At 62.4% G+C, this 454752-nt stretch carries 445 protein-coding genes, 2 tRNA genes, 2 other RNA genes and 2 pseudogenes (1 of these 451 cut by a window edge); 215 read left to right on the plus strand and 236 right to left on the minus strand.

Translation table 11 applies throughout. The annotated features are described in order from the left end of the window. Window positions 1–86 precede the first annotated feature (86 nt). The gene (gene rpsD / locus IM737_RS04815; protein WP_236898761.1) at window positions 87–704 is read right to left on the minus strand and encodes a 30S ribosomal protein S4; all 618 of its coding nucleotides are present in this window, start codon (window positions 702–704) and stop codon (window positions 87–89) included. 208 nt (window positions 705–912) lie between these two features. Here rpsD and IM737_RS04820 point away from each other — a divergent pair, with 208 nt between their 5' ends. Then, on the plus strand, window positions 913–2028 hold the full coding sequence (locus tag IM737_RS04820) for a phospholipase D-like domain-containing protein (RefSeq protein WP_236898762.1): 1116 nt from the start codon (window positions 913–915) through the stop codon (window positions 2026–2028). On the opposite strand, the gene IM737_RS04825 is transcribed toward IM737_RS04820, so the two are convergent. From IM737_RS04825 to IM737_RS04840, 4 genes are all read right to left on the minus strand, one after another. Next, the gene (locus tag IM737_RS04825; protein ID WP_236898763.1) at window positions 2025–3266 is read right to left on the minus strand and encodes an MFS transporter; all 1242 of its coding nucleotides are present in this window, start codon (window positions 3264–3266) and stop codon (window positions 2025–2027) included. The genes IM737_RS04820 and IM737_RS04825 overlap by 4 nt on opposite strands. Before the next feature lie 94 nt (window positions 3267–3360). Continuing rightward, complete coding sequence (locus IM737_RS04830) at window positions 3361–4167, minus strand: RNA methyltransferase (protein WP_236898764.1); 807 nt, start codon at window positions 4165–4167, stop codon at window positions 3361–3363. Between the two features lie 55 nt (window positions 4168–4222). Then, window positions 4223–4819: a GNAT family N-acetyltransferase gene (locus IM737_RS04835; protein ID WP_236898766.1), complete on the minus strand. Its 597-nt coding sequence runs from the start codon at window positions 4817–4819 to the stop codon at window positions 4223–4225. A 115-nt stretch (window positions 4820–4934) separates the two neighbouring features. After that, window positions 4935–5597: a GNAT family N-acetyltransferase gene (locus IM737_RS04840; RefSeq protein ID WP_236898768.1), complete on the minus strand. Its 663-nt coding sequence runs from the start codon at window positions 5595–5597 to the stop codon at window positions 4935–4937. A 73-nt stretch (window positions 5598–5670) separates the two neighbouring features. Here IM737_RS04840 and IM737_RS04845 point away from each other — a divergent pair, with 73 nt between their 5' ends. Then, a complete protein-coding gene (locus IM737_RS04845) occupies window positions 5671–6048 on the plus strand; it encodes a GFA family protein (protein ID WP_236898770.1) in 378 nt (125 codons plus the stop codon). Continuing rightward, complete coding sequence (locus IM737_RS04850; protein ID WP_236898771.1) at window positions 6045–6377, plus strand: TfoX/Sxy family protein; 333 nt, start codon at window positions 6045–6047, stop codon at window positions 6375–6377. The genes IM737_RS04845 and IM737_RS04850 overlap by 4 nt, the downstream gene beginning before the upstream one ends. A gap of 3 nt (window positions 6378–6380) precedes the next feature. Here IM737_RS04850 and fabF read toward each other — a convergent pair whose 3' ends face one another. Continuing rightward, window positions 6381–7667, minus strand: a complete 1287-nt coding sequence (gene fabF / locus IM737_RS04855) for a beta-ketoacyl-ACP synthase II (RefSeq protein WP_236898772.1) — start codon at window positions 7665–7667, stop codon at window positions 6381–6383. Between the two features lie 33 nt (window positions 7668–7700). After that, on the minus strand, window positions 7701–8117 hold the full coding sequence (locus IM737_RS04860; RefSeq protein WP_236898773.1) for a MarR family winged helix-turn-helix transcriptional regulator: 417 nt from the start codon (window positions 8115–8117) through the stop codon (window positions 7701–7703). 135 nt (window positions 8118–8252) lie between these two features. Here IM737_RS04860 and IM737_RS04865 point away from each other — a divergent pair, with 135 nt between their 5' ends. The 3 genes from IM737_RS04865 to IM737_RS04875 all read left to right on the plus strand — a co-directional run bounded on the left by IM737_RS04865 (window position 8253) and on the right by IM737_RS04875 (window position 10783). Continuing rightward, a complete protein-coding gene (locus IM737_RS04865; RefSeq protein ID WP_236898774.1) occupies window positions 8253–9464 on the plus strand; it encodes an NADP-dependent isocitrate dehydrogenase in 1212 nt (403 codons plus the stop codon). Window positions 9465–9529: 65 nt separating this feature from the next. Continuing rightward, window positions 9530–9931: a DUF6855 family protein gene (locus IM737_RS04870; protein WP_236898775.1), complete on the plus strand. Its 402-nt coding sequence runs from the start codon at window positions 9530–9532 to the stop codon at window positions 9929–9931. Between the two features lie 123 nt (window positions 9932–10054). Next, window positions 10055–10783 carry a head GIN domain-containing protein gene (locus IM737_RS04875; protein ID WP_236898776.1) on the plus strand — a complete coding sequence of 243 codons (729 nt, stop codon included), beginning with the start codon at window positions 10055–10057 and terminating at the stop codon, window positions 10781–10783. A gap of 57 nt (window positions 10784–10840) precedes the next feature. On the opposite strand, the gene IM737_RS04880 is transcribed toward IM737_RS04875, so the two are convergent. Further along, window positions 10841–12535: a vWA domain-containing protein gene (locus IM737_RS04880; RefSeq protein ID WP_236898777.1), complete on the minus strand. Its 1695-nt coding sequence runs from the start codon at window positions 12533–12535 to the stop codon at window positions 10841–10843. 316 nt (window positions 12536–12851) lie between these two features. On the opposite strand from IM737_RS04880, the gene IM737_RS04885 reads away from it, so the two are divergent. Both IM737_RS04885 and IM737_RS04890 read left to right on the plus strand, forming a co-directional pair. Beyond that, entirely contained in the window at window positions 12852–13784 is a 933-nt protein-coding gene (locus IM737_RS04885) for a DMT family transporter (RefSeq protein ID WP_236898779.1), read from the plus strand. A gap of 96 nt (window positions 13785–13880) precedes the next feature. Further along, complete coding sequence (locus IM737_RS04890; RefSeq protein WP_236898780.1) at window positions 13881–14765, plus strand: DMT family transporter; 885 nt, start codon at window positions 13881–13883, stop codon at window positions 14763–14765. 42 nt (window positions 14766–14807) lie between these two features. On the opposite strand, the gene alaS is transcribed toward IM737_RS04890, so the two are convergent. Then, window positions 14808–17465, minus strand: a complete 2658-nt coding sequence (alaS, locus tag IM737_RS04895; RefSeq protein WP_236898781.1) for an alanine--tRNA ligase — start codon at window positions 17463–17465, stop codon at window positions 14808–14810. Window positions 17466–17645: 180 nt separating this feature from the next. After that, window positions 17646–18722 carry a recombinase RecA gene (gene recA, locus IM737_RS04900; RefSeq protein WP_236898782.1) on the minus strand — a complete coding sequence of 359 codons (1077 nt, stop codon included), beginning with the start codon at window positions 18720–18722 and terminating at the stop codon, window positions 17646–17648. A gap of 268 nt (window positions 18723–18990) precedes the next feature. On the opposite strand from recA, the gene araD1 reads away from it, so the two are divergent. The 5 genes from araD1 to IM737_RS04925 are packed head-to-tail and all read left to right on the plus strand — an operon-like array spanning window position 18991 to window position 22164. Further along, entirely contained in the window at window positions 18991–19986 is a 996-nt protein-coding gene (gene araD1, locus IM737_RS04905) for an AraD1 family protein (RefSeq protein ID WP_236898783.1), read from the plus strand. 53 nt (window positions 19987–20039) lie between these two features. Next, entirely contained in the window at window positions 20040–21059 is a 1020-nt protein-coding gene (locus tag IM737_RS04910) for an aldo/keto reductase (RefSeq protein ID WP_236898784.1), read from the plus strand. 59 nt (window positions 21060–21118) lie between these two features. After that, complete coding sequence (locus tag IM737_RS04915; RefSeq protein WP_236898785.1) at window positions 21119–21469, plus strand: ArsR/SmtB family transcription factor; 351 nt, start codon at window positions 21119–21121, stop codon at window positions 21467–21469. An 11-nt stretch (window positions 21470–21480) separates the two neighbouring features. Next, window positions 21481–21972 (plus strand): SRPBCC family protein, encoded by a 492-nt coding sequence (locus IM737_RS04920; protein ID WP_236898787.1) that lies wholly within the window; start codon window positions 21481–21483, stop codon window positions 21970–21972. Between the two features lie 6 nt (window positions 21973–21978). After that, window positions 21979–22164 (plus strand): hypothetical protein, encoded by a 186-nt coding sequence (locus IM737_RS04925; protein ID WP_236898789.1) that lies wholly within the window; start codon window positions 21979–21981, stop codon window positions 22162–22164. 8 nt (window positions 22165–22172) lie between these two features. On the opposite strand, the gene IM737_RS04930 is transcribed toward IM737_RS04925, so the two are convergent. From IM737_RS04930 to flgB, 8 genes are all read right to left on the minus strand, one after another. Next, window positions 22173–22568: a DUF2237 family protein gene (locus tag IM737_RS04930; RefSeq protein WP_236898791.1), complete on the minus strand. Its 396-nt coding sequence runs from the start codon at window positions 22566–22568 to the stop codon at window positions 22173–22175. Then, window positions 22565–25138: a cell cycle histidine kinase CckA gene (gene cckA / locus IM737_RS04935; RefSeq protein ID WP_236898793.1), complete on the minus strand. Its 2574-nt coding sequence runs from the start codon at window positions 25136–25138 to the stop codon at window positions 22565–22567. Before cckA ends, IM737_RS04930 begins: the two co-directional genes overlap by 4 nt. Window positions 25139–25283: 145 nt before the next feature. Continuing rightward, window positions 25284–26366 carry a flagellar biosynthesis protein FlhB gene (gene flhB / locus IM737_RS04940; protein WP_236898795.1) on the minus strand — a complete coding sequence of 361 codons (1083 nt, stop codon included), beginning with the start codon at window positions 26364–26366 and terminating at the stop codon, window positions 25284–25286. 144 nt (window positions 26367–26510) lie between these two features. Continuing rightward, on the minus strand, window positions 26511–27278 hold the full coding sequence (fliR, locus tag IM737_RS04945) for a flagellar biosynthetic protein FliR (protein WP_236898797.1): 768 nt from the start codon (window positions 27276–27278) through the stop codon (window positions 26511–26513). A gap of 2 nt (window positions 27279–27280) precedes the next feature. Beyond that, a complete protein-coding gene (gene fliQ, locus IM737_RS04950) occupies window positions 27281–27547 on the minus strand; it encodes a flagellar biosynthesis protein FliQ (protein ID WP_236898800.1) in 267 nt (88 codons plus the stop codon). Between the two features lie 188 nt (window positions 27548–27735). Continuing rightward, window positions 27736–28071, minus strand: coding sequence for a flagellar hook-basal body complex protein FliE (fliE, locus tag IM737_RS04955; RefSeq protein WP_236898802.1), 336 nt, complete (start codon window positions 28069–28071; stop codon window positions 27736–27738). Window positions 28072–28088: 17 nt separating this feature from the next. Beyond that, window positions 28089–28499 (minus strand): flagellar basal body rod protein FlgC, encoded by a 411-nt coding sequence (gene flgC / locus IM737_RS04960; RefSeq protein ID WP_236898804.1) that lies wholly within the window; start codon window positions 28497–28499, stop codon window positions 28089–28091. 9 nt (window positions 28500–28508) lie between these two features. After that, window positions 28509–28916, minus strand: coding sequence for a flagellar basal body rod protein FlgB (gene flgB, locus IM737_RS04965; protein WP_236898806.1), 408 nt, complete (start codon window positions 28914–28916; stop codon window positions 28509–28511). Window positions 28917–29089: 173 nt separating this feature from the next. Between flgB and IM737_RS04970 the strand changes: the two genes are divergently transcribed. Together IM737_RS04970 and fliP are read left to right on the plus strand one after the other, a co-directional pair. After that, entirely contained in the window at window positions 29090–29782 is a 693-nt protein-coding gene (locus tag IM737_RS04970; RefSeq protein ID WP_236898808.1) for a flagellar biosynthetic protein FliO, read from the plus strand. Window positions 29783–29798: 16 nt separating this feature from the next. Further along, window positions 29799–30542: a flagellar type III secretion system pore protein FliP gene (gene fliP, locus IM737_RS04975; protein ID WP_442874191.1), complete on the plus strand. Its 744-nt coding sequence runs from the start codon at window positions 29799–29801 to the stop codon at window positions 30540–30542. Between the two features lie 5 nt (window positions 30543–30547). Here fliP and IM737_RS04980 read toward each other — a convergent pair whose 3' ends face one another. From IM737_RS04980 to IM737_RS05000, 5 genes are all read right to left on the minus strand, one after another. Beyond that, on the minus strand, window positions 30548–33943 hold the full coding sequence (locus tag IM737_RS04980) for a tetratricopeptide repeat protein (protein ID WP_236898810.1): 3396 nt from the start codon (window positions 33941–33943) through the stop codon (window positions 30548–30550). A gap of 147 nt (window positions 33944–34090) precedes the next feature. Next, window positions 34091–35221, minus strand: a complete 1131-nt coding sequence (locus IM737_RS04985; RefSeq protein ID WP_236898812.1) for a MotE family protein — start codon at window positions 35219–35221, stop codon at window positions 34091–34093. Beyond that, window positions 35218–35646, minus strand: coding sequence for a DUF6468 domain-containing protein (locus tag IM737_RS04990; RefSeq protein ID WP_236898814.1), 429 nt, complete (start codon window positions 35644–35646; stop codon window positions 35218–35220). Before IM737_RS04990 ends, IM737_RS04985 begins: the two co-directional genes overlap by 4 nt. Further along, window positions 35646–36818, minus strand: a complete 1173-nt coding sequence (gene fliM, locus IM737_RS04995; protein ID WP_236898816.1) for a flagellar motor switch protein FliM — start codon at window positions 36816–36818, stop codon at window positions 35646–35648. Before fliM ends, IM737_RS04990 begins: the two co-directional genes overlap by 1 nt. Next, window positions 36818–37339, minus strand: coding sequence for a flagellar basal body-associated FliL family protein (locus tag IM737_RS05000; RefSeq protein WP_236898818.1), 522 nt, complete (start codon window positions 37337–37339; stop codon window positions 36818–36820). Before IM737_RS05000 ends, fliM begins: the two co-directional genes overlap by 1 nt. A gap of 287 nt (window positions 37340–37626) precedes the next feature. On the opposite strand from IM737_RS05000, the gene flgF reads away from it, so the two are divergent. From flgF to flgH, 4 genes are read left to right on the plus strand one after another with little or no spacing between them, the layout of a single operon-like run. Continuing rightward, window positions 37627–38364, plus strand: coding sequence for a flagellar basal-body rod protein FlgF (gene flgF, locus IM737_RS05005; RefSeq protein ID WP_236899864.1), 738 nt, complete (start codon window positions 37627–37629; stop codon window positions 38362–38364). A gap of 15 nt (window positions 38365–38379) precedes the next feature. After that, a complete protein-coding gene (gene flgG / locus IM737_RS05010) occupies window positions 38380–39165 on the plus strand; it encodes a flagellar basal-body rod protein FlgG (RefSeq protein WP_236898821.1) in 786 nt (261 codons plus the stop codon). A gap of 11 nt (window positions 39166–39176) precedes the next feature. Beyond that, the gene (gene flgA / locus IM737_RS05015) at window positions 39177–40112 is read left to right on the plus strand and encodes a flagellar basal body P-ring formation chaperone FlgA (RefSeq protein WP_236898822.1); all 936 of its coding nucleotides are present in this window, start codon (window positions 39177–39179) and stop codon (window positions 40110–40112) included. 20 nt (window positions 40113–40132) lie between these two features. Next, a complete protein-coding gene (gene flgH, locus IM737_RS05020) occupies window positions 40133–40870 on the plus strand; it encodes a flagellar basal body L-ring protein FlgH (RefSeq protein ID WP_236898823.1) in 738 nt (245 codons plus the stop codon). Window positions 40871–41027: 157 nt separating this feature from the next. Here the strand turns inward: flgH and IM737_RS05025 are convergent, their stop codons facing one another. Further along, complete coding sequence (locus IM737_RS05025; RefSeq protein WP_236898824.1) at window positions 41028–41396, minus strand: hypothetical protein; 369 nt, start codon at window positions 41394–41396, stop codon at window positions 41028–41030. Window positions 41397–41504: 108 nt separating this feature from the next. Between IM737_RS05025 and IM737_RS05030 the strand changes: the two genes are divergently transcribed. Continuing rightward, on the plus strand, window positions 41505–42995 hold the full coding sequence (locus tag IM737_RS05030; RefSeq protein WP_236898825.1) for a carboxypeptidase M32: 1491 nt from the start codon (window positions 41505–41507) through the stop codon (window positions 42993–42995). Here IM737_RS05030 and IM737_RS05035 read toward each other — a convergent pair. The 6 genes from IM737_RS05035 to IM737_RS05060 all read right to left on the minus strand — a co-directional run bounded on the left by IM737_RS05035 (window position 42992) and on the right by IM737_RS05060 (window position 50597). After that, complete coding sequence (locus tag IM737_RS05035) at window positions 42992–43900, minus strand: dihydrodipicolinate synthase family protein (protein WP_236898826.1); 909 nt, start codon at window positions 43898–43900, stop codon at window positions 42992–42994. The genes IM737_RS05030 and IM737_RS05035 overlap by 4 nt on opposite strands. Before the next feature lie 77 nt (window positions 43901–43977). After that, window positions 43978–45060 carry an ABC transporter ATP-binding protein gene (locus IM737_RS05040; RefSeq protein WP_236898827.1) on the minus strand — a complete coding sequence of 361 codons (1083 nt, stop codon included), beginning with the start codon at window positions 45058–45060 and terminating at the stop codon, window positions 43978–43980. 5 nt (window positions 45061–45065) lie between these two features. Then, window positions 45066–45893 (minus strand): carbohydrate ABC transporter permease, encoded by an 828-nt coding sequence (locus tag IM737_RS05045; RefSeq protein WP_236898828.1) that lies wholly within the window; start codon window positions 45891–45893, stop codon window positions 45066–45068. Then, a complete protein-coding gene (locus IM737_RS05050; RefSeq protein ID WP_236899865.1) occupies window positions 45890–46792 on the minus strand; it encodes a carbohydrate ABC transporter permease in 903 nt (300 codons plus the stop codon). The genes IM737_RS05045 and IM737_RS05050 overlap by 4 nt, the downstream gene beginning before the upstream one ends. A 78-nt stretch (window positions 46793–46870) precedes the next feature. After that, window positions 46871–48169 carry an ABC transporter substrate-binding protein gene (locus IM737_RS05055; RefSeq protein WP_236898830.1) on the minus strand — a complete coding sequence of 433 codons (1299 nt, stop codon included), beginning with the start codon at window positions 48167–48169 and terminating at the stop codon, window positions 46871–46873. 58 nt (window positions 48170–48227) lie between these two features. After that, on the minus strand, window positions 48228–50597 hold the full coding sequence (locus IM737_RS05060) for an alpha-L-rhamnosidase (protein WP_236899866.1): 2370 nt from the start codon (window positions 50595–50597) through the stop codon (window positions 48228–48230). Window positions 50598–50765: 168 nt separating this feature from the next. Between IM737_RS05060 and IM737_RS05065 the strand changes: the two genes are divergently transcribed. The 7 genes from IM737_RS05065 to IM737_RS05095 all read left to right on the plus strand — a co-directional run bounded on the left by IM737_RS05065 (window position 50766) and on the right by IM737_RS05095 (window position 56307). Beyond that, the gene (locus IM737_RS05065; RefSeq protein WP_236898832.1) at window positions 50766–51806 is read left to right on the plus strand and encodes a LacI family DNA-binding transcriptional regulator; all 1041 of its coding nucleotides are present in this window, start codon (window positions 50766–50768) and stop codon (window positions 51804–51806) included. A gap of 164 nt (window positions 51807–51970) precedes the next feature. Next, on the plus strand, window positions 51971–53551 hold the full coding sequence (locus IM737_RS05070; RefSeq protein WP_236898834.1) for an ABC-F family ATP-binding cassette domain-containing protein: 1581 nt from the start codon (window positions 51971–51973) through the stop codon (window positions 53549–53551). 124 nt (window positions 53552–53675) lie between these two features. Beyond that, window positions 53676–54107 (plus strand): curlin, encoded by a 432-nt coding sequence (locus tag IM737_RS05075; RefSeq protein ID WP_236898835.1) that lies wholly within the window; start codon window positions 53676–53678, stop codon window positions 54105–54107. Between the two features lie 81 nt (window positions 54108–54188). Beyond that, window positions 54189–54578, plus strand: a complete 390-nt coding sequence (gene csgH, locus IM737_RS05080; protein ID WP_236898836.1) for a curli-like amyloid fiber formation chaperone CsgH — start codon at window positions 54189–54191, stop codon at window positions 54576–54578. A 197-nt stretch (window positions 54579–54775) separates the two neighbouring features. After that, window positions 54776–55219, plus strand: coding sequence for a curlin (locus IM737_RS05085; protein WP_236898837.1), 444 nt, complete (start codon window positions 54776–54778; stop codon window positions 55217–55219). A gap of 81 nt (window positions 55220–55300) precedes the next feature. Further along, window positions 55301–55687 (plus strand): curli-like amyloid fiber formation chaperone CsgH, encoded by a 387-nt coding sequence (csgH, locus tag IM737_RS05090; protein ID WP_236898838.1) that lies wholly within the window; start codon window positions 55301–55303, stop codon window positions 55685–55687. A 200-nt stretch (window positions 55688–55887) separates the two neighbouring features. Next, entirely contained in the window at window positions 55888–56307 is a 420-nt protein-coding gene (locus IM737_RS05095) for a curlin (protein WP_236898839.1), read from the plus strand. A 16-nt stretch (window positions 56308–56323) separates the two neighbouring features. Here the strand turns inward: IM737_RS05095 and IM737_RS05100 are convergent, their stop codons facing one another. Next, window positions 56324–57604: an adenylate/guanylate cyclase domain-containing protein gene (locus IM737_RS05100; protein WP_236898840.1), complete on the minus strand. Its 1281-nt coding sequence runs from the start codon at window positions 57602–57604 to the stop codon at window positions 56324–56326. A 217-nt stretch (window positions 57605–57821) separates the two neighbouring features. On the opposite strand from IM737_RS05100, the gene IM737_RS05105 reads away from it, so the two are divergent. From IM737_RS05105 to IM737_RS20920, 4 genes are all read left to right on the plus strand, one after another. Next, window positions 57822–58295, plus strand: a complete 474-nt coding sequence (locus IM737_RS05105) for a MarR family winged helix-turn-helix transcriptional regulator (protein ID WP_236898841.1) — start codon at window positions 57822–57824, stop codon at window positions 58293–58295. Between the two features lie 4 nt (window positions 58296–58299). Then, window positions 58300–59394, plus strand: a complete 1095-nt coding sequence (locus IM737_RS05110) for an HlyD family secretion protein (RefSeq protein WP_236898842.1) — start codon at window positions 58300–58302, stop codon at window positions 59392–59394. Window position 59395: 1 nt separating this feature from the next. Continuing rightward, a complete protein-coding gene (locus tag IM737_RS05115) occupies window positions 59396–60940 on the plus strand; it encodes a DHA2 family efflux MFS transporter permease subunit (protein WP_236898843.1) in 1545 nt (514 codons plus the stop codon). Window positions 60941–61023: 83 nt separating this feature from the next. Continuing rightward, window positions 61024–61158 (plus strand): hypothetical protein, encoded by a 135-nt coding sequence (locus tag IM737_RS20920; protein ID WP_272906546.1) that lies wholly within the window; start codon window positions 61024–61026, stop codon window positions 61156–61158. 60 nt (window positions 61159–61218) lie between these two features. Here IM737_RS20920 and dksA read toward each other — a convergent pair whose 3' ends face one another. Then, window positions 61219–61638, minus strand: a complete 420-nt coding sequence (gene dksA, locus IM737_RS05120) for an RNA polymerase-binding protein DksA (RefSeq protein WP_236898844.1) — start codon at window positions 61636–61638, stop codon at window positions 61219–61221. A 153-nt stretch (window positions 61639–61791) separates the two neighbouring features. After that, a complete protein-coding gene (locus IM737_RS05125; RefSeq protein ID WP_236898845.1) occupies window positions 61792–62211 on the minus strand; it encodes a flagellar assembly protein FliX in 420 nt (139 codons plus the stop codon). Between the two features lie 246 nt (window positions 62212–62457). Between IM737_RS05125 and IM737_RS05130 the strand changes: the two genes are divergently transcribed. From IM737_RS05130 to flaF, 8 genes are all read left to right on the plus strand, one after another. After that, entirely contained in the window at window positions 62458–63582 is a 1125-nt protein-coding gene (locus tag IM737_RS05130; RefSeq protein ID WP_442874192.1) for a flagellar basal body P-ring protein FlgI, read from the plus strand. Further along, window positions 63582–63908, plus strand: a complete 327-nt coding sequence (locus IM737_RS05135) for a rod-binding protein (RefSeq protein ID WP_236898847.1) — start codon at window positions 63582–63584, stop codon at window positions 63906–63908. Before IM737_RS05130 ends, IM737_RS05135 begins: the two co-directional genes overlap by 1 nt. After that, entirely contained in the window at window positions 63905–64372 is a 468-nt protein-coding gene (locus IM737_RS05140; protein ID WP_236898848.1) for a hypothetical protein, read from the plus strand. The genes IM737_RS05135 and IM737_RS05140 overlap by 4 nt, the downstream gene beginning before the upstream one ends. A gap of 104 nt (window positions 64373–64476) precedes the next feature. Then, complete coding sequence (locus tag IM737_RS05145; protein ID WP_236898849.1) at window positions 64477–64824, plus strand: hypothetical protein; 348 nt, start codon at window positions 64477–64479, stop codon at window positions 64822–64824. 209 nt (window positions 64825–65033) lie between these two features. Continuing rightward, window positions 65034–66494 (plus strand): flagellin N-terminal helical domain-containing protein, encoded by a 1461-nt coding sequence (locus IM737_RS05150; protein ID WP_236898850.1) that lies wholly within the window; start codon window positions 65034–65036, stop codon window positions 66492–66494. A 293-nt stretch (window positions 66495–66787) separates the two neighbouring features. Then, complete coding sequence (locus tag IM737_RS05155; RefSeq protein ID WP_236898851.1) at window positions 66788–68353, plus strand: flagellin N-terminal helical domain-containing protein; 1566 nt, start codon at window positions 66788–66790, stop codon at window positions 68351–68353. Between the two features lie 203 nt (window positions 68354–68556). Continuing rightward, window positions 68557–68952, plus strand: coding sequence for a flagellar biosynthesis repressor FlbT (gene flbT, locus IM737_RS05160; protein ID WP_236898852.1), 396 nt, complete (start codon window positions 68557–68559; stop codon window positions 68950–68952). Continuing rightward, entirely contained in the window at window positions 68933–69298 is a 366-nt protein-coding gene (gene flaF, locus IM737_RS05165) for a flagellar biosynthesis regulator FlaF (RefSeq protein ID WP_236898853.1), read from the plus strand. The genes flbT and flaF overlap by 20 nt, the downstream gene beginning before the upstream one ends. A 61-nt stretch (window positions 69299–69359) precedes the next feature. Here flaF and IM737_RS05170 read toward each other — a convergent pair whose 3' ends face one another. From IM737_RS05170 to IM737_RS05180, 3 genes are all read right to left on the minus strand, one after another. Then, a complete protein-coding gene (locus IM737_RS05170; RefSeq protein ID WP_236898854.1) occupies window positions 69360–71273 on the minus strand; it encodes a hypothetical protein in 1914 nt (637 codons plus the stop codon). A gap of 17 nt (window positions 71274–71290) precedes the next feature. Continuing rightward, window positions 71291–73129, minus strand: a complete 1839-nt coding sequence (gene flgK / locus IM737_RS05175; RefSeq protein ID WP_236898855.1) for a flagellar hook-associated protein FlgK — start codon at window positions 73127–73129, stop codon at window positions 71291–71293. A 71-nt stretch (window positions 73130–73200) separates the two neighbouring features. After that, entirely contained in the window at window positions 73201–74973 is a 1773-nt protein-coding gene (locus IM737_RS05180; RefSeq protein WP_236898856.1) for a flagellar hook-basal body complex protein, read from the minus strand. Between the two features lie 228 nt (window positions 74974–75201). On the opposite strand from IM737_RS05180, the gene IM737_RS05185 reads away from it, so the two are divergent. Both IM737_RS05185 and IM737_RS05190 read left to right on the plus strand, forming a co-directional pair. Continuing rightward, window positions 75202–76068, plus strand: coding sequence for an ATPase (locus tag IM737_RS05185; protein WP_236898857.1), 867 nt, complete (start codon window positions 75202–75204; stop codon window positions 76066–76068). 68 nt (window positions 76069–76136) lie between these two features. Next, complete coding sequence (locus IM737_RS05190; protein ID WP_236898858.1) at window positions 76137–77048, plus strand: homoserine O-succinyltransferase; 912 nt, start codon at window positions 76137–76139, stop codon at window positions 77046–77048. On the opposite strand, the gene IM737_RS05195 is transcribed toward IM737_RS05190, so the two are convergent. Beyond that, the gene (locus IM737_RS05195; protein WP_236898859.1) at window positions 77049–78167 is read right to left on the minus strand and encodes a hypothetical protein; all 1119 of its coding nucleotides are present in this window, start codon (window positions 78165–78167) and stop codon (window positions 77049–77051) included. It abuts the gene before it with no gap. Further along, on the minus strand, window positions 78164–80110 hold the full coding sequence (locus IM737_RS05200; RefSeq protein WP_236898860.1) for a glycosyltransferase family 2 protein: 1947 nt from the start codon (window positions 80108–80110) through the stop codon (window positions 78164–78166). Before IM737_RS05200 ends, IM737_RS05195 begins: the two co-directional genes overlap by 4 nt. Window positions 80111–80235: 125 nt before the next feature. Between IM737_RS05200 and IM737_RS05205 the strand changes: the two genes are divergently transcribed. Further along, complete coding sequence (locus tag IM737_RS05205) at window positions 80236–81687, plus strand: YcjX family protein (protein WP_236898861.1); 1452 nt, start codon at window positions 80236–80238, stop codon at window positions 81685–81687. Beyond that, window positions 81684–82691: a YcjF family protein gene (locus IM737_RS05210; protein ID WP_236898862.1), complete on the plus strand. Its 1008-nt coding sequence runs from the start codon at window positions 81684–81686 to the stop codon at window positions 82689–82691. The genes IM737_RS05205 and IM737_RS05210 overlap by 4 nt, the downstream gene beginning before the upstream one ends. Here the strand turns inward: IM737_RS05210 and IM737_RS05215 are convergent, their stop codons facing one another. From IM737_RS05215 to IM737_RS05265, 11 genes are all read right to left on the minus strand, one after another. After that, window positions 82692–83120, minus strand: coding sequence for a winged helix-turn-helix transcriptional regulator (locus IM737_RS05215; protein ID WP_236898863.1), 429 nt, complete (start codon window positions 83118–83120; stop codon window positions 82692–82694). Window positions 83121–83210: 90 nt separating this feature from the next. Continuing rightward, window positions 83211–83531: a 2Fe-2S iron-sulfur cluster-binding protein gene (locus IM737_RS05220; protein ID WP_236898864.1), complete on the minus strand. Its 321-nt coding sequence runs from the start codon at window positions 83529–83531 to the stop codon at window positions 83211–83213. Window positions 83532–83615: 84 nt separating this feature from the next. Continuing rightward, the gene (locus IM737_RS05225) at window positions 83616–84641 is read right to left on the minus strand and encodes an NAD(P)/FAD-dependent oxidoreductase (protein ID WP_236898865.1); all 1026 of its coding nucleotides are present in this window, start codon (window positions 84639–84641) and stop codon (window positions 83616–83618) included. 71 nt (window positions 84642–84712) lie between these two features. Next, window positions 84713–85987 (minus strand): phosphoadenylyl-sulfate reductase, encoded by a 1275-nt coding sequence (locus IM737_RS05230; protein WP_236898866.1) that lies wholly within the window; start codon window positions 85985–85987, stop codon window positions 84713–84715. Then, window positions 85974–87632: a nitrite/sulfite reductase gene (locus tag IM737_RS05235; RefSeq protein ID WP_236898867.1), complete on the minus strand. Its 1659-nt coding sequence runs from the start codon at window positions 87630–87632 to the stop codon at window positions 85974–85976. The genes IM737_RS05230 and IM737_RS05235 overlap by 14 nt, the downstream gene beginning before the upstream one ends. Beyond that, window positions 87619–87942: a DUF2849 domain-containing protein gene (locus IM737_RS05240; RefSeq protein ID WP_236898868.1), complete on the minus strand. Its 324-nt coding sequence runs from the start codon at window positions 87940–87942 to the stop codon at window positions 87619–87621. The genes IM737_RS05235 and IM737_RS05240 overlap by 14 nt, the downstream gene beginning before the upstream one ends. Window positions 87943–87947: 5 nt before the next feature. Next, a complete protein-coding gene (cysG, locus tag IM737_RS05245; RefSeq protein WP_236898869.1) occupies window positions 87948–89348 on the minus strand; it encodes a siroheme synthase CysG in 1401 nt (466 codons plus the stop codon). A gap of 323 nt (window positions 89349–89671) precedes the next feature. Next, entirely contained in the window at window positions 89672–89992 is a 321-nt protein-coding gene (locus IM737_RS05250) for a 2Fe-2S iron-sulfur cluster-binding protein (RefSeq protein ID WP_236898870.1), read from the minus strand. Between the two features lie 224 nt (window positions 89993–90216). Continuing rightward, window positions 90217–91392, minus strand: a complete 1176-nt coding sequence (locus tag IM737_RS05255; protein ID WP_236898871.1) for a class I SAM-dependent methyltransferase — start codon at window positions 91390–91392, stop codon at window positions 90217–90219. Next, window positions 91389–92990, minus strand: a complete 1602-nt coding sequence (locus IM737_RS05260; protein ID WP_236898872.1) for a peptide chain release factor 3 — start codon at window positions 92988–92990, stop codon at window positions 91389–91391. The genes IM737_RS05255 and IM737_RS05260 overlap by 4 nt, the downstream gene beginning before the upstream one ends. 119 nt (window positions 92991–93109) lie before the next feature. Further along, window positions 93110–93499, minus strand: coding sequence for an Hpt domain-containing protein (locus IM737_RS05265; RefSeq protein WP_236898873.1), 390 nt, complete (start codon window positions 93497–93499; stop codon window positions 93110–93112). 359 nt (window positions 93500–93858) lie between these two features. On the opposite strand from IM737_RS05265, the gene IM737_RS05270 reads away from it, so the two are divergent. Then, the gene (locus IM737_RS05270) at window positions 93859–99390 is read left to right on the plus strand and encodes a hypothetical protein (protein ID WP_236898874.1); all 5532 of its coding nucleotides are present in this window, start codon (window positions 93859–93861) and stop codon (window positions 99388–99390) included. A gap of 194 nt (window positions 99391–99584) precedes the next feature. On the opposite strand, the gene IM737_RS05275 is transcribed toward IM737_RS05270, so the two are convergent. The 8 genes from IM737_RS05275 to acs form a co-directional block, all read right to left on the minus strand. Then, the gene (locus IM737_RS05275; protein WP_236898875.1) at window positions 99585–99992 is read right to left on the minus strand and encodes a hypothetical protein; all 408 of its coding nucleotides are present in this window, start codon (window positions 99990–99992) and stop codon (window positions 99585–99587) included. A 3-nt stretch (window positions 99993–99995) separates the two neighbouring features. Beyond that, on the minus strand, window positions 99996–101198 hold the full coding sequence (locus IM737_RS05280) for an MFS transporter (protein WP_236898876.1): 1203 nt from the start codon (window positions 101196–101198) through the stop codon (window positions 99996–99998). Between the two features lie 95 nt (window positions 101199–101293). Continuing rightward, window positions 101294–102490, minus strand: coding sequence for an MFS transporter (locus tag IM737_RS05285; RefSeq protein WP_236898877.1), 1197 nt, complete (start codon window positions 102488–102490; stop codon window positions 101294–101296). A gap of 89 nt (window positions 102491–102579) precedes the next feature. Continuing rightward, entirely contained in the window at window positions 102580–103608 is a 1029-nt protein-coding gene (locus tag IM737_RS05290) for a glycosyltransferase family 4 protein (protein ID WP_236898878.1), read from the minus strand. A gap of 125 nt (window positions 103609–103733) precedes the next feature. After that, entirely contained in the window at window positions 103734–104531 is a 798-nt protein-coding gene (locus tag IM737_RS05295; protein ID WP_236898879.1) for a UDP-2,3-diacylglucosamine diphosphatase, read from the minus strand. Window positions 104532–104619: 88 nt separating this feature from the next. Beyond that, on the minus strand, window positions 104620–105714 hold the full coding sequence (locus tag IM737_RS05300) for a glycoside hydrolase family 3 N-terminal domain-containing protein (RefSeq protein WP_236898880.1): 1095 nt from the start codon (window positions 105712–105714) through the stop codon (window positions 104620–104622). Between the two features lie 229 nt (window positions 105715–105943). Continuing rightward, window positions 105944–107179, minus strand: a complete 1236-nt coding sequence (locus IM737_RS05305; RefSeq protein ID WP_236898881.1) for a glycosyl hydrolase family 8 — start codon at window positions 107177–107179, stop codon at window positions 105944–105946. 137 nt (window positions 107180–107316) lie between these two features. Next, on the minus strand, window positions 107317–109263 hold the full coding sequence (gene acs, locus IM737_RS05310; protein ID WP_236898882.1) for an acetate--CoA ligase: 1947 nt from the start codon (window positions 109261–109263) through the stop codon (window positions 107317–107319). A 194-nt stretch (window positions 109264–109457) separates the two neighbouring features. On the opposite strand from acs, the gene IM737_RS05315 reads away from it, so the two are divergent. Continuing rightward, window positions 109458–110072, plus strand: coding sequence for a GNAT family N-acetyltransferase (locus tag IM737_RS05315; protein WP_236898883.1), 615 nt, complete (start codon window positions 109458–109460; stop codon window positions 110070–110072). A 157-nt stretch (window positions 110073–110229) separates the two neighbouring features. Here IM737_RS05315 and IM737_RS05320 read toward each other — a convergent pair whose 3' ends face one another. The 5 genes from IM737_RS05320 to IM737_RS05340 form a co-directional block, all read right to left on the minus strand. Further along, window positions 110230–111555 carry a lipopolysaccharide biosynthesis protein gene (locus tag IM737_RS05320; RefSeq protein WP_236898884.1) on the minus strand — a complete coding sequence of 442 codons (1326 nt, stop codon included), beginning with the start codon at window positions 111553–111555 and terminating at the stop codon, window positions 110230–110232. Continuing rightward, window positions 111552–112733, minus strand: coding sequence for a lipid II:glycine glycyltransferase FemX (locus IM737_RS05325; protein WP_236898885.1), 1182 nt, complete (start codon window positions 112731–112733; stop codon window positions 111552–111554). The genes IM737_RS05320 and IM737_RS05325 overlap by 4 nt, the downstream gene beginning before the upstream one ends. A 109-nt stretch (window positions 112734–112842) precedes the next feature. After that, on the minus strand, window positions 112843–113547 hold the full coding sequence (locus tag IM737_RS05330; protein ID WP_236898886.1) for a YjbE family putative metal transport protein: 705 nt from the start codon (window positions 113545–113547) through the stop codon (window positions 112843–112845). A 226-nt stretch (window positions 113548–113773) separates the two neighbouring features. Next, a complete protein-coding gene (locus IM737_RS05335; RefSeq protein ID WP_236898887.1) occupies window positions 113774–114652 on the minus strand; it encodes a dioxygenase family protein in 879 nt (292 codons plus the stop codon). 437 nt (window positions 114653–115089) lie between these two features. After that, window positions 115090–115165 (minus strand) — tRNA-Lys (locus IM737_RS05340). A gap of 133 nt (window positions 115166–115298) precedes the next feature. Between IM737_RS05340 and IM737_RS05345 the strand changes: the two genes are divergently transcribed. Continuing rightward, entirely contained in the window at window positions 115299–116150 is an 852-nt protein-coding gene (locus IM737_RS05345; protein ID WP_236898888.1) for a mechanosensitive ion channel family protein, read from the plus strand. 48 nt (window positions 116151–116198) lie between these two features. Here the strand turns inward: IM737_RS05345 and IM737_RS05350 are convergent, their stop codons facing one another. Next, window positions 116199–116402 carry a hypothetical protein gene (locus IM737_RS05350; protein WP_236898889.1) on the minus strand — a complete coding sequence of 68 codons (204 nt, stop codon included), beginning with the start codon at window positions 116400–116402 and terminating at the stop codon, window positions 116199–116201. Window positions 116403–116685: 283 nt separating this feature from the next. On the opposite strand from IM737_RS05350, the gene IM737_RS05355 reads away from it, so the two are divergent. Continuing rightward, on the plus strand, window positions 116686–117789 hold the full coding sequence (locus IM737_RS05355) for a pyridoxal phosphate-dependent aminotransferase (protein WP_236898890.1): 1104 nt from the start codon (window positions 116686–116688) through the stop codon (window positions 117787–117789). On the opposite strand, the gene IM737_RS05360 is transcribed toward IM737_RS05355, so the two are convergent. The 8 genes from IM737_RS05360 to IM737_RS05390 all read right to left on the minus strand — a co-directional run bounded on the left by IM737_RS05360 (window position 117786) and on the right by IM737_RS05390 (window position 124959). Beyond that, complete coding sequence (locus tag IM737_RS05360; RefSeq protein WP_236898891.1) at window positions 117786–118742, minus strand: endonuclease/exonuclease/phosphatase family protein; 957 nt, start codon at window positions 118740–118742, stop codon at window positions 117786–117788. The genes IM737_RS05355 and IM737_RS05360 overlap by 4 nt on opposite strands. Window positions 118743–118799: 57 nt before the next feature. Beyond that, window positions 118800–119249 carry a GNAT family N-acetyltransferase gene (locus tag IM737_RS05365; protein WP_236898892.1) on the minus strand — a complete coding sequence of 150 codons (450 nt, stop codon included), beginning with the start codon at window positions 119247–119249 and terminating at the stop codon, window positions 118800–118802. 55 nt (window positions 119250–119304) lie between these two features. Beyond that, window positions 119305–120864: a 2-isopropylmalate synthase gene (locus IM737_RS05370; protein WP_236898893.1), complete on the minus strand. Its 1560-nt coding sequence runs from the start codon at window positions 120862–120864 to the stop codon at window positions 119305–119307. Window positions 120865–120976: 112 nt separating this feature from the next. Continuing rightward, a complete protein-coding gene (locus tag IM737_RS20925) occupies window positions 120977–121102 on the minus strand; it encodes a hypothetical protein (RefSeq protein WP_272906547.1) in 126 nt (41 codons plus the stop codon). A 149-nt stretch (window positions 121103–121251) separates the two neighbouring features. Continuing rightward, window positions 121252–122139, minus strand: a complete 888-nt coding sequence (locus IM737_RS05375) for a PhzF family phenazine biosynthesis protein (protein WP_236898894.1) — start codon at window positions 122137–122139, stop codon at window positions 121252–121254. Between the two features lie 9 nt (window positions 122140–122148). Beyond that, the gene (locus IM737_RS05380) at window positions 122149–122640 is read right to left on the minus strand and encodes a heme-degrading domain-containing protein (protein WP_236898895.1); all 492 of its coding nucleotides are present in this window, start codon (window positions 122638–122640) and stop codon (window positions 122149–122151) included. A 1-nt stretch (window position 122641) separates the two neighbouring features. Beyond that, window positions 122642–123109 (minus strand): GFA family protein, encoded by a 468-nt coding sequence (locus IM737_RS05385; RefSeq protein ID WP_236898896.1) that lies wholly within the window; start codon window positions 123107–123109, stop codon window positions 122642–122644. A gap of 80 nt (window positions 123110–123189) precedes the next feature. Then, window positions 123190–124959, minus strand: coding sequence for a B12-binding domain-containing radical SAM protein (locus IM737_RS05390; protein WP_236898897.1), 1770 nt, complete (start codon window positions 124957–124959; stop codon window positions 123190–123192). Window positions 124960–125125: 166 nt separating this feature from the next. Here IM737_RS05390 and IM737_RS05395 point away from each other — a divergent pair, with 166 nt between their 5' ends. Further along, window positions 125126–125275, plus strand: a complete 150-nt coding sequence (locus tag IM737_RS05395) for a hypothetical protein (RefSeq protein ID WP_236898898.1) — start codon at window positions 125126–125128, stop codon at window positions 125273–125275. A 110-nt stretch (window positions 125276–125385) separates the two neighbouring features. On the opposite strand, the gene IM737_RS05400 is transcribed toward IM737_RS05395, so the two are convergent. The 4 genes from IM737_RS05400 to IM737_RS05415 all read right to left on the minus strand — a co-directional run bounded on the left by IM737_RS05400 (window position 125386) and on the right by IM737_RS05415 (window position 128973). Continuing rightward, window positions 125386–126099 carry a hypothetical protein gene (locus IM737_RS05400; RefSeq protein ID WP_236898899.1) on the minus strand — a complete coding sequence of 238 codons (714 nt, stop codon included), beginning with the start codon at window positions 126097–126099 and terminating at the stop codon, window positions 125386–125388. Window positions 126100–126135: 36 nt separating this feature from the next. After that, on the minus strand, window positions 126136–127155 hold the full coding sequence (ilvC, locus tag IM737_RS05405; RefSeq protein ID WP_236898900.1) for a ketol-acid reductoisomerase: 1020 nt from the start codon (window positions 127153–127155) through the stop codon (window positions 126136–126138). Window positions 127156–127178: 23 nt separating this feature from the next. Continuing rightward, window positions 127179–127829 carry a TetR/AcrR family transcriptional regulator gene (locus IM737_RS05410; protein ID WP_236898901.1) on the minus strand — a complete coding sequence of 217 codons (651 nt, stop codon included), beginning with the start codon at window positions 127827–127829 and terminating at the stop codon, window positions 127179–127181. 133 nt (window positions 127830–127962) lie between these two features. Beyond that, window positions 127963–128973, minus strand: a complete 1011-nt coding sequence (locus IM737_RS05415; protein WP_236898902.1) for a hypothetical protein — start codon at window positions 128971–128973, stop codon at window positions 127963–127965. A gap of 143 nt (window positions 128974–129116) precedes the next feature. Here IM737_RS05415 and IM737_RS05420 point away from each other — a divergent pair, with 143 nt between their 5' ends. The 3 genes from IM737_RS05420 (at window position 129117) to IM737_RS05430 (ending at window position 131962) form a co-directional block, all read left to right on the plus strand. Further along, window positions 129117–130244, plus strand: a complete 1128-nt coding sequence (locus IM737_RS05420) for an NADH:flavin oxidoreductase/NADH oxidase (RefSeq protein ID WP_236898903.1) — start codon at window positions 129117–129119, stop codon at window positions 130242–130244. A gap of 69 nt (window positions 130245–130313) precedes the next feature. Further along, a complete protein-coding gene (locus IM737_RS05425; RefSeq protein WP_236898904.1) occupies window positions 130314–131423 on the plus strand; it encodes a phosphatase PAP2 family protein in 1110 nt (369 codons plus the stop codon). A gap of 101 nt (window positions 131424–131524) precedes the next feature. Beyond that, window positions 131525–131962 (plus strand): hypothetical protein, encoded by a 438-nt coding sequence (locus IM737_RS05430; RefSeq protein ID WP_236898905.1) that lies wholly within the window; start codon window positions 131525–131527, stop codon window positions 131960–131962. On the opposite strand, the gene IM737_RS21005 is transcribed toward IM737_RS05430, so the two are convergent. From IM737_RS21005 to IM737_RS05445, 5 genes and pseudogenes are all read right to left on the minus strand, one after another. Continuing rightward, the gene (locus IM737_RS21005) at window positions 131963–132265 is read right to left on the minus strand and encodes a hypothetical protein (protein WP_336886244.1); all 303 of its coding nucleotides are present in this window, start codon (window positions 132263–132265) and stop codon (window positions 131963–131965) included. Between the two features lie 6 nt (window positions 132266–132271). Next, window positions 132272–132316 (minus strand): annotated as a pseudogene (locus tag IM737_RS21010) (hypothetical protein); the annotation flags it as partial. Window positions 132317–132328: 12 nt separating this feature from the next. Beyond that, window positions 132329–133141 carry an FAD-dependent oxidoreductase gene (locus tag IM737_RS05435; protein ID WP_336886232.1) on the minus strand — a complete coding sequence of 271 codons (813 nt, stop codon included), beginning with the start codon at window positions 133139–133141 and terminating at the stop codon, window positions 132329–132331. 60 nt (window positions 133142–133201) lie between these two features. Further along, window positions 133202–135133, minus strand: a complete 1932-nt coding sequence (locus tag IM737_RS05440; protein ID WP_236898906.1) for a potassium transporter Kup — start codon at window positions 135131–135133, stop codon at window positions 133202–133204. Between the two features lie 182 nt (window positions 135134–135315). Continuing rightward, window positions 135316–135930 (minus strand): NADPH-dependent FMN reductase, encoded by a 615-nt coding sequence (locus tag IM737_RS05445; RefSeq protein WP_236898907.1) that lies wholly within the window; start codon window positions 135928–135930, stop codon window positions 135316–135318. Between the two features lie 372 nt (window positions 135931–136302). Here IM737_RS05445 and IM737_RS05450 point away from each other — a divergent pair, with 372 nt between their 5' ends. Next, on the plus strand, window positions 136303–136638 hold the full coding sequence (locus IM737_RS05450) for a hypothetical protein (RefSeq protein WP_236898908.1): 336 nt from the start codon (window positions 136303–136305) through the stop codon (window positions 136636–136638). A 160-nt stretch (window positions 136639–136798) separates the two neighbouring features. Beyond that, a complete protein-coding gene (locus IM737_RS05455; protein ID WP_236898909.1) occupies window positions 136799–137125 on the plus strand; it encodes a hypothetical protein in 327 nt (108 codons plus the stop codon). 41 nt (window positions 137126–137166) lie between these two features. Here IM737_RS05455 and IM737_RS05460 read toward each other — a convergent pair whose 3' ends face one another. The 4 genes from IM737_RS05460 to IM737_RS05475 form a co-directional block, all read right to left on the minus strand. Further along, window positions 137167–137910, minus strand: a complete 744-nt coding sequence (locus IM737_RS05460; RefSeq protein ID WP_236898910.1) for a pyridoxine 5'-phosphate synthase — start codon at window positions 137908–137910, stop codon at window positions 137167–137169. Between the two features lie 127 nt (window positions 137911–138037). After that, the gene (locus IM737_RS05465) at window positions 138038–139183 is read right to left on the minus strand and encodes a DUF6976 family protein (protein WP_236898911.1); all 1146 of its coding nucleotides are present in this window, start codon (window positions 139181–139183) and stop codon (window positions 138038–138040) included. 639 nt (window positions 139184–139822) lie between these two features. Beyond that, complete coding sequence (gene ilvN, locus IM737_RS05470) at window positions 139823–140377, minus strand: acetolactate synthase small subunit (RefSeq protein ID WP_236898912.1); 555 nt, start codon at window positions 140375–140377, stop codon at window positions 139823–139825. A 21-nt stretch (window positions 140378–140398) separates the two neighbouring features. Then, entirely contained in the window at window positions 140399–142168 is a 1770-nt protein-coding gene (locus IM737_RS05475) for an acetolactate synthase 3 large subunit (protein WP_236898913.1), read from the minus strand. A gap of 319 nt (window positions 142169–142487) precedes the next feature. On the opposite strand from IM737_RS05475, the gene IM737_RS05480 reads away from it, so the two are divergent. Then, a complete protein-coding gene (locus IM737_RS05480) occupies window positions 142488–142946 on the plus strand; it encodes an SRPBCC family protein (RefSeq protein ID WP_236898914.1) in 459 nt (152 codons plus the stop codon). Window positions 142947–143025: 79 nt separating this feature from the next. Further along, window positions 143026–144450: an inorganic phosphate transporter gene (locus tag IM737_RS05485; RefSeq protein WP_236898915.1), complete on the plus strand. Its 1425-nt coding sequence runs from the start codon at window positions 143026–143028 to the stop codon at window positions 144448–144450. Here the strand turns inward: IM737_RS05485 and IM737_RS05490 are convergent. The 4 genes from IM737_RS05490 to IM737_RS05505 all read right to left on the minus strand — a co-directional run bounded on the left by IM737_RS05490 (window position 144440) and on the right by IM737_RS05505 (window position 146260). After that, on the minus strand, window positions 144440–144904 hold the full coding sequence (locus tag IM737_RS05490) for an NUDIX hydrolase (RefSeq protein ID WP_236898916.1): 465 nt from the start codon (window positions 144902–144904) through the stop codon (window positions 144440–144442). The genes IM737_RS05485 and IM737_RS05490 overlap by 11 nt on opposite strands. A gap of 137 nt (window positions 144905–145041) precedes the next feature. Continuing rightward, complete coding sequence (locus tag IM737_RS05495; protein ID WP_236898917.1) at window positions 145042–145257, minus strand: cold-shock protein; 216 nt, start codon at window positions 145255–145257, stop codon at window positions 145042–145044. A gap of 292 nt (window positions 145258–145549) precedes the next feature. Continuing rightward, entirely contained in the window at window positions 145550–145822 is a 273-nt protein-coding gene (locus IM737_RS05500; protein ID WP_236898918.1) for a glycine zipper domain-containing protein, read from the minus strand. Between the two features lie 69 nt (window positions 145823–145891). Then, window positions 145892–146260, minus strand: coding sequence for a DUF423 domain-containing protein (locus tag IM737_RS05505; protein WP_236898919.1), 369 nt, complete (start codon window positions 146258–146260; stop codon window positions 145892–145894). A 93-nt stretch (window positions 146261–146353) separates the two neighbouring features. Between IM737_RS05505 and IM737_RS05510 the strand changes: the two genes are divergently transcribed. Continuing rightward, window positions 146354–147766 carry an MATE family efflux transporter gene (locus IM737_RS05510; RefSeq protein ID WP_236898920.1) on the plus strand — a complete coding sequence of 471 codons (1413 nt, stop codon included), beginning with the start codon at window positions 146354–146356 and terminating at the stop codon, window positions 147764–147766. On the opposite strand, the gene miaA is transcribed toward IM737_RS05510, so the two are convergent. Next, a complete protein-coding gene (miaA, locus tag IM737_RS05515; RefSeq protein ID WP_236899867.1) occupies window positions 147763–148644 on the minus strand; it encodes a tRNA (adenosine(37)-N6)-dimethylallyltransferase MiaA in 882 nt (293 codons plus the stop codon). The two genes, IM737_RS05510 and miaA, sit on opposite strands and share 4 nt — an antisense overlap. A gap of 18 nt (window positions 148645–148662) precedes the next feature. Here miaA and serB point away from each other — a divergent pair, with 18 nt between their 5' ends. Then, window positions 148663–149535, plus strand: coding sequence for a phosphoserine phosphatase SerB (gene serB, locus IM737_RS05520; protein ID WP_236898921.1), 873 nt, complete (start codon window positions 148663–148665; stop codon window positions 149533–149535). On the opposite strand, the gene IM737_RS05525 is transcribed toward serB, so the two are convergent. The 9 genes from IM737_RS05525 to IM737_RS05565 form a co-directional block, all read right to left on the minus strand. Continuing rightward, window positions 149536–150987 (minus strand): Do family serine endopeptidase, encoded by a 1452-nt coding sequence (locus tag IM737_RS05525; RefSeq protein WP_236898922.1) that lies wholly within the window; start codon window positions 150985–150987, stop codon window positions 149536–149538. 143 nt (window positions 150988–151130) lie between these two features. Further along, window positions 151131–152216, minus strand: coding sequence for a protease modulator HflC (gene hflC / locus IM737_RS05530; protein ID WP_236898923.1), 1086 nt, complete (start codon window positions 152214–152216; stop codon window positions 151131–151133). 3 nt (window positions 152217–152219) lie between these two features. Then, a complete protein-coding gene (hflK, locus tag IM737_RS05535; protein ID WP_236898924.1) occupies window positions 152220–153329 on the minus strand; it encodes an FtsH protease activity modulator HflK in 1110 nt (369 codons plus the stop codon). 62 nt (window positions 153330–153391) lie between these two features. Continuing rightward, window positions 153392–153913 (minus strand): dihydrofolate reductase, encoded by a 522-nt coding sequence (locus IM737_RS05540; protein WP_236898925.1) that lies wholly within the window; start codon window positions 153911–153913, stop codon window positions 153392–153394. Further along, window positions 153910–154389, minus strand: coding sequence for a GNAT family N-acetyltransferase (locus IM737_RS05545; RefSeq protein ID WP_236898926.1), 480 nt, complete (start codon window positions 154387–154389; stop codon window positions 153910–153912). Before IM737_RS05545 ends, IM737_RS05540 begins: the two co-directional genes overlap by 4 nt. Beyond that, entirely contained in the window at window positions 154389–155396 is a 1008-nt protein-coding gene (locus IM737_RS05550) for a DUF4424 domain-containing protein (protein ID WP_236898927.1), read from the minus strand. The genes IM737_RS05545 and IM737_RS05550 overlap by 1 nt, the downstream gene beginning before the upstream one ends. 109 nt (window positions 155397–155505) lie before the next feature. Further along, window positions 155506–155832, minus strand: coding sequence for a phosphoribosyl-ATP pyrophosphohydrolase (locus IM737_RS05555; RefSeq protein ID WP_236898928.1), 327 nt, complete (start codon window positions 155830–155832; stop codon window positions 155506–155508). After that, window positions 155829–156623, minus strand: coding sequence for a thymidylate synthase (locus IM737_RS05560; protein ID WP_236898929.1), 795 nt, complete (start codon window positions 156621–156623; stop codon window positions 155829–155831). The genes IM737_RS05555 and IM737_RS05560 overlap by 4 nt, the downstream gene beginning before the upstream one ends. Window positions 156624–156632: 9 nt before the next feature. Beyond that, window positions 156633–157217, minus strand: a complete 585-nt coding sequence (locus tag IM737_RS05565; RefSeq protein WP_236898930.1) for a DUF1003 domain-containing protein — start codon at window positions 157215–157217, stop codon at window positions 156633–156635. 146 nt (window positions 157218–157363) lie between these two features. Between IM737_RS05565 and IM737_RS05570 the strand changes: the two genes are divergently transcribed. Beyond that, a complete protein-coding gene (locus IM737_RS05570) occupies window positions 157364–157603 on the plus strand; it encodes a YdeI/OmpD-associated family protein (protein ID WP_236898931.1) in 240 nt (79 codons plus the stop codon). Here the strand turns inward: IM737_RS05570 and IM737_RS05575 are convergent. Continuing rightward, the gene (locus IM737_RS05575; RefSeq protein WP_236898932.1) at window positions 157600–158409 is read right to left on the minus strand and encodes a transglutaminase-like domain-containing protein; all 810 of its coding nucleotides are present in this window, start codon (window positions 158407–158409) and stop codon (window positions 157600–157602) included. The two genes, IM737_RS05570 and IM737_RS05575, sit on opposite strands and share 4 nt — an antisense overlap. A 93-nt stretch (window positions 158410–158502) precedes the next feature. Between IM737_RS05575 and ssrA the strand changes: the two genes are divergently transcribed. From ssrA to IM737_RS05590, 3 genes are all read left to right on the plus strand, one after another. Beyond that, window positions 158503–158858, plus strand: a transfer-messenger RNA (tmRNA) gene (ssrA, locus tag IM737_RS05580). Between the two features lie 104 nt (window positions 158859–158962). Next, entirely contained in the window at window positions 158963–159445 is a 483-nt protein-coding gene (locus tag IM737_RS05585; protein ID WP_236898933.1) for an SspB family protein, read from the plus strand. Between the two features lie 10 nt (window positions 159446–159455). After that, entirely contained in the window at window positions 159456–159677 is a 222-nt protein-coding gene (locus IM737_RS05590; RefSeq protein WP_236898934.1) for a ribbon-helix-helix domain-containing protein, read from the plus strand. Here IM737_RS05590 and IM737_RS05595 read toward each other — a convergent pair. Together IM737_RS05595 and IM737_RS05600 are read right to left on the minus strand one after the other, a co-directional pair. Next, window positions 159670–163320: an AsmA family protein gene (locus tag IM737_RS05595; RefSeq protein WP_236898935.1), complete on the minus strand. Its 3651-nt coding sequence runs from the start codon at window positions 163318–163320 to the stop codon at window positions 159670–159672. The two genes, IM737_RS05590 and IM737_RS05595, sit on opposite strands and share 8 nt — an antisense overlap. 191 nt (window positions 163321–163511) lie before the next feature. Beyond that, window positions 163512–165674, minus strand: a complete 2163-nt coding sequence (locus tag IM737_RS05600; protein WP_236898936.1) for an esterase-like activity of phytase family protein — start codon at window positions 165672–165674, stop codon at window positions 163512–163514. A 203-nt stretch (window positions 165675–165877) separates the two neighbouring features. Between IM737_RS05600 and IM737_RS05605 the strand changes: the two genes are divergently transcribed. Together IM737_RS05605 and IM737_RS05610 are read left to right on the plus strand one after the other, a co-directional pair. Further along, window positions 165878–168220, plus strand: coding sequence for an ATP-dependent helicase (locus IM737_RS05605; RefSeq protein WP_236898937.1), 2343 nt, complete (start codon window positions 165878–165880; stop codon window positions 168218–168220). Between the two features lie 2 nt (window positions 168221–168222). Beyond that, the gene (locus IM737_RS05610; protein WP_236898938.1) at window positions 168223–169005 is read left to right on the plus strand and encodes a S1 family peptidase; all 783 of its coding nucleotides are present in this window, start codon (window positions 168223–168225) and stop codon (window positions 169003–169005) included. 3 nt (window positions 169006–169008) lie between these two features. On the opposite strand, the gene IM737_RS05615 is transcribed toward IM737_RS05610, so the two are convergent. Then, window positions 169009–169431 carry a hypothetical protein gene (locus tag IM737_RS05615; RefSeq protein WP_236898939.1) on the minus strand — a complete coding sequence of 141 codons (423 nt, stop codon included), beginning with the start codon at window positions 169429–169431 and terminating at the stop codon, window positions 169009–169011. Window positions 169432–169586: 155 nt separating this feature from the next. Here IM737_RS05615 and IM737_RS05620 point away from each other — a divergent pair, with 155 nt between their 5' ends. After that, window positions 169587–169904, plus strand: a complete 318-nt coding sequence (locus tag IM737_RS05620; protein WP_236898940.1) for a heavy metal-binding domain-containing protein — start codon at window positions 169587–169589, stop codon at window positions 169902–169904. Window positions 169905–170003: 99 nt separating this feature from the next. Next, the gene (locus tag IM737_RS05625; RefSeq protein WP_236898941.1) at window positions 170004–170876 is read left to right on the plus strand and encodes a 50S ribosomal protein L11 methyltransferase; all 873 of its coding nucleotides are present in this window, start codon (window positions 170004–170006) and stop codon (window positions 170874–170876) included. A gap of 171 nt (window positions 170877–171047) precedes the next feature. On the opposite strand, the gene IM737_RS20930 is transcribed toward IM737_RS05625, so the two are convergent. Next, entirely contained in the window at window positions 171048–171179 is a 132-nt protein-coding gene (locus tag IM737_RS20930) for a hypothetical protein (protein ID WP_272906548.1), read from the minus strand. A gap of 121 nt (window positions 171180–171300) precedes the next feature. Then, complete coding sequence (locus tag IM737_RS20935) at window positions 171301–171435, minus strand: hypothetical protein (protein ID WP_272906549.1); 135 nt, start codon at window positions 171433–171435, stop codon at window positions 171301–171303. A gap of 111 nt (window positions 171436–171546) precedes the next feature. Between IM737_RS20935 and IM737_RS05630 the strand changes: the two genes are divergently transcribed. After that, entirely contained in the window at window positions 171547–173370 is a 1824-nt protein-coding gene (locus IM737_RS05630; protein ID WP_236898942.1) for an aminopeptidase P family protein, read from the plus strand. A gap of 34 nt (window positions 173371–173404) precedes the next feature. Here the strand turns inward: IM737_RS05630 and IM737_RS05635 are convergent, their stop codons facing one another. From IM737_RS05635 to ftsZ, 8 genes are all read right to left on the minus strand, one after another. Then, window positions 173405–173896, minus strand: coding sequence for a YbjP/YqhG family protein (locus IM737_RS05635; RefSeq protein WP_236898943.1), 492 nt, complete (start codon window positions 173894–173896; stop codon window positions 173405–173407). Window positions 173897–174025: 129 nt separating this feature from the next. Further along, a complete protein-coding gene (locus IM737_RS05640) occupies window positions 174026–174493 on the minus strand; it encodes a DUF3828 domain-containing protein (RefSeq protein ID WP_236898944.1) in 468 nt (155 codons plus the stop codon). Between the two features lie 95 nt (window positions 174494–174588). Then, window positions 174589–175896: a hypothetical protein gene (locus tag IM737_RS05645; protein WP_236898945.1), complete on the minus strand. Its 1308-nt coding sequence runs from the start codon at window positions 175894–175896 to the stop codon at window positions 174589–174591. Between the two features lie 52 nt (window positions 175897–175948). Beyond that, window positions 175949–178159, minus strand: coding sequence for an NAD-dependent DNA ligase LigA (ligA, locus tag IM737_RS05650; protein WP_236898946.1), 2211 nt, complete (start codon window positions 178157–178159; stop codon window positions 175949–175951). Between the two features lie 152 nt (window positions 178160–178311). Beyond that, the gene (gene recN, locus IM737_RS05655) at window positions 178312–179982 is read right to left on the minus strand and encodes a DNA repair protein RecN (protein WP_236898947.1); all 1671 of its coding nucleotides are present in this window, start codon (window positions 179980–179982) and stop codon (window positions 178312–178314) included. Between the two features lie 211 nt (window positions 179983–180193). Then, window positions 180194–181039 (minus strand): outer membrane protein assembly factor BamD, encoded by an 846-nt coding sequence (locus tag IM737_RS05660; RefSeq protein WP_236898948.1) that lies wholly within the window; start codon window positions 181037–181039, stop codon window positions 180194–180196. Between the two features lie 95 nt (window positions 181040–181134). Further along, complete coding sequence (gene lpxC, locus IM737_RS05665) at window positions 181135–182091, minus strand: UDP-3-O-acyl-N-acetylglucosamine deacetylase (RefSeq protein WP_236898949.1); 957 nt, start codon at window positions 182089–182091, stop codon at window positions 181135–181137. A gap of 107 nt (window positions 182092–182198) precedes the next feature. After that, window positions 182199–183875, minus strand: a complete 1677-nt coding sequence (gene ftsZ / locus IM737_RS05670) for a cell division protein FtsZ (protein ID WP_236898950.1) — start codon at window positions 183873–183875, stop codon at window positions 182199–182201. Between the two features lie 252 nt (window positions 183876–184127). On the opposite strand from ftsZ, the gene IM737_RS05675 reads away from it, so the two are divergent. Continuing rightward, a complete protein-coding gene (locus IM737_RS05675) occupies window positions 184128–184592 on the plus strand; it encodes a VOC family protein (protein ID WP_336886241.1) in 465 nt (154 codons plus the stop codon). 54 nt (window positions 184593–184646) lie between these two features. Then, entirely contained in the window at window positions 184647–185447 is an 801-nt protein-coding gene (locus IM737_RS05680) for a nucleotidyltransferase domain-containing protein (RefSeq protein ID WP_236898952.1), read from the plus strand. A 17-nt stretch (window positions 185448–185464) separates the two neighbouring features. Here the strand turns inward: IM737_RS05680 and ftsA are convergent, their stop codons facing one another. The 7 genes from ftsA to IM737_RS05715 form a co-directional block, all read right to left on the minus strand. After that, entirely contained in the window at window positions 185465–186778 is a 1314-nt protein-coding gene (gene ftsA / locus IM737_RS05685) for a cell division protein FtsA (protein WP_442874171.1), read from the minus strand. Continuing rightward, a complete protein-coding gene (locus tag IM737_RS05690; RefSeq protein ID WP_236898954.1) occupies window positions 186775–187767 on the minus strand; it encodes a cell division protein FtsQ/DivIB in 993 nt (330 codons plus the stop codon). Before IM737_RS05690 ends, ftsA begins: the two co-directional genes overlap by 4 nt. After that, complete coding sequence (locus IM737_RS05695) at window positions 187755–188675, minus strand: D-alanine--D-alanine ligase (protein WP_236898955.1); 921 nt, start codon at window positions 188673–188675, stop codon at window positions 187755–187757. Before IM737_RS05695 ends, IM737_RS05690 begins: the two co-directional genes overlap by 13 nt. Next, window positions 188672–190090: a UDP-N-acetylmuramate--L-alanine ligase gene (gene murC, locus IM737_RS05700; protein WP_236898956.1), complete on the minus strand. Its 1419-nt coding sequence runs from the start codon at window positions 190088–190090 to the stop codon at window positions 188672–188674. Before murC ends, IM737_RS05695 begins: the two co-directional genes overlap by 4 nt. Beyond that, window positions 190087–191196 carry an undecaprenyldiphospho-muramoylpentapeptide beta-N-acetylglucosaminyltransferase gene (gene murG, locus IM737_RS05705; RefSeq protein WP_236898957.1) on the minus strand — a complete coding sequence of 370 codons (1110 nt, stop codon included), beginning with the start codon at window positions 191194–191196 and terminating at the stop codon, window positions 190087–190089. The genes murC and murG overlap by 4 nt, the downstream gene beginning before the upstream one ends. Further along, complete coding sequence (locus IM737_RS05710) at window positions 191193–192365, minus strand: FtsW/RodA/SpoVE family cell cycle protein (RefSeq protein ID WP_442874172.1); 1173 nt, start codon at window positions 192363–192365, stop codon at window positions 191193–191195. Before IM737_RS05710 ends, murG begins: the two co-directional genes overlap by 4 nt. 197 nt (window positions 192366–192562) lie before the next feature. Next, a complete protein-coding gene (locus tag IM737_RS05715) occupies window positions 192563–193342 on the minus strand; it encodes a DUF4394 domain-containing protein (RefSeq protein WP_236898958.1) in 780 nt (259 codons plus the stop codon). A 171-nt stretch (window positions 193343–193513) separates the two neighbouring features. Between IM737_RS05715 and IM737_RS05720 the strand changes: the two genes are divergently transcribed. Together IM737_RS05720 and IM737_RS05725 are read left to right on the plus strand one after the other, a co-directional pair. Beyond that, window positions 193514–194056, plus strand: a complete 543-nt coding sequence (locus tag IM737_RS05720) for a sigma-70 family RNA polymerase sigma factor (protein ID WP_236898959.1) — start codon at window positions 193514–193516, stop codon at window positions 194054–194056. Further along, on the plus strand, window positions 194053–194742 hold the full coding sequence (locus IM737_RS05725) for an anti-sigma factor (RefSeq protein ID WP_236898960.1): 690 nt from the start codon (window positions 194053–194055) through the stop codon (window positions 194740–194742). The genes IM737_RS05720 and IM737_RS05725 overlap by 4 nt, the downstream gene beginning before the upstream one ends. Here the strand turns inward: IM737_RS05725 and mraY are convergent, their stop codons facing one another. The 18 genes and pseudogenes from mraY to katG form a co-directional block, all read right to left on the minus strand. Further along, a complete protein-coding gene (gene mraY, locus IM737_RS05730; protein WP_236898961.1) occupies window positions 194743–195828 on the minus strand; it encodes a phospho-N-acetylmuramoyl-pentapeptide-transferase in 1086 nt (361 codons plus the stop codon). It abuts the gene before it with no gap. Window positions 195829–195853: 25 nt separating this feature from the next. After that, the gene (locus tag IM737_RS05735) at window positions 195854–197242 is read right to left on the minus strand and encodes a UDP-N-acetylmuramoyl-tripeptide--D-alanyl-D-alanine ligase (RefSeq protein ID WP_236898962.1); all 1389 of its coding nucleotides are present in this window, start codon (window positions 197240–197242) and stop codon (window positions 195854–195856) included. A 20-nt stretch (window positions 197243–197262) separates the two neighbouring features. Then, on the minus strand, window positions 197263–197838 hold the full coding sequence (locus IM737_RS05740; RefSeq protein ID WP_236898963.1) for a hypothetical protein: 576 nt from the start codon (window positions 197836–197838) through the stop codon (window positions 197263–197265). Between the two features lie 17 nt (window positions 197839–197855). Next, window positions 197856–199298, minus strand: coding sequence for a UDP-N-acetylmuramoyl-L-alanyl-D-glutamate--2,6-diaminopimelate ligase (locus tag IM737_RS05745; protein ID WP_236898964.1), 1443 nt, complete (start codon window positions 199296–199298; stop codon window positions 197856–197858). Between the two features lie 24 nt (window positions 199299–199322). Then, entirely contained in the window at window positions 199323–201032 is a 1710-nt protein-coding gene (locus tag IM737_RS05750) for a peptidoglycan D,D-transpeptidase FtsI family protein (RefSeq protein ID WP_236898965.1), read from the minus strand. Continuing rightward, window positions 201032–201421 (minus strand): cell division protein FtsL, encoded by a 390-nt coding sequence (gene ftsL / locus IM737_RS05755; protein WP_236898966.1) that lies wholly within the window; start codon window positions 201419–201421, stop codon window positions 201032–201034. The genes IM737_RS05750 and ftsL overlap by 1 nt, the downstream gene beginning before the upstream one ends. After that, window positions 201418–202419 carry a 16S rRNA (cytosine(1402)-N(4))-methyltransferase RsmH gene (rsmH, locus tag IM737_RS05760; protein ID WP_236898967.1) on the minus strand — a complete coding sequence of 334 codons (1002 nt, stop codon included), beginning with the start codon at window positions 202417–202419 and terminating at the stop codon, window positions 201418–201420. The genes ftsL and rsmH overlap by 4 nt, the downstream gene beginning before the upstream one ends. 117 nt (window positions 202420–202536) lie before the next feature. Further along, window positions 202537–203517 (minus strand): NAD(P)-dependent alcohol dehydrogenase, encoded by a 981-nt coding sequence (locus IM737_RS05765; protein WP_236898968.1) that lies wholly within the window; start codon window positions 203515–203517, stop codon window positions 202537–202539. A gap of 75 nt (window positions 203518–203592) precedes the next feature. Then, the gene (locus tag IM737_RS05770; RefSeq protein ID WP_272906550.1) at window positions 203593–203829 is read right to left on the minus strand and encodes a helix-turn-helix transcriptional regulator; all 237 of its coding nucleotides are present in this window, start codon (window positions 203827–203829) and stop codon (window positions 203593–203595) included. A 4-nt stretch (window positions 203830–203833) separates the two neighbouring features. Beyond that, complete coding sequence (locus tag IM737_RS05775; protein WP_236898969.1) at window positions 203834–204259, minus strand: hypothetical protein; 426 nt, start codon at window positions 204257–204259, stop codon at window positions 203834–203836. Window positions 204260–204434: 175 nt separating this feature from the next. Then, on the minus strand, window positions 204435–204587 hold the full coding sequence (locus IM737_RS05780; protein ID WP_236898970.1) for a hypothetical protein: 153 nt from the start codon (window positions 204585–204587) through the stop codon (window positions 204435–204437). Between the two features lie 121 nt (window positions 204588–204708). Further along, an RNA gene (gene rnpB / locus IM737_RS05785) (RNase P RNA component class A) lies at window positions 204709–205094 on the minus strand. 33 nt (window positions 205095–205127) lie between these two features. Beyond that, window positions 205128–205880: a molecular chaperone DjiA gene (locus IM737_RS05790; protein ID WP_236898971.1), complete on the minus strand. Its 753-nt coding sequence runs from the start codon at window positions 205878–205880 to the stop codon at window positions 205128–205130. Between the two features lie 124 nt (window positions 205881–206004). Further along, window positions 206005–206862, minus strand: coding sequence for a hypothetical protein (locus IM737_RS05795; protein ID WP_236898972.1), 858 nt, complete (start codon window positions 206860–206862; stop codon window positions 206005–206007). A 197-nt stretch (window positions 206863–207059) separates the two neighbouring features. Continuing rightward, a pseudogene (metF, locus tag IM737_RS05800) lies at window positions 207060–207955 on the minus strand (methylenetetrahydrofolate reductase [NAD(P)H]). Between the two features lie 16 nt (window positions 207956–207971). Next, a complete protein-coding gene (locus tag IM737_RS05805) occupies window positions 207972–208931 on the minus strand; it encodes an ArsR/SmtB family transcription factor (protein ID WP_236898974.1) in 960 nt (319 codons plus the stop codon). A 191-nt stretch (window positions 208932–209122) separates the two neighbouring features. Next, window positions 209123–210256 carry a DUF2336 domain-containing protein gene (locus IM737_RS05810; protein WP_236898975.1) on the minus strand — a complete coding sequence of 378 codons (1134 nt, stop codon included), beginning with the start codon at window positions 210254–210256 and terminating at the stop codon, window positions 209123–209125. 173 nt (window positions 210257–210429) lie between these two features. Then, a complete protein-coding gene (katG, locus tag IM737_RS05815) occupies window positions 210430–212622 on the minus strand; it encodes a catalase/peroxidase HPI (protein WP_442874193.1) in 2193 nt (730 codons plus the stop codon). A 104-nt stretch (window positions 212623–212726) separates the two neighbouring features. On the opposite strand from katG, the gene IM737_RS05820 reads away from it, so the two are divergent. Continuing rightward, complete coding sequence (locus tag IM737_RS05820; protein WP_236898977.1) at window positions 212727–213638, plus strand: hydrogen peroxide-inducible genes activator; 912 nt, start codon at window positions 212727–212729, stop codon at window positions 213636–213638. 454 nt (window positions 213639–214092) lie between these two features. Further along, complete coding sequence (locus tag IM737_RS05825; protein WP_236898978.1) at window positions 214093–217749, plus strand: PAS domain S-box protein; 3657 nt, start codon at window positions 214093–214095, stop codon at window positions 217747–217749. On the opposite strand, the gene rarD is transcribed toward IM737_RS05825, so the two are convergent. Beyond that, entirely contained in the window at window positions 217746–218699 is a 954-nt protein-coding gene (rarD, locus tag IM737_RS05830) for an EamA family transporter RarD (RefSeq protein WP_236898979.1), read from the minus strand. The genes IM737_RS05825 and rarD overlap by 4 nt on opposite strands. A gap of 195 nt (window positions 218700–218894) precedes the next feature. Between rarD and IM737_RS05835 the strand changes: the two genes are divergently transcribed. Beyond that, window positions 218895–219341 (plus strand): host attachment protein, encoded by a 447-nt coding sequence (locus IM737_RS05835; RefSeq protein ID WP_236898980.1) that lies wholly within the window; start codon window positions 218895–218897, stop codon window positions 219339–219341. A 152-nt stretch (window positions 219342–219493) separates the two neighbouring features. Here the strand turns inward: IM737_RS05835 and IM737_RS05840 are convergent, their stop codons facing one another. The 3 genes from IM737_RS05840 to IM737_RS05850 are packed head-to-tail and all read right to left on the minus strand — an operon-like array spanning window position 219494 to window position 221032. Next, a complete protein-coding gene (locus tag IM737_RS05840) occupies window positions 219494–220345 on the minus strand; it encodes an alpha/beta fold hydrolase (RefSeq protein ID WP_236898981.1) in 852 nt (283 codons plus the stop codon). Then, the gene (locus IM737_RS05845) at window positions 220339–220662 is read right to left on the minus strand and encodes a hypothetical protein (RefSeq protein ID WP_236898982.1); all 324 of its coding nucleotides are present in this window, start codon (window positions 220660–220662) and stop codon (window positions 220339–220341) included. Before IM737_RS05845 ends, IM737_RS05840 begins: the two co-directional genes overlap by 7 nt. 28 nt (window positions 220663–220690) lie before the next feature. Further along, window positions 220691–221032 (minus strand): hypothetical protein, encoded by a 342-nt coding sequence (locus IM737_RS05850; RefSeq protein WP_236898983.1) that lies wholly within the window; start codon window positions 221030–221032, stop codon window positions 220691–220693. A gap of 777 nt (window positions 221033–221809) precedes the next feature. Between IM737_RS05850 and IM737_RS05855 the strand changes: the two genes are divergently transcribed. Continuing rightward, window positions 221810–222583, plus strand: coding sequence for a DpnI domain-containing protein (locus IM737_RS05855; protein WP_236898984.1), 774 nt, complete (start codon window positions 221810–221812; stop codon window positions 222581–222583). 316 nt (window positions 222584–222899) lie between these two features. Here IM737_RS05855 and ettA read toward each other — a convergent pair whose 3' ends face one another. After that, the gene (gene ettA / locus IM737_RS05860; RefSeq protein WP_236898985.1) at window positions 222900–224555 is read right to left on the minus strand and encodes an energy-dependent translational throttle protein EttA; all 1656 of its coding nucleotides are present in this window, start codon (window positions 224553–224555) and stop codon (window positions 222900–222902) included. 135 nt (window positions 224556–224690) lie between these two features. Here ettA and IM737_RS05865 point away from each other — a divergent pair, with 135 nt between their 5' ends. The 3 genes from IM737_RS05865 (at window position 224691) to IM737_RS05875 (ending at window position 228314) form a co-directional block, all read left to right on the plus strand. Further along, complete coding sequence (locus tag IM737_RS05865) at window positions 224691–225584, plus strand: TolB family protein (RefSeq protein WP_236898986.1); 894 nt, start codon at window positions 224691–224693, stop codon at window positions 225582–225584. 70 nt (window positions 225585–225654) lie between these two features. Further along, on the plus strand, window positions 225655–227013 hold the full coding sequence (locus tag IM737_RS05870; RefSeq protein ID WP_236898987.1) for a M16 family metallopeptidase: 1359 nt from the start codon (window positions 225655–225657) through the stop codon (window positions 227011–227013). Beyond that, window positions 227013–228314: a M16 family metallopeptidase gene (locus IM737_RS05875; RefSeq protein ID WP_236898988.1), complete on the plus strand. Its 1302-nt coding sequence runs from the start codon at window positions 227013–227015 to the stop codon at window positions 228312–228314. The genes IM737_RS05870 and IM737_RS05875 overlap by 1 nt, the downstream gene beginning before the upstream one ends. Window positions 228315–228450: 136 nt before the next feature. Here the strand turns inward: IM737_RS05875 and IM737_RS05880 are convergent, their stop codons facing one another. From IM737_RS05880 to IM737_RS05895, 4 genes are all read right to left on the minus strand, one after another. Beyond that, window positions 228451–230034: a GGDEF domain-containing protein gene (locus IM737_RS05880; RefSeq protein WP_236898989.1), complete on the minus strand. Its 1584-nt coding sequence runs from the start codon at window positions 230032–230034 to the stop codon at window positions 228451–228453. A 79-nt stretch (window positions 230035–230113) separates the two neighbouring features. Then, window positions 230114–231214: a cache domain-containing protein gene (locus IM737_RS05885; RefSeq protein WP_272906551.1), complete on the minus strand. Its 1101-nt coding sequence runs from the start codon at window positions 231212–231214 to the stop codon at window positions 230114–230116. Between the two features lie 150 nt (window positions 231215–231364). Next, a complete protein-coding gene (locus IM737_RS05890) occupies window positions 231365–232039 on the minus strand; it encodes a DUF2461 domain-containing protein (RefSeq protein WP_236898990.1) in 675 nt (224 codons plus the stop codon). After that, window positions 232039–234207 (minus strand): FdhF/YdeP family oxidoreductase, encoded by a 2169-nt coding sequence (locus IM737_RS05895; protein WP_236898991.1) that lies wholly within the window; start codon window positions 234205–234207, stop codon window positions 232039–232041. Before IM737_RS05895 ends, IM737_RS05890 begins: the two co-directional genes overlap by 1 nt. 176 nt (window positions 234208–234383) lie before the next feature. Between IM737_RS05895 and IM737_RS05900 the strand changes: the two genes are divergently transcribed. Next, window positions 234384–234782: a RidA family protein gene (locus IM737_RS05900; RefSeq protein ID WP_236898992.1), complete on the plus strand. Its 399-nt coding sequence runs from the start codon at window positions 234384–234386 to the stop codon at window positions 234780–234782. A gap of 38 nt (window positions 234783–234820) precedes the next feature. On the opposite strand, the gene ppk2 is transcribed toward IM737_RS05900, so the two are convergent. Both ppk2 and IM737_RS05910 read right to left on the minus strand, forming a co-directional pair. After that, window positions 234821–235735: a polyphosphate kinase 2 gene (ppk2, locus tag IM737_RS05905; RefSeq protein ID WP_236898993.1), complete on the minus strand. Its 915-nt coding sequence runs from the start codon at window positions 235733–235735 to the stop codon at window positions 234821–234823. Between the two features lie 72 nt (window positions 235736–235807). Beyond that, complete coding sequence (locus tag IM737_RS05910) at window positions 235808–236941, minus strand: PQQ-dependent sugar dehydrogenase (protein ID WP_236898994.1); 1134 nt, start codon at window positions 236939–236941, stop codon at window positions 235808–235810. A 291-nt stretch (window positions 236942–237232) separates the two neighbouring features. Between IM737_RS05910 and greA the strand changes: the two genes are divergently transcribed. The 6 genes from greA (at window position 237233) to IM737_RS05940 (ending at window position 242468) form a co-directional block, all read left to right on the plus strand. Further along, window positions 237233–237706, plus strand: a complete 474-nt coding sequence (gene greA, locus IM737_RS05915) for a transcription elongation factor GreA (protein WP_236898995.1) — start codon at window positions 237233–237235, stop codon at window positions 237704–237706. Window positions 237707–237918: 212 nt separating this feature from the next. After that, window positions 237919–238869: a thioredoxin-disulfide reductase gene (gene trxB / locus IM737_RS05920; RefSeq protein ID WP_236898996.1), complete on the plus strand. Its 951-nt coding sequence runs from the start codon at window positions 237919–237921 to the stop codon at window positions 238867–238869. A 36-nt stretch (window positions 238870–238905) separates the two neighbouring features. Further along, window positions 238906–239799, plus strand: coding sequence for a LysR family transcriptional regulator (locus IM737_RS05925; protein ID WP_236898997.1), 894 nt, complete (start codon window positions 238906–238908; stop codon window positions 239797–239799). Window positions 239800–240022: 223 nt separating this feature from the next. Next, window positions 240023–240727, plus strand: coding sequence for an HAD family hydrolase (locus IM737_RS05930; protein WP_236898998.1), 705 nt, complete (start codon window positions 240023–240025; stop codon window positions 240725–240727). Between the two features lie 66 nt (window positions 240728–240793). Further along, entirely contained in the window at window positions 240794–241297 is a 504-nt protein-coding gene (locus IM737_RS05935) for a hypothetical protein (protein ID WP_236898999.1), read from the plus strand. Window positions 241298–241475: 178 nt separating this feature from the next. Then, complete coding sequence (locus IM737_RS05940; RefSeq protein WP_236899000.1) at window positions 241476–242468, plus strand: magnesium transporter CorA family protein; 993 nt, start codon at window positions 241476–241478, stop codon at window positions 242466–242468. 525 nt (window positions 242469–242993) lie between these two features. Here the strand turns inward: IM737_RS05940 and IM737_RS05945 are convergent. After that, on the minus strand, window positions 242994–243320 hold the full coding sequence (locus tag IM737_RS05945) for a hypothetical protein (protein WP_236899001.1): 327 nt from the start codon (window positions 243318–243320) through the stop codon (window positions 242994–242996). A 98-nt stretch (window positions 243321–243418) separates the two neighbouring features. Between IM737_RS05945 and IM737_RS05950 the strand changes: the two genes are divergently transcribed. Then, on the plus strand, window positions 243419–243580 hold the full coding sequence (locus tag IM737_RS05950) for a Thivi_2564 family membrane protein (protein WP_236899002.1): 162 nt from the start codon (window positions 243419–243421) through the stop codon (window positions 243578–243580). Window positions 243581–244346: 766 nt separating this feature from the next. After that, complete coding sequence (locus tag IM737_RS05955; RefSeq protein ID WP_236899003.1) at window positions 244347–245465, plus strand: hypothetical protein; 1119 nt, start codon at window positions 244347–244349, stop codon at window positions 245463–245465. A 33-nt stretch (window positions 245466–245498) separates the two neighbouring features. Here the strand turns inward: IM737_RS05955 and IM737_RS05960 are convergent, their stop codons facing one another. From IM737_RS05960 to IM737_RS05975, 4 genes are all read right to left on the minus strand, one after another. Then, a complete protein-coding gene (locus IM737_RS05960) occupies window positions 245499–246455 on the minus strand; it encodes a sensor domain-containing diguanylate cyclase (protein ID WP_236899004.1) in 957 nt (318 codons plus the stop codon). A gap of 176 nt (window positions 246456–246631) precedes the next feature. Beyond that, on the minus strand, window positions 246632–247147 hold the full coding sequence (locus IM737_RS05965) for a 2'-5' RNA ligase family protein (RefSeq protein WP_236899005.1): 516 nt from the start codon (window positions 247145–247147) through the stop codon (window positions 246632–246634). 3 nt (window positions 247148–247150) lie between these two features. Next, the gene (locus IM737_RS05970) at window positions 247151–248353 is read right to left on the minus strand and encodes a pyridoxal phosphate-dependent aminotransferase (RefSeq protein ID WP_236899006.1); all 1203 of its coding nucleotides are present in this window, start codon (window positions 248351–248353) and stop codon (window positions 247151–247153) included. A gap of 60 nt (window positions 248354–248413) precedes the next feature. Then, a complete protein-coding gene (locus tag IM737_RS05975) occupies window positions 248414–249478 on the minus strand; it encodes a LacI family DNA-binding transcriptional regulator (RefSeq protein WP_236899007.1) in 1065 nt (354 codons plus the stop codon). Between the two features lie 171 nt (window positions 249479–249649). On the opposite strand from IM737_RS05975, the gene IM737_RS05980 reads away from it, so the two are divergent. Next, window positions 249650–249847: a hypothetical protein gene (locus tag IM737_RS05980; protein WP_236899008.1), complete on the plus strand. Its 198-nt coding sequence runs from the start codon at window positions 249650–249652 to the stop codon at window positions 249845–249847. A gap of 23 nt (window positions 249848–249870) precedes the next feature. On the opposite strand, the gene IM737_RS05985 is transcribed toward IM737_RS05980, so the two are convergent. Then, the gene (locus IM737_RS05985; protein WP_236899009.1) at window positions 249871–250287 is read right to left on the minus strand and encodes a DUF4864 domain-containing protein; all 417 of its coding nucleotides are present in this window, start codon (window positions 250285–250287) and stop codon (window positions 249871–249873) included. A gap of 147 nt (window positions 250288–250434) precedes the next feature. Between IM737_RS05985 and IM737_RS05990 the strand changes: the two genes are divergently transcribed. Next, a complete protein-coding gene (locus tag IM737_RS05990; RefSeq protein ID WP_236899010.1) occupies window positions 250435–250734 on the plus strand; it encodes a hypothetical protein in 300 nt (99 codons plus the stop codon). 128 nt (window positions 250735–250862) lie between these two features. Next, the gene (locus tag IM737_RS05995; protein WP_236899011.1) at window positions 250863–251291 is read left to right on the plus strand and encodes a CBS domain-containing protein; all 429 of its coding nucleotides are present in this window, start codon (window positions 250863–250865) and stop codon (window positions 251289–251291) included. Window positions 251292–251424: 133 nt separating this feature from the next. On the opposite strand, the gene IM737_RS06000 is transcribed toward IM737_RS05995, so the two are convergent. Continuing rightward, window positions 251425–251808 carry a GNAT family N-acetyltransferase gene (locus IM737_RS06000; RefSeq protein WP_236899012.1) on the minus strand — a complete coding sequence of 128 codons (384 nt, stop codon included), beginning with the start codon at window positions 251806–251808 and terminating at the stop codon, window positions 251425–251427. Window positions 251809–251927: 119 nt separating this feature from the next. Here IM737_RS06000 and IM737_RS06005 point away from each other — a divergent pair, with 119 nt between their 5' ends. The 3 genes from IM737_RS06005 to IM737_RS06015 all read left to right on the plus strand — a co-directional run bounded on the left by IM737_RS06005 (window position 251928) and on the right by IM737_RS06015 (window position 255055). Beyond that, the gene (locus IM737_RS06005) at window positions 251928–252542 is read left to right on the plus strand and encodes a Spy/CpxP family protein refolding chaperone (protein ID WP_236899013.1); all 615 of its coding nucleotides are present in this window, start codon (window positions 251928–251930) and stop codon (window positions 252540–252542) included. A 164-nt stretch (window positions 252543–252706) separates the two neighbouring features. Next, window positions 252707–253939 (plus strand): aminotransferase class V-fold PLP-dependent enzyme, encoded by a 1233-nt coding sequence (locus tag IM737_RS06010; protein WP_236899014.1) that lies wholly within the window; start codon window positions 252707–252709, stop codon window positions 253937–253939. Window positions 253940–254149: 210 nt separating this feature from the next. Then, window positions 254150–255055: a DMT family transporter gene (locus tag IM737_RS06015; protein WP_236899015.1), complete on the plus strand. Its 906-nt coding sequence runs from the start codon at window positions 254150–254152 to the stop codon at window positions 255053–255055. Between the two features lie 145 nt (window positions 255056–255200). On the opposite strand, the gene IM737_RS06020 is transcribed toward IM737_RS06015, so the two are convergent. Both IM737_RS06020 and IM737_RS06025 read right to left on the minus strand, forming a co-directional pair. Next, window positions 255201–255599, minus strand: coding sequence for a DUF2147 domain-containing protein (locus tag IM737_RS06020; RefSeq protein ID WP_236899016.1), 399 nt, complete (start codon window positions 255597–255599; stop codon window positions 255201–255203). Then, window positions 255596–255985, minus strand: coding sequence for a hypothetical protein (locus tag IM737_RS06025; RefSeq protein WP_236899017.1), 390 nt, complete (start codon window positions 255983–255985; stop codon window positions 255596–255598). Before IM737_RS06025 ends, IM737_RS06020 begins: the two co-directional genes overlap by 4 nt. Window positions 255986–256304: 319 nt before the next feature. Here IM737_RS06025 and IM737_RS06030 point away from each other — a divergent pair, with 319 nt between their 5' ends. From IM737_RS06030 to IM737_RS06060, 7 genes are all read left to right on the plus strand, one after another. Further along, complete coding sequence (locus tag IM737_RS06030; RefSeq protein WP_236899018.1) at window positions 256305–256904, plus strand: thymidine kinase; 600 nt, start codon at window positions 256305–256307, stop codon at window positions 256902–256904. Continuing rightward, window positions 256901–257287: an acyl-CoA thioesterase gene (locus IM737_RS06035; protein ID WP_236899019.1), complete on the plus strand. Its 387-nt coding sequence runs from the start codon at window positions 256901–256903 to the stop codon at window positions 257285–257287. The genes IM737_RS06030 and IM737_RS06035 overlap by 4 nt, the downstream gene beginning before the upstream one ends. Window positions 257288–257393: 106 nt before the next feature. Next, window positions 257394–258044 (plus strand): peptidase inhibitor family I36 protein, encoded by a 651-nt coding sequence (locus tag IM737_RS06040; RefSeq protein WP_236899020.1) that lies wholly within the window; start codon window positions 257394–257396, stop codon window positions 258042–258044. A 159-nt stretch (window positions 258045–258203) separates the two neighbouring features. Then, on the plus strand, window positions 258204–258857 hold the full coding sequence (locus IM737_RS06045; RefSeq protein ID WP_236899021.1) for an SH3 domain-containing protein: 654 nt from the start codon (window positions 258204–258206) through the stop codon (window positions 258855–258857). 121 nt (window positions 258858–258978) lie between these two features. Beyond that, complete coding sequence (locus IM737_RS06050) at window positions 258979–259560, plus strand: peptidase inhibitor family I36 protein (protein WP_236899022.1); 582 nt, start codon at window positions 258979–258981, stop codon at window positions 259558–259560. 6 nt (window positions 259561–259566) lie between these two features. After that, the gene (locus tag IM737_RS06055) at window positions 259567–260514 is read left to right on the plus strand and encodes a hypothetical protein (RefSeq protein WP_236899023.1); all 948 of its coding nucleotides are present in this window, start codon (window positions 259567–259569) and stop codon (window positions 260512–260514) included. Window positions 260515–260675: 161 nt separating this feature from the next. Continuing rightward, a complete protein-coding gene (locus tag IM737_RS06060; RefSeq protein WP_236899024.1) occupies window positions 260676–261314 on the plus strand; it encodes an SH3 domain-containing protein in 639 nt (212 codons plus the stop codon). A 151-nt stretch (window positions 261315–261465) separates the two neighbouring features. Here the strand turns inward: IM737_RS06060 and IM737_RS06065 are convergent, their stop codons facing one another. Beyond that, entirely contained in the window at window positions 261466–261678 is a 213-nt protein-coding gene (locus IM737_RS06065) for a cold-shock protein (protein WP_236899025.1), read from the minus strand. Window positions 261679–262016: 338 nt separating this feature from the next. Between IM737_RS06065 and IM737_RS06070 the strand changes: the two genes are divergently transcribed. Then, complete coding sequence (locus IM737_RS06070) at window positions 262017–262400, plus strand: hypothetical protein (protein ID WP_236899026.1); 384 nt, start codon at window positions 262017–262019, stop codon at window positions 262398–262400. Window positions 262401–262457: 57 nt separating this feature from the next. On the opposite strand, the gene IM737_RS06075 is transcribed toward IM737_RS06070, so the two are convergent. Both IM737_RS06075 and IM737_RS06080 read right to left on the minus strand, forming a co-directional pair. Then, a complete protein-coding gene (locus IM737_RS06075; RefSeq protein WP_236899027.1) occupies window positions 262458–263000 on the minus strand; it encodes a GFA family protein in 543 nt (180 codons plus the stop codon). Further along, window positions 262997–263380: a DoxX family protein gene (locus IM737_RS06080; RefSeq protein ID WP_236899028.1), complete on the minus strand. Its 384-nt coding sequence runs from the start codon at window positions 263378–263380 to the stop codon at window positions 262997–262999. The genes IM737_RS06075 and IM737_RS06080 overlap by 4 nt, the downstream gene beginning before the upstream one ends. 187 nt (window positions 263381–263567) lie before the next feature. Here IM737_RS06080 and IM737_RS06085 point away from each other — a divergent pair, with 187 nt between their 5' ends. The 3 genes from IM737_RS06085 (at window position 263568) to IM737_RS06095 (ending at window position 265259) form a co-directional block, all read left to right on the plus strand. Beyond that, window positions 263568–263912 carry an ArsR/SmtB family transcription factor gene (locus IM737_RS06085; RefSeq protein ID WP_236899870.1) on the plus strand — a complete coding sequence of 115 codons (345 nt, stop codon included), beginning with the start codon at window positions 263568–263570 and terminating at the stop codon, window positions 263910–263912. After that, window positions 263896–264390: an SRPBCC family protein gene (locus tag IM737_RS06090; RefSeq protein WP_236899029.1), complete on the plus strand. Its 495-nt coding sequence runs from the start codon at window positions 263896–263898 to the stop codon at window positions 264388–264390. The genes IM737_RS06085 and IM737_RS06090 overlap by 17 nt, the downstream gene beginning before the upstream one ends. 80 nt (window positions 264391–264470) lie before the next feature. Next, window positions 264471–265259, plus strand: a complete 789-nt coding sequence (locus IM737_RS06095) for an SDR family NAD(P)-dependent oxidoreductase (RefSeq protein WP_236899030.1) — start codon at window positions 264471–264473, stop codon at window positions 265257–265259. A gap of 41 nt (window positions 265260–265300) precedes the next feature. On the opposite strand, the gene IM737_RS06100 is transcribed toward IM737_RS06095, so the two are convergent. Continuing rightward, window positions 265301–265738, minus strand: coding sequence for a DUF779 domain-containing protein (locus tag IM737_RS06100; protein WP_236899031.1), 438 nt, complete (start codon window positions 265736–265738; stop codon window positions 265301–265303). A 136-nt stretch (window positions 265739–265874) separates the two neighbouring features. Then, window positions 265875–267395 carry an aldehyde dehydrogenase gene (gene adh / locus IM737_RS06105; protein WP_236899032.1) on the minus strand — a complete coding sequence of 507 codons (1521 nt, stop codon included), beginning with the start codon at window positions 267393–267395 and terminating at the stop codon, window positions 265875–265877. A 201-nt stretch (window positions 267396–267596) separates the two neighbouring features. Here adh and IM737_RS06110 point away from each other — a divergent pair, with 201 nt between their 5' ends. From IM737_RS06110 to IM737_RS06120, 3 genes are all read left to right on the plus strand, one after another. After that, on the plus strand, window positions 267597–269450 hold the full coding sequence (locus IM737_RS06110) for a sigma-54-dependent Fis family transcriptional regulator (protein WP_236899033.1): 1854 nt from the start codon (window positions 267597–267599) through the stop codon (window positions 269448–269450). A gap of 289 nt (window positions 269451–269739) precedes the next feature. Beyond that, window positions 269740–272259: an excinuclease ABC subunit UvrB gene (gene uvrB, locus IM737_RS06115; protein ID WP_442874194.1), complete on the plus strand. Its 2520-nt coding sequence runs from the start codon at window positions 269740–269742 to the stop codon at window positions 272257–272259. 202 nt (window positions 272260–272461) lie between these two features. After that, window positions 272462–274966, plus strand: coding sequence for a hypothetical protein (locus IM737_RS06120; protein ID WP_236899034.1), 2505 nt, complete (start codon window positions 272462–272464; stop codon window positions 274964–274966). Here IM737_RS06120 and IM737_RS06125 read toward each other — a convergent pair. Both IM737_RS06125 and IM737_RS06130 read right to left on the minus strand, forming a co-directional pair. Then, window positions 274929–275357 (minus strand): SH3 domain-containing protein, encoded by a 429-nt coding sequence (locus IM737_RS06125; RefSeq protein ID WP_236899035.1) that lies wholly within the window; start codon window positions 275355–275357, stop codon window positions 274929–274931. The genes IM737_RS06120 and IM737_RS06125 overlap by 38 nt on opposite strands. 263 nt (window positions 275358–275620) lie before the next feature. Then, window positions 275621–276157 (minus strand): hypothetical protein, encoded by a 537-nt coding sequence (locus tag IM737_RS06130; RefSeq protein WP_236899036.1) that lies wholly within the window; start codon window positions 276155–276157, stop codon window positions 275621–275623. Window positions 276158–276316: 159 nt separating this feature from the next. On the opposite strand from IM737_RS06130, the gene IM737_RS06135 reads away from it, so the two are divergent. The 3 genes from IM737_RS06135 to IM737_RS06145 all read left to right on the plus strand — a co-directional run bounded on the left by IM737_RS06135 (window position 276317) and on the right by IM737_RS06145 (window position 277888). After that, window positions 276317–276511, plus strand: a complete 195-nt coding sequence (locus IM737_RS06135) for a hypothetical protein (protein ID WP_236899037.1) — start codon at window positions 276317–276319, stop codon at window positions 276509–276511. 302 nt (window positions 276512–276813) lie between these two features. Further along, entirely contained in the window at window positions 276814–277206 is a 393-nt protein-coding gene (locus IM737_RS06140; RefSeq protein ID WP_236899038.1) for a hypothetical protein, read from the plus strand. 400 nt (window positions 277207–277606) lie between these two features. Then, the gene (locus IM737_RS06145) at window positions 277607–277888 is read left to right on the plus strand and encodes a hypothetical protein (RefSeq protein ID WP_236899039.1); all 282 of its coding nucleotides are present in this window, start codon (window positions 277607–277609) and stop codon (window positions 277886–277888) included. On the opposite strand, the gene IM737_RS06150 is transcribed toward IM737_RS06145, so the two are convergent. Further along, entirely contained in the window at window positions 277885–278286 is a 402-nt protein-coding gene (locus IM737_RS06150; protein ID WP_236899040.1) for an Lrp/AsnC family transcriptional regulator, read from the minus strand. The two genes, IM737_RS06145 and IM737_RS06150, sit on opposite strands and share 4 nt — an antisense overlap. A 191-nt stretch (window positions 278287–278477) precedes the next feature. Here IM737_RS06150 and IM737_RS06155 point away from each other — a divergent pair, with 191 nt between their 5' ends. The 7 genes from IM737_RS06155 (at window position 278478) to IM737_RS06185 (ending at window position 288443) form a co-directional block, all read left to right on the plus strand. Then, window positions 278478–280838: a transketolase-like TK C-terminal-containing protein gene (locus IM737_RS06155; RefSeq protein ID WP_236899041.1), complete on the plus strand. Its 2361-nt coding sequence runs from the start codon at window positions 278478–278480 to the stop codon at window positions 280836–280838. 372 nt (window positions 280839–281210) lie between these two features. Further along, a complete protein-coding gene (locus IM737_RS06160) occupies window positions 281211–282815 on the plus strand; it encodes a peptide ABC transporter substrate-binding protein (protein ID WP_236899042.1) in 1605 nt (534 codons plus the stop codon). A gap of 59 nt (window positions 282816–282874) precedes the next feature. Continuing rightward, window positions 282875–284632 (plus strand): ABC transporter ATP-binding protein, encoded by a 1758-nt coding sequence (locus IM737_RS06165; protein WP_236899043.1) that lies wholly within the window; start codon window positions 282875–282877, stop codon window positions 284630–284632. Between the two features lie 10 nt (window positions 284633–284642). Then, a complete protein-coding gene (locus tag IM737_RS06170) occupies window positions 284643–285572 on the plus strand; it encodes an ABC transporter permease (protein ID WP_236899044.1) in 930 nt (309 codons plus the stop codon). Next, the gene (locus IM737_RS06175; protein WP_236899045.1) at window positions 285569–286453 is read left to right on the plus strand and encodes an ABC transporter permease; all 885 of its coding nucleotides are present in this window, start codon (window positions 285569–285571) and stop codon (window positions 286451–286453) included. The genes IM737_RS06170 and IM737_RS06175 overlap by 4 nt, the downstream gene beginning before the upstream one ends. Window position 286454: 1 nt before the next feature. After that, window positions 286455–287654, plus strand: coding sequence for an aminotransferase class V-fold PLP-dependent enzyme (locus tag IM737_RS06180; RefSeq protein ID WP_236899046.1), 1200 nt, complete (start codon window positions 286455–286457; stop codon window positions 287652–287654). A gap of 69 nt (window positions 287655–287723) precedes the next feature. Beyond that, window positions 287724–288443 carry a FadR/GntR family transcriptional regulator gene (locus tag IM737_RS06185; protein ID WP_236899047.1) on the plus strand — a complete coding sequence of 240 codons (720 nt, stop codon included), beginning with the start codon at window positions 287724–287726 and terminating at the stop codon, window positions 288441–288443. Window positions 288444–288618: 175 nt separating this feature from the next. On the opposite strand, the gene hemH is transcribed toward IM737_RS06185, so the two are convergent. The 3 genes from hemH to IM737_RS06200 form a co-directional block, all read right to left on the minus strand. Then, complete coding sequence (hemH, locus tag IM737_RS06190) at window positions 288619–289644, minus strand: ferrochelatase (protein WP_236899048.1); 1026 nt, start codon at window positions 289642–289644, stop codon at window positions 288619–288621. A 95-nt stretch (window positions 289645–289739) separates the two neighbouring features. Then, on the minus strand, window positions 289740–291428 hold the full coding sequence (locus IM737_RS06195; RefSeq protein ID WP_236899049.1) for a HoxN/HupN/NixA family nickel/cobalt transporter: 1689 nt from the start codon (window positions 291426–291428) through the stop codon (window positions 289740–289742). 9 nt (window positions 291429–291437) lie between these two features. Beyond that, entirely contained in the window at window positions 291438–292337 is a 900-nt protein-coding gene (locus IM737_RS06200; protein WP_236899050.1) for a LysR family transcriptional regulator, read from the minus strand. Window positions 292338–292481: 144 nt separating this feature from the next. Here IM737_RS06200 and IM737_RS06205 point away from each other — a divergent pair, with 144 nt between their 5' ends. Beyond that, window positions 292482–292904, plus strand: a complete 423-nt coding sequence (locus IM737_RS06205) for a MarR family winged helix-turn-helix transcriptional regulator (protein WP_236899051.1) — start codon at window positions 292482–292484, stop codon at window positions 292902–292904. A gap of 110 nt (window positions 292905–293014) precedes the next feature. After that, complete coding sequence (locus IM737_RS06210; RefSeq protein WP_236899052.1) at window positions 293015–293461, plus strand: SH3 domain-containing protein; 447 nt, start codon at window positions 293015–293017, stop codon at window positions 293459–293461. A 45-nt stretch (window positions 293462–293506) separates the two neighbouring features. On the opposite strand, the gene IM737_RS06215 is transcribed toward IM737_RS06210, so the two are convergent. Continuing rightward, window positions 293507–293947 (minus strand): hypothetical protein, encoded by a 441-nt coding sequence (locus tag IM737_RS06215; RefSeq protein ID WP_236899053.1) that lies wholly within the window; start codon window positions 293945–293947, stop codon window positions 293507–293509. A gap of 120 nt (window positions 293948–294067) precedes the next feature. On the opposite strand from IM737_RS06215, the gene IM737_RS06220 reads away from it, so the two are divergent. Together IM737_RS06220 and IM737_RS06225 are read left to right on the plus strand one after the other, a co-directional pair. Then, window positions 294068–294790, plus strand: a complete 723-nt coding sequence (locus IM737_RS06220) for a pyridoxamine 5'-phosphate oxidase family protein (protein WP_442874173.1) — start codon at window positions 294068–294070, stop codon at window positions 294788–294790. A gap of 164 nt (window positions 294791–294954) precedes the next feature. Further along, window positions 294955–295350 (plus strand): DUF2177 family protein, encoded by a 396-nt coding sequence (locus IM737_RS06225; RefSeq protein WP_236899054.1) that lies wholly within the window; start codon window positions 294955–294957, stop codon window positions 295348–295350. Here the strand turns inward: IM737_RS06225 and IM737_RS06230 are convergent, their stop codons facing one another. Both IM737_RS06230 and IM737_RS06235 read right to left on the minus strand, forming a co-directional pair. After that, a complete protein-coding gene (locus IM737_RS06230; RefSeq protein WP_236899055.1) occupies window positions 295351–296274 on the minus strand; it encodes a DMT family transporter in 924 nt (307 codons plus the stop codon). 69 nt (window positions 296275–296343) lie between these two features. Then, complete coding sequence (locus IM737_RS06235) at window positions 296344–296664, minus strand: hypothetical protein (RefSeq protein WP_236899056.1); 321 nt, start codon at window positions 296662–296664, stop codon at window positions 296344–296346. A gap of 218 nt (window positions 296665–296882) precedes the next feature. Here IM737_RS06235 and IM737_RS06240 point away from each other — a divergent pair, with 218 nt between their 5' ends. The 10 genes from IM737_RS06240 to IM737_RS06285 all read left to right on the plus strand — a co-directional run bounded on the left by IM737_RS06240 (window position 296883) and on the right by IM737_RS06285 (window position 306611). Continuing rightward, window positions 296883–297665, plus strand: coding sequence for an SDR family oxidoreductase (locus IM737_RS06240; RefSeq protein WP_236899057.1), 783 nt, complete (start codon window positions 296883–296885; stop codon window positions 297663–297665). Continuing rightward, the gene (uvrC, locus tag IM737_RS06245) at window positions 297662–299554 is read left to right on the plus strand and encodes an excinuclease ABC subunit UvrC (RefSeq protein WP_236899058.1); all 1893 of its coding nucleotides are present in this window, start codon (window positions 297662–297664) and stop codon (window positions 299552–299554) included. Before IM737_RS06240 ends, uvrC begins: the two co-directional genes overlap by 4 nt. Window positions 299555–299762: 208 nt before the next feature. Beyond that, window positions 299763–300770: a magnesium/cobalt transporter CorA gene (gene corA, locus IM737_RS06250; RefSeq protein WP_236899059.1), complete on the plus strand. Its 1008-nt coding sequence runs from the start codon at window positions 299763–299765 to the stop codon at window positions 300768–300770. 608 nt (window positions 300771–301378) lie between these two features. Next, the gene (locus IM737_RS06255; RefSeq protein WP_236899060.1) at window positions 301379–302383 is read left to right on the plus strand and encodes an ABC transporter ATP-binding protein; all 1005 of its coding nucleotides are present in this window, start codon (window positions 301379–301381) and stop codon (window positions 302381–302383) included. Then, entirely contained in the window at window positions 302380–303183 is an 804-nt protein-coding gene (locus IM737_RS06260) for an ABC transporter permease (protein ID WP_236899061.1), read from the plus strand. Before IM737_RS06255 ends, IM737_RS06260 begins: the two co-directional genes overlap by 4 nt. 3 nt (window positions 303184–303186) lie before the next feature. Further along, the gene (locus IM737_RS06265) at window positions 303187–303987 is read left to right on the plus strand and encodes an ABC transporter permease (RefSeq protein ID WP_236899062.1); all 801 of its coding nucleotides are present in this window, start codon (window positions 303187–303189) and stop codon (window positions 303985–303987) included. 234 nt (window positions 303988–304221) lie between these two features. Beyond that, window positions 304222–305295 carry a 3-deoxy-7-phosphoheptulonate synthase gene (locus IM737_RS06270; RefSeq protein ID WP_236899063.1) on the plus strand — a complete coding sequence of 358 codons (1074 nt, stop codon included), beginning with the start codon at window positions 304222–304224 and terminating at the stop codon, window positions 305293–305295. Between the two features lie 68 nt (window positions 305296–305363). Beyond that, window positions 305364–305915 carry a CDP-diacylglycerol--glycerol-3-phosphate 3-phosphatidyltransferase gene (gene pgsA / locus IM737_RS06275; protein WP_236899064.1) on the plus strand — a complete coding sequence of 184 codons (552 nt, stop codon included), beginning with the start codon at window positions 305364–305366 and terminating at the stop codon, window positions 305913–305915. After that, the gene (gene moaD / locus IM737_RS06280) at window positions 305912–306163 is read left to right on the plus strand and encodes a molybdopterin converting factor subunit 1 (RefSeq protein WP_236899065.1); all 252 of its coding nucleotides are present in this window, start codon (window positions 305912–305914) and stop codon (window positions 306161–306163) included. Before pgsA ends, moaD begins: the two co-directional genes overlap by 4 nt. 1 nt (window position 306164) lies before the next feature. Next, window positions 306165–306611, plus strand: coding sequence for a molybdenum cofactor biosynthesis protein MoaE (locus IM737_RS06285; RefSeq protein ID WP_236899066.1), 447 nt, complete (start codon window positions 306165–306167; stop codon window positions 306609–306611). Window positions 306612–306809: 198 nt separating this feature from the next. On the opposite strand, the gene IM737_RS06290 is transcribed toward IM737_RS06285, so the two are convergent. Next, a complete protein-coding gene (locus IM737_RS06290) occupies window positions 306810–307700 on the minus strand; it encodes a branched-chain amino acid aminotransferase (protein WP_236899067.1) in 891 nt (296 codons plus the stop codon). A 135-nt stretch (window positions 307701–307835) separates the two neighbouring features. On the opposite strand from IM737_RS06290, the gene IM737_RS06295 reads away from it, so the two are divergent. After that, window positions 307836–308354, plus strand: a complete 519-nt coding sequence (locus IM737_RS06295; protein ID WP_236899068.1) for a MarR family winged helix-turn-helix transcriptional regulator — start codon at window positions 307836–307838, stop codon at window positions 308352–308354. Here IM737_RS06295 and IM737_RS06300 read toward each other — a convergent pair. Beyond that, window positions 308351–308815 (minus strand): Lrp/AsnC family transcriptional regulator, encoded by a 465-nt coding sequence (locus tag IM737_RS06300; RefSeq protein ID WP_236899069.1) that lies wholly within the window; start codon window positions 308813–308815, stop codon window positions 308351–308353. The two genes, IM737_RS06295 and IM737_RS06300, sit on opposite strands and share 4 nt — an antisense overlap. A gap of 123 nt (window positions 308816–308938) precedes the next feature. Between IM737_RS06300 and ald the strand changes: the two genes are divergently transcribed. Then, a complete protein-coding gene (gene ald, locus IM737_RS06305; RefSeq protein WP_236899070.1) occupies window positions 308939–310054 on the plus strand; it encodes an alanine dehydrogenase in 1116 nt (371 codons plus the stop codon). 37 nt (window positions 310055–310091) lie between these two features. On the opposite strand, the gene IM737_RS06310 is transcribed toward ald, so the two are convergent. Further along, window positions 310092–310805, minus strand: a complete 714-nt coding sequence (locus IM737_RS06310) for a hypothetical protein (RefSeq protein WP_236899989.1) — start codon at window positions 310803–310805, stop codon at window positions 310092–310094. A 980-nt stretch (window positions 310806–311785) separates the two neighbouring features. Between IM737_RS06310 and urtA the strand changes: the two genes are divergently transcribed. From urtA to urtE, 5 genes are all read left to right on the plus strand, one after another. Further along, the gene (gene urtA / locus IM737_RS06315) at window positions 311786–313066 is read left to right on the plus strand and encodes an urea ABC transporter substrate-binding protein (RefSeq protein ID WP_236899873.1); all 1281 of its coding nucleotides are present in this window, start codon (window positions 311786–311788) and stop codon (window positions 313064–313066) included. A gap of 71 nt (window positions 313067–313137) precedes the next feature. Further along, window positions 313138–314769: an urea ABC transporter permease subunit UrtB gene (gene urtB, locus IM737_RS06320; protein ID WP_442874174.1), complete on the plus strand. Its 1632-nt coding sequence runs from the start codon at window positions 313138–313140 to the stop codon at window positions 314767–314769. After that, window positions 314766–315941 (plus strand): urea ABC transporter permease subunit UrtC, encoded by a 1176-nt coding sequence (urtC, locus tag IM737_RS06325; RefSeq protein ID WP_236899072.1) that lies wholly within the window; start codon window positions 314766–314768, stop codon window positions 315939–315941. The genes urtB and urtC overlap by 4 nt, the downstream gene beginning before the upstream one ends. Window positions 315942–315946: 5 nt before the next feature. Further along, window positions 315947–316705 carry an urea ABC transporter ATP-binding protein UrtD gene (gene urtD / locus IM737_RS06330; RefSeq protein WP_236899073.1) on the plus strand — a complete coding sequence of 253 codons (759 nt, stop codon included), beginning with the start codon at window positions 315947–315949 and terminating at the stop codon, window positions 316703–316705. Then, window positions 316702–317406, plus strand: coding sequence for an urea ABC transporter ATP-binding subunit UrtE (gene urtE, locus IM737_RS06335; RefSeq protein WP_236899074.1), 705 nt, complete (start codon window positions 316702–316704; stop codon window positions 317404–317406). Before urtD ends, urtE begins: the two co-directional genes overlap by 4 nt. 56 nt (window positions 317407–317462) lie before the next feature. On the opposite strand, the gene IM737_RS06340 is transcribed toward urtE, so the two are convergent. Further along, the gene (locus IM737_RS06340) at window positions 317463–317801 is read right to left on the minus strand and encodes a hypothetical protein (RefSeq protein ID WP_236899075.1); all 339 of its coding nucleotides are present in this window, start codon (window positions 317799–317801) and stop codon (window positions 317463–317465) included. Between the two features lie 113 nt (window positions 317802–317914). Between IM737_RS06340 and IM737_RS06345 the strand changes: the two genes are divergently transcribed. The 11 genes from IM737_RS06345 to ureG all read left to right on the plus strand — a co-directional run bounded on the left by IM737_RS06345 (window position 317915) and on the right by ureG (window position 324827). Continuing rightward, window positions 317915–318718, plus strand: a complete 804-nt coding sequence (locus IM737_RS06345; protein WP_236899076.1) for an urease accessory protein UreD — start codon at window positions 317915–317917, stop codon at window positions 318716–318718. Window positions 318719–318726: 8 nt separating this feature from the next. Continuing rightward, window positions 318727–319029 (plus strand): urease subunit gamma, encoded by a 303-nt coding sequence (locus tag IM737_RS06350; RefSeq protein WP_236899077.1) that lies wholly within the window; start codon window positions 318727–318729, stop codon window positions 319027–319029. 11 nt (window positions 319030–319040) lie between these two features. Beyond that, the gene (locus IM737_RS06355) at window positions 319041–319346 is read left to right on the plus strand and encodes an urease subunit beta (RefSeq protein WP_236899078.1); all 306 of its coding nucleotides are present in this window, start codon (window positions 319041–319043) and stop codon (window positions 319344–319346) included. A gap of 47 nt (window positions 319347–319393) precedes the next feature. After that, window positions 319394–319789, plus strand: a complete 396-nt coding sequence (locus IM737_RS06360) for a hypothetical protein (protein ID WP_236899079.1) — start codon at window positions 319394–319396, stop codon at window positions 319787–319789. A gap of 12 nt (window positions 319790–319801) precedes the next feature. Continuing rightward, the gene (gene ureC, locus IM737_RS06365) at window positions 319802–321511 is read left to right on the plus strand and encodes an urease subunit alpha (protein WP_236899080.1); all 1710 of its coding nucleotides are present in this window, start codon (window positions 319802–319804) and stop codon (window positions 321509–321511) included. 122 nt (window positions 321512–321633) lie between these two features. After that, window positions 321634–322083 (plus strand): DUF4126 family protein, encoded by a 450-nt coding sequence (locus IM737_RS06370; protein ID WP_236899081.1) that lies wholly within the window; start codon window positions 321634–321636, stop codon window positions 322081–322083. Window positions 322084–322157: 74 nt separating this feature from the next. Further along, window positions 322158–322544: an MliC family protein gene (locus IM737_RS06375; RefSeq protein WP_236899082.1), complete on the plus strand. Its 387-nt coding sequence runs from the start codon at window positions 322158–322160 to the stop codon at window positions 322542–322544. A 102-nt stretch (window positions 322545–322646) separates the two neighbouring features. Further along, window positions 322647–323111 carry an urease accessory protein UreE gene (locus tag IM737_RS06380; protein ID WP_236899083.1) on the plus strand — a complete coding sequence of 155 codons (465 nt, stop codon included), beginning with the start codon at window positions 322647–322649 and terminating at the stop codon, window positions 323109–323111. Further along, complete coding sequence (locus IM737_RS06385; RefSeq protein ID WP_236899084.1) at window positions 323108–323770, plus strand: urease accessory protein UreF; 663 nt, start codon at window positions 323108–323110, stop codon at window positions 323768–323770. Before IM737_RS06380 ends, IM737_RS06385 begins: the two co-directional genes overlap by 4 nt. Next, on the plus strand, window positions 323767–324198 hold the full coding sequence (locus IM737_RS06390; protein ID WP_236899085.1) for a DUF3995 domain-containing protein: 432 nt from the start codon (window positions 323767–323769) through the stop codon (window positions 324196–324198). The genes IM737_RS06385 and IM737_RS06390 overlap by 4 nt, the downstream gene beginning before the upstream one ends. Further along, a complete protein-coding gene (gene ureG, locus IM737_RS06395) occupies window positions 324195–324827 on the plus strand; it encodes an urease accessory protein UreG (protein ID WP_236899086.1) in 633 nt (210 codons plus the stop codon). The genes IM737_RS06390 and ureG overlap by 4 nt, the downstream gene beginning before the upstream one ends. A gap of 96 nt (window positions 324828–324923) precedes the next feature. Here the strand turns inward: ureG and IM737_RS06400 are convergent, their stop codons facing one another. Continuing rightward, on the minus strand, window positions 324924–325346 hold the full coding sequence (locus IM737_RS06400) for a hypothetical protein (protein WP_236899087.1): 423 nt from the start codon (window positions 325344–325346) through the stop codon (window positions 324924–324926). 208 nt (window positions 325347–325554) lie between these two features. Here IM737_RS06400 and IM737_RS06405 point away from each other — a divergent pair, with 208 nt between their 5' ends. Continuing rightward, window positions 325555–326016: a GNAT family N-acetyltransferase gene (locus tag IM737_RS06405; protein WP_236899088.1), complete on the plus strand. Its 462-nt coding sequence runs from the start codon at window positions 325555–325557 to the stop codon at window positions 326014–326016. Here IM737_RS06405 and IM737_RS06410 read toward each other — a convergent pair. The 9 genes from IM737_RS06410 to IM737_RS06450 form a co-directional block, all read right to left on the minus strand. Beyond that, complete coding sequence (locus tag IM737_RS06410; RefSeq protein ID WP_236899089.1) at window positions 326013–326747, minus strand: metallophosphoesterase; 735 nt, start codon at window positions 326745–326747, stop codon at window positions 326013–326015. The genes IM737_RS06405 and IM737_RS06410 overlap by 4 nt on opposite strands. Next, the gene (gene glgX, locus IM737_RS06415; RefSeq protein ID WP_236899090.1) at window positions 326744–328753 is read right to left on the minus strand and encodes a glycogen debranching protein GlgX; all 2010 of its coding nucleotides are present in this window, start codon (window positions 328751–328753) and stop codon (window positions 326744–326746) included. Before glgX ends, IM737_RS06410 begins: the two co-directional genes overlap by 4 nt. A gap of 13 nt (window positions 328754–328766) precedes the next feature. Further along, window positions 328767–330401, minus strand: a complete 1635-nt coding sequence (locus IM737_RS06420) for an alpha-D-glucose phosphate-specific phosphoglucomutase (RefSeq protein WP_236899091.1) — start codon at window positions 330399–330401, stop codon at window positions 328767–328769. Beyond that, window positions 330382–331842: a glycogen synthase GlgA gene (glgA, locus tag IM737_RS06425; protein ID WP_236899874.1), complete on the minus strand. Its 1461-nt coding sequence runs from the start codon at window positions 331840–331842 to the stop codon at window positions 330382–330384. Before glgA ends, IM737_RS06420 begins: the two co-directional genes overlap by 20 nt. Next, window positions 331842–333113 (minus strand): glucose-1-phosphate adenylyltransferase, encoded by a 1272-nt coding sequence (gene glgC, locus IM737_RS06430; protein WP_236899092.1) that lies wholly within the window; start codon window positions 333111–333113, stop codon window positions 331842–331844. The genes glgA and glgC overlap by 1 nt, the downstream gene beginning before the upstream one ends. A 53-nt stretch (window positions 333114–333166) precedes the next feature. Then, window positions 333167–335368, minus strand: a complete 2202-nt coding sequence (glgB, locus tag IM737_RS06435; protein ID WP_442874175.1) for a 1,4-alpha-glucan branching protein GlgB — start codon at window positions 335366–335368, stop codon at window positions 333167–333169. A gap of 95 nt (window positions 335369–335463) precedes the next feature. Beyond that, window positions 335464–337935, minus strand: coding sequence for a glycogen/starch/alpha-glucan phosphorylase (locus IM737_RS06440; protein WP_236899094.1), 2472 nt, complete (start codon window positions 337933–337935; stop codon window positions 335464–335466). A gap of 99 nt (window positions 337936–338034) precedes the next feature. Continuing rightward, on the minus strand, window positions 338035–339870 hold the full coding sequence (locus IM737_RS06445; protein WP_442874195.1) for a monovalent cation:proton antiporter-2 (CPA2) family protein: 1836 nt from the start codon (window positions 339868–339870) through the stop codon (window positions 338035–338037). A 106-nt stretch (window positions 339871–339976) separates the two neighbouring features. Next, entirely contained in the window at window positions 339977–341236 is a 1260-nt protein-coding gene (locus IM737_RS06450) for an AI-2E family transporter (protein ID WP_236899096.1), read from the minus strand. A 137-nt stretch (window positions 341237–341373) separates the two neighbouring features. Between IM737_RS06450 and IM737_RS06455 the strand changes: the two genes are divergently transcribed. The 3 genes from IM737_RS06455 to IM737_RS06465 all read left to right on the plus strand — a co-directional run bounded on the left by IM737_RS06455 (window position 341374) and on the right by IM737_RS06465 (window position 343697). Continuing rightward, window positions 341374–342321, plus strand: a complete 948-nt coding sequence (locus IM737_RS06455; protein ID WP_236899097.1) for a nucleoside hydrolase — start codon at window positions 341374–341376, stop codon at window positions 342319–342321. A gap of 113 nt (window positions 342322–342434) precedes the next feature. After that, on the plus strand, window positions 342435–342989 hold the full coding sequence (locus IM737_RS06460) for a fasciclin domain-containing protein (protein WP_236899098.1): 555 nt from the start codon (window positions 342435–342437) through the stop codon (window positions 342987–342989). A gap of 96 nt (window positions 342990–343085) precedes the next feature. After that, the gene (locus tag IM737_RS06465) at window positions 343086–343697 is read left to right on the plus strand and encodes a LysE family translocator (RefSeq protein ID WP_236899099.1); all 612 of its coding nucleotides are present in this window, start codon (window positions 343086–343088) and stop codon (window positions 343695–343697) included. Between the two features lie 655 nt (window positions 343698–344352). Here the strand turns inward: IM737_RS06465 and IM737_RS06470 are convergent. The 6 genes from IM737_RS06470 to IM737_RS06495 form a co-directional block, all read right to left on the minus strand. Further along, window positions 344353–345420 carry an ABC transporter ATP-binding protein gene (locus IM737_RS06470; protein ID WP_236899100.1) on the minus strand — a complete coding sequence of 356 codons (1068 nt, stop codon included), beginning with the start codon at window positions 345418–345420 and terminating at the stop codon, window positions 344353–344355. Next, window positions 345417–346244 carry a carbohydrate ABC transporter permease gene (locus IM737_RS06475; protein WP_236899101.1) on the minus strand — a complete coding sequence of 276 codons (828 nt, stop codon included), beginning with the start codon at window positions 346242–346244 and terminating at the stop codon, window positions 345417–345419. The genes IM737_RS06470 and IM737_RS06475 overlap by 4 nt, the downstream gene beginning before the upstream one ends. Beyond that, window positions 346241–347143, minus strand: coding sequence for a carbohydrate ABC transporter permease (locus IM737_RS06480; RefSeq protein WP_236899102.1), 903 nt, complete (start codon window positions 347141–347143; stop codon window positions 346241–346243). Before IM737_RS06480 ends, IM737_RS06475 begins: the two co-directional genes overlap by 4 nt. Window positions 347144–347212: 69 nt before the next feature. Beyond that, complete coding sequence (locus IM737_RS06485; protein WP_236899103.1) at window positions 347213–348439, minus strand: ABC transporter substrate-binding protein; 1227 nt, start codon at window positions 348437–348439, stop codon at window positions 347213–347215. Window positions 348440–348513: 74 nt separating this feature from the next. Further along, window positions 348514–349416 (minus strand): sugar phosphate isomerase/epimerase family protein, encoded by a 903-nt coding sequence (locus tag IM737_RS06490; protein ID WP_236899104.1) that lies wholly within the window; start codon window positions 349414–349416, stop codon window positions 348514–348516. Between the two features lie 11 nt (window positions 349417–349427). Continuing rightward, on the minus strand, window positions 349428–350462 hold the full coding sequence (locus tag IM737_RS06495) for a Gfo/Idh/MocA family protein (RefSeq protein WP_236899105.1): 1035 nt from the start codon (window positions 350460–350462) through the stop codon (window positions 349428–349430). 240 nt (window positions 350463–350702) lie between these two features. Here IM737_RS06495 and IM737_RS06500 point away from each other — a divergent pair, with 240 nt between their 5' ends. Further along, complete coding sequence (locus IM737_RS06500; RefSeq protein ID WP_236899106.1) at window positions 350703–351740, plus strand: LacI family DNA-binding transcriptional regulator; 1038 nt, start codon at window positions 350703–350705, stop codon at window positions 351738–351740. On the opposite strand, the gene IM737_RS06505 is transcribed toward IM737_RS06500, so the two are convergent. Together IM737_RS06505 and IM737_RS06510 are read right to left on the minus strand one after the other, a co-directional pair. Next, a complete protein-coding gene (locus IM737_RS06505; protein ID WP_236899107.1) occupies window positions 351733–352080 on the minus strand; it encodes a YciI family protein in 348 nt (115 codons plus the stop codon). The two genes, IM737_RS06500 and IM737_RS06505, sit on opposite strands and share 8 nt — an antisense overlap. Window positions 352081–352082: 2 nt before the next feature. Further along, the gene (locus IM737_RS06510) at window positions 352083–353051 is read right to left on the minus strand and encodes a LysR family transcriptional regulator (protein ID WP_236899108.1); all 969 of its coding nucleotides are present in this window, start codon (window positions 353049–353051) and stop codon (window positions 352083–352085) included. Between the two features lie 91 nt (window positions 353052–353142). On the opposite strand from IM737_RS06510, the gene IM737_RS06515 reads away from it, so the two are divergent. The 7 genes from IM737_RS06515 to IM737_RS06545 all read left to right on the plus strand — a co-directional run bounded on the left by IM737_RS06515 (window position 353143) and on the right by IM737_RS06545 (window position 358361). Continuing rightward, complete coding sequence (locus IM737_RS06515) at window positions 353143–354126, plus strand: NAD(P)H-binding protein (protein WP_236899109.1); 984 nt, start codon at window positions 353143–353145, stop codon at window positions 354124–354126. 22 nt (window positions 354127–354148) lie between these two features. Next, on the plus strand, window positions 354149–354490 hold the full coding sequence (locus IM737_RS06520) for a hypothetical protein (protein ID WP_236899110.1): 342 nt from the start codon (window positions 354149–354151) through the stop codon (window positions 354488–354490). A 141-nt stretch (window positions 354491–354631) separates the two neighbouring features. Further along, entirely contained in the window at window positions 354632–355465 is an 834-nt protein-coding gene (locus tag IM737_RS06525; protein ID WP_236899111.1) for an alpha/beta hydrolase family protein, read from the plus strand. A gap of 114 nt (window positions 355466–355579) precedes the next feature. Continuing rightward, the gene (locus tag IM737_RS06530) at window positions 355580–356245 is read left to right on the plus strand and encodes a helix-turn-helix domain-containing protein (RefSeq protein WP_236899112.1); all 666 of its coding nucleotides are present in this window, start codon (window positions 355580–355582) and stop codon (window positions 356243–356245) included. Window positions 356246–356321: 76 nt separating this feature from the next. Continuing rightward, window positions 356322–357446, plus strand: coding sequence for an epoxide hydrolase family protein (locus IM737_RS06535; RefSeq protein WP_236899113.1), 1125 nt, complete (start codon window positions 356322–356324; stop codon window positions 357444–357446). A 130-nt stretch (window positions 357447–357576) separates the two neighbouring features. Beyond that, a complete protein-coding gene (locus IM737_RS06540) occupies window positions 357577–357732 on the plus strand; it encodes a DUF1127 domain-containing protein (protein WP_236899114.1) in 156 nt (51 codons plus the stop codon). Window positions 357733–357743: 11 nt separating this feature from the next. Further along, window positions 357744–358361, plus strand: coding sequence for a Vgb family protein (locus IM737_RS06545; RefSeq protein WP_236899115.1), 618 nt, complete (start codon window positions 357744–357746; stop codon window positions 358359–358361). Between the two features lie 16 nt (window positions 358362–358377). On the opposite strand, the gene IM737_RS06550 is transcribed toward IM737_RS06545, so the two are convergent. Further along, on the minus strand, window positions 358378–359586 hold the full coding sequence (locus IM737_RS06550; RefSeq protein ID WP_236899116.1) for a helix-turn-helix domain-containing protein: 1209 nt from the start codon (window positions 359584–359586) through the stop codon (window positions 358378–358380). 221 nt (window positions 359587–359807) lie between these two features. Between IM737_RS06550 and IM737_RS06555 the strand changes: the two genes are divergently transcribed. The 6 genes from IM737_RS06555 (at window position 359808) to IM737_RS06580 (ending at window position 364373) form a co-directional block, all read left to right on the plus strand. Continuing rightward, complete coding sequence (locus IM737_RS06555; RefSeq protein ID WP_236899117.1) at window positions 359808–360260, plus strand: hypothetical protein; 453 nt, start codon at window positions 359808–359810, stop codon at window positions 360258–360260. Beyond that, window positions 360257–361525 (plus strand): relaxase/mobilization nuclease domain-containing protein, encoded by a 1269-nt coding sequence (locus IM737_RS06560; protein ID WP_236899118.1) that lies wholly within the window; start codon window positions 360257–360259, stop codon window positions 361523–361525. Before IM737_RS06555 ends, IM737_RS06560 begins: the two co-directional genes overlap by 4 nt. 23 nt (window positions 361526–361548) lie before the next feature. Then, entirely contained in the window at window positions 361549–362037 is a 489-nt protein-coding gene (locus IM737_RS06565) for a hypothetical protein (RefSeq protein ID WP_236899119.1), read from the plus strand. Next, on the plus strand, window positions 362037–362264 hold the full coding sequence (locus tag IM737_RS06570) for a hypothetical protein (protein WP_236899120.1): 228 nt from the start codon (window positions 362037–362039) through the stop codon (window positions 362262–362264). The genes IM737_RS06565 and IM737_RS06570 overlap by 1 nt, the downstream gene beginning before the upstream one ends. Continuing rightward, window positions 362261–363646, plus strand: coding sequence for a type IV secretory system conjugative DNA transfer family protein (locus tag IM737_RS06575; RefSeq protein ID WP_236899121.1), 1386 nt, complete (start codon window positions 362261–362263; stop codon window positions 363644–363646). Before IM737_RS06570 ends, IM737_RS06575 begins: the two co-directional genes overlap by 4 nt. Before the next feature lie 70 nt (window positions 363647–363716). Further along, entirely contained in the window at window positions 363717–364373 is a 657-nt protein-coding gene (locus tag IM737_RS06580) for a hypothetical protein (RefSeq protein ID WP_236899122.1), read from the plus strand. Window positions 364374–364489: 116 nt separating this feature from the next. Here the strand turns inward: IM737_RS06580 and IM737_RS06585 are convergent, their stop codons facing one another. Further along, window positions 364490–365371, minus strand: coding sequence for a toll/interleukin-1 receptor domain-containing protein (locus tag IM737_RS06585; RefSeq protein ID WP_236899123.1), 882 nt, complete (start codon window positions 365369–365371; stop codon window positions 364490–364492). A gap of 265 nt (window positions 365372–365636) precedes the next feature. Between IM737_RS06585 and IM737_RS06590 the strand changes: the two genes are divergently transcribed. Both IM737_RS06590 and IM737_RS06595 read left to right on the plus strand, forming a co-directional pair. Next, on the plus strand, window positions 365637–367370 hold the full coding sequence (locus tag IM737_RS06590; RefSeq protein WP_236899124.1) for an ATP-dependent nuclease: 1734 nt from the start codon (window positions 365637–365639) through the stop codon (window positions 367368–367370). Continuing rightward, the gene (locus IM737_RS06595) at window positions 367367–369073 is read left to right on the plus strand and encodes a UvrD-helicase domain-containing protein (RefSeq protein ID WP_236899125.1); all 1707 of its coding nucleotides are present in this window, start codon (window positions 367367–367369) and stop codon (window positions 369071–369073) included. The genes IM737_RS06590 and IM737_RS06595 overlap by 4 nt, the downstream gene beginning before the upstream one ends. 4 nt (window positions 369074–369077) lie before the next feature. Here the strand turns inward: IM737_RS06595 and IM737_RS06600 are convergent, their stop codons facing one another. From IM737_RS06600 to IM737_RS06615, 4 genes are all read right to left on the minus strand, one after another. Continuing rightward, on the minus strand, window positions 369078–369764 hold the full coding sequence (locus IM737_RS06600) for an Eco29kI family restriction endonuclease (protein WP_236899126.1): 687 nt from the start codon (window positions 369762–369764) through the stop codon (window positions 369078–369080). After that, window positions 369761–370915, minus strand: coding sequence for a DNA cytosine methyltransferase (locus IM737_RS06605; protein ID WP_236899127.1), 1155 nt, complete (start codon window positions 370913–370915; stop codon window positions 369761–369763). Before IM737_RS06605 ends, IM737_RS06600 begins: the two co-directional genes overlap by 4 nt. Then, window positions 370902–371288, minus strand: coding sequence for a very short patch repair endonuclease (locus IM737_RS06610; RefSeq protein ID WP_236899128.1), 387 nt, complete (start codon window positions 371286–371288; stop codon window positions 370902–370904). The genes IM737_RS06605 and IM737_RS06610 overlap by 14 nt, the downstream gene beginning before the upstream one ends. 461 nt (window positions 371289–371749) lie before the next feature. After that, a complete protein-coding gene (locus IM737_RS06615; protein ID WP_236899129.1) occupies window positions 371750–372811 on the minus strand; it encodes a GGDEF domain-containing protein in 1062 nt (353 codons plus the stop codon). A gap of 760 nt (window positions 372812–373571) precedes the next feature. On the opposite strand from IM737_RS06615, the gene IM737_RS06620 reads away from it, so the two are divergent. The 3 genes from IM737_RS06620 to IM737_RS21055 all read left to right on the plus strand — a co-directional run bounded on the left by IM737_RS06620 (window position 373572) and on the right by IM737_RS21055 (window position 376023). Continuing rightward, window positions 373572–373877 carry a hypothetical protein gene (locus tag IM737_RS06620; RefSeq protein ID WP_236899130.1) on the plus strand — a complete coding sequence of 102 codons (306 nt, stop codon included), beginning with the start codon at window positions 373572–373574 and terminating at the stop codon, window positions 373875–373877. A 209-nt stretch (window positions 373878–374086) separates the two neighbouring features. Beyond that, window positions 374087–374278: a hypothetical protein gene (locus IM737_RS06625; RefSeq protein WP_236899131.1), complete on the plus strand. Its 192-nt coding sequence runs from the start codon at window positions 374087–374089 to the stop codon at window positions 374276–374278. Further along, window positions 374275–376023 (plus strand): recombinase family protein, encoded by a 1749-nt coding sequence (locus tag IM737_RS21055; protein ID WP_442874196.1) that lies wholly within the window; start codon window positions 374275–374277, stop codon window positions 376021–376023. The genes IM737_RS06625 and IM737_RS21055 overlap by 4 nt, the downstream gene beginning before the upstream one ends. On the opposite strand, the gene IM737_RS06635 is transcribed toward IM737_RS21055, so the two are convergent. Beyond that, window positions 375980–376055: transfer RNA gene (locus tag IM737_RS06635), tRNA-Ile, on the minus strand. The two genes, IM737_RS21055 and IM737_RS06635, sit on opposite strands and share 44 nt — an antisense overlap. A gap of 128 nt (window positions 376056–376183) precedes the next feature. Between IM737_RS06635 and IM737_RS06640 the strand changes: the two genes are divergently transcribed. From IM737_RS06640 to IM737_RS06680, 9 genes are all read left to right on the plus strand, one after another. Next, a complete protein-coding gene (locus tag IM737_RS06640; RefSeq protein ID WP_236899133.1) occupies window positions 376184–376939 on the plus strand; it encodes an IclR family transcriptional regulator domain-containing protein in 756 nt (251 codons plus the stop codon). A 480-nt stretch (window positions 376940–377419) separates the two neighbouring features. Then, window positions 377420–378433, plus strand: a complete 1014-nt coding sequence (locus IM737_RS06645) for a PstS family phosphate ABC transporter substrate-binding protein (protein ID WP_236899134.1) — start codon at window positions 377420–377422, stop codon at window positions 378431–378433. A 60-nt stretch (window positions 378434–378493) separates the two neighbouring features. Beyond that, window positions 378494–379873 carry a phosphate ABC transporter permease subunit PstC gene (gene pstC / locus IM737_RS06650; RefSeq protein WP_236899135.1) on the plus strand — a complete coding sequence of 460 codons (1380 nt, stop codon included), beginning with the start codon at window positions 378494–378496 and terminating at the stop codon, window positions 379871–379873. 2 nt (window positions 379874–379875) lie between these two features. Further along, window positions 379876–381240: a phosphate ABC transporter permease PstA gene (gene pstA, locus IM737_RS06655; protein WP_236899136.1), complete on the plus strand. Its 1365-nt coding sequence runs from the start codon at window positions 379876–379878 to the stop codon at window positions 381238–381240. Between the two features lie 70 nt (window positions 381241–381310). Further along, window positions 381311–382093 carry a phosphate ABC transporter ATP-binding protein PstB gene (gene pstB, locus IM737_RS06660; RefSeq protein WP_236899875.1) on the plus strand — a complete coding sequence of 261 codons (783 nt, stop codon included), beginning with the start codon at window positions 381311–381313 and terminating at the stop codon, window positions 382091–382093. 22 nt (window positions 382094–382115) lie between these two features. After that, window positions 382116–382826, plus strand: coding sequence for a phosphate signaling complex protein PhoU (gene phoU, locus IM737_RS06665; RefSeq protein WP_236899137.1), 711 nt, complete (start codon window positions 382116–382118; stop codon window positions 382824–382826). Window positions 382827–382981: 155 nt separating this feature from the next. Further along, window positions 382982–383683 carry a phosphate regulon transcriptional regulator PhoB gene (gene phoB, locus IM737_RS06670; RefSeq protein ID WP_236899138.1) on the plus strand — a complete coding sequence of 234 codons (702 nt, stop codon included), beginning with the start codon at window positions 382982–382984 and terminating at the stop codon, window positions 383681–383683. 219 nt (window positions 383684–383902) lie between these two features. After that, window positions 383903–384394: a DMT family transporter gene (locus IM737_RS06675; RefSeq protein ID WP_236899139.1), complete on the plus strand. Its 492-nt coding sequence runs from the start codon at window positions 383903–383905 to the stop codon at window positions 384392–384394. Next, window positions 384391–384813 carry a DMT family transporter gene (locus tag IM737_RS06680; protein ID WP_236899140.1) on the plus strand — a complete coding sequence of 141 codons (423 nt, stop codon included), beginning with the start codon at window positions 384391–384393 and terminating at the stop codon, window positions 384811–384813. Before IM737_RS06675 ends, IM737_RS06680 begins: the two co-directional genes overlap by 4 nt. 3 nt (window positions 384814–384816) lie before the next feature. Here the strand turns inward: IM737_RS06680 and IM737_RS06685 are convergent, their stop codons facing one another. Continuing rightward, complete coding sequence (locus tag IM737_RS06685; RefSeq protein ID WP_236899141.1) at window positions 384817–386442, minus strand: MFS transporter; 1626 nt, start codon at window positions 386440–386442, stop codon at window positions 384817–384819. 185 nt (window positions 386443–386627) lie between these two features. On the opposite strand from IM737_RS06685, the gene chrA reads away from it, so the two are divergent. Then, window positions 386628–387866 (plus strand): chromate efflux transporter, encoded by a 1239-nt coding sequence (gene chrA, locus IM737_RS06690; protein WP_236899142.1) that lies wholly within the window; start codon window positions 386628–386630, stop codon window positions 387864–387866. Window positions 387867–387891: 25 nt separating this feature from the next. On the opposite strand, the gene IM737_RS06695 is transcribed toward chrA, so the two are convergent. The 4 genes from IM737_RS06695 to IM737_RS06710 form a co-directional block, all read right to left on the minus strand. After that, entirely contained in the window at window positions 387892–390189 is a 2298-nt protein-coding gene (locus IM737_RS06695; protein ID WP_236899143.1) for a putative bifunctional diguanylate cyclase/phosphodiesterase, read from the minus strand. A gap of 42 nt (window positions 390190–390231) precedes the next feature. Then, window positions 390232–391287 carry a FecR family protein gene (locus IM737_RS06700; protein ID WP_236899144.1) on the minus strand — a complete coding sequence of 352 codons (1056 nt, stop codon included), beginning with the start codon at window positions 391285–391287 and terminating at the stop codon, window positions 390232–390234. Window positions 391288–391474: 187 nt separating this feature from the next. Beyond that, a complete protein-coding gene (locus IM737_RS06705) occupies window positions 391475–392806 on the minus strand; it encodes an aminotransferase-like domain-containing protein (protein WP_236899145.1) in 1332 nt (443 codons plus the stop codon). Between the two features lie 107 nt (window positions 392807–392913). Then, the gene (locus IM737_RS06710; protein WP_236899146.1) at window positions 392914–393342 is read right to left on the minus strand and encodes a rhodanese-like domain-containing protein; all 429 of its coding nucleotides are present in this window, start codon (window positions 393340–393342) and stop codon (window positions 392914–392916) included. Window positions 393343–393573: 231 nt separating this feature from the next. Between IM737_RS06710 and IM737_RS06715 the strand changes: the two genes are divergently transcribed. Next, on the plus strand, window positions 393574–394776 hold the full coding sequence (locus tag IM737_RS06715; protein WP_236899147.1) for an aminotransferase-like domain-containing protein: 1203 nt from the start codon (window positions 393574–393576) through the stop codon (window positions 394774–394776). Window positions 394777–394986: 210 nt separating this feature from the next. Here IM737_RS06715 and IM737_RS06720 read toward each other — a convergent pair whose 3' ends face one another. Together IM737_RS06720 and IM737_RS06725 are read right to left on the minus strand one after the other, a co-directional pair. Further along, window positions 394987–396426: an aldehyde dehydrogenase family protein gene (locus IM737_RS06720; protein WP_236899148.1), complete on the minus strand. Its 1440-nt coding sequence runs from the start codon at window positions 396424–396426 to the stop codon at window positions 394987–394989. Window positions 396427–396450: 24 nt separating this feature from the next. Next, on the minus strand, window positions 396451–397602 hold the full coding sequence (locus IM737_RS06725) for a fumarylacetoacetate hydrolase family protein (protein ID WP_236899149.1): 1152 nt from the start codon (window positions 397600–397602) through the stop codon (window positions 396451–396453). A gap of 239 nt (window positions 397603–397841) precedes the next feature. Between IM737_RS06725 and IM737_RS06730 the strand changes: the two genes are divergently transcribed. Next, window positions 397842–398561, plus strand: coding sequence for an SIMPL domain-containing protein (locus tag IM737_RS06730; protein WP_236899150.1), 720 nt, complete (start codon window positions 397842–397844; stop codon window positions 398559–398561). A 109-nt stretch (window positions 398562–398670) separates the two neighbouring features. Here IM737_RS06730 and IM737_RS06735 read toward each other — a convergent pair whose 3' ends face one another. Then, window positions 398671–399501, minus strand: a complete 831-nt coding sequence (locus IM737_RS06735; RefSeq protein WP_236899151.1) for a sulfite exporter TauE/SafE family protein — start codon at window positions 399499–399501, stop codon at window positions 398671–398673. Then, a complete protein-coding gene (locus IM737_RS06740) occupies window positions 399501–399923 on the minus strand; it encodes a secondary thiamine-phosphate synthase enzyme YjbQ (protein ID WP_236899152.1) in 423 nt (140 codons plus the stop codon). Before IM737_RS06740 ends, IM737_RS06735 begins: the two co-directional genes overlap by 1 nt. A gap of 255 nt (window positions 399924–400178) precedes the next feature. Between IM737_RS06740 and IM737_RS06745 the strand changes: the two genes are divergently transcribed. The 3 genes from IM737_RS06745 (at window position 400179) to IM737_RS06755 (ending at window position 403913) form a co-directional block, all read left to right on the plus strand. Beyond that, window positions 400179–402602, plus strand: coding sequence for an OmpA family protein (locus tag IM737_RS06745; protein WP_236899153.1), 2424 nt, complete (start codon window positions 400179–400181; stop codon window positions 402600–402602). 232 nt (window positions 402603–402834) lie between these two features. Continuing rightward, window positions 402835–403347, plus strand: coding sequence for a TIGR00645 family protein (locus tag IM737_RS06750; RefSeq protein ID WP_236899154.1), 513 nt, complete (start codon window positions 402835–402837; stop codon window positions 403345–403347). A 185-nt stretch (window positions 403348–403532) separates the two neighbouring features. Next, complete coding sequence (locus IM737_RS06755; RefSeq protein WP_236899155.1) at window positions 403533–403913, plus strand: hypothetical protein; 381 nt, start codon at window positions 403533–403535, stop codon at window positions 403911–403913. 86 nt (window positions 403914–403999) lie between these two features. On the opposite strand, the gene IM737_RS06760 is transcribed toward IM737_RS06755, so the two are convergent. Further along, entirely contained in the window at window positions 404000–404353 is a 354-nt protein-coding gene (locus tag IM737_RS06760; RefSeq protein WP_236899156.1) for a DUF4189 domain-containing protein, read from the minus strand. A gap of 103 nt (window positions 404354–404456) precedes the next feature. Here IM737_RS06760 and IM737_RS06765 point away from each other — a divergent pair, with 103 nt between their 5' ends. Further along, window positions 404457–405149, plus strand: coding sequence for a tellurite resistance TerB family protein (locus tag IM737_RS06765; protein WP_236899157.1), 693 nt, complete (start codon window positions 404457–404459; stop codon window positions 405147–405149). 42 nt (window positions 405150–405191) lie between these two features. On the opposite strand, the gene IM737_RS06770 is transcribed toward IM737_RS06765, so the two are convergent. Further along, window positions 405192–405944 carry a carbonic anhydrase gene (locus IM737_RS06770; protein WP_236899158.1) on the minus strand — a complete coding sequence of 251 codons (753 nt, stop codon included), beginning with the start codon at window positions 405942–405944 and terminating at the stop codon, window positions 405192–405194. Between the two features lie 204 nt (window positions 405945–406148). Here IM737_RS06770 and IM737_RS06775 point away from each other — a divergent pair, with 204 nt between their 5' ends. After that, window positions 406149–407189 (plus strand): LLM class flavin-dependent oxidoreductase, encoded by a 1041-nt coding sequence (locus IM737_RS06775; protein WP_236899159.1) that lies wholly within the window; start codon window positions 406149–406151, stop codon window positions 407187–407189. Here IM737_RS06775 and queF read toward each other — a convergent pair. From queF to IM737_RS06810, 7 genes are all read right to left on the minus strand, one after another. Beyond that, window positions 407186–407632, minus strand: a complete 447-nt coding sequence (gene queF / locus IM737_RS06780) for a preQ(1) synthase (protein ID WP_236899160.1) — start codon at window positions 407630–407632, stop codon at window positions 407186–407188. The two genes, IM737_RS06775 and queF, sit on opposite strands and share 4 nt — an antisense overlap. 3 nt (window positions 407633–407635) lie before the next feature. After that, entirely contained in the window at window positions 407636–407857 is a 222-nt protein-coding gene (locus IM737_RS06785; protein WP_236899161.1) for a hypothetical protein, read from the minus strand. A gap of 86 nt (window positions 407858–407943) precedes the next feature. Next, complete coding sequence (locus tag IM737_RS06790; RefSeq protein ID WP_236899162.1) at window positions 407944–408234, minus strand: HlyU family transcriptional regulator; 291 nt, start codon at window positions 408232–408234, stop codon at window positions 407944–407946. Between the two features lie 10 nt (window positions 408235–408244). Next, a complete protein-coding gene (locus IM737_RS06795; protein WP_236899163.1) occupies window positions 408245–408550 on the minus strand; it encodes a DUF2442 domain-containing protein in 306 nt (101 codons plus the stop codon). A 10-nt stretch (window positions 408551–408560) separates the two neighbouring features. After that, entirely contained in the window at window positions 408561–410633 is a 2073-nt protein-coding gene (gene rpoD / locus IM737_RS06800; RefSeq protein ID WP_236899164.1) for an RNA polymerase sigma factor RpoD, read from the minus strand. Window positions 410634–410819: 186 nt separating this feature from the next. Beyond that, on the minus strand, window positions 410820–412754 hold the full coding sequence (gene dnaG / locus IM737_RS06805; RefSeq protein WP_236899165.1) for a DNA primase: 1935 nt from the start codon (window positions 412752–412754) through the stop codon (window positions 410820–410822). A 78-nt stretch (window positions 412755–412832) separates the two neighbouring features. Beyond that, the gene (locus tag IM737_RS06810; RefSeq protein ID WP_236899166.1) at window positions 412833–413315 is read right to left on the minus strand and encodes a hypothetical protein; all 483 of its coding nucleotides are present in this window, start codon (window positions 413313–413315) and stop codon (window positions 412833–412835) included. Window positions 413316–413608: 293 nt separating this feature from the next. Here IM737_RS06810 and IM737_RS06815 point away from each other — a divergent pair, with 293 nt between their 5' ends. From IM737_RS06815 to IM737_RS06830, 4 genes are all read left to right on the plus strand, one after another. Next, complete coding sequence (locus IM737_RS06815; protein WP_236899167.1) at window positions 413609–413893, plus strand: hypothetical protein; 285 nt, start codon at window positions 413609–413611, stop codon at window positions 413891–413893. A gap of 376 nt (window positions 413894–414269) precedes the next feature. After that, entirely contained in the window at window positions 414270–415616 is a 1347-nt protein-coding gene (locus tag IM737_RS06820; protein WP_236899168.1) for a pilus assembly protein TadG-related protein, read from the plus strand. After that, the gene (locus tag IM737_RS06825) at window positions 415613–416134 is read left to right on the plus strand and encodes a TadE/TadG family type IV pilus assembly protein (protein ID WP_236899169.1); all 522 of its coding nucleotides are present in this window, start codon (window positions 415613–415615) and stop codon (window positions 416132–416134) included. The genes IM737_RS06820 and IM737_RS06825 overlap by 4 nt, the downstream gene beginning before the upstream one ends. After that, window positions 416121–416669, plus strand: coding sequence for a TadE/TadG family type IV pilus assembly protein (locus IM737_RS06830; protein WP_236899170.1), 549 nt, complete (start codon window positions 416121–416123; stop codon window positions 416667–416669). Before IM737_RS06825 ends, IM737_RS06830 begins: the two co-directional genes overlap by 14 nt. A 1-nt stretch (window position 416670) precedes the next feature. On the opposite strand, the gene IM737_RS06835 is transcribed toward IM737_RS06830, so the two are convergent. Beyond that, window positions 416671–417171, minus strand: coding sequence for an HdeD family acid-resistance protein (locus IM737_RS06835; RefSeq protein ID WP_236899171.1), 501 nt, complete (start codon window positions 417169–417171; stop codon window positions 416671–416673). 235 nt (window positions 417172–417406) lie between these two features. Here IM737_RS06835 and IM737_RS06840 point away from each other — a divergent pair, with 235 nt between their 5' ends. Then, window positions 417407–418600: an MFS transporter gene (locus tag IM737_RS06840; protein WP_236899172.1), complete on the plus strand. Its 1194-nt coding sequence runs from the start codon at window positions 417407–417409 to the stop codon at window positions 418598–418600. A gap of 8 nt (window positions 418601–418608) precedes the next feature. Continuing rightward, entirely contained in the window at window positions 418609–419769 is a 1161-nt protein-coding gene (locus IM737_RS06845) for an MFS transporter (RefSeq protein ID WP_236899173.1), read from the plus strand. On the opposite strand, the gene IM737_RS06850 is transcribed toward IM737_RS06845, so the two are convergent. Continuing rightward, window positions 419766–420215: a GatB/YqeY domain-containing protein gene (locus IM737_RS06850; RefSeq protein WP_236899174.1), complete on the minus strand. Its 450-nt coding sequence runs from the start codon at window positions 420213–420215 to the stop codon at window positions 419766–419768. The two genes, IM737_RS06845 and IM737_RS06850, sit on opposite strands and share 4 nt — an antisense overlap. Window positions 420216–420350: 135 nt before the next feature. On the opposite strand from IM737_RS06850, the gene carA reads away from it, so the two are divergent. Further along, window positions 420351–421556, plus strand: a complete 1206-nt coding sequence (gene carA, locus IM737_RS06855; RefSeq protein ID WP_236899175.1) for a glutamine-hydrolyzing carbamoyl-phosphate synthase small subunit — start codon at window positions 420351–420353, stop codon at window positions 421554–421556. 3 nt (window positions 421557–421559) lie between these two features. Further along, entirely contained in the window at window positions 421560–422348 is a 789-nt protein-coding gene (locus IM737_RS06860) for a phosphorylase family protein (protein WP_236899176.1), read from the plus strand. Here IM737_RS06860 and IM737_RS06865 read toward each other — a convergent pair. Both IM737_RS06865 and ypfJ read right to left on the minus strand, forming a co-directional pair. Further along, window positions 422345–423154 carry a neutral zinc metallopeptidase gene (locus tag IM737_RS06865; RefSeq protein ID WP_236899177.1) on the minus strand — a complete coding sequence of 270 codons (810 nt, stop codon included), beginning with the start codon at window positions 423152–423154 and terminating at the stop codon, window positions 422345–422347. The two genes, IM737_RS06860 and IM737_RS06865, sit on opposite strands and share 4 nt — an antisense overlap. Window positions 423155–423177: 23 nt before the next feature. Continuing rightward, window positions 423178–424101, minus strand: a complete 924-nt coding sequence (gene ypfJ / locus IM737_RS06870) for a KPN_02809 family neutral zinc metallopeptidase (RefSeq protein WP_236899178.1) — start codon at window positions 424099–424101, stop codon at window positions 423178–423180. Window positions 424102–424846: 745 nt separating this feature from the next. Between ypfJ and IM737_RS06875 the strand changes: the two genes are divergently transcribed. Together IM737_RS06875 and IM737_RS06880 are read left to right on the plus strand one after the other, a co-directional pair. Beyond that, a complete protein-coding gene (locus tag IM737_RS06875) occupies window positions 424847–426823 on the plus strand; it encodes a bifunctional 2',3'-cyclic-nucleotide 2'-phosphodiesterase/3'-nucleotidase (RefSeq protein ID WP_236899179.1) in 1977 nt (658 codons plus the stop codon). 60 nt (window positions 426824–426883) lie between these two features. Then, entirely contained in the window at window positions 426884–427870 is a 987-nt protein-coding gene (locus tag IM737_RS06880) for a ribonuclease T2 family protein (RefSeq protein WP_236899180.1), read from the plus strand. A gap of 147 nt (window positions 427871–428017) precedes the next feature. On the opposite strand, the gene IM737_RS06885 is transcribed toward IM737_RS06880, so the two are convergent. Next, a complete protein-coding gene (locus tag IM737_RS06885; protein ID WP_236899181.1) occupies window positions 428018–428467 on the minus strand; it encodes a MarR family winged helix-turn-helix transcriptional regulator in 450 nt (149 codons plus the stop codon). Window positions 428468–428573: 106 nt separating this feature from the next. Between IM737_RS06885 and IM737_RS06890 the strand changes: the two genes are divergently transcribed. The 5 genes from IM737_RS06890 to IM737_RS06910 all read left to right on the plus strand — a co-directional run bounded on the left by IM737_RS06890 (window position 428574) and on the right by IM737_RS06910 (window position 432262). Continuing rightward, window positions 428574–429014, plus strand: a complete 441-nt coding sequence (locus IM737_RS06890) for an organic hydroperoxide resistance protein (protein ID WP_236899182.1) — start codon at window positions 428574–428576, stop codon at window positions 429012–429014. A gap of 105 nt (window positions 429015–429119) precedes the next feature. Then, window positions 429120–429353, plus strand: coding sequence for a hypothetical protein (locus IM737_RS06895; RefSeq protein ID WP_236899183.1), 234 nt, complete (start codon window positions 429120–429122; stop codon window positions 429351–429353). Window positions 429354–429442: 89 nt separating this feature from the next. Further along, window positions 429443–430186: an ABC transporter ATP-binding protein gene (locus tag IM737_RS06900; RefSeq protein ID WP_236899184.1), complete on the plus strand. Its 744-nt coding sequence runs from the start codon at window positions 429443–429445 to the stop codon at window positions 430184–430186. Further along, complete coding sequence (locus IM737_RS06905) at window positions 430183–431802, plus strand: permease (RefSeq protein WP_236899185.1); 1620 nt, start codon at window positions 430183–430185, stop codon at window positions 431800–431802. The genes IM737_RS06900 and IM737_RS06905 overlap by 4 nt, the downstream gene beginning before the upstream one ends. Further along, complete coding sequence (locus tag IM737_RS06910; RefSeq protein WP_236899186.1) at window positions 431795–432262, plus strand: GNAT family N-acetyltransferase; 468 nt, start codon at window positions 431795–431797, stop codon at window positions 432260–432262. Before IM737_RS06905 ends, IM737_RS06910 begins: the two co-directional genes overlap by 8 nt. 3 nt (window positions 432263–432265) lie before the next feature. Here IM737_RS06910 and IM737_RS06915 read toward each other — a convergent pair whose 3' ends face one another. After that, window positions 432266–432439, minus strand: coding sequence for a DUF1328 family protein (locus IM737_RS06915; protein ID WP_236899187.1), 174 nt, complete (start codon window positions 432437–432439; stop codon window positions 432266–432268). Window positions 432440–432557: 118 nt separating this feature from the next. On the opposite strand from IM737_RS06915, the gene clpS reads away from it, so the two are divergent. Next, entirely contained in the window at window positions 432558–432863 is a 306-nt protein-coding gene (clpS, locus tag IM737_RS06920) for an ATP-dependent Clp protease adapter ClpS (RefSeq protein WP_236899188.1), read from the plus strand. Here the strand turns inward: clpS and IM737_RS06925 are convergent, their stop codons facing one another. The 4 genes from IM737_RS06925 to IM737_RS06940 all read right to left on the minus strand — a co-directional run bounded on the left by IM737_RS06925 (window position 432864) and on the right by IM737_RS06940 (window position 435828). Further along, on the minus strand, window positions 432864–433136 hold the full coding sequence (locus IM737_RS06925; protein ID WP_236899189.1) for a DUF2277 domain-containing protein: 273 nt from the start codon (window positions 433134–433136) through the stop codon (window positions 432864–432866). A gap of 65 nt (window positions 433137–433201) precedes the next feature. Then, entirely contained in the window at window positions 433202–434122 is a 921-nt protein-coding gene (locus tag IM737_RS06930) for a flagellar motor protein MotB (protein ID WP_236899190.1), read from the minus strand. Between the two features lie 18 nt (window positions 434123–434140). Next, on the minus strand, window positions 434141–435004 hold the full coding sequence (gene motA / locus IM737_RS06935; RefSeq protein ID WP_236899191.1) for a flagellar motor stator protein MotA: 864 nt from the start codon (window positions 435002–435004) through the stop codon (window positions 434141–434143). A 188-nt stretch (window positions 435005–435192) separates the two neighbouring features. Then, window positions 435193–435828 (minus strand): class I SAM-dependent methyltransferase, encoded by a 636-nt coding sequence (locus IM737_RS06940; protein ID WP_236899192.1) that lies wholly within the window; start codon window positions 435826–435828, stop codon window positions 435193–435195. Window positions 435829–435914: 86 nt separating this feature from the next. Between IM737_RS06940 and IM737_RS06945 the strand changes: the two genes are divergently transcribed. The 4 genes from IM737_RS06945 (at window position 435915) to IM737_RS06960 (ending at window position 439865) form a co-directional block, all read left to right on the plus strand. After that, complete coding sequence (locus IM737_RS06945; protein ID WP_236899193.1) at window positions 435915–436817, plus strand: LysR family transcriptional regulator; 903 nt, start codon at window positions 435915–435917, stop codon at window positions 436815–436817. A gap of 81 nt (window positions 436818–436898) precedes the next feature. After that, window positions 436899–438392, plus strand: coding sequence for an FGGY family carbohydrate kinase (locus tag IM737_RS06950; RefSeq protein ID WP_236899194.1), 1494 nt, complete (start codon window positions 436899–436901; stop codon window positions 438390–438392). 70 nt (window positions 438393–438462) lie between these two features. Further along, a complete protein-coding gene (locus IM737_RS06955; protein WP_236899195.1) occupies window positions 438463–439299 on the plus strand; it encodes a sugar phosphate isomerase/epimerase in 837 nt (278 codons plus the stop codon). Window positions 439300–439370: 71 nt separating this feature from the next. Then, window positions 439371–439865 carry a hypothetical protein gene (locus tag IM737_RS06960; RefSeq protein WP_236899196.1) on the plus strand — a complete coding sequence of 165 codons (495 nt, stop codon included), beginning with the start codon at window positions 439371–439373 and terminating at the stop codon, window positions 439863–439865. Window positions 439866–440270: 405 nt separating this feature from the next. Here the strand turns inward: IM737_RS06960 and IM737_RS06965 are convergent, their stop codons facing one another. Further along, a complete protein-coding gene (locus IM737_RS06965; protein WP_236899197.1) occupies window positions 440271–440882 on the minus strand; it encodes a hypothetical protein in 612 nt (203 codons plus the stop codon). A gap of 95 nt (window positions 440883–440977) precedes the next feature. Continuing rightward, window positions 440978–441865: a DUF4238 domain-containing protein gene (locus IM737_RS06970; RefSeq protein WP_236899198.1), complete on the minus strand. Its 888-nt coding sequence runs from the start codon at window positions 441863–441865 to the stop codon at window positions 440978–440980. A gap of 336 nt (window positions 441866–442201) precedes the next feature. On the opposite strand from IM737_RS06970, the gene carB reads away from it, so the two are divergent. From carB to IM737_RS06985, 3 genes are all read left to right on the plus strand, one after another. Further along, window positions 442202–445513: a carbamoyl-phosphate synthase large subunit gene (carB, locus tag IM737_RS06975; protein ID WP_236899199.1), complete on the plus strand. Its 3312-nt coding sequence runs from the start codon at window positions 442202–442204 to the stop codon at window positions 445511–445513. 95 nt (window positions 445514–445608) lie between these two features. Continuing rightward, on the plus strand, window positions 445609–446058 hold the full coding sequence (locus tag IM737_RS06980) for a hypothetical protein (RefSeq protein WP_236899200.1): 450 nt from the start codon (window positions 445609–445611) through the stop codon (window positions 446056–446058). A 180-nt stretch (window positions 446059–446238) separates the two neighbouring features. After that, window positions 446239–447033 carry a phytanoyl-CoA dioxygenase family protein gene (locus IM737_RS06985; RefSeq protein ID WP_236899201.1) on the plus strand — a complete coding sequence of 265 codons (795 nt, stop codon included), beginning with the start codon at window positions 446239–446241 and terminating at the stop codon, window positions 447031–447033. Window positions 447034–447061: 28 nt separating this feature from the next. Here IM737_RS06985 and ltaE read toward each other — a convergent pair whose 3' ends face one another. Together ltaE and IM737_RS06995 are read right to left on the minus strand one after the other, a co-directional pair. Further along, window positions 447062–448105, minus strand: coding sequence for a low-specificity L-threonine aldolase (gene ltaE, locus IM737_RS06990; protein WP_236899202.1), 1044 nt, complete (start codon window positions 448103–448105; stop codon window positions 447062–447064). Window positions 448106–448162: 57 nt separating this feature from the next. Beyond that, window positions 448163–449089 (minus strand): methyltransferase, encoded by a 927-nt coding sequence (locus IM737_RS06995; protein ID WP_236899203.1) that lies wholly within the window; start codon window positions 449087–449089, stop codon window positions 448163–448165. Window positions 449090–449620: 531 nt separating this feature from the next. On the opposite strand from IM737_RS06995, the gene IM737_RS07000 reads away from it, so the two are divergent. Further along, entirely contained in the window at window positions 449621–449830 is a 210-nt protein-coding gene (locus IM737_RS07000; protein ID WP_086470158.1) for a cold-shock protein, read from the plus strand. Window positions 449831–449915: 85 nt separating this feature from the next. On the opposite strand, the gene proC is transcribed toward IM737_RS07000, so the two are convergent. The 4 genes from proC to IM737_RS07020 form a co-directional block, all read right to left on the minus strand. Continuing rightward, window positions 449916–450734 carry a pyrroline-5-carboxylate reductase gene (gene proC, locus IM737_RS07005; RefSeq protein WP_236899204.1) on the minus strand — a complete coding sequence of 273 codons (819 nt, stop codon included), beginning with the start codon at window positions 450732–450734 and terminating at the stop codon, window positions 449916–449918. Beyond that, window positions 450731–451231: a YbjN domain-containing protein gene (locus IM737_RS07010; RefSeq protein WP_236899205.1), complete on the minus strand. Its 501-nt coding sequence runs from the start codon at window positions 451229–451231 to the stop codon at window positions 450731–450733. Before IM737_RS07010 ends, proC begins: the two co-directional genes overlap by 4 nt. A 249-nt stretch (window positions 451232–451480) precedes the next feature. Then, window positions 451481–452209, minus strand: coding sequence for a metallophosphoesterase family protein (locus IM737_RS07015; RefSeq protein ID WP_236899206.1), 729 nt, complete (start codon window positions 452207–452209; stop codon window positions 451481–451483). 4 nt (window positions 452210–452213) lie between these two features. Beyond that, window positions 452214–452468, minus strand: coding sequence for an accessory factor UbiK family protein (locus IM737_RS07020; protein WP_236899207.1), 255 nt, complete (start codon window positions 452466–452468; stop codon window positions 452214–452216). A gap of 112 nt (window positions 452469–452580) precedes the next feature. Here IM737_RS07020 and lgt point away from each other — a divergent pair, with 112 nt between their 5' ends. The 3 genes in view from lgt to pgeF are tightly spaced (each overlapping or abutting the next) and all read left to right on the plus strand, a layout consistent with a single transcriptional unit that may run on beyond the window. After that, window positions 452581–453417: a prolipoprotein diacylglyceryl transferase gene (gene lgt, locus IM737_RS07025; protein ID WP_236899208.1), complete on the plus strand. Its 837-nt coding sequence runs from the start codon at window positions 452581–452583 to the stop codon at window positions 453415–453417. Further along, complete coding sequence (locus IM737_RS07030; protein WP_236899209.1) at window positions 453410–454489, plus strand: class I SAM-dependent methyltransferase; 1080 nt, start codon at window positions 453410–453412, stop codon at window positions 454487–454489. Before lgt ends, IM737_RS07030 begins: the two co-directional genes overlap by 8 nt. After that, window positions 454489–454752: the 5' end (the start) of a peptidoglycan editing factor PgeF gene (gene pgeF / locus IM737_RS07035; RefSeq protein WP_236899210.1), read on the plus strand. Its footprint extends 507 nt past the window's final position; only the first 264 of its 771 coding nucleotides appear in the window; the start codon lies at window positions 454489–454491; the stop codon falls past the right edge of the window. Before IM737_RS07030 ends, pgeF begins: the two co-directional genes overlap by 1 nt.

Raw genomic sequence — 454752 nt, forward strand, 5'->3', positions numbered from 1 at the left:
TGGGGAGGGAGACCAGGCAGATCAGGGCAAAGAAAAAGGGCCGCTCCCCAGGAGCGGCCCTTTCCAATTCTGAAATCCGACTGCGCTTAGCGCGAGTAGAATTCGACGACCAGGTTCGGTTCCATCTGGACCGGGTATGGCACATCCGACAGGCCCGGGACGCGGGCGAAGGTGGCGGTCATCTTGTTGTGGTCGACTTCGACATAGTCCGGCACATCGCGCTCGGCCAGCTGGGTGGCTTCGAGCAGGACGGTCAGCTGCTTGGAGCGCTCACGCACTTCAATCTTGTCGCCAACCTTGACCTGATAGGACGGGATGTTGACGCGCTTGCCGTTGACCAGGATGTGGCCATGCGACACGAACTGACGCGCAGCGAACACGGTAGCGACGAACTTGGCGCGGTAGACGATCGCGTCCAGACGGCTCTCGAGCAGGCCGATCAGGTTTTCGCCGGTGTCACCCTTGACGCGGGCGGCTTCGGTGTAGAGGCGCTTGAACGCCTTTTCGGTGACCGAACCGTAATAGCCCTTGAGCTTCTGCTTGGCGCGGAGCTGCAGACCGTAGTCCGACAGCTTGCCCTTGCGGCGCTGGCCATGCTGGCCGGGGCCATAGGCACGAGCGTTGAGCGGGGACTTCGGGCGGCCCCAGATATTTTCGCCAAGACGGCGATCGATCTTGTACTTGACTGAATGACGCTTCGACATCGCGTATCCTTCTTAACGGTGAATGGATCGCGCCCTCCTCTGCCACCCTTGCGGGTGGCCGACAGACCCCAAATATTCAGGAGATCCCGGGTGCGCCTATGGACCAAAGGTCCGGATAGGTGGGCGCGTCATATAAGCGACATCCGCCAAAGTCAAGCTTACCGGGTGGTTGGGATTTATCCCCTGCCGGGCTGCGCGGGCTTGGCATATGATGCTACCACAGGCGGAGGGCGAGGCCATGGGCGTCGATCTGGGTCGTATCAAGTTCTACACCGGTCCGCGGGATGTGGACCCAGCTGGCGCATCCAGCATGCTGGACGACCTGGAAAAGATCATCGTCGACTATCTCGATGGCGCCAAGGCCTCCCTCGATATCGCCGTGCAGGAAGTCGATTCGATGCCGATTGCCGAGGCGATCGTGCGGGCGCAGTTGCGCGGCGTCCGCGTAAGGCTGGTGTCGGAGGCGGACTACCTGATCGACGATAACCCCGCCGCCCTGCCCTTCGTGTCCGACAGCAATCTCGGCAATGAGACCAACCGGCTGATCCAGATGGCCATGCTGCGCGCCAGGGCCTGGGTGCGGACGGATTTCAATCCCAAGATCTTCCACCAGAAGTTCATCATCCGGGACAAGGTGGGCGTGCTCACCGGATCGACCAATTTCACGCTCACCGACACGCACAAGAACCTCAATCACATCGTCATCATCGAGGACGAGACGGTGGCCAAGGAATTCGCCCGCGAGTTCACCGACATCAGCAACGGCCATTTCGGCAAGTATTCGGTGGCGCCGACCCGCAAGCCCAAGGAACTGATGGTCGACAATGTTCGCGTCAAAGTCTGTTTCGCGCCCGATCACGGGCCAGAAATGGAAATCATGAAACGGATGATGAAGGCGAAGGATCGCGTCGACTTCGCCATCTTCACCTTCGCCGGGTCATCAGGCATCGATGATACCATGCTGACGATCCACGACAGGGTGAAGCTGCGCGGCGTGCTCGACCAGGCGCAAGGTACCCGTACGTGGGCACCAACCAAGGCGCTGGCTGCGGCCGGTATCGAACTTTACCTGGCTGGCGGCAACAAGAAGGGCATCCGCAAGCTGCACCACAAGCTGATGACGATCGACGACAGCCTGACCATCATCGGCAGCTTCAACTATACCGGTCCGGCAAACCTGCTGAACGACGAGAATATCGTCGTGCTCGGCGATATCGAAAATCCGACCGCCGAACAGAAGTCCATCGCCCTTGCTGCGCGCCAGGAAATCGACCGGATCGTCGCCGATCACGGCACGCCGGTCAAAGTTCCGGGGATGCCCTAGTCGACCATCTTCTTGTCCAGGCTCCGCTGACTCCGCAGTTCCGGGAAGATGATGCTCCAGGCAATGGCAACGGCGATGGCCCCCACCCCGCCAACGGCAACCGCTGCGACGGGACCGATAAAATGGGCCACGGTGCCGGCTCGGAACTCGCCGAGTTCGTTGGAGGCTCCGATGAAGACCGAGTTCACAGCGTTGACGCGGCCACGAACCTCCTCGGGGGTCCAGAGCTGCATGATGGTTTCGCGGATAGTGACGCTGACCATGTCGGCGGCGCCGACCAGCGCCAGCGCCGGAATAGAAATCCAGACCGTCGTGGAGATACCGAAGACAAAGGTGAAAAGGCCGAACAAGCCGACGAACAGGAACAGCAGCTTGCCCGCATGATCCTTGATCGGGAACCGGGTCAGGTAGAGCGCCATGACAATGGCGCCGATTCCCGGGGCGGCGCGCAACAGGCCGAGTTCCTGCGGACCGGCGTGAAGGATGTCCTTGGTATAGACCGGCAGCAGCGCGACAGCGCCGCCCATCAGCACCGCGAACATGTCCAGCGAGATCGCGCCCAGCACGACCTTGTTGGAGAAGATATAGCGGAAGCCGCCGAAGATGGTCTCGAGGCTGGTGGCCTGCCCGGCGCTCTTCTGTGCCGGCTTTGGAATCAGCATGACGCAGACCACTGCCACAACGAGCAAAGCCGCGCCGGTGCCGAAGGCGACTGTCGGCGCAATGCCATAGAGCAGGCCACCGGCGGCCGGTCCCATGATCGAGGCAAATTGCCAGGCCGACGCGTTGACGGTGATTGCGTTGGACAGTGCTTCCGGTGGCACCAGGTTGGGGGCCAGCGACTGCGCGGCGGGGCCCCAGAAGGCGCGCGCCGTGCCGAGCACGACGAGAATGCCGAAGATCGGCCAGACTTCATGTGCCTCGGCATTGACGAAAGCCAGGAAGCCCAGCGCACACAGCAGCTCGACCGACAGGCAGATGGCCATGATGCCGCGCCGATTGAAGCGGTCGGCGGTGAGGCCTGTGATCAGAATCAGCACCAGCGCAGGCAGGAAGAGCGAAAGGCCCACGAGGCCGAGCAGGAACACATTGCCGGTGACGTCATAGATCTGCCAGGCGATCGACACCGACATGATCTGCACCGCGAAGCTGACCAGCAGCGTCGTCAGCCAGAAAAAGCGAAAGCCGATATAGCTGAAAGCGAGGCGGGATGGGTCGGATGGGGCGTGCGTGCTCATGGCCGGAGGAGTGACACGACCGATTGTCGCAGTCAAAGCCTTCTTGCGTCACGATTTTTGACAGGAAGCCGGCGAACGAGCCAAGCCCCTCGGCTCAGTCCTCGGTCTTGGTCGCAGGCTTCTGCCTATTGGGATTGGGCCGCTCATGCCGCCGGTCAATTGACGAAATCACGCCGCGCAAAGTGCGGATTTCCTGGCTGGAGAAATTGCCGCGGGTAAGGGCCGTCCTCAGATTGTCCACTACAGTCGGGCGCTTCTCGGCGCTGGTGAAGAAGCCGGACCCGTCCAGTACCCCCTCCAGATGTTCGAATAGCCCAACCAGTTCGCTTCGTGGCGCGACATCGGCGAGCGCACTACCGAAGGGCAGGGTCTCGGCCTGACCGGACTGGCGCCGCCACTCATAGGCGAGGATCAGTACCGCCTGCGCAATGTTGAGCGAAGCAAAGGCTGGCTCGACCGGCAGGGTCACGATCATGTCAGCCAGCGCGACTTCCTCGTTGAGCAGGCCCCACTTCTCGCGCCCGAATAGCAGGCCGGCGCGTTGTCCGCCGTGAATATGCGCCACAAGCCGCCCGGCGGCTTCGTCCGGACCGATAACGTCCTTCTTCATGTCGCGGGACCGCGCGGTGGTGGCATAGACCAGAGTCAGGTCGGCAATCGCGGCTTCGAGCGTGTCGAAGACGCGGACATTGTTGATGACGTGATCGGCGCGCGATGCCGTCGCAATGGCTTTTTCGTTGGGCCAGCCGTCCCGTGGCCGCACCAGCCGCATATCCAACAGGCCAAAGTTGGCCATTGCGCGTGCCGCCGTGCCGATATTCTCGCCGAGTTGCGGCTCGCACAGAATGACTGCCGGCGTCGGCAGCAGCTCGATCTTGATGGACGTGTCGGTTCCAGCCATGGCACCCAATCTCTAGATTGTGCGCACATACCCCGTTTTCGCGGCCCGTTGCAAATCAGGCGACGCGATGGCGCGGCGGCAAGTCCTTGACCTTGGTCGAACGCTGCCACTCGCGATCGAGAATGGCAAAATGCAGTTCTTCGTCCCACTCACCTTGGAACAGGGCATGCTCGCGGTAATGGGCCTCAAGGCGCATCCCCAGCTGCTGCATGAGTTTGATCGAGTGGTGGTTGCGGCCATCACAGCGGGCGAACACCCGATGAATGCGGAAATGATCAAAGGCAAGATCGAAGACAGACGATATGGCCTCCCTGGAAAAGCCCTGCCCGGCATAGGCAGGATTGATGCAGAACCGAACCTCACCCTGCCCGGCCGTGGCATCGGACCAGTGCAGCGAGACATGCCCGACCAGCTGCTTGTCGCCCTTGCGGATCATGGCAAGAGTTAGTGTATCGCCCGGGCGCTGCAAGCTCACGTGATTGCGCATGATGTTAAGGGCGCCAGCGACCTCGGCGCGGTCACGCGTGCGGCTGAAAACATAGCGCTGCACCGAAGGCAGCGCATGATAGGCGTTGAGCCCATCTACGTCGCTCCGCTCGAAGGGGCGCAGCATCAGGCGATCGGTCTCGATGGGAAAAGACAGTGATGACATGATAGCGCGCTCCCTTGGCCAACTCTTGTAAGCCCGAAGTCACAACGTCATCGAATGAGCCCAGTTCCTGCCAGCGAATAGAAAATCCTACCGCGTCGACGCCGGAAAATTGCGTTCAGCCAGGAGTTTGCGGCCGACGCAGGGCATTCCATTCCTGCCACAGTATAGCATAGATATACTCTTCGTCCCATGCGCTCTTGAAGATCGCATGTTCGCGGAAATGCGCCTCCCGGCGCATACCCAGCCGCTCCATCAATCGCCATGATGCGTCGTTGCGCGCATCGCAGCGGGCCGCCAGGCGGTGCATATCGCCAGGGCCGAAGCCGAGATCGAAAATGGCGTTGGCCGCCTCGGTCGCGTAACCGTGGCCCTGATACGCCGGATCAAAAATCCAGCCGACCTCGCCCTGCCGGGCATCCACGCTCCGCCAGATCAGCGAGACTTCCCCGATTAGTTGGCCATTGGCATTGAGCTCGACCGCAAGGATGATCTTGTCTCCCTCTGCTACCAGCGCCACCTGCCCGATCCGCTGTTGCACGGCCAGGGCGCATTCCTCGCGACTCAGGGGGACGTCGAACAGATAGCGCGCCACCTCATCGAGCCGGCGATAGGCGAAGACGGCATCAACGTCACCGCGGTTGAACGGGCGCAACGTCAATCGTTCGGTGACTACAGGATAGGTCGGATACAGTGCCATGCCTTCCCCTTCTGGCGGGCGCACTCTTTCTACTGCCGCCAGCAAAAGCAAGATAGCCACGCTTGCGAGCTGCACGGTCACGTGTCAGCCTCAGACGATGAGCAGCCGTCCTACGATCGATGTTTCAGCCAATTGTGCTTGTGGGCGTGTGCGCTTGGCCATTGCGGGCCGCGTCGCCTCGATGCTGCTGTGCTCTTGCCTCGATTGCCAGCGCGCGACCGGCACCGGTCACTCTACCGTCGTACTGGTGCCGGCGGACGTGATCACGATCGCGGGCGAAACAAAATCCTTTGCGCGGCCATGTGATTCGGGGGCGACCTTCACGCATCACTTCTGCCCCGAATGCGGCACGCCACTACATGGGCAGTCGTCGCGGGCGCCCGATATCCGGATGATTCCGGCCGGCTTCTTTGCCGGCATGAACGACTGGTTCGACGCCAATCAGTTGATCTTCGCCCGTAGCCGCCAGGAATGGGACCTGATCGCCGACCACTTGCCGCAGCATCAGAAGTACCGGGAGAGCCCCGCATGAGCCTGGCCCTTGAGGAGCTATCCGAGCGCATCCGCGCCCTGACCCCCGACTTGGTGTTGATCGAAAAGAGGATGTTCAACGGCCGCGCCTTTATGCATCGCGGCAATATGCTGGTCTGCCCGATCAAGGACGGCACCTTACTGGTACGGGTCGGCAAGGACGGCATGAAGGACGCCCTTGCCCGTCCTGGGGCCTCCCCCATGGTCATGAACGGACGGACCATGGGCGGCTTTGTCTTCGTTCAGGGCGACACGATAGAAGACGACGAGACTCTAGGCAGCTGGCTGACCACAGCCAGGAATTTCGTCGCAACCCTGCCGCCAAAATAGCCGTCAGGCTGGCGCCTTGCCGAGCACCAGCGCAGCATTGACCCCGCCAAAACCAAAGGAGTTGGAGAGGATATAGTCCACCGCCTTGGCCTTGGGCTGGTTGGCGATGAGATCGAACTGTGTGGCCTCTTCCATCGGGTCTTCGATATTGATCGAAGCCGGCAGCAGGCCGGTGCGCAGCGCCTGGACGGAAATGACCGCCTCGATTGCACCGGCCGCCCCGAGCATGTGGCCAGTTGCCGACTTGGTTGACGAAATCGCCAGGTCCTTGCCACGGCCCGGGAAGACTGCACCGATACCAGCCAGTTCGGCGGCGTCGCCGACTGCCGTGGAGGTGGCGTGGGCGTTGACGTAGCCGATCTGCTTCTGGTCGATGCCGGCCATGGTGATTGCGTTGCGCATCGCTACCTGCGCCCCGGAACCGTCAGGCGAACCCGCCGTCAGGTGATAGGCATCGGCCGAAGTGCCGTATCCGGCGATCACGGCAAGCGGAGTGGCGCCACGGGCTTTGGCGTGGCTCAGTTTCTCGATGACGAGCACCGCCGCGCCTTCCGACAGGACGAAGCCGTCATGCCCTTTGTCGAACGGCCGGGATGCCTTGTCCGGCGTGTCGTTGAAACTCGTGGCCAAGGCGCGCGAGGCGCCGAAGCCGCCCAGCGATATGGGATCGACCGAGCCCTCGGCGCCGCCAACAACAGCAACCTCCGCCTCGCCAGTCATGATCAGGCGCATGCCATCGCCGATGGCCTGGGCAGAAGCGGCGCAGGCTGTAACCGGCGTACCGATCGGACCGCGGAAACTGTGCAGGATCGAGAGCCATCCGGCTGCCAGATTGGCGAGAAACGACGGCACCGTAAACGGCGATAGGCGCTTGGGCCCCTTGGTCTGGATAATCTCGATGGCGCGTGCCATCACCGGCGACCCGCCAACGCCCGTCCCGATGACCGTAGCGGTCGCCTGCTGGTCCTCGAGCGAGGTTGGGTGCCAGTTTGCCTGCTCAAGCGCCTCATGCGCCGCGCCGATGGCATACTGAATGAAGACGTCCATCTTCTTGATCTCCTTGCCGTCGATGAAATCGGCAGGATCGAAACCGTTGGGATCGTTGGCCTTGGCCGGCACCAGCCCGGCAATGGTGGCGCCAAAACCCTCCGTATCGAAGCGATCGTTGTGGACAATGCCGCTCTTGCCTGAGGTCAGGCGGCTCCACATGGTGTCGACACCCACGCCAAGCGGGCTGACGACGCCCATACCGGTAACAACGATCGGATCAGACGGATCAGGCTTCAGCATGCAGGTCTCCTGTAGAAGGTGTTGGACAGCGCACTAGACGCTGGCCAGATGCCGCAAGGCGGCGATAACGGTTGGAAAATCAGGGTTGTCGAGCGTGGCGCGCAGCTCGGCCTGTTGCTTGCGCCATTCGGGAACGGCCATTTCGACGAGTTGAGCGCCTTGCTCGGTCAGCGCGCCGATGCGCCCGTTGCCGCGCTCGGCCGCTGCACTGGTGACAAGACCCTTGCGCTCCAGCAGGGCCAGATTGCGGGAAAGCGTGGTCCGGTCCATGGCGATGGCGTCTGCCATTTGCGTCACGGAACGGCCAGAATGTTTCAGCAATGACCCCAGGATGGTGAACTGCGCAGCTGTGATACCGAACGCTCTCAGCTTGCGATCAGCCCGCCGCGTCACGGCGCGGGCGGCCATGCGGGTATTCAGCACGAAGCAGAGGTCGAACTCGTCATCCATGGCCCTGCAGATAGGCGTGCATATGCACGGTGTCAACTGGCATGCCCCCATGCCATAAGCTGCCTTTGCGCCTCGCCAAAGCCGATGCTATAGCCTCGGCACACCCAATACGCGGAATTCAGGGAGATATTTCCGATGAGCAAGATCAAGGTCGCCAATCCCGTTGTGGATCTCGATGGCGACGAAATGACCCGGATCATCTGGCAGGCGATCAAGGACAAGCTCATCCATCCCTATCTCGACCTGCCGATCGAGTATTACGACCTCAGCGTCGAAAACCGCGACGCCACCAACGACCAGGTGACCGTCGATTCCGCCCATGCCATCCAGAAGCATGGCGTCGGCATCAAATGCGCCACCATCACCCCCGATGAGCAGCGCGTCGAGGAATTCAAGCTCAAGAAGATGTGGAAGTCGCCCAACGGCACCATCCGCAACATCCTGGGCGGCGTGATCTTCCGCGAGCCCATCATCTGCAAGAACGTGCCGCGCCTCGTTCCCGGCTGGACCCAGCCGATCATCGTCGGCCGCCATGCCTTTGGCGACCAGTACCGCGCCACCGACTTCCGCTTCCCCGGCAAGGGCACGCTGACCATCAAGTTCACCGGCGAAGACGGCAAGGTTATCGAGCACGAAGTCTACCAGGCGCCCGGCGCCGGCGTGGCCATGGCCATGTACAACCTCGATGATTCGATCCGCGACTTCGCCTATTCTTCGCTGAACTACGCCTATGATCGCGGCGTCCCCTGCTACCTCTCCACCAAGAACACCATCCTCAAGGCCTATGACGGGCGCTTCAAGGATATCTTCCAGGAAATCTACGACGCCGAATTCAAGGAAAAGTACGAAGCCAAGAAGATCTGGTACGAGCACCGCCTGATCGACGACATGGTCGCCTCGGCCCTCAAGTGGTCCGGCGGCTATGTCTGGGCCTGCAAGAACTATGACGGCGATGTGCAGTCCGACATCGTGGCGCAGGGCTTCGGCTCGCTCGGCCTGATGACTTCGGTCCTCGCCACGCCCGATGGCAAGATTGTCGAAGCCGAAGCCGCCCATGGCACGGTGACCCGTCACTACCGCCAGCACCAGCAGGGCAAGGAAACCTCGACCAACTCGACGGCCTCGATCTTCGCCTGGACCCGCGGCCTCGCCCACCGTGCCAAGCTCGACGACAACGAAGCGCTGCGCAAGTTTGCGCTGACCCTCGAAAAGGTCACCGTCGACACGATCGAAGAAGGCAAGATGACCAAGGACCTGAGCCTGCTCGTCGGTCCGGATCAGCCGTGGCTGTCGACCCTGGGCTTCCTAGACGCCATCGACCAGAACCTGCAGAAGGCCATGGCGTAGGCCACGGCTTGGAGCGATGATGAGGCCGGGTCCGGGGACCCGGCCTTTTTTGTTTGGAGCGAACCATGACCATCGGCACCGGTACCAAGGACGATCCGTGGCAGCTCAAGACGCCGCCCGGCACGTCCGATATCACCATGTATCGCGACGAAGCTGCCGGTGCTCTTGTCTGCAATGCCGGCGGCACCGAATTGCGCTACCAGCTCCGTTGCGTCGAGGATCTTCACGCCATGCTCAAGGCCCATGGCGACTGGATGGAACTGGGCAATGCCGACGAGCAGAAGCCAGCCAAGGACGGCACGGTCGAGGCCTGGGCGCGCTCGCCGGACAATCCGGTCGGTGGTTGGTACGGCATCCGCAAGGGTTTTCGCGGACGCTTCGGCAACTATGTCCCGCCGGTGCTTGAAGCGCTGGGCCTGGTCGAGCTTGAACACAACCCTCGCAACAATCGCGTCCGCGCCAAATAGCCATAGGCACAGACATGTGCCTTACAAGTCCCGGCTGGCCACATTTCTGGCCTTGAGCCGCAATCATCGCCTCCCATATCCGGTTCGGGTCCATCACCGGGCCGTGATTGGAGGGATATCGATATGCGTAGAACCGCAATTCTCGCACTGGCCACCACCGTAGCCATGACCGGCACGGCCTTTGCCCAAAGCCGTGATTTCGATCTGGCCGGATTCGACCGGATCGACATCGCGACTGGGCTCGACGCCGTGGTCACCATCGGCGACAGCTTCTCGGTGCGGGCGGAGTCCCGAAGCCAGGATGCGCTCGACAAACTGGAGGTCGCGGTGAACGGCGGCGTGCTCTCGGCCAAGCTCGACCAGAACTTCTTCGACTTCATCATCAATGGCGGCCTTGTCGGCCTGCTGTTGAGCGATGGTCAGGCGGTGCAGTTCACCATCACGCTGCCGGCGCTGGCAGGGGTCGACGCCGGTTCGGGGGCAGATGTCGATCTGCTTGGGTTCAAGGGCGACACCCTGGAACTCAATGCATCGAGCGGCGCTGATATCTCGGTGACCAATGCTGAGTTGGCCAATCTGGCGGCCAGCGCCTCGAGCGGCGCCGATATCGAGCTGAGCGGCCAGGTGGAAACACTTGAGGTTGAGGCGTCCAGCGGCAGCAACATCGACGCTGCCGATCTGGTCGCCAAGAGCGCATCTGCAGATGCGTCGAGCGGTGCCGATATCTCGGTTCATGCGACGCAGGATATCAAGGCCGCGGCCAGCAGCGGTGGTGACATCGAAGTCCTGGGCAATCCGACTAGCCGCGACATCGACGCTTCGAGCGGTGGCGATGTGAGTTTCGACGACTGAGCCCAAACGAAAAGGGCGCCACGAGGGCGCCCTTCCTATGTTGCGACGGTCAGGAGCCTACTTCTTCTTACCGCCAGCAGGGGCAGCTTCCACCGTCAGCTCGAACCGCTCGCCACCCTTGATGGTGACAGGGGTTTCGGTGACGCTGTCGCCGATAGTGGTCGCGATGACGTAGTCGCCATCCGCAAGCGTCGTCTGGAATGTCGGGCCGTATCCATAGTCGAACGACGTGCGATTGCCCTGGATGTCCTTTGTCGCCGACAGCACTTCAACGTAGTTGTCGGCCGGGGTGGTGACGGCCAGCACGCCGGCATTCATCACATTGACGACTTCGATGAGTTCCGACGCGGTAACGGTGAACGGAACTTCGCCGGCTGCGCCGCCCAGATCGTACGTCATCACATAGTCGCCCGGCGGAAGCTCGAATTGCTGTTCGCCGCCGTAGCCGTAGGTGACCGACTTACGCGTCCCATCGATGGACTTCTGGGCCTCCAACACTTCGATGAAGATATCGGCCTCCACCGGCGCGCCCTCGACATATTCCGACGTGATCTTGGCAACACCGACGCTGACGACGATGTCCTTGACCACGCGGCTGCCAGCTTCGGTGGTGAAGGTCTCGGTATAGGTGCCCTCGCCAAGCGCGATGTTCAGTGTCGTCTCACCGGCCGGCACCACCAGGAGCGTCGTGCCATATTCGGTCGTCACATATTCCTGGCCGTGCAGGATTTCGATCGAAGCATCCTCGTCGACATTCTGGCCCTCGCCCGGCCGCGGCAGGACTTCGAGAATGGCGCCGTCTAGGACGAAGTGCGGTGTAATGACCTTACCGGCTTCGACGGTAACCGGCTGCTCAGACGTCGCATAGCCAAGCGTCGCCGTCATGATGTAGTCGCCCGGCGGCACGATGGCCTTGGTGTCGGCATAGTATTCCGTCTGCACGTATTCGCCCTTGGAGCCGTCGGCATTAACGCGATACCAGACCCAGGTAAGATCGCCGATACCGCCATTGCGAACCAGATCTGGGCCGCCCTCCGACAGAGCAGCGGTGGGAGCGACGGTGTAGTCAACGGCGGCGGGTTCAGGCTCAGGTGCTGGCTCTGGGGCCGGGACCGGCTCGGCCTGCGCGACCTGGGCCACGGTCGTGGTCAGCGCCTCGACGAGCGCATCGCCATCATTGGCCGACAGATACTGCCCACCGGTATTCTCGGCGAGGCAGGCAACCTGCTGCCCTTCCTCGTCGGAAAGGCCGAAGCCTAGTACGTGGGTTGTAAAATCAATGCCCTGGCTCTCAAGGTCGGAGGCTAGTGCACAAGGATCGACCTCGCAGGTCTCAAGGCCATCCGTAATCAGGATGACCGTGGCCTTCTGCTCGGTGAAGGCGAGGTCTTCGGCGGCCAGACGCACCGCGTCTGAAATCGGCGTCATGCCCTTGGGATTGATCGCGTCGGCGGCAGCAATTATGGCCGCTCCCGTACCAGTCGCAGGCTCGACCAGCATCTGGATGTCTTCGCAGTTGCCCTTCTCGCGATGACCGTAGGTCATGAAGCCAAGTTCGAGATCGTCGGGCAGACTGGACAGTACGGAAGCCAATGTTTCGCGCGCGATGGTGATGCGCGCCTTGCCGTCGATCTGGGCCCACATGGAGCCAGAGCCATCAAGCACGATGATGGCACGCTCGGCCGCTATGGCCGGCAATGCCAAGCCAAGAGCAGCAACCGCCCCCAGCACCAATTTCCGGAAAATCCGCATAGTTGAAGCCCTCCAAGCCACGGCAATCCGTTATCGAGGACTGCCCAAGATGTTGCAATTCAAAACATTTGTTGGATGACGCGCAGATGAACGACCCGTTCAGTTCGCAATACTGAGCGGCAATGCGGCAGGCAGAGTTAATAGATGGCATTTTTGCCCATTCGGTGCCGGCCCCTCGGGCGCGTTGATACCGGTTCGATGGCGAGCGGCAAGGACCGCGCAATAGCGCCGCAGGGTCGCTATTTCCGTCGACGGTCACGGGCCGGGCATCTATGGTCACACCATTGCTCAAAACCCTCGTTTTCCTGGATTTGCCATGCCGGTCGGCGTGATTTACGCGATTGCCGCCTATTCGATCTATTCGGGCGGCGACGCCATTATCAAAGGCTTCGGGCAGAACCTCTCGGTGTTCGAGATCGGCTTCTTCGTCGCCTTGTTCGGCCTGATTCCGGCGTTGTTTGCCAAGCCGAAGGACGAACGCTGGCGCGACAGCTTCAAGCTCAGGCACGCGCTGCTGGTTCATCTCCGTTCGTTCACCGGCGTCACTTCGGCCATGCTCGTGACCGTCTCGTTCACGACCATTCCCTTTGCCGAGACCTATTCGCTGGTCTTCATGATGCCGCTGTTTATTACGGTGATGTCAGTTTTCATCCTCAGGGAGCGGGTCGACATGGTGCGCTGGGCCATGCTGGCCCTGGGCTTTGCCGGCGTCATGCTCGTGGTCAGACCGGGCTTTCGTGAGCTGGAATTCGGCCACTTGACCGCCCTGCTCTGCGCCGTGTTCGGCGCGTCGACCACGACGATCCTGCGCGTGATCGCGCCGACCGAGAAACGCGTCAGCCTGATCGCGCTGCCCGCGATCTATATCCTCGTCATCAACGCCGTGCTGATGATCCCCGGTTTCGTCATGCCCACTCCGCAACAGTTCGGCCTGCTGGCGGCATCGGGCGCCATGGTCGGCATGGGGCATATTCTGTTGATCGCCGCGACGCGCAATGCGCCGGCCAGCCAGGTGGCGCCAATCCAGTATGTGCAGATCGTGTGGGCGATCAGCCTGGGCGCTTTCTTCTATGCCGAATATCCGGACCTGCTGGCCTATATCGGCCTGGCCGTCGTGGTGCTGTCGGGGCTGGTCAACGTCTTCATCGATGGGGCCCGCACTCGCATCGCCGGCCGGTTCGCCGAGTATAGGGCGCGGCGGCCCACATCACCCACAGACATAAGCGAAGTCCAGGGCCCTGAAATATAGTTCGACGGGCGCTGGAGGGAGCATCGACGGGCCGCGTCGGCGCTTGTATGGTAGGATCAATTGATCCCGAGTCCCTCATACATTTCCGGATTTTCGATGCCAATCGGCGTCCTTCTTGCATTTCTGGCCTATGCCAGCTTCTCCATGGCCGACGCCCTCATCAAGGTGACCGGCCCGACAATGTCGGTTTTCGAGATCGCGTTTTTCACGACGACCTTCTCGATCATTCCGGCCATGCTGACCAAGCGCGGCGAGCGCTGGCGCGACCTCTACAAGCTGCGGCATCCCTGGTTGGTCCACTTACGATGCGCTACAGCTATCTCGGGCACCGCCTGCGTGATGTATGCCTTCACCCACATCCCTTTTGCCGACGTCTATGCCATCGGGTTCCTCACGCCGATCATGGTCACGCTGCTGAGCGTCTTGGTGCTCAAGGAGCACGTTGCCGTGCATCGCTGGCTGCTGCTGCTGATCAGCTTTCTCGGCGTCGTGCTGGTCATCCGGCCTGGCGTGCGCGAGCTGCAGCTTGGCCACCTCGCCATCTTCTGCAGCGTGTTCTTTGGCGGCGTCACCACGATCATTCTGCGCCATGTGGCACCCAGGGAACGCCGTGTGAGCCTCGTCGGCCTCCAGGTGCTCTATTCGGCCATCTTCAACGGCGTGCTAATGATCCCGTTCTTCGTGCTGCCTTCGCTGGAGCAGTTGGCGGTGTTTCTCGGAATCGGCCTTGTGGGCGGGACAGGCGGCCTGCTGCTCATTGCCGCAACCAAGCACTCACCGGCCAATCTGGTGGCGCCGGTCCAGTATAGCCAGCTGATCTGGGCCATCGTCTTCGGGGCGGCGTTCTTCGGCGAATATCCAGACTATGTCGCCGTCATCGGCCTGGTCATTGTGTTGGCGGCAGGGCTCGCCAATGTTCTTACTGAGAAGCTCAAAATCGTCTGGAAGCCGCGCATCTTCTTCTGGCGCACTGGCCTCTAGAGACAAAAATCCCCGCTTTCGCAGGGATTTTCCATTCATTGCCTAGAGGGCGCCACGGACTGCGGCGATTGCCTCGGCGCCCCGGGAACCATCGGGGCCACCGCCCTGCGCCATGTCAGGACGACCGCCGCCGCCCTGCCCGCCCAGCGCGGCGGTTGCGAGCTTGATGAGGGTGCCCGCAGCATACTTTGCCGTCAGGTCATCGGTCACGCCGATCGCGACCGTGCCCTTGCCATCGTCGCCCTTGAGCACGACGGTCACGACACCGGAGCCGATGCGCTTTTTCTCGGCATCGACCAGGCCCTTGACGTCCTTGGCGGCGATGCCTTCGACGGCGCGCCCGACATAGGTCACGCCATTGACCGTCTCGTCGGCAGCAGCGGTGGCGCCAGACCCGGCGCCGCCGCCTAGCGCCAACTTCTTGCGGGCATCGGACAGCTCGCGCTCGATCTTTTTGACGTTGTCCTGCAGGGCCGCAATACGGTCGAGCACCTCGTGGCTGCCCGAACGCAGCAGGCCCGCTGCCGATTCAACGATCTGCACATTGCTATTGCCGCGATGACGCGCCGCCTTACCCGTCAGCGCCTCGATGCGACGCACGCCCGCCGCGACGGCACTCTCGGCCACTACGGATACCAGACCGATATCGCCGGTGCGCCGCACATGCGTGCCGCCGCACAATTCAACCGACCAGCCCAAACCGTTGCCGGTAGGCTCGCCCATCGCAACGACACGGACCTCGTCGCCATACTTCTCGCCGAACAGTGCGCGCGCGCCCGATTCCTTGGCCTCTTCAACACCCATCAGTCGCGTCTCGACCGGGGTGTTCTGGAGGATAATGGTGTTGGCGATATCCTCGACCTCAGCCAGCTCCTGATCGGTGACCGGCTTGGTATGGACGAAGTCGAAGCGCAGGCGGTCGGCGGACACCATCGAACCCTTCTGAGCGACATGGTCGCCCAGCACGATGCGCAGGGCTTCATGCAGCAGATGCGTCGCCGAGTGATTGGCCCGGATGGATGACCGCCGTCCGTGATCGACGGTCAGCGTCAATGGCAACGCGAGCTTGATGGCACCCTGGGTAACCCGGACCTTGTGTGCAAAGACGCCGTGATGCTTCTGCGTCTCGGTGACATCAGCAGCAACGCCCTCGCCCTTGACCACGCCGGTATCGCCGACCTGGCCGCCGCTTTCGCCATAGAACGGCGTCTGGTTGAGGATGATGAAGCCTTCCTCACCCACAGCCAGCGTCTCGACCATCTGGCCGCCACGGACCAGCGCCGTAACAACGCCTTCGGCAACCTCGGTTTCGTAGCCAAGGAATTCGGTCGGGCCGACCTGGTCGGCCACTGCAAACCAGACCTTGTCTTCACCCGCTTCACCCGAGCCCGCCCAGCTCTTGCGCGCCTCGGCCTTCTGCCGCGCCATGGCATCCTGGAAGCCGGACAGATCGACATTGATGCCGCGGTTCCGCAGGGCGTCCTGGGTCAGATCGAGTGGAAAGCCATAGGTGTCATAGAGCTTGAAGGCGGTGACGCCTTCGAGCATGTCGCCCTGCTTCAGATCGACAGTCGCGTCGTCCAGCAGTTGGAGGCCGCGGCTCAGCGTCTTGAGGAAGCGGCGTTCTTCGAGATGGATGGTTTCCTCAACCATGGTCTCGCCGCGCACCAGTTCCGGATAGGCCTGGCCCATTTCGCGGACGAGCGTCGGCACGATGCGGTGGATCATCGGCTCCTGCGCACCCAGCAGCGTCGCGTGGCGCATGGCCCGGCGCATGATGCGGCGCAGCACGTAGCCACGCCCCTCGTTGGACGGCAGCACGCCCTCGGCGATCAGGAAGCTCATCGACCGCAGGTGATCGGCAATAATGCGAAGCGAGGCCAGCGGCCCTTCCTCGATACCCTTAAGGCTGGTGCCGGTCTGATGGGCCACGGAATCGATCAGCGTCTTGAACAGGTCGATTTCGTAATTGTTGTTAGTGCCCTGCATGACCGCGGCAACGCGCTCGAGCCCCATGCCGGTATCGACCGACGGCCTGGGCAGCTTGGTGCGGCTGCCATCGGGCGCCTGCTCGAACTGCATGAAGACGAGGTTCCAGATCTCGACGAAGCGATCGCCGTCTTCTTCAGGCGATCCCGGAGGGCCACCCCAATACTTGTCGCCGTGATCGTAGAAAATCTCCGAGCACGGACCACAGGGACCGGTATCACCCATCTGCCAAAAATTGGACTTGGCGCCGAGACGAACAATCTTGTCTTCGGGGAGACCCGCGATCTTCTTCCAGAGTTCGAACGCCTCGTCGTCGTCCTGATAGACGGTAGCGCTCAGCTTTTCCTTGGGAAGGCCCCATTCCTTGGTCAGCAAGTTCCAGGCGTATTCGATCGCCTGATCCTTGAAATAGTCGCCGAACGAAAAGTTGCCCAGCATCTCGAAGAAGGTGTGGTGACGCGCGGTGAAGCCGACATTGTCGAGATCGTTGTGCTTGCCGCCGGCGCGCACGCTCTTCTGCGCGGTGGTGGCGCGCGAATAGTCGCGCTTCTCGACGCCGGTAAAGACGTTCTTGAACTGGACCATGCCCGAATTGACGAACATCAGTGTCGGATCGTTGCGCGGCACAAGCGGGCTCGACGCGACGGCTTCATGACCATTGCGGGCAAAGTAATCGACAAAGCTCGAACGGAGGTCATTTACGCTGGTCATGTCAGGCTTTCATTCGGAAACTGGCGCCGCAGCGCCGCAGAACAGGTCGGCTGGCTTTCTATCCCGTGGTTTGCCGGGATGTCCAGCATTGCGGCGGGATTGGGGTGGCGACAGGCCCAACAAACAAAAGAGGCATCGCTTGCGCGATGCCTCAGGCATTCCCTGCATGGGAGGCAGTTTTTATTCGTCGTCGCTACCAGCGTCGTCATCGCCGCCTGCCACCAGCAGCACTTCGCCGAGGAGGCCCGAGCTTTCGCGCACCCCCTGCTCAATGGTTGCTGCAGCCGCCGGATTGTCCTTGAGGAACTGGCGAGCGTTCTCGCGGCCCTGCCCCATGCGCTGGCTATCGTAGGAGAACCAGGCGCCTGACTTCTCGACGACACCGGACTTGACGCCCAGATCGAGAAGCTCGCCGGTCTTGGAAATACCCTCGCCATACATGATGTCGAATTCGACTTGGCGGAACGGCGGAGCCAGCTTGTTCTTGACCACCTTCACGCGGGTCTGGTTGCCAACGATCTCTTCGCGATCCTTGATGGCGCCGATGCGACGGATATCGAGGCGAACCGAGGCATAGAACTTGAGCGCGTTACCGCCGGTCGTGGTCTCGGGCGAGCCATACATCACGCCGATCTTCATACGGATCTGGTTGATGAAGATGACCAGGCACTTGGACTTGGAGATGGACGAAGTCAGCTTGCGCATGGCCTGGCTCATCAGGCGGGCCTGCAGGCCCGGCAGTGAGTCGCCCATCTCGCCTTCCAGCTCGGCGCGAGGCGTCAGTGCCGCCACCGAATCAACCACCAGAACGTCAATGGCGCCGGAGCGGACCAGAGTATCGGTGATTTCGAGGGCCTGTTCGCCGGCATCAGGCTGCGAGATCAGCAGGTCATCGACGCTGACGCCGAGCTTGCGGGCATAGATGGGGTCGAGGGCATGTTCGGCGTCGACGAAGGCGCAGATGCCGCCAGCCTTCTGGGCCTCGGCAATCACATGCAGCGCCAAGGTGGTCTTGCCCGAGCTTTCCGGCCCGAAGATTTCGACGATACGCCCCTTGGGCAGCCCGCCAATGCCCAACGCGATATCGAGACCAAGCGAGCCGGTCGAGATCGACTCGACTTCGATGGACGATGCCTCGCCAAGGCGCATGATCGAGCCCTTGCCGAAATTGCGCTCGATCTGGCTGAGCGCCGCGGCAAGTGCCTTGTCCTTATCCATCGATCCACCTTCAACTACACGAAGCGGCGCGTTAGCCATCTAGTCTCTCCTTATTCCACGCTCTCGGAGGCTGCGCAACGCGCCGACGCCTGATGTGGCCATGCATTGAATGTGCCCTATTTGTTCTCATCTTGTTCCGGAACTGTCAATGCACAAAATGAGAACATCCTGCCAGATCATGTCAGCAGGACCGCGAGAATCATGCTTCCGTCGATAAGTATGATTTTTGGGCTTGCGTCTGGGGGGCATGTTGCGTTTTATGCCAGCCAATTCGGCCCTGTCGGGCGCCCAGCGGAGGAGCCCCGCCATGAATCTCATCCAATTCTTCGACACCAACGGTGAACGCGCGGTTGCGGCTGTCGAAGGCGGCACCGCCCGCAAGGTCAACGGCGCGACCAGCGTTTATCAGCTGGCAACCGCAGCGGCTGCCGGCAATGGCGGGCTGGCCGCCTTGATCGCATCGCATGGCCTGGGCGAGACGGTCGATCGCGCCGCCATCCTGGCCGATGGCCGCATGCTGACGCCAATCGATCATCCCGATCCCGCTCACCTCTATGTCACCGGCACCGGCCTGACCCATCTCGGGTCCGCCGCGACGCGCGACGCCATGCACAAATCGGCCGGAACGAAGGTCGAGGAAAACCTGACCGATTCCATGAAGATGTTCCGGATGGGCGTCGAGGGCGGCAAGCCGGCGGCTGGCCAGAAGGGCGTGCAGCCGGAATGGTTCTACAAGGGCAACGGCTATTCGGTGATCAATCCGGGCCAGGCCATTCCCTCGCCAAGCTTCGCGCTGGATGCGGGCGAGGAGCCCGAGATCGCCGGCATCTATGTGATCGACCAGAACGGCCAGCCACGCCGGCTTGGCTTTGCGCTGGCCAACGAGTTCTCCGACCATGTGACCGAGCGGGTGAATTACCTGTTCCTCGCCCATTCCAAACTGCGCGCCTGCTCGTTCGGGCCGGAGCTGCGCGTCGGCGATCTGCCCAACCATATCGAGGGCATGTCGCGCATCTGGCGCGACGGCAAGGTGCTGTGGGAAAAGCCGTTCCTCAGCGGCGAGAACAATATGAGCCACACCATCGCCAACCTCGAATATCACCACTTCAAGTACGACCTGTTCCGCAATCCGGGCGACGTGCACGTCCACTGCTTCGGCACGGCGACCCTCAGCTTTGCCGACGGCATCAGCACCAAGCCGGGTGACGCATTCGAGATCGAAGAAGCCCAGTTCGGCGCAGCTTTGCGCAATCCGATCCAGGTGCAATCCGAGCATCCGATAGTCGTAGGCAACCTCTATTAGCTTGAAGCATCGCCACTAACATGTCAGTTATCCCTCGCTCCGGGAGGGATAGTATGACGGCTCGTACATTCGAAAAACGCCGCGTTGGACAGACCGCGCTTGAGGTCACCACGCTGGGGCTGGGCGGCGCATCGCTGGCCGGTATTTTCAGCGCCGTTCCGGCCGATCAGGCCCGGGCCACTGTACATCACGCCCTTGATGCGGGGATAAACTACGTCGACACGGCACCCCAATATGGGCTGGGCCGGTCTGAGCACCTCGTTGGCGACGTGTTGCGCGAGCGTCGCATCGATGCCGTGCTTTCCACCAAGGTCGGCCGCCTCCTGGCTCCCGTGGTTGACGGACAACAGGACAAGGGCGCCTGGGTCGATCCCCTGCCCTTCAATCAGGTCTATGACTATTCCTACGATGGCGTGATGCGCTCGTTCGAGGACAGCCTGCAGCGGCTGGGGCTGGCCAGCGTCGACATCGTCTATGTGCACGATATCGGCGTTGCCACCCATGGCGTGGAAGGCAACAGGCCGCTGTGGAAGCAGCTCGAGACCGGCGGCTACAAGGCACTGCGCGAATTGCGTGACGGCGGAGTCATCAAGGCCATCGGCCTGGGCGTCAACGAGTGGGAAGTGCTGATGGACGCCTTCGCGCTGGGCGACTGGGACGTCTTCCTGCTGGCCGGGCGCTATACGCTGCTGGAGCAGACCTCGCTCGATCCGTTCATGACCACTTGCATCAAGCGCGGCGCGTCCGTGGTGGTCGGCGGCCCGTTCAATTCCGGCATTCTGGTTGGTGGCGACAAGTTCAACTATGCCAAGGCACCCGAGGCGATCGTTGCCAAGGTCAAGGCGATCGACGCGGTCTGCCAGGAGTTCGGCGTGCCTCTGCCGGCCGCAGCCCTGCAGTTCCCGCTGACCCACCCGGCGGTTTGCAACGTCTTGCCCGGACCGCGCTCGCCCGCAGAACTCGACGGCATTCTCGATTGGTGGGATGTAAGCATCCCCGGCGAGTTGTGGACGACTTTGGCCGCCAAGGGCCTGCTGGCACCCGGCACGCCGATTCCCGGTGGCACGGCTTGACGCATTTAGCCACACGGGAATAAGATAACCGAACGGTTCTAGAACCTGAAAGTTATTCCATGCCTGCGCCTGCCAGCCTCGACGCCACCTTTCAAGCCCTCTCCGACCCCACGCGGCGCGCCATCCTGGCGCGTCTGGCGCAGGGCGAGGCGTCGGTGATGGATCTGGCTGAACCTTTCGCCATGAGCCAGCCCGCCATATCCAAGCACTTGAAAGTGCTGGAGAATGCCGGATTGATCTCACGGGGCCGCGACGCCCAGCGCCGGCCATGCAAGCTTGAGGCCGGGCCTTTGGCAGAGGCGACGGGGTGGCTGATCGAGTACCGGAAATACTGGGAAACGCAGTTCGGGCAGCTGGATGATCTGCTCGCCGAGCTGAAAAAACTCGAAGCGATGGCTGGCAAGAACTGAGGGGGATAACCATGGCTTTTGGCGGACCGCTGACCATCACCACGCCGACTGATACGCAGGTCGTCATCACCAGGCAATTCGATGCGCCGCGGCATCTGGTTTTCGCCTGTTACACCCAGCCGGCGCTGATCCGCCGGTGGCTCAATGGCGCCGAAGGCTGGATCATGACCGAGTGCGAATTCGAAGCCAGAGTGGGCGGCAAGTACCGCTATGTCTGGAAGGCGCCAAGTGGCTACGTTATGGCGATGGGTGGCGTCATCCGCGAGATCGAGCCGGTGGAGCGCGTAGTCAGCGCCGAAATCTTCGAAGACGACTGGACCGGCGGCGAGACGATCTCCCGGCTGGAGCTGGAAGAAATGGCCGAACAAACGACACTCATCAACACAATCACCTACTCGTCCAAGGAGGCGCGCGACGGTGCGCTGAGCACGCCGATGGCCGATGGCATGGAGTTTGGCTTCAAGAAGCTGGATGTCGTGCTCACCGAAATTGTTCAGGAGTAGACACCAATGAACGATCCTCGCATCTCGGCGCTCATTTGTGCCGCTGTCGCTGCCTGGTTGGGCTACACGATCTTCTTTTCGGCCGAAGCACCCAGCACGTTCCTGGCGGTCGTCCAGTGGACGTTCTTTGTTGTGGCACTCCTGGGTGCCATCGCCGCGGTGATCCGCATCGTTCGAGAAAACGGGCGGTAGCTCCAGGTTCAGTTCAGATCCAGAGCATAGCCCCGCAGGACACCCATGGGGATAAGTCCGAGCACGGCCTGATTGGTGGCACGCAGGAACACGCGCGGCGCCTTGCCGGCCTGGTGGGCTTGTAGCCATCGCGCCGCCACGAGGCACCAGCGGTTGCCGGCCACCAGACCTGGAAACGCGTATTGTGGCATGGGGGTCGACAGGTCGTTGCCGACCGATTTCGAGTAAGCGAGGAAGTCGTCAGTCGCTTCGATGCAGACCAGATGCACCGCCGCGCTATCAGGGCCGACGGCGCAATAGCCGGTGCGGAAGAATCCGGTCAGCGGATCGCTGGAGCAAGGCTGCAGAGCCTCGCCCAGAACGTTGAACTCGGACGGTCCGTGAAACCGGCCCTGCTCGTTCAATTGACCTCGTCCTTGCCCAGCTTCTGCAGCACTTCCTTGACCTTGGAATTGATCTGGTCGAGCGAATAGGGCTTGGGCAGGAACTCGACGCTCTGGTCGTCCTCGATATCGCGGCGCACGCTTTCCTCGGCATAACCGGAGACGAAGATGACCTTGAGATTGGGCATCGTCTCGCGGACATGCTTGAGCAGCGTTGGCCCGTCCATTTCCGGCATGGCGACGTCGGAAATCATCAGGTCAATTCTGAAGTCCTGATCTTCCAGAATTTCTAGAGCCTCTTCGCCGCCATCGGCCTCGAACACTTCGTAGCCGGTCGTGCGCAGGGCGCGGGCGGAGAAAGCGCGCACGCTTTCCTCGTCATCGACCAGCAGGATGCGCTCGTGACCCGTCAGGTCCCTGACCGGCGCAGCAGCAGCCGCGACCTTGGCCGCCACTTCGGTGGCGCTGGCCACGTGACGCGGCAGGAATATCTTGAAGGTGGTGCCCACCCCGACAGTCGAGACCGGGTAAATGAAGCCCTCGGTCTGCTTGACGATACCATAGACGGTCGAAAGGCCCAGGCCGGTGCCCTTCCCCAGTTCTTTGGTGGTGAAGAAGGGCTCGAAAATCTTCTCGATAATCTCAGCGCTCATGCCGGTGCCGGTGTCCTGCACATCGATCAGCACGTAGTCGGCCGCCACCATGCCCTCGAAGCTCATCTGCGCCGCTTCGACCTGCTGGACATTGGACGTGCGAATGGTGATCGAGCCACCATTGGGCATGGCGTCGCGGGCATTGACGACCAGGTTGATGATGACCTGTTCGAGCTGCACCACGTCGGCGCGGACCGGCCATATGTTGCGGCCGTGCTCGACCGTCAGGGTATTCTTCTCGCCGATCATGCGCTTGAGCAGCACAGTGAGGTCGTCGACGATCAGCGGCAGTTCCAGCACCTGCGGACGCAGGGTCTGGCGGCGCGAGAAGGCCAGCAGCTGGCGGGTGAGGCCGGCGGCGCGGTTGGCGTTCTGCTTGATCTGCATGAGCTCGCTGAAACTGGGATCACCCGGCTTGTGCTTGAGCAGCAGCAGATCGGAGAATCCGATGATGGCGGTCAGCAGGTTGTTGAAATCATGCGCCACGCCACCGGCGAGCTGGCCCACGGCCTGCATCTTCTGGCTCTGGGCAAACTGGGCTTCAAGCTTGCGCTGGTCGGTCATGTCGAGGGCGTAGACATTGACCTGCTCGGGTGAGCCGGAACTCATTTCCGAGGCAGAGAGGTAGAGCCGTACGGCGTGATCGCCCTCGGCGCTAAGCAGGGCATCGACCGGCTCGACTTCAGAGCGATGCGCCGCAGCATCGGCCAGGGCCTTGCCGAACTTGTCGCGGCTGCCCTCCCCGATCAGCTCCGTCAGCGGCTGCATTTCGAGGCTCTTTTCCTCGCCGGACCAGCGGAAGATGCGCCCGAAGGGTGCATTGGTGCGGATGATCCGGCCTTCAGCATCGAGCGTCGCGATGGCAAAGGGGGTGTCGTTGAAGAAGCGCGAGAAACGGACTTCGGCGGCGCGCAACTCTTCCTCGGTGTCCGGGGCGTTGGACTTGTCGAGCACCAGCGTCCGCGTCTCGCCCAGTTCGCCATCGGCAAGGCGGGCAGCGCGATGCAGCAGGCGGACCGGCAGACTGGTACCGTTGCGACGGACGAGATCGATATCGATGATCTCGGTGCGGATTTCGCCATCGCTGCGGCCGCCCATCAACAGATGCGAGCCATCGCCGCGCACAATATCGTTGAGACCGAGATGCCCGGAATTGAACTCGGCCAAATCATAGCCCAGCCAGTCGGTCAGCGTGGAGTTGAGATACTGGATGCGACCATGCGCATCGGCCGAGAAGAAACCGGCCGGCGAATGGTCGAGATAGTCGATGGCGCGCTGCAGGTCGCGGAAGGCGCTTTCATTGCTGTCGCGGTCGCGGGTGATGTCTTCGACGGACCAGATGACCAGTGGCTTCTTGGCCTCGTCGGATTCAGGCAGCGGGCGCACGCCGACGCGGTACCAGTAGGCCTTGCCGCTATTGGCCTGCGAACCGCCAAGACCACCGACAATGCGGACATCCTCGATGGCGGCGCGACCGTCCTTGGCGGCGCGCGACAGGCGGTAGATGCCTTCGCTGGCCTCGGACTGACCGGCAAACAGGCGCGGCACGCCGACCGGCAGGCCATTGGTCATCGCCCCGGTGAAGCTGCCATAATGAGAATTGACGTAGGAAATCTTGCCATCGCGATCGGCCACGACGGCGCCGAACGGCAGGCTGTCGACGACCGCGTTGGAGATGGTGCGCCGGTCTTCGCCCCCGGCGAAGCGGAACAGGCCCGCCGCGAGGCCAAACAAGCAGAAGACGCCGACCACTGCCAGCACGCCGACAAAAGTCATGATCAGATCGGGCGAAATACGATCGCTGAACAGCGAGAACGCCACGGCTACGGCGATCAGAACCAGGCCCAGGACGACGACCCGCCACAGCCCGGCGCTGCCGCCCCGGTTGGCCAGCAAGGGGTCTGGATAGCTGTCCTCGCCGAGCGGCGTCGATGCCATGGGTCAATCTGCTCCGTGGGTGCCGAATCAGGCACTGCCATTGGTCTAGCAAATGGCCGGTGCATGGGGGAGAGCGAACGCGGTTTTCAACACGGGATGGGCATATAAGCGTGCCAAAGCACCGCCTCGCCTTTCGGGGATGCCCCTAGCTCGACTTCCAGCCCGGCCCCTTCTTGAGCCGCATCACGAAGCCGATGACTTCGGCCACCGCCTTGAAGTGCTCGTTGGGGATCGTGTCGTCCACCTCGACGCTGGCGAACAGCGCACGCGCGAGCGGCGGGTTTTCGACGATCGGGACGTCGTGCTGCTTGGCCAGTTCGCGGATGCGGAAGGCCACGGCGTCGGCGCCCTTGGCGACGCATTGCGGGGCGCCCATGGCACGGTCGTATTTGAGCGCCACGGCAAAGTGGGTCGGGTTGGTGATGACTACGGTGGCATCGGGCACGGCGGACATCATGCGCTTGCGCGAGCGCTCCTGCCGCAACTGGCGCAGTTTCCCCTTGATATGGGGGTCGCCTTCCATCTGCTTGTATTCGTCCTTGGTCTCCTGCAGCGTCATCATCTGCCGCTTCCACCACTTCTGGCGGACGTAGATGTAGTCGGCCAGAGCGATGGCCGTGACGATGGCCAGGGTCGCCGTGAAGATCTTGATGCCGATCTCCTGGAAGTCGGCCAGGATGATCAGGGGATCGGCGGTCATCATGGTGTCGAGCCGGTCGCGCTCGGGCCACACCACGAAGAACAGCACCGTGCCCACGACGGAAATCTTGAGCAGGCCCTTGCCGAAATTGACCAGGGATTCGCTGGAAAACATGCGCTTGAAGCCCGCCAGCGGCGAAATCTTGGAGAATTTCGGGGTGATCGGTTCGACGGACAGCAATGGCCGGTGCTGAATGAGGTTGGCCGCAACCGCGCAGGACGACAAGACGGCCAGCGGGATCAGCACCGTGCCCAGCAGCGCCAATGCCAAACCGTTGAAGAAGGCTCCGAAGCCCGCTCCGCCCAGCTCGAACTGGTCGGCATTCATCATCAGCACCTTGAGCGACCCCATCAGGTTCGCCGCAGTCGAGGGCGCCATCATCGCGAAGATAACGGCTGAGCCGAGCAGCATGAACCAGGTGACCACTTCCTGGCTCTTGGCGACGTCGCCCTTCTTGTGCGCATCCTCGAGCTTCTTTTGAGAAGGGTCTTCTGTTTTTGAGTCGTTCTCGGGGGCTTCGTCAGACATCAGGATGCCCCGCTATCCACGTGATGACGGCCTGCGAGCAGCAGTTGGCTCCGCTTCCGGTGCTCACGTACAAAACGTACGCTGCGCTCCGGTTCTCGCCAACCGCCGTTCTCGACTCGTCCTGACGTGGATTTCGGGACATCCCTAGCCCCTCCACATCGCGAGATGATTCTCAAAGCCGGTGAGGTACCAGCCCATCATCATGGTCAGCAGGAGCGCGAACAGCACCAGTCCGACGATGATATTGGCCGGCATCAGCACGAAGAACACCTGCATGGCCGGCATCAACCGGGCCAGGATGCCGGCGCCAAGGTTGAACACCAGGCCGAAAACGATAAACGGCGCCGACATCTGGACACCGATGGTGAAGGCGCTGGCGACCGTTCTGATGGCCATCTGCGCCGCATCGTCGAACATCAGCGGCGCATCGAGGGGAAACACCATGTAGCTGTCATAGGTTGCGGCCAGCGCCATGTGGTGCAGGTCGGTCGCGAAGATCAGCACCATGCCCAGGAAGCTGAGAAAGCTGCCGAACACCGCGCCCTGGATACCGGTTTGCGTCGGATCGGCGGCCATGGCGGTGGAGAGGCCCGTCTGAAACGCGATGATCGCACCGGCCACCTGCGTGGCCATCACGGTGATCCGGGCAATGGCGCCCAGGATGATGCCGATCGCCAGCTCGTGAAAGATGAGCCCGATAATGTCGATCACATCGTCGGGCATGGCGGGCATGCCGGGCGACAGCAACGGATAGACGACCAGCGTGAAGGCCAGCGCGAAGCTCAGCCGCATGCGGGCCGGGATCATGTCCTCGCCCAAGGCAGGCATGAGCATTAGGATGGCGCCGATGCGGGTAAACAGCAGCAGGTAGAGAAAGGCCGTATTGGGCAGCCAGTCGAGGCCGATGGTCACCGCTATCCGCCCACGATGATCATATCGATCACGCGGTTCATGTAGCCGCCCATGGTGGCGCCGAGGAACGGCAGGGTGATCAGCATGGTGATGAAGATGGCGATGATCTTGGGAACGAAGACCAGGGTCTGTTCCTGAATCTGCGTCAGCGCCTGGAACAGCGCGATGATGACGCCGACGACCAGGCCGACGATCATCATCGGCGCCGATACGATGATCAACACCCAGATGCCATCGGAGGAAATGTCGAGAACTTCGGCGCCGGTCATGGTTGGGTCCTAGTGGCGAATCGCGGCCTGCATTGCGCAGTTTACCCCAATAACGTGCCACGCCCTCGTGGTTCGAGGCTCGTGAAGAACTCGCACCTCACCATGAGGGCTACTTTGGGTTCGGTGCTCCAGTAGCCCTCATGGTGAGGCGGGAGCTCTTGCGACCCTCGAACCACGAGGGCGTGGCACTAGATCGGCATCCGCATGATTTCTTCGTAGGCCGAGATCACGCGGTCGCGCACCGTCACCATGCTTTCGATGGCGATTTCGGTTTCGCTGAGGGCGGTGACCATGTCGACCACGTTGGCCTTGCCGTTGACCATGTCGATGGCCATGGCGTCGGAGGTCTTGCCGGTATCGACCACACCCTGCACCTGCTGGGCCAGCATATCGGCGAAGTTGGGACCGCTTTGCGGATTGGCGAGCGCCAGCAGATCGGTGTTGGGCTTGGCGGCCTGGTTGATCAGCCGGCTGGCATTGCCATAAGCGGCGGTGGCGGCGTTGAACGGTGTACTGATGGCCATGACGCTCTCTTAGGGTTTCAGCCGCGCAGGATGTCGAGCGTGCGCCCGAGCATCTGCCGCGTCACGGTGACGACGTTGAGGTTGGCTTCGTAGGTGCGCTGGGCCTCGCGCATGTCCATCGTCTCGATCAGCGGATTGACGTTGGGATATTGCACATAGCCGGTGGCATCGGCCGCCGGGTGACCCGGCTCGTAGCGGGTGCTGAAGTCGCTCATGTCATAGGCCAGGTTGCCGACTTCGACGATATTGCCGCCGACATCGGCGTCGAAGGACGTCTCGAAAGTCGGCACGCGGCGGCGATACGGCTCGTCGCCCGGCGCCTTGCCAGCCGAGTCGGCATTGGCGATGTTCTCGGCGATGACGCGCATGCGGGCCGTCTGGGCATGCATGCCCGTGGCGGCGATGCGGAGCGAGGAACTGAAGTCCATGATTTACTCCTAGGCCTGACGGCCGAGCGCGGTTTTGAGGATCTTGATCGACTTGGTGTAGAGGCCCGTGGCCGCCTGGTAGTCCATCAGGTTGGTGGTGACCTTCATCATCTCGTCTTCGAGCGTGACGCCATTGCCCTCGGGCGTGATCTCGAAATTGGCCATGCGCTGCGCGCCAAAGGCGCTGCTGTCGCTGCTGGCCACCGAGAAGTGCGTTGGCTGAGTTGCCGTGGTGGTGACGGTGGCCGACGAAAAGGCGCCGTTGTTCTGGGCAAAATCGTATTGCGCCAGGTCGCGACCGCGGTAACCCGGCGTTTCCGCATTGGCGACGTTCTCGGCCAACAGACCTTGACGAGTCTGATGCCAGCGCATTTTGTCTGCGAGCGCCGTGAAAACCGGCATATTCATGAGGCCCATGGCCTGAAGTCCTCGCGAGAGTCGATGGTGATGGGCAAATCTTGCCGGTCTATGGTTAATCAAGCGTTAACCTGATCAGGCTAGGTCGGTTTTCGTCTCGCATTCTGCACATTTGCGCGGCTTAGTAGGCAAGATATGCCGCCCGGATTCGGGCCAGACGTTTTGGAGACGACATGGAAATCATCACCGCACCTTTCGGCGGCCTCATGAACACCCTGTTTGCACTGGGCGCGGTCGTCGTCGGCATCATATTGGTGGTGTGGCTGCTCAAGCTGCTGACGGGCGCGACCGGCCGGGCTGTCCGTGGTCGCAACCGGCGGCTGGGCGTGGTTGATACGCTGGCGCTCGATCCCAAGCGGCAGTTGCTGATCATCCGCCGCGACAATGTCGAGCACCTGATCCTGACCGGTGGACCGGCAGATGTAGTGATCGAGACCGGCATCGTGGTGGAAGAAGAAGAGGCGGCGCAGCCATCTCGTCGGCCGATCCCGGTCGTTGCCGGACGCAAGCCAGCCCCTGCCCCAGCGCAGAAGCCTGCGGCTCCAGCAGTACCCGTGGCTCCAGTGGCCGCTGTCGCGCCGCCCGTCGCCGTGCCGACCCCCGAACCCGCTCCGGAGCCAGCCCTGCCCGGCTCGGCACTCGAAAAGCTGCGTGCGCAGGGCTTGCCCACCAACAAGCGCGCACACCTGTCGCTGCGTCATACCGGGCTGTTGCGGCCCGTCAGCGAGATGGAAATGGCGGTTTCCCCTGAAAACGCCGTGACCGCGGCTTCCCAGGCCGTCGACTCAGCTAAAGAGAACAACGCACAGCGAGAGATCGAAGGCGTTGACGTTGTCGAAGGCACTACCGAGGCAAACCGGAACTGACGCCGCACCGACGCGCCTGCGTCGGCTCGCGCCCTATGCCGCGCTGCTATCGCTGGTCCTGCTTGCGGTGACATCCAGCCTGGCCTTTGGCCAGGACGTTTCGATCGATTTCGGCGACGATACGACGATCACCGAACGGGCCGTGCAGATCATCGGCCTGATCACGCTGCTGTCGCTGGCGCCGTCGATCCTGGTGATGGTGACGAGCTTCACCCGTATCGTGGTTGTGCTTTCCCTGCTGCGCACCGCCATCGGCCTACAAACCGCCCCGCCGAATTCGGTGATGGTGTCGCTGGCGCTGTTCCTGACCATCTTCGTCATGCAGCCAACACTGCAGGCCAGCTACGACCAAGGCATCGCGCCGTTGCTGGCCGGTGAAATCGAGATCGCCGAAGCCTTTGAACTCGGCAGCGCGCCGCTACATGAATTCATGCGGGCCAATGTGCGCGAGCAGGATCTGAGCCTGTTCTACGACCTCACCGATGCGGAGATCCCGGCTGAGCCCGAGGCCATTCCGCTGCAACTGCTGATTCCGGCTTTCATGATCTCCGAACTGCGCCGGGCCTTCGAGATCGGCTTCCTGCTGTTCCTGCCCTTCGTGGTGATCGACATGGTCGTCGCCTCGGTGCTGATGAGCATGGGTATGATGATGCTGCCGCCAGTGGTGATCTCACTGCCGTTCAAGCTGATCTTCTTCGTGCTGGTGGACGGCTGGTACCTGGTCGCCGGTTCGCTGGTCCGAAGTTTCGTGAGCGGCTAGCGAGCTTAAGCGCCGCCTGGAGCACCCACGCTGGCGATGCCAGCGTCTGGCTCGGACGCAACGGTCGGGGCCAGGGCGCCCTCCCCGCCATAGGTCTCGCGATAGGACGACAGGAACGAGTTGATGCCATCGGTGCCCGCCACCTGGTTGGCGACCGTCTTGAACTCGAGACTGGTGACTTCGACATTGCCTGTCACCAGGTCGAACATCGGCCATTCCGGTGACGTCACCATCGCATCGCCGAACTTGGAGCGCAGCCGCGACAGGCCGAAGGTATCGCCGGCCAGTACGAAGCCGACGGCGGCCTTGATGACGCTCATGCGGGCCGGCTGCGTGAGCGCGGTGCCGGGATTCTCGGCATATAGTGCCTCGATCATCTCGCTGGCTTGCGCATAGCGGCGGGCTTTCCAGTGGGCGTCGATGCGCAGCAGCGTGGCGTCGCGGCCATCGAGATCGCGCAGCAAGTCCAAGGCCAGTTGGTCGCGGCCACCATCGATCATCGCCCGCGCTTCGAGGATACGGCGCTGACGCGCCAGTGATTCCGGAATATCGGGCAGGCGCGTGGCATTGAGCACCCGCAAGGCATCCTGCGGCTTGCGGTCGGCCAGGTAGATGATGGCCAGGTCGGCAGCTATCTGTGTGCGGGCGACGCCGCGCAGACGGTTGTCGAGCTGGTATTCGAGCAGTTCAGCGGCCTGCGGCAGGAGATCGACGCGGACCAGGCGACGGGCCAGGTTGCGGATCATCTCGTCGCCGCGCGCGCCCGGCGGGGTGAGCTGACGGAAATCGTAGTAGAGCCCTAGCGCATCGACCGGCCCCATCGCATCGGCCATGCCATTGAGGAACAGTTCGCCGAACATGCGCTGTGCCTCGTCGCGCAGAGCGTTGATCGGCGGGCTTTCGGGATAGTTGGCAACGGCCTGCTTCACCGTCTCGAAGCCGAGGCGATAGTCGCCATGGCGGAAATAGAGCTCGGCCAGCAGCTTCTGCATGTCGGCTTCGAGCGGATTGCCGCGCCACAGCAGCGATTCGGCAGACAGCGTCTCGGTCCCCTTCGCCAGGTTCAGCTTGCCGGACTGATCGAGCAGCAACAGCGTGCGATAGATCGCCTCCGCCCGGGTGGGACGGATATCGGCGGTGATCACCTGACCATAGGTGTCGATGGCTTCGTCGATCCGGCCCTGCGCTTCGTCGATCCGCCCCGACAGCAAGTGATAAAGGCTCGAGTCCGCAGCGTCGAGGCCGGCAAAGTCGACTTCATCGAGCAGTCGCTGGGCCATGCTGGTGTCGCCGGTTTCAACCGCTGCACGGATCGCGGCAAACTGGAATTTGCTGCGCACCCAGCGCGGATAGGTATCGACGATCGTCGCCGCCTCAAGTGCGTCCATCTTGGCGCCCTTGTAGTCGTAGGCATCGGCACGGGCGATCGTCCGCCAGAGCAGCGCATCGACCTCTTGCCCCATGCTGGTACTGTTGAGGATCTGCAGTGCATCGGCCGAACGTCCGGCGATGGTATCGGCGATGGCGCGCGACAGCCGAACCTTGCGCGTCAGATCTTCTGCCTTGAGATCGGTCTCCAGCACATCGAGGACGCCGATCGCCTCAAGGCCGAAGTGGTTGGCGATGTAATACTGCGCCAGGTCGAGGCGGGCGATGTCGCGGTCCCTGCCCTCTGTGGCAGCGGCTTCGGCCAGCAGTTCTTCCTTGTGCTCGGTGAAGAGGCCAAAGTCTGGCTGCTCCAGCTGTGCGAGATCGATAAAGCTGCCGCGCATGGCTTCTGCGATGCCATTGCCAATGGTACGCGGACCATCGAGGGCGGAAACGGTCAAACCACCCGAGGTCGACAGGACGGCCAGATCATTTTCGATCGTCACGTCCAAGTCGAGTGTTTCGGGCTTGATCACCAGCCCATGCACGCTGCGCAAGGCGGAGAAATCGACATAGTCGAGCGTCCGCGTCACACCACGGGCGGGCGGGAATGCGGTGACGACCTTGAGGACGTCGCCAACGACGGGATCACGGAAATCATGCACGCGGGCAGGCCGGGCCACATCGGCCACGATCTCGAAGTCGCCTTCGGCGTCACGGCGGCGGCTGAGTTCGATCGGCTCGGTCGGCGTCAGCATGATATCTCCAAGCGACAACACCCAGGCCATACCTTCCGACCCAAGCGTCGCCAGGCGGTCCTGCGACAGCTCCACGCGCACCATCTGCGTGTCGCCAGCCGTGACCACGGCGAACTCGCTCGCCAGGGCATCGAGGGCATCGGACTGGGGTGGCGGTGCAATGCCAGAAATGGTGTCGAACATCATCCACACCGTATCACCCCGGCGGAACACGGCGGCCGGCGTATCCTGCTCGAACGGAAACACCACGCGCACGGTCGAGCCGAGGACGCTGATGAACGGCGTGACGGTCTTGCTGGCACTTTCGGGATAGAGCATGCCAACCAGCGGGTCGGCCGGCGTCTCGTGGACTTCGCCGTGTTCGGCCTCGGCAGCGACGCCATCGGCCAGGCTTGCCGTATCGAACGTCGGCAGGCCTATGCCGGCAATGTCGATATCCATGATGTATTGGCGCGGCGAGTTTTCGTAAAAACGCGGCTTGATGCCTTCGGCCAGCTGCAACGTGATCACCGACCCATCGGGGTTGACCGCACTCTCGACCGAAACAATTTCCGGTGGCAGATCGATTGCCAGATCGCGCAGATCGACGCCCACCGGCCATTCAAAGGAAATCAGCCCAAGCTCGCCCTCCTGAACATAGTCGCCCGTGGTCGGCACGCTCCAGTCGAACTGGACGCGCAGGAAGGTTGGATTGCGCCCAACGCGGATGGTGGCCTTGGGATCGAGATCGGCCACCCCGGCTGCCTTGCGCTCCTGTTCAGCCCTGATCGCGGCGACGCGGGCGCGCTCAGCCAATTCGTCGATGATAGCCTGCGGGAGCGCCGGTGGCATGCCCTGCCAGCTGGTCGGCAGCAGGTCGATGAAGAGTTTTTCGCCCGCTTCGATGCGGTTGAAGCTGAATGCCGTGCGCAGACCGATGCGCAAGCCCCGCCCGTCAGGGTCAACGCGCGCCACCGACAGATAGTCCGGCATGGTCGAGCTGACATCGGGCAGGATGATCGAGACCTGATCGACAAACTCGATCGAGAGCACGCCGTTTTCGATGCGCATCTCGTATTTGGGAAGGCTGTCGCGACCCGGGAAACTGAGGATCAGCCGGCCGTAGCCTTCTTCCTGGGTGGCAAAAAGCTGCCCCTGTTCCTGTGCATAGGCGGGGGCTATGAGGCCGAGCAGCAGCACGGCGCATAGAGCCAGGACGCGCCTGGCGCGAAGCCAACCTGCCTTGATCGCGGTCTTCACCGGCTTCTGCCCGCCCGACGCAATACGCGCGTTCACAGGGGCCGATTTCTGGGCCGGGAGCACGCGCAGGGTTACAACACAACACAACACACTCGGACCGTCGTTCAGCTGATCGGCAATTGGTCCTAGAGTGGCACCCTAGCGTTGTGGGCTTAACGTCGCCTTACCCCAATCGGGAAAGACTTATTGACCGACGATCTGCGGAAGCGCCGCCAGATCCTCGGGGGTCATCTCGGTGGCAGGGCGGTCGGCCAGGTCGGCCATCTTGACCGTCAGCTCCTGCGCACGAGCAGTGTCCATCTCGGCCAGGATCGGCGCCATCTTGCGGGCGCTCATGGCCTTGGCAACGCGCAGCAGCACGTCCATGTCGAGATTGTTGAAGATATTGGCGGCGTCCTTGGGCTTCATCGTCTCATACATGGCGACGATGCCGGCAAACTGGCCGCTTTCCATCTCGGTACGCTGATCGACCAGGCTGGAAATCTGGGCTTCAAGCGCCTCTAGGGTGGCGGCACGCTCGGCGATACGCTGCTCGGCGGCATCGACGATGGACGCGCGCAAAGCCAGGTCCTGCTCGTACTGCTCCAGCTCGGTGCGGCGGGCGGCAAGGCGTTCGAGCAATTGCTGCTCGGTCAGCGAGGCACCGTCGGTGCTGACCAGCGGGGTAGTACCGCCAAGACCGTCGATCTGCATCGGCACGGCGTCACCCGAGGGCAGGCAATCGGCCATGGACGCGGCAAAGCTCGGCAGGGTCGCCGCAGCCTCGCCTTCGGCGGCAGCCTCACCTTCTGCGGCCGCGTCGCCCTCGGCGGAAGGCGCGCCGTGATCGCCACCGGCATCTGCTGCCGCGGCCGATGCCGGGTTGATGATGACGGTGCCGTCGGCCTGGATGGCCGCGTCGGATTCAGCGCAGAACGTGCTGGAGGGCGTAGCAGGCGCTTCGGCGACCGCGTGTTCGGCTTCGCCCGCGGCAGCTGGTGGCTGTTCGCCCTCCGCTGCGGGCGCGCCATGATCGGCTGCGGGCTCAGCCGGCGTGGCACCATGAGCTGCAGGTTCGGCAGCCTGCCCGATGGTGGGCGCCTCATCGGCGAGAGTGGGGCTGGTGTCTTGCAGCGTCGGCTCGCCCGGCAAAGTGAGCGTGGCATCGGCCTCAGTGGTGGCACCGCCCTCCCCACCAGCGCTCGCGCCGGACGCCTGCGCCGCGCGGACGCCCGTCAGCACATAGCCGCCATTGGTGACCAGACCCAGGGTCTTGAGCACCAGCAGCGCCGCTATGGCGAGGACGACAACGGGAAGCAGGCGGATGTTTTTCACGCAGCGGCTCCGCGGCTACGGACGCGAGCGGACAGCTGGTCGAGCGCCGACTGCACCTTGTTGGGCTGCTCCACCGGCTCGATGGCCTGGCTATGCCGCGCCACGCTGGTGATCTTGGCAATACGTTCCATGAGGACCGTGCCGGCATTAACGTGGTTGGCCAGCTCGATACCAAAACGCTCGGCCTCTTCGAGGCGCGAATTGAGTGCCAGATCAGCCTCGACGGCTGTCTGCTTGAGCTCCTTGATCGCCTGGTTGGCCAGGTTGGTGGCGCCGACAAGATCGGCCACCATCTGGCGCAGCATGTCCTTGTCTTGATGCAGGCGCTTCAGGCGCTGATTCAGGACAATGCAGTAACCGATTGTGAGTGCCATCAGAACGGCGACGGCGCTCTCCACGAATATCCCCAGGGGCAAGCCGAACATCATCGTCCTTCCATTTTCTCGTCGATCGCTTCGAAGGCCGCCATGGTGACCTTGGGCGGATTGAGCGGGCGGGAAACCCGCACCGATACGTGATTGCCGATATGGCCCATGATGGCCTCGGTGAGTTCGACATCGCCGCAGCGCAGGCGCACCGGATCGCTGGGCGAGCGTTCGAACATGACGGTATCGCCCGGCTTCATCGCCAGCATACGGCTGAGCGGCAGGTCCTGCTCGTGCAGCACCGCCTCGATCTCGACATTGGCCGAGTAGATCTCGGTCGCCAGGTGACCTTCCCAGATCGGGTCGCGGCCGAACTTCTCACCCATGAACATCTGCAGCAGCTGTTCGCGGATGGGTTCGATCGTGGCGTAGGGCAGCAGGATTTCGATCTTGCCGCCGCGATCGTCCATCTCAATGCGCAGTTCGATCAGGATGGCGGCGTTGCCCGGCCGCGAAATGGCGGCAAAGCGCGGGTTGGTTTCCATGCGCTCGAGCTTGAAATTGACATCGGTCACCGGCTCGAAGGCACGGTGGGTATCCTCCAGGATGATCTCGATCATCTTGCGGGCCAGCGCCATCTCGATGGTGGTGTAAGGACGGCCCTCAACGCGGATATTGCCGCCAATACGTCGACCACCAAGCAGCACGTCGATCATCGAATAGATGAGGCTCGAATCGACGGTCAGCAGGCCGTAATTCTCCCACTCCTCGGCCCGGATGACCGAGAGAATGGCCGGCAGCGGTATCGAATTGAGATAGTCACCGAAGCGCACCGACGAGATCGAGTCCATGGTGACTTCGACATTGTCGGAGGTGAAATTGCGCAGGCTCGTCGTCGCCAGCCGCACGAGGCGGTCGAAGACGATTTCGAGCATCGGCAGGCGTTCGTAGCTGACCAGTGCCGAGTTGATCAGAGCCTGGACGCCTGTCAGCTCGACATTGCTGCCGACGCTAGCGTCAAAGCCCAACAGGCTGTCGATTTCGTCCTGGTTGAGGACGCGGTCCGGACCGCCCTCCCCATCGCCATTGTCGCCTTCGAGCATCGCCGCCCACTCGGCGGCGGCCTCCGCGGCTTTCTCCTCGTCGGTCTGCTCTACCGGCTCGACGGGCACGATCGAATCGTCGACCCCCCAATCTTCGCTGAGCTTGTCCTGGTCGGTGGGCCCAGCCATCACTGCACCAGGATTTCTTTGAACAGTACCGATTCAACACGAGAGGGATAAATCGCCACGTTGACGCGGCGCAGCAGCTCTTCCTTGAGACGATAGACGCCGGCTGAACCTTCGAGGTCGGACCGGCGCAGCTCGCGCAGATAGACCTGGAACGCATCGACCACTTTGGCCATGCGCGGCTGGATTTCGATCATCATGGCTTCGTTGGCGACTTCCAGCGCCACGGTCAGCTTCATGAAGGCCTCGCCCTCGCCCTCGTTGTTGAGATTTACCACCATGGGTGGGAGATTGAAGATGAAGGTATGCGCTGCAACTGCGCCGTGGCCGTCGGTCGCCGCAGCGCCGTGCTCGCCCTCCACTGCATGCTCGGCATCGGCTTCGGCCGAGCCCGATGACAGGAAGAAGAACAGTCCGGCGCCGCCCAGGAGGACGACAATGGCGGCTGCGCCGATGATGATGAAGAGCTTGGGAATGCCCTTCTTTTTTTCGGCTGCGCCTTCGATTTCCGCTTCAGCGGCCATGCCAACCTGCCAAACCCGAGCATTTCCGGACGATTCCGGCTCTTCGTCCAGCTAAGCGCTCGATGGTTAATGATTGGTTACAATTGGACGTCATGCGGCAGAATTTGCCGGGTAAGTTTTGCCGCGCCCGGAAAGGATGGACCGGCAAGGTTCATCCCATGCTTTCGTTATCCATATGATTTTATTAAATTTTCTGCTCTGGCATGGTTTCTGCAGTGTAAACGGCGAGACCATCGGCTTGGGGAAGCAGGCGGTCTCGGGGAAGTTAACACCGGGGATCAGCGATGATCGAAAATGCGCAACTGATCAGCCTCTCAAGGCAGATGGCGCTGCAGCGGCAGATGGATGTGGTGGCCAACAACATGGCCAACATCAACACCACAGGCTTCAAGGCCGAGAACATCCTGTTCGAAGAATATGTGATGCCGGTCGCTCGCGACCAGGACTTCCCCCGGATGGACCAGCCGCTCTCTTATGTGCAGGACTGGGCCACCATTCACGACCTCAGCGGCGGCGCCATGGTGCAGACCGGCAGCCCGCTCGATGTCGGCCTCAATGGCGACGGCTTCTTTGCGGTGGAAACACCGGCCGGCGAACGCTGGACCAAGGCTGGCTCCTTTCAGATCAGTGCCAATGGCACCCTCGTTGACGCCGGTGGCAATCCCGTACTGGGCCAGGGCGGACCCATCCAGTTCGGCCCCGAGGAAACCGACATCCTGATCGCCAGCGACGGCTCGATCAGCTCCAGCGCAGGCGCCAAGGGCAGCCTGCGCCTCGTCGAATTCGCCAATCCGCAGGAACTGACCCGCGAGGGCAACAACCTGTGGGCCGGTGGCACGCCGATTGCACCGACCAATACACGGGCCATGCAGGGCTTCGTGGAGAAGTCGAACGTCTCGGGCGTGTCCGAGATGGCCGAGATGATCCGCGTGCAGCGGGCCTATGAGTCGATCGCCAACCTGACGTCCAAGCAGGACGAACTGCGTCGCACGGCCATTCAGCGCCTCGGCGATACCAACGCGTAATCCGGAGTACATGCCATGAAAGCTCTCTACATCGCATCGACCGGCATGAGCGCCCAGGAACGCAACGTCGAAGTCATTTCGAACAATATCGCCAACATGCGGACGACCGGCTTCAAGCGCCAGCGCGCCGAGTTCGAGGACTTGCTGTATCAGCAGATCACCCGCGCCGGCTCGCAGACGTCCGACCAGGGCACCATGGTCCCTGCCGGCCTCGAAATCGGTTCGGGCGTGCGTACCGTCTCGACGCCCCGCGTGATGAGCCAGGGCAACGTCAACATCACCGAGCGCGAGCTCGACGTCGCCATCCGCGGCGAGGGTTTCCTGATGGTCACCCTGCCCGATGGCCGCACCGCCTATACCCGCGATGGCTCGCTGGAACGCGACGCTGAAGGCACCCTGGTCAATTCGAGCGGCTACCCGCTCGATCCCGGCATCACCATTCCTGGCAATGCCACTGCTGTCGCCATCTCGCCTGACGGCATGGTGTCCGCCTATCTCGACAACGATGCAGCGCCGACCCAGCTCGGCCAGCTCCAGCTCGCGCGCTTCGTCAACAAGTCGGGCCTTGAATCGCTGGGCGACAACCTCTTCACCGAAACCGCAGCGAGCGGCCCGGCGCAGGTCAGCGTTCCCAGCTCCGAGGGCACCGGCAACCTGCTGCAGAATTACCTCGAAATGGCCAACGTCAATTCGGTCACCGAAATCGCCGACCTCATCGCCGCTCAGCGCGCCTACGAGATGAACGCTCGCGTCATCTCCGGCGCCGACGAGATGATGCAGGCCACGAGCCAACTGCGCTAGGGAACTGATAGATGATTATCCGATCCACGTTTATCGCCCTGCTCATGACCTCCAGCGCCTTCGCTGCGCCGATGCTCAAAGGGGACATCGTCGTCAACGCTGCGGTGGTCACGGTCGGCGACATGTTCGACAATGCCGGCCTCGCCGCAGAGGATGCGCTGTTCCGCGCACCCAAGCCGGGCACCAGCGGCAATGTGAGCCTGGCCGACATCAATGCCGCTGCGGCCCGTATCGGTCTTGAAACCTTTGAAACGCGTGGCCTCGACACCATTCGCGTCAGTCGCGCCGCCACAGTGGTGGACGAAACCACGCTGGCCGAACTGATTGCCGCCGACCTGGCCGGGCGTGGCATCCTGGGTGCAGGCATGAGCGCCGATACGCTCTTTGCCACGCCAGTTCCCGCACTCAATGCCGAAGCGGTTGCTCAGCCGGTCAGCATCGTCAACCTGCGCTACCTGCCCGGTACCGGCGCATTCTCCGCGCGCTTCGCCATAGCCGGCATCGAGCAGCCGCTCGATGTCTCGGGCACGATCGAACTGCAGATCGAAGCGCCGCACCTGATCGGCAGCTTCCCGGCCGGCACGGTGCTGACCGCTGCCGATGTGGTGATGCGCCCGGTGCCCCTGCGCTTTGCCGAAAGCACCGGCGTTGCCCGGCTCGAAGATCTCGTCGGCAAGGCGCTGACCCGCCAGAGCCGTGACGGCATGCTGCTCAAGCCAGCCGACGTCACGACGCCGCTGACCATCTCGAAGAACGATCTTGTCACCATCTATTTCCGCCAGGGACCGATGACCCTGACCGTCAAGGGCCAGGCCATTACCGGCGCCACCGTCGGTGCACCGCTGCAAGTTCTCAACCTCATGTCCCGGCGCGTCATCAGCGCCACCGCCCTCGCCGCCGGCGCCGTCGAAGTCAGCGCCGGCCCGCTCGATCTCGCCGGCCTTTAGTGAATCAGGAGCCTAGAAAAATGAACATCATCAAACTCGCCACCCTCCTGACGCTCACAGCCACGCTGGCCGGCTGCAACACCATGGATCGCCTGGCCAATGTCGGTAACGCCCCGGTGCTGACGCCCATCGTCGACCCGACCACCACGGCCGGCTACCAGCCGATCAACATGCCGATGCCGCCGGCCATCGCCGACACCTACCAGCCCAATTCGCTCTACCGCACCTCGGCCCGCGGCTTCTTCAAGGACGAACGCGCCCATCGCATCGGCGATATCCTCACCGTCATCGTCACCATCGACGACAGCGCGCAGATCGACAATTCGACCACCTCCGGCCGCACGGCAAGCAACACGGCGGGCATGGGTGGCATCCTGGGCGCGGTTGTAGACACTGCCACCGCCGGCACCGTTGACACCACGGCGGCCGTCGACTTCACCTCGGGCATGACCAACAAGGGCAATGGCTCGGTCAACCGCTCGGAAAGTCTCGAGACGTCGGTCGCCGCCGTGGTCACCCAGGTGCTGCCCAACGGCAATCTGGTCATCGAAGGCCGGCAGGAAGTGCGCGTCAACTTCGAAGTCCGCGACCTGATCGTGGCCGGCATCGTCCGCCCGTCCGACATCCAGGCCAACAACACCATCCCCTCGTCCAAGATCGCCGAGGCCCGCATTTCCTACGGCGGCCGTGGCCAGATCAGCGAAGTCCAGCAGCCCCGCTACGGCCAGCAGGTGATGGACGCCATCCTGCCCTTCTAAACCCCAGTCTTCCGCGTCACGCATTCCCCCAATGGTGTGACGCGGCTCCCCCGGGCAAGGCCAGAAGGCCCTGCCCCGGCCGGTTCCAGAACAGACCCGGCCCTCCCCAGAGGCGCAGTCTCCCCGGCTGCGCCTCTTCCCCTTTGGCGGGGTAGGATTAGTCTGCGGCTTCCTCGGCGCGCCTGGCCGTCACGAAGGCACTGCCGCCCGGCAGCCGGTCGGTATTTGGTTTTCCGGGATCGACTACCCGCCAGAACGGCACGGCCTGCTTGCCCGCGGCATGATCGGCGACAGATTTCGCGGCGACGATCTTGATCATGCGCTGGGTGGTGACAGGACAGGTGGCCTCGACGCCCTTCGCGGCGGCCATGTCGGCGCGAAGCTCAGCCAGGGTCCGTGTCTCGCCGGATGGCACGGCCAGCATGTGCGCCGCCACAAGTTCGGCGCTGGGCATCAGCATGGTCTGGTCGACCATGACGCCGCCAACGCTATGCGGCCGGTTCTTGATGGTGCTCTGATCGTTCATCGCGACACTCTGGCAGGTCGGCTGCCGCTCCACTTGATCGGACTTGCGCTTAGTCTTGCCCATGACGACGAGCTGTGAAAGACAAATCCGGCATTTTCGGAGTTAGCTATGTCCTTTGAGAAACTCGACATCCTCGGCCGCAGGCTTGAAGCGCTGGAGCATGCACTCTCCATCCTGGGCGCCGACGAAGCGACCCATATGGCGGTCGGCGGCGGCGAGAAGCGGGCCGAAGCCATGTCCAACCTGGCAGGCATGTATCACGCCCAGGCCACGGCGCCTGAGATAGGCGACTGGATCGAGGCGGCGAGGCCCGAGACAGAGGACCAGAAATTGGCTCTGGCAGAGTTCAAGCGCCAGTACACCAATGCGACGTGCCTGCCGACCGAGTTCGTCGAACGCCGGACCGCCGCCACCATGCGCTCGGAGCAGCTCTGGCGCGACCTGCGGGCCAAGGGCGATTGGGACAGCTTCCTGCCGGCGCTGGAAGGCGTCGTCGCGCTGGTGCGGGAAGAGGCGCAACTGCGTGCAGACGCGCTGAAACTGGCACCCTATGACGCGCTGATGGATCAGTATGATCCGGGCAATCGGACTGCCGAGTTGGATGTGGTGTTTGACGATTTGAAGAGCTTCCTCAAGGGATTCGTGCCCGAGGCTCTGGCGGCGCAGGACGCGCGGTTGACGCGGCACCCGCGTAAGACGCTCAATGGGCCCTACCCGATCGTGAAGCAGCGTGAACTGGGCCTCGCCGCCATGCGTGCCGTCGGTTTCGACTTCACCCACGGGTCCCTCGCCGTATCGCACCATCCCTTCTGTGGCGGTGTGCCGACCGATGTTCGCATGACCACACGCTACCGCACCGACGAGTTCCTGAGTTCGCTGATGGGCGTGCTGCACGAGACCGGCCACGCGCTCTACGAACAGGGCCTGCCCAAGGAGTGGTCGCATTGGCCGCTGGGCAAGGCGCGCGGCATGGGCATTCACGAGAGCCAGAGCCTGTTCGTCGAGATGCAGCTGGCGCGCAGCCCCGAATTCTGGGAATTCACGCTGCCGCTGGTGCATCTGCATCTGGGCGAGGACGCCATTCCCGGCTGGGAAATCGCCGATATCCTCAACGAGGTGAACTTCGTCGAGCGCGGCTACATCCGCGTCGATGCCGACGAGGTCACCTACCCGCTGCACGTCATCCTGCGCTACGAGTTGGAACAGGACCTGGTCAACGGCAAACTGGAGGCCAGCCAGATCCCCGAGGCCTGGGACGCCAAGATGACCGAGTATCTCGGCATTTCCACCATAAACGATCCCAAGGACGGCCCGATGCAGGACGTGCATTGGCCGGGCGGCGCCTTTGGTTATTTCCCGAGCTATACGCTGGGCGCGATGATCGCGGCGCAGCAATGGGCGGCACTGGAAAAGGCGCAGCCTGCTGTGCGCGAAGACATCCGCAAGGGTGACTTCACCGGCGTCAATCAGTGGCGCAGCGACAATATCTGGTCGCAGGGCTCACGCTGGTCGACACCCGATTTGATCACCAAAGCGACGGGCGAGCCGCTGAACGCGGATTTCTTCAAGGCGCATTTGAAGCGGCGGTACCTGGCTTAGGTCAGGCCCCACTGGCGCAGCAGGGCGACCAGCCGCTCCTGCTGCGTATCGGTTAGCAAATCGGCAGATGGTGGACGGGCGGGGCCGCAGTCCTCGCCCATGAGCCTGAGCGCGGCTTTGACCGTTGTGACATTGGTGCCGCCGAGTTCCTCGGCGCGGATGTCCTCGAACACGGACATGATGGCGATCAGACGCTGGGCCTCGACATAGTCGCCAGCATCCAGCGCCTTGTGGATGGCCACCGAATGCGCCGGCCACACATTGATCAGACCGGACGTAAAGCCCCGCGCGCCAACGGCGTAAAGCGGCGGCGCCCAGGTTTCGGCAAGGCCGCCGACCCAGACGATGTCGTCGGGTGCGTTGCGAATGGCTTCGCCCAGCTTGAGCGGCGCGGGCGTTGCCCATTTGACTCCGGCCACGCCCGGAATGCTGCACAGCTTGACGATGTTGGCCGTGCCAATGGCGTCATTGCGCAGGTAGAGCATCAGCGGCAGGCCATCGGCGGCATCGGCTACGCGCGCGACATAGTCGAGTACGCCACGTGGCGAGGCGAAGGGATCGGGTGGCTGGTGAACCATCAGGGCCGCAGCCCCTGCCCGCTTGCTGGCTTTGGCCAGCACAACGGCATCACCGACGCTCTTGCCGACGCCACCGATCAGCGGCGCCCTGCCGGCAATGTGCTCCGCCGCGGCCGCCACCATCGCTTCGGCCTCGGGCATTGTGAGCCCATAGAACTCGCCAGTATTGCCATTGGACACCAGCGCATGCACGCCCGCACCGATCGCGCGATCGACGATCGGCTTCAGGCGATCCGGGGCGATGCGGTCATCCGCATCGAACGGCGTGACCAGAATGCCTGAAATACCCGACAGCGCTGCCCTCAGATCCGCCGACGCTCCAGCCATGGCTCATCCCATCATGTATGGTAGGTGTAACTGGCCAGTTACTTAAAACCTGCCATCACATGGGTCAAGCGCCAGTCTCAGGCTGGGTGGTGCGCGATCCCGTTTGCGTCGAAAATCACCGCACGGGAAGGATCGAAACTCAGGGACAGACCTTGGCCAATCTTGAGGTGATGGTCGCCATCGAGCACCACCAGCCAGGACGCTCCCGTAGGCAGCTTGACGCTGACATTGGTTTCGTTGCCAAGGCGCTCGACCAAGGCCACTTCGCCAACGATGGTGCCGGATGCTCCCTCGGATAGATCGTGCGGGCGGATGCCGAGAGTAATGGTGTCGCCCACTTTGAGGGCACTCGTGTCGGCAGGGATGGCGATTGGGGCAATGCCAGCGCCCGATACCGTCACCGATCCAGCATTCACGCCATCGATTGCAAGACTGATGAAGTTCATTTTCGGAGAGCCGATAAAGCCGGCGACGAACAGGTTGGCGGGACGCTGGTAGAGCTCGATCGGTGCGCCGACCTGCTGGACGACGCCAGCATTGAGCACCACGATCTTGTCGGCCAGGGTCATGGCCTCGACCTGATCGTGCGTGACGTAGATCATGGTCGCGCCGAGGTCGTGATGCAGCTTGGCGATCTCCATGCGGGTCTCGACGCGCAGGGCTGCGTCGAGGTTGCTGAGCGGCTCGTCGAACAGGAAGACCTCGGGCTTGCGCACAATAGCGCGGCCAATGGCGACGCGCTGGCGCTGACCGCCCGAAAGCTGGCTCGGCTTGCGCTCGAGCAGGTGTTCCATCTGCAGGATGCGGGCGGCTTCGCGGATCTTCTGGTCGCGCACATCCTTCGGGGTCTTGGCCAGTTTGAGGCCGAAGCCCACATTGTCGTAGACGGTCATATGCGGATAGAGCGCATAGTTCTGGAACACCATGGCGATGCCGCGATCACGCGGCTCGACCGCATTGCAAAGCGTATCGCCGATCCACAGCTCGCCGCCGGTAATGTCTTCGAGCCCGGCAATCATGCGCAGCAAAGTGGACTTGCCGCAGCCCGAGGGACCGACGAAGACGACGAACTCGCCATGCTCGACATCGAGATCGACGCCCTTGATGACCGGGACTTCGCCATAGCTCTTGTGGAGCGCCTTGAGTGAGAGGCCAGCCATTTTTGTTATCCTTTGACGGCGCCAGCGGTCATGCCCGCAACGATCTGCCGGTTGAAGAACAGGAAGACGATCAGCGGCGGGATGGTGATGAGGGCAATGTTGGTGAAGAGCAGGTTGTAGGAGGTGCTGAACTGGCTCTGGAAATTGTAGAGGGTCAGCTGCACCGTCGCGTTCTGGTTGCCAGGCAGGAAGTAGAGCGGGTTGGTGAAGTCGTTGAAGATGGCAACGGACTGCACCACGATATTGGTGACGGTCACCGGCCAGAGCAGCGGCAGCACGACGCGGAAGAATACATCGAACGGACGGGCGCCATCGATGATCGCAGCTTCATCCAGTTCGCGCGGAATAGTGGCGATGAAGGCGCGATACAAAAGGATAGTGAACGGCAGGCCATAGGCGACCTCGATCAGCACCAGACCGTGCAACCTCGCGAAGAGACCTGTCCCTTGCAGTAGCCAGATTGTCGGCACCACCGCCGGGGGAATCATCAGCCCGGCCAGAATGAGAAATTCGATCAGTCCGTTGAACCTGGTCTTGCGGCGCTGCAGCACGAAGCCAACCATGGCGCCGAAGATCACCAGCAGCGTTACGCTGGCCACCGTCAGGATGGTGGAGTTGATGAAGGCCGTCACAAGCATCCAGTTTCGGGTCGTGACCACCTCGACCACGTTGCTCCACAGTGCATTGCCGGCGGGCCAGGAGAAATCGAGCAGCGCCGCCTGCCGTTGATCCTTGAATGCCATCAGGACGATGAAGGCGAAGGGCACCAGAAAGACGACTATCGAAGCCAGGATGGCAACGACGCTCAGCCAGTATTTGCGGATCATCGTCATTCGTGCCCCTGCTTGCGGTTGAGCAACATGGTCAGAGGAATGACCAGTGCCGCGACCAGCACGAACAGCACAACGTTGCCGGCGGTCGAAAGCCCATAGAAGCCGGCCTGATATTGCTTGTAGATGACAGAGGCGACGGTATCGGAGGCAAAGCCGGGGCCGCCGCGCGTCATGGCCCAGATTAGATCGAAGGTGCGCAGGCCGCCGATGAAACTGAGGATAATGACGGTAGACGTCGCGGGTCGGCACAGCGGCAGGGTGATTTCGAAAAAATTCTGCAGCTTGGTCGCGCCATCGATACGGGCAGCTTCGTAATAGTCCTTGGGAATGGCCACGATACCAGCGATGTAGATGACAGTGGCCAGACCCACACCTTTCCACACATCCACCAACGCCACCGAATAGAGCGCCAGGTTGGGGTCGACCAACCAGCCCGGCCCCTTGATGCCAAGCAGAGCCAGCCCCTCGTTGATCATGCCGTTGGTGGGATGCATGAGAACGGTGAAGGTGATGCCGACGCCCACCGTCGACACCAGCACCGGAAAGAAGACCACCGAGCGCAGATAGCCGCGGGCAGCGACCTGGCTGGTGAGCAGCACAGCCAGCAACAGGCCGAGCACCACCTTGAGGCCGGATGTAATGACTGCATAAAGGATCGTGTTGATCAGACCCTTGATCAGGAACGGCTCGCGCAGGAACTGGGCGAAATTGTCGAGGCCGATGAAGGTCGAGTTGAACAACGTCCAGCGCGTCAGGCTGAAATAGAGCGAGGCAACGGTGGGCAGCAGAAACAGCACGCCGTAGATGATGGCTGCCGGCAGGAAGAACCAGCCCGGATAGGGCGAGCGGCGCTTGAGCACCGGCGCGGGAGCGGCGGAAGCCGTTCCAGTCGCAGTCATGACAGCCATACAACTCTCCTTCAGAGACGGTGGCCCCGGGCGAGACCAGACACCCGGGACCACCTCATGAGCAAGTGCTTACCAGCCGGGAAGGCCGAGCTGCTGAGCCTGCTTGCGCACGTCCTCGTCGTAGAGAGCCGCGCCATCGGCGGCCGGACGGATGCCCGAGCCGACTTCGACGGTGATCTGCTCGAGAGCCGGGCCCTTGATGGGCGACAGGAACTCGAGTGCCGGGCCATTCTGACCGCCCTCGGCGAAGTAGGGCAGCATGTCGCTCACGGCCGGCGGCACATCATCAGGCAGCGTGCAGCCATTGATCAGGTATGGGCCCGAGGCACCGCCAGCGCGCGTCTGGGCCTCGCAGCCTTCGACGCTGGCGACGAACGCCACGAACTTCTTGGCAGCATCGAGGTTCGACGTCGTGGTCGGAATATAGATGCCATCGGGCATCCATACGGTCAGGCCGTTCAGCGCTGCATCGTCACCGGGCTGGGCGAAGAAGCCGACATTGGCGAGGTTCTCGGGATAGGTGGCGGCAATAGCCGTGGTCGCGAAAGTCAGCATCGGGTAATGCGCGCCCTCGCCGGCGGAGACCATGCGGATGCCGTCATCATACTTCGCCGCGCCGAAATCCTCGTTGAGATAGCCGGCGTCGAACACTTCCTGTAGCTTCTCGAAGCCGCGCAGAGCCGCCGGGTCTGTGGCGAACTTGGCCTCGTTGGCCGTGTAGTTGTTGGCGAAGTTCGCGTCCTTGGCCGACACGTTGTAATAGTCGGCCAGCACGAACAGCTGGCTGGTCCAGGTGTCGCCATAGGTCTGGATAACCGCAACCTTGCCGGCGTCCTTGATCTTCTGGTTGTTGGCCATGAACTCGGCCCAGGTGGTGGGAACGGAGAGGCCGAGCTCTTCGTAGATCGCCTTGTTGTAATAGATGCCGCCGCCCATGGCCGCGCCCATCGGAGCGCCGCGAATGGTGCCATCCGGCGCCGTCACGACCTGCTTGAACGAGGCCTGCACATCGGCCTGCCAGGGTTCGTTGGTCAGGTCGACGAGGAACTGTGCTGGATTGATCGCCTGGAACAGCGAACCGGAATTGTAGCGGAACACATCGGCCATCGTGCCCGTCGCGAGGCGCGTCTTGATCATGTTATCGCCTTCCGAACCGCCGGGACGGGTTTCGATATCGATGTTGATATCGGGATTGGCGGCTTCGAAGCTCTTGACGATCTCCTCGGCCACGGCGACGCCGTCGGCACCGCTCGGGATCAGGTAGGTCAGATTGATCGACTGCGCGAAAGCACCGCCTGTCAGCGCCGTCATCGCCAGCATGGCAGCGGACAAGCCCGCCAGCGCCGTCCTGCGTGTAGTCATGGTCATTGGTCTCTCTCCCATTATGCCCGCACCATGCGGACCATTCATTGCCGTCGCCTGTTGGTCAGGGCGTCCGGGCATTGATGCTGTGCTCGGACTTCTGCGCGCGCAGGACCGGCGTAAAATTGAAGGTGATGCTATGCTTGCCCGGCGTCAGGGCCTTGTCGCCATGCCCGTCCCAGGCCGAGCCGTCGACAGAGATGTTGCGGCAGTCAGCCGACAGTCGCAGTACGCCCGAGGACGCAGCGGGAACTTCGACACTGTAGGTCACCGCATCGCCAGATACCGTCCATTCGGCTCGGATCGTGCCCCTTGGGCTGTCGTGATGCGCCTTGACCGGAGACAGGTCGGCAATGACGGTCGGCTCGAAGATGATCGTGGCAAAGCCCGGATCGGTCTCGTCCGGACGGAAGCCGGCGACACCTTCGAGCAACCATTGGCACACCGCGCCATAGGCGTAGTGGTTGTAGGAATTCATCTGCGGATTGTATATCGATCCATCCGCCTGGATCGCGTCCCAGCGCTCCCAGATCGTCGTGGCGCCCATCTTGACCTGATAGAGCCAGCCCGGAACCTCTTCCTGCAGGAATACATCCGCCGCAAGGCCGACTTCGCCGATCTTGACCAGCGCCGGCAGCAGCGCCGGCGTGCCGATGAAGCCAGTGCCAATGCGGCCGTCGCTGCGCTTGATGGTCGCCTTGAAGTAGCGCTTGGCGGCTTCCTGCTTGTCGGCAGGGATCAGGTCGTGGAGGAACGCCAGGGCGTACGAAGTCTGGTCGTCATAGGCCAGGCGCCCGGAGGCGGTGATAAACTCGTCGGCGAAAGCGGCTTTGACCTGGGCAGCAATGCCTTCCAGGCGCTCGGCCAAGTCTGCCTGGCCGACGATTCGCGCGATGCGTGCCACATGTGTCGACGCGATGAACAGGTAGATCGTCGCCGAGGCGTCGTCGCCTATGGTCGGCAGCGGCTTGGCGCTGGGGCCGCTCGGCTGCAACCAGTCGCCAAAGGAGAAGCCGCGGCCACCCCATTCGCGGGGTGGACTGACGATCGGTCCTTCGCTGATCGACCAGACGAAATCGACCCATTTGACCATGGCCGGCAGGACTTCGCGCAGGATCGCGGTGTTGCCGTAGTGCAGATAGACCTGCCACGGGATCATCCAGATGGCATCGCCCCAACCGGTGGAGCCGAAGAAGCCGGGGTAATCCTTGGACTGCATGCGCGTTGGATCGGGCGACACATGGGGCACGGCGCCGTCTGCGCGCTGGTCGGCCATGACGTCGCGGATCCACTTCTGGAAGAAGCTCTGCGCGTCGGCTAGGTAGAGCGCCGTGCCGGCAAAGACCTGCGCGTCACCGGTCCAGCCCAGGCGCTCGTCACGCTGCGGGCAATCGGTTGGCACTTCGATGAAGTTCGCGCGCTGCGACCAGACGGTATTGAGGAACAGCCGGTCAACCAGCTGGCTGGCAGAGGTGAAGCTCGCCTTGACCTCGGTCACGGAGCTTATCGGCACCGAAACGATGCTGCCCAGCGTCGCTTTGCCGGTGATGGTCACGCGGGCATAGCGGAAACCCTGAAAGGTGAAGTGTGGGCGATAGTGCTCGGTCCCCTTGCCGGACAGCGTATATTCGAGCCGCGCTTCGGCGGTGCGGAAGTTGACGTTGTAGAACGCGCCGTCCTGGTTGAGCACTTCGGCATGCTCGACGGCGACCTTGGCACCGGCCTCGCCAGTGACGTTGAAGGCGACATAGCCACCGCTGTTCTGACCGAAATCATAGACGGTACGTCCTTCGGCATCGGTCCAGCTTTTGACCACCTGGAGCGGCGCGAGTTCGCGAACCGGCGTGGTTTCGTGGGCGACGAGCCTGGCAGGGTCGAAGTCGATAATCGCTGTACCGGCCGTTACCTTGGGCGCGAATCCAGCGTCGAATATCTCGCCAAAATAGATGCCCGACTTGCGGACCGGCAGTTCGCCACTTTCCCAGCTTGCATCGGTCACCAGCAGCGGCGCAGTGCCGGTAGCCGCACTGCTCAGTTCGGCAATGGCGGCGATCTCGCTGCCCCACGTGTTGAAGATCGGCGCCTTGCCCCACATCATCTGCGAGCGCAGCCAGCCATCCGCCAGCCAGATTTCGATGCGGTTCTCGCCGGACACCAGCAGGTCCGCCACCGCATAGGTCTGGTAGCTCAAGCGCACGTCGTAGCTGGTCCAGCCTGGGGTCAGCTCGTCCTTGCCGACGCGCTTGCCGTTGATGAAGCAGCGATAGAGCCCAAGCGCGCTGATGCGCAGCGTCTCGTCGCCACCAACCCGGTCGAGCGTGAAGGACTTTGCCACAAAAGACGCCGGCGTCCCGACGCCCTTGTCGCTCAATGGTCGCACCATGTTCGCTACCCAGGTATGACCGTTGGCCGCGCCAACCGCGCTCGCATTCATGGCGTAGTTCACCGCAAATTCTCCTCGTGACGTCCCGTTGGATCGGGGTGTAGAATGTTCTACGTGTATCGTTCTACAAACGAAGCAACTTGGCAATAGGCTTTTTTGAGCACTGCATGCTAAGGCACACCACGAGGGGCATCTGGGTTCTGCAGAATGGTTTTGGGAATGGACAATCCGGCAACGGGCCGCGCTGGCGGGCGCGTCACCATTCGTGAGGTGGCCGAACATGCCGGTGTGTCGGTGGCTGCCGTTTCCAAGGTCATGCGCGACGCCTATGGCGTAAGTGCAGACATGCGCGCCAAGGTCGAGTCTTCGATCGCAGCGCTCAACTATCGTCCGAGCGCCGCCGCGCGCGGCATGCGCGGCCAGACCTACACCATCGGTGTGCTTATGGTGGACATCAAGAACCCGTTTTTTCCGCTACTGTTGGACGGCATCAGCGACAGCCTGGCCGGCACGCAATATGTCCCGCTGATCGGCATCGGACGCGGCCAGCCAACCCTTGAGACCACGATCGTACACGCGCTGATCGACCGGCAGGTGGACGGACTCATCCTCATCGGTCAGCGCATGGATACCGCCGTTGTCGAGGTCCTTGCACGCGAAGTTCCGGTCGTCATGATCGGCCATCACGAGCCGGGTGCCACCACTTTCGACTCTGCCAACAACGATGATGAACGCGGCGGGGCGCTAGCTGTCGAATACTTGCTGCAACAGGGTTACAAGCGTCCTGCGATGATTACCTTGGGTAAGGATCAGGGCCGTGCCGACGTGTCACGCAAACGCGAAGTGGGCTTCACCAGAGCCATGCGCGAGGCAGGATTTGACGACCGGACGATCCGCATAGCCGAAGCCTACGAGGGCATCGACGACGTTACGGCCACCGTCCGCAGCCTGATCGAAGGGCAGGAACCGCCGGACGCCATTTTCGGCTGGGCGGACTACTATGCCCTCGAAGTGCTAAGCGCAGTGCGTTCGCTGGGCTTGCGCGTGCCGGAGGATATCGGCGTCATCGGTTACGACAATTCCCCGCCCTGTGCATTCACTCAGAACGACTTGACCAGCATCGACCAGAAGGGCCGCGAGATCGGCCGCAATGCCGCTCGCCTGCTGCTGGAGCGTATTGGCGGACGCATGACTGCTGAGCACTTCATCGCTTCGCCGACCGTGAGTACTCGCGGTAGCACACGACGAAAGACCAAGTAATCCCAATGCGTTAGTACAATCGGCAGATTCAAAGTTGCAGGCCAGGTTGACATATCGCCGACCTCCCCTATCCTTCCGTCCATCCGCAGCACTGACCGGACGGTACCCAATGGAATTCTCGGTGAACGACTGCCTCGCCCGCATCGCTCACCTGGAATCCGCCCATGTCCGCCTCTGTTTCGCTTCACCAGCTTTCTTATTCGACGCCTGATGGCCAACCGCTTTTCACCGATCTCGAACTGTCGTTTGGTGCTGGCCGCACTGGCCTGATAGGCCGCAACGGCACCGGCAAATCCACCCTGCTCCGCATAATCGACGGCGAGATTGAGCCAGCCAGCGGCACCGTCTTGCGCAACGCCACGTTGGGCATGCTGCGCCAATCAGTGCAGGCCGACAGCGACCAGACCGTCGCCGAAGCACTTGGTGTGCGACCCGCGCTGGAACGGCTCGATAGACTCGAACAGGGTACGGGCACGCTGAATGACGGCGCCGAGGCCGATTGGACGCTTCCCGGACGAATCGAGTCGGCGCTCAACAGCTGTGGTCTGCCGCCGCTAGACTCGGAGCGCGCAATCGCCACGCTGAGCGGCGGCCAACGCACCCGTCTGGCGCTGGCCGCGCTGATTCTGGGTGGGCCCGATATCATCCTGCTCGACGAACCCACCAACAATCTCGACGCCGAAGGTCGCAATGCGGTGGTCGAACTGCTGCATCGCTGGCGTGGTGCAGCGATCGTGGTCAGCCACGACCGCGCCTTACTGCGCGAAATGGACGCCATCGTTGAGCTGACGACGCTCGGCGCCACGACCTATGGCGGCAACTGGGACCATTATGCCGAGCGCAAGGCGCTTGAACTGGCGGCGGCCGCCCACGGCCTCGCCTCGGCCGAGCGTCAGGTTGCCGACATCGACCGCAAGATCCAGGCCCAAGCCGAACGCAAGGCGCGCAAGGATGGCGCCGGTGCCCGCAAGGGCGGCATTCCGCGCATTCTGCTCGGTGGCATGAAGGAGAATGCGGAGAATTCGAGCGGTGAGAATGCCCGGCTAGCCAATCGCCAGCGTTCGGATGCGACCCAAGCCGCAAGCGAAGCGCGCGCCAAGGTAGAAATCCTCACACCGCTGACGGTGAAGCTCGCCTCATCCAATCTCCCCGCCGGTCGCACTGTATTGGTTGCGTCGGGACTGACCGGTGGACCTGAGGGTATCGAACCGGTGATCCGCGACTTCAACTTGTCGATGACAGGGCCAGAGCGGGTCGCCATCACCGGCCCCAATGGCTCCGGCAAAACCACGCTGCTCCGGTTGCTCACCGGGGATCTGAGACCCATCGCCGGTCACGGGGATATCCTGGTGCCCTATGCCCTGCTCGACCAGACGGTGAGTCTGCTCGATCCGACCCTCAGCATTCGCGACAATTTTCGTCGGCTCAACCCGGCTGCCGATGAGAATACAGGTCGCGCTGCCCTGGCCCGCTTCATGTTCCGCGCCGATGCGGCATTACAAATCGTGGGCACGCTGAGCGGTGGGGAGATGCTGCGCGCCGGTCTCGCCTGCACCATCGGCGGCAATAGCCCGCCGCAACTGCTGATCCTCGACGAACCCGCCAACCACCTGGATATCCAGGCCGTCGAGGAACTCGAAGCCGGCCTGCGGGGCTATGATGGCGCCCTGCTCGTCATCAGCCACGACAGAGATTTTCTTTCCGCGATCTCGGTCGAAAGGACCATCTCGCTTGCGCCGGTTTAAGAAATTTATCGGATGAACGAAATCTGAATCCCGAGTTCACCCCCAGTTCCAACGCCCCGGTCTAATCCTCATGTCATCGGCAAGAAGCGCTCGGAGGGAGCGCAGCCAAACAGGAGAGACCAAAATGAAACGCATCATCATCACCACCGCAATCGCCGCAGTTCTCGCAGTTTCCGCCTCGCCCGCTTTCGCCGCCGGCATCTTCGTCAATCAGTTCGGCTTCGGCAACCAGGCCGGTGGCCAGCAGATCGGCGCTGGTAATACCATCGGTATCGGCCAGAACGGCATCAACAACGGCGGTATCGTCCAGCAGTTCGGCAACGGCAACACCGGCGCCGTCGGCCAGGTCGGCGTCAACAACGGCGCTGACATCTGGCAGCAGGGCAACAACAATGCCGGTGGCGTTGGCCAGTTCGGCAGCAACCACACCGCAGTCCTGACCCAGGACGGTAACGGCAACGTCGCCGCCGGTGTCCAGGTCGGCAACAACTGCAATGCCAACGTGACCCAGGCTGGTTCGGGCAACGTGACGGCCTTCGTGCAGGCCTGCCCCTGATCGGTCCTGACGTGAATTGCTGATGGCCGGAAGGGAGGCCCCCTTCCGGCCTATCGTTCAAACCAGTTCCAGGAGGATACCATGATCACCAAGTCCCTACGCACCGGCACCATCGCCTTGATGGGCCTCGGCATTGCCGCCATCGCCGCAACTTCCGGCATGGCCCACTCCACCGCCGACAGCATCCAGTGCGGCATCGCCGAAGGTTCCGAGCGCGGCATGCTCGCCCTTGAAGGCACCATCCTGAGCCCGGTTGCCCTGAGCGGCGAATACCGCTTCAGCATCCGCAGCTCCGGCAATGGCGGCTCGTCCAACATCAGCCAGGGCGGCTACTTCACCGTCGCGGCCAATCAGGCGACGCCGATCGGCAAGGTGCTGATCAATGCCGGCTCCGCCTATGCCATCGACTTCGACGTTACCGCCAACGGCAAGAAGCTCGATTGCAGCCAGGACGTTGCGAGCCTGCGTTGAAACCACAAACATCAACGGCATGAAGGGGTTCCGGGAAACTGGGACCCCTTTTCTTTTGTGCTTCGACCACTATTTTTGCGCGTGAACGAACTATGAATGCATCGCTCCAGATCGGTTCAGTGGCGCCCTCCTAATGTCTGGTCATCAGCTGGAACAACCCAGCAAGCCATGCACCAGAAGCCAACAGGAGAGACGCCATGACCACCAAGTTCACCAAGACCCTCGTCGCCGCCCTTGCCGCCGCCGTCATCGCCGTCACCGCGGCTCCCGCCATGGCCAACGACGTGTTCGTCAATCAGTTCGGCTTCGGCAACTCCGCCGGCGGTAACCAGATGGGCTGGAATAACACGTTCGGCGTCCACCAGACGGGCAACGGCAATACCGGCATCGGCCACCAGAACGGCGGCAACAATGTCGGCGCCATCGGCCAGCAGGGCAACGGCAACTATGGTGATACCTGGCAGCAGGGTTGGAACAACGCCGCAGGCGTCGGCCAGTTCGGCAACAACCACAGCGCCGTCCTTACCCAGAACGGCAATGGCAACGTCGCCGCCGGCGTACAGGTCGGCAACAATTGCAATGCCAACGTGACCCAGGCCGGCACCGGCAACGTGACCGCCTTCGTCCAGGCCTGCCCCTGATCCGTCCCTGACGTGAATTGTTGATGGCCGGAAGGGATTTCCCTTCCGGCTTTTCGCTTAACCCAGTCTCAGGAGAATACCATGATCAGCCAAACCATCCGCTTCAGCGCCGCCGCCCTGCTTGGCATCGGCATCACCGCTATCGCCGCCACCTCCGGCATGGCCAATTCGGGCTCGACCATCCAGTGCGGCATTGTCGAAAGCAGCCAGGGCGGCATGCTCACTCTGGAAGGCACCATTCTCAGCCCGGTCGCTCTGACCGGCGAATACAAGTTCGCCATTCGCAGCTCCAGCAATGGCGGCTCGTCCAGCATCAGCCAGGGCGGATATTTCTCGGTCGAGGCCAACCAGGCGACAGCGATCGGCAAGGTCCAGATCAATGCCGGCTCGACCTACGACGTCGACTTCGACGTCACCGCCGACGGCACGAAACTCAACTGCAGCCAGGAATATTCAGACCTGCGTTGATCTCGAAAACATCAATGAATTAAAGGGGTTCCGGGAGACTGGATCCCCTTTCTGTTTGGGTATTCCAGACAAATTTGGCGAGTGAACGAAATCTGAATAGGCCGCTCCGGATCGGTTCAGTGGCGCCCCCCTAATCTCTGGTCATCGGCTGGAACACCCCAGCAAGCCTTGAGACCCAAAACCCAAACAGGAGAGACGCCATGACCACCAAGTTCACCAAGACCTTCGTCGCCGCACTTGCTGCAGCCGCCATTGGCGTCGCCAGCCTTGCCGCCCCCGCAATGGCAGCCGGCCAGGTTTCCATCAGCTACACCCCCACCGATCCGGATGAAGCAGCCGCTTTGGGCCTCGGCCTCGGACTTTTCGGCATGATCAACGGCATGGGCGCCACCGGCGCCAACGCCCAGCAGAACGGCAATTTCAACTCCGCCGGCTTCAACCAGAACGGTTCGGGCAATAACGGCGTGATCGTCCAGCAGGGCAACGGCCACAACGGCACGATCTCGCAGAACGGCAACAACAACAGCTGCGGCCTGTTCCAGTTCGGCGAAAACACCAACGCCCAGTGTGCCCAGAACGGCAACAACGGTTCGAGCATCACCACCGTGTTCGGCTTCTAAGCCAACCAACCATTTTTTACGCAGCGGGGCCTTCGGGCCCCGTTGTCGTTTCGGCCTCTGCAAGGAACCAGGTTTCCAGCCGGCCTGCACCCTTGATCTCAAGCGCACCGCGCGGCTCATAGGCGAAGGCGGCGCCCGCCATTTCCGCAAACGACGATGACACCTGGATCCGCCCAGCTTCGCCATGCGCCTCCATGCGCTGGGCGACATTCACCGTGCTGCCCCACACATCGTAGGAAACGCGCATGTCGCCGATGACGCCGGCAATCACCGGGCCCGTATGGAGCCCGATGCGAAGTCCGAGAGGTGTATCGCCCAGCGGCCGATGGCCATCTATGAAGGCCAGCATATCCAGCGCCAGTCGGCCGGTAGCGACCGCTCCGGCGGCGGCATCCCCCGACAAACCGCCAACTGCCATGTAGCCATCCCCCATGGTCTTGATCTTGTCGACGCCGTGGCGCTCGCACAGAAGGTCAAACCCGGTGAAGACCTCGTCGAGATAACCCACCAGAGTCTCGGCCGACACGTCGGCGGCCGCCTGGGTGAACCCGGACAGATCCGCAAACATGACGGTAGCGCCTTCGACCCGGTCGGCGATTTGCCGTTCCTCTGCTTGCTTGAGTCGGGCTGAAACCGATTTCGGCAGCATCACGTCGACAAGGGCATCCGACACCGCGACCTGCTGCGCCAGTTCCTCCTGGGCGCGATTGAGGGCTGTCAGAATGTAGGAAATACCCAGACCGTTGATGATCATCACGTTGATGATGGCCTGCGACGACAGGAACGCCCGGAAGCTGACATCGCCCGGAAGCAGAAAGCCCAACGGGTTGCCGAATTGCAGCACGGCCAGCAGTGCGATGAAAGCAGCGACGTAGAAGGCCAGATAGATCGGCCAGTTTCTGACGCCAAACATGACCAGCATGAAGGCGGCAAGCGCGAAGTAGATGTGCAGATCGCTGGCAAGTCCCAGCGAGAACACCACGAAGCTATGGCCCACCACGATCAGCGTGCAGAGGCATGCCGCGACGATATTGTCGCCAAATCGATGCAGCCGGTGCAGGCTTAAGGCGATCACGACGATCGCCAGGTTGTAGATGTGGAGCGGCATCAGCCCCCACAGGCTGTAGCTGGCATTCATCACCAGGTGCGACAGCGCGTTACCGGCAACCACCAGCGACCCGACATTGGCGAATGTCTGGCGCCTGATCACATCGGGATTGTCGCTGACGATGCCCATGCGCGTCAGGTGCCGCGCCCATTCCGGCCACCGAGAAGGTCGCTGCGGCGACCGTTGCACGAGATTGCTCCGCCCGCTCATCATCGCCATTCCGGCCCGATTAATTCCAGAAATGCATCAAGGCACTGGGCGCCCCCGCCCGGTCTTCGCAATGTCACATGCCTGCAGGGCGAGGCCAAGCCAAAACGGGTAGCTCTCGCGCCGGCATGCCTTCGGCACATGGCAGCTCTTCCCCACTATGCTTGACGCCATAAGTACACGTATTATATGTGCACTTATGAAATCGAAAACCCGCAGACTAGACAGCTTCAAGGAGCGCGCGCCGCTCGGATATCTCCTGTTCGACGTGGCAAAGCTGATGAAGCGCCGCTTCGAGGAAGAGGCGCGTTCCCATGGCGTGACCCTGCCGCAATGGCGGGCGCTGGCGCATGTCGCCTTCACCGACAGCATCTCGCAGGTCGCCTTGGCCCAGGCCATCGATACCGACCAGATGACGGTGTCGGGCGTGCTGGACCGGCTCGAAAAGCGCGGCCTGATCACCCGTGAGGCCGACCCCGCCGACAGCCGGGCCAAGCTCGCCCGTGTGACCGACAAGGGTCTGGCCATCGTGGAGAGTGCGCGGGCCGCCGGGACGGCAATGTATGAGGCGGCGCTGGTTGGCGTCGCACCCGAACAGACGGCCATCGCCACGGCCGTCTTGCAGCAGATGCGTAACAATCTCCTCGGCCAGGCGGCCGAGACCAAGGACTGATCAAATGAATGCGCGTGTTGAAGAGCCGAAATCGGCCGAACCTGTCGATGTCGTTGTGACCACCCCCGCCGCGCCAGCCAAGAAGAAGCGCTCCGGCGGCCGCATTGCCCTGATGCTGCTGGTGCCCGCCGCCCTACTCGGCGGCGGCGCCTATTTTTACCTGACCGGCGGACGTTATATCGACACCGACAATGCCTATGTACAGCAGTCGAAAGTCTCGATCTCGTCCGACGTCTCCGGGCGCATCGCATCCGTCGCCGTCGCCAACAACCAGATGGTGCAAGCCGGCGACGTGCTGTTCACGGTCGACCCTGAGCCCTATCGCATCGCGTTGAGCCAAGCCGACGCGGCGCTCGCCACCGCCCGCGTCAATGTCGAACAATTGCGCGTGGGTCTTGCAGTGGCGCGGGCCAAGCTCGACGCCGCCAATGCGACACTGGAAATCCGGCAGAAAGACTGGGATCGCAATTCTGCGCTGCAGACCCAGGGCGTAACGGCCGAATCCAGCCTCGACGACGCGCGACTGGCATTGCAGGCGGCGCAGAGCAACGTGGCACTGGAACAGCAGGACGTCGCCAACGCCACAGCTGCGCTGGGCGGCAACCCCGACATCGCCACCGACGAACACCCTGCAGTCCGCGCCGCCATGGCAGCGCGCGATACCGCGGCGCGCAACCTCGAAAAGACCACGATTCTCGCGCCGGCCGCTGGTATCGTCAGCCAGGTGGATAGTCTCAATGTCGGCCAGTTCGTGGCCACTGGCTCGACCATCGCGACGCTCGTCGAAACCGAAGTGACTTGGGTGGAAGCCAACTTCAAGGAAACCCAGCTCACCGGCCTCGCCGCTGGCATGCCGGTGGAAGTCACCGTCGACGCCTATCCCGGCCTGGCCCTGACCGGCCATGTCGACTCGATCGGCGCAGCAACTGGCGCCGAATTCGCGCTGATCCCGGCCCAGAACGCCACCGGCAATTGGGTCAAGGTGGTACAGCGCATCCCCGTTCGCATCGTGCTCGACGGCGAGGTTGGCGCCAACCTGCGCGCCGGCATGAGCGCTGCAGTGAAGGTGGATACCCAGCCGGAAGGCGCGGCTTCTTAAAATGGCCGAGCAAGCCCCGGTGTCGGCGCCCACAGTCACCGTCAAGAACAAGGGATTGCTGACCGCCGCCATCATGGTGGCGGTGGTGATGCAGGTGCTCGACACCACCATCGCCAATGTCGCCCTGCCCCACATGCGCGCCAGCCTTGGCGCGTCGCAGGACGAGATCAACTGGGTCTTGACCTCCTACATCGTCGCCGCGGCTATCGCGACGCCGCTCACCGGCTGGTTTTCGGACCGTATCGGCCGGCGCAGGCTGCTGCTCGGCGCCGTTGTCGGCTTCACGGCCGCATCGCTGCTCTGCGGCGTTGCCGCCAACCTGTCGCAGATGGTGTTGTTCCGCGTCGTCCAGGGCATCTGCGGCGCCATGCTGGTGCCGCTGGCGCAGGCCACGATGATGGACATCAATCCCCGCGAAAGGCTCGGCCAGGCCATGGCGATTTTCGGGGCCGGCATCATGTTCGGACCGATCATCGGGCCGACATTGGGCGGCTGGCTCACCGAGACGTTCAACTGGCGCGCGGTGTTCCTGGTCAACCTGCCGGTGGGCATTGTTGCCTTCGTCATGCTGTTCGCGCTGATGCCAGACACAATCATCAAGATCCGCAAGTTCGACTTTTTCGGCTTTGGCATGTTGGCCCTGGCGGTCGCATCGTTGCAGATGCTGCTCGATCGCGGCCAGGGCGTCGGCTGGTTCGATTCGCCGGAGATATGGATCTACCTGATGCTGACCCTATCCGGCATCTGGGTATTCGTCGTACACAGCTTGACCAGCGCCAACCCGTTCATCGATATTGCAATGTTCAAGGACCGCAATTTTACCACCGGCCTTGTGCTCATCTTCACCACCGGCATCACCCTGTTCTCAGGCCTCGCTCTGCTTCCACCGATGCTGCAGAACCTGATGGGCTTTCCCGTGGTCGAAACCGGCATCTTGATGGGGCCGCGCGGCATCGGCACCATGGTGTCGATGATCATCGTTGGACGGCTGGTCGCCAAGTACGATCCACGCATCCTGATCGTCGGCGGTACGCTGCTGATGGGCTATTCGCTCTATATGATGACGCAGTTCGACATCGTCATGAGCACCGGTCCCATCCTGCTGTCGGGGTTCCTGCAGGGCGTCGGCATGGGTTTTGTCTTTGTGCCGCTCAACTCACTGGCCTTTGCCACCATCGCCTCGAAGTACCGTGTCGAAGCCACCTCGATGTTCAGCCTGGTCCGCAATGTCGGTCAGGGTGTGGGCATTTCGCTGGTCACCACCGTGCTGGCCCAGATGCAGGTGGTCAACTACGGCGAACTGGCCTCACGGCTGACCGTGGATTCAGGGCCACTGCGCGACTTCGCGGCGGCGAATGGTGGATTCGCCAATGTGGCCAGCACGCTGAGCGGGCTGGTGACGCAGCAGGCGGCCATGCTGGCCTTCCTCGACGATTTCCACCTGATGATGATCATCACCTTCCTGTCGCTGCCGATCGTTTTCCTGCTCCGCCGGCCCAAGAACCAGGCCAAGCCGGACCCCGCCGAGCACGTCATGGCGGACTGACGAAAAATCGTGAACAGGCCGGCGCGGAACAAGTTCTGCTCGCGCCGGTTTAGCAGGCAACATTCCCGCTGTGAAAGACTCCCATGATGGTCACGCTACTGGTCGCCGCCGCCCTGCTCTGTGTCAGTCTGCCCGTGGCGTTTATCGCCGCGCTGGTGATGAACGACAGGGATGCCAGGCGAGCCGATCTGGGCGTCGAGGCCATACGATCCCGCTGAAGTAGCAAAGAAAAAGGCCCGCATCGCTGCGGGCCTCTTTGTAATTCCATTCCGGTCCGACTACTCGTCCCGGTAGACCTTTTCGCGGCGCTCGTGCATTTCCTGGGCTTCCAGGCTCAGCGTTGCGATCGGGCGGGCGTCGAGACGGGCGATGCCGATCGGATCCCCGGTTTCCTCGCAATAGCCATAGGTGCCATCGTCAATGCGCTTGAGGGCGGCGTCGATCTTGGAGATCAGCTTGCGCTGGCGATCACGCGTACGCAGTTCGAGGGAGCGGTCACTTTCCGAGCTGGCACGATCGGCCATATCGGGATGATTCTGGCTCTCTTCCTGAAGGTTCTCGAGGGTCTCGCGGCTTTCGCGGAGGATATCGTCCTTCCACGCATTCAGCTTGGCCCGGAAATATTCCCGCTGGCGCGGATTCATGAACGGCTCGTTGTCAGTGGGCCGGTATTCAATCACTTCTGCAACCGAAGACATCAGCAGACTCAACTCCAATGCGCCCCTTATGGCGGCCTATATATGCGCGCGCGCAACCCCCGGCAAGCGCGTAAAGTGGCAGTGATTAATACGTGAAAGGCCGTACGCGTCAGGCGCATAGCTCAGTATCGACAACATTTTGATGAAGCCGGCTCAGGCAGCTGGGAAGCGCCCGAACTTGGCCAGCTCGACCCGCACCCGCAGTTCGATATCGTCGAGCACCGCGTCAAGATCAGGCAGCGACCGCTCCCGCACCTCTGCCAGCATGCCGACCAAGGCATCGAGCTTGCCGACGCTGACACGGCCGACCAACAGATCGGCCTTGATCTCATCCAGTGTATCGAGCAGCGACCGGCCGCGACGGAGCGACTTCTTTTTGCCTTCCAGCGGACCGTCCACGGCCTGAAGGGCCAGAATTGCGTCAATGCCGGTCATGCCTGCCATCGGAGCAGCCGACGCTACGCGGGCCGGCGCTTCGCCGCCGGCCGGGATGAAATCCACGCCGGATCCGCTGCGCCCGGCAGAGCCGCCTTTGCCGACGCCAGAGGTGCGATTGTTGGTTTCGATGCGCAAGGGCGGACTCAAATCGGTTTGGCTCTCGTAGCGGCAAAATCTGCCTCCAGCCCTTAACAAGGCCTTAACGCACCCGGCAAGAATTGCAGCCCCAGTCGCTCGGACGAGCACGCATACTCAATGGGTCAGGACAATATCCTGCAATTTCAATGCATTAGCTACAGCGCCCGCAACTGGCACGATTTTCGCAATGTGATGGGCGAAGGCCGCGCCATGGGGATGGGGTGGCGCAATACGGGGACGACGATGCCAAGAACCATGATGCAGAGGCTGATCGCGACGGTGTTGAGCACCGCCCTCGTACTACTGCCGGTCGCAGACGCTTATGGTGCGGCTGCCCGCATCAAGGATATCGTGGACTTCGAAGGCATCCGCGAGAACCAGCTAGTGGGTTATGGCCTGGTGGTCGGCCTCAACGGCACCGGCGACAGCCTCAACAATTCCCCGTTCACCAAGCAGTCCCTGCAGTCGATGCTGGAACGCCTTGGCGTCAATACGGCCGGCGAGAATGTTCGCACCGCCAATGTGGCGGCCGTGATGGTCACCGCCAACTTGCCACCCTTCGCTACCCAGGGTTCGCGCATGGACGTGTCGGTCGCTGCTCTCGGCGACAGCGACAGCCTGCAGGGCGGCACCCTGCTGGTGACGCCGCTGCTCGGCGCCGATGGCGAAGTCTATGCCATCGCCCAGGGCCCCGTGGCCATCAACGGCTTCAAGGCCGAGGGCGACGCCGCGACAATCATCTCCGGCGTCCCGACCACCGGTCGCATTTCCTCTGGCGCGCTGATCGAGCGGGAGATCGACTTCCACCTCGGCGCCCAGACCTCGCTGCGCCTGGCCTTGCGGAACCCCGATCTCACGACAGCCCGCCGCATCGCATTGGCGGTCAACGACTTCATCGGCGCCCCGACCGCAACGCCGGAAGACCCGGCAACCGTGCGTGTCACCCTGCCCCCAGGCTTCAACGGCAATATCGTCGACCTGCTGACCGATATCGAGCAGTTGATGGTGGAAACCGACCAGACGGCCAAGATCGTTATCGACGAGAATTCCGGCATCATCGTCATGGGCAAGGATGTGCGCGTCTCGAGCGTCGCCGTGGCCCAGTCGAACCTGACGGTTACCATTGCCGAGGACCCGAACGTCTCGCAGCCCAATCCGCTCAGCCTTGGGCAGACCGCAGTCGAGCCCAATACCACCCTCAATGCCAATCTCTCTGAAACCGCCCTCGCCGTGGTCAACGAGTCAGTGACGTTGCAGCAGCTGGTGGATGGGCTCAACGCGTTGGGTATCTCGCCGCGCGACCTGATTGCCATCCTCCAAGCGATCAAGGCCACCGGAGCCCTCCAGGCCGAAATCGAGGTGCTGTGATGATCGAGACCATCGCAAGGCCCGGCTCCACCCTGACGTCGGCGCAAATTGCCCGAGTGCGCCAGCAGGCCGAGGATTTCGAAGGCGTGTTCCTCAACACGCTGACCAAGCAGATGTTCTCCACCATCAAGACCGATGAAGCATCAATGGGCGGCGGTTTTGGTGAGGAAACGTGGCGCGGCATGCAGGCCGAACAGCTCGCCAACACCATGGCGCAGAATGGCGGCCTTGGGATTGCCGACCAATTGATGCCGGACCTGCTGGCCCTGCAGGAAGCCGCCAACAACCAGAACAATATCAAGCCGACCATGGGAGCCTACCAATGACCGCAGCCGCCCGCCTTGCCGCCCTCGATAGCCTTCCGGCCAACGAGCTGTGCCAGATGGCCGAGATCGCGCTCGCCGCTCTGGTCAATGTCATGAATGAAGAAACCACCCTGCTCCGCGCCGGCCATCTGCGCCAGGCCAGCGCCCTGACGCCGGACAAGACGCGGCTGGCACAGGACTATGTGGGCTTTGCCCGCTCCGTCCAACGCCAGGGCGACCGGCTCAAGGCGCAGGCACCTGCTGCCGTCGCGAGGCTGAAGCTGGGCCACGAACGGCTGGCGACGCAGATGGCGGAGAACCTGCGAGTCCTCGCCACTGCACGCACGGTCACCGAAGACCTGTTGACAGATGTCGCCAAGATCGTGGGACAGCAGAACAAGGCAAAGGCCTATGGTCGGAGCGGTACCGTTACAGCAGACCCAGCCGCCTCGGCCCGAGGCATCGCCATCAACCGCGCCCTTTGATTTAGAATCAATTTACATCAATTACCGTCAACAGCAGTAACGGGGAAACAATCGGAGTAGATTTACGCTGCCTACTGGCCTTACGTGGATGCAAGGACAGCGTCATGATGATCTCCGCAATCACGCCCGAGTCCCCGGTTTCGGGCACACATAGTCTGAGCGACTACCGCTATCGCCCCACACCTGGCGAGCGTACCGTGCTGCCTGACAGTGCTCCGGCCACGCCTAAGAACTCGACATCAAGCAATAACGAGCAGTTCCCCCAGGGTGAACGCCAGACGCCGCCCCAGCCCGAACTGCCGCGCCGGGACTCATCGTCCATGTTCGCCGCCGCTGTCATTGCGGGCGCGTTGTCGCCGACGCCAAAGACAATGGAAGAGCTGATGATGCGGATCGGCACCAGCACGATCCCCGAGGAATCCGAAGCGCGTCTCAAGGACCTCATCGCCTAGTTAATGCAAGATGACTGGTCGCCCGATGCAGTATTTCCCAAAAGCCCCGGTTTCCGGGGCTTTCTATTTTCACCCAGTAAATCCGCGCAACGAATTTGCTCAAATAATCGGCAGTCGTTTAACCGTTCTTTAGAAGCTGCTGGATGATGTTCGGGATGCCTCAGGAGAGGCGTTGTAGTTTGCGTAATCCTAGAAAAGGACCTTAGTAAATGGGTGATATCTCCCTCTCGAAAGCCGTTCGCTCGAACCTGCTTTCTCTGCAGAGCACTGCTACCATGATGGGCAAGACGCAGGAGCGTCTCTCCACTGGTAACAAGGTGAACTCGGCTCTCGATAACCCGACCAACTTCTTCACTGCCCAGTCGCTCAACAGCCGCGCCAGCGACATGAACGGCCTGATGGACTCAATGGCCAATGGTATCCAGACTCTGGAAGCCGCAGACAATGGCCTGACCTCCATCACCAAGACCCTGGAATCCATGCAGTCGACCCTGCGCCAGGCTCGCCAGGACAAGTCCTTCCAGACCGCCTCCTATACGATGCCAACAACGGGCCTGACTGGTGCGTCCGAGCTGTCGTTTACTGGCGGTTCAGTTGGTAGCGTAGCGGTAGACATTGCTCTCACCAGCAACACAGCCGCTGCAGCGACCACGTCTGCAACCGCTACTGGCCAGACTACGGCCACTACACTTGCTACGGCCGGCCTCGCCGACGGCGAAACTATCATCATCGGTGACGGCGCGGATACCGTGACTTACACTGTTGGTACCGCTGCTACTGAAGACCTCGACGACCTGATCCAGGCGATCAACGCTGATACCGACGTTGACGTCACCGCCAGCATCGACGCCGACGGCCAGTTTACCTTGACCGCCGACAACAATACCACTGCTATCTCGGTCGCTGGTACCGGCGCAATTGCCGGCCTTGCAGCTCAGGCGGTTCCGACAGCAGTCAATACTGCCAAGACGGTTGATGCCCTGGTCTCCGAGATCAACACCAACGACGATCTTGAAGGCAAGGTTCGCGCTTCGAACGACAACGGAAAGCTCCGTATCGAGAACCTGTCGACCCAGGAACTAGACATCGCTGGCACCACATCTGCCGGCGCAATCAACGGCAGCTCGGCCAGCACCACTGAAATCCTGGGCAACACCGTGCGTGCCGATCTGGCCGACCAGTTCAACGAACTGCGCGATCAGCTCGACAAGCTCAGCGACGATGCCTCCTTCAACGGTATCAACCTGCTGCGCGGCGACAAGCTGACCATCACGTTCAACGAAACTGGCTCGTCCTCGATCGACATCCAGACCAAGGACGAGAACTCGGTCAACTCGACCAACCTCGGCGTCTCGACCACGCTGACTGCTGCCGATCTCGACGCCGACACCAACATCGACGCCGAACTGACCAAGCTCAAGACCGCTCTGAACGAAGTTCGTTCGCAGTCGTCCGCCTTCGGTTCGAACCTGTCGATCGTGCAGAACCGTCAGGACTTCACCAAGTCCATGATCAACACGCTGCAGACTGGCGCCGCCAACCTGACGCTGGCCGACATGAACGAAGAAGCCGCCAACCTGCTGGCCCTGCAGACCCGCCAGTCGCTGTCGTCCTCCTCGCTCTCGCTGGCTTCGCAGGCCGACCAGTCGGTCCTCCAGCTGATCCGTTAATCGGCTCTAGCGACCAAAGAATCGGAAAGGCGGGCTTCGGCCCGCCTTTTTCGTTTTGGGACTCATCGGGGCGAGTCGCCCCCGCCATTCACCAGTTCACACCAAAACCGATGATCCAGACGAGCACCCTGCCCCACCAAGGCCCCAGGAAAACCAAGCACGTCCAACGTGTTATGGTTAGCGAAGCGTCAAAAATCATGGTTAACGGGCCATTAGGATTCTGTGAGTTAAATATGAATCAACCTCAAGAAGAGGAATGAGCCGATCGTCGGCGCCGTAGTGAAGGAAGCACAATGTCCGATATCTCTCTCTCGAAAGCCGTTCGGTCGAACCTGCTTTCGCTACAGAACACCGCCGAAATGATGGGTAAGACCCAAGAGCGTCTTGCGAGCGGCAACAAGGTGAACTCGGCTCTCGACAACCCGACCAACTTCTTCACTGCGGCATCGCTCAACAGCCGCGCCGGCGACCTGAACTCGCTGATGGACTCCATGGCCAACGGCATCCAGACCCTGGAAGCCGCAGACAATGGCCTGACCTCCATCACCAAGACGCTGGAATCGATGCAGTCGACCTTGCGCCAGGCGCGCCAGGACAAGACCTTCCTGACCAGCTCCTACACTGTCCCAACCACCGGCATCGACGCCACCGATGAACTGACGTTTGGCGGCGGCCAGTTCGGCATTGCCACGGAGACGGTGGAGTTGGCCAAGGCCAACGCGGTTAATACCGGCGCAGCTTATGCCGCCCTCGACTTCTACGACGGCGCAGCGGCCGAGACTATGACATTCGACCTCGGCATTAACGGCGAAACACCGGCGCGCTCTGTGTCCATAACGGCAACCGGCGCGACAACGCTGAGTGTTGCCATCGATGGCGGCACCGCGACCACCTTCACCATCGCCGATCAGAACGCGGTCACGCTGACGGAAATGCAGGACGCGCTGAACGCAGCCTTCGATGCTGCGGGAACCCCTGTTCCGATCACAGTCGGCAACGCGGGCGGCGCCTTGACCTTCACGGGTAATGATTCCGTTAGCAACGAACTCGCGGCCATCACCGTCACCAACCTCACGACGACCGATGCGGCCACACTTGACCTGGCCGACTTCGGCTTTAACGCCGGTGGCACTGCCACTCTGGTCAACGTAATCGCCAAGACCGTTGATGAACTTGTGTCGGAGATCAATCGCGACACTGACCTTCGCGACAAGATCCGTGCCTCCAACGACAACGGCAAGCTGCGCATCGAAAACCTGTCGACCCAGGAACTTGAGATCGACGGCATCACATCCGGCGGCGTCATCGACGGCACGACCACGGGTGGCGCCACCATCGGCGGCAATACCGTCCGTGCCGATCTGGCCGACCAGTTCAATGAACTGCGCGATCAGCTCGACAAGCTCAGCGACGATGCCTCCTTCAACGGTATCAACCTGTTGCGCGGCGATAACCTGAAGATCACCTTCAACGAGACCGGCACGTCCGATATCGACATCCAGACCAAGGATGGCGAAGCACTCAACTCCGCAAACCTGGCCATCTTCGACATCACTGCCGTCGATCTCGACAGCGACACCAATATCGACGCCCAGCTTGCCACAGTGAAGACCGCTCTCAGCGACGTCCGCTCCCAGTCGTCCGCCTTCGGTTCGAACCTGTCGATCGTGCAGAACCGCCAGGACTTCACCAAGGAGATGATCAACACGCTGGAAACCGGCGCGGCGAACCTCACCCTGGCCGACATGAACGAAGAAGCGGCAAACCTGCTGGCCCTGCAGACCCGCCAGTCGCTGTCGTCCTCCTCGCTCTCCCTCGCCTCCCAGGCCGACCAGAGCGTGCTGCAGCTCCTGCAGTAAACGTCGAAGCTCCAAACGTCACAAAGGCGGGCCCAGGCCCGCCTTTTTCGTTCACGCCATTACCGAAACGCCACCGCCGGTCCGTTAATCTCCGATTGGGTATGATCCGACATCGGCGCGGGCCATGGCTCGCCTTCATTGTTTTCGCCACTATGGCAGGCTAGATCAGACACAGATAATGCCGAGTCGCGGAGGCTCAGAACATGGCGCTCAAGGTCGAACTCAAGCCGGGCGAAAAATTGTTGGTGGGCAACTGTATCATCACCAATTCGGACCAACGTACACGGCTATTCATCGATGGTCGGGCGCCCATCCTGCGCGAAAAGGACATCCTCACCGCAGAAACGGCTGACACGCCAGCCAAGCGCATCTACCTGGCGGTGCAGCTGATGTATATCGACGACGATATCAGCAGCACGCAGGAGCAGTATTTCGCGCTGGTCAACGAATTTCTATCTGCCGTCCCCTCCGCTGGGGAGATAGTTAATCAAATCAACAACGAGATATTAACCGGGCAACTGTACAAAGCTCTGAAGGCCTCCCAAAGGCTTATCGAGTATGAACAGGACCTGATCTCCAATGCATCAGCAAGGCGCTAAGGCGTACCAACAGACCGCCAAAGTTGTTGAATCCTCCCGCGAGCGCGAGTCGGCCCTCCTGATGAAGGCGGCAGCAGGCCTTCAGAAGATCAAGGACGAGTGGCCCGACAGCTACGATGAACTGACGCCGGCCCTGACCTTCAATCGCAAGCTGTGGACCATCTTCATGGCATCGGTGGTGAAGGAAGACAGCCCCCTGCCCGCCGAAGTCCGCCAGAACATCGCCAATATCGGCATCTTCATCATGAACCAGACCCGCGAGATCCTGATCGCACCGACGCCGCAAAAGCTCGACGTGCTGGTCCGCCTCAATCGCCAGCTCGCAGCAGGCCTGCGCGGCGCCTGAGCTACCGAACGGACAAACAAAAACCCCCGCATGCTGCGGGGGTTTTTGTTTGTCCTGTACGCTAGATGAAGTTGACGAGGCTGAGTTGGCTAACCATCGAGGTCACCTGATAGCTGGCCTGCAGGCGCGTCTGTAGCGCCAGAATTTCCATGGCCACATCTTCCTTGCTCACCGTTTCGACGTCGCTCAGCAGGTTGTCGAGCTGAGCCTTGTAGTCGGTGTGGCGCTTGGTCGAGTTGTCGAGCGTGCCGCGGGCGACACCGAGCTCCATCGTCAGGATTTCGATCGAGCCGCGCTCGGAATTGTGCGCCTCCGACAGCTCGGATTGCTGGCGGATGGCCATGCCGTCAAAGCGTCCCTTGGAACTGGTATCGCTGTCGGGATAGGTCTCGACCGACATCGACGCCATCGTGCGCATCAGCCGCAGGAAACCGGATTCATTGGCTTCCATGCCGTAGGACACGCGCGTCGCGTCATCGACCTGGGCCGTCACGCTCTGGCGCGGATTGCCCTCTGCAGCCATGGCGGCTTCGGTCAGGACGACGTTGATTCCGCTGGCAAAGTTGGCCGCTGTGGCATCGGCATCGGCGCCAATGGTGAACTGACCCGGACCAGCCTTGCCGACCACGGCGGTGAGCGCCACTGTCCGGGTGGTGCCATTGGGCTCGCTGAGCGTAACTTCGACTGTTTCGCCAGCCGCAGGCACGGCGGTGAAGGCCACGCTGACGCTGCTCGGATCGGCGGCGGTATAGGTCGTGTCGATATTGGCGGTGTCGGCTGAAACGCCGGTGATCTGGAAGCCGTGGCTGGCCGAGCTCGGCGAGCGTTCGCCAAGCGTGACGGTGTCTCCGGCGGTGCTTATCCCCAGGCGCCCAAGGCCCGTGGCCGACACAGCCGGCGACTGGCCGTTGTACCACATGACCGTATCGGTCTCGTCGGCAATGCGGAGCGAGGTCGCCGTGGCCGGATTGCCCTGCACGCGCAACACCGGCTCGCCGGGGCCATTGAAGAAATTCTGCGCTGCGGCAAAGGTCGAGGCGGCCGCAAGCTCCTGGCTGCCCACTTCGACCAGCTTGGTGTCCAGCGCCGCCTTGAAGCTGGCCGCTGTCGCCTCGGCGTCGGCGCCGATGACGAATTCGTTGATCGATCCGCTGGCCTCGTCGGCGGTCACGGCACGCATGGTGATCTGCGTTTCAGTGCCGTCGGGCAGCGTAAATCCCATGGAGATGGTGTGGCCCGACGAAATCTGGGCAGCCGGCGATGGTGCAAAGGTCACCCCGACCTCGTCCCCCAGCGGCAAGGTGCCTGCTGTGGGTTGCGTGACCGTAACGGCGCCGCTGGTGGAGGAAATTGTCGACACCTTCATGCCGAACGGGTGAACGCCATCCTCGGCCAGCGTCACCGACGTCGTACCCACTGTATGGGTGGACGCCAGGCGGCCACGGCCGTCGATGCCGGCATCCGCCGACTTGCGCTCGGTCACCACCGCCTTGAAGCCCGCCTTGCCGGCCTGCCCGTCGAGCAGCACCTGCGTGTCGGGCAGTGGAGCACTGTCCGTATTGGAGCCGCCAAACAGGTAGCGGCCGGCCACATCGGAATTGAGCAGCGTCACCAGCTCGTCCAGGCGTGCCTTGGACAGATCAGGCAGTGTCGCCATATTGATGTTGTTGGTCCCGTACTGGCCCTGCACGGCCGAATTGCGAGCCTCGCCCTCGATCTTGTCGAAGCGCGCCATGGTCTTGTCGAGAAAGCTCAGGCGCAGGTTGACGGTATCGATATTGGCCGAAAAGCCCTCGATCTTGTTGAGACGCGAGCGCACCGAGAGCGACATGGGCAGGTCGCGCCCCATATCGGCCAGCGTCGAGGCCTTCATGCCCGTGCCCAGCTGCATCTGCAGGTCCGAGAACCGCTCCTGCATCTTGGAGATGACGCCGAAACCGGTCTGCAGCGGGAACATCGACTTGTTGACGATCATTTGGCGTTACTCCTCACTCACGTCGTCGCGAACAGGGCATCGAGCAGTTCCTTGACCACCGAAACCACGCGCGCATTGGCGGCATAGGCGTTTTGCAACTCCATCAGCCGCGCCATTTCTTCGTCGACATTGACGCCGTACTCGCTCTCCATCTGGTCGACAACGGTATCGAGAGTCAGGGCGCGATCGTCCGCCTTGGTGAGCGCAGCGTTGATGGTCGAGCCCTGAAAACCCACGACCTGCGAAATCAGCTCGCTCAGGTTGCCGGTCAGCTGGAACTTGCCGGCATTGGCCGCCGGGTTTCCACCGGAGGTGAACTCCATGTCGGCAAGCTGACCGATGATGTAGTTGGCGCGGTCAGCATCACCCAGCGTGCCGCCAACTTCGTACTGCACCATCAGTTGGTTGTTGGCGACGATGGCCGGGTTGACCGAGATACGCGCCGCAAAGCCCTGCTTCTGCGGCGGATCGCTGTCGAGATTGTTGGTGAAGGCAGCATTGCCCTGATCGACGAACAGGTTGAAGCCCAGGCCCGCGCCCTGGAGACCTGTCGATGTCGGCCGCGCCACGGCGGTCTTGACGTCGGTCTGACCGGTTGCGCCATCGTCGAGGACACGCAGGTTTCCCTGCCCCGTGCTGGTGATTGCGAGGCCGGGCAGCTTGGCGCTCAGCGCCGCGGCGGCCGTGGTCGAATTGCCCGAGAGGTCGATGCCCAGAACACGCTGTCCCGTGGCGTCGATGTAGTCGACGGGGTCGGTCGAATTGACGACGCGCACGCGCTTGTCCACGCCACCTTCGGAGTAGGTGAGCAGAACGTCGTTGCCCGACTTGAGATTGCTCAGGTCGATGTCGAAGCCCGTGGCAGCGCCGGAGGTGACTGCGGTTCCCGGCGTCTTGTTGGTCGAGAAAGCCTGGGCAAGGCTGGAGGCGATCTCGTCGAGCTGATCCTGCGCCTCGACCAGGGTCTTGTCGCGCAGGGTGATCAGGCCACCCAATTCGCCGCCCTGGATGACGCCCTGAGTCACCAGATCGATCGTCAGGCCGGATGGTGTCGTCAGAGTGAGCTTGCCGACCTTGGTCTGCGTCGGATCGGGGTCGAACACCGAATTGGGCGACAGGTTGCCGGCGCTTTCGAACGAGAAGGTGGAAACACCATTGTCGAGCAGGCCCACACCGGAACGGGTCATCAGCGACACCGTGCCGTCGCCGCGATAGTCGGCCCGCACGTCGATGATCTCGGCGACCGACGAGACCAGGCGATCGCGCTGGTCCTGCAGCACGGCCCGGGCGCTGTCTGTCATGCCCAGGTCGAGCATGCGGTTGTTGACCTCGGCCAGCGAGTTCAGCATGCCGTTGAGGTTGTGGACGTCCGAAGCGATCTGGCCTTCGGTTTCCTGCCGCATGCCCTGGATGGTGCTGGACAGCCGGTTCAGCGTCTCGACCATGCTCTGCGCCGACGCAACGGCATTGGCGCGGCTGGTATAATCGTCCGGGCTGGTAGCAATGCCCTGAAGTGCTGTTTCGAGCTGACCGAACATGGTGTCGAGCGAGCCGGCCGAGCCGGGTTTGCCCAGGAAGCCCTGCAGGCGATCGAGGTAGCTGGCCTGGATGCTGGAGTTCGACGTGTCGGCGACCTGGCGCGTGTAGTAGCTCTGCAGACTCTGGTTGAAGGCGCGGTTGGCGCCGGCAGTCTTGGCATAGCTGCTGGACTGCGTGTTGTAGTCGACGACGTTCAGCGACTGCTTGTGATAGCCCGGCGTACCCGAGTTCGCGATATTGCGGCTAACAATATCCAGCGCGTCCTGGTTGGTGCGCAGGCCGGAAACAGCGTTGGTGAGTGACGTCGTCAGACCCATTTCTTGGGACTCCTCACTGGGCGATCAAGTCCGGAGCACCAGGCCCCGGACCATTACTCAGAGGCTCCGCCTCAGCGGATCATGTTCAGAGCTTCCTGCAGCATCTCGTCAGCTGTGCTGACGATGCGCGTGCCGGCCGCATAGGCCTGCTGCGTGACGATCAGCTTGGTGAACTCGTCTGAGATGTCCGTGTTGGATGCTTCGAGCGAACCGCCGATGATGCCCGAACCCGACAGATCGAGGATGGCTTCGCCCGACTCCGAGGTCGTCGCGAACACACCGCCGTCGAGGCGCTTGAGCTGGTTGATGGCGTTGAATTCCGCCGTCACCACCTGCGCCATGTCGATACGCTCGCCATTGGAGTAGGTGGCCACCACGCGGCCGCTATCGTTGATCGCCACCGACACGAATTCACCGGCGCCATAGCCGTTCTGGTTGAGCGTGGAGACGTTCACCGTGCCGTTCACGTCGGCGAACTGGGAGACACCGTTGGTATCGTGCTTGAGCTCGATATCGCCGATATTGACGCCGTTGATGGTGAGGTCGGTGATGGTGGTCGTCGACACGCCGGGGGCCACAAGCGAACCGTTTGCGCCAAACGTGTAGGTCTGCCCCGTATTGGTCCACATCGGCGCACCGCCGGTCGCGGCACTGTCGGACATGTAGAACAGGTTCCAGGTATCGGCACCACCAGAGGCAGCGCTATCGACCTTGGCCCAACGCATCTGCACGTTGGCCGGAGCGCCGTTCTGCGCATAGACGGTGATGGCGCCGCCGGCGACAGAGTTGGACTTGAAGAGGGTATCGTCGCTGGCAGCGATCGTGGTGATATCAGGACGGGTTGGGGCGGTCGCGGTGCTTGGATTGGTAAGACCGAGGGCCGTCAATTGTGCGGCGGTACCACCCGTCACCGAGAAGCTTGCGTGATAGTCAGTACCCAGGTTGATGCGCAGGCTGCCGGCATTGATGTCGATGACAGCGTCGGCTGCCGCCGGGCCACCATTGGTGCGCAGGGACGTCTGCATGGTGGCCAGCACACTGGCGACCGTCGCCGGCGCCGTGGTTATGTCGATGGCCTGGTTGCCGGTCGCTACGGTACCACCGTTGGTGAATTCGAAGGTCGTCGTGGTGCCGTTGACGTCCAGCGTCACCGTGCTGCCAACCGTGAAGACCGTGGCAGCGGCGTCGGTTCCGGTCAGCGCACCGCCCGTCATGACCGCGGACGTCGACGCCCCGGAATAGCCGGTATAGTCCGCTGACTCGATCAGCTCGCTGTTATAGACGGTAGCGTTGTAGGCCGTCGTCTTGGGCAGCTGCGGCAGGTTGGCCTGGTAGTTGATGCGGTTGGTCTGCTGGGCCGGCAGGAATGCGTTCGACAGCTCGATCACTTCCGGAACGGAACCCGAAATGTTGCCGGTCGACGTATCGATGGGCAGGCCCTTGAGATAGTAGCCAGCGCCATTGACCAGCATACCGTCCTTGTCGATCTCGAAATCGCCGCGGCGGGTATAGAAATTCGTACCGGCAAAGACCGAATTGCCGTCCGACTGGCCGATCTTGGGCTCAACGACAAAGAAGCCACTCGAATTGAGCGCGATGAAAGTCTCGTTCGAAACCGTCTTAATGTCGCCCTGCACTTCGTTGGTACCGCGCGACTGAGCCAGCACGGCACCCGGCACCTGGCGCTTCAGCGGCGCATCGGGGATCAGATCGAGGAAGTCGGTCTCGATGCGCTTGTAGCCCGTGGTTTGCGAGTTTGCGATATTGCCAGAAATGTTTTCCAGGGCATGCGCCTGGGCCCGAAGGCCGGTCACCGCACTGGAAAGAGCGCCATAAATGCCCATGAGAAACTCCGTATACCCTGTTTGCGTCTTCGGACGCGTTCGGGAGGAGTAATGCAAGTGCGGTGCCAACACGCTTGTGCGTTGAATGTGTTGAGTTTTTTGGCAATTGCGCGGGTGCGGCCGCTCCTGTCCCGGCAATTGAGTCCGAGCACGCGGCAGAAATTGCCGCCTGCTTGTGAAGCTGGGACGGTTGCATTAATGGGAAAGGCCTGAAGTTCGGGGCGTTTTATGCTGTTCAAGACCGTCGATGAGTTCATCAAGGCCCCACGCCGCGCCGTGACGGTTTTTGGCATGGCCGGCGTCGGCAAGACGCGGCTTTCCGCCATGCTGCGCGCTTCGAACTGGTTCCACTATTCGGCCGATTACCGCATCGGCACGCGCTACATGGGCGAGTTCATCGTCGACAACTTCAAGCGCGAGGCCATGAAGGTGCCGTTCCTCGCCGAATTGCTACGCTCTGACTCGATCTATCTTTCGTCCAATATCAGCTTCGGCAATCTCGACCCGCTCTCGACCTATCTCGGCACGCCCGGCAACCCGGATCAGGGTGGCCTGCCGCTGGCGGAATACCAGCGCCGGCAGGAGCAGCATCGTGTCGCGGAAATCGAGGCGCTCAAAGACGTGCCCTATTTCATCGAGCGCGCCAACACGCTTTACGGCTATGGCGATTTCATCGCCGATACCGGCGGTTCGCTGATCGAGGTCATCGACCCCACCAATGCTAATGACCCGGTGGTCCAGACGCTGACCGGCGCGACCGCCCTGCTCTACATACGCGGCACCGGCAAGGATGCCGCCGAGTTGGTGCGCCGCTTCAAGCAGAGCCCCAAGCCGCTGTACTACAGGCCAGAATTCCTCGTCGAAAAATGGGCCGAGTACAAGCTTATCCAGGGCATCGTGGCCGACGACGACGTCGATCCTAAGGGCTTTGGCCTCTGGAGCTTTGAGGCGTTGCTGCATGACCGCCTGCCGCGCTACCAGGCGCTGGCCGACAATTTCGGCTATGTCGTGGAAGCGTCTGACCTGGCCATGGTGCGCGATGGCGATGAATTCGTCGACCTGATGGCGGCGGCGATCGACAAGCGAATGCGGTAGCGCGTTCTCCATGGGGAGACGCGCCATGCCTGAATCGCTTTCCGATCATTCTCCGCCAAGAGGCTGATATGCCTATTCGAATTCCCGACGACCTGCCTGCCCGCAAGACCCTCGAGGACGAGGGCGTCTATGTGATGGATTCCACCCGCGCCGCCCGGCAGGACATCCGCCCGCTCGACATCGGCCTGCTGAACCTGATGCCCAACAAGGAGCGTACGGAGACCCAGTTCACCCGCCTGATCGGCTCGACGCCGCTGCAGGTTGAACTGACGCTGGTGCGCGTGTCCGACCACATCTCGAAGAACACGTCCGAAGATTATCTCAAGACGTTTTACCGCACCTGGGAAGAGGTCCGCGAGCGCAAGTTCGATGGCTTTATCATCACCGGCGCGCCGATTGCCCACATCCCGTTCGAGGAGGTGCGCTACTGGCCTGAAATGCTCGAGATCATGGATTGGACGCAGACCAATGCGCACCACACCATGTTCATCTGCTGGGGCGCCCAGGCTGCTTTGCACCATTTCCATGGCGCGCAGCGCTATCGCATGCCGCAAAAGGCCTTCGGCGTGTTCCGTCACCAGGTCATCAACCCACGCTCGCCCTATCTGCGCGGCTTTTCGGACAGCCCGATGATCCCGGTGTCGCGCTACAACGACATCGACCGCAGCACGCTTGGTCCCGACCTCGAAATCCTGATCGACAACCAGGAGATCGGCGTCTCCATGCTCGGCGACGCAAAGCACCGCGCGGTGCATTTCCTCAACCACCTGGAATATGACAACCGCTCGCTGGCCGACGAGTATGAGCGGGACGTCGCTGCGGGCAAGGGCACGCCGCCCCCGGCCAACCTGTTCCCCAATGGCGACACATCCGTGACGCCGGAGAACCGTTGGCGCAGCCATGCGCATCTCTTGTTCCAGAACTGGATCAACGAGATTTACCAGACGACGCCTTACGACCAGTCCGAAATCGGTCGCTGATCAGCCGATGCCGGGCAGCGCAACCTGCATGCCATAGAGCTGGATGGGCATCAGCCCGTCCAGCCATGCCGGATCTGCCCAGAGCGGGCTCAGCAGCCAGCTGGCGGCCGAACTCGCCAGCAGCAGGCCGAGCGTCAACCATCGCATCCACGGCCGCAGGCGGGTCGTGCAAAGCCATCCGACGACGGTCGCCATCATCACGGCCGCTGGCGTCCAGGCCGCCAACTGCCAGTCGAACTGGCTATTGCCCACTGCCAGGTAGAGCGGCAATGCGAGCGCAATCAGCGTGGTCAGCAGTTTGCGCCGCCGATCGGGCACGACGGCATGGGCCAGCAGGATCAGCGCCACCGGGGCGGTGGCTGCCAGCAGCATCAGCATCGGCAGCAACGAGCGGCCGCTGGGCTGAAAAGCCGCGATGAACGGGCCAGCCAGAACGTCGATGCCGATTCCGGCCCGTCCGGCCATCGCCAGCACGCCGGCAATGATGATCAGCGCCGGCACGACCGCGACCAGCAGCATCGCAGCGAACACTTGCGGCTTCTGCCGGGCCTCTGGCTCGCGGAACGGCACGGCAAGCACCAGCAGCAGGATGAGCGCGGCAACCGACGGCCCCGCCATCAGCAGCAGCGGCAGCGTCAGCCCGTAATTGATGATCGCCTGCACATCGCCAACCGCCTCAAGCCGGCGTTGTGCCGGGATCAGCGCGCCGATAGCCAGGATAATGAGGAATTCCGGGCTGGCTGTAGTCACAGCGTAGAGCAGGACGCCATGCGAGACGATGAGCGCCACGGCAAACAGCGCTTGCATGGCGGGCCAATCGCTGACCCGCAGAAAGCGGTACGAAAGCAAAGCACTGATGCTCGCCAGCAGCACATAAACCAGCACAAGCGCCGTGTCGGTGCCAACAAAGCCAAGCCAGCTGGCTATCCAGACTGCGAGAACGCTGAAAAGGCTGCCATCCTCCCAGCCCGGCAGTGCGTCACCAATCGGCACCCTATGCGTAGGCACGCCATTGCCAGCCAGATTGCCCCCGACGACGAGCAGAAAAATCGCAACCAACAGCCCCGCAGGGACGGCCCAGTCGCGTTTCGCTTGCGGGAGGACGGGCAGCGATCTCATGCGGCTTTCTCGCTCTCCGCCTTGGCGGCCGCCAGGTTGGCCTGGGTGATCGCCGACGTACCGTGCTCGGTCTTTTCCCAGTAGTGGGGATTGCTGATGAGCTGCTTGAGCGCTTTGTAGCCGGCGATCGAATGCAGCACCCAGTAGAAGGGCAGAGTCAGCCCGACGAGCACGAGGTCGAAATAGCGCCGCTTCAGCGCCGCAACGACGCCGAAATAGATCAGGAAGAGGTTGCCAACCACGAGGTTGAACACCGCCATCGTGCCGAACGGCTCGGGAAACAGCCAACCGAAGGGCGTCGTCTGGGTCACGAACATCAGCAGCGTGATGGCCCACAGGATGGGGTTGAGCAGCACGGTGAAAGCCGGCGCGCCGATGAAGAAGTGGAACGCGAAAAAGCCCACCGGGCCAATGGATTTGTAGAGCTGGACGGGGTGGCGCATATGCACCAGCCACGTCTGCATATAGCCCTTGATCCAGCGGCTGCGCTGCTTGATCCAGCTTGGCAGCACGCCATTGGCTTCTTCATAGGTCGTCGAGTTGATGACGCCGACCGTATAGCCTTCCTGCGCCAGCCTTACGCCCAAGTCGGCGTCCTCGGTGACGTTGTAGGGGTCCCAGCCGTTGACGTGGCGCAGGGCCGATAGCTTGAAGTGGTTGGACGTGCCGCCCAGCGGGATCGGCACCTTCAGCCGGTCGAGCCCGGGCAGCATGAAGTCGAACCACTGCGAATATTCCAGCGTGAACATGGCCGTCAGCCAGTTCTCGCCGCGATTGAAGTAGTTTAGGCGCCCCTGGACGCAGGCCAGGCTCGGCTCGGCCGTCCGGAAGGCCAGCACCGCCTTCTTGAGCTGGTCGGCCTCTGGCTGATCCTCGGCATCGTAGATGGTCAGAAACTCGCCGCGGCAGAACTGCAGCGCATAGTTACAAGCCTTCGGCTTGGTCTTGGGCTGGCTTTCGGGAACGCGGATGATCTCGAAATTGCCCGGCAGGTTGAGCGCCTTGGCAGCGTCGATGGTCTCGTCGTCATTCTCTTCGAGCACCAGCTTCACTTCGACCTTGGACGCCGGGTAATCCAGCCCCCGCAGCGCCTTGGCGAGCAGCGGCAGCACGCGCGCCTCGCGATACATCGGCACCAGCACCGTATAGACCGGCAGATCTCGATCGACGAGACTGGCCACCGCTTCGTCCGAAATCACCATATCGGCGCGCCGGCTTGAACCCACCCAGGTCAGCAGAAACTTGAAGGCAAAGGTGAGGGTGTAGAGCGCCGTCGCCGCTGACATCAGCACAACCAGAGTTGGCATCGGCGCAGCGATCAGCGCCAGCACGACGACCGCGAGGCACACCAGGATCGTGGTTTTCTGAGACTTGGTGACCGTGAACTTGGCCGAATGCTCGGGCTTCCATTCATATAGGCCTTCACGCGCCGTGTGGCTGTCGCGTTCGCGGAACATGGCCTGCGTCTGCCACAGGATATCGTAGGGCGAGGTGATGACGAAGCCATGCGCCGCGCCGAAGCGCGCCTCGGCCCAGCGGCTGTTCTCCTCCGACAGACCAGTGACCGCGATGAGGACTTTGCCATCCTCGATCCGCCACGGCGTCAGGTTCATAGCGGTATAATCGACGCGGTCATGCGGATCGATCAGCGCGGGGTCGCTGGGCTGCTCGCGCAGATTGACGAAGGGCAAACCCTGAATCGCCGCCAGCGCCTTGTAATACTGCATGCGCCGCACATAGCCCTGTGCGATCAGCACATGGGACAGCTCATGCCCCCATTCCGTGCTGGCACGGGTAGCGGCCGCCAGGTCGACGAGCGACAGGTTGCCCTGATGCACCAGCAGTTCGGCAACGGCGAGTTGCAGAGCATCGCCGACCGGGCTATTGCGCGGCAGGTCGAGCTGTTCGTCGAGCGAACTGAAATTGGTGGCAGCTTCGGACATAAAAAAACGCTAGGTCAAAACATGTGAAGGAACGGTCAAGCCGGCGTTCAAAACTCGCTGTTCCTGCAAATGCTTGAACCGCGATGGCAAATCCCTATCTTGCTGGTTGATCGAGAGACCTGTCCTTGCCCCAGAACCCCACGACCATCGTCGACGAATTGGGCATAGCCCTCTCCAACCTCGCCGATGCCGCCACTGGCGCCTTTACGCCGACCCTGCGGCTGGGCGTCACCGGCCTGAGCCGAGCCGGCAAGACCATTTTCATCACCGCCCTGGTGCACAACCTGCTGACCGGCGGCCGCCTGCCCGGCTTCACGCCGCTGGCCGAAGGGCGCTTCATTGGCGCGCGGCTAGCCGAATATCCCGACGCAACCATCCCGCGCTTTGCCTACGAGCAACATCTGGAGGCCCTGACCGGCAAGCAGACAGTTTGGCCGGAAAGCACACGTCGCATTTCGCAGCTTCGCGTCGTGCTGAAGTTCCAGTCGAGCAATTGGTACTCGGGCTTTGCCGGTCCATCCACGCTCAATCTCGATATCGTCGATTATCCGGGCGAATGGCTGCTCGATCTGCCCTTGCTCGGCATGAGCTTTGCCGAATGGAGCGCCGACGCATTGGAACGGGCCCTGCGCCCCGGATCCGGCAAGGAAGCCGCGCCGTTCCTCAAGCTGCTCGACAGCATCGACCCGCTCAAGGAGGCCAACGATCCCGACGCAGAACGACTGGCTGCCGCTTTCACCGACTATCTGCGCCGCAGCCGCGAGCATGGCGCGCTCTCGACTCTGCCACCGGGGCGGTTCCTGCTGCCGGGCGACCTCGAAGGCTCGCCGGCGCTGACCTTCGCACCGCTACCGCCAGCAACCCAGGCCGTCCGCGACACGGCGCTTCACGCCATGCTGGAACATCGCTACGAGGCCTACAAGGACCGCGTTGTGCGCCCATTCTTCCGCGACCACTTCGCCCGACTGGACCGCCAGATCGTGCTGGTCGATACCTTGCGTGCGCTCAATGCCGGTCCCACCGCCGTCGCCGATCTCGAAACCGCGCTGACATCGGTGCTCGCCTGTTTCCGTCAGGGCGAGACCAATCCCCTGCTCCGCCCCTTCGTCCGCAAGATCGACCGCATCCTGTTCGCAGCCACCAAGGCCGACCACGTTCACCACACCAGCCATGACCGGCTGGAATCGATCCTCAATCGCCTCGTCTCAAATGCCAGCAAGCGCGCCCGCTTTGCCGGTGCCGAGACGAAGTCCATCGCGCTGGCCGGCATTCGCGCGACACGCGAGGGGACGATCGTCGAGAATGGCGAGACACTGCCCACCATCATCGGCACACCCATGGCCGGCGAGATGCTCGACGGCACCAGCTACGACGGCAAGACCGAAATCGCCTTGTTTCCCGGTGACTTACCGGAACGGCCGGATTCATTATTCGAAGACGGCTCCCCCGTGGCGCTGAGCTTCCTGCGCTTCACCCCACCGCAAAAACTTGATCGCAATGCCAATGGCGACGTGGTGCTCCCCCATATCCGCTTCGACCGTGCCCTCGATTTCCTGGTGGGAGACTGGCTGAAATGAAACGCCCCGTCGCCCGCCCGACCGCACCGCAAGCCGATGACATCGAGCCCTTCCGCGCCCCGCGCGCCTTTGCCCCGGCAAAGGTGGCGATCGCCGAAGCCGAGTTTGACTCAGCACCTGATGAGACGCTGATCGCTCCACAACCAAGGCGCATGGGCTGGGTCGGTCGCCTGGCCTGGACCACCGGCGGGATCCTTATCTCCGCGGGACTCGGCCTCGCCGCCGACCGACTGATCCGTGATCTCTTCGCCGCCAACGAATGGCTGGGCTGGCTTGGCCTCGGCGTTCTCGGCCTCTTCCTCCTGGCTGTGCTAGCCTTGGCCACACGCGAAATCTTCGCCCTGCGCCGCCTGCGCGTCCTCGACGCCCTGCGTCGCGACGCAGCTGTGGCAACGGCAGACAACGACCAGCATAAGGCCAAATCGGTCGTCAGTGCTCTGGAGGGCATCTACAGCACCCGCCCAGACCTCGCCCGAGCCCGTCAATCGGTCGCCGACCACCTGCCGCACTTGTTCGATGGCCACGAAATCGTCGCCGTCGCCGAGCGCAATCTGATGGCGCCGCTCGATGCTCGCGCCAAGGCACTAACGGCCGCTTCCGCACGCCGGGTCGCACTGGTCACCGCCGTCTCGCCCCGCGCCCTGGTCGACATCGCCTTCGTCATCTACGAGAGCATTCGCCTGGCGGGGGCCATTGCCGCGCTCTACGGAGCCCGCCCGGGCTTCTTCGGCTTCTGGCGGCTGGCTGGGGCCATACTGGCCCATCTTGCCGTCACCGGTGGCCTAGTCCTCACCGACGGCATCGTCGAGCAACTGGTCGGACAGGGCATCGCCGCCAAACTCTCGGCCCGCCTGGGCGAGGGGGTCGTCAATGGCCTGATGACCGTCCGCGTCGGCATCGCCGCCATGCGCGTCGTCCGCCCCCTGCCCTTCGAGACCCAGAAGCAGCCCATGGTCCGCGACTTCATCCCCGAACTGACCAAGCTCGCCGCCGATCCGAAATAGCTATTCGGCGGCGATCAGGTGTTGTGGCGGCGCAATGCGGCCTTTGCGCTGCGGCATGGCATCTGGATGCTCGGCAAAATAGCGTGCCCGCGCCTCCAGCACCTTGGGCCGATTGTCCACCGCCCAGGCGCCGAGCAGCTTGAGTGGTCGTTGCAAGTCGCGGCCCAGTTCGGTCAGTTCATAATCAACACGCGGCGGAATGGAGGGCGTCACGGTCCGTGTCACGAAACCATCCATCTCGAGCTCGCGCAGGGTCGCGGTCAGTACCTTCTGACTGATCCCGCCGATCATGCGCCGGATGGCAGAGAACCGCATCGGGCCATCGCTGAGGAGGTTGATGATCAGTACGGCCCACTTGCCGCCGATCTGGTTCAAAATCTCGCTAACCGGGCGGCAATCGTGGGAAATGGAATTATCGCCGATCGTCATCGGAAACCTCATCATAGCCACTGACACCGAGGGTTATTAATGTAGTGCGAGTTACCGATGGAAACCAGAACGCACCAAAAGGTAACCGGCTCAGTCCTTGGCGGCGCTGGGCGCCAGCGTGAGCGTCAGGCCATCGAGCGCATCGCTGCACAGGATCTGGCAGCTCAGTCGCGAATTCGACTTCACGTCGCCGACGCTGTCGAGCATGTCCTCTTCCTCGTCGCTGGGCGCGCCAACGACATCAAGCCAGTCCTTGTCGACATAGACATGGCAAGTGGCGCAGCTCAGCGCGCCACCGCACTCGGCTTTGATGTTAAGGCCCCAGTCGCGAATGACCTCCATCACGCGCCAGCCATCGAGCCCTTCGAGCTCGTGCTTCTCGCCAGCCTGGTCTGTAACGCGGATGATCATGGGCGTGTCCTCAACAACGGGGCGTCCATACCCCCGGCGGGCCCTTCCCGCAAGGGAAAGGCTCTCGTGCTTTCGGCCTAGAGCTTAAGCGACGCCAAGCTTCTTCTGCAGCTTGGTCGAACTGGTCGTGTACTGGAACACCACGCGCTCGCCTGGCGACACGATCGCCTTGGCTGCCTGGGCCATCAGGGCAGCCTCGTGGAAACCGGAAAGGATCAGCTTGAGCTTGCCCGGATACCAGTTGATATCGCCGATAGCGAAGATGCCCGGTACCGAGGTCTGGAACTTCTCGGTATCGACCACAATGGTGTTGTCGTTGAGCTCAAGGCCCCAATCGGCCACCGGACCGAGCTTCATGGTGAGGCCAAAGAACGGCAGCAGGCGCGTTGCCGGCAGGGACAAGTCGCCGGCATCGGTGGTCAGGTGCACATGGTCAATCTGTCCGTTCTCGCCGTCGAGCTTACCGATCTGGCCGAGCAGGAAGTTGATCTTGCCCTCCATCACCAGCTCTTTCATCTTGTTGACCGAAGCCGGGGCCGCCTTGAAGGCGTCGCGGCGGTGCACCAGCGTCAGCGACCGTACGATCGGCTGCAGGTTAAGCGTCCAGTCAAGGGCCGAGTCACCGCCGCCGACGATAACCACGTCCTGGTCGCGGAAATCGTCCATCTTGCGGACGGCATAAAAGACCGACTTGTTCTCGTATTGCTCGATGCCTTCAACCGGCGGGCGCTTGGGCTGGAACGAACCACCGCCTGCCGCGATCACCACCACCTTGGCGTGGAAGACCTCGTCGGCATCGGTCGCTACCTTGAACGAGCCGTCTTCCTGCTTCTCGATCGTGTTGATCATGCGATTGAAATGGAATTCCGGCGCGAACGGCGCGATCTGCGCCATCAGATTGTCGGTCAGCTGCTGGCCGGTGACGACAGGGAAGCCCGGAATGTCGTAGATCGGCTTTTCCGGATAGAGCTCGGCGCATTGCCCGCCCGGACGATCCAGAATGTCGATGAAGTGGCATTTGAGATCGAGCAGCCCGAGTTCGAAGGCCGCAAAGAGCCCGCAGGGGCCTGCGCCGACAACGACGACATCGGTGGTGATTTCAGTGCTCATTTCGTCTCAAAGTCCGTTCTCACCCGGCCGTCAGCGGTCCGGGTTAATATGAGTATTGCGATCCACTTAACCTAGGAAACGCGACGAAGGAAGGGGCGCGTGCCGACTGGCACTTCGGTAACACCCACGGGCTGGTAGAAAAGCGCGACTTCGGGCAACCGGTTTTCAATCAGCGCCTCGCGGCTGGGCTCGTGCGTCACCACCAGGGCATTGAAGCCGCAACGACGCATATGCGGAATCTGATCCTGCAGAACATCGCCTACAGCCCTGATTTCGCCCGAGTATTTGTAGCGCTCGGCCAGCAGACGCGCCGTCGAATAGCCCCGACCGTCCGAAAAGGCCGGGAACTTGATGGCGATCGAGGCAAAACGACCAAGGTCAGCCTCGACGTCCTCGATCCTGTCGCCCGGCACCACCAGCAGCCCCAGCGGATGGGGGTTGGCGAGGAACGTGTCGCGATTGGCCAGGAACACCGGCAGCGGCACATGCTTGTAGCTGGCGCTGACAGCGTCATCGCCCTCGGCCCATTCGTGGAATGGGTCGGCGATGAAGGCGCCGTCTTTCCACAGCGTGTGTCGGTTTGCGGCGGTCATTGGCGAGGCGATCGCTCCGTTGAAGTCGAAATGGATGCCGCACTCTTTCTTGTTGAGTCCGCGCCACCGTCCGGCCCGCGCATCCTCGCCTTCGGCGACCGCCGAGGTGCAGGGCGCGCAGCCAATGGACTTGTAGCCTTTGGCATAGAGCGGGTGCTCGGGCAAGTTGTGCTTCTGACGGTATTCAATGACATCGGCATCGGAGAAATAGGCCAGCGGATTGACCTTGATGCGGTCGTCGCTAGTCAGCTCGAAATGCGGCAGCACACCGCGTTCCTTGGTCTGGTAGCGCTTGCGACCGGTGACCCAGCCACCATACTGCTCCGTGATCGGCTCCAGCGGCTCGGTCTTGCGGATGTGGCAGCAGGAGTCCGGGTCGGTTTCCCACAGGTCGCCATTCGGATCGAAGCGTTTCACGTCGTCCGCAAGCGGGTGAATGGCGTGAACGTTGATCAGACCGAGCGTCTTCTTCAGCGTCTCGACATAATCCAGCGTCTCTGGAAAGTGCTTGCCGGTTTCAAGGAAATAGACCGGCATCGACGGATCGACCTGCGCCACCAGATGCAGCAACACAGCAGAGTCGGCGCCAAAGGACGAGACAATCGCCAGATCACCCGGCAGCACGTCGCTGACGGCGTAACGGAGCACGCTGAGCGCGTCCATTTCGTCGAACATGCCATTGAGCGCCAGGATGCCAAGGGCACGCAGCTTGTCGTTGGCAACCGGCTGAGGGGCGAGTTTAGGCAGCGCCATAGAGGGCCTCCTTGAACGGCGCTTCCCCGAGGCGCCGATAGGCTTGAATGAAGGTTTCGTCGGCGCTGGTACGCCTGGCGATATAGGTGTCGACCAGTGTCTCGATGGCTCCAGGCACGGCATCGGCCTCGAAGCCGGGGCCGATGATCTTGCCCACCGAAGCCTGCTCGGTGGCGTCGCCGCCCAGCGTGATCTGATACAGTTCGCCGCCCTTCTTCTCGACGCCGAGAATGCCGATATGGCCGACGTGATGGTGGCCGCAGGCATTGATGCAGCCGGAAATCTTGATCTTGAGATCACCGATATCCGCCTGCCGCTGAGGCTCAGCAAACTTGCGGCTGATTTCCTGCGCGATCGGGATCGAGCGCGCGTTGGCCAGGGCGCAGAAATCGAGGCCTGGGCAGCAGATCATGTCGGTGATCAGCCCGGTATTGCCATCGGCAAAACCGGTTGCCACCAGCGCATCGTAGACATTGCGGAGATCGCTGATGGCGACATGCGGCAGCACGATGTTCTGCTCATGCGTCACGCGCAACTCGTCAAAGCCATAGCGCTCGGCGATATCAGCGATATCGTCCATCTGCTTGTCTGTGGCATCGCCCGGAGCGCCGCCAACGGGCTTCAGCGACACCGTGACCGAGGCATAGCCCGGCTCGCGGTGCGAATTGATATTGTGGTCGAGCCAGCGGCCATAGGCGGGATCGATGATCGACTCGTAGGCAACATCGATCTTGGCCGCCGACTGCTTCTTGAATTCAGGCGGCGCGAAATAGGCGGTGATGCGGTCAACTTCCTCGGACGGCAGCGTCAACACGCCGCCACGAACCTCGGCGAACTCTGCCTCGACCTGGCCCTTGATGGTCTCAAGCCCTTCTTCGTGCACCAGAATCTTGATGCGCGCCTTGTACTTGTTGTCGCGACGGCCATAGCGGTTGTAAACGCGCATGATGGATTCGAGGTAAGCCAGCAGGTGCTCGTTCGGCACGAAGCTGTTGATCAGCTTGCCGATCATCGGCGTCCGGCCCAGGCCACCGCCAACCCAGACTTCCCAGCCGATCTCGCCGGCCGCATTGGTCGCTGCCTGCAGGCCGATATCGTGGAAGCGGATGGCGGCGCGATCGTTTGGAGCGCCAGTAACGGCAATCTTGAACTTGCGTGGCAGGTAGCTGAATTCGGGATGCAGGCTCGACCACTGGCGCAGGATTTCAGCAATCGGTCGCGGGTCGATGATTTCGTCGGCGGCGGCGCCGGCGAAATGATCGGCCGTGACGTTGCGAATGCAGTTGCCCGAGGTCTGGATGGCATGCATCTCGACCGAGGCAAGCTCTTCCAGGATAACGGGAATATCCTTGAGCTTGGGCCAGTTGAACTGGATGTTCTGCCGGGTGGTGAAGTGGCCGTAGCCGCGGTCGTAGGTGCGTGCGATATGGGCAAACATCCGCATCTGCTTGGAAGACAAAGTGCCGTAGGGCACAGCAATGCGCAGCATGTAGGCATGCAGCTGCAAATAGAGCCCGTTCATCAGGCGAAGCGGGCGGAATTGATCTTCAGTCAATTCGCCCGACAGCCGGCGTCTTACCTGATCGGAAAACTGCGCGGTGCGGCCAGCAACGAAGGCCGCATCGAATTCGTCATATCGATACATGACCGTCCTCACCCAGATGCTGGCGGTCGTAGATCTCGCCGTTGATGGTCAAAGGCGCCGTTGGGCCCTCGGCACGAATGCGTTCGCGCAGGCGCTTGGGGGTGATAACCCCTTGAGATTGCGTCACTTCCTCGATCTCGAGGCTGATCACCCGGCCGCCGGCCTTGGTCGCGGCCAAGGCTGCGTCGCGCTCTGCCGTCTCTTCCTTGGAAAAGACGCGCGCGGCCTGCAGGTTTTCCACCCAAGTGCCTGTTGCGTCGAGATAAACCGTCCCGCCTGATATCAGTTCGTTGCCAGTCAAAATTTCCATTGCTGCTATGCTACCTTGAAGCTCATGCCGGCGAGTTGGGCGGCGTCCGCCCAGTCTCCGGCCTCAACGGCTTCGCCTACGAAAATGATTGCCGGACCCAAGCTGAACGTCACCTGACATTCGATCAGGGACCGCAGATTGCCCGAATATGTGGACACATTGCTGCGCCCGGCATTGACCACAATGCCAACCGGCGTAGCCGGGCTCGCGCCATGCGCGACCAGCTGCGCCGCCACTTCGGATGCGATGGATTTGCCCATATAGAGCGCCAGCGTCAGGCCGGACTGCGCCAGCGATGCCCAGTGGGCGAGATCGCTGTCGTCAGCGCCGTGCGCTGTCGCCATGATGAAGCCGCTCGACACCTTGCGCAGGGTGACCGGCGTCGCCGTATCGGCCGCAGCGGCGAGGGCCGCGCTGATACCGGGAACGATCTGGTATTGTATGCCCGCCTTGCGGAGCGCGGATATCTCCTCACCAGCCCGACCGAAGATCATCGGATCGCCGGACTTGAGCCGCGCGACCTTCTTGCCCTGCCCCGCCAGGCGGACGATCAGCGTATTGATTTGCGCCTGCGAAAAGCTGTGATGCCCCTTGGCCTTGCCGACATCGATCCGCTCGGCATCCCGGCGGCCCATATCAACGACAACCGACGGCACGAGCTGGTCATGCACGATGACATCGGCTTCCTGCAGCAGACGCTGGGCGCGCAGGGTGAGGAGATCTTCCGAACCCGGACCGGCACCGATCAGCCAGACGACGCCCTTTGCCTCGCCTTGCTTCACATGCTGGTCGAGCAGGACTTCGGCCTCGTAGCGACCGGCAACAGGGCTCGAGACCACAGCAGCCTCAACCTGCGGCGAGGTCACCAGGGCCTCATAGTAGCGCCGGCGCGCTGCGCCATCGTGAATCAGGCCCTCAACGCGCTGGCGTAAGCTACCGGCCAGACTCGCGATTTTCCCGAAGCCCGGCGATAGCATCGCCTCGATCCGCGCCCGCACCAGTCGGGCCAGCACCGGCGCATTGCCCTCGCTGGAAATGGCGATGGTCAGCGGCGCCCGGTCGACGATCGATGGGGTGTAGAAATCACACTCGGCCGGGACGTCGACGACATTGAGCGGAATGCCGCGAGCGCGGGCTTCGGCCTTGGCCAGTTCGGCGTCGGCGCTCTCTTCGGCGACAAACACCAGAGCCGCACCATCGAGATCGGAGGGAGCAAATGCCCGCTCGATGACCTGCACCGCAAAGCCGGAAAAATCCGCTTCGATTTGACGGGAAATAATCACGACCTGTGCGGTAGTCTTTGTTACCAACCGGACTTTGTTGAGGGCTTCTTCTCCACCGCCGACGATGACGATGCGCAGACCCTGAACTTTGTAGCTCAACGGAAATGTGTTGAGTTGACCCATTGGAACCCTGTTGGTGATGGGTGGAAAATAATGCAAACCAACCCCTTGCAACAAGGCGTTGAAATTCAATCGCTTTTATATTTCCCCACAGGGGCTCTGCGTGGAACGCCGCATTTGGGATTACGCTAAAGCCGCTAAATGAATCTTAGCGGGGGAGAGGTGGAGCAAATTTTGCTTCGGGTATGGTGCTACGCCCTCGTGGTTCGAGGCTCGCGAAGAGCTCGCGCCTCACCATGAGGGCTGCTGATGCACCGCGTTCAAAATATCCCTCATGGTGAGGTGCGCTTCTTCAGCGCCTCGAACCACGAGGGCGTGGCGCGGTGTTACCCCTGCCGGCTCGGCACATGCACCACCAGACCATCGAGCGCGTCCTTGACCTTGATCTGGCAGCTCAACCGGCTCTGTTCCTTCACGTCGAAGGCGAAGTCGAGCATGTCTTCTTCCATGTTGGACGGGCCGCCGACGGTTTCGGTCCAGGCGTCATCGACATAGACGTGGCAGGTGGCGCAGGTGCAGGCGCCGCCGCATTCGGCGACGATGCCGGGAATGGCATTCATGATGGCGGTTTCCATCACGGTGGCGCCGTTCTGGGCCTCAGTCTCGATGCGTTCGCCGTCCTGCTGGACAAAAGTGATCTTGGTCATGGTCTCGGGTGCTTGCTGTGTGCCTCCGATATAGGGGATGGCGGGGGGATTAGGAAGGCATGCACGGACAGAGCCGGGTTGCGTCCTTCACCTCTCCCTCTGGGGGAGAGGTAGACCCGTTTGGGTCGGGTGAGGGGGTCTCCCCACGCACCTCAACTAGCAAAGGCCCCCTCAGCCGGCGCTATGCGCCGACCTCTCCCCCGAAGGGAGAGGTGAAGACGGCACTACAGCCCCAGCAGCCCTTCGAGATAATGCCGCTCCACCCCGAACATCGCCTTCACGTCGGCGATCTGCTTGAGCAAGGCCTCGCGGTCGCGCCCTGCCCGACCGTCCTTCTCGGCCACGATCAGGTTGTTCTTGGGCGTATGCGCATCCGAGACGAACTCGAACACCTTGGTGCGGTAGCCGTTGAGTTCCAGCAGCAAGGCACGGAGCGTATCGGTGACCATCTCAGCCTGGCGTTCGAGGAAGATGCCGTGGCGCAGCAACACGTCAAGCTGGGTGGCCGGTTGCCCGGCCTCCATCTGTCGGCGGATCTGCTTGTGGCAGCAGGGCGCAACAGCGATGAGCGATGCCCCGGCGCTGATGCCCTTGAAGATGGCGTCGTCAGTGGCGGTGTCGCAGGCATGGAGCGCGATCACGGCATCGGCGCCTGATGCGTCATAGTCGAGAATGGTGCCGGGAGCGAAGCTCAGACCATCGAAGCCGGACTGAGCCGCCGTGGCATTGCCATCTGATACCAGCTTGTCGCGCATCTCCACGCCGATCATGTCGACTGGTCGAAGGGCCGTCGTCGTCAGATAATCGTACAGCGCAAAATCGAGATAGCCCTTGCCCGCGCCCATATCGACGATGCGCGGTCGATCGGTCTTGATCGCTTGAATCAATGGCGCGAAAATCTCGACCATCTTATTGATTTGTCTGAACTTGTCCTGTGCGTCGTTGCGCACCTGGCCGTCCTTGCCCGTGATGCCGAGGGCGTGGAGGTACGGCTTGTTAGTCTCGGTCAGGGGCCGATTCTTGGCGCGGTTGTGGTCTGTCGATGGCGTCTCCCGACCGGCAACCTCACTGCGCTTGAGACGCACCTTGTCGCCATTACGCTCGAAACTCATGTCGAAATCGGTGGTGGCAAGCTGGGCGCTGCGAAACTCGTCCTTGAGCGCCGTGCGCAAATTGCCCAGCGCCTCGGGCTGGATCTGGTTCTTGATGATGTCGCGCGTCTTGTAGTGGAAGGTGAAGCTGAACTTCTCCACCCCCTTGGCGACGATCTTCTTCACGTCGATGCTTTTGAGATCGACCTCACCGCCATGATAGCCGGCGAGCTTGAGCTTGATCAGCGTGTTGCCGGCAAAGGCCGACTTCACCGCGCCGAGGAACTCTTCGATGCGTTCCGCGCTCAATGTCGTTCTTTCGTGGTGAGGAACCGAATTTTCGGGAAATCCTGCTTGGCGCGGTCGGCCCACCAGGCATTCTGCGCGAGAAACACTGGCGCACCGGTGCGGTCCTCGGCAATGTTCATCTTCTGCGCGGTGATGAAGCGGTCGAGCTCCTTTGGATCGTCGGATTCGATCCAGCGGGCGACCTCGTAGTTGAGGCTCTCGAAGGTGATCGGCACGCCATATTCCCCGGCGACGCGTGAGCTCAGCACTTCGAGCTGAAGCTGGCCGACCACACCGACAATCCAGTCAGCACCGACGACGCGGCGGAACACCTGGGTCACACCCTCTTCCGACAAATCCGACAGCGCCTTGGCCATCTGCTTGGTCTTCATGTGATCGGTGAGACGGACGCGGCGGATGATTTCCGGCGCAAAGTTCGGAATGCCGGTGACGTTGATGATGGCGCCTTCGGTCAGCGTATCGCCCACCGACAGCGTGCCGTGATTGGGAATGCCGACGATATCGCCCGCCACCGCCTGTTCGGCCAGCTCGCGATCATTGCCGAAGAAGAACATCGGGTTGGACACCGCCATGTCCTTGCCGGACCGCACATTCTTCAGCCGCATGCCGCGGGTGAAGGTGCCCGAGCACAAGCGCACGAAGGCGATGCGGTCGCGGTGGTTGGCGTCCATATTCGCCTGCACCTTGAATACGAAGCCGGTGACCTTCTTGTCCGATGGCTCGATCGGCGAAGGAATGGCCGGCTGCGGGCGCGGCTCGGGGCCCCACTCGCCCAGCGTGCGCAGCAATTCGGCGACACCGATTCCCTTAAGGGCGGAGCCGAACAGCACCGGGCTCAGATGGCCGGCATGGAACGTCTCGAGATCGAAGGGCGGCAGCATGGCCGTGGCCATTTCGAGCGTTTCCAGCGCCGTCATGAATACCGGATCGTCGACCAGCGCCTCATTGTCGAGCAGATCCTCGATCGCGTCATACTCGGCGATCGACTTGCCCTGCGGCGACAGCACGCGCTTTTCGAGCAGGTCGAGATAGCCGTGGAAATCGACGCCCTGCCCGATTGGCCACAGCACGGGCGTAAGATCGAGCGCCAGCTTGCCCTGGATTTCGTCGATCAGCTCGAGCGGCGACAGGCCCTCGCGGTCGACCTTGTTGATGAAGGTGATGATCGGGATATCGCGCAGGCGGCAGACTTCGAACAGCTTGAGCGTCTGCGCCTCGATGCCCTTGGCAGCGTCGATCACCATGATGGCGGCATCGACGGCGGTCAGAGTACGATAGGTATCCTCGGAAAAGTCCGAGTGGCCGGGCGTGTCGAGCAGGTTGAGGGTCAACCCGTCATAGTCGAAGGTCATCACAGACGAGGTGATGGAAATGCCGCGCTGCTGCTCCATTTCCATCCAGTCCGACCGGGTCGAGCGCGCGCCCGCCTTGCCGCGCACGGCGCCGGCCTGCTGGATCGCACCAGCGGCAGCAAGAAGCCGTTCGGTCAGCGTGGTCTTGCCGGCGTCCGGATGCGAGATGATCGCAAAGGTACGACGGGTGCGGAACGGTTCGGCGATAGGCCGGGGAGCGGCCGCGGCGACGGTGGAGATGGACATCGGTACTGCTGGACGGTTGGGCCGCCGTCAGGGTCGCGGCGCGTTGCGCGCTATATAGGGGATGGTGGGGAGAGGGTCAAATTGACCGCTCGCCGAAGGAAAGTTAGCGAAGGCTACTCTCAAGCCGGCTCGTTGCTCAGCATTCGGGAAATGAACGTCCGTACTTCCTCGATGGCCATGCCCAGGTCGGCAATGCGTTCGGGGTTGAGCGGGCGGCCCGCCTGCAGTTCTGTTTCGCAGCCCTTGGCGAGATTGGACACGGTGAAGGCCCCCACGCCGCTGGCGGCGCCCTTGATCGAGTGCAGGTTCATCGCGAACTCGTCGAAGGTCAGCGCCTGCTGCAGGCGGCCGAAATAGGTCTGCACCGTCGTGTCGAACAGACGCAGGATTTCGTATTCGAGGTTTTCATCGCCCAGGCATTGCTTGGCCAGATGCACCAGATCGATCGGCCGCATCGCCCGCCGATAGGGAAGCTCGGCAATCTGTTCGGCCAGTGCACTCTGCGCCATGGGGTCGCTCCGTTACGCGCGGCTACGCGTCCACCAAGGACAATGCCGCAGCACTGAGCCTAGAATGGCCGGGTGAACAGGTGATTAAGCCACATCTTCGCCTTGGTTTGACGTTTCTGATGGCCTCGCTTCTTCACCACAAAATTAACCTTTGGGTAAGAAACCGTTCGGTTTGCTTCAAATTGAATGTATTAATGGGCTTTGAACCAGCGCGCGGCGGCGAGGGTTGGGGGGACGATGCGGGGCATTTGCATCGAATTGTTTCCATTTGACGATGCGACCGGAAACGGCTGCGGAGTCATGACAACTCTTATTGGCCGCCTTGTTGCTGCGAAGCCGACGCGAGAGTTGTAAAGAGTATGGCGAAGAACCCGACCCCCACGAACGATCCCGCCGCGCTGGCCTTTTCAGCGGTCGAAGACGCCCTCAAGGAATCGGTATTCAGCCTCGACAGCACGCCGCCGCAGCAGGCACCGGAAAAGAAGCCGATGCCCGCGGCAGCAGCCAATGCGCGCAGCGAGCGCCTGCGTGCGGCCGACAAGATCGCCCAGCAGGCCGGCGCCGTCGCCAATGACGATCGCTTCCCGACCTCCAAAATTCTCTACAATCTGCAGAACCGCTCCTCGTCCGCGCCGACCTGGATCGCGCTGGTGCTGTCGATCATCTGGCTGGGCGTGTCTGGCGCTGGCGCCTGGCTGCGCTATGGCCCACAGCTGAGCAATTTTGGCACGTTCGTCGCCACCATCGACTTTATTGGCCTGGTGGCCATCATGTTCCTGCCGGTGCTCGGCTTCTTTGCCGTGGCGACCCTGTTCCGCCGCGCCCAGGATCTGCGCAACGCTGCCTCCTCGATCACCCAGGCCGCCATTCGCCTGGCTGAGCCGGAAGTCACCGCCGCCGACAAGGTTGCTTCGGTGGGCCAGGCCGTGCGCCGCGAAGTCAATGCGCTGGGCGATGGTCTGGAGCGCGCACTGTCGCGCGCTGGCGAGCTCGAGGTGATGATCCACAATGAGGTCACCGCGCTCGAACGCACCTATTCGGATAATGAATCGCGCATGCGCGCGCTGATCGCCGAACTGGCCAGCCAGCGCGAAAGCGTGCTGACCAATACCGAGCGTGTACGCGAGGCCATCACCGAGAGCCATACCGGCCTCGTCTTCGATCTCGACATGATCAGCCAGCGCATTGCCGGCACCATCGTCGAAAGCGGCGGCAACCTCACCCGCGCCCTCGAAACGGCCGGCAACACGCTGACCAACAGCTTTGGCGAGCGCACCGAAGGCTTCGTGTCGCTGGTCGACAACCGCACCACCGACTTCATCTCGGCGCTCGATACCAGCGCCAACCGCCTGGCTTTGACCTTCGAGGATCAGACCTCGACCATGGCCAGCGCCATCGACAGCCGCGCCGCCGAGCTCAATGCTGGCGTCGACAGCCGCATCTCTGCCCTGGCAGCGGCCCTCGACGGTCGTGCCGACCAGATCGGCGCCGCCATCGATCAGCGTACCCAGGCGATCGAGGAGCGGACGCTTGCGTTCACCGCCTCGTTCGAGGATCGCACCAGCAACATTGCCGGCCTGATCGAATCTGGCGCCGACCGCCTGACCGCCAACCTGGACGAGCGTACGCTGGCCCTGCAGACGCTGCTGACCGATGGCGGCCAGGCGCTGCTGGAGCAGCTGCGCGAGCGCGGCCACGAAGTCACCGGCGGCCTCGACATGATCGGCCAGCGCATTGCCGACGATATCTCGGGCCGCTCGCGCGAAGCCGAAGTGCTGCTGACCGCCCTCACCCGCCAGCTCGACGAGTCGGTGGCCATCCAGCTCAATGCCATGGACAGCCGCCTGCAGTCGGCTGTCATCGAAATCAACGGCGCGCTCGACGATACGTCGGAGCGGGCCCGCATCACGCTGGCTTCGGCTGGTCAGGATTCGCTGAGCCAGTTCGATGCCCGCCTGACCGAAATCGCCGGCATCCTCGATACGCGCCTCCATACGCTGGACGGCGTCATCGGCGACAAGGGCGACAGCCTGATCGCCCGCCTCGAAGCCCAGGGCACCAATTTTGCCGCCCGCGCCAACGTGCTCGAAATGGCGCTGAACGAAGAATCCGGCCGTTTCAACGACGTGGTGGCCGAACGCACCCGTGAGATGGGCGAAGTGCTGGGTGCCCGCACCAAGGCAATCACCGAGACCATCACCAACCGCAGCCGCGAAATCTCGGACTCGCTCGAAGGCCATGCCGGCATCATTGCGGAAGCCCTTGATGGCCGCACCAAGGTGCTCGACGAGGTGCTCAGCTCTCGCACGGGCGAACTGACAACGGCACTTGAGACCCGTACCGGGGAACTGGCCAGCGCCATCGAAACCCGCGCGCTCGAGCTGGACGAAACGCTCAGCGGCCGCAGCCGCGACATGAGCGAGTCCATCCGCGTGCGCAGCCAGGAACTGGGCGAGACCCTGTCGGGCGGCACCAGTGCCTTCGACCAGGCTATTTCCGGCCGTACCCAGCGCCTCGCCGACACGCTGTCGGAAAAGACCAACACGCTGTCGCTCGAACTCGACAGCCGCACCGGCACGCTGGCCAACCAGCTTGATGAGCGCACCACCCTGCTGGCCAGCCAGCTCGACCAGCGCACCTCGAAGCTGGCCAGCGAGATCGACAGCCGCACCACGACACTGGCGAGCCAGATCGACAACAGCACGGTGGCCATGACCCAGCGGATCGAGGAGCGTACGTCACTCATCGCCGCCGAGATCAGCGAACGGACCACCGCCCTCACCGGCACACTTGATGGCCGCGCCCAGGAACTGCGCTCGGCCCTCGATGGCGGCACCCAGCAGCTGGCCCAGGCCGTGGGCACACGCACCCAGCAGCTGTCGGAGGCCCTTGGCACCCGCACCCAGGCGCTCAGCGACACGCTGGCCACCCATACCGCCTCGATCGGCGAGACCATCGGTTTGCGTACTGCCGAGCTGGCCGAGACCATTGCCCAGCAGGGCGACGACGCCCGCAACAAGATCGACGCGTCGCTGCGTGGCGCCACCGACACGATGGGCGAGCGCGTGACCACAATGTCCAAGCTCATCGCCGACAAGGTCGCCGAGCTCAACACCAATCTGGGCACGGGCCTCGACGGTGCCATTGCCCGCATCAACGATGCCGAGCATGGCGTCACCGCCCGCATCGACGCGGCCAGCACTTCGGTTGGCGAAAGCGCCCGCAAGGCGGCCGACCTCATCGAGACCGGCGTCAATACCGCCCGCAAGGCGATCACCGACATGGTCGATCAGCGCCTGGGCACCCTGCCCGAGGCCATCACCGCCCGCGCCGATATCACGGCCGAGCGCCTGGCCGCGCTCAATGCCTCGATCAACACCTCGATCACCCAATCGATGGCCGATCTCGAAGCCGGCGCCGACCGTATCGAGGAAACTATCGCTACCCGCATCACGGCGGCGACGCAGAATATATCGAACGACATCACCAACACTGCCAACCGCATGGACGGCGCTGTGCGCACCGCGCTGGAGCAGATCCGCGTGGCCGCTGGTGATATCGACCAGCTCCTGTCGGTCAAGGCCGTCAACGCGGTCGATACGATCGAGACCCGCCTGACCGACATCAACCGCTCGGTCGAGCAGCAGACCAATGCCTTCGCCGCCCTGGTCAGCGAAAAGGCCGACCAGTTGCAGGGCGCGCTGATGAGCCATGGCAACGTCCTGCGCGACGCGCTGGGCGAGAATGCCAAGGAAGCCGAAGCCATTATGGCGGTTTCGACCTCACGCATCCTCACCGACGTCACCGCTGCCCTGGGCAAGCTCAACGACAGCAACCTGCTGCTGCAGCGCGTGCTCGACGCCTCGACGGCGAACCTCGCCAATCTCGAAACCAGCGTCGCTCAGCAGACGTCGACCTATTCGACCACCATCCGCGAGGCCATCGGCCAGACCGAACAGGCCGGCACCATGGTCAGCCAGCATGTTGGCGCCCTGCAGGCCACGATCCGCGGCATGGTCGACGAGTTCTCCAGCATCCTGGGCAAGCTCGACAACGAAGCCGCCAGCATGACCAAGGCGTCGACGGCGCTGACCGTCACCAGCGACAATGCCCTGGAGACCCTCGAAGAGCGCCGCGGCGCCATGGATGCGCTGGCCCAGAGCTTCGCCTCCCGTGCCGACGATATCGATGGCCGCATGCGCATGTTCGCCCAGTCGATCGCCGACACCGTCAACGATACCGAACGCCGCCTGATCGGCGCCCGCCGCGCCATGGACGAGGCCCTGACGGCCACGACCGGCACCGTGGCGCAGACGCTCGAAGAGACCACGGCAACAATCACCAGCTCGCTGGCCGCCGCCTCCGGCGAGATCAACGAAACGCTGCGTACGACGTCGACCAACGTGGCCGACGCCCTCTATTCGACCAACGAACGCTTCACCACCACGCTCAACAGCAATGTCGCGCAGGTGGACAATGCCGTGCAGCGCGCCGCCGATGCGGCCACCGCCGCACTCAACCAAACGGCCGGTTCGGTGCGCCTCGCCCTCAGCGACCAGACCAGCCAGGTCAACGACGCGCTGCAGGACAATGCCGGCCGTGTCGCCAATGTGCTTGAGAGCACGACCAGTCGCGTCACCAGCGCGCTGGAAGACAATGTCAACAAGGTCAGCGACGTCCTCGCATCGACGGCAGGCAACGTCACCGACGTGCTTACCACCACCACATCGACTCTCGCCGACACCATCAGCGACAGCTCGAACTCGGTGCGCAACGCCATCGCCGCCAATACCGGGCAGCTCCGCCAGGCTATCGACCAGACCACCGGCACCTTCCGCCAGGCCCTGGACGAGACCTCGGGCGAAGTCACCGACCGCCTGGGCGAATTCCGTGGTGCCGCCGATGCCGAAGGCCGCCGCGCCAATGCTGCCCTGCAGCAGGCGCAGCAGCAGATGGTCAGCGAAATGCAGCGCGCGATCGAGGAAGCCACCCAGCGCTTCAACGACACCGCCCGCGCCATGCGCGAGACGGCCAAGGAAGTGGGCAGCGAGCTCGAAGCCACCCGCGCCGAACTGGCCCGCGGCGTCAACGAACTGCCAGAGGAAACCCGCGCCAGCGCCGCTGCCATGCGTCGCGTCGTGGCCGAGCAGATCGAGGCACTCAGCGAGCTCAACGCCATCGTGCGCAGCCAGCCCGCCACGCACGATCTCAACGATCGCCGCCCCCCTGCTCCGCGTGCCCCGCGTCAGGAAGTCCGCAACGACCCACCGGCCTATCAGCCGCCACGCCAGCCTGAGCCGGTCCGCGAAACCTATCGCGAGCCTGCCCGCCAAACGCTGGTCGACCCGATCCGCACCATCGAACGCCAGCCTGAGCCGACCTATCAGCCAGAGCCGGTGCGCCAGCCTGAGCCAGCACGCCAGCCGGAGCCGGTCCGTCAGCCCGTCGCAGCTGCCGCCGAGCCGGCCCAGGCCGACGGCGGCTGGCTGCGCGACGTGCTGCGCAACGCCACCGCCAAGCAGCAGAGCGTCCAGCCCGCCGCGCAGTCGCAGCAGGCGGGCCTGTCGGGCTTGACCGAAGAGATCGCCCGCTCGATCGACGATGCGGCTTTGTCCGATGCCTGGTCCCGCTATCAGGCCGGCGAGTCCAACGTGTTCTCGCGCCGCATCTACACGCTGGCCGGCCAGGGCACCTATGACGACGTGCGGAAGAAGCTGCAGCGCGACGCCGACTTCGCCCGCACCGCCCAGGCCTATATGAGCGAGTTCGAGCAACTGCTGAAGCGCGCCGCCGCCGGCCCGCGCCCAGCCGCCGAGACCCGCGAATACCTGCTCAGCGACAAGGGTAAGGTCTATACGACCCTGGCCCATGCGAGTGGTCGACTGAGCTAAGGCTTACGTGTTGAATTGAGAACGGCCCCGGGAAACCGGGGCCGTTTCTGTTTGGGAGACCTCGTGACACGCGTCGTAGTTCGAGGCTCGCGAAGGGCTCGCACCTCACCATGAGGCTACTGGAATACTGCGCTAAGAGTAGCCTTCATGGTGAGGTGCGCTTCTTCAGCGCCTCGAACCACGAGGGCGTGGCACTAGCCCCGCAGTGCCCGTTTGCCACCGACCAGCACGCGATACTCCGGCCGCTCCACGAACTGCGTTAGCGTCCACACCACCGGATGCCCAACCGATTTGCTGAGATGCAGCGCCCTGCTTTCGCCGGCATAGACCGCCACATGCGCGCCAAACGACTCGCCGTCGCGGCTGAACAGCAGCAAGTCCAGTGGCTCGAATTCACTGACGCGATGCGTCAGTTCGGCATCGCCCCATAACTCGCTGGAGTACCAGGGCGGCAGCGCTATCCCGAACTGCGCCAGCACGGTATAGGCATAGCGCTGGCAGTTGGAGCCGTGGCTGAGATCGTGGTCACCATCGGGCACACGCGCGCCGTCATAGCACACGGTGCGGAACTGCGGCGGCAGGCGATCGAGCAGGTCGAGCATGCTTCACCCCGTGGGAATGGCGTCTTCCTTGGGCTGCATCATCCTCAGCGACAGCCAGATGCACAAGGCGCCGATCGCCGCCGCCAGCGAGGCGAAGAGATAGGCATGGGCGCCATAGACGCCGATCAGCCAGCCGAAGCCAATCAGCGCAATCACCGACATCACCTGTTGCAGCACCGTGAACAGGCTCTGCGTCTCGGCCGCGATGTTCTCGCTCGTCCAGTTGGCGATGAAATGCACGCAGCCCAGATAGCCCAGCGCGAAGGTGACGCCATGCGTCAGTTGCAGCAGTACCAGCACCCACACTGCCGGCGAGAAGGCCATGGCGGCCCAGCGCAGCACCGAGACCATGGCAGAGATCAGGATCATCTGGCGGGCCGATACCCTGCCGCCGAAGCGCTTCCAGATAAACATCATGCCCGCCTCGGCCGCGGCAGCCAGCGCGATCAACGGACCGATCACATCCTCAGAAATGCCCTGCTCCTTCCACAGCAGCGAGGCGAAGGCATTGAGGATGATATGGGTGCCGAAGATGATGGCAAAGCCGATGAGCGGCAGGGCAAACCACGGTTTGGTAACGACTTCCAGCAGCTTGCGCGGCGCCGGCCGGATAGCAGCCACTGTGGCTTGCGTCGCCGGCGCGCGAAAGGCCGGCAGTTGCAGTGCCACAGCCGCCCGCAGCAGCGCCAGGCCGACAAACAGCGGCACAAAGACGTCGGAGCCGAACCAGACGACGAGAAAACCGGTGAAGCCGTTGAACAGCATGAAACCCACCGTGCCCCAGGCACGGATGGTCCCGAAATCGGTGCCGTTCCGGCGCGTCAGGCGCATGGTGGCCGCATCGAGAACCGGCCCCACAGCTCCAGTGGGCAAGCTGGCCAAGGTCCAGAACAACAGGATGCCCCAGAACTCGTTGACGAAGAACAGGCCGATCGGGACGATGCCGCCGATCAGCGCGCCAATGACGATGACCTGCCGCCAGTCGCTGGCTTTGTCGGCGATGCGGCCGATGATCAGGTTGAGCGCCAGGATCGCAAAGACCGGCACGGCGTTGATCAGGCCAATCTGCTCGGTCGGGATCCCCTTCTCGCTCAGCCAGATCGGCAGGAACATCACCGCGGCGCCCGGCCCCATGAAATAGGTGAAGTAGAACGCCGTCGTCCGCAATTCGGGCGTCAGGCGCTGGGCAGCCTCGGGCGGAGACATGGTGCAATGAACTCGGGGTTTGGCCCGCTCAAGGCTGGCCGGAAAATCATGGGATGATTAGTATGCGACCAGCCATATCGATTTCATTGGGCCAGTCAACGGGCTTCCTTGGGCGGACGAATGCGCAGCGAGACGAGCACGCAGACTATGGCGGCCAGCGCCGTCACCGTCGAATAGAAGAAGGCGTAGCTGCCAAAATGCTCCACCAGCACACCGAACACGATCAGCGCCGCCATGGCTGCGCCCATGTTGAGCATATTGGCAAAGCCCTGAGCCTCGGCGGCATTGGCTTCGTTGGTCCAATTGGCAATGAAATGGACTACGCCGAAATAGCCGATGCCAAAGCTGAAGGCATGCAGCATCTGGGTGAAGAACAGCACCTCGACCGGCGGATTGAACGCCATGATGGTGAAGCGCAGCAGCCCGGCCATGGCGCAGACCAGGATCATGTTGCGCGCCGTAACGCGACCGCCGAAGCGGCGCCACGCGAACATCAGGATCGCCTCGCCCGTCGCCGCTATCCCCAACAACGGCCCCAGGAAATAACTGGGCACGCCATTCTCATGCCAGAGCAGCGCGGCGAACCCGCCGATCAGCGCATTGCTGGAATTGACCAGCGCGAAGGCGACAAGCGGCAGGACGAACCAGAGCTGCAGGGAATCGCGCAGGCGGCTTGTCGGCGCCGGCCCTTCCGCCGTGGCATTGGCCAGCGTCGGCTTGATCGATGGTGCCCGGAAGCGCGGCAGGACATAGGCCAGCGCCGCACGGATCACCGCCGTCACCACATAGAGCGTGACGAAAGCCGCCGAGCCGAACACGTTGAGCAGCAGACCCAGGCCAGCGGCGGCAAAGATATAGCCGACGGTCGCCCAGGCGCGCACCGCGCCGAAGTCGGTGCCGTTGCGCCGCGTCATGCGGACCGTCGCCGCATCGATGACCGGGGCGACCAGCCCGTTGGTGGTGGCACAGAGCGCCCAGATCAGCAGGATGCCCCAGAATTCGGAGACAAAATACAACGGTAGCGGCGCGAGGGCCGACAGCAGCGAAATGACGATCAGCGCCGAGCGCCAGTCATCGGCCCGGTCGGCAATACGGCCCACCACGATGTTGAGAAGGAGCAGGCAGAGGGTCGGCAGGGCATTGATCATGCCGATCTGGTCAGCCGGCAGGCCATGCTCGCTGAGCCAAATGCCCAGGAACACCGACGCCACACCGCCGGGCACATAGACCATGAATTGATAAATGGAAGCGCGCAGCTCGGGCGTATCCCAGCGCGACAATACCGATGGCATGAAAAGGTCTTCTCCGGGCAAATCAGCGCCCGACGACCTACCTGCCTCCGCTTGCACGACAACGCAAGGCCGGAATTGCAACGTTACTGTTAAGCGGTTGCAGCGAGGCGGCGGTGCAACGGCTCGAGCTGCGAACGGAGCTGTTCGGCACTCGCGGCCCAGGTGAATTTCTCGCCATGCGCACGGGCATCGTCGCGGCTGAGGGTCAGCGCGCGGGCGACGGCAACGTTGAGATCGTCATGCAGCGCGCCGGCTTTGCGATCGCTGAGCACATCGCGTGGACCCGTAACCGGATAGGCGGCGACAGGCGTGCCGGACGACAGGGCCTCGGTGATGACATTGCCGAATGTATCGGTGCGACTGGGGAAGACCAGCACATCGGCGCTGCGATAGAGCTCGCCCAGTTCCTCGCCATGGCGGTAGCCGAGGAACACTGCCTCCGGGTGCTCGCGCATCAACCGGGCACAATCGGGGCCGTCGCCGACCACGATCTTGGTGCCCGCAACCTTGAGGTTCAGGAAGGCCTCGATATTCTTCTCGGCGGCGACACGGCCGACATGCAGCAGGTGCGGCCCGGGCAGGTCGTGAAACCGCGTCTTGGGACCGGGGCGGAAACGGCCACCATCGACGCCGCGGCTCCACAGGCCCAGCCGCTGGAAACCACGCGCTACCAGCTCGTCGCGCAACGATGGCGTCGGCACCAGCGTGCGGGCCGCCGCCGAGTGGAACCAGCGCAGATAGCCGTAGCTCCAATCCTGCGGCACCGGCACGCGCATGGCGACATATTCGGGGAAACGCGTGTGAAAGCTGGTGGTGAAACCCAGCCGGCGATCAATGCAATATTGCCGGGCCAATAGGCCGAGCGGGCCTTCGGTGGCGATATGGATGTGATCGGGGGCTACGGCACTGATCTGACGCGACACGGCGCCCAGGCTGGCCAGCGAGATGCGGATTTCCGGATAGCTGGGCACCGGCAGCGTCCAGAACCGCTCGGGGGTCAGATACTGCACATCCATGCCGGTATCGGCTAGCGCCTTACCGACACTCTCGAGCGTACGGACGACGCCATTGATCTGCGGACGCCAGGCATCAGTAACAATGAGCAGACGGGAGGACATGACGGCACCGCCACAAGTTCGTTTGCCCGACGAAAATGGCGAGAGTCCAAGTCGGGGTTGTGAAGGGTGGGTGACGGTTGTTTGACGACCTTCACCTGTCCCTATGCGGGAGCGGTGAGAATGCCCTACCCCGCCGCGCGTCGCAGGCGGAACTTCTTCGGCTCGCCCGCGATCATCTCCGTCCACTTGATCAGCTCGAACGCCCCTTCAGGCGTCTCAACGATCGCGGTGCAGCTTTCCACCCAATCACCGGTATTGATGTAGTGGATGCCCAGCCGGTCATGCATGTCCGCGAAGTGGATATGGCCGCAGATGACGCCATCCACGCCCGATTCCTTGGCCTCATGCACCAGCGCTTCCTCGAATCGCCCGATGACCGAAACGGCGTTCTTGACCTTCTGCTTGGCCCAGGCGCTGAGCGACCAGTATTGCAGACCCAGCCGTCGGCGCACCCAGTTGATGGCGATATTGACGCGGAGAGCGGCATTGTAGGCCCAGTCGCCGACATGGGCGAGCCACTTGGCGTTCATCACCACCACGTCGAACTGGTCGCCGTGAATGACGAGATAGGTCTTGCCAGTCGCCGTCGTATGGACAGTGCGGTCGACGAATTCGACCTCGCCGAAATACGTGCCCAGATACTCGCGCAGGAATTCGTCGTGATTGCCCGGCAGGTAGATGACCTTGGTGCCGGCATTGGCTTTGTCGAGCAGCAGTTGGACCAGCAGATTGTATTCGCTGGGCCAATGCCACGCCTTGGCGAGGCGCCAGCCATCTATGATATCGCCGACGAGGTAGATGGTCTCGGCATCATGGGCGCGGAGGAACTCGATGAGCTGACCGACCCGGATCGGCTTCATGCCCAGATGCACGTCCGATATGAACATCGCCCGGACCTGTCGGACTTCGCGGTCATCCGCCATCAAGCAACGACTCCTGCCTACTGGGAGCGCACTTTATATGGCGATGGGGACGGAGGGAACCGCTGGCGGTGGCGAAGGTGGGGAAAGCCTACCGTATCCCACCCTTCAACGCGACGATCCGCTGATAGCTCGCCTCGATCCGCGCGGCAAAGGCCGGATCTGCAGCGGCCTGCGCCATCAGAATATCCAGCACTTCCTGCCCCAGGCTCGCGCGATACTTGGCCGTGTTGGAGAACAACAGCACATCCGTTCCGGCGCGCACCGCCTGCGTCACTGTCTGCTCAAGCGTGAAGTGGTCGCGGATGGCACCCATTTCGAGGTCGTCGCTGATCACCACGCCATCAAAACCCAACTCGTCGCGCAGCACGCCGGTGATCCATTGTGGCGACAGCGAAGACGGCGTCTGGGCGTCGGCGTCCGAATAGTCGGCGTGATAGAGGTGCCCCACCATGACCATGTCGACCTCCCCCGCCCCAATCAGTGCGCGATAGGGATCGAGCTCCTCGGGCTTCCAGGTCTGGGTGATGTCGACGAAACCTTCGTGGCTGTCGGCAGTGGATGAGCCGTGGCCGGGAAAATGCTTCAGCGCTGTCAACATGCCAGCCTGGTGATGGGCATCGATAAACGCCGCATCATAGCTCGCGACCACCGCCGGATCGGCGCTGAACGAGCGCCCGAACTTGGCAATCACCTGGTTGTTCGGATTGAGATTAACGTCGGCGACCGGTCCAAAATTGACAGTAAAGCCCAGCTCGGCCAGTGACGCAGCCATTGTGGAATAGATGGATTTGGCCTGGGCCGGCGTATTGTTGGCGGCGATGCTGGCGGCATTGGGGATTTCGGTGAACCCGACATCCTTCGTCATGCGCTCGACCGCCCCACCCTCCTGATCGACGGTAATGAAGGGCGGCAGATCAGGCGAAGCAGCGCGGAAGGCAGCATTCATCTCGGCCACTGCGCCCAAGCCCTTGACGTTGGTCTTGAGCAGCATCACGCCGCCCAACCGCCCAGCCGCCAGTTCGGCCCGCAGGGCTTCGACCGAGGCATCGTCCGCCTCATCGCCCTGGAAGCCAACGACGATCATCTGCCCAGCCATTTGCTCGAGCGTTGCGGCATGGGCTGCGCCTGCCGGCGCGAGCGAAAGCAGGGCGGCGATGGCAAGGCGGCTGAAAGATGGGGTCACGGGGCGGTCCGGGCTGGAATCACCCGGCGACGATGACTGGCAAATGCAGCCAAAACAATGGCCAGACGTTCAATAGATGCGGCGCCACCCCCGTTTGGGGGATGTGTTTCATGTTACCTGACAGCAAGTTATATCAGGTGACTTGGAGCGTGGGCCGTTTTTCAACCTTCCGGCCCATGAAGCCGTTGCCTTGATCGGGCGGAGATCTTGGGGTCTCCGCCCGAGATTTTCAGGGCGAGGCCCAATGCCCGCTCATGGCAATCATGCTCAATAGCTTCAGCGTGTTGCCGAAATAGTCCTCATCCGCGACCGGCTTGTCGACCACATCCGCCCAGATCGCGTCGAGCCAGGCCTGGTTGGCCGGATCGATCATTGCCGCCACGCCGAACGGCGCGACGAAGGCCATGGAATTCTCGCCGTGGTTGGGCAGCGTCGAACCATCGAGCCCATAAGTGTCAGCGATCTTGGTTGGATCGTCTCCAGTGCTGGCGCGTATCCACGCATTGACCGGATCGATGGCAGCCTTGGCACGGGCCTCGCCAAACGTCAGGTAATCCAGCGCGATCCGCCATGGATAGCGGCCGGCATTCCAGGAATACATCCCGTCGGCCTCGCCTTCGAGAAACACCGCATCGGCGGGGCGCGGTACCGTATCGAGATCGACGATGAAGTCGGGCATGAGCCCAGTTCCGGCCGCGTGACTGGCCCGCACCGCGTCGATGATCGCGTAGGTGCGGTCGAGCACGCTGTACCAGTCGACCTGGCCGGATGCCTCGGCGAAAGCCCGCAAATGCGAAGTCATAAAATCGGACGAGCGGGTGGTGTTGCGGAAATAGGTGTCGTCTGGACGCAAGGCCCAGTCGCCGATGCCCAGATGCATGCCTACCGGCTCGACCTCGTAGGCCATGATGGCATCCATCGTGGCCCGTGCCTCTGCGGCATAGTCCAACTCTCCCGCACTGCCCCAGACCTTGTCGGCGAGCAGCAGCGCGTAGGCAATGTCGAGATCGCCGTCCGTGGCGGTGTTGGTGCCGCCCACATCGTCACCGGCATCGGCACAGCCTTCCACTTGGTTCCAGGCCAGCAGATGGGGCGAGGACAGCGATGGGTGATCGTGAAAATACCGGACCATGGCGTCGAAGTCGGCATGGGCATCGGAATCGACGTCGGCCATCATCACCAGTGCCAGCATGCCATAGCCATGGGCCTCGGAGACGGTGATCGTATGGGCTTCGGTGCCGCCATAAACCGGTTTGTCGTCACCGCCGACATCGACATAGGCCCGGCCCTCGCCGCAGCCATAGGTGAAGTAGGTGGACTTCCACTGCTGGTAAAAGTCGAGCAGTTGCGCGTCACGGGTGGCGGCGGGGACGTTGGGGAAAATGGCGTTGGCAATATAGGGCGCGGCAATGGTGGGGACAGTCAGCAGGGCAAGAGCCGACATTGATGCTAGCGGGGTGCGCAAGACCGTCTCCGTCATGAGGTCGTATTGAGCTATGGAGCGACTGCAGCGAGGCGCGAAATTTCTCCCACACACAATCGCTTCCTGCGAATCAAGTCCGCCGGAAGCGATTGTGGTAGGTGAAAACCGGGGTCTGGGACCTACCGGTTCTGCCGATTCTCGATCAGGTCGTTGACCACAGCTGGATCAGCCAGCGTCGATGTATCGCCCAGTGATCCGAAGTCGTTTTCGGCCACCTTGCGCAGGATGCGGCGCATGATCTTGCCGGAGCGGGTCTTGGGCAGGCCGGGGGCCCACTGAATGAGGTCCGGCGTGGCAATCGGTCCAATTTCCTTGCGCACCCAGTTCTTGAGCTCGATGCGCAGTTCGTCGCTGCTGGTCTCGCCGGCCATCAGGGTGACGTAGCAATAGATGCCCTGCCCCTTGATGTCGTGCGGGTAGCCGACCACCGCTGCTTCACTGACCTTGGGATGAGCCACCAGCGCGCTTTCGACTTCGGCGGTGCCGAGCCGGTGGCCCGAGACGTTGAGCACGTCGTCGACACGGCCAGTGATCCAGTAGTAGCCGTCGTCGTCTCGGCGGGCGCCGTCACCGGTAAAATAATAGCCCTTGTAGGTCTCGAAATAGGTCGAGACGAACCGGCCATGATCGCCCCAGATCGTGCGGGCCTGTGCCGGCCAGCTATCCTTGATGGCAAGGACGCCTTCCGCCTTGGTCTGCTCCTGCAACTTGCCTTCGGGCGACAGCATGACCGGCTGCACACCGAAGAACGGCTTGGTCGCCGAACCCGGCTTGGTCGCAATGGCGCCGGGAAACGGTGCGATCATGTGGCCGCCGGTTTCGGTCTGCCACCAGGCATCGACGATCTCGCAGCGCCCCTTGCCAACCTTGTTGTAGTACCAGAGCCAGGCTTCGGGATTGATCGGTTCACCCACCGTGCCGAGCAGGCGAAGGCTCGGCATGTCGTGTTTTTCGACATATTGCGGACCCGCTCCCATCAGGGCGCGGATGGCGGTCGGCGCCGTGTGGAAAATTTTGACCTTGTGCTTTTCCACCACCTGCCAGAAGCGGCTGGCGTCGGGATAGCTGGGAATGCCCTCGAACATCAGGCTGGTCGCGCCATTGGCCAATGGGCCATAGACGATGTAGCTGTGCCCGGTGACCCAGCCGACGTCGGCCGTGCACCAGAATATCTCGCCGCGCTTGTAGTCAAAGCTCAGCTCGTGGGTGAGCGAAGTATAGAGGATGTAGCCGCCCGTAGTGTGCAGCACGCCCTTGGGCTTGCCGGTGGAGCCGGAGGTGTAGAGAATAAACAGCGGGTCTTCCGCGTTCATCGGCTCGGGATCGTTGAACGGCTCGACGCCTGCGGCAGCCTCATGCCACCACACGTCGCGGCTGCCCTTCATGGCGACATCCGCACCGGTATTGTGCACGACCAGCACCTTGGACACGCCGGGACAATCCTCCAGCGCCTTGTCGACATTCTTCTTGAGCGGCACAGTCTTGCCGCCGCGGCGGCCTTCATCGGCCGTGATGACGAGGGAGGAATCGCAATCATTGATGCGGCCAGCCAGCGCATCGGGCGAGAACCCGCCGAACACCACCGAATGCACCGCGCCGATCCGGGCGCAGGCCAGCATGGCATAGGCCGCCTGCGGAATCATCGGCAGGTAGATGGTGACGCGGTCGCCCTTGCGGACGCCAAGCGATTTCAAAACGTTGGCGCAGCGGCAGACCTTTTCGTGCAGCGTGCGATAGGTGATGTGCTCGGCGGGCGCATTCGGATCATCCGGTTCCCAGATCAGCGCAACGTCGTCGCCATGCTCAGCCAGGTGCCGGTCAATGCAGTTGTACGACACGTTGAGAATGCCGTCCTCGAACCACTTGATCGACACGTCCGGATATTGGAACGTGGTGTTCTTGATCTTGGTCGGGAATTTCACCCAGTCGAGACGCTTGGCCTGCTCGGCCCAGAAGCTATCCGGATCACTGACCGAACGGGCATACATCTCGTCATATTGGGTCTTGGTGACGTGGGTGCGTGCGATCGCAGCCGCACTTGGCTGGAATACGAGCTGCTCGCTCATACTATCCTCCCTTATCTCTCCCGGCTTCCGTTCTAGTGACCCACCCTGCGCCGAGCAAGGGCTTGTCGCTGCGACTAATTGGGTAAGTCTGCGCAACGGCATGGGTACACGCCATTAACTGCCCGGAGCCTCGGCGCTTCGAGCCATTGCTGCCCGATGGTATGGTGCAGCATTATCGGATCGGAGTATCCGCCATGAGCGATGCCGTCCTCGAATCTGCCGCCCCTACCGACCAACCAGCAGAGCGCTCGCCGCTCTACCGGCCGGCGACCTACGCCGATATCGGCCTGGTCTATGGTCGACTGCAGGAAGCCATCGCCACCTCGCCATTCTACAGCGAGGAGTTCAAGGCATACGAAGCGGCGCGGCTGACCAAGGACTACCTCGCTAGCCTGATCGACGCCGATCCGCACCATGTCATGGTCTTCATGCTCAAGGGCGAGGTGTCGGGCTTCATGATATCGGGCCCGGAACTGGGCACGCTCTGGCTCTATTGGAGCTACGTCTTCCCCGAAAAGCGCCGCTCGGCCCTCGGTATCACCGGCATGCGCGCCTTCATCAACCACTGGGACAATGGCCGCTTCCACAAGATTGCCACCTACACCAAGTCAGGCAACGACCCGGCCGCGGCCATCATGTTGCGCATGGGCTACAAGCACGTCGCCACGCTCGAGAAGCACATATTCGGCGAGGACTACCTGCTCTATGAGCGCCCGCTGAACAAAGTGGAGCCCGGCTATGACCGCGGCACCCAGGGCGGGCTCAGGCACAAGCTGGTACGGAAGCTCAAGCTGGCGTTTGTGAAGTAGGAATACGATCTCAAAATCACCACCGTGTCATTCCGGCGAAGGCCGGAATCCATGTCCGGCCCTATCCGCAAGCACAGTGATTGGGAGGCATACGGACATAGATCCCGGCCTTCGCCGGGATGACATCGCAAATGGAGTGGCGCTAGAGTGCGGCCCGCTACTCCGCCGGTACCGGGGCTACGCGCCGATTGCGGAACCACTGCAGCAGCGATACGTCCATCTTGGCGGTGCGCAGGGCGACCCACCACAACCCGACCGACCACACCGTGATGGCGATGATGGCCGCCAGCGCTGCGCCCATCAGGCCCATCGATGGCACCAGCAGCCAGTTGCAGGCGATTAGCGAGCCTATGCCCAGGGCAACAAAGGGCAGGCTTGCATAGGGCCGATCATGGATCGACAGGACCAGCGAGGCCGGCCCCATCACCGAGCGGATGACCAGCGCCAGGCAGAGCACGGCCAGCGGCGCCGCGCCGGCGGAGAAGCTGGGGCCGAACAGCATCAGCGCGAATGGCGCCAGCACAGCCACACCGCCGAACAGGACCACCGAAATCACGCTGGCAACCAAGTTGGCGTCACCAATCTTGCGCTTGAACGCCTCGCGATCGGCCTTGGCCTCGCTCTCGAACATGTCGGGCATGGTGACGGCATAGACGGCGGCGACGCCGAACGAGATGAGCGAGAACAGGCGCGTGCAAACGCCAAAGATCGCCAGCTCTTCCCGGCTCAGCGTATGACTGAGCAGCAGCAGGTCGATATCGAAGAAGAAATCGGTGGCCAGCGAGATCAGCACCCATGGCAGGGCGAAACGCCACCAGCGACGCGGCTCCTCTGCGCGGACTGGCGCCGTGTCGGGGATACGATCGAGCGAGGTGATGACGAAGCAGAAATGCGTCAGCGCCACCCCGACATATCCGAAGGCGATCGTCCACAGCATGTAGGAGAAGCCTTCCACGGGCGTCCCGAAGCCCATGGTGGCGAGGAAGGCGCCCATGACGATCATCGGGCGGAACATGGTATCGGCAAAAAAGCCGGCAAACGGCCGCTTGAGGCCAACCAGGACGGCGCCGTTGACATAAACCAGCGCCGTGCCGAAGGCGAGCAGCGCCACCGGTACGAAATGCTCGGCGACGACGCTCTCCCCCTGCCCCAGCAGATTGAGCACGGTGCGACCGCCCAACAGCAGGAGCAGCAGCGCGCCGAACACATGGCCATAGGCGCGCGTGATGAAGACGCGGAATTGTTGGCGCTCGCCCCTTGCCCGGTATTCGGCGGCAAAGTAGGTGCCCACGGTGTGAAAGCCGAGCGGCATCACCACTGCGATCAGATTCACCGTAGCGATAACGATAAGATACTCGCCCAGCAGCTCGGGCCCCCACATGCGGGCGATCAGCGCCTGCACCAGGAAAATCAGGCCCGCTCCACCGAGACGGGCGCCGAAGATGACGGTCGATTGGGAGGCGAGACGCCGGTAGAGACTCATTCGGAGGCCTCGTCGGTATTGGTCCTCACCTGGTCGCCCTTGGTCTTGGGATTGCGCCAGCCATCGATGACCCGGCGCAGGTGATAGACCACGTCGCGCGCCGCAAAGGCCCCCGCGCCCAGCAGATAGGCCAGCGGCTTGCTCGCATAATTGGCCACCGGCGGCACCGGCCGGATCACGCCCGCCTCGCCGACCATGCCTTTCTTGAACTGGTGCAGGCCCTGGAACCCATCGGTACCACCAAGATCGTACCAGGTGGCGCGGGTGTTATCGCGCAGCCAGCGGATGATCTGCCAGTGCATGAAATAGCCAGCGCGCAAAGGCAGCGCCTGCTCGTTGCTGGCGCCATAGAGGTAGACTGCTCGATCACCGGCCTTGAAGATCAGCGCCCCATAGACCAGTTCGTCGCCCTGCCGGACGAAGAACAGTTCCGGCCGCAGGGGCTCTTCCATCGCCATCAAGGCATGAACCGTCTCGTAGGCCGAATGGTCCGAAAACTGTTTGCGGTCCGTCATCGCCGCATAGAGCGTTTCGAACTCGCCGATGCGCTCCGGCCCGGCACGCTCGAACGTCAGACCGGCCTTGTCCGCCTTATTGAGCTGTCGGCGCCAGTTCTGCGAAAAGCTCTTGCGCTGGCTGGCATCGTCGAGCCGCAAATTGACGATGTAGCGGCTGGGGAACAGCAGCTCGCTGCCACGCTTGAAGCCGCGGGTCTCCAGCCGCTCATATTCCCGGTTGACCGGTCCGGTGGAAGCGCGCGGCAGGATGGACAGCATCTGCCCGCGTCGGTCGGCATATTCCGCGATTAGCGCTTCGACCATGCCGGCATGGATGGCGTCGGCCTCGGGGCAGGTATTGTCCGCCAGCATCGGTGCCCACTTGGACACCGCAATATAGCCAAGGCGCAGCGGCAAAGGCTGCACCATCATCAGCGACCCGCCGACCACCTTGCCGTCGAGCAGGAACAGCATCGGCTCCTGCTTCACCGACGGCCAGCGGGTGATGGCAAAGGCGTAGAGCTGTTCCTGGCAGACTTCGTCAAAACCGGCGATCGTGCGATCCCATTCCTCGCCGCTGACAATGCGCGTCTCAAGCATCGGCGTGGCGGAAACGGCAGCGCGCAGCTTCTGTTGCGGCTCGCTGCCGGTTTGGATCAGGCGATCGGCGATCACGGACATGATGGGTTTCCCGCTCGTATCTTCGAGCGGAAAACTAGACCGGCAAGATGATCAAATCCCTATAGCATCACGGCAAATGCCGCAAAGTTCGGGCGGTGGTTACCAAAGACTAATGCGCAACGGCAGCAGCCTCGGCCACAGCATGCGGCGTATAGAGCAGCGGGATTTCCGGGATCGCGATGAAGGCGCCTAGACCTTCAAGCGACATGCGGACAGCCACCAGCAGGATAATGACCAGGCCCACCCACGCGATCCAGCGATGCTTGTGCAGCAACCCAGCGATAAAGGTCGCTGCAACGCCCATCATCACGACCGACAAGGCCAGACCGATGACCAGGGCCTCGAAGTGATGGGCTGCGGCGCCGGCCACGGCCAGCACGTTGTCCAAAGACATCGAGACATCGGCGATGATGATCTGGATAACGGCCTGGCGCAGCGTCTTGCGCGGCGCCTTGCCGGCGATCGTGCCATCGGCATTAGTGTCGGAATTCTCAAGCGCTTCCTGCGCTTCGTGCTCGTCGCTATGCGACGTGGTCAGCTCGCGATACATCTTCCAGCAGACATAGAGCAGCAGCACGCCACCCGCGATCAGCAGCCCGCCGCCAAGCGCTAGTAGCTGCGTGGTAATCAGCGCGAAGAAGATGCGCAGTAGTGTCGCCGCTAGAATGCCGATCAGAATGGCCTTGCGCCGCACGTCCGTGGCCAGGCCCGCTGCGGCCAGACCGATGACGACGGCATTATCGCCGGCCAGGACCAGGTCGATCAGGATGACCTGAACAAGCGAGCTGAGAAAACTCGGATCGATACCGAACATGCTTGGTAGCCTCGTGCAACGGCGGGATAAGTCCGTCGCCTATAGCCTTCCGTCAGCAGGCTGGAAAGCGAAACACGACAGCCAGCAACCAAAGTCTGAGGATTTCTCAGGTTTTCAGTACGTTTTGACAGGTTGATGACAGACTGGCGTGGCTTGCCCGATCAAGAGTACCCCTAGTGCCGCAGTTGAAGGAGAAAGGGCGGCCTGGGCCGCACTTTCTCAACCTTCAGTTGCTGGGCAGAGCTGGCGGCGCGCCGCCCGGACCACCGGGGCCGCCCGTCGGAGGCGCCATCGTCGTCCGTTCTGCGGTGAGATCGACCGGAATGCTGAGCGTGCCCTTGTAGCCGCTCTGCGGGTCTCCGGTGACAGTCATCAGCTGTTGGGCGATTTCCGCCTCGGTATTGTCACCGAACACATTGTCGCTGGCGATGGTGATGCGGCCCAGATTCCGGGTGCCGTTGGAATAGCGGCTGTCGGCGGCATAGAGGGCCGCGCTTTCTGCCTCGGGCATGGCGATCTGAGCCGTCAGAACCGATGCCTCCCCGCTCACCGCTGCGGCCGCATTCTCGAATATCTCGAAATGGATATGCGGCCAGCGCCCATCGTAGCAGCCGGGGACGATGGTCGTGAACTTCACCTTGCCATCAGCATCCGCCACGCCCACACCGCGCAAGTAGTTGGCTTCAGGGGTGTCATAGAGCGAATAGAGTCCGGTGGCGTCGCAATGCCAGACATAGATGGCATAGCCTGGCAGCGGCGTACAACCGTCGGCATCGAGCAATGTCAGTTCCATATCGAGTTGAGCGCCGTCGGCCGTGGGCGTCAGAGAACCGAACGAGCCGCGCAGGTCTTCGCGAATGACGCCTTCCTCGGTCAGCGCGTTGACCACCTGTCCGTCCTTGGTATTGGTGCCATCGGCCGGATAGGGTCCATTGGTTTCCCAAGGCAAGGCAACGCATTCCAGCGACGCAGCGGGCAGGCCCGACAGCGATACCAGGCCGATGCCGCCCATAATGGCAAGCAGCCGTCGTCGATCCACCATTCGCGTCAGGTCATGTGCGAATCCGAGGTCGTGTTCGTGATGTTCATCGTGATCGTGGGACATGAGGGGACCTTTCCCAGTGTTTGTGCCGCCCCGTCCGGCCCAAGCCCGCAGGGATGACACTTTCTAGAAAAGCGCGCCTAACCGCAAAGCGTCCAGCAGATTAAAAACTGATAATGTTTGCACCCTTAACCATCAGGCACGGGTGGCCTTGCCCCAGTTACGACTTGCGCTCCCGCGTGCCCATCTGCCTGCACACGATGCAGGCCTGCTCACCCGTACCGCCGCAACCAGAACAGGCGCTAACCTGCCGGCGCCAGCTCGTCTGGGTGCCACCGCCGCCGCACCGTCGACATGGAATGACGCCCTTTCCATTGCAGGCGCCGCATCGCGGCGGATGTTTGGGGAGCTTTGGGACCTTGGCTTTCATCGGTTCAGTCTGCACCGAGCCCCGGAAACACAAAAGGCCCCGCAGTGCGGGGCCTTGTGCGAAAAGGCTTTGGTGGGCGAGCACGGATTCGAACCGTGGACCCGATGATTAAGAGTCATCTGCTCTACCAGCTGAGCTACTCGCCCCTTGCCGGAGCTTCCAAAGTGGCGCCTCTATAGCGAAGGGATTCTGCGCTGTCCAGCGCTTAGCTCCACTTTCCTCACATGATGGGTTTGCTACAGTGTCGCGGCAGCAAAGTGTGGCACGAACCGGGGCACTATGACGATTTCCGAGATATTGATGGTGCCGGTCTACTGGCTCCTGGCAAATGCGGTGAGCCTGCTGGCAGCGATCGCCGTACTGGTGGCCGGCTGGTATGTCGCCAAGATTGCAGCGCGAGCCATCAGGGGCCTGCTGCCGCTGGCCTATGGCGTCGACAAGAATTTCGCGCCCCTCCTGTCGCAGGCCGCGCGCTACGGCATTCTGATCTTCGCCTTGGTGACGGCACTGAACCTGCTGGGCGTGGCCAACAGTTCGATTCTCACCGTACTCGGCGCGGCGGGCCTCGCCATCGCGTTGGCGCTGCAGGGCACGCTGGCCAATATCGCGGCCGGCATCATGCTGATCTGGCTGCGACCAATCGCCATCGGCGAGTTCATCCAGGGCGATGGCGTGGCGGGCATCGTGGTGGAAATCGGTCTCTTCGGCACGCGGCTGCGCTCGTCGAGTGGGCTCTATATCTTCACGCCCAACCAGAAGCTCTGGGCTTCCGCCATCACCAATCACAGTCGCGAACCACGGCGGCGTATCGATGTCAATGTCAGCGTCCCCGATAGCATCGACATCGCCAAATCGCGAAAAATCCTGCTGCGCATCGCCACGGCGGAAAAGCGCGTGCTGGTCGATCCGGCGCCCAATGTGCATGTGGATAGTTTTTCGGGTGCGGCGGTCAACATGCAGCTGCGCGCCTGGGTCTCGACACCCGACTATCTGCCGGTGCTTTATTCCCTCACCGAAGAGGCCAAGCTGGCCCTCAATCGCGAATTGACCGGCACCAAGGAAACCAAGGCCGGCATCACCGTCACGCCCGACCCGGCCAATCCGAGCCCAGAGACTCAGGCCGGCAGTTGAATCGACGGTGCCGGGGGATATGTCCCGCCGGCACCGGCATGGGAGCCGTTAGTCGATGGCAGTCCGGCGCTCCCGGAACGCGTTGAAATCGAGAACATTGCCGACCGGCTGAACCACCGGCGGGATATCGTCGATCAGGCTGATCGTTCGTTCCACGATATAGCGCAGCTGGCGCGAACGACTGTCGGCGCCCTGCAGGATCGCTGCGGCGCGTTGCAGGTGATCCCGCGCAAGGACGTAGGTTGGGGGCATGGCAGAGCTCCTGAAAGAATCTTTATTGGGGAGCGCCAGGGAGATGACGCGGGCCACAAGTTGCGCGCCCATGCCTTCCGGGATATTGCCAGATCAGGTGGGATTTAGTTCAAATGCTCCAGACTTGCCTACCCAGCGCAAAGCCCCGGCAGGCGGCTTCTTCAGCATCATGGCTCGGCTTTCCGCCTGTGCAAAACGCTCAAACAGCGGTTCGCGGCATTCTCGCTTTGCGGCCAACTCGCGGCGGGCACTAGGATGTCCGGACCAAACGCGAGTCGCGCCCTTGCTTCGTCCCCGCCTTGCTCCTCTTGCTGCCGCCCTGCCCGAGACAGTGCCCTTCACCGGCCCCGAAGCCCTTGAGCGACGATCCGGAAGCGCATTCCGGGCACGACTTGGCGCTAATGAGAGCCCCTTCGGCCCCTCGCCCTTGGCCCAGGCTGCCATGGCCGCTGCCATCGCCGACGGCTGGAAGTATGGCGATCCGGAATGCCACGACCTGCGCCAGGCTCTGGCGGCCCACCACGGAATATCTGCCGATAACATCGTGGTTGGCGAGGGCATCGACGGCCTGCTCGGCCTGGCGGTCCGTCTCTTCGCGGGGCCGGGGACCCCTGTGGTCACCTCGCTGGGCGGCTATCCCACGCTGAACTATCACGTGACCGGTTTCGGCGCCCGGCTGGTGAGCGTGCCCTATGCCGACCTGCATGAGGATATCGAGGGGCTCGCCGCCGCCGCCCGGCGCGAAGATGCGGCCGTGGTCTATCTCGCCAACCCCGACAATCCCATGGGAAGCTGGTGGTCAGCCAGCGAGGTCGAGCGGTTCATCCATGCTGTACCCGAGACGACACTGATTCTGCTCGACGAAGCCTATGGCGAGTTCGCGCCATCAGGCACAATGCCGGCGCTCGATACCGACCGTCCGAATGTTCTGCGCCTGCGCACCTTTTCCAAGGCGCATGGCATGGCGGGGCTGCGCTGCGGCTACGCCATCGGTGAGCGCCAGACCATCCGGGCCTTCGAGCGCGTGCGCAATCATTTCGGGGTCAACGCCGTGGCCCAGGCTGGCGCCATGGCGGCATTGGCGGATACTGAGCATCTTGCCTCGGTGGTAACGCGCACCGCATCCGCCCGACAGCGCATCACCGATATCGCCGCGACGAACGGTCTGCATCCCCTGCCCTCGGCTACCAACTTCGTCGCCATCGACACCGGCCGCGACGCCGCCTTCGCGCAGAGGCTGCTCGAGGCGCTGGCACAGCAGGGCATCTTCATCCGCAAGCCTGCCGCGCCGGGACTGGATCACTGCATCCGCATCAGCGTAGGTGACGACGCCGCTCTCGACCTGCTGGCCGAGATGCTGCCCCAGGCGATTGACGCTGCCGGTTAGTTCGCCGGCCCCAAGAGCTGCACGCTGGCCAGCAATCCGCGGTGGTTGGAGCCGAGGCTGTCGTCGAATGCGGCGATCGACTCGATCAGCGCGTCGCCACCGGTAAACATGTTGTCGATTGGCACGCCGAGTTTACCCAGGCGAATGGGCCAGGTTGCCGGATAGAGTGGCGGAGGCACCAGCTCGGCGCGGGCCACGAAATCGGCCACGGTGTCGGACCAGGCAGCGGCATTGAAGTCACCTGCGACGATGACCGGACCGTCGATATCGCGCAATGTCTCGCGCAGTTGCATCAGTTCGACCCAGGCGGCCTCGTCGAAATACGGCTTGCTGAGATGGATCCCGACGATGGTCACGGACTGCCCGTCCACGACGGTCCGGGCCGAAACCAGCCGAAGGCGCTGGAACGGTTCGAGCTTCTGCACAACTACGTCTGCGAGCGGCGTGCGTGAGAAGACCATCAGGTCGCAGTCGTCGCCTTGCGGATTGCAACCCGCCCGGTAGGGATAATCCGCAGCAAGCTCGTCCAACTGCCCCATGATGGCGTTGGACTCCATGGTGACGAGCAGGTCCGGTGCCGACTGCAGCACGTAGCTGGCGATATCGGCACCGCGCTCGTTATAGGCGAGCACGTTGAAGCTCATCACCTCGAGCGTTGCCAGTGCGGCTCTCTCCTGCAGTTCGGCACGACCCGCCTGCTGCTGCCAGACGATCCAGCCACCCTGCCCCAGGCTGGCCCCAACCAGCAGCAACACCAGCAGCGCCCGCCGCCACGCCCCGACCACCAGCAGCGCCAGTGGCAAGGCCAGCAGCGCCAGGCCCACGTGAAAGCGAAGCGAACTCAGCAATTCCTGACCCGGCACCAGAATGGGGCCGCTGATGGCAACTAGCAGAGCCACCGCCACGAGGCTCAGCCCGGTCAGCACACCGCGCAGTTCAGCTTTTGAGATCACGCCAGCGCCCCGAATTCGTCGGGCGTGTTGATCGCTCAATTGGGGGTCATATGCAAGCTACAGCAATTTGCGCATCTGGACGCACTCGGCTGCCATGTCGACAAGTTCGCTGGCGTCCCATTCATGGACCTGCCAGCCGGTCTTCTCGTAATAGCCGAGCGCCGTCCGTGCAGCGTTGACCAGCAACGTGTGGGCGCCGAAACCCCTGGCGCGCCCTTCCACCAGTTCACTCAACACGCGACCGTGGCCCTTGCCCTGCTCCGTCGCCGTGATGGCGACCAGCCGGAAGACCGCGCTGCCGTCCCCACGGACATCAAGCCGCGTCGTGCCGACTGGCTTGCCATCGTGCTTGAGCAGGTAATGGTGCTTATCCGGCGTATGTTCGTCCGGGTAGTTCGGATTGTAGATGCCGAACCGGCCCCGCGCCTCGAACAGCTCGCGCCGCCGGATGTCGTGATACGCAGCCCAATCCTCGGGCGTGCTCACGTCGACGAGTTCATATCCCATGATGGTCCTCCTGCCCCGGCCACGATGGGTCGGGGCACGAGGCGATCCTGTGATGTCAGCCGGCCATCGCACCCTGTGCGGACGCGCCGCGTTCGATCAGCAGGCGGTTATAGGCATTGAGATAGGCACGGGCCGAGGCCACCAGCGTATCCGGTTCGGCCGCATTGCCCGAAACGATGCGACCATTCATTTCCAGGCGCACGTGAGCCGAAGCCTGCGCATCGGTGCCGCCGGTCACGCCATCGACGGCGTAAAGCACCAGATGCGGCTGCTGGCCCACGGCCTGTTTTATGGCGTTGAAGATGGCATCGACCGAGCCGGTCCCCTCGAAGCTGACCGAGCTTGCTTCGCCATCGATCGACAGCGTCATGTCGCATCTGTGGACGCCGCCGGTCTTGGATACGACCTCCATATCGACCAGCTTGATGCGATCGCCAACCGAGCCGACCTCGTCGTCGACCAGAGCCACGATATCGGCGTCGTAGACATGCTTCTTGCGGTCGGCCAGATCCTTGAAGCGCACGAAGGCTTCTTGGAAGGCATTGTCGCCCAGCTCATAGCCCAGCTCGCGCAGCTTGTCCTTGAAGGCGGCGCGGCCCGAATGCTTGCCCATGACCAGGGTCGTTTCCTTGATGCCGACGCTGGCTGGCGTCATGATCTCGTAGGTCTCGGCATTCTTCAGCATGCCATCCTGATGGATGCCGCTCTCATGCGCGAAGGCATTCTTGCCCACGATCGCCTTGTTGTACTGCACTGGGAAATTAGCCGCCGCCGAAACGACACGGCTGGCACGGGCCAGATGGGTGGTCTCGATTTCGGTCTGGTAGGGCATGGCATCGCCACGGGTGCGCAGGGCCATGACGATTTCTTCCAGCGCCGCATTGCCAGCGCGTTCACCCAGCCCGTTGATGGTGCATTCCACCTGACGGGCACCACCGCGGACGGCAGCCAGCGAGTTGGCGACGGCCAGGCCCAGATCGTTGTGACAATGCGCCGAGAAGATCGCCTTGTCGGCGCCGGGCACCTGCGTGATGATATCGCGGAACATCTTCTCGTGCTCGTCGGGCACGGCATAGCCGACGGTATCGGGCAGGTTGATTGTGGTCGCGCCAGCCTTGATCGCCGCCTCGACGCAGCGCTTGAGGAATTCCAGCGGCGTGCGCGTGGCGTCCATCGCCGACCATTCGACATCGTCGATCAGGTTACGGGCATGCGCCACGGTACGGGCGATGATCTCGATGACCTCGTCCTCGGTCTTCTTCATCTGGTGCGCCAGATGAATCGGCGAGGTGGACACGAACGTGTGGATGCGGCCGCGCTGCGCGTGGCGCACCGCCTCGCCTGCCCGATCGATATCGGCGGTGATGGCGCGAGCCAGGCCCGCCACTGTGGCACGCTTGACCTGCTTGGCCACCGCGACCACCGCTTCGAAGTCGCCATTGGAGGCAATCGGGAAACCGGCCTCGATGATGTCGACACCCATATCGTCCAGGGTCTCGGCGACCTGAAGTTTTTCCTCCAGCGTCATGGTGGCGCCGGGCGATTGTTCGCCGTCGCGCAGGGTGGTGTCGAAAATGTAGACGCGGTCTTTGTTGGTCGTGGTGGCGGCGGACATGTCTCAAAAATTCCTATCGAGCGGCCGAGAGTCAAAGCTCTTCAGGCCGGACATTTGCTGTTCGGCTTATGGCACTATCCCCTGACGACCCGCTCGTTCGAGCTGCCGGTGATCAGGGGCTGATAAGAAGGAGAAGGAGCGCGGCCGGGAGCAGCAACATGCCAGCAGCAATCACCAGGACGCGGTTGCGGTCCTGAGTTTTCGCGATTGCAATGGCTTTGGCGCGGTTGCGCTGCATGGCACAGGTCTCGATTTGTCATAAGAATGCGCGAATCTGTCGGCCTGCGCAAGCCCAAGCATCGGCAGATGTTGATTATTTGCTATCGGATTTGCGTCTAGTTGAATGCAAACACCGCCGAAAGCACAACGCCGGCAAGCTGGTGTGGCTCAGTCGTCGAGATCGAGCACGCCCTCCGACACGACCACCGCATGCCCACCGATGCCACCATGGATCAGGATGTCGTGGTCCTTGCGCAACTGGATGGTAATCCGGCAGGGGCGGCCCATCTCGTGGCCCTGTCGCAGCACGAAGTCCGCCTGCCCGTTGGCCAATGTCGCATGTTCTGACAAGAGCCCAATCAAGGCCGCAGCAGCAGAGCCGGTGCCCGGGTCCTCGCCGATATCCATGCCGAACATGCGCGCCGCCAAGTCATTGTCCGGCTCGTCGGGCGTCAGCGTGAACACATACGCCGAATTGTGGTCGTGCTTGAACACCTCGTTCCAGATGCCCCGGTTGACCTTGATGCGCTTGAGCACATTGGCGTCACGCACCGGCACGAGGTGGAAGGTCACGCCGGCCGAGAACACAGCCGGCTGATAGACATCGCAGCCGATATCTTCCACTTCGATGCCCAAAGCCTGCGCAATGCCCAGCTTGTCGGTGAGATCGGCCACGCGCGACGGCAGCCGCGGCAGCGCGAAGCGCGCCTCCCCCGAACGCTTATCAGCCTTCTCGAACAGGGCGGTGATCAGACCGATCTTCTCTTCGAGCCGGACAGCACTGACCTTGTTCTGCAATCCCAGCACCACGGCGGCGCCGACGGTGGGATGGCCAGCGAATGGCAGTTCCGTATGCGGCGTGAAGATGCGTACCGCCGCCGTATTGCGCTCGGCGTTTGGCTTGAGGATGAACACCGTCTCGCTGAGATTGAACTCGCGGGCTATGGCCTGCATCTCGCCATCGAGCAGGCCGTCGCCCTTGGTCACTACGGCAAGCTGGTTGCCCTGCAGGCGGTGGCGCGTGAAGACATCCAGCAGCAGATAGTTGAGCTTCATCGGGGGACCTTATTCGGGCGGCAGGGCATAGGTGGATTTGTCGAAACCGAGATGGTCACAGAGCGCATCGACGGCGACACCATGATCGCTGCGGCCGGGCAGCCCGGAGATGGTCAGCGCGCCGATGATGCCGGCACCGTTGACGCTGATCGGAAAGCCCCCGCCGGCAACGACGAAATCGACCGGATCGGCGCCAACCTGCGGCGGAAACGGCTGCTCGCCCCGTTCCAGCACCATGCGATAGCTCGAACGCTGGAAACGGCGCACCGTGTTGATCTTGCGGCGCACCCATTCGGCATTGTCGGCACTGGTGCCACCGGTCGCGGCAAAGAACATCTGCCGGTCCCACGTGCGGATATCGACGACGAGGGAAAGCTTCTCGGCGAGAGCGCGGGCGCGAATGGCGCTGCCCAGGTCAAAGGCGACCGTCTCGTCGAACGCAGTGAGCACAAGCTCCTGCTCCTGCTTCTTGACCAGCAAGATGTCGGTCTGAACTGTCATGTCATAGGTCCTGATGCGCGCGTGTCCAGGCATCGAACAGCGGCGTGCGGTCGATTGCGCCCTTGGCGAAATTGATCTGTTGCGGGTCGATCTTGACCCAGGCGGCCTTGCTGTCGGTCCAGATATTGCCCACCGGTGCCGCCCAGTCCAAATCGTCCAGCGTTCCCGCACGCGCCACCTTGATGCCCGGCGCTGGAGGATCGTTCCAGATCCATCCATGGCAATGGGCGCAGAAGTTCATGACAATGACATTGCCACTCTCGGCTGTGCGTCGGTATTGGGAGATTTCACCGGACAAAAGCTCGAAATCGGCGTCGCGCACGATCATCGACATCGACCACGCGGCGCCCGAGAAGCGCTGGCAGTCCTTGCAATGGCAATTGTAGACCGAAAGCGGGCTCGCCTTCAGTCGGTAGCGTACGGCGCCGCATTGGCAGCCGCCTTCGACGGGAAACACCGGCAAGCCCATCGCACCCTCCGCGACTCCGAACCCGCAGAGGTTTTAGACGAAGTTTGAACGGGTTAGAAGGGCAGGCTTAGGGCTTTCCCTTAAACCGTATCCGCCGGCTCGCTGATCCCATGCCGGGCCTTGTCGATACGCTTTTCCTGGTTGAGCCAGGCCTGCGCATCCGTGGTCTTGAACAGCTCGAAATCCTGCTCATCATGGTCGGTGACCGGGGTCATCGCATGGTCAGTATAGGCATGCCGGTTGGGGTCGCGCTCGACCTTGAGCTGCTTGAGCCCGAAGCGGAAATACAGCCATCCCCAACGGGCCAGCTTCCAGCCCAGCTCGGCATAATACTTCGGATAGAACAGCACCGCCGGCTCGATCTTCATGCCGTAGCGGCGGTTCAACCGCGACTTGATCCGGATCCAGCCCACTTCCAGCGGATGCACGCCCTCGATCTTGAGCGCGCCCATGAACCAGGTCGACAGCAGCAACACCTGCGACGTCGAAATCTTCGACACCGCCGCACGCCGCATCAGCGTCTCGACATGGTCGAGCGTGTAATAGCGGCTCCAGGCGTCGGCATAGACCTTCTCGAACTCCGCCTTGCTCATCAACTGATGCGCTGTGGTGACGTGGTTGAGGTCATACTTGTTGAGGTCGGGATCCATCGCCACACCAGCCCGGTGCAGCTTCTGGTGATCTTCCGATCCCGGCAGCGGCGTCAGGAAGAAGAATTCCAGGATATCGACCGGCAGCTCGCGCTTGACCACGTCGATATCGTGCATGATGCGCTCGGGCGTATCGGTGGGAAAGCCCAGGATATAGCCGGCATAGGTGATCACGTGCCACTGCTTCCACGCCAGCAGCATGGTGCGATATTCGGTGATCTTGTTCTGCCGCTTCTTGGCATCCTTGAGATTGGCCGGATTGACGTTTTCGAGCCCGATGAAGACGCGTGTGACACCGGCCCGGGCGCATTTCTCGATGAAGTTGGGAATGCGGTGGCAGAGCGTGTCCACCTGGATGATGAAGTTGAACTTCAGCCCCTCGACCTCGCGCATGTGGATCAGGCGATCCATGATCGCCTCCCAATCCTTGTTGCGCGCGAAATTGTCGTCGGTGATGAAATAGCGATGCACGCCCTGGCTCATGTTGAGCCGGATGATCTTCTCGATATCGTCGGGCGACCGCCGCCGCGACTTGCGCCCCTGCACGTTGATGATGGTGCAGAACGAACACTGGTACGGACAACCGCGGCCAGCGTCGAAGCTGGTGAGGTTGTAGGCCGTGCGCGCCACGTGGTCGGCCGGCATGAACGGCACCGGGGTATCCTCAATGCCAGGCAGGTCGTTCATGAAATTATACAGCGGCTTGAGCGTGCCATTGATGGCGTCGCCGAACACTTCCTGCAGTCGGCCTTCGGATTCCCCCGCGAACAGCGAAATCCCCATCTGTTGCGCCGTCTTGAAGTCCGCATCCTCGCCATTGAGCATCGAGATGACGCCGGACACGTGGAAGCCGCCGATCGCGACTTGAACACCAGCCTTGAGCAGAGGGCGGGCCAGATCGAGCGAACGCGGAAACTGGTTGGACTGCACACCGATCAGCATGACCAGGCCGACATCGGCCTGCTGGACGCGATCGATCACCCCCTGGACGTCGATGATCGTATTGGTCTCGTCGATGGTGACGACATCGAAGTCCCAGTCATCACCGAGCATCTTGCTCTCGATGATGTTGATGGTCAGCCCGTGCACGGACGCCAGTGAATTGGATGGGATCGGCGACAGCCGCCACTGGATCACATAGCCCTGGTCGTCATAGTGCGACGGCTTGATCAGATAGAGGCAGAATTTTCGCTTGGTCATGGTCAGGCGTACCCTACCGTTCAGTAAAGTTCAGGACGTGTGACGCGGGCAGAGACTAGCGGGCCTCCCGCGCAAGTACAACAGGCCGTTCAGGCAGGGTTCACGCTATCGGCATCATAGGAGCGGCCAACAAAACGGCGCTGCCGTCTTACTGAAGGACCATCCGATGAACATTCTTTCCGCTACCGTATTGCTGCTCACCCGCGACCGTGCCCGCAAACTCAGCGTTGCCCATCTCGACGATCGGCTGCTCAACGACATCGGCCTGTGCCGCCTCGACTTCCACGGCGGTCGGGCGATCAAGAAGACGCAGTGATCGACTGCGAAGGCTCTGCCTGCCCGGCGCGGAGTTCAGCCTGAAGGTTTCGATTCCGTCGCCTTCTCCCCTTGCGGGAGAAGGTGCCCGAAGGGCGGATGAGGGGTAAGTCAGCCGAGCGCGCCGAGCGCAAAGGCCTCAGCCACCGCCACGGCATAAGGCACCGCCCCCACCCGCTCCGCCTCGGCCCCCGAACGGACAACCACGACGTCCGCCAGTTCGCGATGCTCCTGTGTCTCAAGGTTCGCCCGAACGCGGGCGACCAGGCGCTCGGCGGTTTCGTCGAAATGATACATCTGCCCGAGCGAGATGCGCGGGCCGTCGAACACGGCCACCAGCATGCCCTTGCGCGCGTCGCCGGGCACAAGTCCCGTCTCCTCCTCAAGCTCGAGGTCGGTGCAGCCGGCGACATCGACGCGGCCATCCGGTAGCACGTCGCGCGGTTCGAGCGAGCCGCCCGGCGGATAGACCCGTCCGGCATTGGCGGTATCGGCGCCCATTACACCGTAAATCAGCGCACCATCATTGCTGGCGACCAGCGACGAACCGAACAGGTTGTGCATGCCGATCTCGGGAAAATCGGCATCGCGCCAGGTGAGGAAGGCCGAATACGCATCTTCCCTGGCCTCGGCCCGCAGTATCCCATCAGCGTCGATACGCGGCGTGGACACCCCAATGATCCGGCCGTCCCAGAGATGCGGATTGGCCGCCAGCAGCCGAGCCCAGCACGAACGGACCTCAGCTCGCAGCGCGTCGGGCAGCGGCCAGGCACCCGGCACCATGCGGATATCGGTGCCAACAATGGGGATGATCGGAAGCGTCATAAATGAAAACGGGGGCAGAAGCCCCCGTCCCTGTTCTTAGTTCTTGGCCTTGTCGACCAGCGCGCCGGCCTTGATCCAGGGCATCATGTCGCGCAGCTTCGAACCGACTTCCTCGATCTGGTGCTCGTCATGCAGGCGACGGGTCGCCTTGAAGCGGCTGCCGCCGGCCTTGATTTCCTGCATCCACTCGGCGGTGAACTTGCCCGACTGGATGTCATGCAGCACGCGCTTCATCTCGGCCTTGGTCTCCGAGGTGATGATGCGCGGACCGGTGACATACTCGCCCCACTCGGCGGTGTTGGAGATCGAGTAGTTCATGTTGGCGATGCCGCCCTGGTAGATCAGGTCGACGATCAGCTTCACTTCGTGCAGGCACTCGAAATAGGCCATTTCTGGAGCGTAGCCGGCTTCCACCAGCGTCTCGAAGCCGGCGCGGATCAGTTCCACGAGGCCGCCGCAGAGCACGGCCTGCTCGCCGAACAGGTCGGTCTCGCATTCTTCGCGGAAGTTGGTCTCGATGACGCCCGAACGGCCGCCGCCAACGCCCGAAGCATAGGCCAGCGCGATGTCATGGGCATTGCCCGACGCGTCCTGATGCACGGCGATCAGGCACGGCACGCCGCCACCCTTCTGGTATTCGCCACGCACGGTGTGGCCCGGGCCCTTCGGCGCGATCATGATCACGTCGACGGTCGACTTGGGTTCGATCAGGTTGAAATGCACGTTGAGGCCGTGGGCAAATGCGAGGGCAGCGCCGTCACGAATGTTCGGCTCGATATGCTGCTTGTAGATGTCTGCCTGCAGTTCGTCGGGGGTCAGCATCATGATGACGTCGGCCCATGCGGCAGCGTCGGCAACGCTCATCACGCGCAGGCCTTCACCCTCGGCCTTGATCGCCGACGGCGAACCTGGACGCAGCGCGACGACGACGTCGGTGACACCGGAGTCGCGCAGGTTCAGCGTATGGGCATGGCCCTGCGAACCGTAGCCGACGATAGCCACCTTCTTGGATTTGATGATGTTGAGATCGGCATCACGATCGTAATAGACGCGCATGGGTTTCTCCCTGAAATGCAGTGTTATGGGTTGTTGGCTTTCGCCCCGTAGAGGGCGAAGAACTGGTCGGTCGCGGACTTCACATCCGCCTCGATATTGGCTTCGACATTGCTCTGGGTCAGCGACTTGTCGCCGAGCAGCAGCCGGATCTGCACGTCGCGAACGACGAGACCGAAAAACGTGCGGTAGGCATCTTCGCTCGAGGTGAAGCGCAGCAGGCGCGCATCGCGTCCGGCCTCGAGGATGGGCTTGAGGCGCCGGCGAATAGCCAGCGGGCCATTCTCCAGCACGATAATGCCCAGACTATCCTTCTCCTGCGCCGCATGCGTCACCGCCGTGCGGTTGAGGGTGATGGAGACTTCGCCGGTGATGACGGTCAGCAAGTCGCGCGCGAACTGCTCGATGGAAAGACGTAGTGCCTTGGCATTGAGGTGGCTCCGATCGACCACCGGCATGCGCACCTTGGCCGCCTGCCACTGCACGGTCGCCGTCAGCAGGCCATCGCGATCACCGAACCACTTGTAGAGCGTTTCCTTGGAGCACGAGGCGCGACGGGCCACGGCCGTCATGGTCAGGCCATCGCCATTCTCGACGAGCAGGTCCAGCGCCGCCGTCAGCACAGCCTGCTGACGCGGGGTAAAAACCTCTTCATTGACCTTGATGGTCAGGGCCACAATGCTTCCTCAACAAGCCAGCCGAACGCTTTCGTCCGATTTCGTCAGGCGTACCGTACGGTACGGTTCGTGGCAAGCGGAATTTGCGCGTTGCGCACGTCCGCCGTCGTTGTTGCTGCTGCCAGCAGACGTGCTAGCGCTTCCAACCATCATCGCCACCGGCCACCGGCGGCGTGGGAGGAACCGGCGTCGCAACTCCACCCGGAGGCGTTGGCGGTTGCGGTGGCACAGGCGCAGCGACCGGAGCCACCCCGCCTTCCCGCTTGGTCAGCACCCATTTATTGAACCGCGCCATCAGCAACCCGAACCCGATGAGCAGCAGCCCGCCGCCCAGGATCGAGAACGGCTGTGCCCCCAGATACATGAACCACTGCGTGAAGAAGTGGATCGCCGCGAACACCGCCACCGTATTGACCACCCAGCGCCGGTTGGCGCAGACCGCCCAGGTGCCAAAGGCCAGCAGCGCCAGCGCCCAGGCGATGGTGAAGCTCCAGTTCGGCCAGTTGAAGAAGCCGTCGCCAAAGATCGACCCAACGAGAAATGCCAGGTTGACCATGATGATGGCCGTGCGCATGGCAATGATCGCCAGCCGCTCATAGGCATGAGCGATGCGGACCGAGATCAGGAACAACACCAACACAAGTGCAGAAAGTGAGACGATGGCGAGCGTCAGATAGACCGTCGGCTCCCAGAAATCGGTGCCGGTCAGAATCGCGCCGGCAAATAGAAACACCGATAGCGACGCCAGCAGTCCTGATGTCGCCGCCACTGCGGCGGCTGCCAAGGCCAGCACCAGAGCATATTTGACCCATATGATTTCGCCATACAGCGTTGCCAGGCCGCCGGTGAAAGCCAGCGCTCCCAGCACCATGGCAATCTGCGAAAAGACCAGCCAGCGCTCGACCTTGCCGATAGTCAGCCAGTAGCCGACGCCAAACAGCAGCGCGCCGATCACGATCGCCGTTTCGACCGTAGGGATGAACACACCTGCCCCCAGCGCCACGGCGACGATGCCGAACGCCAAGAAAATGTTACTGCCCAGCGCGCCCGTGTCGGCCGCCGAGAGCCCCTTGAGCCGCTCGGCTTCAGCCGGCGTAAGCTTGCCCTGCGCCACCAGCGCGTCGAGATCGAGCGTAACTTTCATCGCGAATTCCCTAGCCCCACGCGGACGTTAATCAGGATTATGCATGCCGCGCAACGGAGGGACCTTCCATCGGCACTTGCCGATAGAGCTTGGGATGTGCATGTATGCCGCGCCACATTCCGGCACCAACAGCAGAGCCTTTCATGTCCAAGCTTTTCTCGCCCGCCACGCTGCGCGGTCTTACCCTGCGCAATCGTACCGTCGTCGCGCCCATGTGCCAGTATTCGGCCAAGGACGGCTTTGCCAATGACTGGCACCTGGTCCATCTCGGCCGCTTCGCCATAGGCGGCTTCGGGCTCGTGGTCCTCGAAGCAACAGGCGTGACGGCCGAGGGTCGCATCTCCTACGGCGACTTGGGCTTGTGGAAGGATGAGCAGATCGCGCCGCTCGCCCGCATCGTCGATTTCCTGCATAGCCAGGGCGCCGCAGCAGGCATCCAGCTTGCCCATGCCGGCCGCAAGGCATCCACTCCCGTGTCCTGGCACAAGGACCTGTCCGAAGCGGAGAAATCCACGCTCGGCTTCGAGCACTGGACGCCTGTAGCGCCCAGCGCCGTGCCGCATACCGACACCAATCCCGAATTCCAGACCCCGACCGCGCTCGACGCCGCCGGCATCCGAAACGTCATCGACTCCTTCGCCGCCGCCGCCATCCGCGCCAACCAGGCCGGCTTCGACACCGTCGAAATCCACGCTGCCCACGGCTACCTGCTCAACCAGTTCCTGTCCCCGCTCGCCAACAAGCGCACCGACGAATATGGCGGCAGCCGCGAGAACCGCATGCGGCTGGTGCTCGAAGTGACCGAGGCCGTTCGCGCCGTATGGCCCGCCGACAAGCCTCTCCTGGCCCGCCTCTCGGTCACCGACTGGCATCCGGACGGCTGGCAGATCGAGGATAGCGTTGCGCTGGCCCGCGAACTCAAGGCCCGTGGCGTCGACGCGATCGACTGCTCGAGCGGTGGCTTCGATGGCGCGGTGATCAAGGCGGTCGCCGGCTACCAGGTGCATCTGGCAAAGGCCGTCCGCGATGGCGCCGACATCCCCACCATGGCCGTCGGCCTGCTCGGCGATGCCCACCAGGCAGAAACCATCCTGGTCGACGGCGAGGCCGACTTTATCGCCCTCGCCCGCGCTGCCCTCGACGACCCCAACTGGGCCGTCCACGCCAATCATGAACTCGGCGCATCAAACTACGACCTGTGGCCCAACCCGACCGACCGCGTCCGCGAACGCGATCGCTCGCTGGGTCTACGGTCGTTTGCCGCGAACTAGGCTCGGGGGCTCACCTAACAAAATCTTAAATCCGCTCTGCTAGGCATCGATCCATCAGGAGTGTACCCGATGGATCGATTCCGCCCCTTCGTCGCGCGTTATTTCGATGCGCTCTGGTCGGCCATTCGGAGCGACACCCCCATCTATGCCCTTGCGGCCATTTACGTCGCCCTCGGCTATGCCTTTATGTCGGGTAAGGGCTACCTCGCCTTCGGCATGCTGGACGCCTACTGGGCTGCCTGGAGCGTCAATTTCGGCCTGCTCGGTCCGGTCTTCGTCACCATTATCGGTCTGCTACACATCATCATTCGGCTGAACAAGCGCCGGAGCCTGGCCTATCGCGCCATGTTCGCACCCCGGCGCGTGGCCCGCTTCGTCGCCGGAACCATCCTGCTGCTGACCGCCGTATTGGTGTTCACCACCATGTTCTCGGCGATCAAGACAAGCTTCCCCATCGACCACGGCTTCCGCTTCGATGTCGCCCAGGCCGATATCGACAAGGCCATTCATTTCGGCGTCGATCCCTGGCGCTGGCTCTATGCCGTAGCCGAGCACCCGCTGGTGCTGCGCATTGCCGAGTTCAACTACAACGTCCTCTGGTTCGTCATCTGCTATTTCACCCTCTACTGGGTCGTGACCTCGCCGCGCACCGCCGGCCTGCGCGTTCGCTATGTGCTGACCTGGATGTTGAGCTGGGCCATCATCGGCAACGTCATAGCCGGCACTTGGCTCTCCGCCGGCCCGGCCTATTACGGCCTCGTCACCGGCGACATGGCGCGCTTCGGCGACCAGCTCGCCTTCCTCGCTACCACGGCGGGCGAAAAGAACTCTGCCTTCAATTTTCAGGCCTATCTGTGGAAGCTCTACGAAAGCGGCAATGTCGGCATCGGCTCGGGCATTTCGGCCTTCCCGTCCATCCACGTCGCCGTCACCACCATCAATGCCCTGTTCATCAGCGAAGTGTCGCGCCGCTTCGGAGCGCTGCTCTGGGCCTATGTCGCCTTCATCATCATGAGCTCGGTCTACCTTGGCTGGCACTATGCCATCGACGGCTACGTGTCCGTCGTCTGCGTCACCGCGATCTACTGGACCCTGCGCAAGCTGGTGCCGACCCTATCGCGGCTGCGCTGGAAGGCACCCGCCACGGAGCCCGCCGAGGCCATCGCGCGCAATTCCTGAAACGGTCGCATCAGCATCGCATTCTCGCCCTTTTGCGCCGCCACCCTTGCTCCCGGTTGAAGCCGTCACCAGATAGACGGTGCGACAAGGGAGTACGCTCGATGGATACCAAGGCCGCAATCATTGCCCTCATGAGCGTCTGGGGCGTCGGCACCTGCGCCGTCGTGCCCACTCTGGCGCAGGACACCGACCCTACCGAGGACGCCACCGACGACGATGGCGACCGCGCCAATCCCCTGCTGAACAAGGTCTGGGTCCGCACCGACACCGACGAATCGCTTCCCGGCCCAATGCAAATCTTCCTCGCCGACGGCACGCTGGTGACCGATTCCTGCTGGGAGACCTATCGCCTTTCCAAGTGGCAGCAGGTGTCCGACACATCAATCAGCTGGGACGAAGACGGCATGACCATCAATGCCGACATTGCCAGCCTCAGCGACACCGAGCTGGTGCTGAACCTCAAGCTGGGCAGCGACGTGCAGGAGCAGCGCTACACGACCGCCACAGTGCCCTATGTCTGCCCGGACATGATCAAGTAACTACAACCGCGGCGGCTTCTTCAGCCCCAGCTTCCGGACCGGCGACAGCAGCGACCCCGCCACCATCGCCGCGAGAAATTGCGGCGCCGGCGGCACCCGCGCAATGGCCGATACCAGCACATCGCGAATGACTGGCAACACAAGGCTGTCGGACTGGTAGAACGGCGTAAACATGGCGCTGAGCGCCTGGTATAGCCGGACATGCCAACACCGCAGGCGGGCATAGTGGGCCACCGCTCGCTGCACATCCTCGGGATGATCGCGCAGCCCCAGATACAGCGCCCGCGCATCGAGCAAAGCCATATTCGCCCCCTGCCCCAGCTGAGGGCTGGTCGAATGCGCGCTATCACCCACAAAGACCAGCGCCTACCCCGTCGGATCGACCATGGTATGATGCGCATAGCGCGCCAATGTCATGGACGAGAAGTCGGGCACCGTATCGAGGTAAGCCCGCACTTGCGGCCAATGGCCGAGCACCGTCTGTTTCCAGGCATCGAGCCCGTCGGGCTTGAGCGCCTCATAGTCATCCGGCTTGAGGCTCCAGAACAAAGCCGCTAGGTCCTGCCCACCGGGCTCCGCCCGACCGATCGGCAGCACGCCGACCATCACGCTCGCCCGATCATAGCGCTGCGCCAGAGCAGCATGGTCGAAACCATCGCCCTGCCACGGCAGCGTCGCCCAGATGGCGCCAAAGCTGAGCTGGCGTGATTTGCCGGCATTTGCCGCATAGCTCTTGAGCGGCGAATTGGCGCCGAGGCAATCGACCACGAGATCGAACGGTTCCGATACGAGATCGCCAACGAGAACGACCGCCCGCCTGCCCTCGGGCATCTCCCGCAATGCCCGCACCTCATGCCCGGTGCGAACAGGAATACCCGCCGCGACAACCGCGTCATGCAACACGCCGAACAGCGCCGCCCGATGGATACCCAGACCCCGTCCGCTATTGGGCAGCGCGTCGTAGCGCACATCGAGCACCGTTCGTCCGGATTTGGCATCGGCACCGCTCAGCCGGTCGATCGGCGCACCCAGGGCGCGGATTGCATCGAGCAACCCCAGATCCTGCAGCACCGCCTGCCCGGTTGGCTGCAGGATGATGCCTGAGCCAATCGGCCTGGCAACGTCGAACCGTTCGAAGATCGTCGGCCTATGCCCAAGCCTCTGGACGTAGAGCGCCACGGCCAACCCCGCGGGCCCGGCACCGCAGATCGCAATGTCGAGCACCCGGGCCACGCGACGCTACAGCACGACCTGCGTACCGATCTCCACCACGCGTCCGGTCGGAATATGGAAATACTCCGTCGCGTCACTGGCATTCTTGGCGAGGCGGGTAAACACCCGGTCCTGCCAGAAGCGCAGCGGATTGCCAGGCTTGGGACCCGGCTTGAGCGAGCGCCGCGAGAGGAAAAACGAGGTCGACATGATGTCGAACTTCCAGCCCAGCTTGCGGCCCAGCGCCAGCGCCTTGGGGATATTGGGGCTTTCCATATAGCCGAAGGTGACAACCACCCGGCTGAACAGCTCATTATAGGCGTCGATCGTCACCTTCTCGTCGTCGGGCACGCGCGGCGAGGCCGAAGTGCGGACCGTCAGGATGACGTTCTGCTCGTGCAGCACCTTGTAGTGCTTGAGACTATGCAGCAGCGCCGTCGGTGCGCCCTCGATATCGCTGGTGAGGAATACAGCGGTACCCGGCACCAGGGTCGGCTTCTTCTTGGACAGGTTGTCGACCAGGAACTGCAACGGCACCTCGTCGCGGCGCGTCTTATCCGCCAGGCGGCGGCGCCCCGTCATCCAGGTCCACATCAGGATGGCAACGCCTGCCGCCACAGCCGCCGGCACCCAGCCGCCCTGGAACAGCTTGGACGCGTTGGCGGTGAAGAAACCACCATCGATGACGGCAAAGAGGATACCGAAACCGACGACTGCCACCGGTGGCCATTTCCAGTTGCGCCACATCACCACCAGCAGCAATGCCAGGGTCACCACCATCACGCCCGCCACGGCGATGCCATAGGCGGCCGACAGGGCGCTCGAGCTGCGGAACATCAGCACCAGCAGCAGCACACCCACCATCAGCATCGTGGTGATCTGCGGCATGTAGATCTGCCCGCTTTGCGTCTCGGACGTGTGCGTCACCACCATGCGCGGCAGCATGTTGAGCGCGATTGCCTGCTGGGTGAGGCTATATGTGCCCGAAATCACCGCCTGGCTGGCAATGATTGTCGCCAGGGTGGCGAGGCCGACGAACGGCAGCAGCGCCCAGTCGGGCTGCATTTCGAAGAACGGGCTCTCGACATTGTGGACGCCGACTTCGAGTACGAATGCGCCCTGCCCGAAATAGTTGAGCAGCAGGCAGGGAAAGACCAGGCCAAACCAGGCCAGCACGATCGGCCGCCGGCCGAAGTGTCCGAGATCGACATAGAGCGCCTCGGCGCCGGTCACCGCCAGGAAGATGGCGCCGACCACGACGAAGGCGATGCCGATATGCGTCGCCAGGAACTCGACGCCCAGCAACGGATTGAGCGCCCACAGCACAGATGGATAATCGATGATGTGGACTAGGCCGGAAAATCCCAGCGTGAGGAACCAGATCGCCGTTATCGGCCCGAATACGATCGACACCTTGGCCGTGCCGAAACGCTGCACGAAGAACACGCCGACGATGATTACCAGGGTAATCGGCACCACCCAGCGTGACAGATCAGGCGCCACCAGCTCGAGGCCTTCCACCGCCGACAGCACTGAAATAGCCGGCGTTATGATAGCGTCGCCGTAGAACAGCGCCGCACCGAGCACGCCCAGCATGGTGATCCAGACCGGCGGATTGGTGAAGGTTTTGCGGGCCAGCGCCACCAGCGACAGCGTGCCGCCTTCGCCATTGTTGTCGGCCCGGGTCACGAAGAACACGTATTTGAGCGAAACGGTCAGCGTCAGCGCCCAGACGATCAGCGACAGCAGCCCCAGGATTTCGCTGGAGCTTGAGGCCGCGCCCGGTCGAACATGCATAGCTTCGCGAAACGCATAGATCGGGCTCGTTCCGATGTCGCCATAAACGACACCGATCGCCCCCAGGATCAAAAGTGACAGGTCTTTACGGGATTGTGGTTGGCTGGAATGGTCGCTCGCATCGACTCCGGCGTGGGCGCCGGCCGTGTTCGTCTGCGTCATGAACCCTGTGCTCTCTTGGTCGAAGGCGGGCGCCGCTATACACCCGGGCATAGTCACACACAACACCTTCTCGCCACAATGGGTTCACGGCAGCCACGCCACACGGCCCAGAAAACAACCAGGGCCGCCCCATTTGGAGCGGCCCTGGCAGGTAAACGAAGATTTGGAGGTCCTCGTAAAGTTTATTCGGCTGCCTTGGCGGCAGCAGCGTCGTCATTGCGGGCGGCCTTGGTGGCAGCGCCCCACCAGATCAGCTGATCAAGCATGTCCTTGGCCGAATTGCCGATCGAGCCTTCGATCTCGGAAATCGACTTGGTGCCGCCAAAGCCAGGATGCACTGCAGCAAAGTCGGCGCCGCCGATATGGACGGCCGAACGGGTCGAGACCATCTGCAGTTCGATGCCGATATTGCGCAGGTGCTCGACAGCACGGGCACCGCCGACGGTACCGTAACCGACGGCGCCGAACGCCTTCTTGTTCCAGTTCACATAGGCTTGGTCGATGGCGTTCTTGAGAGCGCCGGTGATCGAACGGTTGTATTCAGCGGTGACGAAGATGTAGCCGTCGAATTCGCTGATCTTGTTCTGCCACTTGACGGCGTTCTGGTTGGCCGACGGCATCCAGGCATTGGAGGCCATTTCGTCGAAGAACGGCAGGTCGAAGTCGCGGATGTCGACGATCTCGGCCTGGATTTCCGGGCGCTCATTGGCCTTGTCGAGGATCCACTTCGCCGGCAGCTCACCAAAGCGGGTCGGGCGGGTGGAGGAGATGATAACGGCAATCTTGAGTTTGGACATTGGAGCCCTCCTTGGTAACAAATCGTAACTGAGGCGATATATGTGCCTATCGCCAACGACCGCAAGGAGGCACGTTTTTGTTGTACGGGGACACCAAGATACCTAGGGCACATGGATGTATCTATTTATACAGCAAGGGATTTCTGGGTTTTTGGCCCGTCGGACTGCGCTGCGGCGGTAACAGACAACGTTCCTGACAACGCACCGTTCAGTCATCGTGACCAATGGCGGCCCGCCGATCTTGATCGCTGATTAGGGACGTCTACCGAATCAACGCTCCGGCAGCGAAACCAACCCCACCTGGAGCGTGATTTTTAACAACCAGTCACCGCTATTGGACGCGGGCAATCCGCCCGAATTCCAGAGGACTGCATGCGCATCCAATCCGTCGCCACCTTGACGCTCGCCACCGCCCTTTTCGCCTCGACCATCGGATCCGCCGTGGCAATGGAGCGCAAGGTCCAGATCAACAACCTGACCTCCTATACCATCGTCGAGTTCTATGCCTCAAACACCGGAACCAGCGACTGGCAGGAAGACATCCTGGGCAGCGACGTGCTGCCGTCAGGCAGCAGCGTCAGCATCAACATTGATGACGGTAGCGGCTACTGCAAGTACGACTTCCTGGCGGTTTTCGACGATGGCGACCAGCTCGTTTCGGCCGACAACAATGTCTGCGAGCTCGACAACTTCGATTTCACCGACTGACCTATCTGCCTGCATGTAGAAAGGGGCGCCGACACTGTTGGCGCCCTTATTTTTTGCCCTCGTTCAGGTCAGGTTCAGCATCGGCCAAATATTCCCGTTGCACACGCGGCGCTGACCCGGTTAGCTGCAGTGGGGCACTTTCAAATAATGAGGGACAATCATGAAAGCGTTTTCGGCCGCACTCGCTCTGGCCATACTTGCAATCGGCGTCGTTGACGCAGCAGCGCTCGACCGCCGCGTGCGCATCAACAATCTGTCGTCCTACGACATCGTCGAGTTCTACGCGTCCAACACCGGCTCAAGTTCGTGGGAAGAAGATATTCTCGGCCGCAACATCCTGCCGGCCGGCAATAGCGTGGTCATCAACATCGACGACGGCAGCGGCTACTGCAAATACGACTTCCTGGCGGTGTTCGAGGATGGCGATGAAGTCGTCTCCGCCGACAACAACGTCTGCGAACTGAGCGACTTCAACTTCACCGACTAAGATCGAACGAGGCGCTGGTTATCCCGGCGCCTCTTCTGCTTTCAGCTCCCCAGCACTGCCCGATAGGCCCGCACCGCCGCGTCAAAGCCCATCAGCAGCGCGTCGGCGGTTATCCCATGCCCGATCGACGCCTCGTCCACACCAGGCACGGCCGCCTGGAATGCCGGCAAATTGGCCAGCGTCAGATCGTGCCCGGCATTGACGCCCAAACCCACCGCATGCGCCGCCCGAGCCGTCTCGGCCAGAGCCGCCAGCTCATATTCCGCCCGGTCCGGATCGTTGTAGCACCCGCCATAGGGTCCGGTATAAAGCTCGATCCGATCGGCGCCTGTCGCCTTGGCCGCCGTGACGCCATCCAGCCCCGCATCCGGATCGCAGAACAGCGAAATGCGCCTTCCGTCAGCCTTGAGCCGCTGCACCACCGAGGTCAGAAAGTTGCCCTTGCCGCGGAAATCCCAGCCATGGTCGGACGTAGTCTGGCCGGGTTCATCCGGCACCAGCGTCACCTGCTGCGGATTGACCGCATCGATCAGATGGAAAAAATCGTCGCTGGGATAGCCTTCGATATTGAACTCGGCCTCCGGATATTCCGTCTCCAACAGCGCCGCCAGATCATAGACGTCCGTCCGCCGGATATGCCGTTCATCGGGTCGCGGATGCACGGTGACGCCGCTTGCGCCGGCATCGAGCACCACGCGCGCCAGCCCGACCACACTGGGCCACGGCAAGTCGCGCCGATTGCGCAACTGGGCCACGGCATTGAGATTGACGGAAAGCAGGGTCATGGCACTTGGTCGAATTCGGTTGCCGACCCATACACGATTGTCGCGCTGCGGCCCAATCTATTGTCGCGATATGTCCAATCACAAAGGTTGATCACCTCCGCCGGGGCGGGCGGAGGTGATCCCCTTGTCAGATCACGCGCACAAGCACTGCGGTCTGATTCAGCAACTGGTAGGCGATTTCGCCAAAGGTGATCGGTCCGGCGACACCACCGATGGCCTTGCCTTCCAAATCCCCAAAGATGAAATTGAGGATACAATTGCAGGCGAAGACGGCGCCCTCCGTATCCTGTTCTGCAAGCCGTCTGCGGAACAGGCCCGCATAGTCTTCGACAGGGCGGGCAAAGCGATACTCGATTCCGGCGAAAACCGGCGCATAGAGAGCTACGTTGCCGGCCGACGAGTCCACGCTCTGCAGGGAAACATTGATACGCCCCCCTGCATAGTCGCCGATTAATGGCTGCTTGCAATGCTCAAGTCCACGGGCTTTCACATAGGCAGCAAAGTTGGTGGACTCGCCATTGACCTTGCAGGTTTCGACGTCGAAAACGGTAGCATCGAAAGTGATGATGTCGCCTGATCCAGGCTCGAAGATGTTGACAATCTCAATCGTGGCCACGCGGTCAGCCGGCAGCGCGACATAGGCCACCACCGCCCGGTCCTCGTATTTCGTCCCGGTACGGCCGTCATAGACCTTAGCCGTGACCTTGCCGATGTCGTTGAGGTGAACTCCGGCGACCCAGCCGACAGCGGGCTTGAGGAAGGCATCCACGAAGTCCGCCCCATCGGCGGCAAACCGTTTGAGCACCTGACTACCCGACGGCATAATCGTCACGGCAAACGCATTGTCCGGCGCGTTGGCTGACAATCCCGGCAGATCCTGTACGTCGTAGCTGGCGAAACTGACCGTGCCGACCCCGGAGAGATCGGTCACGAAGACGAAGTCGCCATCGGATATGACACCGCCTTCGGCAAGCATGAAATAGGGACTGGTTCCACCGATCCAGTTGCCCTGCGATAACTTGTCGAGCGCGGCCTCGGGGCCCGCGATGGAGAGGGGCGTGCCCTTCCGGATCAGCACTTCAGCGGCGTCCAAGGGCAGGAGAGTATTCACCATCTGCTTCTGCACAGCGGCCACATTGTCAATCGCATTCATGATGAGCTCCTCAAAGCCTGGAAAGTTGTTGGATTTCGCCGCCGAGCGATACTTCCCACTTGGCAAAGAAGGCACGTATTTCCCCTGCCTTAACGGCCACGGGGTCGCTGCTGCGCTCAAGGCGCTTGATCATGAATTGCATGCCCAGATGCTCTGTGCGGATGCGTGAAAGCGCGCCGCTGGCAAGTCGCTGCCAGCATAGGTCGTTGGACGCAGGTAGAGACATGAAGTGGTTTCCTTCAGTATTGAACCTCCGTTCTGGAAGTTCGACGATCACCAAAGAAAACCAACAAATTCGGCAGTCGTAATTGACTTATGTCAAAATGTTGTAGTCTAGAAAATTTCTGAACGGCCTCTGCAAGGTTTATATTAACAGTCGATTAATAGTTCAGAATATCGAAGAGCTGGAATCACGGCGTTCCGCGACAACGGACCTTCTAGTACTCACCGGGCTGCGACCGTTGCCGGGGCCGACGGCATACCGTCCTGCAGAAGTGTTGCATTGGGGTTGGCTTTGTCGTGGTTGGTGGTCCCAGCCTCCGCTCCCGGTCGGGGCTTATGAAGCCATCTATCGCTTCCAGCGAAGTCTGCAGTCGCAGGGTGGTCAAGCCGTCCCCTTCGCATGGACATCGAAGGAGTCGTTAGTATTGGGCTCGGTCAGTGCATTGCACAGCATGGCAATCGCCCTCCTCAGCAGCATGTCAGCTCCCACCCGCGGCACCGCAAGATTTGCGATGCCGGCGAGGCGGGAGCATTCGCCTACATGCCCTGCGCACCACGCGAAATGGCGGCCAGCCCGGTGCGGACCACCTCGACCAGCCCGAGCGGCTGCATCAGGGCGATGAAGCTGTCGATCTTGGCCGGCTTACCGGTCACTTCGAACACGAAGCTTTCCACCGTCGCATCGACGATCTGGGCCCGGAAGGCATCGGCCAGTCGCAGTGTCTCGGCGCGGGAATCGCCCGAGCCGGCCACCTTGATCAGCGCCAACTCGCGCTCCAGCGAAGCACCCTCGGCCGTCAGGTCATGCACCTTATGGACAGGCACCAACCGCTCGAGCTGCAGCTTGATCTGGGTCAGTGTCTTGGGCGTGGCGATGACCACGACGGTGATGCGACTAAGTCGCCGCCCGTGTTCCGTCTCGCTGACGGTCAGGCTTTCGATATTGTAGCCACGCGCCGAAAAGAGGCCAACCACGCGAGCGAGGATGCCCGGCTCGTTGTCGACCAGCACGGAAAGCGTATGGCGTTCCTGGTCCTGGGTTTCCTTGGTCAGGAAATAGGCGGAGCCGGTGGGCTGCAGATGTGCGTTCATGATCTTGTCCTCTGCAGCGCCCTAGACGAGCTGCCGTCCCTTCTCGTCGATGATGTCGCCGATATTGGCCGTATCGGGCAGGATGATTTCATTATGCGGCTTGCCCGACGGGATCATCGGCAGGCAGTTCTCGTCCTTCTCGACGATCACGTCGAACAGCACCGGGCCGTCATAGTCGAACATCTCGGCAATCGCGGCATCGAGCTCGGCCGGGTTCGAGCATCGAATCCCCTTGCCGCCGTAAGCCTCTGCCAGCTTGACGAAATCGGGTAGCGACGCCGAGTAGGAATGCGCGTAGCGCGACCCATGCAGCAGGTCCTGCCACTGCCGGACCATGCCCATGCGCTCGTTGTTGAGGATGAAGATCTTGATCGGCAGATTATACTGCACCGCCGTCGACATCTCCTGCATCGTCATCTGCACCGAAGCTTCGCCGGCAATGTCGATCACCAGCGCATCGGGATGCGCAACCTGCACGCCGACGGCCGCCGGCAGGCCATAGCCCATCGTTCCGAGGCCACCCGAGGTCATCCAGTGGTTCGGCTTGTCGAAGTGGAAATGCTGGGCGGCCCACATCTGGTGCTGACCGACTTCGGTGGTGATGAACACCTCCTTGCCCTGCTTCTTGCTCGCCTCGTAGAGCCGCTGGATCGCATACTGCGGCTTGATCACCGTGTCCGAATTCTTGAAGCCGAGCGAATCCACCGCCCGCCACTTTTCGATCTGCTTCCACCATGGCGCGATGGCCTCGGTGCGTGGCTGGTTGGTCTTGCTGCGCCAGACGCGGACCATCTCGGCCAGCACCCGCTCGCAGTCGCCAATGATCGGCACGTCGACGCGGACAACCTTGTTGATCGAAGACGGATCGATATCGACATGGATCTTGCGGCTGTTGGGTGAGAACGCATCAATGCGGCCGGTGATGCGGTCATCGAAGCGCGCGCCGATATTGATCATGACGTCGCAGTCATGCATCGCCAGATTTGCCTCGTAGGTGCCGTGCATGCCCAGCATGCCCATCCACTGCGGATTGGACGCTGGGAAGGCACCCAGACCCATCAGCGTCGAGGTCACCGGGAAACCGGTCAGCTCGGCCAGTTCGCGCAGATGCTCGGACGCTTCCGGGCCAGCATTGATCACGCCGCCGCCGGTATAGAAGATCGGCCGCTCGGCCTTAAGCATCAGGTTGACCGCCGCCTCGATGGCCGCTGCATCGCCATCCAGCTGCGGACGATAGCTCTGGTGGCGTAGCGTATCGAGATCGGGCTTGTAATAGTCGCCCAGCGCAAACTGCACATCCTTGGGAATATCGATGACCACAGGTCCCGGCCGGCCGGTCGTCGCGATGAGGAAGGCCTCGTGCATGATGCGCGGCAGGTCTTCCACGCGCTTGACCAGGTAATTGTACTTGGTGCAGCTGCGGGTGATGCCGACAGTATCGCATTCCTGGAACGCGTCCGAGCCGATCAGCGTCGTCGGCACCTGGGCCGTGATGCAGACCATGGGGATCGAATCCATCAGCGCATCGGTGAGCCCGGTGACCGCATTGGTGGCGCCGGGTCCGGAGGTCACGAGGACCACGCCGGGCTTGCCAGTCGAGCGCGCATAGCCCTCGGCCATGTGCGTCGCGCCCTGCTCGTGCCGCACCAGGATGTGCTGCACGGCGTCCTGCTGGAACATAGCGTCATAGATCGGCAGGGCCGCACCGCCCGGATAGCCGAAAATATGCTCGACCCCCTGATCGGTCAGCGCCTGGATCACCATTTCCGCGCCGGTCATTCTTTCGGCCATCGTCTTAGTCCTTCCTTCGATCCAATTCGGCCCAGTCTCGTAGCGGCGAAAACCGGGCAATAAAAAAGGCCCCGTTCGGGACCTGTTTTCGGCGCACCAGCTATCGCGCGGGATTTTATCCCACGTTGCCGATGCGCCTGCCTACTACGAGAATGAGTGCCCGCACGGGACCTCTCCAACCAAAATTGTGGGCGCATTGATAGGTGCAATGTCGCCGGAGTGTCAAGGCCCGCGCCAACGCTAAATTACCAGCTTAAGCATTGACCGCATTCATGGCGTCGCTTAACACAATGCTTAACAGTCAAGTGGAGAGCATCAAATGACCGACCGTTCCATTGCCCACGGCACCTTCGTCCTCGAGCGCAAGTATCCGGCCAGCCCTGCCCGCGTGTTTCGCGCCTGGGCCGACCCCGCGATCAAGCAACGCTGGTTTGGCGACGGCAACACCCCGGCCAAGATTTTCGACTTCCGCGAAGGCGGGCGCGAATTGATGGAAAGTGGCGAGGGCGAATTCCAGTTCGGCTTCGACGTGCGATACGAGGACATCGTCGAAAACAACCGCATCATCTACACCTATTACATGACGATGGGTGGCAAGCGCATTTCGGTGTCGGTCGCCGCGATGGAGCTCTTTGCCGATGGCGATGGCACGCGCATGACCGTCACCGAGCACGGCTGTTTCCTCGACGGGCTCGACAATATGCAGCAGCGCAGGCGCGGCACCGACATGCTGCTTGATGCTCTCGGTGCAGAACTGGCACGTGAGGCCGCGAACTAGCCCTGCGGCAGTCGACAAACCGCCCGAAGCATAGTCCAAGAAGGGTTCGCCACCCCTCTTGAGGATGCACCCGCCACCGATGCCAAGGACTGCACTGCCACTCGGCATCGCCCTCGTTTTCCTGTTGCTGGCCGGCGCCCTGGCTATGGCCGTCGTTCCCGACGGTCCGCTACGGTGGTTGGTCGTCGTCGGCGCCATGGCGGCGGGCTACATGGCGCTCAATGTCGGCGCCAATGACGTGGCCAACAATATGGGCCCGGCCGTCGGCGCCCGGGCAATCACCATGGTCTCGGCATTGGCATTGGCAGCGGCATTCGACGCCGCCGGTGCCCTGCTGGCGGGCGGCGAGGTCATCGAGACTGTCGCGGGGCGGCTGCTCACCCTCCACGCCGATTTCACCGCTAGCGCCATGATCCTCGTCATGATAGCGGCGCTGGTGGCAGCGGCAGCCTGGATCAACCTGTCCACCTTCGTCGGCGCCCCGGTATCGACCACCCATGCCATCGTCGGCGGCGTGGTTGGTGCGGCAGTAGCCGCAGGCGGAACTGGTGCCGTTGCCTGGCCCGTCCTGGGCACCATCGCCGTGAGTTGGATCATTTCCCCATTGCTTGGCGCCCTGTTCGCGGCGGTGCTTCACACTATCATCCGCACGCTGATCACGCGCCGCGCCGACAAGATGGCGTCGGCCCGAACCTGGGTACCGGTGCTTGTCGGGGCAATGTCCGGCATCTTCGCCGTCTATCTGACGATAAAGGCCGGCGGCTTTCTCCATCTCGACCGGGGCATGATCATCATCCTGGGCCTGGTCGCCGCTGGCCTCGGCTGGCTGATCGCCGCGCCACGTGTCCGCCGCCGCTCACAACAGCTCGAAAACCGCAAGAAGCACGTCGCGCGCCTGTTCCGGGCGCCGCTGATCGTCGCTGCCGCCCTGCTGTCTTTCGCCCATGGCTCCAATGACACGGCAAATGCCATCGGCCCGCTGATGGCCATTCTGGACCAGGCACACGCCGCACCGGTTTTAGGCAATCTGCCATTCTGGTCGCTGGCCATCGGCGCATTTGGCATTGCCTTGGGCATCGCGCTGTTCGGCCCGCGCGTCATCCACACCGTGGGCGAGCAGATCACCAAGCTCAACGAAATCCGCGCCTTCTGCGTCGCTCTGTCGGCCGCGACCACTGTCTTGGCTGCCTCGGCGTTCGGCCTGCCGGTTTCGTCCACCCATGTGGCGGTCGGTGCGGTCTTCGGCGTCGGCTTCCTGCGCGAATATCTGGCAATCCGCGACATGAAGGGCGCCGCCGTCCCTGTTGCGACCGAGTTTGTCGATGCGAGCACGCTCAACGATACACCCGAGCAGGCCATCGCCAGGGAACGGCGCTATAACAGGCGATACCTCGTACGACGTCTCAAAGTTGCGCGTATCTTTGCCGCGTGGCTGGTGACACTGCCCGCCGCAGGTGGCATGGGCGCCCTGGGCTACTGGTTGCTCGACCGGGTCATTGCATGAGGCGCGGCACCGTCAGCTGACGGTGCAGGGTTTCGGCGATCCTCGAAAGCGCGCGATCCGACAACAGGCGCTTGGTTTCATGCAGCAGGGCCCAGTGCCTTAGCCGCTGATCCATTTCCTGCCAGGCCTCCAGCTGCGCCTCGACACGTAGAGGGTAGAGATCGATCTCGACCGGCACACCCTTGTCGGTGTTCCGATAGGCGCCGATAGCACTTGTGCTGATCTCGCCGGACACGCCAGCCTCTTCCAGCGCCTCCTTGGCAGCACTGTCCCACGGGGTCATGCCGGCGCTGATCGAACCCTTTGGAAAAATCCAGCGGCCGGTCTTGCGCGATGTGACGAGCAGGAACACCACGCGGTTGTTGACGATGGCATAGGGGAGCGCGCCCGACTGGCGAAAAGCTGGAACCGGCTCAAACCTGGGATGCCAGCTTCGCAGGAATTCAAGCAGCATGGACCCGCCTCCATTCTGTTTTTCCGGCGGCGACCTTGGCACGAATGCTTAACAGGAGTCGAATCCCACCCGGCGGCCTGTGCATAAGCCAACAAAAAAGGGCCCCGAGGGGCCCCTTCCGAATGCTGTTAGCCAGCTTAGCTCAGCAGGGTCAGGTTGGTCGCCGATTCCTTGCCGTCACGGCCGGTTTCGACTTCGTAGGTGACCTTGTCGCCTTCATAGAGGCCCTGCAGGCCCGAACGCTGCACGGCAGAAATGTGGACAAAGGCATCCTTCCCGCCGCTCTCGGGAGAAATGAAGCCAAAGCCCTTGGTGGTGTTGAAGAATTTGACGGTACCGGTGATGGCAGCCATGGAACTTATCCTTACAAAGTGTGCGCCGCAGAAGCAGCTAAGGGTTGAAAACGAGCCCGAAGAGGCTCGGCCTAACGATTCACAGATCAGGAGGTAGCCAAGTTCCCAGCTTTCGCCGGTCGATCAGATAGCCGCAGACAAGTGTCGTAGACCAAAAATATGGCGGCTATCCGTCAGAAATTCAAGGCGAATCCTAGTCAATGAAAAGCACCCGATCCAGGAGGGACTCCGGACCGGGCGCCTTGGCGCCTAGGTGGCGCGTGGCAGCATGGGGCGATGCTGCAACTTCGAATTAGCCCTGCGGGCAGACATCGTAGTAGCGGCTACCGTTTGGACGCTGGTAGACGCACTGGTCGGGATAGCCCTGGCGCTTGCCGAGCAGATTGCCCGCAGCTGCGCCGACCACACCGCCAATACCCGCGCCGACAGCCGTGCCGACAATATTGCCGGTCGTTGCAGCGCCCACGATCGCGCCAGCACCGGCACCCACGGCAGCACCCTGTTGGGTGGTAGTGCAGGCGGCCAGGGACAGGCAGGTAGCGGCGATGATCAAAATCTTATGCATGGAAAACCCTCCGAGATACTCTCGACGACAAAATGCGCGGGCGTGACTTTGGTTCCAGCGCAATTTTAACTATCCTTTACGCAGTGCAAGAATGCCGCCTATGGCCAAACCGAGCCAGCCCAGGATCATCGCGGCACCGGCCAGTGGTGCAGCGCCAGGGAACAAGGCGTGGCCGAGCCATTCGCGCAGGCCCAGGTCAGCCACAAAAAGCAGCGTACCCATTGCCAGCACCAGGCCGGACAGCCGCAGCACCCTGCCCCGCCCTGCAAGACCCAGCGCCAGCAGCGCGGGTCCATGCGCCAGGCATATCATCGCAATGGCACCCAGATTGCGGCTGTCGCCATGCGAAGCACTTGCCGCCGCCGCAACGCCGGCAGCCCCGACCAATCCCGCCGCAATCAATAAAACTGCGTTGCCCCAGCCATTTCCCGTGCTCATCGCCGTCTCTCCGCTACCAGGCGCCATAGCCGCACCCCTTCCGCCTGCTGCCGGTTTCGTTTAGAGCAGGTGCCGCGAGTAGGACAGTTTTTCATGAGCGAGCAAGTCACGGTTGTGCCCGGCACAGCCGCCCAATCCGTTTCTGCAAAATCCGGCTGGACTGAAGAACTGCGCGCCACCTTCGCGCTGGCCTGGCCATTGGTCATTGCCCAGCTAGCACAGAACGCCCTCCACACCACCGACGTCATCATGCTCGGCTGGCTGGGCCCCGCCTACCTGGCCGCCGGCACTCTGGCCACGACCTTCCTCATGCCCTTCCTCGTTGGCGGCATCGGCATCGTCGGCGCCGTGGCACCCCTCGTGGCCCAGGCTCGTGGCGCGCGCGACATCAAGGCAGTCCGCCGCGTGGTGCGCCAGGGCCTGTGGGCTGCCATCCTGCTCGCCGCCCTGATCATTCCCATCCTGCTACAGATCCGCCCGATCTTTGCCGCGCTCGGACAAGACCCCGAAGCGACCGTCAGGGCCGAGCAGTTCATCCAGATCGCCGCCTGGCAGCTGTTTCCCGCACTCGCCATAATCGCCCTGCGTTCGCTGCTCTCGGCCTTCGACGGCACGCGCATGATCCTGATCATCACGGTCAGCGGCGTCATCTTCAACGCCTTGGTCAACTACCTGCTGATCTTCGGCCATTTCGGCTTTCCGCGCCTCGAGCTGCGCGGCTCAGCCATCGCCACCGTTCTGACCAACATCCTGATGTTCGGCTTGATGCTGACCTATGTACTACGCCAGCGCCGCTTCAGGCGCTTCCACGTCCTGCTTCGCTTCTGGAAGCCCGACTGGCAGCGCTTCCGCGAAATCTTCCGCATCGGCACGCCAATTGGTCTGACCGTGCTCGCCGAAGTCGGCCTCTTCACGGCCGCCGCTTTCCTGATGGGCCGGCTCGGCACCGACGAGGTCGCTGCGCACGCCATTGCGCTGCAATGCGCCTCCATGGCCTTCATGGTCCCCCTGGGCCTGGGCATCGCCGCCACCGTCCGCGTCGGCATGGCCTATGGCCGTTCCGACCCCGAAGGCATTCGCAAGTCCGGCTGGACCGCCTTCGCACTCGGCACCGGCTTCATGGCCATCACCTGCATCCTGTTCCTTACAGTCGGCCCGACCATCGTCTCGTGGTTCCTCGATCCCCGTGTCGAGGCCAACGCCAATGCGCTGGCCCTGGCAGCAACCTTCCTTGTCGTCGCTGGCGTGTTCCAACTGGTCGACGGCGCCCAGGTCGTCGCCGCACATGCTCTGCGCGGTCTCAGCGACACCAAGGTGCCGATGCTGCTGGCAATCCTCGGCTACTGGGCCGTCGGCCTGCCGATCGCCTATATTCTGGGTTTCGTCGTCGGCTGGCGCGGGGTCGGCATCTGGATGGGCCTCGCGGCCGGCCTGGCTTTCGTCGCCGTCGTCCTCGTCACCCGCTTCGCCCTGCGCGAGCGCCTGGGCCTGCTGCGGCCGCGCTAGATCGCGCGCCGCGGCCAATCGCCGAACCGGTTGCGGAACCATGTTCGCTGCCGCTTGGCATATTGATGGGTGGCAATGGTCGCCAGCGTGATCGCCTCGTCCCGCTCGGCGACGCCGTCGAGCCAGTCGCCGATCTCGCGCACCCCGATCGCCTTCATCACTGGCAGGCTCGGATCGAGATCGAGTCGCCGCAGTGCCTCCACCTCTTCCACCGCCCCACCGGCGAACATCGCCTCGAACCGCAACGCGATCCGCTTGCGCAACACATCGCGATCCGGATCGAGCACCATCCGCTCGATATCAAACCCGGCAAGACCTCCAGCATGCTTGTCATCCTGGAAGCTCGACAGGGTCCGCCCCGTTGCCCGCTTGACCGCCAAAGCCCGCGTCAAACGCTGGGGATCTGCCACCTTCAACCGCTCCGCCGCAAGGGGATCTTCCCGCCGCAAAAGTTCCAAGCGCTGGTCGCCATCCAGCACTTGAATCTCTTGTTGAACTTGAAGTGTCACCGCCGCCGAAACCTCGGGAATATCGGCGAATCCATTCAGCAACGCATCGAAGTAAAGCCCTGTCCCGCCAACGAAAATCAGCGGCTCGTCCTCCGTGCCGCCGACGATCCCCGCCACCGCTTCGAGCCACTGCCCGGTCGAAAACCGCGTCGCCGCTGGCACATTGCCGTAAAGCACGTGCTGGGCCTGCTGCATGTCGTTTTCACCGGGCCGCGCCGTCACCACCCGCAGCGTGTCATAGACCTGCATCGAGTCGGCATTGACGATCACCCCGCCCTGCGCCTTGGCCAATCCAAGCGCCAGCGCCGACTTGCCGCTGGCAGTCGGACCCGCTATCAGAACGGCGCGCCTGCGGCCCTTCACGCGTATCCTCCCCGAGTAGACCACATGCCGGTTCTCTGCCTCATCGCCAATCCCGCCGATTCCGAACTCGACCCCACCCTGGCGGTGGCCGTGGTCAAGGAAATCGGCGGCGAGCTCAACTGGCTCAATCACGGCATTGCCTGCGAGATCATCGAGCCGAAGTCAACCGATGCGCTGACGCTGGCCCGCCAGGTGATCGGCACGCGCCGGGTGGATGCCGCGCTCGTTCCCACGGAAAACCGCCGCAAGCCGGTCCTCGTCGCCGACATGGATTCCACCATGATCAACGAGGAATGCATCGACGAACTCGCTGCCGCCCTCGGCATCAAGGACCAGGTCGCCGACATCACCGACCGCGCCATGCGTGGCGAACTCGATTTCGGCCAGGCCTTGGATACCCGCGTGGCCCTGCTCAAGGGGCTTGAGCGCAAGGTGATCGAGGAAGTCCGCCGTGAGCAGATTACGCTGGCGCCGGGCGGTCGCGCCCTGATCCAGACCATGAAGGCCTACGGCGCTTATACTGCCCTGGTCTCGGGCGGCTTCACCTTCTTCGCCGACTATTTCGCCAAGCGCATCGGCTTCGACGAGGCTGTGGCCAATGTGCTGGAGTTCGACGGCGACCGACTAACCGGCACCGTCAGCAAGCCCATCGTCGACAAGAACACCAAGCGCGAACGCCTGACCGCCCTAGCCCAAGAGCGCAACCTCCCGTTGAGCCAGACCATCGCGGTCGGTGACGGCGCCAATGACCTCGACATGATCCGCATCGCCGGCTTCGGCGTCGCGCTGCATGCCAAGCCGACAGTAGCGGCAGAGGCCGGCATCCGCATCGACCACAGCGACCTCACCGCCCTGCTCTACCTGCAGGGCTACACCGACGAAGAGATCGTGCGTTAATCAGTGCAGCTTCACCGCCACGTAGCGGCTTGAGCCGGCCGGGTCCGTGACCTTGAACAGAACGGCATCGCGGCCGGCGCTGTCGGCTTCCGCGACCAGTTGCTCCACCTGCGCCACATCCTTGACCGGCTTCTGGTTGACCTCGCGGATCACGAGGCCAGCAATCAGCCCCTTGTCCTCGGCATCGCTGTCGCTTTCGACACCGGTGACCACAGGCCCGCTGACATCATCACCGATGCCATACTCGTCTCTCGTGAGGTTGGTCAGCTCTCCTAGCGTCAGACCAACGATTCCCGACAGCCCGTCCGCAACGGCTGCTGGCCCCGTCGACCCGGCAGCCGGAGCAACAAGCGCAATGTCAGTGGTCTCGAGTCGGCCCAGCGTGATTGCCACCGTCTCCTCCGCGCCATTGCGCAGGATCAACACCGGCACCGCCTTGCCGACCTCGGTTTCGGCGACGATTCGTGGCAGGTCGCGCATGCGCTGCACATCCTTGCCATCGAACTGCAGGATCAGATCGCCCTCCAGCATCACGCCGATCGACGGGCCCGCCGGGTCGATATCGACGACAATGGCGCCGTTGGTATTGGGGCGATCGAGCGACAGGGCGATATCCTCGCTCACCTCCTGGATGCCCACACCCAGCCAGCCGCGCCGCGTCTCGCCAAACTCCGCAAGCTGGTTGATCACCGGCCGCGCCAGGTTGCCCGGCACGGCAAAGCCAATGCCCAACGAGCCGCTGCCACGGGCAATGATCGCGGTATTGATCCCGACCACCTTGCCGTACATGTCGAACAGAGGACCGCCAGAATTGCCCTGATTGATCGATGCATCGGTCTGGATGAAATCGTCATAGGGCCCGGAATTGATGTTGCGGTTGCGCGCCGAGACGATGCCCAGCGTCACCGAACCGCCGAGCCCGAACGGGTTGCCGATGGCCATTACCCAATCACCAACCTCGGCCGCGTCACTGTCGCCAAATTCCACGAACGGCAGCGGCGATCCCGCCTCTACCTTGAGCACGGCCAGATCGGTCTTTTCGTCATGACCAATCAGCTTCGCCGGCAAGCGACGGCCATCGGTCAGGAACACCAGGATTTCCTCGGCGCCCTCGATGACGTGATTGTTGGTGACGACATGTCCCTCGGCGCTGATGATGAAGCCAGAGCCGAGGCTCCGCGCCTCTTCCATGCGCTCGCCGCCCTGCCCATTATTAGGGTTGAGCTCGTCGAACAGCTCCGCCAGCGGCGAGCCTTCGGGAAATTCGGGGAACGGTGTACCGCCACCGACAGGGACCCGGCGCGACGTACCGATATTGACTACTGCGGGGGAGAGCTGCGCTGCCAATGCCGCGACCGATTCCGGCCCCTGAGGTATCGCCTGCGCCAATGCCGCCGAACCCCAGCTCAGACCCAGCACGATTGCGACCGCCCCCACAATGCCCAGACGCATGCCCATCTCCCGCCGCCGGCCTATGCCGATCACTGTGGCAGCAAAGAGCAAGTCGTCGACCCGCACAAGCGGGTGCAGCAGCACGAAACAGTGAAGCCGGCGCAGAGGACTGCGCCGGCTTCAAATTCAGATCGACCGATGAACTACTGCGCGGGCGGCGTAGCTGGTTCCTCGACCGCAGCCGGCACTTCGGTGCCAACCGTCGGCTCAAGCTGCGAACCGTCCTCAAGCGTCAGGCTGGGGGTGATCGAATCCTCGATGCCCAGACCGTCAAGCGCAGGTTCGTCGCTCGCCGGAGCCGTGATCGGCGCAGCGGTTGGCTGGATCGGCGTGGCAAGATTGGTGCTTGCCGCAGGGATCGAGCCGCCCGAACCGAAGTAGCGGAAGAATTCGCTATCGGGCGACAACACCATGGTCGTGCCCGTATTGGCCAGGGCCGTGCGGTAGGCTTCCATCGAGCGGTAGAACTCGAAGAATTCCTGATCCTGACCATAGGCCGCAGCGAACAGACGGTTACGCTCGGCGTCGCCCGTACCACGGATGATTTCCGCGTCACGAGTTGCCGCTGCCACGATTTCCACCGCCTGACGATCGGCGATAGCGCGCAGGCTCTGCGCCTGTTCCTGGCCACGAGCGCGGAGCAAGGCGGCTTCGGCCAGACGCTCGGCACGCATGCGGTCGAAGGTGCGCTCCGACACTTCCGCAGCAAGGTCCGTACGCAGGATGCGAACATCCACCACTGTAATGCCCAGTTCCGCCATATCGGGACGGATCAGATCGCGGGCTTCGCGCATCATCTGCGGACGCTGCTCGGAGAGAGCCGCGTTGAACTCGCGCAGACCATAGACCTGGCGCAGAGCCGCATCGAAGCGGGTGGCGATACGGTCTTCGGCGACTGACAGCTGGCCCAGTGCGCGTTCGCGGAACAGGCGTGCGTCGGTGATGCGGTAGGTCAGGAAGGCGTCCACTTCGTAGAACGCGCCGCCCGAGACCTGCACGGTCATGTCGGCAATATCCTGGCGCAGCAGGCGATCTTCGATGATCTGCACGCTGTCCACGATATCGGTCGGCACCTTGAAGTAGATGCCCGGTTCTGTGCGGACATTGGTGATCTGGCCGAAGCGCATGACGACGGCCTGGTCGCGCTCGTTGACCACATAGATCGACGAGAAGAAGACGTAGAGAGCGGCGATGACGACGACGCCAATGATGATCAGACGATTGTTCATGGCTTAGTTCCCCGTCACGGTAGAGTTCGAGGCACCAGAGCGCAGTTCGGGTAGCGGCAGGTAGGGTATGACACCCTGCCCGTTCTCCCCACTCTCGAGCAGCACCTTCTCGGAACCACCAAGCACTTCTTCCATCGTTTCGAGGAATAGCCGCTTGCGGGTCACTTCGGGGGCATTGACGTATTCGGCATAGATGGCGTTGAAGCGCTCGGCCTCACCGGTTGCTTCCTGCACGACACGGTTGGTATAGGCAGCCGCCTCTTCGCGCAGCGCCGCCGCCTGACCGCGAGCGTTACCCAGCAGTTCGTTGGCATAGGCACGCGCTTCTTCCTGCAGGCGGTCTTCGTCCTGCTCGGCACGCTGCACTTCGTTGAACGCGTCGGCCACTTCAGCTGGTGGAGCGGCGTTTTCGATGGAGATCTGGTTCACGTTCACGCCCATCTCGTAGCTGTTGAGAATGGACTGGGTGATTTCCTGCACTTCCATGGCGATGCCAGCGCGGTCGTCACGGAAAATATCCTGGGCCGGGCGACGGCCGACGACTTCGCGCATGGCGCTTTCGGCGGCATTGCGGACCATGGCTTCCGGATCGCGCACGTTGAACAGGTAGTCGATGGCGCCTTCCGGCGTCACGGCCCACAGCACGGAAAAACGGACGTCGACGATGTTCTGGTCGCCAGACAACATCAGGCCGTCGTCACCGCGCGCCCCAGCGCCGGTTGCCGAACCGATGGTCGTCTGGTTTTCGGTGATGGTGACCTTTTCCACCGTCTCGATCGGCCAGAAGTGGAATTGCAGGCCAGGCATGGCCAGTTCGGGCTTGGGCGCGCCGAATTGCAGCTCGACGCCAACTTCCTGCGGTTCGACCGTGTAGATCGAATTCAGCGCCCAGAAGGCGACCAGCGCCAACACGCCGCCGACGATGGCCCAGCGTCCGCCCGGGATGCCGCCACGGAACTGGTCGCGGCCGCGATTGAGAATATCTTCGAGGTTGGGCGTGTTGCCGCCGCCTGGACGACGCGGTCCACCGCCGCCACCGCCACCCGGCGCCTGACCCCAGGGACCGCCATTATTGTTGCGGCCACCCCCGCCTCCGTTATTCTCCCACGGCATCGCGTCCCTTTCGGATATTTATCAATTCGTTGGAGACTTATATAGGCAAGCGCTCGGCGCGATCAATGAGCGGGCGGCTTACGACGCTCGTACACATTGACGCGGTAGCTCGCTTCGTCTTTTGGCGAAGGCTCAACTTCCGGCCTATCGACAACCTCCCAGATTTCCGGGTCGATCGCCGGAAACCGCACGTCTCCGTCGGGCGCCAGATCGATGTGGCTTACATAAAGCCGATCGGCCTGCGGCATAAGCTGCGCATAAAGCTCGCCGCCGCCGATGATCATGATTTCGTCAGCACCATCAGCCTCGGCGATTTCGCTAGCTTTTGCGAGCGCAGCCTCGATCGTCTGGACGACAACGATGCCCTCCGCCGTGTAGCCCCTTTGGCGCGTCACGACGATATTGGTCCGGCCAGGCAATGGCCTGCCGACCGTCTCGTATTGCTTGCGCCCCATCACCACCGGCTTGCCCATGGTGGTGCGCTTGAAAAAAGCCATGTCGGACGGAATGCGCCAGGGAATGGTCTGGTCGCTGCCAATCACGCCATTCTCGGCCACCCCGACGATCATCGCGATCCTGGTCATGGCGTACCCAGCTTCAGCAGCGCCTCACCATCAACCCGCACCTTGGTCCACTCATTCTGCATCACGCCGCCCTGGCTCTTGTAGAAATCGATGCTCGGCTCGTTCCAGTCGAGCACCCACCACTCGAACCGCCCCAACCCCTCGGCCACACACCGCTGTGCCAGATTGACCAGCAGCGCCTTGCCGACGCCTTTGCCGCGCATGGATGGATCGACGAACAGGTCTTCCAGCCAGATGCCGTGCCGGCCTTGAAAGGTCGAATAGGTGTAGAACCACAGCGTGAACCCGACCGGCTTGCCCGACCATTCGGCAATCTCGCAGAACACCTTGGGTTCGGCGCCAAACAGGTCGCGCACGATATCTGCCTCGGTCGCCTTCGCCTCATGGCTCAACTTCTCATAGGCGGCCAGCGCTTCGATGAAGCGGATGATCAGAGCAGCATCGGCGGCGACCGCGGGACGGATAGTCAGCGTCATTATTCGCCCGGGCGCCTCTGCAGGATCAGAATATCGAGTTCCTTGTCCGGCCAGTAGTCGGTCTTGACCATCTCGAACGTGGTCGGCCCGATCTTCTTGACGTCCTCGCCGCAGAACGAGACGAAGTTGTCTTCGCTGCCCTTGTCGACGACGAGCCGGAAATTCTTGATGGCCCCGCCACCCCAGTTGCCGCCGGTGGTGAGGATGTAGGAAATCCACTCTTCCGTGTAAGGCGCGGAATAGGTCTCGTCGGGGCTGGTCTGGGTCGCTGCCACCGCCGCACGGAAATCGTCGTCCGTGCAATACTTAGCGCGATAGTCCGATGCCGGGTCGTAGTCCTCGTAGGGCTCGCTGAGGAAACTCACCGCCACAGTGCCACCGACGCTTGGCTTGTAGGTGTGGACCACTTCCACGGTCTCACCCGCCGGGAAATGGCCCTCCCAGGTATAGGTCGCCTTGTACGTCCAACCGGGCCAATAGTGCTTTTCCCAACCGTTACCCTGGTCGAACTCGTCGGGCCACACCATGCCCAGATGCAGCAGGCGCTCGGTGGTCTCGTCATCGAGCGCATCGACGAGCTGGCTGGCATCCTCGGTGAACGGCACGATGGGCAGGCCGAGCTGCTTGAGTTCCTTGGTGCGATCGACGCCGAAGGCATAGGCGTATTCATGCAATGTGGCCTCGACCGGCGCGCCGTTGAAGGTCGTCTTGAACTCGAAAAGGTTGTCGTCAGGCCCGCTGGGGAATGCCACCGGCGACCACCAGTTGGGAATGATGTCGGGCATCGGGAATGCGACCAGGATATCCTGGTCGGTTTCACCGGTGTTGGTGAACTCGTAGACCACCTTGATTTCATCGCGGGAAATGAAGAGCTCCTCGCTCTCCATCACGATGGTCTCATTGGTGATGAATTCGAGCCCTCCCGTGGCCAACTGGGCCGAGGTGTCATTGCCGAGGGCGGGAACGCTGGCAGCCAGCAACAGGCCAAGGGCCGTCAGGGTCTTCATGCTGATCCTCCAAGATGGTTGTGCATCTTTACCAGCCCGGCGCGCCCGCGAAAGCCAGAAGATGTTCGCGCGGCACTTGCCCGCAGGCGTGTGAACGGACGATGAATGACTAGGCGGTCGAGCTCCGACCCAAATGCTGAAACCACTTCCGCGCCAGAGCCGCTTCGAGGTCGATTCCGTTATTGTCTGCGAACAGCAAAAGCATGGCCAGGACATCCGCGGTTTCGTCCTCCATCGCCGTCCGAACCGCTGCCACATCCGCGCCTTTGAGCCGACCACGGCCGGTGGTCTTGAGATATTCGGCTGTCAGTTCGCCCAGCTCTTCCTGCACTTTGAGCAGATACCAATCGGCGTCCCGGACAATATCATTGCGCGAGGCATAGGTGTCCGACACTTCGGACACCATCACCGTCAGCTGCGCAAGCGTGTGGGTCATACGGCGATCGGCGCCGGGATGTGCGGATGCGGATCATAGCCCTCGAAGGTAAAATCCTCGAAGACGAAGTCCTCAATCCGTGAGCGCTCGGCATTCATCACCAGCTTCGGCAATGGCCGCGGTTCGCGAGCAAGCTGCAGACGCGCCTGATCGAAATGGTTGCTGTAGAGATGGGCGTCGCCCAGCGTATGCACGAAGTCACCCACCCCCAGCCCCGTCACTTGCGCCACCATATGGGTGAGCAGCGCATAGGAGGCGATGTTGAACGGCACGCCGAGGAAGGTATCCGCAGACCGCTGATAGAGCTGGCAGCTCAGTTTGCCATTGGCCACGTAGAACTGGAACAGGCAATGGCAGGGGGGCAAAGCCATCTCGTCCACCTCGGCGGGGTTCCAGGCCGAAACGATATGGCGGCGTGAATCCGGCTTGGTCCTGATGGACTCGATCACATTGGCGATCTGATCGATCTTTCGACCGTCAGGCGCCGGCCAGCTGCGCCACTGCGAGCCATACACCGGCCCAAGATCGCCGTTCTCGTCGGCCCATTCATCCCAGATCTTGACGCCGCGTTCCTGCAGCCAGCGCACATTGGTCTCGCCGCGGATGAACCACAGCAGCTCGTTGATGATCGATTTGCGGTGAAGCTGCTTGGTCGTCACCAGGGGAAAGCCCTGCGCCAGGTCGAACCGCATCTGATAGCCGAACAGGCTCCGCGTGCCGGTGCCAGTCCGGTCGGATTTGTCGGTGCCATGTTCTAGGATGTCGGAGAGAAGCTTGAGATAGGGCTGCATGACGGCAACTTACTTCGATTCGTCCGGCGCCGTCGCTACACCGACTCGGCTTTCCACGAGCCGGGTCAGCAGATCGATCTGCTGTTGCTGCTTGGCAATGAGCTGCTTGAGGTCGTCGTTGCGCATCTGATCGACCTTGTCGTGCAGCGCCATGATCTCGATTTCGGCCTTCAGGTTGCACTCATAGTCATGCGCCGTGACCAGCCGATCCTTCGCGGCCTGGCGGTTCTGGCTCATCATGATGACAGGCGCCTGAATAGCTGCCAGCATCGACAGCAGCAGATTGAGGAAAATGAACGGATAGGGATCTGGCGCCGAATGCATCAGCAACAGATTGAGACCCACCCAGGCCAGCAGCACCACGCCGAAGCTGATCAGGAAAGTCCATGATCCACCGAACGAGGCTACTCGATCGGCCAGCCTCTCCCCAAAGCTGGACTTCTCGTCAAATGCCGCTGACGTATCTATGGAAAGAGCCTTCTTGCCGATCGCTTGCTCGAGGACCTGACGCTCTTCCCTGGTGAGCGCCTTTTCTCCCTTGCCCAGGAAACGCTCGGCCGCATGAATGAGTTTTGTGGTGGATGTATCGGTCATTTTGAGTCTCTCGGCTGACTGTCAGCCCTTCTACACCCGAATGACCCAGCACGGAGTCCTGCTTGGCAGGTAATAGAATACCGCCATGCGTGCTGACAGCGAATGTCACGGCAACGCGTTGGCAGAACAGTTGAAGGAGAACAGTCATGAGCCCTCGACTGCGCCCGCTCCGCCCACGCGAGGATATGCCGGATTTCGTGCGCGAAGCCCTCGAAGAACGCGGCCTGCGCGCCCAATACGACGCCCGCCCTCCATACCAGCGTAACGACTACCTGCTTTGGATCAACAAGGTGAAGCGCGACGACACCAAGCTCATGCACCTGGCGCAGATGCTCGATGAACTTGAAGCCGGCGGCGTCTATATGGGCATGAAGTGGAACGGTTAGGGCATGATCTCGTAGGTCGTGACCGAGAAGCCTGAAAGCTTGGCTGGCCCGAACTGCGTCGACAGCGCCACGTCAGTGGCGTCCCGGCCGATGGCCATCAGAATGCGGCCGATGCGGGGGAAATTGTGCCGGGCATCGGCCGTGTACCAGTGGCCGCCCAGATAGACCTCGAACCAGCCGGAGAAATCCATGGGATCTGGATCGGCGGGCACCCCGATATCGCCCAGAAAGCCGGTGCAATAGCGCGCTGGAATGTTCATGCAGCGACAGAAGGTCAGTGCAAGATGCGCGAAGTCCCGGCACACGCCGGTGCGCTCGGTGTAGGCGCCAAAGGCGGTGCGGGTACGATCCGCCTTTTGGTAGCTGAAAGTGATGTGATTGTGGACGAAATCGAGGATTGCCTGGACGCGCGGCCATCCCGGTGCCGTGTGGCCGAAAAGCTGCCAGGCGACATTGGTCAGTCGGTCGGTCTCGCAGTAGCGTGATCCCATAAGGTAGATCAGCGTTTCGTCAGGCAGGTCGCGAATGCTGTGCTGGGTGGCATCGTGCGGTACGATGTCGGGCGTTCCCGCATCGTAGATGTCGAACGCGGTCGATACCGTCATCCGCCCCTGTGGCGCTGTTATGCGCGTGCAGACATTGCCGTAGCTGTCCATGTAGTCCCAGCTTTCAACATCCGGCGTGAAGGCCAGCACTTGGGGCGTCAACAGGTCAGCCCGTCGTGAAGGGTGGAGGTTGAGTGACAGCAGCATCGGCGTCGGCGCCGGGCAGTCATAGCTCAGCGAGAAGCCGGCACGGATTTGCATGGATCATCGGCTTTCGGTTCAAGACACCGGCAATCCGGCAACGTTCGTGACTTGGATAACACGTAGCCCGCCGATTGGCTGCGTCCATCACCACCGATTGCATCCCCCGTCACCCGCGCCTATATAGAAGCTGCTCGCAAGAGCTATGGCGATAAACTGTCATCGTAATAAACCTTTCGGACCCGGGGGCAGTACCCGGCGCCTCCACCATCTCCCCTTTCGGGAGGAGCCAATGGGGGCGAAACAGGATCGACGAGGGCGTAAAGGGTGTGCTTTTGCTCGGTGAGGTACCACCGTTATCGGTCCAAAACTTATAGTTGCAAATGACAACCATAAGGCTCCAGTCGCTCTCGCTGCGTAAGCAGTGCTAGCATTGGGAAATTAAGTCCTCCACCCCTAGCCGGGTGACAGGCGGGGTCCGCAGGCACCTGGCAACAGAAGCCTGCACCTTCACATCCAATTGCTATGGGTTTGCCTTAGGCCTTGAATTATCATGGCGCGTAAGGCTGATATGGGCCATCAGGATTCTACCCTGAAGCCGGAAAGGTTGACGATGGCCGAAGATCACATGCGATACGACATTCTCGCTCAGGAAGCCCTGCGCGGCGTCGTGCGCAAGGTTCTGGCCGAGGTCGCCAAGACCGGCCTGCCGGGCGACCATCACTTCTTCATTTCCTTCGTCACCCGCGCCCCCGGCGTGCGGCTCAGCGAGACCCTGCTGGGCCAGTATGACAAGGAAATGACGATCGTCATCCAGAACCAGTATTGGGACCTCAAGGTCCACGATACCGGCTTTGAAGTCGGCCTGTCGTTCAATGGCGTGCCGGAAACCCTGGTGATTCCCTTCTCCGCAGTGAAGGGCTTCTTCGATCCGTCTGTGCAGTTCGGCCTGCAGTTCGACCCCAAGACAGCGCCCGGGGCTGGCGAGCTGGAAGACGACGCCGACGACGCCGTAGAGGCAGCGGCCGGCTCGACTGATGGCGAGAAGCCCGGCGAAAAGGTCGTGAGCCTCGACGCCTTCCGCAAGAAACCCTGACAACCTGCTGATGGACAAGCGCTCCCTGTCCATATCAGGCCACCGCACCTCCATTGCCCTCGAGCCCGAATTCTGGGCCGCGCTGGAAATGATGACGGCCGAATCCGGGCAGACCATGGCTGCCCTCATCCGCTCGATCGATGCCAACAGGCAGACCGCCAACCTGTCCTCGGCGGCGCGAGTGGCCGTGCTGCGATGGTATCAGGCCAAAGCGACGACCGCGCTCAGTTGACCGGTGTGAACGGCTGGTTGACGCCGTTCCCGATCGGCTGATTGACCTGTGGCGGCGGCAAGCCAAGATTGAGCGGCCCTGTCGCGGGCTGATTGGGCAGCGTCTGGATCGACGGTGATTGCTGCTGTTGCTGTAGCAGCAACTGGCGCTGGGCCTCCTCCTCGGCAGCAATACGGGCTGCCTCCTCAGCCGCCAGCCTTGCGGCTTCCTCGGCGGCCTTCCGGCGTTGTTCCTCGATCAGCCGGTTGCGCTCCTCGGCCGCCGCACGTTGCCGCGCCTCGTCCTCGGCCCGTAGAATCTCAAGCCGATCGACTTCGAGTTCGTTGGCACGAACCTGGATAGAAGCAACCATCTCTTCAAGATCCAGCACCGTCTCAGGCGCCAGCAGCGTTCCCGCAATGCGATTGGTGATGCGCGCGGTATCGACGCCCACGAGGCCATTGGCATCCTCGAAGCCTAGCGGGGTCAGCACGAAGCTGCCATTGAGCCCCAGCAGCGGCAGTGCCAGGTTGATGTCGCCTGCCAGGCGCGCGCCCTCCCCCTCGACGATGAAATTGGTGAGCCGGGCCACGCCGCCGGCAATGGTAAAGGCCCCGGTCGCCGAAGGAGCCGCAAACGGCCCCTGCCCGAGGGAGAGGCCGATGATCGCAGCCAAGGCGTCGGGTTCCATGTTCAAAACATCATCGAGCCCGGCGACTGTCGGGAATACGCCGGGCGCCAGTTGCACAACTGAGAAGTCGGCAAGCGTAAAGTTGCCCTCTCCGGCCAGCACGGCGAGAAGATCGCCAACGCTGGCGCCGGTCGCTTCAAAGCTCACCCCACCCTCCAGCACGCCATCGAGCGCGGTTGCCACCGCTGGCGGCGCAATGGCGTCCAGCGGCGCGCCGGTCAGGCTGACGCGTCCGCTGGCCGTCTTGTCGACCAGCGGTCCGGCACAACAGACCGCGATATCGAGGTTGATCTTACCCGCGCCCAATGCCGCCTCGAAGCGCGATAGCCGCAGCCGCGTCTCGTCCCAGGTAAGCTCGAAACTGGTTGCCCCCAACCGCTCTTCGCCACCGGCCATGACGCTGCCCGACGTGACTGAAACCGATCCACGCGTCGTTCGCTGCTGGTCGCCAACACTGATGGGACCTTCCGGCCAGATGCCGGCGCCGCCAACCAGCGCGGCCCGCCCGAAGAGCGTGGATGCCAGGCCTTCAACCGACACTGCGTCGACCGCAATCGCCCCGTCCACCGCCGCCGTCGCGCCGCTACGCGCCAGCGACAACTCGCCGGTAAAGCCAGTTTCGCCAGAGGTTCCGGCAATCTCGGTCAGCGTAGCCAGCCGATCGCCCTCGAAATGCAGATGCGCGCTTCCCTGTACCTGAGGCAGGCTCAGCCCCTGCGCCCCCACGATATGGGCAAGACCGCCGGCATCGGCCAGTGCCACCTGCAGGGCGCCATTGCCCTGGATTTCGCCATCCTCGATGCTCAGCAACTCGCCGGCAAAACTCATCGTCTCGTCGCCGGAACTGGCGGTCAGGCGCGAGTTGAGACTGTTGCTCGGCGACCCCGTCAGGCCAATGCTGACCAGCATGGACTCGCCGTCGAACAGGTCCGCCGTGCCGAAGCCGATCTGCTGCGTCAAAGCCACCGTGTCGGTCGACTCGAGCGTCGCCGTCAGCTGCAATTGCCCGGTCGAAAGAGCCGCGATGCCACCGCCGAGTTCGGCACGCAGGTCGAGATCGCCCGCCCCAAGGGCGCCACCCAGCGTCAATACTTGCAACCCGCCTTCTCCCGGAGGCTGCAGGTCCACCAGCAACTCCGCCGGTGCCGACAGCGCCAGGAAGTCCCGCCAGGCCTGCGGCGTTCCGAGCAGATCATAAAATCCCGCCAGCGCAGGCGCATCGGCAGAAGCGATCCGCACCATGCCCGAACCGGACATGTCGGGCTGGGCTACGGTGCCACCAGCAGAGGCGGCAAGGTCGAAGCCGATGCCGCCCCACTCCCCGGCAGACAATCGCGAGAACGTCACCTTGTTGGTCGCCCATTGCCCCTCGGCAACCAGGTCCGAGCCATCATATCCGAACATGCGTGCCGTCTGCCCGGTGAGCGAAAAGCTGCCACCCGGAAAGCTCAGGCCAAACCCCGGGTCATTCGCCAGATTGGGCAGCAGCGCCGCCAGCAGGGCGCTGCCATTAGCCCCAAGCTGGCCGAAGTGCCCAACCACATCCAGCCGCTTTTCGCCGCCAAATCCGAGGCGCATTTCGACTGAGTTGGCCGCCCCTGCCAATGTCAGCAATCCATTGCTGAGGCCCAGCGCATCGCCCACCAGCATCACGCGACCCGCCAATGCGCCAGGCTGGTTGAACAGTGGCGTATCGTCGGCGGGTTTGCGCCACAGCGCTGACAGACCATCGAGGCGTGCGCTCGAAATAGTGACGTCGCCACGGAAGGCCGGGCGACCGTCTTCGGCGGTAAGCGTGCCGCCAGCGCGCACTTCGGTATCGCCCGGCAACCGGCCGATAAACTGTTCGATCGTCCACTCGCTGCCATCGGTGCTGGCATCGACCCGCACCTCGCGCAGGGCAAAGCCGCGCAGCCCGATTTCGGCAAGATCGACCCCGATACGCCCCGGTATCGGTGGCAGCATGGGAGCCGGCAATTCGCTCAGCAGCCGCACCGCCTCATAGGGCATCGTCGATGCATTTTCCTTGGCATCGCGCGGCGGCAGCGCAAACACACCGCCCGAAATTACGGCGTCGAAACTCTGCCGCGCGCCCAGCTGGATGCTCGCCGCCCCGGTCAACCGCGTACTGGCACGGTTCTCGTCGGGTTGCAGCACGTAGCCCGAGAGCACGATGCGATCGGTCGAGCCGGTGACTTTGCTCTCGAACACCAGGTCGCCCCGGATCTCGTCGGCCACAGCCGTTTCTGGCGGCCTCTGACGGTAGGTCAACACCCCATCATATTTGGGCGCCATACCGGGCGTGAGTTGCCCCTCGGTGCTCAGCGAAAAGCCGCCGTTCAGCAGCGCCAGGAAGCCCGATACCTGTGTCGAACCAGCTTCGGTCACGGCGGCCGAGTTGAAGCGCACGCTATAGCGCTCGCCATTGTAGTTCCCGGTGCCCTGGAACTGAAACGGCCCGGCAAAGCTGGTGAGCTTGAGCTCGCCGTCGACATCGTCGGCCACGAAACTGTCGCCGCCACGACGGTCCAGCAGGCGGATTGTTGCATCGACAATGCTGGTTTCGCTCAGCACGACACCGCCGCCACTGCCCGACAGCGCGACGCCACTGCCGAAGAAGCCACTCTCGTCGATGTCGAAATCCACCACCGGCCCGCGCAGCACCAGGCGTGTGACGTTGTAGTTGTCCCGCAGGAAATCCATCAGCGAGAATTCGGCTTCGACACTGTCGACCGTCGCAGCCGGCTCTTCGGGCGAGCCCACGAGCACATCGGTGAAGCTCAGCCGGGGCTGTGGCAGCAGCGAGAATTCGATCTCGCCGCGAATGGTCACCGGCGTCCCGAGCACGCCCGTCGCCAATTGCTCCATGCGACCGCGATAGTCGCCCCAATGGACGAAACGCGGTGCGAGAAAGGCCCCGGCGAGTACGATAATCGCCAGCATGCCCACGATGATGTAGATGCGGTTCAGCACTGCGCGTTAGCCACCCGGATTCCAGCGGCAGAGTGTAGGCAAGAGCGGCCCCCGCGCAACCCCGCCATTGCCTTGAATACATGCGAGGTTTCGGGCGGAAAGGGCACGGCGCGGATCACGCTTTGGTCACCGGGCAAATAAGTAGCGGCCGAACCCGCAGGTCCGGCCGCCGCAATCACAGTCGAATTAGCCTACAGCGCGCCGATCGACCAGAAGAACGTCTCTCCCGAGCTGTCATCGGTGCCGTCATTGTCGGCGATGACATAGCCCGTGCCGGACGCGTCGATGGCGAAGCTTTCGACCTTGTCGACAACATAGCCGTTGTTGCTGGCCAGATCGGGGACCAGGTCACGTACCAGTTCCTTGGTCACGACGGGCAATTCACCGTCGAGCGCAGTAGGAACGAGTTCGGTCAGGGCGACGCGGTAGATCGCCTTGAGGCCAGCCTTGCCAGCAATCTGGTTGTCGCGCTCGACGATATAGGCGTAGTCGCCATGCACGGTGATTTCACTAAGGCCAACCCAGCCACCTTCCGGCGCAGCTTCGAGCGGGTAGCGCACCGCGCCCCATTCTTCGCTTTCGGTGTTGTAGGCGAGCAGTTTCACCGAGCCCTTGTCGTCATCGCCCCACTCACGCTGCATCGCAACCCAGAGCGTGTCGCCAACCTTGGCGACGCCTTCGGCGCCGAAACGCTTCTGGCCAGCCAGCAGATCGACCGGGAAGCCGACTTCATCCTCGATCTCGCCATCGGCATTCACATGGATGAGGGCGTGCGGCACCAGCTTGTCGCTGTCGCCCTCATTGGCGAGCCAGAAGCCGCCTTCGCCGTCGAGGGTAATGCCTTCGAGGTCGAGCTTCTGTGCGGTCGCGCCGTCACGGGTGATGATGGTCTTCTTGACGATGCGCGCCGGCTTGGCCGTCGCGTCGATTTCGTAGATCGCCGGGGCGCCATTGAGCACGCTGTCGCTGACGGCGTAGAGAATGCCCGGCTTTTCGGCATCGCCAACGGCGCCCGAAATGGCGGCCCAGCCGATCGGATGGCCGTCTTCGCCAAGGTCGGAAATCAGCTGCGGATAAGCCAGTTCGGCCTCGGCCAGCTCATAGAGCATCACATGCGAACCGCCGAGGCCGTCTTCACGCAGGTCGACTTCGTTGGCCGTGGCGAGCAAGTTGCGCTCGGGGATGGCGACGAGGCCCTCCGGCGAAATGCCCGACGGCAGCGACTGCACATATTCCGGCTCAGCACCGGTGTCCTTGTAGACGGCGATCAGCGACGACCGCTCTTCCGCAATGAAGATGTACTGGTCGTCGCCAAAGGTCGCGACTTCGAGGCCTTCTGGTTCCACGCCCTTCTTGTTGCGGAAATCGGGATAGTGGCCCAGCTGGGCAGCGTTGACGTCAAGCGCATTGCCCGAATCGAACAGCACAGTGCCGTCCTTGCCGAAGATGGTGAAGCCACGCGAGCCGCCGTCGAGGTCGCCCTCGTTGGCGACGACCAGGCGGTCATTGTCGAGCCACTTGATGGCGTCGGGTTCGCGCGGCACGGCATCCTTGTCGGCCGAGAAATCGATAGTACCGTCATTCTTGGTATCGACGCCTGAAACGCCCACTTCGCCGGCGGAGAAGCCGCCGGTCACGGTGCCGGTCTTGGCATCGACGATGGCGATCCAGTTGTTTTCCTGCAGCGTCACGGCGATTTCGTCGGCATCGTTGAACGCGACGAATTCGGCTTCAGCATCATCACCGGCAATATCGGCGATGCCGGCAAGCTCGACCTTCTTGATTTCGGCCTCGGTCACGGCGCCGTCGGTCAGCGTCACGATCGTCAGGAAGCCGGTCGGGGCCTGCGGAATGGCACCATCGTTCACGTCTTCGTCGCGCTCGTTCTCGATCGCGATGGCGAGGATGGTGTTGTCCGCGTTGTGGGCTATCGAGTCGGGCTGGCCGCCCAGGTCGAACTCGCCGTCGATCGCCTTGGTCGCGATATCGACCACAACCAGCTTGCCCGACGGTTCGGTGAAGCTCTCGGACGTATTGACCGCTACATAGGCCTTGCCACCGATGACGGTGACCGAGGTCGGTTCGCCATCCATGTCGAGGAAGCCGCCGGCCTTGGGGGCCTTGGCGTCGGTGATATCGACAAAGCCGATGCCGCCTGCCGGGCTGTCCGAATAGATCAGCGTCATGCCGTCATCGGTCGCGGTGATGATCTCGGACGAGCTGACCTCCGCTTCCGGATTGTTCAGTTCCACCGGAAAGCTGGCGACGCGGTTGAAGACTTCGGCAGCTTGACCCGTGGCCGTGGTGGCCAGCAGGACAGCTGTGAGAGCGGCAAGACGCTTGTTGAAATGCATGAGGGAGCCCCATTGAAGAATGGGACTCGCATAAGGTTGGCGCACGACCTGTCGATGACATCGGCATGACGGTTTGGTGACAGGCAGCCGTCCTATACATCGGCCCTTGCCGACCCTATATTGCACCGTGAACAAAATAAGATTCGTCAATCCCGCTGCCCTCTCGTCCCTGCCCTGGCGACGCGGCGATGGAAAGGCCCTCGATGCCCGGTGAAGCCCACCCCCTGGACCGCCCGGCAGCGGGCTCCATAACCAGCCAGTTCGGCCGGAACCAGCAGGTGCCGGATTATCTGCGCGGCCTCAACGAGGAACAGCGCGATGCCGTGCTGAGCATCGATGGACCATTGCTGGTGCTGGCGGGCGCCGGCACGGGCAAGACGCGTGTGCTGACCACCCGCATTGCCCACATGATCAACACCAATCGCGCCTGGCCCTCGCAGATTCTCGCGGTGACCTTCACCAACAAGGCCGCCCGCGAGATGAAGGAGCGCATCGAACGGCTGGTTCCACGCCTCGATTCCATGCCCTGGATGGGCACCTTCCACTCCATCGGGGCCCGCATCCTGCGCGGTCATGCAGCACTTGTGGGCCTCACCAGCAGCTTCACCATTCTCGATACCGACGATCAGATCCGGCTGATCAAGCAGCTTCTCGAGGCCGAGAACATCGACGAGAAGCGCTGGCCCGCCAAACTCTTCGCCTCGATGATGGATGGCTGGAAGAACAAGGGCCTCTTGCCCAAGGATGTCTCCCCCGCCGATAGCGGCAGCTACGCCAATGGCAAGGGCGCCAAGCTCTATGCCGACTATCAGGCGCGGCTGAAGACCCTCAATGCCGCCGATTTCGGCGACCTGCTGCTCGAATGCATCCGCCTGTTCAAGGAAAATCCGGATGTACTGGCCGAATATCACCGCAAATTCAAATACATGCTGGTCGACGAATACCAGGACAGCAACGTCGCCCAGTATCTCTGGCTGCGCCTGCTAGCCCAGGGCAAGCCGGCCAGCGAAGCCAATATCTGCGTCGTCGGCGACGACGATCAGTCCATCTATGGCTGGCGCGGCGCCGAGGTCGACAACATCCTGCGCTTCGAAAAGGACTTTCCCGGAGCCAAGGTGATCAAGCTTGAGCGCAACTATCGCTCGACCTCCAACATCCTCAAGGCCGCCTCGACGCTCATCGCTTACAACGAAAGCCGCCTCGGCAAGACGCTGCACACCGATGTCGGCGAAAATGGCGAGCTGCTCTCGGTGACTTCCGTCTGGGATTCCGAGGAGGAAGCCCGCACCGTCGGTGACGAAATCGAGAACTACCAGCGCGCTGGCGAAGCCCTCAATTCCATGGCCATCCTGGTCCGTGCCTCCCACCAGATGCGCTCGTTCGAAGAGCGCTTCATCACCCTGGGGCTGAACTACCGCGTCATTGGCGGCCCGCGCTTCTACGAGCGCAAGGAAATCCGCGACGCCATCGCCTATCTCCGCACGGTCTCCAACCCAGCCGACGGCCTGAGCTTCGAGCGCATCGTCAATGTGCCCAAGCGCGGACTGGGCGATTCCACCATCCAGATCATCTACAACACCTCGCGCGCCGCCGGGGTGTCGCTGTTCGCCGCGACGCGCATGCTGCTCGAAACCGAGGAGCTCAAGCCCAAGCAGCGCACCACTTTGCGAGAGCTGGTCGGCCAGTTCGACAACTGGTCGGCGCGCCTCGACGGCATCTCGCATTGGGAACTGGCCGAGCAAATCCTCGACGAAAGCGGCTACACCGCCATGTGGCAGGCCGACAAATCGCCGGACTCGCCGGGGCGCCTGGAAAACCTCAAGGAACTGGTGCGTTCGATGGAAGAGTTCGAGACACTGGGCGGCTTCCTCGAACACATCTCGCTGGTCATGGACCGCGACACCGCCGAGGCCGACGACGCGGTGTCCATCATGACGCTGCATTCGGCCAAGGGGCTGGAATTCGACACCGTCTTCCTGCCCGGCTGGGAAGAAGGCCTGTTCCCCAGCCAACGCACCATGGACGAGTCAGGCCGCGCCGGCCTCGAAGAAGAACGCCGCCTCGCCTATGTCGGCATCACCCGCGCTCGCAAGCGCGCCCGGCTGTCGGTGGCGCAAAACCGCCGCATCAATGGCCTCTGGCAATCGGCCATCCCATCCCGGTTCCTCGACGAACTCCCGCCCGACGCCGTCGAAGTCAAGGATACCGGCTCATCCTATGGCGGCTACGGCTATGGCGGCGGCGCCACCAGCCGCTTCAATAAAGCCGACCCCTTCGAAAGCGTCTACGAAACCCCCGGCTGGCAACGCGCCCGCAACCAGCAGGCCAACCGCAAGGGCGGCGGCCCGCTCACCATCGACGGCGACCTCGTCGCCCGATCAGTCGACCTAGGCAACGACAGATCGGCATTCGGCAGAGGCGACCGCGTATTTCACCTCAAGTTCGGCTATGGCGCGATTGCCGATATCGAGGGGAATAAGTTGACCATCGACTTCGAGAAGGCCGGTCGGAAGAAGGTGCTGGAGAGCTTTGTTAAGAAGGGGTGACCTTGAAGCCTGAACTATTGGAACCGCTTAAGGGCGCCGATGACCCGAGCAGGTACTGGAGCCATGACAAGGACGGGGTAGTCGGTGACGGAAAGGCCATGTTGGTTCCTATCCTAACTTATCGATCGCCCGGTCCGGCAGACTTCCGCTTCTTAGGGACTGGCTTTTTTATCGCACCCGGAATTGTTGCAACGGCCAAGCACGTCATTGAGGCATTCGAACCTGGGCGTTTCCCGCTGATCTTTCAATTTGAGCAGGAAAACCAAGTCTCAATGAGGCGGGTGCATGAAATATGTGTGCACAAAGAATCTGATGTTGGAATTTTGCGCGTGTTGGGTGAGAAGCCGAACCACACGAACAAATGTGCTGTGTTAACAAGCAGAAAGCCTCAAGCCGGTTCACTAGCATTTACTTCGGTCGTCGCGAACACGAAGGTTTGGGCAGATGGACCAGGACAATCCATCGCAATGAATGTAGAAAATTTTCGTGGAAAGGTCGTGCAGCAGTTTCCCACTGGCCGCGATAGGGTGATGTTGCCATGGCCCTGCTACCAAGTTGATTTTCACCTGCATGGCGGCGGCAGCGGGGGACCAGTCTTTGATGCCGGCGGCGAAGTTTTCGCAATAAACTGTGCCAGTCACACCCCCGAAACTGACATTGCTTTCGTTACCTCCGTCGACATGCTCCTCGGATGCATAATACAGAATATAGTCATTGAGAATAAATCGTACACAACGGCAACTATAAGAGATTTAGTTGACGCGGGTATAGTGCTTTATACATAGTGATCACGGAAACCGCTTCCCAATCTCCTCCACATACGCCTTCGCCAGTCGCCCAAACACCTCCGCATCCAGCACCATCGTCTCCCCCACCGCGATCCCCGCCACTGCCTTCTCCGCCTTATACTTGATCGTCTTGTTCTCCTGCAGCACGCCATCATGCTCCATGATGGCGTCGGCCAGCATGCGCACTTCGTTCAACGGGTTGCCGTCCTTCCCTTCGGCGCCGCGCATACGGTGCATGAAGTGGTGGTCGAGAGCCAGCAGCATCGACTGGAAATAGCCCGGCGCGAAGGCGGCCAGCGCCGCTTCGGCCTTGGCATCGCCTTTGACTGATGCGGCCAGCGCGGCATAGGCGGCGAGCTGTTCGTCGACCTTGGCGGCGGTGAGCTGGATGTAGACTTCGGGATAGCTGGTGACGGCGAGCATGGCAGGTGATCCTCATCGCGGCCGGACGATCCGGCGCTCGAACCCATGTCGGCCAGTCTCACCCAGCTTCGACAGCTTCGCCAACAATTTTCTACCCGCCCTTTCGCGGCATGCCGACCCGGCCTATCTCTGTGCCAGCACAGAGGAGACGCCGCATGATCATTTCCACCACGCCCACGCTCGAAGGCCGCCCCGTTCGCGAATACCTGGGCATCGTCACCGGCGAGGTGATCGTCGGCGCCAATATCTTCAAGGACCTGTTCGCCGGCATCCGCGACATCGTCGGCGGCCGCGCCGGCGCCTATGAAGGCGCCCTGCGTGACGCCCGCCGCCAGGCCTATGACGAACTCGCCTACGAAGCCGAACGCATGGGCGCCGATGCGGTGGTCGGGGTCGACCTGGACTACGAGGTTGTCGGCACGAACGGCTCGATGCTGATGGTGTCGATCTCCGGGACGGCGGTGAAGTTGTAATTCGAGCGAATCTACACTCGGCTTTACCAGTGGGGACAAGTCCGGTTGACCTGCGCCTGCACTTGTCGCAACTAGGCGGAACACAAAGGATTTCTCGCCATGGCCGTCGACCAGCTCTCCTCCATTCCGCTCACCAAGGAACAGGCCTATGCGCTGGTCGACGCGGTGATGGAGCGGGACGACCTGGCGCTGACCGCCTCAGCGCATGAGAACGAAGAAACCGGCGAATGGATCTTCGAGGCCGCCTGCGACAGCCCGCCCGATCTTGAATCGTTTGTTGAACTGGCGCGGCAAACCCTTGGTGGCACAGTCCAATTTTCCGTTGCGCCGCTCGATCCGGATGTAAATTGGGTCGCCAAGTCGCTCGAGGGCCTGGCCCCGGTGATTGCCGGCGGCTTCTATGTCTATGGCAGCCACGAAACCGGCCCGGTTCCGCATGGCCTGACGCCGATGAAAATCGATGCGGCGCAAGCCTTTGGCACCGGTCATCACGAGACGACGACCGGGTGCCTGGAGGCCATCAACATCCTGCTCAAGCGCAAGCGGCCGGGGGTGATGCTCGATGTAGGCACCGGCACAGGCGTGCTGGCCATTGCGCTGGCCAAACGGACGCGGACGCCGGTCATCGCCAGCGATATCGACCCGATCTCGGTGCAGACCACCATCGCCAATGCCGAGCAGAATGGCGTCGGCAAGCAGATCATCGCGCTCGAGGCAACCGGGCTAAACCACCCCGTCATCAGCAGAAATGCGCCCTATGACCTAATCGTCGCCAATATCCTGGCCGGTCCGCTGATGGCGCTGGCACCGGCTGTCGGCAAGGTAGCGCAAAAGGGCGCGACGATCATCCTGTCGGGCATCCTGGAGCATCAGGCGCGCGGCGTGATCAACGCCTATATGCGCCAGGGCATGACCCTGACGCAGAAGCTGCAGCGCAAGGACTGGACCACGCTGATGCTGGAAATGAAGTAGCAGGCCACTCGATGTGACACCGCATGTTGGCGGAATCAGTGGGTAAACTGCTGACCATGTGTGGCAATGGGCGCTATGGGCCGTCAGCGTCAACGCGACGCCAGGAAAAGCAAAATCCCCGAAGCATGCTCCGGGGATCACTCAGATCGTCGCTAGAAACCTGCAGCGGCCTTACGGGCGCTTGGTGAACGCGCCGAGCAGCTGGTGCTGCATGCGATAGCTGACCTGGCGGCTCGATTCGCGACCACGGGCTTCGATAACCGAACCCAGGGCCTTGCGGAAGTCGTTCTTGCTCTCAGTCATTCTAGTCTCCATGCACTTATGACGACGGTCTATTGCCCCCGTCACGATCTATTTAGTGTGTCTGGCAGGATTTGGTTAGGCCAGATGTCTCAAACCAGCCCTGCACGACTCGCAAACCCCGTTAGCGCTTCGTTAATTTGCCATTCAGCTTGCCGTAGTCGCGCTCGAACTGGGCGACATAACGCTGGGCTTGGCGCTCGCGGCCGGCCACCAGCGCGTCGAAGGCGCGGCTGAAGAAATTCTTGTCATTGGCCATCTTCGTTCTCCTGTAATCTGGCACTAAAATAGGCCCAAGACGCCGAATTGCTATAGTTCATAACAACAAGCCAGCCATGACCGGAGCGCACTCCGGCACAGGAACAATCCCATGACCGCCCAGAACTTCCCCGCCACCGTGTTCCAGAGCTTCGAGGAGAAGGCCGACCCAAAGAACGTCGCGCCGCGGCTGGCGGCACTGCGCCAGGCCATGAGCAAGGCCGGGGTCGATGGCTTCCTGATCCCGCGCGCCGATGCGCATCGCGGCGAGTCGGTGCCATCAAGCGAGGCGCGGCTGGCCTATGTGACCGGGTTCACCGGCTCGGCCGGCCTGGCGCTGGTTGGACCGAAGAAGGCGGCCTTGTTCGTCGATAGCCGCTACACGCTGCAGGCCCCCGCCCAGACCGACACGCGCAAGGTGACAGTGGTACAGACCGACCGGGGTGGCCTGAACGACACGGCCAAGACCATTGTGCCCAAGGGCAGCAAGCTGGCCTACGATCCGTGGCTGCACACGCCCGGCGAAGTACGCGAGATGACCACGCTTCTGGCCGGTCACGCGACCCTTATTGCGGGGCCAAATCTCGTCGACACCATCTGGGCCGATCGCCCCGGCACGCCGGTGAGCCCGATCGAGTTTCTCGGCCACAACCGGGCCGGCATGACGGCGCCGGACAAGATTGCCGAAATCCAGGCGGCGCTGGCGGCCGATGGCGCCGACGCCACCGTGCTGACGCTGCCGGAATCGATCTGCTGGCTGTTCAACATGCGCGGTCGTGATGTGCCCAACACACCTTTCGTGCTCGGCTTTGCCATCGTGCCGAAGAAGGGCCAGCCGACGCTCTATCTCGATCCGGCCAAGATCACCGGCGAACTGCGCCGGGCGCTGGACGGCGTGGCCAGGATCGCCAGCAGCCGCACCCTGCCCGCAGCCATGGCGCGGCTCGGCAAGGGCGCCAAAACGGTGCTGATCGACCCGGCTTCAGCGCCGGAGGCCATCGCGACCACGCTGAAAGATGCCGGCGCCACGCTGATCGAAAAGCGCGATCCGGTGCTGCTGCCCAAATCGAAAAAGAACGAGGCCGAACTCGCCGGGATGCGCGAGGCACACAAGCTCGATGGCGTGGCGCTGGCCAAATTCCTGAGCTGGTTCGACGACGAGGCGCCCAAGGGCGAACTCACCGAAATCGGCATCGTTACGGCGCTCGAAGCCTTCCGTCGCGAGGAGGAGAGCTGCGTCGACGCCAGCTTCGACACGATTTCAGGCGCTGGCCCCAACGGCGCCATCGTCCACTATCGCGTCACTACCAAGACCGACCGGGGCCTGGCGCCGGGCGAAATCATGCTGGTCGATAGCGGCGCGCAGTATCTGTCGGGCACGACGGACATCACGCGGACGCTCTCGACCAGCAGGCCCAGTGACGAAGAGCGTGACCGCTTCACCCGTGTGCTCAAGGGCATGATCGCCATTTCGATGGCGCGCTTCCCCAAAGGCACCAATGGCGCCCAGATCGACATACTGGCCCGGCAGTTCCTCTGGCAGGACGGGATCACCTACAATCACGGCACCGGCCACGGCGTGGGCGCCTATCTCGGTGTGCATGAAGGGCCGGTGGGCATCTCGTCGCGCTATACGACACCGTTCGAGGTCGGCAACGTCCTGTCCAACGAGCCGGGCTACTACAAGACCGGCGCATACGGCATCCGCATCGAGAACCTGATCGTGGTGAAAGAGAGCGAGGCGTTTCCAGGTTACCTCGAATTCGAGACGCTGACCCTGGCCCCGATCGACAAGCGGCTGATCCGGAAGTCGCTGCTATCAGAGGCGGAGCGGGACTGGCTCGATGCCTATCACCGCAGGGTGTGGAAAGAGATCGGACCGCTGGTCAAGGGTAAGGTCAAGGACTGGCTGAAGGATGCGACGGGGGAGTTGTGACTCTTCACCTCTCCCTTGGGGGAGAGGTGAGGGCTCAAAACCCCGTCGGGTCGTACATCAGCGCCCAGCTCAGCAACCAGTGGTCCTCGCGGCCCAGTGACGCCACGTCGTCGACCTTCCAGTTGCCGTCCTCGCGCACCATCGCGATGGTCACGAGACGCGGCTGGTCAAAATTGTGGTAGCTGACATTGATCACCGCGCGATCGTCGATGACGGTGGCCTCGCCGATCGCCACGTCGAATAGCAGCGCGCTGACATCGGGCAGGAATGGGTTGAACACCGAAGCCGGCTTGAACTCGGCACCCGTCATCGCGGCGTCGCTGGCGAAGACCTGATTCTCGATCGACTGATCGAAAATGCCCTTGAGCTTGGTGGAATAGTAGAGTGTCGGATCCCCGGCCAGTTTGCCCGGCTGGTAGTCGTCGTAGATCGCCGTCACCAGCGCCTTGGGATCACTGAACGTCTCGGCCGCCATCGCCGGTGCCACCACCACAGCCGCCGCCACCAAAGCCAGAATCAATCGCATCGATTTGCCCCTTTAACCGTCAATCGAAGATGGCGGGCAGGCACGGCGCGACTGTGATCGGCTTATGGCGGCTTTGCGGCGGCAGGATTAAGTTTTGGAGAGGAAGACGTCTGAGAAATCGCGCGAGGCTTACTGATACAGCGCCGCGTTCTCGGCAAAAATCTCGCTCAGCCGGTACTCATTGTCCGGATTGGTCGAAACCACATCATCGATCTTCCAGCCGCCGTCTTCCAGCACCAGTTCATAAGTCAGACTGCGCGGTTCACCAAAATTGGTGAAGGTGACGTCGACCGAGGCATACTCGCCGGCAATGCCGGGCGCGCCGATCTCGAAATCTGCGATGTCGAAATCCTGGCCGTCAACATAGGGGTCGAAGCTCAGTGCGCCCATTTCGCCGGCCGGGGTCACCTGTGCGTCATTATCGTACAGCGCCTGCAGGGCCTGCGAGCGGAAGACCTCCTCGTTGTCGGAGAACTCGCCGTTGAAATAGGGCTCGTAAAAGGCTTCGAGCAGCGCCTGTGGCGTGTCGTAGGTCTGGGCGGCGGCGAAGCTGGTCAAAGCCACGAACAGGCCGGCGGCAAGGGTTAAAAGGCGCATGGTAATCTCCGGAACACTCAGATGAAATCAACAGGGGTCGCCAACGTCGTAATCGGCGGTTGTCGGGGCCGCAAGCGGCCCCGGCGTAGGGCGCATCAGTTGAACCATGCCGCATAGTTGAAGACGTTTTCGCCGAATACGCTGTTGGCCAGCGCAAAACTGTCGGCGTCGGCGATGGGGCCATCAGCCAGATAGGCCAGCGCCCCCTGCCCGGTCAGCAGCATGACAAGGTCCGTCCGCTCGGAATTTTCGAAGAAGGCCTTGAGGTCGAAACCCTGCTTGAAACGCCAATGCGGGATCAACAGTTCGCCATCGACTATTCTGTCCAGCACGTCGAGCGTCTCCCGCCAAGCGGCAACCATCTCCGGGGTAATGTCCTGCCCCTCGATCAACGAGGTCTGCGTGGGGTTCGGCAGCAATTCCCGGTCGTCGTCGGTCTCGGCCATGATCAGGTCCCAGTTCTGGCGCGACAGGGCCGTGATGCGCTTGAGCTGAGCCGGGATGGACTGGAACAGCTCGCGATCGGCCACTGGGAAATCCAGCGTATGGATGGCCGCGATGATATCGGCAATGCCGGCATCGCTGCTCGGATCCATGAACAGCGTACCGCCCTCGGAATAGTCTTGCATCGGCAGTCCGGATGCCGGGAAGACCCGGTGCAGGTAGGCGTTGAAGAAATCCTCGAAATTGTGCGCGAGGATCATGTCGACCTGCACACCGATGACCTGCGAATAGCCGGCCAGCCAGATCGAGTCGGCAACGTCGAAGCCGATCGTGCTGTCGATCTCTGCAGGTTCGGGGATCACCCCACCTTTGGTCTTGGACTTGCCGCCATCGAGCGGTTCGTCCGGCATCGGCGGCGTCATCTCGCCGAACACGCCTTCAAGGAAACCCTGTAGCGTCTCGGCTTCGCTGGTTTGGCCGTCACCGTCGAAATCGATCCGAACCTTGAGCACTTCGATGGGAACGACAAAATCGGCCCCTTCGGTCGCGGCGGCGGGACATTCGAAATTCTGCTGCGCGCTGGTGAGATCGGCCCGGAAATCGGCGAGGATGCCGCGCAGAGCTTCATATGTCAGCGTCTCGGGATTGGGATTGGCCGGTACTGCTGTCTCCGGCATGCCGCCGATGCCCAGCATCAGTGCTGCGGCCGGCGTGCCGGGCGTGGTGGCGCCATAGCGATAGAGGTCCTGTGCCAGGCCCTCGATTCCGCTGGCCAGGCTGAGGAAACCGGCGCCGAAACAGGCCTCGGGCTCAAGCGCCTCGGCGCCAGCGGCAAGCGCCGCCTGTCCTTCGGCCACCGTGCCGGCATAAAGATGTTGGGTGAGAATATCCCCTGCCTCGCCGGCATGGGCAATCGTGGGCAACAGCAAAGCTGTCGCCAATAGGCCAGTAAACTTCATCGCGCACTCCCTCGTGACGCTTGCGCTTGATCGCGTTCCGGGCGAAACGCGCCTACTTGCCCACCCGCTCGAACCACTCGTCCTCGGTGATGACTTCCACCCCCAGATCGGAGGCTGTCTTCAACTTGGACCCGGCGCCAGGACCTGCCACCAGGATATCGGTTTTCGCCGATACCGAGCCGGCCACCTTGGCACCCAGTCGTTCGGCCATAGCCTTGGCTTCAGATCGTGTCATTTTTTCGAGAGAACCGGTGAAGACTACGGTTTTCCCGGCAACGACACTATCGGCCGAAATATTGACGACATAGGGCTTGGGATGCACCTGCTGCAGCAGGGCATCGAGCACGGCATCGTTGCGCTCATTGCCGAAGAAGTCGACCAGTGCCTCGATCACCGTACCGCCAATACCATCGACCGACGGGAAGACACTGTGCGGATCGGCAGCGGCGGCGGTTTCCTTGCCCACGCGGATCAGCTCTTCGATTGTGCCGAAGGTGCGGGCGAGAACGGAGCCGGTGGTCTCGCCGATATGGCGGATGCCCAGCGCGAAGATGAAGCGGTCGAGCTCCGGCTCGCGGCGGGCGTCGATGGCGGCGAACAGCTTGTCGAGGCCCTCGTAGTTGCGATCCTCGACGCTGCGGACATTCTTGCGCGTCTTGCCTGATGCGGCTTCACGGACCTTCGCCTGCTCTTCACGACGCTCGGCCAATGCCTTGGTGACGGCGGGGCGGCGGTCCTTCAGCGTGAAGATATCGGCAGCGGTCTTGATCAGGCCGGCATTGAAGAACAGGTCGATATTCTCGGCGCCAAGGCCTTCGATATCGAGCGCCCCGCGCGACACGAAATGGCGCAGCCCCTCCACCGCCTGGGCCGGGCAGATCAGCTCGCCGGTGCAGCGGCGGCGGGAATCTTCCTTGCCGGTCTTCTCGTTCAGCTCGCGCGTGGCCGGCGACCCGCAGACCGGGCAGGTATGGGGGAAATCGTAGGGCACAGCATCATCAGGGCGCTTCTCCAGCACTACGCGGACGATCTGCGGAATGACGTCCCCCGCCCGCTGGATGACCACGGTGTCGCCGATGCGGATGTCGATGCCCTCGCGGATCGGCAGTCCGTTGCTGTCGAAGCCCTTGATATAGTCCTCGTTATGGAGGGTCACGTTCTCGACGACCACGCCGCCGACCGTGACTGGGGCAAGGCGTGCGACGGGCGCCAGCGTGCCAGTGCGTCCGACCTGGATGTCGATCTTCTTGACCACAGTCATGGCCTGCTCGGCCGGGAACTTGTGCGCCACGGCCCAGCGCGGCTCGCCGGTGACGAAGCCCCAGCGACGCTGCAATTCGAGCTGATCGACCTTGTAGACGACCCCGTCGATATCGTAGCCGAGAGAGGAGCGCTTCTCCTCGATCAACTTGTACTGCGCGATCAGCTCATCGACGGACTTCGCCCGCACCATCAGCGGCGAAACCTCGAAGCCCCACTCGCCAAACTTCTGCACCGCCTCATACTGCGTCGACGCCGGATCTTCCGATGTGGCGCCCCAGGCATAGGCGAAAAAGCGAAGATTGCGGCTCGCGGTGACCGAGGCGTCCTTCTGGCGCAGCGAGCCGGCGGCGGTATTGCGCGGATTGACATAGTCCTGCCCACCAGCGGCGGCCGAGCGGGTCTTGAGCGCCTGGAATTCGGCATAGGTCATGTAGACCTCGCCACGGATTTCGATGCTGGCCGGCCAGCCCTTGCCTTTGAGCTTTTCCGGGATGTCCTTGATCGTGCGCAGATTGGCGGTGATATCCTCGCCGACAGCGCCATCGCCGCGCGTCGCGCCCCGTACGAAGACCCCGTTCTCGTAGAGCAACGAGGCCGAGAGGCCGTCGATCTTGGGTTCGGCGGTGAAGGCGATGTCGAGGTCCTTGTCGCGCTCGAAGAAGCGCTTGGCACGGGTGAGGAAGTCGACGACGTCCTCATCGGTATAGGCCTTGGCAAGGCTGAGCATTGGTACCGCATGGCGGACCTTGGCAAAGCCCTCGGCGGGCGGAGCGCCAACGGAGAGCGATGGGCTGTCCTCGCGCACCAGCGCCGGAAAAGCCTCCTCGATCGCGTCGTTGCGGCGGCGCATCGCGTCATAGGCTGCGTCGGTGATGTCGGGCGCGTCGTTCTGGTGATAGGCGATGTCGGCCGCGGCGATGGCCTCGGCCAGGCGCGCCAGCTCGGCTTGCGCCTCCGTCTCGGTCAGGTCATCGACGGGTTTGGTGGAGAGGTCGTTCATCGGGCTACTCGGACAGATTCTATCGAAGAGGATACCCCCACCTAACCTCCCACTGATAGGGGGAGGACTGCCTAGTGGTCGGGCAATATCGTGCCACGAACACGATCGGTTCCTCCCCTTTTCAGGGTGAGGTTAGGTAACGGGTATTCTTCCTACCCGACCTCACTCAACAGCTTGCTCGCCGCCGCCCGCGCCTCATCCGTCACCGTCGCACCGGCCAGCATGCGCGCCACTTCCTCCTGCCGGGCATCAGCTGCCAGCGGCTTCACATGCGTGCGCATGAAGGCGCCTTCCTTGACCATCTGCTTTTCGATCAGCAGATGACGCTGCGCACGCGCTGCCACCTGCGGCGCATGGGTCACCGCCAGCACCTGTACCTTATCGGCCAGACGGGCAAGACGACGGCCGATGGCGTCGGCGACAGCACCGCCGACACCAGTGTCGATTTCGTCGAAGATCAGCACGGGCGCCGAGCCGCGATCGGCCAGCACCACCTTGAGCGCCAGAAGGAAGCGGCTGAGCTCACCGCCCGATGCCACTTTAAGCAGCGGCCCGGCGGCAGTGCCGGGATTGGTTTGTACGTGAAATTGGATCTGGTCGAAGCCGGAGGCGGCGATGCGGCTCTTGTCGACCTGGTGGTCGACGATGAACTTCGCCGATCCAAGCTTGAGATCGGGCAATTCGGCCCCTACCGCCTTGCTGAGCGCATTGGCAGCCTTGGCGCGGCCGTTGCTGAGCGTCTCCGCCGCCTTGCTATAGGTTTCCCTGGCCTTGGCTTCGGCGATCTTGAGCGCTCCGAGCCGCGCTTCGCCGCTCTGCAGCGTGTCGAGATCGGCCGTGTAGCGGGCCAGCACTTCGGCTAGGCCATCGCAGCTCGTGCCGTGCTTGCGCGCAGCGGCTCGCAGGGCAAACAACCGTTCTTCGACCGCCTCGAGCTCGGCCGGATCGTAGGCCATTTCGCGCTTCAGCTCGTCGAGCGATTCGGCAGTGCGGTCGAGGGCGACCAAGGAGGCGTCCAGCGTATCGACCAGCGGCTGGAACAGTGTCGCGCCACCATCGATCTTGCGCATCAATCGTCGCATCAGGCTGGCCAGTGCCGGCGCCGGAGCGGCCGGACCGTTGAGCATGTTGTCGATCTCGACCACATCGGACGCCGAACGCTCGACCTGTTGCAGATGCTGCCGGCGCTCGGACAGTTCTTCTTCCTCGCCAGCCAGCGGCTTGAGTTTGCCCAGCTCATCCACGGTGTGGCGTGCGTAGTCCTCGGCGGCCAGCGCCTCGGCCACCAGTGCTTGTTGGGCGGCCAAGGCGTCCTGCGCATCGCTCAGCGCCTGCCAGGCATCACGGACCTTGCCTGTGGCGCCATCCAGCTCGCCAAAGGCATCGAGCGCTGCACGGTGGGTGGCGACATCGACCAGCGCCCGATCATCGTGCTGGCCGTGAATTTCGACGATCTGCCCGCCCACCCGCTGCAGCAGCGAGGCGGAAACCGGCTGATCGTTGATGAAGGCCCGGGTGCGGCCATCGGCAAACTGCACGCGGCGCAGGATGACATCCTCATCATCGGGGATGGCATTGTCGCGCAACACGGCGCGCGCCGGATGATCGGCGGCCAGTTGCAGTACGGCGACCACCTGCCCACTCTCTTGCCCGCTACGGACCAGCGACGCATCGCCCCTGCCCCCAAGGGCCAGGGTCAGCGCATCGAGCAGAATGGATTTACCGGCGCCGGTCTCGCCGGTCAGCACGGTCATGCCGCCATCCAGTGCCAGGTCGAGCTGGTCGATAAGAACGATATTGCGAACCGAAAGCGCGTTCAGCATGCGCGGACCATTCCCAAGCTTGGTGTCGCCACGCGACAGACTCGGCGGCAACCTACCATCACGTCACCGTCGCTACGAATGACAGCACCTGTTTCTCAACAGACCTCGTGCCGTCTCGGTTCATACGCGCTGGCGATTCCGTCAGAACAAAATGAACCGGGGCGCATCATAGCGCCCCGGAACAAACTAGCAACAAATTCTTGCGGAAACCTTAGTTCCGGAGGCCAGCCATCCAGCTGCCTTCGTTCATCTGCGGGGCCAGGCCCTGCTTACCGAGCAGTTCGAAGGCTTGCTTGTACCAGGTGCTGGACGGGTAGTTGTGACCCAGCACGGCAGTGGCCGTCATCGCCTCGTTGGTGAGACCGAGCGAGAGGTAAGCCTCGGTAAGGCGGAACAGCGCCTCTTCGATATGGGTCGAGGTCTGCCAAGTCTCGACGACCGTGCGGAACCGGTTGATCGCGGCTGTGTACTGACCGTTGCCGAGATAGTAGCGACCCACCGACATTTCCTTGCCCGCGAGCTGGTCATAGGCAACCAGCAGCTTTTCACGGGCGTCTTCGGCATATTCCGACTGCGGATAGTTGGAGATCACCAGACTGTAGGTTTCGATGGCATCGCGCGACAGCTGCTGATCGCGGGTGATATCCTTGATCTGCGCATAGTAGGAATTGCCCTTGAGATAGAGCACGTAGGGCACGTCCTTGCCATTGGGATAGATGGCAAGGTAGCGGTCGGCGGCAAGCACGGCTTCCTCAAGTTCGCCACTGCGGTAATAGGCGAAGACCTGCATCAGCTTGGACTTTTCCGTCAGCGGATCGCGCGGGTGCTGGCGATCAAGCTGTTCCAGCGCCTTGATGGCGGTCTGGAAATACTGCCGGTCCATATCATCCAGTGCCTTCTGATACAGCGTAGCGGCTGGGACGATAGCCTCATCCTTGAGCTTGGGCGGGCCGAACAGGTTCATTCCGGAGCAACCGGCAAGGACCACGGCAACCAGGGCAATCGTCAATATCCGGGTGGCCCGGCTGGTGAGACCACCAATTGCGTCAACTGTCACGAACTGCCCCGTCTTTCATACGAAAACACCGCATTGTTGGCGGCGTAGTCAGCAAATGGATCAAAATTGCGGCGCCGTGCGCCGGCCCGGATGGGTTAGCGCACGGAACGCAAATAGTGATTGACCGCTAGGCCTTCGGGCTGATCGTCAAAAGCCTCGAATTCCAGCGGCAAATCTTCAGCGCCAACTATCTCATAGTTGGCTTCGCTCGAAAAGAGACCGGACAGGACATGCGCATTGAGGGCATGACCGCCCTTGTAGGAGCGGAAGCGCCCCCAGATTGGCAGGCCACCCAGCGACAGGTCGCCGATGGCATCGAGCAGCTTGTGACGCACGAACTCGTCCTCGTAGCGCAGGCCACCGGGATTGAGAACGCGGTCTTCGTGAACTGTGATGGAATTGTCGAGGCTGGAGCCGAGCGCATAGCCGGCCTGACGTAGAATCTTGGCATCGCGGACGAAGCCGAAGGTGCGGGCGCGCGACACGTCATCGTAGTAACGGCGCGGCGTCCAGTCGAAGATCATGCGCTGGCGACCGATGACCTTGCTGTCGAAATCGATCTCGAGGTCGAGCGCCCGGCCATTGTAGGGCTCAAGCGCGGCGAAGGCGTCGTTGTTGCGCACGGTGACGGCGCGCATGATCTTGAGGAACTTGCGCTGCGCCGGCTGGATTTCGAGGCCAACCTGCAGGATTGCCTCGGCAAAGGGGCGCGCGCTGCCGTCCAGAATCGGGCACTCGGTGCCATCAACGCTGATGAGGGCATTGTCCACGCCCATGCCCGACAGGGCCGACGTAACATGCTCAATAGTCGCGACGCTGACGCTGTCGCCTAGATCGAGCGTGGTGCAGAGAGTGGTGCGCGTGACGCGCGAAAAATGAACAGGCACAGGCTTGGTGGTTTGGCCCTCGCCGCGCTCGCGGCAGATCAGGAAGCCACTATCGACAGGCGCCGGGCTGATCGTCAGTGTCACCGGCTGGCCGCTATGCACGCCGTAGCCGGAGAAGGTGATCGCAGCCGCGAGGGTGCGCTGGCGCGTGGAAAGTTTCTGCATACTCGAATTACTCCGACCCAGTCCCGCCCCTAGGACCTGTGTTACTCAAAAAAAACTCGGCGCGGAAGCCGCACCGAGCAATGTTTCGGAATACCAGAAGCGCGCGGTTAACCGTGCTTGCGCAGGAAAGCCGGGATCTCGAGGCTATCCTTCGGCGGCGCAGCAGCCGGTTGGCGACCCTGTGCATCGAGGTTGCCACGAGCACCCTCGACCGGCGGGGAAACCCGCGAAGTCCTTGCGCCGCCTGCTTCAATCGCGCTGCGGGCAGCGGCATCGTCGGCTGCGGAATAGGTCGGCTCATCCTTCACCGGCGGCTGGGGCTGACCCAGGTTCAGGCCGACATTGGACGCGAGGCGCTTGAACAAAGCCCGCGCATTGCGAGGCTCTGGCTCATGACGTTCCTGCACTTCCTGTGTCCGGCGAGCAACAATGGGCAGCTCCTCGGTGCGCGGCATGCGGCGCTGGCCATCGGGGCGAGCGGCATGGGACGGCACATAGACGCTGGGCACCGGCGAATCGTCAGCCATAATAGGCTCGTCCGTCTCGTGATGAGCGGCAGCGGCCGGGATATAGGGCTCGACTGAGACGCCGTCGTCTTCAGACGTATCATAGTAGCTCGGCGCGGGCGTGTGGATCGCGAAGGCTTCGGCCACGGCGGCCTCGACCTGATGCTCGATCTGCTGGGTAACGACTGCGGCAGGCTGGGTTACGGCAGCGCGTTCGATCTGAGCGCGGCTCGGCTCGACTGGCACGTGGCGGCGCACTTCAAGCGGCGTGCGCGAAGCATGTGGCTTTGCCGGCTCAAGCGCCTGGACCATGGTGGCATCGGTGCCCGTGGCGACGACCGAAACACGGATCGTGCCGGTGAGGCTCGGGTCATAGGTGGCGCCCAGGATGATGTTGCAATCCGGATCGACTTCCTCGCGGATGCGGCTGGCCGCTTCGTCGACTTCATACAGCGTCAGGTCAGGGCCGCCGGTGATCGAGATCAAGAGGCCCCGTGCGCCATGCATCGACACATCGTCAAGCAACGGGTTGGCAATAGCGGCTTCGGCGGCGTGGCGGGCACGATCTTCGCCCGAGGCTTCGCCGGTACCCATCATCGCCTTGCCCATGCCGCGCATCACGGCACGCACGTCGGCGAAATCGAGGTTGATCAGGCCTTCCTTGACCATCAGGTCGGTGATGCAGGCAACGCCGGAGAACAGCACCTGGTCGGCCATCGCGAACGCGTCGGCGAAGGTGGTCTTCTCGTTGGCGACGCGGAATAGGTTCTGGTTCGGAATGACGATCAGCGTATCGACATGGCGATGCAGTTCGTCGATGCCGTCTTCGGCCAGGCGAGCACGGCGATTGCCTTCAAAATTGAACGGCTTGGTGACGACGCCGACAGTCAGGATGCCCTGCTCGCGCGCAGCACGAGCAATCACTGGCGCTGCGCCGGTACCGGTGCCACCGCCCATGCCGGCGGTGATGAACACCATGTGCGAACCAGAGAGATGGTCGTTGATTTCGTCCCAGCTCTCTTCGGCGGCTGCGCGACCCACTTCAGGATGCGAACCAGCGCCCAGGCCCTCGGTGACGTTGACGCCGAGCTGGATGATCCGCTGGGCCTTGCTGAGAGCCAGGGCCTGCGCATCGGTATTGGCGACGACGAAGTCGACCCCATCGAGTCCGGACTCGATCATGTTGTTGACGGCGTTGCCGCCGGCGCCACCCGTACCGAACACGGTAATGCGTGGCTTGAGTTCCTGAATGTCCGGGATGGTGAGGTTGATTGGCATGGAAGGCCTCATAGTGGCGGTGTTGGTAAAGATTTACCCTCGCAAACGTTAACCGGCCCCTAACAATTGTCCCGCCGATGTTAACGTGACCGCAATTTGCGACACTTGGGCGTTACGCGTTCAGCCCCTGTTAACCACGTCCGGCCCCGCCGCCGCGCACCAACCGTTGACAGGCACCATATAACCATATAGCAATATAACACATTGGTTCTGGACTACAGAACACCAACGAGGAGAACGACCGTGACCACCATGATGCCCTGCCTGTGGTTCAACAACCGCATCGACGACGCGATCAAATTCTACACGGCGACCTTCAAGGATGCCAAAGTCCACAATGTTGCCCGGCATGACCCTGCTGGCGCGGCCTTTACCGCTGTCATCGAACTGGCTGGCCAGAAATTCTTCCTGCTCAACGGCAGCGGCCCCGCCGAAAGCCAGTTCCCCTTCTCCGAGGCTGTCAGCTTCATGGTCGAATGCGACGGCCAGGCCGAGGTGGATCACTTCTGGAACAGCTTCGTCGACAATGGCGGCGAAGAGAGCATGTGCGGCTGGTGCAAGGACCAGTTCGGCCTCTCCTGGCAGGTCGTACCCAAGCAGATCTACTCCACCGTCATGGGCGCCGACCCCGCGGGCGCTGGGCGAGCGACCGATGCCATGCTGAAAATGCGTAAGCTGATCGTTGCGGATTTAGAGAAGGCCTATGCCGGGGCGTGATCCCTTCCCTTTTGGTGGCGCTGGGCTAGTGTGCCGCCAACCTGGGAGGAAATCGTGGACCAGCAGCAGCTTATCGAGGCCGTGAAGGCGCCGATGGATATCGAGGCCGTGCGCGGCCTCTTCCTTGCTGGCAGCTATGGCCGCGGCACGGCGGATGATTGGAGCGACGTCGACTTCATCGCCGTGGTGTCAGAGGGCCAGGAGCGAATGGTCGCCGACCAGTGGCGTGCAGTCCTGCAGCGGATAACGCCGATCGTGTTCTGGAACGAATTGCCCCGCGGTGTGATCGTGCTCAACGCCATCTCCGAAGAGTGGCTGCGCTGTGACTTGACGGTGGCAACGGCGAAGGACTTCGGCCGGCGCGCCAAGAACCTGGTCAAGCCCCTGATCGACCGCGACGGCATCTACGACGGATTGCCCGATACCCTGCCGCCCAAAGAGCCGGATGCAGGAACCGTGCAATACCTGATCCACGAGTTCATCCGCATGTTGGGCCTGATGCCGGTCGGCGTGGGCCGGGGCGAATATGTGACCATGGTGCTGGGCGTCGGCATGATGCGCGGCCACCTGGAGGCGCTGTTGATGCAGGACGTGACCAACCCCGACCCAGGCGGCATCCTGCATCAATCCAAGCTGCTGCCGCCGGAACAGATGCAGCTGCTGGCATCCCTGCCCTATCCCGGTCCGGAGCGTGAAGCGCTGATCGCCGCCAACCTTGCGGTGGCCCGCGAATTCATGCCGCGGGCTCGCGCTATGGCAAAGCGGCTGGACATCGCATGGCCGGAGGAATTCGAAGCCGCGACCCGGCGGCGGCTGGCCTCGACACTGGGTGAAGAGGTGGGGCGGGCTTGGTAACGTCAGACCCGGCGCTTCTAGAAGCTCGTCTTCAGCCAGTTGCCGACCCGGGCAAAATAGCCGTCGGTGCCCGTCAGTTTCCGTGAGCCGCGCGGCTCCTGGTATTCCTGGGAACAGACCTGCGGATAGATCAGCATACCGGCCACTGTGGCGAATGCGGCGCCCTTGGCCATTTCGGGCAGGCCGGCAATGCCCATCGGGCGGCCGTTGCGGACGTTGCGGGCCAGTGTGCGGCGGGCGACTTCCGGCAGGCCGGTCATTTCACTGGCGCCGCCGGTGAGCACGAAGCGGCGGCCGCAGACATCCATCATGCCGGTGGCCTGCATGCGGTCGCGTATGGCGGTGAGGATTTCCTCGATGCGGGGGCGCATGATGCGGGTCAGAACGGATCGGGCTACTTGTCCCGGCGCCTCGTCATGCGATGCGCCGACGGGCTGGATCGGGATCAGATCGCGCTCATCGGCTTGGCCTGGCAGCACGGAGCCGTAGAAGGTCTTGAGGCGCTCGGCGTCCGCGACGGACACAGAGAGCTGCCGGGCGATATCGAGCGTCAGGTGATGGCCGCCGATGGCGATGGCATCGGCATAGACCAGGTGGCCTTCGTTGAAGACCGAAACCGTCGTGGTGGCGCCGCCGAAGTCGATGCAGGCGACGCCCAGCTTGGCTTCGTCATCAACCAAAGTGGCCAGGCCCGAGGCATAGGGGGTGGCGACCAGGGCCTCGATCTGCAGGTGGCAGCGATGCAGCACCAGTTCGAGATTGCGCATGGCGAGCGTTTCTGAGCTCACGACGGCAACGTCGACGCCGAGCTTGTCGCCGACCATGCCCTTGGGATCGCGAATGCCTTTCTGGCCGTCGATCGCGTAACCAATCGGTAACGCGTGGATGATCGAGCGTTCCGGCCGTACGGAGCGCTCGTTGACGGCGCGCAGCACGCGGTGGATATCGGATTTTTCGACTTCCTGGCCATCAAGCGACACCGCGGCCGAGAAGGTCTCCGAGCCGAGGCGGCCCGCCGTGACATTGACCAGCACCGATTCCAGCGTCAGCCCTGCCGCGCGCTCCGCCATGCCGACCACGGAGCGAATGGTCTGCTCGGCCTTTTCGATATCGGTGACGACGCCGCTCTTGACGCCCGAAGAGGGGCCATAGCCGAAACCGATCACTTCGGCCTGGTGCGAGCGGCCCTTGAGCGCCTTGCCCTCGGGGCGCGGCGTCAGGCGCGCGATGACGCAACAAATCTTGGTCGAGCCGATATCGAGCACGGCGACCAGGGTGGTCTTGCCGTGCTGGACGGGGCGAAGCCGGGAAGTCATGGCGTCGGTCATCATTGCGGAGCAGTCGGTTGGGAGAATGTCTGGGACGGAAGGGTGCGCGGCGGTAGGGGATAGGGCTGGGTCGACCGAGCGCGCTCGGCAATGGCCGCCAGCCGCTCCTCCTCGTCAGCCTTGAGTTCTTCTTCGGTTTTGGTGGGGCGCACGGCCACAAGACTGGGAACGCGCAGGTCGATCACGGTCAAGTCGCGATCGAGCAATTGGTAGTCGTTCTGGTAACCGACGAGATGGCGCAGCGCACCGGCAACGCCCAGTTCCGGCAGTTGCACGCGCAGGCCGGTCTCGTAGATGAGGTCCCAGCGGCGATCGGCGATGCGCGACAGCGCGACCAGGCCATCCTTGAGTTCGGGATATTGGTCGAGCGCGCGGATCATCACCATGGCATCGTCATTGGCGCCATCGCCAACCACCAGCGGCAAGTCGGTATAGGCGCCACGATCCTCGCCGATCTGTTCGCCCGACGCATCGACCACGAAGGTAATGCCATCGACGCGCCAGCGGGCGACCGGCACCTTCTCAGTTACCGTTACGATCACGTCGCCCGGATAGGTCTTGCGCACGCTGACGGTTTCGATCGACGGCAGCTCGGCGATGCGCTGGCGGGCCGCTTCGACATCGAAGCTGACCGTGGAGGTATGCGGCTCGATGCCCAGGGCATCGAAGATAGCCTGCTCGCCGGTCAGGCGCTGGCCGGTGATGGAAATCTCGCCGATGGCAAAGCCGGCATCGGCAAACCGTCCCTGCGCCACCTCGCCGAGCATCAGGCCGGCAAAGGCGATGGGTTGGCGCAATTCATAGACAGCAACGCTGGCGGCCAGAAGCGCGGCGACGGCGACCCCACGACGGATCGCCTTGCCATGCAGAACGAAGGTACGGCCGATATTGTTGGCGAGCTTGCGCCGGGGAGAACGGACAGGAACAGGCAATGCGCGGGGATCGACGATCCTTGCGCCAGCGAGAAAGGCCTCGCTCTTTACCTGTTGCAACTCGCGTCCTCCACCATCCAGGCGACCAGTTCTTCGAAGGAATGCCCGGCATGTAGCGCCTGTTCAGGCGCCAGCGAGGTGGGGGTCATGCCCGGCTGGGTGTTGATTTCCAGACAGACAAGCTCACCATCTTCTCCCGCCGCATCGTTGAAGCGGAAGTCGGTTCGGGTGATGCCACGGCAGCCAAGCGCAGCATGCGCCTTCAGGCTCATCTTCTGCACTTTGTCGTAAATTTTCGGTGAAATTTGAGCCGGCACAATGTGTTGTGATCCACCGGCGGAGTATTTCGCCTCAAAATTGTAGAAGGCCAGGTCCGTAACGATCTCCGTCACACCAAGCGCGACATCGCCCATCACGGCGCAGGTCAGCTCGCGACCGGGAATGTAGCGCTCGACCATCAATTCGTCGCCGCCCTTCCAGTCCTCGCCCAGGATTTCCTGCGGCGGATGGGACTGGTCGGCCTTGACGATCAGGATGCCGAAGCTGGAGCCATCGGCCACCGGCTTCACCACATAAGGCGCCGGCATCACATGGGCCCGGCCAACCTCGGCCCTGGAGGCAATGACGTGGTCGGTAACCGGAATTCCCGCCGCCTTCATCACGATCTTGGCCTGGTGCTTGTCCATCGCCAGCGCCGACGACAGCACGCCCGAGTGGGTATAGGGGATCCGCAGGAATTCCAGCACACCCTGGATCGCGCCATCCTCGCCAAACCGGCCATGCAGGGCATTGAACGCCACGTCCGGCGCAATCTCGCGCAGCCGTTCGGCAATGTCATAGCCAACATCGACCTCGGTCACCCGATAGCCGGCATTGCGCAGAGCCTCGGCGCAGCCCTTGCCGGAACTGAGCGACACCGGCCGTTCATTGGACAATCCGCCCATCAGGACGGCGACGTGCTTGGTCATTCGGGATCCTTACCGATCAGCGCACCCAACTCGGCCGGCAAGGTCGCGGCCCACTGCGTGATGTTGCCGGCGCCGAGGCACACGACATAGTCCCCTGCCTCCGCCCGGCTGGCGATCAGCGCCGGCAAATCTTCGGGCTTGTCGAGAATGCGAGCATCGCGATGGCCGCGGGCGCGGATGCGGTTGACCAGTTCCTCATGCGTCACGCCAGCAATGGCCTGTTCTCCGGCTGCGTAGACCGGTGCCACAATGACCGTGTCCGCATCGTTGAAACACGCTGAGAAATCATCGAACAGATCATGCAGGCGCGAATAGCGATGCGGCTGCACCACGGCGATGACATCACGCTTTGCCGAAGAGCGCGCCGCCTTGAGCACGGCAGCGATTTCCACCGGATGGTGGCCATAGTCGTCGATGACGGTGATGCCACCGACCACGCCGGTCCTGGTGAAGCGGCGCTTGACGCCGGTGAAGCCCTTGAGCCCCTTGCGGATGGCATCGGCAGGAATGCGCAGCTGGTCGGCGACGGCAATCGCGGCAGTCGCATTGAGTGCGTTGTGGACGCCCGGCATCGGCAGTTCGAGCCCGTCGATACGCAACTGGGTCAGCCGGATGCGGTCGCGGATTTCGACCGAGAAATGGCTGACCCCATCGATGGTTTCAAGATCGATCAACCGCACATCGGCCTGCGGGTTGCGGCCATAGGTGATGACGCGGCGATCCTTGATCTCACCCACCAGCGCCTGCACTTCGGGGTGATCGAGGCACATCACGGCAAAGCCATAGAAGGGTACGTTCTCGACGAACTGGTGGAAGGCCTTCTTCACGCCTTCGAAGTCGCCGTAATGGTCGAGATGCTCGGGATCGATATTGGTGACGATGGCCACATCGGCCGGCAGCTTGACGAAGGTGCCGTCGCTCTCGTCTGCCTCAACCACCATCCAGTCGCCCTGCCCCAGGCGCGCGTTTGTGCCATAGGCATTGATGATGCCGCCATTGATGACGGTCGGATCGAGATTGCCGGCATCGAGCAGCGTCGCCACCAACGTCGTCGTTGTGGTCTTGCCATGCGTGCCGCCAATGGCAATGGCGGTCTTGAACCGCATGATCTCGGCGAGCATTTCTGCCCGACGCACGATCGGCAATGCCTTGGCGCGCGCGGCGACCAGCTCCGGATTGTCCTTCTTGATGGCCGAGGACACCACAACCACCTCGGCCTTGCCGAGATTGTCGCCGCTCTGGCCGATCTCGACCTTGATGCCCATGTCGCGCAGGCGCTGCACATTGGCGCTGGCCGAGGCATCCGAGCCCTGCACCGTATAGCCCTGGTTGTGCAGGATTTCGGCAATACCACTCATACCGATACCGCCGATCCCGATGAAATGGACGGGGCCGAGGTCGCGAGGCATCTTCATCTGCTGTCTTCCATCATGTTCTTGCCGGAGAGCATTTCGGCGAGGTCCGCCAGCTTCTCGACAGCGCGCGGCTGCCCCAGCGAACGGGCTGCGGCAGCGGCTTTGGGGAGGGTCGTTGGGTCTGTTAACAGGTCCGTGAGGCGAGTGCCAAGCGATTGCGGCGACAGCGAGGCCTGCTCGGCCACCCAGCCACCACCAGCCGCTTCCACCACCAGCGCATTGTTCTTCTGATCGGCATCGAGCGCGCCCGGCAGCGGCACCAGAATGGATGGCCGGCCGATCACTGTCAGTTCTGCAATGGTCGAGGCGCCCGAGCGGCCGATCACCAGGTGCGACTTCGCGATACGCTCGGGCAGATCGGTAAAGAACGCTGCCAGCTCCACATTGACCTTGGCCTTGCGATAGACCTCGGCAACACGGTCAAGATCCTCCGCCCGACACTGCTGCACGATCTGCAGGCGTGGCCGGATAGTATCGGGGATCAGCGCCACCGCTGATGGCACGATATCCGACATCGCCTTGGCGCCTTGGCTACCGCCGAACACGACAAGGTGGATCGGACCATCGGCGGTCAGCTCCGGATAGGGCGTGCCGGCGACATCGCGCACCCGATCGCGCACCGGATTGCCGGTCACGACCTTTTCGAGGTTCTGCACATCGGCGAATTTGGTCGCGGAGAAGCTCATCGCCAGGATGTCGGCGAAACGGCCCAGGGCCCGATTGGCCCGGCCCATCACCGCATTCTGCTCATGCAGGATACCGGGAATGCCCAGGAAATTGGCGGCGACGAAGGGCGGAAAGGTCGGATAGCCGCCAAAGCCGATAACGCAATCGGGCTGGCTCTGCCGCAGCTTGCCGAAAGCCACGGCGATGCCGCGCAATATCTTGAATCCACCAGCGACGAACTTGAACGGATTGCTGAGCGAAGGTGTAGCCGACGGCACGATATGGATCGCGCTCGCCGGAAAATCGGAGCCATAGGCCTCGACGCGATGATCGGTCATCAACTCGACCGCATGGCCGCGCCGAACCAACTCCTGCGCCAGCGCCATGGCCGGGAAGAGGTGCCCTCCCGTACCACCTGCCATAAGCATGAACTTCTTCATTCGGCCGGCGCCAATGGCGCCACGGCGCTCTTGTAGCTGGGCAGGCCCGTGGCCATGCGCTCCTCGGGCTTGGTACGGGTGAAGGCCAGCATCAGCCCCATGCCGAAGGCGATGGCGATCATCGAGGTGCCGCCATAGGAGACGAATGGCAGGGTCATGCCCTTGGGCGGAATGAGATTGAGGTTCACGGCCAGATTGATGCCCGATTGCATGGCGAACTGAATCGCCAGGGTTGATGCAGCAAGACGCGCGAACAGGCTGGTCTGCCTTTGTGCCCCCATCATGGCGCGAATGACGATGAAGGCGATCAGCGTCACCAGCACCATGCAGAACAGAATGCCGAACTCGCCGGCAGCAGCGGAAAACACGTAGTCGGCATGGGCGTCGGGGATCAGCTTCTTGGCAATGGATTCGCCCGGACCGCGTCCGAACCAGCCACCTTCCATCAGCGACTGCAGCGCCCGGTCGATCTGGTAGGTATTGCCGCCGCCCTCAGGATTGAGGAAAGTATCGATACGGCGCGACACGTGCGGGAAGAACATGTAGGCGCCGAACAGCAGCGCACCAGCTGCGCCCGCCAGCCCGAAAATGATGAACCAGGAAATGCCGCTGAGGAACAGCAGCACGGCATAGGTGCCCAGCACCAGGGCGGTCTGGCCGATGTCAGGCTGCAGCAGCAGCGCGGCGACGATGGCACCCATTGCAAGCGTCGCGAGTATGCGGCCGGGCACGTTGCGATGGATCATCGATTCCGAGAACAGCCAGGCCGCCAGCACCGCGAAGGCCGGCTTGACGAATTCGGACGGCTGCACCGACTGGCCGGCAAAGGAAATCCAGCGCCGCGCACCCTTGACCTCGGTGCCGAAGCGCAATGTCAGCCAGAGCAGGAGCAGACTCACCGCAAATGTCAGGAGCGCCACGATGCGGGCATGGCGATGATTGAGCATCGACGTGACGACCATCACCGGCAGCGCCAGGGCGCAGAACATGGCGTGGCGGATGACGAAGAACCATTCGTTGAGCCCGATGCGCTCGGCCACCGGCGGACTGGCGGCAAAGCTCAGCACCATGCCGCAGGTCAGAAGCAGGATCAGCGCCCCCAGCAGTTCCCGGTCGATCGACCACCACCATTCGGCCAGAGGCGTTTTTTCGGCGCGGGAGAACATCATGGGAGGGGCCAGACTACTCGATACAAACTGGATCGAATTGTAGCAGCCGGTTGGTTACCGATTTCCGAATCGGAAATGCAATTTGCGAAAGGGAGCGAAGGACCATCCTCGCCAGTCACAAACCGCGATCGTCACCCTCGAGCTCGACCCGAGGGTGACATCTTGTGGGTGGGACCGGTAGCGGGCCCTACCCCAGATTACTGCAGAACAGCGATATCCGAGATCATGCCGTCCACTCCCTCGATGGCGCCAACAGCCGTCGCAGCACCGGTCGCAGTATCGACCGTGTGCAGCGTGTTATCGATGACCAGCCAGGCGGTGTTGGTCAGATCTTCGGTCGAGGAGATATCGAAGGCGTAGCTCGATCCTTCCACACCCAGTTTGCCGACAGCAGCCAGCGTGCCGTCATTCGGCGGGGCCTGCTTGATCAGGGCTGCAATCGTCGCATCGATATCGAACATGCCAGTCGCTTCGGGCTTGCCGATCGAGTTGATATAGGCCGCGGCCACGATGGCCGGCGTCTCGCCCTCATGCATGTCGCCGGCAATATAGGCCAGCGAGCCGTCGACCGTGACCATGCCGTCATCGACATTGACGCGGTGGTTGGTGCCATCGGTGCCCATCAGGCGCAGGCGGTCGGCCATCGGGTTGAAGTCGACGATAGCGCCCTCAAAGCTCGGCAGCATTTCCGACAGCGTGCTCTTGACCGTAGCGGCGCCGGAGGCGGTATCGATGGTGACGACCTCGCCGGCCAGCGACACGCCATAGACCATCTTGTCAGCCGGACGCACGTCGATACCGGCCAGACCGTCAACGCCGGTGACTTCCATCGTGCCGCTGACGGCAAGGCTTTCAGTGTCGAACATGACCAGCGTTGAACCACCGACAAGGCCAACGGCGGGGGCAGCAACCGCAGCGCCGGTGGCCAGTGTCAGGGCAGCAAGGGAGATAGCGGCAAGGGGGAGTTTGGCAGTCATCTGGACGTCTCCTCGTTTCTTGGGTGGCGCCTCGTGCGCCTGTTACGAGGGGATTACCCGCGAGCCTGCCACCGCAGATGCAGTGCCGCAAAAAAAAGTTTACGCCGCGCATCCACATGTCGCGCGCAAGGGTAATCGACAGGAAGAGAGAACTTGCCCATGTTGCACGTCATGTCCGACTTGATCGACACCGATGACCTGCTCCGCCGCGTCGCCGCTGGCGAACGTGGCGCACTAGCTCAGCTGTTCAACAGCGAGTCCGGGCGCCTCGTCGCGATCGCCCAGCGTATCGTGCGCCGTCGCGACCTGGCCGAGGAAGTGGTGCAGGAGATTTTCGTGACGGTTTGGCGCAAGGCCGCCCAGTTTGACGGCGCGCGCGGCAATGGTCGGGCTTGGCTGACGGTGATGGCCCGCAACCGCGCCCTCAACCTGCTGCGCAACGACGCGCGGGTTGAGTATCACGACGAAACGGACCTGGCCGACCTTGGCGACCGGCAGGCCGATGCCGTTTCAGCATTCGACACCCTGGCGGAACGCGACGCCCTGCGCACCTGCCTCGAACGGCTGGACGAGCCCAAGCGCCGCGCCATCTTGCTGTGCTATGTTACAGGGCTCAACCATGGCGAGGCGGCAGCGACGATGAATGCGCCACTCGGCACTGTGAAGGCGTGGATCCGGCGCGGCGTCGTCTCCCTGCAGGAGTGCCTGTCATGACCGGGGCGCAGATGGAACAGGTCGGGCTGTACGTCCTCGGGCTGCTTGACGGCGAGGACCTAGTGCGTTTCGAAGCCACCATCGCCAGCGACCGCGAGGTGGCCGATGCCGTCACGCGCCTGCAGCGTCATATGCTCGCGCTCGACGATACTGTGGGAAAGCCGGCGGCCAACCCACAGCTGTGGGCGGCCATCGAAGCTGGCCTCGAAACGCAGAACGGAACGGTCGTCCCATTGCGCACTCGGCCAAAACGCAACCTGGCATGGTTGCCACTGGCTGCCAGTGTCGTCGTGGCCCTGGGTGTCGGATACTTCGCCGGCAGCATGAGCGCGACCACAAGTCCCCAGCCAGTCATGATTGCGGTGCTGCTCAACGAGGCTGATGCTGCGCCCGGAGCCATCATCGAGGCCTTTGCCGACAACAGCGTGCGCCTGGTGCCACTCGAAGACTTCCAGGTACCCCAAGGACAGATTCTTCAGGTCTGGACGCTACCGGACGTGGCGACCGGCCCGGTATCCCTGGGAACCTTCAGTGACCCCGCCACCATCCGTCTTGCCGGGGCAAATCTGCCTCAGCCGCAAAACGGCCAGCTCTACGAGATCACGCTTGAACCGGCGCCCGGCTCCCCGACCGGCCGCCCGACGGGGCCGATCCTGGTCAAGGGTTTCGCCAAGGCGCCGCAGTAATCAGCGCAGCTTGAGGCTCGACAGGCCGATCAGAGCCAGAACGAAGGATATGATCCAGAAGCGGATCACCACCTGGCTCTCGGTCCAACCGAGATGCTCGAAATGGTGGTGGATTGGCGCCATGCGGAACACGCGCTTGCCGGTCAGCTTGAACGATGTGACCTGCACGATGACAGACACCGTTTCCAACACAAACAGGCCACCGATTATCGCGAGGACGATTTCGTGCTTGGTCGCGACCGCGATGGTGCCGAGGGCACCACCCAGGGCCAGCGAGCCGGTATCGCCCATGAAAATCTGCGCCGGTGGTGCGTTGAACCACAGGAAGCCAAGTCCAGCCCCGATCAGCGCGCCGCAGACCACCGACAGCTCGGCCGTGCCCGGCACGTTGTTGAGCAGCAGGTATGTCGAGAAATCGGCGCTACCCACCAGGTAAGCAATCAACGCAAAGCACGCGGCAGCGACCATCACCGGCACGATGGCGAGGCCATCAAGGCCATCGGTGAGGTTCACCGAATTGCCCGCGGCGACCACCACGAAGCCACCGAACAGGATGTAGAAATAGCCCAGGTTCCAGGCGAGGTCCTTGACGAAGGGGAACAGCATTGAGGTGCCGTAGGCGCCCGAGGTCAGCTGGGAAATCGCAAAGGCCGCGATGCCGCCGATCAGCGCTTCCAGCAGCAGGCGCTGCTTGCTGCCGAAGCCGGCATGGCTCATCCGCTTGACCTTGAGATAGTCGTCGTAAAAGCCGATGGCGCCGAAGCCGAGCGTGACGAACAGCACCACCCAGACATAGCCATTGGAGAGGTTGGCCCAGAGCAGCGTCGAGATCACTGCGCCCGACAGGATCATCAGTCCGCCCATGGTGGGCGTGCCCTTCTTGGTCAGCAGATGCCCGGCCGGGCCATCCTCGCGGATCGGCTGGCCACGGCCCTGTTTGAGGCGCAGCATGGCGATCATGCCGGGACCGAACAGGAAGACAAAGAACAGCGCCGTGATTACTGCGCCGGCCGTGCGGAAAGTGATGTAGCGGAAGACGTTGAAGGCCGAGAGCGCATCACCCAGCTGGCCGAGAAAGTACAACATGAAAGGCAGCGTCCTCGTTGGTGGGTCAGTTTCTCTCGAACTGCTTGCGGATCGCTTCAACGATCCGTGCCAGCCCCACGCCGTTTGACCCTTTGATCATAACTGCGTCGCCATAGGCAAGGTCGTTGCGCAGGATGTCGGCCAACTCGGCGGCTGTCTGTGTGTGGGCAGCAACACGCTCGGTGCCCAGCGCCTCAGCCAAGGCTGCCATTGCAGGGCCGACCAGATAGATGCGCTCCGCGCCCGAGGCGAGCACGGCAGGCTTTAGACTGGCATGAAGGATCGACGATTGCGCACCAAGCTCCAGCATGTCGCCGAGGATCAGCACCTTGCGGCCATCTGGCGCCGATTGGGCGGCAAACACCTCCAGCGCCGCACCCATCGACGCAGTATTGGCATTGTAGCTTTCGTCGATCAGCAGCAATGGCTTGTTGAGGTGCCCCAGGGTCAGGCGTTGACCCCGCCCTGATTGGGCGCCGAAGCCAGCCAGCGCACGCAGGGCAACTGCCGGCTCGACGCCGGCCAGGTGGGCCACAGCTAACGCTGCCGTGGCATTGGCGATCATGTGGCGCCCGGGAACATTGAGGACGAGCGCGTGCCGCACGCCATCATGTTCCACGGTAGCGAAACTCTTCTCGGCGGCGGTCTGGACATCGAGGATCTGCCAATCGGCACCGCGAGCCTCGCCATAGGTGACGATCTTGGTCACGCCCGCTGCATTGGCCTCGTCGAGCAACACGCCAAGTTGCGGATGATCGGCATTGAGTACGACAGTGCCACCCGGCTCCAGCCCAGCGAAAATCTCTGCCTTAGCGCGGGCAATGCCCTCCAGCGAACCAAACGCCTCCAGATGCGCTGCAGCAATCGTCGTGATCACGGCGATATGCGGCCGAACGAGCTGCGCCAGCGGCCGGATCTCTTCCGGGCCGCTCATCCCCATCTCGAACACACCGAACTGAGCCTCCCGCGGCAGTCGCGCCAGCATCAGCGGCACGCCCCAGTGGTTGTTGAAGCTCTTGATCGAATAATGCGTCTGGGCGGCGGCCTCGAACACCGTCCGGATGGCCTCTTTGGTCGTCGTCTTACCGACGCTGCCGGTGACGCCGACGATGATGGCGCGACTGCGTTCGCGAGCGGCTCTGCCGATATCGCGCAAGCCTCCGAGGGCATCGGCAACAACGATACGACCCGGCCCCGCACCGGCGTGGACGAGGGCCGCAGCGGCACCATTTTCAATAGCCTTGTCGACAAAGTCATGCCCGTCGAAGCGGTCGCCCTTGATGGCAACGAAAAGTGCATCGGGACCCAACTCGCGGGAGTCAATGGAGATGGACTTGATCGGGGTCTCACCCGCAAGGTCGGTGACGCCACCTGTAGCGGCGCAGATTTCGGCGATGGTGTAGAGTGTGGTCATCGGCGTTCCCGAACCAAAGGCTAGTGTTGCAGCTTTTGCAGCAGTTGTTCTGTCGAGCGTTCCAAGCCGCTTGCGCCAGCAACGTCGATGGCCTCAATGCCGTGTGCCATGGCGGTCTCGTAGAGCTCACGATTGTCGCGTAGCGAACGGGTGATAAACTTGTCGATCAAGCGCTGCTGGCGTGCATCCCGCTGTGCGTAGTTGCTCTCGGCTCTAATGCGGTCAGCAAGAAATTCGGGCTCGGCATAGAGGCACACAGCCAGCAGCTCGGGATCATCCAGCGTCGCCAGATTCTCCGGTCGAAGAGCCGATCCCTCCAGCACGAAGCCACCGTGGACAGCTTTCTCCTCAGCGATGGTGCGTGTCAGCAGCGGCCAGAAATTGGTGTGATGCACGCGCAGGAACCAGTAGATCGTGTCATCCGTCAGCGACTCGTAGAACTCTTCGACCTGAGGGGGAACACCGAGCCAGGGCCGACCGGGATGCCGCCCGAGGCTGTCGGTAGAGTTGACCCGCCAGCTCAGCGCTTCCCCCAGCCGCTGTGCCAGCGTTGACTTGCCACAGTGGGAACTTCCGCCGATCAGCAGGCCTCGCATTCCCACCCCATGCCGTACTATCCCTTGATCGCCTCCGCCACGGCTTCGTGGTCAGAGAAATGGTGCTTCGTCGTTCCGACGATCTGGTAATCTTCGTGGCCCTTGCCCGCAACCAGCAAAACATCGCCCGGTTGCAGCCATTTGACAGCAGCAGTGATCGCCGCCTTGCGGTCGCCGATTTCCTTGGCGCCCTTGGCTGCCGCGAGGATTTCCGCGCGGATGGTCTCGGGTTTTTCGGTGCGCGGGTTGTCGTCCGTGACGATGACATCGTCGGCCATGCGATGGGCGACTTCGCCCATCATCGGCCGCTTGCCCTTGTCGCGATCGCCCCCTGCCCCGAACACGACGCGCAGCTTTCCCTTCGCATATGGCCGAAGCGAGGCAAGCGCCGATTCCAGCGCCACGGGCTTGTGCGAATAGTCGACAAAGATCGCCGCCCCATTGTGCTCGGCGACCAGTTCCAGCCGCCCCTTGGCGCCCTTGAGTTCACTGAGCGCTGGAAACGCCTGGGATTTGTCGACGCCAGTCGACATGGCCAAAGCCGCCGCCACGATGGCGTTGCTGACCTGGAATTCGCCGGTCAGCGGGAGGTGGAAGCTCAACTTTTCGCCGACATGGCGCACCTCCACGCGCTGGCCATAGCCTTCCGGCTTGATCGACAGCACCTCGATATAGGCGCCTTCCCTACCCACGGTCAGCAGCGTCGCGCTGGCACCGAGCGCCGCGAACATGAAGGGCTCGTATTCGGGGTCGTCGACATTGACCACCGCCGGGCCGCTATCGACCAGCAGGTCCGTGAACAGCCGCAGCTTGGCGTTACGGTATTCATCCATGTCGGCGTGATAATCGAGGTGATCGCGGCTGAGATTGGTGAAGGCCACTGCCTCGAAATGCATGCCATCGAGGCGGCGCTGGTCGAGCCCATGGCTGGATGCCTCGAGCGCCACATGATCGATGCCCTGGGCCTTCAGCGCACGCATCGACTGGTGCAGCGTGCGCGAATCCGGCGTGGTGAGGCTGCCCTCGATCAGGCGGGTGGCGGTCTCGACACCCAGCGTACCGATGCTGGCGCCGGGAATGCCGGCATAGGTCCAGATTTGTCTCACAAACGAGGCAACCGAGGTCTTGCCATTGGTGCCGGTCACCGCGACGTTGATTTCCGGCTGCGGTTCGAAAATACGCGAGGCGGCACGCGCATAGGACGCGCGCACATCCTTGACGATGATGACGGGCACGCCCGGATCACCCACCGGCGCCGTGTCGCTGATGATGGCCAAGGCACCGCGCTTGACCGCGTCGGCGACGAATTGGTTGCCATGCACATTGGCGCCCGGCAGCGCGAAGAAGATATCGCCCGGCTCGATGCGCCGGCTGTCCGAATTGAGACCGAAGACGGCGCCCAGACCCTTTTTGGGGCGGGCACCGGAGCCTTCGAGCAGTTGCGTTACGCTGAGTGACACGGCGACAAATCCTTCTGGATCAATCTATCTGAGTTGTGGCGGGACAAGGTTGTCATCGAGAACCTCGGAGAAGTCGGGGGCAATGCCCAGCATCGGCGCGACGCGCTGCACGATGCGGCCGGTTACAGCGCCGGCGTTCCAGCCGGCCGTAGTGCCCGATTGCGGATTTTCGGCCCTGGGCTCGTCGACCATGATGACCATGGCATAGCGCGGATTGTCCAGCGGGAAGGCCGAGCCGAAGAAGTTGGTCACCTTGTTGGACGAGTAGCGCCCATCGACCACCTTTTCAGCCGTGCCGGTCTTGCCACCGACGCGGTAGCCAAGCGCCGCCTTGTTCATCTGCGACCCGGAACCCTCAAGTGCATTGAGGCGCATCAGATAGCGGATTTCGGCACTGGTCTCGGGCTTGATTACCCGGCGATAGAGCAGCGAGGCCTCGGCTTGGTCACGGCGATAGAGGGTCGGCGCGATATAGTTGCCGCCGTTGACGAAGGCGGCGTAGGCCGTGACCATATGCAGCGGCGATACCGACAGTCCGTGGCCGAATGAGGCCGTAGCCGCGCCCACTTCCGACAGCTCCTTGGGGACAGTTGGCAGCCGCATTTCCGGCAGTTCGAATTGCACGCGCGCGTCGAAGCCCATCGTGGTGAGAAAGGCGCGGTAATTGTCCTTGCCCATTGCCTGCATGACGCGGATCGTGCCGATATTGGACGAGTATTTGTAGACCTCGGGCAGGCTCAGGATCGTGTGCTTGCCGTGGAAATCATCGATTGTGAAGCGGCCGAAGCGAATGCCGTAACGGGCATCGAAGCGGTCGGTGATCTGCACGGCGCCGCTGTCGAGCGAACCGGCCATGGTGACCGTCTTGAAGATCGAGCCCGGCTCGAAAATGCCCGCGGTAATGCGGTTGAAGCTGTCCTTGACCAGCGCCGTCGCCGGCTCGTTCGGATTGAAATCCGGGATGGACGCGAGCGCCACGATCTCACCGGTGTGGACGTCCATCATCACGCCGGCGGCAGCGATGGCCTTATAGCGAGTCATCGCATCGACCAGTTGTTCGTGCATCACATGCTGCACGCGCATATCGACCGAAAGCTCGACCGGTGCCAACGCATTGCCGCGCGCCAGGCCAAGCTCCTGCAGCAGCGCCACATCCTCGGTGTCCATATGCCGCTCGATACCGGCAATGCCCTGGTTGTCGATATTGGTCGACCCCAGGATATGGCTGGCTTCGCTCATACCCGGATAGAAGCGCTTGGACTCCGTGATGAAGTCGATGCCGGGAATACCCAGCCGCATTACGCGCTCCTGGATGGCGGGCGACAATTCGCGCTGCACCCAGACAAAGCCCTTGTCGCCGGTCAAGCGCGTGCGCAGCCAGTCCTCATCGAGATCGGGCAGCACTGTGCGCAGGGCCCGCACCGCCTCCTCGACATCGATGATGCGGCGCGGCTCGGCATAGAGCGACGGCACGCGGATATCGACGGCCATTTCCAGGCCATTGCGATCAAGAATGGGCGGCCGCGTCGCGGTGATGACGTCGCGCGCTTGGCCTTCGATGGTAGAATCCGGCACGACCATGCCGAGCTGGATCAGGCGTCCACCGACGAGGCCAAAACCCAGCACTAGGGCCAGCACCATCCAGCGGATGCGGTTCTGCGTGAGGTTGCCGCGCGCCTTGCGGGCGCCGTCTAGGGCAATGGTGGATCCGAATTCTTCCGTCGTCACGGCCATTATTCTATGCCCTCGAGTTCGAGGATAGCGTCGATGGGATCGACACCGGATTCGAGCGCCGTAAACAGTGCGTTCATCGCCGCACTATTGGGCTTGGCCTGCACCGGGCGCATCGGCAGGTCTTCGAAAGCGCCGAACTGCTCCTGCTTGACCGGCGCGATCGCCAGCACCAGCTCGTGGCGCCGGATGATCGGCTCGATATGGCCCGGCTGGTTGAGCACGGCCTCGTCGGCCTTGAGGATGGACAATTCACCCTCCTGGCTGTCGATCTGCGCGATCAGCGCCGTGCGCTCGCTGGCTGTGTTCTCAATGGAGAATTTGAGCGCGTAGACGCCGGCCAGCATGAACACGCTGGTGAAGATCAGGAGGATGTTGAGATTGCGGATCATGCGGCGCCCCTGATCTGGGGCACGCCGAGACCGTCGAACTTGACCGGGCGGGCAGCGGCGCTTGAACGTGTGGCGGCGCGCAGGATCGACGAGCGTGCCCGGGGGTTGCGGTCCAGCTCGGCCTCGCCGGGCTTGGTCGCCTTGGCCACCTCAATCCAGCGCCGCTCTTCGCTCACCACCTGCGGCAGATGCCGCGATTGGGCCGGACCACCCTTGTCGGGATCAAAGAAGCGTTTGACGATGCGGTCTTCCAGCGAATGGAAGGTCACCACGGCAAGACGCCCGCCCTCAGCCAGCAGCCGCTCAGCAGCGAACAATGCCTCGACCAACTGGTCGAACTCGGCATTGACGGCGATGCGCAGGGCCTGGAACGAGCGCGTCGCCGGATGGGCATCGCCTGGCTTGCGGCCAATGGCCTTCTCGATGATACGGGCCAGTTCCAGCGTCGTGGCGATCGGCGCCGTTTCGCGGGCGGCAACGATGAACTGGGCAATGCGCCGCGATTTGCGTTCCTCGCCAAAGGCATAGAGCAGGTTGGCCAGCGGCTCGACATCGAGCGTATTGACCAGATCGGCGGCGCTTTCGCCCTCGGCGCCCATCCGCATGTCGAGCGGACCTTCGCGCATGAAGGAAAAGCCACGGTCTGCCTGGTCGAGCTGCATCGAGCTGACGCCGATATCGAGCACGACCCCGTCAATGGGCCCATGTTCAGCCGCCAGCGTATCGAGTTCGGAGAATGTGCCGGGCACGAAAGTCAGGCGCCCTTCGAATTCGGCCATCAGCGCATCGGCATAGGGCTTCACGCTCGGGTCACGATCGATGGCGATGACGATGGCGCCGGCCTCAAGCAGCGCCCGTGAGTATCCACCTGCCCCGAATGTGCCATCCACTATTCGCTTGCCTGATAGCGGAGACAGGGCCGCGATGACCTCGTCCAGCAGGACGGGGACGTGCGGGCCAGCATGTTGGCTGGTTTCGGGCATGGAACGCTTGCCCATAAAGGCCACTACTCCACTCCCGGCGGAAGGGCCGGATCGTAAACGTCTCCGCACATTGCGCGACGACGCTTAAGATTCTGTTTCCCATTAGCATTTCGCTGGGGATTTCTCGCCGCTTCAGGCGGTGCCGGCCGGAACCAATTCGATCACCACATCGCCCGCCTTGCGCTCGGTCTCGACATAGCGATGAGCATCCGCGATCTGGTCGAGCCGATAGCGTCGGTCGATCACGCCATGTACCGCACCAGCTTCGATCAACCCCACCAGAACCTTGAGATCGCTGAGCTTGTCGGCAATCGGACGCAGTCCCGTCGTCGCCATTTTGCCGCGCTTGGGACCTTTCCCTGTGGTCAGCATGGTGAGCAGGATGCCTAGCGTGGGCACCGTCGTCAGGTAGATGCCATTGGTCTTAAGCGCATCGCGGCAGCGGCCGAAGCTGGATTTGCCAACCACATCAAAGATCACGTCATAGGCGCTAGTGGACTTGGTAAAGTCGGCCCTGGTGTAGTCGATGACATCGCCGGCGCCCTGCGCGCGGACGAGCTCCACATTCCGCCCACTGCAAACCGCCGTCACGTCGGCGCCGAAATGCCGCGCCAGTTGGATTGCGACCAACCCGATGCTGCTCGAGCCGCCATTGATCAGCACCCTGTCGCCGGGCTTGACCTTGCCCTCGTCGCGCAGGAACGGCATGGCCGTGAGGTAGCTGTAGCTGAGTCCTGCAGCCTCGGCATGCGCAATGCGTGCTGGCTTGTGCACCATGGCGCTGTCTTCCGGCAAAGCGATATATTGCGCATGCGTCCCCACGGCGGTCGAGCCGAACACCAGGTCGCCGATGGCAAACCGCGTCACGGCACTGCCCACGCCCGCGACCACGCCGGAGAAACTGTCGCCCAGTACAGGGTTTTTAGGGCGCAGCAGGCCGCTAAAGAAGCGGATGATAAACGGATCGGCCTTGCGCATCGCCAGGTCAGGCAGGGTCAGACTTGCCGCATGCACCTGCACCAGCACTTCGTTCGCCTTGGGCACCGGACGCGGCACCTCGCAAACGTCGATCGCATCGGGTCCACCATAACGGGTCAAATGGGCTGCTTGCATCGTCGTTTCTCCATGCGGCATCGCTTGCCGGCGCGCATTGCACCAGCTCTGAGCCGTTCAATCTGGTCGGGAGTCTCAGTCCTGCGCCTCGGCAGGTGCTTCCCATTGGAACACCTGCTCCAACGGCACTTTGAAGGCCGCCGCAATGCGGAACGCCACTTCGAGCGATGGCGAATAGCGCCCCTGCTCGATCGCGACGATGGTCTGCCGCGTCACGCCCACCTTCTCCGCCAGCGCCGCCTGGGTCATTTCCCCGGCATGAAAGCGCAAGACGCGGATGGTGTTGGTGATCCCAGGCTGTCCCTTGCCCATGGCACTAGCCGAGACGGTAGTAGACAAGCCGGGACGTGGCGTCCGCCGCTCCTGCCAGCATCAACCCGCCGAACAGAACATAGGCACCGGTCGTTGCCTCCTGCCCCATCGCCCAGGTGACCAGCACTGCGAGCCCGGCAAGCGAAGCCACGACATACGCATTGCGCATGGCCTTGGCGCCAATGGCACGATCACGCTCATCGGCGCGTTCATCCTTGATTTCGTGCCCTTGGGCGATGCTTACCAGGATGGCGAAGACAATGATCGCGACAATGTTGAAGACAATTGCAGCTCCGATCGCCCAACACAGCCGGGCGGCGACGTCCGACAGCGCCATTGGCGGGCCGGAAAGAGCGTCACGCAGCACCCAGCCAGAAATCACCACTGACCCCAGCAGCATGACGGCTGCATTCATTTCCTTGAACGTCATCGTACTTCCCTCGCCATTCATTTCGAGAGGTCAGTACGATAAAGCCGACACAATGTCAAAATTAATCGACATTACGTCGTGTAATTTCGACCCACCCAGAAATAGGATGAGGCCCCCGGATGCATGTCCAAAGGGCCTCGTCGCTTGGAGGTAACGGGACTGACTATGCCTGGTGTCAGTTGTCGTCGTTGTTCATCGAGCTGATCGGCGTGCTGACGCACATGCTGGCGTCTTTGAACACGCAAGAATGGGCAGTGGCCGCGAAAGATGGGGCGGCAACGCCCATAACCATGACCGAGACAAGAACGAGAGCGAGGATCTTTTTCATCTGGTAACTCCTTGTGTTTGCTTACAAGGCCAGATTATCCACCCCAACATTACGTCAACATTGCGCGTATGTGAAAGCGTTGCGCTTGAACATGAATTTGCTGCCATGCATCGGCAAGGTAAACGCCAGTTGACCTATAAGCCGGGTTCTGTAGGGCCGCGTTGCCGCGACGTGGTGACCATTCATCTGTGGCGCCTGTTACCAGGACACTCGTGCAACCAACCCGGATGATCTGGCCTCAAAACCGGCTGGGGCCGGAGCCCCGCGTCATCCCTATTTGGTCTTGCTCCCGGTGGGGTTTACCGTGCCGTCCCTGTTGCCAGGTCCGCGGTGCGCTCTTACCGCACCCTTTCACCCTTACCGCTCCGAAGAGAGGCGGTTTGCTTTCTGTGGCACTTTCCCTGAGGTCGCCCTCGCCGGGCGTTACCCGGCACCGTGTTTCGATGGAGCCCGGACTTTCCTCCAGCAGCAGGTTACCCCACTGCCAGCGGCCACCCGGTCAACTGGCTGGCGTGATGTAGAGAGGTTGGTGCCCCGGCGTCAAGCGCTGGTCGGTTCGGCCGTCAGCAGCGCCACGGATTTGGGCTTGGTCAGCGCTTGGTAGGCCAGGTTGATCGACTTCATGCGCGCCGTCGCCACATCGATCAGATCCTCCGGCACGCCCCTGGCGATCAGCCGGTCAGGGTGATGCTCGGCCACCAGCAGGCGATAGACGCGACGAATTTCTTCCGGTGCTGCGTTAGGCGCCAGTCCCAGCACGGCATAGGGGTCGATACCGGCTTCCAGCCGCACATGCTGACTGGCCATCTGTTCGAAGCGCACCTCGTCAAAACCGAAGATGTCGCTGACATTCTTGAGGTAGTCGAGTTCCGCCTCGTGCACCATGCCGTCGGCGGTGGCGATGTAAAACAGGCTGTCGAGCACATGCTCCAGCGTCTCGGGCGTATCGGCAAAGAAGCGCGTGACCTTGCGCGCATAGGCGTCGTAACCGGCCACATCCTGCTTGGCGAGGTTGAACACCCGCGCCACCTGTTCCTCATGACCTGCCGCTATCTCGACGGTAGCGCGGAAGGCGCGCTCCTCGGACGCTGTCACCACGCCGTCGGCCACTGCCATCTTGGCGGCAAGTGCAATCAGCGCCAGCGTGAACGCAGCGTCCCGGCCGCCGGGCAGCCAGGTGTCCGGGTCGAGTGCATTGGCCAGCGAACCCGCCAGCCCGGTGCGATGGCTGAATGAACCGACAAAGTCGGACAGTCGCTGCCACATGTCGGTTGTCTCTTCAGGGTTGCGCATGCAATGGACCGGCAGCGCCTCTAGATTGCATCGCGCGGAATCGAACACCCCACGTGATTTGGGCCAGCAGGATACGCAAGGATAGGCTGGCGGTCTACCGCGCGGGGCGCATGGCCGACCTACGTCAGTTCACGAACGGGAAGAAGTAGGTGTTCGCCGGACCGATCAGGCGATCGCGACGGCGCGGTTGGCCGTTCGGACCTTCATCGAAGAAGAAACCGTCGTCGTCGTAATTGGGATCGGCCTGCACCTGGCCGGACTGGGCCTGACGCTGCGCGAGAAACTCAGAGAGCGGACCGCTTTCCCAATCTTCAAGATCAGCGGCGGTGACATCGGCTGGAGGCAGGGGGCCCACTGCGTTGGGCGCCACGACGAGGCCGCTGGGGCGCACCACAGCGACGGGCGTCGCTGTAATCGGCTGCGGCCGCATGGACAAGGGCATCGGCACCGGCGCCGTCTTGGGCTGGGCAATGGACGCGACCTGCACCGGATCGATGGCTGCCGGCTGCGTGGCAGGCGACTGGGTGGCCGGCGCAGTAAGGATTGGTTGGCGGACCGGCGGTGTCGCGGCAACCTGTGCGGGCTGCGCACCTCCAGTGATGTAGCTGGGCAGCGGCTTGCCGGAACTGACCCACGCATCCACGGCGCCGCCGTTCTGGCTGGCTGGCGTAGCGGCAGTTGGCGTTGCGGGCCTTGCCGGGGCGACGACAGCAACCTGCTCGACCGGCTCAGCGATCACCACAGGCGCGGCGGGCTTGGCCGGTGCGACAGCTGCAACCTGCGTCACCGGCGCTGCTGGACGCTGGCTCAGCGGCGCCGGGATCGGCGCAATGCGCTCAACTGAAGCAACCTGCACTGGCGCCACCACCTGCGCGGTATCACCCATGAACTGCGCCGACAACAGGTCGGCGGTCGGAACGCCGACGACGAGGAGCACACCGGCCCAGGCCAGGCCATTGGTTACACGACGGTCGATCTTCATGTCATACGTCCCATTTAGCTCCGCCCCAATGGGCGACAGAGCCGGATTTTCATGGCCATTTTGTGAAATGGCACAATCCCGACCATTGCAACCCGGCGGCTGAACGGAACCTGAATGACGCGGTTCAGGCTCCCCGATCACCGGGCGGCATGCCTCATGGCACCAGATCATGGTGAACGCAAGGTTAATCGAGGCGATCAAGCCGCGTCAGCGTCAGGCCGCCGCCCCAGGATACGCGCCAGCGCCAGCGCCAGTGGCGAGCGGTTATGCGTATAGATGTGGAACTCTGTCACGCCCTCGTCGAGCAGTTCGGTCACCTGCTCGGCCGCCACCGCTGAAGCCACCAGCGCATGCGTTTCCGGCTCTTCGTCGAGACCATCGAACCGCTCGGCCAACCAGGCCGGGATCGAGGTGCCGCAGCTCGCCGCAAAGCTGGCAATCTGCTTGAAGCTGTGGATGGGCTGGATACCCGGCACGATCGGCGCAGTGATCCCGGCGGCGCGGGCGCGTTCGACGTAGCGCAGGTAATCGGCGTTAGTGAAGAACATCTGTGTGATGGCGCGATCGGCACCGGCATCGAGCTTGCGCTTGAGATTGTCGATTTCGACATCCCAGCTCGGGCTCTGGGGATGCTTTTCAGGATAGGCCGAGACCGAGATATCGAAGTCGTCGATCTTGCGGATGCCGGCGACCAGATCTGCGGCATTCTGATAGCCGCCCGGATGCGGCGTGAACGGCTGCCCGACACCCTCCGGCGGATCTCCACGCAAGGCAACGATGCGCGTGATGCCGGCAGCCTGATAGCCACGCACCACAGCATCCACCTCTTCGCGCGTTGCGCCGACACAGGTCAGGTGCGCCGCCGCGTCAACGCCCGTATCGGCCTTGATCGAGCTGACCATGCGCAGCGTCCGTTCGCGCGTCGTGCCGCCGGCGCCATAGGTCACCGAGACGAAGCGCGGTTTGAGCGGGGCGAGCTTGTGCACCGTATCCCAGAATTTCTCCTCCATGACGTCAGTCTTGGGCGGAAAGAATTCGAAGGAGATCTGCAGGTTTGGGCGATGGTCGGCCGTCTGGCGGCTGGCGCGGAGATTGTCTTCGAGCATGGTCTATCCGTTCGGATGGGTGTCGCTGAGGCGCCAGAGGCAGACCGTCAGGCCACGTTCACTGTTTTCGGCTGGAAACTCGCGCACCGCCTCGACATCGAGGCCGGCGGCAGCGGCCCAGCCGCTCATCTGCGATTGCGACAGGCCGAGCCGCCGATGGGCATGCTCGCTGCGCAGGAATTCGAGATCGTGTGGAGCGAAGTCGACGATGATCATCTCCCCACCCGGCTTCAGCAGGCGCCTGGCCTGCCCCAGCATTCGGCCCGGATCGTCGAAATAATGCAGCACCTGGTGAATGACGATGACATCGGCCGGACCGACCGCCGTGTCGAGATCGCCGATATCGCCCAGCCGCACCTGCGCATGGCCGATACCGGCCGCAGCGAGTCGCGAGCGTGCCACCGCCAACATTTCGCGGCTCGAATCGAGGCCGATGCCACGCTTGTATGAACCAGCGAGCACCTCGAGCATACGCCCTGTACCGGTGCCCAGATCGATCAGGGTCTCGACCGTCCGGCCACGCAGCGCAGCAACCACTGCGGCTTCCACGGCCTCCTCCGGCACATGCAGGGTCTTGAGCAGGTCCCAACTGCCGGCCACCTTGGCGAAATACTCGGTCGCCTGCGCCTGCTGCACCGCCCGGATCATGCCCTGCCGCTCGATATCGCGGCGGCGCTCCACATCATCGGCATCGATGCGCGACAGCAGCCACTGTGCCAGCGCCGCACCATCGCCGTCCTGCGCCAGCCCATAATAGGCCCAGGCACCCTCAGCATTGCGCTCGATCAGGCCGGCATCGGCCAGCAGCTTGAGATGCCGCGACACTCGGGGCTGGCTCTGCTTGAGGATTTCGGTGAGGTCCTTGACCGAATGGTCGCCATCGGCGAGCAATGCCAAAAGCCGCAGCCGGGTTCCCTCACCCGCCGCCTTCAGCACACCCACCAATTCCGCCAGCTCAGCCATCACGCCTCACGTCATATAAAGATATCTTTATATGTAGTCGAAGCGATGGTCTAGTGGGATGTTGGCAGCTGGAACAGTTCGCCCCCTCGGGCTTGACCCAAGGCTCTGCACTTTTCCGTGCTCATAAAGTGAAACACCCTCGGGTCAAGCCCGAGGGTGACGATTGGGATTGGAACGAACGACGAGCGCGACTAGGCAACAACCGCCTGGCGCTCTTCACTCACCGCGCGTTTGCGAAAGGCATGGGCGCGCCACAGCTCGAAGATACCGCTGGCTTCGTCCTTGTCGATGGCCTCGAAGCGGCTGACCATCATCTTCTTGTCTGCGTCGGTCGGCAGGTCGCGCCACGGCAGTGTCGCCACGATGGCTTCGAACAGGTCGGGCGACAGCCCGGCGGCCTTGAGGGCAACCGTGATCGCCACATAGTCCTGCCCGGCCAGCCATTTGACGAACACCTCCGGCCCAACCCGCAACATCACGGTCAACGCGGCGGCCGCATGGTGGCCGTAGCCGAAGCGGGCGAAGCGAGCCAGCGCCCGGTCGTCGAGCTGCTTGCGGTCGCTGAGCGCCTTGACCTGGTTATAGGCGACCTTCCATTCGGTCGCCGAAAAGCCGGCGCGATTGCGCATGCGGTTATACACCACAGCATTGACCTTGCCGGCCGCCACGGGATCGATGGCGCGGTTAACCTGCCCCAGATGCTCGAGAACCTTGGACGCCACCGAGTCGATCTCGCCGCGAAGCGACTTCCAGTCGATCTCCGGACGACCGCGTAGATCGGCGGCGATTTCGGCGTCCTTGGTGGCGCGCTCGACCAGCTTTTCCAGTGTCGCCTTGTCGAATTCGGCATTGGAATTGCGGACCAGTCGGACAACAGACGATTTCTCGCCATGTTCGACAATGGCCTCGCCGACGCGCTCGGCCACGCTGGTACGGCCAGCGATAGCCACGCGATGCTGCTCGCTCTGGCGGCCGATAATGTCGATCAGATCGTCGTCGGACAGCACGTTGGAGAATTCGAGCAGCGGCTTGGCCACCTCGATATTGTCGTCATTGGCCAGCTTCACCACCACGGTACCCGGCGCCCGCTCCAGCGGCGCCAGGAGCTTGGCCACATGCACCCGTGCTTCCACCTCGACCAGCTCGGCCAATTGGCACAGCACTTCGTCATACTGGGCGACCTGCTCGTCGTCGCATCGATCCGACACATAGCTGAAGAGCTGAGCCATGTTGCGGAACAACTGCTCGCGCTCGGAGTGGTTGTCCTCGCCATTCAGCACGCGGAAGCTCGAAAACGCCCGCTGCCCTTCGTCAAGCTCGCTCATTCGTCATACTCCCGGCTTCTGCCGCAAACCTTGAGCCTTGACGATGCGGGAGGACTTCTTGCGTGCGCTGAAGTTATGTCGCCGGATTTGATTCAAATTTTAGGAGTCGCAACAGGCAAGGCAAAGCCCCGGAGTTTGTCTCCGGGGCTCTGCATATCCAGCAATCACAGCGATCAGCGCAGGTCGAAGCGATCCGCGTTCATCACCTTGACCCACGCGGCGACGAAGTCGCTTGCAAACTTCCCGTTCGCATCGGCCTGGCCGTAAACTTCCGCCAGCGCTCGCAGCACGGAATGCGACCCGAAGATCAGGTCGACGCGCGTGGCGGTCCACTTGACCTCGCCCGTTGCGCGGTCACGTCCCTCATAGATGCCGTGCGAACCGGCAGACGGCTTCCACTGCGTGCCCATGTCGAGCAGGTTGACGAAGAAGTCGTTGCTCAGCGTCTCGGGACGAGCGGTGAACACACCATGCGCAGGCAGGCCAGCCTTGAGCACGCGCAACCCACCGACCAGAGCCGTCATTTCCGGCGCAGTCAGGCCCAGCAACTGCGCCTTGTCCACCAGCGCATTCTCCGGCGCCAGCCAAGACTTGTCGGAAGCGTAGTTGCGGAAACCATCGGCAAGCGGCTCCAGCGGCGCAAACGAGGCCGCGTCGGTCTGCGCCTCGGTCGCATCCATGCGGCCCGGCGTGAACGGCACCGCCAGGGCGAGCCCGGCATCCATCGCCGCCTTCTCGATGGCGGCGCCACCGGCCAGCACGATCAGGTCGGCGAGCGACACCTTCTTGCCACCAGCCTGGAACTCGGCGCGGATGGCTTCGAGTGTCGCCAGGGCCTTGGCGAGCTGCTCTGGCTGGTTGATAGCCCAGTCCTTCTGTGGCGCCAGCCGGATGCGCGCGCCGTTGGCGCCGCCCCGCATGTCCGAGCCACGATAGGTCGAAGCTGAGGCCCAGGCCGTAGTGACAAGTTGCGCAACACTGAGGCCGGAACCCAGGATTTTGGCCTTGAGCGCAGCAATGTCGGCGTCATTGACCAGTTCATGATCCAGCGCCGGGATCGGGTCCTGCCAGATCAGGTCTTCCGCCGGCACTTCGGGGCCGAGATACCGCACCTTTGGTCCCATGTCGCGGTGTGTCAGTTTGAACCACGCCCGGGCAAAGGCATCAGCGAACTGATCCGGATTCTCATGGAAACGGCGCGAAATCTTTTCGTATTCCGGATCGAAGCGCAGGCTGAGATCGGTGGTCAGCATGGTCGGCGCCAGGCGCTTGGAGGCATCATGCGCATGCGGCACGGTCGCCTCCGCATTCTTGGCCGTCCACTGATTGGCGCCCGCCGGGCTCTTGGTCAGCTCCCACTCGAAGCCAAACAGGTTGTCGAAGAAGCCATTACCCCACTTGGTCGGGGTATTGGTCCAGGTGACCTCAAGGCCCGAGGTGATCGAGTCACCGCCCTTGCCCGAACCATACTTGCTGATCCAGCCCAGCCCCTGGTCCTCTATGCCACCGGCTTCTGGCTCCACGCCGACCAGCTTGGCATCACCTGCGCCATGGGTCTTGCCGAAAGTGTGGCCGCCGGCGATCAGCGCCACGGTCTCTTCGTCGTTCATCGCCATGCGGGCAAAGGTGTCGCGAATATCGTGTGCCGCCGCGACCGGGTCCGGATTGCCGTTCGGGCCTTCCGGATTGACGTAGATGAGCCCCATCTGCACGGCGGCCAGCGGGTTTTCCAGCTCGCGCCCGTCGCTATAGCGCTCGTCGGCCAGCCATTCACCTTCCTTGCCCCAATAGATATCGAGCTCCGGCTCCCAGGTGTCGGCGCGACCTCCGGCAAAGCCGAAAGTCTTGAAGCCCATCGACTCCAGCGCCACGTTGCCGGTCAGGATCATCAGGTCGGCCCAGGAAATCTTGTTGCCATACTTGCGCTTCAGCGGCCACAAGAGGCGGCGCGCCTTGTCGAGATTGGCATTGTCCGGCCAGGAATTGAGCGGCGCAAAGCGCTGCTGCCCGGCCCCACCACCGCCCCGGCCATCGGCCACGCGATAGGTCCCGGCGCTGTGCCAGGCCATGCGGATGAAGAGTGGGCCATAATGCCCAAAGTCAGCCGGCCACCATTCCTGCGAATCGGTCATCAGGGCGGTGAGATCGGCCTTCAGCGCTGCGAGATCGAGGCTCTTGAAAGCTTCCGCATAGTCAAAGGCTTCGCCCATTGGATTGGACAGGCCGGAATGCTGATGCAGCACCGAGACATCGAGCTGCTTTGGCCACCAGTCCCGGTTGGCGCGGCCCTTGCCGCCATGATCGACCGGGCACTGCCCCGCAGGCTTGCTGACGTCGCCCGGGGTTGCGTCGGTAGGGGTCGGGATTTCGTCCATGATGAGGCTCCTGCTTGCTGCTGATTGCGTTATAGGGAGGTGACATCCATTAGGCCAATCGATTATTCTTCCGATTACGATAGGAAGAAGTTATTGTGACGATCTCCATAAAACAGATGCGCTACGCCGTGGCCGTGGCCCGGTCGGGCCACTTCGGCCGCGCCGCCGAGGCGTGTTCCGTCTCACAGCCCGCGCTATCCCAACAAATTCTCGCCCTCGAGGCAGTCTGCGGCACCCAGCTCTTTGATCGACTCAAATCTGGCATACGGCTAACGCCCTTTGGGCGCGAGTTCGTTGATCTGGCGCAAGCGACGATAAGAAGTGCCGAATCTCTGGAAGCCTTCGCTCTTGCCCGGCAAGGCAAGCCAGATCGCGCACTGCGTTTCGGCCTGATCTCTACCGTGGCCCCCTATCTCCTGCCGGAAATCTATCCAGCCCTGTCACGTGACCTCCCCGACCTGACCTTTACCCTCAGCGAGAACCGAACCGAGGCCCTTGTTGCCGGGCTCATTGATGGCAGCCTCGATCTGGCGCTGATCGGCACCGACGCCCCCGAGCACGGCCCGCGCCTCGTCAGCCGACCGCTGTTCGACGACCCCTTTGTGCTGGCCACCAGCAGCGGCGAACCGGCGGGCGAGCCGGTATCGCTGGCTAGCCTCGCCCCCGAGCGTGTCCTGCTGCTCGACGAAGGCCACTGCTTCCGCGACCAGACCATCGCTGCCTGCCGCCTTGACAGCGATCCCGGCGCCCGCACCTTCGCCGCAACCTCGCTCTCGACCATCGTCGAACTCGTCGCCAACGGCCAGGGCGTCACCCTGCTGCCGCAGATCGCCCTGCGCAAGGAAGCCACCAACCCGCGCATTGCCATCCACCGGCTGGTCTCGCCAGGAGCCGGCCGGCTGCTGTCGCTGGTCTGGCGCGAGGCAACGCCGTTCGGCGCGATGTTCGAGAAAATCGCCGAAGTGATCCAGGGAACGTGGCATCAGGCCTCGATAGTGTCAGAGTGAGGCCCGCCCTGATCCTCGGGGGCAGCCTGTCGACGCATGCCTAGACCACGCAGACGCCCCGCCCTTAAATTCGCGTACCGAATCTATTTTCTCGTGGCCCCTGCAGACAAAAAATCTAAGGGTGACAATAGTATCCTTGAAACACGACAGCCTCCAGTTGCCTGGCAGTTCATCCAATCCTTTCAACCGCTTAACCCGGTATTAAGTGAGCCAGGCCTTCATAAGACATCCAGAATGGATCATAGAGGACGCTAGTCGTGCGAACCCCAGAACAGGACTCCGGTGCAGTCCCACCTCAACTGAGGGCGAGCAGGTACCTGCCTGCTCTTGATCAGGTTCGCCAGTCTGACCATCCAATGATGGACTTCAAGAAATGAACGCGACAGCCACCAGAGGCGCTGCCGTGCGCCGAACTCCTCAAGTCCAGCCAGGTTCCGCCTTGGACAAGGCCGGCATGTGGGATTTTGCGCTTGAGGGCACCGGACAAGGTACCTGGGACTGCGATGTCCGGGCCAACAAGGTTCACTATTCGCGCTTTTGGAAGCAAATGCGCGGCTATGAGCCCAATGAAGAGGTTGATAGCGCCTTTGACGCCTGGTTGGGCAGGGTGCATCCGGATGACCGGGACCGCGTGCTCGATGAGATGCGGAAGCAGGACTCGCAGGGGCTCTGGATCAATGCCTTCGAGTATCGCGAACGCCACAAATCGGGGCACTATATCTGGATCCTGAGCCTGGGGTCGGCCGTCGAATGGAGCGACGACGGCAAGCCGTCACGTGTCATCGGCACCGATACCGACATCACGGATCGCAAGAACGCAGACCTGGAGGCGATGCAGTTGTCGCGCCGTCTGGAACTGGCGCTGGACTCCTCCCGCGACGGTGTCGTCATCCTGGACCTCCAGACCCTGGCGGTGGTGCAGACCAACCGGGCGTTCGGTGAGTTGCTGCAGCGGGATGTCGATGAGGTTGTCGGCATGTATCCGTGGGACTGGGACGCCCGAACCAGCAAGCTGGATATCATTGCCTTCCTGCAGGGAGCCGGACAATCGTTCGGCAACCAAACCTCCATCTTTGAAACCCTGCTGCGGCGGAAGGACGGGAGCCTGATCGAGATCGAGGTCAATCTCTCATGCTTCGAAACAGGCGGGAAACACTTCGCCTACAGCACCATCCGCGATGTCACCGAGCGAAACCTGGTCAACGGGGCCCTGCACGAGGCGACCGAACTGAAGCGTGTCGCCGTCGAAGCTTCGCGCCAGGGGATAGTCTTGATCGAGATGAACGACCTGGTGGTCGTCCAGGCCAATCGTGCCTTCGCCGAAATGCTGGGTCTTGAGCCATCCGCAGTCATCGGTCTGCATCCCTGGGAATGGGATGCAGACCCCGATGAGAACGCCTTGCGCATCCTGTTCGCCCAAAAGGCAGCATCAGGCCTGAACCAGCCTCTTCTGGGCAGCCGAGTGTTCCGGCGCAAGGATGGCCAACTGATCGACGTGGACATCGATGCCAGCATCATCGAGGTCGGCGACAAACGCTACTGTCATGCCGTGTTGTCCGACGTGACGGCCAACAAGGCCGCTGAACTGGCGCTGCGCCAAAGCGAAGCAAAGTTCCGCGCGATGTTTGAAAGCACACGCCGGCTCATTGCGTTGCTCGAACCCGACGGCAGGAACATCGAAACCAACCCAAGGGGTTATACCTTTACCGGGCTGACCCCCGAACAGACGAGGCAACTCCATTTCTGGGAAGGCCATTGGTGGTTGAACGATGTCGACAGGGCGCGGGTCCAGGATACGGTGCACCGCGCCGCGGCGGGTGAGTACGTCCAACTGCAGATTGGCCAGAGGAGCGCCGCAGGCACCACCCATACGAGTGACTTGAGTATCACGCCGATTTTCGGCAGCGATGGCGAGGTCGTCCAGTTGATGGTCGAGGCCACCGACATCACCGCGCTGGAGCAGGCAAAGACCGAACTGGAACAAAGCGAGCGCCGTTGGAACTATGCGCTCGAAAGCGCTGGCCAGGGCGTGTGGGAGTGGAACCTCGGTCGTCCGCAAACCCAGGGCACTGCAAGATGGAAGCAGATGCGCGGCTATGCGCCGGACGAGCCCATCGAATTTTCCTACGAAGCGTGGCTTGATCGGCTCCACCCGGATGATCGGGCCCGCGTGCGGGATGTGATCGAACGGCAGGGTAGCGGCGCGCAGGATTACAACGGCTTCGAGTATAGGGAACGTCACAAGGACGGGCACTATATCTGGATCTCCAGCGTTGGTGCGGCCGTCGAATGGGACTCCAACGGCACCGCGACGCGCAGGATCGGAACCGATACCGATATCACCGAGCGCAAGGTTGCCGAGCAGAAAGTGCTCGATCTTTCGCGCCGACTGGAGCTGGCGCTCGAAGCATCCCGGTTAGGCGTGTTCGAGGCCAAACAGCACGCCGACGAAATCCACTGGAACGATCGGCTATACGAGGTCTCGGGAGTTCCTCGCAACAGGTCGCCCCTGCGCGTGGCGGATTTTATCGAAGCTTTGCATCCAGATGACGTGGCCAAGGTGCTTGAAGGACCGAGACGCGCTCAGGTAGATGGTAGCTTCGAATCCGAGTTCCGCTTCGTCAGACCCGATGGCGAGGTGCGGACGGTGCGGTCGCGCGGAGCTCTCTTTGAAGACCAGCACGCCGGGCCACGGGTGATCGGCGTGATTTGGGACGTGACTGAAGAAGTTGCACTGACCCAGGGCCTGTACGCCGCTAAGGAACTGGCCGAAGCCCGCAATGTTGAGCTCGAGGTCGCCAAGGAACGCATCGAGACCCAGTCCCTGCATGATGCGTTGACGGGGCTCCCGAACCGACGCTATCTCGACGAGGTGCTCGAGCACCATGCAAGCCAGTCACGGTTGTCCTCCGGCGGCATGGCCCTGCTCCACATCGATCTCGATGGCTTCAAGCAGATTAACGACACACTCGGCCACATTGCCGGCGACGCCATGCTTGTTCACGTAGCAGACCTGCTGCGCAACTGCATCGGCCCTGACCAGTTTGCGGCGCGTGTGGGCGGCGACGAATTCGTCGTCGCCTGGATCGGCGAGCTCGAAACCGAGCGGCTGCAGACGCTGGCGAACACGATTATCGACAGGATACGGCAGCCGGTTCCCTACCAGGGCCATCTCTGCCGCTTCGGCGCCAGCATCGGCATTGCAGTCGAAGCCGGCGGGGAGTTCAACGCCCAACGGGTGCTGATCAATGCAGACGTGGCGCTCTACCAGGCGAAGGGTCGGGGCCGGAACCGGCACGAATTCTTCTCCGAGGCCCTCCAGGAGGAGATCAGCTCAAACAAGCGCATTGCCGACGACATTCTGCGCGGCATCGAACAGAACGAATTCATCCCGCACTATCAGCCGCTGGTGGATGCCAGGACCCTGGACATCGTGGGGGTCGAGGCCCTGCTGCGCTGGAACCACCCGACCGATGGCCTGATCGCTCCATTCCGCTTTCTCAAGATCGCGGAAAATCTCGATGTGCTGCGGATCATCGATCAGCAGGTACTCCTTCAGGCTATCCGGGATATGGAGCATTGGCACGCGGCCGGCTTGGATATTCCCTCCGTCTCGGTCAATGTGACGTTCCAGCGCCTGAATGACGAAAATCTGATTTCGGGCCTGCGCGACCTGAACATCAAGCCAGGCACGATCTCGTTTGAATTCCTTGAATCGATCTTCCTCGACGAATGCGATAGTGCTATCGCGCGGAACATTGCCGGTCTGCGGGAACTGGGCATCAGCTTTGACGTCGATGACTTCGGCACGGGTCATACCTCAATCGTCAGCCTGCTCAAGCTGAGCCCCCGGCGCTTCAAGATCGATCGCCAGCTGGTTGATCCGGTTGTTCGCGGACCCGAACACCGCCGGCTCGTGGCCTCCATCGTGGATATCGGCAAGTCGCTGGGCATCGGTGTCGTCGCCGAAGGGGTCGAAACCATGGAGCACGCCCGAATACTGGCAGACTTGGGCTGCGACTATCTCCAGGGATATGCCTTTGCCCGCCCGATGCCCGCCGACCAGATCGCCGGCTGGGTTGCCACGAGCACCTTGCGGCGCGCCTCCTAGGCCATCGCCGCCCTGCCGCGCCGCCGGAAGCTGTCGTAGCTGAACACCAGCAGCGAAATCCAGATCAGCCCAAAGCTGAGCAGGCGCAGGCCGTTGAGATGTTCGCCGAATAGAGTGATCGCCAGCAGGAACTGGATCGACGGCGCGATATACTGGAACATGCCGATGGTGGTCAGCCGCAGCCGTCGCACCGCGAAGGCGAACAGCAGCAGCGGAATGGTCGTCGCCGGCCCGGTCAGCACCATCAGGGTGAAGGAAAACGGATCGGCATGGATGCCCGGCCCCCAGGTCATGATGTTGTAGATCACATAGATCAGCGCCACCGGGACCAGCATCGCCGTCTCGGCGAATAGGCCACTGGCCGGGCCGAGCTGCGCCGTCTTGCGGAAATAGCCATAGAAGCCAAACGACAGCGCCAGCCCCAGGGCGATGAAGGGGATGTTCCCCAGCCCAATCGCCTGGATGGCGATGGCGATGACTGCGATGACGATGGAAACCGTCTGCAGACGGTTCTGCCGCTCGCCGAGCAGCACCATGCCCATCACGATATTGACCAGCGGATTGATGAAATAGCCAAAGCTGGCCTCCAGCACCTGGCCGCTTTCCACCGCCCACACATAGAGCAACCAGTTGCCCGCCAGCAGCACCGCCGACAGCAGCGTCATCAGCACGCGCCGCCGGTCCGCGAACAGGGCCCGCACCTCGGCGAAGCCCCCGCTGAACGCCAGGATGCCGGCCAGCAGCAGCAGCGACCAGACGATCCGCTCAGCCACGATCATTACCGATCCAGCGCCCTCGATGGCGCGGAACAGCAGCGGCAGGAAGCCCCACAGCGTATAGGCGGCCAGTGCCGCCAAAACGCCGTTGCGGCCATCGTTGCTGACGTGACGGGCTGGTGCCACGTCGGCCGGTGCAATGGCCTCGGGCGCGGCGGATTCGGGAAGTGACATCGAAAAAACTCCGCACCCCCAGGGTGCTGAAAGGCAACCTGATATCAGGGCCCGCCGACACCAGCCAATCAGAGTTTGTGATCTGCCAACCTTGCAAAGCTGATGGGCAGAGCAAACCTTTTGTCGTCGAGGGCGTTGGTGAAGGTGCGCCAATTCTGGCGCGGACCTTTCGACCAGACTAGCAGGAGCTCAATCATGAAGAAGACCGTCACCTGGGTATTGATCGCCGACGGCGCACAGGCGCGCGTCCTCGAACACACCGGTCCCGGCAAAGGGCTCAAGCAGGTCGAGGGCCTCGACTGGGCTATCGAACCGCTCCAGGCTCAGGAGATCGTCAGCGACCGTCCCGGCAGCAAGAGCGGCGGCGGCAGCTATGGTGGCGGCATGACGCCCAAGACCGACCCGGTCGAACATCGCGAGACCGAGTTCGTCAAAGCCGTCGCAGCCACGCTCGACCGCCAGAAGCAGCAGGGCAAATTCGACCGCCTGGTGATCGCCGCGGCACCCATCGCCTTGGGCGACCTGCGCAAGGCCATCTCGCCCGCCGTGAGGAAGACCGTGGTGGCAGAGCTGAACAAGGACCTGACCAACCTGCCGACCGCGCAACTGGACCAGCACTTCGAGGGGATCATCGCGGCTTAGCGACACCTCTCGCGGTGAAATGCTTGGTTTATCAAAGCCTTAACGAGAGAATCCGATTCAACTTTCCCACACGTTGAATCGGGTTCTCAATCGCTTGAATCAATCCATCAACCGGTTGAATCAGCACGCGAACCGAGCACTCACAGCCCGCACTAATCCTCTGATTCCTCATCGCTTTCCTCGTCCCCACCGCCTTCGATGGCGTCGAGGAACTGCAGCAGCATCGAATTGACCAGGTCCGGCCGCTCGATGCTCGGGATATGGGCCACATCCTCCAGCACTGCCGCAAAGGCGTTCGGCATTTCCTCCGACAGGTGCTCGTGGCGATCGATGAGCGCCGAGAAATCCTGGTCGCCCACTATGAGCAATGTCGGCGCCGCCACCTCCGCCACCCGCCGCCAGGCATCCGGCCGCCGCTCTTCCAGCGTCAGCTCCGGCTTGCCCAGCACGATGGCGTTCATGTCGAGAAACAGTTCCCGCGCTGCCCCGCCGACCCGCCCGCTTTGCGCCCGCGGCCCGTCGAGCCATTCATGCGCCTGCACGCGGTTGACCATCTCCAAGTCGCCGCGCTCATAGGCGTCCTCTTCGGCCGCCTCGATCATCTGCTCGGTGTCGTTGGCATGCCACGGCGCGCCGGTGATCGACGTGCCGATCAGTACCAGCCCGATCACCTGCCCCGGATGCTTCAGCGCGAAATCCACCGCCAGCCCGCCGCCCATCGAGCAGCCGACGAACACCGCCGCATGCACATCGAGCGCCTCGAGCAAAGCTTCGAGGTCGTCGACATGGTTGAACGCTTCGTCCTCGCTTGATGTCTCGCCATAACCGCGCCGGTCATAGGCAATGGCGTGCCAGCCGGCATCGGCGACCGCTTCCATCTGGCTCAGCCACATGCGCTTGTCGCAGACGCCGGCATGCAAAAACACCACCGCCAGCCCGTCACCTTCTTCGAGACCCGCCAGCGACGCCTTGCCGATATCGACGGCAAAAGGCTCACCTACCACGCGCAGATCTCCGTATCGGTGGCGTCGCTCACCCAGCAGGCCGGGTCTTCGTTCGAACGATAATAGGTGCCCGGCAGCGCCACTGAGCGCCCGCCGGCCTCGAACGTCGCGCCGACCGTGGCCACGCCCGGGCTGTCGATCCAAAGCTGGAATGTCGGCTTGCCACTGGCCGAAATCTCGAAGCTGCCATTGCCATCCAGCGGCTGGAACTCGCAGGCATATTCGCCATCGTCGCTGCTATAGCACCAGGCATCCTTGGCCATAGCAGGCGTCGCCAAAGCAGCGACGGCCAAAGCCGTCATCATCACACGTTTCATTTCGAACCTCCCTGCCGGCATGAGCCGGCTATTGCTCGACCAGCACGCAGAACCGCTCGACATCGCGCTCCCCGGCCCAGCAGCCCGGCTCGCCATCAACGGGCGCAAATGTCCCCAATTCGTCCGGCCGCTGCCCCGGCTGCGCATCAGGCGCGATCAGGTAGCCCAGCCCTTCATTATCCTCGACCAGAGCGAAGGCGAAGGTCTGTCCGTCCGGCAACGCAAAGGTCAGCCCGTCGCCATCCAGCGCCACATCGCAGTCAAAGCTGCCGAATCCGCTGACCTCACACTGGCCAGGCGCCGCGACAGCACCCCCGACCAAACCCGCAACGATCACCCCAAAGGCAACCGCGCCCAAAATTCGTCCCAAGTCTACGCCCCCAGAGCAACCGTCTACACCAATGCCGCAGATCGAGTCATAGCGCGAGAAAGCGCAGGTGTCGCGGGGTTTTGCGGGCAATGGTGCATGGGATGTGGCAAGGCATGCGCAAGCGCCGCCTGAATGCGGTTGTCTTGTCGCACGCCAAGGTGGCGACGAGAGAGCAGCGATGGCGAGACCGCGGTCTCGGGATAGCAATAAGGATGATGAGCCCGAAGTCTCGCCACCGCGCCGGGACTTTCACGGGTTGGCCAGGTACGCTGGTGTTGCAAGCGCAGCTGCTCGATTCCCCCCGCGAGATACAGGCGACCCTGCATCCCCGACTATCCCCAACGCAGATCACTCGTCATGACCGGGCTCCGACGTGGGCGACGGAGGGAGTGTACGCCTGGGGCGGTGATTGGGGATAAGAAGGATAAGTGAACCATCAGTCGACACCCTCCCCCTTGCGGGGAGGGATCAAGGGTGGGGGGATGAGCCCGGGTATCGGGGCTCTCGTTCCCCCTTCCGAGCAGCGCTAGGCGCTCACGCGCCAAGCTTTGCTTGCCCTCCCCGCAACGGGGAGGGCGCCGGTTGTTGGTCCTCGATATCGCCACCCACCCCGATCGTCACCCTCGGGCCTGACCCGAGGGCTCTAAACTTGCAGGTTTCGGTAAGTGCAACGCCCTCGGGTCAAGCCCGAGGGTGACGGCCGGTGGTGCACACCGACGCTTGCACCGGTCAGCGAAGCAAGCCAAGCTCCACCCCGTCCCAGGATGGCCGCAGCACTTGAAGTCCGCGTTCGAAGAATTCTCGTCGATCTACACCAGCGGCTCGCAGAGCGCTCGGGTGAAGACGGAGCGCTGGGTTGCTGATTGGATGTACTGCATCAATTGCGGAGCGCCTCGGCTCAGCCAGTTTCCGAACAATAGTCCGGTCGCCGACTTCTTCTGTCCAAGCTGCCAGGACCAGTTCGAGGTCAAAGCCACCAAGAAATCGATCGGGGCGCGGGTCGCCGACGGGGCATACTTCACCAAGATCGAGCGGCTTCAGTCCGCGACCAACCCTAACCTGCTGCTGCTAGGCTACGACGCGGCCGCCGACGCTGTACGCAATGTCTGTATCGTGCCCAAGCACTTCTTCACGCCCGACATCATCGAGAAGCGCAAGCCGCTTGCAGCAACGGCGAGACGGGCCGGATGGGTTGGCTCAAACATCCTGCTTGGCAAAGTGCCGGACGCGGGCCGCATCTTCGTGCTTCGCGACGGACTGCCTGAACCGAAAGGCGACGTTCTGGCAAAGTGGCAGCAGACGCTATTCCTTCGTGAGACCGGCGGGACTGCGCGCGGTTGGCTCATCGAAGTGATGAAGGCGGTCGAGCGGATTGGACGAAGCGAGTTCAGCCTCGAAGAGGTCTACGCCTTTGAACATCACCTCAGCGCGCTCTACCCCGACAACAACAATGTCCGCCCCAAGATTCGCCAGCAGCTGCAAGTCTTGCGCGACAACGGTTTCCTGGAGTTCACTGGTCGGGGTCAGTATCGACTCGCACGGAGGAACTGATGGCGTGGTTTAGAAACCACTATCATTGCGGAGATTGCGGCTCGGATTGGAGCGACGAGTGGTCGTGCTGTTGCGACGACGAGTGCCCCAATTGCAGCTCAAGCGACTGGTCACCTGTCGATAGCGAGGATCTCACGTTTGTCGTGGAAGCTGACGCAGACGACAACAACTTTACCATCTACGAGTCGCCGATATCAGCCGAAGATGACCCCGAGTATCGGCTAGCTGCCGTAGCAACCAACAGGCAGTCAGCAACCGCGTATATCAGTTTGAGGATGGCAACCTATTGGGATGCCACCCCCTAGTTTTAGAATGGCTACCTAGTCAGCGGCTTATACGTCGCCCGCTTCGGGTTCACCGCGTCCGCACCCAGCCGGCGCACCTTGTCCGCCTCATAGTCCGCAAAATTGCCCTCGAACCACTCGACATGGCTGTCGCCCTCAAACGCCAGCATGTGTGTGGCCAGCCGATCGAGGAACATGCGATCGTGGCTGATGATCACGGCGCAGCCGGCGAATTCTTCCAGCGCTTCTTCGAGGGCCGCGAGGGTTTCGGTGTCGAGATCGTTGGTCGGTTCGTCGAGCAGCAGCACGTTGGCGCCTGATTTGAGCATCTTGGCCAGATGCACGCGGTTGCGCTGGCCGCCCGACAGGTTGCCCACCTTCTGCTGCTGGTCGCCGCCCTTGAAGTTGAAGGTCGACGTATAGGCGCGCGAGTTCATTTCGCGCTTACCCAGCAGCAGCACTTCGTCGCCGCCCGAGATTTCTTCCCACACGGTCTTGTTGGGGTTGAGGCTGTCGCGGCTCTGGTCGACATAACCCAGATGCACGTTTTCAGCGACGGTCACCGAACCGGCATCGGGCTTTTCCTGGCCGGTCAGCATCTTGAACAAGGTGGTCTTGCCGGCGCCGTTCGGCCCGATAATGCCGACGATGCCGCCCGGGGGCAGCTTGAAGGTCAGGTTGTCGATCAGCAGGCGATCGCCGAACGACTTGGAGAGCCCTTCCACGTCGATGACATTGTGGCCCAGGCGTTCGCCGGGCGGAATGATGATCTGCGCGGTCTGGCTCTGCGTGCGGGCGTCGTTGATCTTGACCAGTTCGTCATAGGCCTTGAGGCGGGCCTTGGACTTGGTCTGGCGCGCCTGCGGGCTCTGGCCCATCCATTCCTTTTCGCGTTCCAGAACCTTGGACCGCGCTGCGTCTTCGCTCTTTTCCTGCGCAAAGCGCTTGGCTTTGGCGCCGAGATAGGCGGAATAGTTGCCTTCATAGGCAACGCCGCGACCACGGTCGAGCTCGAGAATCCAGCCCGTCACATTGTCGAGGAAGTAGCGATCGTGGGTGATGATCAGGACGGCGCCGGCAAACTCGCGCAGGTGGCGTTCGAGCCATGCGGTTGTTTCGGCATCGAGATGGTTGGTCGGTTCGTCCAGCAGCAGCAGGTCGGGCTTGCTCAGTAGCAACGCGCACAAGGCCACGCGGCGGCGCTCGCCACCCGACAGCGTGGTGACGTCGGCATCGGCGGGCGGGCAGCCCAAAGCTTCCATCGCCACTTCGACCTGGGATTCGAGATCCCACAGGTTCTCGGCGTCGATCTTGTCCTGTAGCGCCGTGGCCTCGTCGGCGGTCTCGTCCGAATAGTCCATCATCAACTCGTTGTAGCGGTCGACGATGGCCTTCTTTTCCTTGACGCCGGTCATGACGTTGCCGAGCACATTCAGCGCCGGATCGAGTTCCGGCTCCTGGCTCAGGTAACCGACCTTGGCGCCCTTGTCGGCCCAGGCTTCGCCCTGGAATTCGGTGTCCACGCCCGCCATGATCTTGAGCAGCGTCGATTTACCCGAGCCGTTCGGGCCGAGCACGCCGATCTTGGCATCGGGGTAGAAGCTGAGATGGATGTTGTCCAACACCTTCTTGCCGCCGGCATAGGACTTGGACATTCCGTGCATGTGATAGATGAACTGGCGAGCCATAGGCTTGCTGACCTCTTCAAGGGAGTTCGAATTTGGCCGTCTTGTAGGGCATGCCGAGGCGGGGGGCAACGGGGGCTGGCGAGCACCAGCCTGCTGCGCTAGGCTCGCCTCTCCTCATAGCGGTGGGCAACCTATATGACCTTTGTATTCCCGCGCCGCGGCCGTTCCCTGGCCGCCGGGCAGCGTTCCGAGCTGACCATCATCGACCTCGACGGCAGTGCCGAAGTGATCCTCACCACAACAGAAGTCATCGAGGCGCCGAACTGGTCGCCCGACGGACAATGGCTGGTGTTCAATGCCGGCGGCCGCCTGTTCCGCATCGCTGCCAACGGCGGCACGCCCGAGCAGATCGATACGGGCCACCTCGCCGATCTCAACAACGACCATGTGCTCTCGCCCGATGGCAGCACCATCTATGTCAGCTCAGACGACGGCCACCTCTACGCACTGCCCTTTGCCGGCGGCACGCCGCGCCGCGTATCCAACGACCACCCGACGCCGCACCACTACTACCTGCACGGCATCTCGCCCGACGGGCTGACGCTCTCCTATGTGGCCGTGGAGAAGCCTGCAGACGAGCGCCAGGTCAACGTCTTCACCATCCCCGCAGCGGGCGGCCCGGATACGCGGCTCACCGGAGTCTCCGTCCCCAATGACGGCCCGGAATATTCCCCCGATGGCCGCTGGATCTATTTCAACTCCGAACTCGCAGCCAGCCGCCCCGGCCACGCGCAGATCTTCCGTATGAACGCCGCCGACGGCAGTGGCCTCGAACAGCTGACCTTCGACAGTTACGTCAACTGGTTCCCGCATCTCTCGCCCGACGGCAAGACGGTCGCCTTCATCAGCTTTCCGCAGGGCACCATCGGTCACCCCGCCGACAAGGACGTGCTGCTGCGCCTGATGACGCCTGAAGGCGAGCAACAGCGCACGCTGGCCAGCTTCTTCGGCGGCCAGGGCACGATCAACGTCAATTCCTGGGCCCCCGACAGCAAACGCTTGGCCTACGTGGCCTATCCGCGCAGCTGACATATTCGCGACACAGCTTCCCGGCAGACCACGCCTCCGCTACACCCTCGCCAAACTGCCGGGATCCACGATGACTTTCAGAACCATGCTGGCCTTGGCCACGACGATTGCGCTCGCCGCTCCGGCCCTCGCGCAGGATGCGGTCCAGGGAGACACCGCGGCCATCGAGCATTTCGCGCTCGACAATGGCCTTGAGGTTGTGGTTATCCCCGATCACCGCGCGCCGATCGTCACCCATATGGTCTGGTACAAGGTCGGCAGCGCCGACGAGGCGCCGGGCAAGTCGGGCATCGCCCACTTCTTCGAACACCTGATGTTCAAGGGCACCGCAAAGCATCCCGGCGGTGAGCTGGACCGCGTCGTCTACGAGCTGGGCGGCACCGGCAATGCCTTCACCAGCTACGATTACACCGCCTATTACCAGATCGTGCCGCCCGAAGCCCTCGCCACCATGATGGATTTCGAGGCCGACCGCATGCGCGGGCTGATCCTCTCCGAGGATGTCATCGGCGCCGAACGTGACGTGGTGCTCGAAGAACGGCGCATGCGCATCGAAGGCAGTCCGCAGGCGCTGCTCGGCGAGGAAACCAGCGCCACGCTCTTCCAGAACCACCCCTACCGCATCCCCACCATCGGCTGGATGCACGAGATGGAACAGCTCAACCGCGCCGATGCCGTGGCCTTCTACGACCAGTATTACGCGCCAAACAACGCCATTCTGGTGGTTGCTGGCGACGTCGATCCCGCGGACGTCCGCACGCTTGCCGAAGCCAGCTACGGCCTCGTGCCGCGTGGCCCCACCCTGCCACCACGCATCCGCCCGTCGGAGCCCGAGCACAATACGGCGCGCACCGTGACCCTCTCCGATCCCCGCGTCGGCATCGCCAGCTTCAGCCGGTCCTGGGTGGTCCCATCCTATCGCAGCGCCGAGCCCGGCGAGGCCGAGGCGCTCGACCTGTTGAGCGAAATTCTCGGCGGCGGCATGCGCAGCCGGTTCTACCAGCAGATCGTGGTCAAGTCGGGCATCGGCAGCAATGCCGGCGCCGGCTACAATGGCGGCAGCTACGATGCCAGCCAGTTCGCCATCTATGGCGCTCCACAAAGCGGCAAGACGCTGGCCGATGTCGAAACCGCCGTCGACGCCCAGGTCGCCCTGCTCATCAAGGATGGCGTCACGCCGGAAGAACTCGACGCCGCCAAGGCCCGATTCGTCCGCTCGCTGATCTTTGCCCGTGACGCCCAGGAAGGCCTCGCCAATCTCTATGGCAGCGTCCTCGCCACTGGAGGCACGATCGAGGATATCGACGCGTGGCCCGATCGCATCCGCGCCGTCACGCCCGAGCAGGTGCAGGCCGTCGCTGCCAAATATCTCGACCCATCCATAGCGGTGACCAGCTACCTGCTGCCAAGCCCGACCGGAGCGCAGTAATGATCATGCTTCCAATGCTCCGCCGCGCCCTCTTTGCCGCCCTGTTCATCCTGCCCGCGCTCCCGGCCCACGCCGAGGTCGCCTTCCAGCAGATCACCTCGCCCAAGGGCATCTCGGCCTGGCTGGTCGAAGACTATTCGGTGCCGATCGTGACCATCCGTTTCAGCTTCATGGGTGGCACCTCGCAGGACCCTGAAGGCAAGGAGGGCCTCGCCAACCTCATGACCTATATGTTCGACGAGGGTGCGGGCGATCTCACCAGCGAGCCGTTCCAGATCGCGCTCGACACGGCCGGCGCCGAAATGGGCTTCGCCGCCGATCTCGATGCCGTGCATGGTTCGATGCGCATGCTGGCCGACCAGCGAGACGAGTCCCTGGCCTTGCTCAAGCTGGCCATCGAAAGCCCCCGCTTCGATGTCGAGGCCGTCGACCGTATGCGCGACATGGCCCTGTCGGACCTAATTGCCGCAGCACAGGACCCATCCACCGAAGCCAACCGGCTGTGGACCGAAACGCTCTACGGCGACCACCCCTATGCCCGCCCGATCGCCGGGACCGTCGAAACGGTCACCGCGCTCACGCCAGATGATCTGCGCGCCTTCCACAAAGCCATGTTTGCGCGCGACAATCTCTATGTCGGCATCGTCGGCGCCATCAGTGCCGATGAGGCAGCCGCGACCCTCGACCTGTTGTTCGGCAACCTGCCGCAGCAACCCGACCTCACCCCGGTCTCCGACATCGTCCCCACCTATGGCCAGTCGCTGAAGATCGACTACGACCTGCCCCAGACGGCCATCTACCTGGCCTATCCTGGCATCAAGCGCGACGATCCGGATTTCCTCGCGGCGTCGCTGATGAACCAGATCCTGGGCGGCGACAGCTTCACCTCGCGCCTCACCGCCGAGCTGCGCGAGAAGCGCGGCCTGACCTATAATATCGGGTCATCACTCCAGACTTTCGAGCATGCCGACGCGCTCATCATCGGCACCGCGACGCGCACCACCGAGGCCTTGGCCATCATCGAAGATGTGGTGGCAGAGATGGCAACCAATGGTCCGACTGAAGCCGAACTGGCCGCCGTAAAGAAATATGCCATCGGCTCCTATGCGATCAACGAACTGGCCTCGTCATCAACGATTGCCCGGACACTGGTCGGACTGCAGATGAAAGGGCTCGGCATCAATTACGTCTCCGACCGCACGCGCCAGATCGAAGCCATCACCCTCGATCAGGTCAAGGCAGTGGCGGCGCGGCTGCTGGGAACCAAGCCGACCGTACTGATGCTCGGGCCAAAGAGCTGAGGCGCCTCTTCACCTCTCCCTCTGGGGGAGAGGTCGACCCTCTTGGGTCGGGTGAGGGGGCCTTGCTGGGTGCGGTGGGAAGGCCCCCTCACCCGGCGCTGCGCACCGACCTCTCCCCCAAGGGAGAGGTGAAGACCTAAGCGCTGAGGCTCACTGCCTCGACGAGGTCGGCGCTGACGACGAGGTTGCGGCCGGACGCCTTCGCCCGGTAGAGCCGCCGGTCGGCCACCGTCATTAGTTCGGTGAGCGGCCCACCCTTGGAAGCGGCGACACCGATGCTGGCGGTGACGCGCAGCCGTGCGCCCAGATCGGTCCAGTCCGTGCGTTCGAGTTCGCTTCGCACGGCTTCAGCGACCGCTGTTGCAGCGCCGATATCGAGACCCGGAAACAGCAACGCAAACTCCTCGCCACCCAGCCTGAAGGCCCGCATCTGCTGGCCCAGGCCGTCAAGCACGTCGGCGACGCGCTGCAAAACCGAGTCGCCGACCACGTGCGAATACTGGTCGTTGATGGCCTTGAAATGATCGAGGTCGGCGATAGCCAGGCAGAAGCGTCCGCCCTGCAATTGCAGGAACGCAGCATCGAGGCTCCGCCGATTGGGCAGACCCGTCAGCGGATCGCGCCCCGCCTGTTCCTCCAGCACCGCCGCCTGCGCCCGCAGCTTGCGGGTTTCGAGCTGCATCTCGACCAGTTGCGCCCGCCGCCGGATCATCTCGCCCATCTGCCGTTGATAGGCATCGTGGAACTGCTTGTAGAGCGCCAGCGCTTCCTCGGCATGACCGAGCGCCTCGTGCACTTCCGATAAGCGGCGCAGCGTGTTGGCCTTGTGATCGGCATGCGCGCTCGCCGCAGCCAGTTCTACCGCCTGCTCGCAAAGTTCCAGCGCTTCGTGGAGTCGTCCGGTGCGCGTCAGCAATTCGCCGCGCGTATAGAGGTAGTGGATCTGCTCGCGCAGCCCGACCTCGCCCGGTGTGTCGAGCCAGCGGATCAGGTAGTTCTCGGCCACATCAATCTGGCCGATCAGGGCATAGTATTCTGCGCCATTGCACAGGGCGGTCCGCAGGGCCCAGGTGTCGCCGCTGGACTCAGCCGTGGCGATGGCCCGGTCGTTGCTGGCAATCGCCAGTCCCCGCCAATGCCGGCCTTCCTCCGGGCGCCCCTCAAGCTCGGCTGCCTCGGCGACCGATACCTGCGAGAATGCCAGGTTGGTCACATAGAGCGCCTGCGCCCAGGGATCGTCCTCGACCAGCGTCAACGCCCGCTCCAGCAGCGGTCCAACCAACTGGTCCTGCCGGCAATACATCAGCGTCACGGCCTTGACGTTGATGGCAAAGGCCAGCACATGCCGGTCATCGGAGAGTTCCGCCAGGCCGACGGCGGTGCTGGCTTCCGCAAAGCCTTCATCGGCCAGACCGAGTTCCACCAACAGCCAGGCATAGATGGCGCTGGCATGGGCTTGCCCGCTGGTATTCCCAAGTTTGGCCCACAGATCCCTGGCGGCAATGGCGCAATCTATACCCTGCTCGGCATGCCCCAGCTGCAGGCAGAACCAGGCAATCTGGGTCAGGCACTCCGCCGTGCTGGGTGTATCGTCATCGGCACGTGCCCGCTCGTGCAATTGCCGCACCGCAACGAGCGCCTCGGCCGCGCGGCCGGTGCGTCCCATATCCCAGGTCTGGGCCAGCGCCGACGCTGGAATGTCTGGTTGTTGGGTGAGCACGGCGAACCTGGTTTGGATTAGGTCACCAGAATCGACGATGCGCGTAAACAAACCGAAAAACTGCGACCGACAATCCTGCCTAGCGCTCGGCTATGCCTAACGCCAACCGGATGCTGTCGTCCCGTTCGGTCCGCTGCGTAACCACGCCATACCAGCCCAGCCCATCGTACTCCTGGTAACCCAGGGTGCGGGCGAAGGCGACGATATTGCCGCTGCCGTCGTAGTAGCTGCCCCGCTGGCGATCCTCGTGCCTGAGGTCGAAAGTCGAAAACAGGCTTGCCGGACGCGTCGAAGCGATGACACGGCCATTGCCGTCAAGCAGCATGACTTCGGTGCGCTCGGCGATCTTTGGCGGCAGTGCCGCCTCGGTCTCGACAATAGAATGCCCCTGTTCCTGCCAGTCGAAATACACCCCGAGCGTACCGAGCATGGCACCATCGGCCCGTCCGCCACTGCGGACTGCCGTGCTGTAGACCAACACCTCGCGCCCACCGTGATGGGCACTCTGCATCACCTCGCCCACCGCATAGTCGTCGCCCGACTTGGTGCTGCGTGCCGCCCGGAACCAGGCCTCGCGCGACAGGTCTGCCCCCTGCAGGGCCCGCGCTTGCGCAGCATTGGCGCTTGCCACGACGCGCCCCTGCGCATCGGTCAGCACCAGATCGCAATAGACGCTGTAGAACTTGTTGATCGTGGCCAGTCGGTCCGCCGCGAACGCAACCTTGTCCGGCTCGCGATCCCCCAAGGCCTGCCAGAACGCCGTGTCGGTCGCCCACCAACGCACGTCGGCGGTTCGCTCATAGAGATTGCGCACGATCAGCTGAACCAGCGATTGCGCCAGATCGATCAGCCGCACGCCTTCCATCTCGTCGACCAGCGACTCGCTCATCGTCCGGCTCATGGCGATCCGGCCAACCAGCACATCCTGAAACCGCGCGGCAATATCTGCGGCCCGATCGGCCAGTCGCTGCACCTCGTCGGCGACCACGGCAAAGCCCTTGCCGGCATCACCCGCGCGCGCCGCCTCGATTATCGCATTGATGGCAAGCAGCTTGGTCTGCTTGACGATCTGCAAATTGCTGCTCGAATAGCTTTGCAGTTCGCTACCGATACCGTCCATGACGACACGCATGGCACGCGGCGAAGCAGCCATAGCTGCTGGCTTGTCGGCTTGATTCATTGTGACGTCCCAAATGCACCTTTGGCCGCCCCGGAATGTTTGTGCCGCTTACTGCGGCCTTCTATTTCAAACGTCTATCCCAGCACAGATTTGTCCAAGTCGAACGCTACGCCGGTATGGTAAGCAATTGGTTAAACTACTGAGTTTCAATCAAGCGCCCAGTTCGGTCATCAGCCATTGGCCGACCGGCCATTCGGCCGCGAAGTGAGCAACGCAGCGATCGCTGAAGCCCGCTTCCAGCGCATCGCTTGCCGGCAACCGAATGCTCGCCGTCAGTCCCTCATAGAGCAGGTACTCGGCGCGGTCTGCCGGTGCCTCAAAGCCGCGCGGCATCAGCTTGCGGGTCTTCTCGCCAATCTGATAGTCGCCTACCGCCCGCACCTTGGCGACCGCGTCCACCAGCGCATTGCCCGAACGGTTCAGCACGATGGAGCTACGGAAAGTCTCGAGCGCGTCCTTATCGAAGCCATACTTGCCGACGGCGATGAAGACTTCCTCGGCGCTGACGTGAAAGTAAAAGCCCGGCGCATTCCAGCTCTTCTTGTCGCCATGCCAGAACCACAGGCCGAGATGGTTCTTGTATGGCCGCTTGTCCTTGGAGAAGCGAATGTCGCGATTGATACGAGAGACCGAGCCATTGACCTTGGCCACAAACTGCACATCCGCCGAAATGGCTCGAAGTTGCGGCCCCACGGCCTCGACGAAGGCTATGCCCGGCTGGACATAGCCGGCTTCATACAACCTCCTGTTATCCTCGAACCAAGCCTTGTCATTATGCTCGGCAATGCCGCGCAGGAAGGTCAGCGTCTCCGGAGGAAAATGCATCAGGCCTCGATCCAGACCGGTACCGATTTGAACGCTGGCGTCTTGCTACGCGGATCGACCTCGGTGCCAACAAGCACATTGGCCTCCGGATAATAGGCCATGGCGCTGCCGCGCGGCAGGTCGAACGACGTCACCACCGCCTGCATGCGCCCCACATCGGAGGCCAGCGTCACCGATTGCCCCTCGGTCACGCCGAACGCCGCCATGTCCTCGCTGTTGAGGAACACCGCATGCCGCCCGGCGCCGCCGCGATAGCTGTCCTTTTCCTCATAGATGATGGTGTTGAACTGCCCCTCGCTGCGCATCGTCGCCAGCGTCAGCCGCTCGGTCTTGAGGTCAGGCAGCGGCGTCACCACGAAATGCGCCTTGCCATCCGGCATGCCGAATTCGGGCGTATGCATCACCCGGTGCTTGATGTGAAATTCCTGCTTGGCCACGCCGATATCGGCCAATTGCTCCATGCCGGGTACGATGGCGGCGATGGCATCGCGCACCTTCGCATGGGCGCTGAACGCCTTGAAATTGATGGGCGAATTCGGCAGCACGCGCTGCCCGATCTCCCCCAGAATCCAGCTTTCCGGTCGCACATTCTCGAGCCGGCGGATGCCGCCGTCCGACAGCCGCACATAGTTGAACATCGACTCCTGCGTCGTCGGCTCCCACTCCTCGTCGCGCGCCGTCACCGGCAGGATCAGCACCTCGCCATCACCCAGCCCATGCACATGGCCCATATTGAGCGTGGTGGTGAGGAACAGCTTGAAGCCGATGGCACCCATCGCCCGGCTCGCAAACGCGGTATCGGGCGTCGCGCCCCACAGATTGCCACCCATGATCACCGCGCTGTCCACCGCGCCGGTCTCTGCCAGCTTGAGGCAGGCCATCGTGTCGAGGCCCTTCTCCGCCGGGAAAGTCACCCCGAACTCGGCCTCCATCTTCGCCAGCACGTCCTTGGCCAGCACCGGCTTGACCCCGATCGTGCCGATCCCCTGCACGTTCGAATGCCCCCGCAGCGGCAAGAGGCCCGCATAGCGTTTGCCGACCATGCCGCGCAGCGTCGCCAGGTTGGCGATCGCCTCCACATTGGCGACGCCATGAATGTGGTGCGTCATCCCCATGCCCCAGGCAAAGACGACGCGCTGCGCCTGCCCATAGCGGGTCGCGATGTGCTCGATCTCCTCGACCGCAATACCGCAGGCCGCTGTGATCTCGTCCCAGCTCAGCGCCTTGAGATCGGCCTCGAAGGCGGCAAATCCGCTGGTATGAGCATCGATGAAAGCGCGATCCTCATACCCCATTTCGAGCACCGCCTTGGCGATACCCTTCATCAGCGCAATATCCGAGCCGATGCGCGGCTGCACATAGTCCGATGCGATCTCGCTGCCGCCCTTGAGCATCGAACTCGGCGATTTGGGCACGGCAAACTTCACCAGCCCCGGCTCCTTGGCTGGATTGATGACGATCACCTCCCCGCCCCGCTCGCGGCAATTCTTCAGCATATGGATGAAGCGCGGGTGGTTGGATGATGGATTGGCGCCGATAACGAAGATCATGTCAGCGCCGGTCAAATCCTCCAGCTCGACACTGGCCGTGCCCTTGCCGATGGTCGTCGCCAGCCCCTCGCTGGTCGCCTGGTGGCAGTAATACGAGCAGTTGTTGACGTTGTTGGTGCCATAGGCCCGCGCCAGCAGCTGGAACAGAAATCCGGCCTCGTTGGACGAACGGCCGGATGAATAGAAAAAGCTCCGCTGCGGATCGGTGGCGCTGAGCTTCTGTGCCGCATGCGACAGCGCGAACTCCCAATCCACCGGATGGAAGTGGTCGGCCCCCTCGGCCTTGAACAGCGGCGTCCCCAACCGCCCCAGATGCTCCATCTCGCGGCCCGTCAGTTCCTGTAGATCGGCCAGCGTATGCTCGAAAATCTCGTGCGGAATCGCCGGCTGCAGATCGGTCGATTGCGCCTGCACGCTCTTGTTGCAGACCGAGGGAAACTCATCGAGTTCATTGGTCATGCCGCCGCGCTGCCCGCCCATGCCATAGGCACAGGCCTTGCAGGCATTCTTGGCCGTCAGCGCCTTGCCGGCCTTGCCAACGCCCATGCGGGCGATGGTGGCCAGGGTGTAGAGAACCTTCTTGGGTCCACCGCCCACGATATGACTGGTATCGGCCAACGCACTGCTCCGGCTTGCTGCCGGTCCAGTGTCGGCCTTCTGCCCAGGCCGAACAAGCCGTAACGCGACACGCACTGTAGAAATCGCGACAGGCTGTCCGGACCGCACGATCGCGCCTGCCGGAACCTCCGGGCATACCGGACGTAGTACCTCGCAGCATCGCATTGGAGACGATCATGCAGCTTGAACATCTCAATCCCGACAGAATGCACCACAACCCTGCTTTCTCACAGGGCATCATTATCCCGCCCAATGCCAGGATTCTGGTGATCGGCGGCCAGAACGCAGTGAACAAGCAGGGCGAAATCGTCGGCAAGGGCGACATGGCAGCGCAGACCACACAGGCGCTCGATAACCTGATCACAGTGCTCGAAGCCGCCGGTGGCACGCTCGAGGACCTCATCCGCGTGGGTATCTATTTCAAGGCCGGTGAAGACCTCAACGCCGGGTTCGGCGCCTGGATGAAAAAGGCGGGTCAGATCAAGAACCCGCCCACTGTCACTGGCTTCCAGGTGGTGGGCCTCGCCCGACCTGACTATCTGATCGAGATCGAGGCTACGGCGATCTTGCCGTAGGCGCCGACGCGCACCTCTCGCTTTTGCGGGGTGGCCCCTCAGTAGACCGCCTTGATCTTCATCTCCGGCGGCACCGGGCCGCGGGCATAGTCCGGGTGGCGGATACGCTCGGGCAGTACCACGTCCTGCTTGGGCACCTCGCGATAGGGGATGGCTTCGAGCAGGTGGGCGATCACGTTGAGCCGCGCCCGCTTCTTGTCGTCTGCATCGACGATCCACCACGGCGAGTCGGTCGTATGCGTGCGTTGCAGCATGTCTTCCTTGGCCTTGGTGTAGTCCTCCCAGTGGCGGCGGGATTCCATATCCATCGGCGACAGCTTCCACTGCTTCAGCGGGTCTTCGATGCGCATCTTGAAGCGGAATTCCTGCTCTTCATTGCTGATCGAAAACCAGAACTTGATCAGGATAACGCCCGAACGCACCAGCATCCGTTCGAATTCCGGTACCGAACGGAAGAATTCCTCCAGTTCGGCGGGCGTGCAAAACCCCATCACCCGCTCGACGCCGGCCCGGTTGTACCAGGAGCGGTCAAACAGCACCATTTCGCCGGCCGCCGGCAGGTGCGGCACATAGCGCTGGAAATACCACTGCGTCTTCTCGCGATCACTCGGCGCAGGCAAAGCCACCACGCGGCAGACGCGCGGATTGAGTCGCTGCGTGATGCGCTTGATCGCGCCGCCCTTGCCCGCCGAGTCACGACCCTCGAAGATGACGGCGACCTTGAGCTTGTTGTGCGCGATCCAGTCCTGCAGCCGCACCAGCTCGTGCTGCAGCCGGAACAGCTCACGGAAATACACCCGCCGATCCAGCGTCTTGCCGCCCGGCCACTCGTCGCCACCAGCCAGCATTTCAAGCTGGTCATCCTCGAACTGCAGCTCAAGTTCCTCGTCGAAACTGTCCGAGATTTCCTCGCGAATACGATCGAGTTCAGATTGCAGGTCAGAGCTGGACATGGACGCCTCCGGGTTCGGCGCCACTGTTCACACCCTTATTGCAGTTTTGTGACAGCGCGACGCAGACGTCTCTTAGCTGCCCGCCGGCGCCACCCGGATCAGCTGCCCATTATCCGCGTCGGTGAGCAGGTAGATCGCGCCATCCGGGCCGACGCGCACGTCGCGGATGCGCCCGAGCTGCCCCTCGAACAGCCGCTCCTCGCCCACAACGGCATCGCCCTCCATATCAAGCCGCACCAGCACCTGGCCGCTGAGCCCGCCCGACAGCAGGTCACCCTGCCATGCGGGCACCAGCTCGCCATCATAGAAGTCCAGCCCCGATGGCGAGATCGACGGGTCCCAATAATGCAGCGGCTGCTCCAGCCCGGCCTTTTCCGTCCCTTCGCCAATGGCGATACCGGAATAGTCCACGCCATAGGTGATGACGGGCCAGCCATAGTTGGCGCCCGGTTGCGGCATGTTCACTTCGTCGCCACCCCGCGCACCGTGCTCGACTGTGAATAGCACGCCATCATCCCGCACTGTGGCGCCCTGCGGATTGCGATGGCCCTTGCTCCATAGCTCCGGCGCCCAGCCATGTGGCTTGGGATTATCCTCCGGCACCGATCCATCCGGCGCAATGCGCACGATCGCCCCGGCCAGATCCGAAACATCCTGCGCCCGGTCCTGGTCGCCTCGCTCGCCCAGCGTCACGAACAGATTACCGTCATTGCCAACAACCACGCGCGAGCCGAAATGCCGGTTGGTGGTGGTGAACTTGTTCATGCGGAAGATGACTTCGCTATCCTCGAGCCGCCCCCCATCTCCCTCCAGCACCAGCTTGGCTGACAGCACCGCAGTACCCTGCCCGCGCTGCAGCCCAGCGCTCGCTGCGGGCTCCGAGAAAGTCAGGTAAATCTGCCAGCTCTCGGCAAAGTCCGGCGCCAGCGCCAGGTCGAGCAACCCGCCCTGGCCCTGGTTGTAGACCTCAGGCGTGCCCGCGATGGCCTCGCCGACCACACCATCCGCCACGATCCGCAACTGCCCGCTGCGCTCGGTCACCAGCATTCGGCCATCAGGCAGGAAGCCAAGCGCCCAGGGGTGGTCCAGCCCATCGGCGATCACGGTCGCCGTCAGCGGTCCGGCACTCGTCTCAATGGTTTGAGCCATGGTCGGCGTGGCGATCACAGCCAGCAGAGCAGTAACGGAAATGCGGGAGATAATCATAGGTTGGGCCTTTCGCCGCCGGGTCCAAAACTTGAATGCGCAGTGCACATCACCATCTTGGTAACGTGACCGCTTGACCGGAACGCGGCAGGCGGGCAATTTGGACCCATCTCCCTACAAAACTAATCGTGAAGCGCACGCCGAACCGATTTGGCTGGGGAAGAAGCTATTCAGCGCATCGTGCGACATGCGGAAACACATTCCGCACAAACGATGCGACCACAAAGAAATGGAGCCGGCGACCTGATCCCAGGCCGCGCGGCTCTTGCGTGCCGATTGGAGGCGACGAAAATGGAAAAGATCCCGATGACGATCGGAGGCCACAAGGCCCTGGTCGCCGAATTTGAGCACCGTACCGCCAACGAGCGTCGTCGCATCATCGACGCCATTGCCGAAGCCCGTGCCCATGGGGACCTGTCCGAAAACGCCGAATACTCGGCCGCCAAGGAACAGCAGAGCCTCAACGAGGGTCGCATCAAAGAACTCGAGACGATCCTGGCGCTGGCAGACATCATCGATGTCACCAAGCTTTCCGGCTCGACCGTCAAGTTCGGTGCAACCGTGACCTATATCGACGAGGACACCGAGGAAGAGAAAACCTACCAGGTGGTCGGTGATCCTGAAGCCGACGCTTCGGGCGGCCGCATCTCGATTTCTTCGCCTATCGCCCGCGCCATGATCGGCAAGGAAGAAGGCGATTCGTTCGAGGTTTCGGCACCCGGCGGCGCCAGGAGCTACGAGATCGTCAAGATCAAGTACGCCTAGCCACGAATCGGCCACAGGCGGCGGCGACAAGCCAAGTCTGTTCGCGTCGGGGCTGGCTCGCCCAAATTTTGGGCATTCGCCCGCATTGTGTGTGAAAATTGTGCCTGTTCCACAGGTGGCATCTTTCAAAAGCATGGTTTGCCTTGAAAGAGTGCTCCTTCGCCCCTTAACTAGCGGTCGAGGGACTACTCGTATTGTCGGAGAGCGGTGCGATGCACGCGAAAGTCATCATCATCGGTTCGGGCCCCGCCGGCTACACCGCTGCAATCTACGCGGCGCGTGCCATGCTCGAACCTGTGATGATCCAGGGTCTGCAGCCCGGTGGGCAGCTGACTATCACCACCGATGTCGAGAACTATCCCGGCTTTGCCGATGTCATCCAGGGCCCATGGCTCATGGATCAGATGAAGGCGCAGGCCGAGCATGTCGGGACGAAAATCGTCAACGACATCATCACCCATGTCGATTTCGATCGGCGGCCTTTCGTGCTGACCAGCGACAGCGGCACGGTCTACACCGCTGATAGCGTCATTATCGCCACCGGCGCCCAGGCCAAGTGGCTGGGCATTCCGAGCGAGCAGAAGTTCCAGGGCTTTGGCGTCTCCGCCTGCGCCACCTGCGATGGTTTCTTCTATCGCAACAAGGAAGTGCTGGTGGTCGGCGGCGGCAATACGGCCGTCGAAGAGGCCCTGTTCCTCACAAATTTCGCGTCTAAGGTCATCCTGGTGCATCGTCGCGACGAGTTCCGCGCCGAGCGTATCCTGCAGGATCGCCTGTTCAAGAATCCCAAGATCGAAGTGCGCTGGAATACCGAAATCGCCGAAATCGGCGGCTCGGCCATGCCGCCCTCGGTCAATTCCGTGACGCTCCGCGATATCCCGAGCAACCGCACCTACGAGCAGCCCATCGACGGCATCTTCGTCGCCATCGGCCATGCGCCGGCCACCTCGATCTTTGCCGGCAAGCTCGACATGAAGCCTGGCGGCTACCTGCAGGTGAAGCCCGGCACGACGGAAACCAACATTCCCGGCGTCTTCGCTGCCGGCGATGTGACAGACGACGTTTACCGCCAGGCAATCACAGCCGCAGGCATGGGTTGCATGGCGGCCCTGGAAGCGGAACGATACCTGGCCGAACACGAACTCGCCGAAGCGGCGGAGTAGAAGCAAAACACTACCCAACCAAAGGCGTCACAAGAAATGCTCGACTGGGACAAACTGCGCATCTTCCACACAGCCGCCGAGTCGGGCAGTTTCACCCATGCCGCTGAGAAGCTCGGCATGAGCCAGTCGGCCGTCTCCCGCCAGATTTCCGCGCTGGAAGACGACCTCGGCCTCAAGCTCTTCATCCGCCATGCCCGTGGACTTGTGCTGACCGAAGTCGGCGAGCAGTTGTTCCGCACCGCCCACCGCATGCATTGGGAGCTGCAACAGGTTGAAACGCAGATGTCGGAGTCCCAGGACGTTCCGACCGGCCCGCTCATCGTCACCACGACAGTGGGTATCGGCTCAACCTGGCTGTCGTCGCGGCTCGACGAATTCCTCAAGCTCTATCCGCTGATTCAGCTCGAAATCCGCCTCAACGACGCCGAGCTCGACCTGGCGATGCGCGAGGCCGACGTGGCCATCCGCCTGCACCGGCCAAACCAGTCGGAAATGATCCAGCGCAAGCTGTTCACCGTGCACAACCACTTTTACGCGTCCAAAAAATACGTGGACGAATACGGCATGCCCTCCAGCAGCGAGCAGCTTGACGATCACCGCATCGTCAGCTTCGGCGAGCCGGTTCCGTCCTATCTGGGCGACATCAACTTCCTCGAGCGCATGGGCCGCACCGATTCGAGCCCACGCCGCGCCGTGCTCAAGGTCAATTCGATCTACGGCATGCTGCAGGCCTGCCGCGCCGGCTCCGGCATCGCCATGCTGCCCGACTACGTCACCGAGACCGAGGATGGCCTCGTGCAGGTCCTACCCGAAATCGAACTGCCGGCCTACGAAGCCTATTTCGTCTATCCACCGGCCCTCAAGAACTCCAAACGCGTCGGCGTGTTCAGGGACTTTCTGGTGGCCAAGGCCCGCGAGTGGAGCTTCTAGCCTAAAATCGCTCCTCTGGAGCGATTTTAGGCTAGAAGGCCATGAGGGCTGTGCCCGAATGGCGGTCATTTCGGCATCCTGCCACGCCCTCGTGGTTCGAGGCGCTGAAGAAGCGCACCTCACCATGAGGGCTGTTGATAAACCGAGTTCCCAGTAGCCCTCATGGTGAGGCGTGAGCTCTTCGCGAGCCTCGAACCACGAGGGCGTGCCACCGAGTCCCCCAATGCCCATCACCACCATTGCCCTCGATGCCGATGACACCCTCTGGCAGAACGAACACTTCTTCCGTCTGACCGAACAGCGCTTCACCGATCTCCTGGCGCCCTATACCGACGCGCCCGATCTCAAGGACCGGCTGATCGCCTCCGTCACTAAGAACCTGGGCTTTTACGGCTTCGGCATGAAGGGCTTTGCGCTCTCCATGGTTGAAACCGCCCTCGACGTCACCGACCATCGAGTGCCCGGCCAGGTGATCGCCGAAATCCTCGCCGCTGGCCGCGAGTTGCTCAGCTACCCCATTGAAACCCTGCCCTATGTCGACCAGGCGCTCGCGCAATTGCAGGATACGCATCGGCTGATCGTCGTCACCAAGGGCGATGTCTTCGATCAGGAGCGCAAGATCGCTGCCTCGGGCCTTGCCGACTATTTCGCCGCCATCGAGATCGTCGGCGACAAGAATGCGGCGACCTACGCGCGCATCTTCGAGCGCCACACCGACGGCGCCGCCCGCACTGTCATGGTCGGTAATTCCCTGCGCTCCGACATTCTCCCCGCCCTCGCCGCCGGCAGCTTCGCCATCTATGTGCCGCATGACCTCACCTGGTCATACGAGCATGCCGAGGAGCCGACCGACGAACCGCGTTACGCCAAGATCGCCCATCTCGGCGAACTTGCCGCGGCCATTGCCGCTTTCGACGCCCAGACCTAACCGTTCATCACCAATTCAGCCGCCAGACACTAGAGCGGCGCCAACACTCACTTTGGGCCCTGAACCATGCGTCACCTCACCACCCTTGCCATTGTGCCGATCGCTCTGCTCTCCGCCCTGCCCGCCCAGGCCCAGATGGTCACCATTTCGCCCGAACAGATCGGCCAGATCTTCTGCATCGGCAGCCTCGGCAACGACATGGCGCCAGTTGAAGCGCTGCTGACCCCGGACCTGTCGGCGGCCATTGCCGACGCCTGGGTCAAGGACGCGCAGGCCGAATCCGCCAATCCCGGCGACAAGCCGCCGCTCGGCGATGGCATTCCGTGGCGCACCTATCCCGACTATGCCGATGGCTGCGAGGCCTTTGAAGGGCTGACCGATGCCGACTTGGCCTTTGTCGAGATCAGCTACAGCTTTGCCAGCGAGCCGAGCGCCAACTACACTAATACGCTGGTGCTGAAGCCGATCGTCGTCACCGAGGGCATGGAGCCGTTCTGGCGCATCGACGACGTCGATCTGGGTGAAGGCCGCAGCTTGCGCCAGGCCCTAGTTGAGGCCTTCGAGCAGTGAACTTGACTCCGACCGGCCGCAGGAGCATCACACCGCCGATGCGGCTGCGGCCGCTCGCAACCCGGAACCACACCATGAACCCCGACTCTCGAAGTCGATCTACCGACAGGGCAGCGTTCAACCCGGTGTGACCACAGGTCCCGCCGGGCGCTGCTGCCCTGCGACAAGGACCACAACCATGCTTCGCATTTACACCGCCTCCGGCACCGGACTCCTGCGCACCATCCACGACGGCGCAAGCACCACCAGCGGTCTCGACCAGGCCATCTGGTACGACCTGATCAAGCCCACGCGCGATGAAGAACACTTCGTCGAGCAGTGTCTGGGCATCCTGGTGCCAACCCGCGACGAGATGAAGGATATCGAACCCTCGGCACGCCTCTACAACGAGGCCGACGCTGAGTTCATGACCGTCACCGTCTTGGTCAATCTGCACGATCTCGATCCAATCAAGACCCCGATCACCTTCGTTCTGGCCGGCAAGACCCTCGTCACCATCCGCTACGCCGAACCGTCACCCTTTGCGATTTTCGAGACCAACGCCATGCGCCCCGGCGCCCGCGCGCTGGTCAATGGCGAACAGGTCATGGTCGGCGTGCTCGATGCCTTTATCGACCGCTTCGCCCAGGTGCTCGAAACCATCGGCGACGAGCTCGACGGCATCAGCCGCGAGGTCTTCCGCTCCAAGGTCAAATCGGCCACCCGCAAGGCACGCAACCTCGAAGCGTTGATCGAGAAGATCGGCAACAAGGGCGATCTGCTGACCATGGTGCGCGAAAGCCTGGTCAGCATCCTGCGGCTGACCACCTTCCACCAGACGCGCGAGGCGGCAAATTCCAAGCTGGGCAAGGATGCCCGCCAGGAATTCAAGATCCTGCAGCGCGACGCCGCGTCGCTGGGCGATCACGCCGGCTTTCTCTCCAACAAGATCAATTTCCTGCTCGATGCGACACTGGGCCTGATCAACCTGGAGCAGAATCAGATCATCAAGATCTTCTCGGTCGCTGCCGTCGTCTTCCTGCCGCCCACCCTGGTCGCCTCGATCTACGGCATGAACTTCGTCCACATGCCCGAGCTCGGCTGGCAAGTCGGCTATCCCCTGGCGTTGTGTGCCATGATCGCATCAGCCGTGCTGCCCTATGTCTTTTTCAAACGGCGCGGCTGGCTTTGACGCGGCATTGGCGGGCGGACTAAATCGTTCATCCGCAATGCCTTTTTCGCGTTATGTTCCAAATTGCATGCGCCGGACGCATGGCTCGCATACCGCCTGCCCAATTGTTGGGCAGAAGCCCTCGGCCTATACCGGTTTCAACACAGCGGGTGCTTCTCCTCCTCCCTTGTACCCCCTGCGTTCCCTCCTTGCGGGAAGCAATTCTCGCAACTGTGTGGCTCCACTCTCCCCTCGAGTGGGGCCACATCCTTTTTTAAGCACCTGCACCGAATGCATGGCTGACATGTCAGTGGGCGTATTGCCCACCGAACGAGTCGAGTTCATATTCGAGTCGTTGCTGAGACGCGCTCCGAATCCTCCTCCCTCGGACCCCGTATCGCAACACCGAACCGAGATCGTATCCTCCTCCCTCGATCAAGGTTCACTGGCAGAGCGCATATCCTCCTCCCTTGCTCTCTGCCCCACTTTGGATTTGGCTTCGGCCCAGTCATCAGGCCCTGTCTTCGGACAGGGCCTTTTTTTTCGTCATTGAGCATTGGGATCGGCGATGATCGAGTCGAGTTCCCACGTAATGACCAAATGTCCCTTTGCAAAGTGGGCATAGAGCGCCGCGATGGCCGCGGGGTGGTACTGATGGGCACTCTCCTTGTCGACCAACTGCAGCTGGAACTTACAAAGCGCCTCAATACCGAAGTCCCTCGAGATGTCCCTATCGAAGGGCTCGCCCAATGGAATCGCGGCTGTCAGGTACAATGCCAACCACGTGTCCGCCGGCAGTTCACCCCGCACCTTTTGCAGCAGCCCATTGGTCTGGGCCATGTCGTAGCCGGAATGCCCGATATAGTTGATCAATCCGCGAGTTCCTCACTCGTAGTGCTGCCGTGCTACGGCAACGTTTCGCTCACAGCCGCGTTACAAGTCTACGCAATATTGCGCAGTTGGAGCGTCACATGTCCTTGCTGATCAGTATCTTGATCACTTTCCTCGTCATCGTCCTCATTCTCTGGCTGGTTCAGCGCCTGCCCATCGAAGCGCGCGTGCGTCAGATCATCCAGATCGTGGTGATCGTGATCGGCATCATCTCGCTGCTGAAATACCTGGCCGTTTTCTGATGCACGCTGTCGACCGAATGGTTGCGGGATGCGTCAGGCCGAGTCGAAAATGGTGATCTGCGAGAACCGGAGCGAAGCGTACATTGGTACGTGAGCACCGGAAGCGGAGGAGATCGCCATTTGCAGGCCGGCATCACGCATCCCACAGCCATTCGGAGACAACTTGTCGCTGTGTGGGCCGCATGGCTGACATGTCAGTAGATGCATTGCTGACCAAACGGTCAAAACCTATATTGGCTTTGTCGCTGGTGAAGCCGCTCCGTATCCTCCTCCCTCGGACCCGCTTCTTGCGACACCGATCTAGGCCGTATCCTCCTCCCTCGGCTTGGGTCACCCGGTTTGGCGCATATCCTCCTCCCTTGCGCTGGGCCAAAACTTTGGATTTGGCTTCGGCCCTATCATCAGGCTCCAACTTCGGTTGGAGCCTCTTTTTTTGCCCATCGCAAAGGCGCGTGTGATTCTGCATGGCAGCACTTCCCATTTGAGCGATTGTGCGGGATCGGGCAGCGTCCGATAACAAACTTCGATGAGTTTTGCGGCAATCGTGGTGCCGCTCCTCCAAGGTCAGACGCTTCGGCCGATGACCCCTAGGCCCTGCCCATCCCCTCGGGCGGGGCCTTTTCTTGTCCACTGGCCATTCCTGCCACCTTCCCCGGCAAGTTCTGCCGACAAGCGCGCCACGCTCCCATTAAGTCCGTTGATTTAACTGCGCTTTCCCCGGCACGTCCCTTGCATGGTGCTTCGCACACGCGCAGGAGTGCCCGCCATGGCCATCAGCACCGCCTATTCCAGCAGCAGCAGCTATTCCAGCTATGCGACCCTGGCAGCAACCCTGGTGGCGCAGAGTACGTCGACGGCCTCCACGACAAGTACGACCGCAAGCACCACCACCGAGCAGGCCGCGACCTCGGTCACCTTGTCCGATGCTGCGCTCGCAGCCCTGGCTACCAAGGATTTCGCCACTGTCCTCGCCGAGACGCGGACCAAGCTCACGACGCTCCTCAAGGAAGCCGACCGCGACTCGCCGCTCGAGGGCGACGAACTAGCGCTCGATCTTTCAAGCCTCGATCCACGCGAACTCTACGCCATGGCGAGCGACGACAGTTTCAGCAACGATGAGCGCGCAGCGGCCGGCATCGAAATGCAGCGCCGATTCGAGCAGGCTCTGTCCGGCCCCGCCGCGCTGGCCAAAGTTACCGGCAACTACACCGCCCTCTACAAGGCCGCCGCCGACTATCTAGACGGCCTGGGCGCCGAGGAAAAAGCTGGCGCCGATTGGATAGCCGGCCGCGCTGCGGTCACCGAAGGACTGGCTCAGCTCAAATCCGACCCCAAGACGCTGCCCGATGCCGGCGAAGACGATCCGGTCGCCCTCTATCTGGCCGTTGTCGAGGCCGGCGAAGCCATCAAGCAGACCAGCATCACCGACGTCGCCAGCACGGCGCGCAAAACCCTCGACTCGCTCTACGCCGAAGCCATCAAGAACGGCAAGGCCCCCACTTTCAACAAGCAGACCACTGTCGGGACCTATATCGACATGTCAGCCTTCGACAGCCGCTCACTCTCGGCCATCGCGCTCAATACCGGCAGCAAGTTTGCCACCGAAGAAGTCAACGCGGCAAGCGCTGCCTTGCGCAGCAAAAGCGGCGCCGCCCTTCTGGCCGGCTTCCAGAGTGCCGCCAAATCCAGCGACCCCACCGCCTTCAGCCAGAACATCATCTCTATCTACTCGTCCATGAGTTCAGAGGAACGCCAGGCCGCCGGCTGGAGCGATCAGTTCTATCAGGCGGCTGTCGCGAGCTATGAAACGACCAGCAAACTGACCCAGATGTTCGCCGAAGCCGGCGGCGACAGCACCGGCTTCCTGAGCTGGATGGGGAAGTAGGCGAGATCATACGCTGCCCCAATGCACTGCCGTTCAGGCAAGTTCGACGCGGTTGCGGCCGTTATCCTTGGCCCGGTAGAGCGCATGATCGGCGCGCTGGAGCACGCCTTCGAAGGAATGGTCCTGCTTGCGATAGCAGGCCACGCCCGACGAGATGGTGAATTGCAGACCGCCCGATCCGGTGGGGACCTTGATCTGCTCCACCAGTTTGCGGAATTGCTCGGCGACGATCGCGGCTGCCTGCTCTTTGGTGCCGGGGAGCAAGATGATGAATTCCTCCCCACCGATACGGGCAAAGAAAGCCGAGTCGGTGCCCGCTATAGTGGGGACGAAGCCGTGGGCGGCGCGGGCCAGTTCCTTGAGCGCGACGTCGCCGATGCCGTGGCCATACGTGTCGTTGATCAATTTGAAGCGGTCGATATCGATCAGGATCACGCTCAGGGGGATGCGGCTGGAGCCGTCGGAGCCAATGTAAAGTGCGGCCTCGTACAAGGCCTGCCGGCGATTATACGCGCCGGTCAGCTCGTCGGTGATGGCCAGTTGGCGGAGCGAGGTTTCAGCCCGTTTCTGATCGGTAATGTCCTGGAATAGGACCTGGATCACGGGCGTGCCCGGCCAGGGCAGACGCCCGGTGATCAGCTTGAGCAGGCGCATGGTGTCGTCGGTGCGTTCGACCACCGCTTCCTGCTCGAATGTCCGGTCGGTGACGCCGAAGGACTGGCTGAACTGGGCTGATACATTGGGGATGTCCGAAGGGCGCACGAAATCGAGCAGATGTTGGCCGGTCAACACCTCCTTGGGCGACTGTAGCAGCTTGCAGGCCTCGCGATTGGCAAACAGGATGCCCTGCTCGGTGTGGATCAGCAGGCCCATGGGCATCACGTCGAGCATGACGCCCAGATTTTCGCGCGTATCGACCAATGACTTCTTGGTCAGGTCGGCAGCGGCGAGGGCATCTTGGTCGTCGTCGATAAAGTCAAATTCGTCCATCGAGGCGGGCCTGAATTGTGACATTTGGCCGACAGGGTACGATGCAGGGGTAAACGAGGCGTTCGGCTGGCGATCACTTCTGCGAAGGAACTTAAGCCGCCGGCTGGAGCGACCAGTTCTACCAGGCGGCCGTCGCTTCACCTCTCCCTTGGGGAGAGGCGAATCCCCAGCGCGCCTCACCTCAGAGCCACACTCTTCAGCACCGTCACCGGCGGAAACTGCACCAGCTCCACTGCCGTAAACCGCGCCTGCACTGGCTCTGGCCAGGCTGCATCCGCGATTGCCAGCGCTCGATCGACATCACCGGTTATCTGCAGAGTCACATGCGGCGTCCAAACGGCAGGCCGGTAGTGCTCGCGCACAGCGTCAGTGGGCAACGTCTCGGAGAGACTTCGGTGAAGGTCCCGCAAGGCGTCACCGGCCTCCACGGCCAGCCAGGCAATTGTGGTCCCTTCAAACCGGCGCGCCGGACCGAGGGTCAATTCTATCGACCGCCCGCCAGCCACGCTTGCAAAGGCCATGTCGACCACTTCCCGAGGCGGCTCTTCATCGAGCACCGCCAGCGACAGGTGTGGCGGATAGCCCAACTGCAGCATGTGATCGCCGGCACCTGCGGTCACCAGCGCCTGCCACAAGGATCGAACCGAAGCGTCGGTCCCCTCGTCCAGCAGCAGGCAGAAGGCATAGGCCACAGGCTAGTGGATGCCCGCGCAGAACGCCTGGATCCGCTTCACCGCTTCTTCCAGCTGCGCATTGCCGGCCGCATAGCTCAACCGGAAATGCCCCGGCAGACCAAACGCCGTGCCATGCACCAACGCCACGCCCGTCTCCTCCAGCAGTGCCATGACGAAATCCTCGTCCGTGGCCAGCAACGTCCCGCCGGCACTGGTCTTGCCCAGCAGCCGCTTGCACGACGGGAACACGTAGAACGCGCCTTCGGGCGTCAGGCAATCGAGCCCGGTATTGGCATTGAGCCCGGCCACCACCAGATCGCGCCGATCCTGGAACACCTGGCGCCATTCGGCCAGGAAATCCTGCGGCCCGTTCAGCGCTTCCACCGCCGCCCATTGCGCGATCGAGCTTGGATTGGTGGTCGACTGGCTCTGCAGCTTGAGCATCGCCGCCAGCAGCGGCTTTGGACCCGTGCAATAGCCGATGCGCCAGCCGGTCATGGCATGCGATTTCGACACGCCGTTCATCGTCAGCGTGCGGCCCATCAGCTTGGGCTCGACCTGCGCGATGGTGGCAAACTTGCCGCCGTCATAGACCAGCACTTCATAGATATCGTCGGTAAGAATGTGCACGTGCGGGTGCCGCAACAGCACATCGGCCAGCCCACGTAGCTCGTCCCACGTATAGGCCGCGCCGGTTGGGTTGGACGGGGTATTGAGGATCAACCACTTGGTCGCCGGCGTGATCGCCGCTTCCAGCACCTCGGGCTTGAGCTTGAAGCCCGTCGTATCGTCGGCCACCGCGAAGACCGGCGTGGCGCCCGCCAGCCGCACGATCTCAGGGTAGCTCACCCAATAGGGCACCGGCACCACGACTTCGTCGCCCGGATTGAGCGTCGCCAGCAGCGCGTTGAAAATGATCTGCTTGCCGCCCGAGGCGACGAAGCAGTCGGCCGCCGTCACGTCCATGCCATTGTCGCGCTTGAACTTGGCCGCCACGGCCGCCTTGAGCTCGGGAATACCATCGACATTGGTATAACGCGTCTTGCCTTCGCTCATCGCCTTGATGGCGGCTTCGCGCACATGCAGCGGCGTATCGAAATCGGGCTCGCCGGCCGAAAGCGCGATGATATCGCGCCCTTCCCGTGCCAGGGTGCGCGCCTTGTCGCTGATCGCAATCGTCGCCGACGGCGCTACGCGCTCCAATGCCTCGGACAAGAACCCCATTCGTCACTCTCCCCGGAAATCCGGGCAGACTGATACGGGTTCAGGCGGCGCGGAGCAAGCTCAGGAACGCGGCGGCGCCGTAGATTCGCGCACCACCAACTCCGCTTGCAGCATCTGCCGTCCTTCGACCTGCACGCCACCCAATGCCGCATCCACCGCCCGCCGCGCGATCTCGGCCATCGGCTGCGCAATTGTCGTCAACTTGGGCGTCGCCACCGCCCCTTCCGGCACACCGTCAAACCCGACCACCGATACATCGCCCGGCACCGTCCGCCCGTTGCGGAACAGCCATTCGACGGCATACATGGCGATCTTGTCCGACATAGCCAGAATAGCGGTCGGCGGCTCCTCCGCCGCGAAAATCTCGGCCATGACGGAATAGGTGCCGGCCGCATCCTCGCGCGTGTCGAACACTGGCGCCCGGCCAAGGCCGGCTATCTCCAGAGCCTGCCAATATCCAAAGGCGCGATCGCGTGAAGTCGAATAGATCGTGGCAAGCACCTCGCTTTCGCTGCGGCGCCCCGGACCGCCATCATCCCCGATCATGGTCGAGAGGATGGCAAACCGCTTGTGACCCAGCCCGATCAGATGCTCTGCCGCTACCCTCGCCCCGCCAACATTGTCGACGCCAATCGCGGGAATGGTGCTGTCCGCCGTGCCGATTGCCAGCGCCACATAGGGCAATTGCCGCTGCCGGGTGACCTCCACCAGCTTCTCGCCCCCCTCGACGCAGAGCAGGATAAAGCCATCAACCAGTGCCGACTGGATGTTCCAGGCCAGCCGCTCGTCATTGCGCGCCGACACCAGCGCGACCCCCGCCCCTCGGCTGTCGCAGATATTGGAAATCTCCGACATGAGCTGGCGCGCCCACAGATCCTCGAAGAAGTAACTCAGTGGCTCGATCGCCGCCACGCCAACCGCATTCACCCTGCCCTGCCGCAACAGCCGCCCGGTGATGCTGGGCCCGGCATAGCCCAGCTCTTTGGCCACACCGAGCACATGCTCGCGCACCTCGTCCCGCACCAGCTCAGGCTTGCTGAACACATTGGACGCTGTGCCCTGCGAGACACCCGCCGCCTTGGCTACATCCCGCAGTTTGATGCTGGTGTCAGTCTGCCGCGCCACCACGTCCGCCTTTCCGCGAAAGTCATTTGAACCGATACAATTATTCTAGCATAGTGGTTGGATCGGTTCAAATTTTGCTTGAACCTATCCTTCCGACAAGCTAACATTTGAACCGGTTCAGAGAAACATCGTGTCTCGAATTTGAACCGATTCAAACAGGAGAAATGAAAAATGATCCCCGCCAGCTATTTCTTCAAGGATATCTACAAGCAGTCATGGACGGATGCCGACGAGACCCCCACCGTTCTCGAACACCGCAACCGCTTCCTGGATGGCCTGATGACGCCCATCGCCGGCGCAGTCACCGCAGTCTTGCACCGCCGCGACCGCAACCCGGTCCGCCACTATGGCGTCCAGGCCTATGACTGAACGCGCCAAGGAGGGTGTCGGACTTAAATCCCGACGCCCTCTTCCTTCTTCAACGCCACGCCCAGCACCCGCCAGCCTTCATCCGGCTCGTCGCCGAGCTGATATAGCGCCTCGTAAAGCCCCTGGTCCGGCCCCACGAACTTCACCACCTGCATCACGATCGTCTCGCTGACCTTGTTGAATTCGCCAAAGCTGTGCGAGCGCGAATCGACGATCGGCTGATAGCCCGTAGCGATGATCGCCGCATAGAATGCATCCGGCTGCCCCTCGAACTGGGTGCGGAACCCTTTTGCCGCGAAGGTCAGCGCGGCCGCGCCATCGCCGGAGCGAAACGCCTCGATTTGGCCCGTCACCGTGGCCTGCCACGGCGCCGCATCGTCCTGCGCCGTGGCCGGCAGCAGCAGTGCGATCATCATCGTCAATGCCAGCAATACGCGCATTCTAGCCTCCTCATGCCGTGGCCGGAGCCCGGCGCCGCCACAGTTCTGCCCTCAAATGGTACGCGACCGACCAAATTGGACACAAACTCGAACCGCATTCGGGTGGCTTACTAGGCTCATCCGAAGACAGGAAACGACGTCGGTCCCATGCACAAAACTACGTCCCCCAAGCGGAAAAGTTTCAGGCTCTATGCCATTGTCTCGACGGTTGTGGTGACCGCCGGCTCCATGGCAGCCCTGATTGCCGGCGTCACACCGGCAAGCGCGGCAAGTCTGGCCACCCAGGTCGATACGCAAATTGCGGTCTTCATGGTTCCGCTGACCCTTCTCGTCCTCGCGATTCTTTTCGAAGCCACGCGCATTGCCCTGCGTGGCGCCCTGCCGGCTGAAGCTCCAACCCGCCGGCAAATTCGCAGCTACTGGTCCCCAGGCCAGGGCGAAGGCTGATCTCCATTCTTCCCTGACGACGTCACGAAAGGGTCGGCGCAAGCCGGCCCTTTTCTTTGCGCTTCGACGAACCGCCTATTGCCGCCGCATCCCCGCGGGTCCAGACTTCCAACAAGGAGGACTGAACGATGCTCGTCGATACCATCCTTCAAACCAAGGGCGTACTGGTCCACACCCTGCCCGAAAGCGGCTCGCTCGGCGATGCCGTTGCCCTGCTCAACCGCCACAACATCGGCGCCGTGGTCATTACCGACACCGGCGGCACAATCGTCGGCATCCTGTCCGAACGCGACATCGTCCGCCGTCTCGGCACGGATCCCGCCACCGCACTCGCTTTGCGCATCGGCGATTGCATGACGCGCGGCGTCGTCACCTGCACCCGCCAGACGCCCATCGCCGACGTCATGGAACGCATGACCCGCCACCGCATCCGTCATATGCCCGTCGCCGAGGGCGACCAACTCATCGGCATCGTCTCGATCGGCGACGTGGTCAAACTCAAGATCGAGCAAGCCGAACACGAGGCCGAAGTGCTGCGGGAGTATATCGCGAGTTGAGTGCCACGCCTTCGTGGTTCGAGGCGCTGAAGAAGCGCACCTCACCATGAAGGCTACTCTGACATTGAGCTAAAAGTAGCCCTCATGGTGAGGTGCGAGCTCTTCGCGAGCCTCGAACCATGAGGGCGGGGCACTACTTCAACCGCATCAACCCCGCTGGCGTCGGCTCAAACCCGCATTGGCGATAGAACCCCTCCAGATGCGGTTCGAAATCGACATGCAGCCACTCCGCCCCACGTTGCCGCGCCACCTCGGCTGCCTGCTGGACCATCCTGACCGCTATCCCTTGCCGCTGATGCTCCGGATCGACGCAGGTATCGAGGATGAAGCCATGCTGGCCGCCATCCCACGCGACGTTGACGAAGCCAACCAGCTTGGCGCCCTCCATGGCGCCGACATGCACCAGGCTCCGCTCCAGTTCGCGGCCATAGGACGCAACATCGTCGCCCCAGGCCTTGCGCCGCAGGTCATCGAGTTGCGCCACTACCGGAAATGGATCGACAATCAGTTTAATCATGGCGGTCCACCTTACCAACCTCTCCAACTGTTCATCCACTCGCAAGGTCGTGAAGAGCTGGCGCCCTCTATGGTCACATCCATGCCGGACAAACCGGCCCCATGCAAAGGACTTGACCCATGAAGACGATCACCAAGACCGCCATTGTGGCATTGATGACAGCCGCCGTCGGCTTCACCGCCATTGCCCCCACCTTCGCCCAGGACGCAACGCCCGCTCCGACCCAGGAGCAGGCCTTCCGCCAGGGTGGTCCCGGTTCGCATCTGCGTCAGGACCGCAATGGTCCGGGCCGCGGTGGCTTCCTCGAATTCTTTGGCCCCGGCACCAGCACCGAAGCCATAGAAATCGCCCTGGTTCGCCTGAGCCACGCGATCGAGCTGACCACCGAGCAGCAGGCGCTGTTCGACACGCTCAAGATCGATGCGCTGGCTGCCGCCGAAACCTTCTCCACTGCCGTCGAAGGCCTGCGTCCTACCCCGGTCGAGGGCCAGACGGCCGAGCGTCCGGAATTCTCCGAAATGTTCGAGAACCGTATCGCGCTCGAAACCGCGCACCTGGCCGCGCTCGAAGCCGTGCAGCCGTCGCTGACCGCCTTCTTTGACAGCCTCACCGACGAGCAGAAGGCCGAGCTGCTGCCGCAGCGCCCCAACCGCAATGGCGGCCAGCATCAGGGCCAGATGCACAAGGGCCCGATGGGCACTCCCGCACAGGCTCCCGCGCCAAACAACGGCTAACCGCTTCGGCAGCGCCGCACGACTTCGGCAGCGGCGCTGCCGGCCCTGCGATGCCCCTTCGCCCTCGAAAGCGGCATTGCGCAAACCCCGGCTCTCAACAGCCGGGGTTTGCTTTTTTTGGTCCGTGGTCTACCAATCGGCACCTTACCGACTGGACCATTCCGATGACCACCCTGCCCCTCGACCCGGCCCGCATTCGTGCCGAATTCCCCGCCTTTGCCGAACCGACCCTGCACGGCCAGGCCTTCTTCGAAAATGCCGGCGGATCCTATACTTCGCGCCAGGTGCTGGCCAAGCTCGACCACTACTATCGCGCCACCAAGGTCCAGCCCTACGGCGTCTATCCCGCGTCGCAGGCTGCTGGCGAGGCGATGAACCTCAGCTTCGAGCGCCTGGGCCAGGCCCTCAACGTCACCGCCGACTGGATCCATTTCGGTCCCTCGTCCTCGGCAAATACTTATGTGCTGGGCCATGCTTTTGCCGCTTGGCTCAAGCCCGGCGATGCCGTCATCGTCACCAATCAGGATCACGAGGCCAATGGCGGCGCCTGGCGCCGGCTGGCCAAAATGGGCGCCGAGATTCGTGAGTGGAGGGTCGATCCGCAAACCGGTCGCCTGTCCCTGGCCGATCTCGATGCCTTGCTCGACAGCAAGGTCCGCCTGATCGCCGCTCCGCATTGCTCCAACGTGACCGCAGAGATCAACCCAATCGCCGAGATTGCCGCCCGCGCCAAATCCGTCGGGGCCGTCACCGCCATCGACGGCGTCAGCTACGCCCCGCATGGCCTGCCGGACCTCAAGTCGCTGGGCGCCGACATCTATTTCTTCTCCGCCTACAAGGTCTATGGCCCGCACCAGGGCGTCATGGCCGTGCGCCCGGAGCTGGCAATGTCGCTGCCCAACCAGGGCCACTACTTCAACGACGACAAGCCGCGCTACCGTCTCACTCCAGCCGGCCCCGACCACGCCCAGATCGCGGCCTCCTCCGGCATTGTCGACTATCTCGAAACCGTGGCCGCTATTGCCGGCAACAGCGTCGAAGGCACCGATCCGTTCCGCCGCGCCCATGCCGCCATGCGCGCCCAGGAAATCGCGCTCGCCACGCCGCTGCTCGACTATCTGCGCAAGAAGAACGCTATTCGCATCATTGGCCCCGACGATCCGGTCACCCGCGCGCCCACCATCGCCCTGGGCCTGTCCGAACCCGGCGCGGCTGTTGCCACGCGCCTTGCCAAACACGGCATCATGGCCAGCGGCGGCCACTTCTACGCCTACCGCCTGCTCGAAGCCGTCGGCATCGCGCCCAGCCACGGGGTATTGCGACTGTCGTTCACGCATTACACCAGCCCGGAAGAGATCGACCAGCTGATCGCAGCGCTGGACGACGAACTGCCCTGATACCGCCGCATCCACCGCGCCCACCCTCCCCCTTGAGGGGAGGGAAGCGAGATAGGACTTAGCGTTTGCTAAGTCCGTTGAATCGAGCAGGGAGGGGGTATGTCTCCACGAGTCCAGCGCGTGGGATACCCCCTCCCTTGATCCCTCCCCACAAGGGGGAGGGTGTCGACTGCTAGCTCAACTCAAACTCTACCAACCCGCCGAGAGCCTATGTCCCGCCCAATCGCCGCCCTGCTGCTCCTCATCTGCACCATGCTCTGGGGCTTTGCCTTCATCGCGCAGAAATCGGCCATGGAGACCATGGGGCCGCTGACCTTTTCCGGCGTGCGCTACCTGCTCGGAGGTCTGCTGGTTCTGCCGCTGGCGCTGTGGGAAAAGCGCCGCCGGCCCGAACCGCTCAAGAGTGACAACTGGTCCCTCATCATCGCCGTCAGCGCCGTCTTCTTCATCGGCTCATGGCTGCAACAGGCGGGTCTGGCATCAACCACCGCAACCAATGCCGGTTTCCTCACCGGGCTCTACGTCTTCTTCGTGCCGCTGCTCGGCTATCTGCTGTTCCGTACCCGCCCGCATCCGATCATCTTCGTCTGCGTGCCGCTGGCGCTGATCGGTATCTATTTCCTCAATGGCGGCGGATTCCACAGCTTCAACGGCGGTGATGGCCTGATCGTCATCAGCGCCGTGTTCTGGGCCATGCATGTCATCCTGCTCGGCCGCACCGCACAGGCCACCGGCCTGCCCATCTTCGTATCGGCAGTGAGTTTCCTGCTGGCCGGCGCCGTCGCCCTGGGGCTGGCGTTCATCATCGAGCAGCCAAGCCTCGACGGGATTCGAGCCGGCTGGGTGCAGATCGCCTATGCCGGCATCCTGTCGACCGCCGTCGCCTTCACCTTCCAGGCCATCGGCCAGCAATATGTGCCGCCGGCCAATGCCGCGATCATCCTCTCAGCCGAAAGCCTGTTCGCAGCGCTGGGCGGTGCCTTCCTGCTGGCCGAGCGCCTGCCCCCGATCGGCTATGCCGGCGCCGCGCTGATCTTTGCCGCGATCGTGGCCGTAGAGACCCTGCCCCCGCTCTGGCAAAAGCGGCAGGCCCATCCGCCGCGAACGACGAACTGACCTGCCACACCCTCGTGGTTCGAGGCGCTGAAGAAGCGCACCTCACCATGAGGGCTACTTAGAAATATTTGAGCTAACAGTAGCCCTCATGGTGAGGTGCGAGTTCTTGCGAGCCTCGAACCACGAGGGCGTGGCACGATGACGCCTAACCGCCGATACGGTACATCTGGTAGGTCTTGCAGATCACCATGAAGGCGCAGCCTTCGAGCGAGATCGAATTGTCGCTGTTCTGGGTGATCGTGCCGGCCGCGCTCTGCCCATAAATATGCAGGTCGCCTTTCCACTGATTGGGGCTGATCTGCGGGGCATGGTCGATCATCAGCGTATTGAGATAGGGCAGGTTTTCCGGCGAATCCGCGCCGTTGCCCAGCCAGATCAGCGTGCCGCATAGCTGCGTACCATCGCCGCACAGCTCGACTCGATAGCGCGAGTCACCCATCTCGATCTCCCAGGTGCCCTCCGGAGAGGCGAAGCTCTGCGCCGCCGCAGGCATGGAAAGCATGGCCAGAAGGCCAACGGCTAGAGCCTGTGTCTTGAAAGTCATTGGGCCACCCGGAACATCTGATAGGTCTTGCAGGCCACGATAAAGGCGCAGGCCGTCAGGCTCATCTGGTCCTCGCTGCGCTGGGTGATCGTGCCGGTCACGTCATGACCCAGCAGCCGCATGGCGCCTTTCCAACGATTTGGTCCGGTCTGCGGTACGCCATTGGTCACCGGCGTATTAAGATAAGGCAGATACTGGTCGTTGTAGTCGGCATCCGAAAGCCAGACCAGCGTGCCACAAAGCTTCGTCCCGTCGCCACACAGCTGGAGCTGCAAACGGGTATCCCTGGTATCGAGTTCCCAGACCCCCTCTGGCGACGCCTGCGCCGCCCCGACCCCGCCAACGAGCATCCCCAACGCCATCACGATGCCCAAAGATTTCCGCATGGATCGACCTCCTGAAACGACAGACTAGCCGGCTAGCATCGCGCCGTCTGCCTGAATGGCGGCTGAACGCGCGCGTCACCGCATTGTCATCCGGCCTGGCTATGGTCGGTCTGTCCGGGCCATCCCCATGCACCCGGATCTGCCGCGCCCCACGTCCCCCACGTCGCGCCCGGCCATCTGAAGAGCCCGGCCGCCAACCCCGGCTCTTCCCGCCGATCCAGTCGGCATTCAGGCCGCCCTCCGAGGCGGCCTCTTTTTTTGTGGACCGCCACTCTTTGCGCTCGCAAGCCCGCGGCTGCTCCGGCACAACGGGCGGGTCATGGCCAAGCTCTACTTTTCCTACGCAGCAATGAATGCCGGCAAGTCCACCTTGCTGCTGCAGGCTGCCTACAATTACCGCGAGCGCGGCATGCGGCCGCTGCTCTACACATCGGCCCTCTATGCTGAAAACGGCATCGGCCTGATCTCGTCCCGCATCGGCATCTCCGAGCCGGCCGCCCTTTATTCGTCCGAGGACGACCTGTTTCAGTCCGTCCGCGACGAGCTCGATGCCGGCAAGGTCGACTGCGTCTTCGTCGATGAGGCCCAATTCCTCACCCCCGACCAGGTCTGGCAGCTCGCCCGCGTCAGCGACCGCCTCAAGATTCCGGTGATGTGCTTCGGCCTCCGCACCGATTTCCTCGGCAAGCTTTTCCCCGGCTCATCCGAATTGCTGGCTGTCGCAGACACGCTGCGCGAGATACGCACAATCTGCGAATGCGGTGCCAAGGCCACCATGGTGGTGCGTCAGAATGCTGATGGCCGGGTGCTGACCGATGGCGAGCAGGTATCGATCGAGAAGTCGGTCTATATCTCGCTATGCCGCAAGCATTGGGAAGAAGCGGTCGGCCGCTGGCCGGTGAAAGGACCATCGATATGACACCCTCCACCGACGAACCGGTAGGTTCGCTCACCATCCGCACCCTGGCCATGCCGGCCGATACCAACCCTGCCGGCGACATTTTCGGCGGCTGGGTCATGAGCCAGATGGATATTGCCGGCGCCATCGCCGCCGTCGAACGCACCAAGGGCCGCGTGGTCACCGTTGCCGTCGAGGCCATGACCTTCATCGCCCCGGTCAAAGTGGGCGACATTCTCTGCGTCTATACGACCATCGAAAAGGTCGGCAACACCTCGATAACTGTCGGTATCGAGGCCTGGGCGCGCCGCAATCGCCTGTCCGACCGCGTCAAGGTCACCGACGGCCGCTTCGTCTACGTTTCGCTTGGCGAAGACGGCCGCAAGCGCCCGATCGACCCCTGAGCCTGCCACAGCGAACCTGAACGATTTCGTTCAGACAGCGTTCAGTTGCCGTATGATCAAACCATGGCAACCGGCAGAAGTGTTGCCGGCGCTTGGAGTTTTTCCCATGAAGTCATTCCGCCTCGGCCTCATCACCATATTGACCGCCTTGATCGTCACCACTGTGGGTGCCTATGCAGCCAGGGGGCAGGTCACAACCACCACGCCGCTTTATGCAGGGCCTGACGCGACGCAGGTCATCGGACAGATGGATGCTGGTGTGGCCATCGAGGTTGGTGAGTGCGCAGCCGGCTATTGCCGCGTGCAGGGTCAGCGCGGGCCGTCCGGCTGGATTGCATCAGGCACGTTTGTCATCATCGATCAGCCTCAGCCGCAGCCTCAGCCTCAGCCGCAGCCTCAGCCGCAGCCACAACCTCAGCCGGTCCCCCTGCCGGGCCCGATCTTCCCCTGGCCGCAGCCGCAGCCCCAGCCGCAACCCCTTCCGCAGCCTCAGCCGCCCGTCTTCGAAGAGGCCGGCGCATGCTTCTACAGCGAGCGCAATTACGGTGGTTCGAGCTTCTGCCTCGAAGAAGGCGACTCCTACAACCGCCTGCGCAACTGGGACAATCGTATCCGTTCAGTCGAAGTCTTCGGGGGCGCCTATGTCGACCTTTGCGCGGACCGCAACCTGGACGGCGCCTGCGTCACGCTGACGTCCAACACGCGTCGCCTGCCGACCCAGCTTGATCGCAAGGCTTCGTCGCTGGAGGTCTACTGACCAATCGGTGGCTAACCCACCGCTTTGATTCGACTTTTTGGGCGTGGGCGGAACTCTTTTCTTTCCGCCCACGTTTCTTACAACAAATAACAGCGTGCCGTCCGCCAAGCGTCGTCCTGATTCCCGGGACCGGACGGAACGCAACAGAGGAGCGCCTATATGAACCGCCATACCCGCAAAATGCTGCTCAACATCGCCACCGGCGTCGCCGTTGCCGCGACCGCGGTGGTCGTCTTCCTGCCGGCCGCCTATGCCGCGCCCGGCGTGGTGACCAGCAACGTCAACGTGCGCTCCGGCCCGGGTACCAACTATGCTGTGGTCGACACCGTGCGCCGCAACCAGCAGGTCGATGTGCAACAGTGCCAGGGTTCCTGGTGCTACATTTCCAAGCCCGGCCCGGATGGCTGGGTCTCAGCCCAGTTTCTCGCGGCCTCTGGTGGCGCTCCGGTCAATCCGAGCCAGCCCGGCATCTCGTTCGGTTTCAACATCGGCCCCAATGGTCCTTCGGTGAATATCGGTGTCGGCAACCAGAACCCACCGCCACCGCCGCCGGTTGTTGTCGAGCCGACCTATGGTGAAGTCTGCTTCTATGATCGCACTCGCTTCCGCGGGGAGAGCTTCTGCCTCGAAGCCGGCGATCGCACCCGCAACCTGGGCGATTGGGCCGACCGCATCTCGTCCATTGAGAATCCGGATGGCCTGCAGGTCCAGGTCTGCTCGGAAAGCAACTACCGCGATTGCCGCACCTACACCACCAGTGCCAGTTCGCTGGGCGACTTCGATGACTACATCGTTTCGGTCCGCGTCCAGTAAGTCGGCCTAGCGCCAAACAAAAAGGGGCGTCCGCTGTTGCGGGCGCCCTTTCGTTTGTACCTTGGAGCCGCGGCGCAAGCAGGCTAGTGTGCGCCAAATCTCTCAAGCTTCTGGATGTCGCATGCGTCGCACCCGTCCTCTGCTCGCTCTCTTGCTGACCCTCGTCACCTTCGCAGCCTCAGCGCCCGCTGCCGTGGCCTTCTCAGAAAATGGCAGTCACGGCTGGAGCACGGGCGAGTTGACCCTGCTCAGCGGCCCGGGCGCCGCCTACGACTTTGTCGGCAATATCGAGGCCGACGTAGCCATCAAGGTGCTGCGTTGCCAGCGCCTGTGGTGCCTGGTCGATCAGGGCTCCAACCGCGGCTGGACCAGCAAGGATCGCATCGCCTTCGGTCGAACCTCCACCGATTGGCCCGGCGGCATCAATCCCGACTACGCCTCGGGTGGACCCGGCACTGTCTGCCTGTTCGAGGGCACGCATTATACCGGCGCTTCAATCTGTGCCGGCCCGGGCCGCGTCTTCCAGGATCTGGCTTTGCTCAACCTCGACAACCGCTTCTCGTCCGTACAGGTCACCGGCAATGTCTCGGCTGCCGCCTGTCGCGACCGCTTCTTCCAGAGCTATTGCGAGCGCATCATCGAGTCCCAGCCCGTGCTGGACGAGTATCTGCACAACGCCCTGTCATCGCTGCGCGTCTACTGATCTGCGATGGCGGGTTCCGCCGCGGCCCCCGCGATTGGCAATCGCCTGATTGGACTGGGGCAGCGTTGGCTGTCCATCGCCATGCTGGGCGCCATCGGCATGTATGGCTCGGAAATGCTGTTTTGGTCGGCGCCCCCGAGCCCGGTGCTGGCAGGCGAGTTGGCCCAGACTTGGCTTGCCTATGCGCTGGTCAGCGCCGCCGCACTGATGGCCATGGCGGCAACCGGCGCCCGTGGCTGGCTGGCGGTATTTCTCGCCGGCTGCATCTACGGCTGGCTGATCGAAGGCGTGGTGGTCCAGACCGTCTACGACGTCTTCCCCTATACGCTCGTTTTCACCGGCATGTCGTGGCATGCGCTGCTCACCGTCCTGCTTGTCGGCCTGGGCGTGCGCAGCAGTGTCAACTGGAGCTTGCCACGCCAACTGCTCTTCCTGCTCGGCCTTGGCCTTTTCTTCGGTCTCTGGGCCCAATACTGGCCGATCGAGCGGCCGGATCTGCCACAACCCATGACGGTAGCGCTCTATCTGATTGGCCTGGGCCTGTGCGTGCCGCTCGCCAACCTGCTGCTCGACGCACAGCCATCGCGGCTTGTCTTCACCAGGTGGGAAATCATCTCCGTCGGCGGGTTGTTTTCAGCTCTATGGGTGTTGCAGCTGCTCGACGCTCCGGACTGGCGGCGGCTGTCGGTCCCGCTGCTCGTCGTTGTAACGTTGTGGCTGCTGCGCCGGCGACGCAATTCCCGCGACATCGACCTGGGCACCACGCCGATGTCGGCGCGCTGGCGCCATTGGCTCTTCCTGCTTGTCCCGGTACTTACCGCAATGCTGGCTTCGCTCGGTTGGAGCACTCTTGGTGGTGTCGAGACCAATTGGCCGATTGCCATTGCTACCAGCCTGCTGGCCCTCGGCCTTTTCGGCACCGCTTGCGTCACGGGTGTCGCTGCCAAACGCTGACTTGTTCATATTAGCGGCCCGTCAGGCCTGCGCGGACGGGGCTGTTCACTTTCATGTCCTAAATGCGGCATTCACAGCAGGTTCAGCCGCAATACTGTCTATTTGGCCTCAGAACAGGGGAGCACACGCTCACTGAAAAATACAACTGAGGGTTTATAGAAATGACCATCAAGACCATCGTTCTTGCTTCCGCAAGCGCCGCCATCGTCCTTCTGTCCACCGCCGCCGCCTTCGCCCAGCCGGGCGTGGCCACCGGTGCCGTCAACGTCCGTACCGGTCCCGGCACGGGTTATGCCAAGGTTGGCGCACTCAGCGCCGGCGAATATGTCGACGTCAAACAGTGTCAGGGTTCCTGGTGCTTCGTCGATCGCAATTCGGGCACCGACGGTTGGGTTTCCGCCAACTATCTGCAGCCCGCCAACGCCCAGCCGCAGCCACAGCCCCCAGCCAACGACGACATCCCGTTCAACTTCGGCGTCACCGTCGGACCTGGCGGCCCATCCATCTCCTTCGGCATCGGCAACGGCCCGCTGCCGGCCCCTATCCCGGTTGCTGCCGAAGTCTGCTTCTTCAAGGGCAACAACTTCTCTGGCGCCCAGTATTGCGTGTCGCCCGGCGACAGCGATCCGAGCCTGCCCGGCGGTTGGGATAACTCGATCTCCTCGATCACCGTCGATGGCGGCGCTCAGGTCACCGTCTGCAAGAACACCTGGTATGGCGGGTCCTGCACCACGATCTCGAACGACAAGTCCTCGCTCGGTTCGTACAACAACGCCATCTCGAGCTTCCAGGCTTTCTGATCTGGCCTCGGCACCAAATGAAAACGCCGCGCCTCGGGGCGGCGTTTTTCATTGTCCGGACAAAGCAAAGGCCGCCGTGTTTTCAACATCACGGCGGCCTTTGAGCGCTCAGCCACCCTTGCGGATGGCCGTGCGCCAGACTGTTCAGAAACTAGAGCAGGGTCAGGTTCGTGGCCGAAACCTTGCCGTCACGGCCGGTTTCGAGCTCGTAGGTCACCTTGTCGTTCTCATACAGGCCCTGCAGGCCCGAACGCTGAACGGCGGAGATGTGAACGAATGCGTCCTTGCCACCATCTTCGGGGGAAATGAAGCCGAAGCCCTTGGTGGTGTTGAAGAACTTAACGGTGCCAGTGATGGTCGCCATGGTTTGTATCCTGATAGTAGGCTCGTGTCGCATGCGGACGAGCAGTTACCCGGTGGCAACATGCCGGCCGGAAAGCACGTTTGCACGAGAGAGCAGGAGCCAATACCGGCGAACCGGCATCAGGCAGCCGACTTAGGCTGAAAACGCAGCGCGGTTTGTCGCAGAAAAGTGAGGTCTTGGCAAGGCCTTACCCGCATTGGCGGCGCAGATCTGCGCGCGCGATTCCCCTTCATTAGGCCGGAAATCCCGCTCTTCCAAGGGTTTCGGCAGAAGCATATTCTGCGTCGCCGGGTCGATTCCGTTGAGGGAAGCCGCCGACCGGCTTTGAGGGGAAAATCATGCTAAATATCTCGACCTACTTTTTTAGGAGCGCCATCCTGTTCCTGATCGCCGGTATCGCCATCGGCATTCACATGTCGGTATCGCAGAGCCACGACGTCATCGGCGCCCACGCCCATATCAACCTGCTCGGCTGGGTCACATCGGCCATCTTCGGCGGCTACTACGCCCTGAACCCGGCCAAGTCCGAGGGCTTGCTGCCGCTGGTTCAATACTGGCTCTACACCCTGGGCGTCGTCGTCATGGGCATTTCGCTCTATCTGCTGCTCAAGGGCAATGTCGCTCTCGAGCCCGTCGTTGCCGCCAGCTCGCTGGTGACTTTCGCCGGCGTCCTGATCTTTGCCTGGATCGTCTGGATGCCGTCGTCCGCCCGCACCGCCTGACAGCCAACACGACCCGCGATGCGGGCAGCGCCCCTGCCCGCATCGCCGCTGCCATCGCTAGATCGTCAGCTCCGGCCCAGGCACATCGACCTTGGGCACTCTAAAGCCCATGGCGATCCAGACCCGCAGCAATCGCCCATAGAATCGCGCAGTCGACCAAGCGCCCGCGGGCACGCTGTTATCAGGCCGCTGCTCCACCGACAGGTGTCCCGTCTGCGTGCGGACCTCCGGCGCAGGCGCCGCTCCGTCGGGCCACAGTCCGGAGTAGAGGCTCAGCCAATGGCCGGACTGGAACTCCGCAAACACCGGCGTATTGCAGCAGGTCGCGATCGCCCGACGCGTCGGCGCGTCAGGCTTGAGGCGAAACGCCCGCAGCTTGTCCTGACCGGCCACGAAGCGCAGCCGGTCCTTGCGATACAGCACATAGGGCGTGCCACCCATCGCATTGGTCACCGCAGGCGCCCCTGGCAGAGCCGCCATCCGCTGCGCCGCAGCCCGACAGCTGTTGCAGTAGCACTCCGCCGCAATGAACGGCTTTCCCTCCGCTGCGATACGCACCTGCCCGCAGTTGCAGCGCAATTCCGTTGTCGCCACCGTCACGACCGCGCTCCCCGCACGAACGGAAACACCGCCCGCACCTTCTCCTCGCGCAACCACAGCGCCACCCACACGGCCACGCCGAGATAGATCGAGAACAGCGTATGGCTGAACAGCGGGTTATCCACCCGCAGGTTCGCCGCCAGCGACCCACCCAAGAGCCCCGTGGTCAGCACCGCCCCAAGCAGCGCCGTGCGCGGAATGAGAAACAGCACCACACAGCCCACCTCGATACAGCCAATCAGCGCCAGATACTTGATCGGCCAGCCCACCACCGCCATCGCATCGGTCGCCGCCGCAATCCCCATGAACTTCGGCGCCGCCGAAGCAATGGCCAGGAACAGCCCGATCAGCGCACTGAGTATCCAACCTGCAAGCTTCATTTGTCTCTCCCAAACTGACAGCACCACGCCGCCCTCTACCATGACGACGATCTGGTCGGTGCCGCTTCGACAGGTGCAGCAAGAATCTCTTCTGCCCCAGGCGTCCGGGCAAACGAAGTCGATATTGACACGCGTCCCCTCGTTTTGTATTCAACGAATATGTTGATTAACAAAGTTGTTTAATACCATGCAGGACGTGCTCTCGACGACCCTGTCGGCCCTGGCAGACCCAACGCGCCGAGCGCTCCTTGCGCGGCTCGCCGAGGGCGAGGCCTCCGTCAACGAACTCGCCGCGCCATTCGATATGTCGCTCCAGGCGGTCTCTCGGCACCTTAAGGTTCTCGAGGGTGCCGGGCTGATTACCCGCGGCCAGCGGGCGCAGTTCCGGCCCTGCAAACTCGATACAGCGCCGCTTAGGGACCTCGATGGCTGGCTGTCCAGCTATCGCGCCTTCTGGGAAGGCGGCTTCGACAAGATGGAAGCGTACCTGGCTGAACTGACCGAGGGAGATGGCAATGCCAGCAAGAACTAGCGCCAGGATCGCCGATGATGAACTGCTGATCACCAGAACCTTCGATGCTCCGCTCGGCGTAGTCTGGCGCATGTGGGCGAGCCGCGAGCACATGATCCGCTGGTGGGGTCCCGAAGGCTTCACCGTCACCGATCTGGATCTGGATTTTCGCGTGGGCGGCGCCTGGCGCATCGGCATGACCTCCGCCATGTTCCCCAAAAGCTGGTCCAGCGGCCGCTTCACCGCCATCGAGCCCGAGCGGCGCCTCGCCTTCTCGTTCGCCTGGGAACAGGGCTCCGGCGAGGACCTGGCGACCAAGACAGTCGAGGTCACCTTCGAAGAGCGTGACGGCCGTACCACGCAGCATTTTCACCAGGCTCCCTTCCAGACCGTCGAATCCCGCGACAGTCATGTCGGCGGCTGGAATTCCCTGTTCAACAAGGAAGCGATTTATGCCGCGGCCTTGGCCAAAGGAATTCAACTCGACCAGTTGACCTGATCGCACTGCCATCACCAACCAGCCTCGCCGGCAGCCCTCTGCCGGGCCGAATTCTTATTGCCCGAAACAAGGAGTATTTCATGCTGCTCGAAAACAAAATTGCCATCATTCATGGTGCCGGCGGCCAGTTGGGCGGCGCCACTGCCCGCCAGTTTGCCCGTGATGGCGCCCGGCTGTTTCTTGCTGGCCGAACCTTGTCCAAGGTCCAGGCCGTTGCCGACGAAATCAACGTTGCCGGAGGCAACGCCGAGGCGGCCGAGGTCGACGCCCTCGACGAAGCCCAGGCCCGCGCCCATGCCGACGCCGTGGTGACCAAGGCCGGTCGTATCGACATCACCTTCAATGCCATATCCATTCGCGGCGACCTGCAGGGCACCCGGTTGATCGATATGCCGACCGAGGATGTCCTCACACCGATCCTGACCGGCGCCCGCACGCATCTGCTGACGGCCCTTGCCGCTGCCCGTCACATGGTCAAGCAGCGCTCGGGCGTCATTCTGACCCTGTCGTCAACCGGCGCGCATCTGTCGGGCCGCGATCAGATGAAGCACTCCACCGGCGGCTTCGGCGTCGCCTGCTCCACCATCGAGGCCCTGTCGCGCACACTCGCCGCCGAACTCGGCCCACATGGCATCCGCGTCGTCTGCCTGCGCTCCGAAGCCATTACCGAGCTCTGGCCCATGGATTCCGAACACGCCGAAATGTTCAGGGACTTCAAGACCTACATGACCGCAGGCACCATACTGGGCCGCACCACCAGCCTGGCGGAACTGGCCAATGGCGCAGCCCTCGCCGCCTCCGATCGATCAAGCGCCATATCCGGCGCCATCCTCAACCTGACCTGCGGCTCGGTCATGGACGGTGACTAGCCGTCGACAGCCGCGCGATGCGCTCGCCGGCTAGCACAAAGTCATAGTGTAACGTCGCGCCGCTGCCCGGTCGGGAAGCCGACCTGGTCGGGCAAGCCGTCGCTTGACACCCCGATCGGCATGCGTCGCGCATGTTCCTCATCGGTGAAGACCCGGGAGCGGGTCAGAAAGCGGCGCTCAGTGCCGTTGTCGAGGCTGAACATGCCGCCCCGGCCAGGTATGGCGTCGATGATGAGTTGGGTATGCTGCCAGTATTCGAACTGGCTAGGCGACATGTAGAAGGGTGCGCCACCGATGACTCCCATCTTGATGTCGCGGTCGCCAATCTGGAACTCGCCGACGGGGTAGCACATGGGCGAGGAACCATCGCAGCAGCCACCAGACTGGTGAAACATCACCTTGCCGTGGCGTTTTTCGATCTGCGCGAGCAGGTCGAGCGCCGCCGGGGTGGCGGTCACGCGTTCGATATAGTCGGTCATGCAGTCCTCCCATAGAGGTCATTCCGGCAAGCCGCCGCCTTGGGGAGAGGTGGGGTGGAGGTCGGTCGACCCGCCGGAATGAACTGATATGGCGAGGGCGCTATGAATCGCCCCCACCTGGCGTCGACAACCGGGCCTAGAAGAAGCCCAGCTTCTTGGGGGAGTAGGACACCAGCATGTTCTTGGTCTGCTGGTAATGATCGAGCATCATGCGGTGGTTTTCGCGACCAATGCCGGATTGCTTGTAGCCGCCGAAGGCCGCATGAGCCGGATAGGCGTGATAGCAATTGGTCCAGACGCGGCCGGCCTGGATGCCCCGGCCGAAACGGTAGGCCCGGTTGGCGTCGCGCGTCCACACCCCGGCGCCCAGGCCATAGAGCGTGTCATTGGCAATCTCGAGCGCTTCGGCATCGTCCTTGAAGGTGGTGACCGATACAACCGGCCCGAAGATCTCCTCCTGGAAGATGCGCATCTTGTTGTTGCCGGCAAAGACGGTCGGTTTGACGTAATAGCCACCGGCCAGTTCGCCTTCGAGATTGTTGCGCTCGCCGCCGGTCAGAACCTTGGCGCCTTCCTGCTTGCCGATATCGAGGTAGCTGAGAATCTTCTCGAGCTGCTCCGAGGATGCCTGCGCCCCGATCATGGTGCTCATCTCAAAAGGTGAACCCTGCTTGATGGCCTCGACGCGTTTGATGGCCCGTTCCATGAAGCGGTCATAGACGCTCTCCTGGATCAGCGCACGGCTGGGGCACGTGCAGACCTCGCCCTGGTTGAGGGCGAACATGGCAAAGCCTTCCAGCGCCTTGTCGAAGAAGTCGTCATCTTCGGCCAGCACGTCGGCAAAGAAGATGTTGGGCGACTTGCCGCCGAGTTCGAGGGTGACCGGGATGAGGTTCTGGCTGGCATATTGCATGATCAGCCGGCCGGTTGTGGTTTCGCCTGTGAAGGCGATCTTGGCGATGCGGTTGGACGAAGCCAGCGGCTTGCCGGCTTCGAGGCCGAAACCATTGACGATGTTGAGCACGCCAGGCGGCAGAATGTCTTCGATCAGTTCCATCAGGTAGAGGATCGAAGCGGGGGTCTGTTCCGCTGGCTTGAGCACGACGGCATTGCCGGCAGCAAGCGCCGGGGCCAGCTTCCAGACAGCCATCAGGATGGGGAAGTTCCACGGGATGATCTGGCCGACAACGCCGAGCGGCTCGTGGAAGTGGTAGGCCACAGTGTCGTTGTCGATCTCGGAAATGCCGCCTTCCTGGGCGCGGATGGCGCCGGCGAAATAACGGAAATGGTCGATGGCGAGTGGAATATCGGCAGCGGTCGTCTCGCGGATCGGCTTGCCGTTGTCCCAGGTTTCGGCCAGGGCGATTTCGTCGAGATGCTCTTCCATGCGATCGGCGATGCGGTTGAGCATCACGGCGCGCTGGGCGACCGAGGTCTTGCCCCAGGCCGGCGCGGCCTTGTGCGCCGCGTCGAGCGCTTTTTCCACATCGGCCGCTTTGGAGCGGGCGACCTCGCAAATGACCTGGCCGGTCACAGGCGAGGTGTTTTCGAAGGTCTCGCCATCGACGGCGTCGACCCACTCACCCCCGATGTAATTGCCATACTTGGCCTTGTACGGAGACTTGGTCCGTTGGCCGACGAATTCCGGTTTGTTCATGGCATCCTCCCTTTTTGGATACCATGCCCATTGCAACGCCCATGCCAGAAACGGCCAAGTACCTGAAGCAGAACGCGAAGTTTTCGTGATCCGTATTGTGCTGGACGGATTGGAAAATTGGATGCAACACTTTGCCACAACCAGAAGCGATGGCCGGCGCAACACCTGTTGCAAACTGCCACAACTGGGAGGAACGCAGAGATGAACATTGCATCCGAAGTGGCGCTGGCCGCTGCCCGAGAAAAATTCTTCTCGGGACATACGTTGCCCGACGGACTCGTTCCGGCGCCCATCCTGCGCTCGTGGCAGCGCTGTGCCGATCAGGGTCTCGATGCCGGCAGTTCCATCCATGCCGAACCGATGACCGCTGCCGAGCTTCGCGCCCTGCACGAACAGAACGAAACCCTCCGCCTGCTGTCTCGCTCCGAACTGGTCTCTTTGCGCATCGAAGCCAAGCTGACCGACAGCGTCGTCATCCTCACCGACGCAAAGGGCCTTGTCCTCGATACGGCCGGCAGCCCCGAATTCGCCGGCCAGGCCGCAGCCGTATCTCTCCGGCCTGGCGTTCGGTGGGCGGAAGACTCCACCGGCACCAATGCCATCGGCACGGCTCTCGCCGAACGCCGGGCCATCGAAGTGCATGGCGGTGAACACTTCTTCGTCCCCCACGGCATCCTTCACTGCGCCGCCAGCCCAATTTTCGATCCTTACGGCAAGCTGGCCGGCGTGCTCGACATGTCTGGCCATGCCTCCGCGCAACACACCCACGCCATGGGACTTATTCGCCTTGCCGTCGAACAGATTGAGCACCGCTTCTTCTCGGGTCGCTTCGACGACATGACCGTGGTCCGCTTCCATCGCAATGCCGATCTGGTTGGCACGGCGCGCGAAGGTATTCTCGTCTTCAACGGTGACCAGTTGGTCGCAGGCAACCGGCGGGCTCTGCATTTTGCCGGTCTTGACCGCAAGGCTTTGCGCAAAGCCACGCGCGAGGAAATCTTCGAAGCGTCCGGCCTCGGCAGTGGTAGCGGCGAATTGCGCGGCCGCAATGGCGAGCGCTATTTCGCGAGCTTGTCGCAACCCCGCGCAACCGTCCCTCGCGTAACCGGCACCCTGCCGCGCCAGGTCAGCCCGGCGAAGTCAGGTCCGGTCTTCACGCGACAAACCCTGGCCGATCTCGCCAGGGCCATCCGGCTTGTCAACGCCGAGGTCCCCCTGCTGATTACTGGCGAAACTGGCGCCGGCAAAGAGGTCTTCGCACGACACCTGGCCGGTCTGACATCCCGGGCAGGCAAGCCCTTCATCGCCATCAATTGCGCTGCCCTGCCGGAAAGTCTGATCGAGTCCGAGCTCTTCGGCTACGAGGCCGGCGCGTTTACCGGCGCTCGCAAGTCTGGCGCCAAGGGCCTGGTGCAGCAGGCAGAAGGCGGCATTCTCTTCCTCGACGAGATCGGCGACATGCCGCTGCTGCTCCAGTCGCGCCTGCTCCGCGTCTTGCAGGACAAGGAAGTCGCGCCTCTCGGCGGTGGTACGCCGCACAAGACAGACTTCATGCCGATCTGTGCGACCAATCGCGACCTTAAGGCGATGGTGGAGGCTGGCACCTTCCGGGCCGACCTCTACTTCCGCGTCGCGCAATACACCATCGCGCTGCCCAGCCTGTCCGAGTTGCCGGATCGGGAGGCGGTTGTTGCCAACCTCTGGTCCCGTTACGCGCCCGCCAATAGCGGACCGCTGCCTCAAGCCGTCCTCGCCAATCTCGCCGCCCGTCGCTGGCCGGGCAATTTCCGTGAGCTCGCGGGCACCCTCCGCGCGCTCGCCGCGCTTGCAGAACCGGGCATCCCGATCGCCCTGGCGGACCTGCCGCAGGACCCCACGAGCGCCTCGCCCAGCCCGATAATCTATCAAGGCGACCTCGGCTCCATCACAGAAGCCACTATGCGACGCGCCGTTAGCCAGCATCAGGGCAACATCTCTGCCGCGGCGCGCGCCCTGAACATCGATCGCTCCACGCTCTACCGCCGACTGGTCTGGAAGCAATCGGACACCCACTGACGCCGTCCTTTGGTTTGATGTTCGCGTGTTGGCCGGGCTACCAGCTCCGTTACTGACTCCCCCTGTCAGCAGCCCCCGTTCCCTCTCCGTTCAATCCCCGATAAGCTCGGCGGAACACTGCATAACCGCGCCTCGTTCCCCATCTGAGTCGCATTCCGAACCCCGCGAGCACTTCATGGCCGACAAGTCCGCACGTCCCGGCAAAGCCGATTTTTCCATCGACGATTTCCTCGGCGAGATCGAGAAGGCCGAGGATATCGCCGCGTCCAAGCCGCTTTATGCCGAGCGCATGAAGAACAAGCGCGCCCTCGACCGTGCCGACCAGGCTCTCGCCGCCGCTGCCGCCCAGGCCGAAGCCGATGCCGCCAAGGCGCTGGCTGATGCCGCCAAGAAGAAGACCGCGCTCGAAAAGCGCCGCTCGACCAAATCCAACAACGACACCGCCACCGGCATGTCGGCCAAGACCAACAAAACCAAGATCAACTCCGTCGACCGCATCGATTTCGGCTTCGGCGAAACCGAACAGGCCGGCTTCAACCACAAGCCGTCCGCCCGCGAGATCTCCCGCGCCGCTGCGGCCGATCCCGAAACCATGGGCAAGCTGCGCGACGCCCTCGCCAGCGCCCGCTCCAAATCCGGCTCATCCAAAACCGTCGAGGATGCCACCACCGTCGGCGTCACCGCCACGGTGAAAGCCCTCGAACAGATCATCCTGCATGGCCGCAAGGAGGTGGAAGGCTCCTCCCCCTGGGTGCCGCACAAGGCATCGAACCTGCTCGAAAAGCGCGGCCCCGCCCGCCCCTTCCGCATGCAGACCGACTACAAGCCCGCCGGCGACCAGCCCACCGCCATCGCCGAGCTCATCGAGGGCATCAACAACGGCGAAAGCGACCAGGTCCTGCTCGGTGTCACCGGCTCGGGCAAGACCTTCACCGCCGCGCAGGTGATCGCGGGCACCAACCGCCCGGCCCTCATCCTCGCCCCCAACAAAACCCTCGCCGCCCAGCTCTATGGCGAGTTCAAGTCCTTCTTCCCCGACAACGCGGTCGAATACTTCGTCTCCTACTACGACTACTACCAGCCCGAGGCCTACGTCCCGCGCACCGATACCTATATCGAGAAGGAATCCACCATCAACGAGCAGATCGACCGCATGCGCCACTCGGCGACGCGGGCGATCCTCGAGCGCGACGACGTCATCATCGTCGCCTCCGTCTCCTGCATCTACGGCATCGGCTCGGTGGAAGACTACACCGCCATGACCATCGACGTGCAGAAGGGCCAGAAGATCGACCAGCGCGAGCTGCTCGCCAAGCTGGTGGCCCTGCAATACAAGCGCGGCGACACCGGCTTCGTCCGCGGCACTTTTCGCGTACGCGGCGATACCGTCGAAATCTTCCCCGCCCACTACGAAGCCGCCGCCTGGCGCGTCTCCCTCTTCGGCAACGAGATCGAATCCATAACCGAATTCGATCCTCTCACCGGCAAGAAATCCGCCGACCTCACCTTCATCCGCGTCTTCGCCAATTCCCACCACGTGACGCCGCGCACCACGATGAACCAGGCCATCAAGCTGATCCGCGCCGAGCTCGCCGCCCGCCTGCAGGAGCTCAATGGCGCCGGCCGCTTCCTCGAAGCCCAGCGCCTCGAACAGCGCACGCTGTTCGATCTCGAAATGATGGAAGCCACCGGCTCCTGCGCCGGCATCGAGAACTATTCCCGCTACTTCTCCGGCCGCCGCCCCGGCGAGCCGCCGCCGACTCTGTTCGAATACCTGCCCGACAATGCCCTGGTCTTCGTCGACGAAAGCCACGTCACCATCGGCCAGCTCGGCGCCATGTATCGCGGCGACCTGCGCCGCAAGGCGACCCTGGCGGAATACGGCTTCCGCCTCCCCTCCTGCATGGACAACCGCCCCCTCCGCTTCGAGGAGTGGAACGCCATGCGCCCGCAATCGGTCTACGTGTCCGCCACCCCCGGCTCCTGGGAAATGGACCAGACCGGCGGCGTCTTCGCCGAACAGGTCATCCGCCCCACCGGGCTGATCGATCCCCCGGTGGAAATCCGCCCCGCCAAGGCCCAGGTTGATGACGTGGTCGACGAAATCCGCCAGACCAACAAAAAGGGCTACCGCACCCTCCTCACCGTCCTCACCAAGAAAATGGCCGAGGACCTCACCGAATACCTGCACGAACAGGGCATCCGCGTCCGCTACATGCACTCCGACGTCGACACCATCGAGCGCATCGAAATCATCCGCGACCTGCGCCTGGGCGCCTTCGACGTCCTCGTCGGCATCAACCTGCTGCGCGAAGGCCTCGACATCCCCGAATGCGGCCTCGTCGCCATCCTCGACGCCGACAAGGAAGGCTTCCTGCGCTCGGAGACATCGCTGATCCAGACCATCGGCCGCGCCGCCCGCAACGTCGACGGCAAGGTCGTCCTCTATGCCGATCGCATCACCGGCTCCATGGAACGCGCCATGGCCGAAACCAACCGCCGCCGCGAAAAGCAGACGGCCTACAATGAAGCCAACGGCATCACCCCCCAATCCGTCCGCTCCAACATCCACGACATCGTGGATAGTGTGTACGAACAGGACCACGTCACGATCAGTATTGGTAAGGGCAAGGACGGCAAGGAACAGGTCCAGGTCGGCGCGAATTTGGCCGCCGTCATCAAGGACATGGAGGCCCAGATGCGCGAAGCGGCGACGAACCTCGAGTTCGAGAAGGCCGCGAGGTTGCGCGACGAGGTCAAGCGGCTGCGGGAGATGGAACTCGATACCCTATCGGGGGAGGTCTCGTAGCGCCTTTCTAGAATTTCGAGACTTCGACCCGGCAGAAGGCAAAATCGCTCCAATGGAGCGATTTTAGGCAAGAAGGCTACGAGGGCTATGCTCGAACGGCTTCGTTACAGGACACCAACCCGTAGATCTAACCAGAGAAGTTGGCGACTTTGGTAGAACAAGGCCGCGAGGTACGATGGCCAATCGATTCGGGAGGAATAGCGTGGGCGACGGTGTTCAGCAGGTGCTATTGGCAGACGAAATCGAAGAACTAAAGGGGCTCACGGCAACAAATCGGGATCGTAATGAGGCGGAGACACGCCACAAAATAATAAATGTTGTCCTTCATCAGTTGCTTGCATGGCCCAAAAATCGGGTCTCGGTCGAGGAGAACATAAGCCCAGGCTACGCAGACTACATACTTAAACGGTTGTCTGGCGATCCAATATTGGTCGTGGAAGCAAAGCGCGAAGGCGTGTACTTCACTCTGCCGATTGAAAAGGTCGAAAAGACTAGTGGGTATGTATCGCTCGCCAAACTACTTAGCGACGCGCCCATCAAGGCAGCAGTAACCCAGGTCAGGCAGTACTGCATTGATATTGGCGCAGAATTTGGGGCCGTGACGAACGGACATGAATGGATAATATTTAAAGTGTTTGACAAGGGGCGTCGATGGGACGCTTTGCAAGCATTCGTTGTTCGATCGCCAGCTTATTTCTGGGATGACTATACAGAAGCGTACAACTCGCTATCGTTTACCGCTGTTTCAGACAAATTTTCGCTCGTTCAACTGCTACAGTCCGCGACTCCTAAAGATCGTAGCATCTTTTATCCTAAGGACGGCATAGCAGCTTACTCGCATCAGATAACCGCAAACCGCTTAGCAGGTGCCCTTAGGCCCGTAGTAAATAGGTTCTTCGGGGTTATCGGCGACGACGACCCCGATTTCATGAACCGATGTTACGTTGGAGAGCGCGAATACAGGCCCGCAATTGTGGGAATGAGGACGCATCTGCAGGACTCCCTGAGCCCATACTTTAGATCTTTCGGCGTCTCACAACTTGAAGATACCGGTAAAGGCGGTCAGATAGGTGGGCGACTTACGAAAAACATAAAGCACGGCCGACGAGGAGAAGTACTCGTCCTATTTGGAGGAAAAGGGGCTGGGAAGTCTACTTTCCTAAAGAGATTGCTACATCACCAACCTCCCAAGTGGCTAAAAGATCATTCAGTCGTCGCTCTAATTGATTTGCTAAAGGTCCCTGAAAGCACCTCGGTTATTCGCGATGCCATCTGGGATGGCCTCGTCGAAAGCCTAGACATTGAAAATTTTCTCGAGGGGGAGCGCCAACACCTGCTCCGGGATTTGTTCGCCGATCGTTTCTCGGTCGCAACAAAACAAGAGTTGTCAGGTTTATCCAAGACATCAGAGACCTACAACGTAAAACTCAATGAGTTAGTTGCTGCTTGGAAAGCTGACAAGAAGTACTGCGCAAAAAGACTTCTAGAATATTGGCGGCAACAAGGACGAGGCCTAATCGTCGTCATCGACAATACCGACCAGTATTCCGGAGCAAACCAAGATTTTTGCTTCACATCCGCTCAAGAGATAGCAAATGAGTTTGAGTGCGTAACAGTAATAACAATGAGAGAGGAACGTTTTTATAACTCAAAAATTCACGGGGTTCTAGACGCGTTTCAGAATGCGGGCTTTCACATAAGCTCTCCACGGCCCGCGACGGTCTTCCGCCGACGGCTGGAGTACGCAATTGGTATCGCGCAGGATCCGGCCCGATGGGGCGAACTAAGCGCTGGATCGGATAGGAACATTACCGCCGACTGCGCGAAATACATGCGAATTTTGTCCGCTGAATTTGCCGGCGAAAAATCCCCGCTAAGCCACTTTCTCACTGCTTGCGCTCAGGGTGACATACGGCTGTCCTTGGACTTGTTTCGAGATTTCGTCTTGTCTGGCTATACCAACGTAGAGGAGATGCTGGCGGAAGGTGCTTGGAAGTTTCAAACACATCAGGTCGTAAAACCTGTCATGACGCCAACCAGATACTTCTATGATGAGTTGCAAAGCTCGATACCCAATGTCTACCAGATCCGGCACAACAGGAACGGCTCCCACTTTACTGCCCTTCGCATTTTGAGAAAATTGGCAAAGAATTTTGAGGGATCATCGCCATCTTATGCAAGTGTCGCAGCGTTGAAGGCCTACTTCGTTGAGACCTTCAACATGGCAGAGGACCTAACAAAAAATCTAGACATGCTTTTGAAGCACGGCTTCATCGAGGCAAACAACAGAATTGATTACTATGACGAGAACGTAGATAGTGTAAAAATTACCAACTACGGCCTCTATATGTTTAACGAATTGGCGTACAATTTTACTTATTTGGACTTGGTCTGCACGGAGTGCGGCATCTTCAGCGAGGAGGTGAGTAACTACTTAAGCGAAGCTGCCAAGGAGGAATACAGTCTATTTATTAGAAACGAACGTACAGAGCGCGTGAAAATCAGAGTAGACCGCGTCGGCCGCTTTCTGGACTATTTGCGAACTGAAGAAGCACGTGAGCGCGAACTGTTTAGCTTGGGTATGCCCGAGCAGGAAATGTTCTCGAGCAAGTCCCAAGAAACGTTCTCAGCAGAGCGACAAAAAGTGGTTGGTAGTGCTAAGCGCCAAGCTAAAAGGCGCGCGAAGAAGACGAGGCCATCACACTAAATCTGGAGCTAATGTCGGTCTCAGCTGGAGCGGCATTGACGAGGATGAGCAACGCCGCAAGACGGCTCCTACCGGCCATCAGTCCTAAGGCCTTACTGCCCTGCACCTGCGCCGAGACCAGAACCCAGCCGCCTCCCCGCACCCTGGTGTTGCGCGGCAGACTGGTCAGCACGCTCCCACCCGTACTCGGCACCTCCCTCAGGTTGAGACTGCTGGCCGAAACATACATTGTCGCATCGAAGCGCAGCACCGCCGGCACCTCCGCTCGCACCACGCCCGACCCGCCTGCCGGATCGACAGCGGCCTGCCCAGGCATATCCGTCCCGCCGATCAGATTGCCCAACCCGGCCAGCGCCAGAAACGCCAGCACCACCCAATATCGCTTGCGCATCTATCCCCCGGCCAGACCATCGCGCGGAAGCGACGACCCTGTCCAGCCCACCGGCCCTTCAGCCCCCCTTTCGCCGCCCAATCCACCGTCCTGCCCACACAAGTTGCAAATAGGTCCTAATTGCATAAATTGGGTGATGTCATTCCGGCGAAGGCCGGAATCCAAGTCCGTGGCGACCCGCAGCAACCAGATTATGGAGAGCATCGCGCATGGATTCCGGCCTTCGCCGGAATGACATCGCGAAAGACCAACCACATCGCCCCCTACCCCACCTTCCCCCGCCCATCATGCGGCCGCCGGGTCAGGCTGGAAAACACCACATCCGGCGCTATCAGATGCACCAGCCGCTCCAGCGCATCGAAGGACACATCCACATAATCGAGGCTCACCACCACCTCGGTGCTGGAGACCAGCGATTTCGTCGTGCCCGGCCCGGTGAAGCGCGTCGGGCTGAGACCCGAGAGCGTCACATGCAGGCTGTGCCCGTCCGTGCTGTTGTGAAAGATCGTCGCCACCCGCGCCCAGGGCAGCAGCACGGGCCGGCGCATGCGGTGGTCCAGCAGTCCCTCCGGCGTCAGCGTCAGTTGTGGCCTGGGGTCGAGCAGCAGCCGCAGGTCGAACAGCCCGGCGCCGAGCACGGCCAGCCCCGCCACCAGCGCCCACCAGGTGGAGTCGACAAAATTGCCGCGCAGCAGGCCGATCACGCCCGCCCCTGATACCAAGAGGCCAAGCCCCAGCTTGGCCACGAGGATCGCCAGCCAGCCCGGCGTGATCCTGTTATAGAGCACGATCGTCTGCATCGCCCCTCAATCGCCCCAGCATAGCCGCCCGCGCTTGATCCGTCATGACCGCAATCGGGCGCGGCCATCTTGTGCCTCACCTTGTGAACACGACCCCTCTCGACTCCCCACCCCGACATGGGTTAGAACAAATAAAGAACAAAATCTGTCGAGATCGCCATGCGCAGCTTCACCACTGAACTCGCCAATCGCACCACCCGCGAACTGCCCCTCACCCTTGCCGAAGCCAGCCAGATGGCCGAGGCCGGCTTCAAGTTCGCCGAATTCGACCCCGAATACGGCCGCTACCGCCTGAGCAAACCCTATGAACTGGTGATCATCCGCGACACCAACACACTGACGATCCGCCAGTAGGAAAGGCCACCGTCGCATCCCCATTCGTCGCCCACGCCCGGCCCTCCAATCAGCCCACGCCAACCACTCCTTCCCCTCATCCCTCCCGTATTCTCCCCTCACCCCTTCCCCTCCCCCCTCACCCCTTCCCCTTCCCCTCACCCTCACCCCACCCTCACCCACGTCCCCTCCCACGCCATCCGTGTTGCAAATAGGTCCTAATTGCATATTGTCCGAACCGAGCAGCACCTGCATCCTGCCCGCGTCAAAAACTAATCCCCGCCCTCCGCCGCGACCGCACACTAGGCGCAAAGGAGGACCCCATGGTCGACATCATCTCTTACGCGAAAGTCATCGAACACGAACGCCTGCTCGAGCGGCTGGGCGACCTGCGCAGCGTGGCCACGACGGCGTGCCGGGAGGCGCCCGATCTGCCGGCCAGCCCGGTGCTGGTCTTCACCGCCGCCACCCTGCTGGGTGACGTCTACCGCCTGCTGTCGCGCGAACCGGGCGCCCGCTCCTTGGTTCGCCTCGACCGCCGCGACCGGCCCAGCCATCGTGCGCTCGTCGCCCTGCTGCGCGACGCCCGCCTGGCCCTCGATGCCTTTGCCTGGAACCATCGCGACCACGATGACGACTATGGCGACGAGTGGCTGACCTTCGAGGGCATCGAGGCGTTTCGCGACGCCCGCCGAAAAGTTATCCCCGCCTACTGACCCCCGCGATAGAATGCACCCATTCCCGCCGCTCACGCGGTGCCGACGAAGCATCGGGCGGGAAGACTGGCAGCCGGGGTCGCCCGACGCCTGCGTGGACGCTGACCACCGGCCGGGTCGGTGACGGGAGAGCCCGTCATTGGCCCCAATCCCCGAATGCGTGGGTGGCCGCTCGATGCGTGCGCAGGAAAAACCAGCTCGTGTGAAGCGGCTTTCGCCTCTTCAATAACTCAATCAGGCGGCGCAAGCCGTCGAGGCGAAAGCCGCTTCATACCGTCTCGGGCGCACTTGCGCTCCGAAACCGCGACGCCAAAGGGCCGGGCGGCGCATAGGCGCGTCCAATCGCCACCATCGAGAACATTCATTGGACGGGACGGCGCGACGCGGCGATCATCGCACCATGTCCGAAGACCGCCTCAGCAATAACGGCCCACCCCTCGACGACGACGCCCCACCCTGGGGCCGCAACGGCATCGGCAATTATTTCGAGTGGGCCGCCGCCAAGAAGAAGGCCTTCGACGCCCCCTACGACATCGCCATCATGCGCGCCCGCCGCGCCGAGGCCCTGGGCCTGACCTATGAGGAATATACGCTCGAAATCCTCGAACGCGGCCGCTACCTCTCCGCCGCCGACACCGACCGCATCATGGAAATCAAGCTCAGGCGGCCATTGCGATACTAGATCGGCAGCACCCGCGAGTGCTTGACCTGCCCGAGCGAAAAGCTGCTCTCGATCGACGCCACGCCCTCGATCTGCGTCAGCTTCTCGCGCAGGAAGTGCTCGTAGGCCTCGAGATCGGCACAGACCACCCGCAGCAGGAAGTCGAACTGCCCGGTCATCAGGTAGCATTCCATCACCTCCGGCCAGCGGCTGATCGCCGCCCCGAAGGCATCCAGTTCCCGCGCCCGCTGCCGCTCCAGCTTGATGGAAATGAACACCGAAACCGGCAGCCCGACCGCCTTCTGCTCCACATTGGCCGAATAGCCCGAAATAATCCCCGCCGCCTCGAGCTGGCGTATTCTCCTCAGGCATGGTGACGGCGACAGCCCCACCCGCTCCGCCAGCGCCTGGACGGTCATCCGCCCATCCCCCTGCAGGACCCGCAGAATCCGGCGGTCGATGGCACTGAGAACAAAATTGGAGGATTCCGCCACGCCTGCCCCACATTCTGCGCAAATCCTGCGCTCTTTCGCAGATTAGCAGGCAGAATAGGCAAGAACCACCCCCCGGCAGACCCTAATGTCAGACAATTGCTGACGGAGGGGAAAGCATGGATCGTGTGGAAGCCATCGAGGCGCTGACGCGCAAGGCGCTGTGGCTGTCCAACTGGATGATCCACCACGCCAACCACATCCGCCCCAACGTGGATGGCGTAAAAGTCGGCGGTCACCAGGCCAGTTCCGCCTCCATGGCCGCCATCATGGCCGCGCTCTATTTCGGCGTGCTGAAGCCGGAAGATCGCGTCGCGGTCAAACCCCACGCCGCCCCGGTCTTCCACGCCATCCAGTACCTGTTCGGCAAGCAGACGCTGGAAAAGCTCGAAAACTTCCGCGCCTTCGGCGGCGCCCAATCCTATCCCAGCCGCACCAAGGACACTGACGACGTCGACATCTCCACCGGCTCAGTCGGCCTCGGCGTCGCCTTCACCGCCTTCGCCTCGTTAATCCAGGACTATGTCCGGGCAAAACCCTGGGCCAACAAATCCCGCCCCGAAGGCCGAATGATCGCCCTGGTCGGCGACGCCGAACTGGACGAGGGCAACATCTACGAGTGCCTGCTCGAGGGCTGGAAGCACGGGCTGCGCAACACCTGGTGGGTCATCGACTACAACCGCCAGAGCCTCGACGGCGTCGTTCGCGAGGGTCTGTACGACCGCATCGAAGCCATCTTCCGCGCCTTCGACTGGAACGTCGTCACCCTCAAATACGGCGCCCTGCAGCGCGCTGCCTTCGCCGAACCCGGCGGCGATCGCCTCAAGGCCTGGATCGACGCCGCGCCCAACGCCATCTACTCCGCCCTGATGTTCCGCGGCGGCGCCGCCTGGCGCGAGCGGCTGCTCGACGAAATCGGCGACCAAGGCGACTTGACTGCCCTCCTCGCGCGTCGCAGCGACGCCGAACTGGCCGAACTCATGGCCAATCTCGGCGGCCATTGCACGCCCAGCCTGCTCGAACAGTTCGAAGCCGCAGGCGGCGAGAGGCCGACCGTCTTCATCGCCTACACCGTCAAGGGCTGGGCCACGCCGCTCGCCGGCCATAAGGACAATCATGCTGGCCAGATGACTGGTGCGCAGATGGACACCCTGCGCAGATCCATGAGCGTCCGCGAAGGCCACGAATGGGACAAGTTCGAGGGGCTGGCTGATCCAGAAGCAATCGAACGCTTCCTCGCCGGAGTTCCTTTCAACACCGGCGCATCCCGCCGCCACACCTCGCCGACTGTCGCCACCATCGGCCCGCAATTCGTCGGCACCGGCGCCACCTCTACGCAAACCGCTTTCGGCAAGATCCTCGACGCCATCGCCAAGACCGACAGCGACCTCGCCCGCCGTATTATTACCACCTCGCCCGACGTCACGGTTTCGACCAACCTTGGCACCTGGGTGAACCGCCGCAACCTCTTCGCCCGCCGCGAAATGGTCGACGTCTTCCAGAAAGAATCTATCCCCAGTGCCCAGAAGTGGCGCTTTACCCCCGAAGGCCAGCATCTCGAACTCGGCATCGCGGAAATGAACCTGTTCCTTGCTCTCGGCGCGGCTGGCCTTAGCCATTCGCTCTTCGGCGAGCGTCTGCTGCCCATTGGCACACTCTACGATCCGTTCATCTCCCGTGGCCTCGATGCCCTGAATTATGCCTGCTACCAGGATGCCCGCTTTCTGCTCGTCGCTACGCCCTCCGGCGTATCGCTGGCCGGCGAGGGCGGCGCCCACCAGTCCATTGCCAGTCCGCTGATCGGCATGGCGCAGGATGGGCTGGCCAGCTTCGAACCCGCCTTTGCCGACGAGCTCTCTGTCATCATCGACTGGGCTTTCGACTACATGCAGCGCTTCGGCGATGCCCGCCCCGATCTCGCTGACTGGCCGCGTGACGTCACCGGCGGCTCGGTCTATCTTCGCCTCTCCACCCGCAGCATCGAGCAGCCACCGCGCAGCGTGGACAAGGCTCTCACCGACGGCATCATCCGCGGCGCCTATTGGTTGAAACCTCCGACGCCCGAATGCGATGTCGTCATCGCCTACCAGGGCGTCCTCGCCAGCGAAGCTATTGAGGCCGCAGGCCGCCTCGGCGGCGATCGCCGGAACGTCGCTGTTCTGGCCGTCACCTCGGCCGACCGTCTCAATGCCGGCTGGCACGCCGCCCAGCGTGCGCGCCTACATGGCGAGTTCAACGCCCGCAGTCACATCGAAGCGCTCCTGGCCGAAGTGCCCCGCCATGCTGGGCTCATTACCGCCATCGACGCGCATCCCGCCACGCTGGGCTGGCTCGGCAGCGTCCTCGGCCACCGCACGATCACCCTGGGCGTCGAACATTTCGGCCAGACCGGAACTGTCCACGACCTCTATGCCCATTTCGGCATCGACGCGGCGGCGATCGAAAACGCGGCACGCGGCATAGTGGGTGGAGGCAGATGACACGGTGCCATGCCTTCGTGGTTCGAGGCGCTGAAGAAGCGGACCTCACCATGAGGGCTACTTCTGTTCGTGCCCCAGTGGCCCCCATGGTGAGGTGCGAGCCTTCCCGAGCCTCGACCACGAGGGCGTGCCACGAAGCTTGCTGCCCATTTCCTCACCACTCAAGCCACCGGCTTATGAAATGCGCAACCTATCCACAGACCGGCTTGCCAAGCCCGATCGCATTTGTCAGACATATGTCATTGGTCCGATTTCGAGGGGAATTCGATCTGTCGATCGCAGCCTGCGCTGCCACAGAATGACCGGCGCCGTGCAAGGCGCCGGCATACGGGAAACGTCCAAGAACTTGCTCTGCAACAAGGAGGGAGCTTTATGAACCTAATGCTGAAGATTGCCGGGGCGCTGACTGTCGCCACCGCCATGACTGCGCCGTCGCTGGCCCAGACAACCATCGTCGCACCCAGCGGCAGCACCGCCGGCACCTATATGGACTACATGAAGACCGTGTACGATCGCGGCACCGGCTCCGAGCTGCTGCAGATCCCGATCGCCACCTTCGACAAGGAGTTCGAGCTCACGCCGATGGCGGCCGAGAGCTGGAGCCAGTCCGAAGATGGCCTCACTTGGACCTTCAAGCTCCGCTCCGGTCTCGTCTGGTCCGATGGCGAACCGCTCACCGCCGAGGACTTCGTTTTCGCCCTGCAGCGCGCCGCCACCTCGGGCTATGACTTCGCCTGGTACTGGGACTTTGCCGGCGGCATCAAGGGCTGGAAGGAAGTCACCGAAGGCACCGCCGAAGCCTCGACGCTCGGCCTCAAGGCCGTCGATGACCTCACCATCGAAGTCACCACCGTCGCGCCCAAGCCTTACTTCCCGTCGGTCACCAGCCTCTGGTACCCGGTTCCCAAGCACAAGGTCGACGAGCTCGGCGACGACTGGGCCCTCGATGTCGCCTCGATCGTCTCCTCCGGTCCGTTCGAAATCGAGAGCTGGGAGAAGTCGAACAACTCTGTCGTCTTCACCAAGTCCGATACCTATACTGGCCCCTGGTCGCCAATGATCGATCGTCTCGAACTCGATCCGACCCTCAACGCCCCCGAAGTCGGCCTCCCGGCCTTCCTCGCCGGTGACTCCGACTATTCGTTCCTCAATACCGGCCAGGTGCCGGTGGCGACCCAGCGCTTCCCCGACGGCATCCGTCAGAACGCCGTCTTCGCCACCTCGTACATTTCGTACGACCTCGACGCTGCGCCGTTCAACGACGTCAACGTCCGCCGCGCCTTCTACTATGCGGTTGATCGCGCCGAGCTGACCTCCACCGTCCTCAAGGACATCGCCATCCCGGCCGGCTCGATCCTGCCGCCCGGCTATCCTGGCTACAATCCTGACGTCGTGGCCCAGGCCACCTTCGACCCTGAGAAGGCCAAGCAGTTCCTGGCCGATGCCGGCTTCGCCAATGGCGAAGGCTTCCCCGATGTCGAGATCTGGTACCGCGAAGAAGGCGGCTATAACGGCGCCATCATCCCGGCCATGGCGCAGTATCTCCAGGCCGAATTCAAGGAAGTCCTGGGCATCACCCTCAACATCCGCGCCCTGCCGGGCCCGGAATGGATGGATGGCTTGCGCGGCAAGAAGAACAACATCTTCATCGCGCCCTATGAATACGACTATCTCGATCCGTCCAACTTCTACGGCATTTTCTACAATGGCGGCCGTCACGGCTATTTCATTCCGGAATATGACGAGCTAGTCGCCAAGGCCGACTCAGAATCCGATTGGGACACCCGCTATCAGCTCTATGCCGATGCCGAGCAGGTCATGATCGACCAGGGCCTGATCATCCCGCTCGTCCATCCGATCACCATCGCCGTGGTGTCGGACCAGGTTACCGGCGACGGCGTCCAGCCGAACTCGCTCGGCTTCACCCAGCTCGACCGCCTCGGCCACTACTTCTTCACGCACATCACGAAGCAGTAGTCGCGTTCGACCGCACTTCCCGGCTCGCGCCGGGAAGTGCCTCTAGCAAAGGCCGCTCAATGTCCCTTGTTGAAATCCAGGACCTCAAGGTCAGCTTCAGCCAGTATGGCGGCCAGATCGACGCGGTCCGCGGCGTGAGCTTCACCGTCAACGAGGGCGAAAGCCTGGGCATTGTCGGCGAATCCGGCTCGGGAAAATCCGTCAGCTGCAGCGCCCTGCTCCGCCTGCTGCCGGCAACCGCCAATGTCAGCGCCAGCAAGATGACCTTGGACGGAATCGACGTCCTCAAGGCCGACAAGGACGATCTCAAACGCATGCGCGGCCGCGCCGCCGCAATGATCTTTCAGGATCCGATGACGGCTTTCGATCCCGTCTTCACCATCGGCCACCAGATCGTCGAAACCATCCAGGCCCACCGCAATATCGGCAAGCGCGAGGCCTTGGCCGAAGCTGAGCAGCTACTGCTCCGCGTCGAAATCAAGAACGCCGGCGACGTCCTCAAATACTACCCGCACCAGCTCTCAGGCGGCATGCTGCAGCGCGCCATGATCGCCATGGCCCTGTCCTGCCGCCCCAAGGTGCTGATCGCCGACGAACCGACCACCGCGCTCGATGTCACCATCCAGGCGCAGATCCTCCAGCTCATCAAGAAAGTGCAGGCCGAATTCGGCATGGCGCTGATCATGATCACCCACGACCTCGGAGTCATCGCCGAAACCGTCGATCGCGTGCTGGTCATGTATGGCGGCGAGGTGATGGAAGAAGGTACCGTCCAGCAGATTTTCGAGGCACCGACGCACGACTACACCAAGACCCTGCTGGCCAGCCTCCATTCCAAATTCGAGCCGTCAAAAGGCGATCCCGACGCCATCGCGCCTGCGCTGGAGCTGCGCGGCCTCGGCAAATCCTTCCGCATTCGCCGCCGCAAGGGCTTCACTGTCAGCTACGCCGAATTCCAGGCGGTGCAAACCGTCGATGTCGTCCTGCCGCGCAACCGCATCGTCGCCATCGTCGGCGAAAGCGGTTCCGGCAAGACCACCACCGGCCTCATGGCCATGCGCCTCACCGAACCGTCCAGGGGCCAGATCTTGGTCGATGGCACCGACATCTCCAGCCTCGACAACGCCGCGCTCATCCCCTTCCGCAAACGCATGCAGATCGTCTTTCAGGACAGCTATTCGGCCCTCGACCCGATGATGACGCTGGCCCAGATCATCGCCGAACCGCTGCATATCCACGGCATGGGAAGCTCCCGCGAGCAGACCGAGAAAGCCCTCGGCTGGCTTGATCGTGTCGGCCTGCCGCGCAGTTTCGGCAGCCGCTATGCCCATGAACTCTCCGGCGGCCAGCGCCAGCGCGTCGCCATCGCCCGCGCCCTGATCCTCGAACCCACGGTCCTTGTCGCCGACGAGCCAACATCCGCCCTCGACGTCACCGTCAAGGCGCAGATCATCAACCTGCTCAAGCAGCTGCAGGCGGAGATGGGGCTATCCATCCTGTTCATCAGCCACGACCTCTCCACCGTAAAGTCGCTCACCGACAGCGTCGTCGTCATGTATCGCGGTCGCGTCGTCGAGGAAGGCCCGACCGAACGCCTCTTCGCCGATCCGCAGCATCCCTATACGCGCGCTCTGCTCGACGCCATTCCGGCCACCAGCCCAAGCGAACGCCGACTGCGCAACTTCCTCTCCGCCGACGAAATCAACGCCCAGACGCCGCGCTACACCGCCATCCAGACCGGCGCCGCCCCCAACGCCACCCCCCAACTGGTCACCATCGCCCCGGGCCACCGGGTCGAGGCGATCGTGACGAATTGAGGAGACCGCGATGCTAGCCCACATCATCCGCCGCATCCTGTCGGTCGCCTTCACCTTCATCGTCGTCTCGGTCATCATCTTCATGATGATGCATTCGGTGCCTGGCGGCCCGTTCGACGCCAATGACATGCCGGTCTCCGAAGCCGTCCGCGCCAAGATGATGGCGCAGTGGGGCCTCGATCAGCCACTGCATGTCCAGTATTTCCAGTATATGTGGGGTGTGCTCCACCTCGATTTCGGTGTGCCCTTCCAGAGCCCGGGCGAGACCGTCGTCGAGCTCATCTCGCGCGCCTGGGTCCCCAGCCTGATCCTCGGCGGATCAGGCGTTCTCATCGGCGCCCCGCTCGGCATTCTTCTCGGCATGGCTGCCGCGCTCCATCGCAATACGTGGATCGATTATCTCGCTTCGACCGTCGCGACGCTGGGCCTCACCATCCCAGTCTTCGTCACCTCGATGCTGCTGATCCTCATCTTCGCTGTCTGGCTCAATTGGCTCCCCGCTAGCGGCTGGCCGCAGCCCAACCGCTGGATCCTGCCCATCATCTGCTACGCCACCATCCCGCTGGCCACTTACGCCCGCTACACGCGCTCGGCCATGCTCGACACACTCAACCGACCCTTCGTCACCGTGCTGCGCGCCAAGGGCCTCAGCGAGAACAGGATCATCTTCCAGCACGTGATGCGCAACTCGGCCATCCCGCTGGTGACGGTCTTCCTGCCCATGTTCATCGGCACCGCCACCGGCTCGATCTTCGTCGAAGCCATGTTCCGCGTTCCAGGCCTGGGTGCCTACTTCGTTTCGTCCATCGAGGTGCGTGACTACACGCTGCAAATGGCGCTGATGCTGATGATCACCTTCATGTACTGTGTCGCCTACCTTCTATCCGACATCATCTACGCCCTGCTCAATCCCCGCATCCGCGTCGGAGGCGCCGAATGACCGACGCCACCGCACCCATGCCCGTGACCCGCCAGCGCGGCCCGCTCTGGTTCGCCTGGCGCCGCTTTTTGTCCAACAAGGCCGCCGTCATCGGCGGCGCGGTTCTCGGCATCCTGGTCCTGATGGCCATCTTCGCGCCGCTGATCACGCCCTATCATCCCGAGGCCCAGAGCTTCCTCACCGAGGCGCTGGCGTTTCCCTCTGCCGAGCACTGGTTCGGCATCGACAATCTGGGCCGGGACTTCTATTCGCGTATCGTCTATGGCTCGCGCGTTTCGCTCACCATCGGCTTCACAGCTGCCCTGTTCAGCGTCCTCGTTGGCATTCCGCTCGGTGCCCTCGCCGGCTATTTTGGCGGCCGCATCGACTGGGTGATCATGCGCATCATCGAAGTCTTCTCCGTCATCCCGCCACTGCTCGCCGCCCTGCTGCTGGGCGCCATCACCCGTGGTGGCTACGGCACCATCGTCTTCATCGCAGCCCTCTTCGGCTGGGTGCAGGTCTGCCTGCTGGTCCGCGCCCAGGTGAAATCCTTCCGCGAGAAGGAGTTCGTCCGCGCCGCCCAGGCGCTCGGCGCCTCACCCTGGTACATTATCCGCCGCCACCTGATCCCCAATTCGATCAGCCCGATCATCATCGGCTTCGTCCTGGCGATCCCGCTGGCGATGATGCTCGAAGCCTCGCTGAGCTTCCTCGGCGTCGGCGTCCCGCCGCCCACGCCGACCTGGGGCCAGATGATCAATGAGGGCATCGACTTCATGTTCTTCTATTGGCACCTGGCGGTCTTCCCCACCGCCGCTCTCGCCATATCAGTGCTCGCGGCCTCGCTCTTCGGCGATGGCTTGCGCGATGCGCTCGACCCGACTTTGAAAGGCCGCTGAATTGTCCGAAAATCTCGCCCGGCAGTTCCTGATCCGCGACGATGTCGTCTTCCTCAACCACGGCTCGTTCGGCGCCTGCCCGCGCCCGGTCTTCGCCAAATATCAGGAATGGCAGCTCGAACTCGAGCGCCAGCCGGTGGAATTCCTCGGCCGCAACCTGACCGAGACCATGCGTCAGCCACGCATCGCGCTCGCGGCCGAACTCGGCACGACGCCGGACAATATCGTCGGCCTGACCAATGCCACGCTCGGCCTCAACATCGTCGCCCAATCGCTTGACCTGAAGCCCGGCGACCAGATCCTCACCACCGACCACGAATATTCGGCCCTGGAAAAGACCTGGGCCTATGTCTGCCGCAAGACCGGCGCCGAGGTCGTCGTGGTCAAAGTGCCCATGCCGCTCCTGACCGAAGGGCAGTTCACCGACACCATCGTGGCAGGCATGACCGACCGAACCAAGGTGCTGTTCCTCAGCCACATCACCTCGCCCACTGCCCTGCTCTTCCCCATCGAGCGTTCCATCGCCGAGGCACGCAAGCGGGGTATCTGGAGCGTCATCGACGGCGCCCACACACCGGGCCACATCAAGCTCGAACTCGACAAACTCGGCGCCGATTTCTATTCCGGCAACTGCCACAAATGGATGATGGCCCCCAAGGGCTCGGCCTTCCTCCACGCTCGCCCGGAAGTCCAGGGCCTGATCAATCCGCTGGTCATATCCCACGGCTGGACCGCCGACTCCAAGAACCCGGGCGCCAAGGGCGCGTTCGGCAATACCCCCTTCATCGACGAACTGGAAATGCAGGGCACCCGCGATCCCGCGCCCTGGCTCACCGTCCCCGCCGCCCTCGACTATCGCCGCGACAACGACTGGCCCAGCGTCCAGGCGCACTGCCACGCGCTGGCTCTCGACACAGCCCGGCGCCTCGGTGAACGCACCGGCCTCGCCCCGCTCAGCGCCCCCGAATTCAGCGCCCCGCAAATGATCGCCATGCCGATTCCCGAATGCGATACCGAACAGCTCAAGCTCGCTCTCTACGACAAGTACCGCATCGAGATTCCGGTCTTCAAATGGCAGGACACCTGCATCTGCCGCCTCTCGGTGCAGGGCTACAATTCCAAGCCGCAGATGGACCTGCTGATCGACGCGCTGACCGACCTGTTAGCCTTGAAAGGTGGATCGGCGCGCCAGGCCTCATAGCAAGGCTGACAAATCGCGCGAACTATGGTGTGTGTGACAACGATTGCACCCGCCCGGAGGAAAGGCGCCGTGAGACAGGCATTGGATTATCTCGAGCCGATCGAAACCCGCACACGCGGCGTGGCGGTGCTCGATGCGCTGGCCGATATGGTCGAGCGCTCCGGCCTCAAGATCGGGGATCGCCTGCCGCCCGAAGTTTCACTCGCTGCCACGCTCGGCGTCGGCCGCTCGACCATCCGCGAAGCGCTCAACCGCTGGGAGGGCCTGGGCATCATCCGCCGTCGCCGCGGCGACGGCACCTACCTCTCCGCCCGCGTCCAGACCTCGCGCGGCCTCGTACCGACAATGGTCCGTCTTGAAGGCGAGGCCCTGCTCCGCCTCATGGAAATCCGCCGCACGCTCGAAAACGACGTCGTGCGCAAAGCCACGGTGAAAGCGACCGCCAGCCAGCGCCAACAGATTTCCAACCTCTGCGACCTGCTGTTGATCGAAGTGAACGCCGGCCGCCCCTGGCGTAAGGCCGACCACGCCTTCCACGGCGCCATCTACGATGCCACCGGCAACCCCATGTACGGCCAGTTGCTGATGAACCTCGACCACGCCCTCGAACGCGGAGGCTCTTCGCCATTCGCGGCCGACAATTTCGGCCTCGACTCCTTCCCCATCCACCGCGACCTGGCCGATGCCATCCTCGCCGCCGATGTGGAAAGAGGCGTCGACGCCATGAACCGCCTGCTCGACACGGTTGAACGCGAAGTCCAGGCCATCATCGACGGCAGGCCAAGCTGATCCGCGAGAGAGTTTTGTTGGCGTAAGGCGGGCACGCTGACCGGTCGATATTCAGCTCAGGCTGAGTCGAAAATGCTGGTTATCGAGAACCGGAGCGGAGCGTACTCCAGTACGTGAGATCAGGAAGCGCAGAAAACCGGCATTTGCAGACCAGCATCAGCTGAATTGCGACCGGTCAGAGCCAGCCCTGCAGCTCCCGCCTTACCATGTCCTCGATCATGTCCATCCCACTGGGGCTGTCGTTCAGGCACGGAATATAGGCGAACTTCTCGCCCCCCGCTTCCATGAAGGTTTCCTTGCCGCCCATGGCGATCTCTTCCAGCGTCTCGATGCAATCCGCGGAAAACGCCGGCGCCAGGATGGCGACCTTCTTGATACCCCTGCCCGGCAGCGCTTCCAGCGTCTTGTCGGTATAGGGCTCCAGCCACTTGGTCGGCCCGAAGCGCGACTGGAAGGTCACCATCAGCTTTTCCTTGGGCCACCCCAGATACTCGCGCACCAGTCGCGTCGTCTTGTAGCACTGGCAGTGATAGACATCGCCGCGCTGCAGGTAGGTCACCGGCATCCCGTGATAGCTGGTGATCACCACATCGGGCTCAAAATCCAGAGCAGCCACACCGTCGCGGATCGAGTTGCCCAGCGTCTCGATATATTTGGGATCTTCGAAATAGGCCGGCATCGTCCGCACCGCCGGCTGCCGGCGCATGGTCTTGAGCACGTCGAACGCCTTGTCATTGGCGGTCGCCGTGGTCGTTGCCGAATTCTGCGGATAGAGCGGCACCAGGAGAATCTTGGTGCAGCCCTCGGCCTGCATGCGCTCCAGCACGCTCTGCGTCGACGGATTGCCATAGCGCATGGCAAAATCAACCACGACATTGTCGTGGCCAGCCAGTCTTTGCGCCAGCGCCTCGGTCTGCTTGCGGGTGATCACCAGCAGCGGGCTGGCATTGTGTTCCTTGTCCCAGATCTGCGCATAGGCATGGCCGCTCTTCTGCGGCCGCACCGACAGGATCACCAGATTGAGCAGCGGCCACCACAGCCACTTGGGCGTCTCGATGACGCGCGGGTCGCTGAGGAACTCCTTCAGGTAACGCCGCACGCTCCAGTAATCGGTGGCGTCGGGCGTACCCAGGTTGAGCAGCACCACGCCGATTTTCTGAGGCTTGATGGCGGGATGATCGGGCGGCAGGAATTCGGACATGGGCGCCAGTTTGGAAGGGTTCTAGGCTGGGCGCACCATAACCGCTCCCCCGCCATCCGCAAGGCGGCGATGGGTCGCGCTCCACCCCCTCGACTCTAGAGGCTTGCGATCACCAGCAGTACACCGAACACCAGCACCGCGACGGCCCCCAGCAGTTCCACCCACCAGACGATTGCACCCGTCACCGGATTGTCCACCCCCCCGATCCGCCGCGCCAGACCCTTGGCTGTAACGGCCAAAGTCGCCAGGGTCGCCACAGTGATCGCCGTCCCGGCCCCCATCAGGAAGACAGCCGCGATACCGGCCGGCAACAGCCCCTGCGATAGCGCGAACACCAGCACCACCAGCGCTCCCGAACACGGTCGCAGTCCCACAGCCAGCACCACGCTCAACTGCTCGCGCAGGCTGCCGCTGGTCGCCTCCGGCGTCACGATATGCACGTGATCGCTGTGATCGTGACCCGCATGGTCATGATGCGCGTGATCGTGATGGGCGTGATGGTCATGCGCATGATCGTGCCCGTGATGATCATGATCGTCATGCAAGTGCCCGCGCGCCTTCTGCGCCATGTCGTCATGATGGTGCGAATGGCCCCAGCCAAAGATCTTGCGGGCAATCAGCCACAGGCCCAGCAGCGCCACCATCGCGTAGGACGCAATGCCGATCCAGTTCGCCGCATCGCCCATGGCGACACTGGTCATGCCCAGAAGCACAGCCGCAATCAGCACGAACACCACCGCCACCACCGATTGCAGCAGTGCCGACAGCACGCTGAGCGTCACCCCGCGCCGCAACTGCGTTTCGTTGGCCAGCACATAGGACGAGATCACCACCTTGCCGTGCCCAGGCCCGGCGGCATGAAACACGCCATAGAGAAAGCTCAGCCCGCCCAGCAGCCAGAACGCCGTCCAGTCCTGCCTCAGCGAACCGAGCGCCGCATTCATCGACCCGTAGAATTCCCGCTGCTGCGTCTGCAACCAGCCAAAGAACCCTGTACGGGGCAGGTTCAGCCCCGGCTCCGGCGGCGGGCCACCGAACGGCAGGCCCGGCGATGCCTGGGCCACCTGGTTGACCGCGTCGAGCGCGTTGGTCGCATCCACATGTGGTGCCGCCGGAACGCTGCCGTCACACCTGACAACGATCATTCCCTGCGTCCCGCGCATCGCCGCCGCCAGGTCGGGCGGCAGTTCGGTGACATCCGGCCCAAGCGAGTAGAGCCGGGTCTGCAGCTCGTCACTCATCTCCTTGGGCGGCTCAAGCGTAACGCCACAGGCCGGCGGCGCATTCTCCAGCACCACGTCCGAGGCATCGGCAAACGTGATCGCGACGTAATATTCCGGGTCGTAGATTCCCAGCTCGAACGACGTCCCCACCGGTCGCGGTGCGCTGGCCTTGAGAGAGTAGGACAGCGTCACGCGCTCACCCGAATAGACCATTTTCTGGTCGCCAACCGGTGTAAACTGCATCAGGTCATCGCCCGATCCGGCGAATGTATAGAAGCCGTATTCGCTGAGGCCGTTCATGTTGTCGTCGGCGAACGGCTGCAGTTCCTCCGAGCTCGTCTCGCGGTCGCCGTTGGTATCGAGCCCCTGCACCATCCAGACGGAGAAAGCCTGGTCGAAGGTCCACTCGTTCTTGAGCCCGATGACATCGCCGGCATCGTTGAAGACGACCGTCACCTTGGCATCGATAAAAATGTGCGGATGCGCGATGGCCGGAAGGGTGAATGCGAGCAGCCCAACGACCGCGCCAGCAAGCCGGCGTCTGAGAACGCGAAACGTCAATTCCTGCCCCTAGCTGATGGGATGGATCTGGAACCACTTGACCAGATGGTCGATCAGCGCCCGCACCTTGCCGGCCAGATGTCGCCGATGCGGATAGACCGCCTGCAGCGTCTGTCCCGTCGGCAGGAAATCCGTCAGCACCGGCACGAGCTCACCTTTGGCCACCACAGGATCGGCGAGGTAGGACGGCAATACGACAAATCCGAGGCCCATCACGGCGGCCTCGCGCGCCGCCAGAGGCGAATTCACGCGCAGCGGTCCGTTGACCGGCACCGAGATGGTCTTGCCATCCTCGATGAAGCGCCAGTTCGATTGCCCCTGCAGGTTCACGTCGACGATACATGGCAGGTGGCGCAGGTCTTCCGGATGCTTGGGCGTGCCGTGCTCCTTCAGCAACGCCGGTGATGCCCCCACCACCACATGCATGTCGGCGATCTTGCGCGCGATCAGCGAGGAATCCGCCAGCGTCGAAATGCGCAAGGCAACGTCGATCCCCTCATCGACTAGGTCGACATAGCGATCCTCCAGCCGCAGATCGAGCGTTACCTTCGGATGCTTGCGCAGATATTCGTAAATTGCCGGCGCCAGCGTATCCTCGCCAAAATTGCGTGGCGCCGACACCCGCAGCAGCCCGCGCGGCTCCGCCGTCTGGTCGGTGATGGTGGCATCGAGATCGTCGAGCTGCTGCAGCAGCGCACTGGCCTCGCGATAATACGCCTCGCCGGCCTCGGTCAGACTGAGCTTGCGCGTGGTCCGGTTCATCAGCCGCACGCCCAGATAGTCCTCGAGGTCAGTGACATATTTGCTGAGCAGCGCCTTGGAGCGTCCATGCTGGCGCGCCGCCGACGAAAAGCCGCCGGAATCAAAGACCTGAACGAATGCGCGGATGCGGGCCAGGTCCTGTGTCATGGGCGTCCGTTCATGAGATCATCGCAATGGACGCATAACTCATCTGCTCTCAGTGAACAATAACGGGCCTTGGTCGTTCCACGATTAACGATAGACTGGAACCACAATCGACGTGCCCAAGGAGTTCGGACTATTTTCCCGCCCATGTCCAAACCCTCGTCCCGCTCCACGCTCTACCGGCTGATCGAAGCCGGGCAGCTCGCCCACCGCGCGCTGTTGCTGCCGCTATCCGAACGCGGCCTTGAGCCCGGTGACGACGCCATCCTGTTCGAGCTGGGCCGCGCCGGCACCACCGAGGTCGAACTGGCCGCCGAGCTGGGACTGACCGAGGTCGCGTTGACCACCCGGCTCTCCCGCCTGCTCGATCGCGGACTTGTGACCCGCCAGGCGGTGGGCCCAGAATTGGCGCCCGGAATTGCCCTCACCCAGCGTGGCGTGCGCATTCGCGATGGCCTGGCCGACCATTGGAGCCAGCTTGAAGAGGCGCTGATGGGCGAGCTCAAGCCCAAGCAGCGCAAGAAGCTGGGCGACCGCCTCAAGCGCTTCGTGCAACTCCTCAGCCTCTAGGCCGATTGCGGCGCCAGGCGTCTGCCCAATCCATTCAGCTTCGGTTCATTCGCGAAGGTGTTTTCTTGGCGCTCAGGCATTTAGTGCCTTGCAGAACAGGAGAAAAGCAAATGGCTCTGAGCAAGAAACTCATTGCTGGCGGCTTCGCGGCAGTGGCGCTTCTGGCGACAACGGCTGCGGCATTCGCCGCCCCCGCGGTCGCCACTGGCAACGTCAATGTACGGTCCGGTCCCGGCACCTATTATGCCAAGGTCGACGTGCTTCGGCGTGGCGAGCAGGTCGATGTGCTGCAGTGCCAGGGCAGCTGGTGCTATGTCGAAAAGCGCGGCCCTGATGGCTGGGTCTCAGCCAACTACCTGGCACGCGGCGGCAACGATTGGGACGATGACGACGATTGGGATCGCCCCTATCCGCCACACCCGCCGCACTGGAACCCGCGTCCGCCGCGCCCACCACACTGGAACCCGAACCCGTGGCCGACCTACCCGTCCTATCCTAATAACGGTGGCAGCGTCTGCTTCAACGGCCCCAACGGCTACTTCTGCGTCGGCAACTAAGCCAATCCAACAAAATCGGTACGCCGCCCCCCGGGGCGGCGTTCTCTATTCGACCTTCAGGCGGTCGATATCGATGCCGCGCTGCTCCAGCGGCTCCCGCATGCGCCGGCTCATGAACTCGTTGAGCCCATAGGTGACGATGGCGCCGATAACCATGGCGATCGCGAAGCCCCGCAGCCCATCCTGGCTGGCTGCCCCGATCGCCGAGAATAGCGTCACCGCAGCCGCACCCAGCAAAGTCCAGCCCTTGCGCTCCGATGCTACCCGCAGGTTGCGCGCGCCCGAATGCAGCAGGTCGCGCAACTCGGTGTCGCTCATCGCCACGAGATCCTTGTTGGTTCGCTCGCGCCGTATCGTCTCGATATAGGCATCGACCCGCCGCATGGTCAGCGACTCGCGCTGATCCGTCCGCTTGCCGCGCGACAGCAAGGTCCAACTCCCGCCGACCAGCAGCAGCACCAGTGCAATCTCGATCAACCAGATCATCGCGCCTCTCCCATCAATCCATCCTCACATGCCCTTCGCCACCGGCAACTTCAAGACCACGCAACCGCTACGGGCCTGGCTCGTTATGTCCACCAACCAATACAGTTGAAGGGACCTGCCATGGCTACCGCCACCACCACCGAAGACAAGAAGCCCGCCCGCGCCGCCACAAAGTCGGCAGCTGCCAAACCAGCGGCCAAGAGTGCCGCCAGCAAATCGGCCACCAATAGCGGCGCTGCGGCCACCCTCAAGGCCAAGACCGCCAGCAAGCCGGCAGCAAAGTCTGCCAAGCCGGCCACCAAATCCGCCAAGCGCGCCACGGCACCGGCCAACCGCCAGTCCCGCGATTCCAGCATGACCGGCAAGGAACATGACGATCACGTCGACCGCGTCTGGGAACTGGCCAAGCGCATCGGCATTGCCATGTTCGTCACCTGGGACGGCAAGGAACAGCGCGCCCGCCCACTCGCCGCCACGGTCGAGAAGGATGAAGGCGCGATCTACTTCCTGACCGACATCAACGGCGAGAAGGATGATCAGGTCTCCGAATTCCCGCATGTCAGCGTCAGCTTCGCCGACCACAAGCACAGCAAGTATGTCGCGCTTTCAGGCAAGGCAGCCGTCCTGAACGACCGCACCAAGATCAAGGAACTGTGGAACCCCTTCGCCAAGGCCTGGTGGGACAGCCCGGAAGATCCGGCCATCCGCGTCATCAAGGTCACGCCGCACGATGCCGAGCTGTGGGACAGCCCTGGCCGTATTGTGACAACCATCTCGATGCTTGCCGCAGCCGTCACCGGCCGCTCCCCGAAGATCGGCGAAAATGCCAAGGTGGTTCTCTAGCCACCGACGGCGGGTTGAATTTCACGCCGGAACACGCCGAAAAGTGCGTTGACCGAAAACTGGATCGCCCAATCCTACGTATAGGATATGAGGACCCAGTCTGCAGGGCAGCGCGCATTGCGGGTTCCATGACGTGAAAGCAACCCGCCGAGGAGTCGTGCACCATGAAATACCTTATCCTTTATGGTGCTGCTGCGCTCATCTTCTTCCCGCTCGACTTCATCTGGCTGAGCACAATGGTCGGCCGCCTATACCAGAAGGAATTGGGCGGACTGCTGCTGCCCAGTCCCAATCTGGCGGTGGCCGGCCTGTTCTATCTCGCCTATCTCGTCGGCGTGGTCGTGCTGGTGTCGGCGCCAGCCGAGGGCGACATCGTCAAGGCCTTGCTGATGGGCGCCGTCCTCGGCTTCGTCGCATACGGCACCTACGACCTGACTAATCTCTCCACCGTAAAGGGCTTCACCCCGACCGTCGCCATTGTCGACATGGCCTGGGGCACTGTCCTCACTGCCGTCACGGCTGGCGGCAGTGTGTGGGTCAGTCGCTTCTTCAGCGCCTGATCATTCCCGCCCTGGCAATAGCGGATCATCCTTGATCTCGACCTTGCGCATCCGCTCGCGCGCCATCACCACCAGCCCCGCCGCCACGATCACGCCCGCCCCCACCAGCGAGATCGGATCGATCCACTCGTGGAAAATGACGGCGCTCAGCACGATCGCCCATGGCAGCGAGAAGTAGTTGAACGGCTGCACCGTGCTCGCCGGTGCCATCGACAGAGCAAAGACCATCAGCCCATGCCCAAGACACGTCGTGACCACGATCGCGCACAGGATCAGCACATCGCCCCACGCCATGTTCTGCCAGAAGAACACCCCAACCGCGCTCGACAGCAGCAGCCCCATCAACCCGTTATAGGCCATGCTCGTAGTGGCACTGTCATACTGGCTCACCTTGCGGGTGATGACGATGTAGATCGAATAGAGCGTCGACGACAGGATGGCAAAGAAGACGCCCCAGTCGAGAGGAAGCCCACCGGGCCGCACGATGATCAGCGCGCCGGCAAACCCAACCGCCACGGCGACGAACCGGAACACTCCGACCTTCTCACCCAAGATAGGAATGGCGAACAGCGTCACCAGCAGCGGATAGACCAGCGATATCGCCTGCAATTCGCCCAGCGGCACCGTTTGCAGTGCACGCGCAAAGCACCAGATTTCGATGATCAGCAGCGAACCCCGGATCACCTGCAGCAGCGGGACCTTGGACGACAGAGCCTGCCGCAACGGCGCCTGCCGCATCACCAGCACCAGCGCAAATATGGCAAAGCCCCAATAGCGCATCATGGTGATCTGGAACGGCGAATAAGTCTGCATCAGCGTCTTGGACATCGCGTCCTGCACGCCGAAAACACCGATGGTGATGAGCGTCAGAAAAATGGCCCGGCCGACATTGTCGGTCCGGTGATCGGCAGCTGAAATGGACATGGATCTACGACAGAAAGGGATGAAGGCGCCCCGGCCAAAATCCGGGACGCCAGAGCGCTATCGCAAACGTCAGGCCTTGGCCATGGTCGACTTGATCAGGCCCGCAATCGCCGTGAGAATGCCACCGCTGACCAGGCCCGTGGCGCCCTGCCCGGCAAGCGCTCCGATATCGATGCCCCCAGCAGCACCCGCCGCGCCGGCCGTTCCGGCGACCAGCGCGTTGAGCCCCGGGATCATGCTGGCCAGCCAGGTTCCGGCCACGCCACCGATCGCGCCCACGATCGTATTGCCGGCCGGTCCGAGGTTGAGCGATTTGACGATCTGCGCGATGACGTTGCCGCCAACGCCGCCACCGATCAGTTGCACGAGAATTGGTAAGATTACTTCCATTTTAGTCCCCTCCAAAGTTTGGCAGCCCTCCGCTGCCTTGCCCTAACCGCCTGAGACTACGCCCAAATTTTGTGCAACAAAAGGACAGCGCTGCTGCCCGAACCTGTCAGCAGCCAGGGCGCAAACAGGCGATAAGCACCAGACTTGCGCCGCCACGCGACATTGAAGAACGTCACCAAAACCGCCTATGGTCCGCCCAATATGTCCCTATCAGCAGCATGACGAATCAACCCGCCCAATCACCTGCCCTGCCCGTCGCGCTCGTCACCGGCGCGGGCGACCGCATCGGCGCAGCCATCGCCCGCGCCCTGGCCCGCAGCGGCCATGCCGTGGTCATCCACTACCGCTCCGACGCCGAGGGCGCCCGTGAGGTCCGCGATGACATCGTGCGGACGGGCGGCAAGGCTGCCATCGTCAAAGCCGACCTCACCAAACGCGCCCAGCGCGCTACCCTCATCGCCAAGGCCACAAAGCCCTTTGGCCCGCTGACGGTCCTCGTCAACAACGCATCGCTCTTCGATCCCGACAGCGCCACCGATGTCGACGAGGCCCTCTGGGACCAGCATTTCGCCATCCACGCCGAGGCACCGATCTTCCTCTCCCGCGACTTCGCCGCCCAACTCCCCGACGGCGCCGACGGCAATATCGTCAACATCATCGACGAACGCGTGCTGCATCCGTCGCCCGCCTACTTCAGCTACACCCTCAGCAAATCCGTGCTGTGGACCGCCACCCGCACCCTGGCGCAGTCGCTCGCCCCGTACATTCGCGTCAACGCCATTGGCCCCGGCCCCGTATTGCCCCATTCCCGCCAGGATCAGGCGACATTCGATGCGCATGTCAAAGCCCTGCCGCTGCAAAAGCATGCCGGCCCAGAAGCCATCGCTGACGGCGTCATCACCCTGCTGCGCACCGCATCGATGACCGGCCAGATGCTGGCCCTTGATGGCGGGCAACACCTCGAATATCCGGCGCGCCGCGCACCGACACCACGATCATGACCGACGAGAGCACCACGCCTCCGCAAAAAAGCGGCCACGAAGTCATCCGCGCCTTCGTCCGCACCCTGCCATCGGCGCCGGGCGTCTACCGCATGCTCGATGCCGAGGGCGAGGTCATGTATGTGGGCAAGGCGCGCAACCTCAAGGCGCGCGTCACCAACTATACCCGCCCCGACGGCCTCGAAGTTCGCCTGCAGCGCATGATCGCCGCGACGGTCAGCATGGAATTCGTGCGCACCGAAACCGAGTCCGAAGCTTTGCTGCTCGAAGCCAACATGATCAAGCGGCTCAAGCCCCGCTTCAACGTGCTGCTGCGCGACGACAAGAGCTTCCCCTATATCCTGATCGCCACCGATCACGAGGCGCCCGAGCTCACTAAGCATCGCGGCACCCGCCGCCGTCAGGGCCACTATTTCGGTCCCTTCGCCTCGGCAACTGCCGTCGGCCGCACCATTGCCAGCCTGCAAAAGGCCTTCCTGCTGCGCAACTGTTCGGACAGCTTCTACGCCGCCCGCACCCGCCCCTGTCTGCAGCACCAGATCAAGCGCTGCGCCGCCCCCTGCACCCGCGAGATCAGCCTCGAAGGCTATGCCGAGCTCGTCGAAGACGCACGCCAATTCCTGTCAGGCAAGTCCAGCGCCGTGCGCAGCCACCTGCAAGCGGACATGAACCAGGCCGCCGAACAGCTCGATTTCGAACGCGCCGCTTTGCTCCGCGATCGCCTCTCCGCCCTCGCCCTCGTCCAGTCGCAGGGCGACGCCACCGCCAAGGCCGTGGAAGAAGCCGACGTCTTCGCCATCCACCACGAAGGCGGCCAGTTCTGCGTGCAGGTCTTCTTCTTCCGCGCCTTCCAGAACTGGGGCAATTACCCCTATCGCCCGCGGGCCGATGCCAGCCTCAGCGATGCCGAAGTGCTCGAAGCCTTCATCGGCCAGTTCTACGAAAACCGCACCCCGGCCCGCCTCGTTCTCATCAGCCACGACCTAGCCGAGCCCGAGGTCATGGAGGAAGCCCTCACCACCCGCGCCGGCCGCCGCGTCTATATCGAGCAGCCCAAGCGCGGCGAAAAACGCGACCTGGTCAACCACGCCCTCAACAATGCCCGCGAAGCGCTTGGCCGTCAGCTTGCCGAAGGCGCCACCAATCGCAGCCTGCTCGAAGGCGTCGCCGAAACCTTCGGCCTCGAAGACGTACCGCGTCGCATCGAGACCTACGATAACTCGCACATCTCGGGCACCAATGCCGTGGGCGCCATGGTCGTGGCCGGCGAGGAAGGCTTCGCCAAGAAGTTCTACCGAACCTTCAACATTAAATCGACGACCATCACCCCCGGTGACGATTTCGGCATGATGCGCGAAGTGCTGACCCGCCGCTTCACCCGCCTTGCCAACGAGAGCGACAACGACGCCGAAGACGAGAATACCGGCATGCCCGATTGGCCCGATGTCGTCTTCATCGATGGCGGCGCCGGCCAGCTCAACGCCGTCCGCGAAGTCATCGCCGAGCTGAACCTGCCCAAGGAAGTCACCTTCATCGGCATCGCCAAGGGCGAGGAGCGCGACGCCGGCCGCGAGAAATTCTTCATGGAGGGCAAGGACGCCTTCATGCTCCCCCACCGCGATCCGGTACTCTACTACGTCCAGCGCCTGCGCGACGAAGCCCACCGCTTCGCCATCGGCACCCACCGCGCCAAGCGCAACAAGGCCGAAATCCGCAATCCGCTCGACGAAATCGAAGGCATCGGCCCAACCCGCAAACGCGCCCTCCTCAACCACTTCGGCTCCGCCAAGGCCGTCGGCCGCGCCAGCCTCACCGACCTGCAATCGGTCCCCACCATCTCCAGCGCCATGGCACAACTGATCTACGATCACTTCAACAGGGTGGATTGAGGCAGACGGCTTCACCGCATGTCCGATGTCATCCCGGCGAAGGCCGGGATCCATGCGTTGGCCCATCCCTGCACTGGATGTCGCGGCGAACCACGGACATGGATTCCGGCCTTCGCCGGAATGACCCGGTGGTTGAACAGAGCGCCATCCCACTCTTTCTTGCTTAACCCAACAGGCGTAGCATTCCCCCTCGTGTAGGAGGCCCATCATGCTGCACGCCGTTCCAGTCGAAGAAAAGCCCGCGCTCGAACCCGGCGTCGTCGCCGCCAGCGTCTATGCCGGTGGCACCCGCCTCGCCGATATCGGCATTGACGGCGCCGGCGAATGGCGAAAGCGCCCCGGCCATGTCGTCTGGATCGGCCTCCTCGAACCCAGCACCGAGCTTCTCGCCCGCGTGCAGCGCGAATTCGGCCTCCATGACCTCGCCATCGAGGACGCCGCCCAGCCCCACCAGCGGCCCAAGCTCGAGCAATATGGCGACTGCGTCTTCATCGTCGCCCGCACCGCCCACATGCTTGATGGTCGGATCAGCTTCGGCGAGACCCACATCTTCGTCGGCCGGGGCTACATCGTCTCGGTCCGTCACGGCGCGTCGACCTCCTACGCCCCCGTCCGCCAGCGCGCCGAGTCCTGCCCGACCGTCCTGTCCCATGGCGAGGATTACATCCTCTACGCCCTGCTCGATTTCATCGTCGACAACTACATGCCCGTCCTCGAAACCATGAATACCGAGGTCGAAGCCATCGAGGACAAGGTCTTCGGCGAGTTGCAGCAATCGGAGGTCCAGCGCCTCTACATGCTCCGCCGCGACCTGCTCCGCCTGCGCAATGCAGCCTCGGCGCTGGTCGATGTCTGCCGCCGCGTGCAGCGCGTCGAAGTCCGTCCCATCGAAGCCTCGATGCAGCCCCTGTTCCGCGACGTCACCGACCATATCCATCGCGTTCAGGACGAAATCGACGCCCTGCGTGAAGTCCTCGCCTTTGCCTTCGAGGCCTCGATGATGGCCGGCCAGGTGCAGCAGACCCACATCACCCGCCGCCTCGCCGCCTGGGCCGCCATCCTCGCCGTCCCGACCGCCGTCGCCGGCATCTATGGCATGAACTTCGAATTCATGCCCGAGCTCAAATGGCAATACGGCTACCTCTTCGTGCTGGCGGCAGTGACGGCCATCTGCGGCACCCTCTACTACCGCCTGCGCAAGAGCGGCTGGCTGTAGCGGGCAGTCCAACCAGCGGATCCTCCCTCCCCCCTTGCGGGGAGGGTAGCGAAGCTAGGCCCGAAGGGCCGTAGCGCAGCTGGGGTGGGGGACGAGTGCCCCGATATATCCGGGCCAACCCAACCCACCCTAACCCACCCGCAAGGGGGAGGGAGTCGACTGCCACTTCGCGAGGCTATCCATCTTATCCCCGCCCGCAAAATTGCTCGTATCCTCTCCCCGTTGCCCACGACAGAGCCCGGTCATGACGAGTGATCTGCGTGGGGAGTGCCGGGGAGTTTGGGTCGCCAGGCTCCCGCATGGATGCTGACCACCAGCCGGACGGCCATGTGGGGTTTGCTGGGCGTATGCCTTGCCCACATTGTCGATCCCAACGCCCGAATGAGGGTTGGCTGCTCGATGCGTGTGCGAAAAATCCCGGCGTGGTGGCGAGGCGTCTGTCTCACTTTCCACTCTACCGTTCGAGGCAAGCGCCTCGCCACCATCGCTCAACGCTGAGCGGACCCGGACGACACGACAACCGCATCACAGGCGGCGCTTCCGCTCGTCATAAATCCTTCACGCATCCCGAGAATCGGCTAGCGTCCTCGCCCGCAGGGAAAACCGCCATGTCAGCCATCATCACCGCCAGCGGCGTCAGCAAGACGTTCCGCCAGTCCAAGCGCTTTGCCGGCTTTGGCGGCGCGATCAAGGGCCTGTTCAGCCGCGAATATACCGAAGTTCGCGCCGTGGCCGATGTAAGCTTCACCATCGCGGCGGGTGAGGCCGTCGGCTATCTCGGCCCCAACGGCGCCGGCAAGTCGACCATGATCAAGATGATGACCGGCATCCTCACGCCCTCCGCCGGCCGCCTCAGCGTGCTCGACCGTGAGCCGCATAGCCAGCGCATGGTCAACGCCGCCGAGATCGGGGTCGTCTTCGGCCAGCGCAGCCAGCTCTGGTGGGATCTGCCGGCGCGCGACAGCTTCGCGCTCAACCGCCACATCTACGACATTCCCGAAGCCCGCTTCGCCGACAACCTGGCCTATCTGACCAAGATGCTCGCCATGGACAGCTATCTCGACCGCCCGGTGCGCCAGCTCAGCCTGGGCCAGCGCATGCGCGCCGAGATCGCCATGGCCCTGCTGCACGACCCCAAGATTCTGTTCCTCGACGAACCGACGATCGGCCTCGACGTGGTCGCCAAGGATGCCGTTCGAAAATTCCTCTCCGAGGTCAACTGCGAGCGCGGCACCACCATCATCCTCACCACCCACGACCTGGTCGATATCGAGCAGATTTGCCCGCGACTGATCATGGTGGACGATGGCAAGCTGCTGTTCGACGGCGAGCTGCGCCACCTGCGCGCCACCCTCGGCTCACGCCGCCGCCTGACGCTGGAATTTGCCACCGACCCCGGCCCCATCGCCCTGACCACTGCCACCCTGTCGGCCGACGAGGGGGCCGCCAAGCATTTCCTGCTCGAAGACGAGTCGATCTCGCTGATCGACGTCCTCAACGAAGTCGGTCGCGGCCACAACTTAAAGGACGTCAAGCTCGAGGAACCTGACATCGAGGAGGTGATCCGCACCTTCTACCAGAACAAGCCCCGGCTCGCGGGGTCCCCGGCATGAAGGCCCTGTCCTACCCCGCCTTCACCGCCACCGCCTTCCAGTCCCGCCTCGCCTATCGCAATCAGGTGTGGTCCGGCGTCTTCGGCGAACTCGTCTTCATGTTTGCGCGCATCGCCATCTGGGTCTCCGTCTTCACGACGGCAGGCTCAGTCACCATCGACGGCGTCAGCCTGCCCCAAATGGTCACCTACGCCCTCCTCGCCGGGCCGGTGCTGTACTGGGACTACCATCGCCTACTCAACGACGTTGGCGTGGCCATAAAATCCGGCGACGTCGCCGTCTACCTGCTCAAGCCCCTGCACTATCCGGGCTATCTGCTGGCCAACCACTTCGGCAACTTCTTCTTCGATCTGCTCACTGTCACCCTGCCGGTGGCCATCATCGTCGCCATCACCATCGGCCTTGCCCCTCCGGCCAGCCTGTTCCACGCCCTGGCCTTCCTGCCATTCTGGGCGCTGTCCTTCATGATCCTGTTCCTGCTCACCACCCTCCTGGGTCTGGCAGCATTCTGGCTGATGACGACGCAGTCGCTCGACTGGTTCTTCAATTCCATCATGACGCTGCTGTCGGGCGGCCTCGTGCCGCTCTGGTTCTTTCCCGGCTGGCTCGCCGCCATTGCCGGCCACCTGCCCTTCGCCTGGGTCTCCTACTATCCGGCCGCTGTCTATGTCGGAAAACTGGGCACGTCAGAGACCCTGCTCTACTTCGCCATCGGCCTCGTCTGGCTCGCTGTGCTGATACTGGCCCTCGTCTGGCTCTGGGCCAAGGCCCGCCACCGTCTCATCGTGCAGGGAGGCTGAACCATGGCCCGCCTCCACATCGTCATCCCAGCTCTCGTGCGGACCTTCATCCGCAGCAAGGCCGAATATCCCGGCGCCATGGTGCTCGGCTGGCTCTCACAATTCGCGGCCTATGCCTCGATGTACACCGCCATCTCGCTCATCCTCGCCCGCTTTGGCTCGCTCGGCGGCTGGCTCTGGCCGGAAATGGCGCTGCTGCTGTCCTTCCACCTGCTCGGCTATTCCCTCGGCGCCTCGCTCAGTTTCGTCCAGTTCCGCGAAATCGAGGACAAGGTCCGCATGGGCACCTTCGACGCCATCCTCGTCAAGCCGATCGGCCCCTGGACCTACCTCGTCTTCTCCGGCCTCAACATCGGCTATACCGGCCACATCGTGCTGGCCATCGGGCTCATGGCCTGGTCTCTCACCCAGGTCGACGTCACCTGGACGCCTCTGCTGGCCTTGCTCTTCCTGGCCTATCTGACCAGCGCCGCCATGATCGTGGCTGCCGTCATGACCATGATCGGCGCCACTGCCCTGGTCTGGGTCAAGTCGAACCACCTCTACCAGATCTTCTTCGGCTTCTGGGAACTGGCCCGCTACCCGCTCAACATCTTTCCCCTGCCCCTGCAGGTGCTGATGCTCACGGTCGCACCGCTGGCCTTCCTCGCCTATGTCCCCGTCGCAGCCCTCCTGGGCAAACCGGTGCCACTGATCGGCGACTGGGCGGCGCCGGCGGCCCTACTCATGGGGCCACTTTGCGTCCTCATCGCCATGGCTCACTGGCGCTGGTGCCTGCGCAACTACCAGGGAGCCGGCGGCTGACGTCTTCGACCAAAGTCGGGACTCGACAACCCAGATAAACCTCCGCTACACATTGCGCCCATGAACACCGCCGCCACCTTCTCGTTTTGGTACTTTAGCTATCCGCTCCCGGCGGAGGCTAACGCGCGCGTGTCCTGATCCCCTAAAGACCAAGACCAAACCGTAAGCCAGCCGCCCTCCCCCCGAGGCGGCTTTTTTGTTGGCCGCTTCGAGCAACTCTCGAAAGCCCGACCAATGCTCAAATCCACCGACGACCTCCGCATCACTGAGATCAAACCGCTGACCACCCCCATCGAGGTCATGCGCCAGCATCCGCGCACCGACGCCGCCACCAGGACCGTCATCAGTGCCCGCCACGACTTCCACAACATCCTTGCTGGCACCGATGACCGCCTTGCCGTCGTCGTCGGCCCCTGCTCCATCCACGATCCCGCTGCCGCCATCGACTACGCCAAGCGCCTCGTGGCCTTGCGCGACCAGCTCGGCGACCGCCTTGAAATCATCATGCGCGTCTACTTCGAAAAGCCCCGCACCACCGTCGGCTGGAAGGGCCTGATCAACGACCCCAATCTCGACGGCAGCTTCGACATCGACACCGGCCTCCACACCGCTCGCGCCCTGCTGCTCGATATCGCCAATCTCGGCCTGCCCGCCGCCTGCGAATTCCTCGACATGACGACGCCGCAATACATTGCCGACCTCGTCAGCTGGGCCGCCATCGGCGCCCGCACCACCGAGAGCCAGATCCATCGCGAACTGGCTTCGGGCCTCTCCTGCCCGGTCGGCTTCAAGAACGGCACCGACGGCAACGTCAAAATTGCGCTGGACGCGGTGAGTTCGGCCAGCCAGCCGCACCATTTCCTCGCCGTCACCAAGGATGGCCGCTCCGCTATCGCCGCCACCACGGGCAACGAGGACTGCCACATCATCCTGCGCGGCGGCAAAACCACCAACTTCGATGCGTCAAGTGTCGACGCCGCTGCGGCAGCTGCAACAAAGTCCGGCCTATCGCCGGTGATCATGATCGACGCCAGCCACGCCAATTCGTCCAAGAACCCGGAAAACCAGCCGCTGGTTCTGGCCGATATCGGCGCCCAGATGGCAGCAGGCGATCGCCGCATCATCGGCGTCATGGTTGAATCCAACCTCGTCGCCGGCCGGCAGGATCTGGTCGAGGGCAAGGACCTGGTCTATGGCCAGTCCATCACCGATGGCTGCATCGATTGGGACACGACAGTGGTGGCACTGGAAGCTCTGGCCGACGCCGTAACCCAGCGCCGCGCAGCGACCAACCAGCAGGTGGCCTGAACAACTTGTCCCCGGGCTTGACCCGGGGACGTATATTCCTGTTCTGTCTCCCCATGGCCAGGAACCCTTTGCTGCTCGTCCCCAACCTCATCACCATCGCGCGCATCCTCGCGATTGTCCCCATCGTCGCTCTGGTGATGAATGGCGATCTCATTATGCGGCTCATTGCGCTGATCATCTACGTCATCGCCGCTGCTTCCGACTGGCTTGACGGCTATCTCGCCCGCGCCTGGAACCAGTATTCGCCCTTGGGCCGGATGCTCGATCCCATCGCCGACAAGCTGCTGGTCGGCATCCTCATCGCCGCCCTCGCCTGGGATGGCAGCTTTTCCGGATGGGACATGATCCCGGTCTGCGCCATCCTGTTTCGCGAATTCTTCATCCCCGGCCTGCGCGAATTCCTCGGCAATACGCAGATCGTGCTGCCGGTGAGCTGGCTGGCCAAATGGAAGACCACGATCCAGCTTGTATCGTTGGCCGTCGTCCTGTTCGAGCGCATCGTCCCCGGCTTCGGCCTTGTCAGCGATATCCTGCTCTGGCTCGCAGCCATCCTGACCATGTGGACCGGCTTCCAATACCTGCGCGCCAGCTGGCCGCATCTCTCCGGCGATGCATCATGAAAATTCTCTACTTCGCCTGGCTGCGCGAACGTCTCAATCGCGGCGAAGAGGAGGTCTCGCCCCCATCCGAGGTCGCCACCGTAGCCGACCTGATCGACTGGCTGGCGACCCGAGACGAAGCCTTCGCCCTCGCGGTTGAAAAGCGCGCCCTCATCAAGGCCGCGGTCGACACCAAACTCGTCCCGCACTCGGCGTCCATCGTCGGGGCCGGCGTGGTCGCCCTCTTCCCGCCCATGACCGGCGGCTGACGTGACTGTCCGCATCCAGACCGAGCGCTTCGACCCCGGCGCCGAACTCAACGCGTTCCTCGAGGCCAGCCAGGGCGCCGGCGCCGCCGCGACCTTCACCGGCGTAGTCCGCTCAAAGCCGGACGATCCGATCACGGCGTTAATGCTTGAATGCTATCCGGAGTTGGCGATCAACCAGCTCACCGCCATCGTCGATCAGGCCACCAGTCGCTTCAGCCTCCTCGCCGCCACGGTCATCCACCGATATGGCACGCTTGCACCCGGCGAACCCATCGTCCAGGTCATGACCCTCTCTCCGCACCGCGAAGCAGCGTTCAAGGGCGCCGAGTTCCTGATGGACTACCTCAAGACCGATGCTCCATTCTGGAAACAGGAAGCGGGTCCAGGAGGTACGCGCTGGGTTGAGGCGACGAGCGGGGACGATAAAGCCAGGGCACGATGGGACTAACGTCACGCCCTCGTGGTTCGAGGCGCTGAAGAAGCGCACCTCACCATGAGGACTACTGAAACTCCGCGACTAGAGTAGCCCTCATGGTGAGGTGCGAGTTCCTACGAGCCTCGAACCACGAGAGCGTGGCACCGGGCATTCCCAAAAAACAAAAAAAAGCCGGGCACTTGGCCCGGCTTCTTCACAATCTGATTCCGCTCATTCCGCCGCGGCGCGCTTGGGCTGTACTTCCGCCGCATAAGCATCGATCAGCGTCCTGCAGCCCTCTGCCGGCTTGAACTTGTACTCGCCGATCTCACTGACCGGCGTTACTTCGGCTGCAGTGCCCGTCAGGAAACACTCGTCGAAATCAGCCAGCTCTTCCGGCATCATGTGACGCTCGGTCACCGTAAAGCCGTTGCGCTTGGCCAGTTCGATCAGCGTCTGCCTTGTGATGCCGTTGAGGAAGCAATCGGGCTTGGGCGTAACGATGTCCTTGCCCTTGATGAAGAACGCATTGGCGCCGGTGGCCTCCGCGACATAGCCGCGATAGTCCAGCATCATCGAGTCGGCATAGCCATTGGCCATGGCCGCATCCTTGCTCAGCGTGCAGATCATGTAGAGGCCCGCAGCCTTGGCCGAGGACGGAATCGTCTCCGGCGACGGGCGCTTCCACTTGCTCCACTCCAGGCGAATGCCCTTGAGCTTTTCCTCGACCGAGAAATAGCTCGGCCACACCCAGGCAGCGATGGCCAGGTGAACGGTGTTGTTGCGCGCCGGAACGCTCAGCTCTTCCGACCCGCGCCAGGCCACGGGACGCACATAGGCATCGACCAGGCCGTTCTTGGCCAGCACTTCGCGCTTTGCTTCCTCGATCTGCTCGACCGACCACGGAATGGTAAAGTCCAGCGTCTTGCCCGAACGGATCAGCCGCTCGGTATGCTCGCGCGACTTGAATATCTCGCCGCCATAGGCGCGCTCGCCCTCGAACACCGAGCTGGCATAGTGCAGCCCATGCGTGAGCACGTGAATCTTCGCGTCTTTCCACGGTTTGAATTCGCCATCAAACCAGATCCAGCCTTCGCGCTGGTCCATGGGCACGCCTGCCATGATCCTCTCCCGCATCTTTCGTGAAGGGCGCCGTTTTCGGTCGCCCGTTTTGGCGCAATCATGCCCCAGGCCCAAGCCCTTGGCAAACCACAAAGGCTGGGGGATAAGACGTGAAGGCGTCCTGATGGGAAGACAATGGCAGTAACCCAAAAAAATGTCAACATAGCTGACATAAATTCTCCGCCGCCTGGCGGTGGAACGCTGCCCCTCGACATCATGGGCCTGTTCTTTTTCGCCTATCGCGATTTCACCGGCGATGCCGATGCTTTGCTCGAACGCCAGGGCTTTGGCCGTGCCCATCACCGCGTGCTGTATTTCGTCAATCTGCGGCCCGGCATGCCCGTGGCCGACTTGCTCGATATCCTCAAGATCACCAAGCAGAGCCTCGCCCGCGTCCTTCGTCAGCTGATCGACAACGGCTATGTCGAACAGAAGACTGGCCACTCCGACCGCCGCCAGCGCCTGCTTTTCGCCACCGACAAGGGCAAGCAGTTCTTTGGCACCCTCTCGACCAGCCAGGCCAGCCGCATCGAGGCCGCCATCGCCAGCCTGCCCCCCGACTCGCGTCGCGTCGTCACCCGCTTCCTTGTCGGCATGGTCGAACCCGGCGACCGCACGGTCCTCGATCGACTCAATTTGACCACGGGTCTCTAGACAGGCAGCCCGGTCCTGGCCTTCACCGTGCGAATACTCATATTGGAGTGAATGCGCGCGACCCCCGGCAACCGCGCGCTGAGCCGTCGATGCAACCGCTCGAAATCCTCGTGATCCTGGCAGACCACCCGCAGAATATAGTCCGATTGCCCGGCCATCAGGTGGCATTCCAGCACTTCAGGGATATCGCGTACCGCCGCCTCAAACGCCTCGAGCGCCGTTTCGCTCTGGCTGATCAAACCAACCTCGATAAAGAACTGCATCGAATAGCCGAGCTGCCGTGCACTGAGCACCGCGCGGTATCCCTCGATCAGCCCCTGCTCCTCCAGCGCCTTCAGCCGCCGATGGCAGGCCGAGGCGGAGAGCCCGACCGCATCGCCCAGAACCTGCACGCTCTTGCGGCTGTCATCCTGCAATATCCGCAGCAGTTTGCGATCCACCGCGTCGATCTGCAACTCCATTGCGAATTCCCCCAGATTTGCTGAACGTCATTCGAATTTCATCCGAATTCACACAAGCTTTGCAAGCACATTCGATGCCGAACGCGATCTGCTGAGTGCAGCAAGCATCGGGGAGGATGGAACATGCTGATCGGCGTACCGAAAGAAATCAAAAATCACGAATATCGGGTCGGCCTCACGCCGGAAAGCGTGGCGGAGCTGACCCCCCTGGGGCACCGGGTCATGGTCGAGACCCAGGCCGGATCCGGTATCGGCGATAGCGATAACGACTACCGCGAAGCCGGCGCCGAGATCGCCAACGATGCCCGCGTCGTCTTCGATGCTGCTGACATGATCGTCAAGGTCAAGGAGCCTCAAGCCGCCGAACGCGACATGCTCCGCCGCGACCAGGTGCTCTTCACCTATCTCCACCTGGCGCCCGATCCCGACCAAACCCGCGACCTGCTCGCGTCCGGCGCTACCTGCATTGCCTACGAGACCGTAACCGATGCCTCCGGCGCCCTGCCGCTGCTCAAACCCATGAGCCAGGTTGCGGGCCGCATGGCCATCCAGGCCGGCGCCACTGCCCTCGAAAAAGCCCATGGCGGCCGCGGCGTGCTACTCGGCGGCGTACCGGGCGTCCAGCCCGGCAAGGTGGTCATCCTCGGCGGCGGCGTCGTGGGCTTCCATGCTGCCGAAAACGCGGTCGGCCTCCAGGCCGATGTGACCATCCTGGATCGCAACCCGCATGCGCTCGAACGCCTCGCCAGCCATTTCGGCGCCAAGGCCCGCGTGCTCTATTCCAACAAGGCCTCCATCGCCGAGCATGTCGCCACTGCCGACCTGGTCATTGGGGCCGTACTGATCCCCGGCGCCTCGGCTCCCAAGCTGGTCACCCGGGCTATGCTGGCAACCATGAAGCCCGGCGCCGTGCTCGTCGATGTCGCCATCGACCAAGGCGGCTGCTTCGAGACGTCCCACGCCACCACCCACGCCGAACCAACCTATGTCGTCGACGGAATCGTGCATTACTGCGTCGCCAATATGCCCGGCGGCGTGGCGCGTACCTCCACCTACGCCCTCAACAATGCCACCCTGCCCCACGTGACCCGACTGGCCAATCTCGGCTGGAAAGAGGCGTTGAAGGCCGACCCGCATCTGCGAGCCGGCCTCAATATCTGCAATGGCAAGGTCACTTGCGCACCGGTTGCCGAGGTCCAGGGCTACGAATTCATCTCGCCCGAAACAGCGCTGGCCTGAGAAACGGCACCCGGTCGCAACCGGGGTGCCATCTCGCCTAGTAGACGTAGACGATCAGCTGAGCGCCCCTCTTGTTGATGGCAAAGACGCGATCCGGGCCATAGCTGGTGCGGCTCAGCGAAGCGCTGAGCAGTGCATCCGACTGCACGGCCGAGCGCAGCGCGTTGCCCAGTGCCGATCCCTGGAGTTGCGCTGCAAGCCAGACCTTGACCTCGGGGCAGAGATCGACCCGTTGCACCTGGACGCCGGAAGCCTGCACCCAGGAGGCATTGGCCTTGGTATTCTGGATCAGGCGAACGACGTCGTTGGCCGAACCGCTATCACACACCGGCACGGTACCACCGCCATTGCCACCAAAGAGCACACCAGAGATGGTCGGGCCACCGGGCATTCCCGGGTTGCCCGGTGCTCCAGGCGCTCCCGGTGCGCCAGGGTTGCCGGGCGAGCCAGGGTTACCCGGCGTTCCGGGCGTTCCGGGCAACACGCCCACGTCCACATCGACCAGACTTGGTCCGCCCACGTTTACACCGACCGTGGCACCACCATTCAGCAGGTCAACATCGGCATCGAGCAGACCATCGCTGCCACCAACACTCGCCGTCGCTGTCGCAAGTCCGTCACCGACATTCACGTCAGCGCCGAACACACCGTCACCGGTTCCCACCGTTGCTCCCACCAGCGGATCGCTGCCACCGCCAACGCCGAGATCGACCACGTTACCGTCACCACCACCCAGCCCGAGATTGACCAAACCGCTGTCGCCGGCAGATCCCTCGTTGATTGAAATGAGTGCGTCTTGCCTCCCTACAATTGAACCAAGCAAACCCTCAGCCTGGACTGGAACAGCTGTGCCAGCGAGTAGAGCACTGGCGACTACAACAATTAGATTGTTTCGCATTTTACGTCTCCTCATACGACCATGTTTGGTCGCGCGGAGACTAAATATTGAGGGGCGCAAGTCCGTTTCATCACCATCATTACGATGAAGAACGGCAGGTTGCCGTCGGTGACAGGATTCTAGCCGATTGAACTTCAAATGCAGTGGATATGATCCAACAAACAAAAAGGGCGCGAAACCGGAGTTTCGCGCCCCCACCGGAGACACCACAAAGGAGCGTCAGCCTCTGCGGCAGTCCACCGATCGATTGGCGCCGCGGGAGGGACGGGCACCAAATCAACCCCCGGTGGCGCCATCTTCTGACGACCGGGGCTTGCTGCATTAACGACGCTCACCGACAAGGGTTCCCGCCTTTGTCATCTATGATCGAAAGGCTAGCTCGATCGGACAATGTCAGCGCAACGCAAGCATTGTCATGGCCACTGAACCGATGCTGTGGGGTTAGTTTGCTCAAAAAAGCCCCACGCCTTTGCAGGCGCAGGGCCGAGGTAGTCGGTGCAAACGACCTCTGCCGAAGATGAATCTCTTCGGTGCCACCACTTTAGCGCAATGCGTCAGACTGGTCACCACCCGCCGGGGTTTCGTGGCCAGGATATACCTCTTTGGGCTGACTGCCTAAACATTAAGCAGAGATAAACATGTCTGCTCACAGAACCGGCAGGCACCCCTGGTCTTGTATGCAATGAAAGACGTCCCACCGGCCTGTGGTCCGAGCATATTCAAGTTGAATCAACACTTTAAGTGACTTCAACAGACGCTGGCACGTCCTTTGCAATCATCTGGGCGGTGCAAACACACATCTGTCGGAGGAAAACATGACAGTAGTAAACCGCATGATTGCGGGTCTGGGGCTTGGCGTGGCTATGACTATGGGCGCAATTGCCGTTCCGGCATTCGCTCAGGACGAGACCATCAAGGTCGGCGTCCTCCACTCGCTGTCGGGCACGATGGCTATCTCCGAAACCACGCTCAAGGACACCATGCTGTTCCTGATCGAGGAGCAGAACAAGAAGGGCGGCCTCCTGGGCAAGCAGCTTGAGGCTGTTGTGGTCGACCCTGCCTCCGACTGGCCGCTGTTTGCCGAAAAGGCGCGCGAGCTGATCGAAGTCAACGGCGTCGCCGCCGTGTTCGGCTGCTGGACGTCCTCCTCACGCAAATCGGTTCTGCCGGTGTTCGAGGAACTCAACTCGATCCTGTTCTACCCCGTGCAGTATGAGGGCGAAGAATCCCAGCGCAACGTGTTCTACACCGGCGCCGCTCCCAATCAGCAGGCCATCCCGGCCGTTGACTACCTGATGAACGAAGAAGGCGTCGAGCGTTGGGTCCTGGCCGGCACCGACTATGTCTATCCGCAGACCACCAACAAGATCCTTGAGCAGTACCTCATCGACAAGGGTGTTGCCGCGGAAGACATCATGATCAACTACACGCCCTTCGGTCATTCCGATTGGCAGACCATCGTCTCCGACATCAAGACCTTCGGCTCGACCGGCAAGAAGACAGCCGTCGTCTCGACCATCAACGGCGACGCCAACGTGCCGTTCTACAAAGAACTCGCCAACCAGGGCATTGTGGCCGAAGACATCCCGGTCGTGGCCTTCTCGGTCGGTGAAGAAGAGCTCGCTGGCTTCGACACTACTCCTCTGGTCGGTCACCTCGCGGCCTGGAACTATTTCCAGTCAGTCGAAAGCCCGGAAAACGAAGCCTTCATCGCGTCCTGGCAGACCTTCATGAACGATGCCGAGAAGGTCACCAACGACCCGATGGAAGCCACCGTCATCGGCTTCAACCTCTGGGTTCAGGCCGTTGAGAAGGCCGGCACCACCGACACCGACGCCGTTCTCGAAGCCATCATCGGCCTCGAAACCCCGAACCTGACCGGTGGCATCGCCAAGGTTCTGCCGAACCACCACATCACCAAGCCCGTGCTGATCGGCGAAATCCAGGCCGACGGCCAGTTCGACGTCGTGTGGGAAACCGAAGCAGAAGTCCCCGGCGATGCCTGGACCGACTTCCTGCCGGAATCGAAGATGCTGGAAGCGGATTGGACGGCTCCAATCAACTGCGGCAACTACAACACTGAAACCAAGACCTGCGGCGGCACAGCGATGTAATCGCCCTGCCCTCCGAATTGGACGAAGGCGCTCGCGCCTTCGTCCGACGACCCGACCAAACGCCGAGGCCAATGATGAACGCAATTCAGTTCCTCCAGCGCATTGCGCTCTTCCTTGTCCTTCTCCTTGGTATCGCCGTACCGGCCCACGCCCAGATCGCCGACGCCGACCTGTCGCCTCTGGTCGATGCCCTGGCTCCCGGCAACTACAGGGATCGCGAAGCCGCCATTGGCGTCCTCGTCGCCACCGGCGATCAACGCGTCGTCCCCATCCTCGAAACCCTGCTCGAAGGCGAACTCTATTTTGATGAGCCCAGCGGAAAGGTGGTCTTCACCTCCGAACCTTCAGGCAAAGGCACGCTGACGGACCCGGTAACGGCGACCGAACTCACCTTGACCGACGAGAATCTCGAGAAGGTCCGCGTCAACAACGGCCTGCGTCGCACCATCCGGACCGCCATCGGCCAGATGACCCTGCTGAGCGAGGATAGCGGCGTCCGCCTCTTCGCCGCCCAATCCATCCTGCGCGACGCCGACCCGGCCCAACTGGAACTGCTCGATAGCGCGATAGCGGCCGAAACCGACGCCAACATCCGGCGCATTATGGAGCAGGCGCGCGCTGCGATCATCGTCAAGACTCCTGAGGCATCCATCGAGGAATGGCGTGCCGCCATACCGGTCGCCCAGGCCATCGGCGGACGCGACGCGCTTAACATGCTGACCACAGCGCTCAACACGGCCCCCGAAGAGGTGAAGCCGCTCATCCAGTCCGCCATCGATGGTCTCGCCCGCGATCGCGCCGTCTGGGACGTAGCGCAGAACGTCTGGTTCGGTGTCTCTCTCGGCTCGGTGCTGCTGCTCGCGGCTATCGGCCTCGCCATCACCTTCGGCGTGATGGGGGTCATCAACATGGCCCACGGCGAAATGGTGATGCTGGGTGCCTACACCACCTTCGTGGTGCAGGAGATTATCCGCCAGAATGCACCGGAACTGTTCGACTGGTCGCTGGCCATCGCCCTGCCTCTGGCCTTCCTCTTCACGGGCCTCGTTGGCGTCATCATCGAGCGCGGCATCATCCGCTTCCTCTATGGCCGTCCCCTCGAAACCTTGCTCGCCACCTGGGGTCTATCGCTGATCATCCAGCAGGGCATCCAGCGCATCTTCACCGCCAATATCCGCGAGGTCGGCAACCCCACCTGGATGTCCGGCTCCTTCGATCTGGGCGGTCTTGCCATCACCTGGAACCGCTTCTACATCGTCATCTTTGCGGTGATGGTGTTCCTGGCGCTGTTGATGGTGCTGAAATACACCGCCATTGGCCTGCATATGCGCGCCGTTACGCAGAACCGCCGAATGGCCTCCGCCATGGGCATCCGCACGCCCCTGGTCGATGCCATGACCTTCGGCCTAGGTTCCGGCATTGCAGGCCTTGCCGGCGTGGCGCTGAGCCAGATCGGCAACGTCTCGCCCAACCTGGGTCAGGGCTACATCATTGATAGCTTCATGGTCGTGGTCTTCGGCGGCGTGGGCAATCTCTGGGGCACCTTTGTCGGCGCCCTGACCCTCGGCATCGCCAACAAGTTCATCGAGCCCTATGCCGGAGCGGTGCTGGGCAAGATCATCATCCTGGTCCTCATCATCCTGTTCATCCAGCGCCGTCCCCGCGGCCTCTTTGCGCTCAAGGGACGCTCGATCGAAGCATGATTACGCAAGCTCTGTTCCGCGCCCTCGACAAGAAGGCTATCTGGATCGTCGCGATCCTGCTGATCGTTGCCATCGCCGTGCCGATGTCCAACCTGATGCTGCCGGACGGCCACCCGCTGCGTTTGCCGAACTACGCCGTGCCCCTGTTTGGCAAATACCTGACCTACGCCATGCTGGCCTTGGCGCTCGATCTGGTGTGGGGCTATTGCGGCATTCTCTCGCTCGGCCATGGCGCCTTCTTCGCCATCGGCGGCTATGCCATGGGCATGTATCTCATGCGCCAGATCGGCACCCGCGGCGTCTATGCCAACCCGATCCTGCCCGATTTCATGGTCTTCCTGAACTGGAAGGAACTGCCCTGGTACTGGCTCGGCATGGACAACTTCTGGGTGGCCATGGTTGCGGTGGTCGTCGTCCCCGGCCTGCTCGCCTTCGTCTTCGGCTTCCTCGCCTTCCGCAGTCGCGTCACCGGCGTTTACTTGTCGATCATCACCCAGGCCATGACCTACGCCCTGCTGCTCGCCTTCTTCCGCAACGACATGGGCTTTGGTGGCAACAATGGCCTGACCGATTTCAAGGACATCCTGGGCCAGTCCATCTCCGCCCCCGGCACCCGCGCCGCCCTCTTTGCGGCCTCGGCCATAGCCCTGGCGCTCGCCGTTCTAGCCTGCTCGATGATCGTCAATTCCAAGCTGGGCAAGGTCATGATCGCCGTCCGCGATGCCGAAAGCCGCACCCGCTTTATCGGCTACCGCGTCGAATATGTGAAACTCTTCGCCTTCGTCGTTTCCGCCATCATCGCCGGCATCGCTGGCGCGCTCTACGTGCCGCAGGTTGGCATCATCAACCCCTCCGAATTCGATCCGGCCAATTCTATCGAAGTGGTCATCTGGACTGCCGTTGGCGGCCGCGGCACCATCATCGGACCGATCATCGGGGGCATCCTCGTCAATGTGGGCAAGTCCTACTTCACTGGTGCTTTCCCCGAATACTGGCTCTTCGCCCTCGGCGCACTCTTCGTCGTGACCACGCTGTTCCTGCCCAAGGGCATTGTCGGTCTCATCGGCCAGTACCGTGCCGCGACCACCAAGCGCGAACAGCATGATCGCGGCGAGCCTACGCCCAAGCAGGTCGAAGCCGGCGTCGATCCCCAACCCAAGCCGGCGGAGTAGAGGCCATGAGCGAAGCCAAGGATAAGCTCGGCACCATGCTTTACCTCGACGGCGTCTCGGTCGCCTTCGACGGCTTCAAGGCCATCAACAACCTCTCCATCATCGTGCATCCGGCCGAAATGCTCGCCATCATCGGCCCCAACGGCGCCGGCAAGACCACCATGATGGATATCATCACCGGCAAGACCCGCCCCAATGATGGCCAAGTTCTGTTCGATGGCCGCACCGATCTCACCAAGCTCGACGAAGCCGCCATTGCCAATCTGGGTATCGGCCGCAAATTCCAGAAGCCCACGGTGTTCGAGTCCCACACCGTCTGGGACAATATCGAGATGGCGCTGAAGAAGCCGCGCGGCGTCTTCGCCGCCCTGTTTTATGTCGCTGACGATGCCGACATCGCCCGTATCACCGAAATCCTCGAAACCGTCCGCCTTATCGCCCGCAAGGACGACTATGCCGCCAATCTCAGCCACGGCCAGAAGCAGTGGCTCGAAATCGGCATGCTGCTGGCCCAGGACCCGAAGCTCTTGCTGGTCGACGAACCCGTCGCCGGCATGACCGATGCCGAAACCGTCGAAACCGCCAAGCTGCTCAAGGACATTGCCAAGACGCGGTCGGTGGTCGTCGTCGAACACGATATGAGCTTTGTCCGCGAACTGGGCGCCCGAGTCACCTGCCTCGCAGAAGGCTCAGTCCTCGCCGAAGGTAGCCTCGATCAGGTCAGCGCCAACCCGGTCGTCATCGAAAGGTATCTGGGACGATGAGCACCGCCCTCTCCATCAACGCCATCGACCTGCACTACGGCGCAGCCCAGGCGCTCAAATCGGTATCCATCGAATGCAAGCCCGGCCGCATCACCGCCGTGCTCGGCCGCAACGGCGTCGGTAAGTCCTCAACCCTCCGCGCAATCACCGGCGTCAACAACATCACCGCTGGCGACATCAAGTTTGGCGAGGAACTGCTGAAGAAGTCCCCGCCCTACAAGCGCGCCCGCATGGGCATCGGCTACGTGCCGCAGGGCCGCGAGATTTTCCCGCTGCTCACGGTCAAGGAAAACCTCGAAACCGGCTATGCCGGCTTGCCGCGCGCCGACAAGAACATTCCGCCCTACATCTTCGAGCTATTCCCCGTGCTGAAGTCCATGCTGGGCCGGCGTGGCGGTGACCTCTCGGGGGGCCAGCAGCAGCAGCTCGCCATCGGGCGCGCGCTGGTCACCCGACCCAAGGTCCTGGTGCTCGATGAGCCTACCGAGGGAATCCAGCCGTCCATCATCAAGGATATCGGGCGCGCTCTACAGTTCCTGCGCGACGAGAAGGGTATGACCATCCTGCTGGTCGAACAGTTCCTCGACTTCTGCCGCGAAATCGCCGACGACATCTACGTGATGGACCGTGGCGAAATCCAGCATGCTGGTCCCGCCAGCGATCTCGACCTGCCCGAAGTCCGCCGCCACCTCATGGTATAAACGAAAACGCCCGGCACGAGGCCGGGCGTCAGGATCAGATCGGAATGAACCGATTGTTACATGGCAGGAGCCGGGATACCGGCTTCCGTGCACTGCTCAAGCGTGACGGTGTCGAGATCGATCGTGGTTGTGGCTTCCTCGACTTCGTTCACGGCGGGTGCATCGACGATGGTCGCATCAGCGCCGCCAGCGGTAGAGTCTTCCGAGCTATCCGACGATTCGGTCAGGCTCTCGGTTTCAGCAGCTGTCACCAGCTGCTCGCAGCGCTCGGTCACGGCCGGCAGATCGGCCTCGGAAAGCTCGGCACCATTGAACATGGTCTGGGCAAATGCGGGGCCGCTCAGGGCGAGAGCGGCAGAAAGGGCGATGGCGGAAACAATGGATTTAACGTGCATTTTCTTGGCCTTCTGAAAAATCTCTATGAAAGAGCGTTTGCTCGAATAGGAAACGCCGCACTTTGAAATTCGTTGCTACACATCTCCGGTCCGACGATATTCCCGCGACGGTAATGCAACGCGCTCGCGGGCAGGGTGGCGTCACAACCAAACAGCGCGACGGCACTACCCATCTCGACACGCTCTATCAGGACGGCTGCGCCAAAATCCGTCTGCCCCATACACATAGCAGCGCGCTTGAGGCGGTCTTGATCAACACCGCGGGCGGCCTGACCGGCGACGACCACATGCAATGGCGCGCTGAAATCGCCCGGCATGGCCGCGCCGTCCTCACCACACAAGCGTGTGAACGCATCTACCGCTCCATCGGCGGCCCAGCGCGCGTCGAAACCCGTCTCGCGGTTGGCGCCCACGCCCACCTCGATTGGCTGCCGCAGGAAACCATTCTTTTCGCCGCAAGCCAGCTCGATCGCCGTATCGACATCGACCTGGCCGAAGGCGCCAGCCTCACCGCCATTGAGGCCGTCCTGCTCGGCCGCGACGCCATGGGCGAGGAGGCGCTCGACGCACGCTTGCGCGACAACTGGCGCGTCCGCCGCAACGGCCACCTGTTGCATGCCGAAGCCACCAGGCTCGATGGTACTGCCTCCGAGCGTTCGGGACTGTCTCTCCTGGCCGGCAAGCGCGCCTTCGCCACCATCCTGCATGTTGCGCCCGATGCTGACGCCTGCGCCACCCGCCTTGCCCAGGTCCGGGCCCTGCTGCCGGCCGATGGCCGCATTGCCGCCAGCGCCAACGGCGAACGCCTCATTGTCCGCGCATTGGCGCAGACGGGGCTTGCGCTGCGCCGCCTGATCGTTCCAATTCTTGCCGAGCTTTCCGGCGCCGGCGCCCTGCCACGCCTCTGGCATCTATAGGACCTGCCATGAACCTGACCCCGCGTGAAAAAGACAAACTGCTGATAGCGATGGCTGCCATCGTGGCCCGCAAGCGCCTCGAGCGCGGCGTCAAGCTCAACCACCCCGAGGCCATCGCCCTCATCACCGACTTCGTCGTCGAAGGCGCCCGCGATGGTCGCCCGGTCGCCGAGCTGATGGAGGCCGGTGCCCACGTGATCACGCGCGCCCAGGTCATGGAAGGCATTGCCGAAATGATCCACGACGTCCAGGTCGAAGCAACCTTCCCCGACGGCACCAAGCTGGTGACCGTCCACCAGCCCATCCGCTGAGGAGCCGCACCATGATCCCAGGCGAAATCATCCCCAAAACCGGTGAGATCGAACTCAACGCCGGCGCCCCCCAGATCACCATCGAAGTCGCCAATACCGGCGACCGTCCGATCCAGGTCGGCTCGCATTACCACTTCTTTGAAACCAATGCCGGCCTGCGCTTCGACCGCGAGGCAACGCGCGGCATGCGCCTCGATATCGCCGCCGGAACCGCTGTGCGCTTCGAACCTGGCCAGACCCGCGAGGTCCGCCTGATCCCGTTTGGCGGCGACCGCGTCGTCCACGGTTTCCGCCAGCAGATCATGGGCAAGCTGTGATTTCGGCTGTAAAGGAGGCGCCACATTATCCAGCCTCCGGAAACGCCATGACCAAAGAAACCGAATTCAAGCAGCGCCTTGTCGCCGTTCTCGCCGACCTCGACAGCAATGGTCGCGACGACGGCGAAGCAATGTTCCTGCTCGGCTCAGGCGCGGCCCGCATTTGTGACATGGCGGGCAAGCCCACTTGGTCGACCATGAAGCAGGCCATTTCGATGACCGACTTCAACCGCCTGCTCGAACAATGCCGCATCGAAGGCAACAAGTTCGTGGCCGAAGGCCAGCACAAGGCTGCCTACGCCATTCAGGCTCTGGCCCTGTCGCTCGTCGCCCGCACGCAGGCCGATCCCGACATTCGCCCAGGCGAGCAATTGCTCGATACGCTCATCGACGCCGCCCTCGCAAATTTCCGTAAGCACTCAACCCCATCCAAGCTCAACTAGCCGGAGCCATCCATGCCCGCTCGTATCTCCCGCGCCACCTATGCCGACATGTATGGTCCCACCACGGGCGATAAGGTGCGCCTGGCCGATACTGAGCTGTTCATCGAGGTCGAGCGGGATTTCACCACCTATGGCGAGGAGGTGAAGTTCGGCGGCGGCAAGGTCATCCGCGACGGCATGGGGCAGTCCCAGCGCACCCGCGCCGAAGGCGCCGTCGACACTGTCATCACCAATGCGCTGATCGTCGATCACACCGGCATCTACAAGGCCGATGTGGGTCTCAAGGACGGTCGTATCGCCGCGATCGGCAAGGCCGGCAATCCTGACACTCAACCCGGCGTCGACATCATCATCGGCCCCTCCAGCGAGGTCATCGCTGGCGAGGGCCGTATCCTGACCGCAGGCGCCTTCGACGCCCACATCCATTTCATCTGCCCCCAGCAGATCGAGGAGGCGCTGATGTCAGGCGTCACCACCATGCTCGGCGGTGGCTCCGGCCCCGCCCACGGCACGCTGGCCACCACCTGCACCGGCGCCTGGCACATCCAGCGCATGATCGAGAGCTTCGACGGCTTCCCGATGAACCTGGCGCTAGCCGGCAAGGGCAATGCCTCGCTCCCGGCCCCGCTCGCCGAAATGATCCTGGCCGGCGCCTCCTGCCTCAAGCTGCACGAGGATTGGGGTACCACCCCGGCCACTATCGACAATTGCCTATCAGTCGCCGACGACTATGACGTGCAGGTGATGATCCACACCGACACGCTCAACGAAAGTGGCTTCGTCGAAGACACCATTGCCGCCTTCAAGGGGCGCACCATCCACGCCTTCCACACCGAAGGCGCCGGTGGTGGGCACGCCCCCGACATCCTGCGCGTCGCGGGCCTGCCCAACGTCATCCCTTCTTCGACCAACCCGACGCGGCCCTACACGGTCAACACCATCGCCGAGCATCTCGACATGCTGATGGTCTGCCACCATCTGTCCTCCTCGATCCCTGAGGACGTCGCCTTTGCCGAAAGCCGCATCCGCAAGGAAACCATCGCTGCCGAGGATATCCTCCACGACATGGGCGCCCTCTCCATCATCTCGTCCGACAGCCAGGCCATGGGCCGCGTCGGCGAAGTGCTGATCCGCTGCTGGCAGACAGCAGACAAGATGAAGAAGCAGCGCGGCAAGCTGACAGAAGAATCCGGCGACAACGACAATTTCCGCGTCAAACGCTACATCGCCAAATACACCATCAACCCCGCCATCGCCCACGGAATGAGTGCGCATATCGGCTCCATCGAAGTCGGCAAGCGCGCCGACCTCGTCCTCTGGAACCCGGCCTTCTTCGGCGTGAAGCCCGAAATGGTGCTGCTCGGCGGCTCCATCGCTGCCGCCCCTATGGGCGACCCCAACGCCTCCATCCCCACCCCGCAGCCGATGCACTACCGGCCCATGTTCGCCAGCTTCGGCAAGCTGCGCACCTCCTCATCGGTCACCTTCGTCTCCCAGGCGGCCTATGACGATGGCCTGCGCAACAAACTCGGCGTTGAAAAGGGTATGCTGCCCGTCAGCAATACCCGCAGCGGCATCGGGAAGGCCTCAATGATCCACAATTGGGCGACCCCTAATATCGAGGTCGATCCCGAAACCTACGAGGTCCGCGCCAATGGCGAATTGCTCACGTGCGAGCCCGCCACCGTCCTCCCCATGGCCCAACGCTACTTCCTGTTCTAGCGCCCTACCGCGGTACAGCACACACTATCTGCTGCGCCCCATCTGATCGCCCTTGTTGGCCAGCACCATAAGCGCCAATACTGGGTCGCGGCGTGTCAGCCGCGATCTTAGGGGCCGTCATCATGCTTTATGTGTTTGCGCTTCTCATCGGCGTCATCGCGGGTCTGCGGGCCATGACGCCACTCGCCGCCATCAGTTGGGCCGCCTATCTCGGATGGATCGATTATACGGGCACCCAGGTGGCATTCCTGGGCCACATCATCACCGTCGTAATCCTGACCATCATCGCCATTGCCGAGCTGGTCAGCGACCAGTTGCCCAATACGCCCAGCCGCAAGGTGCCTGTGCAGTTCGGTACACGTATTGTCATGGGGGCGCTCGCTGGCGCCCTGCTCCCCGGAAGCTGGATCATCGGGTCAATCCTGGGCGCTATCGGCGCCGTGGTCGGCACCTATTTCGGTGCCGACATCCGCGGCCGCCTGGCCAAGAGCTTTGGCCGCGACTTGCCTGCAGCGCTGATCGAAGACGTGGTGGCCGTGGCCGGCGCCCTTCTCATCGTCTATCTGGTGTGATGCCGTTACATGATCTGATCCAAATTCTGCCGCTTGAGCGAGCCACCATCGCCCAAACCAAGGGAGTTGACGCCATGCCATCCAAGCGCCTTGCCGCCGCCCTCCTCATCACCATGCTCGCCACTGGTACCGCCCACGCCGTCGATGCCACGCTTCAGCTCGATCTGACCGGCCAGGGCCGCGACTTCGAACGCCGCAGCGTGCTCTACGATTGCTCCGAAGGTGAACCCTTCGACGTCGTCTACATCAACGCCGCGCCCAATTTCCTGGCGCTGGTGCCGATCGTCGACGAGCCGGAACGCCTGGTGTTCGCCTCGGTCGTCTCGGCATCCGGCGTGCGCTACGTCGCCGGCCATTGGGTCTGGTGGACGCAGGGCATCGATGCCAGCCTCTACGATGTCACCCTGGGCGACGATGCCGATCCCGTGCTCACCTGCTCGGAATTCATCCAGACGCCCTAGCACCGATTGGTCCTAAGGCTCTTCAACAGCGCTGCCCGACCGGCTATGGTGCGCCCAAGGTTGGGAAGCCTTTGACCGCCGGGTCCGTCCAGGAACCACTTCATGCTGCGTGCCGTCTCGCACCTGCCCGCCAATCACGGCCAGGGCAAACCCGTCGACTCCATCACCCTCGCCCATGACGAGCGCCGCCTGCGCCGCAAGCTGCTGCGCGCCAAGGGCGGTCTGGAGGTCATGGTCGATTTTCCGCAGACCATAACGCTCGATCACCACGGCGCCCTGCTGCTCGACGATAACAGGCTGATCGAGATTGTCGCAGCCAGCGAGGACTTGTTCGAAATTCGCGGCAAGAACCCGGCACACCTCGTCCGCCTCGCCTGGCACATCGGCAACCGCCACACCTCGGCCCAGCTCGAAGACAAGCGCATCCTGATCAAGCGCGACCACGTGCTCAAGACCATGCTCGAAGGCCTCGGCGCCCGTGTGACCAACGTCACCGAGCCGTTCTTTGCCGAACACGGCGCCTATCACAGCCATGGCGAGCCCGGGCACGCGCTGCTCGCCCGATGAGTACCAACTCCGACCTGCAAAAACTGCTGACCTGGCTCTCGCCGGCTTTTCCGGTCGGCACCTTCGCCTGGTCCGCCGGTCTCGAAGCCGCCATCGTCGCTCGCACGGTGCATGATCGCGCCACGACCCAACAATGGGTCGAGGGCAACCTGTCCCATGGCAGCATGCGCACCGACGCCATCCTGCTGTCGCACGCCCACCGCGCCGCGACCGATCCGGCCCAGCTCCAGGACCTCGCTGACCTCTGCCTCGCCCTCACCTCGGCCCGCGAACGCCACGACGAAACCACCATCACCGGCACGGCCTTTGCCACTGCCGCCAAAGCCTGGCCAACGCCCGTCCTCGCCAACCTGCCGCAGCCCTGCCCCTACCCCATCGCCGTCGGCGCCATCGCCGCAGGCCACGGCATCGCGTTGGAAGCCACCCTGCTCGGCTACCTCACGGCTACGGTCCACAGTCAGGTCTCGGTCGCCGTTCGCCTCATCCCCATCGGGCAGTCCGATGGCCTCGCCATCCTGGCCGCCCTGGAGCCGGCCATAGCGTCCATGGCAACGCTGTGCCAGCATGCCGCACTGGACGATATTGGCGCGGTGGCCTACGCGGCGGATATTGCGCAGATGACGCACGAAACCCTGACCACGAGAATCTTCCGCTCATGAGCATGCTCATCGCCGCCTTCATGTTCATTGGCCTGCTGACCGTTTCCACCGCGCATTTCCTCTGGTCCATCGGCCGCACCTGGCCCATCCGCGAAGAGAAGCTGCTAGCCCAGACCGTCGTCGGCTTCCGCGATATCCAGCACATGCCCCCGCGCTGGGCCTCATTCGCCGTCTCCATCGCCACCCTCGCCGCCGGCGTCATCGCCCTCTCGCTCGCCGACCATACCAGCGGCGGCCTGCCGCTGACCCTGCTGGGCCTGCCCTTTGCCGCAGTGTTCCTTGCTCGCGGCATTATCGGCTACACGCCCTGGTGGGCCGAAAAGACCCCTGAGCCGAACTTCCGGCTCAACGACATCAGGGTCTATTCCCCGCTCTGCCTGTTCCTGGGCGCCGGCTTTCTCGCGCTCGTCATCATGAGGCTGATATGAAATCTCCCAACGGCCCCCTCCGCATCGGCATCGGCGGCCCCGTCGGCTCCGGCAAGACCACGCTCTGCGAAATGCTGCTCAAGACCATGCGTGACCGCTATTCCATGGCCGTGGTCACCAACGACATCTACACCCGCGAGGACGCGCTGATCCTCGCCCGGGTGCAGGCCATTTCCGAAGATCGCATCGTCGGCGTCGAGACCGGCGGGTGCCCGCACACGGCCATCCGCGAGGACGCCTCGCTGAACCTCGCTGCCATCGACGACCTCAACCGCAAATTCCCCGACCTCGACATCATCCTGATCGAGAGCGGCGGCGACAATCTCGCAGCCACCTTCTCCCCCGACCTGGCCGACATCACCCTCTACGTGATCTCCGTCGCCCAGGGCGAAAAGATCCCACGCAAGGGCGGCCCCGCCATCTCCCGCTCCGACCTCCTCATCATCACCCATACCGACCTCGCCCCCTATGTCGGAGCCAGCCTCGAGGTGATGGAGAGCGACACGCAGAAGGTCCGCGACGGTCGCCCCTACGTCTTCACCGACCTGCTGCGCCGCGAAAGCCTCGACCAGATCATCGCCTTCATCGAAAAGGCCGGTGGGTTGGTCGAAGTGCAGGCTGCGGAATAAAGCAAACGCCGGACCCTTTCGGATCCGGCGTATTGGCCCAGCTCGGGACAGGCTGGGCGCCAGGGCGCGGGCTGGCAAGGCCCGGTTCAGTGCGCCCTAGTAGAGGAAGATCTCCGGATTTCCGTTCGGGTCAGCCACCGCGACGACCCTGTTGATGTCGATATGGTTGGCGGAGAACCATCCGCTGAGCGCCGAATCCGCTCGGATGGCATCACGGAACTTGCCCAGCTGCGTGGCCTTGGCCGTCTCCGCGCTAGCGATCTTGGCCTGGTCGGCCGCCGGGTAGAGCACTTTGGTGTCGAACGTCTTGACGCCGGTCGCCTTGTCGAGGAACGCCAGGTCACCCTGGGTCCACACGCCAATCATGTCGACCAGGTTGGCCACCGGCACGATTTCGGACTTGATGCCGACAGTCAGTTTGGCGGTATCCGCATTGGTGGCCGCAAAGGCAGCCGTGCTGGGGATGGCGAGAATGGCAGCGAGCAGCACTGCCGCCGATACGTTGCGCATCGGTTTCATTTGGTAGCTCCAACGATTACGAGATTAGGCCGCAGGGTTCTGCGAGCGGTCATCGGCGTGACATCGCGTCGACGGGTGCTATATCGCTCTCTGCTCGCGGCGGATTTTGGAGCGATTTTGGGAATTGTCGGGGCATGATTTCGGCTTTGCCGTGGATTGTGGAAAGCTTCAAAACATGTCCGAAGCGTAACCTTGGAAAGGTAGCGGCGTGAGCGGGAATCCTCAGACTTGGCTGCGTCTGCGCAAGCACCTCGTCGCACCTCTTGCCTTGCCCATCTGGCCCGAAGGTGTCGCTCCCGCCAGCTTTGACGCCGTCGATCCTCGTCGCCTGCATCGGCTGGTCGACACCGCCTTCCCCGGACTGGTGGCTCCCTTCGACGATTGGCACGGCAACCTGATCCACGATTCCGAGTTCGATCCCGCGCTTTGCGTCCCGGCCCTGACACCTGACGGTCAGGTCGCCGGTTTCGTCCAGTGCTGGACCTCCAACTTCATCAAGGATCTGGCCGTTGCACCAAGCCATCGCGGTCGAGGCATCGGCGCGGCCCTGATGCGGCACGCGTTCACGCTTTTCGCCGAGCGCGGCGCATCCCAAGTCGACCTCAAGGTCCAGATCGAGGAAGCATCCGCCCGCCGGCTCTATGCGCGACTGGGCATGGTCGAAGTCTAGTCCACCATCACCACATGGCTGACCAGCCGGTCATCGACAAAGTGGTGCAGCAACAGCCCCGGCGGATCGGAAATCTCGGGGTCCTTTCCATCGAGCCGAAGCCTGTTCGCCCGCGTTACTGACGGACACATGGTCGCCGGCCGCCCGGCAAAGCGCGTGAACATCGGCCGGTGCACATGCCCACAGGTCAAGGCCACCACAGGATCATGCGCCTCGTCGATCACCCGCGTCAGCGCCTCGCCGCCCCGGCACATATTGGCGTCCTTGCCGTCGATACCGCATCGAAACGGGTGCTGGTGCTGAAAGATCAGGGCCGGCGGCCCGCCAGTATTGAGTTCGGTCGCAAGCCAACCCAGCACAGGCTCGACATCGCCATGATGTCCGCCCGCCACCGTCACATCGAGTCCAACCACCCGCAGGCGATCGCCGACCCGTCCGCTGCAATTGAGCGCCCTCTGGTCTCCCGGCCAGTTGAACCGGTCCCCGAATTCCCGTCGCATGTCGTCATGCTCATCGACATTGCCGGGCACGAAGTAGAACGGCGATCCGGTCGCCTCCAGCCGCTCATGAACAGCCTGGTAGCTGCTGCGGTGGTCGTACTCTGCCAGATCGCCACTGACGATGATCGCCTCTGGCCGCATCGGCCTCAGCCAGCGCAACACGCGATCCAGGCGGTCGAGCCGATCGCTCGACCCGTCCGCATGGATATCGCTGAGCTGCGCTACGATCATGCGCCGCCCGTTGCCCGCACCAGCGCCACCACCGAGCGCGGCGTCAACGTCGCGGTAGCCTCGGAAAGGACCACCGTCGCCATGTTGTCTGAAAGCACGCCAACCGCCCAGTCCCCTTCGGGCAGCCGCGCCACGACCGGCTCGACGCGCCGATTGAACCAGACAAGTATCTCATCGTCCTTGTGACGCAGATGCATGCCGAGCACCGACCCGCTGGAATCGTTCCAGTCGGCCTCATTCATCTCCCGACCATCCGGATGCAGCCAGACAACGTCGCGAATGCCGGCCTTGTCCTGCCCCGTCAGAAAATGATCATGCGTCAGCGTCTGATGCGCCTTGCGGAACTTGGTCAGCGCCGCGACGAAATCGACCAGATCGCCATCGGCATGTTCCCAATCAAGCCAGGTAATCTCATTGTCCTGCGCATAGGCATTGTTGTTGCCTCGCTGGGTGCGGAACATCTCGTCACCCTGCTGCAGCAAAGGCACGCCACGCGACAGGAACAACGTCGCCAGCAGCGCCCGCACGTCGCGCTTGCGCGCCGCGATGATGCCCTCGTCGTCGGTCTCGCCTTCCACGCCGCAGTTCCACGAGGCATTGTGGCTATGACCATCGCGATTGTTCTCGCCATTGGCCTCGTTGTGCTTGTCCTGGTAGCTGACGAGATCGCGCAACGTGAACCCGTCATGCACCGCCAGCATGTTGACGCCATGGCTGGGCTTACGCCCGGCGAAGTTGAAGATCTCGGCCGAACCAGCAACCTTACCCGCCAACGCACCAATCCTGCCAGGTTCGCCCCGCCAGAATTCGCGGATATCGTCGCGGAACGTGTCGTTGTGCTCTCTAAATTCCTTGCCGAACTGCCCCAGCGCGTAGCCGCCCGGACCTGGATCCCACGGTTCTGCAACCAGAATGCACTGCTTCAATACCGGGTCGGCTTTGATCTTCTTGAGCATTTCCGCATTGGGATTGAACCCCGGATCGCGCCCCAGAACAGTAGCTAGATCGAAGCGGAACCCGGAAACGCCCATCTCCTCGACCCAGTAGCGCAGCGAGTCGATCACCAGTCTCTGCGTCGCCGGATGGTCGCAGCGCAGCGTATTGCCGGTGCCGGTATCGTTGACCAGGTGCTGCTTTCCATCCACCTCGACGAAGCGGTAATAGGTCTTGGCGTCGAGCCCCATCAGGCTCAGCATCGGCCCGTTCGCATCGCTCTCGCCGGTATGGTTGTAGACCACGTCGAGGATCACCGAGATGCCGTTCTTGCGGTAAAGATCGGTCATGTTGCGCAGCTCTTGCGGGCCGCGCGGCGCCAGCCTCGGGTCGATCGCCGAATAGGCCACCGGGTTGTAGCCCCACGCATTGGTCAGCCCGAGCACCGGCAGATGCCCCTCGTCGATCCAGGCCGCAGTCGGCATCAGCTGCAGCGTATCGACACCGATAAACTTGAGATGGTCGATAACCCGCTGCGTTGTCAGCCCCGCAATAGTGCCGCGCAAGGGCCCCTGCACGCTGGGGTGGCGCATCGTGAAGCCGCGCACATTCATCTCGTAGAACATGCCCGGCGCCTTCTTGCGCGGCAGGATGTTTTCGTTGCCCATGTCGCCGACGATTGCCTTGGGGATCAGCGGCGCAGTATCCACCGCCTCTTTACGATCCAGCCGCAGGCGCGGCGAACGCACGAACACCCGGTCCAGACGCTTGGCATAGGGATCGACCAGCAGCTTCATCGGATCGAAGAAATAACCCTGGTCCGGATCATAGGGACCATCCGCCCGCAACCCGTAGCGCGTACCGGCGGTCAGACCTGCAACAAGCCCGGCCCATACATGGTCCTTATGCACATCCAGCTCGAACCGATCGGTCTCCTGATCCTGTTCGTCATAGATCGACACCCAGATATTGGTGGCACTTTCCGAATAGACGGCAAAGTTGACGCCAATCTCGGTCAGCATGGCGCCGAGATGGGTGATACTGCCCCCATTGGGGACCAGTGCAGGTTTCATTGGTCGTCCGATACTAGGTGATGACGCTGGGCTCTTGCCGCCCGGTGCGCTGCTTGATCCCGGTGAGCTGGTCGACCAGTCCGATGAGGGGTTCAAGGGCGATTTGGGTGTCAAGATCATGTCGTCCATCGGCTGCCTCATATCGTTCGAGATAGAGGCGCAACGTGGCGCCGACCGTGCCGGTTCCGCTCAGACGCACAACGATACGCGAGCCATCGGTAAAACCGATCCTGACGCCCTGCTTGGCGCTGGTCGAACCATCCACCGGGTCGTGATAGGTGAAGTCGTCGGCAAACGCGACCTGCAGGTCTTCGCCGAAATTCTTGCCCGGCAGGCCTGGCAACTGCGCCCGCAGGTCATCCACCAGCTTGCCGGCGATGGCTGCGTCGACTTCCTCATAGTCATGGCGGGTATAGTAATTCCGGCCATAGGTCGCCCAGTGCTCGCGCACGATCTGGTCGACGCTCTGCTTGCGCACAGCCAGGATATTGAGCCACAGCAGGACGGCCCATAGCCCATCCTTCTCGCGCACATGGTTCGAGCCCGTGCCCGCACTTTCCTCGCCACAGATAGTCACACGGCCCGCATCGAGCAAATTGCCGAAGAACTTCCAACCCGTCGGCGTTTCGTGCATCTCGATGCCGAGCTTTTCGGCAACCCGGTCCGCCGCCGCACTGGTCGGCATTGACCGCGCAATACCGGCAATGCCCGTCGCATAGCCGGGCGCCAGCGTCGCATTGGCCGCCAGCACCGCCAGCGAATCCGACGGCGTCACGAACCGGTACTTGCCGATGATCAGGTTGCGATCGCCATCGCCATCCGAGGCCGCGCCAAAATCAGGTCCGGCAGCAGTCATCAGCAGGTCATGCATGTCCTTGCAATAAACCAGGTTCGGATCAGGGTGCCCGTCATTGAACGACGGCGACGGCGTGCCATTGATCACCGTGCCTTTGGGCGCACCGAGAATGTCTTCCAGTATCTTGTGGGCGTAGGGCCCGGTCACCGCCGACATCGCGTCGAATGTCATGCGGAAGCCAGTCGCAAACAGCGCCCGGATTGCGGTGAAGTCGAACAGCGTTTCCATCAGCGCGGCATAGTCGGCCACCGGGTCGATCACCTCGACGACCATGTCACCCGAACGCTGCGTGCCGATATGACCCAGTGCCACATCCGGCGCGTCGATCGTCTTGTAGCTGTCGATCCCCTTGGTGCGCTCGAACACCGCATCGGTGATCTTCTCGGGCGCCGGTCCACCATTGCCAATATTGTACTTGATGCCGAAATCGCCTTCCGGCCCGCCCGGATTGTGGCTCGCTGACAGCACCAGCCCACCAAACGCCTTGTAGTGGCGGATCACGTGGCTGGCAGCCGGTGTCGACAGGATGCCGTTCTGCCCGACCATCACCTTGCCGAAGCCGTTGGCCGCGGCGATGCGGATGGCTTTCTGGATGGCGACGTCATTGTAGAAGCGTCCGTCGCCGCCGATCACCAGCGTCTTGCCCGCAAAGCCTTCAAGGCTGTCGAAGATCGCCTGGATGTAGTTTTCGACGTAGTTCGGCTGCTGGTAAACCGTCACCCGCTTGCGAAGGCCCGAGGTGCCCGGCTTCTGGTCGCTATAGGGCGTGGTCTTAATTGTCTGGATCGTCATTGGTCTTGAGCCCGGTTATGGAGGCATAGAGATCGGCATAGCGCGCGGCGCTGGTGTCCCAGGACACGTCCGACTTCATGCCGCGCCGTTGGATTTTCTTCCAGATTTTGTCGTCGCTGTAGAGGCGCACCGTCTTGCGCAGAGCCTCGTAGAGCGTGTGGGCCGAGCCGGCATCGAACACCACGCCTGTCGCCACTTCGGCCATGATGGCCGCCGGATTGGCATCGATCACCGTATCAGCCAAGCCGCCAATGCGGCTCACCACCGGAACGCAGCCATAGCGCAGCCCGTAAAGCTGGGTCAGGCCGCAGGGCTCGAAGCGGGACGGGATGATGATCGCGTCGCACCCAGCCTGCATCACATGGCTCAGCGCTTCGTTGTAGCCGTTGGCGATCGAAACCTTGCCCGGATGACGCGCGGTCATGTGCCGGAAGCCGTCCTCGAGATAGGCTTCGCCCGATCCGAGCACGGCGAGCCGCCCGCCCAGATCGACCAGCCCGTCCACCGTCTGCAGCAGCAGGTCCATGCCCTTCTGGTCGGTCAGCCTGCTGATCACGCAGAACAGCGGACCATCGGTGCCATCAAGCCCGAACTTCTCCACCACAGCCTGCTTATTGACCTGCCGCGCCTGGATCGTATTGGCTGAATAGGTCTGAACCAGCGCCGTGTCGGTTGCCGGGTTCCAGGCATCGGTGTCGATACCATTGAGAATGCCCACCACCGTATCGGCACGGCCGTTGAGCAGGCCCTCCAGCCCCATGCCGAATTCCGGCGTACGGATTTCGTCGGCATAGTTGGGGCTGACGGTGGTGACATAGTCGGCGCATTCCATACCCGACTTCAGATATGAAATGCCGCCATAGAACTCCACGCCACCCACGCCAAAGGCATGCGGCGGCAGTCGCAGTTGCCCGAAAATCTCGGGACCGAAGAAACCCTTGAAGGCGATGTTGTGGATCGTCATCACCGTCTTCACGCTATCGACGGGTCCATATTTGACATAGGCCGGCGCCAGCCCTGCCTGCCAGTCGTGGCAATGGATCACGTGCGGGCGATACCCCTCCACCATGCCCATGCCGAGCTCTGCCGCCACCCAACCGAGCGCTGCAAAGCGCTTCCAGTTGTCAGGCCAGTCCCAACCATCCGGGCTGACATAGGGGTTGCCGGGCCGGTCGTAGAGGGCCGCGGCTTCGATGACGATCACGTCGAGCCCTTCGACCCGCCCGGCGATCAACTTGGCCGGCACGCCGAACAGGTCGTCCAGCTCCTGCACCACCCGACCGCCGCTGAGCTTGCTCATGACAGACGGGTAGCCGGGCACCAGCGTGCGCATGGTCACGCCATGGCTCGCCAGCGCACCCGGCAGGGCGCCCGCCACATCGGCGAGCCCCCCGGTCTTGATCAGCGGATAAACCTCGGATGCGACCGAGAGAACTTCGATCATCGTCCCGCCAGATATTTGTTGATCATCGCCTGGGTGATCAGCGTCACCCCTTCGTCGCTGCGGCGGAACCACTTGGCGTCGAATTCCGGATCGTCGCCAACCACCAGCCCTTCGGGAATGTTGACGCCACGGTCGATCACCACCTTCTTGAGCCGGGCATTGCGCCCGATATCGCAATAGGGCAGCACCACCGCCTCGTGCAGTTCGGAATAGGAATGCACCCTCGACCCCGTCGACAGCAGCGTCTTGGTCAGATGTCCGCCCGAGATAATGCAGTCGCCCGAGACCAGCGAATTGACCGCCGAACCGCGCCGCCCGTCAAAATCATGCACGAACTTGGCCGGCGGGGTGATTTCCGCATAGGTCCAGATCGGCCAGTCGCGGTCATAGAGATCGAGCTGCGGCTTGATGTCGGTGAGGTCGATCGAGGCCTTCCAATACGCATCGATCGTGCCGACGTCACGCCAGTAGCTGACCTCTTCATTGCTCGACCGCACGCAGGACCGCGGGAAGCGATGCGCCCAGGCCGTGCCGTTCTTGACGATATAGGGAATGATGTCCTTGCCGAAGTCCCGGCTCGAACCTTCGGTCGCCGCATCGCGGCGCAGCTGCTCCATCAGGAAACGCGTCTCGAACACATAAATGCCCATCGAGGCCAGGGCCGTGTCCGGCTTGTCCGGAATGCCCGGCGGGTCCTTGGGCTTCTCGACGAAATCGATCACGCGGTCGCGGCCATCGACGGCCATCACGCCAAAGCCCGTCGCTTCCATGCGCGGCACTTCGAGACACCCGATGGTCACGTCAGCGCCCGTATCCACGTGCTGCCGCAGCATGATTTCGTAGTCCATCTTGTAGATATGGTCGCCCGCCAGGATGACGATGTAGCGCGCGCCCGAATCCTCGATGATGTCCATGTTCTGGTACACGGCGTCGGCCGTGCCAGCATACCACATGTCCTCGCGCACCCGCTGGGAAGCGGGCAGCACGTCGAAGCTTTCGTTACGCTCCGGGCGCAGGAAATTCCAGCCGCGGCCAAGGTGGCGGATGAGGCTGTGCGCCTGATACTGCGTCGCCACCGAGATGCGGCGAATGCCCGAATTGATGGCGTTCGATAGCGCGAAATCGATGATGCGCGACTTGCCGCCGAAATACACCGCCGGCTTGGCGCGCCGGTCGGTCAATTCCATCAGTCGCGTGCCGCGTCCCCCGGCCAGCACATAGGCCATGGCCTCGCGGGCCAGCGGCGATGGTACTCTGTAGTCTGCCATTCTTCTAACCCTCCACTACTGCCCGTTTTCCGGGACGTATCTCCGTTTCCGGCTCACACCGGCTCGAACTTCAAATACAGCGTCGATAGCGGCGGCAGATACACCTCCGCCTCTGCCGGCCAATGCCGCCCCTCTACGGCATAGGCCGTCACGGCACCCTGGTTGCCGGTGTTCGATCCCGAGTACCAACCGGCATCGGTATTGACCCGCTCTACCCACTTGCCGGCGATCGGCATCGGTATCTTGTACCCGACGCGTGGCACTGGCGTGAAATTGGAGACGACCAGGATCGGGTCGCTTTCCGGCGCCTTGCGCAACCAGGCAAACACCGAATTGGCGTGATCATTGCCGATCACCCATTCAAACCCGTCCGGCTCGCAGTCGCGCTCATGCAACGCCGGCAGCTGCCGATACGCCACATTGAGGTCGGCGATCAGCCGCCGCATGCCCTCATGCATCGGCGCGTCGAGCAGGTACCAATCGAGCGACCGCGCCTCGGCCCACTCCTCGCGTTGCGCAAATTCCTGGCCCATGAACAGCAGCTTCTTGCCGGGGAAACCCCACATGAAGGCGAGATAGGCCCGCAGGTTGGCGAATTGCTGCCAGTCGTCGCCCGGCATCTTCTCCAGCAGCGAACCCTTGCCATGCACCACTTCGTCATGGCTCAGCGGCAGCACGAAGTTTTCGCTGAACGCATAGACCGCACCAAACGTCATGTCGTTGTGGTGGTACTTCCGATGCACCGCCTCGCGGCTCATGAACCGCAGGGTGTCGTTCATGAAACCCATATTCCACTTGAAGCCGAAGCCCAGCCCGCCCGTGTATGCCGGGTGGCTGACGCCAGGCCATGACGTGGACTCCTCGGCGATCATGAACGTGCCAGGATGCAGCCGATAGGCTTCCGAATTCACCCGACGGATGAACTCCACCGCCTCCAGATTCTCGTTGCCGCCATGCTTGTTGGGCACCCACTGCCCCTGCTGGCGCGAATAATCGAGGTACAGCATCGACGCCACCGCATCGACACGCAGCCCATCCAGATGGAACTTCTCCAGCCAATAGAGCGCGTTGTTGACCAGGAAGCCGACGACTTCCTTGCGGCCGAAATTGTAGATCGCCGTGTTCCAGTCCGGGTGGTAGCCCTGCCGCGGATCGGCATGCTCGTAGAGCGCCGTCCCATCGAAATGCGCCAGCCCATGCGCGTCAGTCGGGAAATGCGCCGGCACCCAGTCGAGGATAACGCCCAGCCCGGCCTCATGCGCAGCATTCACGAACCGCGCAAACGCTGCCGGATCGCCATGCCGCGCCGTTGGCGCATACATGCCCGTGGGCTGATAGCCCCAGCTTGGATCGAACGGATGCTCAGTGATCGGCAGCAGCTCGATATGGGTGTAGCCCATGTCGGCCGCATAGGGCACCAACTGCTCGGCCAACTGGTCATAGGTCAGGAACCCGCCATCGGGTCTGCGCCGCCAGCTGCCCAGATGCACCTCGTAGATCGACATCGGCGTCCGCCGCCAATCGCGCGTCGCCCGCTCTTCGAGATACTTGTCGTCCGTCCAGGTGAAGGGCGTCGGATCGGGCACCACCGATGCCGTCCGCGGCCGCATTTCCGACTGCCGCGCGAACGGATCGGCCTTGAGCGGCTGCACCACGCCATCGCGGCTGACGATTTCGTATTTGTACAGCGTCCCCGTGCCCAGCACCGGGATGAACACTTCCCAGATGCCGTTCTCGAAGCGGTTGCGCATCGGATTGCGCCGCCCGTCCCATTCGTTGAACGGTCCTACCACGCTCACGCGCGAGGCATTGGGCGCCCAAACCGCGAAATGCGTGCCATGGATGCCCTCGAACTCCATCTCATGGGCGCCAAGCTTGTCGAACAAGCGCAGGTGGCTGCCCTCGCCAATATAGTAGTCGTCCATCGGCCCCAGCACCGGCCCGAACGAATAGGCGTCATAGACATCCCATTCGCCACCGGCATTCTTGGCGCGATAGCGGATCGGCTGCACCTTGGTGACGGCGACCTTGCCTTCGAAGAAGCCAGCCGCATGGCGTGGAATGAGGTGACCCAGCTCCTTGCCATCGAGCGCATAGGCGGTGAGAAGTTCGGCATGGGGGACAAAGGCGCGCAGCACCCACTGACCGTTGATCTCGTGCAGGCCCAGAAATGCGAACGGGTTGGAGTGCCGTCCAGCGACGACCGCCTCCACTTCCCGCGAATCGGCTTGCCAGTCTTCCTTGGTCACACGCACGCTCCCCCGACAGATGCAGCTGGCCCCCGGCCGTGCCACCTTAACTAAAATGCGCGGCGATCTGATCTTCCGTCAGTTTCGCCGCATGAACGTCCCTAGGCTGTCGCAACACCCCAGATTTCTTTTGCGTATTGCCGGATTGTACGGTCCGACGAGAAGAATCCGACACTGGCCGTGTTGCGGATCGCCATGGCGTTCCACCGCCGCTTATCGGCCCATATCTTGTCGACCTCTGCCTGGGCCGCGACATAGGCGTCGAAGTCCCGGGCGACCATGAACCAGTCGTGGTCATAGAGCCCGCCAATCAGGTCGCGATAACGGTTCGTATCGTCAGGCGAGAACACGCCGGACGAAATGGACTCCAGCGCCTCCTTGAGCCGTGGCGACGCATCGATGGCGCCGCGCGGCACTTCGCTCTTCGCGCGCTTGTCGTTCACTTCCTCGGTGGTGAGGCCGAAGATCACGATATTGTCTTCCCCCACTTCCGTGTGCATTTCCACATTGGCGCCGTCCATCGTACCGATGGTGATGGCGCCATTGGCCATGAACTTCATGTTGCCGGTGCCCGAAGCTTCCATGCCCGCCGTCGAAATCTGTTCGCTGAGATCGGCTGCCGGCACGATGACTTCCGCAAGGCTCACATTGTAGTTGGGCAGGAACACCACCTTGAGCAGCCCACGCACCGCCGGGTCATTGTTGATGACCTTGGCGACGTCATTGATCAGCTTGATGATGAGCTTGGCGTTCCAGTAGCCCGGAGCCGCCTTACCCGCGAAAATCTTAACGCGCGGCGCCCAATCCCGTTCCGGATGCGCACGGATTTCATCATACAGCGCAACGGCTTGGATAATGTTCAGCAACTGGCGCTTGTATTCGTGGATACGCTTGATCTGCACATCGAACATCGCGTCCGGCGACACCACGATATTGAGCCGATCCTTGATCAGCTTCACCAGCCGCTGCTTGTTGGCCTGCTTCACCTCGGCGAACTGGCCCTGGAAGGTCGGATCATCCGCATGCGCGTCGAGCCCCTTCAGCAGGTCGATATCATCAAGGAATCCGGGCCCGATCCGGTCCGTAATCAGCTTGGTCAACCCAGGATTGCACTGCATCAGCCAGCGCCGCGGCGTGATGCCATTGGTCTTGTTGTTGATGCGATCCGGATAGAGCTTGTGTAGGTCGGAGAACACGGTCTGCTTCATCAGTTCCGTATGCAGCGCCGACACGCCGTTGATCGAGTGCGACCCGACAAATGCCAACTGCCCCATGCGGACGCGCCGGCCGCCATTCTCGTCGATCAACGACACATTGGCGACTTGCGCATCGGTGAACTTGGCGCGCACCCGCGCGTCGGTCAGCACCTCGGCGTTGATCTGGTAGATGATCTGCATGTGGCGCGGCAGCAGCCGCTCCAGCAGCGCCACCGGCCAGCTCTCGAGCGCCTCGGGCAACAGCGTGTGGTTGGTATAGCCGAACGTGCCCTTGGTCAGCTTCCAGGCATCGGCCCACTTGATGCCATTGTCATCGACCAGGATACGCATCATCTCGCAGATCGAAATCGCCGGATGCGTGTCGTTGAGATGGATGGCCACCTTGTCGGGCAGCGAGCCCAGGTCGCCATACTGCTGCAGATGCCGCCTGACGATGTCCTGCAGCGATGCCGAGGAGAAGAAGAATTCCTGCCGCAGCCGCAATTCCTGCCCGGCCGCCGTCGAATCCGCCGGATAGAGCACCCGCGTAATCGCTTCCGCCCGCGAGCTTTCCTCAAGTGCGCCGATATGGTCGCCCGAGTTGAACTTGTCGAGCAGGATCGGGTCGATCGGCTGCGCGCTCCACAACCGCAGGGTGTTCACCCGAGCCCCGCGCCAACCGACGATCGGCGTGTCATAGGCCACGGCCAACAGGTGATCGTTCGGCCGCCACTCCTGGCGAAGCGTACCGTCCGGATCGGTCACCGGCTCGACATGCCCGCCAAAGCCGACTTCATAGGCACTTTCGCGGCGTTCGAATTCCCACGGATTGCCGTGCGCCAGCCATTCTTCCGGCAGTTCGACCTGCCAGCCTTCGCTCATTTCCTGGCGGAACAACCCGTGGACATAGCGGATGCCATAGCCATAGGCGGGGATCTTCACCGACGACATGGATTCGAGGAAACATGCCGCCAGACGCCCGAGGCCACCATTGCCCAGAGCCGCGTCGGGCTCGAGGTTGATCAGGTCGGCCAGATCGACATTGAGATTCTTGAGCGCGTCGCGCACCGGCTCGATCAGCCCGACATTGCTCATCGCATCGCGCATGAGCCGGCCGATCAGGAATTCGAGGCTGAGATAATAGACGCGCTTGTGCGACGTCCGCCATGTCTCGCGGGACGACTCCATCCAGCGGTCCATAACACGGTCACGAACCGCCAGAATCGTTGCCGCCAGCCAGTCATGTGGCCGGGCGACGATCGGGTCCTTGCCGACCGAATAGATCAGCCGTTCGAGAATTTCAGCCTGAATGGCTTCAACGGTGGTAGCGCGAGGCTCCGGCGTAGGGGCGTCGTAAACGATCGGCTGTTGCGGCATATCGCAATCCCGTTTTCATATCGAACAGTTTCCCCTCTGTCGGACTTTAGTCTTGCACTTAATTTGGGCAGGCGGAAGCCCCTACGCGTCGCGTCGCTGTTATGCCGGCTGCGTGGGGTGCGCACTCTTGGCCACGGCGTCGTCGGCTGCAGTCTGCGGAATCGAAACACCGCTTTCGCGCGCCTGATCCTGAGCATTGCTGATCAGCAGCCGATCCAGGTTACGCCAGTCCTCGCCCGACAATTGCAGGTCGAACCGCTGGCGATCTCGATCACGAACACCATCGACCACCTCTTCAGTTTCCTCATCGCTGGCCCCCAGCATCCTGATCGCCTGACCACCAAACGTCAGCGCCGATTCGAACATCTCTCGCAGCTGATATTCCACCCCGGCATGCACCAGCTCGATGGCATGGGCGCGATCAAAGGCGCGCGCCATGACCCGCACCAGCGGAAATTCGTCGCGCACCAGTTCGGCAATTCGCAGCGTTTGAGCCTTCTGGTCCGAACAGATCAAAATCAGATCGGCTGTCTCCGCGCCCGCGGCCCGCAGGATATCCAGTCGCGTACCATCGCCGTAGTAAACCTTGAAGCCGATCTGCGCTGCAGCGCGTATCATCTCGGTATCGTTGTCGATGATGGAAACCGAATGCCGTAAAGCCAGCAGCGGCTGGCTGGCAATCTGCCCGAAACGCCCAAAGCCGATAATGAGAATGCGGCCCGAGAGCCCACTGACCTCTTCAACACCCTCCATCGACTGCTCCGCCTGCTTGGGCAGCACATAGCGCAAACCGATGATGAAGAACGGCGTCAACACCATCGAGACGATCACCGTTGCGGTGAAGATCGCATTGGTTGGCCCATCGATGATCCCCGCAGAAACCGCCGTGGTGTAGAGCACGAAGGCGAACTCGCCGCCCTGCCCCATCAGCACCGCCCGCTGCAGCGCGTCGCCGTGGCTCGATTTCAGCAGCCGCGCGATCACATAGATCGCTCCAGCCTTGACCAGCATGAATGCCACCACGCTGATCGCAATGATTTGCCAGCTCGCGGCCACGATTCCGATATCAAGCGACATGCCGACCGCCAGGAAGAACAGCCCCAGCAGAATACCGCGGAACGGCTCCACATCAGCCTCCAGTTGATGCCGGAAGGTCGAGGTCGACAGCAGCACACCTGCCAGGAACGCACCCATGGCCATCGACAATCCGCTGGCCTGGAACAGCAATGCGGCACCGAGCACCACCAGCAGCGCCGCTGCCGTCATCACCTCGCGCAGCTTGGTCGAGGCCAGCAGCGCAAAGAACGGGTTCATGATTCGACGGCCAACAAAGATCAACAGCAGTACGGCGCCGATCGGCGCGGCAATGCTGAGCAGCCGCGTGACCATGTCGACCTCTTCGCCACTGCTCGGCGCTAGGATCGCCACCAGGGCCAAGAGCGGCACGATGGCGAGGTCTTCGAGCAGCAGGATCGAGACCATCTTCTGCCCGCCATCCGTGGCGAGCTCACCGCGCTCACCCAGGATTTGCATGACGATGGCTGTCGACGTCAGCACGAAGCCCATGCCGAAAATGAACGCCACCACAGGCGCAAATCCCAGCAGCACGCCAACGCCGGTCAACAGCGCCCCGCAGCTCGCGACCTGGATGACGCCAAGCCCGAATATCTGCTTGCGCAAGGCCCAGAGCTTGCTCGGCTCCATTTCGAGCCCGATGATGAACAGGAACATCACCACGCCGAGTTCCGCCGTGGTCAGTACCGATTCCGGATCGTTGATCAGCCCCAGCCCGGATGGCCCCAGCAGCAGCCCTGCCGCGAGATAGCCTAGCACCGATCCAAGCCCCAGCCGCTTGAACAACGGCACGCCGATCACCGCGGCGCCGAGCAGCGCCACTACCGGAATCAGATCCACGCCATGATGGGCCGCTTCCACCGCATGCCCGACAACTTCACCCGCCACGAAAGTCTCCGCACCTGTTCAGGCGCAGACTCTTTCGTTCGGCGTGCAAGACGTCAAGCATGCTGGCTGCATGGACGCCCTACGCCGCCGTCTCCACCCCGCTCGGCGCGGTTCCCTCGGGCGGCTCAAACCGCTCTTCCTTGCGCTTTTCGTTCGGTTTTTCAGCATCTTCCGCCTGCTCGCGGATAGCCTTGGCCGTATTGGCCAGCAATTCCTGCCGCGCCGTCATATTCCGCGTCCGCCGCACCGGCTTGCTGGGCACCATCGGCTTGCTGGGCAGCATATGGGCCAGCACGGATGTCGCGATCAGTAGCGTCGGCACCGCCACCAGGCCGCCCACCGGCCCCCAGGCCCACAGCCAGAAGGTGATCGAGAGGAAAATAATGAACGGATTCAACGTCATCGTCCGCCCGATAAAGTGCGGCGTGACGATCTGGCCCTCAATGAAGTTGATGGCCACATAGCACCCCACCGGCAACAGGATATTCTCCAGCCCCGTCTGCGTTCCCAGCCCGACAGCCAGCAACACCAGCACCATCACGCCTTGCCCCACATAGGGGATATAATTCAGTACCGCCGCCAACGCGCCCCACAGGATGGGCGAGGGCATGCCGATGGCCCACATGGCCAGCGAAACCGCGCAGCCGACACAGGCATTGATGAAGGTGATCGACAGCAGGAACCGGCTAACCTTCTGCTCCACATCGCGGAATACATGCGCCGTGCGCCACCGCATGCGCCGGCTGACACACAGCGACAGCACCGAGATGCGGATATGTCCGCGCGTTGCCACGAAGAAATAGAGGCTGGCCAGAAAGATCAGCACCTGCGCCAGGATAGCTGGCGCCAGCATGGCGAGGCTGATCACCTGCCCGCCATCTTCCACCGTCACGGCCATGGCATTGGTGCTGCCGAAAATGCCGGAAATCTGCTCCTGGAAGGCGCTCAGCGCCTGGAGCGGCCCCTGCAGATTTTCCAGTTGCAACTGCAGCTTGTTCCAGATCAGCGGCGCACGCGCCACCCATTCGGACAGCGGCACCGCGAACAGGGTCACGCCGGCCGCGATGACGCCGATCAGCATCAATACGACCACACCGGCGGATAAAGCCGGCGGAACGCCGAACCGTTCGACCCTATCGGCTACCGGCCCGAACATCAGCCCGATGACAATGGCGAGTGTGACGGGCGCCAGGAACACCTGCCCGACCTGCAGCGCCACCAGCAGCGCGAGAAAGCCGACAAATATCATGGCGATGCGCGAGGCATTGCCTGTCACGCGCTCGAACTGGCTTTCGCTCATGTCTTCAGGTGCCGCCGCTACTTTGACTGCGCGTGCCATGATTTTTCCATCTTTGGGACCCCTCGCCACCAAGCAACGCCGCGTCCCCGCAAACGTTCCGTTGAGCAAGTCCGCCGCGCCCGGTCGACCGAAGGGTCGCGACTCGCTAATGTCTGCCCCGACCCAACGCTCAAGAGTTGCCCATGCCACGCAAGATCATCATCGACACCGACCCCGGCCAGGACGATGCCGTCGCCATTCTTTTGGCGCTGGCCTCCCCCCAGGAGCTTGAGGTGCTTGGCGTTGTGGCGGTGGCGGGCAATGTGGGCCTGCATCATAATGCCAACAATGCCCGCAAGGTGGTCGAATTGGCCGGCCGTCGCGACATTCCGGTCTATGCCGGCTGCGCCCGCCCGATGCGCCGACATCTCGTCACCGCCGAGCATGTCCATGGCGAAACCGGCCTCAATGGCCCCGATCTCCCCGAGCCCACCATTCCTCTGCAGCCCCAGCACGGCGTCGACTACATCATCGACACCCTGATGGCGGCCGACCCCGCCACCATCACGCTTTGCACCCTGGGCCCGCTGACCAATATCGGCATGGCGCTGATCAAGCAGCCTGCCATCGCCGAGCGCATCGCCGAGATCGTCATGATGGGCGGCGCCTATTTCGAAGTCGGCAACATCACGCCGGCCGCCGAATTCAATATCTATGTCGATCCCGAAGCTGCAGACGTCGTCATGCGCTCGGGCGTGCCGATCACCATGCTGCCGCTCGACGTGACCCACCAGATCCAGTCGACGCCGGAGCGCCTCGCCGCCATCCTGGCGCTGGGCAACAATAGCGGCCGCGCCGTCCACGCCATGCTGACCTTCTCGGAGACCTTCGACCTGCAGAAGTATGGCTGGGCCGGCGCCCCGCTGCATGACCCTACCGTCATCGCCTACCTGCTGCAGCCCGACCTCTTCGAGGGCCGCCATTGTAACGTCTCGATCGAGACAGCGAGCGAACTGACCTTCGGCATGACAGTAACCGATTACTGGCACGTCACCGGCAAGGTGCGGAACGTCAACTACCTGCGCAGCGGCAATGCCGATGGCTTCTACAAGCTGCTGACGGAACGCCTCGCCCGTCTCCCCTGAGACTATCACCAAAGCGTGATGCAACCGTTGAAACTGCGTCCGTGAAACGGCCGTAGCTCCCTGCAACCGAACCGAAGGCATGGACCGACGGCCGGCTCAACAGGGAGATACCAATGCATTTCGTCAAGCTGGCCGCCGTGGCCGCGTTCGCACTGCTTTCGTCTACTGCTGCCTTCGCGCAGAGCAATCCGATGGTTGGTGGCGCAGCCATGTTCGCCGACAAGAACATCGTCGAGAATGCCGTCAACTCGGCCGACCATACGACGCTGGTCGCCGCCGTTACCGCAGCTGGTCTCGTCGAGACCTTGCAGAGCGCCGGCCCGTTCACCGTCTTTGCCCCAGTCAACGCTGGTTTCGCCAAACTGCCGGCCGGTACGGTCGACACCCTGCTGATGCCCGCCAATAAGGCACAGCTGGTCAAGGTGCTGACCGCCCACGTCGTCGCCGGCAAAGTTTCTGCCGCCGACCTGCTGGCCGGTATTGCCGCAAGCAGCAATGGGCAGTTCAACCTGCGCACCGTCAGCGGCGATGCCCTCACCGCTATTGCGCGCGGCAATGCCATCTTCATCTATGACGAATCCGGCGGCGCTGCCCGCGTCACCATCGCCGATGTCAACCAGTCCAACGGCGTCATCCACGTCGTCGACGACGTGCTGCTGCCCAAGTAAACAGACGCCGCAACAACCGAAGGCCCTGCGCCTGCGCAGGGCCTTTGCTTTTCCGGCGCCCGGGATTAGTGTCCGCCTCCCAATCCGAGGCCCGACATGGAACCGTTCACCCTCCTGACCTTCACCATCGCCTACGCCATTGCGGTGCTGGTTCCCGGCCCCGGCGTCGCGGCCGTCGTCGCGCGCGCCCTGGGCGGCGGATTCAAGGGCGCTTTCCCGATGGTTCTGGGTATCCTGGCCGGCGACCTAGTCTACTTCGTTTTCGCCGTGTTCGGCCTTGCCGCCATCGCCACCTGGTTCGGCCCGGTCTTCGTCATCGTCCGCTGGGCCGGCGCCGCCTATCTGCTCTACATCGCCTATAAATTCTGGACCGCCAGGCCGGGCGCTGAGCAGATGAAGCCCAAGAACGAGGACTGGCTTAGGACCTTCCTCGCCGGGTTCTCGCTGACCATGGGCAATCCCAAGACCATCGTCTTCTACCTGGCGATCCTGCCAACGGTGATCCCACTCGACCAGATGAACCCGGTCGCCTTCGCCGAACTCACCTTCATTGTGATCGTGGTGCTGCTGATCATCGGTTGTGGCTACGCCTGGCTCGCCTCGGCCGCACGCGAAATGTTCAAGAGCGAGCGGGCCCTGGGCCGGCTCAACAAGACGGCCGGTGCGATGATGGCCACGGCCGCCGGGCTGGTCGTCTGGCAGCACTGACCTCCCAAGGTTCAGGCGAGCGAAAGCGCCGCCTGGATTGCGGTTATCGTGAAGTGGGCGCATGCCGTGGCAGCGAGCGGACCCCGAGACGGCCTTCGCCTCTGGTAAAGTAAAAAGTGAGACGGAAGCCGTCTCGGGGTGCCGGTTTTTGGAACGTTTCCGGCGGCGGGAAGTCATAGCAACCCACGGCCGAAACGCGAACCTGTGGGAGAAGGCAAAATCCCCACCCGGCTCACCCCACCACTGTTCGCCTGCAGGCCGCCGTGTGGAGTGATGGGGGGAGTGTACGGGAGGAATTGGGGGCGGGGATAAGGGGGATAAGTCGGGGTTTTGAGCGTGTGGCCCCACCCCACCCAGTTTCGCTACGGCCCTATGGGCCTAGCTGCACTACCTCCCCCATCTAGGGGGAGGTGTCTCTCCACTCTTGGGGCTCGATCCAGTTCAACCCACAGAACGGCACCTCCCCCTTGATGGGCTTGGAGCGGCCCGGAGGGACAATCGCTCCAGTGGAGCGATTTGAGCGATCAAGGATGGGAGTGGGTGTGGGTTGGCCCGGATGTCGGGGCTCTCGTCCCCACCCGAGCGACACTAGGCGCTGCGCGCCAACCTATGCTTGCCCTCCCCGCAAGGGGGGAGGGAAGAATCGGTGGCTGCCCTAAATCGCCCGCTCGGTCACCGGATCGAACAAATGCACATGCTCCGGCGCGATCGACACCCCGATCGTGTCGCCAGCCTTCACATTCACCCGCCTTGTCTCGACCACCGTCATTTCCGGGTTCGTGCCCGTCGTCACATAGGTCATCGACCCGGTCGATTCGACCACCGCCACCGGCAGGCGCAGCGTGGCCGCATCGAGCCCCGCCACCACCAGATGCTCTGGCCGCAGGCCCACAATCACCTTCCGCCCGGCCTCGACCGTCCGTCCCAGCGGTAGCGACAGCGATCCAGCAACCTCCAGCGATACCGTCTGGCCATCGGCCCCGATCGTACCCGGCACGAAATTCATCGCCGGCGAGCCGATGAAGCCCGCCACGAACTTGCTCACCGGACGATCGTAAAGCTCCAGCGGCGAGCCCTGCTGCTCGATCACCCCGTCGCGCATCACCACCACGTGGTCGGCCATGGTCATGGCCTCGATCTGGTCATGCGTCACATAAACCGAGGTTGCGCCAAGCCGATCATGCAGGGCGCGGATTTCCTTACGCATATGCACGCGGAGGGCCGCATCGAGGTTCGACAGCGGTTCGTCGAACAGGAACGCCTTGGGATTGCGGATGATCGCCCGGCCCATGGCCACGCGCTGGCGTTGACCGCCAGAAAGCTCGCGAGGATAGCGCTTGAGCAGTGCCGATAAACCCGTCGTCGCAGCGACTTCCGCCGCCTTCTGCTTGGCCTCGGCCTTGCCCACACCGTGCAACCGCAGCGAATAGGTGAGATTCTCTTCCACCGTCATATGCGGATAGAGCGCATAGCTCTGGAACACCATGGCGACGTCGCGCTTGCGCGGCGGCACGCCGGTCATCGGCGCCCCGGCGATCTTGAGCGTGCCGGAGGTGATCGTTTCCAGCCCCGCGATCGACCGCAGCAATGTGGATTTGCCGCAACCTGACGGCCCCACCAGAGCCACGAAGCTGCCCTTCTCGATCGAAAGGCTCACATTCTTGAGCGCGTGGAAGGCGCCATAGTGCTTGTCGATATTGGTCAGCTCGATCTGTGCGCTCATTTGAGGGCTCCCGAGGTAAGGCCGGAGACGATGCGGCGCTGCAAGAGGACGAAGACGGCCAGGATCGGTGTCACGTAGATTGCCGAATAGGCCATGATGGAATTCCAGTCGCTCGAATTGGGTCCGAGGAAGCCGGAAAGTCCGACGCTGGCGGGCTGCAGGCCCGGATCCTGGATGATCGACTTGGAGTAGATATATTCGCCGAATGACCCCATGAAGGTGAGGATGGCGCAGACGAGGATGCCGTTGCGCGCCAGCGGCAGCACGATCGAGAAAAACGCCCCGATACGCGAATTGCCATCCACCAAAGCCGCTTCTTCCAACTCACGCGGCACGCTCATGAAGGTTGCGCGCACCAGCACCACGAAGAACGGCATGGATTTCGCCGCGGCCGCCAGGATCACCGCTTCGCGCGGGAAATTGAGCAGGCCGATCTGGTTGAAGCCGACAAAGAGCGGCGTGATCATCACCGAGGCCGGCAGAACCTGCAGCATCAGGATCAGGAACAGCCCGACATCGACCCAGACGCTGCGGTAGCGGGCCAGCACATAGGCGCAGCCCGTACCGAAGATGACGGTGATCGCCGTGACACCCGAGGCGATGAACAACGAGTTCCCGAGGAACGTCGCCATCGTCCGCCGTGCCCAAACCGCTGGATAGATGCTCGGATCGGGCGCCAGCGGCCAGAAGGTCGGTGGGTTGGCGAAGATTTCCGAGCCCGTCTTGAGGCTGGTCACATACATCCAGTAGAGCGGGAACAGATAGAACGCCGCCAGCACCAGCGCGAGGGCCAGCAGAAGCCATGGAACATAGGGCCGGGTCATCCGCGCACCTCGTGGCGGGTCGAGCGGACATAGATGATCGAGGCGAACAGCACGAGCAGGAACATCATCACCGAAATCGTCGCACCCTTGGCGAAATCATAAAGCTGGAAACTCATCTGCCACGACCAGTAGCCCGCCACCGTCGACGTATTGGCTGGGCCTCCCTCGGTAATGGCGGGAAACAGATCGAACTGCTGCAGGGTGCCGATCAGCCCGAGCGACAGAACTGCGCCGATGGTCGAGCGCATCATGGGCAGGGTGATGGTCCAGAAGCGCTGGAAGGCATTGGCGCCGTCAAGTTCGGCGGCCTCGTAGAGATCGCGCGGAATCGCGGCGAGCCCAACGGACAGCAGCAGCATGTTGAAGGCCAGCCCGAGCCAGATATTGGCAATGACAACGGCCCAGATCGAAAACGCCGGGTCCGACTTCCAGAACACCGTGCCATCGATCAGCCCAACCGCCTTGAGCACGGTGTTGAGCACGCCGAAGTCGCCGGCCAGGATCCAGCTCCAGATGGCGCCGACCACCAGGCCCGGCATCACCCAGGACACGAGGAACAGCCCACGGATGGTCGAAGCGCCCGGGAATTTCTGCGCGAAGAAGATCGCCAGCGCGAAGCCGAGAATGAACTGCCCACCCATCGAGGCAAACACAAAGATGAGGGTATTCTTGGTCACCAGCCAGAATTCGGGCTGCTGCACCACAGCGACATAGTTGGAAAAGCCAGCCCATGGCCGGATCAGCGTGCCCAGGGTGAACATGTCCACCTGCTGGAAGCTCATCAGCACGTTATAGACCAGCGGCAAGCCGGCCAGTGCCAACAAGAACAGCAAAGCCGCCCCTACCAGGATCAGATCGAACCCGACGCCATCGCGCAGGCTGTTGAAGAACCGGGACATCACCCCTCCACCACGAAAATCGATATGACCGGCCGGATTGCTCCGGCCGGCCCAGTCAGGGAGGAAGAGTTAGCCGACGATGCCCTTGATCGTGGCCTGCGCCTGGTCGAGCGCGTCCTTGGCGGAGATCTGGCCGGTCAGGGCCTGCTGCATGGCATCATAGATGGCCTTGGAGATCTTCTGCCATTCCGGATGCGGACCGCGCGGCTGGGCGAACTGGAGCTGTTCCTGGAACACCTTCAGTGCCTCGTCTTTCAGCGCGATGCCGGTCACCGGCAGCTCGATATCGCTGCGAGCCGGGATGTTGCCGAATTCTTCGAAGATGCGGTGATCCTGGGCCGCGAAGTATTCGAGCGCGCGGAAGGCTTCGTCCGGGTGCTTGGTGGTCGACATGATACCCCAGTCGAACCCGCCCAGAGCCGACGAGCGCGTGCCGCCATCGGTGATCGTGGGCAGCAAAGCCACGCCCCAGTCGAACTTGGCATCGGAGACCATGCGGTCGATTTCCCATGGGCCGGAAATGGCCATGGCCGCATTGCCCGAATTGAACGTGCCGGTGGAATCCCACTGGCCCAGGCTCAGCACGTCCTTGGACGCCCAACCGTTGTCGACGATCTTCTTCCACAGGTCGAGAACTTCGACAGCGCCATCGACATTGACGTTGTCATAGTTGCCGCCGGCTTCCTGGATGATCGGCAGGAACTGGAACGTGCCTTCTTCGCCAGCACGGGCCGAGAAGGTTGCGCCATAGACGTTGTTAGCCGGGTCGGTCAGCTTTTCGGCATATTCGGCAAACTCAGCCCAGGTCTTCGGCGGCTCGGTGATACCGGCCTTGGCGAACAGGTCCTTGTTGTAGAAGATGCCGATGGTGTCGGTGTATTTCGGGATGCCGAAATACTTGCCATCCCAGGTCACCGAGTTCAGCGGGCCTTCGAAATAGTTCTCGGCCTTGATGACCTCCGAAGCCGCAATGCGGTCGGTGATGTCGAGCATGGCACCGCGCGACGAGAACAGCGCGAAGTCAGGGTTGTCGAACGACACGATATCTGGGGCATTGCCGGTGGCGAAGGCGCGCAGCGTCTCGTTCACCAGGTCGTCGAAGGGGACGATGCGGTATTCGACAACAATATCCTCGTTGGCTTCATCGAATTCCTTGGAGAACGTGTCGGCGATACCGACGCGGTCATTGCCGTCGATCGACCAGATCTTGAGCGTGACTTGCGCCATGGCCGGAGCGGCCATGCTCATTGCGCCGATCGCGACGCCGGCCAACAGGCCGAGATGTTTCAGCTTCATATAACTTCCTCCCAGATGCAGACTTGCTGCCACACGAAATGCCGAGCGGAGCCCTCCCTGGCCCCGCGCAGCGCCTAGCCGGCTGCGGCGATGTAGTCGCCGCCCCGACAATTCTTGAGATAGTTGAGACCGCGGACCTGCCCGGTCATTTCGAGGTCGCCGCGATAGACCGGGTCGTGCCAGCCTTCGATGTCGATGGAGCCTTCATAGCCGGCCAGACGCAGTTCGGAGATCACGTCGGTCCAGTTGGTGTCGCCGAAACCCGGCGTCCGCATGAACACGAACTTCTCCTTGCCGAAGATGCCGTGCTCCTTGATCACTTCCCAGCGGATGGTCGCGTCCTTGCCATGCACATGGAAGAACTTGTGCGCCCATTTGCGGATCTGCGGCAGCGGGTCGATCAGATAGACCATCTGGTGGCAGGGCTCCCATTCGAGCCCGATATTGTCGTCCGGCGTCTCGTTGAACATCAGTTCCCAAGCATCGGGATTGTGCGCGATGTTCCAGTCGCCCGTCGCCCAGTTGCCATCCATGGCGCAGTTTTCGAACGCGATCTTGACGCCCTTGTCGGCTGCCCGCTTGGCCAGTTCGCTCCAAACCTGCTTATAGGCGGGCAGGCTGTCGGTCAGCGGCTTGTTGCGCACGCGGCCGGTAAAGCCGGCGACGCAGGTGGCGCCGAAATGATGGGCGTTGTCGATGCAATCCTTCCAGCCCTGCAGGGTCTGGCGGTCCATCTCCTGGTCCTCGAGCGGATTGCCGAACATGCCGATGGTGGAAATGGTGATGTCGCGATTGCCGATGGCCTCGAGCGACCGCTTGCCCAGCTCGGCCAAATCCTGGCCATTGGTGGTCTGCCAGAAGAACGGCTCAAAACTCTCAAAGCCCAGATCGGCAATGGCGGCAATGTTCTCGGCCGCCTTGCCGGCTGTTGCCTGGATCATGGTGCCGATGCGGATGGACTTGGCTGGGTTGGTCACGTCGAAAATCCCTAGACTGAAATGGTCACGCGCTGGCGGGTCTTGGCGCTTTCAATCGCGGCAAACACCATGGCCAGGCTCTTGATATTGTCGTTGCTGGCCGTCTCGGGCGACCGCCCCGCCTCGATCGCGTCGAGGAATTCCGCCAGCACGCTGGCATGGCCATGCGTCTGGTCGATATCGGCAGGCTCAGGCACGTCGACGGTCTTAAGTTCACGGAAGAACCCTTCGTCGCCAGCGACCACCTTGGCCTCGAACGCGTCATAGCCGTCCCAGAGCAGCGTGCCCTTGGTGCCGACGATGCGCCAGGCGCTTTCCCAGCTCGTATTGGCCCCCTCAGCGGCCCACGAACCGCGATAGTTGAACACCACACCGTCTTCGAATTCGAAGATGGCATTAGCCGCCGCGCCATGCCCATACCAGGAGCCACGCGGATTGGTTTCGAGGCAATAGACCGCCTTGGGCGCCACGCCGGCCATGAACCGCGCAGCGTCCAGCGTATGGATCGCCATATCCAGCAAGAGCACGTTTTCCATCTCTTCGCGGAAACCGCCGAAATGCGCGCCGATGAAGAAGTCGCAATGCAGGGCCGTGACCTCGCCAAGCACCCCGCTCTCGATCATCCGCCGAATGCGCCGCACGCCCGAGATAAATCGACGATTCTGCACCACGGCATGCACCCGCCCTGCCGCCGCCGCCTGTGCAACCAGGTCGCGACCAGCCTCGAGGCTCGCCGCCATCGGCTTTTCGCTCAGCACATGACATCCGTGCTTCAACGCGGTGGCCACAACGCCAGCCCGAGCCGACGGCACCACGACATCAAACAGCAGGTCTGGCTTGGTGGCGGCGAGCACGGCATCAAGGTCCGAGCCGATGACGGCGTCGGCCAGGCCAAATTCGGTGGCGCGCGCTTCGGCAGTCGGCTGGTGCAGATCGACCAGACCGACAATCTCCACCCTGCCCTTGAGCAATGGATGCTCGGCAACCGCCGACAACCAGCCCTTGGACATAGCTCCGCAACCCGCAAGTACGGCCTTGAATACCAATGAAATTCCTCCCCGAAACCTGACTTACACGATCCCATCTGCGTGGGAAACCGTTTTCTCAGGCTCCGTAAACGTTTACGAGCATAAGTGTGATAATAACGGTCTGTCAATGGGCTTTTGTGAGTCGGATTGGTCTGTGGACAAAGCCTGGCCGCGGCCCTTGCATTGGCGCGACAGCACCGTCATTGAATGATCAAGACAGGCCCGAATGGGCCCGGGGGAAATCGGGATGGTTAGGACATGAAGGGCATACGGCGCCTGGCGCAGCAGCTCGACATCTCGATCGGCACCGTCTCCCGCGCTCTCAATGGCAAGCCCGATGTCAACGAGCAAACACGCCAGCGTGTGCTCGAAGCGGCCGCCAGCATGGGCTATGTGCCCAATCAGGCTGGACGCGCCCTTCGCAAGGGCTCCACGGGCGTGGTCGGCTTCATGATGCAGACCGGTAGCCAGATCACCGGCGAGGGCGACGTGTTTTTCATGCGCGTCTTCGACGGTGTGCAGGCCGTGTTTGCGCGCCACCACCTCGATCTGGTGGCTTTGCTGTGTTCGTCCGAGGAGGATCCGGACGACTACCTGCAGCGCGTCGTTGCCCGCGGCTTCGCCGACGCGCTCATCATCTCGGCCACCAAGCGTGACGATCACCGAATCGACTTTCTTGCCGAGCGGAAAATCCCTTTTATCGCCCTGGGCCGCAGCCTCACCGATGCCGGGCAACCATGGCTCGATCTCGACTTTGAGGGCATAGCCAAAGTTGGTGTCGACCGGCTCGTCGCCAAGGGCCACCGACGCATCGGTATCTTCGCACCGACGGACGATACCAATCTGGGATTCGTCTTCATTGACAGCTATCGCCAGGCTCTTGAGAGCCATGGCGTAGCCTTTGATTCCGGCATGATCTTTCGCGAATATCCCAATGAGCGCGGTGGCTATCAAATTGCGCAGCGCATCGCCGCCATGCCCCCGCACCAGCGACCCACCGGCTTTCTGCTGATCAACGAAAAGATGTCGGTCGGCTTATACAAGGGACTGCTCGACTCCGGCCTCCTGCCCGGGCGGGACATCGCCATTATCGGTCGCGACAGCCCGCACGCAAACTACCTGACGCCCAAGCTGACCTGCTTCCGCCTGTCGCTGCGCGACCTCGGCATCAGTCTGGCTGAATCCCTGCTCGCCACCATGCCGGCCTATGCCGATCAATATCCGCTCGGCGTCGTCCGCAAGATCGTGCCCCTCGAACTCGTCGAAGGCGACAGCGACGACTTCGCGCCTACATGATCGGTCTTACCTCGATCTCGCCTTCCCATTCCGGCCAATGCTCGACATGCAACCGCGCGAACCGCTCGGTCCACTCCAAGGCCGCCGCCATGTCCGGCAGCTCATAGATCGCGTAGCCGCCAATCAGTTCCTTGGTTTCGGCAAACGGCCCATCGATGACGGTGATCGCCGTTCGACGGATCGAGACGAACGCGCTCTGCTCCTTGCCCATCAGCCCGCCCTGCGTCACCAGCACGCCGGCCGCCGCCGCGTCTTGCCCCAGTTGACCAATCGCCATCATCAGCGCCACCGGCGGTGGTCCGATCTCGCGCGTCGTCTTCACCAGCGTCATGAACTTCATCGTCAAATCTCCAACTGTTCTGGCGCACCACTGCCCCGCTGCCCTGGCGACGAGCGGCTGAGCAGCGGTTCGACAAACAATTTTCGCCCACGCGCTTCGAACCCCGCCACCAGCGCATCGAACACTGCGCGCACCCGCGGCACCTGCGCCAGGTTTTCATGCGTCACGATCCACGTGTCGAGCACATGCAGCACGAAATCGGGCAGCACGCGCACCAGCTTCGGGTCACTCTCGCCGACCGGCACCTGCGCCACCGCTATCCCCAATCCGGCCCGCGCCGCCGCCAGTTGTGCAGGGTGGCTGTCGGTCCGGATCGCGATGCGGCTGAGCCCTGGCCCGAACCGCTCTGCAAGCGCCAGGTCGGCACGGTTGCGGTCGGGCCCGATCATGTCGTGGTTGACCAGATCGTCGAGACCACTAGGCAGGCCCCGCCGATCGACATAATCCAGTGACGCGAACAGCGCGATCTCGACCGGCGGCACCTTGCGGGCCACCAGCGCCGCCTGCCTGGGTGTCATGGTCCGCACGGCAATGTCGACCTCTTGCCCCAACAGGTCAGCCGCAGCGTTGCTGAGCGACAATTCCACCCGAATGGCGGGGTGCTGAATCCGCAGATTCCGCAGCATAGCCGGCACCACTTCGGTCCCCATGATATCGGCCATGCTGATCCGCACGGTTCCAGCAATTTCGCCCGATGGCGCCGAGGCCTGCCGCACGAACAGGTCCGATGCCATCGCCATGGTCCGCGCCGGCTCCCGCAAAGCCTCTGCCGTCTCGGTTGGCACCAACCCATTGACGGAGCGCGTGAACAGCACCGTCCCCACGCCCTGCTCCAATGCCTCAATGCGGCTTCGCACCGTGGGATGCGACAGCCCCAGACGACGCGCGGCCCCAGAGAGGCTCCCCTCTTCCAGCACCGCCAGAAATATCCGCTGATCGTCCCACGCCACACCGCTGCTCATAAAAAACATACTATCGACTGTACAATTTCTTGCAATTCCTTTTCAGGTCCACAGGCGGCATTTTCGGGTCATCGCAATCGCAAGCAACGGAGTGACCCAAATGGAACGCAACAAGACAGCCCTCGTCCTCGGCGCAACTGGCGGCAGCGGCGGCGCCATCGCGTCAGCCCTCATCCGCCACGGCTGGCAGGTGCGCGGCATGGCCCGCGACGCCCAGGCCGCCCGCAAGGACAATGCCCGCATCGAGTGGGTTTCGGGTGACGCCATGCAACGCGACGACGTCATCGCCGCAGCGGCAGGCGTCAGCCTCATCGTCCATGGCGTCAATCCACCGAACTACGCCAATTGGGAAAAGCTGGTGCTGCCGATGATCGACAACACCATCGCCGCTGCCCGCGCCGCCGGAGGCGCCCGCATCCTGCTTCCCGGCACCATCTACAATTTCGATCCGGCCCGCACGCCACTGCTGTCGGCCACGAGCCCGCAGCACCCACGCAGCCGCAAGGGCGCCATCCGCGTCCAGCTCGAAAGGCGCCTCGAACAGGCCGCACCCGAAGTCCCGTCGCTGATCCTGCGCGCCGGCGATTTCTTCGGCCCCGGCAGCCGCTCCAGCTGGTTTGCCATGGCCATGTTGACACCCAGCAAGCCCGTGACCCGGATCGTCAGCATGACAAAGACCGGTGGACACAGCTGGGCCTACCTGCCCGACCTCGCCGAAACCGCTGCCCGGCTGCTCGACGTCGAAGAGCGTCTCCTGCCCTTCGAGCGCGTCCAATTCGAAGGCCTCTACGATGCCTCCGGCAACGACCTCATCGACGCGGTCAAACGCGCCATTGGCTCGGATGTCGCGACCTCGTCCTTCCCCTGGTGGGCCATGCATCTGGCAGCCCCCTTCGGCGGCTTCCCGCGCGAGGCTTCGGAAATCGCCCAATACTGGAAGCACCCCGTCCGCCTCGACAATAGCCGCCTCACCGAGCTGATCGGCCCCGAACCGCGCACCCCGCTCGACGCCGCCATGCGCGCCACCCTTATCGACATGAATTGCCTGCCGCAGGCCCTCGATACCGCAACGTCGCTCGCCTGAACCCAAACCAAGGAGTTTCGACATGACCGCTCACGCCGCTGCCAACCCACACAACAAGACGCCCCGCTACTTCGCCGTGTCCGCCTTCGCCATCCCCGTGTTGATCCTCACCGGCTTCGCAATGGTCAGCACCCTGCCTGTCGTGCTCCTGGTGGTCGGTGTCCTACGCGACACGAGGGTTCGCCCCCTGCGCTGGTGGGTCGCGCTAACCTCGGGGCTGTTTGCCATCGCCTTGATCAACTGGGCGCTGAAGGGCGATTTCGGCATCAGCCTCACCTCGACGCTTCACCCGATCTTGGCCGGCGCTATCGTGCTCTCGGCTCTGGTGATCGTCGCCAAGCTGATCTGGAAGTGGCGGAACTAGGCAGAACGGCCGGATCGCTTACGTCGCGTCGGCGCAGACTCTGTCCCCGCAAGGTTGTCGGATTTCTTCAATCCTGTGACGCCGGTCTTCCATAGATTGGTCGACATCAACCACGGCCTTGAGCCAACACGGAGAATGAAGATGTCGATCCAGAGCACCAAATCCGCCGCCGTCGCCGTTGCTTTCGCCCTGCTTGTTAGCACCACCTTCGCCGCCGAGACCGTGGTCGACCTGCCCGAGGGCATCAAGGCAACCCTGTCTACGCCCGATACCGGCGCGACCGGCCAGGCCGTGGTCATGCTGCATGGTTTCGGCAGCTCCCGCGACGAAGTCGGCGGCCTCTTTGCCATGCAGGCCGCCGCCCTCGCCGCCCAGGGCATTGCCTCGCTCCGCATCGACTTCCGCGGTTATGGCGAAAGCACTGGCGACATGGCTGACACCACGCTCGAGGGCATGACTGCCGATGCCGAGGCCGCCCGCTCCTATCTCGCCGGTATCGACGGCGTGGACGCCGACCGCATCGGCGTCATCGGCTACAGCTTCGGCGCCGCCATCGCCATGCTCGAACCGGACGCTTTCAAGTCGGTCGTCGTCTGGGGCCAGATGGGTGATCTGCAGGCCGAGTTCCACGAATTCCTCGGCCAGGAGTTCTACGACACAGCCAAAACCGAGGGCATTGCCAGCGTCGACCTGGGCTGGCGTGTGATCTCGCTCAAGCAGGCCTTCTTCGACAGCGTCGCTACCCACGATCTCGCCGACCGCTTCGCCGGCTATACCGGACCGTTCCTGACCATTGCCGGTGAGGACGACCCTGCTGCCGCCTATTTCGACCAGTATGTCGGCCTCGCCGCCGGCAAGACCGAGGCCGTGGTGATCCCTGGCGCCGACCACATGCTGGGCGTCTTCAGCGAACAGCCCGAGATCGGCCAGCAGGTCATCGACAAGACCACCGCCTGGCTGCAGGAAACGCTCTAAGCCTCTGCCAAATCTCAATTCAGGGCCGGGTTCTCCCGGCCCTTTTCGTCGTCCGCCGATTGCGCAATCCGGCAAACCCCGTCAGATTGGCCGCGCACAATGCGGGCCGGTGACATGCGCGATGTCGTAAAACTGGATGGCTGGTCATCTCCCGTCGTGGAGTCGGTGACCCGCACCACATTCTCCGGCGATGGGTCGATCCTGCTGCAACCCGATGGCTGTTGGGACTTCGTCATCATGAAGACCCAGGATGTGGCGATGGTGCTGCGCACCGGCCTGACCACAAGGTCTTTCGAACACCACTATCGCGACGGTGACGAAGTCCTGTCCATCGCCTTCAAGCCCAGCGTCTACATGCCGCTCATGCCCGGCGAACGCATGCTGGACGAAGGCGTTCTGCTCGAGACCATCGGTCGCGACCGCTTCTGGCTGGGCACCGAAGTCATGGAAATCCCAACGCTCGAAACGGCCGACAGCTTCGTCGCCCATCTCCTCGCCAACAGTGCAGTCGAGGACAATACCCTGGTCGCCTCGGTCGTCTCGGGCCACCCCATGGCCATGTCCGAGCGCACCATGCAGCGCCATTTCCTTAAGACCACTGGCCTCACCTACAAGGCTTTCACCCAGATCGAACGCGCCCAGCAGGCAATCTCGCTGCTGCAGCGGGGCCGCCCAGCCGCCGATGTCGCCTTCGCCCTGGGCTATTCCGACCAGCCCCACATGATCCGCTCCCTCAAAGCAATCATGAGCCAAACGCCCAGGCAAATTGCTGGCGGATAAACTGTCGGAAATCTTCAATCTCCTCGGCGCGGCCTTCCCTAGAAAGGATGCATCAACGCCAACGAGGAGACAGCAAATGACCAACGTGACCCCCTTCACCATCGCCATCCCGGAAGCCAAGCTGGCTGACCTGAACCAGCGCCTCGCCAACACCATTCTCGCCAGCGAAATCCCCAATTCCGGCTGGAGCTACGGCCCCTCCGCTGCCTTCGTCACCCGCGCCATCGATCGCCTGCGCAATGGCTTCGACTGGCGCGCCCACGAAGCCGCGATCAACCAGCATCCCCAGTTCACCACCGAGATCGACGGCCAGACCATCCACTTCCTGCACGTCAAATCCGGCACGCCCAAAGCCACCCCGCTGCTGCTGCTGCACGGCTGGCCGGGCTCCTTCGTCGAGTTCCTCGACGTCATCGCTCCGCTGACCGCAGCCGGTTTCGACCTGGTCATCCCATCTCTCCCCGGCTTCGGCTTCTCGGGCCCAACCAAAGAATCGGGCTGGAACGACAGCCGCATCGCCAATGCCCTGCTCGAACTGATGACCCGCATCGGCTACCAGCGCTTCGGCGTGCAGGGTGGCGACGCCGGTGCCGTGATCGCCCCGGCAATCGCCCGTGCCGCGCCGGACCGCGTCATCGGCGTGCACGTCAACGCCGCCACCATGGGCTTCATCCCCATGGGCCCGATCGAGCCGTCCGAATTCCCCACCTTCACCGATGCCGAACGCACCCGCCTGCAACGCCTGCAGCAGTTCATGGCCGAGCGCTTCGGCTTCAACGTCCTGCAGTCGAGCCGCCCGCAGACCGTCGCCTACGGCATCTCCGACTCGCCTTCAGGCCTCATCGCCTGGCTGGGCGACATGTTCGCCGGCTTCGGCGACAGCCCCGATGCCATCGATGTGGACAAGTTCCTGACCAATGTCCTCGTCTACTGGTTCAGCGGCACCGCCGCCTCGTCGATCCGGCTCTACTACGAAAACGCCCACGACCCGGAAGCCTGGTCGCCCAAGCCGAATTCCGGCGTCCCCACCGGCGTCGCCGTCTTCGGTCGCGACGAAGTCGCCATCCGCCGCTTCGCCGAAGGTGGCAACACGATCGCCCGCTGGACCGAACTCGACACCGGCGGCCACTTCGCCGCACTGGAGGTGCCAGAGGTCTGGGCCAAGGAAGTTGTGAGCTTCTTCTCCGGCCTCAAGCGCTAAAACGCCAACGGCGGCCTTCGGGCCGCCGTTTCGTTACCCGCCAAACATGTAACTCCCACCCTGCCCGACACCGCGGCTAGGGTTTTCGCAGTTGGTCGATGACCAATCCCAACCTGCAAAGGAGATGACCATGTTTTCGACCCTGTTTCATAAGTACAAGTCCTGGCGCGGCCAGCGTCGCGCCATCCACATCCTGCGCGAATTCGACGACCACCGGCTGGACGATGTCGGCGCGCGGCGCGACAACATTGAGCTCTTCGTCGCCCGCAACGGCAACCTCTACTGAAGGAGCCCGCCATGAAGAAATCAGCAGAAATCCTCGGCGAATTCGGCGGCCTCGGCAACGTCCACGGCGTCAGCTTCGATGGCCGCAATGTCTGGGCCGCCACCGGCGACAAGCTACGCTCGCTCGATCCGGAAACCGGCGAGGAACGTCGCTCGTTCGACGTCCCCGCCCATGCCGGCACCGCCTTCGACGGCAAGCATCTGTTCCAGATCGCCGATGCCGTCATCCAGAAGGTAGATCCCGAGACCGGCGCCGTCGTCGCCACCATCCCGGCCCCGGGCGCCGGCCGGGATTCCGGCCTTGCCTGGTCCGATGGCTCCCTCTGGGTCGGCCAGTATCGCGACCGGCAGATCATAGAGATCGACCCCGAGACCGGCGCCATCAAGCGGACCATCCAAGCCAACCGCTTCGTCACCGGCGTCACCTGGGTCGATGGCGAACTCTGGCACGGCTATTCCGACGGTGACAGCAGCGGCATCGCCCGCATCGAGCCGGACAATGGCAATGTGCTGGAATCCCTGGAGATGCCCGCTGGCATGATGGTATCCGGCCTCGAATCCGACGGTGCCAACCGGTTCTTCGCCGGCGGTGGCGAAAGCGGCGCCGTCCGCATCATCCGCCGCAACTGAGACCCTGCTGCCGCGATCACCCCGATTGCGGCAGCAGCAATGTCGTGGGGAAACCCGGCAGCGTCACCAGCGTCCACCGTCGAGCCCGCCCCTGCCCCACCGGCTGCGCCTTGCCGCTTGCCTCGAGCTCGGCCAGCGCCCGCTGCACCGACCGCGCACTGGTCCCGAGCGCCAGCGCCAGGGCAGAACTCGACCATAGTTCCCCGTCTCCCAGCATCGCCATGATCGCCGCATTGTAGCCATCCAGCGGCGAAGCCAGCAGCACCACCTTGCCCGTTCGCGACGCCAAGATGAAGCCGCCTGACGTCGCCGACACCTCTGCGAAGGACCCGATCGCCTGCCGAAGCCGTGCCATCTCCACCCGCAACCGCGCCCGGTGCGACTCGTCCGCTTCCTTGGCGCCGAAAGCCTGCCGCAACAAACCTTCCCGCGACACGTCCCCTGGCCACGCTTCGGCCAGCGCCCGCAGCAGCGCGAACAGTACCGGCCGTCCCGACAGGCTCACCACGGCATCGCGCAGCCGCAAACCGTTCCGCGTCGCATCCACCACGAGCGTCCCTGACTCCAGCAGCGCCTCGACCCCGTCCAGCGTCACCTCTCGACGATTGCCCTCCCGGATCAGCACGCCTACGGGCATGTCCAGCGCCGCCTTTGCAGCCTGCACTTCGCCGATCAGCGCCGGTATCCCCGACAGCGTCGCCGCCGCCTGCGCCTGATCGAGGGCCAACCGAGCCGCGTTCGCCCGCGTCTGCCGCGCCGCAATGCCTGCCGACACAAGGTGAAATCCTGCCAGCAAGGCCGGGGACAGCCGCTCCGGCTCAAGCTGCGCCAGTGCCGACGCAGCGTCGGTTAGCTGTCCCAACAGCAGGCAACGCCGCGCCTCAATGCTGATGGCATGCGCCCCATTATGCCGATCGCCATGCACCAGAAGCTCCGCCCGCGCCTCGCTTAGCCGAGCGACCGGCCAGCCCAGATCGCGCGACACCAGCGCAATCTCCGCCTCGGCCACCACGCACCGCGCCCGCGCCACCACTTCCGCCTTGCCGAACCCACGCCCAGCCGCCTTCAGCAGCGCCCTGGCCCGTTCGAAGTCGCCCAATTGCGCCATGGCAATGCCACGCAGCGCCAAGGCCGGCGGATCGTCGCGCAGGGCGACGCGCTTGAGCGCCCCGACCACATCTCCGGCCGCCAGCGACAGGGCCGCCGCATTGATCAGGGAATCCATCGCTGTATCCCCCTGCAGCATTTCGCCAAGAGAATGGTGGGCCCACAAGCCAGCCACCTTGGCCGTGATCGGGACGGACCCGTTCCCTCTGGCCGGTTTACACCTTCCTTGCGTGATTTCAAGATCGCGCAGGAATTGGCGGCGGAACCAAGTTCCCCACTAAACCTGCTCTTCGAGGCGAAGGGCGTGGCCGTGATAAAAGCCCCTTCGTTTGATCCGCGATGACGCGGCCCGACCAATCCGCCAGTCAGATCGAGACTGCTTTTCGCGTCGCCGCTTCGGAAATTGGCGGGAGCAAGCCAAGGAAAAAGCGGCAACCGCCCTTCTCAATCCGTCTGAGCCAGGCCGAACGCGCCCGCTTAGCTTTGGATGCTGCGGGCGCTCCGCTTGGAGCTTACGTCAAGGAAAAGCTCTTTGATGGGATCGCAATGGGGCGTGTGCGCCGGAAGGTCCTATCCATACAGGACAGGGAGGCGCACGCGCGGGCACTGGCGCTGCTGGGACGCTCCAACCTTTTCAATAATCTCAATCAGCTCGCCAAGGCCGTCCACATTGGCACGCTGCCCGTCACACCCGAAACCGAGGCAGAGCTTCTCGCCATCCTGAACGATGTGCGCGAAATCCGCCGCCTGTTCCTGATCGCGCTCGGCCACCAGTCGGAGGCCGCCCGATGATCCTCAAAGCGTCCCAACGCGGCAGCGGCCAGAACCTTGCCGTGCATCTGATGCGGCTCGACGACAACGAGCACATGAGCCTGCACGATCTGCGCGGCTTTGCCTCCGACAACCTGAAGGACGCCTTCAGGGAAGCCGAAGCCATATCCAAGGGTACCAAGTGCAGCCAGTACCTGTTTTCGCTGTCCTTGAGCCCGCCTGCCGATGCGCGGGTGCCGGTGTCCGCTTTTATGGATGCCATTGCCACGATCGAGCAGCGGCTGGGCCTCGAAGACCAGCCCCGCGCTGTCGTGTTTCACGAAAAGGACGGAAGACGTCACGCCCACGCCGTGTGGAGCCGCATCGATGCGGACACCATGAAGGCAGTGAAGATGTCCTTCTTCAAAACCAAGCTCATGGACGTATCCCGCGATCTGTATCTTGAGCACGGCTGGAAAATGCCGCGCGGGATGCTGGATTCGGCGCAGCGCAACCCCACCAATTTCACGTTGGCCGAATGGCAGCAGGCCAAACGCCAGAATGTCGATCCGCGCCTGCTCAAGCAGATGGTGCAGGCTTGCTGGTCGCGATCTGACAATCAGCAATCGCTGGTGCGCAGTCTGGAAGAGCGCGGGTTCTTTCTCGCCAAGGGCGACAAGCGCGGCTTCGTGGTTCTGGACCATACGGGGGAAATCTACGCCCTGCCGCGCATGCTTGACCTCAAAACCAAGGATGTACGCGACCGTCTTGGTGACGGGGCAAACCTGCCCAGCGTCGAAGCGACCAGAAAGTCCGTCGCCGCGCGCATGACCCCTGCCATTCGTCGCCACATCGACGAATCCAAACAGCAGTTCCAAGCGCGCTCCGGCAAGCTGGGTGCGTACAAGGCCGAGATGACACAGCTTCACCGCGCCTCTCGCGTGAAGTTGGAGCAGAGTCAAAAACTCGAATGGGATGAAGAAAACAGGCAGCGGCAATCGCGCCTGCCCAGGGGCCTGCGCGGTATCTGGCACCGGATTACGGGCAAGTATCAGGAAGTGCGAAGGGCCAATGAAGCGGAGGCAAAAGCCACGCTGGATCGCCAGGCGCTGGCACGGCAGCAACTGATCGAGAAGCAGCTCGAACAGCGCGCCGTTCTGCAAACCCAATTCAAAGACCTTCGGCGTCAGCAGGCAGAGCAGCTTTTGGAGCTGCGGCGCGATGTTGGCCGCTACCTCAAATTCACCCGCAGCGACCAACCGGCGCAAGCGCGTGAAGTGTCGCTCGGGCTGCGGCTCGAACGATAGGACCTCAACCACAGGAGCGAATGATGTCCGGAAAGAATGATGAATCGACGGGTATCGCCATCGGTCTCGGCCTTATCTTTGCAGGTTTTGTGTTTATGGCGGCGGCGGTTTTTATCCTGCTGGCGCTGTTTACAGCGGTGCTCAGCGTGATGGCGTTGCTGGCGTTGTGGAAGCCGCTGCGCATCGGCAAAATCACGATAGAGCCGCATGAAGCGCGCTCCTTCCTGCTGCGCGGTATCATTGGGACGTTCCTGCTTCCCTTTGCCGCCCTCGCCCTGGCCCCGCTTTTCGACTTCGGAGTTCGCGACGAGTGGTTCGTTTATCTGTTCATTGGCGGCTACATGATCGGCTCTGTCGGCATCGAGTTCATCATCGAAAAGGTCCGGGAAGCCAATGAAGCGGCGGAGGCCGAACAGGCGTCCCAACTGACCGTGATACCTCCTAAACCGGTTTCCCCTCCCGAGCAGCAGCCGTTCGAATTCGCCCGCTGGGATGATGAAGAGGAACGGTGATGTTCAGCCGCATCACGGAAATCTACCAGTTCTTCTGGATGTTCGAGTCCCACGCCCAGCAGCGCAAAGCGTGGGACGATGCGGCGCAAGCGCGTGTGGCCAGAGTAAGGGCGGAGGCGCAAGCCGCCGCCCAGCTCCACGCCATGCTGAGCGCCAACCCCAGCGGCTCGCTGGGGCATGCCAAGCTCAATGATGAAGACAGTCTCGATGAATCGGGGCTGCTGTGAACGCGCTCACGCATCCTGCGCGCAGAATCCGGCGCGGTATCGAGCTGGGATTTTTGAACGGTCGTCCGCTGGTTTATGACGACACGGAACCTGTCGCCATCGATGCGCAGGCAGGCAAAGGAAAACTGGCGCGGTTTCTGGGCGTAAATCTGGTATCGCCCAGAACCGCGCACCTGACCAAGATCATCACCGACCCCAAAGATGCCGAACTGGCCTGGGTGTCGTGGAAGACGCTGGAGCGTCAGGGCTACAAGGCACGCTTTATCAATGCCGGACAGCTCTACGGCTACCCATCGGAAAGCTACAACTTCAATACGCGGCTGGTGGAAGTCGCTGCGCAGCCGCAGCTTCGCGGTATTGTCGGTGAAGCGGCCTATGACGCGGCAAGCTATCTGGTGCCCATCGATGCGGACGCGCGCAATCGGTGGATCGGTCAAGGCGTGCGGACAATGCTGGCGTCCTACAACAAACGCGCGGCCCTTTATCCGTCACCCCGCTTTCCGTGCACGCCTGGGGGATTGTGGGATTTCTTCGGACGCGGGCGTGAAGACATCCGCGATGACCTGCTGGTCTGGGCCAGCGATAACCGGATGGAAGATGACGCCGGAATGCTGCGCCAGATTGCCAGCCTGACTGAATCCAAGGATCAGTGGAACGCCTATTCCTCGGTCATCATCGAACGGCTGCAAGGATTTCAGCGCGGTTCTGCCGCGCGCGCTATTACCGAACGGAATTCCTTCGACCCCGCCGAGATGAAGCATGAGCGCACAGCCCTGTTCATCATCGGCTCGGCCCGCAGCGAAACCAGCCGCACCTTAGTTGGTGCGATGACGGCGGCGGTCATCGAGCGCTTTGCCGATGCGCATGGCCCGCTGCGGGCGTTGGTCGTCGGCGAAGAGTGGGGCCAGCTTTATGTCAGCAATTTCTATGAAATCCTGACCCTGTATCGTCAGGGCGGGATTAACTTTCTGGGCGTGTTTCAAAACGCCTCGGCGCAGATTGAAACGCGCTACGGCAAGGAAACGGCGCGGCTATGGAAGAAGGCCGTGGCGCATACTCTCTATCGCGGCCTGCCTGACAACGACGCCTTGCGCGAGATCGAACATCGATCCGGCAAAACGTCGGTCATGGTGCGCGGCTTCAACGTCAACAACAACCAGGTCAACGGCTCGGGCGATAACCTCTCGGAACAATCGCGGCCCTTGCTACAGGTGGAAGACATTCGCGCGGCCACGGGCGGCGAAAAGGCGCTGCTGGAATCGCGCGACCATGGGTTTTTTACGGTCGATGTTCCGAACTTTTGGGAACGTCCTGAAATGGCGGCCATGCTCCGCGACGTGCGGCTAAAGCCGGACAAATATGGATGGCTAAACTTCACCTAGTTGCTGTGGATCACCAGCTAGATTCAGCGGATTTGTGTTCTATCCACAAAGTAAAGTGGTACAATTGGGCATGCAACAATTCCTCGCCGACTTAAACACAAACGCGAACCTCATTACCGCTGCTGCAACGGCGATTCTTGCAATTCTCACGGGTATTCTCTGGTTTGAGAACCGCTCCTTGAGAAAAGCGGGATCTTCACCTGAGGTGGTAGCCTATTTGTTGCCACACCCAGACGGCCATGGTGGTGTTCACTTCATCCTTGCGAACGTCGGAAGAGGCCCGGCCTTCAAGGTGGCTTTTGAGTTCTTGTACGATGAGGAAGACTTCAAAGCGCACGACGCATTACTGCTGAACGACGCAGAGCGTACGGCGATTGCAGTGTTGCCGCAGGACGAGAAAATCAAGGCGTTGATAGGGATTAGCTTTCGACTCTATGGCCAGGTTGATAAGGCCGACATCGGACCGCTCAAGCCTTTCACGGTTCGCATCACCTACCAAGACGTGTTCGGGTCTAAGCTCAAGCGTGAGAACATTATCGACATCCGCCAGTTCGCGGGTCTTCTGGGCGTTCTAGAAAAATCGAACGAACGAAAAGTCTCTCAGTCTCTTGAGGACATTGAGAAGCATTTAGCAGCGATTGCTCGCCAATCAGCCCGTTTCTCGGCGTTTGTAGACACTACCCAGATGGCTGATACCTATGTGCAAAAGGCGAAGGGCGGCGAGTAGTTAGGTGGACGCTCACCAAGGCAATGCGCCGGAAAGCCGATGCAAGCTTGAGTGAGTCGCGCTAAATGTATCGCGCATAGTCCGAGCTTACGCTGTCGTCGGTAACGTACTTCCACTCAGTTGCTTGGATGGCTAGGCCTTTTCAACGTTGCTTCGATATGGCGGTACGCCATGCGCAAGTTGTTTTCGAGATAGACAACGGTATCCATTCCCGTGTCAGTGCCCATTCTTCGGTAGTTGAATACCACAGTAAATTTTCCTGACTCGGGCACCGTTATTTCGCCTCCGATGGCGACCTCAAACTGATCTTCAATCTTTACGATCAGTCCGTGCGCATCAGCCATGGCCACAAGTTCCTTGGCCACGCCTCCGATGAAGTCAAAGACTTTGTCGTCTGCAACACACACCAGGAAATTGCGTCGCTGGTTGTCATTAGTGGCGAATATCTGACACTCGCTCAGCACCGAGTATGGAAGCTGTGGCCCCGCGTCCAGAAATGTGAAACGAAACAGCCACGGGATTTCGTTTTCCCGCACCGGCCTCTTGCGCCAGTCGATTGCAAAGTCGGTGTTGAAGTCGGGGCTCTCGACACGAGCAGTTGCAGGATTCGATATCCTCGACAAAGATCGATCTATCATCTCGAAGGCGGCGTCAGGCTGCTTCCGAAAATCCGCGTAAAGCTTGTCCTTTAAGAAAAGCGGAATTTTGCAGTCATCGATCACCACCGGCATTACGATGGTATGCCGTTCCTCCAATTCGCGGACAAGGCCTGCATTCAGCTCACGCTTGCACCATTCGGAATCCACGGAACTTTTGGAAAGGATGACCAGAATTGCGCTCGATTCAGTGAGCGTTTCCTGAATACGGGATGTCAGGGAATCTCCGAGGCTAAGTTCCCAGCGATCCATCCAGACATGATGTTTCGCGAACACTAGCCGCTCTGCAAGCTGGTCAACGAAATCACGGTCGGCGTGGCTGTAGCTGATAAAAATAGGCATTGCGTTGGCCCCCTCACATAAGCTGCCGTATCCCATGAAAGTACAGACAATGCCACTCTGCTAGTCCCAAGTGGCATTGTCCTGGCCCAGCTCAAAGAGCGATAGCTGGCGGCTCTTTCGACAATGAATTGACTATTCCTGCATTTGACGGAGTTTCGACACGGGAAGAATTCCCTCGAAAGATCAGGGATAGATTCCATTTACGTCTTTCGCAGGCTGCATAAGTACGAGAAAATGTCCCAACCAAAAAGAGGGGCATGGGGAAATGTACTTAGCGGAACTGTCCATCAAGAATTTTCGACGACTGCAGTCCATAAAGTTGGAATTCGGGACAGGCCTAAATATTATCGTCGGCCCAAACAATATTGGCAAAACAGCAGTGGTCGAAGCACTGCGCTCCTTGCTTGCCGGTGCTGATGATCCTTATCCACGCTTTTCCGTGGACGATATCCACTTGCCCAAGGGAGCCGAGGCAGCTGGCGACATTCTGTTTGAGTACGTTTTCCGAGACCTGTCTCTGGATGATGAAGCCGATTTTCTTCACGCGCTGCAACTCGACGGCGACGGAAAGACGGAGGTCTTCCTAGGGGTCAGCTATGGCGATCCAGATAGGACGGGTCGGCTACGACCCCGCAAATGGTGTGGAACTCACAAGGAAGTCGCGATCACCAGCACGATGTTGGAAAATTTACGCAGCGTCTATTTGCAGCCGTTGCGCGACGCCGAGCAAGGGCTCCGGCCAAATAGAAGCAGCCAGCTTTCCAGACTATTGCACCTCCTGTCCGACGACGACGACAAGAAGGAAATGGCGGATCAGCTTTCGAACCTTGATAAGGCGTTGAAAGCTCTCAAGCCAATTACCGATACCCAAGCAGCCATCCTGACGCGGCATCAGAAAATGCTGGGTAAGCAGCTCGCTCAGGAATTGAACCTTGAATTGAATGGCAGCGACTTCTCCAAGTTGGCCGCACGCCTCTCAATTTTGGTGGAGACCTTTGAGCTTGAGCGCAACGGCCTCGGCTACAACAACCTGATTTTCATGGCGGTAGTCTTAAGTGAGTTGGCCAAAAATGCGGACGCTGCCTACCGCAGCCTGATAGTGGAAGAGCCCGAGGCGCATCTGCATCCGCAGTTGCAGGCGGTCTTGTTGCGATATCTTTCCACTATTCAAAGCGAGGTCGGCGAAAAGCCAGTCCAAGTGTTTGTGACCAGTCACTCGCCTAATTTCGCGAGTATCGCAGACCTGAATTCCATTGTCTGTCTCGTTGAAACAGCCGACGGCGTCGAGGCCTTTCACCCTCGACGCGTCAAATTCGCCAAGGGCAAGCGGGAGAAGCTAAAAAGGTATCTGGATGTTACTCGAGCCGAGCTTTTCTTTGCTCGCCGCGTGGTATTCGTCGAGGGTGCAGCGGAGCTGCTATTGGTCAACATGCTTGCCAAAAAGGCGGGTTATGATCTGCGCGATCATGGGGTCAGCCTCATCAGCGTCGAAGGGCTGAACTTCGATTCATTCATGCCGCTGTACGGAGAAGCTGCCATCAAGGTTCCCGCATCGATCATAACCGATGCCGACCCCTATCTGGTTGGCGACGATGACAAAAAGTATCCGCACTATCCGGATGCGACCGAGGCGATAATCCTGTCGGCCAATACGCAGTCCATGAAAAAGCGTGAAGATCAGCACGTTCGCGTATTTCACGGGCGAAAGACCTTCGAATATGATCTTGCGCTTATCGAACAAAACCGACCCGCCATGCTTTTGGCGTTGAAGGATATTCATCCTGAGATCGGAGCGGAGCTGGAGGCAGTTGTTGCCAAGAAGGTTGGCGACCGTGACAAGGCAACTGCACTGTTCCAAGGGATGTTTGAGCGTCCTAGCGGTAATATCCAGAAGGGCAAATTCGCTCAGGCACTTGCTGCGCAGGTTCTGGACAACGAGGTTGAACTGCAAGTCCCACAGTACATTGTGGACGCGATCAAGCACGCGTGCGCCCTGTGACCGAGCTATCCGATCAACAAATGGACGTTGTGAAGGCTGACCTGTCGCCGATGGCAATCACGGCATGCGCAGGCAGCGGCAAAACCTTCACCGCCGTTCGGCGACTGGCGGCTATGCGGAAAAATGTAGATGACCGCCACGGGCATATCGCTCTGCTGTCATTTTCGAACGTTGCCGTAAATACGTTTCGTCGTGACTATCTTGAACTACTTCAGCAGCTAAAAATGAGCAGCCCGCACGGTGTGGAGATTGATACCGTCGACGGTTTCATTACCTCCAACATTCTTAGGCCACATGGGCATCTGGTCATGCAGTGCAACCGGACGCCTTTTCTTGTCGGCGGAAACGAGCCGTTCCTGAAAAGCTTCACTGTTTTCGATGGTGGCAGGTCCCATCCCACCAATGACATCAACATCGATATTGTCGCCGGCAAGCTTGCATTCTCCGTAGGTCGCAACAAGAAGGCCCTTGCCACAAATATCGCGACGGCGGCACTGCGCAAACTGGGTGTCACGGGTGCATACTCGCATGCGGCAGCCCGTTACTGGTCGCTACGCGTACTCAATGAGCACCCCTTTGTGCTGAAGGCCCTGGTCCGGCGCTACCCGCATGTGGTTGTTGACGAGGCACAAGACATTGGCGCCGAGCATGAGGCGATCCTCACCTTGCTGGCCGCAAGTGGCACTCGGTTGTCACTGATCGGTGACCCGCACCAAGGTATCTATGATTTTTCAGGGGCCAATGGCGCATTTCTCCGCGGTTATGCGGCCAAGGCGGGAGTTATTTCGAAGGATCTCGCGACGAACTTCCGCTCGGTACCTACGATCGTCGCGATCGCCAATCAACTATCCGGTAGGAATGATCTGGCTGATCGTAAGCTCCCTGAGACACTGAGCGGAGCTTACTTTCTTCCCTTTAAGGATGGCGAGCGCGAGAAGACCCTTGCCTCTTTTGCAAACCTGCTGGGACTGGCCGCGATACCGCATCAACAGGCTGTCGTGCTCTGCCGCTCGACCGAGTGGATGGAGACTTGGAGCGGCGGAGAGGATGGCCAGGGGCAAGGCGCGGTGAGGCTCTTCGCCCAAGCCGCAATCTGCCGCGATAAATCCGGTCTTTTTGGAAAGGCGTTCGATCATGGCTGCGCTGCAATTATAGGGCTGCTATCGCCGGATCACAGGGACCTTCTATCTCAACTGACGCGGCCGTCCCGTGACGCGGAGGTTGCCCGTCTGAAGCGGGCGATCTGGAACTTCATCCGCGATCCAGAGGCTGGCTTGCCTTCCGCAAAGCTGGTTGCCGATACGAAATGGCATCCACTGCTGTCGCAACGCGCCAAGGAGCATGTGGAAATGCTTGCCAAGAGCCACGGCCTAAAGGTCGGCGAAAATCTCGGCCAAAGGCTGGCTAAAAAGGAGCTGACCAACCGGCCATTGATCGAGGTCAAGGACTTGGCGCAAGTGGAATTGCCGCCCTTTCGGGTATCCACAGTGCACAAGGTCAAGGGAGAGAGCATAAGCGGCGTGATGTATGTTTGTAGCAAGGCTCACGCGGAAGAGCTTATAGGTGGGACCAAGAACGAAGCAGGTCGGATCGGCTACGTTGCCTTGACGCGCGCACGCAACCTTTTCGTGCTTGCCGTACCGGAAAAGAGCGTCGGCGTTCTCCAGCCAAAACTGCTTGCACTAGGGTTCAAGAAACCCTGACGACTTATATTTCGTCGGCACTTTCCTCGGCAATGGCTTGCTCGGTTTCGGCCTGTTCGGCCAATGCCTTCGGCAATGGAGCCAAGGGACGCCCAGCCAGATAGTCATTGACCCGCTGGGTAAAGAAGGCCGCGTCGGCGGGGCTATCGGCAAGCTTGTGTGCAAAGGATCGGCCAGGATGAAGCACGTCCCAAGGCGACCTGTATTGCGTTGCCCGCCTGTTGCCAGGGTCCTTATTGCCAAATCCATCGATAGCGCGGTTCCAGACAGGCTGGAAGTTCTCGATCAGCACGTTTTCGCCAAGAGGAATCCAGATGTCCTCGACAATGAGATGCCTGACGTAGAAATCGTTCAGCTCTAGATTTGTAGCTTCTGCTATCGAGGCCGCATGTTGGCGCAAGCGTTCAAGCAAGGCGCGGCCCACGGCAGAATCCTTGGTCAGTCCGCCCTTACGCCCACCTTTCGGTATCGCCTTTCCGACATATATGGGCTTCGAAAATTGCCCGTCCCTGTTCTGTTCGGCGATCGGCGCGTAGGCGTCGAAAGGTCCGGCATAGTATATGACGTAAACTCCCGCGCCCGTTATCCCATCAATTTCCGCGAGTGACACAGGCGCGCGGGCAAGCAGTTCAGTCTCAACGCTTTTCGCCAGATTGCGCTTATCAAGTGGATTATATGGCGACAGCGTCATGCGGCCTCGCGCAAATGCCTTGCCACATCTTCACCGACGATACGGGCAAGACGGACTGGAACAGCGTTGCCTAGTTGGCGCATCGTTTCGGACCATGAGCCATGGAACAGGTAGTCGTCAGGGAAGGTTTGCAGCCGAGCGGATTCTCGCACCGTGAAGTAGCGCACACTTCCATCTGGACGCAGGAGCATATTCTCGCCCCCTGGAACACCATGCACGCCAGCCTTCAACGTTTTCGCAGGCTCGTCCAACGGACTGCCGGTGTGACCGACGTAGCTTTTGGCACCTGGTTGGAAACGGTGGTTTAGATATTCGCCAGCCCGCTTTGGGTAACGTTCGGGGTCGGGAATATCTTGCAGCGCGTCACGGACAGTTCGCCAGGGAAGTGAGCCTGCCGCATCTTCCTCGATCGCGGCCGTGAGCATTCTCGCGGCCGGTCGATCTTTTTTCGCCACCTTGTGACGGTCCCAATAATCACCGGCAACTTGATCCAATATCAGGGCGGCTTGGGAATGCGTCGCGTGTGGAAAATTCCACTGCACGCCTAGGTCTTCCCTGAAACCGATGAAGAAGACGCGTTCGCGGCGTTGAGGAACACCGTAGTCGGCCGCGTTCAACACCTTGCGCACGACACGATAATTCAGTCCCCGCCGGCTACCGGAGGTATGATGCCTCTCCAAACGCGCCAAATGCTCCGTCCAATCATCATCACCGCGCGTGGCGACTTCGGGATGTTCCATTTGGAGGCGGATGTATTCGTAATAATTTCGGAAGCTGGCGCGTGTCAGGCCCTTCACGTTTTCAAAGATGAAAGCGTTTGGTCGTGCTTCCCGCACTGCTCGGATCGCCTCGGGGAACATGTCGCGCGCATCGCCATGAGCGCGATGCTTGCCGCCCATGGAAAACGGCTGGCACGGTGGTCCACCCGATACCAGTGAAACCAATCCCTCATAGTCGCGAAAATCGACATCGCGGACATCACCCTGGGTGACAGACCACTTCTTGACGGCCTTCAGACCGCGCATCTTGTTTTCGCGAATGGTATCGCAGCAGTAGCTATCCCATTCGATCACGTTGACCGGCCGGAAACCGGCTTCGTGCAAGCCAATTCCCAGTCCGCCAGCACCCGCGAATAGCTCAATGGATTTCATCGTTTAAGAATGCTCGGATTCGTGCTTCGAGAAAAGAACTATTCGCTACCTGACATTCCCATAACACTAAGATATCCCAGCCTTTTTCGGCCAATGCCGTTTCGTTTTTGCGATCACGCGCGCGATTACCCTCAAGCTTAGGCAGCCAGAATTCCAAGCGTGATTTTGGAAGCCGCGCCAGCTTGCAGTCTGGATCGTCGTGACGATGCCAATAGCAGCCGTGCACGAAGATTACCTTTCGTCGCCCCGCAAAAACCAAATCCGGCTTGCCAGGGAGATCAGCGCGATGAAGCCTGTAACGAAATCCTAGCCGATGGACGAGCCTGCGCACTTTGAGCTCGGGTCCGGTATTTTTGGACCGGATGGTGCTCATTCGCGCGCTTCGTTCGGCGGGAGTTAGGGGATCGGCCATAGTACCTAATATCGGTCGACTCGAAGCAATTTCCAATCGCGCGGAGAGCAGGGCCGAAACCTTGGGCGCATCCAACCGGCCAACGGTTGGTCAGGAGCCAAGAGGGCAGGAACGCCCTCTTGTCGTATCCATGGCGAAACATGGTGCGGGTTCCAAGGGCGGCATACGCCAATGGCTGGCTCCATCGGCCGTAACGGTGGTCTGGGTTGGGTCTTGGGAAGGGGCAGGAACGCCCCTACTCCAAGCGCGATGAACCCGCGCAGGGTTCGATGGTTTCGGAGAGGCTCGATGCCTCAGACAAAACCACTACTAGAGGGTGCACGGGAGAGCGTTTAAGCGTCTCCCTGCCCTGATGGTCGTACCACGACACATCTGGCGATCTGCGATCTTCGTTTCACATCCCCAATCCATGAATGGTCGGTTTAAGACCAGTACCTCTCGGTTGAACCTATATCTAGCGACGCACCTTGTGCCACGTAGTCTGGCCCCTGCATGACAATATCACCGCCGCGCTCCTTTGCTAACTTCATCCCAACTGCTGCACGGACAGAAAAAGCGGCCGATGTCTCACGAGACATTTCCCTCGCAACACCAATGCTAACTGACACTCTAAGACCCTCAGCCACCACGCTCCAAGGATGGTCTTTGACCCGCTGGCGGATGCCCTTCGCAATATCGATTGCTTTCTCTATCCCCATTCCTCGCAAGGCCACGTAAAAGGTGTCATCACCACAACGCCCAATTCGGCAGTCGAAATACTTCGTTTCATCGCTAATGATATTGACCAAATACTCCAAAACAAAATCGCCAAGTTCTCGACCATAGACTTTGTTAATTTGAGACATATCATCGACGTCTATTATAGATACTGTGGACTTTCGTTCATGGGAAACTTCTTGGACGAATTCATACAGTCTTTGCTCCAAGAAATTTCGACCGAAGTTCTTGTCCCCTAACTTATCCTTGTGGTCCTTCGCCCACAGATCGACATCGATATTCTGGTCTTGCGCGTCGTCACTTTCTGCTTCCCGCGCTGGCTTTTTTTCTGCACCGGGTCCGCGCACAATTTCGCGGCTGAGGATGTCCGCTAGATAAAAATCGATGGAAGGGAGAGATGCTTTATCCAGTATGTTATTGATACTGTCTTCTCCAAGATAGGAGGTGACCAAAGTTCTAATTCCCTCGAACTCCTGTGTTTTGCAACAAAGGTACATAAGCGCTAGTGCGGCTTCCTCGTCACCCGCGCCGTTGCTCTTCAGGCTACTAATTATTTTGAAAGGATAATGAGACGTCCAAGGCACGCCGGAGACTGCCATCGCAGTCTGGATAAAAATCGTCTTCTTCTGTTGGACCTGTCCCTTGGGAAATTGTGATGTTCTGTCGTGAATTGCTTTTCCAAGCTGCTGTCTAAGCACCAAGGCCCTCTCCGAGGGTAGCTCCAGCATATCGCCCATTGCTTCTAAGAAATCTTCATACTCAGGCACTGGCATTGTCTGGCAGCCTCAAGAGTTTCTACCAAACAGCGGTCGCAGCGAATCGCTTAGACAGGCAGAGGCGAATTCCGGAGTTGGGATTTAAGAACACGACAGCCATTCTGCCAATACTGCGCCTGTCTTATGCGGCCTGTCTCGGGATCGTATCTTATGAGAGCAGGCCCAGAGTTTCGTCCACGGAGCCCTTGGAGCCAGTATTCCTCTCGCATAATACGTCCGGTTTCCGGCGACCAATAGGTTAGCGCGGGAAGGTCTCCTTCTCTGTGCCGTTTGTGAGATTGCAACCAGACTTGGGACAATAGCATACCCGTTCCGAGGTCGCGCTTTTCCACGGCAGGTCCGTTCAGTCGATGACGTTGCCCTGCGACAAACCATTGTCGTAACACCGTGGAGCCTGTGTCCGGGTTGTACAAAGTGAAGGCGGGCAGATCACCGTCGCGATCGTATTGACCGGAAGCGTTACGCCATTGTTCAACCACTAGCGCGTCAGTGTCGGGATCACGGAAAGTCGTGACGTTAAAGCTCTTCGAAATGCTGCTTGTCATAGTAGTTTATAACTAATTAGTTATATAACTGCAAAGCAATTCGAATTTTTCAATAAAAGTCAGATACTTACAGGGCAATCTTCCGACTGTGTGCGCTAGCGGCTAGTTGACAAACCGATACGAGCACTAGCCGCTAGGCTGGCCTACGGCTTGAGGCCTAGAAAATCATAGCCTGACCCAGACGTAATCTGGATCAGGACGCAATTATGGCTATCAAGACTCTACCACCGGCCTTTCGCAATGAACCCTTTAGGTCGCTGTCTACTGGCGCGCACATGTTTCAGTCGGAAGTGCTTGAAACTCTTGATCTTACCCTTGCCGAATTCAGTGCTATTCGCGTCGAGGGTTATCTGAGATCGATTACGCCGTTTTGCGCTACGCCACAGTATCGGCGGAGCAAAGTGATCAGCTTCATGTGGGGTTTGCAGACCAACCAGCGTCATGCCGACACGATTGCATTCCTTATCGGCCGCCGGGGAGATGGCTGGGCAAATGGCGGTGATGCACGGTGATTTCGCAAAGCGATTAATCGAGGGCAGCGCGACTGCCCCCGATTACTAACTTTGTGGCTGTTCCCGCCTCTGACCACGCCGCGGATGTTACCCCTGAGACGACCAATCCCTGGATAGCGCTTATGTAAATACATGATTTTACTTGACTTTTAGGATTTTGTTCCTATTTTGTTCCCTTTGGATAAGTAGACGAAGAAGGACCAAACAAGTTGACGGACAGGCGTGGAAAAAAGGACAATCAAGGCAAGCAGACGCCCTCTGCCGACGCCTTCTCGTCCGACCCGCGCATCCGCGAACTGGTCCGTTTCCTGGCCCGTCGCGCCGCCGAGGCGGACTACGACGAATTCTTGAAGGCCCGTGCCCAGCCGCGTCATAACCAGCATGAGGGGACCAAGCCATGACACGCATCACGATAGCCGCAATATACGCCAGATTCAGCAATGAGGATTTGCAGAAGGCCGCCTCAATCGAAGACCAAATTAGGCAAGCCCGCGAATTCATCTCGAAGAACGGCTGGTCGGAAGGCCCGGTCTACACCGATTTTGGAATTTCCGGTGCCTCCATGCAGCATCGTAGCGGCATCAAGGGGATGATGGACGACGCTTCTCGCGGCGTGTTCGATGTGGTTGTGGCGGAATCGTTGGACCGCGTGACGCGCGACCAGGAAGACGTTGCCCATATTTATAAGCGGCTCGACTTTGCTGGCATCAGCATCGTCACTATTTCGGAAGGCAATATCGGCCCACTTCACATCGGCCTCAAAGGTACGATGAATGCTATGTTTCTGACCGAACTGAAGGTCAAGGTTAAGCGTGGGCAGAGAGGCCGTGTCGAGAACGGATTTTCAGGCGGTGGCAATTCCTATGGATATGACGTTGTCCGCGAACTCGATGCGAAGGGCGAACTCATCCGCGGCTTGCGTGCCATCAACCCCGCAGAGGCGGTCATCGTCCGCCGTATTTTTGGCGAGTACGTCGCGGGACACTCGCCAAAGGCGATTGCTCGCCGCTTAAATAACGAAGGCGTCGTCGGGCCATCCGGCCGAGGCTGGAGCCCTTCGACCATTAACGGCAATTGGCAACGCGGCACCGGCATACTTAACAACGCGCTTTACGTTGGTGAGATCGTTTATAACAAGGTGTCCTACCCACGAAATCCAAACACCGGAAAACCCGTTGCCCGTGTGAATCCAGAGTCCGAGTGGGTTCGCTCCGCCGTTCCAGAACTCGCCATCATCGAGCGCAGCACCTGGGATCGCGTTCAATCGTTCCGCACCGAGCAGCGCAAATCCAGCACCAAGTTCTGGGAAAAGCAGCGACCAAAATACCTGTTGTCGCACCTGCTACGGTGCGGCTGCTGTGGTGGCGGCGTCAGCAAAATTTCGGCGACGCACTACGGCTGCGGTGCCGCGCGCGAAAAAGGCCCCGCCGTGTGTACCAACAGAGTGACCGTTGCGCGTCTGGACCTGGAGCATACCGTTCTTACGGTGCTGAGGGATCGCCTGATGGACCCCGACCTGGTGGAAGTGTTCTGCAAGGAATACGTGACTCACCTCAACAAGCTAAGGATGGAGCGCAACTCACTTCGCGACGGTTATCTGGCGGAACTTGATACTCTTGAGGTTCGCGAGGATCGAATGGTCCGGGCGATTATGGATGGCTTTGCCACACCCAAACTGAAGACAGAGATGGATGAGTTGCTGGCGCGGCGCGGTGAACTGAGCAGACTCATCGACAACACCGACGAAGCTCCTGTGTTGCTGCATCCTCAAATGTCTCGGCGGTACAAAACTGAGGTGAACCAACTGATCCAGTCGCTCAACGATGACGAGCATCGCGCGGAAGCGACCGAACTGATCCGGTCGCTAGTTGAGCGAATTGTCATCACACCATCCGCGTCAAATTTCCGAAGCGTCGCCGTAGATGTCTACGGCGACCTAGCCGGAATCATCAACATCGCCACGGACAAAAAGACTGCGCGCGAACCTGACCTACGGCAGATACGCCTTATGCTCGGACGCGATGCCCATCATGATTTCGTAAATCAGGGCAAGATGGTGGGCCTTGAGGCAAGCCACCTTCATTCCAATACGCAAGGTAAGATGGTGGGCCCACCAGGACTCGAACCTGGAACCAGACCGTTATGAGCGGTCGGCTCTAACCATTGAGCTATAGGCCCCCATTCGCCTCTTAGCAGGGTCACAGAGGGTGGCAAGAGGGAACTGGTATTGCCGTGATTGCCCGCACGCTCGTCACTTCGTATCGTGCGGCTTGCGACATCTGTTCGAATACCGAACTGGAGACCCCATGCGCGAAGGCGACATCATCAATGGCCTGGTCAAGGGACTCTCCGTCATCGAGTGCTTCGACGAGGAACATGCCAGCCAATCGATCACTGACGTCGCCAATCGCACCGGACTCGAACGCGCCACCGCGCGCCGGTGCCTGCTCACCCTCACCCATCTTGGCTACGCCAACTATGACGGTAAGTTCTTCCGCCTGACCCCGCGTATTCTCAATCTGGGTCACTCCTACCTGGCAGCCACGCCGCTGCCGCGGCTGATCCAGCCGTTCCTCGAAGAACTTTCGGATCAGATCAACGAGTCGTCCTCCGCCGCCGTGCTCGACAATACGGAGATTCTCTACATCGCCCGCGCCTCCTACCGCCGGGTGATGTCGATCAATCTCAATGCCGGCGCCCGCATGCCGGCCTACTGCACGTCGATGGGTCGCATTCTGCTGGCCGCCCTGCCAACCGCCCAGGCCCGCGACGTCCTCGATCGCTCCGAGCTCATCGCCTATACGTCCAAGACCAAGGCCGACCTCGCCGCCATCACCACGGAGCTGGCCGTGGTTGCCGCCCAGGGCTTTGCCGTCATCGATGAGGAACTCGAGCTGGGCCTCTGCTCCATCGCCGTGCCGCTGTTCAATGCCCAGGGCCAGACCGTCGCGGCCCTCAATATCGGCGCCCAGTCGGCCCGTGCTTCGACCTCACACATGATCGCCAATTTCCTGCCGCTGATGCGCAAGGTGCAGGCCGAGGTCCGCCCGCTGCTGCGCTAACATTCGTACACCGGACGACCAGCCGGGCCACCCTCCCCCTTGTGGGGAGGGCAAGCGAACCTTAGCCGCAGGCTTAGCGTAGCTCGGAAGAGGGGATGGCTCCGCATGCTCAGTGAGCTTGGCCACCCCCACCCTCGATCCCTCCCCAGAAAGGGGGAGAGAGACGACTGAAGGTTCGCTGACAACAGCACCACTGTCACAATCCGTGCTTACAATCCCCATCATGCCGCCCTGCCCAGACTCGCACGTTTCGTTGCGACATCTGTCACATTCGAATGTGTCAGCCGCGCCAAGCATCCGTGTTGTTCCAAATTTTTCCAAGCAATTTCATGGCATTAACCTGTCACAAACGCGTCACGTAACCGCAATAAAACTGTCGCGTGCCCCCCATATGGTCCCCCTCGTCAAAGGGCGGCGCCGGGGGATGAACTGCCGGATAGGCCCGCCAGGTTTGAACTGAATTCCGAAAGGGAAATCCCTATGAAGACCGCACTTTACGCCAGTGCCGCCGTGATCGCGCTCGCCGCATTCGGCACCACAGCTGCTTTCGCCCAGTCGCGCGACACCATCCAGGTTGCTGGCTCGTCCACCGTGCTGCCATTCGCCTCGATCGTCGCAGAAGAATTCGGCGCTGCTTTCCCCGAGTTCAAGACTCCGGTCGTCGGCTCCGGCGGCACCGGCGGCGGTCTGAAGCAGTTCTGTGAAGGCGTCGGCGAAAACACCATCGACATCGCCAATGCATCGCGCCAGATCAAGGACAGCGAGCTCGAGGCCTGCACCGCCGCCGGCGTCACCGACGTCCGTGAAATCCAGTTCGGCTTCGACGGCATCGTGTTTGCCTCGGCTGCATCGGGCCCCGACTTCGCCCTGACCCCGGTTCAGGTGTTCAAGGCAATTGCTGCCAAGGTCCCCGTTGACGGCGCCATGGTCGACAACCCCTACACCAAGTGGTCGGAAGTCGACGCTTCGCTCCCCGATCAGGCAATCGCCCTGGCCATCCCGGGTTCCAATCACGGCACCCGTGAAGTGTTCGAGGAAAAGGTCACTCACGCCGGTTGCGAAGAAGCCGGTCTGCCCGAGATGAGCGAAGAAGAACTCGACGCCGCTTGCACCACCTTCCGTCAGGACGTCGTCGTTGAAATCGCTGGCGACTACACCGAGACCCTGGCTCGCCTGACCTCGAACCCTGACACTGTTGGCGTGTTCGGCCTCAGCTTCTACGAGCAGAACACCGACACCCTCAAGGTCGCGACCGTCAATGGCGTCGTGCCGTCGGCTGAAGCTGTCGCTGCCGGCGAATACCCGGTCAGCCGCCCGCTGTTCTTCTACGTCAAGGGCCAGCATATCGGCGTGATCCCCGGCATCCAGGAATATGTCCAGTTCTTCCTGTCCGAGCAGATGTCGGGCGCAGGCGGCACCCTCGAAGCCGCTGGCCTGATCCCGCAGCCGGCCGAAAAGACCGCTGAAGTTCTCGCTGCCTTCGAAGCTCAGTAATACCTCTCCCGGGCCGCGCCATCAGGCGCGGCCCACTCTTTCTCGCGGGGGCGCATACCGATGAATTCCCTTGTCATTGCCGGTCTGTTGCTGGTGTTGCTTGGCCTTGCCTACCAGTCCGGTTGGTCCCGCAGCCGCGGTCTGGCGACCGCCAACGGCGTCAAGGTCCACTCCCGCCCTCAGTATCACGGCTCCTACGTCGCCATCTGGACGCTGGTTCCCGCCCTCGTCATCGTCATCCTCTGGGCCTGGCTCGGTGATGGCATCACCCACAATTTCATCGTCGGCCAGATCCCGGTCGAAACCGTCCAGTCGCTCGATCAGGTCGGCCTCAACGCCACCATCGCCCGCATCAAGTCGCTGGCGTCAGGCTACGGTGTGGCGGGCGAAGTTCTGCCCTACGAGCAGACGGCTGGCGATGCCCTGCGCTCGTTCCAGTTCATCACCTTCCTGGTTGTTATCGTGGCGGCGGCCGTGGCTGGTGTTGTGGCGCTGCTCTACGCCCGCAGCCGCATCACCGCCCGCCTCCGGGCCCGCAACGCCGTCGAGCGCGTCATCAACATCGCGCTGCTCGCCTGCTCGGCTGTCGCCATCCTGACCACCGTCGGCATCGTCGCCTCGCTGGTCAGCGAGGCCTACAAATTCTTCACCTTCATCCACCCGCTCGATTTCTTCTTCGGCACTGTGTGGAATCCCAGCTTTTCGTCCACCGGCGGCGGCGCACATGGCCAGTATGGCCTCCTGCCCCTGCTGGCCGGCACGCTCATGATCACATTCATCGCCATGCTGGTGGCCGTACCGGTCGGCCTGATGGCGGCGATCTATCTCAGCCAGTATGCCCACCACAGCTTCCGCGCCGTGGCTAAGCCGATCATCGAAATCCTCGCCGGTATCCCCACCATCGTCTTCGGCTTCTTCGCCCTGGTGACGGTCGGCCCGTTCCTGCGTGACGTCGGCGGCTTTATCGGCCTCGATATCAAGGCGACCAGCGCGCTCACCGCCGGCGTGGTCATGGGCATCATGATCATCCCCTTCGTGTCGTCCCTCTCTGACGACATCCTCAACCAGGTGCCGCGCACCCTGCGCGATGGCGCCTATGGCCTGGGCGCCACCAAGTCCGAAACCATCCGCAACGTGCTGCTGCCTGCGGCCCTGCCCGGCATCGTCGGCGCCTTCCTGCTGGCCGTGAGCCGCGCCGTGGGCGAAACCATGATCGTGGTGCTGGCCGCCGGCAACTCGCCGGTGCTGCGCGGCAATCCGTTCGAGCCGGTGGCCACCATCACGGTGTCGATCGTCAACCAGCTGACCGGCGACTCCGATTTTGCCGGTCCCCAATCGCTGGTCGCCTTCGCCTTGGGCCTGACGCTCTTCGTCATCACCCTCTGCCTCAACGTCTTCGCCCTCTACATCGTCCGCCGCTTCCGGGAGCAGTACGAATAATCATGACCGACATGCTCTCCACTGGCCACCAGGCCTCAGTCGAACGTACCAAGCTGATCCGCGCCGGCCTACGGAAGCGTCACCTTACCGAGAACGTCTTCAAGGGCCTAGGCCTCGCCGCCATCATCGTGGCGCTCGGCTTCGTCGCCCTGCTGTTTGTCGATATCGTCCGCCGGGGCGCTCCCGCCTTCACGCAGTCCAACCTGCATCTGTCGGTCACCTTCGATCCCGCGATCATTGGTGTCGAACCTGCCCCGGTTCGTACCGATGGCCAGTCCGATGCCGATTTCCAGGCCGCCAACCTCAAGTGGCAGCGTGACCTGGCGATGCTGAACTGGAACAAGGTCATCGAAGCGAGCCTGCGCGCCGCAGCGCCGGCCGGCTTCGAGATCGATACCAAGGACCTGCTGGCCATCGCCGAAACCGATGCCCGCCATCAGGTGCGCGAGCAGTTCGTCGCCGATCCATCCCTGCTCGGCAAGACCGTAGAGGTCGACGTCCTCGCGTCGGCCAACGCGCAGAACTGGATCAAGGGCAATATCGACCGCTCGCTGCCCGACACCCAGCAGCAGCTCTCCGCCCCGGCCCGCGCGCTGATCGACGAAATGGTCGCCAGCGGCGCCATCAGCAACGGCTTCGCCTGGTCCATCTTCACCAACGTCGACAGCCGCTCGGCCCCGGCCTCCGCTGGTCTGCTCGGCGCTTTGGTCGGCACGCTGTGGATGATGCTGGTGGTGATCGTCCTGGCCGTGCCGATCGGGGTGGCCTCGGCCATCTATCTCGAGGAATTCGCGCCAAAGTCGCGCATCACCGACTTCATCGAGGTCAACATCAACAACCTGGCGGCAGTGCCCTCCATCGTCTTCGGTCTGCTCGGCGCCGCTGCCTTCATCAACTACATGCACCTGCCCATTTCGGCGCCGATCGTCGGCGGCCTGGTGCTGACGCTGATGACGCTGCCCACCATCATCATCGCCACCCGCGGCGCCCTGCTCGGCGTCTCCCCGGCCTTGCGCCAGGCTGCGCTCGGCATGGGTGCGTCCAAGACGCAGATGGTGTTCCACCATGTGCTGCCGGTCACCTTTCCGTCGATCCTGACCGCAACCATCCTGGGCGTCGCCCACGCCCTCGGCGAAACGGCTCCCCTGCTGCTGATCGGCATGAAGGCCTTCGTCGCTGCCGTGCCCGCTACGCCTTTCGATCAGGCCACCGCCCTGCCGGTCCAGATCTATCTCTGGCAGGGCAACGAAAACCGCAATTTCTTCGAACCGCGCACCGCCGCCGCGATCATGGTCCTCCTCCTCGTGATGATCCTGCTCAACGGCGTCGCCATCTATCTGCGCTCGCGCCTCGAAAAGCGCGCCTAGCTAAAGGAAGCATCAAATGGATATGGTCGCCGGCAAGATCAAAATGACCCAGCAATCAGTGAACACCGCAATGAACCCGACCGACATGCTCGAACGCCAGATTCGCCTGACTGCCCGCGATGTCACCGTGCATTACGGCGCCAAGCAGGCCTTGCATGGCATTTCGATCGACATTCCCGATCGCGCCGTCACCTCCTTCATCGGACCCTCGGGCTGCGGCAAGTCGACCTTCCTGCGCTGCATCAACCGCATGAACGACACGATCGAAGGCGCCAAGGTCGGCGGCACGATCAAGCTCGACGGCGAGGATATCTACGATCCCGCGCTCGACGTGGTCGAACTGCGCGCCCGCATCGGCATGGTCTTCCAGAAGCCCAATCCGTTCCCCAAGTCGATCTATGAAAACGTCGCCTACGGCCCCAAGATTCATGGCCTTGCGCGCTCCAAGACCGACATGGACGAGATTGTCGTCTCCTCGCTCCGCAAGGCGGGCTTGTTCGAAGAGGTCAAGGATCGCCTCAACGAGCCCGGCACCGGGCTTTCCGGCGGCCAGCAGCAGCGTCTGTGCATCGCCCGCGCCATCGCCGTCGGCCCTGAAGTCATCCTGATGGACGAGCCTTGCTCTGCCCTCGACCCCATCGCCACCGCCATCATCGAAGAGCTGATCGACGAACTGCGCGAGAACTACACCATCGTCATCGTCACCCACTCCATGCAGCAGGCCGCTCGCGTTTCGCAGAAAACGGCCTTCTTCCACCTGGGCAATTTGATCGAGGAAGGCGTCACCGAAGACATCTTCACCAACCCGGTCCACAAGCAGACCCAGGACTATATCATGGGCCGTATCGGCTAAGGGCCGGGAAGAGGAAGCTACTATGGCCAATACCGGCACCGACCACATCGTTCAGTCCTATTCCGACGAACTCACCGCCCTCGCCCAGACCATCGCCGAAATGGGTGGCCAGGTCGAAGTCGCCATCGAGAACGGCACCAAGAGCCTGCTCAAGCTCGACCGCGAGCTGGCCGACCTCACCATCATCGCCGACCAGCGCATCGACGACATGCAGCGCAGGATCGACGACATGGCCGTGTCCATGATCGCCCGACGCCAGCCCATGGCATCGGACCTGCGCGCCATCGTCACCGCCATCCATGTCGCCTCCGATCTGGAGCGCGTCGGGGATATGGCCAAGCAGCTGGCCCGCCGCTCGCTCAAACTCGAAGGCATGAGCCTGCAGCCCACCTTCTACAATGGCGTCAAGAACATGACCGCCCTGGTGCTGCGCCAGATCAAGGAAGCGCTCGACGCCTATTCCAACCGCGACTCGGCTCGCGCCATTGAAGTCTGCAACCGCGACGACGAAGTCGACGCCATGCATACCTCGCTGTTCCGCGAACTCCTCACCTACATGATGGAAGACCCGCGCAACATCACGCCCTGCACACACCTTCTGTTCTGCGCCAAGAGCCTGGAACGTATCGGCGACCACGCCACCAACATCGCCGAGCGTGCCTACTACCTGCAGACCGGCAAGCAACTGACATCAGACGTGCAGGAACTGCACCGCACCCAGATCAAGGCCTGACGTCACGCACGCCAGCCGCAACACCCACCGGGTCATTCCCGCGAAAAGCGGGAACCTCCGTTGCCTCTAAACAGAGGTCCCCGCTTTCGCGGGGATGACCTGGAGATGAAACAACGGTCGGCGTAGCCGGCCCGCACCCCGACGGGAGCCACTCCATGCCCGCCACTATCCTCGTCGTCGAAGACGAAGGCGATATCGCCATCCTGCTGCGCTACAACCTCGAAGCCGAGGGTTTCCGCGTCGTCACCGCGGAAACCGGCGACGAGGCCCAGCATGCCATCCAGGACAAGCTGCCAGACCTGATCCTGCTCGATTGGATGCTGCCCGAAATCTCCGGCATCGAACTCTGCCGCCGCCTCCGCGCCCGCGATGAAACCGCCCGCGTGCCGATCATCATGCTCACCGCCCGCGGCGAGGAAGAAGAACGCGTCCGCGGCCTCGCCACCGGCGCCGACGACTATGTCGTCAAGCCCTTCTCCGTTCCCGAGCTGATCGCCCGCATCCACGCCTTGCTGCGCCGCGCCAATCCAAACCTGGTCACCGCCGCCCTCAAGGTCGGCGATCTCGAGCTCGACCGCACTACCCACCGCGTCCGCCGCGCCAACCGCGACGTCCATCTCGGTCCCACCGAATATCGCCTGCTCGAATACCTGATGCGCCATCCCGGCCGCGTTTATTCGCGCGAGCAACTGCTCGACGGCGTCTGGGGCAACGACGTCTATGTCGACGAGCGCACCGTCGACGTCCATATCGGCCGCCTCCGCCGCGCCATCAACCGCGGCCGCGAGAGCGACCCCATCCGCACAGTCCGCGGCGCCGGCTACGCTTTCGACGAACGCTTCGCCCAGGTCGCCTGAGCAAGAGTACCCCCACCTAGCCTCCCCCTGAAAAGGGGGAGGAATCCGGCTGGTGCCTAGCCTCCAATTGTGCCGCAAACTCAATCGGTCCCTCCCCCTTTTCAGGGGGAGGCTAGGTGGGGGTATTCTTTCTTCCCCCCGTCCCCGTCCCACATAGCGTCTTGGCACACTCACCCGACTGGCCGATTGTCCTCCAGCAATCCCCTCCGAGTCGTCCCCATGTCCACCGCCTCCACCCCACGGCCCCAGCCCCTCCACCTCATCGCCGCCTTCGCCAGCGGCGGCTTGCTGACCCTGATGGTGTTCCTCAACGGCGAATCCGGCCGCACCGGCGGAGCACTGTTCTCCTCCTGGCTCGCCCACGGCACCGGCACCCTCGCTGCCATCGTCCTGTTGGCGCTGCTCTGGCGCACGCGCTCCAAAGTCGCGCCCGGCACCGCCAACCGACCACCACTCTGGGCCTATCTCGGCGGCCTGTCCGGCGCCGTGACCGTCATGCTGACCTCGACGGCAGTCAATTCCCCGCTGGCTGTCGCCGGCACGCTGGCCCTCGGCCTTGCCGGCCAGGTCGCCTTCAGCCTCGCCGCCGACACGCTAGGCCTGTTCGGCCTGCCGCGCCGCCGGCTGGATTTGCGAGACATCGGCGCCATCGCCCTGATCGGGCTGGGGAGCCTACTGATCATCCTTCTCGGTCAGGGGAGCGGCGCATGATCCTCTTCGTCTTTTACGCGGTGCTGGCCGGCGTGCTGGTCAGCCTCAGCCGCCAGCTCAACGGCCGCCTGGCCCTCTCGACCACGCCGCTTATTGCCTCGTTCTGGAACCACCTGGTCGGCTTTGCCCTGCTCACGGTGCTGGGTCTGGTTATCGGCGGCCTGATCACCGAGGGCGCCATGCAGACCCCATGGTGGGCCTTCCTCGGCGGCCCGGTCGGCGTCATATTCGTGGCATCCGGCAGCTGGCTCATCGCCCGCATCGGCGCCATCAACACCGCCCTGCTGGTCATCGGCGGCCAGATGGTGTTCGGCGTCATCTTCGACCTGCTGCGCGGCGCGCCGGTAACACTCTGGGCCAGCGCCCTCGGCGTCGTGCTGATCCTGGGCGGCGTGGCCCTCACCCAGCGGCCGCGCTGAGGTTCAAACCTCCGGCATATCCCGCAGCGGCGTGTCGTCCTCCAGCGGCACCGTCTGCCGCTCGATCATCCGGTGTACCTTGGGCAGACCCTCTCCGCGATGCAGGGCCCGCAGCGCCTCGATATTGTCCGCGTCCGCCTTGGTCCGCCGCATATTGTGCCGCACATAGTCCACCCAGGTCGGCACATGGTAGGTCTCGACCCAGATGTCGGGCCGTTCCAGATCGCGCAGCAGGCCCCATTGCCGCGCCCCGTCGCGAATGCGGATGCGCCGCCGATCCGCCATCAGCGCCAGGAATTTGAGGATATCCTCCTGCGCGATCTCATAGTCGATCATCACCATGATCGGCCCGCTGCGCGGCCGCAGATCGAGCTTCAGCACCGGCTCGTTGAACGTATTGAGCGGGTTGAGATCGCGCTGATCGAACTGTGCGAGCGGCAGTCGCAGTCCCACCACCGCGCAGGCCAGCAGCACCCATCCGGCCATGGCCAGCGCCCAGTCCGGCCCCACGGCGTCGGCGCTCAGGCCCCAGACCCAGCTCCCCGCTGCCATGCCGCCAAACGTTGCCGTCTGGTACAGCGACAGCGCCCGCCCCACGACCCAGCGCGGCGACGACAGCTGGATCGACACATTGAACAGCGACAGCGACAGCACCCAGCAGGCGCCCGCCGGCAACAGCACGAAGTGGCTGAGCACCGGATCGCGGCTGAAGCCCAACCCGACGCAACTCACCGCAAAGCCGATGCAGGCTGCCCGGACGATCACTTCATTGCTGAAGCGCTCGCGGACCCGCCCGTTGAGAAACGCCCCTCCGATGGCCCCCAGCCCGAAACAGCCCAGCAGCGTGCCATAGACCAGCGCCCCGCCGCCGACATATTCGCTCGCCACCGACGGCAGCAGCGCCAGCACCGCCACTGCGCCGAAGCCGAACAGGAAACCGCGCAGCAGCACTGTCGTCAGGTTGGGCGACAGCGACACGTAGCGGATGCCCGCCCACATGGCGCTGGCGAAATTCTCGCGCGGCAACCGGTTCGCCGGCCGCTCCGGCTTCCAGCGCGTCAGCGCCACAATCAGCGGCAGATACGACACGGCATTGACCGCAAACGCCGCCGCAGCTCCCGCCAGCGCCACGATCAGCCCGCCCACCGCCGGGCCGACGCTGCGCATCATATTGAAGCCCATCGAATTGAGCGTCACCGCCCCCGGTAGATCGCTGCGCGGCACGATATCGCCCATCGACGCCTGCCACGACGGGTTGAACAAGGCCGTCCCGCACCCGATCAGGAAGGTAAAGCCCAGCAGCAGCCACGGATTGAGCAGCCCGAATATCGCCATCGCCGCCAGCGCCAGCGACACCACCATCATGCCGACCTGCGCAATCAGCATCACCGTGCGCCGATCGAAATTGTCGGCCAGCGCCCCCGCCGCGATCGAAAATACCATGATCGGCAACGTCGTCGACGCCTGCACCAGCGCGATCATGTTGTGCGAGTCCGTCAGCGTGGTCATCATCCAGCCGGCACCCACCGACTGCACCAGTCCACCCAGGTTCGACACCAGCGTCGCCAGCCACAACAGCCGGAAAGTCTCGTGCTTGAATGGCGCCAGCACGGACGGTCGATCAGCCATCTCGCATCCCTTTGTTCGCACCGACTGTCTAGGACCGGGCCGGGCGCGATGCAAGCACACCAGGCGTGCTCATGAGTGCAAGCGCACTGGCAGAAGACGGAAATCTACAAAGGCGCCGGACTGTCATTGATAGCGCATACGAACCCTCTAGTCTGTCAGGCGACGACGATCATGGGCGCCGACAATTGACTGAAACCGATTCAGCCGTTCCCCGACCCACCGTGAGGGCTGCTCGAGCGGGTGAGGTTTTCCGCGCCTTCCTCAAACTCGGCTTGACCTCGTTCGGCGGCCCCATCGCCCATCTCGGCTACTTCCGCGACGAGCTGGTTGTTCGCCGCAAATGGATCGACGAGGCCGGCTATGCCGACCTCGTGGCGCTCTGCCAGTTCCTGCCCGGCCCGGCATCGAGCCAGGTCGGCTTCGCTCTCGGGCTGCTGCGGGCCGGGCCGGTCGGCGCCTTGGCGGCATGGACGGCTTTCACGCTCCCTTCGGCCCTGATTCTCGTGTTGTTCGCCTATGGCGCAGCTTGGTTTGGGGGGGCGATCGGCTTGGGCCTGCTGCATGGCCTGAAGATTGTTGCCGTCGCCGTTGTCGCGCAAGCGGTCTGGGGCATGGCGCGAAACCTTGCCCCTGACCGGGAGCGGGCGAGCATCTCCGTGGCCGCCTTACTGCTCGTCATCCTGCTTGCCGGCGCGATTGGGCAGGTGGCAGCCCTGATCTTGGGTGGCTTGGCCGGGCTGTGGCTGTGCCGAGGCGCTCCCGTTGCCACCGCAGGTCACCTGACATTCCCCGTATCGAAACGGGCCGGACTGATCGCCCTCGCTCTATTCGTCCTGCTGCTGGCTCTTCTCCCGGTCCTTGCCGCAACGACCGCCTCGCAGGGGGTGGCTCTCTTCGATTCCTTCTACCGGGCGGGCTCGCTCGTGTTCGGCGGCGGCCATGTGGTTCTGCCTCTGCTGGAAGCCGAGGTGGTACGCCCCGGCTGGGTGAGCACTGACGCCTTTCTGGCTGGCTATGGCGCGACGCAGGCCATGCCGGGCCCTCTGTTCACATTCGCTGCCTATCTCGGCGCGGTCATGGGGCCTGCGCCTGACGGCATTGCCGGGGCCATCATTTGCCTCATCGCCGTATTCCTGCCCGGCTTCCTGCTGCTAGTCGGCGCGCTTCCCTTCTGGGACGCTTTTCGTGCCCGCCCGGTCGCGCAGGCCGCAATGCGCGGCGCAAATGCTGCCGTCGTCGGTATTCTCGGGGCCGCGCTCTACAATCCAGTCTGGACGAGCGCAATCCTCGGCCCGTACGACTTTGCCCTCGCCTTGACCGGTTTCGTCCTGCTGACCGTCTGGAAGGCCCCGCCATGGATCGTAGTGGCGCTATTGGCCCTGGGTGGAATGGGCCTGAGCCTGCTCCACCCAGCCATGCCCTGAATCGGGGGCCGCCGATTGTAAGGAATTATGCAGCGACGCCATCTTCAGTGACAGGAAGGCTGCCCGGTCTTCCAAACAAGTAGCCCTGAGCCACATGGCATCCCAGCGAAGTCAGCTGGTCTAACTCAGCCTCCGTTTCCACGCCCTCCACCACGATGACCAACCCAAGCCGCTGACCAAGCGACACGATCGCTTCCATCACGCCGGCGCCACGCCGGTCACTCAACTGGCGCACGAAGCTCTGATCGATCTTGAGCTTGTCCACCGGCAGGCCGGACAAGTGGCTCAATGAAGAGTAACCCGTTCCGAAATCATCGATGGCAATCTGAGCGCCCATCGATCGCAGAGCATCCAGCGCCGGCCTGATCTGGTTGCCTTGATCCACGAACAGGCTCTCGGTTATTTCGATATCCAGCCGATCGGCGGGAAAGTCGGTGGCTTCGAGGGCCGAGCGAACCATGCCGACCACGTCACCTCTCTGAAACTGAATCGGCGACACATTTATCGAAAGCCGACCGCCCCATCCTTGAAGCATCGTTCGCCGGCATGCCTCGGCGAACACCCAGGCACCGAGCTCGATAATGGTGCCGTTTTCCTCAGCCATAGGAATGAAGTCTGCGGGCGAGACGGGTCCAAATCTGGTGCTGTTCCACCTGAGCAGTGCTTCAACGCCGACGACGCGCCTTGTCCGCATATCGACCTGGGATTGAAAGGCGATGTCGAGCTCGCCGTTGGCTATTGCCTGTCTCAGATCGATGTCGATCAACTGGCGGCGGCGCAATTCAGCTTCGAAGCTGTCGTCGTAGTCACAGCCCTTCTGGCCAAGGTTGCCCGCGGCGGCCAACGCTATCCGCGCGCGCTGTAGGCCTGGGCTTGCTCCGACCGCATTTGATATTTCGCCGCTCGCGCCCCACCGTAGTTCCAGCGCCACGCGGTGCTGGCCAATCTCATATGGCTGTTCAATTGCCGCCAAGAGACTGTGGATCTCGGCATCGTCCGGCCGACGAAGCCATGACATCGCAAAGGCGTCGCTTTCGATTCGCGCCACCATCCCTGGGGTCAGTTCCCGTAGCCGGGCATGAGCCATGGCAATGGCCGCCTCGACAATCTCATAGCCCAAGCTTGCACCGGCGGCATCCAGCCGATCGAGTCTCAACAGCACGATCCAGAGAGGCGTGCCGCGATCCATAATCGCATCCAACGCGTCGATCCACGCCGTTCGCGACATGGCGCCGGTTCGGATGTCGTGGTTGGCGAGATAGGCCAGACGCGCTCGCTGCTCGCGTAACTGGCGGTGTCGGACGACACGCTCATCAAGCAGCCGAAGCACGATTAGGGACAATAACCCGACATGCACCGGCATTGTGGCTACGTCGATCTTCAAGATGGTAAGTGCCAGCAGTGCCGCCAATTCTACAGCGACCGCGACAGCCGCGAGAACGCCGGCAACCTTTGGCACGCTGGCGCGTCGGAACACGGTGACCCCGAGCACCAGGAGCCCGACAAGACCCAGCGCCGGCCAGATCGACAGGTTTAGCAGTGCTCGGTCGAGTTTGAGGGTTTCGGCCGCGGCGATCTGCACCATGGGCCCCGGCACGGTTCCGAAACGTGGGACATCAAACAGATCGTGCAGTTCTATGGCGCTGGCACCGACCACGACCTGCCGGTCTCGCACCAGAGCGGGGTCCACCGCGCCGTTCAGAACATCAATGGCAGGAATACGAACGATCTGGCGAAGGTCGATGGAATAGTCGATCCGGATCGTCTGGGGTGACGCGCGTGTTGGCGAGAACACCACAGCAACTGACGTGGCCACCATCCCGGGCACGCGGGCGGGGACAGCACGAACCATACCGCTCTCCAATGCCTCGACATTGGCCAGAACGGAATCGGCATATTCAGCGAATTGGGGCAGCGGCTGGTTGATGACCAGCGCTCCTTTGGCGTCAGTTTGGCGAAAGGTGCTGAGAAAGACGTAACCACCGGCCCGCTCCAGGCTCGCCGCAAAGGCATCATCCTCAGGTGGCGTCGAGGCCGCGCTGAAGTCGATATCGAGGGCCACTTCATAGGCGCCCAATGCCATCAGGTTGTCGATGAGTTCGCCGTGAATGGACCGCGGCCAGGGCCAGAGGCCGACCTCGGCGAGGCTGCGCGCATCAATATCGATGAAAACAATGTCGCCACTGGGGGCCCGATCACTGGCAGCGAACCTGACCTCGGCGAGCTTGGTATCTGCGGCGGACCAGAAGCCCATGACGCTGGTTGCTATGACCGCAAGAAAGACCGCGGCGCTTGCAAACCACCGCGCTAACAGAGTGGTCATCTCAACTCGCCTTCTGGCGGCTATTGGTATGCATAGCTCGGATCAGTCACCCTGCTTGCCATTTCCATTGCCCTGGCCGTTTCCGTTGCCCTGGCTGTCGTCCTCGTCCGCGCCCTCGTCCTCGTCGCTCTGACCGTTCCCATTGCCCTGGGCATTCCCGTTGGCCTGGCCGTTCCCATTGCCTTGGCCGTTTCCGTTACCCTGGCTGTCGTCCTCGTCCGCGCCCTCGTCCTCGTCGCTCTGAGCGTTCCCATTGCCCTGGGCATTCCCGTTGCCCTGGCCGTTCCCATTGCCTTGGCCGTTTCCGTTACCCTGGCCGTTCCCATTACCCTGGCCGTTCCCGTTACCCTGGCCGTTCCCGTTACCCTGGCCGTTCCCGTTGCCCTGGCCGTTCCCGTTACCCTGGCCGTTCCCATTGCCCTGGCCGTTCCCGTTACCCTGGCCGTTCCCGTTGCCCTGGCCGTTCCCATTGCCCTGGCCGTTCCCGTTACCCTGGCCGTTCCCGTTGCCCAGGTCTTCGTCTACAGCCACAGGAGTGCCTGCAAAGGTAAAAATCTGAGCGCTGCTCCCGCCAATCACCAAAAGTGGCGCCTCATCCGTCACCGTGGCTTCCTGTCCGGGACGAATATCCGCGACAAGACCGTTTTCAGGATCCTGAACCTGCACCACACCGCGTTCAACATCGACCGTTGCACTGTGGGCATCAACCGTGACGACGAATTTGGTGCCTTTCACCACGGCGGCAAGATATGGCGTCTGTACGGAAAAGTGCTGCACATTCCGGCGCTCGACCTCTGCCGTCACGACACCGCTATCTTGGATGATCGAGGTCATCATCTCGCTGCCAGCATCCCTGATCTGGATCTGTGTATTCGCGCCAAGGCTGACCGCTTCGGCTCCGCGCACCAGATCGACACGGCCGCTCACGCCCGTTCGGACAAGGATACCGTTTTGGACGACATGGCCGCGGGACAACGGGAGCCAGGAGCCGTCAACTTGATAGTTGGCTTCGCCGCGAACCCGATCAACCGTCCAATCTGCCCCTAAGCAAATCGGGACGAGCAACAGCGACAGTACAACAACAATTGCGCGCAGCATGGCAGGCTCCTCTAACCTACCAATTGCTCTCACGCCACCATTGCAAGCTGATTAAGATTTGCGCGAAGCACTGCCGATGCCTCAAGTAGGTTAATGGCTTAGGTATAAAGCCTTGGCATTTACAATTGTTCAGAATTGCGCCGCCCTGCGCCGTCTGGGAGGCCAATGCCACGCCTTCACCCTGCCCCTAAACCACCACGTCCTCGTCGCTCCCCAATATTCCCCCGATCACGTCCAGCGCCCGCGCCAGCGTTCCGCGCGCCGGTGGCGCCATTATGCAGAGCCGCACCCCCGAGACGGGCACCTCGCCCACCTGGGCTGCCGATGGCGGCGTGATCCGCACACCGGCCTCGCTTGCCCGCCGTGCGAACTGCTCCGCCTTGAGAGGCGGCATGGTCAGCCAGACATGCGGCGCCCCACCGGGCATGGGCACGTCAACCAGACCCAGTGCCGCCTGCACCATCTGCAGCCGCGCCAGCCCTTCCGCGCGCAACGTCGTGGCCGCCTCGGCGGCCAGCCCCGTCTCGATCATCGCTGCCGCCAGCTCGCCGATATACGGCGTCAGCCCCCAGCTCTCCGCCCGCATGCGCTTGCGCACCGCCGCCAACATCGCGGCCGGCGGGGCTATCACCCCCAGCCGTATCAGCGGCGTCAGGCTCTTGGAGAAGCTGGTGACATAGAATGTCCGCTCCGGCGCCAGCTCGCGATAGGTCAGCCGCCCCTTGGCCGCATAGACCCCATAAATGTCGTCCTCGACGATGACGGCGTCGTGCCGCGTCGCGATGTCAGCCAGCGCGCGCCGACGCTGCGGCCCGGTCTCGAAACCCAGCGGGTTCTGGCAGACCGGGGTCGTGTAGATGATCTTCGCGCCGGTCGTAGTCAGCGCGCGGTCCAGCGCCTCGGGCAGCATGCCGTCCCCGTCATGCGCTACCGGCGCCATGACCATGCCCAGATTGGCCGCCGCCGCCAGTGCGCCGGGAAACGTGGCACTCTCGGTCAGAATGACGCTTGATCGGTCCTTGAGCGTCGCAAATGCCAGGTGCAGTGCTTGCTGCGCTCCGTTGCAGAGCAATATCTCGTCCGATCGCAGCGCGGTCCGCGTCTCGCTCAGCCACCCCGCGACCAGTCCGCGCTGCCGTTCCGTGCCGCTGAGGTCGCCATAACCACCATGGGCCAGCGCCAGCGCATGACGGTTGGCAATCTCGGACGCTTCCGCCATCCTCGCGAGCCCGACCACCGGCGGCGGCGCATTGATGGTCAGGTCCATCACTCCGCCATCATCGGCATCCGCCTGCCCCAGCACGAAGGTGCCGCGCCCGATCTCGCCGCGCACTACGCCACGCGCGCTGAGCGTATCGATGGCCCGGGTCACGCTGCCGATGGAGACCAAAAACTGCTGCGCCAACTGTCGATGTGTCGGCAGCCGTTCGCCCACCCGAAAGCGGCCCTCGGCGATCGCGGCTTCCACGGCGCCGGCCACCTGCTCGTGAACTGGCTGACCATTATCAGGCAGATGCATTGTATCCCTATCGAAGGAAATTGTATCACTCATTGAGTCGACACTATCTCCGCCACCGGTCCATTTGTCCACGTGACCAATCGGTGCATGCCTGGTGTCACAGTCCGTTACCCAATTGCGGCAATCTGCGGCTCTGCATCAAGACCTGCGCTAAACGCCAAACCTTCGTCGGCCCAGCCGGTGATCCCGCCGATCATCAGCTTCACCTTGCGTCCCAGTCGCGCCAGCTTCAGCGCCGCCTGGTCAGCCCCGTTGCAATGCGGCCCGGCGCAATAGACCACGAACAGCGTGTCCTCCGGCCATTCCGCCACGCGCTCCTGGGTGATCTGCCTGTGCGGCAGATGCAGCGCCCCCGGCACATGTCGCCGCGCATAGGCCTCGGGCGAGCCGACAACATGCAGCAACACGAAGTCGACATCCCCGCTCTTCAGGCACGCCGCGACATCGGCACAATCGGTCTCGACCGACAGCCGCCGTGAAAAATGCTCCACCGCCACCCCAGGCGCCGCCACCGGATACTCGCTCACAAAGCTCATTCGTCGTCCCTTCCTCGATTTATCCCCGACGCTCCCACAGCGCCTATACTGGCTTCAGACCCTCGGCCCATCGCCCATTCCACCGCGAAACACCCGCCGACCCGCTCGCTGACGCCGCACTCACCGCTGCGGCAGGCGCTCCATCTATGCAGTTCCGCCAACAAGGTCAACACTATTGACATAACAATATCTTCATGATTGTATCGTGCGTATCATTGCATGGTGAGACAAATGACGCCAGCCGATTTTCGCCTCTCCGCCCGCGCCCGGTCCATGAAGGCGTCGGAAATCCGCGAACTGCTCAAGCTCGTGGGCCGCCCCTCGATGATCTCCTTTGCCGGCGGCATTCCCGATCCCGGCCTGTTCAACGTCGCCTTGTTCCAGGACGCCTGGCGCGAGGCCTTCAGCGGTCCGTCCATCGCCCGCGAGGCCCTGCAATATTCCACCACCGAGGGCTATCCGCCGCTGCGGCAGTGGCTGGCCGATCACATGACGAGCCTGGGCGTTCCGGCCGAGGCCGACAACATCCTCATCACCTCAGGTTCCCAGCAGGGCCTTGATCTGATTGGCAAACTGCTCCTCGACAAAGGCAGTGCCGTGGCCACGCATCGCCCAACCTATCTGGGCGCGCTCCAGGCGTTCTCGGCCTTCGAGCCGACTTTCTCATCCATCGACGCCCCCCAGCCAGTCGGCGACGCTGCCGCCCGGCTGCTCTACCTCGTGCCCGACTTTGCCAACCCGACTGGCCTGACCATGAGCCGTGCCGCCCGCCGCGCCGCGCTCGAACAGGCCCAGATACTCAATGCCGTCATCGTCGAAGACGCCGCCTACACCGCCCTGCGCTACGACGGCGAAACCGTCCCGCCCATCGCCGCTCTCGACGCCGCGACGGCGGGCTCCATCGAAGGCACCCGCACCCTCTATTGCGGCACTTTCTCCAAGACCCTGTCGCCCGGCCTGCGCGTCGGCTGGATCAGCGGCCCCAAGGCGCTGATCCGCAAGCTGGCCATGCTCAAGCAGGGCGCCGACCTGCATACCGCCAGCTTCAACCAGATGGTCATGCATCAGGTGGCCATGGCGGGCTTCGACACGCAGGTCGAGCGTATCCGTGCCGTCTATCGAACCCGCCGCGACGCCATGTTGGCCGCGCTGGATCGCCATGCACCGCTAGGTGTGCGCTGGAAGCGGCCGGAAGGCGGCATGTTCATCTGGCTCGAACTGCCCGAGCATATCGACGCCGCGAACCTGTTAAAGCAGGCCATCCGCCGCGACATCGCCTTCGTCCCTGGCGGGGCGTTCTTCCCCGATGGATCGGGGCGCAACACGTTGCGGCTGAGCTTCTCGCTGAGCGATGAAGCCCAGATCGAAGTGGGCATATTCAAGCTGTGCGAGTTGATTGGTCAGCAGGGGTTGGCGCGGGCGGTGAGTGTTTAGAGCTTGGCCGCGTCGGCCATCTTCAGCTTGCCCCACCCACCGGCCGTCACCCTCGGGCTTGACCCGAGGGCTCTCTACTTGCTGAGCGCCCGGTAAGTGTAGTGCCCTCGGGTCAAGCCCGAGGGTGACGATCGAGTTTTGGGCAGGGTAGTGGGAAAGGCCCCTCACCCCACCCTTGATCCCGCCCCGCAAGGGGGAGGGAGTCGACTGCTAACCCGCTGCCGTATAGGCCGTCTTCACCACGGTGAAGAACTCGGCCGCGTACTTGCCCTGTTCGCGCGAGCCATAGCTTGAGCCCTTGCGGCCACCGAACGGGACGTGGAAATCGACGCCAGCCGTCGGCACATTGACCATCACCATGCCGGCCTCGGCATTGCGCTTGAAGTGCGTCGCATACTTGAGCGAGGTGGTGACGATGCCCGCCGAGAGACCGAATTCGGTATCGTTGGCCGTGAACAGGGCTTCCTCGTAGTCCTTGACCTTGATGACCGCAGCCACCGGCCCGAAGATTTCTTCGCGCGCGATGCGCATCTGGTTGGTGACCCCGGTAAACAGCGCCGGCTGCAGGAAGTAGCCTTCGGTCGGTGCATTGACCCGCTGGCCGCCTGCACGCAGTTCGGCGCCTTCATCCTGGCCGATGCCGATATAGTCCATGTCCTGCTTGAGCTGGCTTGGATCGACTACGGGCCCAATCTCGGTATCCTTGGCCAAAGCATCGCCGACGCGCAGGTTCTTGGTCCGCTCGCACAGCGCATCGACGAAGGCATCGTGAATGCCCTCGGTTACGATGACACGCGACGACGCCGTGCAGCGCTGCCCGGTCGAGAAGAAGGCCGACTGTGCCACGGTCTCGACCGCAACCTTGAGGTCAGCGTCATCAAGCACGACGGTCGGGTTCTTGCCGCCCATTTCGAGCTGGAACTTGCGACCCACCTCGATCGAGGCCGCCGCTACGCGCTTGCCCGTGCCAACCGAACCGGTGAACGAAATGGCATTGACGTCCTTGCTGTCGAGCATGGTCTGGCCAACCACCGAACCCTTGCCCATGACAAGGTTCACAACACCCTTGGGGAGGCCGTTGCGGACCAGGATATCGACGATGGCCCAGGTCGAACCTGGCACCAGGTCGGCCGGCTTGATGACAACCGTGTTGCCATAGGCCAGCGCCGGCGCCATCTTCCAGGTCGGGATGGCGATCGGGAAGTTCCACGGCGTGATGATACCGATCACCCCGATTGGCTCGCGGGTAATTTCGACACCCACACCTGGCCGCACGGATGGCAGCACTTCGCCAGCAAGACGCAAGACTTCACCGGCAAAGAAGTCGAAAATCTGCGCGGCGCGGGTCACCTCGCCAATGCCTTCCGGCAGTGTCTTGCCTTCTTCGCGGCTCAGCAATTCGCCCAGTTCGGCCTTGCGGGCCAGGATTTCCTGGCTGGTCTTAGAAAGGATCGCGTGGCGTTCGAGAATGCCCGAGCGCGACCAGGCCGGGAAGGCGGCCTTGGCAGCGGCAATCGCCTGCTTGGTCTCTTCGGCGGTAGCGCGGGCATAGACACCTACCACTTCTGATGTGTTGGACGGATTGATATTCTCGGCGCCGTCAGAGCCCACCCATTCCCCGTTGATGAGGTTCTTGTGCAGTTCAGCCATTTGGAATGCCTTTCGGGTAGGTCTTTAGAGGAGATCAGCCTTGGCCAGGTCGCGCAGCAGGTGGCTGGCGCCATAGGTCCAGGGCGGACATTTGGTGGAGAGGTTCACGCTATTAGATAGGGTGCCAAGCTCGGATGTCGAGATCGAGACGACGTCGCCAAGCTTATGAGTAAAGCCCTTACCCTCTCCGTCGCGATCCTTCACCGGCGCGAACATGGTGCCGAGATAAAGCACAAGACCGTCGGGATATTGGTGATGCCCGCCAATAGTGGCCGCAACCAGCGATTCCGGTGTGCGCGAAATCTGGTTCATCGAGGAATGTCCCTCGAGCACGAAGCCGTCCTCGCCCTCGACGCGCAGCGACAGCTCGGATTGCTTGACCGTTTCCAGGGTGAAGTCGCCGTCGAACAGCCGCACGAACGGCCCCAGCGATGCGGAGGCATTGTTGTCCTTGGCCTTGCCCAACAATAGAGCAGAGCGGCCCTCGACGTCGCGCAGGTTGACGTCATTGCCCAGCGTCGCGCCGATGATCTCGCCCTTGCTGGTTACCAGCAGCGCCACTTCCGGCTCCGGATTGTTCCAGCTCGATACCGGATGCAGCCCGACCTCGGCGCCATAGCCCACCGAACTCATCGGCTGGCCCTTGGTGAAGATCTCGGCGTCCGGTCCAATACCGACTTCGAGATACTGACTCCACACACCCTTGGCGATCAAAGCGTCCTTGACCTTCATTGCGGTCTCGGACCCGGGAACCAGCTCCGAAAGATCGGTGCCGATCAGCCCGAGGATTTCGCCACGCAGGGCATCGGCACGCGACTTATCCCCGCGGGCCTGTTCTTCGATTACTCTCTCAAGCAGCGAAACGACGAAGGTAACGCCCGAAGCCTTGATGGCCTGCAGATCGATGGGAGACAGCATGCTCGGAACCGACGGATCGAGATTGGCGGCAACGCTGTTGGCCAGGATTGTATCGGCCGAACCCAGATTTACACCCAAAGCGTGCCGCACGTGCTCAGCGGCACGGCCACACTCGGCTATGTCGCGGACGGTTGCCAAGCCCTTTGCGGTAATATCGACGACATCCCCATCGCGGACCGTGACGATGCGCGGCTGATCGTGTCCCGGCACACGAGCACGACCTAGCAGAACGCCATCGGGATAGTGCCTGTTGCCCATGTCTGACCCCTGGAATGTTAGTGCAGTGACTACCCCACCGGCCCGCCGCCGCGCAAGCCACAAAAGTCATACTTATGTTCAAGCCCGGCCCACGAATTTTTTTGGCGACCCACCCAAGGATCGTCAAAGCGCCGGCGTCAAACCTGTGAACTGTCACGCGTCTGTCGCGCGACGGATCGTACCTCGCCTCTTTGTTACCTCAATCCTCGGTCATTCGGCCTGCATCACTGGAGCTTACTATGCGCCACTCTCTGTTTCTTACTCCCCTCGTCCTGCTCGCTGGCCTGACCCTGCCCGCCTTTGCTGGCACCATCACCATCGAAGGTCGCGGCGAGGTTACGGCCGCCCCTGACATGGCGATGATCAACTCGGGCGTCACCACCCAGGGCGCCACCGCCCGCGAAGCGCTCGACGCCAATACCGCAGCCATGGCTGCCCTGGTTGCAGAGCTCAAGGCAGCCGGCATCGAGGCCCGCGACATCCAGACCTCCGGCTTCTCGGTCAATCCGAACTACGTTTACACCGATGAGCGCGACGCCAACGGCTACACCCTGCCGCCCAAGATCAACGGCTACCAGGTGTCCAACACCGTCACCGTCGTCGTACGCAAGCTCGACACGCTGGGCTCCATTCTCGACAAGTCGGTCACCGTCGGCGCCAACACTGTCAACGGCGTCAGCTTCTCGGTCGCCGATCCGTCCGAGCTTTACGACGAGGCCCGCAAGGCAGCGTTTGCCGATGCCAAGGCCAAGGCCGAGCTCTATGCCGGCGTCGCTGGCAGCGCCCTCGAGGATATCGTGTCGATTTCCGAGACCCAGGGGTTCAATCAGCCGCAGCCCGTCGCCATGTATGCCATGCGCGCCGATGCAGCCTCGGCTCCGGTTCCCGTGGAAGCGGGCGAGTTGAGCTTTGCCATCAACGTCAATGTCCAGTGGGAACTGGAAGACGACACGAAGTAACAGTTCCAATACCCCTCATTGAGGGGGCTTGGGCGGTGGGGACGGACAATCGTAGTCACCCGTCCCCACCAACCGATTCAAATCCCCGCTCCGGCGGGGATTTGCGTTTCTAGCCGAAGATGACCTTCCACAGCATGTTGAGCCCGACAAACACCAGGAATGCGGCGAACACATATTTGAGGGTCTGCTGGTTGAGACGGTGCGCAATAGCAGCCCCCATCGGCGCGAAAGCCGCGGCCAGCACGGCGACCAGCACCAGCGCCACCAGGTTGATATAACCCACGCTGAACGGCGGCAGACCAGCTACACCCCAGCCCGAAATCACGAAGCCGAGCGTTCCCGACAGCGCGATGGCCACCCCGATCGCCGCCGACGTCCCCACCGCAGCATGCATGGTTGCGCCGAACGCCACCAGCGTCGGCACCGTCAGCGACCCGCCGCCAATCCCCATCAGCGCCGAGATATAGCCAACGACGAATGCCGAAATCCGGTGGGTCAGCGACGATCCGTCGAGGTGCCCCATCAGCTTGGTCTGGAACGCGAAGACGATATTGGCGGCGATCACGAAGGCCATGACGGCAAACACGATGCGCAGCACGTCGCCGGAAAAATACCCGGCCATCAGCCCACCGATGAACGTGCCTACAACGATCAGCGGCGCCCAGAGCCTGAGGACCCGCATGTCGAGCGCACCCCGCTTGTAGTGTGCCCGCGCGCTCATGATGCCGGTGGGAATGATGATGGCGAGCGATGTCCCCACCGCAACATGCTGCACGAGGTCCGAATCGTAGCCCATCAGTGACAGCGCCGTCGCCAGCGCCGGCACAATGATCGCCCCGCCGCCGATGCCGAGCAGACCCGCCGCCAGTCCCGAGAACACTCCTGTCACCAGCAGCCCCAGCACGAACGGCCAGTAGCCGACCAGCACAGCCCAATCCATCAACGGTCTCCAATCAGGTGCAGCACCACGTCACGCCGATGCGGTTGGCGGCGGTGCTCGAACAGGTAGATGCCCTGCCAGGTGCCGAAAACCGGCGCACCGTCACTGATCGGGATGCCGATCGAGGTCTGTGTCAGCGTCGATTTGATATGCGCCGGCATATCGTCCGGCCCCTCGGTGGTGTGCACCAGCCAGTCCATCCCCTCAGGCACGAGGCGCGCGAAGAACCCATTGAGGTCCGTCTTCACATCGCCGTCGGCATTCTCCTGGATCAACAGCGAGCAGGACGTGTGGCGCACATAGACCGTCAACAGCCCCGTCGCAACATCGGCATTGGTCACGAAGGAGCGCACCTGCGGGGTGAACTCGTAGAGCCCCTGGCCCTGGGTCGGTATCGTCAGCGTTTCGATGGCTTGCTGCATGCAGACGCCCTAGCATGGAGTCGGCATCGTCACCAGTTCGGCTGGCGCCAATCCGCCCACTCCGCCGCATTGGCGCCATCATCGCACGGCCACGGTAGCGCAGGGCACAAATTGGAACCTTGGCAATGGCCAGGAGTTCTGGGCCTGCGGGGAGATTCACATCACGGTGTTGCGGCCTGATTCCATTCAGATTGCGTTCAGATTGCCATCGTGATGCTTGGCCCAAACGCCAATTCGACAAAAAGGAAAAGAACAATGCGCCTCAGAAACTGGCTCCTGACCGGCACCAGCATCGGCCTAATGGTCATGCTGCCGCTCACCGTACGTGCGCAGGATGGCAACGTCGTTGCCGCCTATCAGGCTTTCACAGCCGCGCAGGCCTCCGGCGACGCCGCTGCCATCGAAGCCGCCCAGGGCGCGCTGACCGAAGCCTGCATCGTGGCTGGTTATGCCAGCATCGACGAATGCATCGCTGCGGCAGCCGGCGGCGGTTCCGCCGAACCGGCGGTAGCACCGGACAATTCCGCCGCTGAAGCCGAAGCCGCTGCTGCCGCGCAGGCCGAAGCCGATGCCCAGGCCGCAGCTGAAGCCGAAGCCGCCGCTGCTGCCCAGGCGCAGGCTGACGCAGACGCTCAGGCTGCTGCCGACGCACAGGCTGCCGCCGATGCGCAGGCCGCTGCAGACGCACAGGCCGCCGCCGATGCGCAGGCCGCTGCTGACGCTCAGGCTGCCGCAGACGCAAAGGCTGCTGCCGACGCGCAGGCTGCCGCCGATGCTCAGGCCGAGGCCGACGCACAGGCCGCCGCTGCCCAGGCGCAATCCGAGGCCGATGCCCAGGCAGCCGCCGACGCACAAGCGGCAGCTGATGCTCAGGCCGCAGCAGACGCTCAGGCCGCTGCAGACGCACAGGCCGCTGCTGATGCACAAGCTGCCGCCGACGCCGAAGCCGCCGCTGCGGCTGCACAGGCTGAAGAGCAGCCGGCCGAGGCGCCTGCTGAAACCCCTGCCCCGGCGCCAGTCGAGGCTCCAGCACCAGTAGAGGCCCCAGCGCCAGTTGAGGCCCCAGCACCAGCCGAAACGCCAGCAGTCGACATCAGCGCCGACCTCGCCGTGCAGGTGGACGCCTATAACGGCGCCATCGCCGAGATGATGGCCGGTGGTGACGCCGCAACAGCGCAGGCGCAAATTGTGGCTGCCCAGCAGAACATTGCCGCGCTCTGCGCCCAGGTCGGCATCACTGACGTGACCCAGTGCCTGGCCAACTATGGTTTGTCGCTCCCGGCAGTGCCTGGCCTGCCCGATGTTCCGGCCGTTGCCCCCACTGAGCAGCCTGTTCCGGCTGAACAGCCGGCAGCCGAGGTCCCGGCACAGCCCGTCGAGATCATCGAAAACCTGCCCGAAGGTATCACCCAGGAACAGGTCGCACCGGTGCTCGATAGCGCCAAGGATGTCCAGGCTGAACCCGCCGTCAGTGGCGAGGTCGCGCCTGCCGAAGCCCCAGCCCCGACTGAACCGGCTGCTCCGCCGCCGGAGAGCGATTCCGCCGCTCAGTCTGAGGAAATCCGCGCCTTCGCGGCAGAACCAGTTGTCTCAGCCGCCGCTGAGCCAGGTACCGAAGTCACCACCACGGGTGATACGACGGTCAACCAGACGGTCAACAACACCTACATCAACAACATCACCAACATTACGACGAACAACGTCGTGAACGGTGACGTCACCAACAACACCGTGAACAACAACACCACGGTGACAAACAACACGCAGAACAACATCGGCCAGCAGAACAACGTTACCGTTGTCGAGCAGGTCGCCGTTCAGCCTGCCAGCACCGGCGACATCATCACGCAGGTCATTCTACAGGTGGGCACCCAGCTGATCGTCAATTCGATCGGTCAGGATACCGACCGCTTCTACGATCCGCAGCAGGACGAGATCTTCTACGAGAACCTGCCCAATGGCCGGACCCGTGAAGTCATCACGCGCCCTGACGGCAGCCAGATCGTGACCGTTCGCAATCGGAACGGCGACATCCTTCGTCGCTCGCGCTTCGACCCTCAGGGCCGTGAATACGTGCTGGCAACCTTCGATGACCGCTATGATGAAGACCTCGTCGAGTGGCGCGATCCGGGTCGTGACCTGCCGCCGCTGCAGCTCAACATCCCGGTGCAGGACTACGTCCTGGATGCTGCCTTTGCCGATGAAGACGATGTCGAGGTCTTCTTCCGCCAGCCACCGGTTGAACAGGTCGCGCGCCTCTACTCGATCGACGAGGTCAAGCGCTCCGCCCGCGTTCGCGATAGCGTGCGCAAGCTCGAAGTCGGCGGCCTGACCTTCGACACCGGTGCCGCCACGATTGCGCGGGATCAGGTGGGCGCATTGTCCGGCGTTGCCAACGCCATGCTGGCACTGCTGGCCCAGAACCCCGGCGAGACCTTCCTGATCGAAGGCCACACCGATGCTGTCGGCTCGGAAATCTCCAACCTGCAGCTTTCCGATCTGCGTGCGGCCACCGTTGCGCGTATCCTCACGGACTTCTACGGAGTGCCGCCTGAAAACCTGGCGACGCAGGGCTATGGCGAGCGTTACCTCAAGATTCGCACCGAACTGGGCGAACGCGAGAACCGCCGGGTGACCATCCGCCGCATCACGCCGCTGATCACCGTCGCCGCCAACTAAACGGCGCCGCACGTCAACTGAAAGGCCGGGCCCTGTGCCCGGCCTTTTGCTGTCCTCGTACACATGTTCGATGCGTCTCAAGCTCCCGCCTGCTCTTTAGGCCTTGACCGGATGTAAGGGCCTCCGGTCAAGGCTCGCCGGCCGATCCGAGCCGGCTCACGCTGGCGAGCCACCCGTCTTGTCACGCGCTGAGAACTTGCTATGGCTCTTGCAAGCAGTCTCGGAGCGTCAAATGAAGCAGCTGGAAGTCTTTGTCGAAAACGTCATCCTGGCCTCGCGCTGGCTGCTGGTGATTTTCTACATCGGTCTGGGCCTGGCACTGGCGCTCTACGCCGTCACCTTCGGCTTCAAGGTCTGGGACTTCGCCTCCCATATGCTGGGCATGGACGAGACCGAAACCATCCTCAAGATGCTGTCCCTGATCGACGCCGCGCTGATCGCCAGCCTCGTGGTCATGGTCATCATCTCCGGCTACGAAAACTTCGTCTCGCGCTTCGATAACGAGGACGAGGTGCATTGGCTAGGGCAGATCGACGCCGGCTCGCTCAAGATCAAGGTGGCCTCGACCATCGTCGCCATCTCGTCGATCCATCTACTGCAGATCTTCCTCAACGTGCCGCAATACACCGACAACCAGATCATGTGGTACACGCTGCTGCACATCACGTTCATCGTGTCGGCGCTGTTCCTGGCCCTGATCGACCGCATCTCCAAGAAGCCAGGCAAGGTAAAAGACGAGACTTAGCTGACGATTTTTTTGGTTATTTGCTCATCAGACGCCGGCTAGCCCGCCGTTTTTCGCCTGCAAAAGCTTGAATCAAAAGCCATTTTTGGCTGCGGCATACTGCGCTAGACGTCGATCACGCATTCGGGAACGAAAACAAAAAGCCCGCGTTTCCCTGTCATACGGTGAAACAAAGGAGCGACATCATGGCTATCCCTGAACGCGATACCGTTTATACCAACGACGGCAACCGCACTGTGTACACGCGCGAAAGCAGCGGCACGGGCTGGTTTGTCGGTATCATCGTGGCCCTGGCTTTGCTGGCCATCGGCTACCTGGTCTTTTCGGCCAATTCCGGTCCGTCCACCACAGTTGACGTAAACGGTGCCCCGGCGGTCGAGGCTCCGGTTGATCCGGCCGCAGCTCCGGCCCCAATGACCGAAGCGGTTCCGGCCACTGACGCAGCCCCGATGACCGAGGCTCCGGCGGTGGAAGCCCCGGCTACTGAAGCAGCTCCCGCTGCGGACGCTGCCCCTGTGACCGAACCGGCTCCTGCTGCTGACCCGGCCGTTGCGCCTGCTCAGTAACAACTAGCCTTCCCGGATGCCGTCAGCACTCCCTCTGGCGACATCAAAAAGGAGACCCCGGCCGCCCCGCCGGGGTCTTACTTTATTCAGTAGCTGCACTGCCAGCGGCGTACGCGGCAGTTGCTAGAATAGTTCTGGCACTGCGCAATCGCATTCCATTCGGCGCTCGCGCGGTCTTCGCCCCAATCGGCGCCCCAACCGCTGCTTCCGACCGCGACGGCGCCGCAGGCATCGTGGAAACTGACCGCCGTCTCGCAATCATTGGCGTGCTTGCCACAGCCGTTGAGCGCGGTGATCTCGGCATCCACTTCATTGGGCCAGTTGTTGCTGTAGCCCATTGCGCCGGTTCCCGGCGAATAGGCGATCGTGCCCCATTCGGCGCCCATTGATGGTGCCACCATCATCAGCAGCACCGTCAGCGCGGCTATAGTCGATTTCATTGTAAACCTCCCTCAAGACACTGCGACATTACATCTTTCTAATGTGCCTTGCGATCACCCCATTCTGTCCCCATCTGCGGATGCAACAACGAAGGGAGCCCTCATGTTTAACATCGATCAGATCGTCAAAGCCCTCCAGACCGACACCAATACCCAGCGCACCGCCATGACCGGCGCCGCCGGTCTTGCCGCCGGCATGCTGCTCAGCGGCGGGGGCTTGGGCAAGCTCGCCGGCAATGCCGTCAAGATTGGCGCCGTCGCGGCCGTTGGTGGCCTCGCTTACAACGCTTGGCAGAATTATCAGAAGAACCAGCAGGGCGGCGCGCCAGCACAGGCCCCGACTCAAGATGCTTTCATTCCCGCAGCGACCGACAACCGCGCCCAGGAAGAACTGGGCAAGACGCTGGTGCGCGCCATGATCGCAGCCGCCAAGGCCGATGGCCGCATCGACGCCGACGAGAAGGAAGCCATCTTCGGCAAGCTCGAAACCATGAACCTGTCGTCCGAAGAGAAGGCCTGGGTCTTCGACGAGTTGTCGAGCCCACTCGACATCAATGCCGTCGTCGCCCGCGCCGATACTCCCGAACACGCCACCGAGATTTACGCTGCGTCGCTGGTCGCCATCACGGCCGACACCGCGTCGGAACGCGCCTATCTCGACGCACTGGCCGGCAAGCTCCGGCTCGATCCGGCGCTGGTCGCCGAAATCCACAAGGCCGCCGGCGAACAGGCCCCCTCCCCGGCGCCGGCCCCTGCCGCGCCATTTGCCTACACCCCCTCAGGCAGCAACGTCTGACGTTCCAGAAGGGCCCCGACCGCTTGGTCGGGGCCCTTCCACTTAGTTGGCGTCGGTCAGCAGGAAGCGCCGGTTGAGCGCCTGCACGGGACGTGCATTATTGGCATAGTGGCTGGCGAACACATCGATCTGGTCGGGTGAGACCTGCACCGGATCGGTAAACACATTCCAGGTCACGATCTGCGAGCAGGGCGGCGTGGTGAGCGAGCCTTCGTAGCGGAAGGACGCGTGGTTGGCTGGCAGCAGGGCCGAGGGATCGATCGTCTCGGGAACGGCCGCTTCGGTCCCGACAGCCGGCCACTTGGCCTCGACCTCGGTCAGCGCGGCATTGGCCTCGCCCGGCTGCAACAGCACACCAAGCACCAGCAGGTCGCCAGCTGCCGACTTGTGGACGAAATGCACTTCGAGCGGGCTATGCTCGCCGTTGAGCGTGTGTTCGGACTCGTGGTGGAAATGGAACTGCACCAGGTCATAGCGCACGCCATTGAGCTCGGCATAGCCGCCCTGGCCATTGGTGTTGATCTGCACGGTATGGCCGTTGTCGACGACGGTCGGCGCAAAGGCCGTCCAGTGTACCTCAGCCGGGCTGAACTCGGCGTGGATGGCCTTGGTCGGCGTCAGGTCGATGGGTGACTGCTCCTGACCGACGGCGCAGTCCTTGAACTCTTCGGCGATATCACCCCAATGGCTGGGGTCCCCTTCGCCTTCGTAGCCCCAATGGCGATCTTGGGCGAAAGCAGGCGTGGAAATGGCCGCGATAGCCAGCAGGCTGGCGGCGAAGATCCTGATTGTCATGATGTCCTCTATGACGCAATTGACGCGAACTGCACCACCCGATCGGGATCGGTCGGGGTCGCCCGCGCCTGCCGCTAGAAGCGGCGGCGCGCGACCTGAGCCCCGATTGTGGCGCTTCCGTGGAACCCGTCCGGTTACATCGCTGTGCGTTCTTGATCGCCTTCGGCAGGCAGTCCATCTGTCACCCAACACAGAGGTGCCCAGATGGAACTCGGACTTTACTCCTTCGCCGAAAACACGCCAGATCCGCTCAACGGCGACCGGCTGCAGAGCCCGGCAGATCGGCTCAAGGACCTGCTTGAGGAAATCGAACTGGCCGACCAGCTCGGACTTGCCTTCTACGGCTTGGGCGAACATCACCGCCCTGACTTCGTCGCGTCGGCCCCTGTGACCATCCTCGCCGCAGCCGCAGCGCGCACGAAGAATATCCGCCTTTCCACCGCCGTGACGGTGCTGAGCTCGGAAGACCCGGTCCGCGTCTACCAGCAGTTTGCCACTCTCGACCTGCTCAGCAATGGCCGTGCCGAGATCATGGCCGGTCGTGGCTCGTTCATCGAGAGCTTCCCGCTCTTCGGCTACGCGCTGGATGACTACGACACGCTGTTCGAAGAAAAGCTCGAAATGCTGCTCAAAATCCGCGAGGGCGGCAAGGTCGCCTGGCCGGGCAGCGAGCACACCAAACCCATCCCCGGCATCGAGATCTATCCCAAGCCGGTGCAGAATCCGCTGCCGGTCTGGATCGCCGTGGGCGGCACGCCCAATTCCGTCGCCCGCGCGGCCTACCACGGCCTGCCCTTGATGATCGCCATCATCGGTGGCCAACCCCGACAGTTTGCCCCGCTAGTGGAGTTCTATCGCGAGACCGCCGAGAAAGTGGGGCGCGATCCCAAGTCTCTACCAGTTGGCATCAGCTCGCATGGCTTCATCGCCGCCGACAGCCAGGACGCCCGCGACATTGCCTTCCCGGCCCATAGCGCCGCCATGAGCCGCATCGGCAAGGAGCGCGGCTGGCCGCCGACCACCCGCGCGCAGTTCGACGCTGGTGCCACGCCTAACGGCGCCTATTTCATGGGGTCGCCGCAGGAGATCATCGACAAAATCCTGATGCAGCATGAATGGTTCAAACACGACCGCTTCGGCCTGCAGCTGAGCGTCGGCACCCTGCCCCACGATAAGGTCATGAAGGCCATCGAGCTCTACGGCACCGTGGTGAAGCCGGCGGTCGATAAGGCGTTGGGCGCCTAGCCGCGCCCGCGATAGGTCGCGACGCCCTGGTCCGGAACCCAGACGCCATCAGGAGTCTTGCCGGTCTGCCAGAACACGTCGATAGGCAGGCCACCGCGCGGATACCAGTAGCCCCCAATGCGCAACCAGCGCGGCGCAACGGTGGCGATGATCTTTTTGGCAATGTCGATCGTGCAACCTTCGTGGAAGGCGCCGTGATTGCGAAACGAGGTCAGATAAAGCTTGAGCGATTTGGACTCGACCAGGAACTGATCGGGCACGTAGTCGATCACCAGGTGCGCAAAATCGGGCTGACCCGTCACCGGGCAGAGCGAGGTGAACTCTGGCGCCACGTACCGGGCGACATAGTCGATATCCGGATGCGGGTTCGGTACCGGGTCGAGCACCGCTACTTCCGGATGCGCTGGCGCTTCGACGGCGCGGCCGAGTTGCAAATCGCTCACGGACTACTTCCCCGAGCGCTTGATGGTCTTAATGGCCAGCGGCGGCAGGCCGGATTTTTCCGAGATGGCGCGGTCTTGGTCCATGATCGCGGTACGAGCCGGCTCATCGCCGTCCAAGCCCCCAAGCAGGCTTGCTTCCACCTTACGGTTGGAGCGCTGGCTGCCGTCCTCATAGACGATGTCGAAGAACACAAATTCGCTGCGGGCGGTTGGCTTTTTTGCCATTGGTCTTACTCCTGTGCGGCAGGCCGGCCCCGCCGACCCAAATGGTCTGCAGGCACCGGCTTCTACCGAATTATTGTATGGTCGGGCTAGCGGAAGATCGCTTCGCCCTGCTCGTCGATGATCTGCCGGCCCTTGGACAACGCGATGGCGGTCAGATCGTCGCGTGATGTCATGCGATCGGCGCGAACAAAGCGGTAAGTCTTGAGCTCACCACCGATTTCTTTCTCGATCGTGCCAGCCAGCTGCAGCTCGCTGCCGGCCTTCATCTCGATCGCTTTGATCAGGAAGCCTTTGTAGCTTTCCTCGCCAAGCGCCTTGTCGCCAGCCGGCTCGGCGCTCGACGAGCCACCACCGAACAGATTCTTCCAAAACGACATGGCTCGTCTCCTAATTTGGCGCTGCGCCGCGCAGGCGGCGGACCGGCAGCGGCAGTTGCAGCTCGCCGCGTTTTTCCATTTCCTCGCGCAACCAAAGTGGCGAGATATCGAAGTGGTTCGGCCAGGTTGGCACACCGTTCTTGAGCTCGACCCTGCCAAAGAAGCGCCGGTCACGCAACGGTTCCGTCCCCTCGCCCCGTTCCCCGATCATGCCAGCGGCATCGAAGGTGCCGTACGACTGATCGGAAAACGTCACCACCAGCTTGAACGGCACAATGGCCCGGATGGTGGTGACCTTGAGGCGCGGAACGGCCATGGTGCCGCTCCTAGTTGTCGAGGAAGCTCCGCAGCTTGCGGCTCCGGCTCGGATGCTTGAGCTTGCGCAGGGCCTTGGCCTCGATCTGGCGGATGCGTTCGCGGGTCACCGAGAACTGCTGGCCGACTTCTTCGAGCGTGTGGTCGGTGTTCATGCCGATGCCGAAGCGCATGCGCAGCACACGTTCCTCGCGTGGCGTCAGCGACGCCAGCACGCGGGTCGTGGTCTCGCGCAGGTTGGACTGGATCGCGGCGTCAATCGGCTGGATCGCGTTCACGTCCTGGATGAAGTCGCCGAGGTTGGAATCTTCCTCGTCGCCGATCGGCGTTTCGAGGCTGATCGGTTCCTTGGCGATCTTAAGCACCTTACGGACCTTGTCCAAAGGCATCTGCAGCTTTTCGCTGAGCTCCTCAGGGGTCGGTTCGCGGCCGATTTCATGCAGCATCTGGCGCGAGGTGCGGACGATCTTGTTGATCGTCTCGATCATGTGCACCGGAATACGGATGGTTCGCGCCTGATCGGCGATCGAGCGGGTGATCGCCTGGCGAATCCACCAGGTCGCATAGGTCGAGAACTTGTAGCCACGGCGATATTCGAACTTATCGACAGCCTTCATCAGGCCGATATTGCCTTCCTGGATCAGATCGAGGAACTGCAGTCCGCGGTTGGTATACTTCTTGGCGATCGAGATCACGAGGCGAAGGTTGGCTTCCACCATTTCCTTCTTGGCGATGGCGGCTTCGCGCTCGCCCTTCTGCACCTTATGAACGATGCGGCGGTATTCAGCGATGTTGAGGCCGGCTTCCGTCGCCAGCGTTGCGACATCGCCACGGATTTCGCGCACAGTATCAGCTTCGCGGCGAGCGAACTCTGCCCAGCCCTTGCCCTCGAAGCTCTCAAGCGAGGCTTCCCAGGTCGGATCGACTTCGCGGCCGTAATAGCTCTCGAGGAACTTCTCGCGCTTGACGCCATAGCTTTCGGCCAGCCGCAGCAGGCGGCCTTCCAGCTTCACCAGGCGCTTGTTGATGTCGTAGAGCTGCTCGACCAGGTTCTCGATACGGCCGTTATTCAGCGACAGCGACTTCACGTCGGCAATGACTTCGCCGCGCAGCACTTCGAGCTTTTTGGTATCGGCGTCAGAAACGCTGGCTGCACGGTCTTCCGCGTGCTTGTCCTGCATTTCGCGCATCTGCCCATAGGCATTGGCGATACGATCGAAGGTCTCCACCACCTGCGGCTTGAGTTCGGCTTCCATCGCCGACAGCGACAGCGCGTTTTCGAACTCGTCGTCATCATCATCGGGCGCCGGGTCCTGGGGAGCCTGCGGCTCTTCAGGTACGTAATCGTCATCGCTGTCGCCGGAAACACGGCGCGGCGGGGCAGCCTTCGGCTTCTCGACCACCGCTTCCATTTTGGGAGCAGCATTGAGGTTGACCATTTCCGGGTTCGGAGCCGCCTGCTTGGCATCGGGGCCAGCGTAGGTTGCTTCGAGATCGATGATGTCGCGCAGCAGGATTTCGCCCTGCGCGAGCTGGTCGCGCCAGATGATGATAGCCTGGAAAGTCAGTGGCGACTCGCAAAGGCCTTCGATCATGGTCTCGCGACCGGCCTCGATGCGCTTGGCGATGGCGATTTCGCCTTCGCGGCTGAGCAATTCCACCGAGCCCATTTCGCGCAGATACATGCGCACCGGATCATCGGTTCGGTCGGCGCCAGCCTTGGTGTTGGAGGTCGTAGAAACCGCGGTGCTGCTGGTCGACGGCGCGACTTCCTGGCCCTGGTCTTCCTCGTCCTTCTCGACTTCGGTCTCTTCGACCTCGTCTTCGTCGACGACGTTGATGCCCATATCCGAGAACATGGACATGAAATCTTCGATCTGCTCGGACGAAACTTCGTCCGACGGCATGACCGCGTTCAGTTCTTCATACGTCACGTAGCCGCGCTTCTTGGCGACCTTGATGAGTTTCTTTACGGCGGCATCGGATAGGTCGAGCAGCGGGCTATCGTTCGTCGCCTCGGGGGCGCCGGCTTCCGGCTTCTCGTTGTCCTTGGTCGTGGTCTTTGCAGCTGCCTTGGTGGCCATCTGGTACTCCGTCGGAACCCGTAGCGCCCGGGTCCGAATAAGGCTTTAAGTGGTGACACCTCAAGGCAAGGTAAAGGTGGGTGACTTAGGCTTTAACGCCCCCAGCGCAACCCGGTTCGTCTCGGACGACTTTTGCATAGTGCCATACGCAAAATCGCGCGTACCCGCCGGTTTTCAGAGTTGCCTCTAAAAACTGCGTGTCGCGCGTCCCGATAACGAACCAAATCCTTCGATCAATGCCTCTGTGCCATCGACAGTGGTAATCTGGTTCTTGATGTCCCGCAGCCTTTCAAAGGTTTCTTCGCTTGGGTCTTCGCCCAGCGCCGCTTCGGCTGCCTTGAGTTCCCTATTTAGCTGAACTTTCTTGTTATGCAAGGCCAAGGCATGACTCAATCCGGTCTCTGCGTCGACAAGGGCGATCTCCGAAGCGATCTGCCAGACCCCTTGGCGGGTCAGCACATCGGCCATTCGATCCAGCGCCGGCCCATGCCCGCGCACGCCCAAAGCCGCTTTGAGGTCGTCGGCCGAGATGTCGTGGTGGCGCACGACGAGGCTCAAAATCTCGCCCATCACTTTTTGGGCAGCCGGCGTCTCGAAATCGAGCGCGGCCAACAATTCGAACTTGTCTTCCACCAAAGCTGGATGATTGACGAGACTGAGGATGATCGCCGCCTCGCGCGGGGTCGCATCGGCCATCGAGCCCGGCTTCAATAGCCGCGAATTGCGCAGCGTGTCCGAGACGACCAGCTTGGGCGTGCCGCCCCGTGGGTAGCCGTAGGCGCCGCTCTGTCCATAGCGCTGCTGCCCACCGCGTGGCTCGAAGCGATTCTGCCGCATCGGCGCGAGGAAGGCCCGCAGCTTCTCGTCGAAGGCCTGCGCATAGTGGAAACGGACCGACGATTCCTGGATGGAATTGGCCCGCTCGCGCAACCGCGCCTGCAGGGCCGCCCGTGCTTCCGGCGTCTCCGGCACCAAGCCGCCGGTCTCCATGCTCCAGATTACGTCCGACAAAGACCGCGCCCGGTCGATCACGTCCGCAAACGCCGCCCTGCCCTGCGCCTTGATCAAGTCATCAGGATCAAGCCCCTCCGGCAGCGTTGCGATTTTGACCGTAAAGCCGGGCTTGAGATGCGGCATCACCAGATCGGCAGTCCGCTCTGCCGCTTTGAGGCCTGCCTTGTCGCCATCGAAGCACAACACTGGATCAGGCGTCATCTGCCATAGCATCTGTAAGTGCTCTTCGGTCATCGCCGTGCCGAGCGGCGCCACTGTGCCCTCGAAACCCGCCGCCACCGCAGCGATCACGTCGAGATAACCCTCGACCACGATCACGGTGCTGCCGTCGCGCGCCGCCTGCCGGGCGGTCTGACCGTTGTAAAGCGTCCGCCGCTTACTGAAGAGCTCCGTCTCGGGCGAGTTGAGATACTTGGCCGGCACATCCGCCGACATGGCGCGCCCGCCAAAGGCGATGACCCGCCCACGGAAATCCATGATGGGGAACATGACGCGGTTGCGGAACCGATCATAGGTCAGCGGATCGTCATCGCGGCTGGCCACCAGCCCGGTGTCGATCATGTCCTGTGCCGAGACGCCATTGGCCGCCAGATGCTCCTTGAGCCCGTTGCGGCTATCGGGCGCGAAGCCGATGCGAAACCGCGTCTGGCTTTGCGCCGAGACGCCGCGTTCGAGCAGATAGCCCCGCGCCCGCGCTCCGATATTGTGGCTCAGCGCTGCCTCGAAATACTTCGTCGCCAGTTCCATGACGTCGATCAGGCTCTTGCGCTCGGCCTCGCGCTTCTCCTGCCGCTCGTCACGAGCCGGCATCGGCACACCCGCCATGCCGGCCAGCTTCTCCACGGCCTCGGGAAAGCTCATTCCGGCCTTTTCGGTCAGAAAGCGGAAGTGGTCCCCGGACACACCGCAGCCAAAGCAGTGATAGATGCCGCGCCGGTCATCGGCATGAAAGCTCGGGCTCTTCTCGCCATGGAACGGGCAGCACGCCCACATATCGCCTTTGCCGGGCTGCGACTTGCGCTTGTCCCAGATGACGTGCTCACCCACCACCTGCGTTATCGACAGGCGCTGACGGATTTCATCCAGGAATTGGTCGGAGAAGCGCATGCACGCTAGATAAGCGCTCGGCTGCGCCAAGTCATCAGCATCACGCTGGATTATCCCCGCTGTCCCGTCGTCCTTGGCCTAATATCCGCGCATAACCAGCCGGACACTCCGTCCGTTTTGAACGCTCACCCGTTCCACGATAGGGAATTGAAGGAACATGACATCGCTCCGCACATGAATCATCGCGATGACATAGTACTCGCCATCCGCCACGCGGTCGAAACTAAAAGATCCACCGGAACTGGCAATCGTCTTTCGCATATGCTGATCGTAAAGGGGATCAGCTTCGGGCATTCGCACGCCCGCCACCGGTTGCTTGCCACCGCCATAAATCGCGGCGATCCGCTCATCCGCGTAGGCGGTGCGGGGAACCAGGAACACATCCGTGCCAACCGCACGCAACAGACTGCCGTCGTTCCGGCGCACAAACGCCTGCCCGCTGACCTTGGCTCGACCCTCGACGTTGATGAACGCTGCGGCCTGCGCATCAAACGACGTAGTCAGTACCACTGGCGCTCGCACGGTGACGCAACCCGAAACGAGCGCGACGAACGCCAGCATCGATGCTGACCGGACCAAGGCACGCCCCCATTCCCGCGCTACCAACATTGTTGCCGCCCACGCATTTTGTTCACTATATGTCCCAACGTCGCTACTGCAGAGTCAAGCGTAGTTTGGACAAGGCGCTGCTTGTTGGATAAGCATTCAATGGCCCATCGGGGTCGCCACCGCCGGGGTCTCAAGTGTCATCCACCAACAAATTTCCGCTTCGCACTTTCCTTCTGCTGACCGCGGTCCCTGCTGCTGTGGTCGGAGCAGGTCTCTGGTATCTGTCAAGCCTGCTACCCTCGTGCATGATCAACGAACAGGCCCGCCTGACGTCACCTGACGGCCAGTTCGATCTAACTATCTTTTCCCGCGACTGCGGCACCTCCACGGGACCCAACACCCAGGCCGCCCTCATCCCCGCAGGCGGTGTCATACCTGAGGACGCCGCGAGCTTCGCCTCCTTCGGCACTGCCGCCAATCTCGCGCCCCGCTGGGACGGCTTCGGCAATATAGAGCTCACTGCCCCAGAGGGAGCAGAAATCTACCGGCAGGACGATGTGGTGGCCGGCAGGTCAGTCATCTATCGCTGAGCCCGAGACGGCCGCACCAAACTCGTGCGTGCACTGCGCCGCATTTCCCGGCAATCACCATGGGCATCGCTGAGGCTGGGGCCTCAACGCCATCAAATCAGGACGCCGCCACGGCCGCGCACCCCGCGGTCACGCGGCAGTCGCCGCACCTCATCCCGCTCTCCAACGCCAGTCCGCCTCCAATGCAGGGCAGTAAATTCCTGACATCGTTATGAAAATATTTCGATGCCGGTTGTAGCCGTAAACAAGGAAATTCACTAATGAATACAATGGCATAGGAAAACTTAGTTAATTTCTGGTTAGGAACTTAGTGCTAGTTGTTAGCTATATGAAGCGAGTTCGATGTGATCTGAGCCCTGTGACGAATCCAAGATTCATGCAAGTATTTGCACGCGATTTCATGAGATGTGTCGCAGGCAACATCGCGGTCACGTTTGCCCTGTTACTGCCACTCCTGCTCATTGGTGCGGGTCTCAGCATCGACTATCTGCGCGCCTACGGCACCTACTCTGAAATGCAGGCAGAGCTGGATCTAGCCCTCATCGCTGCCATCAAACAGGTCGACAATCTGAGTGCTGACGAAATCGAAGACGTCATTCACGACTGGTTTGGCGCTCAGACACGAGTCAGCACATTTTCCCTTGATGATATCTCGGTCGATATCGACGGCTCAACCATCAGCGCCATCGCCAGGGCACGCGTTCCCACCACACTGATGCAGATCGCAGGCATCGATAGCGTCCCGGTATCTGTTGGCAGTGCGGTAGCTGGGCCCGCTACATCCTATCTCAACGTTTACCTGGTCCTCGACAAGTCGGCCTCGATGCTGCTCGCATCCAACACGCCTGACCAGGCCAAGATGACGTCCACGCTCGGCTGTGCATTTGCGTGCCACGACGGTGAAATCCACACCGTGGCAGGCGTGAAATACAACACGAACTATGCCTATAGCTCGACCCATGGCGTCGAACTGCGCACCGATGTCCTGCTCCACGCCATCAATCAGGTGCTCGACACGGTGGAGAGCATCGATCCTTCAGGGAGCCGGATAAAGGTCGGTCTTTACCGGATCGCGGCCACCGCCGCTGCCACGCTCCCGCCGACATTCGACATAAGCGCGGTTCGTACCACGCTCAGCAATCCGACGAATCTTCTGACCAGTTCAAGCTCCACCGACGGTACGTTCTTCAACGACGCGCTGGGCGTACTGACGCCAATGGTGGGGGTCAGTGGTGACGGGGTTAGCGAAAGTAGCCCGCTGAAACTGGTTATGATGATCACCGACGGCGTTCAGTCGCACCGATCGTGGGTCACGTCTTCCAATTGGAAGAAGTGCGTCTGGAGCGCCACGCCAACCTGCCCGATGTCGGCCAACAGCCGTCTGGTCGGACCCCTCAACCCTGAATGGTGCGATCCAATCAAGAATAATGGATCGACTGTAGCAACCGTTTACACCACCTACCTGCCAGTCACGAGCGACTGGGGCTACAACGGAACACTTGGCGCGACCATGGCCAGCAGCGCCTGGTCCTCCACGTGGGGAGGCGACCTGCACGCTGGAGTCTCATCAAGTATCACCCGGCTGGACTATCTGCCCATTGCACTGGAGGACTGCGCAACGTCCGCACAATACTTCATGCAGGCGACGAGCGACTCCGAGATCACCGAAAGCCTGACCACCCTGTTCACGCGTTATCTTTCCAGCGTCAGGCTAACACGATGACAGGCAAGGTGCACTCAGGACGCCTGCACCGGGATCAGTCCGGCGCAACAGCAGTGGAGTTTGCCCTGCTGATCGGGCCATTCCTGTTCCTGTTGCTCGGCGTGCTGGAGGTGAGCATCCATTATTTCGTATCCACTGCCGTGGACTACGCCGTCCAGCGCACAGCTCGACTTGTGCGAACCGGACAGGCCCAAACCCAGGACCTCGTGGTAGACGATCTTCGCCAAGCCATGTGCGACGATATTCTCAACCTGTTCGACTGCGAGAGCAACAGCTACATCACCATCGAGGAGCTAGATAGCCTTAACGCTTCGACCTATGTCCTGCCCGTCAACAGCAGCGGTACCTTCATCGCTGATCAAACAATAGAGATGGGCCTTGGTGGCTCATACGTGATCGTTCGCGGCTTCTTCCAATTCTCACCACTGCTGGACGTCTTCGGCGCCTTGAAACCACGTCTCAATAACGGCAATCATCTGGTTGTCGCCAGCGTTCTGTTCCGCAATGAACCATTCTAGACTAAAGGCCCTGCTGGGCGACAACAAAGGCGTATCGGCTGTCGAATTTGCACTCATCGTGCCGGTCATCCTCATTCTGCTGATCGGAATGGTGGATCTCAATGAGGCTCTCACAATCCACCGCAAGCTACGCCAGGTCACGTCGACGATCGCGGACCTGACCGCACAACAGAGCGAATTGACAGCCAGCACCGTAGCGTTGACCCTTCAGGGTGCCGCATCTCTGCTGGCTCCCTACGATCGATCGAGCCTGCAGCTCGTACTGACAGTCATTTCAATAGATGACAATGCGCAGACGGTGGCCTGGTCCATGGCCTACCAGGCAGTTGCTGAAGAGGCAGGCGCCACGCCGCTTTTCCCCGCGCCAGAAGATCTCGCCTTGGCCGGGGTGCAAATGGTCGCCGTCCGTGCTGACTACGAATTTACCACCGTTTTCGGTGCGCTGACTAAGGTGTTTTCCGGTCGTGAGGGCTATGCCATGAGTGACCAGATGTATGAGCGCCCGCGAACGAGTGACGAGATCGTGCTGCAGTAGTTCAGCCGCCCTTGCTGCTCTGATAAAGTTTCCACGCCCAGCCGAACAAGCTCAGCGCAAAAATCACGAGCAGCACGCCACCGAAGATCACACCGATCGACGCGCTAATCAGCGGGAAGAACAGGAACACCAATCCAAGCAGGATGTAGGAAAGGCCCGACAGCACCACCGGCCAGATTCGCGCGTAGTGTTCGCGTTCACGGGTGATCACCACGACCTGCATCAAGCCGACAATCAGCGCCGCAATGCCGACGATGCTGGAAAGGAAAGTGACTGTGAGAATGGTTGCGATCAGCGGGCTGATCAGGATCAGGACGCCCAGGATCAAGGACAGCGCGTTGGCCACCACGTCGAACCAGTAGTTGCCGCTCTTGCCGCCACCAAAGGTGAGGCTCCACAGACCAAGCGCGCCATCGATGACCAGAAGGATGCCGCCGGCCAGCACGAGCACCGTCAGCGCTTCTCCCGGCCAGATGACCGCATACAAGCCCGCCAGCAGCATGAGCGCGCCGCGCAGAGCCGTCGCCAGGGCAAATCGCCGTTTCGTTTCAGCAGACACAGTCATCGTCGTCTCCGTTGTGCGGTACTTGTCGAGCTTAGCTCAGCCTCCCGCGGAGCCAAAGGGCATACCGCTTCAGATTCTCTATAGGCTCTCGCCCAATTTGTTGATTGCGGCGCGGCTGATGCCGTGGTCTTAGACCGGTTCAATCGAGGCCCGCCATAAGGCGGTTTGCGTAATGTCTCTACCCCTGCTCGCCCTTTTCCTTGCGGCGTTTGCCTTTGGCACCACCGAATTCGTCATCGCCGGCGTGTTGCCGCAGGTCGCCGATGGTTTGGCGGTCACCATTCCGGTCGCCGGATACCTGGTCTCAGGCTACGCCATTGGCATCGCGCTCGGCGGACCGCTGCTGACCTTTGCCACGACCAATGTGGCACGCCGCACCCTGTTGCTGGGCCTGATCGCCGTCTTCACCATAGGCCAGGTGGCTTGTGCGCTTGCGCCGACATTCTCCGCCATGCTGGCCCTGCGTGTGCTGACCGCCATCGCCCATGGCAGCTTCTTTGGCATCGCCATGGTCGTTGCGACCGGTCTGGTCGCCCCAGAGCGTCGCGGCTTTGCCGTCGCCTTGATCCTGTCCGGCCTCACCGTATCCAATGTCATTGGCGTGCCGCTCGGCGCCGCCATCGGCAACTATCTGGGTTGGCGCGCCACATTCTGGGCCATGGGCACGCTGGGTCTGCTGGCCAGCCTGGCCATCGTGCTCTGGGTGCCGGGCACCAGGAATGCCGTCGCTGCCCGCCCTGATTTTCGGCACGAGGTGCGCGTGCTGGGCCGCCAACAGGCCTGGACCTCACTGGTCCTCATGCTGATGCTTATGCTCGGCCAGTTCGTACCCTTCACCTATATTGCGCCACTGCTGCAGGAAGTGACTGGCCTCGACGCAGCCTGGATTCCGTGGGTGTTGCTGCTCAATGGCGTCGGCTCGACAGTCGGTGTGTTCATCGGCGGAAGGCTGGCCGATTGGAAACTGATGCCGTCGTTGATCGCCATGCTGGCCCTGCAGGTCGCGGCACTATTGATGCTGTATCTGGCGAGCCCCTACCCGATTCCGATGGTCTTTGCCGTCTTCGTCTGGGGTGCGCTCAACTTTGCCATCGGCACGCCGATCCAGACCCGCATCCTCAGCTGGACCGCCGATGCGCCGAGCCTGGCCTCATCGCTGATCCCGTCTGGCTTCAATATCGGCATTGCCCTCGCTGCCTTTATCGGCGCGACCATGCTCAATGCCGGCCTCGGTTACCGCAGCTTGCCCCTGCTTGGCGCCGCAGCACTGGCAGTTGCCGTGATCGTTGCCTTCATCTCCTATAGCTGGGAGAAACGCAGCCGCGACGTACCGCCAGTGCCGACGAACGCCATCGCGGCGGAGTAGAGGTCCATATGCCCATCGCAGTCTATGCCCTTGCTCTGATGGCTTTTTCCATTGGCACGACTGAGTTCATCGTTTCGGGCATCCTGCCGGCCATCTCGTCCGATTTGTCGGTCAGCATTCCCACCGCCGGCCTGCTGGTCAGCGGCTATGCGGCGGGGGTCGCGGTCGGCGGGCCGATCCTGGCGCTACTGACGGCGCGGTTTCCCGCGAAGCCGATGATTTTGCTGCTCGGATTGATCTTTGCCATCGGCCAGTTGCTGTGTGCCATCGCGCCGGACTACGGCCTGCTGATGGGTGCAAGGCTGATTTCGGCATGTGGCCACGGCGTGTTCTTCGGGCTGGGCAGCGTGGCGGTCTCCAAATTGGTGCCGGAACATCGCCGGGGAGCGGCCTTGTCCCTGTTCGTCGGCGGCATCACCGTCGCCAACATTCTCGGCCTTCCAGCGGGCACGGCCATCGGCAATGCTTTCGGCTGGCGGGCCAGCTTCCTGTGCATCGCCGTCATGGCCTTGCTGGCTGTGGCCGCCATCGCCTTGGTCCTGCCGGGCGTCAAGGGAGAGCCCGAGCCGGAAGCGCCGCTGGCGTTGCAGGCGGTCCAACTCCGGCATCCACAGGTCTGGACCTCGTATTTCACCATCGCCATCGTCATGGTCGGTTCGGTTAGTCTGGGCACGTTCCAGGTGCCGCTGCTGATTGAGATTACCCGGATCGACCCCGCCACCGTGCCGCTGTTCCTGCTACTGGGCGGCGCAGGATCGGTTGTCGGCATCTTCATCGGCGGGCGGCTGGCCGACTGGCGACCGCTCGATGCGCTGTTCGGCATTCTGCTGGCGCAGATTGCCAGCTATCTGGCGGTGATGGCGTCGACCACCAACCCCTGGGCGATGGGCATCAGCCTGTTCGCTTCTGCCGCGACCGGACTGGCCTTCAGCACGCCAACCCAGGTCCGCATCCTCAACGCAGCCAGGGCCGCGCCCAATCTCGCCTCGACCTTCATTTCGACCGCCTACAATGTCGGCATTGCCGGCGGTGCATTCCTGGGCGCCGTACTGCTCAACAGCGGCATGAGTTACGCCACCATGCCGGTCGTCGGCATCGTCTGCAGCAGCCTGGCGGCATTGATGGCGCTTGCCTCGTGGGTGTCCGAACGCCGCCCGGCGCTCGCTTAGGCGAGGGCAGCCTTCACCTTGCCGCTGGCCTTACCGAAGTCGATGCGGCCCGGATAGTCGAGCTTGAGCTGGGCGATGACCTTGCCCATGTCCTTGGCGCCTGCCGCGCCAGTCGTGGCGATTGCCGCCTTGATGGCGGCCTCAACCTCGTCGTCGGTCAATCCCTTTGGCAGGAACTCGTTGAGGATGTCGATCTCTTCCTTTTCCACCGTCGCCAGGTCGGCACGGCCGGCCTGCGCATAGATGGCGAAGCTCTCTTCGCGCTGCTTCACCATCTTCTGGACGATGGTCAGAATCTCTTCATTGGTCGCCGGCCCGCGATTCTCGGTGCGGATGGCGATGTCCTTGTCCTTGATCGCTGCCGTAATGGCCCGGAGCGTCGCGGTGCGGCGCTGATCACGGGCCTTGAGGGCGGTCTTGAGGCCTTCGCTGAACTGTTCGCGCATGGGTTTTCGTCCTCTTGCTATGCGTTTTGTTGGCCCCATATAGGCACAATAAGCCGGCTCCGCCACTTGCGCTGCCGCGTTTGGGCTTCTAATACGAGGCCTCAATCGACATGACCCAATCCTTGGAGGCCCACCGTGACCGGCTGGCAGCAATCCCCCGCGACCGCCCTTCTGATCCTTGCAGACGGTACGCGCCTGGAAGGCCGCGGTATCGGTGCGATCGGCCACGCGGCCGGCGAAGTGTGCTTCAACACCGCCATGACCGGTTATCAGGAAGTCCTCACGGACCCATCCTATGCCGGCCAGATCATTACCTTCACCTTTCCCCATATCGGCAATGTCGGTACCAATGACGAGGACATCGAGACGGTCAACATGGCCGCGCTTTCGGGCGTCCGTGGCGTTGTGCTCAAGGCCGATATCACCAATCCGTCTAACTACCGTGCTGCCGAAAAGCTCGATGCCTGGCTCAAGAAGCGCAACATCGTGGGCATCACCGGCATCGACACCCGCGCCCTGACTGCCCAGATCCGCGAGCATGGCATGCCCAATGGCGTCATTGCCCACGAACCGACCGGCATGTTCGATGAAGGCTCGATCATGGCTGAGCTCAGGGCCTTTCCGGGCCTTGAAGGGCTCGACCTGGCCAAGGAAGTCACCACCGCCCAGACCTATCACTGGGACCAGACTGGCTGGGAATGGGACAAGGGCTACGGCAAGGTCGAGAACCCCGATTTCCACATCGTGGCCATCGACTACGGCGCCAAGCGCAACATCCTGCGCTGCCTTGCCGACCAGGGCGCCAAGGTCACCGTGGTTCCGGCAACGGCGACCGCGGCCGATGTGCTGTCGCACAATCCCGATGGCATCTTCCTCAGCAACGGCCCGGGCGACCCGGCCGCGACCGGCAAGTATGCCGTGCCGACGATCCAGAAGCTGATGGAAACAGGCAAGCCTGTGTTTGGCATCTGCCTCGGCCACCAGTTGCTCGGCCTCGCATTGGGCGGCACGACGTCCAAGATGCATCAGGGGCATCACGGCGCCAACCATCCGGTCAAGGACCTGACGACGGGCAAGGTTGAAATCACCTCGATGAACCACGGCTTTGCCGTGGACAAGGCAAGCCTTCCGGCTGGCGTGACCGAGACCCACATCTCGCTGTTCGACCAGTCCAACGCCGGTCTCAGCGTCGACGGCAAGCCGATCTTCTCGGTGCAGTACCACCCCGAAGCCAGCCCCGGCCCGCGCGACAGCCACTACCTGTTCACGCGCTTCATGAATCATGTCCGCGCCCAAAAGGGCATGGACGCCAAGCCCGAACACGCCGCACCCGCGGCGTGAACCATGGCGGGCCATGGTGAATACCACCTGACGCCGAGGAGCCTCGTCGGAGAGCGCTTTGGCCCAGATGTATTTGGCGATGTCAGCATCGCGTTGATCGGCTATTGCCCGCCGCCAAAGGCCATTGATGACTACGCGCCCCAGCGTGTCACCGACCAGCATTTCATCCACGTCTCGCCTGACAGCGTCCGGATTCTGAGCCATGGCGGGCGCCGGTTTCTGTCGCTGGCGCATGTCTATGGCGGCCCCGTTTCTTCGGCGACGGTGGAAGAACTGGCCTACTACGGCATCGAGACCATCCTTGCCTATGGCCTGGCCGGTGGACTGGGGACCAAAGGTCTTGTCATGGGTGACTTCTACCGTGTCGATGACGCACATGGGTTCGATGGTACAACGCCGCACTACAGCGGGGATAAGATTGTCTCTGCCGATGAGGGACTGCGGACAACGATTGCCGGCCTATGGCCAAGCATGACCGGCGTTCAGGCCGGAACGGGCGACGCCATCTATCGCGAAAGCGATGCGCTATTGGACGGCTATCGGGCTGCCGGCTGTGACATCGTCAATCTTGATTCGGCGCATCTGTTTGCGGCATCGCTGGCCAATAGCGCTGGCCGCAGAATTCGCACGATTCAGTGCGGCGTTCTCTCCGACATCGTCAGCGGCAACGCCCAGTCCGAGAGCACATTGGGCACCATGCTGTCGGCGACCGGTGCTACCGGCCTCAATCCATTGGAAAGGACGGGCGAAATCGTCCGCTTCTACATCGAGACACTGGCGCCGCGCCTCTAGATTGGCTCCACGACCTTCTCCGGCCGGCAGCTCCCGGCGGCAGGGATGCCGTAGCCGAGGTCGAAGCCCAGCTTACGGAAGTCCGCGCTCGGTGGCGTCAGCGCCCGGGGGACTGCGGGCCGCGAGGGCATGACGGCGACGTCGTTGCCCGTGCCGACCGAATCGATGGCCGAGACCATGGCCGGGTCGTCGAGCAGTTCTTCTAGGCCGGCCCATTTGGTCCAGGCGCCGGCATAGCAGGCGGCGCGGGCGCCGATCTGTTGCTCGAGTGCGGGCCTGGCTGCGGCATCGAGCGCCGCCAGCTCGTCATAGGCCTTGACTGCCGCCAGCACATGGTGGCCGTAGGCCAGGCCGATCAGGTAGCCCTCGGCCTTATGCCCCTGCTCGGGGAAGGCCGAAACCAGGTCGGCATAACGCGTCATGTCGACATAAACCGTGCTGTCGTCGGGGCAGTAGAAGGTGCCGACGTCCGAACCAGCCATACCGCAGCCCAGCTCACGGCTCGACGGCACCATCTTGAGGGCGACCGGCGGGTAGTAGACGGCGGCGCTGCGGAAGGCGCGTTCCCAGAAGCCATTGGCCTCCCGCTCGACGGCACCAACCAGATCCTCTGGCGTGCCCTCGCCGGCCTTGATCGCCTCGAGGGCGGTCAGCGTCGTATGCGGCAGCGGTTCGGCCACCTGCCCGGTCAGCACCGTGACCGGATTGATGCCGAAAATCATGACCACGACCACGCTCAGCGCGGTCGCGCCGGAAAAGCCGAAGCGCCGCACGTGCGGCATTACGCTGTCGGGGATACCCAGCACTGTTCAGTCCGTCGCTTGTATCGTTACACGTTGCCCGAGAACGTATCACAATCACCTGGATTGCCAGAAGTATAACCGCGTTCGAACCAGGTTTTGCGTTGGGCCGACGTGCCGTGGTTGAAGGTTTTCGGGACGGCAAAGCCCTGCATGCGCTTCTGCAGCGTATCGTCGCCGATCTGGTTGGCGGCGTTGAGGGCTTCCTCGATGTCGCCATTGTCGAGCAGGTCTTCCTGGCCGGCATAGTTGGCCCAGACACCGGCATAGCAATCGGCCTGCAGCTCGACGCGGACCGAATAGGCATTGGCCTCTTCCTGGCTCATGCTGGCGCGGCGCTGGTTGAACTCGGGCAGCACGCCGGTGATGTTCTGGATGTGGTGACCCACCTCGTGCGCCAGCACGTAGGCTTGGGCGAAATCGCCCGGCGCGCCAAACTGCTCGCGCAACTGATCGTAGAAGCTCAGGTCGATATAGACCTTCTGGTCGCCAGGGCAATAGAACGGGCCCGTGCTCGAATCGGCGGCGCCGCAGGCCGTATCGACCTGATTGCTGAACAACACGACCTTGGGGGCGGGATAGGTCTCATTCTGCTGGGCAAAGACGCCGCCCCACAGGTCTTCGGTTTCCTTGACCACCACGCCGACGAAGTCTCGCAGTTCGGACTGCTCGCCAGTGGTGGGAACCTGGCTCGATGAATTGGCCGTCGTGCCGGAGTTGGTGCTGCCGGTCAGCATGTCCAGTGGATTGGTGCCCGTCACCAGCCAGATCAGCCCGAGCACCACGACGATGCCCAGGATGCTGCCCATGCCGCCGCGCGCGCCACCGCCTGTTGGCAGCCGGACGCCGCCACGATTGCCGAACGGGCTACCGCCGAGCCCCCCAAGTCCACCGCCGGTCTGGCCGCGACGATCCTCGATGTTCGAACTCTGCTGCCTGCCGCGCCATTTCATGGATGTATTCTCCGGTTGCCTTAAGCATTAGCAACAAGCCGGGCCGATGCAAACGGTTCCGCTGTGCGGACGTGTAGAAGCGCCGCCTGTGACGCGGTTGTCGAATGGTGGGCAGACCCCGAGACGGCTTTCGCCTCTGAGTTTAGTTTTTATTGAGACGGAAGCCGTCTCGGGGTGCCGGTTTTTGGAACGTTTCCGGCGGCGGGAAGTCATAGCAACCCACGGCCGAAACGCGAACCTGTGGGAGAAGGCAAAATCCCCACCCGGCTCACCTCACCACTGTTCGCCTGCAGGCCGCCGTGTGGGGTGATGAGGGGAGTGTACGGGAGGATTTGGGGGTGGGGATAAGAGGGATAAGTTGGGGTTTCAAGTGTGTGGCCCACCCCCACCTAGTTTCGCTACGGCCCTATGGACCTAGCTGCACTACCCCCCATCTAGGGGGAGGTGTCCGCTCCACTCTTGGAGCGCGATCGAGTCTCAACCACCAGGCGCACCTCCCCACTTGAAGGGGGAGGCTGGGAGGGGGGTGGGCAACGAGCACCAATATCCCGCACTGTCACAAATTGACCAACTGGTCAAAAACTCCTAGCTTCGCTCGCGGCCGTCATTCCAGCGTCACCTGCCGGCGGCATGAGCAACAGCGCTCCGTGAGGAGTGTTACGCGGCGGGGCTAAGCCCCGTGTCCGGGAGCGCGGCGCCCCCGGATGTTCAGTTCAGCAAAATGAACGCCTCAGGGAGACGATCAATGAATTTCCTGCCAAAGATTTCTCGACGGACTTTTCTGGCCGGGTCGGCCAGTGTTGGAGCCATGGCCGCCATGCATCCTTTTGCCACTATGGCGCAGGCGAACCAGGCGCATTTGCGCATTATCGAGACCACCGACCTGCATGTCGCGGTCTTCGCTTATGACTATTATGCCGACGCCCCCAACGACACGATGGGTCTCGCCCGTACTGCCTCGCTGATCGAGGCCATCCGCGCCGAGGCCGGCAATTCGATGCTGATCGACAATGGCGACATCATTCAGGGCAACCCGATGGGCGACTACATCGCCTATGAGAAGGGCCTCGACGGCAACGTCCATCCCATCATATCAGCCATGAACACCCTGGGCTATGAAGCCGCGACGCTGGGCAATCACGAGTTCAACTACGGCCTCGAATACCTCGACAAGGCCCTGGCCGGTGCCGAATTTCCCTTCGTCTCCGCCAACCTGGTCAAGGGTGAGCTGGCCGCCGATCCGCTCAGCGACACCACCTATATCAAGCCCTACCTGATCGTCGAAAAGGAACTGACCGACGGTTCAGGCGCCACCAAGACCATCAAGATCGGCCTGATCGGCTTCCTGCCGCCGCAGATTATGACCTGGGATTCGACCCACCTGCTGGGCAAGGTCAACACTCGCGATATCGTCGAGACGGCCACGGCCTATGTGCCTCGGATGAAGGAAGAAGGCGCCGAGCTGATCATCGCCTTGTCGCATTCGGGCATTGCCGCCGATCAGACCACCGGCGCCGAGAATGCCTCGCTGCAACTGGCTGCCGTCGAAGGCATTGATGTCGTGGTGACCGGTCATCAGCATCTGGTGTTCCCCGGCCCCGACTACGAGGGCGTCGAAGGCGCCGATATCGAAGCCGGTACGCTGAGCGGCAAGCCAGCCGTGATGGCCGGCTTCTGGGGCTCGCATATGGGCCTGATCGACCTGCTGCTCGAGCAGGATGCCGACGGCAAGTGGACCATCGCCTCGCATACGTCGGAAGCCCGTCCCATCTCCGAGCGGGTCGACGGCAAGGTCAATGCGCTGGTCGAGGACGAGGCCGAGGTGACTGCCGCCGCCGACGCCGATCACAAGGAAACCATCGAATATATCCGTCGTCCGGTCGGCGAGACCTCGGCGCCGCTCTATTCGTACTTCGCGCTTGTCGCCGATGATCCGTCGGTGCAGATCGTGAGCCAGGCGCAGACCTGGTACATCGCCCAGATGATGAAGGGCACCGAATGGGAAAGCCTGCCCATCCTGTCGGCGGCAGCCCCGTTCAAAGCTGGCGGTCGTGGCGGTCCGGACTATTATACCGATGTCCCCGTAGGCCCGGTGGCGATCAAGAATGTCGCCGACCTCTACCTCTATCCCAACACCATCCAGGCGGTGAAAATCACCGGCGCGGATGTGAAGAACTGGCTCGAACGCTCGGCCGGCATTTTCAATCAGGTCGAGAAGGGTGCTGTCGACGCCGAGCTGATCAACCCCGATTTCCCGTCCTACAATTTCGACGTGATCGACGGGGTGACCTACAAGATTGACCTCACCCAGCCTTCCAAGTACTCGTCCGACGGCAAGGAAGAGCCGAACCCGGACGCCAACCGCATCATCGACCTGATGTTTGACGGCGCGCCGATCGATCCGGCGGCAGAGTTCATCGTGGCGTCCAACAACTACCGCGCTGGCGGCGGCGGCACGTTCCCCGGCATCGGGCCGGACGTGATCGTGTTCAAGGGGCCCGACACCAACCGCGACCTGATCGTGCGCTTCATCGTCGAGAACGGCACGATCAACCCGTCGGCCGACAGCAACTGGTCGCTGGCCCCGATCGGCGACACGACCGTGCTGTTCGCCACCGGCCCCAAGGCGTCCGAGTATGTGGACGATGTCACGGCGGTCAAGCTCGAGGCGACCGGCGAGACCAATGCCGACGGCTTCGGGCTCTATCGCATCACGCTCTGACGTGTAAGCTGAGGACTGTGTGAGGGGGCCTGACGGCTCCCTCATTGTTTGGAGGGTGGTATGCGGCGACTTCTGGCTCTGGCGATGCTTGCGCTGTCGACCCTGCCCGCCCATGCCGAAGTGCCGCTGACGGGCTACTTTACCGCCACCAAGGCCTGCCCGGCATTCCAGTCGATCAGCCGGGAAACCAATCCGGGCAATATCCAGATCCGTCCCGGCACGGCCTATGACCTGGTCGCCGGCAACACCGCCAACCCGACGCATCTGTGGATCGTGGTGCCTGGCGCATCGCCGGAGCGACGCTGGGTGGCAGTCGATTGCGGGACGCGGGCGACCGATGCCGAGGGACAGATCGCCGAGCCACCACCGCCCGCCCCTGCCCCGACCTATCGCGGTACGCAGTATATCCTTGCTATCAACTGGCAGCCGGCTTTCTGCGAGACGGTTTCCGGCAAGCCTGAATGCGAGCGGCAGACCGAGCGCAGTTTCGAGGCGATGCATTTTGCCCTGCACGGATTGTGGCCGCAGCCGCGCAGCAACCAATTCTGCGGCGTGTTGGAGGATGATCGCTGGGCCAGCGAGAATGGCCGCTGGCGCAGCCTGCCGGAGGTGCGGTTATCGCCTGAGCTGCGGGCAGAACTAAACGAGGTCATGCCCGGCACGCTGTCGGCGCTCGACCGGCATGAATGGACCAAGCATGGCACCTGCTACGGCACGTCGGCGGAGGAGTATTATCGCGACGCCACTGACCTGATGCTGGCGCTCAATACCTCTGAAGTGGTGGACCTGTTCGCCAGCAATATCGGCCGCAAGATCACGCTGCGGCAGGTTCGTGATGCCTTCGATCAGGCTTTCGGACCGGGCGCCGGCGAGCGCGTGCGCATGGAATGCGAACCGGATGGCAACCGGACCATCATCACTGAACTCACGATCGGGCTGACCGGGACGATCGATGGGCCAGACGATCTTGCGACACTCATCGCGGCAGCAGGTCCGACCGAGGGCGGCTGCGCATCGGGCATGGTCGACCCGGTCGGGCTGCGCTGAGCTGAGCTACATTTGTGCCACGCCCTCGTGGTTCGAGGCTCGCAAGAGCTCGCACCTCACCATGAGGGCTACTGGGAACACGTGCATCAACAGTCCTCATGGTGAGGTGCGCTTCTTCAGCGCCTCGAACCACGAGGGCGCGGCACTTCAATTACTGGCATCCAACCGCTGGCGCAGCAGGTGCAGGCTTTGGCGGAGGGTGGCAGCGTCTTCCGGCTCGCCGCCCAGCGCCTGGCCAACGGCCAGCGGCACGGCAAGCGCCTTGGCGCGCAGGCCCCTGCCCTCTTCGGTGAGGAAGATGCGGACCTGGCGCTCATCCTCCTCATCACGCTGCCGTCGCACCAATCCGCGCGCCTCCAGGCGCTTGAGCAGCGGCGTGATGGTGCCCGAATCGAGGAACAATTTGTCCCCCAGCGCCTTTACCGTGAGACCGTCGGCTTCCCAGAGCACCAGGAACACCAGGTATTGCGGATAGGTGAGCCCCAAAGCGTCGAGGCGCGGCTTGTAGAAGCGCGTGAAGGCGTGGCCCGCAGCGTAGACCGCGAAGCACAGCATGGAATCGAGTTGCAGCGGATCAGCCGTCTTGGCCATGGGCATCTTCCATCCTGAGAACAAAATCATCGTAGCACGCATTTTTTCGATTGCACACAATTTAATTGTACGCTATTGAACGGCCGCCAACTTGATAACCAAGGAGTTTCCGATGTCCTCGATCAAAGCCGCGGTCTATACCGCCCACGCTCACACCACCGGTGGCCGCACCGGCACCAGCGCGACCGATGACGGCCGCCTGTCGGTGACGCTCGACACCCCCAAGGAAATGGGCGGCAATGGCGGCCCGGGCACCAATCCGGAGCAGCTTTTCGCGGCCGGCTACTCGGCTTGCTTCCTCGGCGCCATCAAGGCCGTCGCGCGCGGCGACAAGATCAAGGTGCCAGACGAAACCACCATCGACGCATCGGTGTCCTTCGGCGAGAACGCCAATGAAGGCGCCCACGGCTTCAACATCGCGGTCGAGCTCAAGGTGACGCTGCCCGGCTTCTCCAAGGAAGACGCCGAGGCGCTGGTCCACAAGGCGCATGGCGTTTGCCCCTATTCCAATGCAACGCGCGGCAATGTCGATGTGAAGCTCACCATCGCCTGAATGTTTCATTAACCATATTTGCACGGCCGCCGGCGCAAGCGCCGGCGGCCGTAACGTTTGTCGATCAGGCTGCGAATGACGGGGAGATCGTCTCCCGAGTGCGCCATGGCCATCAGCAGCGACTATCCCAAGCCGATCACCGTCAACGGCTATGTCTGCCGCAATTGCGACGACGTCTCGAAAGCCAAGAGATTCGAGGACCCGGCGGCCAAGGCTGGCGCGGAGACGCCAATAGCGACGGATGCCGTCTCGTTCGGCGGCTCACTGGCCGGTCGGCGCACTGTTGCAGCAGCGGCTCAGGCCGAGCCACTCCGCCTGACACTGGATCGCTACGCGTAGCGTCACTGCGGCGAAATCTTAACGCTGTCGATTCATGCGCGTGTAAGGGCTGCGCGATAGGCTTTGGCGCTTTCTTCCGGAGCGACGCCATGACCGCCCCTGCCCTCGCCATCACCAATCTCGCCAAGAGCTTTGACCGCAGGGTGGTCGATAATCTGGACCTGACGGTACGGGCGGGCGAATTCTACGCCCTGCTCGGGCCCAATGGAGCTGGCAAGACCACCATCCTGCGCATGGTCGCCGGCCTGCTGCAGCCGGATCAGGGCGGCATTTCGATCTTCGGCATCGACGCGCGGCGCGACCCCATCGCCGCCAAGCGCATCGTCGCCTGGGTGTCGGACGAGCCCATGGTCTATGACCGGCTGACGCCGCTGGAATATCTCGAATTCGTTGCCGGTCTCTGGCAGATCGATATGCGCACCGCCGAGGCCAAGGCCAATGAGCTGATCGACTGGCTCGGCCTGCGACCGCACGCCAACGAACTCTGCGGCGGTTTTTCCAAGGGCATGCTGCAGAAGGTGGCGCTGGCCGGGGCGCTGGTGCATGACCCCAGGCTGATCATTCTCGACGAGCCCCTGACCGGGCTCGATGCGGGCTCGGCCCGCCAAGTAAAGGATGTGCTGCTGGGCAAGGTCCGCGATGGCGTCACCGTCATCATGACCACCCACATTCTCGAGGTGGCCGAGCGCATGGCCGAGCGCATCGGCGTCATCGCCAACGGTCGACTGATCGCCGAAGGGACGCTGGCCGAGCTGCGGACGCGGATCGGACGGGAATCGAGCCTGGAAGACATCTTTCTCGATCTTGTGGCACAGAGCGCGGAAGCGGCATGAGCCTGGCCCCGACCTCGACCCTCTGGTTCGCCCGGCACGAGCTGACGCTCGCCTGGCGAGAAGTCGTCGCCATGCTGACCGGCGGCAGCCGCAATCGTGGCATCGGGATCGTCATCTTCATCGCTGTCGTCACGCTGGTGTTGCACCTGATGGCCTTTGGCCTGGTGCGCAACTGGGCCTCCGGCGGCATCCAGTCCGATGCCGGAAGCCTGGTGATGCTCACGGGCACGGGCATGCTGTTCTGGACCGTGATGCTGTCGCAGGCGCTGGAGGCAGTCACGCGGGTCTACTATGGCCGCTCCGATCTTGACCTTGTTCTGTCGTCCCCTGCCTCGTCGCGACGGCTGTTCGCCGTGCGCACCGGCTCGGTCGCGCTGACCAGTATTGTCTTCACCGGCCTGCTCGCCAGTCCTCTGATCAACATGCTGGCTTTGTTCGACGGACAGCGGTGGTTCGCCGCCTATGGCGTGGTGGTCGCGATGGGCGCCATTTCGACCGCCATTTCGGTGGCTGTCACCATGTTGCTGTTCAAGCTGGTCGGCCCGCGCCAGACACGGTTCATCTCCCAGATCGTTGCCGGCATTGTCGGCGCCGGCTTCGTCATCGGCGTGCAGGGCGCGGCCATCCTCTACTATGGCGACATGTCGCGGTTCACGCTGTTCCAGTCGCAGGCCGTAATAGACGCTGCGCCGGGCATCGATAGCGGCTTCTGGCTGCCCGCCAAGGCGGCAATGGGTGACCTGAATGCATTGGCCATCGTCCTCGCCATCGGCCTTGGCGCGCTGCTGGTGGCCATCGTGGCATCAGCATCAAGCTATGGTCGCCTGGCCATCTCGGCGGCAGGGCTCAACCACGTGGCCAGCCAGCGCCGGCCATCGGCTCGACGCTTCCATCCGGCCTCGCAACGGCAGGTGCTGCGGCTCAAGGAATGGCGGCTGTTGCAGCGGGATCCGTGGCTGCTGTCGCAGACGCTGATGCAGATCCTCTATCTCGTACCGCCAGCCTTGCTGTTGTGGATGAACTTCGGCAACAGCGCCGGAGCCTTCGTGGTGGTTGTGCCGGTTCTGGTCATGGCCGCGGGTCAACTCGCCGGCGGTCTCGCCTGGCTCGCCATTTCAGGCGAGGACGCGCACGACCTGGTAGTCACGGCACCTGTCGCGCCACGCTCGGTGCTGATCGCAAAGATCGAAGCGGTGCTCACGGTCATCGCGATCGTCCTCACACCGCTGCTGTTGCTGATGGCGATCAGTTCGCCAGGCGCCGCGCTCGTCACAGCCTTATGCGCCGCCTTGTCGGCCGGCTCGGCGACCGCGATCCAGCTGTGGTTCCGTGTCGTCGCCAAGCGGAGCATGTTCCGCCGCCGCCAGGTCGCCTCCCGCGCCGCCACGCTGAGCGAGGCCTTTGCCTCGATCATGTGGGCCGGCACGGGTGCGCTGTTGGCATCCGGCTCGTGGCTGGCCATCGGCCCTGCAGTGATCGCCATGCTGGTTATCGGCCTCGCGCGATTGCTCGCCCCGCGCCGCGCGCGAACTGCGCTTGCCCAAGATCTGCCCTTGGCTTGCCCAAGATCTGCCCTTGCGCGTAAACGTCAGCCATCACGAGGCTTCCATGACTGACCTGACCTTTCGCGACGCCACGCCCGCCGATATCGCCACTATCATCCAGCTCAGCCATGCTGGCGACGCGCGTGGGACAGATACGCCACCGCTTGATCCGGCAAGTCTCAGCGATCCACGGTATCGCGCTGCTTTCGATGAAATCACCGCCGATGCCAACCACCAGTTGGTCGTGGCAGAAAAGAACGGCGAAGTAGTCGGCACCATTCAACTCAGCTTCATTCCGGGCATGCCCAATTTCGGCATGCGAAGGGGGATGCTGGAAAACGTCCATATCCGCGCCGACCAGCGCGGCACTGGCCTGGGTACGCAGATGGTGCAATGGGCAATCGAGCGGTGCCGGGAGGAAGACTGCGGCGTGGTGCAGTTGACCTCGAACAAGCTCCGACTGGACGCCCACCGCTTCTATGAGAAGCTCGGCTTCACCAAGAGCCACGAGGGCTTCAAGCTGAAGCTGTAGGCATCAGGTGAGCGCAGCGATCCCCAGGAACGCCAGCGCCAGCAGGATGACGATGCCCGCCAGCATCAAACCAAAGACGAGCTTGGCCGCAAAGGCGGCACCTGCAGCCAGACCAGTAAAGCCCAGCGCACCGGAGACCAAGGCGACGACGACGAGCAGAATGAGCAGCTTGAGCATGGTGGTCTATCCTGACATTTCTTCAGGATAAACGCCGAGCACAGGCTGAGCGTTCCGCGATCACAGTATAGACGTCATATCTGTGCTAGAATGCGCACCAATCAGCAGGAGACGCCCCATGGCAGAGACCGGCACCAAGCCCCGCACCAAGACCGTCCTCAAGCCCGCCAGACCGCCGCTGCACAAGGTTATCCTGGTCAATGACGATTTCACGCCGCGCGACTTCGTGGTGCGGCTGCTCAAGGCCGAGTTTCGCGTGCCCGAAGCGCAGGCCAACGTCATCATGCTGACGGCCCACACCAAGGGCGCGTGCGTGGTTGCCGTCTTCACCAAGGAAGTCGCCGAGGAGAAGGCCACGCGTGCCACTGAGGCGGCGCGCAATAAAGGCTATCCCCTGCTCTTCACCACCGAACCCGAGGAATGATCAGGCGCGGGCGAAGCGCAGTTTAGACTTCTCCCGGCGCTTTTCCGCCTCGACTTCGCGGTCCTTGGGTGGTGCATTGGTCTCAAGCGACTTCAGCAGCTTGCGCAACACCTTCTCGATATCCTCCACGGCCTCGTGGAAGGCAGCTTCGTTGGCATGGGACGGCTGGGCAAAGCCGGAAATCTTGCGCACGAACTGCAAGGAAGCGTCGTGCATCTCGTTCACCGTGGCGGGCGGTTCAAAATTGAACAGCGGCTTGATGTTCCGGCACATGGCAAATCTCCGACAGCAATGCCGTCATTCTGGCATCGCTTCGGCAATCGGCCAACCCTCTGCGGCTAGAAACCGAGGTTGTTCGGAACCGGTGGGGCCTCGTTGAGCACGGTAATCTTGATGCGCTCGTTGGCCGCCTGATAGGGGTCGTTGGGGAAGAACGGGTCGGAGGTCGAGCGGCCACTGACCGACTTGATGCGGTCGTCAGCCAGGCCGAACTCTCCCAGCAGCGCACGCACGACGTTGGCGCGGTCGGCGGATAGCTCCCACGAGCCGTAGCGAGGATTGGCGTAGTTGCCGCCTGCCGCGACATGGCCCGAGATGGTGATCTGGTTGGACAGTTTCTGCAGGATCGGTCCCAGGGCAGCGATGGCGACGCGCGCTTCCTCGGTGGGGTATTTCGACCCTTCCGGGAACATCGGGCGCCCTTCCTGATCGACAATCTGGATATCGAGGCCCTCTTCGGTCACTTCGAGCAGCAGGTTGTCGGAAATCTCGGTGATATCCGGCAGGGCCTGCCAGGCCTGGCGAATGCTGGCGGCGGCGCTGTGGAAGGCCTGATCGTTACTCGACTTCAGGTCCGCATTGGCGGCACCCATTGCAGCATCGGCTTCGCCATCATCACCCTCACGACCGCCGGTGCCGGCATCTGGCTGACCCTTGCTGGTGCTTTCAGGCGAGATCGAGACGTCGCGCATACCATCGACGGACGAGCCGGCCATGCGGGCACCATCGGTATCGAGGGCCGTACCGCCCATGATGCCGCCAGCGCCGCTTGTGGTCAGCGACACATTGGGTGGCGAGAAATAGTCGGCCAGCCCTTCCTTCTGCTCCGGCGTGGTCATACTGATCAGCCAGAGCAGCAGGAAGAAGGCCATCATTGCCGTCACGAAGTCGGCGTAAGCGATCTTCCAGGCGCCGCCATGGTGACCATGGGCGGCCTTCTTGACCTTCTTGATGATGATCGGCTGGTCGTACCCGGCCATGGTCTAGCTATCCTTGGCTCAAGTCGCAGCGGGCATGTTGGATGTCGCTGCATCAACCTCGGCGAAGGTCGGACGGTCTTCCGACAGCAGCGCCTTGCGGGCAAATTCGATGGCCATGACCGGCACCTGACCGCTGATATGGGCCAGCATGCCTGCCTTGAGGCACTGGAAATACTTGGATTCGGCCTGGTAGATATTGCCCAACGACTGGGCAAAGGGCGCAAAGAAGCCATAGGCGACGAAAACGCCGAAGAACGTACCCACGAGAGCGCCACCGATCATGTGGCCCAGCACTTCGGGCGGCTCGCTGATGGCGCCCATGGTATGGATCACGCCGAGCACGGCGGCCACGATGCCCAGAGCAGGCGTGCCGTCGGCCAGGGCCTGCACGGCAGCCACGATACGGTGCTGCTCCTGGTGGTGCGTTTCGAGTTCCTCGTCCATGAGCGCTTCCATCTCATGCACATTGTTGGAACCCAGCGTCACCATGCGCAGGTAGTCGCACACGAACTCGACGGCATGGTGGTCCTTGGCGAAAAGCGGAAACCGGTTGAACAGCGTCGATTCATGCGGATTTTCGATGTGCTGCTCCAGCGCCAGGATGCCCTTGGATTGCACGAGCTTGTAGAGGCTGAACTGCATTGCCAGCAGCTCGACATAGGCGGCCTTCTTGTATTTCGGCCCCTTGAACAGCGTGCCGAAGGACCCCAGCGTGCCCTTGATCACCGGACCGGTATTGCCGATCACGAACGCGCCGATGGCCGCGCCCAGAATGATGAGAAATTCCATCGGCTGCCATAGCACGATGAAGTGCCCACCAACGCCGGCATAGCCGCCCATGACGCAGGCAACGACCACAACGATACCGATTATGAGACGCATGGCACCCGTACTCTCGACAATAGGCAAGTCGCCGACAGAACACGGTCGACCGCGCCAGCACTATCAGGGCATTAGCCTTAACAGCCGGTGTATTCCCGCATCGACTCCAGCAGGCGTGATTGTCGCAGCTGTATGAGCGACGCATCAGAAATCCGGCGCTTCCTGGCGTAGTCGGTGACGTTGGTCGTTTAGGCCACAACGGGCTTCTGCGCGACGATGAACACGGCCTTGCCCTTGCCCGGCTGCCATTGATGGACAATGGCAAAGCCCGCTGACGACAGGCTGTGCACCAGTTGCGCGCTGGTCATCACATCCAGGTGCGGCAGGGCGCCAAGCGCCTTGCCGATCGGCGCGAGGAATTTGAAGAATGGCATCGTGTCGCCGATGCATGTCGTGCTGGAGATGAAGTAACCACCCGGCTTCAGCATGCGAAAGACCTTGGCGATGACAGCGGCCTTGTCGGGCAGCAGGTGCAGGATGCTGAGACCCAAAATGGCATCGTAGCGGCCGTGCTCCTCTGCCATATCCCCGATATCGGCGCGCTCGAAGCTGACATTGTCGACCCTTGCTTCCCTGGCCTTGGTTCGGGCGATGTCGAGCATGCCTTCGGAGAAATCGATCGCCGTGATGTGCCGGACGAATGGAGCGTGGATGATGGCCGTGCCGCCGGTACCACAGCCAAAATCAAGCACCTCCATGTCGGGCCGGAAGTAGCGCTGCGTGGCCTGGAGCTTGGTGCGATAGGCGGCTTCGTCGGCAATGGGCTGACGCGCATACTTGTCGGCCATCCGGTCCCAAAACCTGCTTGCTTCAGCCATCGCCATTCTGGTCTCCCGCTCTCGCACCAAAATCGCACCTTCGATCACTCAACGAAATTGCTGAAATCTGGAATAGCGATATACGTATTTGCATGAGTAGCAACCTTGGCGCCTTCGACTGGAACCAGATCCGCGCCTTTCTCGCCACCGTGGAGACTGGCTCGTTGTCGGCGGCGGCGCGCAGCCTTGGCCTGACCCAGCCCACCCTAAGCCGGCAGGTCGCGGCGCTCGAGCGCGATCTTGGCGTGATGCTGTTCGAACGATTGGGCCGCGCGCTTGTGCTGACCAGTGCGGGGGCTGAGCTTGCTGGGTCCGTGCGCGACATGGGCGAAGCAGCGCGCCGTGTCTCGCTGGCAGCATCGAGCCAGTCGCAATCCATTTCCGGCCTGGTGCGCATTTCGGCCAGCGACGTGGTCGCCACTTATCTGCTGCCGAACGCCCTCAAGCGGCTGCACGAGATTGCCCCCAGCATCCAGATCGATGTGGTTGCCGCCAATACGGTGAGCGACTTGATGCGCCGCGAGGCCGATATCGCCATCCGGCATCTTCGCCCTACCCAGCCCGACCTGGTGGCGCGGCGCTGCCCGGATACGACGGCGCGCCTCTATGCGGCGACCAGCTGGCTTGATCGGCATGGACGCCCCGCCACGGGTGCCGACCTCGCTGGTGCCGCGCTGATCGGTTACACCGAAACCGGTGACCTTGTAGCGGAGCTCAATGCCCGGGGTCTGCCGGTGACGGCGAGCAGTTTCACCTGGACGTCGGGTAGCGTCGTCGTCGCCTGGGAAATGATCCGGCAGGGCCTTGGCCCCGGCGTCATGTTCAGCCTGGTCGCCGACGCCGATCCAAGCGTGGAACCGGTTTTGCCCGGGATAGCGCCCTTCCCCGTGCCGATGTGGCTCGCGACCCATCGCGAATTGCACACTAGTCGCCGCATCCGTCTGGTGTTCGACTTTCTCGCCGACATGCTCATGGGCGCGATCGGGAGAGACTGAAGGCCGACAGGATTCCGATGGTGTTTCTATCGAGGCTTGGGCTAGGTGTTGGCGATCACCGATCCTGCGTCACCAGGTGCCATGCCCACCCATATCCTCGTCATCGACCAGAGCACGACAGCGACACGGGCGCTTGTCTTCGACCCCGCGCAGGATATTGTCGGCGAAGGCAGCATGGAGGTCACCCAGCACCAGTTCGAGCCCGACCGGGTAGAGCAGGTGCCGGAGGAAATCTGGGCGACCTGCCTGTGGGCCTGCGAAACGGCAATCCGGCGCGCCGGCATCACAGCCCGCGACATTGCCGGCATTGGCATTGCCAACCAGCGTTCGACGGTCGTCGTCTGGGATCGCGCCACAGGGCGAGCCATCCACAATGCCATCGTCTGGCGCGACCAGCGAACCGCCTCCGCCTGTGGCGAGCTGTTCCATGCCGGCCACGAACCGATGGTTCGCAAGAAGACGGGTCTGCTGATCCATCCGTTCTTCTCCGCGCTCAAGATCAAATGGCTGCTCGACAATGTCGAGGGCGCGCGTGAACGAGCCGAGCGCGGCGAACTGGCATTCGGAACGATCGACAGTTTCCTGATCTGGCGGCTGACCGGTGGCAAGGTGCATGCCACCGATGCGACCAATGCGGCCCAGACGTCCCTGTTCGATATCGGCACCAACAATTGGGACAGCGAACTGCTCGATCTCTTCGCCGTGCCATCGCAAATCCTGCCCGAGGTGAAGGACAGTGCTGACGACTATGGGGCCTCCGAGGCTGACATTTTCGGCGCCCCGGTACCCATCCTGGGCGTCGTCGGCAATCAGCAGGCGGCGCTGATCGGCCAGGCCTGCTTCGCGCCCGGCATGCTCAAGGCCACCTATGACGAGCACTGCTTTGCCATGCTCAATACCGGCGACGACATCGTCAACTCGGACAATCGCCTGCTGACCACCATTGCCTACCGGCTCGACGGCAAGCCGACCTACGCCATTGAGGGCGCGGTGGTATTCGTCGGCGGCGGGCTGCAATGGCTGCATGACGACATCGCGCTGATCGACAATTGGGGCCAACTCGACGGCCTGGCTGCGTCGTCGGACCCGGCCTTGCCGATTTATATGGTCCCCGGCTTCATCGGCGGCGGCGCCGACTGGCTCGAAGTCGAAGCCCGTGGCGCCATCATCGGCCTGAGCCTTGGTACACGACCCGCCGACCTGGTGCGGGCTGCGCTCGAAGCGGCCGGCTATCAGTCGCATGACCTGTTCAAGACCATGCGCGAGGACTGGGGCAGCACCAGCGATGTCATCATCCGGGCCGATGGCGACGTGACGGCGTCGGACTGGAACATGCAATTTCTGGCCGACATTACCCTGATGCCGGTGGTGCGCACGAACTCGTCGGAAATCATTGCGATGGGCGCCGCCTGGCTCGCAGCCTGGCGCGCCGGGCTGTGGCCCGACCAGGCAGACTTCGCCAGCCGCCGTTACAAGAGCCGGGAGTTTCACCCGCGCATGGCTGAGGACCAGCGACAGGCGAAACTGGCCGGTTGGCGCGATGCGACGGGTCGCGTGGCGCCGCTGCCCCGCTAGGACATCGAGCCTTGCCCGGGATGAAGGCCGCCTGATAGAGCTCATCACGCCGCACCACCAGGAGCCGTCCATGGCGCAAAGGCTTGCCATCCTGCAGTCACTCTGGGCCATGCAGAACCTGCGCGACGAGCCGGTCCAGCCGGCGCTGGAAGCCCAGATCGAGCGGATCAAGACCGCCAGCTTCGACGGGCTGGGCGCCATGTGGGAAGACGATGCCGCGGCGCGGCTGGTCGCCAATATCGCCAGGGCCGAGGGCCTGATTGTCGAAGGCACCTGCCTGCCCGATAGCCTCGATGCGCTGCGCGATCACATCAACCGCGCCCATCGCTTTCCGATCCATCATCTCAACGTGCAGCTTCGCATGCTGCCGCCAACGGCCGACGCCGCGGTGCAACTGCTCGAAACCATCCGCCCGATCATCGCCGCCTCGGACATTCCGGTCTATCTCGAAACCCATCGCGGCCGCATTTCCAACGACCTGCTGGTCATGGTGGAACTGATCGAGCGCCTGCCTGATCTCAAGCTGCTGGCCGACCTGTCGCATTATGTGGTGGCCCGCGAGCTCGAACTGCCCATCGACGCGGACACCGCCGCCCGGATCTCGACCATTCTCGACCATGCCTGGGCCTTTCACGGTCGCGTCGCCGGCAGCGGACAGGTGCAGTTGCCGATCAGCTTCCCGCAGCATGCGCCATGGTTCGACCAGTTCGAACGCTGGTGGACGGAGGGCTTCGCCAGCTGGCGCCGCCGTGCCGCGCCTGACGCCCGCCTCACCTTCACCTGCGAACTGGGTCCGCAGCCCTATGCCATATCGGGCAGCGATGGCCGCGACCTCACCGACCGCTGGGCCGAGTCGCTGCTGCTCAAGCAGATGGCCGAGCGGGCCTGGGCGCAATCGCAGGGCTAAGCCAATCACGTCAGTGTCGGTTGCTGCGCCGCAACCTGCCGACTACGGTTTCCCCGATTCAGGGAGCACCCATGTCCAAAGCCTTGCCCATCGCCCTCGCTCTGCTGCTTGCCACACCGACTCTGGCCGAAGAGTGGCACTACGAAAACGCCAGCGTGCCGATCGCCTATTTCGACACTGGCGCCGCGCAACTGCAATTCGCCTGCCGCGGCGGCGACCTGGCGCTGGGCTTCTGGGTCCGCAAGCCCAATGCAGCGGTGGCGCAGGCGGGATCGATGAGCGTCGCCATTACCCCCGACGCTGCCGCAGACAGCCCCGTCTCGGCGACCTCGGGCACGAGCTTCGCGCAGGAAATCCCCCTCATCCACAGCGACGGCAGCTCAGTGATCGTGCGCGGCCCGGTAGCGCGGCAATGGGCGCGGATCGCGCAGCAGGCGGGGGAAACGATCCGGGTGGCCTATGTCCGGCAGAAGGCGTCGGGTGCACTGGAGGCGTTCGATGTGACCGTGTTTGGCGCAAAGGGGTCAAAATCCGCGATCGGGAAGGTGTTGGAGCGGTGTGGGTAGCCCAGGACATGCATGAACGCCGCCCGGCCTTGCGGCGTCGCGAGATCACGGCATGAAGCGGCTTTCACCCCGACGGCTTGCGCCGCCTGTTTGAGTTATTGAAGAGGCGAAAGCCGCTTCACACGACTGGGGTTTTGGGCAGGTTGGTCAGGTACGCTGATGTTGCAAGCGCAGCTGCTCGATTTCCCCTGCCTGGACCAGGCGACCCCGATCCACCCATCTCCCCGCCCGATGCTTCGTCGGCACCGCGTGAGCGGCGGGGATGGGTGGAGTATGTCAGAGCCGATTGGGGGCGGGGATAACTTTTCGGAGAAACTGGTCAAGCGGATGAGAGGGAAGCAGCCGTTACCGACCCCAATGCAGTCATTCGCGCTGTAGACGCCAGAGCACAAAAGCGGTCAGTCGTTACCAGTCTGAGGGCACTAACGTGCCAACTTCTGTGCGTTCGTCGGATAGAACCTCCTCATTGTGCCGGTGCTTCTCGATCATCCGGTTCAGCCGGCGCTTTTGCTGTGCTCGGTCATCGGCCATGATGTTCGGGAAGAGCATTCTGACCTTCTCGCGCATCTCGCCAGGGTACATGGCTTTGTCGTTGACCCCGTACCACCAAGCTTGAAACACCTGCGCCTCGACGGGCAACCGCTTGGTGATAGCCAGATAATCCCACCATCCGAGAAATAGAACAACGTCGTTGGCCTTGTCGGTAAAGCCGGCCATTACCTTTTCGTCGTCTCGGTCAGGATCAGTGCGATCCGTGCGCGTGTAATGCTTGATCGCGTTCCAGTAGATGTTCCGCTCTTTCCGAAGCGCCTTTACGTCCGGGAATGAGGTTGTGCCAATGAGATGGGTCGAAATCGTCGTGATGCCGGCCTTTTGGGCGATACGCTCGATGACTTCGCTCCCTCCGCAAGCAAGCGCCTGGACGGAGAGCGGGTCCTTGTTCCGGATAAATAGCGAAAGCGCGGTACCTAGCTGATGGCGGGCAATGCGGACGGGGATTTCGGAGCCTTCGACCATGCAGTCCTACCGTGCGAAAAGCGTCTGGTTTCTTGCACCTTCGCTCAAAAGCGCCTTTCCGCAAAATACCCCTGAATGTCCGCCGGAAAGCTGCCTCATCCAAGCAGATATTCCGAGGTCGTGAAGTAGTCAGGGGTTTCGTAATTCACTCGGGACAACGAGGCGATCAAAGCATGAGATCGCCCGGCGATCATCACGGATTGCCTTGTCATTGCCTCGTTCATCGTCCGAAGTTGCTCCCTGGTGAGCTGCTCTACGTGAACTGTCTTGGCTTGCGAGCAGTAGCCGAGCGCAACGTCACTCGCGACCGGCATGAACGAGATTTTGCCGCCAGGTGCCTCTTCAGCAGCGGGTCCGACCTTGGCCATTGCGGTGGGGTGATCTCCAAGAACGAAGGCGGCATTTCGCGGTGCCAAGTATACAGCCAGACCCCTGCTTCGCATCTCCACAAGAAGCCCCTCGGGAGGACCGGATGCTTGAGCAGCAATACGGGCGTTCCGCTTGATCCTGTCGACGTCTTCAAGGTCAGTCATCCAGGCCCTGTCGGCATCTGTCCAGCGCGGCTGATTGGCAACCTCTTCTAAAGCGGCGTTAAACTCGTCATCGCTTAGGAAACGGGAATGCCAGGCTGCAGATCGCTTGTCCGAATAGTAGCGGAAGTGGTGGAGGAACTCCCAAACTTCGTTCCCCATTCTGGGCGTCTTTCCCGCCCTGACGATGCCGAGAAGTTGGCGGAGGAATTGAGCTCCCGTAGACTCAAGTTTCGAGAAGCCATACTCCAACGAGACGTCGCGTTCACCCTCGTCGCCGATGAAGGTGTAGAGATCATCTTCCAAGAACAGGTTTTCCGGTGTGGTGACCTTTACATCACCAACGGCAAAACTTCGGCGCCAGAAATGCAGCCCTCCCATGTCATTGATGAAATTCCTTAGGATCATCCGGGGAATGTAGTGGTGTCGGCGAGGTGCTCTGTTGCTAGACATTTTCCGACTTCAGCAGATTCGAGCCGAGTCGAACAACGTTGTCGGTTCGCGCGTTACCCGAAACGTCCGATATCGGCAATGCGTCTGCCAAAAGCCGTCAGTCGCCCTCCCACCCCATGGCAGACTATCCGTGCGCTAAGATGCAACGGTTGCCGCCACCCCTTCCCTTTCCCACCCTCTTCGGCTAGACAGCCCACCTAACCACCCGGTCCAAGCCTAACCCAAGCGCAGCAACGCCCTGTTGTCGTGCGCATGCGGTGCGGGTGGTCACGAGCCGGGTGATTCTTTCTTGCCCGACCCTGCGTCCCAGACGCGAACCAGAGTTGAGCGAGCGCCATGCCAAAACGTACCGATATCAAATCGATCCTCATCATCGGTGCGGGTCCGATCATTATCGGGCAGGCCTGCGAGTTCGATTATTCCGGCACCCAGGCCTGCAAGGCGCTCAAGGAAGAGGGCTACCGGATCATCCTGGTGAACTCCAATCCGGCGACGATCATGACCGATCCGGACCTGGCCGACGCGACTTACATGGAGCCGATCACCCCTGAAGTGGTCGCCAAGATCATCGAGAAGGAACGTCCGGACGCGCTGCTGCCGACCATGGGCGGCCAGACGGCGCTGAATTGCGCGCTGAGCCTCCGCAAGATGGGCGTGCTGGAGAAGTTCGGCGTCGAGATGATCGGCGCGACGGCCGAGGCCATCGACATGGCGGAAGACCGCGAACTGTTCCGCGATGCCATGAAGCGGATCGGGCTGGAAACCCCGCGTTCCATGCTGGCGCATAACACTATCGAGGCGCTGCAGGCGCTCGAGGTCATCGGCCTGCCCTGCATCATCCGCCCGTCGTTCACCCTCGGCGGCACCGGCGGCGGCATTGCCTATAACCGCGAGGAATATCTCGCCATCGTCGAGAGCGGCGTCGATGCCAGCCCGACCAATGAAGTGCTGGTCGAGGAAAGCGTGCTCGGCTGGAAAGAGTACGAAATGGAGGTTGTCCGCGACAAGAAGGACAACTGCATCATCATCTGCTCGATCGAGAATATCGACCCGATGGGCGTGCATACCGGTGATTCCATCACCGTGGCGCCTGCTTTGACGCTGACGGACAAGGAATACCAGATCATGCGCGACGCCTCGCTGGCGGTTTTGCGCGAGATCGGCGTCGAGACCGGCGGCTCGAACGTGCAGTTCGGCATCAATCCGGCCGATGGCCGCATGGTCGTCATCGAGATGAATCCGCGCGTGTCGCGCTCGTCGGCGCTGGCGTCGAAGGCGACGGGTTTCCCCATCGCCAAGGTCGCGGCGCGGCTGGCGGTCGGCTATACGCTCGACGAGCTCGACAACGACATTACCGGCGGCATGACCCCGGCCTCGTTCGAGCCGACGATCGACTATGTCGTGGTGAAGATCCCGCGCTTCGCCTTCGAGAAATTCCCCGGCGCCGATAACCGCCTGACCACCTCGATGAAGTCGGTTGGCGAGGCCATGGCCATCGGCCGCACCTTCCAGGAATCGCTACAGAAGGCTTTGCGCTCGCTCGAAACCGGCCTCACCGGCCTCAACGAGATCGGCATTCCGGGCCTGGGCGAAGGCGAAGACAAGAACGCCATCAAGGCCGCACTCGGCACGCCGACGCCGGACCGCCTGCTGCATGTGGCCGAAGCCATGCGCAAGGGCCTGTCGCTGGAAGATATCCACGAGGCCTGCAAGATCGACCCGTGGTTCCTTGAGCAGATGCTGGGCATCGTCGAGACCGAGAACAAGGTCAAGCAATTCGGCCTGCCGCAGGATGCAGTGAACCTGCGGTCGCTCAAATCCATGGGCTTCTCGGACGCACGGCTGGCCCAGCTCGCCAACATCAAGCCATCGGACGTGCGCAAGCTGCGGCACTCGCTGGATGTGCGCCCGGCCTATAAGCGCATCGACACCTCGGCCGCCGAATTCGCCTCGCCGACCGCCTATATGTACTCGACCTACGAAGTGCCGTTCAACGGCAAGGTGGATGACGAAGCCCGCCCGTCCGACCGCAAGAAGGTGGTTATCCTCGGTGGCGGACCGAACCGCATCGGCCAAGGCATCGAGTTCGACTATTGCTGCTGCCATGCCGCCTTCGCACTGGCCGACGCCGGCTACGAGACCATCATGGTCAACTGCAACCCAGAAACCGTATCGACCGACTACGACACCTCGGATCGCCTGTATTTCGAGCCGCTGACCGAAGAAGACGTGATCGAAATCCTGTTGACCGAAAAGCAGAACGGCACCCTGCATGGCGTGATCGTGCAGTTCGGCGGCCAGACGCCGCTGAACCTGGCCGAAGCCGTGCTCAAGGCCGGCGTGCCGATCCTGGGCACCCAGCCAGACGCCATCGATCTGGCCGAAGATCGCGACCAGTTCAGCAAGCTGCTCAACAGGCTCGACCTGACCCAGCCCAAGAACGGCATTGCCTATAGCCTGGAGCAGTCCCGCCTCGTCGCCGAGCGCCTGGGCTATCCGCTGGTGATCCGCCCGAGCTACGTACTGGGTGGCCGCGCCATGGCGATCGTGCATTCGGCCAACGAATTCGAGCGCTATGTGCAGGATACGCTGACCGGCCTCGTGCCGCCCGATATCCTGCAGCGCTATCCGAACGACAAGACCGGGCAGATCAACTCGGTGCTGTCGGACAATCCACTGCTGTTCGACGCCTACCTCTCAGGCGCGACCGAAATCGACGTCGACGCCCTCTGCGACGGCAAGGACGTGTTCGTTGCCGGCATCATGGAGCATATCGAAGAGGCCGGCATTCACTCCGGCGACTCGGCCTGCTCGCTGCCGCCGCGCAACCTGTCGCCCGAGGTGCTCACCGAACTGAAGCGCCAAACGGCCGAGCTCGCTTTCGCGCTCAAGGTCGGCGGGCTGATGAACGTGCAGTATGCGCTCAAGGACGGCGTCATCTACCTACTCGAAGTCAATCCTCGCGCCTCGCGCACCGTACCCTTCGTCGCCAAGGTGATCGGGCAGCCGATCGCCAAGATCGCCAGCCGCATCATGGCCGGCGAGAGCCTTGCCAGCTTCGGCCTGGTCGAAAAGACCTTCAAGCATATCGCCGTCAAGGAAGCCGTGTTCCCGTTCAACCGCTTCCCGGGAGTCGATACGGTGCTGGGGCCGGAGATGAAGTCGACCGGCGAAGTGATCGGGCTCGATACCGATTTCGCCATGGCCTTCGCCAAGTCGCAGATGGGGGCAGGCCAGAAGGTGCCGACTTCGGGCAAGGCCTTCATCTCGGTGCGGGATGACGACAAGCAGTATATCGTCGACATGGCCCGCCACCTGGTGGAAGCCGGCTTCGAGATTTTGGCGACCGGCGGGACGCAGCGCTATCTCGTCGAGAACAGCGTGCCGGCCACCAAGATCAACAAGGTGCTCGAAGGCCGTCCGCATATCGTGGATTCGATGAAGAATGGCGGCGTGCAGCTGGTGATCAACACCACCGACGGCATGAAGTCGATCAGCGACAGCCGCGATATTCGCCGTACGGCGCTGCTCGCCAAAATCCCGTATTACACGACCATCGACGGCGCCCTCGCCGCAGTGGAGGGCATCGTCGCCCTGCGCAATGGCAGCCTCGCCGTCCGGTCGCTGCAGAGCTATTTCGCGGCCTGATTGACCCAAGGACCTACCCTGAACAGGGGTAGGTCAGCTTGCGACGAAGCCGCATGATGCAGGAGTGACACCATCACTTCTGCATCGGATAGCTCATGCGCCAGTTTGCCTTGTTCGCCATCATTGTCGGCATCACCACGCCCGTGCAAGCTGCCGAGATCACCAACATGTTCATCATGCCCGGCTTCTGCGAGCAGTTGCGCGTCGACAACAAGCCGGTGGCGGGCTGCGAAAACAAGATCATGCAGGTGGTCTATGACTCAGGGCGCGCGAGCCTGGTGGCTGTTGCGGAAGGCGATGTCTACTCGTTCTCGGGGACGGAGCAGCGTGTGCGCAACGGCAAGATTTATCAGGGGCTCGACCAGGTCACCATCGCCACGGCCAGTGGAACGCAGAACCACACGGTGACAGGGCTCTGCGAGTTCGAAGACCCGTTCGCTGGCGCGGCCAGCTTCACCTGCAAGGCCCATGGTGACGATGGTATCATCTACAACCTGGTCTTTGCCACCGACGGAACGCCGCCGGAAGACAGCATGGCCGATTAGCCGCTCGGCTTGACTTTAAGTAGGCCGGTCGCATACTTGCCCCACCATGATGATGATCCAGTCTCACAAGTTCGCGGTGTTCCTCGGCGCCTGATGGCGCCCATCGAGGGCATTCCGTTGAGCGGTACGCCGCTCTGACCGGCCGCTTCGTGCGGCCACGCGAACTCATGGATTTTTCCAATGCCTGGCACTTTGCCCGCGCTCTCGGCAGCGCAAATCGACGCATTCATCACCGACGGCTTCGTCCGCATCGACAACGCTTTCCCACAGGAACTGGCCGATCAGGGCCGCGCTATTCTATGGGCGGCGACCGGCTGCAATCCGGACGACCCGTCTACCTGGACCCAGCCGGTTGTTCGGCTCGGGAACTTCACCCAGCCGCCGTTCCGCGACGCCGCCAACACGCCGGTATTGCATGCGGCCTATGACCAGTTGGTTGGCGAAGGCCACTGGCTGCCGCAGGGCGGTCTCGGTACTTTCCCCGTCCGCTTCCCGTCCTCCGCCGATGCCGGCGATACCGGCTGGCATGTCGATGCCAGCTTCGGCTTCGACGCGCCGGATTTTCTCGACTGGCGGGCCAATGTCAGCTCGCGCGGCCGCGCGCTGCTGATGCTGTTCCTGTTCTCCGATGTCGGGGAGGACGACGCACCGACCCGCATCCGGGTCGGCTCGCATCTTGAGGTCGCACGCTATCTGGCGCCGGCAGGCGATGCGGGGCATTCGCTGCGCGACATGATCGCCGATCGCCCCGACTGGTTCGATACCGGTCGGGAAGCGCTGGCGACGGGACGAGCGGGGACGGTTTATCTCTGCCATCCGTTCCTGGTGCATGCGGCGCAGCTGCATCGCGGCACGCGGGTCAAGTTCATGGCGCAGCCGCCATTGCTGCCCAAGGTGCCGCTGCAGATCGACCGGGCCGACGGCAACTATTCGCCGGTGGAACTGGCGATCCGTGTGGCGCTCGATCAGGGGTGATGGGACTGGGCGGCCTTCTCCCGCCCTTTCACTGGCGGGAGAAGGCCGCCTCAGCGCCCAGCCGGAAAAAGCTGGCGACTTCTGCCAAAGCCCCATCGACGTCATCGTCGGTAACATCCAGATGGGTCACCCAGCGCTGCCGGCCGTAGCCCAGCGCGCCGACGCCGCGGGACTCGAGGAAATCGGCAAACCGCGTGCCCAGGCGGTCTTCGACGTCGACAAATACGATATTGGTATCTGGCATCACCACCTTGAGCGACGGAAAGGCGGCAAGACCTTCGGCGAGACGACGCGCGCGCCGATGGTCTTCGGCGAGACGCTCGATATTGTGGTCCAGCGCGTAGAGGCAAGCGGCGGCGAGAATGCCGGACTGGCGCATACCACCACCCAGCATCTTGCGATGGCGCCGGGCCTTGTCGATCAGGTCCTGACGTCCGATCAGCACCGACCCCACAGGCGCGCCCATGCCCTTGGAGAGGCAGATGGAGACGCTGTCGAATGGCGCGGTGAAGATTTTGATATCAGTGCCTAGTGCCACGCATGCGTTGAAGGCACGGGCGCCGTCGAGATGCAGGCCTAGATCGTGCCGCCGGGCGATGTCGGCCACCTGCGTCATATAGTCGACCGGCAGCACCTTGCCGCCGAAGGTATTTTCGAGGGCGATAACCGTGGTGCGGGCATAGTGATGGTCGTCCGGCTTGATGGCCTTCTCGATATCGCCCAGGTCCATTGTGCCATCTGCCTGATGGGCAATCGGTTGGGGCTGGATCGAACCGAGCACCGCTGCGCCACCCGCCTCGTGGCTATAGAGATGCGCATCCTGCCCGGCGATATACTCGTCGCCACGGCCGCAATGGCTCATCAGCGCCAGCAGATTTGACTGGGTGCCCGAGGGCACGAAGATGGCAGCATCCTTGCCCAGCATCGCCGCCATGCGCTGCTCCAGCCGCTTGACGGTCGGATCATCGCCAAATACGTCGTCGCCCACCTCGGCCTCGGCCATGGCCGCCCGCATGCCGGCGCTCGGCTTGGTGACAGTGTCGGAACGGAAATCGTAGCGGATGGTGTTCATGAGCGGGCCCCAGATAGTCGCGAGACGAGGTCTACTCAGCGCGTGGTGCTTTGTCGATCAGGCTGACTTGCGCGCGACGACCAACATGCCCCCAATCGGTGCGCCACGATCCTGCCGCAGCGTGGCCATTTCGAAGCGGAGGACCTCAAGGCCGGCATCGGCAAGCGCCTGGCAGGTTGCGGCGACGCCATGGGCATAGCGCAAGGACGCGCGCAGGAAGACGGGCTCTTCGCCGTCATGGGCTTCCAGAGAAAAAGCCAGCAGGCCACCCGGTCGGAGCGCGGGGACGACTGCCGCCAGCACCGGCGGCAGGGCGCCACAGTAGATGAACACATCCGCGGCGGTGATGAGGTCGGCGGTCGGCGCACGATCGGCGAGGAAGGCCACCAGCTCGGCCTTTTCCAGCCGGTCGTAATTGGCCCGGCGCCGGGCTTCGGCAACCATGGCGGCGGAGAGATCGATGCCTTCGAGAAAGTCCACCCGATCGCGCAGGCGAACACCCATCAGTCCCGTGCCGCAGCCTAGGTCGAGCATGTCGGCGAAGCGCTCGATGCCGAGCTTGGCCATTTCTACGGTCAGCATGGTGTCGAGCAAGGCCGGCACCTGGTAGCCGAGTTTGCCGAGCAGCGCCTCTTCGAATTGTGGGGCATATTGGTCGAACAGGGCCTCGACGTAGCTCACGGCGGTGCCCGTACCGGCCTTGCCGGCTCCGTGAGCGGCCAGCTTGAGGGCCGCGCCGAAGACGCCCTCGTCGTCGAGGGCTTCGAGATGCCGCCATGCCGAGATGGCGCCGGAGACATCACCTGACTTTTCGGCATAGCCGCCGAGCAGGTCCCAGCCTGCCGCCCAATCGGGTGCCAATTCGAGCGCCTGGTTCATGAGGTCGGCCGCGGCGCCGTGGTCGCCGCCCTCGGCAAGCATTTTGGCATAGCCAGCGCGCCGGTCGGCAATGACGTCGCCGGAGGAGTGAAACGCCTTGGTCAAGACGATGTGATCTCGGGGGTGGCCGGACCCAATCGACCGGCGCGCGGGGGTTTGACGCAAATCCCAGCGGAAAGCAAGCAGGACCGCGTCATGAAAATATGGGATGCGACGATAGTGACGGTTTGCTCGTCATAATTTTAGGCTATTCTGGGAATGTTCGGTTCGATGCTTTGGCGTCGCGTCGCAACACGACGCCATTGGGAGAGCGCAGGGTACACGCCTGCCAAACCCGCCTATCGCGCGTCAGCGTCAGGTTGTGACGACTTGGCGTAAATACTTGACGAGACTTCGCTTTATCCTGGCAGGACACTGTTTCCCGCCGGGCGTTTTGTCATGTGTAAACAGATATTGAACGCTCGATTTTTTGCGGCTAAGCTCCCGGCGTCGAATATTGCGGCCGACCGATCTGAATACGCGAACTTCCATTCGCCTCTGCTGACGCGTCACTTTCCGATATTTCGATATCACTCCGGGCTGGGACCAATTGTGGCCCTGGCTGCCTACAGCAGACTGCACGAGGGAACGCGCATCATGGCAACTGGCACCGTAAAATGGTTCAACGGTCAAAAAGGCTACGGCTTCATTCAGCCTGACGAAGGCGGGGCGGACGTTTTTGTCCACATCTCCGCTGTCCAGCGCTCAGGCCTCAATGGCCTGGATGAGGGCCAGAAGGTGAACTACGAAATCGTCAAGGACAAGCGGACCGGCAAATCCGCCGCGGACAATCTGACGGCCTCCTGAGCCACCAGGCGGCTAGAATGACGAAGGGTGCGTTTCACTTGGAGGTGACGCACCCTTTTTCTTTGCGCAGTACCGGCCGCGCGTCCTAGCCGCGCCCCAGCTCTTCGCTGCGCTTGCGGGCCGCTTCCGCTGTCGCTTCGATGAGCGGCGTCAGGCCTTCCATCAGCACGGCAAGGCCGGCGGCTGTGGTGCCATTGGGCGAAGTGACGTTCTGGCGGAGCACGGCAGGTGTCGCTGGGTCGGCTTCGAGCAAAGCAGCCGAACCGATGACGGTCTGGCGCGCCAGTTGCTCAGCGAGGGCATCGGGCAGGCCCATCTTCTTGGCAGCAGCAGCCAGGGCCTCGACGAGATGGAACACATAGGCCGGGCCGGAGCCGGAAATGGCGGTGACGATGTCGATCTTGCTCTCGTCGTCGAGCCAGACGACCGGTCCGGCTGCGGCCAGCAGGGCGTCGGCATTGGCGCGGTCGGCAGGGGTGATGTCTGGGCCCGGTACTGCACCGGTAATGCCCTTGCCGATCTGGGCGGGCGTATTGGGCATGGTGCGGACGATGCGGCCCATGCCGAGACCGCGCGACAGGCGGGCAATGTCGATGCCAGCAGCGATGGAAATGGCGAGCGTGTTCGGGCCTATGACTGGCGCCAGGTCCACCATGACCGTATCGATGATCTGCGGCTTGACTGCCAGCACCAGCACGTTGGGCTGCAAGCCTGCCGCCTCTTGGCTGAGGGTCAGGCCATAGTCTTGCGCCAGTTCACGTGCTGCGTCACCGGGATTGGGATCGACCAGCAGCAGGTTGCTCGGTGGCAGACCGGCATCGAGCCAGCCCTTGGCCATCGCCAGGCCCATCTTGCCTGCGCCGACCAGCATGACCGGGCCGATGGAACGGAGCGACGCGCTCACGCTTCGCCAACCGTTTCAAACATCACATGGCTAAGGGCATCGGCGGCGGTCTTGCCGGCCCAGACGACAAACTGGAACGCCTGGTAATAGAGGTCGCAGCTATCGGTGGCCGAGCGCAACAGCGCCTCGCATTGCTGCGGCGACACATCAGCGCCACCGGTCAGCAAGTGCGAATTGCGGAACAGCACCACGCCTTCCTTGTTCCAGATATCGAAATGGCCAATCCACAGCTGCTCGTTGATCAGCGAGATGAGCTGCTTGATCTCATTGCGACGACCTTCGGGCACCTTAAGGTCGAAGGCCGAGGCGATGTGCAGGCTTTCGAGATCTTCCATCCAGTTGAAGGAGACGTGGTAGTCGCTCCAGCCGCCGCGCACGGAAATGGAAATCTCGTCGGCATCCTGCCGTTCGAACGTCCAGTCGTTGATCGAGGCGATATGCTCGATGATGTCCACCGGATGGACGTTGCGATCGGGTTCGACCTGGATCAGTGACATTGACAATTTTCGTCCTGGCAACGCGTGGTTCTGGTCATGCAGCCCAACGGGCCGACGAGTGAGGGGTACTCAGGGAACTGGCCGCACGCACAAGGGCTTACGAATCGTCCTGATGTTTTGACCCTACACCCCGCAACTGATTCAGGGGACGCAACGCGGTCGGCGGACGGCAATCTCTTGTGGATGACGATGAGGCGGCCAGCGTTAACGCAGGGTTAACGCCGACGCGTTGTGAACAGGCTTACTGTTTCAGAACAGGCCATCCGGATCGGACCAGCCGGTCTCCAGCGCATCCTTCCAGGCCGCGAAGCCATTGGCCACAGCCTGCTCGGCAGCGGCAACGCAGTCATATTCTACCGACCTATGGTCGATCAGCCATTTCCCGTTGCGACGCTCGATCAGAGCGTATCGGGCATCGGGCGAGCCGCGCACCAATTGCAGCCCGATACTGCCCGGATTGATGATGCGGCGTCCATCGCGCAGGCGCACGGAGCGCGGGATGTGGGTGTGGCCACACAACATGATGGGATAATCGATACCCGCCGCAGCCCGCATGACGGTTTCCTCCGCCGGCAGCGTCGTGCGACGATCCTGATACCAGCCATCGATCCAGGCGGCATTGTCGCTGGCCGGCGTGCCGTGGCAGAGAAAAATCTCGCCATTGAAAACCGCCGTTGCGGGCATGGTTTCGAGCCAGGTCCGGTGCGCCGTCTTCATGCGCATCAGGGCAAAGCGATCCACCGGGTCGAGGTCCTTGCCCTCGCTGTTGCGCTCGGCCAACCAGCGATCATGGTTGCCGCGAATGACGGGACCGTCCAGGGCCATCAGGCGATCGGCGGCGCCAGCCGGGTCCATCGGCCCGCTGACATGATCGCCCAGACATAAGGTTGCATCGACGCCTTGCACGGCAATGTCGGCCAGCACCGCATCGAGCGCGACCGTGTTACCATGGACGTCGGAAATGACAGCGAAGCGCAAGGCTTTAGTTTGCTTTGGTCGCGGAGCCCTTGAGGGCGGCCAGTTCCTTGCGCAGCGCGTCGATCTCTTCGCCCTGCACCTGCACCAGCTCGCGCAGCGCGTCGAAATCTTCGCGCTTGACCAGATCCATATCGGCGACAAAACGCTGGGCCTGAGACTTCACGGCGGTCTCGACTTCGCGGCGCACGCCATCGGCAACACCCGCGGCCTCGTTCATCACGCGTCCCAGCCCGTCGAAGATTTTGCTATTCTGGCTCATCGCATCATCCGTTCAAAGCGCCCCCGCTTGCTTGATACTTAGGCCATGCCTCCCGACTTGACCAGAGCGGGCGAAGCGGCAATGGTCCGGCCGATTGCCGCAGGAGCATAATTTGCCCTTTCCCGATATCAACCCGATCGCCTTCGCCATCGGCCCCTTCGCTATCCGCTGGTACGCATTGGGCTACCTGTTCGGCGTCGGCCTTGGCGCCCTCTACGGCTATCGGCTGCTGGCCAATTCGCGCCTGTGGCACAAGGGCACGCCGCCCTTTGCCGCCAAGGATATCTGGGATTTCGCCTTTTGGACCATGCTGGCCATCGTGATCGGCGGCCGCGTCGGCTACGTGCTGTTCTACAACCTGCCCTATTACCTGGCGAACCCGACCGAGATCATCAACACGCTCGATGGCGGCATGAGCTATCACGGCGGCATGCTGGGCCTGATGCTGGCTGTGGTGCTGTTCACGCGGATCAAGGGCAACGGCAACTGGCTGAGCGGGCTGGATCTGATCGCTTCGGTTTCGACCATCGGCATCTTCCTGGTGCGCATCGCCAATTTCATCAATGCCGAGCTCTATGGTGCGCCGACCACGCTGCCCTGGGGCGTGGTCTTCCCGACCGACCCCGAGCAACTGCCGCGCCATCCGAGCCAACTCTATGAAGCAGCGCTCGAGGGCCTGCTGCTGTTCCTGGTGATCCGGCTGTTCACCCACACCTTCTATAGCCTGCGCCGTCCCGGCATGGTCGCGGGCATTTTCGGCATCGGTTATGGCCTCAGCCGCATCGCCGTAGAGTTCGTGCGCCTGCCAGATGCGCAGATCGGCTACCTCTATGGCGGCTGGCTGACCATGGGCATGGTGCTGAGCCTACCGCTGGTATTGGGTGGACTGGGACTGGTTGTGTATGCGTCAACGCGCAAGGTCAGCGCATTGCGGGCACCCAATGTCTGACACGGCCCCCACCCTGCCCGAACTGATCGACATGCAGATCCGTGCCAACGGGCCGATGTCCGTCGCCACCTATATGGGCCTGTGCCTGACGCATCCGACCAAGGGCTACTATCGCGGTGCCGACCCGCTGGGCGCTGCCGGAGACTTTGTGACGGCGCCCGAGATCAGCCAGATGTTCGGCGAGCTGATCGGCTTCTTCTTCGTCAATCTGTGGCAGCAGATGGGGAGCCCGAAGGCTTTCACCCTGCTCGAACTCGGACCCGGTCGCGGCACGCTGATGGCCGACCTGCTGCGCGTCGCCTGCCGTGCCGAAGGCTTTCGCGATGCGCTCGACCTGCGGATGTTCGAGACCAATCCGACTCTGATCGCCGAACAGAATGCCCGGCTGGAGCCCTATGGCCCGCATTGGATCGACAGTTTCGAAAAGGTCGGCGACGGCCCGCTGCTGGTGGTCGCCAACGAGTTCTTCGATGCCCTGCCGATCCGGCAATTCGTCCGCATGGCAGGTGGCTGGCATGAGCGCATGGTGGGGCTGAGCGAGGGGCGGCGCAGCTTCGGCCTCAATCCGACACCGATCCCGGTATCGGCAATGCCGGAGGCTGTTGCCGACGCCGAGATCAACGCCGTCTACGAAGTCGGGCTGGCCAATGGCGAAGTGATGAAGCGGCTAGCCGCGATCGCCTCGACGCAGGGCGGCGCCATCCTCGCCGTGGACTATGGCTATGGCCGAACCCAGACTGGCGAGACGCTGCAGGGCGTGCGCCGCCATGCCTATACCGATGTGCTGGATGCCCCCGGTGAGGTCGACCTCTCCGCCCATGTCGATTTCGAGGCGCTGGGCAATGTCGCGACGGCCGCCGGGCTGGCCGTGCAGCCGCTGGCAACGCAGGGGCAGTTCCTGACGCGACTGGGCATCACCGAGCGTTCCAAGGCGTTGAGTGTCGCCAATCCGGGTTCAGCTGACAGCATCGCAGCGGCGAAGTCACGGCTGACGGCGCCCGAGCAGATGGGCAATCTGTTCAAGGCCTTCTGCGCCCACAGTCCGGGATTGCAGCCGATGGGATTTGAGTGATGAGCATGCCCTTTGCACAGAGCTCCGGCCTCGCTGGCATCGCGACCCTACGGCATGGCTTTTTCGGTCGGCAGGGTGGTCGGTCGGACGGGGAATTTGCCAGCAACAATATGTCGATCACGGTCGGCGATACGCCACATCTGGTCGAAGCCAATCGCGCCGGTGCGGCGCTGGAATTGGGCTATCTGCGCAAGAATCTCTATCTGCTCAAGCAGGTGCATTCTGCCACCGTTCGCGTGCTGACGGATTACCCCGATATCGAC

This window comes from Devosia sp. SL43 (assembly GCF_021729885.1).
Lineage (GTDB): Bacteria > Pseudomonadota > Alphaproteobacteria > Rhizobiales > Devosiaceae > Devosia.

Excerpts from the sequence above, each read along its gene's own strand:
- rpsD (WP_236898761.1), bottom strand. The coding sequence starts at position 704 with ATGTCGAAGCGTCATTCAGTCAAGTACAAGATCGATCGCCGTCTTGGC.
- IM737_RS04820 (WP_236898762.1), top strand. The coding sequence starts at position 913 with ATGATGCTACCACAGGCGGAGGGCGAGGCCATGGGCGTCGATCTGGGT.
- IM737_RS04825 (WP_236898763.1), bottom strand. The coding sequence starts at position 3,266 with ATGAGCACGCACGCCCCATCCGACCCATCCCGCCTCGCTTTCAGCTAT.
- IM737_RS04830 (WP_236898764.1), bottom strand. The coding sequence starts at position 4,167 with ATGGCTGGAACCGACACGTCCATCAAGATCGAGCTGCTGCCGACGCCG.
- IM737_RS04835 (WP_236898766.1), bottom strand. The coding sequence starts at position 4,819 with ATGTCATCACTGTCTTTTCCCATCGAGACCGATCGCCTGATGCTGCGC.
- IM737_RS04850 (WP_236898771.1), top strand. The coding sequence starts at position 6,045 with ATGAGCCTGGCCCTTGAGGAGCTATCCGAGCGCATCCGCGCCCTGACC.
- fabF (WP_236898772.1), bottom strand. The coding sequence starts at position 7,667 with ATGCTGAAGCCTGATCCGTCTGATCCGATCGTTGTTACCGGTATGGGC.
- IM737_RS04860 (WP_236898773.1), bottom strand. The coding sequence starts at position 8,117 with ATGGATGACGAGTTCGACCTCTGCTTCGTGCTGAATACCCGCATGGCC.
- IM737_RS04865 (WP_236898774.1), top strand. The coding sequence starts at position 8,253 with ATGAGCAAGATCAAGGTCGCCAATCCCGTTGTGGATCTCGATGGCGAC.
- IM737_RS04870 (WP_236898775.1), top strand. The coding sequence starts at position 9,530 with ATGACCATCGGCACCGGTACCAAGGACGATCCGTGGCAGCTCAAGACG.
- IM737_RS04875 (WP_236898776.1), top strand. The coding sequence starts at position 10,055 with ATGCGTAGAACCGCAATTCTCGCACTGGCCACCACCGTAGCCATGACC.
- IM737_RS04880 (WP_236898777.1), bottom strand. The coding sequence starts at position 12,535 with ATGCGGATTTTCCGGAAATTGGTGCTGGGGGCGGTTGCTGCTCTTGGC.
- IM737_RS04885 (WP_236898779.1), top strand. The coding sequence starts at position 12,852 with ATGCCGGTCGGCGTGATTTACGCGATTGCCGCCTATTCGATCTATTCG.
- IM737_RS04890 (WP_236898780.1), top strand. The coding sequence starts at position 13,881 with ATGCCAATCGGCGTCCTTCTTGCATTTCTGGCCTATGCCAGCTTCTCC.
- alaS (WP_236898781.1), bottom strand. The coding sequence starts at position 17,465 with ATGACCAGCGTAAATGACCTCCGTTCGAGCTTTGTCGATTACTTTGCC.
- recA (WP_236898782.1), bottom strand. The coding sequence starts at position 18,722 with ATGGCTAACGCGCCGCTTCGTGTAGTTGAAGGTGGATCGATGGATAAG.
- araD1 (WP_236898783.1), top strand. The coding sequence starts at position 18,991 with ATGAATCTCATCCAATTCTTCGACACCAACGGTGAACGCGCGGTTGCG.
- IM737_RS04910 (WP_236898784.1), top strand. The coding sequence starts at position 20,040 with ATGACGGCTCGTACATTCGAAAAACGCCGCGTTGGACAGACCGCGCTT.
- IM737_RS04915 (WP_236898785.1), top strand. The coding sequence starts at position 21,119 with ATGCCTGCGCCTGCCAGCCTCGACGCCACCTTTCAAGCCCTCTCCGAC.
- IM737_RS04920 (WP_236898787.1), top strand. The coding sequence starts at position 21,481 with ATGGCTTTTGGCGGACCGCTGACCATCACCACGCCGACTGATACGCAG.
- IM737_RS04925 (WP_236898789.1), top strand. The coding sequence starts at position 21,979 with ATGAACGATCCTCGCATCTCGGCGCTCATTTGTGCCGCTGTCGCTGCC.
- cckA (WP_236898793.1), bottom strand. The coding sequence starts at position 25,138 with ATGGCATCGACGCCGCTCGGCGAGGACAGCTATCCAGACCCCTTGCTG.
- flhB (WP_236898795.1), bottom strand. The coding sequence starts at position 26,366 with ATGTCTGACGAAGCCCCCGAGAACGACTCAAAAACAGAAGACCCTTCT.
- fliQ (WP_236898800.1), bottom strand. The coding sequence starts at position 27,547 with ATGACCGGCGCCGAAGTTCTCGACATTTCCTCCGATGGCATCTGGGTG.
- fliE (WP_236898802.1), bottom strand. The coding sequence starts at position 28,071 with ATGGCCATCAGTACACCGTTCAACGCCGCCACCGCCGCTTATGGCAAT.
- flgC (WP_236898804.1), bottom strand. The coding sequence starts at position 28,499 with ATGGACTTCAGTTCCTCGCTCCGCATCGCCGCCACGGGCATGCATGCC.
- flgB (WP_236898806.1), bottom strand. The coding sequence starts at position 28,916 with ATGGGCCTCATGAATATGCCGGTTTTCACGGCGCTCGCAGACAAAATG.
- IM737_RS04970 (WP_236898808.1), top strand. The coding sequence starts at position 29,090 with ATGGAAATCATCACCGCACCTTTCGGCGGCCTCATGAACACCCTGTTT.
- IM737_RS04990 (WP_236898814.1), bottom strand. The coding sequence starts at position 35,646 with ATGTTCGGCTTGCCCCTGGGGATATTCGTGGAGAGCGCCGTCGCCGTT.
- fliM (WP_236898816.1), bottom strand. The coding sequence starts at position 36,818 with ATGGCTGGGCCCACCGACCAGGACAAGCTCAGCGAAGATTGGGGGGTC.
- IM737_RS05000 (WP_236898818.1), bottom strand. The coding sequence starts at position 37,339 with ATGGCCGCTGAAGCGGAAATCGAAGGCGCAGCCGAAAAAAAGAAGGGC.
- flgG (WP_236898821.1), top strand. The coding sequence starts at position 38,380 with ATGAAAGCTCTCTACATCGCATCGACCGGCATGAGCGCCCAGGAACGC.
- flgA (WP_236898822.1), top strand. The coding sequence starts at position 39,177 with ATGATTATCCGATCCACGTTTATCGCCCTGCTCATGACCTCCAGCGCC.
- flgH (WP_236898823.1), top strand. The coding sequence starts at position 40,133 with ATGAACATCATCAAACTCGCCACCCTCCTGACGCTCACAGCCACGCTG.
- IM737_RS05025 (WP_236898824.1), bottom strand. The coding sequence starts at position 41,396 with ATGAACGATCAGAGCACCATCAAGAACCGGCCGCATAGCGTTGGCGGC.
- IM737_RS05030 (WP_236898825.1), top strand. The coding sequence starts at position 41,505 with ATGTCCTTTGAGAAACTCGACATCCTCGGCCGCAGGCTTGAAGCGCTG.
- IM737_RS05035 (WP_236898826.1), bottom strand. The coding sequence starts at position 43,900 with ATGGCTGGAGCGTCGGCGGATCTGAGGGCAGCGCTGTCGGGTATTTCA.
- IM737_RS05040 (WP_236898827.1), bottom strand. The coding sequence starts at position 45,060 with ATGGCTGGCCTCTCACTCAAGGCGCTCCACAAGAGCTATGGCGAAGTC.
- IM737_RS05045 (WP_236898828.1), bottom strand. The coding sequence starts at position 45,893 with ATGACGATGATCCGCAAATACTGGCTGAGCGTCGTTGCCATCCTGGCT.
- IM737_RS05050 (WP_236899865.1), bottom strand. The coding sequence starts at position 46,792 with ATGACTGCGACTGGAACGGCTTCCGCCGCTCCCGCGCCGGTGCTCAAG.
- IM737_RS05055 (WP_236898830.1), bottom strand. The coding sequence starts at position 48,169 with ATGACCATGACTACACGCAGGACGGCGCTGGCGGGCTTGTCCGCTGCC.
- IM737_RS05060 (WP_236899866.1), bottom strand. The coding sequence starts at position 50,597 with ATGAATGCGAGCGCGGTTGGCGCGGCCAACGGTCATACCTGGGTAGCG.
- IM737_RS05065 (WP_236898832.1), top strand. The coding sequence starts at position 50,766 with ATGGACAATCCGGCAACGGGCCGCGCTGGCGGGCGCGTCACCATTCGT.
- IM737_RS05070 (WP_236898834.1), top strand. The coding sequence starts at position 51,971 with ATGTCCGCCTCTGTTTCGCTTCACCAGCTTTCTTATTCGACGCCTGAT.
- IM737_RS05075 (WP_236898835.1), top strand. The coding sequence starts at position 53,676 with ATGAAACGCATCATCATCACCACCGCAATCGCCGCAGTTCTCGCAGTT.
- csgH (WP_236898836.1), top strand. The coding sequence starts at position 54,189 with ATGATCACCAAGTCCCTACGCACCGGCACCATCGCCTTGATGGGCCTC.
- IM737_RS05085 (WP_236898837.1), top strand. The coding sequence starts at position 54,776 with ATGACCACCAAGTTCACCAAGACCCTCGTCGCCGCCCTTGCCGCCGCC.
- csgH (WP_236898838.1), top strand. The coding sequence starts at position 55,301 with ATGATCAGCCAAACCATCCGCTTCAGCGCCGCCGCCCTGCTTGGCATC.
- IM737_RS05095 (WP_236898839.1), top strand. The coding sequence starts at position 55,888 with ATGACCACCAAGTTCACCAAGACCTTCGTCGCCGCACTTGCTGCAGCC.
- IM737_RS05105 (WP_236898841.1), top strand. The coding sequence starts at position 57,822 with ATGAAATCGAAAACCCGCAGACTAGACAGCTTCAAGGAGCGCGCGCCG.
- IM737_RS05110 (WP_236898842.1), top strand. The coding sequence starts at position 58,300 with ATGAATGCGCGTGTTGAAGAGCCGAAATCGGCCGAACCTGTCGATGTC.
- IM737_RS05115 (WP_236898843.1), top strand. The coding sequence starts at position 59,396 with ATGGCCGAGCAAGCCCCGGTGTCGGCGCCCACAGTCACCGTCAAGAAC.
- IM737_RS20920 (WP_272906546.1), top strand. The coding sequence starts at position 61,024 with ATGATGGTCACGCTACTGGTCGCCGCCGCCCTGCTCTGTGTCAGTCTG.
- dksA (WP_236898844.1), bottom strand. The coding sequence starts at position 61,638 with ATGTCTTCGGTTGCAGAAGTGATTGAATACCGGCCCACTGACAACGAG.
- IM737_RS05130 (WP_442874192.1), top strand. The coding sequence starts at position 62,458 with ATGCCAAGAACCATGATGCAGAGGCTGATCGCGACGGTGTTGAGCACC.
- IM737_RS05135 (WP_236898847.1), top strand. The coding sequence starts at position 63,582 with ATGATCGAGACCATCGCAAGGCCCGGCTCCACCCTGACGTCGGCGCAA.
- IM737_RS05140 (WP_236898848.1), top strand. The coding sequence starts at position 63,905 with ATGACCGCAGCCGCCCGCCTTGCCGCCCTCGATAGCCTTCCGGCCAAC.
- IM737_RS05145 (WP_236898849.1), top strand. The coding sequence starts at position 64,477 with ATGATGATCTCCGCAATCACGCCCGAGTCCCCGGTTTCGGGCACACAT.
- IM737_RS05150 (WP_236898850.1), top strand. The coding sequence starts at position 65,034 with ATGGGTGATATCTCCCTCTCGAAAGCCGTTCGCTCGAACCTGCTTTCT.
- IM737_RS05155 (WP_236898851.1), top strand. The coding sequence starts at position 66,788 with ATGTCCGATATCTCTCTCTCGAAAGCCGTTCGGTCGAACCTGCTTTCG.
- flbT (WP_236898852.1), top strand. The coding sequence starts at position 68,557 with ATGGCGCTCAAGGTCGAACTCAAGCCGGGCGAAAAATTGTTGGTGGGC.
- flaF (WP_236898853.1), top strand. The coding sequence starts at position 68,933 with ATGCATCAGCAAGGCGCTAAGGCGTACCAACAGACCGCCAAAGTTGTT.
- IM737_RS05170 (WP_236898854.1), bottom strand. The coding sequence starts at position 71,273 with ATGATCGTCAACAAGTCGATGTTCCCGCTGCAGACCGGTTTCGGCGTC.
- flgK (WP_236898855.1), bottom strand. The coding sequence starts at position 73,129 with ATGGGTCTGACGACGTCACTCACCAACGCTGTTTCCGGCCTGCGCACC.
- IM737_RS05180 (WP_236898856.1), bottom strand. The coding sequence starts at position 74,973 with ATGGGCATTTATGGCGCTCTTTCCAGTGCGGTGACCGGCCTTCGGGCC.
- IM737_RS05185 (WP_236898857.1), top strand. The coding sequence starts at position 75,202 with ATGCTGTTCAAGACCGTCGATGAGTTCATCAAGGCCCCACGCCGCGCC.
- IM737_RS05190 (WP_236898858.1), top strand. The coding sequence starts at position 76,137 with ATGCCTATTCGAATTCCCGACGACCTGCCTGCCCGCAAGACCCTCGAG.
- IM737_RS05195 (WP_236898859.1), bottom strand. The coding sequence starts at position 78,167 with ATGAGATCGCTGCCCGTCCTCCCGCAAGCGAAACGCGACTGGGCCGTC.
- IM737_RS05200 (WP_236898860.1), bottom strand. The coding sequence starts at position 80,110 with ATGTCCGAAGCTGCCACCAATTTCAGTTCGCTCGACGAACAGCTCGAC.
- IM737_RS05210 (WP_236898862.1), top strand. The coding sequence starts at position 81,684 with ATGAAACGCCCCGTCGCCCGCCCGACCGCACCGCAAGCCGATGACATC.
- IM737_RS05215 (WP_236898863.1), bottom strand. The coding sequence starts at position 83,120 with ATGACGATCGGCGATAATTCCATTTCCCACGATTGCCGCCCGGTTAGC.
- IM737_RS05220 (WP_236898864.1), bottom strand. The coding sequence starts at position 83,531 with ATGATCATCCGCGTTACAGACCAGGCTGGCGAGAAGCACGAGCTCGAA.
- IM737_RS05225 (WP_236898865.1), bottom strand. The coding sequence starts at position 84,641 with ATGAGCACTGAAATCACCACCGATGTCGTCGTTGTCGGCGCAGGCCCC.
- IM737_RS05230 (WP_236898866.1), bottom strand. The coding sequence starts at position 85,987 with ATGGCGCTGCCTAAACTCGCCCCTCAGCCGGTTGCCAACGACAAGCTG.
- IM737_RS05235 (WP_236898867.1), bottom strand. The coding sequence starts at position 87,632 with ATGTATCGATATGACGAATTCGATGCGGCCTTCGTTGCTGGCCGCACC.
- IM737_RS05240 (WP_236898868.1), bottom strand. The coding sequence starts at position 87,942 with ATGGAAATTTTGACTGGCAACGAACTGATATCAGGCGGGACGGTTTAT.
- cysG (WP_236898869.1), bottom strand. The coding sequence starts at position 89,348 with ATGGGTCAACTCAACACATTTCCGTTGAGCTACAAAGTTCAGGGTCTG.
- IM737_RS05250 (WP_236898870.1), bottom strand. The coding sequence starts at position 89,992 with ATGACCAAGATCACTTTTGTCCAGCAGGACGGCGAACGCATCGAGACT.
- IM737_RS05260 (WP_236898872.1), bottom strand. The coding sequence starts at position 92,990 with ATGTCCATCTCCACCGTCGCCGCGGCCGCTCCCCGGCCTATCGCCGAA.
- IM737_RS05265 (WP_236898873.1), bottom strand. The coding sequence starts at position 93,499 with ATGGCGCAGAGTGCACTGGCCGAACAGATTGCCGAGCTTCCCTATCGG.
- IM737_RS05270 (WP_236898874.1), top strand. The coding sequence starts at position 93,859 with ATGGCGAAGAACCCGACCCCCACGAACGATCCCGCCGCGCTGGCCTTT.
- IM737_RS05275 (WP_236898875.1), bottom strand. The coding sequence starts at position 99,992 with ATGCTCGACCTGCTCGATCGCCTGCCGCCGCAGTTCCGCACCGTGTGC.
- IM737_RS05280 (WP_236898876.1), bottom strand. The coding sequence starts at position 101,198 with ATGTCTCCGCCCGAGGCTGCCCAGCGCCTGACGCCCGAATTGCGGACG.
- IM737_RS05285 (WP_236898877.1), bottom strand. The coding sequence starts at position 102,490 with ATGCCATCGGTATTGTCGCGCTGGGATACGCCCGAGCTGCGCGCTTCC.
- IM737_RS05290 (WP_236898878.1), bottom strand. The coding sequence starts at position 103,608 with ATGTCCTCCCGTCTGCTCATTGTTACTGATGCCTGGCGTCCGCAGATC.
- IM737_RS05295 (WP_236898879.1), bottom strand. The coding sequence starts at position 104,531 with ATGGCGGATGACCGCGAAGTCCGACAGGTCCGGGCGATGTTCATATCG.
- acs (WP_236898882.1), bottom strand. The coding sequence starts at position 109,263 with ATGAGCGAGCAGCTCGTATTCCAGCCAAGTGCGGCTGCGATCGCACGC.
- IM737_RS05315 (WP_236898883.1), top strand. The coding sequence starts at position 109,458 with ATGAGCGATGCCGTCCTCGAATCTGCCGCCCCTACCGACCAACCAGCA.
- IM737_RS05320 (WP_236898884.1), bottom strand. The coding sequence starts at position 111,555 with ATGAGTCTCTACCGGCGTCTCGCCTCCCAATCGACCGTCATCTTCGGC.
- IM737_RS05325 (WP_236898885.1), bottom strand. The coding sequence starts at position 112,733 with ATGTCCGTGATCGCCGATCGCCTGATCCAAACCGGCAGCGAGCCGCAA.
- IM737_RS05330 (WP_236898886.1), bottom strand. The coding sequence starts at position 113,547 with ATGTTCGGTATCGATCCGAGTTTTCTCAGCTCGCTTGTTCAGGTCATC.
- IM737_RS05335 (WP_236898887.1), bottom strand. The coding sequence starts at position 114,652 with ATGTCCCACGATCACGATGAACATCACGAACACGACCTCGGATTCGCA.
- IM737_RS05345 (WP_236898888.1), top strand. The coding sequence starts at position 115,299 with ATGACGATTTCCGAGATATTGATGGTGCCGGTCTACTGGCTCCTGGCA.
- IM737_RS05350 (WP_236898889.1), bottom strand. The coding sequence starts at position 116,402 with ATGCCCCCAACCTACGTCCTTGCGCGGGATCACCTGCAACGCGCCGCA.
- IM737_RS05365 (WP_236898892.1), bottom strand. The coding sequence starts at position 119,249 with ATGGGATATGAACTCGTCGACGTGAGCACGCCCGAGGATTGGGCTGCG.
- IM737_RS05370 (WP_236898893.1), bottom strand. The coding sequence starts at position 120,864 with ATGTCCGCCGCCACCACGACCAACAAAGACCGCGTCTACATTTTCGAC.
- IM737_RS20925 (WP_272906547.1), bottom strand. The coding sequence starts at position 121,102 with ATGCAGCGCAACCGCGCCAAAGCCATTGCAATCGCGAAAACTCAGGAC.
- IM737_RS05375 (WP_236898894.1), bottom strand. The coding sequence starts at position 122,139 with ATGAAGCTCAACTATCTGCTGCTGGATGTCTTCACGCGCCACCGCCTG.
- IM737_RS05380 (WP_236898895.1), bottom strand. The coding sequence starts at position 122,640 with ATGACAGTTCAGACCGACATCTTGCTGGTCAAGAAGCAGGAGCAGGAG.
- IM737_RS05385 (WP_236898896.1), bottom strand. The coding sequence starts at position 123,109 with ATGGGCTTGCCGGTGTTTCCCGTCGAAGGCGGCTGCCAATGCGGCGCC.
- IM737_RS05390 (WP_236898897.1), bottom strand. The coding sequence starts at position 124,959 with ATGACCAAGCGAAAATTCTGCCTCTATCTGATCAAGCCGTCGCACTAT.
- IM737_RS05395 (WP_236898898.1), top strand. The coding sequence starts at position 125,126 with ATGAACATTCTTTCCGCTACCGTATTGCTGCTCACCCGCGACCGTGCC.
- IM737_RS05400 (WP_236898899.1), bottom strand. The coding sequence starts at position 126,099 with ATGACGCTTCCGATCATCCCCATTGTTGGCACCGATATCCGCATGGTG.
- ilvC (WP_236898900.1), bottom strand. The coding sequence starts at position 127,155 with ATGCGCGTCTATTACGATCGTGATGCCGATCTCAACATCATCAAATCC.
- IM737_RS05415 (WP_236898902.1), bottom strand. The coding sequence starts at position 128,973 with ATGAAAGTTACGCTCGATCTCGACGCGCTGGTGGCGCAGGGCAAGCTT.
- IM737_RS05420 (WP_236898903.1), top strand. The coding sequence starts at position 129,117 with ATGTCCAAGCTTTTCTCGCCCGCCACGCTGCGCGGTCTTACCCTGCGC.
- IM737_RS05425 (WP_236898904.1), top strand. The coding sequence starts at position 130,314 with ATGGATCGATTCCGCCCCTTCGTCGCGCGTTATTTCGATGCGCTCTGG.
- IM737_RS05430 (WP_236898905.1), top strand. The coding sequence starts at position 131,525 with ATGGATACCAAGGCCGCAATCATTGCCCTCATGAGCGTCTGGGGCGTC.
- IM737_RS21005 (WP_336886244.1), bottom strand. The coding sequence starts at position 132,265 with ATGGCTTTGCTCGATGCGCGGGCGCTGTATCTGGGGCTGCGCGATCAT.
- IM737_RS05440 (WP_236898906.1), bottom strand. The coding sequence starts at position 135,133 with ATGACGCAGACGAACACGGCCGGCGCCCACGCCGGAGTCGATGCGAGC.
- IM737_RS05445 (WP_236898907.1), bottom strand. The coding sequence starts at position 135,930 with ATGTCCAAACTCAAGATTGCCGTTATCATCTCCTCCACCCGCCCGACC.
- IM737_RS05450 (WP_236898908.1), top strand. The coding sequence starts at position 136,303 with ATGCGCATCCAATCCGTCGCCACCTTGACGCTCGCCACCGCCCTTTTC.
- IM737_RS05455 (WP_236898909.1), top strand. The coding sequence starts at position 136,799 with ATGAAAGCGTTTTCGGCCGCACTCGCTCTGGCCATACTTGCAATCGGC.
- IM737_RS05460 (WP_236898910.1), bottom strand. The coding sequence starts at position 137,910 with ATGACCCTGCTTTCCGTCAATCTCAATGCCGTGGCCCAGTTGCGCAAT.
- ilvN (WP_236898912.1), bottom strand. The coding sequence starts at position 140,377 with ATGAACGCACATCTGCAGCCCACCGGCTCCGCCTATTTCCTGACCAAG.
- IM737_RS05475 (WP_236898913.1), bottom strand. The coding sequence starts at position 142,168 with ATGGCCGAAAGAATGACCGGCGCGGAAATGGTGATCCAGGCGCTGACC.
- IM737_RS05480 (WP_236898914.1), top strand. The coding sequence starts at position 142,488 with ATGACCGACCGTTCCATTGCCCACGGCACCTTCGTCCTCGAGCGCAAG.
- IM737_RS05485 (WP_236898915.1), top strand. The coding sequence starts at position 143,026 with ATGCCAAGGACTGCACTGCCACTCGGCATCGCCCTCGTTTTCCTGTTG.
- IM737_RS05490 (WP_236898916.1), bottom strand. The coding sequence starts at position 144,904 with ATGCTGCTTGAATTCCTGCGAAGCTGGCATCCCAGGTTTGAGCCGGTT.
- IM737_RS05495 (WP_236898917.1), bottom strand. The coding sequence starts at position 145,257 with ATGGCTGCCATCACCGGTACCGTCAAATTCTTCAACACCACCAAGGGC.
- IM737_RS05500 (WP_236898918.1), bottom strand. The coding sequence starts at position 145,822 with ATGCATAAGATTTTGATCATCGCCGCTACCTGCCTGTCCCTGGCCGCC.
- IM737_RS05505 (WP_236898919.1), bottom strand. The coding sequence starts at position 146,260 with ATGAGCACGGGAAATGGCTGGGGCAACGCAGTTTTATTGATTGCGGCG.
- IM737_RS05510 (WP_236898920.1), top strand. The coding sequence starts at position 146,354 with ATGAGCGAGCAAGTCACGGTTGTGCCCGGCACAGCCGCCCAATCCGTT.
- serB (WP_236898921.1), top strand. The coding sequence starts at position 148,663 with ATGCCGGTTCTCTGCCTCATCGCCAATCCCGCCGATTCCGAACTCGAC.
- IM737_RS05525 (WP_236898922.1), bottom strand. The coding sequence starts at position 150,987 with ATGCGTCTGGGCATTGTGGGGGCGGTCGCAATCGTGCTGGGTCTGAGC.
- hflC (WP_236898923.1), bottom strand. The coding sequence starts at position 152,216 with ATGAACAATCGTCTGATCATCATTGGCGTCGTCGTCATCGCCGCTCTC.
- hflK (WP_236898924.1), bottom strand. The coding sequence starts at position 153,329 with ATGCCGTGGGAGAATAACGGAGGCGGGGGTGGCCGCAACAATAATGGC.
- IM737_RS05540 (WP_236898925.1), bottom strand. The coding sequence starts at position 153,913 with ATGACCAGGATCGCGATGATCGTCGGGGTGGCCGAGAATGGCGTGATT.
- IM737_RS05545 (WP_236898926.1), bottom strand. The coding sequence starts at position 154,389 with ATGACGCTGACTATCCGTCCCGCGGTCGCCGCCGATGCTGCTCTGATC.
- IM737_RS05550 (WP_236898927.1), bottom strand. The coding sequence starts at position 155,396 with ATGAAGACCCTGACGGCCCTTGGCCTGTTGCTGGCTGCCAGCGTTCCC.
- IM737_RS05555 (WP_236898928.1), bottom strand. The coding sequence starts at position 155,832 with ATGACCCACACGCTTGCGCAGCTGACGGTGATGGTGTCCGAAGTGTCG.
- IM737_RS05560 (WP_236898929.1), bottom strand. The coding sequence starts at position 156,623 with ATGCAGCCCTATCTCAAGCTTCTCTCCGACATCCTAGAACATGGCACC.
- IM737_RS05565 (WP_236898930.1), bottom strand. The coding sequence starts at position 157,217 with ATGACCGATACATCCACCACAAAACTCATTCATGCGGCCGAGCGTTTC.
- IM737_RS05570 (WP_236898931.1), top strand. The coding sequence starts at position 157,364 with ATGAGCCCTCGACTGCGCCCGCTCCGCCCACGCGAGGATATGCCGGAT.
- IM737_RS05575 (WP_236898932.1), bottom strand. The coding sequence starts at position 158,409 with ATGCAAATCCGTGCCGGCTTCTCGCTGAGCTATGACTGCCCGGCGCCG.
- IM737_RS05585 (WP_236898933.1), top strand. The coding sequence starts at position 158,963 with ATGGCCGAAGATCACATGCGATACGACATTCTCGCTCAGGAAGCCCTG.
- IM737_RS05590 (WP_236898934.1), top strand. The coding sequence starts at position 159,456 with ATGGACAAGCGCTCCCTGTCCATATCAGGCCACCGCACCTCCATTGCC.
- IM737_RS05600 (WP_236898936.1), bottom strand. The coding sequence starts at position 165,674 with ATGCATTTCAACAAGCGTCTTGCCGCTCTCACAGCTGTCCTGCTGGCC.
- IM737_RS05605 (WP_236898937.1), top strand. The coding sequence starts at position 165,878 with ATGCCCGGTGAAGCCCACCCCCTGGACCGCCCGGCAGCGGGCTCCATA.
- IM737_RS05615 (WP_236898939.1), bottom strand. The coding sequence starts at position 169,431 with ATGCTCGCCGTCACCAGCTATCCCGAAGTCTACATCCAGCTCACCGCC.
- IM737_RS05620 (WP_236898940.1), top strand. The coding sequence starts at position 169,587 with ATGATCATTTCCACCACGCCCACGCTCGAAGGCCGCCCCGTTCGCGAA.
- IM737_RS05625 (WP_236898941.1), top strand. The coding sequence starts at position 170,004 with ATGGCCGTCGACCAGCTCTCCTCCATTCCGCTCACCAAGGAACAGGCC.
- IM737_RS20930 (WP_272906548.1), bottom strand. The coding sequence starts at position 171,179 with ATGACTGAGAGCAAGAACGACTTCCGCAAGGCCCTGGGTTCGGTTATC.
- IM737_RS20935 (WP_272906549.1), bottom strand. The coding sequence starts at position 171,435 with ATGGCCAATGACAAGAATTTCTTCAGCCGCGCCTTCGACGCGCTGGTG.
- IM737_RS05630 (WP_236898942.1), top strand. The coding sequence starts at position 171,547 with ATGACCGCCCAGAACTTCCCCGCCACCGTGTTCCAGAGCTTCGAGGAG.
- IM737_RS05635 (WP_236898943.1), bottom strand. The coding sequence starts at position 173,896 with ATGCGATTGATTCTGGCTTTGGTGGCGGCGGCTGTGGTGGTGGCACCG.
- IM737_RS05640 (WP_236898944.1), bottom strand. The coding sequence starts at position 174,493 with ATGCGCCTTTTAACCCTTGCCGCCGGCCTGTTCGTGGCTTTGACCAGC.
- IM737_RS05645 (WP_236898945.1), bottom strand. The coding sequence starts at position 175,896 with ATGAAGTTTACTGGCCTATTGGCGACAGCTTTGCTGTTGCCCACGATT.
- ligA (WP_236898946.1), bottom strand. The coding sequence starts at position 178,159 with ATGAACGACCTCTCCACCAAACCCGTCGATGACCTGACCGAGACGGAG.
- recN (WP_236898947.1), bottom strand. The coding sequence starts at position 179,982 with ATGCTGAACGCGCTTTCGGTTCGCAATATCGTTCTTATCGACCAGCTC.
- lpxC (WP_236898949.1), bottom strand. The coding sequence starts at position 182,091 with ATGCAGAAACTTTCCACGCGCCAGCGCACCCTCGCGGCTGCGATCACC.
- ftsZ (WP_236898950.1), bottom strand. The coding sequence starts at position 183,875 with ATGCCAATCAACCTCACCATCCCGGACATTCAGGAACTCAAGCCACGC.
- IM737_RS05675 (WP_336886241.1), top strand. The coding sequence starts at position 184,128 with ATGATGCCCTGCCTGTGGTTCAACAACCGCATCGACGACGCGATCAAA.
- ftsA (WP_442874171.1), bottom strand. The coding sequence starts at position 186,778 with ATGATGACCGACGCCATGACTTCCCGGCTTCGCCCCGTCCAGCACGGC.
- IM737_RS05695 (WP_236898955.1), bottom strand. The coding sequence starts at position 188,675 with ATGACCAAGCACGTCGCCGTCCTGATGGGCGGATTGTCCAATGAACGG.
- murC (WP_236898956.1), bottom strand. The coding sequence starts at position 190,090 with ATGAAGATGCCTCGCGACCTCGGCCCCGTCCATTTCATCGGGATCGGC.
- murG (WP_236898957.1), bottom strand. The coding sequence starts at position 191,196 with ATGAAGAAGTTCATGCTTATGGCAGGTGGTACGGGAGGGCACCTCTTC.
- IM737_RS05710 (WP_442874172.1), bottom strand. The coding sequence starts at position 192,365 with ATGATGTTCTCCCGCGCCGAAAAAACGCCTCTGGCCGAATGGTGGTGG.
- IM737_RS05715 (WP_236898958.1), bottom strand. The coding sequence starts at position 193,342 with ATGACTGCCAAACTCCCCCTTGCCGCTATCTCCCTTGCTGCCCTGACA.
- IM737_RS05720 (WP_236898959.1), top strand. The coding sequence starts at position 193,514 with ATGTCCGACTTGATCGACACCGATGACCTGCTCCGCCGCGTCGCCGCT.
- IM737_RS05725 (WP_236898960.1), top strand. The coding sequence starts at position 194,053 with ATGACCGGGGCGCAGATGGAACAGGTCGGGCTGTACGTCCTCGGGCTG.
- mraY (WP_236898961.1), bottom strand. The coding sequence starts at position 195,828 with ATGTTGTACTTTCTCGGCCAGCTGGGTGATGCGCTCTCGGCCTTCAAC.
- IM737_RS05735 (WP_236898962.1), bottom strand. The coding sequence starts at position 197,242 with ATGACCACACTCTACACCATCGCCGAAATCTGCGCCGCTACAGGTGGC.
- IM737_RS05740 (WP_236898963.1), bottom strand. The coding sequence starts at position 197,838 with ATGCGAGGCCTGCTGATCGGCGGAAGTTCCCACTGTGGCAAGTCAACG.
- IM737_RS05750 (WP_236898965.1), bottom strand. The coding sequence starts at position 201,032 with ATGGCCGTGACGACGGAAGAATTCGGATCCACCATTGCCCTAGACGGC.
- ftsL (WP_236898966.1), bottom strand. The coding sequence starts at position 201,421 with ATGATCCGCAATCTCAACATCCTCCTGATCTTCACCAGCGTGTTCATG.
- rsmH (WP_236898967.1), bottom strand. The coding sequence starts at position 202,419 with ATGGGCAAGCGTTCCATGCCCGAAACCAGCCAACATGCTGGCCCGCAC.
- IM737_RS05765 (WP_236898968.1), bottom strand. The coding sequence starts at position 203,517 with ATGCAAGCAGCCCATTTGACCCGTTATGGTGGACCCGATGCGATCGAC.
- IM737_RS05770 (WP_272906550.1), bottom strand. The coding sequence starts at position 203,829 with ATGGGCAAGGGACAGCCTGGGATCACCAACACCATCCGCGTCTTGCGC.
- IM737_RS05775 (WP_236898969.1), bottom strand. The coding sequence starts at position 204,259 with ATGACGTTCAAGGAAATGAATGCAGCCGTCATGCTGCTGGGGTCAGTG.
- IM737_RS05780 (WP_236898970.1), bottom strand. The coding sequence starts at position 204,587 with ATGAAAAAGATCCTCGCTCTCGTTCTTGTCTCGGTCATGGTTATGGGC.
- IM737_RS05790 (WP_236898971.1), bottom strand. The coding sequence starts at position 205,880 with ATGCGCAACCCTGAAGAGACAACCGACATGTGGCAGCGACTGTCCGAC.
- IM737_RS05795 (WP_236898972.1), bottom strand. The coding sequence starts at position 206,862 with ATGAAGATCGACCGTCGTGTAACCAATGGCCTGGCCTGGGCCGGTGTG.
- IM737_RS05805 (WP_236898974.1), bottom strand. The coding sequence starts at position 208,931 with ATGGCTGAGCTGGCGGAATTGGTGGGTGTGCTGAAGGCGGCGGGTGAG.
- IM737_RS05810 (WP_236898975.1), bottom strand. The coding sequence starts at position 210,256 with ATGAGCGAGCTTGACGAAGGGCAGCGGGCGTTTTCGAGCTTCCGCGTG.
- IM737_RS05825 (WP_236898978.1), top strand. The coding sequence starts at position 214,093 with ATGTGGGATTTTGCGCTTGAGGGCACCGGACAAGGTACCTGGGACTGC.
- rarD (WP_236898979.1), bottom strand. The coding sequence starts at position 218,699 with ATGTCACTTCCCGAATCCGCCGCGCCCGAGGCCATTGCACCGGCCGAC.
- IM737_RS05835 (WP_236898980.1), top strand. The coding sequence starts at position 218,895 with ATGAAGAAGACCGTCACCTGGGTATTGATCGCCGACGGCGCACAGGCG.
- IM737_RS05845 (WP_236898982.1), bottom strand. The coding sequence starts at position 220,662 with ATGAAACGTGTGATGATGACGGCTTTGGCCGTCGCTGCTTTGGCGACG.
- ettA (WP_236898985.1), bottom strand. The coding sequence starts at position 224,555 with ATGGCTCGCCAGTTCATCTATCACATGCACGGAATGTCCAAGTCCTAT.
- IM737_RS05865 (WP_236898986.1), top strand. The coding sequence starts at position 224,691 with ATGACCTTTGTATTCCCGCGCCGCGGCCGTTCCCTGGCCGCCGGGCAG.
- IM737_RS05870 (WP_236898987.1), top strand. The coding sequence starts at position 225,655 with ATGACTTTCAGAACCATGCTGGCCTTGGCCACGACGATTGCGCTCGCC.
- IM737_RS05875 (WP_236898988.1), top strand. The coding sequence starts at position 227,013 with ATGATCATGCTTCCAATGCTCCGCCGCGCCCTCTTTGCCGCCCTGTTC.
- IM737_RS05885 (WP_272906551.1), bottom strand. The coding sequence starts at position 231,214 with ATGAATCAAGCCGACAAGCCAGCAGCTATGGCTGCTTCGCCGCGTGCC.
- IM737_RS05890 (WP_236898990.1), bottom strand. The coding sequence starts at position 232,039 with ATGCATTTTCCTCCGGAGACGCTGACCTTCCTGCGCGGCATTGCCGAG.
- IM737_RS05900 (WP_236898992.1), top strand. The coding sequence starts at position 234,384 with ATGCAGCTTGAACATCTCAATCCCGACAGAATGCACCACAACCCTGCT.
- ppk2 (WP_236898993.1), bottom strand. The coding sequence starts at position 235,735 with ATGTCCAGCTCTGACCTGCAATCTGAACTCGATCGTATTCGCGAGGAA.
- IM737_RS05910 (WP_236898994.1), bottom strand. The coding sequence starts at position 236,941 with ATGATTATCTCCCGCATTTCCGTTACTGCTCTGCTGGCTGTGATCGCC.
- greA (WP_236898995.1), top strand. The coding sequence starts at position 237,233 with ATGGAAAAGATCCCGATGACGATCGGAGGCCACAAGGCCCTGGTCGCC.
- trxB (WP_236898996.1), top strand. The coding sequence starts at position 237,919 with ATGCACGCGAAAGTCATCATCATCGGTTCGGGCCCCGCCGGCTACACC.
- IM737_RS05925 (WP_236898997.1), top strand. The coding sequence starts at position 238,906 with ATGCTCGACTGGGACAAACTGCGCATCTTCCACACAGCCGCCGAGTCG.
- IM737_RS05930 (WP_236898998.1), top strand. The coding sequence starts at position 240,023 with ATGCCCATCACCACCATTGCCCTCGATGCCGATGACACCCTCTGGCAG.
- IM737_RS05935 (WP_236898999.1), top strand. The coding sequence starts at position 240,794 with ATGCGTCACCTCACCACCCTTGCCATTGTGCCGATCGCTCTGCTCTCC.
- IM737_RS05940 (WP_236899000.1), top strand. The coding sequence starts at position 241,476 with ATGCTTCGCATTTACACCGCCTCCGGCACCGGACTCCTGCGCACCATC.
- IM737_RS05950 (WP_236899002.1), top strand. The coding sequence starts at position 243,419 with ATGTCCTTGCTGATCAGTATCTTGATCACTTTCCTCGTCATCGTCCTC.
- IM737_RS05955 (WP_236899003.1), top strand. The coding sequence starts at position 244,347 with ATGGCCATCAGCACCGCCTATTCCAGCAGCAGCAGCTATTCCAGCTAT.
- IM737_RS05960 (WP_236899004.1), bottom strand. The coding sequence starts at position 246,455 with ATGGACGAATTTGACTTTATCGACGACGACCAAGATGCCCTCGCCGCT.
- IM737_RS05970 (WP_236899006.1), bottom strand. The coding sequence starts at position 248,353 with ATGGGGTTCTTGTCCGAGGCATTGGAGCGCGTAGCGCCGTCGGCGACG.
- IM737_RS05980 (WP_236899008.1), top strand. The coding sequence starts at position 249,650 with ATGATCCCCGCCAGCTATTTCTTCAAGGATATCTACAAGCAGTCATGG.
- IM737_RS05985 (WP_236899009.1), bottom strand. The coding sequence starts at position 250,287 with ATGCGCGTATTGCTGGCATTGACGATGATGATCGCACTGCTGCTGCCG.
- IM737_RS05990 (WP_236899010.1), top strand. The coding sequence starts at position 250,435 with ATGCACAAAACTACGTCCCCCAAGCGGAAAAGTTTCAGGCTCTATGCC.
- IM737_RS05995 (WP_236899011.1), top strand. The coding sequence starts at position 250,863 with ATGCTCGTCGATACCATCCTTCAAACCAAGGGCGTACTGGTCCACACC.
- IM737_RS06000 (WP_236899012.1), bottom strand. The coding sequence starts at position 251,808 with ATGATTAAACTGATTGTCGATCCATTTCCGGTAGTGGCGCAACTCGAT.
- IM737_RS06005 (WP_236899013.1), top strand. The coding sequence starts at position 251,928 with ATGAAGACGATCACCAAGACCGCCATTGTGGCATTGATGACAGCCGCC.
- IM737_RS06010 (WP_236899014.1), top strand. The coding sequence starts at position 252,707 with ATGACCACCCTGCCCCTCGACCCGGCCCGCATTCGTGCCGAATTCCCC.
- IM737_RS06015 (WP_236899015.1), top strand. The coding sequence starts at position 254,150 with ATGTCCCGCCCAATCGCCGCCCTGCTGCTCCTCATCTGCACCATGCTC.
- IM737_RS06020 (WP_236899016.1), bottom strand. The coding sequence starts at position 255,599 with ATGACTTTCAAGACACAGGCTCTAGCCGTTGGCCTTCTGGCCATGCTT.
- IM737_RS06025 (WP_236899017.1), bottom strand. The coding sequence starts at position 255,985 with ATGCGGAAATCTTTGGGCATCGTGATGGCGTTGGGGATGCTCGTTGGC.
- IM737_RS06030 (WP_236899018.1), top strand. The coding sequence starts at position 256,305 with ATGGCCAAGCTCTACTTTTCCTACGCAGCAATGAATGCCGGCAAGTCC.
- IM737_RS06035 (WP_236899019.1), top strand. The coding sequence starts at position 256,901 with ATGACACCCTCCACCGACGAACCGGTAGGTTCGCTCACCATCCGCACC.
- IM737_RS06040 (WP_236899020.1), top strand. The coding sequence starts at position 257,394 with ATGAAGTCATTCCGCCTCGGCCTCATCACCATATTGACCGCCTTGATC.
- IM737_RS06045 (WP_236899021.1), top strand. The coding sequence starts at position 258,204 with ATGAACCGCCATACCCGCAAAATGCTGCTCAACATCGCCACCGGCGTC.
- IM737_RS06050 (WP_236899022.1), top strand. The coding sequence starts at position 258,979 with ATGCGTCGCACCCGTCCTCTGCTCGCTCTCTTGCTGACCCTCGTCACC.
- IM737_RS06055 (WP_236899023.1), top strand. The coding sequence starts at position 259,567 with ATGGCGGGTTCCGCCGCGGCCCCCGCGATTGGCAATCGCCTGATTGGA.
- IM737_RS06060 (WP_236899024.1), top strand. The coding sequence starts at position 260,676 with ATGACCATCAAGACCATCGTTCTTGCTTCCGCAAGCGCCGCCATCGTC.
- IM737_RS06065 (WP_236899025.1), bottom strand. The coding sequence starts at position 261,678 with ATGGCGACCATCACTGGCACCGTTAAGTTCTTCAACACCACCAAGGGC.
- IM737_RS06070 (WP_236899026.1), top strand. The coding sequence starts at position 262,017 with ATGCTAAATATCTCGACCTACTTTTTTAGGAGCGCCATCCTGTTCCTG.
- IM737_RS06080 (WP_236899028.1), bottom strand. The coding sequence starts at position 263,380 with ATGAAGCTTGCAGGTTGGATACTCAGTGCGCTGATCGGGCTGTTCCTG.
- IM737_RS06085 (WP_236899870.1), top strand. The coding sequence starts at position 263,568 with ATGCAGGACGTGCTCTCGACGACCCTGTCGGCCCTGGCAGACCCAACG.
- IM737_RS06090 (WP_236899029.1), top strand. The coding sequence starts at position 263,896 with ATGCCAGCAAGAACTAGCGCCAGGATCGCCGATGATGAACTGCTGATC.
- IM737_RS06095 (WP_236899030.1), top strand. The coding sequence starts at position 264,471 with ATGCTGCTCGAAAACAAAATTGCCATCATTCATGGTGCCGGCGGCCAG.
- IM737_RS06100 (WP_236899031.1), bottom strand. The coding sequence starts at position 265,738 with ATGACCGACTATATCGAACGCGTGACCGCCACCCCGGCGGCGCTCGAC.
- adh (WP_236899032.1), bottom strand. The coding sequence starts at position 267,395 with ATGAACAAACCGGAATTCGTCGGCCAACGGACCAAGTCTCCGTACAAG.
- IM737_RS06110 (WP_236899033.1), top strand. The coding sequence starts at position 267,597 with ATGAACATTGCATCCGAAGTGGCGCTGGCCGCTGCCCGAGAAAAATTC.
- uvrB (WP_442874194.1), top strand. The coding sequence starts at position 269,740 with ATGAAGAACAAGCGCGCCCTCGACCGTGCCGACCAGGCTCTCGCCGCC.
- IM737_RS06125 (WP_236899035.1), bottom strand. The coding sequence starts at position 275,357 with ATGCGCAAGCGATATTGGGTGGTGCTGGCGTTTCTGGCGCTGGCCGGG.
- IM737_RS06130 (WP_236899036.1), bottom strand. The coding sequence starts at position 276,157 with ATGCAGACGATCGTGCTCTATAACAGGATCACGCCGGGCTGGCTGGCG.
- IM737_RS06135 (WP_236899037.1), top strand. The coding sequence starts at position 276,317 with ATGCGCAGCTTCACCACTGAACTCGCCAATCGCACCACCCGCGAACTG.
- IM737_RS06140 (WP_236899038.1), top strand. The coding sequence starts at position 276,814 with ATGGTCGACATCATCTCTTACGCGAAAGTCATCGAACACGAACGCCTG.
- IM737_RS06145 (WP_236899039.1), top strand. The coding sequence starts at position 277,607 with ATGTCCGAAGACCGCCTCAGCAATAACGGCCCACCCCTCGACGACGAC.
- IM737_RS06150 (WP_236899040.1), bottom strand. The coding sequence starts at position 278,286 with ATGACCGTCCAGGCGCTGGCGGAGCGGGTGGGGCTGTCGCCGTCACCA.
- IM737_RS06155 (WP_236899041.1), top strand. The coding sequence starts at position 278,478 with ATGGATCGTGTGGAAGCCATCGAGGCGCTGACGCGCAAGGCGCTGTGG.
- IM737_RS06160 (WP_236899042.1), top strand. The coding sequence starts at position 281,211 with ATGAACCTAATGCTGAAGATTGCCGGGGCGCTGACTGTCGCCACCGCC.
- IM737_RS06165 (WP_236899043.1), top strand. The coding sequence starts at position 282,875 with ATGTCCCTTGTTGAAATCCAGGACCTCAAGGTCAGCTTCAGCCAGTAT.
- IM737_RS06170 (WP_236899044.1), top strand. The coding sequence starts at position 284,643 with ATGCTAGCCCACATCATCCGCCGCATCCTGTCGGTCGCCTTCACCTTC.
- IM737_RS06175 (WP_236899045.1), top strand. The coding sequence starts at position 285,569 with ATGACCGACGCCACCGCACCCATGCCCGTGACCCGCCAGCGCGGCCCG.
- hemH (WP_236899048.1), bottom strand. The coding sequence starts at position 289,644 with ATGTCCGAATTCCTGCCGCCCGATCATCCCGCCATCAAGCCTCAGAAA.
- IM737_RS06200 (WP_236899050.1), bottom strand. The coding sequence starts at position 292,337 with ATGACACAGGACCTGGCCCGCATCCGCGCATTCGTTCAGGTCTTTGAT.
- IM737_RS06205 (WP_236899051.1), top strand. The coding sequence starts at position 292,482 with ATGTCCAAACCCTCGTCCCGCTCCACGCTCTACCGGCTGATCGAAGCC.
- IM737_RS06210 (WP_236899052.1), top strand. The coding sequence starts at position 293,015 with ATGGCTCTGAGCAAGAAACTCATTGCTGGCGGCTTCGCGGCAGTGGCG.
- IM737_RS06215 (WP_236899053.1), bottom strand. The coding sequence starts at position 293,947 with ATGATCTGGTTGATCGAGATTGCACTGGTGCTGCTGCTGGTCGGCGGG.
- IM737_RS06220 (WP_442874173.1), top strand. The coding sequence starts at position 294,068 with ATGGCTACCGCCACCACCACCGAAGACAAGAAGCCCGCCCGCGCCGCC.
- IM737_RS06225 (WP_236899054.1), top strand. The coding sequence starts at position 294,955 with ATGAAATACCTTATCCTTTATGGTGCTGCTGCGCTCATCTTCTTCCCG.
- IM737_RS06230 (WP_236899055.1), bottom strand. The coding sequence starts at position 296,274 with ATGTCCATTTCAGCTGCCGATCACCGGACCGACAATGTCGGCCGGGCC.
- IM737_RS06235 (WP_236899056.1), bottom strand. The coding sequence starts at position 296,664 with ATGGAAGTAATCTTACCAATTCTCGTGCAACTGATCGGTGGCGGCGTT.
- IM737_RS06240 (WP_236899057.1), top strand. The coding sequence starts at position 296,883 with ATGACGAATCAACCCGCCCAATCACCTGCCCTGCCCGTCGCGCTCGTC.
- uvrC (WP_236899058.1), top strand. The coding sequence starts at position 297,662 with ATGACCGACGAGAGCACCACGCCTCCGCAAAAAAGCGGCCACGAAGTC.
- corA (WP_236899059.1), top strand. The coding sequence starts at position 299,763 with ATGCTGCACGCCGTTCCAGTCGAAGAAAAGCCCGCGCTCGAACCCGGC.
- IM737_RS06255 (WP_236899060.1), top strand. The coding sequence starts at position 301,379 with ATGTCAGCCATCATCACCGCCAGCGGCGTCAGCAAGACGTTCCGCCAG.
- IM737_RS06260 (WP_236899061.1), top strand. The coding sequence starts at position 302,380 with ATGAAGGCCCTGTCCTACCCCGCCTTCACCGCCACCGCCTTCCAGTCC.
- IM737_RS06265 (WP_236899062.1), top strand. The coding sequence starts at position 303,187 with ATGGCCCGCCTCCACATCGTCATCCCAGCTCTCGTGCGGACCTTCATC.
- IM737_RS06270 (WP_236899063.1), top strand. The coding sequence starts at position 304,222 with ATGCTCAAATCCACCGACGACCTCCGCATCACTGAGATCAAACCGCTG.
- moaD (WP_236899065.1), top strand. The coding sequence starts at position 305,912 with ATGAAAATTCTCTACTTCGCCTGGCTGCGCGAACGTCTCAATCGCGGC.
- IM737_RS06290 (WP_236899067.1), bottom strand. The coding sequence starts at position 307,700 with ATGGCAGGCGTGCCCATGGACCAGCGCGAAGGCTGGATCTGGTTTGAT.
- IM737_RS06295 (WP_236899068.1), top strand. The coding sequence starts at position 307,836 with ATGGCAGTAACCCAAAAAAATGTCAACATAGCTGACATAAATTCTCCG.
- IM737_RS06300 (WP_236899069.1), bottom strand. The coding sequence starts at position 308,815 with ATGGAGTTGCAGATCGACGCGGTGGATCGCAAACTGCTGCGGATATTG.
- ald (WP_236899070.1), top strand. The coding sequence starts at position 308,939 with ATGCTGATCGGCGTACCGAAAGAAATCAAAAATCACGAATATCGGGTC.
- urtA (WP_236899873.1), top strand. The coding sequence starts at position 311,786 with ATGATTGCGGGTCTGGGGCTTGGCGTGGCTATGACTATGGGCGCAATT.
- urtB (WP_442874174.1), top strand. The coding sequence starts at position 313,138 with ATGATGAACGCAATTCAGTTCCTCCAGCGCATTGCGCTCTTCCTTGTC.
- urtC (WP_236899072.1), top strand. The coding sequence starts at position 314,766 with ATGATTACGCAAGCTCTGTTCCGCGCCCTCGACAAGAAGGCTATCTGG.
- urtD (WP_236899073.1), top strand. The coding sequence starts at position 315,947 with ATGAGCGAAGCCAAGGATAAGCTCGGCACCATGCTTTACCTCGACGGC.
- urtE (WP_236899074.1), top strand. The coding sequence starts at position 316,702 with ATGAGCACCGCCCTCTCCATCAACGCCATCGACCTGCACTACGGCGCA.
- IM737_RS06340 (WP_236899075.1), bottom strand. The coding sequence starts at position 317,801 with ATGCACGTTAAATCCATTGTTTCCGCCATCGCCCTTTCTGCCGCTCTC.
- IM737_RS06345 (WP_236899076.1), top strand. The coding sequence starts at position 317,915 with ATGCAACGCGCTCGCGGGCAGGGTGGCGTCACAACCAAACAGCGCGAC.
- IM737_RS06350 (WP_236899077.1), top strand. The coding sequence starts at position 318,727 with ATGAACCTGACCCCGCGTGAAAAAGACAAACTGCTGATAGCGATGGCT.
- IM737_RS06355 (WP_236899078.1), top strand. The coding sequence starts at position 319,041 with ATGATCCCAGGCGAAATCATCCCCAAAACCGGTGAGATCGAACTCAAC.
- IM737_RS06360 (WP_236899079.1), top strand. The coding sequence starts at position 319,394 with ATGACCAAAGAAACCGAATTCAAGCAGCGCCTTGTCGCCGTTCTCGCC.
- ureC (WP_236899080.1), top strand. The coding sequence starts at position 319,802 with ATGCCCGCTCGTATCTCCCGCGCCACCTATGCCGACATGTATGGTCCC.
- IM737_RS06370 (WP_236899081.1), top strand. The coding sequence starts at position 321,634 with ATGCTTTATGTGTTTGCGCTTCTCATCGGCGTCATCGCGGGTCTGCGG.
- IM737_RS06375 (WP_236899082.1), top strand. The coding sequence starts at position 322,158 with ATGCCATCCAAGCGCCTTGCCGCCGCCCTCCTCATCACCATGCTCGCC.
- IM737_RS06380 (WP_236899083.1), top strand. The coding sequence starts at position 322,647 with ATGCTGCGTGCCGTCTCGCACCTGCCCGCCAATCACGGCCAGGGCAAA.
- IM737_RS06385 (WP_236899084.1), top strand. The coding sequence starts at position 323,108 with ATGAGTACCAACTCCGACCTGCAAAAACTGCTGACCTGGCTCTCGCCG.
- IM737_RS06390 (WP_236899085.1), top strand. The coding sequence starts at position 323,767 with ATGAGCATGCTCATCGCCGCCTTCATGTTCATTGGCCTGCTGACCGTT.
- ureG (WP_236899086.1), top strand. The coding sequence starts at position 324,195 with ATGAAATCTCCCAACGGCCCCCTCCGCATCGGCATCGGCGGCCCCGTC.
- IM737_RS06400 (WP_236899087.1), bottom strand. The coding sequence starts at position 325,346 with ATGAAACCGATGCGCAACGTATCGGCGGCAGTGCTGCTCGCTGCCATT.
- IM737_RS06410 (WP_236899089.1), bottom strand. The coding sequence starts at position 326,747 with ATGATCGTAGCGCAGCTCAGCGATATCCATGCGGACGGGTCGAGCGAT.
- glgX (WP_236899090.1), bottom strand. The coding sequence starts at position 328,753 with ATGAAACCTGCACTGGTCCCCAATGGGGGCAGTATCACCCATCTCGGC.
- IM737_RS06420 (WP_236899091.1), bottom strand. The coding sequence starts at position 330,401 with ATGACGATCCAGACAATTAAGACCACGCCCTATAGCGACCAGAAGCCG.
- glgC (WP_236899092.1), bottom strand. The coding sequence starts at position 333,113 with ATGGCAGACTACAGAGTACCATCGCCGCTGGCCCGCGAGGCCATGGCC.
- IM737_RS06440 (WP_236899094.1), bottom strand. The coding sequence starts at position 337,935 with ATGCCGCAACAGCCGATCGTTTACGACGCCCCTACGCCGGAGCCTCGC.
- IM737_RS06450 (WP_236899096.1), bottom strand. The coding sequence starts at position 341,236 with ATGGCACGCGCAGTCAAAGTAGCGGCGGCACCTGAAGACATGAGCGAA.
- IM737_RS06460 (WP_236899098.1), top strand. The coding sequence starts at position 342,435 with ATGCATTTCGTCAAGCTGGCCGCCGTGGCCGCGTTCGCACTGCTTTCG.
- IM737_RS06465 (WP_236899099.1), top strand. The coding sequence starts at position 343,086 with ATGGAACCGTTCACCCTCCTGACCTTCACCATCGCCTACGCCATTGCG.
- IM737_RS06470 (WP_236899100.1), bottom strand. The coding sequence starts at position 345,420 with ATGAGCGCACAGATCGAGCTGACCAATATCGACAAGCACTATGGCGCC.
- IM737_RS06475 (WP_236899101.1), bottom strand. The coding sequence starts at position 346,244 with ATGACCCGGCCCTATGTTCCATGGCTTCTGCTGGCCCTCGCGCTGGTG.
- IM737_RS06480 (WP_236899102.1), bottom strand. The coding sequence starts at position 347,143 with ATGTCCCGGTTCTTCAACAGCCTGCGCGATGGCGTCGGGTTCGATCTG.
- IM737_RS06485 (WP_236899103.1), bottom strand. The coding sequence starts at position 348,439 with ATGAAGCTGAAACATCTCGGCCTGTTGGCCGGCGTCGCGATCGGCGCA.
- IM737_RS06500 (WP_236899106.1), top strand. The coding sequence starts at position 350,703 with ATGAAGGGCATACGGCGCCTGGCGCAGCAGCTCGACATCTCGATCGGC.
- IM737_RS06505 (WP_236899107.1), bottom strand. The coding sequence starts at position 352,080 with ATGAAGTTCATGACGCTGGTGAAGACGACGCGCGAGATCGGACCACCG.
- IM737_RS06510 (WP_236899108.1), bottom strand. The coding sequence starts at position 353,051 with ATGTTTTTTATGAGCAGCGGTGTGGCGTGGGACGATCAGCGGATATTT.
- IM737_RS06515 (WP_236899109.1), top strand. The coding sequence starts at position 353,143 with ATGGAACGCAACAAGACAGCCCTCGTCCTCGGCGCAACTGGCGGCAGC.
- IM737_RS06520 (WP_236899110.1), top strand. The coding sequence starts at position 354,149 with ATGACCGCTCACGCCGCTGCCAACCCACACAACAAGACGCCCCGCTAC.
- IM737_RS06525 (WP_236899111.1), top strand. The coding sequence starts at position 354,632 with ATGTCGATCCAGAGCACCAAATCCGCCGCCGTCGCCGTTGCTTTCGCC.
- IM737_RS06530 (WP_236899112.1), top strand. The coding sequence starts at position 355,580 with ATGCGCGATGTCGTAAAACTGGATGGCTGGTCATCTCCCGTCGTGGAG.
- IM737_RS06535 (WP_236899113.1), top strand. The coding sequence starts at position 356,322 with ATGACCAACGTGACCCCCTTCACCATCGCCATCCCGGAAGCCAAGCTG.
- IM737_RS06540 (WP_236899114.1), top strand. The coding sequence starts at position 357,577 with ATGTTTTCGACCCTGTTTCATAAGTACAAGTCCTGGCGCGGCCAGCGT.
- IM737_RS06545 (WP_236899115.1), top strand. The coding sequence starts at position 357,744 with ATGAAGAAATCAGCAGAAATCCTCGGCGAATTCGGCGGCCTCGGCAAC.
- IM737_RS06550 (WP_236899116.1), bottom strand. The coding sequence starts at position 359,586 with ATGGATTCCCTGATCAATGCGGCGGCCCTGTCGCTGGCGGCCGGAGAT.
- IM737_RS06555 (WP_236899117.1), top strand. The coding sequence starts at position 359,808 with ATGACGCGGCCCGACCAATCCGCCAGTCAGATCGAGACTGCTTTTCGC.
- IM737_RS06560 (WP_236899118.1), top strand. The coding sequence starts at position 360,257 with ATGATCCTCAAAGCGTCCCAACGCGGCAGCGGCCAGAACCTTGCCGTG.
- IM737_RS06565 (WP_236899119.1), top strand. The coding sequence starts at position 361,549 with ATGTCCGGAAAGAATGATGAATCGACGGGTATCGCCATCGGTCTCGGC.
- IM737_RS06570 (WP_236899120.1), top strand. The coding sequence starts at position 362,037 with ATGTTCAGCCGCATCACGGAAATCTACCAGTTCTTCTGGATGTTCGAG.
- IM737_RS06580 (WP_236899122.1), top strand. The coding sequence starts at position 363,717 with ATGCAACAATTCCTCGCCGACTTAAACACAAACGCGAACCTCATTACC.
- IM737_RS06585 (WP_236899123.1), bottom strand. The coding sequence starts at position 365,371 with ATGCCTATTTTTATCAGCTACAGCCACGCCGACCGTGATTTCGTTGAC.
- IM737_RS06590 (WP_236899124.1), top strand. The coding sequence starts at position 365,637 with ATGTACTTAGCGGAACTGTCCATCAAGAATTTTCGACGACTGCAGTCC.
- IM737_RS06600 (WP_236899126.1), bottom strand. The coding sequence starts at position 369,764 with ATGACGCTGTCGCCATATAATCCACTTGATAAGCGCAATCTGGCGAAA.
- IM737_RS06605 (WP_236899127.1), bottom strand. The coding sequence starts at position 370,915 with ATGAAATCCATTGAGCTATTCGCGGGTGCTGGCGGACTGGGAATTGGC.
- IM737_RS06610 (WP_236899128.1), bottom strand. The coding sequence starts at position 371,288 with ATGAGCACCATCCGGTCCAAAAATACCGGACCCGAGCTCAAAGTGCGC.
- IM737_RS06620 (WP_236899130.1), top strand. The coding sequence starts at position 373,572 with ATGGCTATCAAGACTCTACCACCGGCCTTTCGCAATGAACCCTTTAGG.
- IM737_RS21055 (WP_442874196.1), top strand. The coding sequence starts at position 374,275 with ATGACACGCATCACGATAGCCGCAATATACGCCAGATTCAGCAATGAG.
- IM737_RS06640 (WP_236899133.1), top strand. The coding sequence starts at position 376,184 with ATGCGCGAAGGCGACATCATCAATGGCCTGGTCAAGGGACTCTCCGTC.
- IM737_RS06645 (WP_236899134.1), top strand. The coding sequence starts at position 377,420 with ATGAAGACCGCACTTTACGCCAGTGCCGCCGTGATCGCGCTCGCCGCA.
- pstC (WP_236899135.1), top strand. The coding sequence starts at position 378,494 with ATGAATTCCCTTGTCATTGCCGGTCTGTTGCTGGTGTTGCTTGGCCTT.
- pstA (WP_236899136.1), top strand. The coding sequence starts at position 379,876 with ATGACCGACATGCTCTCCACTGGCCACCAGGCCTCAGTCGAACGTACC.
- pstB (WP_236899875.1), top strand. The coding sequence starts at position 381,311 with ATGAACCCGACCGACATGCTCGAACGCCAGATTCGCCTGACTGCCCGC.
- phoU (WP_236899137.1), top strand. The coding sequence starts at position 382,116 with ATGGCCAATACCGGCACCGACCACATCGTTCAGTCCTATTCCGACGAA.
- phoB (WP_236899138.1), top strand. The coding sequence starts at position 382,982 with ATGCCCGCCACTATCCTCGTCGTCGAAGACGAAGGCGATATCGCCATC.
- IM737_RS06675 (WP_236899139.1), top strand. The coding sequence starts at position 383,903 with ATGTCCACCGCCTCCACCCCACGGCCCCAGCCCCTCCACCTCATCGCC.
- IM737_RS06680 (WP_236899140.1), top strand. The coding sequence starts at position 384,391 with ATGATCCTCTTCGTCTTTTACGCGGTGCTGGCCGGCGTGCTGGTCAGC.
- IM737_RS06685 (WP_236899141.1), bottom strand. The coding sequence starts at position 386,442 with ATGGCTGATCGACCGTCCGTGCTGGCGCCATTCAAGCACGAGACTTTC.
- IM737_RS06695 (WP_236899143.1), bottom strand. The coding sequence starts at position 390,189 with ATGACCACTCTGTTAGCGCGGTGGTTTGCAAGCGCCGCGGTCTTTCTT.
- IM737_RS06700 (WP_236899144.1), bottom strand. The coding sequence starts at position 391,287 with ATGCTGCGCGCAATTGTTGTTGTACTGTCGCTGTTGCTCGTCCCGATT.
- IM737_RS06705 (WP_236899145.1), bottom strand. The coding sequence starts at position 392,806 with ATGCATCTGCCTGATAATGGTCAGCCAGTTCACGAGCAGGTGGCCGGC.
- IM737_RS06710 (WP_236899146.1), bottom strand. The coding sequence starts at position 393,342 with ATGAGCTTTGTGAGCGAGTATCCGGTGGCGGCGCCTGGGGTGGCGGTG.
- IM737_RS06715 (WP_236899147.1), top strand. The coding sequence starts at position 393,574 with ATGACGCCAGCCGATTTTCGCCTCTCCGCCCGCGCCCGGTCCATGAAG.
- IM737_RS06720 (WP_236899148.1), bottom strand. The coding sequence starts at position 396,426 with ATGGCTGAACTGCACAAGAACCTCATCAACGGGGAATGGGTGGGCTCT.
- IM737_RS06725 (WP_236899149.1), bottom strand. The coding sequence starts at position 397,602 with ATGGGCAACAGGCACTATCCCGATGGCGTTCTGCTAGGTCGTGCTCGT.
- IM737_RS06730 (WP_236899150.1), top strand. The coding sequence starts at position 397,842 with ATGCGCCACTCTCTGTTTCTTACTCCCCTCGTCCTGCTCGCTGGCCTG.
- IM737_RS06735 (WP_236899151.1), bottom strand. The coding sequence starts at position 399,501 with ATGGATTGGGCTGTGCTGGTCGGCTACTGGCCGTTCGTGCTGGGGCTG.
- IM737_RS06740 (WP_236899152.1), bottom strand. The coding sequence starts at position 399,923 with ATGCAGCAAGCCATCGAAACGCTGACGATACCGACCCAGGGCCAGGGG.
- IM737_RS06745 (WP_236899153.1), top strand. The coding sequence starts at position 400,179 with ATGCGCCTCAGAAACTGGCTCCTGACCGGCACCAGCATCGGCCTAATG.
- IM737_RS06750 (WP_236899154.1), top strand. The coding sequence starts at position 402,835 with ATGAAGCAGCTGGAAGTCTTTGTCGAAAACGTCATCCTGGCCTCGCGC.
- IM737_RS06755 (WP_236899155.1), top strand. The coding sequence starts at position 403,533 with ATGGCTATCCCTGAACGCGATACCGTTTATACCAACGACGGCAACCGC.
- IM737_RS06760 (WP_236899156.1), bottom strand. The coding sequence starts at position 404,353 with ATGAAATCGACTATAGCCGCGCTGACGGTGCTGCTGATGATGGTGGCA.
- IM737_RS06765 (WP_236899157.1), top strand. The coding sequence starts at position 404,457 with ATGTTTAACATCGATCAGATCGTCAAAGCCCTCCAGACCGACACCAAT.
- IM737_RS06770 (WP_236899158.1), bottom strand. The coding sequence starts at position 405,944 with ATGACAATCAGGATCTTCGCCGCCAGCCTGCTGGCTATCGCGGCCATT.
- IM737_RS06775 (WP_236899159.1), top strand. The coding sequence starts at position 406,149 with ATGGAACTCGGACTTTACTCCTTCGCCGAAAACACGCCAGATCCGCTC.
- IM737_RS06785 (WP_236899161.1), bottom strand. The coding sequence starts at position 407,857 with ATGGCAAAAAAGCCAACCGCCCGCAGCGAATTTGTGTTCTTCGACATC.
- IM737_RS06790 (WP_236899162.1), bottom strand. The coding sequence starts at position 408,234 with ATGTCGTTTTGGAAGAATCTGTTCGGTGGTGGCTCGTCGAGCGCCGAG.
- IM737_RS06795 (WP_236899163.1), bottom strand. The coding sequence starts at position 408,550 with ATGGCCGTTCCGCGCCTCAAGGTCACCACCATCCGGGCCATTGTGCCG.
- rpoD (WP_236899164.1), bottom strand. The coding sequence starts at position 410,633 with ATGGCCACCAAGGCAGCTGCAAAGACCACGACCAAGGACAACGAGAAG.
- dnaG (WP_236899165.1), bottom strand. The coding sequence starts at position 412,754 with ATGCGCTTCTCCGACCAATTCCTGGATGAAATCCGTCAGCGCCTGTCG.
- IM737_RS06810 (WP_236899166.1), bottom strand. The coding sequence starts at position 413,315 with ATGCTGGCGTTCGTCGCGCTCGTTTCGGGTTGCGTCACCGTGCGAGCG.
- IM737_RS06815 (WP_236899167.1), top strand. The coding sequence starts at position 413,609 with ATGATCAACGAACAGGCCCGCCTGACGTCACCTGACGGCCAGTTCGAT.
- IM737_RS06820 (WP_236899168.1), top strand. The coding sequence starts at position 414,270 with ATGCAAGTATTTGCACGCGATTTCATGAGATGTGTCGCAGGCAACATC.
- IM737_RS06825 (WP_236899169.1), top strand. The coding sequence starts at position 415,613 with ATGACAGGCAAGGTGCACTCAGGACGCCTGCACCGGGATCAGTCCGGC.
- IM737_RS06830 (WP_236899170.1), top strand. The coding sequence starts at position 416,121 with ATGAACCATTCTAGACTAAAGGCCCTGCTGGGCGACAACAAAGGCGTA.
- IM737_RS06835 (WP_236899171.1), bottom strand. The coding sequence starts at position 417,171 with ATGCTGCTGGCGGGCTTGTATGCGGTCATCTGGCCGGGAGAAGCGCTG.
- IM737_RS06840 (WP_236899172.1), top strand. The coding sequence starts at position 417,407 with ATGTCTCTACCCCTGCTCGCCCTTTTCCTTGCGGCGTTTGCCTTTGGC.
- IM737_RS06845 (WP_236899173.1), top strand. The coding sequence starts at position 418,609 with ATGCCCATCGCAGTCTATGCCCTTGCTCTGATGGCTTTTTCCATTGGC.
- IM737_RS06850 (WP_236899174.1), bottom strand. The coding sequence starts at position 420,215 with ATGCGCGAACAGTTCAGCGAAGGCCTCAAGACCGCCCTCAAGGCCCGT.
- IM737_RS06860 (WP_236899176.1), top strand. The coding sequence starts at position 421,560 with ATGGCGGGCCATGGTGAATACCACCTGACGCCGAGGAGCCTCGTCGGA.
- ypfJ (WP_236899178.1), bottom strand. The coding sequence starts at position 424,101 with ATGAAATGGCGCGGCAGGCAGCAGAGTTCGAACATCGAGGATCGTCGC.
- IM737_RS06875 (WP_236899179.1), top strand. The coding sequence starts at position 424,847 with ATGAATTTCCTGCCAAAGATTTCTCGACGGACTTTTCTGGCCGGGTCG.
- IM737_RS06880 (WP_236899180.1), top strand. The coding sequence starts at position 426,884 with ATGCGGCGACTTCTGGCTCTGGCGATGCTTGCGCTGTCGACCCTGCCC.
- IM737_RS06885 (WP_236899181.1), bottom strand. The coding sequence starts at position 428,467 with ATGCCCATGGCCAAGACGGCTGATCCGCTGCAACTCGATTCCATGCTG.
- IM737_RS06890 (WP_236899182.1), top strand. The coding sequence starts at position 428,574 with ATGTCCTCGATCAAAGCCGCGGTCTATACCGCCCACGCTCACACCACC.
- IM737_RS06895 (WP_236899183.1), top strand. The coding sequence starts at position 429,120 with ATGGCCATCAGCAGCGACTATCCCAAGCCGATCACCGTCAACGGCTAT.
- IM737_RS06900 (WP_236899184.1), top strand. The coding sequence starts at position 429,443 with ATGACCGCCCCTGCCCTCGCCATCACCAATCTCGCCAAGAGCTTTGAC.
- IM737_RS06905 (WP_236899185.1), top strand. The coding sequence starts at position 430,183 with ATGAGCCTGGCCCCGACCTCGACCCTCTGGTTCGCCCGGCACGAGCTG.
- IM737_RS06910 (WP_236899186.1), top strand. The coding sequence starts at position 431,795 with ATGACTGACCTGACCTTTCGCGACGCCACGCCCGCCGATATCGCCACT.
- IM737_RS06915 (WP_236899187.1), bottom strand. The coding sequence starts at position 432,439 with ATGCTCAAGCTGCTCATTCTGCTCGTCGTCGTCGCCTTGGTCTCCGGT.
- clpS (WP_236899188.1), top strand. The coding sequence starts at position 432,558 with ATGGCAGAGACCGGCACCAAGCCCCGCACCAAGACCGTCCTCAAGCCC.
- IM737_RS06925 (WP_236899189.1), bottom strand. The coding sequence starts at position 433,136 with ATGTGCCGGAACATCAAGCCGCTGTTCAATTTTGAACCGCCCGCCACG.
- IM737_RS06930 (WP_236899190.1), bottom strand. The coding sequence starts at position 434,122 with ATGGCCGGGTACGACCAGCCGATCATCATCAAGAAGGTCAAGAAGGCC.
- motA (WP_236899191.1), bottom strand. The coding sequence starts at position 435,004 with ATGCGTCTCATAATCGGTATCGTTGTGGTCGTTGCCTGCGTCATGGGC.
- IM737_RS06940 (WP_236899192.1), bottom strand. The coding sequence starts at position 435,828 with ATGGCGATGGCTGAAGCAAGCAGGTTTTGGGACCGGATGGCCGACAAG.
- IM737_RS06945 (WP_236899193.1), top strand. The coding sequence starts at position 435,915 with ATGAGTAGCAACCTTGGCGCCTTCGACTGGAACCAGATCCGCGCCTTT.
- IM737_RS06950 (WP_236899194.1), top strand. The coding sequence starts at position 436,899 with ATGCCCACCCATATCCTCGTCATCGACCAGAGCACGACAGCGACACGG.
- IM737_RS06955 (WP_236899195.1), top strand. The coding sequence starts at position 438,463 with ATGGCGCAAAGGCTTGCCATCCTGCAGTCACTCTGGGCCATGCAGAAC.
- IM737_RS06960 (WP_236899196.1), top strand. The coding sequence starts at position 439,371 with ATGTCCAAAGCCTTGCCCATCGCCCTCGCTCTGCTGCTTGCCACACCG.
- IM737_RS06965 (WP_236899197.1), bottom strand. The coding sequence starts at position 440,882 with ATGGTCGAAGGCTCCGAAATCCCCGTCCGCATTGCCCGCCATCAGCTA.
- IM737_RS06970 (WP_236899198.1), bottom strand. The coding sequence starts at position 441,865 with ATGTCTAGCAACAGAGCACCTCGCCGACACCACTACATTCCCCGGATG.
- carB (WP_236899199.1), top strand. The coding sequence starts at position 442,202 with ATGCCAAAACGTACCGATATCAAATCGATCCTCATCATCGGTGCGGGT.
- IM737_RS06980 (WP_236899200.1), top strand. The coding sequence starts at position 445,609 with ATGCGCCAGTTTGCCTTGTTCGCCATCATTGTCGGCATCACCACGCCC.
- IM737_RS06985 (WP_236899201.1), top strand. The coding sequence starts at position 446,239 with ATGCCTGGCACTTTGCCCGCGCTCTCGGCAGCGCAAATCGACGCATTC.
- ltaE (WP_236899202.1), bottom strand. The coding sequence starts at position 448,105 with ATGAACACCATCCGCTACGATTTCCGTTCCGACACTGTCACCAAGCCG.
- IM737_RS07000 (WP_086470158.1), top strand. The coding sequence starts at position 449,621 with ATGGCAACTGGCACCGTAAAATGGTTCAACGGTCAAAAAGGCTACGGC.
- IM737_RS07010 (WP_236899205.1), bottom strand. The coding sequence starts at position 451,231 with ATGTCACTGATCCAGGTCGAACCCGATCGCAACGTCCATCCGGTGGAC.
- IM737_RS07020 (WP_236899207.1), bottom strand. The coding sequence starts at position 452,468 with ATGAGCCAGAATAGCAAAATCTTCGACGGGCTGGGACGCGTGATGAAC.
- IM737_RS07030 (WP_236899209.1), top strand. The coding sequence starts at position 453,410 with ATGTCTGACACGGCCCCCACCCTGCCCGAACTGATCGACATGCAGATC.